General features: G+C 45.9%; 391 protein-coding genes, 2 tRNA genes, 1 other RNA gene, 10 pseudogenes, 1 CRISPR repeat array, 2 riboswitches and 1 other annotated feature (2 of these 408 only partly in view). Of the genes and pseudogenes, 338 read left to right on the forward strand and 66 right to left on the reverse strand.

What is annotated here, in order from left to right:
- The 7 genes from ABXS75_08855 to ABXS75_08885 all read left to right on the forward strand — a co-directional run.
- Nucleotides 1-321, forward strand: partial view of a tRNA threonylcarbamoyladenosine dehydratase gene (locus tag ABXS75_08855; protein ID XCP87116.1) — the 3' end only. 408 nt of this gene lie to the left of the window's left edge; only the last 321 of its 729 coding nucleotides appear in the window; its start codon lies beyond the left edge, outside the window; the stop codon is at nucleotides 319-321.
- A 68-nt stretch (nucleotides 322-389) separates the two neighbouring features.
- Nucleotides 390-1,709, forward strand: a complete 1,320-nt coding sequence (locus ABXS75_08860) for a replication-associated recombination protein A (protein XCP86884.1) — start codon at nucleotides 390-392, stop codon at nucleotides 1,707-1,709.
- 103 nt (nucleotides 1,710-1,812) lie between these two features.
- Entirely contained in the window at nucleotides 1,813-2,286 is a 474-nt protein-coding gene (locus tag ABXS75_08865) for an NfeD family protein (GenBank protein XCP86885.1), read from the forward strand.
- A gap of 3 nt (nucleotides 2,287-2,289) precedes the next feature.
- Nucleotides 2,290-3,213, forward strand: a complete 924-nt coding sequence (locus ABXS75_08870) for an SPFH domain-containing protein (protein XCP86886.1) — start codon at nucleotides 2,290-2,292, stop codon at nucleotides 3,211-3,213.
- Between the two features lie 41 nt (nucleotides 3,214-3,254).
- Complete coding sequence (locus ABXS75_08875; protein XCP86887.1) at nucleotides 3,255-3,977, forward strand: LytTR family DNA-binding domain-containing protein; 723 nt, start codon at nucleotides 3,255-3,257, stop codon at nucleotides 3,975-3,977.
- Nucleotides 3,970-4,821 carry an ATP-binding protein gene (locus tag ABXS75_08880; GenBank protein ID XCP86888.1) on the forward strand — a complete coding sequence of 284 codons (852 nt, stop codon included), beginning with the start codon at nucleotides 3,970-3,972 and terminating at the stop codon, nucleotides 4,819-4,821. The genes ABXS75_08875 and ABXS75_08880 overlap by 8 nt, the downstream gene beginning before the upstream one ends.
- A 34-nt stretch (nucleotides 4,822-4,855) precedes the next feature.
- Nucleotides 4,856-6,004: a hypothetical protein gene (locus ABXS75_08885; GenBank protein ID XCP86889.1), complete on the forward strand. Its 1,149-nt coding sequence runs from the start codon at nucleotides 4,856-4,858 to the stop codon at nucleotides 6,002-6,004.
- Here ABXS75_08885 and ABXS75_08890 read toward each other — a convergent pair.
- The 3 genes from ABXS75_08890 to ABXS75_08900 are packed head-to-tail and all read right to left on the reverse strand — an operon-like array spanning nucleotide 6,001 to nucleotide 8,597.
- Nucleotides 6,001-6,513, reverse strand: coding sequence for a DUF4364 family protein (locus ABXS75_08890; protein XCP86890.1), 513 nt, complete (start codon nucleotides 6,511-6,513; stop codon nucleotides 6,001-6,003). The genes ABXS75_08885 and ABXS75_08890 overlap by 4 nt on opposite strands.
- Nucleotides 6,488-7,447: a TIGR01212 family radical SAM protein gene (locus ABXS75_08895; GenBank protein ID XCP86891.1), complete on the reverse strand. Its 960-nt coding sequence runs from the start codon at nucleotides 7,445-7,447 to the stop codon at nucleotides 6,488-6,490. The genes ABXS75_08890 and ABXS75_08895 overlap by 26 nt, the downstream gene beginning before the upstream one ends.
- Nucleotide 7,448: 1 nt before the next feature.
- Nucleotides 7,449-8,597: an NADP-dependent malic enzyme gene (locus ABXS75_08900; protein XCP86892.1), complete on the reverse strand. Its 1,149-nt coding sequence runs from the start codon at nucleotides 8,595-8,597 to the stop codon at nucleotides 7,449-7,451.
- A 270-nt stretch (nucleotides 8,598-8,867) separates the two neighbouring features.
- Between ABXS75_08900 and rho the strand changes: the two genes are divergently transcribed.
- The 5 genes from rho (at nucleotide 8,868) to prfA (ending at nucleotide 13,820) form a co-directional block, all read left to right on the forward strand.
- Nucleotides 8,868-10,346, forward strand: a complete 1,479-nt coding sequence (gene rho / locus ABXS75_08905) for a transcription termination factor Rho (protein ID XCP86893.1) — start codon at nucleotides 8,868-8,870, stop codon at nucleotides 10,344-10,346.
- Between the two features lie 149 nt (nucleotides 10,347-10,495).
- Nucleotides 10,496-10,696 (forward strand): 50S ribosomal protein L31, encoded by a 201-nt coding sequence (gene rpmE / locus ABXS75_08910; GenBank protein ID XCP87117.1) that lies wholly within the window; start codon nucleotides 10,496-10,498, stop codon nucleotides 10,694-10,696.
- A 210-nt stretch (nucleotides 10,697-10,906) separates the two neighbouring features.
- Nucleotides 10,907-11,842: a DUF1385 domain-containing protein gene (locus ABXS75_08915; protein ID XCP86894.1), complete on the forward strand. Its 936-nt coding sequence runs from the start codon at nucleotides 10,907-10,909 to the stop codon at nucleotides 11,840-11,842.
- Nucleotides 11,811-12,725, forward strand: coding sequence for a peptide chain release factor N(5)-glutamine methyltransferase (prmC, locus tag ABXS75_08920; GenBank protein XCP86895.1), 915 nt, complete (start codon nucleotides 11,811-11,813; stop codon nucleotides 12,723-12,725). The genes ABXS75_08915 and prmC overlap by 32 nt, the downstream gene beginning before the upstream one ends.
- 21 nt (nucleotides 12,726-12,746) lie before the next feature.
- Nucleotides 12,747-13,820 carry a peptide chain release factor 1 gene (gene prfA / locus ABXS75_08925; protein ID XCP86896.1) on the forward strand — a complete coding sequence of 358 codons (1,074 nt, stop codon included), beginning with the start codon at nucleotides 12,747-12,749 and terminating at the stop codon, nucleotides 13,818-13,820.
- Nucleotides 13,821-13,908: 88 nt separating this feature from the next.
- Here the strand turns inward: prfA and ABXS75_08930 are convergent, their stop codons facing one another.
- Entirely contained in the window at nucleotides 13,909-14,607 is a 699-nt protein-coding gene (locus ABXS75_08930; protein ID XCP86897.1) for a DUF624 domain-containing protein, read from the reverse strand.
- A 184-nt stretch (nucleotides 14,608-14,791) separates the two neighbouring features.
- On the opposite strand from ABXS75_08930, the gene ABXS75_08935 reads away from it, so the two are divergent.
- The 9 genes from ABXS75_08935 to ABXS75_08975 all read left to right on the forward strand — a co-directional run bounded on the left by ABXS75_08935 (nucleotide 14,792) and on the right by ABXS75_08975 (nucleotide 25,275).
- Nucleotides 14,792-15,796, forward strand: a complete 1,005-nt coding sequence (locus ABXS75_08935; GenBank protein XCP86898.1) for a family 43 glycosylhydrolase — start codon at nucleotides 14,792-14,794, stop codon at nucleotides 15,794-15,796.
- A 327-nt stretch (nucleotides 15,797-16,123) separates the two neighbouring features.
- Nucleotides 16,124-17,515 carry a sugar ABC transporter substrate-binding protein gene (locus tag ABXS75_08940; GenBank protein ID XCP86899.1) on the forward strand — a complete coding sequence of 464 codons (1,392 nt, stop codon included), beginning with the start codon at nucleotides 16,124-16,126 and terminating at the stop codon, nucleotides 17,513-17,515.
- A 99-nt stretch (nucleotides 17,516-17,614) separates the two neighbouring features.
- Nucleotides 17,615-18,541 carry a sugar ABC transporter permease gene (locus ABXS75_08945; protein ID XCP86900.1) on the forward strand — a complete coding sequence of 309 codons (927 nt, stop codon included), beginning with the start codon at nucleotides 17,615-17,617 and terminating at the stop codon, nucleotides 18,539-18,541.
- A 12-nt stretch (nucleotides 18,542-18,553) separates the two neighbouring features.
- On the forward strand, nucleotides 18,554-19,426 hold the full coding sequence (locus ABXS75_08950; GenBank protein ID XCP86901.1) for a carbohydrate ABC transporter permease: 873 nt from the start codon (nucleotides 18,554-18,556) through the stop codon (nucleotides 19,424-19,426).
- A gap of 152 nt (nucleotides 19,427-19,578) precedes the next feature.
- Nucleotides 19,579-20,907 carry an arabinan endo-1,5-alpha-L-arabinosidase gene (locus ABXS75_08955; GenBank protein ID XCP86902.1) on the forward strand — a complete coding sequence of 443 codons (1,329 nt, stop codon included), beginning with the start codon at nucleotides 19,579-19,581 and terminating at the stop codon, nucleotides 20,905-20,907.
- A gap of 67 nt (nucleotides 20,908-20,974) precedes the next feature.
- A complete protein-coding gene (locus ABXS75_08960) occupies nucleotides 20,975-21,895 on the forward strand; it encodes a winged helix-turn-helix transcriptional regulator (GenBank protein ID XCP86903.1) in 921 nt (306 codons plus the stop codon).
- A 66-nt stretch (nucleotides 21,896-21,961) separates the two neighbouring features.
- Complete coding sequence (locus ABXS75_08965; GenBank protein ID XCP86904.1) at nucleotides 21,962-23,419, forward strand: glycoside hydrolase family 43 protein; 1,458 nt, start codon at nucleotides 21,962-21,964, stop codon at nucleotides 23,417-23,419.
- Nucleotides 23,420-23,460: 41 nt separating this feature from the next.
- Nucleotides 23,461-24,993: an alpha-L-arabinofuranosidase C-terminal domain-containing protein gene (locus ABXS75_08970; GenBank protein ID XCP86905.1), complete on the forward strand. Its 1,533-nt coding sequence runs from the start codon at nucleotides 23,461-23,463 to the stop codon at nucleotides 24,991-24,993.
- 15 nt (nucleotides 24,994-25,008) lie between these two features.
- Entirely contained in the window at nucleotides 25,009-25,275 is a 267-nt protein-coding gene (locus ABXS75_08975) for a DUF6171 family protein (protein XCP86906.1), read from the forward strand.
- Nucleotides 25,276-25,410: 135 nt separating this feature from the next.
- Here the strand turns inward: ABXS75_08975 and ABXS75_08980 are convergent, their stop codons facing one another.
- On the reverse strand, nucleotides 25,411-25,944 hold the full coding sequence (locus ABXS75_08980) for a hypothetical protein (GenBank protein ID XCP86907.1): 534 nt from the start codon (nucleotides 25,942-25,944) through the stop codon (nucleotides 25,411-25,413).
- Between the two features lie 351 nt (nucleotides 25,945-26,295).
- Here ABXS75_08980 and ABXS75_08985 point away from each other — a divergent pair, with 351 nt between their 5' ends.
- From ABXS75_08985 to ABXS75_08995, 3 genes are all read left to right on the forward strand, one after another.
- Nucleotides 26,296-26,418: a hypothetical protein gene (locus ABXS75_08985; protein ID XCP86908.1), complete on the forward strand. Its 123-nt coding sequence runs from the start codon at nucleotides 26,296-26,298 to the stop codon at nucleotides 26,416-26,418.
- 45 nt (nucleotides 26,419-26,463) lie between these two features.
- On the forward strand, nucleotides 26,464-27,282 hold the full coding sequence (locus ABXS75_08990; protein XCP86909.1) for a PD-(D/E)XK nuclease family transposase: 819 nt from the start codon (nucleotides 26,464-26,466) through the stop codon (nucleotides 27,280-27,282).
- A 433-nt stretch (nucleotides 27,283-27,715) separates the two neighbouring features.
- The gene (locus tag ABXS75_08995) at nucleotides 27,716-29,452 is read left to right on the forward strand and encodes an ABC transporter ATP-binding protein (protein XCP86910.1); all 1,737 of its coding nucleotides are present in this window, start codon (nucleotides 27,716-27,718) and stop codon (nucleotides 29,450-29,452) included.
- A gap of 321 nt (nucleotides 29,453-29,773) precedes the next feature.
- Here ABXS75_08995 and ABXS75_09000 read toward each other — a convergent pair whose 3' ends face one another.
- On the reverse strand, nucleotides 29,774-31,081 hold the full coding sequence (locus ABXS75_09000) for an IS30 family transposase (GenBank protein ID XCP86911.1): 1,308 nt from the start codon (nucleotides 31,079-31,081) through the stop codon (nucleotides 29,774-29,776).
- A 303-nt stretch (nucleotides 31,082-31,384) separates the two neighbouring features.
- Here ABXS75_09000 and ABXS75_09005 point away from each other — a divergent pair, with 303 nt between their 5' ends.
- The 8 genes from ABXS75_09005 (at nucleotide 31,385) to ABXS75_09040 (ending at nucleotide 39,583) form a co-directional block, all read left to right on the forward strand.
- Nucleotides 31,385-32,302: a phosphatidylglycerol lysyltransferase domain-containing protein gene (locus ABXS75_09005; GenBank protein ID XCP87118.1), complete on the forward strand. Its 918-nt coding sequence runs from the start codon at nucleotides 31,385-31,387 to the stop codon at nucleotides 32,300-32,302.
- Between the two features lie 116 nt (nucleotides 32,303-32,418).
- Nucleotides 32,419-33,609 (forward strand): pyridoxal phosphate-dependent aminotransferase, encoded by a 1,191-nt coding sequence (locus ABXS75_09010; GenBank protein XCP86912.1) that lies wholly within the window; start codon nucleotides 32,419-32,421, stop codon nucleotides 33,607-33,609.
- Nucleotides 33,610-33,630: 21 nt separating this feature from the next.
- On the forward strand, nucleotides 33,631-34,704 hold the full coding sequence (hisC, locus tag ABXS75_09015; protein ID XCP86913.1) for a histidinol-phosphate transaminase: 1,074 nt from the start codon (nucleotides 33,631-33,633) through the stop codon (nucleotides 34,702-34,704).
- A gap of 130 nt (nucleotides 34,705-34,834) precedes the next feature.
- Nucleotides 34,835-35,344 carry a small multi-drug export protein gene (locus tag ABXS75_09020; protein XCP86914.1) on the forward strand — a complete coding sequence of 170 codons (510 nt, stop codon included), beginning with the start codon at nucleotides 34,835-34,837 and terminating at the stop codon, nucleotides 35,342-35,344.
- A 168-nt stretch (nucleotides 35,345-35,512) separates the two neighbouring features.
- On the forward strand, nucleotides 35,513-35,941 hold the full coding sequence (locus ABXS75_09025; GenBank protein XCP86915.1) for a type II toxin-antitoxin system antitoxin SocA domain-containing protein: 429 nt from the start codon (nucleotides 35,513-35,515) through the stop codon (nucleotides 35,939-35,941).
- A 29-nt stretch (nucleotides 35,942-35,970) separates the two neighbouring features.
- Nucleotides 35,971-37,737 carry an AAA family ATPase gene (locus tag ABXS75_09030; protein XCP86916.1) on the forward strand — a complete coding sequence of 589 codons (1,767 nt, stop codon included), beginning with the start codon at nucleotides 35,971-35,973 and terminating at the stop codon, nucleotides 37,735-37,737.
- Nucleotides 37,737-38,717: a hypothetical protein gene (locus ABXS75_09035; protein XCP86917.1), complete on the forward strand. Its 981-nt coding sequence runs from the start codon at nucleotides 37,737-37,739 to the stop codon at nucleotides 38,715-38,717. Before ABXS75_09030 ends, ABXS75_09035 begins: the two co-directional genes overlap by 1 nt.
- A gap of 35 nt (nucleotides 38,718-38,752) precedes the next feature.
- Nucleotides 38,753-39,583 carry an HAD family hydrolase gene (locus tag ABXS75_09040; GenBank protein XCP86918.1) on the forward strand — a complete coding sequence of 277 codons (831 nt, stop codon included), beginning with the start codon at nucleotides 38,753-38,755 and terminating at the stop codon, nucleotides 39,581-39,583.
- Between the two features lie 167 nt (nucleotides 39,584-39,750).
- Here ABXS75_09040 and ABXS75_09045 read toward each other — a convergent pair whose 3' ends face one another.
- The 3 genes from ABXS75_09045 to ABXS75_09055 all read right to left on the reverse strand — a co-directional run bounded on the left by ABXS75_09045 (nucleotide 39,751) and on the right by ABXS75_09055 (nucleotide 41,926).
- Nucleotides 39,751-40,350, reverse strand: a complete 600-nt coding sequence (locus ABXS75_09045; protein XCP86919.1) for a TIGR04100 family radical SAM protein — start codon at nucleotides 40,348-40,350, stop codon at nucleotides 39,751-39,753.
- A 123-nt stretch (nucleotides 40,351-40,473) separates the two neighbouring features.
- A complete protein-coding gene (locus ABXS75_09050) occupies nucleotides 40,474-41,037 on the reverse strand; it encodes a TIGR04002 family protein (GenBank protein XCP86920.1) in 564 nt (187 codons plus the stop codon).
- 37 nt (nucleotides 41,038-41,074) lie between these two features.
- Entirely contained in the window at nucleotides 41,075-41,926 is an 852-nt protein-coding gene (locus ABXS75_09055) for a pyridoxamine kinase (GenBank protein ID XCP86921.1), read from the reverse strand.
- 135 nt (nucleotides 41,927-42,061) lie between these two features.
- On the opposite strand from ABXS75_09055, the gene ABXS75_09060 reads away from it, so the two are divergent.
- The 4 genes from ABXS75_09060 (at nucleotide 42,062) to xylB (ending at nucleotide 47,341) form a co-directional block, all read left to right on the forward strand.
- Nucleotides 42,062-43,402, forward strand: a complete 1,341-nt coding sequence (locus ABXS75_09060; GenBank protein XCP86922.1) for a PLP-dependent aminotransferase family protein — start codon at nucleotides 42,062-42,064, stop codon at nucleotides 43,400-43,402.
- A 48-nt stretch (nucleotides 43,403-43,450) separates the two neighbouring features.
- A complete protein-coding gene (locus ABXS75_09065; protein XCP86923.1) occupies nucleotides 43,451-44,284 on the forward strand; it encodes a helix-turn-helix domain-containing protein in 834 nt (277 codons plus the stop codon).
- 86 nt (nucleotides 44,285-44,370) lie between these two features.
- Entirely contained in the window at nucleotides 44,371-45,855 is a 1,485-nt protein-coding gene (locus tag ABXS75_09070; GenBank protein ID XCP86924.1) for an L-fucose/L-arabinose isomerase family protein, read from the forward strand.
- Between the two features lie 13 nt (nucleotides 45,856-45,868).
- Nucleotides 45,869-47,341 (forward strand): xylulokinase, encoded by a 1,473-nt coding sequence (xylB, locus tag ABXS75_09075; GenBank protein XCP86925.1) that lies wholly within the window; start codon nucleotides 45,869-45,871, stop codon nucleotides 47,339-47,341.
- 75 nt (nucleotides 47,342-47,416) lie between these two features.
- On the opposite strand, the gene ABXS75_09080 is transcribed toward xylB, so the two are convergent.
- Both ABXS75_09080 and ABXS75_09085 read right to left on the reverse strand, forming a co-directional pair.
- Entirely contained in the window at nucleotides 47,417-48,679 is a 1,263-nt protein-coding gene (locus ABXS75_09080; GenBank protein XCP86926.1) for a Glu/Leu/Phe/Val dehydrogenase, read from the reverse strand.
- 89 nt (nucleotides 48,680-48,768) lie between these two features.
- Nucleotides 48,769-50,079, reverse strand: coding sequence for an aminotransferase class I/II-fold pyridoxal phosphate-dependent enzyme (locus ABXS75_09085; protein XCP86927.1), 1,311 nt, complete (start codon nucleotides 50,077-50,079; stop codon nucleotides 48,769-48,771).
- A 397-nt stretch (nucleotides 50,080-50,476) separates the two neighbouring features.
- Between ABXS75_09085 and ABXS75_09090 the strand changes: the two genes are divergently transcribed.
- The 4 genes from ABXS75_09090 (at nucleotide 50,477) to add (ending at nucleotide 54,842) form a co-directional block, all read left to right on the forward strand.
- Entirely contained in the window at nucleotides 50,477-52,345 is a 1,869-nt protein-coding gene (locus tag ABXS75_09090) for a PEP/pyruvate-binding domain-containing protein (GenBank protein XCP87119.1), read from the forward strand.
- A gap of 21 nt (nucleotides 52,346-52,366) precedes the next feature.
- Nucleotides 52,367-53,314, forward strand: a complete 948-nt coding sequence (locus ABXS75_09095; GenBank protein XCP86928.1) for a LysR family transcriptional regulator — start codon at nucleotides 52,367-52,369, stop codon at nucleotides 53,312-53,314.
- Between the two features lie 142 nt (nucleotides 53,315-53,456).
- On the forward strand, nucleotides 53,457-53,867 hold the full coding sequence (locus ABXS75_09100) for a cytidine deaminase (GenBank protein ID XCP86929.1): 411 nt from the start codon (nucleotides 53,457-53,459) through the stop codon (nucleotides 53,865-53,867).
- Between the two features lie 27 nt (nucleotides 53,868-53,894).
- On the forward strand, nucleotides 53,895-54,842 hold the full coding sequence (gene add / locus ABXS75_09105; GenBank protein ID XCP86930.1) for an adenosine deaminase: 948 nt from the start codon (nucleotides 53,895-53,897) through the stop codon (nucleotides 54,840-54,842).
- A gap of 62 nt (nucleotides 54,843-54,904) precedes the next feature.
- Here the strand turns inward: add and ABXS75_09110 are convergent, their stop codons facing one another.
- Complete coding sequence (locus ABXS75_09110) at nucleotides 54,905-55,258, reverse strand: helix-turn-helix transcriptional regulator (protein ID XCP86931.1); 354 nt, start codon at nucleotides 55,256-55,258, stop codon at nucleotides 54,905-54,907.
- Between the two features lie 206 nt (nucleotides 55,259-55,464).
- Between ABXS75_09110 and ABXS75_09115 the strand changes: the two genes are divergently transcribed.
- From ABXS75_09115 to ABXS75_09145, 7 genes and pseudogenes are all read left to right on the forward strand, one after another.
- A complete protein-coding gene (locus ABXS75_09115; protein ID XCP86932.1) occupies nucleotides 55,465-55,932 on the forward strand; it encodes a hypothetical protein in 468 nt (155 codons plus the stop codon).
- Nucleotides 55,933-55,957: 25 nt separating this feature from the next.
- A complete protein-coding gene (ispG, locus tag ABXS75_09120; protein ID XCP87120.1) occupies nucleotides 55,958-57,013 on the forward strand; it encodes a flavodoxin-dependent (E)-4-hydroxy-3-methylbut-2-enyl-diphosphate synthase in 1,056 nt (351 codons plus the stop codon).
- Nucleotides 57,014-57,016: 3 nt separating this feature from the next.
- Nucleotides 57,017-61,776: pseudogene (locus ABXS75_09125) on the forward strand (PolC-type DNA polymerase III).
- A gap of 98 nt (nucleotides 61,777-61,874) precedes the next feature.
- A complete protein-coding gene (gene iorA / locus ABXS75_09130) occupies nucleotides 61,875-63,626 on the forward strand; it encodes an indolepyruvate ferredoxin oxidoreductase subunit alpha (protein ID XCP86933.1) in 1,752 nt (583 codons plus the stop codon).
- A complete protein-coding gene (locus tag ABXS75_09135) occupies nucleotides 63,626-64,195 on the forward strand; it encodes an indolepyruvate oxidoreductase subunit beta (protein XCP86934.1) in 570 nt (189 codons plus the stop codon). The genes iorA (ABXS75_09130) and ABXS75_09135 overlap by 1 nt, the downstream gene beginning before the upstream one ends.
- Before the next feature lie 23 nt (nucleotides 64,196-64,218).
- Nucleotides 64,219-65,535: a phenylacetate--CoA ligase gene (locus tag ABXS75_09140; protein XCP86935.1), complete on the forward strand. Its 1,317-nt coding sequence runs from the start codon at nucleotides 64,219-64,221 to the stop codon at nucleotides 65,533-65,535.
- Nucleotides 65,536-65,543: 8 nt separating this feature from the next.
- A complete protein-coding gene (locus ABXS75_09145; protein ID XCP86936.1) occupies nucleotides 65,544-65,987 on the forward strand; it encodes an ACT domain-containing protein in 444 nt (147 codons plus the stop codon).
- Between the two features lie 409 nt (nucleotides 65,988-66,396).
- On the opposite strand, the gene ABXS75_09150 is transcribed toward ABXS75_09145, so the two are convergent.
- Nucleotides 66,397-66,597, reverse strand: coding sequence for a cold-shock protein (locus tag ABXS75_09150; GenBank protein XCP86937.1), 201 nt, complete (start codon nucleotides 66,595-66,597; stop codon nucleotides 66,397-66,399).
- Nucleotides 66,598-67,092: 495 nt separating this feature from the next.
- Between ABXS75_09150 and ABXS75_09155 the strand changes: the two genes are divergently transcribed.
- Both ABXS75_09155 and ABXS75_09160 read left to right on the forward strand, forming a co-directional pair.
- Nucleotides 67,093-68,475 carry an NCS2 family permease gene (locus tag ABXS75_09155; GenBank protein ID XCP86938.1) on the forward strand — a complete coding sequence of 461 codons (1,383 nt, stop codon included), beginning with the start codon at nucleotides 67,093-67,095 and terminating at the stop codon, nucleotides 68,473-68,475.
- A gap of 421 nt (nucleotides 68,476-68,896) precedes the next feature.
- Nucleotides 68,897-69,694 (forward strand): DUF975 family protein, encoded by a 798-nt coding sequence (locus ABXS75_09160; protein XCP86939.1) that lies wholly within the window; start codon nucleotides 68,897-68,899, stop codon nucleotides 69,692-69,694.
- 129 nt (nucleotides 69,695-69,823) lie between these two features.
- Here ABXS75_09160 and ABXS75_09165 read toward each other — a convergent pair whose 3' ends face one another.
- Nucleotides 69,824-70,867, reverse strand: coding sequence for an ABC transporter substrate-binding protein (locus ABXS75_09165; protein XCP86940.1), 1,044 nt, complete (start codon nucleotides 70,865-70,867; stop codon nucleotides 69,824-69,826).
- A gap of 201 nt (nucleotides 70,868-71,068) precedes the next feature.
- Between ABXS75_09165 and ABXS75_09170 the strand changes: the two genes are divergently transcribed.
- From ABXS75_09170 to glgB, 3 genes are all read left to right on the forward strand, one after another.
- Nucleotides 71,069-72,703 carry a class I adenylate-forming enzyme family protein gene (locus ABXS75_09170; GenBank protein ID XCP86941.1) on the forward strand — a complete coding sequence of 545 codons (1,635 nt, stop codon included), beginning with the start codon at nucleotides 71,069-71,071 and terminating at the stop codon, nucleotides 72,701-72,703.
- A 108-nt stretch (nucleotides 72,704-72,811) separates the two neighbouring features.
- The gene (locus ABXS75_09175; GenBank protein XCP86942.1) at nucleotides 72,812-73,435 is read left to right on the forward strand and encodes a hypothetical protein; all 624 of its coding nucleotides are present in this window, start codon (nucleotides 72,812-72,814) and stop codon (nucleotides 73,433-73,435) included.
- Between the two features lie 192 nt (nucleotides 73,436-73,627).
- Nucleotides 73,628-75,457 (forward strand): 1,4-alpha-glucan branching protein GlgB, encoded by a 1,830-nt coding sequence (gene glgB / locus ABXS75_09180; protein ID XCP86943.1) that lies wholly within the window; start codon nucleotides 73,628-73,630, stop codon nucleotides 75,455-75,457.
- Between the two features lie 136 nt (nucleotides 75,458-75,593).
- Here the strand turns inward: glgB and ABXS75_09185 are convergent, their stop codons facing one another.
- Nucleotides 75,594-77,387, reverse strand: coding sequence for a sugar-binding domain-containing protein (locus ABXS75_09185; protein XCP86944.1), 1,794 nt, complete (start codon nucleotides 77,385-77,387; stop codon nucleotides 75,594-75,596).
- A gap of 128 nt (nucleotides 77,388-77,515) precedes the next feature.
- Nucleotides 77,516-77,698 (reverse strand): hypothetical protein, encoded by a 183-nt coding sequence (locus ABXS75_09190; protein ID XCP86945.1) that lies wholly within the window; start codon nucleotides 77,696-77,698, stop codon nucleotides 77,516-77,518.
- A gap of 202 nt (nucleotides 77,699-77,900) precedes the next feature.
- Between ABXS75_09190 and ABXS75_09195 the strand changes: the two genes are divergently transcribed.
- The gene (locus ABXS75_09195) at nucleotides 77,901-78,614 is read left to right on the forward strand and encodes a phosphatase (GenBank protein XCP86946.1); all 714 of its coding nucleotides are present in this window, start codon (nucleotides 77,901-77,903) and stop codon (nucleotides 78,612-78,614) included.
- 39 nt (nucleotides 78,615-78,653) lie between these two features.
- Nucleotides 78,654-79,256 (forward strand): DUF1836 domain-containing protein, encoded by a 603-nt coding sequence (locus tag ABXS75_09200; GenBank protein ID XCP86947.1) that lies wholly within the window; start codon nucleotides 78,654-78,656, stop codon nucleotides 79,254-79,256.
- Nucleotides 79,257-79,386: 130 nt separating this feature from the next.
- On the opposite strand, the gene ABXS75_09205 is transcribed toward ABXS75_09200, so the two are convergent.
- Nucleotides 79,387-79,701, reverse strand: coding sequence for a YerC/YecD family TrpR-related protein (locus ABXS75_09205; protein XCP86948.1), 315 nt, complete (start codon nucleotides 79,699-79,701; stop codon nucleotides 79,387-79,389).
- Between the two features lie 264 nt (nucleotides 79,702-79,965).
- Between ABXS75_09205 and pcrA the strand changes: the two genes are divergently transcribed.
- From pcrA to ABXS75_09275, 14 genes are all read left to right on the forward strand, one after another.
- Nucleotides 79,966-82,200 carry a DNA helicase PcrA gene (gene pcrA, locus ABXS75_09210; protein ID XCP86949.1) on the forward strand — a complete coding sequence of 745 codons (2,235 nt, stop codon included), beginning with the start codon at nucleotides 79,966-79,968 and terminating at the stop codon, nucleotides 82,198-82,200.
- A gap of 201 nt (nucleotides 82,201-82,401) precedes the next feature.
- Nucleotides 82,402-82,650 carry a DUF4366 domain-containing protein gene (locus ABXS75_09215; protein ID XCP86950.1) on the forward strand — a complete coding sequence of 83 codons (249 nt, stop codon included), beginning with the start codon at nucleotides 82,402-82,404 and terminating at the stop codon, nucleotides 82,648-82,650.
- 162 nt (nucleotides 82,651-82,812) lie between these two features.
- Nucleotides 82,813-84,177 carry a 23S rRNA (uracil(1939)-C(5))-methyltransferase RlmD gene (gene rlmD / locus ABXS75_09220; GenBank protein XCP86951.1) on the forward strand — a complete coding sequence of 455 codons (1,365 nt, stop codon included), beginning with the start codon at nucleotides 82,813-82,815 and terminating at the stop codon, nucleotides 84,175-84,177.
- Between the two features lie 289 nt (nucleotides 84,178-84,466).
- Nucleotides 84,467-85,048 carry a hypothetical protein gene (locus ABXS75_09225; GenBank protein XCP86952.1) on the forward strand — a complete coding sequence of 194 codons (582 nt, stop codon included), beginning with the start codon at nucleotides 84,467-84,469 and terminating at the stop codon, nucleotides 85,046-85,048.
- A 40-nt stretch (nucleotides 85,049-85,088) separates the two neighbouring features.
- The gene (locus tag ABXS75_09230) at nucleotides 85,089-86,333 is read left to right on the forward strand and encodes an ISAs1 family transposase (GenBank protein XCP86953.1); all 1,245 of its coding nucleotides are present in this window, start codon (nucleotides 85,089-85,091) and stop codon (nucleotides 86,331-86,333) included.
- Nucleotides 86,334-86,650: 317 nt separating this feature from the next.
- Entirely contained in the window at nucleotides 86,651-90,205 is a 3,555-nt protein-coding gene (locus ABXS75_09235) for a response regulator (GenBank protein XCP86954.1), read from the forward strand.
- Between the two features lie 76 nt (nucleotides 90,206-90,281).
- Nucleotides 90,282-91,172 (forward strand): LysR family transcriptional regulator, encoded by an 891-nt coding sequence (locus ABXS75_09240; GenBank protein ID XCP86955.1) that lies wholly within the window; start codon nucleotides 90,282-90,284, stop codon nucleotides 91,170-91,172.
- A 114-nt stretch (nucleotides 91,173-91,286) separates the two neighbouring features.
- Nucleotides 91,287-91,487: a hypothetical protein gene (locus tag ABXS75_09245; GenBank protein XCP87121.1), complete on the forward strand. Its 201-nt coding sequence runs from the start codon at nucleotides 91,287-91,289 to the stop codon at nucleotides 91,485-91,487.
- Between the two features lie 3 nt (nucleotides 91,488-91,490).
- Nucleotides 91,491-92,186 carry a flavodoxin gene (locus tag ABXS75_09250; GenBank protein ID XCP86956.1) on the forward strand — a complete coding sequence of 232 codons (696 nt, stop codon included), beginning with the start codon at nucleotides 91,491-91,493 and terminating at the stop codon, nucleotides 92,184-92,186.
- Between the two features lie 72 nt (nucleotides 92,187-92,258).
- Nucleotides 92,259-92,606 carry a cyclophilin-like fold protein gene (locus ABXS75_09255; protein XCP87122.1) on the forward strand — a complete coding sequence of 116 codons (348 nt, stop codon included), beginning with the start codon at nucleotides 92,259-92,261 and terminating at the stop codon, nucleotides 92,604-92,606.
- 125 nt (nucleotides 92,607-92,731) lie between these two features.
- Nucleotides 92,732-93,445 carry a flavodoxin gene (locus tag ABXS75_09260; protein XCP87123.1) on the forward strand — a complete coding sequence of 238 codons (714 nt, stop codon included), beginning with the start codon at nucleotides 92,732-92,734 and terminating at the stop codon, nucleotides 93,443-93,445.
- 50 nt (nucleotides 93,446-93,495) lie between these two features.
- Nucleotides 93,496-94,203, forward strand: coding sequence for a DUF4405 domain-containing protein (locus ABXS75_09265; GenBank protein ID XCP86957.1), 708 nt, complete (start codon nucleotides 93,496-93,498; stop codon nucleotides 94,201-94,203).
- Complete coding sequence (locus ABXS75_09270; GenBank protein ID XCP86958.1) at nucleotides 94,172-94,330, forward strand: hypothetical protein; 159 nt, start codon at nucleotides 94,172-94,174, stop codon at nucleotides 94,328-94,330. The genes ABXS75_09265 and ABXS75_09270 overlap by 32 nt, the downstream gene beginning before the upstream one ends.
- A complete protein-coding gene (locus ABXS75_09275; GenBank protein XCP86959.1) occupies nucleotides 94,312-94,788 on the forward strand; it encodes an MATE family efflux transporter in 477 nt (158 codons plus the stop codon). The genes ABXS75_09270 and ABXS75_09275 overlap by 19 nt, the downstream gene beginning before the upstream one ends.
- A 288-nt stretch (nucleotides 94,789-95,076) precedes the next feature.
- On the opposite strand, the gene ABXS75_09280 is transcribed toward ABXS75_09275, so the two are convergent.
- The 4 genes from ABXS75_09280 to ABXS75_09295 form a co-directional block, all read right to left on the reverse strand.
- The gene (locus tag ABXS75_09280; protein ID XCP86960.1) at nucleotides 95,077-95,391 is read right to left on the reverse strand and encodes a DUF6618 family protein; all 315 of its coding nucleotides are present in this window, start codon (nucleotides 95,389-95,391) and stop codon (nucleotides 95,077-95,079) included.
- A gap of 19 nt (nucleotides 95,392-95,410) precedes the next feature.
- Entirely contained in the window at nucleotides 95,411-96,217 is an 807-nt protein-coding gene (locus tag ABXS75_09285; GenBank protein ID XCP86961.1) for an AAA family ATPase, read from the reverse strand.
- Nucleotides 96,217-97,485 carry a DDE-type integrase/transposase/recombinase gene (locus ABXS75_09290; GenBank protein ID XCP86962.1) on the reverse strand — a complete coding sequence of 423 codons (1,269 nt, stop codon included), beginning with the start codon at nucleotides 97,483-97,485 and terminating at the stop codon, nucleotides 96,217-96,219. Before ABXS75_09290 ends, ABXS75_09285 begins: the two co-directional genes overlap by 1 nt.
- Before the next feature lie 89 nt (nucleotides 97,486-97,574).
- Nucleotides 97,575-98,360 (reverse strand): DUF6431 domain-containing protein, encoded by a 786-nt coding sequence (locus tag ABXS75_09295; protein ID XCP86963.1) that lies wholly within the window; start codon nucleotides 98,358-98,360, stop codon nucleotides 97,575-97,577.
- Nucleotides 98,361-98,423: 63 nt separating this feature from the next.
- Between ABXS75_09295 and ABXS75_09300 the strand changes: the two genes are divergently transcribed.
- Both ABXS75_09300 and ABXS75_09305 read left to right on the forward strand, forming a co-directional pair.
- On the forward strand, nucleotides 98,424-99,077 hold the full coding sequence (locus tag ABXS75_09300) for a flavodoxin (protein ID XCP86964.1): 654 nt from the start codon (nucleotides 98,424-98,426) through the stop codon (nucleotides 99,075-99,077).
- Nucleotides 99,078-99,307: 230 nt separating this feature from the next.
- Nucleotides 99,308-100,474: an iron-containing alcohol dehydrogenase gene (locus ABXS75_09305; GenBank protein XCP86965.1), complete on the forward strand. Its 1,167-nt coding sequence runs from the start codon at nucleotides 99,308-99,310 to the stop codon at nucleotides 100,472-100,474.
- A 321-nt stretch (nucleotides 100,475-100,795) separates the two neighbouring features.
- Here ABXS75_09305 and ABXS75_09310 read toward each other — a convergent pair whose 3' ends face one another.
- On the reverse strand, nucleotides 100,796-101,722 hold the full coding sequence (locus ABXS75_09310; protein ID XCP86966.1) for a cation diffusion facilitator family transporter: 927 nt from the start codon (nucleotides 101,720-101,722) through the stop codon (nucleotides 100,796-100,798).
- A gap of 112 nt (nucleotides 101,723-101,834) precedes the next feature.
- Nucleotides 101,835-101,920, reverse strand: a riboswitch (NiCo riboswitch).
- 177 nt (nucleotides 101,921-102,097) lie between these two features.
- On the opposite strand from ABXS75_09310, the gene ABXS75_09315 reads away from it, so the two are divergent.
- The 3 genes from ABXS75_09315 (at nucleotide 102,098) to ABXS75_09325 (ending at nucleotide 104,691) form a co-directional block, all read left to right on the forward strand.
- Nucleotides 102,098-102,265 carry an ATP-grasp domain-containing protein gene (locus tag ABXS75_09315; protein XCP86967.1) on the forward strand — a complete coding sequence of 56 codons (168 nt, stop codon included), beginning with the start codon at nucleotides 102,098-102,100 and terminating at the stop codon, nucleotides 102,263-102,265.
- Nucleotides 102,266-102,512: 247 nt separating this feature from the next.
- Nucleotides 102,513-104,288 carry an IS1634 family transposase gene (locus tag ABXS75_09320; protein XCP86968.1) on the forward strand — a complete coding sequence of 592 codons (1,776 nt, stop codon included), beginning with the start codon at nucleotides 102,513-102,515 and terminating at the stop codon, nucleotides 104,286-104,288.
- Nucleotides 104,289-104,523: 235 nt separating this feature from the next.
- Nucleotides 104,524-104,691 carry an ATP-grasp domain-containing protein gene (locus tag ABXS75_09325; protein XCP86969.1) on the forward strand — a complete coding sequence of 56 codons (168 nt, stop codon included), beginning with the start codon at nucleotides 104,524-104,526 and terminating at the stop codon, nucleotides 104,689-104,691.
- Between the two features lie 83 nt (nucleotides 104,692-104,774).
- Here the strand turns inward: ABXS75_09325 and ABXS75_09330 are convergent, their stop codons facing one another.
- The gene (locus tag ABXS75_09330) at nucleotides 104,775-107,612 is read right to left on the reverse strand and encodes an EAL domain-containing protein (protein XCP86970.1); all 2,838 of its coding nucleotides are present in this window, start codon (nucleotides 107,610-107,612) and stop codon (nucleotides 104,775-104,777) included.
- Nucleotides 107,613-108,084: 472 nt separating this feature from the next.
- On the opposite strand from ABXS75_09330, the gene ABXS75_09335 reads away from it, so the two are divergent.
- From ABXS75_09335 to ABXS75_09490, 32 genes and pseudogenes are all read left to right on the forward strand, one after another.
- A complete protein-coding gene (locus ABXS75_09335) occupies nucleotides 108,085-109,323 on the forward strand; it encodes an IS110 family transposase (protein ID XCP86971.1) in 1,239 nt (412 codons plus the stop codon).
- A 232-nt stretch (nucleotides 109,324-109,555) separates the two neighbouring features.
- Nucleotides 109,556-109,987, forward strand: coding sequence for an ATP-binding cassette domain-containing protein (locus tag ABXS75_09340; protein ID XCP86972.1), 432 nt, complete (start codon nucleotides 109,556-109,558; stop codon nucleotides 109,985-109,987).
- 445 nt (nucleotides 109,988-110,432) lie between these two features.
- The gene (locus ABXS75_09345) at nucleotides 110,433-110,714 is read left to right on the forward strand and encodes an ABC-2 transporter permease (protein ID XCP87124.1); all 282 of its coding nucleotides are present in this window, start codon (nucleotides 110,433-110,435) and stop codon (nucleotides 110,712-110,714) included.
- A gap of 192 nt (nucleotides 110,715-110,906) precedes the next feature.
- Nucleotides 110,907-110,975 (forward strand): annotated as a pseudogene (locus tag ABXS75_09350) (sigma-70 family RNA polymerase sigma factor).
- 137 nt (nucleotides 110,976-111,112) lie between these two features.
- Complete coding sequence (locus tag ABXS75_09355) at nucleotides 111,113-111,688, forward strand: YdeI/OmpD-associated family protein (protein ID XCP87125.1); 576 nt, start codon at nucleotides 111,113-111,115, stop codon at nucleotides 111,686-111,688.
- Between the two features lie 217 nt (nucleotides 111,689-111,905).
- Complete coding sequence (locus tag ABXS75_09360) at nucleotides 111,906-112,217, forward strand: class B sortase (protein ID XCP86973.1); 312 nt, start codon at nucleotides 111,906-111,908, stop codon at nucleotides 112,215-112,217.
- Nucleotides 112,218-112,649: 432 nt separating this feature from the next.
- Nucleotides 112,650-112,859, forward strand: a complete 210-nt coding sequence (locus tag ABXS75_09365; protein XCP86974.1) for a helix-turn-helix domain-containing protein — start codon at nucleotides 112,650-112,652, stop codon at nucleotides 112,857-112,859.
- Nucleotides 112,831-113,511 carry a response regulator transcription factor gene (locus tag ABXS75_09370; GenBank protein XCP86975.1) on the forward strand — a complete coding sequence of 227 codons (681 nt, stop codon included), beginning with the start codon at nucleotides 112,831-112,833 and terminating at the stop codon, nucleotides 113,509-113,511. Before ABXS75_09365 ends, ABXS75_09370 begins: the two co-directional genes overlap by 29 nt.
- A gap of 4 nt (nucleotides 113,512-113,515) precedes the next feature.
- Nucleotides 113,516-114,754, forward strand: coding sequence for a HAMP domain-containing sensor histidine kinase (locus tag ABXS75_09375; protein ID XCP86976.1), 1,239 nt, complete (start codon nucleotides 113,516-113,518; stop codon nucleotides 114,752-114,754).
- 62 nt (nucleotides 114,755-114,816) lie between these two features.
- Nucleotides 114,817-115,500 carry an ABC transporter ATP-binding protein gene (locus ABXS75_09380; GenBank protein XCP86977.1) on the forward strand — a complete coding sequence of 228 codons (684 nt, stop codon included), beginning with the start codon at nucleotides 114,817-114,819 and terminating at the stop codon, nucleotides 115,498-115,500.
- Nucleotides 115,497-117,824, forward strand: a complete 2,328-nt coding sequence (locus ABXS75_09385; protein XCP86978.1) for an FtsX-like permease family protein — start codon at nucleotides 115,497-115,499, stop codon at nucleotides 117,822-117,824. Before ABXS75_09380 ends, ABXS75_09385 begins: the two co-directional genes overlap by 4 nt.
- 208 nt (nucleotides 117,825-118,032) lie before the next feature.
- Nucleotides 118,033-118,908, forward strand: a complete 876-nt coding sequence (locus ABXS75_09390; protein XCP86979.1) for a metallophosphoesterase — start codon at nucleotides 118,033-118,035, stop codon at nucleotides 118,906-118,908.
- A gap of 184 nt (nucleotides 118,909-119,092) precedes the next feature.
- Nucleotides 119,093-119,443: a response regulator gene (locus ABXS75_09395; protein ID XCP86980.1), complete on the forward strand. Its 351-nt coding sequence runs from the start codon at nucleotides 119,093-119,095 to the stop codon at nucleotides 119,441-119,443.
- Between the two features lie 49 nt (nucleotides 119,444-119,492).
- Nucleotides 119,493-119,975: a winged helix-turn-helix domain-containing protein gene (locus ABXS75_09400; protein XCP86981.1), complete on the forward strand. Its 483-nt coding sequence runs from the start codon at nucleotides 119,493-119,495 to the stop codon at nucleotides 119,973-119,975.
- Nucleotides 119,976-120,227: 252 nt separating this feature from the next.
- Nucleotides 120,228-121,454, forward strand: a complete 1,227-nt coding sequence (locus ABXS75_09405; protein XCP86982.1) for an ABC transporter permease — start codon at nucleotides 120,228-120,230, stop codon at nucleotides 121,452-121,454.
- A 12-nt stretch (nucleotides 121,455-121,466) separates the two neighbouring features.
- Nucleotides 121,467-121,838, forward strand: a complete 372-nt coding sequence (locus tag ABXS75_09410; protein ID XCP86983.1) for a hypothetical protein — start codon at nucleotides 121,467-121,469, stop codon at nucleotides 121,836-121,838.
- A 175-nt stretch (nucleotides 121,839-122,013) separates the two neighbouring features.
- Nucleotides 122,014-122,190: pseudogene (locus ABXS75_09415) on the forward strand (protein rlx).
- Nucleotides 122,191-122,372: 182 nt separating this feature from the next.
- Nucleotides 122,373-122,747: a GntR family transcriptional regulator gene (locus ABXS75_09420; GenBank protein ID XCP86984.1), complete on the forward strand. Its 375-nt coding sequence runs from the start codon at nucleotides 122,373-122,375 to the stop codon at nucleotides 122,745-122,747.
- A 2-nt stretch (nucleotides 122,748-122,749) separates the two neighbouring features.
- A complete protein-coding gene (locus ABXS75_09425; GenBank protein ID XCP86985.1) occupies nucleotides 122,750-123,604 on the forward strand; it encodes an ABC transporter ATP-binding protein in 855 nt (284 codons plus the stop codon).
- Entirely contained in the window at nucleotides 123,601-124,230 is a 630-nt protein-coding gene (locus tag ABXS75_09430; protein XCP86986.1) for an ABC-2 transporter permease, read from the forward strand. The genes ABXS75_09425 and ABXS75_09430 overlap by 4 nt, the downstream gene beginning before the upstream one ends.
- A 381-nt stretch (nucleotides 124,231-124,611) precedes the next feature.
- Nucleotides 124,612-124,914 carry a hypothetical protein gene (locus ABXS75_09435; protein ID XCP86987.1) on the forward strand — a complete coding sequence of 101 codons (303 nt, stop codon included), beginning with the start codon at nucleotides 124,612-124,614 and terminating at the stop codon, nucleotides 124,912-124,914.
- 501 nt (nucleotides 124,915-125,415) lie between these two features.
- Entirely contained in the window at nucleotides 125,416-126,108 is a 693-nt protein-coding gene (locus tag ABXS75_09440) for a response regulator transcription factor (protein XCP87126.1), read from the forward strand.
- Complete coding sequence (locus tag ABXS75_09445; protein XCP86988.1) at nucleotides 126,105-127,136, forward strand: HAMP domain-containing sensor histidine kinase; 1,032 nt, start codon at nucleotides 126,105-126,107, stop codon at nucleotides 127,134-127,136. Before ABXS75_09440 ends, ABXS75_09445 begins: the two co-directional genes overlap by 4 nt.
- Nucleotides 127,137-127,456: 320 nt before the next feature.
- Nucleotides 127,457-127,648 carry a DNA-binding protein gene (locus ABXS75_09450; GenBank protein ID XCP86989.1) on the forward strand — a complete coding sequence of 64 codons (192 nt, stop codon included), beginning with the start codon at nucleotides 127,457-127,459 and terminating at the stop codon, nucleotides 127,646-127,648.
- On the forward strand, nucleotides 127,638-128,330 hold the full coding sequence (locus ABXS75_09455; protein ID XCP86990.1) for a response regulator transcription factor: 693 nt from the start codon (nucleotides 127,638-127,640) through the stop codon (nucleotides 128,328-128,330). The genes ABXS75_09450 and ABXS75_09455 overlap by 11 nt, the downstream gene beginning before the upstream one ends.
- Nucleotides 128,331-129,251: a HAMP domain-containing sensor histidine kinase gene (locus ABXS75_09460; protein ID XCP86991.1), complete on the forward strand. Its 921-nt coding sequence runs from the start codon at nucleotides 128,331-128,333 to the stop codon at nucleotides 129,249-129,251.
- A gap of 74 nt (nucleotides 129,252-129,325) precedes the next feature.
- On the forward strand, nucleotides 129,326-130,237 hold the full coding sequence (locus ABXS75_09465) for an ABC transporter ATP-binding protein (protein XCP86992.1): 912 nt from the start codon (nucleotides 129,326-129,328) through the stop codon (nucleotides 130,235-130,237).
- Nucleotide 130,238: 1 nt separating this feature from the next.
- Complete coding sequence (locus ABXS75_09470) at nucleotides 130,239-130,931, forward strand: ABC transporter permease (protein XCP86993.1); 693 nt, start codon at nucleotides 130,239-130,241, stop codon at nucleotides 130,929-130,931.
- Nucleotides 130,932-131,106: 175 nt separating this feature from the next.
- Nucleotides 131,107-131,373: pseudogene (locus tag ABXS75_09475) on the forward strand (ATP-binding protein).
- A gap of 176 nt (nucleotides 131,374-131,549) precedes the next feature.
- Nucleotides 131,550-132,215: an ABC transporter ATP-binding protein gene (locus ABXS75_09480; protein ID XCP86994.1), complete on the forward strand. Its 666-nt coding sequence runs from the start codon at nucleotides 131,550-131,552 to the stop codon at nucleotides 132,213-132,215.
- Between the two features lie 14 nt (nucleotides 132,216-132,229).
- A complete protein-coding gene (locus ABXS75_09485) occupies nucleotides 132,230-134,617 on the forward strand; it encodes an FtsX-like permease family protein (GenBank protein ID XCP86995.1) in 2,388 nt (795 codons plus the stop codon).
- A gap of 13 nt (nucleotides 134,618-134,630) precedes the next feature.
- Nucleotides 134,631-137,024 (forward strand): FtsX-like permease family protein, encoded by a 2,394-nt coding sequence (locus ABXS75_09490; protein ID XCP86996.1) that lies wholly within the window; start codon nucleotides 134,631-134,633, stop codon nucleotides 137,022-137,024.
- A 437-nt stretch (nucleotides 137,025-137,461) separates the two neighbouring features.
- Here ABXS75_09490 and ABXS75_09495 read toward each other — a convergent pair whose 3' ends face one another.
- Together ABXS75_09495 and ABXS75_09500 are read right to left on the reverse strand one after the other, a co-directional pair.
- Nucleotides 137,462-138,613 (reverse strand): IS91 family transposase, encoded by a 1,152-nt coding sequence (locus tag ABXS75_09495; GenBank protein ID XCP86997.1) that lies wholly within the window; start codon nucleotides 138,611-138,613, stop codon nucleotides 137,462-137,464.
- Nucleotides 138,606-139,457 (reverse strand): tyrosine-type recombinase/integrase, encoded by an 852-nt coding sequence (locus tag ABXS75_09500; GenBank protein ID XCP86998.1) that lies wholly within the window; start codon nucleotides 139,455-139,457, stop codon nucleotides 138,606-138,608. Before ABXS75_09500 ends, ABXS75_09495 begins: the two co-directional genes overlap by 8 nt.
- Nucleotides 139,458-139,848: 391 nt before the next feature.
- Between ABXS75_09500 and ABXS75_09505 the strand changes: the two genes are divergently transcribed.
- The 24 genes and pseudogenes from ABXS75_09505 (at nucleotide 139,849) to ABXS75_09620 (ending at nucleotide 162,368) form a co-directional block, all read left to right on the forward strand.
- A complete protein-coding gene (locus ABXS75_09505) occupies nucleotides 139,849-141,063 on the forward strand; it encodes an IS256 family transposase (GenBank protein XCP86999.1) in 1,215 nt (404 codons plus the stop codon).
- A 1,003-nt stretch (nucleotides 141,064-142,066) separates the two neighbouring features.
- Entirely contained in the window at nucleotides 142,067-142,471 is a 405-nt protein-coding gene (locus tag ABXS75_09510) for a helix-turn-helix transcriptional regulator (GenBank protein ID XCP87000.1), read from the forward strand.
- A 14-nt stretch (nucleotides 142,472-142,485) separates the two neighbouring features.
- Complete coding sequence (locus ABXS75_09515; protein ID XCP87001.1) at nucleotides 142,486-143,415, forward strand: HipA domain-containing protein; 930 nt, start codon at nucleotides 142,486-142,488, stop codon at nucleotides 143,413-143,415.
- 297 nt (nucleotides 143,416-143,712) lie between these two features.
- Nucleotides 143,713-144,282: a TetR/AcrR family transcriptional regulator gene (locus ABXS75_09520; protein XCP87002.1), complete on the forward strand. Its 570-nt coding sequence runs from the start codon at nucleotides 143,713-143,715 to the stop codon at nucleotides 144,280-144,282.
- 20 nt (nucleotides 144,283-144,302) lie between these two features.
- Nucleotides 144,303-145,175 (forward strand): radical SAM protein, encoded by an 873-nt coding sequence (locus tag ABXS75_09525; GenBank protein ID XCP87003.1) that lies wholly within the window; start codon nucleotides 144,303-144,305, stop codon nucleotides 145,173-145,175.
- Between the two features lie 21 nt (nucleotides 145,176-145,196).
- Nucleotides 145,197-145,901, forward strand: a complete 705-nt coding sequence (locus ABXS75_09530; GenBank protein ID XCP87004.1) for a response regulator transcription factor — start codon at nucleotides 145,197-145,199, stop codon at nucleotides 145,899-145,901.
- Entirely contained in the window at nucleotides 145,902-147,314 is a 1,413-nt protein-coding gene (locus ABXS75_09535) for a HAMP domain-containing sensor histidine kinase (protein XCP87005.1), read from the forward strand.
- Between the two features lie 189 nt (nucleotides 147,315-147,503).
- Nucleotides 147,504-148,304 carry a MerR family transcriptional regulator gene (locus ABXS75_09540; protein ID XCP87006.1) on the forward strand — a complete coding sequence of 267 codons (801 nt, stop codon included), beginning with the start codon at nucleotides 147,504-147,506 and terminating at the stop codon, nucleotides 148,302-148,304.
- Nucleotides 148,301-149,116, forward strand: coding sequence for an ABC transporter ATP-binding protein (locus ABXS75_09545; GenBank protein ID XCP87007.1), 816 nt, complete (start codon nucleotides 148,301-148,303; stop codon nucleotides 149,114-149,116). Before ABXS75_09540 ends, ABXS75_09545 begins: the two co-directional genes overlap by 4 nt.
- The gene (locus tag ABXS75_09550; protein ID XCP87008.1) at nucleotides 149,113-149,829 is read left to right on the forward strand and encodes an ABC transporter permease; all 717 of its coding nucleotides are present in this window, start codon (nucleotides 149,113-149,115) and stop codon (nucleotides 149,827-149,829) included. Before ABXS75_09545 ends, ABXS75_09550 begins: the two co-directional genes overlap by 4 nt.
- Before the next feature lie 200 nt (nucleotides 149,830-150,029).
- Complete coding sequence (locus ABXS75_09555) at nucleotides 150,030-150,434, forward strand: FMN-binding protein (GenBank protein XCP87009.1); 405 nt, start codon at nucleotides 150,030-150,032, stop codon at nucleotides 150,432-150,434.
- A gap of 17 nt (nucleotides 150,435-150,451) precedes the next feature.
- Nucleotides 150,452-152,916, forward strand: a pseudogene (locus ABXS75_09560) (FtsX-like permease family protein).
- 25 nt (nucleotides 152,917-152,941) lie between these two features.
- Nucleotides 152,942-153,628 (forward strand): ABC transporter ATP-binding protein, encoded by a 687-nt coding sequence (locus tag ABXS75_09565; protein XCP87010.1) that lies wholly within the window; start codon nucleotides 152,942-152,944, stop codon nucleotides 153,626-153,628.
- Between the two features lie 168 nt (nucleotides 153,629-153,796).
- Nucleotides 153,797-154,408 carry a TetR/AcrR family transcriptional regulator gene (locus ABXS75_09570; protein ID XCP87011.1) on the forward strand — a complete coding sequence of 204 codons (612 nt, stop codon included), beginning with the start codon at nucleotides 153,797-153,799 and terminating at the stop codon, nucleotides 154,406-154,408.
- 13 nt (nucleotides 154,409-154,421) lie between these two features.
- The gene (locus tag ABXS75_09575; protein XCP87012.1) at nucleotides 154,422-154,601 is read left to right on the forward strand and encodes a hypothetical protein; all 180 of its coding nucleotides are present in this window, start codon (nucleotides 154,422-154,424) and stop codon (nucleotides 154,599-154,601) included.
- A gap of 9 nt (nucleotides 154,602-154,610) precedes the next feature.
- Complete coding sequence (locus ABXS75_09580; GenBank protein XCP87013.1) at nucleotides 154,611-155,138, forward strand: methyltransferase domain-containing protein; 528 nt, start codon at nucleotides 154,611-154,613, stop codon at nucleotides 155,136-155,138.
- 41 nt (nucleotides 155,139-155,179) lie between these two features.
- Nucleotides 155,180-155,545, forward strand: a pseudogene (locus tag ABXS75_09585) (M15 family metallopeptidase).
- A gap of 160 nt (nucleotides 155,546-155,705) precedes the next feature.
- Nucleotides 155,706-156,614, forward strand: a complete 909-nt coding sequence (locus ABXS75_09590) for a YafY family protein (protein XCP87014.1) — start codon at nucleotides 155,706-155,708, stop codon at nucleotides 156,612-156,614.
- A 77-nt stretch (nucleotides 156,615-156,691) separates the two neighbouring features.
- A complete protein-coding gene (locus ABXS75_09595; GenBank protein XCP87015.1) occupies nucleotides 156,692-157,660 on the forward strand; it encodes a helix-turn-helix transcriptional regulator in 969 nt (322 codons plus the stop codon).
- A 137-nt stretch (nucleotides 157,661-157,797) separates the two neighbouring features.
- Nucleotides 157,798-158,289, forward strand: a complete 492-nt coding sequence (locus ABXS75_09600; GenBank protein ID XCP87016.1) for a response regulator transcription factor — start codon at nucleotides 157,798-157,800, stop codon at nucleotides 158,287-158,289.
- Between the two features lie 111 nt (nucleotides 158,290-158,400).
- Complete coding sequence (locus tag ABXS75_09605) at nucleotides 158,401-159,762, forward strand: MATE family efflux transporter (protein ID XCP87017.1); 1,362 nt, start codon at nucleotides 158,401-158,403, stop codon at nucleotides 159,760-159,762.
- Nucleotides 159,731-160,684 (forward strand): aminoglycoside phosphotransferase family protein, encoded by a 954-nt coding sequence (locus tag ABXS75_09610; protein XCP87018.1) that lies wholly within the window; start codon nucleotides 159,731-159,733, stop codon nucleotides 160,682-160,684. The genes ABXS75_09605 and ABXS75_09610 overlap by 32 nt, the downstream gene beginning before the upstream one ends.
- Nucleotides 160,685-160,779: 95 nt before the next feature.
- A riboswitch (FMN riboswitch) is annotated at nucleotides 160,780-160,928 on the forward strand.
- A 96-nt stretch (nucleotides 160,929-161,024) separates the two neighbouring features.
- Nucleotides 161,025-161,666 carry an ECF transporter S component gene (locus ABXS75_09615; GenBank protein XCP87019.1) on the forward strand — a complete coding sequence of 214 codons (642 nt, stop codon included), beginning with the start codon at nucleotides 161,025-161,027 and terminating at the stop codon, nucleotides 161,664-161,666.
- A gap of 9 nt (nucleotides 161,667-161,675) precedes the next feature.
- The gene (locus ABXS75_09620; protein ID XCP87020.1) at nucleotides 161,676-162,368 is read left to right on the forward strand and encodes a riboflavin kinase; all 693 of its coding nucleotides are present in this window, start codon (nucleotides 161,676-161,678) and stop codon (nucleotides 162,366-162,368) included.
- Nucleotides 162,369-162,372: 4 nt separating this feature from the next.
- Here ABXS75_09620 and ABXS75_09625 read toward each other — a convergent pair whose 3' ends face one another.
- The 3 genes from ABXS75_09625 to ABXS75_09635 form a co-directional block, all read right to left on the reverse strand.
- Entirely contained in the window at nucleotides 162,373-162,522 is a 150-nt protein-coding gene (locus ABXS75_09625; protein XCP87021.1) for a hypothetical protein, read from the reverse strand.
- Nucleotides 162,523-162,532: 10 nt separating this feature from the next.
- Entirely contained in the window at nucleotides 162,533-162,772 is a 240-nt protein-coding gene (locus ABXS75_09630) for an AbrB/MazE/SpoVT family DNA-binding domain-containing protein (GenBank protein XCP87022.1), read from the reverse strand.
- Nucleotides 162,773-162,935: 163 nt separating this feature from the next.
- Nucleotides 162,936-163,151, reverse strand: coding sequence for an AbrB/MazE/SpoVT family DNA-binding domain-containing protein (locus tag ABXS75_09635; protein ID XCP87023.1), 216 nt, complete (start codon nucleotides 163,149-163,151; stop codon nucleotides 162,936-162,938).
- 794 nt (nucleotides 163,152-163,945) lie between these two features.
- Here ABXS75_09635 and ABXS75_09640 point away from each other — a divergent pair.
- The 14 genes and pseudogenes from ABXS75_09640 (at nucleotide 163,946) to cas2 (ending at nucleotide 176,700) form a co-directional block, all read left to right on the forward strand.
- A complete protein-coding gene (locus ABXS75_09640) occupies nucleotides 163,946-164,224 on the forward strand; it encodes a hypothetical protein (protein ID XCP87024.1) in 279 nt (92 codons plus the stop codon).
- A gap of 3 nt (nucleotides 164,225-164,227) precedes the next feature.
- Nucleotides 164,228-164,731, forward strand: a complete 504-nt coding sequence (locus ABXS75_09645) for a hypothetical protein (protein XCP87025.1) — start codon at nucleotides 164,228-164,230, stop codon at nucleotides 164,729-164,731.
- Between the two features lie 61 nt (nucleotides 164,732-164,792).
- The gene (locus tag ABXS75_09650) at nucleotides 164,793-165,356 is read left to right on the forward strand and encodes an ABC-2 family transporter protein (GenBank protein ID XCP87026.1); all 564 of its coding nucleotides are present in this window, start codon (nucleotides 164,793-164,795) and stop codon (nucleotides 165,354-165,356) included.
- 306 nt (nucleotides 165,357-165,662) lie between these two features.
- A complete protein-coding gene (locus ABXS75_09655; protein XCP87027.1) occupies nucleotides 165,663-166,592 on the forward strand; it encodes a GNAT family N-acetyltransferase in 930 nt (309 codons plus the stop codon).
- Nucleotides 166,593-166,746: 154 nt separating this feature from the next.
- Nucleotides 166,747-167,328 (forward strand): helix-turn-helix domain-containing protein, encoded by a 582-nt coding sequence (locus tag ABXS75_09660; GenBank protein ID XCP87028.1) that lies wholly within the window; start codon nucleotides 166,747-166,749, stop codon nucleotides 167,326-167,328.
- 70 nt (nucleotides 167,329-167,398) lie between these two features.
- Nucleotides 167,399-167,650: pseudogene (locus ABXS75_09665) on the forward strand (DUF1848 family protein).
- Between the two features lie 678 nt (nucleotides 167,651-168,328).
- Entirely contained in the window at nucleotides 168,329-169,072 is a 744-nt protein-coding gene (cas6, locus tag ABXS75_09670; protein ID XCP87029.1) for a CRISPR-associated endoribonuclease Cas6, read from the forward strand.
- Between the two features lie 10 nt (nucleotides 169,073-169,082).
- Complete coding sequence (gene cas8a1, locus ABXS75_09675; protein ID XCP87030.1) at nucleotides 169,083-170,435, forward strand: type I CRISPR-associated protein Cas8a1/Csx8; 1,353 nt, start codon at nucleotides 169,083-169,085, stop codon at nucleotides 170,433-170,435.
- A 12-nt stretch (nucleotides 170,436-170,447) separates the two neighbouring features.
- A complete protein-coding gene (gene cas7i, locus ABXS75_09680; GenBank protein ID XCP87031.1) occupies nucleotides 170,448-171,329 on the forward strand; it encodes a type I-B CRISPR-associated protein Cas7/Cst2/DevR in 882 nt (293 codons plus the stop codon).
- A gap of 29 nt (nucleotides 171,330-171,358) precedes the next feature.
- Entirely contained in the window at nucleotides 171,359-172,438 is a 1,080-nt protein-coding gene (gene cas5 / locus ABXS75_09685) for a CRISPR-associated protein Cas5 (GenBank protein XCP87032.1), read from the forward strand.
- Nucleotides 172,439-172,484: 46 nt separating this feature from the next.
- Complete coding sequence (gene cas3, locus ABXS75_09690) at nucleotides 172,485-174,719, forward strand: CRISPR-associated helicase Cas3' (GenBank protein ID XCP87033.1); 2,235 nt, start codon at nucleotides 172,485-172,487, stop codon at nucleotides 174,717-174,719.
- Nucleotides 174,720-174,765: 46 nt separating this feature from the next.
- A complete protein-coding gene (gene cas4, locus ABXS75_09695) occupies nucleotides 174,766-175,260 on the forward strand; it encodes a CRISPR-associated protein Cas4 (protein ID XCP87034.1) in 495 nt (164 codons plus the stop codon).
- 156 nt (nucleotides 175,261-175,416) lie between these two features.
- A complete protein-coding gene (gene cas1b / locus ABXS75_09700) occupies nucleotides 175,417-176,409 on the forward strand; it encodes a type I-B CRISPR-associated endonuclease Cas1b (GenBank protein XCP87035.1) in 993 nt (330 codons plus the stop codon).
- A gap of 12 nt (nucleotides 176,410-176,421) precedes the next feature.
- Nucleotides 176,422-176,700 carry a CRISPR-associated endonuclease Cas2 gene (gene cas2 / locus ABXS75_09705; protein ID XCP87036.1) on the forward strand — a complete coding sequence of 93 codons (279 nt, stop codon included), beginning with the start codon at nucleotides 176,422-176,424 and terminating at the stop codon, nucleotides 176,698-176,700.
- Nucleotides 176,701-176,878: 178 nt separating this feature from the next.
- A CRISPR array of direct repeats spans nucleotides 176,879-181,407; the repeat unit is 30 nt; unit sequence GTTGAAGTAGAACCATAGTGGAATGTAAAT.
- 144 nt (nucleotides 181,408-181,551) lie between these two features.
- On the opposite strand, the gene ABXS75_09710 is transcribed toward cas2, so the two are convergent.
- The 3 genes from ABXS75_09710 to ABXS75_09720 form a co-directional block, all read right to left on the reverse strand.
- Nucleotides 181,552-183,138, reverse strand: coding sequence for an ATP-binding protein (locus ABXS75_09710; GenBank protein XCP87037.1), 1,587 nt, complete (start codon nucleotides 183,136-183,138; stop codon nucleotides 181,552-181,554).
- Entirely contained in the window at nucleotides 183,080-183,817 is a 738-nt protein-coding gene (locus ABXS75_09715) for a transporter substrate-binding domain-containing protein (GenBank protein ID XCP87038.1), read from the reverse strand. Before ABXS75_09715 ends, ABXS75_09710 begins: the two co-directional genes overlap by 59 nt.
- 134 nt (nucleotides 183,818-183,951) lie before the next feature.
- Nucleotides 183,952-184,036, reverse strand: a tRNA-Leu gene (locus ABXS75_09720).
- 238 nt (nucleotides 184,037-184,274) lie between these two features.
- Here ABXS75_09720 and pap point away from each other — a divergent pair.
- From pap to ABXS75_09755, 7 genes are all read left to right on the forward strand, one after another.
- The gene (gene pap / locus ABXS75_09725) at nucleotides 184,275-185,771 is read left to right on the forward strand and encodes a polyphosphate:AMP phosphotransferase (protein ID XCP87039.1); all 1,497 of its coding nucleotides are present in this window, start codon (nucleotides 184,275-184,277) and stop codon (nucleotides 185,769-185,771) included.
- A 117-nt stretch (nucleotides 185,772-185,888) separates the two neighbouring features.
- Nucleotides 185,889-186,893, forward strand: coding sequence for a deoxyguanosinetriphosphate triphosphohydrolase (locus ABXS75_09730; GenBank protein ID XCP87040.1), 1,005 nt, complete (start codon nucleotides 185,889-185,891; stop codon nucleotides 186,891-186,893).
- Between the two features lie 83 nt (nucleotides 186,894-186,976).
- On the forward strand, nucleotides 186,977-188,752 hold the full coding sequence (dnaG, locus tag ABXS75_09735) for a DNA primase (protein XCP87041.1): 1,776 nt from the start codon (nucleotides 186,977-186,979) through the stop codon (nucleotides 188,750-188,752).
- A 39-nt stretch (nucleotides 188,753-188,791) separates the two neighbouring features.
- Entirely contained in the window at nucleotides 188,792-189,910 is a 1,119-nt protein-coding gene (gene rpoD, locus ABXS75_09740; protein ID XCP87042.1) for an RNA polymerase sigma factor RpoD, read from the forward strand.
- A gap of 4 nt (nucleotides 189,911-189,914) precedes the next feature.
- Nucleotides 189,915-190,631, forward strand: a complete 717-nt coding sequence (locus ABXS75_09745; protein ID XCP87043.1) for a class I SAM-dependent methyltransferase — start codon at nucleotides 189,915-189,917, stop codon at nucleotides 190,629-190,631.
- Nucleotides 190,632-191,504: a Nif3-like dinuclear metal center hexameric protein gene (locus tag ABXS75_09750; protein ID XCP87044.1), complete on the forward strand. Its 873-nt coding sequence runs from the start codon at nucleotides 190,632-190,634 to the stop codon at nucleotides 191,502-191,504.
- A 112-nt stretch (nucleotides 191,505-191,616) separates the two neighbouring features.
- Nucleotides 191,617-193,284 carry a nucleoside kinase gene (locus tag ABXS75_09755; GenBank protein ID XCP87045.1) on the forward strand — a complete coding sequence of 556 codons (1,668 nt, stop codon included), beginning with the start codon at nucleotides 191,617-191,619 and terminating at the stop codon, nucleotides 193,282-193,284.
- 168 nt (nucleotides 193,285-193,452) lie between these two features.
- Here ABXS75_09755 and aroC read toward each other — a convergent pair whose 3' ends face one another.
- Nucleotides 193,453-194,553, reverse strand: a complete 1,101-nt coding sequence (gene aroC, locus ABXS75_09760) for a chorismate synthase (GenBank protein XCP87046.1) — start codon at nucleotides 194,551-194,553, stop codon at nucleotides 193,453-193,455.
- Nucleotides 194,554-194,787: 234 nt separating this feature from the next.
- On the opposite strand from aroC, the gene ABXS75_09765 reads away from it, so the two are divergent.
- The 5 genes from ABXS75_09765 (at nucleotide 194,788) to ABXS75_09785 (ending at nucleotide 202,334) form a co-directional block, all read left to right on the forward strand.
- A complete protein-coding gene (locus ABXS75_09765; GenBank protein XCP87047.1) occupies nucleotides 194,788-196,809 on the forward strand; it encodes a L,D-transpeptidase family protein in 2,022 nt (673 codons plus the stop codon).
- Nucleotides 196,810-196,829: 20 nt separating this feature from the next.
- Nucleotides 196,830-197,963 carry a tRNA guanosine(34) transglycosylase Tgt gene (gene tgt, locus ABXS75_09770; protein ID XCP87127.1) on the forward strand — a complete coding sequence of 378 codons (1,134 nt, stop codon included), beginning with the start codon at nucleotides 196,830-196,832 and terminating at the stop codon, nucleotides 197,961-197,963.
- A 90-nt stretch (nucleotides 197,964-198,053) separates the two neighbouring features.
- Nucleotides 198,054-198,335: a preprotein translocase subunit YajC gene (gene yajC / locus ABXS75_09775; protein XCP87048.1), complete on the forward strand. Its 282-nt coding sequence runs from the start codon at nucleotides 198,054-198,056 to the stop codon at nucleotides 198,333-198,335.
- A 203-nt stretch (nucleotides 198,336-198,538) separates the two neighbouring features.
- Nucleotides 198,539-200,053 (forward strand): 4-alpha-glucanotransferase, encoded by a 1,515-nt coding sequence (gene malQ / locus ABXS75_09780; GenBank protein ID XCP87049.1) that lies wholly within the window; start codon nucleotides 198,539-198,541, stop codon nucleotides 200,051-200,053.
- Between the two features lie 16 nt (nucleotides 200,054-200,069).
- On the forward strand, nucleotides 200,070-202,334 hold the full coding sequence (locus tag ABXS75_09785) for a glycogen/starch/alpha-glucan phosphorylase (protein ID XCP87050.1): 2,265 nt from the start codon (nucleotides 200,070-200,072) through the stop codon (nucleotides 202,332-202,334).
- Between the two features lie 115 nt (nucleotides 202,335-202,449).
- On the opposite strand, the gene ABXS75_09790 is transcribed toward ABXS75_09785, so the two are convergent.
- The gene (locus ABXS75_09790; GenBank protein ID XCP87051.1) at nucleotides 202,450-203,250 is read right to left on the reverse strand and encodes an SDR family oxidoreductase; all 801 of its coding nucleotides are present in this window, start codon (nucleotides 203,248-203,250) and stop codon (nucleotides 202,450-202,452) included.
- Nucleotides 203,251-203,741: 491 nt separating this feature from the next.
- Here ABXS75_09790 and leuB point away from each other — a divergent pair, with 491 nt between their 5' ends.
- The 9 genes from leuB (at nucleotide 203,742) to aroB (ending at nucleotide 216,220) form a co-directional block, all read left to right on the forward strand.
- Nucleotides 203,742-204,827 (forward strand): 3-isopropylmalate dehydrogenase, encoded by a 1,086-nt coding sequence (gene leuB, locus ABXS75_09795; GenBank protein XCP87052.1) that lies wholly within the window; start codon nucleotides 203,742-203,744, stop codon nucleotides 204,825-204,827.
- 55 nt (nucleotides 204,828-204,882) lie between these two features.
- Entirely contained in the window at nucleotides 204,883-206,550 is a 1,668-nt protein-coding gene (ilvD, locus tag ABXS75_09800; protein ID XCP87053.1) for a dihydroxy-acid dehydratase, read from the forward strand.
- A gap of 84 nt (nucleotides 206,551-206,634) precedes the next feature.
- The gene (gene ilvB / locus ABXS75_09805) at nucleotides 206,635-208,326 is read left to right on the forward strand and encodes a biosynthetic-type acetolactate synthase large subunit (protein XCP87054.1); all 1,692 of its coding nucleotides are present in this window, start codon (nucleotides 206,635-206,637) and stop codon (nucleotides 208,324-208,326) included.
- Nucleotides 208,327-208,445: 119 nt separating this feature from the next.
- On the forward strand, nucleotides 208,446-209,528 hold the full coding sequence (gene serC / locus ABXS75_09810; GenBank protein ID XCP87055.1) for a 3-phosphoserine/phosphohydroxythreonine transaminase: 1,083 nt from the start codon (nucleotides 208,446-208,448) through the stop codon (nucleotides 209,526-209,528).
- 2 nt (nucleotides 209,529-209,530) lie between these two features.
- Nucleotides 209,531-210,691, forward strand: coding sequence for a phosphoglycerate dehydrogenase (locus tag ABXS75_09815; protein XCP87128.1), 1,161 nt, complete (start codon nucleotides 209,531-209,533; stop codon nucleotides 210,689-210,691).
- 361 nt (nucleotides 210,692-211,052) lie between these two features.
- Nucleotides 211,053-212,522, forward strand: coding sequence for a polysaccharide deacetylase family protein (locus tag ABXS75_09820; GenBank protein XCP87056.1), 1,470 nt, complete (start codon nucleotides 211,053-211,055; stop codon nucleotides 212,520-212,522).
- Nucleotides 212,523-212,629: 107 nt separating this feature from the next.
- On the forward strand, nucleotides 212,630-213,499 hold the full coding sequence (aroE, locus tag ABXS75_09825) for a shikimate dehydrogenase (GenBank protein XCP87057.1): 870 nt from the start codon (nucleotides 212,630-212,632) through the stop codon (nucleotides 213,497-213,499).
- A gap of 83 nt (nucleotides 213,500-213,582) precedes the next feature.
- Nucleotides 213,583-213,855: a binding site (T-box leader), on the forward strand.
- Nucleotides 213,856-214,055: 200 nt separating this feature from the next.
- The gene (aroF, locus tag ABXS75_09830) at nucleotides 214,056-215,069 is read left to right on the forward strand and encodes a 3-deoxy-7-phosphoheptulonate synthase (protein ID XCP87058.1); all 1,014 of its coding nucleotides are present in this window, start codon (nucleotides 214,056-214,058) and stop codon (nucleotides 215,067-215,069) included.
- Nucleotides 215,070-215,161: 92 nt separating this feature from the next.
- Nucleotides 215,162-216,220, forward strand: a complete 1,059-nt coding sequence (aroB, locus tag ABXS75_09835) for a 3-dehydroquinate synthase (GenBank protein ID XCP87059.1) — start codon at nucleotides 215,162-215,164, stop codon at nucleotides 216,218-216,220.
- A 68-nt stretch (nucleotides 216,221-216,288) separates the two neighbouring features.
- On the opposite strand, the gene ABXS75_09840 is transcribed toward aroB, so the two are convergent.
- Entirely contained in the window at nucleotides 216,289-217,464 is a 1,176-nt protein-coding gene (locus ABXS75_09840) for a ribose-phosphate pyrophosphokinase (GenBank protein XCP87060.1), read from the reverse strand.
- A 176-nt stretch (nucleotides 217,465-217,640) separates the two neighbouring features.
- On the opposite strand from ABXS75_09840, the gene ABXS75_09845 reads away from it, so the two are divergent.
- The 11 genes from ABXS75_09845 to rnpB all read left to right on the forward strand — a co-directional run bounded on the left by ABXS75_09845 (nucleotide 217,641) and on the right by rnpB (nucleotide 229,935).
- Nucleotides 217,641-218,957: a DUF512 domain-containing protein gene (locus tag ABXS75_09845; protein ID XCP87061.1), complete on the forward strand. Its 1,317-nt coding sequence runs from the start codon at nucleotides 217,641-217,643 to the stop codon at nucleotides 218,955-218,957.
- Between the two features lie 127 nt (nucleotides 218,958-219,084).
- Entirely contained in the window at nucleotides 219,085-220,413 is a 1,329-nt protein-coding gene (gene der, locus ABXS75_09850) for a ribosome biogenesis GTPase Der (protein ID XCP87062.1), read from the forward strand.
- A gap of 1 nt (nucleotide 220,414) precedes the next feature.
- Nucleotides 220,415-221,065, forward strand: coding sequence for a glycerol-3-phosphate 1-O-acyltransferase PlsY (gene plsY / locus ABXS75_09855; GenBank protein ID XCP87063.1), 651 nt, complete (start codon nucleotides 220,415-220,417; stop codon nucleotides 221,063-221,065).
- Nucleotides 221,062-222,075, forward strand: a complete 1,014-nt coding sequence (locus ABXS75_09860) for an NAD(P)H-dependent glycerol-3-phosphate dehydrogenase (GenBank protein ID XCP87129.1) — start codon at nucleotides 221,062-221,064, stop codon at nucleotides 222,073-222,075. The genes plsY and ABXS75_09860 overlap by 4 nt, the downstream gene beginning before the upstream one ends.
- A gap of 255 nt (nucleotides 222,076-222,330) precedes the next feature.
- Complete coding sequence (locus ABXS75_09865) at nucleotides 222,331-224,814, forward strand: HAD-IC family P-type ATPase (GenBank protein XCP87064.1); 2,484 nt, start codon at nucleotides 222,331-222,333, stop codon at nucleotides 224,812-224,814.
- Nucleotides 224,815-224,936: 122 nt separating this feature from the next.
- Entirely contained in the window at nucleotides 224,937-226,409 is a 1,473-nt protein-coding gene (gene spoIVA, locus ABXS75_09870; GenBank protein ID XCP87065.1) for a stage IV sporulation protein A, read from the forward strand.
- 67 nt (nucleotides 226,410-226,476) lie between these two features.
- Nucleotides 226,477-227,346 (forward strand): ZIP family metal transporter, encoded by an 870-nt coding sequence (locus ABXS75_09875; protein XCP83400.1) that lies wholly within the window; start codon nucleotides 226,477-226,479, stop codon nucleotides 227,344-227,346.
- 326 nt (nucleotides 227,347-227,672) lie between these two features.
- A complete protein-coding gene (locus ABXS75_09880; GenBank protein XCP83401.1) occupies nucleotides 227,673-228,158 on the forward strand; it encodes a MogA/MoaB family molybdenum cofactor biosynthesis protein in 486 nt (161 codons plus the stop codon).
- A gap of 54 nt (nucleotides 228,159-228,212) precedes the next feature.
- On the forward strand, nucleotides 228,213-228,950 hold the full coding sequence (locus ABXS75_09885; protein ID XCP83402.1) for an MBL fold metallo-hydrolase: 738 nt from the start codon (nucleotides 228,213-228,215) through the stop codon (nucleotides 228,948-228,950).
- Nucleotides 228,951-228,972: 22 nt separating this feature from the next.
- Nucleotides 228,973-229,452, forward strand: coding sequence for a ribonuclease HI (gene rnhA / locus ABXS75_09890; protein XCP83403.1), 480 nt, complete (start codon nucleotides 228,973-228,975; stop codon nucleotides 229,450-229,452).
- A 65-nt stretch (nucleotides 229,453-229,517) separates the two neighbouring features.
- An RNA gene (rnpB, locus tag ABXS75_09895) (RNase P RNA component class A) lies at nucleotides 229,518-229,935 on the forward strand.
- A 267-nt stretch (nucleotides 229,936-230,202) separates the two neighbouring features.
- Here the strand turns inward: rnpB and ABXS75_09900 are convergent.
- Nucleotides 230,203-230,643, reverse strand: a complete 441-nt coding sequence (locus ABXS75_09900) for an aspartate carbamoyltransferase regulatory subunit (protein XCP83404.1) — start codon at nucleotides 230,641-230,643, stop codon at nucleotides 230,203-230,205.
- Between the two features lie 86 nt (nucleotides 230,644-230,729).
- A complete protein-coding gene (gene pyrB, locus ABXS75_09905; protein ID XCP83405.1) occupies nucleotides 230,730-231,650 on the reverse strand; it encodes an aspartate carbamoyltransferase in 921 nt (306 codons plus the stop codon).
- A gap of 214 nt (nucleotides 231,651-231,864) precedes the next feature.
- Here pyrB and pheA point away from each other — a divergent pair, with 214 nt between their 5' ends.
- The 7 genes from pheA to thiI all read left to right on the forward strand — a co-directional run bounded on the left by pheA (nucleotide 231,865) and on the right by thiI (nucleotide 239,306).
- On the forward strand, nucleotides 231,865-233,004 hold the full coding sequence (gene pheA, locus ABXS75_09910; protein ID XCP83406.1) for a prephenate dehydratase: 1,140 nt from the start codon (nucleotides 231,865-231,867) through the stop codon (nucleotides 233,002-233,004).
- 16 nt (nucleotides 233,005-233,020) lie between these two features.
- Complete coding sequence (locus ABXS75_09915; protein XCP83407.1) at nucleotides 233,021-234,310, forward strand: ATP-binding protein; 1,290 nt, start codon at nucleotides 233,021-233,023, stop codon at nucleotides 234,308-234,310.
- 13 nt (nucleotides 234,311-234,323) lie between these two features.
- Entirely contained in the window at nucleotides 234,324-234,896 is a 573-nt protein-coding gene (locus ABXS75_09920; GenBank protein XCP83408.1) for a manganese efflux pump MntP family protein, read from the forward strand.
- A 240-nt stretch (nucleotides 234,897-235,136) separates the two neighbouring features.
- On the forward strand, nucleotides 235,137-236,093 hold the full coding sequence (gene prmA / locus ABXS75_09925; protein ID XCP83409.1) for a 50S ribosomal protein L11 methyltransferase: 957 nt from the start codon (nucleotides 235,137-235,139) through the stop codon (nucleotides 236,091-236,093).
- An 11-nt stretch (nucleotides 236,094-236,104) separates the two neighbouring features.
- Entirely contained in the window at nucleotides 236,105-236,842 is a 738-nt protein-coding gene (locus ABXS75_09930; GenBank protein ID XCP83410.1) for a 16S rRNA (uracil(1498)-N(3))-methyltransferase, read from the forward strand.
- Nucleotides 236,843-236,954: 112 nt separating this feature from the next.
- Entirely contained in the window at nucleotides 236,955-238,112 is a 1,158-nt protein-coding gene (locus ABXS75_09935; GenBank protein XCP83411.1) for a cysteine desulfurase family protein, read from the forward strand.
- A 9-nt stretch (nucleotides 238,113-238,121) separates the two neighbouring features.
- The gene (thiI, locus tag ABXS75_09940) at nucleotides 238,122-239,306 is read left to right on the forward strand and encodes a tRNA uracil 4-sulfurtransferase ThiI (protein ID XCP83412.1); all 1,185 of its coding nucleotides are present in this window, start codon (nucleotides 238,122-238,124) and stop codon (nucleotides 239,304-239,306) included.
- Nucleotides 239,307-239,451: 145 nt separating this feature from the next.
- On the opposite strand, the gene ABXS75_09945 is transcribed toward thiI, so the two are convergent.
- Nucleotides 239,452-239,685 (reverse strand): HPr family phosphocarrier protein, encoded by a 234-nt coding sequence (locus ABXS75_09945; GenBank protein ID XCP83413.1) that lies wholly within the window; start codon nucleotides 239,683-239,685, stop codon nucleotides 239,452-239,454.
- 201 nt (nucleotides 239,686-239,886) lie between these two features.
- On the opposite strand from ABXS75_09945, the gene mtaB reads away from it, so the two are divergent.
- From mtaB to ABXS75_09980, 7 genes are all read left to right on the forward strand, one after another.
- The gene (gene mtaB, locus ABXS75_09950; protein XCP83414.1) at nucleotides 239,887-241,206 is read left to right on the forward strand and encodes a tRNA (N(6)-L-threonylcarbamoyladenosine(37)-C(2))-methylthiotransferase MtaB; all 1,320 of its coding nucleotides are present in this window, start codon (nucleotides 239,887-239,889) and stop codon (nucleotides 241,204-241,206) included.
- 52 nt (nucleotides 241,207-241,258) lie between these two features.
- A complete protein-coding gene (locus ABXS75_09955) occupies nucleotides 241,259-241,516 on the forward strand; it encodes an IreB family regulatory phosphoprotein (protein ID XCP83415.1) in 258 nt (85 codons plus the stop codon).
- 14 nt (nucleotides 241,517-241,530) lie between these two features.
- Nucleotides 241,531-241,953, forward strand: a complete 423-nt coding sequence (ruvX, locus tag ABXS75_09960) for a Holliday junction resolvase RuvX (GenBank protein XCP83416.1) — start codon at nucleotides 241,531-241,533, stop codon at nucleotides 241,951-241,953.
- 103 nt (nucleotides 241,954-242,056) lie between these two features.
- Complete coding sequence (locus ABXS75_09965) at nucleotides 242,057-242,323, forward strand: DUF1292 domain-containing protein (protein XCP83417.1); 267 nt, start codon at nucleotides 242,057-242,059, stop codon at nucleotides 242,321-242,323.
- An 85-nt stretch (nucleotides 242,324-242,408) separates the two neighbouring features.
- Complete coding sequence (locus ABXS75_09970) at nucleotides 242,409-244,073, forward strand: ribonuclease J (GenBank protein ID XCP83418.1); 1,665 nt, start codon at nucleotides 242,409-242,411, stop codon at nucleotides 244,071-244,073.
- Nucleotides 244,074-244,186: 113 nt separating this feature from the next.
- Entirely contained in the window at nucleotides 244,187-244,843 is a 657-nt protein-coding gene (locus tag ABXS75_09975) for an O-methyltransferase (protein XCP83419.1), read from the forward strand.
- Between the two features lie 17 nt (nucleotides 244,844-244,860).
- Nucleotides 244,861-246,090, forward strand: coding sequence for a U32 family peptidase (locus ABXS75_09980; GenBank protein XCP83420.1), 1,230 nt, complete (start codon nucleotides 244,861-244,863; stop codon nucleotides 246,088-246,090).
- Between the two features lie 57 nt (nucleotides 246,091-246,147).
- Here ABXS75_09980 and sigK read toward each other — a convergent pair whose 3' ends face one another.
- On the reverse strand, nucleotides 246,148-246,852 hold the full coding sequence (gene sigK / locus ABXS75_09985; protein ID XCP83421.1) for an RNA polymerase sporulation sigma factor SigK: 705 nt from the start codon (nucleotides 246,850-246,852) through the stop codon (nucleotides 246,148-246,150).
- Nucleotides 246,853-247,154: 302 nt separating this feature from the next.
- Here sigK and ABXS75_09990 point away from each other — a divergent pair, with 302 nt between their 5' ends.
- The 13 genes from ABXS75_09990 to rbr all read left to right on the forward strand — a co-directional run bounded on the left by ABXS75_09990 (nucleotide 247,155) and on the right by rbr (nucleotide 261,033).
- Complete coding sequence (locus tag ABXS75_09990) at nucleotides 247,155-248,690, forward strand: YifB family Mg chelatase-like AAA ATPase (GenBank protein ID XCP83422.1); 1,536 nt, start codon at nucleotides 247,155-247,157, stop codon at nucleotides 248,688-248,690.
- 10 nt (nucleotides 248,691-248,700) lie between these two features.
- Complete coding sequence (gene dprA / locus ABXS75_09995) at nucleotides 248,701-249,801, forward strand: DNA-processing protein DprA (GenBank protein ID XCP83423.1); 1,101 nt, start codon at nucleotides 248,701-248,703, stop codon at nucleotides 249,799-249,801.
- Nucleotides 249,802-249,831: 30 nt separating this feature from the next.
- Nucleotides 249,832-251,913 carry a type I DNA topoisomerase gene (gene topA / locus ABXS75_10000; protein XCP83424.1) on the forward strand — a complete coding sequence of 694 codons (2,082 nt, stop codon included), beginning with the start codon at nucleotides 249,832-249,834 and terminating at the stop codon, nucleotides 251,911-251,913.
- 116 nt (nucleotides 251,914-252,029) lie between these two features.
- A complete protein-coding gene (gene codY / locus ABXS75_10005) occupies nucleotides 252,030-252,812 on the forward strand; it encodes a GTP-sensing pleiotropic transcriptional regulator CodY (GenBank protein ID XCP83425.1) in 783 nt (260 codons plus the stop codon).
- 162 nt (nucleotides 252,813-252,974) lie between these two features.
- The gene (locus ABXS75_10010; GenBank protein XCP83426.1) at nucleotides 252,975-253,280 is read left to right on the forward strand and encodes a hypothetical protein; all 306 of its coding nucleotides are present in this window, start codon (nucleotides 252,975-252,977) and stop codon (nucleotides 253,278-253,280) included.
- A 128-nt stretch (nucleotides 253,281-253,408) separates the two neighbouring features.
- Entirely contained in the window at nucleotides 253,409-253,693 is a 285-nt protein-coding gene (locus tag ABXS75_10015; protein ID XCP83427.1) for a co-chaperone GroES, read from the forward strand.
- 152 nt (nucleotides 253,694-253,845) lie between these two features.
- Nucleotides 253,846-255,471: a chaperonin GroEL gene (gene groL / locus ABXS75_10020; protein ID XCP83428.1), complete on the forward strand. Its 1,626-nt coding sequence runs from the start codon at nucleotides 253,846-253,848 to the stop codon at nucleotides 255,469-255,471.
- A 136-nt stretch (nucleotides 255,472-255,607) separates the two neighbouring features.
- A complete protein-coding gene (locus ABXS75_10025) occupies nucleotides 255,608-256,096 on the forward strand; it encodes a DUF6106 family protein (GenBank protein ID XCP83429.1) in 489 nt (162 codons plus the stop codon).
- Nucleotides 256,097-256,302: 206 nt separating this feature from the next.
- On the forward strand, nucleotides 256,303-257,757 hold the full coding sequence (guaB, locus tag ABXS75_10030) for an IMP dehydrogenase (protein ID XCP83430.1): 1,455 nt from the start codon (nucleotides 256,303-256,305) through the stop codon (nucleotides 257,755-257,757).
- Nucleotides 257,758-258,131: 374 nt separating this feature from the next.
- Nucleotides 258,132-258,857, forward strand: a complete 726-nt coding sequence (locus ABXS75_10035) for a peptidoglycan recognition family protein (protein ID XCP83431.1) — start codon at nucleotides 258,132-258,134, stop codon at nucleotides 258,855-258,857.
- A 121-nt stretch (nucleotides 258,858-258,978) separates the two neighbouring features.
- Nucleotides 258,979-259,770: a shikimate kinase gene (locus ABXS75_10040; GenBank protein ID XCP83432.1), complete on the forward strand. Its 792-nt coding sequence runs from the start codon at nucleotides 258,979-258,981 to the stop codon at nucleotides 259,768-259,770.
- On the forward strand, nucleotides 259,763-260,287 hold the full coding sequence (locus ABXS75_10045; protein ID XCP83433.1) for a YqeG family HAD IIIA-type phosphatase: 525 nt from the start codon (nucleotides 259,763-259,765) through the stop codon (nucleotides 260,285-260,287). Before ABXS75_10040 ends, ABXS75_10045 begins: the two co-directional genes overlap by 8 nt.
- Before the next feature lie 131 nt (nucleotides 260,288-260,418).
- A complete protein-coding gene (gene rbr / locus ABXS75_10050) occupies nucleotides 260,419-261,033 on the forward strand; it encodes a rubrerythrin (protein ID XCP83434.1) in 615 nt (204 codons plus the stop codon).
- A 219-nt stretch (nucleotides 261,034-261,252) separates the two neighbouring features.
- Here the strand turns inward: rbr and ABXS75_10055 are convergent, their stop codons facing one another.
- The gene (locus ABXS75_10055) at nucleotides 261,253-261,948 is read right to left on the reverse strand and encodes a transglycosylase domain-containing protein (GenBank protein XCP83435.1); all 696 of its coding nucleotides are present in this window, start codon (nucleotides 261,946-261,948) and stop codon (nucleotides 261,253-261,255) included.
- Between the two features lie 261 nt (nucleotides 261,949-262,209).
- Here ABXS75_10055 and ABXS75_10060 point away from each other — a divergent pair, with 261 nt between their 5' ends.
- Together ABXS75_10060 and ABXS75_10065 are read left to right on the forward strand one after the other, a co-directional pair.
- Nucleotides 262,210-262,947: an AAA family ATPase gene (locus ABXS75_10060; protein XCP83436.1), complete on the forward strand. Its 738-nt coding sequence runs from the start codon at nucleotides 262,210-262,212 to the stop codon at nucleotides 262,945-262,947.
- 78 nt (nucleotides 262,948-263,025) lie between these two features.
- A complete protein-coding gene (locus ABXS75_10065) occupies nucleotides 263,026-263,676 on the forward strand; it encodes a peptidylprolyl isomerase (GenBank protein ID XCP83437.1) in 651 nt (216 codons plus the stop codon).
- Nucleotides 263,677-263,804: 128 nt separating this feature from the next.
- Here ABXS75_10065 and ABXS75_10070 read toward each other — a convergent pair whose 3' ends face one another.
- Nucleotides 263,805-265,805, reverse strand: a complete 2,001-nt coding sequence (locus ABXS75_10070; GenBank protein ID XCP83438.1) for an FAD-dependent oxidoreductase — start codon at nucleotides 265,803-265,805, stop codon at nucleotides 263,805-263,807.
- A 444-nt stretch (nucleotides 265,806-266,249) separates the two neighbouring features.
- Between ABXS75_10070 and ABXS75_10075 the strand changes: the two genes are divergently transcribed.
- Nucleotides 266,250-267,134: a LysR family transcriptional regulator gene (locus ABXS75_10075; protein XCP83439.1), complete on the forward strand. Its 885-nt coding sequence runs from the start codon at nucleotides 266,250-266,252 to the stop codon at nucleotides 267,132-267,134.
- An 89-nt stretch (nucleotides 267,135-267,223) separates the two neighbouring features.
- On the opposite strand, the gene ABXS75_10080 is transcribed toward ABXS75_10075, so the two are convergent.
- Nucleotides 267,224-268,114 carry a LysR family transcriptional regulator gene (locus ABXS75_10080; GenBank protein ID XCP83440.1) on the reverse strand — a complete coding sequence of 297 codons (891 nt, stop codon included), beginning with the start codon at nucleotides 268,112-268,114 and terminating at the stop codon, nucleotides 267,224-267,226.
- 378 nt (nucleotides 268,115-268,492) lie between these two features.
- Between ABXS75_10080 and ABXS75_10085 the strand changes: the two genes are divergently transcribed.
- The 10 genes from ABXS75_10085 to ABXS75_10130 all read left to right on the forward strand — a co-directional run bounded on the left by ABXS75_10085 (nucleotide 268,493) and on the right by ABXS75_10130 (nucleotide 278,016).
- Entirely contained in the window at nucleotides 268,493-269,371 is an 879-nt protein-coding gene (locus tag ABXS75_10085; GenBank protein ID XCP83441.1) for a shikimate dehydrogenase, read from the forward strand.
- A gap of 38 nt (nucleotides 269,372-269,409) precedes the next feature.
- Nucleotides 269,410-270,597, forward strand: a complete 1,188-nt coding sequence (locus tag ABXS75_10090) for an MFS transporter (protein XCP83442.1) — start codon at nucleotides 269,410-269,412, stop codon at nucleotides 270,595-270,597.
- Between the two features lie 130 nt (nucleotides 270,598-270,727).
- Entirely contained in the window at nucleotides 270,728-271,489 is a 762-nt protein-coding gene (gene aroD, locus ABXS75_10095) for a type I 3-dehydroquinate dehydratase (GenBank protein XCP83443.1), read from the forward strand.
- A gap of 82 nt (nucleotides 271,490-271,571) precedes the next feature.
- Nucleotides 271,572-272,069: a TRAP transporter small permease gene (locus ABXS75_10100; protein ID XCP83444.1), complete on the forward strand. Its 498-nt coding sequence runs from the start codon at nucleotides 271,572-271,574 to the stop codon at nucleotides 272,067-272,069.
- A 3-nt stretch (nucleotides 272,070-272,072) separates the two neighbouring features.
- The gene (locus ABXS75_10105; GenBank protein XCP83445.1) at nucleotides 272,073-273,362 is read left to right on the forward strand and encodes a TRAP transporter large permease; all 1,290 of its coding nucleotides are present in this window, start codon (nucleotides 272,073-272,075) and stop codon (nucleotides 273,360-273,362) included.
- Nucleotides 273,363-273,507: 145 nt separating this feature from the next.
- A complete protein-coding gene (locus ABXS75_10110; GenBank protein ID XCP87130.1) occupies nucleotides 273,508-274,455 on the forward strand; it encodes a TRAP transporter substrate-binding protein in 948 nt (315 codons plus the stop codon).
- Between the two features lie 287 nt (nucleotides 274,456-274,742).
- Nucleotides 274,743-275,210 carry a helix-turn-helix transcriptional regulator gene (locus ABXS75_10115; GenBank protein XCP83446.1) on the forward strand — a complete coding sequence of 156 codons (468 nt, stop codon included), beginning with the start codon at nucleotides 274,743-274,745 and terminating at the stop codon, nucleotides 275,208-275,210.
- A gap of 64 nt (nucleotides 275,211-275,274) precedes the next feature.
- The gene (locus tag ABXS75_10120) at nucleotides 275,275-275,742 is read left to right on the forward strand and encodes a response regulator transcription factor (GenBank protein XCP83447.1); all 468 of its coding nucleotides are present in this window, start codon (nucleotides 275,275-275,277) and stop codon (nucleotides 275,740-275,742) included.
- Between the two features lie 32 nt (nucleotides 275,743-275,774).
- Complete coding sequence (locus ABXS75_10125; protein ID XCP83448.1) at nucleotides 275,775-276,101, forward strand: FtsX-like permease family protein; 327 nt, start codon at nucleotides 275,775-275,777, stop codon at nucleotides 276,099-276,101.
- 211 nt (nucleotides 276,102-276,312) lie between these two features.
- Complete coding sequence (locus tag ABXS75_10130) at nucleotides 276,313-278,016, forward strand: ion channel (protein ID XCP83449.1); 1,704 nt, start codon at nucleotides 276,313-276,315, stop codon at nucleotides 278,014-278,016.
- A 20-nt stretch (nucleotides 278,017-278,036) separates the two neighbouring features.
- Here the strand turns inward: ABXS75_10130 and ABXS75_10135 are convergent, their stop codons facing one another.
- The 3 genes from ABXS75_10135 to ABXS75_10145 all read right to left on the reverse strand — a co-directional run bounded on the left by ABXS75_10135 (nucleotide 278,037) and on the right by ABXS75_10145 (nucleotide 280,614).
- A complete protein-coding gene (locus ABXS75_10135; protein ID XCP83450.1) occupies nucleotides 278,037-278,300 on the reverse strand; it encodes a hypothetical protein in 264 nt (87 codons plus the stop codon).
- A complete protein-coding gene (locus tag ABXS75_10140) occupies nucleotides 278,297-278,602 on the reverse strand; it encodes a type II toxin-antitoxin system RelB/DinJ family antitoxin (protein ID XCP83451.1) in 306 nt (101 codons plus the stop codon). Before ABXS75_10140 ends, ABXS75_10135 begins: the two co-directional genes overlap by 4 nt.
- Before the next feature lie 236 nt (nucleotides 278,603-278,838).
- Nucleotides 278,839-280,614, reverse strand: a complete 1,776-nt coding sequence (locus ABXS75_10145) for an IS1634 family transposase (GenBank protein ID XCP83452.1) — start codon at nucleotides 280,612-280,614, stop codon at nucleotides 278,839-278,841.
- Between the two features lie 357 nt (nucleotides 280,615-280,971).
- Between ABXS75_10145 and ABXS75_10150 the strand changes: the two genes are divergently transcribed.
- A tRNA-Arg gene (locus ABXS75_10150) sits at nucleotides 280,972-281,043 on the forward strand.
- 162 nt (nucleotides 281,044-281,205) lie between these two features.
- On the opposite strand, the gene ABXS75_10155 is transcribed toward ABXS75_10150, so the two are convergent.
- Both ABXS75_10155 and efp read right to left on the reverse strand, forming a co-directional pair.
- Nucleotides 281,206-282,051, reverse strand: coding sequence for a DUF5688 family protein (locus tag ABXS75_10155; protein ID XCP83453.1), 846 nt, complete (start codon nucleotides 282,049-282,051; stop codon nucleotides 281,206-281,208).
- Nucleotides 282,052-282,313: 262 nt separating this feature from the next.
- Entirely contained in the window at nucleotides 282,314-282,871 is a 558-nt protein-coding gene (gene efp / locus ABXS75_10160) for an elongation factor P (GenBank protein ID XCP83454.1), read from the reverse strand.
- 241 nt (nucleotides 282,872-283,112) lie between these two features.
- On the opposite strand from efp, the gene ABXS75_10165 reads away from it, so the two are divergent.
- The 4 genes from ABXS75_10165 (at nucleotide 283,113) to ABXS75_10180 (ending at nucleotide 287,778) form a co-directional block, all read left to right on the forward strand.
- The gene (locus tag ABXS75_10165; GenBank protein XCP83455.1) at nucleotides 283,113-283,724 is read left to right on the forward strand and encodes a hypothetical protein; all 612 of its coding nucleotides are present in this window, start codon (nucleotides 283,113-283,115) and stop codon (nucleotides 283,722-283,724) included.
- A gap of 179 nt (nucleotides 283,725-283,903) precedes the next feature.
- Nucleotides 283,904-285,577 (forward strand): hydroxylamine reductase, encoded by a 1,674-nt coding sequence (gene hcp / locus ABXS75_10170; protein XCP83456.1) that lies wholly within the window; start codon nucleotides 283,904-283,906, stop codon nucleotides 285,575-285,577.
- 676 nt (nucleotides 285,578-286,253) lie between these two features.
- On the forward strand, nucleotides 286,254-286,775 hold the full coding sequence (locus ABXS75_10175) for a type II toxin-antitoxin system PemK/MazF family toxin (GenBank protein ID XCP83457.1): 522 nt from the start codon (nucleotides 286,254-286,256) through the stop codon (nucleotides 286,773-286,775).
- A gap of 808 nt (nucleotides 286,776-287,583) precedes the next feature.
- Nucleotides 287,584-287,778 (forward strand): hypothetical protein, encoded by a 195-nt coding sequence (locus tag ABXS75_10180; protein ID XCP83458.1) that lies wholly within the window; start codon nucleotides 287,584-287,586, stop codon nucleotides 287,776-287,778.
- 197 nt (nucleotides 287,779-287,975) lie between these two features.
- Here ABXS75_10180 and ABXS75_10185 read toward each other — a convergent pair whose 3' ends face one another.
- A complete protein-coding gene (locus tag ABXS75_10185; GenBank protein XCP83459.1) occupies nucleotides 287,976-291,626 on the reverse strand; it encodes a response regulator in 3,651 nt (1,216 codons plus the stop codon).
- Nucleotides 291,627-291,844: 218 nt separating this feature from the next.
- Here ABXS75_10185 and ABXS75_10190 point away from each other — a divergent pair, with 218 nt between their 5' ends.
- From ABXS75_10190 to ABXS75_10215, 6 genes and pseudogenes are all read left to right on the forward strand, one after another.
- Nucleotides 291,845-292,033, forward strand: coding sequence for a hypothetical protein (locus ABXS75_10190; GenBank protein ID XCP83460.1), 189 nt, complete (start codon nucleotides 291,845-291,847; stop codon nucleotides 292,031-292,033).
- A 318-nt stretch (nucleotides 292,034-292,351) separates the two neighbouring features.
- Nucleotides 292,352-292,567, forward strand: a pseudogene (locus tag ABXS75_10195) (D-alanyl-D-alanine carboxypeptidase family protein).
- A 112-nt stretch (nucleotides 292,568-292,679) separates the two neighbouring features.
- Nucleotides 292,680-293,192: an RNA polymerase sigma factor gene (locus ABXS75_10200; GenBank protein XCP83461.1), complete on the forward strand. Its 513-nt coding sequence runs from the start codon at nucleotides 292,680-292,682 to the stop codon at nucleotides 293,190-293,192.
- Entirely contained in the window at nucleotides 293,189-293,953 is a 765-nt protein-coding gene (locus ABXS75_10205; protein ID XCP83462.1) for a hypothetical protein, read from the forward strand. The genes ABXS75_10200 and ABXS75_10205 overlap by 4 nt, the downstream gene beginning before the upstream one ends.
- Nucleotides 293,937-294,827, forward strand: a complete 891-nt coding sequence (locus ABXS75_10210; GenBank protein XCP83463.1) for an ABC transporter ATP-binding protein — start codon at nucleotides 293,937-293,939, stop codon at nucleotides 294,825-294,827. Before ABXS75_10205 ends, ABXS75_10210 begins: the two co-directional genes overlap by 17 nt.
- Nucleotides 294,811-296,115: an ABC transporter permease gene (locus tag ABXS75_10215; GenBank protein ID XCP87131.1), complete on the forward strand. Its 1,305-nt coding sequence runs from the start codon at nucleotides 294,811-294,813 to the stop codon at nucleotides 296,113-296,115. Before ABXS75_10210 ends, ABXS75_10215 begins: the two co-directional genes overlap by 17 nt.
- On the opposite strand, the gene ABXS75_10220 is transcribed toward ABXS75_10215, so the two are convergent.
- Nucleotides 296,112-296,438 carry a helix-turn-helix domain-containing protein gene (locus ABXS75_10220; protein ID XCP83464.1) on the reverse strand — a complete coding sequence of 109 codons (327 nt, stop codon included), beginning with the start codon at nucleotides 296,436-296,438 and terminating at the stop codon, nucleotides 296,112-296,114. The two genes, ABXS75_10215 and ABXS75_10220, sit on opposite strands and share 4 nt — an antisense overlap.
- Before the next feature lie 147 nt (nucleotides 296,439-296,585).
- Here ABXS75_10220 and ABXS75_10225 point away from each other — a divergent pair, with 147 nt between their 5' ends.
- The 4 genes from ABXS75_10225 (at nucleotide 296,586) to ABXS75_10240 (ending at nucleotide 300,383) form a co-directional block, all read left to right on the forward strand.
- Entirely contained in the window at nucleotides 296,586-297,104 is a 519-nt protein-coding gene (locus ABXS75_10225; protein ID XCP83465.1) for a nitroreductase family protein, read from the forward strand.
- A gap of 464 nt (nucleotides 297,105-297,568) precedes the next feature.
- Complete coding sequence (locus ABXS75_10230; GenBank protein ID XCP83466.1) at nucleotides 297,569-298,936, forward strand: MATE family efflux transporter; 1,368 nt, start codon at nucleotides 297,569-297,571, stop codon at nucleotides 298,934-298,936.
- 138 nt (nucleotides 298,937-299,074) lie between these two features.
- Nucleotides 299,075-300,121: an AraC family transcriptional regulator gene (locus ABXS75_10235; protein ID XCP83467.1), complete on the forward strand. Its 1,047-nt coding sequence runs from the start codon at nucleotides 299,075-299,077 to the stop codon at nucleotides 300,119-300,121.
- 91 nt (nucleotides 300,122-300,212) lie between these two features.
- The gene (locus ABXS75_10240; GenBank protein ID XCP83468.1) at nucleotides 300,213-300,383 is read left to right on the forward strand and encodes a hypothetical protein; all 171 of its coding nucleotides are present in this window, start codon (nucleotides 300,213-300,215) and stop codon (nucleotides 300,381-300,383) included.
- Between the two features lie 369 nt (nucleotides 300,384-300,752).
- On the opposite strand, the gene ABXS75_10245 is transcribed toward ABXS75_10240, so the two are convergent.
- A complete protein-coding gene (locus tag ABXS75_10245) occupies nucleotides 300,753-301,745 on the reverse strand; it encodes a LacI family DNA-binding transcriptional regulator (GenBank protein XCP83469.1) in 993 nt (330 codons plus the stop codon).
- Nucleotides 301,746-302,111: 366 nt separating this feature from the next.
- Here ABXS75_10245 and ABXS75_10250 point away from each other — a divergent pair, with 366 nt between their 5' ends.
- The 11 genes and pseudogenes from ABXS75_10250 to ABXS75_10300 all read left to right on the forward strand — a co-directional run bounded on the left by ABXS75_10250 (nucleotide 302,112) and on the right by ABXS75_10300 (nucleotide 314,312).
- Nucleotides 302,112-303,083, forward strand: a complete 972-nt coding sequence (locus ABXS75_10250; protein ID XCP83470.1) for a dihydrodipicolinate synthase family protein — start codon at nucleotides 302,112-302,114, stop codon at nucleotides 303,081-303,083.
- A 65-nt stretch (nucleotides 303,084-303,148) separates the two neighbouring features.
- Nucleotides 303,149-304,420, forward strand: a complete 1,272-nt coding sequence (locus ABXS75_10255; GenBank protein ID XCP83471.1) for an Nramp family divalent metal transporter — start codon at nucleotides 303,149-303,151, stop codon at nucleotides 304,418-304,420.
- A 223-nt stretch (nucleotides 304,421-304,643) separates the two neighbouring features.
- A pseudogene (locus ABXS75_10260) lies at nucleotides 304,644-304,914 on the forward strand (DNA methylase).
- On the forward strand, nucleotides 304,886-305,056 hold the full coding sequence (locus ABXS75_10265; protein XCP87211.1) for a hypothetical protein: 171 nt from the start codon (nucleotides 304,886-304,888) through the stop codon (nucleotides 305,054-305,056). The pseudogene ABXS75_10260 and the gene ABXS75_10265 overlap by 29 nt, the downstream one beginning before the upstream one ends.
- Before the next feature lie 811 nt (nucleotides 305,057-305,867).
- Complete coding sequence (locus tag ABXS75_10270) at nucleotides 305,868-307,169, forward strand: extracellular solute-binding protein (protein ID XCP83472.1); 1,302 nt, start codon at nucleotides 305,868-305,870, stop codon at nucleotides 307,167-307,169.
- A gap of 125 nt (nucleotides 307,170-307,294) precedes the next feature.
- The gene (locus tag ABXS75_10275; protein ID XCP83473.1) at nucleotides 307,295-308,179 is read left to right on the forward strand and encodes a sugar ABC transporter permease; all 885 of its coding nucleotides are present in this window, start codon (nucleotides 307,295-307,297) and stop codon (nucleotides 308,177-308,179) included.
- Between the two features lies 1 nt (nucleotide 308,180).
- Entirely contained in the window at nucleotides 308,181-309,026 is an 846-nt protein-coding gene (locus tag ABXS75_10280) for a carbohydrate ABC transporter permease (protein XCP83474.1), read from the forward strand.
- 15 nt (nucleotides 309,027-309,041) lie between these two features.
- Complete coding sequence (locus ABXS75_10285; protein ID XCP83475.1) at nucleotides 309,042-310,550, forward strand: alpha-N-arabinofuranosidase; 1,509 nt, start codon at nucleotides 309,042-309,044, stop codon at nucleotides 310,548-310,550.
- A 100-nt stretch (nucleotides 310,551-310,650) separates the two neighbouring features.
- The gene (locus ABXS75_10290; protein ID XCP83476.1) at nucleotides 310,651-311,643 is read left to right on the forward strand and encodes a LacI family DNA-binding transcriptional regulator; all 993 of its coding nucleotides are present in this window, start codon (nucleotides 310,651-310,653) and stop codon (nucleotides 311,641-311,643) included.
- Between the two features lie 82 nt (nucleotides 311,644-311,725).
- Nucleotides 311,726-312,067 (forward strand): annotated as a pseudogene (locus ABXS75_10295) (family 43 glycosylhydrolase).
- 148 nt (nucleotides 312,068-312,215) lie between these two features.
- Nucleotides 312,216-314,312 (forward strand): RICIN domain-containing protein, encoded by a 2,097-nt coding sequence (locus ABXS75_10300; GenBank protein ID XCP83477.1) that lies wholly within the window; start codon nucleotides 312,216-312,218, stop codon nucleotides 314,310-314,312.
- A 436-nt stretch (nucleotides 314,313-314,748) separates the two neighbouring features.
- Here ABXS75_10300 and ABXS75_10305 read toward each other — a convergent pair whose 3' ends face one another.
- Genes ABXS75_10305 through ABXS75_10315 form a run of 3 tightly spaced genes read right to left on the reverse strand, consistent with a single transcriptional unit; the run spans nucleotide 314,749 to nucleotide 316,606 of the window.
- Complete coding sequence (locus ABXS75_10305; GenBank protein XCP83478.1) at nucleotides 314,749-315,546, reverse strand: hypothetical protein; 798 nt, start codon at nucleotides 315,544-315,546, stop codon at nucleotides 314,749-314,751.
- The gene (locus tag ABXS75_10310; GenBank protein XCP83479.1) at nucleotides 315,540-316,238 is read right to left on the reverse strand and encodes an ABC transporter ATP-binding protein; all 699 of its coding nucleotides are present in this window, start codon (nucleotides 316,236-316,238) and stop codon (nucleotides 315,540-315,542) included. Before ABXS75_10310 ends, ABXS75_10305 begins: the two co-directional genes overlap by 7 nt.
- Complete coding sequence (locus ABXS75_10315; GenBank protein XCP83480.1) at nucleotides 316,235-316,606, reverse strand: GntR family transcriptional regulator; 372 nt, start codon at nucleotides 316,604-316,606, stop codon at nucleotides 316,235-316,237. Before ABXS75_10315 ends, ABXS75_10310 begins: the two co-directional genes overlap by 4 nt.
- Before the next feature lie 447 nt (nucleotides 316,607-317,053).
- On the opposite strand from ABXS75_10315, the gene argS reads away from it, so the two are divergent.
- The 4 genes from argS to ABXS75_10335 all read left to right on the forward strand — a co-directional run bounded on the left by argS (nucleotide 317,054) and on the right by ABXS75_10335 (nucleotide 326,416).
- A complete protein-coding gene (argS, locus tag ABXS75_10320) occupies nucleotides 317,054-318,820 on the forward strand; it encodes an arginine--tRNA ligase (GenBank protein XCP83481.1) in 1,767 nt (588 codons plus the stop codon).
- A gap of 25 nt (nucleotides 318,821-318,845) precedes the next feature.
- Entirely contained in the window at nucleotides 318,846-319,991 is a 1,146-nt protein-coding gene (locus ABXS75_10325) for an alanyl-tRNA editing protein (protein XCP83482.1), read from the forward strand.
- Between the two features lie 378 nt (nucleotides 319,992-320,369).
- Nucleotides 320,370-324,905, forward strand: a complete 4,536-nt coding sequence (gene gltB, locus ABXS75_10330) for a glutamate synthase large subunit (GenBank protein XCP83483.1) — start codon at nucleotides 320,370-320,372, stop codon at nucleotides 324,903-324,905.
- 11 nt (nucleotides 324,906-324,916) lie between these two features.
- A complete protein-coding gene (locus ABXS75_10335; protein XCP83484.1) occupies nucleotides 324,917-326,416 on the forward strand; it encodes a glutamate synthase subunit beta in 1,500 nt (499 codons plus the stop codon).
- Nucleotides 326,417-326,445: 29 nt separating this feature from the next.
- Here ABXS75_10335 and ABXS75_10340 read toward each other — a convergent pair whose 3' ends face one another.
- Nucleotides 326,446-326,814 (reverse strand): VOC family protein, encoded by a 369-nt coding sequence (locus ABXS75_10340; protein ID XCP83485.1) that lies wholly within the window; start codon nucleotides 326,812-326,814, stop codon nucleotides 326,446-326,448.
- A 254-nt stretch (nucleotides 326,815-327,068) separates the two neighbouring features.
- Here ABXS75_10340 and ABXS75_10345 point away from each other — a divergent pair, with 254 nt between their 5' ends.
- The 12 genes from ABXS75_10345 to ABXS75_10400 all read left to right on the forward strand — a co-directional run bounded on the left by ABXS75_10345 (nucleotide 327,069) and on the right by ABXS75_10400 (nucleotide 338,437).
- Nucleotides 327,069-328,181 (forward strand): NlpC/P60 family protein, encoded by a 1,113-nt coding sequence (locus tag ABXS75_10345; GenBank protein XCP83486.1) that lies wholly within the window; start codon nucleotides 327,069-327,071, stop codon nucleotides 328,179-328,181.
- 196 nt (nucleotides 328,182-328,377) lie between these two features.
- Nucleotides 328,378-329,628: an NlpC/P60 family protein gene (locus ABXS75_10350; protein XCP83487.1), complete on the forward strand. Its 1,251-nt coding sequence runs from the start codon at nucleotides 328,378-328,380 to the stop codon at nucleotides 329,626-329,628.
- A 131-nt stretch (nucleotides 329,629-329,759) separates the two neighbouring features.
- The gene (gene ispH / locus ABXS75_10355) at nucleotides 329,760-330,650 is read left to right on the forward strand and encodes a 4-hydroxy-3-methylbut-2-enyl diphosphate reductase (protein ID XCP83488.1); all 891 of its coding nucleotides are present in this window, start codon (nucleotides 329,760-329,762) and stop codon (nucleotides 330,648-330,650) included.
- The gene (rpsA, locus tag ABXS75_10360) at nucleotides 330,631-331,722 is read left to right on the forward strand and encodes a 30S ribosomal protein S1 (GenBank protein ID XCP83489.1); all 1,092 of its coding nucleotides are present in this window, start codon (nucleotides 330,631-330,633) and stop codon (nucleotides 331,720-331,722) included. Before ispH ends, rpsA begins: the two co-directional genes overlap by 20 nt.
- 229 nt (nucleotides 331,723-331,951) lie before the next feature.
- Nucleotides 331,952-333,271 carry an electron transport complex subunit RsxC gene (gene rsxC / locus ABXS75_10365; protein XCP83490.1) on the forward strand — a complete coding sequence of 440 codons (1,320 nt, stop codon included), beginning with the start codon at nucleotides 331,952-331,954 and terminating at the stop codon, nucleotides 333,269-333,271.
- A gap of 29 nt (nucleotides 333,272-333,300) precedes the next feature.
- The gene (locus ABXS75_10370) at nucleotides 333,301-334,272 is read left to right on the forward strand and encodes an RnfABCDGE type electron transport complex subunit D (GenBank protein ID XCP83491.1); all 972 of its coding nucleotides are present in this window, start codon (nucleotides 333,301-333,303) and stop codon (nucleotides 334,270-334,272) included.
- Complete coding sequence (locus ABXS75_10375) at nucleotides 334,272-334,874, forward strand: RnfABCDGE type electron transport complex subunit G (GenBank protein ID XCP83492.1); 603 nt, start codon at nucleotides 334,272-334,274, stop codon at nucleotides 334,872-334,874. The genes ABXS75_10370 and ABXS75_10375 overlap by 1 nt, the downstream gene beginning before the upstream one ends.
- Nucleotides 334,867-335,568: an electron transport complex subunit E gene (locus ABXS75_10380; GenBank protein XCP83493.1), complete on the forward strand. Its 702-nt coding sequence runs from the start codon at nucleotides 334,867-334,869 to the stop codon at nucleotides 335,566-335,568. The genes ABXS75_10375 and ABXS75_10380 overlap by 8 nt, the downstream gene beginning before the upstream one ends.
- A 12-nt stretch (nucleotides 335,569-335,580) precedes the next feature.
- A complete protein-coding gene (locus ABXS75_10385; protein XCP83494.1) occupies nucleotides 335,581-336,156 on the forward strand; it encodes an electron transport complex protein RnfA in 576 nt (191 codons plus the stop codon).
- Nucleotides 336,157-336,171: 15 nt separating this feature from the next.
- Nucleotides 336,172-336,963 (forward strand): RnfABCDGE type electron transport complex subunit B, encoded by a 792-nt coding sequence (locus ABXS75_10390; GenBank protein XCP83495.1) that lies wholly within the window; start codon nucleotides 336,172-336,174, stop codon nucleotides 336,961-336,963.
- A gap of 88 nt (nucleotides 336,964-337,051) precedes the next feature.
- Nucleotides 337,052-337,513: a DUF2752 domain-containing protein gene (locus tag ABXS75_10395; protein XCP83496.1), complete on the forward strand. Its 462-nt coding sequence runs from the start codon at nucleotides 337,052-337,054 to the stop codon at nucleotides 337,511-337,513.
- 153 nt (nucleotides 337,514-337,666) lie between these two features.
- Complete coding sequence (locus tag ABXS75_10400; GenBank protein XCP83497.1) at nucleotides 337,667-338,437, forward strand: hypothetical protein; 771 nt, start codon at nucleotides 337,667-337,669, stop codon at nucleotides 338,435-338,437.
- A gap of 209 nt (nucleotides 338,438-338,646) precedes the next feature.
- Here the strand turns inward: ABXS75_10400 and ABXS75_10405 are convergent, their stop codons facing one another.
- A complete protein-coding gene (locus ABXS75_10405; protein ID XCP83498.1) occupies nucleotides 338,647-339,624 on the reverse strand; it encodes an FAD:protein FMN transferase in 978 nt (325 codons plus the stop codon).
- 156 nt (nucleotides 339,625-339,780) lie between these two features.
- On the opposite strand from ABXS75_10405, the gene ABXS75_10410 reads away from it, so the two are divergent.
- From ABXS75_10410 to ABXS75_10485, 16 genes are all read left to right on the forward strand, one after another.
- Nucleotides 339,781-340,158 (forward strand): NusG domain II-containing protein, encoded by a 378-nt coding sequence (locus tag ABXS75_10410; protein ID XCP83499.1) that lies wholly within the window; start codon nucleotides 339,781-339,783, stop codon nucleotides 340,156-340,158.
- Nucleotides 340,142-340,660, forward strand: a complete 519-nt coding sequence (locus ABXS75_10415; GenBank protein XCP83500.1) for a Gx transporter family protein — start codon at nucleotides 340,142-340,144, stop codon at nucleotides 340,658-340,660. Before ABXS75_10410 ends, ABXS75_10415 begins: the two co-directional genes overlap by 17 nt.
- An 81-nt stretch (nucleotides 340,661-340,741) precedes the next feature.
- Complete coding sequence (ruvA, locus tag ABXS75_10420; protein XCP83501.1) at nucleotides 340,742-341,347, forward strand: Holliday junction branch migration protein RuvA; 606 nt, start codon at nucleotides 340,742-340,744, stop codon at nucleotides 341,345-341,347.
- A 13-nt stretch (nucleotides 341,348-341,360) separates the two neighbouring features.
- Nucleotides 341,361-342,368: a Holliday junction branch migration DNA helicase RuvB gene (gene ruvB, locus ABXS75_10425; GenBank protein XCP83502.1), complete on the forward strand. Its 1,008-nt coding sequence runs from the start codon at nucleotides 341,361-341,363 to the stop codon at nucleotides 342,366-342,368.
- A 64-nt stretch (nucleotides 342,369-342,432) separates the two neighbouring features.
- A complete protein-coding gene (gene zapA, locus ABXS75_10430) occupies nucleotides 342,433-342,846 on the forward strand; it encodes a cell division protein ZapA (GenBank protein ID XCP83503.1) in 414 nt (137 codons plus the stop codon).
- A 42-nt stretch (nucleotides 342,847-342,888) separates the two neighbouring features.
- A complete protein-coding gene (locus ABXS75_10435) occupies nucleotides 342,889-345,462 on the forward strand; it encodes a DUF3656 domain-containing protein (GenBank protein ID XCP83504.1) in 2,574 nt (857 codons plus the stop codon).
- An 8-nt stretch (nucleotides 345,463-345,470) separates the two neighbouring features.
- The gene (locus tag ABXS75_10440) at nucleotides 345,471-347,090 is read left to right on the forward strand and encodes an FtsW/RodA/SpoVE family cell cycle protein (GenBank protein XCP83505.1); all 1,620 of its coding nucleotides are present in this window, start codon (nucleotides 345,471-345,473) and stop codon (nucleotides 347,088-347,090) included.
- A gap of 43 nt (nucleotides 347,091-347,133) precedes the next feature.
- A complete protein-coding gene (locus tag ABXS75_10445; protein ID XCP87132.1) occupies nucleotides 347,134-348,495 on the forward strand; it encodes a penicillin-binding transpeptidase domain-containing protein in 1,362 nt (453 codons plus the stop codon).
- A gap of 121 nt (nucleotides 348,496-348,616) precedes the next feature.
- Nucleotides 348,617-348,970 carry a hypothetical protein gene (locus tag ABXS75_10450; protein XCP83506.1) on the forward strand — a complete coding sequence of 118 codons (354 nt, stop codon included), beginning with the start codon at nucleotides 348,617-348,619 and terminating at the stop codon, nucleotides 348,968-348,970.
- A complete protein-coding gene (locus ABXS75_10455; protein ID XCP83507.1) occupies nucleotides 348,955-350,013 on the forward strand; it encodes a DUF2953 domain-containing protein in 1,059 nt (352 codons plus the stop codon). The genes ABXS75_10450 and ABXS75_10455 overlap by 16 nt, the downstream gene beginning before the upstream one ends.
- A 78-nt stretch (nucleotides 350,014-350,091) precedes the next feature.
- Nucleotides 350,092-350,538, forward strand: coding sequence for a GerW family sporulation protein (locus tag ABXS75_10460; GenBank protein ID XCP83508.1), 447 nt, complete (start codon nucleotides 350,092-350,094; stop codon nucleotides 350,536-350,538).
- A gap of 80 nt (nucleotides 350,539-350,618) precedes the next feature.
- A complete protein-coding gene (locus tag ABXS75_10465; GenBank protein ID XCP83509.1) occupies nucleotides 350,619-350,759 on the forward strand; it encodes a hypothetical protein in 141 nt (46 codons plus the stop codon).
- Nucleotides 350,760-350,877: 118 nt separating this feature from the next.
- The gene (locus ABXS75_10470; GenBank protein XCP83510.1) at nucleotides 350,878-351,441 is read left to right on the forward strand and encodes a hypothetical protein; all 564 of its coding nucleotides are present in this window, start codon (nucleotides 350,878-350,880) and stop codon (nucleotides 351,439-351,441) included.
- A gap of 177 nt (nucleotides 351,442-351,618) precedes the next feature.
- A complete protein-coding gene (rpsB, locus tag ABXS75_10475; GenBank protein XCP83511.1) occupies nucleotides 351,619-352,362 on the forward strand; it encodes a 30S ribosomal protein S2 in 744 nt (247 codons plus the stop codon).
- A gap of 24 nt (nucleotides 352,363-352,386) precedes the next feature.
- A complete protein-coding gene (gene tsf, locus ABXS75_10480) occupies nucleotides 352,387-353,307 on the forward strand; it encodes a translation elongation factor Ts (GenBank protein ID XCP83512.1) in 921 nt (306 codons plus the stop codon).
- Between the two features lie 332 nt (nucleotides 353,308-353,639).
- Nucleotides 353,640-354,494 (forward strand): AraC family transcriptional regulator, encoded by an 855-nt coding sequence (locus tag ABXS75_10485; GenBank protein ID XCP83513.1) that lies wholly within the window; start codon nucleotides 353,640-353,642, stop codon nucleotides 354,492-354,494.
- Nucleotides 354,495-354,598: 104 nt separating this feature from the next.
- Here the strand turns inward: ABXS75_10485 and ABXS75_10490 are convergent, their stop codons facing one another.
- The 4 genes from ABXS75_10490 to ABXS75_10505 form a co-directional block, all read right to left on the reverse strand.
- Complete coding sequence (locus ABXS75_10490) at nucleotides 354,599-356,791, reverse strand: alpha-galactosidase (protein ID XCP83514.1); 2,193 nt, start codon at nucleotides 356,789-356,791, stop codon at nucleotides 354,599-354,601.
- A 132-nt stretch (nucleotides 356,792-356,923) separates the two neighbouring features.
- On the reverse strand, nucleotides 356,924-357,682 hold the full coding sequence (locus tag ABXS75_10495; GenBank protein XCP87133.1) for a carbohydrate ABC transporter permease: 759 nt from the start codon (nucleotides 357,680-357,682) through the stop codon (nucleotides 356,924-356,926).
- Nucleotides 357,683-357,778: 96 nt separating this feature from the next.
- The gene (locus tag ABXS75_10500; GenBank protein XCP87134.1) at nucleotides 357,779-358,612 is read right to left on the reverse strand and encodes a sugar ABC transporter permease; all 834 of its coding nucleotides are present in this window, start codon (nucleotides 358,610-358,612) and stop codon (nucleotides 357,779-357,781) included.
- Nucleotides 358,613-358,686: 74 nt separating this feature from the next.
- Complete coding sequence (locus ABXS75_10505; protein ID XCP87135.1) at nucleotides 358,687-359,970, reverse strand: sugar ABC transporter substrate-binding protein; 1,284 nt, start codon at nucleotides 359,968-359,970, stop codon at nucleotides 358,687-358,689.
- A 741-nt stretch (nucleotides 359,971-360,711) separates the two neighbouring features.
- Here ABXS75_10505 and ABXS75_10510 point away from each other — a divergent pair.
- The 7 genes from ABXS75_10510 (at nucleotide 360,712) to ABXS75_10540 (ending at nucleotide 376,264) form a co-directional block, all read left to right on the forward strand.
- Nucleotides 360,712-363,312: an ATP-binding protein gene (locus ABXS75_10510; protein ID XCP83515.1), complete on the forward strand. Its 2,601-nt coding sequence runs from the start codon at nucleotides 360,712-360,714 to the stop codon at nucleotides 363,310-363,312.
- A 92-nt stretch (nucleotides 363,313-363,404) separates the two neighbouring features.
- Entirely contained in the window at nucleotides 363,405-364,916 is a 1,512-nt protein-coding gene (locus ABXS75_10515; protein ID XCP83516.1) for a cellulase family glycosylhydrolase, read from the forward strand.
- A gap of 120 nt (nucleotides 364,917-365,036) precedes the next feature.
- Nucleotides 365,037-368,576 carry a response regulator gene (locus ABXS75_10520; GenBank protein XCP83517.1) on the forward strand — a complete coding sequence of 1,180 codons (3,540 nt, stop codon included), beginning with the start codon at nucleotides 365,037-365,039 and terminating at the stop codon, nucleotides 368,574-368,576.
- Between the two features lie 121 nt (nucleotides 368,577-368,697).
- Nucleotides 368,698-370,767 carry a diguanylate cyclase gene (locus ABXS75_10525; protein ID XCP87136.1) on the forward strand — a complete coding sequence of 690 codons (2,070 nt, stop codon included), beginning with the start codon at nucleotides 368,698-368,700 and terminating at the stop codon, nucleotides 370,765-370,767.
- Nucleotides 370,768-370,781: 14 nt separating this feature from the next.
- Nucleotides 370,782-371,147, forward strand: a complete 366-nt coding sequence (locus ABXS75_10530; GenBank protein ID XCP83518.1) for an Hpt domain-containing protein — start codon at nucleotides 370,782-370,784, stop codon at nucleotides 371,145-371,147.
- 1 nt (nucleotide 371,148) lies between these two features.
- Nucleotides 371,149-373,752: a response regulator gene (locus ABXS75_10535; GenBank protein XCP83519.1), complete on the forward strand. Its 2,604-nt coding sequence runs from the start codon at nucleotides 371,149-371,151 to the stop codon at nucleotides 373,750-373,752.
- Between the two features lie 37 nt (nucleotides 373,753-373,789).
- Nucleotides 373,790-376,264 (forward strand): GGDEF domain-containing phosphodiesterase, encoded by a 2,475-nt coding sequence (locus ABXS75_10540; GenBank protein XCP83520.1) that lies wholly within the window; start codon nucleotides 373,790-373,792, stop codon nucleotides 376,262-376,264.
- A gap of 469 nt (nucleotides 376,265-376,733) precedes the next feature.
- Here ABXS75_10540 and ABXS75_10545 read toward each other — a convergent pair whose 3' ends face one another.
- Nucleotides 376,734-377,948 carry an IS256 family transposase gene (locus tag ABXS75_10545; GenBank protein XCP83521.1) on the reverse strand — a complete coding sequence of 405 codons (1,215 nt, stop codon included), beginning with the start codon at nucleotides 377,946-377,948 and terminating at the stop codon, nucleotides 376,734-376,736.
- A 105-nt stretch (nucleotides 377,949-378,053) separates the two neighbouring features.
- A complete protein-coding gene (locus ABXS75_10550) occupies nucleotides 378,054-378,491 on the reverse strand; it encodes a helix-turn-helix transcriptional regulator (protein ID XCP83522.1) in 438 nt (145 codons plus the stop codon).
- Nucleotides 378,492-378,822: 331 nt separating this feature from the next.
- On the opposite strand from ABXS75_10550, the gene ABXS75_10555 reads away from it, so the two are divergent.
- From ABXS75_10555 to ABXS75_10570, 4 genes are all read left to right on the forward strand, one after another.
- Nucleotides 378,823-379,806 carry a class C sortase gene (locus tag ABXS75_10555; protein XCP83523.1) on the forward strand — a complete coding sequence of 328 codons (984 nt, stop codon included), beginning with the start codon at nucleotides 378,823-378,825 and terminating at the stop codon, nucleotides 379,804-379,806.
- 47 nt (nucleotides 379,807-379,853) lie between these two features.
- Entirely contained in the window at nucleotides 379,854-381,716 is a 1,863-nt protein-coding gene (locus ABXS75_10560; protein ID XCP83524.1) for a SpaH/EbpB family LPXTG-anchored major pilin, read from the forward strand.
- 7 nt (nucleotides 381,717-381,723) lie between these two features.
- Nucleotides 381,724-382,587 carry a class C sortase gene (locus tag ABXS75_10565; protein ID XCP83525.1) on the forward strand — a complete coding sequence of 288 codons (864 nt, stop codon included), beginning with the start codon at nucleotides 381,724-381,726 and terminating at the stop codon, nucleotides 382,585-382,587.
- 75 nt (nucleotides 382,588-382,662) lie between these two features.
- Nucleotides 382,663-385,017: a prealbumin-like fold domain-containing protein gene (locus ABXS75_10570; GenBank protein XCP83526.1), complete on the forward strand. Its 2,355-nt coding sequence runs from the start codon at nucleotides 382,663-382,665 to the stop codon at nucleotides 385,015-385,017.
- A gap of 48 nt (nucleotides 385,018-385,065) precedes the next feature.
- Here ABXS75_10570 and ABXS75_10575 read toward each other — a convergent pair whose 3' ends face one another.
- On the reverse strand, nucleotides 385,066-385,968 hold the full coding sequence (locus ABXS75_10575) for a YitT family protein (GenBank protein ID XCP83527.1): 903 nt from the start codon (nucleotides 385,966-385,968) through the stop codon (nucleotides 385,066-385,068).
- Nucleotides 385,965-386,627: a Crp/Fnr family transcriptional regulator gene (locus tag ABXS75_10580; protein ID XCP83528.1), complete on the reverse strand. Its 663-nt coding sequence runs from the start codon at nucleotides 386,625-386,627 to the stop codon at nucleotides 385,965-385,967. Before ABXS75_10580 ends, ABXS75_10575 begins: the two co-directional genes overlap by 4 nt.
- Before the next feature lie 268 nt (nucleotides 386,628-386,895).
- Between ABXS75_10580 and ABXS75_10585 the strand changes: the two genes are divergently transcribed.
- Nucleotides 386,896-387,210, forward strand: a complete 315-nt coding sequence (locus tag ABXS75_10585) for a PadR family transcriptional regulator (GenBank protein XCP83529.1) — start codon at nucleotides 386,896-386,898, stop codon at nucleotides 387,208-387,210.
- Nucleotide 387,211: 1 nt separating this feature from the next.
- Nucleotides 387,212-387,760, forward strand: coding sequence for a DUF2812 domain-containing protein (locus ABXS75_10590; protein ID XCP83530.1), 549 nt, complete (start codon nucleotides 387,212-387,214; stop codon nucleotides 387,758-387,760).
- 265 nt (nucleotides 387,761-388,025) lie between these two features.
- Here ABXS75_10590 and ABXS75_10595 read toward each other — a convergent pair whose 3' ends face one another.
- Nucleotides 388,026-388,556 (reverse strand): 2'-5' RNA ligase family protein, encoded by a 531-nt coding sequence (locus tag ABXS75_10595; GenBank protein XCP83531.1) that lies wholly within the window; start codon nucleotides 388,554-388,556, stop codon nucleotides 388,026-388,028.
- Nucleotides 388,557-388,647: 91 nt separating this feature from the next.
- Between ABXS75_10595 and ABXS75_10600 the strand changes: the two genes are divergently transcribed.
- From ABXS75_10600 to ABXS75_10695, 20 genes are all read left to right on the forward strand, one after another.
- Entirely contained in the window at nucleotides 388,648-389,196 is a 549-nt protein-coding gene (locus ABXS75_10600; GenBank protein ID XCP83532.1) for a ferritin-like domain-containing protein, read from the forward strand.
- Between the two features lie 191 nt (nucleotides 389,197-389,387).
- On the forward strand, nucleotides 389,388-392,597 hold the full coding sequence (locus tag ABXS75_10605; GenBank protein ID XCP83533.1) for an AAA family ATPase: 3,210 nt from the start codon (nucleotides 389,388-389,390) through the stop codon (nucleotides 392,595-392,597).
- Nucleotides 392,598-392,699: 102 nt separating this feature from the next.
- Nucleotides 392,700-394,604 carry an indolepyruvate ferredoxin oxidoreductase subunit alpha gene (gene iorA, locus ABXS75_10610; GenBank protein XCP83534.1) on the forward strand — a complete coding sequence of 635 codons (1,905 nt, stop codon included), beginning with the start codon at nucleotides 392,700-392,702 and terminating at the stop codon, nucleotides 394,602-394,604.
- Nucleotides 394,597-395,178, forward strand: coding sequence for an indolepyruvate oxidoreductase subunit beta (locus ABXS75_10615; GenBank protein ID XCP83535.1), 582 nt, complete (start codon nucleotides 394,597-394,599; stop codon nucleotides 395,176-395,178). The genes iorA (ABXS75_10610) and ABXS75_10615 overlap by 8 nt, the downstream gene beginning before the upstream one ends.
- An 84-nt stretch (nucleotides 395,179-395,262) precedes the next feature.
- The gene (locus ABXS75_10620; GenBank protein ID XCP83536.1) at nucleotides 395,263-396,498 is read left to right on the forward strand and encodes a phenylacetate--CoA ligase; all 1,236 of its coding nucleotides are present in this window, start codon (nucleotides 395,263-395,265) and stop codon (nucleotides 396,496-396,498) included.
- Nucleotides 396,499-396,692: 194 nt separating this feature from the next.
- Nucleotides 396,693-397,052 carry a hypothetical protein gene (locus ABXS75_10625; protein XCP83537.1) on the forward strand — a complete coding sequence of 120 codons (360 nt, stop codon included), beginning with the start codon at nucleotides 396,693-396,695 and terminating at the stop codon, nucleotides 397,050-397,052.
- A 33-nt stretch (nucleotides 397,053-397,085) separates the two neighbouring features.
- Nucleotides 397,086-397,763: a tRNA (N6-threonylcarbamoyladenosine(37)-N6)-methyltransferase TrmO gene (gene tsaA, locus ABXS75_10630; GenBank protein ID XCP83538.1), complete on the forward strand. Its 678-nt coding sequence runs from the start codon at nucleotides 397,086-397,088 to the stop codon at nucleotides 397,761-397,763.
- 126 nt (nucleotides 397,764-397,889) lie between these two features.
- On the forward strand, nucleotides 397,890-398,402 hold the full coding sequence (locus ABXS75_10635; protein XCP83539.1) for a CarD family transcriptional regulator: 513 nt from the start codon (nucleotides 397,890-397,892) through the stop codon (nucleotides 398,400-398,402).
- A 277-nt stretch (nucleotides 398,403-398,679) separates the two neighbouring features.
- Nucleotides 398,680-399,432: an acetylglutamate kinase gene (locus ABXS75_10640; protein ID XCP83540.1), complete on the forward strand. Its 753-nt coding sequence runs from the start codon at nucleotides 398,680-398,682 to the stop codon at nucleotides 399,430-399,432.
- Nucleotides 399,429-400,340, forward strand: a complete 912-nt coding sequence (locus ABXS75_10645) for a DMT family transporter (GenBank protein ID XCP83541.1) — start codon at nucleotides 399,429-399,431, stop codon at nucleotides 400,338-400,340. Before ABXS75_10640 ends, ABXS75_10645 begins: the two co-directional genes overlap by 4 nt.
- Nucleotides 400,341-400,432: 92 nt before the next feature.
- Nucleotides 400,433-401,128, forward strand: coding sequence for a UMP kinase (gene pyrH / locus ABXS75_10650; GenBank protein XCP83542.1), 696 nt, complete (start codon nucleotides 400,433-400,435; stop codon nucleotides 401,126-401,128).
- Nucleotides 401,129-401,155: 27 nt separating this feature from the next.
- Nucleotides 401,156-401,707 (forward strand): ribosome recycling factor, encoded by a 552-nt coding sequence (frr, locus tag ABXS75_10655; protein XCP83543.1) that lies wholly within the window; start codon nucleotides 401,156-401,158, stop codon nucleotides 401,705-401,707.
- 213 nt (nucleotides 401,708-401,920) lie between these two features.
- Entirely contained in the window at nucleotides 401,921-402,640 is a 720-nt protein-coding gene (locus ABXS75_10660; GenBank protein ID XCP83544.1) for an isoprenyl transferase, read from the forward strand.
- Complete coding sequence (locus ABXS75_10665) at nucleotides 402,633-403,430, forward strand: phosphatidate cytidylyltransferase (protein XCP83545.1); 798 nt, start codon at nucleotides 402,633-402,635, stop codon at nucleotides 403,428-403,430. Before ABXS75_10660 ends, ABXS75_10665 begins: the two co-directional genes overlap by 8 nt.
- A 21-nt stretch (nucleotides 403,431-403,451) precedes the next feature.
- A complete protein-coding gene (locus ABXS75_10670) occupies nucleotides 403,452-404,594 on the forward strand; it encodes a 1-deoxy-D-xylulose-5-phosphate reductoisomerase (protein ID XCP83546.1) in 1,143 nt (380 codons plus the stop codon).
- Between the two features lie 3 nt (nucleotides 404,595-404,597).
- The gene (rseP, locus tag ABXS75_10675) at nucleotides 404,598-405,626 is read left to right on the forward strand and encodes an RIP metalloprotease RseP (protein XCP83547.1); all 1,029 of its coding nucleotides are present in this window, start codon (nucleotides 404,598-404,600) and stop codon (nucleotides 405,624-405,626) included.
- 19 nt (nucleotides 405,627-405,645) lie between these two features.
- Entirely contained in the window at nucleotides 405,646-406,149 is a 504-nt protein-coding gene (gene greA, locus ABXS75_10680) for a transcription elongation factor GreA (protein ID XCP83548.1), read from the forward strand.
- 950 nt (nucleotides 406,150-407,099) lie between these two features.
- Nucleotides 407,100-408,248, forward strand: coding sequence for a sugar diacid recognition domain-containing protein (locus ABXS75_10685; GenBank protein ID XCP83549.1), 1,149 nt, complete (start codon nucleotides 407,100-407,102; stop codon nucleotides 408,246-408,248).
- Between the two features lie 174 nt (nucleotides 408,249-408,422).
- The gene (locus tag ABXS75_10690; GenBank protein XCP83550.1) at nucleotides 408,423-409,814 is read left to right on the forward strand and encodes a GntP family permease; all 1,392 of its coding nucleotides are present in this window, start codon (nucleotides 408,423-408,425) and stop codon (nucleotides 409,812-409,814) included.
- Nucleotides 409,815-409,838: 24 nt separating this feature from the next.
- Complete coding sequence (locus tag ABXS75_10695) at nucleotides 409,839-411,071, forward strand: glycerate kinase (protein ID XCP83551.1); 1,233 nt, start codon at nucleotides 409,839-409,841, stop codon at nucleotides 411,069-411,071.
- 248 nt (nucleotides 411,072-411,319) lie between these two features.
- On the opposite strand, the gene ABXS75_10700 is transcribed toward ABXS75_10695, so the two are convergent.
- Nucleotides 411,320-412,567, reverse strand: coding sequence for an IS110 family transposase (locus tag ABXS75_10700; GenBank protein ID XCP83552.1), 1,248 nt, complete (start codon nucleotides 412,565-412,567; stop codon nucleotides 411,320-411,322).
- A gap of 319 nt (nucleotides 412,568-412,886) precedes the next feature.
- On the opposite strand from ABXS75_10700, the gene ABXS75_10705 reads away from it, so the two are divergent.
- From ABXS75_10705 to ABXS75_10740, 8 genes are all read left to right on the forward strand, one after another.
- Nucleotides 412,887-414,191: a CapA family protein gene (locus tag ABXS75_10705; GenBank protein ID XCP83553.1), complete on the forward strand. Its 1,305-nt coding sequence runs from the start codon at nucleotides 412,887-412,889 to the stop codon at nucleotides 414,189-414,191.
- 483 nt (nucleotides 414,192-414,674) lie between these two features.
- Complete coding sequence (locus tag ABXS75_10710; protein XCP83554.1) at nucleotides 414,675-416,348, forward strand: AAA family ATPase; 1,674 nt, start codon at nucleotides 414,675-414,677, stop codon at nucleotides 416,346-416,348.
- Between the two features lie 119 nt (nucleotides 416,349-416,467).
- The gene (gene vanR, locus ABXS75_10715; protein ID XCP83555.1) at nucleotides 416,468-417,166 is read left to right on the forward strand and encodes a VanR-ABDEGLN family response regulator transcription factor; all 699 of its coding nucleotides are present in this window, start codon (nucleotides 416,468-416,470) and stop codon (nucleotides 417,164-417,166) included.
- A complete protein-coding gene (locus tag ABXS75_10720; protein XCP83556.1) occupies nucleotides 417,156-418,292 on the forward strand; it encodes a HAMP domain-containing sensor histidine kinase in 1,137 nt (378 codons plus the stop codon). The genes vanR and ABXS75_10720 overlap by 11 nt, the downstream gene beginning before the upstream one ends.
- A gap of 225 nt (nucleotides 418,293-418,517) precedes the next feature.
- Nucleotides 418,518-419,534, forward strand: a complete 1,017-nt coding sequence (locus ABXS75_10725; GenBank protein XCP83557.1) for a D-alanyl-D-alanine carboxypeptidase — start codon at nucleotides 418,518-418,520, stop codon at nucleotides 419,532-419,534.
- A 127-nt stretch (nucleotides 419,535-419,661) separates the two neighbouring features.
- Nucleotides 419,662-420,402 (forward strand): nitroreductase family protein, encoded by a 741-nt coding sequence (locus ABXS75_10730; protein XCP83558.1) that lies wholly within the window; start codon nucleotides 419,662-419,664, stop codon nucleotides 420,400-420,402.
- Nucleotides 420,403-420,558: 156 nt separating this feature from the next.
- On the forward strand, nucleotides 420,559-425,898 hold the full coding sequence (locus ABXS75_10735) for a fibronectin type III domain-containing protein (GenBank protein ID XCP83559.1): 5,340 nt from the start codon (nucleotides 420,559-420,561) through the stop codon (nucleotides 425,896-425,898).
- A gap of 72 nt (nucleotides 425,899-425,970) precedes the next feature.
- Nucleotides 425,971-427,095: a hypothetical protein gene (locus ABXS75_10740; GenBank protein XCP83560.1), complete on the forward strand. Its 1,125-nt coding sequence runs from the start codon at nucleotides 425,971-425,973 to the stop codon at nucleotides 427,093-427,095.
- A 132-nt stretch (nucleotides 427,096-427,227) separates the two neighbouring features.
- Here the strand turns inward: ABXS75_10740 and ABXS75_10745 are convergent, their stop codons facing one another.
- Both ABXS75_10745 and ABXS75_10750 read right to left on the reverse strand, forming a co-directional pair.
- Nucleotides 427,228-428,025: an ABC transporter permease gene (locus tag ABXS75_10745; GenBank protein XCP83561.1), complete on the reverse strand. Its 798-nt coding sequence runs from the start codon at nucleotides 428,023-428,025 to the stop codon at nucleotides 427,228-427,230.
- Complete coding sequence (locus ABXS75_10750; protein XCP83562.1) at nucleotides 428,018-428,785, reverse strand: ABC transporter ATP-binding protein; 768 nt, start codon at nucleotides 428,783-428,785, stop codon at nucleotides 428,018-428,020. The genes ABXS75_10745 and ABXS75_10750 overlap by 8 nt, the downstream gene beginning before the upstream one ends.
- 192 nt (nucleotides 428,786-428,977) lie before the next feature.
- Here ABXS75_10750 and ABXS75_10755 point away from each other — a divergent pair, with 192 nt between their 5' ends.
- From ABXS75_10755 to ABXS75_10870, 24 genes are all read left to right on the forward strand, one after another.
- Nucleotides 428,978-429,658, forward strand: coding sequence for an epoxyqueuosine reductase QueH (locus ABXS75_10755; protein ID XCP87137.1), 681 nt, complete (start codon nucleotides 428,978-428,980; stop codon nucleotides 429,656-429,658).
- Nucleotides 429,659-429,787: 129 nt separating this feature from the next.
- The gene (gene argH / locus ABXS75_10760) at nucleotides 429,788-431,167 is read left to right on the forward strand and encodes an argininosuccinate lyase (protein ID XCP83563.1); all 1,380 of its coding nucleotides are present in this window, start codon (nucleotides 429,788-429,790) and stop codon (nucleotides 431,165-431,167) included.
- Nucleotides 431,168-431,221: 54 nt separating this feature from the next.
- Nucleotides 431,222-432,307: an aspartate-semialdehyde dehydrogenase gene (gene asd / locus ABXS75_10765; protein XCP83564.1), complete on the forward strand. Its 1,086-nt coding sequence runs from the start codon at nucleotides 431,222-431,224 to the stop codon at nucleotides 432,305-432,307.
- Nucleotides 432,308-432,340: 33 nt separating this feature from the next.
- Nucleotides 432,341-434,449 (forward strand): polyphosphate kinase 1, encoded by a 2,109-nt coding sequence (gene ppk1, locus ABXS75_10770; protein XCP83565.1) that lies wholly within the window; start codon nucleotides 432,341-432,343, stop codon nucleotides 434,447-434,449.
- Between the two features lie 18 nt (nucleotides 434,450-434,467).
- The gene (locus tag ABXS75_10775; GenBank protein XCP83566.1) at nucleotides 434,468-436,591 is read left to right on the forward strand and encodes a DNA topoisomerase; all 2,124 of its coding nucleotides are present in this window, start codon (nucleotides 434,468-434,470) and stop codon (nucleotides 436,589-436,591) included.
- Nucleotides 436,588-437,253: a UDP-N-acetylglucosamine pyrophosphorylase gene (locus tag ABXS75_10780; GenBank protein XCP83567.1), complete on the forward strand. Its 666-nt coding sequence runs from the start codon at nucleotides 436,588-436,590 to the stop codon at nucleotides 437,251-437,253. Before ABXS75_10775 ends, ABXS75_10780 begins: the two co-directional genes overlap by 4 nt.
- Before the next feature lie 54 nt (nucleotides 437,254-437,307).
- Entirely contained in the window at nucleotides 437,308-438,114 is an 807-nt protein-coding gene (locus tag ABXS75_10785; GenBank protein ID XCP83568.1) for an MBL fold metallo-hydrolase, read from the forward strand.
- Nucleotides 438,115-438,392: 278 nt separating this feature from the next.
- Nucleotides 438,393-439,088, forward strand: coding sequence for an ABC transporter ATP-binding protein (locus tag ABXS75_10790; protein XCP83569.1), 696 nt, complete (start codon nucleotides 438,393-438,395; stop codon nucleotides 439,086-439,088).
- Complete coding sequence (locus ABXS75_10795; GenBank protein XCP83570.1) at nucleotides 439,088-440,644, forward strand: putative ABC exporter domain-containing protein; 1,557 nt, start codon at nucleotides 439,088-439,090, stop codon at nucleotides 440,642-440,644. The genes ABXS75_10790 and ABXS75_10795 overlap by 1 nt, the downstream gene beginning before the upstream one ends.
- 184 nt (nucleotides 440,645-440,828) lie before the next feature.
- Nucleotides 440,829-442,358 (forward strand): sodium:solute symporter, encoded by a 1,530-nt coding sequence (locus ABXS75_10800; protein ID XCP83571.1) that lies wholly within the window; start codon nucleotides 440,829-440,831, stop codon nucleotides 442,356-442,358.
- A 511-nt stretch (nucleotides 442,359-442,869) separates the two neighbouring features.
- Nucleotides 442,870-443,934 carry a recombinase RecA gene (gene recA, locus ABXS75_10805; GenBank protein ID XCP83572.1) on the forward strand — a complete coding sequence of 355 codons (1,065 nt, stop codon included), beginning with the start codon at nucleotides 442,870-442,872 and terminating at the stop codon, nucleotides 443,932-443,934.
- Nucleotides 443,935-443,958: 24 nt separating this feature from the next.
- Complete coding sequence (locus ABXS75_10810) at nucleotides 443,959-444,567, forward strand: regulatory protein RecX (protein ID XCP83573.1); 609 nt, start codon at nucleotides 443,959-443,961, stop codon at nucleotides 444,565-444,567.
- Between the two features lie 112 nt (nucleotides 444,568-444,679).
- The gene (locus tag ABXS75_10815) at nucleotides 444,680-445,543 is read left to right on the forward strand and encodes a hypothetical protein (GenBank protein XCP83574.1); all 864 of its coding nucleotides are present in this window, start codon (nucleotides 444,680-444,682) and stop codon (nucleotides 445,541-445,543) included.
- A 798-nt stretch (nucleotides 445,544-446,341) separates the two neighbouring features.
- Entirely contained in the window at nucleotides 446,342-450,820 is a 4,479-nt protein-coding gene (locus ABXS75_10820) for a SpaA isopeptide-forming pilin-related protein (protein XCP83575.1), read from the forward strand.
- Nucleotides 450,810-451,640 (forward strand): class C sortase, encoded by an 831-nt coding sequence (locus tag ABXS75_10825; GenBank protein ID XCP83576.1) that lies wholly within the window; start codon nucleotides 450,810-450,812, stop codon nucleotides 451,638-451,640. The genes ABXS75_10820 and ABXS75_10825 overlap by 11 nt, the downstream gene beginning before the upstream one ends.
- Nucleotides 451,627-452,328 (forward strand): hypothetical protein, encoded by a 702-nt coding sequence (locus tag ABXS75_10830; protein XCP83577.1) that lies wholly within the window; start codon nucleotides 451,627-451,629, stop codon nucleotides 452,326-452,328. The genes ABXS75_10825 and ABXS75_10830 overlap by 14 nt, the downstream gene beginning before the upstream one ends.
- The gene (locus ABXS75_10835) at nucleotides 452,325-453,362 is read left to right on the forward strand and encodes a hypothetical protein (protein XCP83578.1); all 1,038 of its coding nucleotides are present in this window, start codon (nucleotides 452,325-452,327) and stop codon (nucleotides 453,360-453,362) included. The genes ABXS75_10830 and ABXS75_10835 overlap by 4 nt, the downstream gene beginning before the upstream one ends.
- Complete coding sequence (locus ABXS75_10840) at nucleotides 453,343-453,585, forward strand: hypothetical protein (GenBank protein ID XCP83579.1); 243 nt, start codon at nucleotides 453,343-453,345, stop codon at nucleotides 453,583-453,585. The genes ABXS75_10835 and ABXS75_10840 overlap by 20 nt, the downstream gene beginning before the upstream one ends.
- 135 nt (nucleotides 453,586-453,720) lie before the next feature.
- Nucleotides 453,721-456,096: a type IV secretory system conjugative DNA transfer family protein gene (locus ABXS75_10845; GenBank protein XCP83580.1), complete on the forward strand. Its 2,376-nt coding sequence runs from the start codon at nucleotides 453,721-453,723 to the stop codon at nucleotides 456,094-456,096.
- Between the two features lies 1 nt (nucleotide 456,097).
- Nucleotides 456,098-458,224, forward strand: coding sequence for a pLS20_p028 family conjugation system transmembrane protein (locus ABXS75_10850; protein ID XCP83581.1), 2,127 nt, complete (start codon nucleotides 456,098-456,100; stop codon nucleotides 458,222-458,224).
- Nucleotides 458,225-458,536 carry a DUF5592 family protein gene (locus tag ABXS75_10855; GenBank protein XCP83582.1) on the forward strand — a complete coding sequence of 104 codons (312 nt, stop codon included), beginning with the start codon at nucleotides 458,225-458,227 and terminating at the stop codon, nucleotides 458,534-458,536.
- On the forward strand, nucleotides 458,523-459,107 hold the full coding sequence (locus ABXS75_10860) for a hypothetical protein (protein XCP83583.1): 585 nt from the start codon (nucleotides 458,523-458,525) through the stop codon (nucleotides 459,105-459,107). Before ABXS75_10855 ends, ABXS75_10860 begins: the two co-directional genes overlap by 14 nt.
- Nucleotides 459,104-461,011: an FtsK/SpoIIIE domain-containing protein gene (locus ABXS75_10865; GenBank protein XCP83584.1), complete on the forward strand. Its 1,908-nt coding sequence runs from the start codon at nucleotides 459,104-459,106 to the stop codon at nucleotides 461,009-461,011. The genes ABXS75_10860 and ABXS75_10865 overlap by 4 nt, the downstream gene beginning before the upstream one ends.
- Nucleotides 461,012-461,373, forward strand: the start of a protein-coding gene (locus tag ABXS75_10870; GenBank protein XCP83585.1) for a glucosaminidase domain-containing protein. 718 nt of this gene lie beyond the right edge of the window; the window shows 362 of its 1,080 coding nt (coding positions 1-362); the start codon lies at nucleotides 461,012-461,014; its stop codon lies beyond the right edge, outside the window.

Raw genomic sequence — 461,373 nt, forward strand, 5'->3', positions numbered from 1 at the left:
AGAGGAATTCCGATTATCAGCAGCATGGGGACCGGAAATAAACTGCACCCGGAGCTGTTTGAGATCACGGATATTTCTAAGACCAGTGTCTGCCCACTCTGCAAGGTGATGAGGCGTGAACTGAAAAAGCGGGAGATCCGGCATTTAAAGGTGTTGTACTCGCCTGAAGCACCCATCAGTATCGGTGGGCGGGATACCGAAGAGGAGGTAGGAACACGCCGCAGTGTGCCGGGAAGTATTGCATTTGTACCGCCTGTTGCCGGACTTTTGATCGCCGGGGAAGTGGTCAGGGATCTACTGGAAATAAAGAATAGAGGATAAATCAGGAAACAGGTGCCGCGCCAGGAAGGCTTGCCGGCGCGCATTAGAAAGAAAAAAGGAGCGATTACATGGATTTATTTGAATATATGAGAGAGACAAAAAAAGAAGAGGAGTCCCCGCTGGCGTCCAGGCTTCGTCCGACGACACTGGACGAGGTCGTGGGGCAGCAGCATATTATCGGAAAGGACAAGCTGCTTTACCGGGCCATTAAGGCGGACAAACTGGGATCGCTGATTTTTTATGGTCCTCCGGGAACCGGAAAGACCACGCTTGCGAAGGTGATTGCCAATACAACAAGCGCAGAATTTACCCAGATTAATGCCACGGTCGCAGGGAAAAAGGATATGGAGGAAGTGGTAAATAAAGCCAAGCAGCTTTTTGGAATGTACCAGAAGCGGACGATCCTGTTCGTAGATGAGATCCATCGTTTTAACAAGGGGCAGCAGGATTATCTTCTCCCATTCGTGGAGGACGGGACGCTGATCCTGATCGGGGCGACCACGGAGAATCCGTATTTTGAGGTGAATGGGGCGCTTATATCCAGGTCCAGTATCTTCGAACTGAAGCCTCTGGCACGGGAGGATGTGGAAATTCTGATCCGGCGGGCAGTGACCGATGAGAAGAAAGGGATGGGAAGCTATAATGCCGAGATTGACGAGGACGCTATTCATTTCCTATCGGACCTTTCCGGGGGCGACGCCCGTCTGGCTTTAAATGCGGTGGAACTGGCGGTCCTGACCACGGACCGGAGTGCGGACGGGAAGATCCATATCACGTTAGACGTGGCATCGGAGTGTATACAGAAGCGGGTGGTGCGGTATGATAAGACCGGCGACAATCATTATGATACCATCTCCGCATTTATCAAGAGCATGCGGGGCTCGGACCCGGACGCAGCAGTCTATTATCTGGCTAAGATGCTGTATGCGGGGGAGGATATCAAGTTCATCGCGCGCAGGATCATGATCTGTGCGTCGGAGGATGTGGGAAATGCGGATCCGATGGCGCTCACCGTCGCGGTCAGTGCGGCGCAGGCCGTAGAGCGTGTCGGAATGCCGGAGGCCCAGTTGATTTTATCTCAGGCAGCACTCTATGTGGCGACGGCACCGAAGAGCAACTCGGCCTGCAATGCAGTTTATGCGGCGATGGAGAATGTGCGGCAGGTGAAGACGAGTGTGCCGGCACATTTGCAGGATTCGCATTACAAAGGGTCTAAGAATCTGGGACATGGCATTGGTTATAAGTATGCACATGATTATCCGGAGCACTATGTCCGGCAGCAGTATCTCCCGGATGAGATCAGGGATGCTGTTTTTTATGAGCCGTCAGAGATGGGGTATGAGAAGAAAATTAGGGAACATTTGTGGCATTTGAAAGAACGGAAGTGATACTTTTATTCAAGCAGGAAAAAGCTGTATTCGCGCAAAATCTATTGATAGATGTATAAAATTTTGTTAGGATTAATACATCAAAGAGAAAGGAAGTGAGGATATGGCGATTCTGGAAAATCTAAATCTGAAAGATAGTTATGTTACGATCGCATGGCTGGTTCTCCTGATCATCTTGCTGGTTATAGAGATCATCACGGTGGGACTGACCAGTATCTGGGCCGCCGGAGGTGCCCTTGTAGCGTTGCTTCTCAGTATATGTGAGGTATCTTTGGTGTGGCAGGTGACAGCTTTCTTTCTGGTGACCATTGTACTTCTGTGTTTCACGAGGCCATTTGCCATACGGTTCATCAATTCCAAGCGTGAAAAGACGAATTACGAAGGAATTATCGGAAAGACGATCCGCATTACAGAGCGCGTGGACAATCTGGAACAGACCGGCATGGCGGTAGTGAATGGGCAGGAGTGGACGGTGCGGTCTGCAGATGAAAAAGTGGTTCTGGAGGCCGGAGAGATAGCCAAGGTGGTAAACATAACCGGCGTCAAATTAATTGTAAAGAAATATGAGGAGGAGTAAATTATGGCAGGAATGATTATTTTAGCAGTCGTAGTAGTAATTGCATTGGTTCTTTTGATTTCTTGTATCAAGATCGTACCCCAGGCTAAGGCACTGGTGGTGGAAAGACTGGGCGCGTATCAGGCGACCTGGAGCGTAGGTCTTCATTTTAAGATACCGATCATCGAGCGTGTAGCAAGAAGAGTGGACTTAAAGGAACAGGTCGTGGATTTCGCACCGCAGCCGGTGATCACAAAGGATAACGTAACGATGCGGATCGACACAGTCGTATTCTATCAGATTACAGACCCGAAGCTGTTCTGTTATGGTGTTGCGAATCCGATCATGGCGATTGAGAACCTGACCGCGACCACGCTACGTAATATCATCGGTGATCTGGAACTTGACCAGACCCTGACTTCAAGAGAGACGATCAATACGAAGATGCGCGCTTCCCTTGATGTGGCGACAGACCCGTGGGGAATCAAGGTAAACCGTGTGGAACTTAAGAACATTATCCCGCCGGCAGCAATCCAGGATGCGATGGAGAAACAGATGAAGGCAGAGCGTGAACGTCGTGAGGCGATTCTGAGAGCGGAAGGTGAGAAGAAATCCACCGTCCTTGTGGCAGAAGGTGAGAAGGAATCTGTGATCCTTAAGGCGGAGGCTGAGAAGCAGGCGGCGATCCTGCAGGCTGAGGCGGAAAAAGAGAAGAGGATCAGGGAGGCCGAAGGTGAGGCTGAGGCAATCCTGAAAGTGCAGCAGGCGAATGCAGACGGTATCCGGTTCCTGCGTGAGGCTGGTGCAGATGAAGCAGTTCTTAAAATCAAGAGTCTGGAAGCATTTGAAAAAGCGGCGGACGGCAAGGCGACCAAGATCATCATCCCGTCTGAGATCCAGGGGCTTGCAGGGCTTGCAAAAAGCGTGAAGGAGATCATGGCTGAATAAAGCGAGTGAAATAGAATAGTGAGTGGAAAGGAGGGGCAGCGATGACACACGTATTGATTCTTGAGGATGACAGGACGTCCCTTGAAGCTCTGACGAGGATTCTGACGGATTATTCTTCGGATATCTGCGTACATGCGGCCGCCTCCTACCAGGAAGCAAAAGACCTGTTGGATGGCGACGTCCGATATGGTCTTTTTCTGCTGGATGTGAATTTAAGCGGGGATAACAGGGAAGATATCGGGGGAATCATTTTCGCGAGAGAAGTAAGAGAGCATTTCCCCTACACCTTCACTCCGATCGTCATGGTAACGGCAGTGGGAGAGATGGAGATGCAGGCGTACAGAGAACTGCATTGTTATTTGTATATCATGAAGCCTTACCGGCGGGAGCAGGTGGAGGAGGTCGTGAAAAAGGTGCTGGACAAAGAACAGCAGGAGAAGCCGCCGGAGGTGGTGGTGAAAAAGGACGGGATCAATTATCAGGTCAAATGTGACGATATCCTGTACATCGAAGCGGTTCCCCGTGGGATATGTATCCACATGAAGTCGGAAAACTGGAATGTGCCTTATGTTACGCTGAAGCAGATGATGCTGAGGCTGCCGAAGGAAATGTTCGTGCAGTGTCATCGCATGTTCGCCGTGAACAGGCGGGAAGTGGAATATTATGATCTGGTGAACCGGATCGTGAAGCTGAAGCATTGTACGGATACCGTGGAGATCGGCGTGACCTATAAGGCTGAGATAGGGAGGATCATAAGTGGTTGATTGGGTGAGAAAGTTTTTATACCGTATCTTTTGTGTGATCGCACTTTTGGTATCTGTTTATCTGGTCGTGGATTTTCTTGTGAGCGGTACCTTTGATTACCGGGTGTTCGTCATGTTCCTTCTGATGGTTGTCGTGATCATCTGGGGGATTGTGGACTGGCGCAAAAATTATATCCTGATGCAGCAAAAGGAAACAGAGCTTAAGATGTATCAGCTTTACATTCACCCGCTGGAAGAACTGGTGAAGGAGATACGGGCAAAACAGCATGAATTTGATAATCACATGAACGCCATTTTGAATATGCATCTGACGGTAGACACCTATGAGGAGCTGGTGGCCTGCCAGGCGGCGTACATCACCGAGGCGGCAAAGGATGACGACAGCAGGCAGTATCTGCCGCTTCTTAAGATTAGCGATAAGGTTCTTGCGGGATTTCTTTACAGCAAGATCGTCCGGTCTCCTTCCTATATCAGGACCGAGGTGGAGGTAAAGAATCTGGAGATCATCTCGGGAATTTCCGAGCATCATCTGATCGAGATCGTGGGAGCGCTTGTGGATAATGCATATGAGGCGTGTACCGAGGAACTGAACCGGGTGATCATGGAAATCGATTCGGAAAATGACAGGCTGATCTTTGTGATCAAGAATCGTATGCGGAATGTAAAGCTGGAGGATATCGGGCGTTTTTTCCAGCGAGGGTATTCCACCAAAGCAGGGGATGGCTCCAGAGGTCTGGGGCTTTACCGGGCCAGACAGCTTGCAGAACGATACGGCGGTGAGATCACGGTCAGTACAGATTATATAGACAGCAGGAATTATATCTGTTTTAAGATAGTTGTATAGGTTTAAGGTACTAAGAAGAGGGAGGTTAGTGTGTATGCGGAGACGATGTTCACTTTGCGGAGGCAAATTAAATGGAACCGTCTGCACGGAATGTGGGCTTGACAATTCCAAGAGCGATGACAATTATGTCACTGGGAAGAGCCATGGAGATGAGATGGGTCTTACGCATGTTCATACGGAAAATGAAGATCCGTTTTCCGGAAAGACGATGACGTATCAGCAGCAGGAGCAGCTAAAGGCGGCGATTCGGCAGAGAAGGAAGCCGGAGAACAGGAAAGCGGCGGATAAAGAGGCCAGAAAGAATGTATATCGGGCGGTATCTACCAGCATGCCGAAGAAAAAAGGAAAAATATGGATTGGAGTTATCATTGGAATTATCATCGCGCTGATAGCGTCCATACCGGATCTGATTGAATTTGCGGAGGAGGCTTTTGGCCCGGGCTTTTTAGGGTTCGGCGTGGAAGAAGGTACCGAAGCAGTTGACTGGGATGAGGATCCGGCGGCGATGATGGATTACGATCCATATTATTGGGTGGACGAGGAACTGCCCGAGGAGGGGGAGGCGTATGAGGTCACTCTGGGACCGGGAACTTATAAGGGCGGCGTACACATTCCGGTGGGCCAGTATTATCTGGAATACATAGAGGGTCAGGGATTTCTTACTATGGACGATAGCGACCGTAGCATTTATTTATTTGGTTCTTTTGGATATGAGGATTCGGAGGGTGTTGAACCGGCGGACGATTTTCGCGTCTATGAAGGCGGATTGGTCAAAATCGACGGGACCTTAACGATATGCCTCCGGTCGGAAAACGCACAGATGGATTTGAATTATCTGGAAAACCCCAATACGGAGTCCTTCACACTTTCGGAGAGTTTTGTAGCAGGCGAAGACATTCCGGCAGGGGTATACGATTTAACACTTTTAGAAGGAAAAGGTTCCGTGGGGTATAAGATTATGATAGATGAAGCAACGGATTATTATAACTATGAGGATATTGATTTTATGGCAGAAGGCGCGAAGGAGTATAAAAATGTTGTCCTTCCGGAAGGCTTGGAGGTTGAGATTTACGGTACCGTAAAGATATTGTTCACCCCCAGCCAGGTCATCGAATCGGAAGATTACTGGAGTTTCTATCCGGTTATTGAAGCCTCCTCACCCTATCCGTTATTAGCATTCTAGAGTAGTTCAGACATAAGCCAGGCGTAGATCGCCTGGTTCTTTTTCTGCCAGTTGGTCATGATGGATTTGGCCTCGTTCTCACTGGGGACCGAGAGAGTCAGATCGATCAGCGGTTCCTGATTCTCCAGTACCTGGCAGCGCACCGAGTATTCCCGCGCGGTATTGCGGTAATAGTCGGCTTTTACGGATACTTCATTCTTCAGATCATACTGTTTCTCCTTCAGGAAGGTGTCGATGTCCTCCTGAATGGATTTGGAGATCTTATTTTTAAAGAAATGGATGGACTGGGCGCCGTCCTCGGTCAGGTGGTAGAGGGTACGGTTATGAGTGACCTCCTCCCGCAGAAGCTCCGATTCAGTCAGCTCCGAAAGTGCCTGCTGCAGCTTGAAATAAGAGGTATAGCCCTTGTCCAGTATGAATTCTGATATCTGGGAATTGGTCATGGGAAAATCGACCTTGTCCAGCATATACAAAATGATCAGTTTATAAAGTGTGAATGTCTCTGACATAATTTCCTCCGTAATCCTTTCCTTGCCATATATCATGGATCTTAAAATAATGCTGCATGGAACCAAGGACCAGCCGCTTTTGCCCCGTCCAAAGGGGTGCAAGAAGCAGGGGCTTTGGTCCGTCCCCGGTAAGCCGGTGAATGACGATGTCGGGGCGCAGGCCACAGATGCATTTCCCCAAAACCTCAAAATATTCCTCCATGGATGGGACGAAAAATGGCCGCATCTGGTAGTAATCTGCCAGGTCGGTTCCCCTTAGTATATGAAGAAGCTGCAATTTAATTCCCTGGATCGGTAATTGATTCAGGTGGTGGATTGTCTCCAGCATCTGGGCGCAGGTCTCACCCGGAAGGAATAAAATGACATGGGTGATGACGGAAATTCCGCGCGCGGTAAGCTCTTTTACAGCCTGGTCAAATACCGGAAGTTCATAACCCCGGCGGATAAACGCCGCGCTTTCGGGGTGGATCGTCTGTAGTCCCAGCTCAATCCAGACCGGTTTGATTTGGTTTAACTCTTCCAGCAGGTCCAGAATCTCGGGACTTAAGCAGTCGGGCCGGGTGGCGATGGATAAAATGCGAACCTCCGGAAGATGAATGGCCTCCTCAAATAACGCCCGCAGCCGCAGGACAGGCGCATAGGTGTTGGTGTACGCCTGAAAATAAGCGATATAGCCGGTACCGGTATGCTTCCTTCCCACGAGCTTTTTCCCCTCCTCGAATTGTCTGGTCACAGAGAGGGCAGGGGAGGCTCGAAAATCGCCGGAGCCACCCGCACTGCAGAAGATGCAGCCGCGGGTATCCAGCGTGCCGTCCCGGTTCGGGCAGGTGCAGCCGCCATTTAGGGAGACTTTATATAATTTTTCTCCGTAGGTCCTGCGGAGATAATAATCCAGCGAATAGTAGCGTTTTTCGCCCCAGCGCATCGGTTCCATCTTAAATCAGTGCCTTTACGGCAGCGCTTACCACATCGGCAACGCGCGGATCGAAGGCTTCGGGGAGAATGTTGTTCTCATTTAACTCTTCGTCGGGCACCAGTCCTGCGATCGCGCGGGCGCAAGCCAGCTTCATCTCCTCGGTGATCTGTGTGGCGCGTCCTTCAAGCGCTCCTTTGAAAATGCCGGGGAATGCGACTACATTGTTTACCTGGTTGGGGAAATCAGAGCGTCCGGTTCCCACGACCTTAGCGCCGGCTTCCTTGGCAAGATCCGGCATGATCTCCGGCACCGGGTTGGCCATGGCGAAGAGAATGGCGTCTTGATTCATGGAAGAGACCATCTCCTTTGTCACGATATTCGGTGCGGAGACTCCGACAAAGATGTCCGCTCCGGCGAGGGCGTCCGCAAGCGTTCCCGTCTGGCCGGAAAGGTTGGTGACTTTCGCCATCTCTTTTTGCATCCAGTTCAGGTTCGGAGAGCTCTCGGAAATGATTCCGTTAATGTCGCACATAGTAATATTCGGAAATCCGTAGGTGAGAAGGAGTTTGGTGATGGCAACGCCGGCACTTCCCGCGCCGTTCACGACTACCTTGCAGCCTTCCTTCTGCTTTCCGGTCACCTTAAGAGCGTTGATGATTCCCGCCAGCACCACGATGGCAGTACCATGCTGGTCGTCGTGGAATACGGGAATAGGAAGAAGCTCTTTTAAGCGGGCCTCAATCTCGAAACAGCGGGGAGCAGAGATATCCTCCAGGTTGATGCCGCCGAAGGCCGGGGCGATATTTACCACCGTCTTTATGATCTCTTCGGTATCCTGTGTATCAAGGCAGATCGGCACGGCATTTACGCCGCCGAATTCCTTGAATAATACGGCTTTCCCCTCCATGACCGGCATGGCAGCGTGGGCACCGATATTTCCAAGTCCCAGCACGGCGCTTCCATCGGATACGACCGCGATGGTGTTGGCCTTCATCGTGTAGGTGTAGGCGGCCTCTTTATCTTTGGCAATGACCTTGCAGGGCTCAGCTACACCGGGAGTATAGGCGATCGCCAGGTCCTCGCGGGAATTCACATGGGCTTTCGCGACCGTCTCAATCTTCCCGTTCCACTCTTTATGCATCTCTAACGCTTTTTCGTATGTATCCATAGCACTATATCCTCCTGATCTTCAAATAGAATCATTCTGATTAATTAAGATGTGATGATTCACTATCCTCTATGATAACATTCCTTCGTGCGTAAATCAAATAAAAATACAGAGCATTTTTCGGCCCTTTTCAGCGAAATAAAAAATAATACTTTCTTTTTGCGTATAAATGGTGTATACTTATTGCATTCAAAATGATATTTAGTCAAATCAGACGATTTTCCCGTATAATATAATTTGAATTGTTGCAGATGGCCAAGGAGGTAGAATATGACGAGAGAGAAATATGAATCATTGCCGCTTGCTACGCTGAAAGAGCTTGCAAAGGCACGTGGATTAAGAGGAATTTCCACATTAAAGAAGGCAGCGCTCATCGATGTGATGTTGAAAGAAGATGAAAAGGATGCGGCCAGGGAAGTAAAGGAAGAGATAAAAGCTGAGAAACAAGAGAAGGCGGAGCGGGCCGAGAAGGCGGAGCAAAGCAGCAGGACAGAGAATACCTCAAGGACAGAACGACAAGAAAGATGGGACCGCAGCGACAGGACAGAAGGCAGTGACAGAGATGCGGGAGAAAGAAGCGAGAGAACGGCCGCAGCTAATCCGATGGACATCGAGCAGCTTGACAGCGGCCACACGGTAAACGGGATTCTGGAAGTGATGGGAGACGGATTTGGATTTATCCGTTCCAAGAATTATCTGCCGGGCGATGAAGACGTCTATGTATCTCCGTCCCAGATCCGCAGGTTTGGTCTAAAGACGGGAGACATTTTGACAGGAAATACCCGGATCAAGACGCAGCAGGAGAAGTTCAGCGCCCTCCTGTATTTGACGAAGATTAATGGCGTATCCCCGTCGGAGGCGGCGAAGAGGCGGAATTTTGAGGATATGACCCCGATTTTCCCAAATGAGCGGCTGCGGCTGGAGGCAGGCAGGACAAGCACGGCTATGCGTGTCATGGATCTCTTATCCCCGATTGGAAAGGGGCAGAGAGGTATGATCGTGTCCCCGCCGAAGGCAGGTAAGACGACGCTTCTTAAGCAGGTGGCGTTGTCCATGCGCAGGAACAATCCGGAGATTCATCTGCTGATTCTTCTGATCGATGAGCGTCCGGAGGAGGTTACCGATATCAAGGAGGCGATCGAAGGTGAGAATGTGGAAGTGATCTACTCCACCTTTGACGAGCTGCCGGAGCATCATAAGCGGGTTTCCGAGATGGTGATCGAGCGGGCGAAGCGCCTTGTGGAACATAAAAAAGACGTGGTGATCCTGCTTGATAGTATTACAAGGCTTGCGAGAGCCTATAACCTGGTGGTTCCGCCAAGCGGACGTACATTATCCGGTGGTCTTGACCCGGCGGCCCTCCACATGCCGAAACGTTTCTTCGGTGCGGCGAGAAATATCCGGGAGGGCGGCAGCCTTACGATCCTCGCCACAGCTTTGGTGGATACGGGAAGCAAGATGGACGATGTGATTTACGAGGAATTTAAGGGAACCGGTAATATGGAACTGGTTCTTGACCGTAAATTATCCGAAAAGAGGATATTCCCTGCTATCGATATCCCGAAATCCGGGACCAGAAGAGAGGATCTGCTTCTTACCAGAGAAGAGCAGGAGGCGGTGGATATCATGCGCCGTGCATTAAATGGCATGAAGTCCGATGAGGCCGTAGATAATATTCTGAATATGTTTGACAGAACCAAAAATAACTGGGAATTTGTCCAGATGGTCAAAAAAATGAAATTTATTTAGCAGAAACAACTTGCAATATAAAGCAGGGTATGTTACAATAAGAAAGCTGTTTAAAGATATTAGCCGCATAAAATATATCTTATTGCATATAGGTGCAGGGGATATCAGAAAGTATGCGTAACACGAATAAAAAAGAAGAGGTGAAAATCATGAAAGAAGGAATCCATCCAAATTATCATCAGGCAACTGTAACCTGCAACTGTGGCAACACATTCGTAACAGGCTCTACCAGCAAGGATATCCACGTAGAAATCTGTTCTAAATGTCATCCGTTCTATACAGGACAGCAGAAAGCAGCTCAGGCTCGTGGCCGTGTTGATAAGTTTAACAAGAAATACGGAATTCAATAAGAACGAATTCATCAGGCTGGGGTTTTAAGGAATCTCAGCCTGTTTTTACTTGCCAAGCATACCTGAAATAAGGTCCGGTGGACCTTATTTTGGTTGTCAAGCATACCTAAGTGAACGTCCAGTGGACGTTCATCTCGGTTGCCAAGCATACCTAAGTGAACGTCCGGTGGACGTTCATCTCGGTTTATAAATGAGAAAATAAGGAGAGATATGAAATCATCGAATATAGGAGGTCAGGCAGTCATGGAGGGCGTCATGATGCGCAACGGCAAGGATTATGCGGTGGCCGTGAGAAAGCCTGACGGTGAGATCGAGATCAAGAAAGACACTTATAGAAGTATTACGGGGAAATGGACGGCGCTGACCCGGATCCCGTTCCTTCGGGGTGTGTTCAATTTTATAGATTCCATGGTTTTGGGAATGGGGACTTTGACCTGGTCGGCCAGCTTCTTTGAGGAAGAGGAGGCGCAGGAGATGACCGAGGAAGAGGAGAAAAAGGCAAAGAAACAAGAGAATATCATCATGGCATTTACCATGGTGCTGGCTTTTGCACTGGCGATCGGTATTTTTATGGTGCTTCCGTATTTTGTTTCAGATCTGCTGAAAAAATGGATTCCCTTTTATTCGGTCAGATTGATACTGGAAGGGATTATCCGAATCGCGATTTTTGTGGCCTATGTGGGCGGTATTTCCCTGATGAAGGACATCAGAAGGCTTTATATGTACCATGGAGCGGAGCATAAATGCATTAATTGCATTGAGCATGGTCTGCCGCTTACGGTGGAGAATGTGAAGAAAAGTTCCAAGGAGCATAAGCGCTGTGGTACCAGTTTTATGTTGTTCGTCATGATTGTAGGAATCGTGCTTCTGTTCTTTGTGAGAGTGGATTCTGTGTTCATGCGGGTGGTGGTGCGGATTGCACTTTTGCCGGTGATTGCAGGTATTTCTTACGAGTTGATCAAGTGGGCGGGAAACAGCGACAGCCCGCTGGTATGCATCGTCAGCAAGCCGGGTCTGTGGCTCCAGGGGCTTACGACGAAAGAACCGGACAGGGATATGATAGAGGTCGGGATTGCTTCGGTGGAGGCGGTGTTCGACTGGAGAAAATATTTACATGACAATTTCGGATACGAGGACGGTTTGTAGCATGGGCAGCGTAAGGACCTATCAGGAAGGATTAAAGGCGGGAGTTTCAATGCTTAAGGAGGCCGAAATCGCGGATGCCAGCAGCGACGCGTGGATCCTTTTGGAGCATGTGACAGGAATGAGCCGCGCAAGATTCTTTGCCGATGGCAGCCTGCCTATGAAAGCCGGGGAGGAAGCGGCCTATATGGAACTGATTGACAGGCGTCTGCGGCATGTTCCGGTCCAGCATCTGACGGGAGTGCAGGAATTCATGGGCTATCCGTTCAAGGTCAGCCGTGATGTGCTGATTCCCAGACAGGATACCGAGGTTCTGGTAGAGGAAGCGGAGCGTATTTTGAACGGCAGCGCCTGGCGAGAAGACGAAGAGCCGATTCGGGTGCTGGACATGTGCACCGGCTCCGGCTGTATCGCGATCAGTATGAAGAAACGTAATCCGGCGCTTGAAGTGTTGGGAGTGGATCTGTCGGAGAGCGCGCTTCGGATCGCGCGGGAGAACGCCGGAAGCCTCGGCGCTAAGGCGGAGTTCATGCAAAGTGATATGTTCTCGCGTTTTGCAGGCAGGAAGGAACGGTATCAGATGATCGTGTCCAACCCACCCTACATTCCGACGAAGGTGATCGAATCCCTGGAGGAGGAAGTCAGGTGCCATGATCCGTTTGCGGCACTTGACGGAAAGGAAGACGGGCTGCATTTTTACCGGATTCTTGCGAAAGAGAGCCCGCGTTTTTTGAGAAGCGGCGGCTGGCTCTGCATGGAGATCGGATATGATCAGAGTGAGGCAGTGGAGGAACTTCTGAAAAAAGAGGGATTTAGTGGGATATACACGAAAAAAGATCTGGCAGGACTTGACCGGGTCGTGTGTGGTGTGTACTATGGAAATTAAGAAACAGGAGGGAATTTTAAGATGTTTGATAAATTAGAAGACCTGCTCATTCGTTTTGAGGAAATCATGGGCGAGCTTCAGGAGCCGGACGTGGTAAATGACCAGAGCCGGTTCCGCAGATTAATGAAAGAGCAGAACGATCTGACGCCGATTATTGAGGCGTATAAGGAGTATAAGAACTGCAAACAGAATATTGAGGACAGTTTATTTTTACTGGAAGAGGAATCGGATGAGGAGATGAAGGAACTGGCAAAGGAAGAGCTCAGCGAGTCAAGAAGGCGCGTGGAAGAGCTGGAGACGGAGCTTAAGATCCTGCTTCTTCCGAAGGACCCCAATGATGACAAGAACGTAATCGTGGAGATCCGCGCGGGTGCAGGCGGAGATGAGGCGGCGCTTTTTGCGGCGGAGATCTACAGAATGTATGTGCACTATGCGGACAGCAGGCGCTGGAGATGCGAGATGATCTCCTTAAGTGAGAACGGAATCGGTGGATTCAAGGAAGTCGTGTTCATGATCACCGGTCAGGGGGCGTACTCACGCATGAAGTACGAAAGCGGCGTGCATCGTGTACAGAGAGTGCCGGAGACTGAGAGCGGCGGACGTATCCATACATCGACCGTGACCGTGGCAGTCATGCCGGAAGCAGAGGAAGTGGACGTGGTAATCGATGAGAAGGATATCCGTATCGACGTCATGCGCGCGTCCGGAAACGGCGGACAGTGTGTCAATACGACGGACTCCGCGGTGCGCCTTACCCACTATCCGACCGGAATCGTGATCTACAGCCAGACTGAGAAGTCCCAGCTTCAGAACAAGGAGAAGGCGTTCAGGCTGCTCCGTTCCAAATTATATGAGCTGGAACTGGAGAAGCAGCAGTCCGCAGAGGCGGAAGCGAGAAGAAGTCAGATCGGGACCGGGGACCGTTCGGAGAAGATCAGAACGTACAATTTCCCGCAGGGTCGTGTGACAGATCATCGAATCAAGCTGACACTGCATAAACTGGACGGAACCTTGAATGGTGATCTGGATGAGATCATCGACAGTCTGATTGCGGCTGACCAGACAGCGAAGCTCGCAAAGATGAATCAGGAATAGAAAAGAATGTAAAATGCCAAAATGACAGCTCTAAGGAGCTGTCATTTTGATTTATAAAATAGAATGAAAAAGAAATTAAGAAAATGTCTTAGTCAAAGGATTCTCCTGACTTTTCCAGGTCATTTGCAAGTTCATCAGGCAAATATTTCCGAAAGATATAAATAAATACATTGGAACTGAGGTATGCCGCAATTCCCGTTCCGCAAAACAGCATCAGTGCAAAAAACGGCGGGAAGGATACGGTGATCAGTATCAGGGATCCGTATATGATCACAAGCAGCAAAGAACAGGGAAAATGTCTAAATGACAAAATCAAAGCGTTCTTTACATTATCTAAGATCCGGTTCTCAAACTTTGCCTGTACAGGAAAAATATACATACAGATCAAAAAGAACGGAATCAGTATCACAGAATTGCCGATCAGAATCAGCTTGCCGATGGCATTTCCCAGGAATATGCCGAATCTTAAATTCGTTATCAGCAGAAAGACGCCCGCGGCTACAGCCAGCCAGATGATCGTGGCCTGTTTAAAATTCTCTTTAAAGGCGTGATGGAAATTCCGATGAACATAACCTTCCTTGGTCCGTATCATCTTCATACACGCATAGTAGAGCGCGGTAGTGGAGGCCCCGATCGTAAATAACGGCAGACTGTAAATGATCCATAATACATGCAGCACCACCAGTTGATATACCAGATTAAAAAACCTCCAGAGAGGGCCGTCCAGGGAAAACAAATACATATGCTCACCTCGTTTAGCTTTCGTGATATCTTTGTGATCTGTCATTTATTATATCCTAAATCACTATGGGAAATCTACAGTAATCTTCAACAAAAATTTTAGAAAAATCTGTAATATTTTACTAAAATGTAAAATAAGTATTGAAACTATACTGCAAATACGGTACACTGAGGGTACGCTGACGAAAGTATATAGTCATGAGTTTGTATTTTAAAATGGAGGAACCGGGATGAATAAGAATAATTATGAACACACGGCATATAATCAACCATTTATAGAACAGAGGGCTGATCCTTATGTATATAAGCATACGGATGGAACCTATTATTTTACAGCGTCTGTGCCGGAGTATGACAGGGTGGTGCTGCGAAGCGCCCGAACTATCGCAGGACTTCGTGATGCCAGGGAAAAGACGCTTTGGGTCAGGCATGAGAGTGGGGAGCAGAGTCTTCACATCTGGGCGCCGGAGCTTCATTATGTGGAGGACGGCTGGTATATTTACTATGCGGCAGGAGATAAGGATGATGAGTGGGAGATTCGGCCCTATGTGCTGAAATGTACAGGGGCTGATCCGATGGAAGATCCGTGGATCGAGATGGGAATGATCCAGGCAGCGGACGACGATCCATTTTCCTTCCATTCCTTTTCACTGGATGCGACGGTCTTTCGGCATAAAGAAAAGAACTACTATATCTGGGCAGAGAAGACCGGGGTGGGCAAACAGATCTCTAATCTGTACATTGCGGAGATGGCATCGCCTGTGAAGCTTCGCACGGCTCAGGTACTTATCACCACTCCGGATTATGACTGGGAGCGCATCGGTTTCTGGGTCAATGAAGGCCCGGACATCCTGGAGCATGGAGATAAGCTGTTCCTGACCTTCTCAGCCAGCGAGACAGGGGTAGACTATTGTATGGGAATGTTGTATGCTGATAAAAATGCAGATATTCTGGACCCGCGTTCCTGGACGAAGCTGCGCCATCCGGTCCTTAAGACGGATGCAGGTAAAGGTATTTATGGGCCGGGGCATAACTGTTTTGTAAAGGCGGAGGACGGGGTGACCGATCTTTGTATTTATCATGCCCGCCCTTACGATGAAGTGATCGGTAATCCGCTTTACGATCCGAACCGTCATGCGCTCATTATGCGGATGCAGTATGATGAGAAAGGCTTCCCAATTTTTGCATATGAGAAAAATCCGATGAAATGGATCGTCGGGACGGAAAATGCATAGAGCTTTATGGGGAAAATGACGGGAAATGGATTTTGTGTTTTTTTATTTAATAGGTTACCGAGATAAACGTCCATTGGATTTTTATTTAGGAATACCAAGGCAATTAAAAAGATGTATTTTAGATAAAACTAAAATACATCTTTTCAAATATACGAAATGCACAAAAAAAAGTAAATAAATTAGATAAGATAGACAATATAAACATCAAATGTTACAAAAATCTAAAATAATATTGCTAAAACTAAATCAATGTGTTAGAATGAAGATGGTTAAAGAAATACAGCAGATATAGCTGTAAAAAAGGAATATGAAAAGGAGGATTGTAACATGAAGTTGAGAAAGGTAAGCGCTATTATTCTGGCGACGGTACTTGCTGTGGGAACTATCTTGACAGGATGCGGCGGAAAAGACAGTAGCACAACGTCTGACGGCAAAAAGAATCTTTCAGTATTTATTTTTGCAAACGACCATGAGTCACCGATCTACAAAGGCATGATCGAACAGTGGCAGAAGGATCACGAGGACACGATTGGCAATGTCGATGTTCAGATTACCACTCAGGATGAGTATTCCAAGACTCTGACCGGTATGATGACTGCCCAGAAGCTGCCGGATATCTTCTATGTAGGACCGGAATCGGTACAGCAGTTCGTAGAGAACGGCTACATCGAGAATCTGCAGCCGCTGCTTGACAAGCAGGGAATCTCCACAGACGACCTGGTTGCAAAAGAGGCACTGAACAGTTACCGTTACGATGGTGAGAAAGTAGGAGAAGGCGACCTGTATGCACTTCCGAAGGATGCATCTGTATTCGCATATGCTTACAACAAGGACCTCTTCGACAAAGAAGGAATCCCGTATCCGGATCCGGAAAACCCGTATACATATGATGAATTCGTAGAAGTCTGCAAGAAGTTCACCAAAGACACCGACGGCGACGGCGAGGTCGATCAGTGGGGCTGCGGTCTGGCAAATGCGTTCATGGTTCAGCAGTACATCTGGTCTAACGGTGCAACATTCCTGTCTGATGACTACAAGACTGTAGAGATCGACAAACCGGAGTTTAAAGAAGCGCTCCAGAAGTACATCGACCTGACAGTAACACATAAAGTTACCCCGACTGTTGAGCAGGATGCTTCTCTTGGTGTATATCAGAGATGGCTTGCAGGACAGGAAGCGTTCTATGCATGTGGTACCTGGGATGTCGCAGCATTTATGGACAAAGAGACATTCCCGTTCAACTGGGATCTGTGCGCATATCCGACACTGTCTACCGGAAAGAGTATGACATGGCTTGGAACCGTAGGCTTCTGTGTATCTGCAAACAGCAAGAACAAAGAAGAGGCAGCGGAGCTTGTTTCTTATCTTTGCGCAAATGAAGATGGACAGAAGGAGCTTTCAGGCGTGGTAGGCGGACAGTCTATTCAGCTGCCGAACCTGGCAAGTCTTGCAGAGGGTGAGTTCCGTACTGCGATTGAAAGCGGTGACCTTCCGTTCCCGTCAAATGTGGACGTATTCTTCAACTACCTGAGCGGAAATGACAAGTACGAAGGAAGATTCCAGGAAACGACCTATACTCCGAATGCAGAATGGTTTGATGAGTTTACAGCAAATTTGGATAACGTAAAGAACGGTTCTATGACGGTTGACGAATTTGTAAAAGAATATCAGCCGAAGATGCAGGAAGCGCTTGATAATGCGTGGGATAGTGTAGAGTAACTAAGGAATGAGAGACACTCCTTCTATAAGTAAGAAGGCAGTGGAAAGAGATGGCTGGCTTAGGAAGTGGCCGGCCATCTCTCATATGGAGGTAAGTGTATGAGTGGAGGCAATACAAAACCTGTTAAAAAGAAAATGAATAAGGCAGAATTCAAAGAGCATTGCTGGGGACTTACGTTCGTAGCGCCGGCATTCATCGGATTCTGTATCTTTATGGCCTTCCCTATTGCGTTTGCATTTGTGGCCAGCTTGACAAAATGGAACGGTATGAACAACATGTTGGACAATTTCATAGGTCTTGCCAACTATACAAAGCTATTGACAGATGCGAAATTCTGGAAGGTTCTGGTAAATACCATTATTTACATGGTAGGTATTCCGATAGGAATGATTCTTGGACTTTTGATCGCAGTTGCGATGAACCGGAAGATCCGTGGTATCAAGGTGCTTCGTACCCTGTACTATGTACCGGTCGTATCCTCCCTGGTTGCAGTGGCAATCCTGTGGATGTGGGTATTTAACTATGATTATGGTCTGCTCAATAGTATCGTGAAATTAATTTCCGGTGCGCATGGCCCGAACTGGCTGGGAGATGAGTTCTGGGTCAAGATATCCATGATCATATTCATGGTATGGAAGGGGCTTGGTTCTTCGATCATTTTGTATTTGTCTGGTCTTCAGGGAATCCCGCGTGATTACTATGAGGCAGCACAGATCGACGGTGCCAGTGGCTGGAACTTGTTCCGGTATATCACGGTCCCGCTTGTTTCTCCGGTTACGTTCTACCTTCTGATCACAGGTCTGATCGGTGGTTTCCAGGTATTCGTAGAAGTCCTGGTCATGGTTCCGACAGGTGGTCTGAATTACAGTGCAGCGACCGTAGTATTCTATCTGTACGACAAGGCGTTCGGAAGCAACCAGATGGGTTATGGTTCAGCAATGGCATTTCTTCTGGCTATCCTTATATTTATTGTTACGGCAATTAACTTCAAGGGTCAGGATAAATGGGTCAAGACGATTGAGTAGGAGGTGGAAGACGTGGCAAATAAAAAAGATTTACAAAGTTCAGAGATTAAATCGAAGAAGAGCAAGATGATTGACAGGATCATTTTCATCGCATTGCTGCTCGGAGCGATCGTCATGGTATTCCCTCTGGTTTACATGGTCCTGAGTTCCTTTATGACGAAGAATCAGATTCTTTCTGCAAACTTCAGCATCATACCGGACCCGTGGAAATTTGGAAAATACAGTGAGGTTCTTACGAAACCGGAATTCCTGCGTGGTCTTCGTAACACGTTGATCGTTGCACTGCCGGTGCTGATCGTGGGTGGATTTACCTCTTCCCTGTCAGCATTCTCCTTCAGTAAACTGAAATTCCGGGGAAAGAACGCGATCTTCCTTGGCCTTCTGGCTACTATGATGATCCCGTTCGCAGTCGTTATGATTCCACAGTACGTCATGTTTACGAGAATGGGCTGGACCAATACGCTGCTGCCACTGATCATTCCGGGACTTTTTGGTAATGTCAGCATCATCTTCTTCCTGCGCCAGAACCTGACCAGTGTGCCGGATTCGATCGTAGAAGCGGCGAAGATTGACGGCTGCAGCTATTTTAAGATGTATTATGCGATTTTCTTCCCGCTGATGAAGGGGGCACTTATGACACAGCTGATCCTGTGGTTCATGGGAATCTGGAATGACTATCTTGCACCGACGATCTTCATTCAGAATGAAGAGTGGTTCACCTTGCAGGTAGTGATTCGTTCCTTCAACTCCTACTATGCGGTAAACAGCGATTATCCGCTGATCATGGCGGCATCTGTACTGGCGATTTTGCCGACGCTATTGTTGTTCTTCTTCTTCCAGCGTTACATCATCGAATCTATGGCAGTATCAGGTGTAAAAGGTTAGAAAAACAAGAACGGTCCTACGGGCTGACGCTTGAGAAAAATGGCAGAAAAAAGGGTTGTTTTGTCATCAAAACAGCCCTTTTTTAAACAAACAGACCGTTTGTCGGCTTTTACTTTGGTGAATAGGTTCGGTAATAGAAAGGAAATAAGACGTTGGATGGTATACTGCGATTAAATGATTATGATGTGGGCACGAATGCAGCGCTTGGTTCTCATGACCCCTCTATGATGTGGGATCCGGTCAGTAAAAAATATTATTCTTATTCTACGGATGTTTTTATGCCTTCCTGTGGACTAAAGGACGGAATCGGCATTCCCGTACGAAGCTCAGAGGATCTGGTACATTTTAAATATGAGGGAACTGTTCTGTCAAAGCAGGCGATCCTGGAAGGACGGGATAACGGTGCCTACCCTAAAACGGCTGGCTTCTGGGCTCCTTACGTGGAATATGTAAGGGGAGAGTACCGCATGTTCTATTCTGCCACTCGGAGATTCGGAAGCTCGGAATCCCGAATCTGGCTGGCTACATCTAAGCACCCGCTGGGGCCTTTTGAAAACAGAGGTGTTGTGATGGATACCTGGGGAACGGACGACACCTTCCCGAATGCCATCGATGCGCATGTGATCTGGGAAAAAGAGAAATGTTTTCTGGTATATGGTTCGTTTTTTGGCGGAATTTATATCAAAGAGCTGGATGCGTCCACGGGACTTCCCAAAGATGGAAATCCAAAGAATCTGGGAAAATGTATTTCAAGAAAACATCCCCATCCGCCGATTGACGGGCCGGAAGGGGCTTCGGTGATCTATGTTCCGCAGTGTGGATACTACTATTTGTTTCAGTCTTACGGCTGGCTGGGAGATACCTACGATATCCGGGTGGGGCGCAGTAAACAGGTTCTGGGGCCTTATGTGGACAAAGAAGGACGTTCGTTAGTGGAGGAATCCATGGGAGTGAAGCTGGCAGGCAGTTACCGGTTCCAGGCCAAGATGCCCAATGCGGCGAAGGGGCGGGAAGGCTGGAGATGGGATGGTCTGCGGGGACCGGGGCATGGAGTTCCCTTTTATGATCCGGTCAGCGAAGGGTATTTCTTCGTGCATCATATTCGCGATGGCGCGCGTATCCATCGGACCTATGACAGAAGGGAGAACAGAAACAGTTATAAGATGCATTATATGATGGTGCGTCCCATGTTCTTTCTGAACGGCTGGCCGGTGCTAAGCCCCGAGCCTTATGTAAGGGAACTTGCCGAGACGGTGCCAAAGGAGCAAAACGGATACTGGGAATTTATCCGGTTTGAGGATAAGGATAACAGAATAAAAGAAGCAGTACGTATGGAAAATGAGGAAGCAGAACACCTAATACGTTCCGGAAGGGTGCATAAATGCTGGGATTTCGAGAATAGTCAGACGACGTATGCGGTGACCGGATTTGACGATTCGGCACTTGCATATTGGGGAAAATTCGTGTATAGTTTATTTTAGATATTTATAAACTACTATACATTTTTCACTTGTTTTGCGTTGAGGTGAAAAGAAAGAGAGGACGCCAATGTTACATATTAAGAACCTGGATGAGGGGTTGGATGTTTTTAAGGCACTTGGCTCAGAGCTGCGCATTCGAATCGTAAAACTATTGCTTGAAAATCGGGAAATGAATATTAATGAGCTGGCGAGCGCACTGGGTGTCACGAACGGAGCACTTACCAGCCATATTCGGAAACTGGAAGAGAGCGGAATTGTGAAAATACTGCTGGAACGTACCGGGCATGGGAATCAGAAGATCTGCAGAGTAGATGTGGATAAGATCCTGGTGGAGGTAGTATCCGATGAGGCAGAGGAAGATGGAAATGTATTTGTCACGGATATTCCGGTGGGGCAGTATATGGATTATGAGGTATATCCGACCTGCGGTCTGGCTACCGCTACGGCGCTGATCGGAGAGGCAGATGACCCGCGATATTTTGCACACCCGGACCGTATGAGTGCAGAGATCCTGTGGTTTGGAAGGGGCTATGTGGAGTACATGATTCCCACGCTTTTGCCGCCCTCCACGAAGATCGACCAGATTACCCTGTCTCTGGAGATGAGTTCTGAGGCACCGGGAGTCAACAATGACTGGCCGTCAGATATCTATTTTTATCTGAACGGTGTGAATATCGGAATGTGGACGAGTCCCGGAGATTTCGGTGATGTGCGGGGAATTTTTACCCCAGACTGGTGGTTCCCGAACTGGAATCAGTATGGACTGCTTAAAATGATCAAAATTGATAAAAAAGGTACTTTTGTAGACGGACTTAAAATTTCAGATGTGAATATCAGGCAGTTTGAGCTTGATTATAAGAGCACGATCCGCTTCCGTTTTGAAGTGCCAAAGGATGCTCAAAATGTTGGAGGACTGACCATTTTCGGCAGTAAGTTTGGAAATTACAGCCAGGCGATCCAGGCAAGGATCGCGTACAGCCCGATGTAGCGGGCATGGCGAATAGAATTTCCGATACTCTACGGCCGGCAGTGTGTCGGTTTGAGAGGAAAAGCTATGAAAAAAAAGGCAGCAATTTGTATAGCGCTGGCGGCAGTGCTTCTCACCGGCTGCGGTGAGAAGCTGAAGGCGGAGCCGCCGGTGGAAAAGACCTTTGAGGAGGTTTCGGTGCATGACCCGTCAATCGTGGCAGGAGAGGACGGGGCTTACTATATATTTGGTTCTCATCTTGCAGTGGCTAAGACAGATGATCTGATCAACTGGACTTATGTCAATCAGGGAATCAAGAATGAGAATCCGATCATTCCGGACGTATATAACGTAATGCGTGAAGCCTTTGAATGGGCGCACAGCAATACCTTCTGGGCGCCGGATGTGATTAAACTTAAAGATGGAAAATATCATCTCTATTATTGCAACTGTCAGGGAGATGAGCCCTTATCCTGCCTGGGAATGGCCATATCAGACAGTGTGTCAGGTCCCTACGAGAATCAGGGACTTCTGTTGAAATCAGGTATGCCGGAGCCGCAACCCAGCGAGAACGGCAAGATCTATATGTCAACGGTAGACCCAAATGTGGTGGATCCGGTCGTATTTTATGATCAGGAAGAAAGATTGTGGATGATCTATGGTTCCTATTCAGGAGGTATCTTTGTCAAAGAATTGGACCCGGTGAGCGGACTTCCTCTGGAATCCGGCTATGGGAAGAAATTGTTAGGAGGGAATCATCTTCGGATTGAGGCTCCTTATGTCATCTATAATTCGGATACGGAATATTACTATATGTTCCTCTCCTTTGGTGGGCTGGATTCCGACGGCGGGTATAATATCAGAGTCTGCCGTTCCAAAACGCCGGATGGTCCTTATGAGGATTCCATGGGCCAGGACATGATAGAATGTGAGGGACCAAAGGGCAGCGCGTTTAGTGATGCGACGGCTGCACTCTACGGTACGAAGCTGATGGGCTGCTACAAATTCCTCTGGAGCGAGGGGGAAGACGGGGAGGACCGCAAAGGCTATCTGTCTCCAGGACACAATTCCTGTTTATATGATGAGGAGAGTGGCAAATATTTCCTGATCTATCACACCCGTTTTGAGAACAGCGGGGAGGAGCACCAGGTCCGGGTACATCAGATGTTCTTCAATGATGCAGGCTGGCCGGTAGTGGCGCCTTATCGCTATACGGGAGAGACGATCGCTTCCTATAAAGAGTCTGAGGTGGCAGGAACCTATAAGTATATCAACCATAGCCGGCAGATTTCGGCACAAATGAATGAATCTGTTTTGATCGAGCTTAAGAAGAACGGGGAGATCTCTGGCGAGGCAAAGGGAACCTGGGAGTTCTCTGACGATCATAAGATCAGCCTGACCATAGATGGAAATACCTATCAGGGCGTGGTCTTAAAGCAGTGGGACGAAGATGGTAAAAAGTATGTGATGACGTTTACCGCCTTGAACGAAGAGACCGGAATGTCTGTCTGGGGCAGTAATCTTCAGGCTTTAGATGAGCCGTAAGCAGTGACATCTTAAAAGATAAGGAGGACAAGAGGCTTACTATGGCAAAACTATTGATTAACACGGAACGAAAATTAAGTAAGATCAGTAAAGAGATTTACGGACATTTTTCGGAGCATCTTGGCAGATGTATCTATGAGGGTATTTATGTAGGAGAGGATTCTCCGATTGAAAATGTAAATGGTATGCGTACAGACGTGGTGGAGGCGCTGAAGGCGATCAAGGTGCCGGTACTGCGCTGGCCGGGCGGATGCTTTGCGGACGAGTATCACTGGGAAGACGGAATCGGCCCAAAGGAAGAGAGAAAGACCATCATCAATACCCACTGGGGCGGTGTTGTGGAGGACAACAGCTTCGGTACGCATGAATATTTTGAACTTTGCCGGCAGCTTGGCTGTAAGACCTATGTAAACGGGAACCTGGGAAGCGGGACCGTCAGGGAGATGTCCGAATGGGTAGAGTATATGACCTTTAAAGGAGTGTCTCCGATGGCAAAGCTTCGTGCCGAGAACGGGCATGAGGAGCCGTGGAAGGTGGATTATTTTGGTGTAGGAAATGAAAACTGGGGCTGTGGCGGCAACATGACACCGGAGTATTATGCAAATGAGTACCGCAGATATCAGACCTATGTGCGTGATTACTCCCAGCACTCCATGGATCCCCAGGAGCATATAAAGCCATCGATCCTCAAGGTTTGCTGTGGGCCGAATGTTGATGATTATGAATGGACCAGAGGCGTTCTTGAGACCTGCTTCAGACATAGCGAGGGGTCCCCACATGGCTTTATGGACGGTCTTTCTCTGCACTACTACGTGCACCCGGAAGGCTGGGTGAAAAAGGGAAGCGCCACCGACTTTGATGAGAAGGTGTGGTACAAGACCTTAAGTAAAGCGCTCTATATGGACGAGCTGATCCGCCGCCACGGAGCGATCATGGACGAATTTGATCCGAATAAGGAAATCGCGATGATCGTGGACGAGTGGGGAACCTGGTTTACGGTAGAGCCGGGAACCAATCCGGGATTTTTGTATCAGCAGAACACGATCCGTGATGCGCTGGTGGCAGGAATTACTTTGAATATTTTCAATAAGCATTCAGACCGTGTGAGAATGGCAAATATCGCACAGATCGTCAATGTACTTCAGGCCATGCTTCTGACGGAGGGAGATAAGATGATCAAAACGCCGACCTATCACATTTTCGATATGTACAAATGCCATCAGGATGCACAACTTGTGGAGAGCTGGATTGATACGAAGACTATCGGTCTGGAGGAGGAATATATGGTTCCGAATCTGACGGAATCCGTTTCCATCGGAGAGGACGGAAAACTCCATATCACTGTGACCAATCTTTCTGTAGAAGAAGCGAGCGAGATCGATGCAGTGATAGACTGCAGGGTATCTTCGGTGACCGGCGAGATCGTGACCGGCGAGATGCATGAAATGAATACCTTTGAGGATCCTGGGAGGGTACAGCTTCAGAAATTTGATGCAGTGGAGATGAACGAGAAGGGTCTGAGATTTGTCGCTCCGCCTTGCAGCGTTCTGCATTTGACAGTAGAGATGGCATAGAAAGATGCAAAAGCGATGCAGGAAGGACAGAGATATTGTAGAAAATGCCTCTTAAGGGAGATGGACGAGGCCGAATATTTCAAAAATATGTATGATTATATAGCACGTCTTCCCCATGAGGATAAGGTATCCGACGAGGAGTACGAAAGGCGGCTTTCCATCTGTAAAGGGTGCGATTATCTCCTACAGGGAATGTGCCGGTTGTGCGGATGTTATGTGGAGATGCGCGCGGTCATGAAAGTGCGCGGCTGTCCGGATATACCGGATCGTTGGAAAGCGTAGAGGAGTTTCACGTAACTCTTACTATTTTACTGTTTTTATAGTATTCACGATAGCGAGAACAATCGGAATTGATATGGGAAAGGAAACAGCCCGGGGACTGGTGAGGGGAAACCTGACCGGCTTCGGGTTGTTTTTTCAGGCAACCGGGCGTATGAAAATAGTGCTTAAATGATGTTTTTGGGTCACGAAGAAGCTGGAAAAAAGCAGAATAGAAATGCCTGCAATCCATATGCCCGGAAACGGTGAAGCCGGATCATTCCGAGTGTAAAACCGGCTGGGAATCTGGCTGTTATAATAGATTGTAATATGATCTCCAACGGTAGGACCGAGAGGAACCTGGCTTATCTCGCCCTGGCATTCGGATAAAAGATGAGTGGCTTTGTAGAAAAAATTACTTTCCGTGGCGCCCTCGATCAGTTTAGAATCCGGAGTCTGGAAACGATAGTAAAGCCGATAAGCGGGATAGGTGATGCCCCCGTTTGTAATATCCCATTTTTCAATCTTATATACTTCTGCGCTGGTCTGATTTTGGCAGGTCAGTTTTAAATATCCCCATCTTATGGCTGGGGCGAACATGGTAAACAGGATGTATATGATCAACAGTATAAAAAAAGCCTTTAGGGCATAAAATTTTGCTCCTTTTGGTACGGAATTCTTTTTTCTCTTCATTTGGAAATCCTCCTTTTGATTAGCAGGTATACTTTATTATTACTCAGTTTAGCATTAGATGAAAAATGGTACTATCAGTGTAGGGTAAAAGAAATGTTAAATTAAGGAAAAATGTGTTGCAGGGTAGCAACGGAATTGGCTCGCCGGGTATTATTCCCTTAAAATATCTTGGAATGTATAAGGAATGTGTATTTTATAAAGGTTGACAAACCTATGATTTCTAAGTATGATAAAGGTGTATTTTCTAAAAGATTTCGGTTTTCTTTTAGCAAATCATTGCATGTCAAATCGACATATACTTTCTGATATAAGCTAGATTCGCACTTTCATATATAAAAAAGGAGAGTGCATATGGAAAAAAAGGATTGTAGGAAAGAAATATTTGGACAACTCAAAACAAGAGAGGAGGCGCTGAAGGAAATCAGGTGTAACCGGTCAGTATATCTGGTATTTCTGGATTTAAAAAAGGAGTAACAGGAACATTTTATTGAGTTTTGCATGGGAGTGCGTGGCATTAAAATGACGTATGACACATTTTTTAAGCACATTTTTAATGCGGAATCACATCCGGAACGGCTCTCAGGATTGCTCTCGGCAATTATAGGACGTCCTCTTACGGTGAAACGTGCACTTCCGAAGGAACACAGCCGGATCACAGAAAGAGGTTCCCTTCTGGAACTGGACATTATCGTAGAATTTGATACGGGTGAACTCGGAGACGTTGAAATACAAAAGATAGGGTATTTGTTTCCGGGTGAAAGAGCGTCCTGTTATGCGGCGGATATGGTAATGCGTCAGTATGAACGGGAAAAAAGTATCCGAGGCGAACATTTTACTTATAAAGATTTAAAATCTGTTTATACAATCGTTTTGGTTGAGAATAGCGGGAAGGAATTTCGTCAGATGCCAAAACAGTATATTCATCGAGGCAAAGTGCAGTTTGATACCGGATTAAAAATGGAGTTTTTACAAGAATTCTATTTTATTCCTCTTGATGTTTTCTTTGAAATGAAGCATAATGAAGGAGAAGCAACAGTAAAAAATGATCTGGAAGCCTGGCTATATTTTATCGGTTCAGATAAACCGGAAGAGATTATGAGAGTAATTGAGGCTCGGCCTGGTTTCGCAGAGCTGTACCGGGAGGTATGTGAATTTCGGTATCATCCTAAGGAGGCGATTAGAATGTTTTCGGATGCACTTAGAAAATTGGATGAGAATACGGTAAAATATATGATTGAAGAGCAGAAAAGGGAGATTGAGGAGCAGCGAAAAGAGATTGAGGAACAGCGAAGAGAGATTAAAGAGCTGAAGATACTTCTCGCTGAGAAAATGTCATAGAAGCTATTTTTTGAATGAAAAGTACAAGTCCTACAGATTCGTAATTTTGGTGATCTGTGGGACTTGTTTACTGTTGCCATGTATGCCTAGATGAATGTCCACCGGACATTCATCTAGGCTGCCAAAGTACTTTTTGAGGTTTTGCAGAAATTTTATGCGAGGATTTTAGCGTGCAAGTAGTGTTAAATTGACCTGGAAAAAAGTTAGTTACACAGGGGCTAAAAGACTGATTTTTCATATAGGAATTTTACGAAAATAATGGGTTGTAATATTCTGGTATTTTGCTTATAATGGATAGAAAGAATGATGCCTTCCCTTGCACAGGGGAGGTTTTTAGTTGCCATGCATACCTAAGTGAACGTCCGGTGGACGTTCATCTCGGTTGCCATGTATATGCTGGCGAATATTTTATGGATCATGAGAGGATAAAACAATGTGGGAGAAACTAAAGAAATTATTTGCGTACTATAAGCCGTACAAGCTGTTGTTTTTCAGTGATTTGTTTTTTGCAGTCCTGGGGGCAGCCGTGACGCTTGTCATTCCGCTTGTGGTACGGTATATCACAAATGAAGTGGTATATTTTGATGCACAAAAAGCACATCAGACCATTTTGATGCTGGGGGCGATCCTTTTGGTGCTGGTGATCGTGGAGTTTGGGTGTAACTATTACATCGCGTATTTCGGCCATATGATGGGAGCGAAGATGGAAGCGAATATGCGAAGTGACATTTTTGGACATTACCAGAAGCTGACCTTTGCATTTTATGATAATCAAAAGGTGGGGCATCTGCTGTCGAGGATCACCAGCGATCTGTTTGACATCAGTGAGCTTCTGCATCATGGACCGGAGGACGTTTTGATTTCCGTGATCAAGCTTACCGGTTCCTTCTTCATTCTGGTAAATGTGAATGCACGCCTGACGATGGTCGCGTTTGCGTTTGTTCCGGTCATGCTGGTATTTGCAGTGTATTATAATAAGAAGATGAAGAGAGCATTTGCACAGAACCGGGCGAAGATCGCAGATATCAACAGTCAGATCGAGGACAGTCTGTCCGGTATCCGGGTGGTCAAATCCTTTGCAAATGAGCGGGAGGAGTTGAAGAAATTCCGTGTGGGGAATGACAATTTTGTCCGGGCTAAGCGGACAAGCTACCGCTATATGGGAATGTACCATTCCGGACTGAATGCGCTGACCACGTTGGTCACGGTAGGAGTCCTGGTGGCAGGCGGAAGCTTCCTTACTACCGGGTCGGTAGATGTGGCGGATCTTATCACCTTCCTTCTTTATATTAATAACTTCACGGAGCCGGTGAAAAAGCTGGTGAATTCGGCCGAGCAGTTCCAGAACGGCTATACCGGATTCGAGCGGTTTCTGGAGATTATGGCGATCGCACCGGATATTTCTGATAAGCCGGACGCAGTGCATGTGGATACTTTAAGAGGAGATATCGAGTTCAGGGACGTTTCCTTCCATTACGAGGATAATCAGGAAAAGGTGTTAAACCACATTAATCTGAATGTAAAAGCAGGAGAATATATGGCGCTTGTCGGGCCCTCCGGCGTGGGAAAAACCACGCTCTGCAGCCTGATTCCCAGGTTTTATGAGGCAAGTGAAGGTGCGATCCTCATCGACGGTATAGATATCCGGGATATGAAGCTGGACGATCTGAGAAATAACGTGGGAATCGTACAGCAGGACGTGTATTTGTTCGCGGGAACGATCATGGACAATATCCGTTACGGCAGGCCGGACGCGACCGATGAAGATGTGGTGCGCGCGGCGAGAAGCGCGAATGCGCATGAATTTATCATGGGATTCCCGGAGGGCTACGACACCGATATCGGACAGCGAGGCGTGAAATTATCCGGCGGCCAGAAGCAGAGACTGTCCATTGCCAGAGTATTTCTGAAGAATCCGCCGATTTTGATTTTTGACGAGGCGACCTCGGCTCTGGACAATGAGAGTGAGAAGGTGGTACAGAATTCTCTGGAAGATCTGGCGAAGAACCGTACCACGTTCGTGATCGCGCATAGACTGACCACCATTCGCAATGCAAAGCGGATTCTGGTGCTGACGGAGAATGGAATCGCGGAAGAAGGGACACATGAGGAATTGCTGGAAAGGAAGGGCGTTTATGAGGCGCTGTATCATATGCATTTCCAGAACTAGTGCATATTGTGTTGCTAGGCCTTTAAACGGGGTTTAACAGCTTAGAATATAAAAACCTTAATTGCAAAAGTAAATTCCAGTGCAGGAGTAAATTCTACCCGCCTTTAAAATCTGCTGTTTTTTTAAACTTTTTTTGAGCATAGGACGAAAAAATGGGTTATAATAGATTCTAATCCAAGCAAATATTCTAAAATAGGGTATGGCAAACAAGCCAACAGGAAATGTCGTGTGCAGGACTAAATTCTATTAGCTTTGTTTATTTTTTATGAAGATTTAAAAGCAGAATTACCTAACAGCAGATTTTTTGTTTGGGTTTATGGGTTACTTAATCAGCTCAGGCGTCAGGACGATCTTTTCTGGATTGACAGGCTTGAGCTGAAGTGCTGCCAAGATATCCATACCGAAGTTTTCCTTTACCGCCTGATATGGAGTAAGGCCGAGCAGGCTCTGGCGCGGAACCGAATCGATGTTATTTACAATCAGGTTCAGGTCCCATTGCGTCAGATATTCGAAGCTGGTACCCTTCGGAAGAATCTCACGTAGTTTTGTGTGAACATTTTCAACGCCACCTTTCTGACCGCTGCGCATGGGATCGCAATAATAAATATTAGTACGCTGGCTGCCATCCATGCCGGTTTCCAGGGCCAGTGGATCACCGAATTCACCGCCCCGGTCTGTCAGGACCGTTTCAAACAGGATGCGGAATGTTTCCGTGCCGAGCCGTGCTTCCAGACGGTCAAAAACAGCACGGACAGCGCCTTTGGTGCATCGGTTCAAGAGATAGGCAAGGAACAGTTTCTCGTCCCGGAAGTAGAATGTCAGGATACATTTTTTAGAATCCCGCGAAGACTTAACGGTATCCATTTCAACTACGTGCGTGGGAGGGAGTTGGAGGAAATCACTGTAGAGGCGGCCGGAAAACACCTGCCGGTCTGTAATCTGAGTTTTGTGGCACTTGCGTGCCTTGAACTTCACTTTCCGTTTCAGGTCGATGTTGCGTCCGGTAAGCAGTCCGAGTTCTATGTATTGGTAAATGGAGCGTACGGAAAGCCCCAGTTCCGGATGTTCCACAACGATCTGATAGGGAGAATGGCCCTGCCAGATCAGAGGGGTAACGACCTCATCAATGTGGTGGAGTTCCTTTTTTGAAAGGTTAATACCAGACCTGGAATCCCGAAGCATTTCGCGGTATTTGCGGTCTGCAAAGAGAGCATCGTAATGGTATTTATGAGGAACGGTACAACGGACATGGGTCTTATCGCAACCATTGCAGACATAGGGAGCCCGGTCAAGTCTGTTACAGCGTTCCTTCACAAAATCCTTACAGTGCTGGTTGCAGGAGGGGCAGGAAGAACATTTCGTATCGCAGAGAATGATTTTTCTGCAGACATTCTTTTTTTGGCAATGGAAACGGTGGACGCAGAAATTTTTAGCATTCAGGAAGAGTCCTTTGCCTGGATAGAAATCGGATAGACGGTGAGAACGCACCTCTTTGGATATGGTACTGGGATCTTTGCAGAGGTAACAAGCAATCTCCTTAAAAGAAGCCCCTGCATTCAACTGGCGTTCAATATAAAGTCTGTCTGCGGTAGTAAGATGTTTATGGTTTCCTGGGATATGTTTACTCATGATGTCTCCTTCTACTGCTGTCAGGAATAAAACCATCATAATACGTATGCAGGACTAAATTCAACCTATGCAAAAGTAACTTCTATCAAAGAAAAAGTAGGTGGAATTTACTTTTGCAATTTAGGTAGAATATAAAAAAACAGGAAACTAGCGAAAAATCGTGAAAATTGTGATATACTATCGAAGAGGCAGCCTGATGCAAGAATGTTAAATATATAAGAGAACATGACGGCAGGCGAGGAGGAAGTTTACATGGCTGCGCTGGAAGAGACACAAAAAGTAAGAAATGAAGAAGGATATAGTATGACAGAAGAGATAAATTTCAGAAGACCGATGCTGGAGGATCAGGAGCTGATCTCAGGATATTTTCATAAGTACCCCAGCAGAAGCTGCGACCGGACGTTTGCCAATGTGTTTTTGTGGGCGAAGCACTATAATGTAGAATTTGCCCTGTATAAGAATGTATTGTTGTTCCGGGATAACAGCGCCGGTTATGGGTATGCGTTTCCGGCGGGAGAAGATGAGGACGTAAAGGCGGTCATTCCGGAGATGGTCGGGTGGGCCAGGGAAGATGGACAGCCATTCTGTATGTACGGAGTTACACATGAGAATTTTGAGAAGCTGGAGAACTGGTTTCCGGGAATGTTTGAGGTAGAGTACCATCGTGATGAGGCGGACTATGTCTATGAAGCGGAAAAACTCGCCACACTTTCCGGGAAAAAACTGCATAGCAAGCGGAATCATATTAATAAATTTAAGCTGGTACATGAGGGGCACTGGAGCTACGAGAAGCTGACGAAGGAAAATCTGGAGGAGTGCTTCCAGATGGCGCTGAGATGGCGGAATCTGAACGGCTGCGAGGACGATGAGGAGAAGAATGCAGAGATGTGCGTGACGCTGAATTCTCTCCGGCTTTTTGAGGAACTGCACCTCTCCGGCGGATTTGTCCGGGTGGACGGAGAAATCGTGGCGTTCACATTAGGGGAGCCGGTTAATGACGATACCTTTGTGGTTCATATCGAGAAGGCTTATGCGGAGGTGGAAGGCGCCTATACCGTGATCAACCAGCAGTTTGTGGAGCACGAGATTCAGGGACGTTATGAGTTCGTGAACCGGGAGGACGATGTGGGAATTGAAGGCCTGAGAAAAGCGAAGCTCTCATACAAGCCCGTATTTATGGTGGACAAAGGGATTGTGACGCTAAGGCCCGAAGGGCAGTAACAAAAGGTTTTACGTAAAATGAGGAAGAGTCAAGGCATATCTGTTCGTTTTGAAGAAAGATAAAGCGGTACAGGGAGAACCTTGTAGATTTATACAATCAGGAAGGAGTAAGCAAGATGATTTCAAAGAAGATGGAAGGTATGGTAGCAAATAGTTCTGCAATCCGCGCAATGTTCGAGGAGGGCAACAGACTGGCAAAGCTTTACGGAGCTGAGAATGTATATGATTTTAGTCTGGGAAATCCCAATGTTCCGGCACCGGAGGCGGTGAAGACAGCCATTATAGATTTGCTGAATGAGGAGGATACACTGGTACTTCATGGATATACCAACAGTAACGCCGGGTATGAGGACGTTCGCGAGGCAGTGGCAGATTCCCTCAATGAACGGTTCGGGACAGCATTTGCGGCAAAAAATATCACGATGACGGTCGGTGCGGCAGGAGGCCTGAATGTCATTCTGAAGACCCTTTTGAACCCGGGCGATGAAGTGATCGTGTTTGCTCCATATTTCGGGGAATACAGAAGCTATGTGAATAACTTTGACGGCGTGATCGTGGAGATTTCTCCGAATACCGTGGATTTCCAGCCGAAGCTTGACGAGTTTGAACAGAAGATTACAGCGAAGACAAAGGCAGTGATTGTAAATACGCCCAATAACCCGACGGGAGTCGTCTATTCGGAGGAGACGATTCAGAAGCTGGCAGCGATCATGGAGGCAAAACAGAAGGAATTCGGAACGGAGATTTACCTGATTTCCGATGAGCCCTACCGCGAGCTGGCCTATGACGGGGTGGAGGTTCCGTATCTGACGAAGTATTATGCAAATACGATCGTAGGATATTCTTATAGCAAATCCTTGTCTCTTCCGGGGGAGCGGATCGGCTATCTGGTCATTCCCGACGAGGTGACGGATTCCGAGACGGTGATTGCAGCGGCGAATGTGGCAAACCGTATTCTGGGCTTTGTAAATGCACCGACCCTTCAGCAGAAGGTAGTTAAGAAATGCCTGAATGAGAAGACAGACATTTCCTATTATGACAGAAACAGAGAGACCCTTTATAACGGGCTGAAGGATTGCGGCTTTGAATGCATTAAACCGCAGGGAGCATTTTACCTGTTCGTAAAAGCACCGATCGAAGACGAGAAGGCGTTTTGTGCGGCTGCGAAGAAATACAATATTCTGATCGTACCGGGAAGCTCTTTCGGTTGTCCGGGATATGTGAGAATCGCATATTGCGTGGCGTACGAGACGATCGTGAATTCTCTGCCGAAATTCAAAGAGCTGGCAGCAGAGTATGCAAAATAGTAGAAGAGAGTGGAAAATAGCATGAAAGCATTTGAAAAAAATATCAGGCAGGTGGAACCTTATGTTCCGGGAGAACAGCCGCAGAATAAAGTGATCAAGCTGAATACCAATGAGAATCCATATCCGCCGGCGCCGGGGGTGGTCCGTGCGATGGAAGAACTCTCCGAGCACGCAGACGCACTCAGATTGTACCCCGATCCGACGTCGGACGCTCTGGTTACGGCCCTTGCCGACTATTATCATGTAGGAAAGAATCAGGTGTTTGTAGGCGTTGGGTCTGACGATGTACTGTCCATGTGTTTTCTGACCTTTTTTAATTCGGATAAGCCGATCTATTTCCCGGATATTACATACTCTTTTTATAAAGTATGGGCAGAGCTTTACCGGATTCCCTATGAGTGCAAAAAGGTAGATGAGAATTTCCGAATCGTGCGGGAGGACTATTATGGAGAAAATGGCGGCGTGATTTTCCCGAATCCCAATGCGCCGACTTCGATTTACGAGAATCTGGAATTTGTGGAGGATATAATCCGGCATAATCAGGACGTGGTCGTGATCGTGGACGAGGCGTATGTCGATTTCGCAGGGGAGTCGGCACTGTCTCTTTTGGAAAAATATGAGAATCTGATCGTTGTGCAGACATTTTCCAAATCACGGTCTATGGCGGGTATGCGGATTGGGTATGCGATTGCAAGTCCGCTTCTGATCAAATATTTGAATGATGCCAAATATTCCTTTAATTCCTATACCATGAACCGGCCTTCTTTGGTCTGCGGAGTGGAAGCGGTGAAGGACAAAGTATATTTTGAGCAGACAGTGAATAAGATTGTGGAGACCAGAGGGTGGGTCGAGGAGGAATTTAGAAAGCTGGGCTTTGTATTTCCGAGATCCGGCGCCAATTTCCTCTTTGTCTCTCACCCGGAGTATGATGCAAAAGAGCTGTTTACGGCATTAAAGGAGCAGGGCATTTATGTGCGGTATTGGGGAAGCGAGAGGATCAAGCAGTACCTGAGGGTCACGATAGGGACCCGGGAAGAGATGGAGGCGTTGTTTGCTTTCCTGAAGGAGTATATGGGGAGAGGCGGTAGCTTATAATTTACTGGAAGATGGAATAATTGAGCGCAGGACATTTTTGTAAGGCTATGTAAACCAAGGGATTCTTCTGGAAAGATAGGGGAAATGGCACCTCGCGAGAGAGTATAATAATTATATTAGGAGAGAATTTATGACAGAAACATTAGTACAGTGGTTTGTGACACATTTGGGAGGCAAGGCAGCTAAGGAAGTGGTAATTTTTATCATTTCCATGATACCGATTTTGGAACTGAGAGGAGGAATCCTGGCGGCAGGGCCGGCATTTTTGGATATTCCTACATGGAGAGCAATTCCAATCTGCCTGATCGGCAACCTGATTCCGATTCCATTTATTCTGTGGCTGATCCGACCGATTTTTGCATGGCTCAGAAAAACACGGCTGTTCCGCCCCATGGTGGAGAAGCTGGAAAAGAAGGCTATGAGTAAGAGTGATCAGATTGAGAAATATGAGTTCTGGGGTCTGGTGCTGTTCGTGGGAATTCCGCTTCCGGGAACCGGAGCGTGGACCGGAGCGCTGATCGCGTCCCTTTTGGATATCGACTGGAAAAAAGCGTTTTTGGCGATTGTCTGCGGAGTTTTAATGGCGTCGGTAATCATGTATTTGCTGTCTTATGTTCTGATCGGTGGGATTTTTGGATAAGGCCGGCCAAATCGAAAGAATATAAAGTTGGAATTGCATAAGAATAAATATTTTGGTATACTATATTATAAGTAGCAGTTTGACTTTTTACATGCATATGTATAGCAAAACGATTTATTAGATGCTAAATATGTTTGCTATACATATCAATAGTAAGGAGGGATTCATATGGTTGATATATTAGATGCAGCACGCTATTTAGTATTTTTGTCATATGGAAGAAAAAAATATTCATTAACACCACTAAAATTGCAAAAACTCTTATATTTGGCTCAAGGCTGGAGCTATGTATGGGATGATAAAGCCGCATTTCCTGATGAATTTGAAGCGTGGCAATATGGACCAGTTAATGAAAAAGTGTATGAGACATTCAGAAAATATGGGCGTTCAGAGATTCCGGAAAGAGAAGGTAATGATTTTTTAAGGGATTTCGATGTGAAGGAAACTTTGGCTGCTATCTGGAATGAATATGGAAAAAAGACGGCATATGAATTGGTGGATTTGACACATAAGCAAAAGCCATGGCGTGATGCCTATTCTAGAGGAACAAAAATAACAAATAGTAGTATAAAACAATATTTTCAGTCAACTTTTTAGTTGACTGAATTTTTGTAGAAGGAGAAAAAATGGGGATTGTTTTAAAAGGGATAGAAATAGAAAATTTTAAATCATATGTGAATAAGCAATATGTACAGTTTTCTGATTTGTCTGTATTATTAGGAGCAAATAGTAGTGGAAAAAGTACAGCATTACAAGCATTGCTGGTACTTAAACAGACAATGGAATGTAATAGCCCGGATGAAGAGCTTTTATTATCGGGTAAATATGTTGCATTGGGAGATTATGATGATGTAATATCAAATTCTGAGTTAAATGTTTTTTCGTTTGCTGCTGTATTAGAACAGAATGAAATATCTGAAAATACATTAGACGAAGATGATTTCAAAATCCGATGGAGTTTCAAAAGAGGTGAAGACGGCACATCGGCAAGTTTAGAGTGTATAGATATAAATTTTGAAAACATGCGGTTGTCCTTAAAGAAAGCAGACAAGGAATTGTATAATTTATATATAAATGGAGAGCGTAGTGTATTTAGTGTGGACATTTATAATCTACTGATTTCAGATTATGCCGTGCATTATGATATGGAGATAAATAGTAAAGCCGCAGAGTTAGTAAATGCATTGGCACAGACATTGATTTCGCAGAAAACACCGACGATGGCATTAGGCGAACCTGTTGGTATAGATGCAATTAGGGAATTTTATTTGAGGTTATTAAATAGAGCTCAAGATAGTGAGATAGAAAACAAAGCATTGACGGAGAATGCACATGAACTGGCGATTCGTGTGGAAAATCTTATTGATGAATATTGTGGCATGGAGTTGCCGACGTATAGTACTATTAATAGTATATTTCCTAAAGATATTCGAATTAAAATATTAGAACTGTCTTTTCTGAATGCGGAACCTTTAGAACAGTTGGAACCTATCCTTACAGAATTTGAAGCATATATATCAGAATATAAACGTTCAATTCCAAAGGTGTCTGACTTAAAAGGAATGTATAATTTGGGAAATAAACCATTCTGGTTATTAGATAGGGATGATGAAAAAAGTAATAATTTAACGCAATTAAAATATACATTAGATTTTTATGATAGTTTTTATACAGATATTATTTCTGAAATCTTTTTTGTTGGTCCGATTCGAGAAACACCAAAAGGATTATATAATATTGGATTTGAGACAATTCCCAAATATGTTGGACCGACAGGTTCATATTTTGCATCAGTTTTATTGCATGAAAATAGAAAAGAGAAGGAGTATATTTTGCCGAGGGGTAAAGAAAAATGTACATTGGCGGAAGCACTAGCCGAATGGATGATTCATCTAAATGTTGCAAGTGCTGTAAATGTTGATAAAAAGAATTCGTTTGGATTTAGTGTTTCTATTGAAAACATGGAACAAATAAAATCAGATATTATGAATGTGGGGATTGGTACTAGTCAAGTTTTACCGGTTCTGATATCTGTATTGCTATCTGAACCTAATGAAATATTGGTTTTTGAACAACCGGAATTGCATTTGCATCCATATTCACAAAGTCGATTGGCTGATATGTTCGTTGAATTTTCCAAGCAAGGAAGAAATGTGATTATTGAAACACATAGTGAATATTTTTTGCTGCGATTAAGATATCATATTGTTAAAAATAATTATCCCAGGGAGTCGGCGGCAGTTAATTTCTTTCAGAATATAGGCGGAACAAAAGTGGAGTCTGCGAATATTTCAGGTTTGGGAAATATTGAATATCCTAAGGATTTTAGAGATGAAACACAAGAACTATTAGACTCTATCTTGGAAGCAGCATTGGAAAGAAAGGGATTATAATGAGTGTATTGATAGATCCATATATGTTTGAACTATCTGATGCACAAGAAATTGAAACTAATATTTCCTTTTTCCTGAAGATGATAAAATTGTGTACTAAGCAGGATAGCAAACATAGATTACGAATTTTGCTTTATAAAGGCATGATTGAAAGAATGTGCCGAAGAACAATACAACCATTTCCAATAAACATAAAAACAATTATGGATTCTGACTTGCGAAAAACTATCATGCAGATTAATACTTCTTTTAATCATGCGTTGATAGAAGTGATTGAAAGTATTGACATTGATGAATGTAGTGGGGAACAAGAATTTGTAATTACTGGTGGAAATGGCATATCAGAAGATGATAATTACTATGAAATGTTTTGTACATTACTGATTCCCTGCTATTCACATCAGATACATATTGAGGACAAGATACTAACTGGAATAAAAAGAGAGGGGAAACACATAGGTGATAAATTTCAAATAAATTGTATTTGTTCTGTGTGTGAGTATACGAAAAAATGTGTGTTTGCTGGAATTGATGACTTTATTTCAGAGGAAGAAAAAGCAATAGATTTATTGAAAGAAAAGAAGAAAAATGGAGAGATTTCTGTTGTTAATAGTGTATCAGCTGAGATGGGAGATCATCATAATCATGTACAGGCAAATGGGAAAAGCTTTAGTACATTGAATGATCTTTCTTTAAAGAATAAAAAAGTATTAAAATTATTGCAATGTTTAGGGTTAAATAAAATAATATTTGGTAGATTTACTTCTCAGGGAGTAAAAGCAACCGGAACGATGAGTATATACAGCGTTGATGAAAAAGAAACACAAGATATTGTGACAGTAAAGTTTAACGCGGAAACAGGATATCAACTAATGGCAGATTTGTATTTCCCTAAAGGCATTGGACAATTATTATTTAAATATTTTAATACAAATCAGATGATGTATCAGAATGTAAGTGATTTGCTTGACAAACTTTAAGTACGAGTAAGAAGTAATAGAATTGGGGAGAGAATGTGAAGTATAAATGTATCGTTTCTGATCTGGATATGACACTTCTGGGCACTGGGAGTGCATTGTCGCAGAAGACCAAAGAAGTTTTGGGCAAATTGATGGAAAAAGGTATTGTGGTAGTACCTGCAAGCGGTAGGCCTTTTGGTGCATTTCCGAAGGAGATTCTCGATATGGAGGGGATTCAGTACGGAATCACATCGAATGGCGCTTCGATCTATGACTTAAAAACGGGCAAAGCCCTCTATGCGTCAAAGCTGTCTGCCGGGACTGCCGGACAGGTGATGGAACTCTTAAGCGGATATGAGCTTACATATGAAGGTTATATTGACGGGAAAGCCTATACTTCGCAGGCCTATTTTGATGATCCGGTGCGGTACGGTGCATTTCCGGCGGTGGTAGAGTATATTCGAAGCACCAGGGAGCCGGTGGAGGATATCAGAAGGTTTCTGTTAGAGAACCGGGAGCAGTTGGATTGTATCGATGTCATTGTGCGGCAGGAGATTAAGCAGGAAGTATATAAGCGGATTCAGGAAGAAATCAGCGGAATCTATCTTACGACCAGTGCATCACATTTAATTGAGATTTCGGGTGCAGAGTCGGGAAAACACTCGGGAATGCAAAGGCTGGCCAAGATGCTGGGATTTGAATTATCGGAGATTGTGGCATTTGGCGATGGAGATAATGACAGCGAGATGTTAAGAGAAGCAGGACTCGGCGTGGCGGTGGCGAATGCCACGGCAAAATGCAGGGAGGCAGCGGATCTGGTGACGGATTATAATCATCTGGACGGAGTGCCTAAGGCGCTTGTCAGCATATTTTCTGAGATTTTGTAGTGGACAAATTAAACATATTTCGATATATTAATCACAAAACAACAGCCCGGAGCCTGGTGCAGTGTGGAAACTGGCCAGTTCCGGGCTGGTTTTCGCTGTCAAGCATACCTGAGTGAACGTTCATCTCGGTCTTTTGGCACAAAAAATACTTTAATGCAGCCTTACATCTAAGAGTAGATTCGTACCCGAAGCGGAATCCCCAGCTCCCCAGCCACCTTCCGGCTCTCCTCGATTTCTTCTTCACTGATGATGCTCACTACGCTGAACTGCACCTTCTGGAACAGTTCTTTTGCTTTGCGGGCAAAATCCAGCATGGCAAGGAATGCATTCTCAAAACAGGGCTGTGTGACTTCCTGATAGCGTTTGGCGTTGGGGGCGTTTAGGCTGATAGAGACTGCGTCGATATACTTAGCCATTTCCTCGGCAATCGGTTTTTTATTGAAAAGCTCACCCAGACCGTTGGTGTTGACACGCAGGCGGATATGAGGATATTTTTCCTTCATATATTTTGCGGAAGCAATCAGGTTATCGTAGGCGCAGGTCGGTTCGCCGTAGCCGCAGAAGACTGCCTCGTCATGCCCGCCAAAATCAAATGCGTCTATGGCGGCGATGATCTCCTCGAGAGAGGGATTGTGGTCGTGCCATAACCCTTCGGCATCTCCCAGGGTATCCTTTTCGTCGCGGATACAGAAGATGCATTTGCAGGTGCAGCGGTTGGTAATGTTGAAATATACGTTGTTTTTGTAGGTGTAGATAATGTCTGACATAGTGTAATCCTTTCTCCTTATTTTATAATATGACAGCGGGGCTCAAAGCGCATGTATACATGTTTGTATGTTAATACGTGATTTTGAGACCTGCAAAGCAATCATTTTTCATAGAAGCATCTATTAAATTCCAAAACGGTTTCTGGCATTTGCCTTAAAATTCATTTTATCCAGCGCAAGACCAAATACGATGAACAGGACAGCGCTGCCGCCGGATTGTGCAAGCGTTCCGACGATGGAAGGAATGAGCGCGCCCCAGGTTCCGAACATGATCACTTCTGCAAAGTAGTACCCTGCAAAGGAAAGGGTTGCGGCGACGAACACACCGATCACATTTCGCACATTGATGATTTTATCCTTCTTACTGGTAAAAGGAAGAGCGATCAGCATTTTGATGAAAAATGTAGCCGGCGCCCAGACAGGAGCCGTCAAAAGATCGGCGAAAGCACCTCCGATTGCTCCGGCTGCCATGGCGTAGGGCATCGGAAGTAGTGAGGCCGCAAGGTAAATGAGAGCGTCTCCCACATGGACATAGCCACCGTTTAAGCCGAAGGGAATATGGAAAATGTAGGCGGTGGTGACACATACCAGTGCGGCAAATAAAGCTGTGGTTGTCAGGCGGGTGACCTTCTGGTGAGAGCTTGCCTTAGCGTTGGTGTCCTGGTGCTGGAAAGTTGTTGATGACATAGCAGTTACCTCCTGTAATTTTCATAATCATATTCTGTTAAAGCAGCATGGAAAGATAGGGTTCAAAATTAATCCCGTCATTTCGCGGAACTTTCTCCCGCACCGTCTCGATCAGGGCCTTCTCAAGAAAGCGTACCGCTTTTAGCACTGCGCACTCGGGGGAATCACCCCGGACCATGCCTGCGCATACCACCGAAGCGAGAAGGTCACCCGTTCCGGAATAACTACCGCCGTGTATCTCAGAAGAGATGATATGACAGTCGTTTCCGTCGAGTACCAGGTTGTAATACTTAGCCTCCGGGTCGCCGGGAGCTTTACAAATAATTCCGGTGATGATCACGGTGCGGATTCCCAAGTCTAAAAGCGGCTGCGCCATCTGGCGGATTGCCTGCAGGTAATCGCCCCTGTTCTGGCGTGAAGTCAGTTCCCTATAATCCGTATCGGTGAGAATACAGCATTCGGTCAGGTTTGGCGTGATGACATCAGCGCATGCCACCAGTTTTTTCATCTGAGAGATAAGCTTTGGGGTGTAGGTGTCATATACATGACCCATGTCGCCCATGACCGGATCGACGAAAAGCAGAGTATTTTCCCGGCGGAAGACTTCGTTAAAGCGCAGGATCTTTTCCACCTGCGCGGCGCTGCCGAGAAAACCGGTGTAAATGCCGTCGAGGGTCAGCCCTCGTTTTTGCCATTCTTCGGTATAGTGATCCATTTTATCCGTATAGTCATCGCAGTAATAACTGTCATATCCGGTCTGGTTCGTGAGTACCGCCGTCGGGACAGGGCAGGCCTGCACGCCCATGACGGAAAGGACCGGAATGGCAGCAGTCAGGGAGCATTTGCCAAGGCCTGATAAATCATTGATGACTGCCACTCGTTTTACCATTTGAACAATTCCTTTCTGCTGCAAAGTAAAAACTTCTGGTTCTGCTTGCATTTCCAAATCGTTTTATATAGAATAGAATAAAAGTGTCGTTAAGAAAATACACAAAAACAATTATTTTTAAGGGGTCAGTTTGATATGGCAGTGGAATTGGAAAATGAGGAGATACCAAGGTATCTGCGTGTTTACAACTATTATAAGGATTTGATCTTAAGCGGAACAATGGCTGCCGGGACGAAGCTGCCGTCCATACGGAAAGGCTCGGCGCAGCTACAGATGAGCAGAACGACCATGGAGACGGCCTATATGCTCCTGGCAGCGGAGGGGTACATCGCGTCCAGACCGCAAAGCGGGTATTATGTGACGGACATCGCACAGCGTCAGAGTGGGAGGACCGGAGCCTTAGGGGCACAGAAAAAGCGGGAAGAGACGAGAATCGAGTATGATTTTGTTACCCAGGGGGTGGACCGGGAGAGCTTTCGTTTTGAGCTGTGGCGGCGTTACATGAAAAGTGCGCTCAGGCAGGACGAGCGGCTGCTATCTTACGGGGAGCCCCAGGGGGAGCAGGAGTTCCGTGAGGTCCTCGGCGGGTATTTACAGGAGATGCGAAGCGTGATCTGTACGCCGGATCAGATTGTGATCGGAGCAGGGGTGCAGACTTTGCTGCAGATTTTGTGCCCCCTCCTTAAGGAGCGGGGAAAGATTGCCTTCCATAATCCGGAATTCCTCCAGGGCAGGGCCGTTTTCGAGGATTACGGGTTTGAGATGGCGGATAATTACCGGGAAGAAGGAACGGGCATGTATTATATTTCGCCGTCGCAGATGGCAAAATGGGAGGGAGTCATGCCGATCGCGGACAGGCTTAACCTGGTAGGAGAAGCGTCCGAAAGGAAGCTTCTGCTCATAGAAGACGATTACAACAGTGAGTTTCGGTATTTCCAGAGACCGACGCCGTCTCTTCAGGGGCTTGCAGGCGGAAGGGGCGTGGTGTATCTGGGAACCTTCTCCAAGATGCTGCTTCCCTCGATCCGTATGAGCTTTATGGTACTGCCGCCGGAGCTTCTGGGAGAATATGAGAAGCGCAAGAACAACTATAACCAAACGGCTTCCAAGGCGGAGCAGATCGCGATCACCCAGTTTATCCGGGACGGACACCTGGCGGGACAGATTAGGAAATCGCGAAAGATCCATCTGGCAAAAGCCGCCGAGCTTGCCCGCGCGGCCCGGAACGTATTTGGAGAGAGGGTACAGACCAGGATCGAGGAGGCAGGCTTTCATGTCATGCTAAGTTTTCAGACGGAAAAATCTTCCCGGGAGATTGCAGGGAAGGCCCGCAGCGCCGGCGTGGCGGTGATTCCGGTGCCGGAGGCGGCGCCAGGCGTACAGGAGACGGGGGAAGCGACGGTGATGCTGGTCTGCGCCAATGTGGCGTCGCAGGATTATGAAGCTGCAATGGAGCAATTAAGGCGATGTATCTGAAAATAGGAAAACAGGATTTCAGGTATGCTATGGAAGGGAGGAAATGTGATGACCGGATTTGCACATGAACTGGTGATGCCAAACGAGGATCTGCCGTTCAAACTGTTTTTATTTGAAGGAAAGGACGGGAATTATTTCCGGGAGAAGCACTGGCACCGCTCGGTGGAGATATTTGCGGTTCTTGAGGGAGAACTTGATTTTTATATGAATGAGGAGGATACGCACCTTGAGGCGGGCGAGTTCGTGATCGTCAACTCCAACGAGGTGCACTCGATCCGGGCAGTGGAGAAGAATCAGACGGTGGTACTTCAGATTCCGCTGAAAGCCTTTGAGGCGTATTATACCGACGAGCAGTTCATTTGTTTTACCCACGGAGAGCGGGAGCAGGACAGGCACATGATGGAGCTCGTGCGGGAAATGTATGAAACATACGAGAAAAAGGAGACCGGATATGAACTGAAGGTGCAGAGTTCTTATTTTATGATGATGTATCTTCTGGTCACAAAATACCGCAAGATGGAGGTCAGCCCGGAGATAATCAGGAACCGCCGGAATTTAAACAGGCTGTCTTCGATTACCAATTATATAAAAGATAATTATTGGAAGGAACTGTCACTTGACGGGGTGGCGTCTGTCTTCGGCTATTCCCCAACGTATTTGTCGCGTATGTTCCAGAAGTACGCAAAGACGAATTACAAGGCTTATCTGCAAAGTGTCAGGCTGGAATATGCCTATAAGGAGTTAATGAAAACGGAGCATAGTATCGGAGAGGTGGCGGAGCATAACGGATTCGCGGACGGAAGGGCATTTGCCAGAGCCTTCAGGAGAAAATACGGGGTGTTGCCAAGCGAATATAAAAAGATAAAAAAGTGTAGTTCATAAGCCAAGTTTTCGGTAGTGAAAAGAGCAAGCATTTGTTATGATGAGGACAGGAACTTAGTGTAAGATCATCGAAGGAGGAAAAGTAAATGAATAACATGCCGGAAATGAAAATCGGAGTAGTGGCAGTCAGCCGCGACTGTTTCCCGGAGAGTTTATCCGTATCCAGAAGAGAGGCGCTGATAAGTGCATATAAAGAAAAATATGGAGAGGCGGATATTTACGAATGCCCGATCTGTATCGTGGAGAGCGAGATCCATATGGTGCAGGCACTGGAAGATGTAAAGAAGGCGGGCTGTAATGCGCTGGTAGTATACCTTGGAAATTTTGGGCCGGAGATTGCGGAGACCTTGCTGGCAAAGCATTTTGACGGACCAAAGATGTTCGTGGCAGCAGCAGAGGAGACGGGAAATAATCTGGTGCAGGGCCGCGGAGATGCCTACTGCGGTATGTTAAATGCCAGCTACAACTTAAAGCTGCGTAATATCAAAGCTTACATACCGGAATATCCGGTGGGAACTGCCGAGGAATGTGCGGACATGATTCATGAGTTCGTACCGATTGCCAGAGCGATCGTGGCACTTGGGGACCTGAAGATCATCAGCTTCGGACCGAGACCGCTCAACTTCCTGGCATGTAACGCACCGATCAAACAGCTTTATAATATCGGAGTGGAGATTGAAGAGAATTCAGAGCTGGATCTGTTCGAGGCATTTAAAGGGCATGCCGGCGACGAGCGGATTCCGGAAGTGGTAAAAGAGATGGAAGAAGAGCTGGGCGCGGGAAATAAGAAACCGGAGATTCTTGCCAAACTTGCGCAGTATGAGCTGACTTTGAAGGATTGGGTACGCGACCACAAGGGCTACCGCAAATATGTTGCCATCGCCGGAAAATGCTGGCCGGCGTTCCAGACCCAGTTCGGCTTTGTTCCCTGTTATGTCAACAGCCGTTTGACCGCGCAGGGTATCCCGGTTTCCTGCGAGGTGGATATATATGGAGCTCTCAGTGAGTTCATCGGAACCGTGATAAGCCAGGATACCGTAACCCTTCTTGACATTAACAACTCCGTTCCGGCGGATCTCTACGAAGAAGAGATTAAAGGAAAGTTTGACTATACCCAGAAAGATACCTTTATGGGCTTCCATTGTGGAAATACAGCCGCTTCCAAGTTGTCCTTCTGCGAGATGAAATATCAGATGATCATGGCAAGGACGCTCCCGGAGGAGGTGACCCAGGGAACGCTGGAAGGCGATATCCTGCCGGGCGACATTACCTTCTACCGCCTGCAGAGTACGTCGGACAACATCCTGCGCGCCTATATTGCACAGGGCGAGGTGCTTCCGGTTGCGACCAGATCCTTTGGCTCCATCGGAATCTTTGCCATTCCGGAGATGGGAAGATTCTATCGCCATGTATTGATCGAGAAGAATTTCCCGCATCACGGCGCGGTAGCGTTCGGACATTTTGGAAAAGAATTGTTTGAGGTATTCAAATATATCGGCGTTCCGGTGGAGGAGATTGGCTATAATCAGCCGAAGGGCGTGCGCTATCCGACGGAGAATCCCTGGGCGTAAATAGGAGGCAGATATGTTATATATAGGAATTGATCTGGGGACTTCTGCGGTAAAGCTCCTGCTCATGGATGAAAAAGGGAAGATCGAGAAGATTGTCTCAAAAGAGTATCCACTTGAATTTCCGCACCCGGGCTGGTCGCAGCAGCACCCGGAGGACTGGTTTAGTAAGTCCGTGGAGGGAATGAAAGAGCTGATCGCGCAGTGTGATAAATCCCGGATTGCAGGAATCAGCTTCGGAGGACAGATGCACGGACTGGTCATATTGGATGAGAATGATCAGGTGATTCGGCCGGCCATTCTCTGGAACGACGGCAGGACCACGGAGGAGACCGACTATCTGAACCAGGTGATCGGTAAAGAAAAGTTGTCGAGATACACGGCAAATATTGCATTTACCGGGTTCACCGCCCCGAAGATACTGTGGGTGAGAAACAAAGAACCGGAGAATTTTGCGAGAATTGCCAAAATCATGCTTCCCAAGGATTATCTGGCCTATCGGCTTTGCGGCAGCTTCTGCACGGATTATTCCGATGCGTCGGGAATGCTGCTTTTAGATGTGGAGCATAAATGCTGGTCGAAAGAGATGATGGAAATCTGCGGCATCTGCGAGAATCAGCTTCCCAAACTCTATGAGAGCTACGAGGTCGTGGGAACATTGAAGCCGGAAATGGCAGCTGTACTTGGGCTTTCGGAAGGTGTCAGGATTATTGCGGGCGCAGGGGATAATGCGGCGGCAGCAGTGGGAACCGGGACAGTCGGAGAGGGAAGATGCAATATTTCGCTGGGAACATCGGGGACGATCTTTATTTCCAGTCAGTCCTTCGGCGTCGATGCGAATAACGCACTCCATTCTTTTGCCCATGCAGACGGGCACTATCATCTGATGGGCTGCATGCTCAGTGCGGCGTCCTGCAACAAATGGTGGAATGAGGAAATCCTGAAGACCTGTGATTATGCGGCAGAGCAGGCGGGAATCGAAAACCTAGGAGAGAACAGGGTATTTTACCTTCCTTATCTGATGGGAGAGCGTTCCCCCCACAACGATCCTTATGCAAGAGCCACCTTCGTCGGTATGACCATGGATACCACCAGAGAAGAGATGACCCAGGCGGTGCTGGAAGGCGTGGCATTTGCACTTAGGGACTCTCTGGAGGTGGCAAGGAGCCTCGGAAATAAGATTACGCGGACAAAGATCTGCGGCGGCGGAGCAAAGAGCCCGCTTTGGAAGAAGATGATCGCGAATACCATGAACCTGAAGGTCGATGTCGTCGAGAGCGAGGAAGGCCCGGCTATGGGCGGCGCGATCCTGGCGGCGGTGGGCTGCGGGGAATATGAGAGCGTAGAAGAGGCTGCAGAAAAGCTGGTCAAAATAGTGGATACAGTGGAACCGGAGCCGGATCTGGCAGCTAAGTATGAGAAGCAGTACCGGAAATTTGTCAAAATCTATCCGGCACTTAAGTCGGTGTTCAGGGAACTGGAAGAATAAAAAGGAGAAAGCAGGAAATTGAGGATCAATTTCCTGCTTTTGACTAATCATAGCCTGAATATTATGGCCTGAATATTATGGCCAGATTGCACGTGCTTTCTTTGCTTCTACCACTCGTTTTACAGCAATCAGATATGCGCCGGTACGCAGTGTGGTATGTTCTTTTTGGGCAATATCCCAAACAGCTTCAAATGACGGGTCCATGATGTTTTTCAGTTTCTCATTTACGACCTCTTCCGTCCAGCTCACGGACTGGATATTCTGAACCCATTCAAAGTAAGAAACGACAACGCCGCCGGCATTTGCCAGAATGTCCGGTACGATGACGGTGCCCTTCCTCTGAAGAATGACGTCTGCCTCAGAGGTGGTCGGTCCGTTAGCAGCTTCCACGATGATATCAGCCTTAATATTCTCAGCGTTTGCCGCGTTGATCTGGTTTTCCAGCGCAGCCGGAATCAGAACCTTTACGTCCAGCTCAAGCAGCTCAGCGTTGGAAATACGTGTGATTCCTTCTTCCTCATAACCGCTTAACAGGTTCTTTCTGTCTTTGGATAAATAAGCAAGGATCGCAGGGATGTCAAGTCCGTCTGCACGATAAATGCCACCGGAAACGTCGCTTACGGCAACAACCTTCATTCCCTCTGCGTGGAGAAGTTTTGCTGTGATGCTGCCGACATTTCCCATACCCTGAATGGCAACGGTGGTGTCTTTGACAGCAATGCCCAGTTTGTTCAAAATATTTTTGGTTGTGAACATAACGCCCCGGCCGGTTGCTTCATTTCTTCCCAGAGCGCCGCCAAGCTCCAGCGGTTTTCCGGTCACGACGCCGTGGATGCAGTGTCCTTTTAACATGCTGTATGTATCCATCATCCAGCCCATCACTGCGGCGTTGGTTCCTACGTCCGGTGCCGGGATATCCTGCTCCGGTCCAATAAGAGGTGCAATCGCAGCGGTGAACCTTCTGGTGATCGCGCGGATCTCATTTTCAGATAATTCAGTCGGGTCGCAGACTACGCCGCCTTTTCCACCGCCGTAAGGAATATTTACAACGGCGCACTTGAAGGTCATCCATGCTGCAAGAGCGCGTACTTCATCGGAGTTTACAGCCGGATGGAACCGGATTCCGCCTTTTGCAGGTCCGCGGGAGGTAGAGTGCTGGATACGGTAGCCCTGGAACACGCGTGTTGTGCCGTCGTCCATGCGTACCGGAATGGAGACTTTAAGCTCCCGCTCGGGATATTTGATTGCTTCGATATCACTGTCTGAATAGCCTAAGATGTCAGCTGCTTCTTTTACGACTTTGAGTACGTTGTCGTAAGGATTGTAAGTTTTTTCCATGAGTATTTCTCCTTTTCTTTTATGATGATCAGGGGCAATTTCTCTTTTGCCCGGGATAGCGCTAGAATCCTGGTATTATAAAGTATTTCCTATGCCTCGCACGAATCTGCCGTGGAATCAGAAGCCTGCAGCAGATGCTCTATTCCGGCGATTTTTACGCAGAGAATAAGGATATCTACTGCCTGTCCGAGTTCCTCCAGGGAGGGGTAGGAAGGTGCGATTCGGATATTGCAGTCCTTCGGGTCCTTGCCATAGGGGAAGGCAGCTCCTGCTCCCGTCAGGGTAACGCCGGCATTTTTGGCAAGCTCCACCGTGCGGCGGGCGCAGCCCGGAAGGGTGTCAAGGGAGACAAAGTATCCGCCCTTCGGGTGGCTCCAGGAGGCGAGGCCGGTTTCTCCCAGCTCCTGCTCCAGTTTTTGGAGGACCAGATCGAACTTGGGTCTTAATTCGCCGGCGAGGCGTTCCATGTGAAGCCGTATGCCCTCGGGCGTCTTAAAGAACTGAACATGGCGGAGCTGGTTCAGCTTGTCGTGGCTGATCGTCTGCGCGGACATATGTCCTTTCAGCTCCTTGATATTTGCCGGACTTGAAGAAATCAGTGAAACCCCTGCTCCCGGGAATGTGATCTTGGAAGTAGAGAAGAAATAGTAAGCCCGGTCAGGGTGTCCAAATCGTTCACATTCTTCCAGAATATTCTTAAGAGGAACATCCTCATAAATGTGGTGGACTCCGTAAGCATTATCCCAGAAAATCCGGAAATCCGGTGCGGCGGTCTCCATGGAAGCAAGCGCCTCGACCGTCTGGTCGCTGTAGCAGACGCCTTGCGGGTTTGAGTGAAGAGGAACACACCAGATTCCTTTGATGGAAGCATCTTCCTTCACCAATTTCCTGACCACATCCATATCCGGTCCGTCATCAAGAAGAGGTACGGAGATCATTTCCATGCCGAGTTCCTCGCAAATCCGAAAATGTCTGTCATAGCCTGGCACGGGGCAGAGAAACTTGACCGGCCGTCCTTCATATTTATAATAGCTCCACGGTTTTTCTCCTCCGGTTCCAAATAAATGGAGCGCTGCCATGGTATCGAACATGAGGTTCAGGCTGGCATTTCCACCGAGGATAATCTGTTCAGATTTAAGTCCGAGCAGACCTGCGAACAAATCCCGGCATTCAGGAATGCCCTCGAGAACGCCGTAATTTCTTGCGTCAGTACCATCCTTCAGAAGATAGGTTTCCGGCAGAGAAAGAAGCGGCATGCTGAGGTCAAGCTGGGAAGGCGCCGGTTTCCCTCTTGCCATGTTGAGCGCCAGATTGCCTGCTGTTGCCTCATCGTAGCGGGAGGAAAGCTCTGACAGCATGTCATGCAATTCAAGGTTTGTGAGTGTAGTCACAGATCTCATTGTCTATCATATCCCTTCTGATATCGTAGTTTTGTATTTGACGAAACAAAGTCCGGTAAGCGTCCGGCCGATGTTTGTCTTAATTTTTGAATTTATTATAGAAAGGGATAGGTGATAAATCAAATACCAATATTTGTATGCGATATATAGATGAATATTTATAAAAATAAGAGAATTTTGGTAAAAAAAGAGTGTTGTGAGACGAAAGAAAAAGTATCATTTGCGAAATGACAAGTGATTGGAGAAAACGTTATAAATAAAAGGTTATAGGAAGTATTGATTTGAAATATTTTACATTCATAAATAAATGCGATAAACTTATAAATATAGAAAATAAGTATTATAACTTATTGAAATAGGGACGATATCTATCATGCAGAACACGGGGGAAAAGAAGATGAATAGTTGGGAACAACTGTTGGAAAAGGAGGTACTTTCCCAGGAAGAGAGGACGGTACTTTGTAATGAGCTCATGACAACGGAGCACAGGATGGAAAAATTGATCCTGAAGTATTTTACAGTCGATGATTTCCGTAAGGTGTGGGAGCACAAGATCGGCGGCGGAGTGATCGGCGGAAAGGCGTGCGGGCTTTTGATGGCGCAGAAGCTGGTCACGGTCCGGCTGCCGGAGTGCGTCGACAGGCTGGAGGAGCATCAGTCCTTCTTTATTGGTTCTGACGTATTTCAGGAATATCTGGCGTTTAACGACTGTCTGGAGCTTAGGGCAAAGCATATGTTAGAAAAGGAGCATTTTGCGGAAACCGAGGAACTGAGCAATCGTTTGAGAAACGGAAGCTTTCCCGAAGAGCTGACGCGGCAGTTTGAGAGAATCCTGGAATATTACGGAACAGAGCCGATCGTAGTCAGATCGAGCAGTCTGATGGAAGATGGGTTTGGAAATGCATTTTCCGGAAAATATGAGTCGGTTTTCTGTGCCAATCAGGGAACGAAGGAAGAGCGCATGACGGAACTTCTGGAAGCGATTCGCAGGGTCTATGGAAGTGTAATGAATCTGTCGGCAATCGAATACCGAAGAAAGTGGCATTTGCTGGAAGTGGATGAGAGAATGGCGCTTCTGATACAGAAGGTTTCGGGAGCGCAGATCGGGGATTGGTATCTGCCGGCTGTGGCGGGTATGGGGTGTTCCTATAACCCGTACAAGTGGATGGAGCAGTTGAATCCTGAGGCCGGTATGCTGCGCATGGTCATGGGGCTTGGTACCCGTGCGGTACAGAGGACGCCGGGCGATTATCCGCGGCTGGTGGGACTTGACAGAGCGCAGGCGAATATTCGCACGACGGTTGCCGAACGCCATAAATATTCACAGAGACAGATAGATGTGTTGGATCTGAAAGAGAAAAAAGAGACGACCATTTCTCTGATGCAGATACAGGATATGCTTCCTGAGGCGTATCGGAAGCTGACGCTCAGCAGGGATACAGATGCGGAATATACTCTGGCGCAGCGGCGGATCTACAGGAAGATTTATTTTGCGGACTGTCAGGGAATGGTAGATCAGGATGAATTTATTGATATGATGCGCCGGACTCTGAAAATGCTGGAGCGTGAATACGGAAGGCCGGTAGATGTGGAATTTGCAGTGACTGCCACCTCCCAAAAGGAGTGGAAGGTGAACCTTTTGCAGTGCCGCCCCCTTCACGCGTATATGTCGGAGAAGGTGCAGATTCCGGAAGGGATTGATGAGGAGCTTTTGTTTGATGTCAGAAGGACATCAATGCGGCGTTCGAAAGAGGAGAGGATTCATTATATTGTTTGGGTAGACCCGCAGAAATATTATGAGTGTGATTATGCGAAGAAACCGGATGTAGGAAGGATGATCGGAAAGATCAATCAGCATTTTGAGGATACGGAGTATAAGCTGATGCTCCTGGTGCCAGGGCGAATCGGTACTTCCTCGCCGGAACTCGGGGTACCGGTGGTCTATGCGGAGATCAGCCAGTTCAGTGCGATCTGTGAGGTGGCTTACGGAAAAGCGGGATATCACCCGGAGCTGTCCTACGGAAGCCATATGTTTCAGGATATGGTGGAAGCAGATGTATATTATGGTGCGATTAACGAGAACAGTAAGACACGTCTGTATCATCCGGAGAAATTAAAAGAATGTCCGGAGGTATTGTGTGAATTATTCCCGGAGGAGGAAGCACTTGGCCAGATCATAAAGGTCTATGATTTGACGGGATGTATTGCGAGCCTGATGCTTGATGCAAAAGAAGGCCGTGCTGTATGCAGGATTCAAAAATCATAAGATAAAAGGGTGGGAAACAAGATGTTTGCAAATATGAGGTATGTCTATGAAGTATATAAAGCGGGAAGCTTTTCGAAGGCGGCAAAGAGCCTTTATATTTCACAGCCGGCTCTCAGCGCCACGATAAAAAAAGTGGAGAAGAAAGTGGGAATGCAGTTATTCGAGAGGAGCACAAGCCCGATTCAGCTTACGGAGTGCGGGAGACGGTATATTAAGACGGCGGAGAAGATCATGGACCTGGAAGAGGATTTTGCCTGTTATGTAGGAAATCTGAATGAACTCCGGACCGGCCACCTTGCCGTGGGAGGAACCTATCTGTTCTCAGCCTTCATTTTGCCGACCGCGATTCAGAAATTTCAGGAAACCTTTCCGAATGTTAAGCTGAGCCTTTTTGAGGGCAGTACGCCGACCCTGGAACAGAAATTGTTTTCGGGTGAGCTGGATCTATTGGTCGATAATTATCCGATGAATGAAGAGATATACGAAAAACGTTACTTTATGAAGGAGCATCTGCTCTTAGCGGTTCCAGTCTCCTTTAAGAGTAACCAGGCGGCCAGGGCGTGGAGCCTCACTGCGGAGGACGTGAAGAATAATGTGCCGTCCAGACCGGAGATACACGGGGTTCCGCTCAAGCTATTTGCCGAGGAACCGTTCGTGGTTCTCAGATCACACAACGATACGCGGGAAAGGGTAGACGCGATCTGTAAGCGGGCAGGCGTCTCCTTAAAGGTAGCGCTTAAACTGAATCAGCTTCTGACAGTATATCATTTGACCGAGAGAGGGATGGGAATCTCTTTTGTCAGCGATACGGTCGTAAAATGTATGCCGCCGAATCCGGAGGTAGTGTATTATAAGATCGATGATCCGGCTGCCGAGCGGAATGTATATTTCTATTATCGAAAGAATAAATACTTCACAAGAAGCATGGCGGAATTCATGAAACTGGCAGTTTCAGATATGGAGTTATAGGAAATGGCAGGAATTGCTATATTGTTCACTATGTGATCAGTAATGCAATTCCTGCCGTTTTCTTTCTTTGGACATAAATAGTTGTATGCAGTACAATGAACCTATGTTATAATTTGAGTAATTGAAGAGAGGGGAGAAGAAAATGAATGAAAGGGATTTGTTGAAAGCCGCTTACGAGGCGAGGACATTTGCGTATGTACCATACTCTCATTTTGCGGTGGGCGCGGCGCTTCTTACGGTGTCCGGTAAAGTATATGCCGGCTGCAATGTGGAGAATGCTTCCTATGGAGCGACGAATTGCGCGGAAAGGACTGCCTTTTTTAAGGCAGTGTCGGAAGGAAAGCGGGAGTTTGAGGCCATTGCGATCGTGGGAGGAAAAGAGGGGCAGGAGCCGGCGGGCATCTGTTCGCCCTGCGGCGTTTGCAGACAAGTGATGCGGGAATTTGCGGACCCGAAGAAATTTCGGGTTATTTTGGAAGACGGAAGCGGGAATGTAAAAAGCTATCTGTTGGAAGAACTTCTGCCGGAGAGTTTTGGGCCGGAGAATTTGTAGAGCAGTATCAGAAAAAGAGGTGATGCTATGCTGAAAATCGACCTTCATTGTCATTTGGACGGGTCCTTGTCCAGGGGGTGTATCGAGGAACTGCTGGGCAGAAGCGTCTGTATGGAGGAACTGGAGGTAAGCGCGGACTGCCAAAGCCTGGCAAAATATCTGGAAAAATTTGATCTGCCGCTTGCATGCCTTCAGTCCTGTGCAGGACTTGAACGGGCCGGATATGATTTTATGGAACAGGTGTCGGCGGACGGGCTGGATTATGTGGAAGTTCGGTTCGCGCCGCTGCTTTCCACTGCGGGGGGACTTTCGTGCAGCCAGGTGATCGAGGCAGTCCTTGCAGGAATGGAGCTGGGAAAACAAAGATTTGGGATTCCCTATGGTGTGATCGTCTGTGCTATGCGGCATCATACAGAGGAAGAGAATCTGAAAATGCTAAGGGCCGCCAGGGGATACTTGGGAGAGGGCGTCTGTGGCGCGGACCTTGCCGGGAATGAGGCGGTGTTTCCGATGCATGATTTCATCTCTCTGTTCCGGGATGTGAAAAAGTTGGGTATGCCGTTTACCATCCATGCGGGGGAGTGCGGCAGCAGTCAGAATATTGAGGAAGCCATTCTGTGCGGGGCCGGGCGAATCGGACACGGGATCGCCATGCGGGGGAATGTGAGGATTATGGAGCTTTGCCGCAGTGAGGGAATCGGGATTGAGATGTGTCCGATCAGTAACCTGCAGACGAAGGCGGTCAGAAGCAAAGCGGAGTACCCGCTTCGGGAATTCCTGGATCAGGGACTGAAAGTGACGATAAATACGGACAATCGGATGGTCAGCGGCACGACGATTGAGAAGGAGATTGCGTTTGTGCGGGAGGAGTACGGAATCTCCGGGACGGAAGTGGAACTGATGATGAAAAATGCCGTAGAGACGGCATTTGCCAGCGATGATGTGAAGCATGAGTTATTGCGAAAGCTGGCTTAGTGAGCGGCAAAGAGAAGTGAGGAGCCAGGTGATGCGTTACAGATCACCTGGCTCCTGATTTTTTATTCCCGGTATTTATCCTGCTGTTTGAGCAACTGGATATATTTAAGGACAGACTTACGGTCCTCAAAATCCAGCTTTTTATAATTTCCCAGCACCTTCTTGTCTACGACTTTCGCGTTCTGTGCAGGAGCGGGGCGGATCATCACCGCATCGGTGCTCTTCCCGGTGAGAAGATAGTCGATCGGTACCTGAAAGTATTGGGCAATCTTAATTAATTTATCAAAATCAGGCTGTCGTTCCTTCGTCTCATATCCGGCAATCGTTGAGCGGGATACATTCAGGTATTTGGCTAATTCGTCCTGAGTCACATCACGGGATTCCCGTAAATCTTTTAATGTTCTCGCAAAACCCATACTAATACCTCCTGTTCCCTTAAAGTGCAAATGTTCGTGAAATCATTGTATCAGCCATTACAGTTTGTAAAAGATAGTGTGCTGAATATTAACAAATAAGATGTAAAAGGGCCAAAACGGAACATAATTTCGCACCGTTGACACGCACTTGGAAACCCCGTATAATAAAAAATAGAGAAGCCTAAATAGTTTGGGAGGGACGTCACATGAGAATGCTGCTTGGGAATGATGAAGAAAAAAGAAGTAAAATGTGGAGCTATGTGACTATAATTGCCACGGTTCTGATCGTAATTGTAGTGATCTACTTTTTGTTTGCGGGATTTATGGGGAATCCCCTGAAAGGGACCTGGCTGCACGATGAAAGCAGTATGACACTTGAAATTGGACGGGGAGGAAAGGCAGTCCTTCGAGGGGACGATCTGGTCGACGGGAAAGACCTGGAGCTTGAGATGGACTACACTTTGAACCGGAAGGGAAAGCAGATCACCTTTAAAGCCAGTGAGGAAGAGCTGGAGGAGGCGGCAAAGAAGCTGGGAGATGACGTGACGGCCGCAGATGTGGAGATGGCGGTGGATATGATGTTTACTTCATTTAATTATAGTGTAGACGGGAAGGAACTGACCCTGAGTGAGTGGGACTATGGCGATCAGCTGTTTTTTGAACGCAAGAGATAAGATAGAGAAATGGCGGTGGAGATTTATGACCAGAGAAGATACAAAAGTAGTACAGATAGGAAGCGTAAAGATCGGCGGGGGTAATCCTGTCGCGATCCAGTCTATGACGAATACAAAGACGGAGGACGTGGAGGCGACCGTAGCGCAGATTCTGGTACTGGAGAAGGTAGGCTGTGAGATTATCCGATGCGCAGTGCCGACCATGGAGGCGGCAGCCGCGCTAAAAGAGATCAAGAAGCAGATCCACATTCCGCTCGTGGCAGATATTCATTTTGATTACCGGCTGGCAATCGCAGCGATTGAGAACGGCGCAGATAAGATCCGGATCAATCCGGGGAATATCGGAAGCGAGGACAGGGTACGCCAGGTCGTGGAGAAGGCCAAAGAATACGGCGTGCCGATCCGGGTAGGCGTCAACAGCGGTTCTCTGGAAAAAGAGCTTTTGGAAAAATACGGCGGCGTCACGGCGGAGGGGATCGTGGAGAGCGCGCTTGACAAAGTGCATATGATAGAGAAGATGGGCTACGACAATCTGGTAGTAAGCATCAAATCCTCGGACGTACTGATGTGTGTGAGGGCGCATGAGCTGATCGCAAAGGAATGTCCGTACCCGCTTCATGTGGGAATCACGGAATCCGGCACGGTCCTGTCCGGGAATATTAAGTCGTCGGTAGGACTTGGCATTATCCTGCATCAGGGAATCGGCGATACGATTCGGGTATCGCTGACCGGAGATCCGCTGGAGGAGATTAAGAGTGCGAAGCTGATCCTCAGGACACTTGGGCTTAGGAAAGGCGGCATAGAAGTCGTATCCTGTCCGACCTGCGGCAGAACCCGAATCGACCTGATCTCGCTTGCGACCAAGGTGGAGAATATGGTGGCCCAGTTCCCGCTGGATATCAAGGTGGCAGTGATGGGCTGCGTGGTAAACGGACCCGGGGAAGCAAGGGAGGCAGACCTTGGCGTGGCCGGCGGAATCGGAGAGGGGCTTCTGTTCAAGAAGGGCGAGATTATCAGGAAGGTAAAAGAAGAAGAACTTCTGGAGGCTTTGCGGGAAGAATTAATACACTGGGGCGAATAAAGAATGACGAAATTATTTTTTGATGTATTTCCTACATTACAAGTAGATACTGACAGCAGAATGCTGTTTGAACAGGTAGAGGTGATGAAAATCACCTCTACTTCTGCCAGAAACCATATTCGGGTACATATACGGAGTACACATCTGATTCCCAAGCAGGCGATCTTTTCCATGGAGCGCCAGATTGAGCAGCAGCTATTTGGGAATACCGGGATTCCGGTGACGATCGTGGAGGAATACCACTTATCAGAGCAGTACACGCCGGAGAACCTGATGCGGGAATACCGGGATAGTATGCTGTTTGAACTGGAACAAAAAAGCAGACTTGAGAGAAATATGTTCCAGCATGCAAAATGCAGGTTCGAGGAGGGAAATATCCTTTGCCTTACCATGGCGGATACCATCGTGGCAAAGGGAAAGACCGAATCCATCAGCAGCTATCTGGAGGACGTGTTTGCCGTTCGCTTCCAGGTTCCGGTGGAAGTGCGGGTGGATTATGAGAAACCCAAAGAGAGTAAATATAAGAAGCTAAATGAGATGCAGCTTAGGCAGGAAGTGAACGCGATCCTGGAGCGCAATCAGGCCCTTCAGGCGCAGCATAGTACCGGGACGGCACCGTCCGGTGAGATGGCGCAGCAAGGCGGCGGAGAGGTCCCGTGGGATACTTCTGAGGGGGCTTTGCAGATGCTGCCGGGGATCTCCGGTCAGGCATCCTCGAAGGAGGTGGCCGGAAGCGTTGCGAAAGATGTACCCAAGGGCATCCCGTATGGCCATTCGGCCGTTTCACAAGGTACGCCAAAAGATTCGGCAAAGAAGAGCGGGGCAAAAGAGAATACAGGGAAAAGGCAGCGGGAAAGGACGGCCCGCAGAAGAAAGAGTTTGCCGGAAGATCGAACGCCGGAGCAAAAGGGGGCAGAAATAGCTTCAAAGGCGGCTCTTCTTATCAGCGCAGGGATTATCCGCTAAAACGCTCCGATGATCCAAATGTAATCTATGGCCGTGATTTTGATGACAATCCTATTGAACTTAAGCAGGTCACCGGAGAGATGGGGGAGATCACCATTTGCGGACAGGTCATCAGCTTTGACACCAGAGAGATCCGCAATGAGCGGACAATCCTGATGTTCGCGGTGACGGATTTCACCGACACGATCATGGTGAAGATGTTTGCGAGAAATGAGCAGCTTCCGGAGCTCTTAGGAGACATTAAAAAGGGCGTATTTCTGAAAGTAAAAGGAGTGACGACCATTGACAAATTTGACGGGGAGCTGACCATCGGTTCCGTGACGGGAATCCGGAAAAGCGCGGATTTCAGAACCGGGCGAAAGGATAAATACCCGGAGAAGCGGGTAGAGCTCCACTGCCATACGAAGATGAGTGATATGGACGGGGTTTCCGAGGCGAAAGACCTGGTAAAGCGCGCGCACGACTGGGGCCACCCGGCCATTGCGATCACCGATCATGGCGTGGTCCAGGCATTTACGGACGCGAACCATTACATAGAGACTCTGGATAAGACCGATCCCTTTAAGGTGATTTACGGGGTGGAAGGCTACCTTGTGGATGATCTGACGGAAATCGCCATTGGAGCGGGGCAGCAGAGCCTTGACGATACCTATGTAGTATTTGATATCGAGACGACCGGATTTTCTGCTATATCCGATAAGATCATTGAGATCGGGGCGGTGAAGGTAGAACAGGGGAAGATCACAGAGAAGTTCAGTACCTTCGTGAATCCGGGGCGGCCGATTCCGTTTAAGATTACGCAGCTCACCAGCATTACCGATGAGATGGTGATGGAATACCCGGATATCGAGACGATTCTTCCCAAGTTCCTGGAATTTGTAGGCGATGCGCCGCTGGTAGCACATAATGCCGGGTTCGACGTGGGATTTATCAAACAGAACTGCCGGTATCAGGATATCGAGCCGCATTTTGTGTCGGTGGACACGGTTGCGCTTGCCCGGGTCCTCCTGCCGTCACTTACCAAATACAAGCTGGACGTGGTGGCAAAAGCACTCGGAATTTCGCTGGAGAACCATCATCGGGCGGTGGACGATGCCGGTGCGACGGCGGAGATATTTGTAAAATTTATTGAGATGCTGAAAGAGCGGGATATCTACACCTTGAAAGGGGTGAACCGGTTCGGAAGCCTGAATCCGGACGCGATCCGCAAGCTGCCGACTTACCACGTGATTATTCTTGCGAAAAATGATATTGGCCGGGTAAATTTATATACTTTGGTATCGCTGTCTCACCTGACCTATTTTGGCAGGCGTCCGAGAATTCCCAAAAGCGTGCTGAACCAGTACAGGGAAGGCCTGATCGTGGGAAGTGCCTGCGAGGCGGGAGAACTCTACCGGGCCCTTCTTGACGGAAAGCCGGCGGAGACGATCGCAAAGATCGTGGATTTTTATGACTATCTGGAAATACAGCCGCTGGGTAATAATGAATTTATGATTGCCAGCGACAAGATTGATGTTATAAACTCGATGGACGACATCAAGGATATGAATCGGAAAATCGTGAAGCTGGGAGAGCAGTTTAAAAAGCCGGTGGTGGGAACCTGCGACGTACATTTCATGGACCCTGACGACGAGGTCTACAGGCGGATCATCATGGCGGGAAAGGGGTTCGCAGATGCGGACAAGCAGGCGCCTCTCTATCTCAGGACAACAGAGGAGATGCTGGAGGAATTCGCGTATCTCGGCTCGGAAAAGGCGTATGAGGTGGTTATTAAAAATACCAATAAGATCGCCAATATGATAGAGAAGATCTCCCCGGTGCGGCCGGATAAATGTCCCCCTGTCATTGAGAATTCCGACCAGGAGCTGACGGATATCTGCTACGCCAAGGCGTATTCCATGTATGGAAATCCGCTTCCTGAGATCGTGGAGGAGCGTTTGAAGCGGGAACTTCATTCCATCATATCCAACGGCTTTGCCGTGATGTACATTATCGCGCAGAAGCTGGTGTGGAAATCCAATGAGGACGGGTATCTGGTAGGCTCCCGTGGGTCCGTAGGGTCTTCCTTCGTGGCGACCATGTCGGGAATCACGGAGGTCAATCCGCTTTCGCCTCATTATTATTGCCAGAACTGCCATTACAGTGATTTTACCTCCGACGAGGTGAGAAAATATGCGGGAGGCTGTGGACACGATATGCCGGATAAGGCCTGCCCTGTCTGCGGAAGGCCGCTGATCAAGGACGGATTTGATATACCGTTTGAGACATTCCTTGGATTTAAGGGAAACAAAGAGCCGGATATCGACCTGAACTTCTCGGGCGATTATCAAAGTAAGGCGCATAAATATACCGAGGTTATTTTCGGAAAAGGCCAGACCTACCGTGCGGGAACCATCGCGGGTCTTGCGGATAAGACGGCGTTTGGCTATGTGAAAAACTATTACGAGGAGCACGGCGACCGGAAACGGAACTGTGAGATCGATCGGATCGTGCAGGGCTGTACGGGAATCCGAAGAAGTACCGGACAGCACCCGGGCGGTATCGTGGTGCTTCCGCACGGTGAGGATATCAACTCCTTTACCCCGATCCAGCACCCTGCAAATGATATGACAACGGACATTATCACCACTCATTTTGATTACCATTCCATCGACCACAACCTTCTGAAGCTTGACATTCTCGGGCACGACGATCCGACCATGATCAAGACGCTGGAGGAACTCATCAATTCGGATTCGATGGAAAATGAATACGACGGAGTCCATAACATTTTCAAGGCCACGGACATTCCGCTCGATGACCAGGGGGTAATGTCGCTGTTTGCAAGCACGGAAGCGCTGGGAATTAAGCCGGAGGATATCGACGGCTGCCCGGTAGGGTGTCTGGGAGTGCCGGAGTTCGGAACGGACTTCGTTATTCAGATGGTGGTGGATACCAAACCGAAGACCTTGTCTGACCTGATCCGGATTTCCGGGCTGTCTCACGGGACCGACGTGTGGCTGAATAATGCCCAGACCCTGATCGAGGAGGGGAAGGCGACCATTTCCACGGCGATCTGTACCCGTGACGATATTATGACGTACCTGATCAATAAGGGGCTGGACAGCGAGGAGTCCTTTACGATCATGGAGCGGGTGCGTAAAGGAACCGTGGCAAAAGGAAAGTGTAAGGAATGGCCGGAATTTAAAGAGGACATGTTGAAGCACAACGTGCCGGACTGGTATATCTGGTCCTGCGAGAAGATCAAATATATGTTCCCGAAAGCCCACGCGGCGGCTTATGTTATGATGGCGTTCAGGATCGCCTATTGTAAGATCAACTATCCGCTGGCCTACTATGCGGCATATTTCGGAATCCGTGCGTCGGCATTCTCCTATGAACTGATGGCGCAGGGGAAGGAGAAGCTGCTCTACCACATGAATGATTACAAAAGGCGTGCGGAGCAGGGGCAGCTCAGCAAAAAGGACCAGGATACCTTGAAGGATATGAAGAACGTGTTGGAAATGTATGCCAGAGGATATGAGTTCAAACCGATTGATATCTATGAATCGCTTGCGACCAAGTTTCGGATCGTGGACGGAAAACTGCTCCCTCCGTTCAATACCATAGATGGAATGGGAGATAAGGCGGCAGAGGCAGTAGAACTGGCCTCAAAAGACGGCCCCTATCTGTCAAAAGATGATTTCAGGCAGCGGACGAAGGTCAGCGCTACTCTGATCGATAAAATGTCGGAGATGGGACTTCTGGGCAATCTCCCGGAGACCAACCAGCTCTCCCTGTTCGACTTTGCGAATTAATGCTTTAAATTAGGAAAGCTTTGTGGTATCATGAAAGAAATATTGTAAATGAGAGAGAAATCTATTTCAAATACCAGATGAAAGGAAGGAAGAAATACATGTCTGAGAGACGAGTGATCATGCTGGGGAACGAAGCGATTGCCCGGGGCGCATATGAGGCAGGAGTAAAGGTCTCCGCCGCTTATCCCGGAACACCCAGCACGGAAATAAGTGAATATTTAGTGCAATACAAGGAGGACGTATACGCAGAGTGGTCCCCGAATGAAAAAGTGGCTACCGAGGTGGCAATCGGCGCGAGCGTGTCAGGAGTACGTTCTATGGCCTGTATGAAGCATGTGGGACTCAACGTGGCGTCCGACCCGCTTTACACCGTATCGTATATGGGGGTAAACGGCGGTATGATGGTGGTCGTAGCCGATGACCCGGGACTTTATAGTTCCCAGAATGAGCAGGATACCCGTATGGTGGCAAGAGCTGCCCAGGTTCCTGTGATCGAACCCTCTGACAGCGCGGAAGCAAAGGATTTTGTAAAACGTGCTTTTGAGATCAGTGAGCAGTTCGACCGCCCGGTGATTTTCAGAACGACGACGAGACTTGCGCATTCGCAGGGACTGGTCACCTTAAAGGACCGGGAAGAGATAGAAGACAAGCCCTATGTAAAGAATATCCAGAAGACGGTCATGATGCCGGGAAATGCGAAGATCCGCCATGTCGAGATCGAGAAGAGGAACAAAGAGCTTGCGGAAGCGGCAAATACACTGGATCTGAACCGGATCGAGATGAAGGACACGAAGATCGGCGTGATCACCAGTGGAATCCCGTACCAGTATGTGAAGGAGGCCCTGCCGAATGCGTCTGTGCTGAAGCTGGGACTTGTCAATCCATTGCCGCGAAAACTGATTGAGGAATTTGCTTCGAAGGTGGAGACGCTTTATATCGTAGAAGAATTGGATCCGGTCATCGAAGAACAGGTCAGATCCTGGGGCATAAAGGCCATCGGAAAAGAGATTTTCACGGTGCAGGGCGAATACAGTGCAAACATGATCCGCAAGGCGATTTTAAAAGAAGAATTACAGATCAAGGAGCCGGCAAAAGCGCCGGGACGTCCGCCGATTCTGTGCCCGGGCTGTCCGCACAGAAGCGTGTACTATGTGCTTAAGAAGCTGGGACTTCATGCGGCCGGAGACATCGGCTGCTACACTCTGGGAGCAGTGGCACCGCTCAGTGTGGTGGATACGACGATCTGTATGGGAGCCAGCATCTCCAGTCTTCACGGAATGGAGAAGGCAAAAGGGAAGGAATACATAAAGAATTGGGTAGCAGTGATCGGTGATTCGACCTTCCTTCATACGGGAGTGAATTCCCTTATGAACATGATGTACAACAAAGCGACCGGAACGGTTCTGATCCTGGATAACTCCACGACAGGTATGACAGGACATCAGGATCATGCGGCGACCGGAAAGACCCTGCAGGGCGACCCCACCTGGGCCATTGATATTCCGGCACTTTGCAGGGCAATCGGCGTGAAGAATGTAGTGGAAGTTAACGCATTTGACATCGAACTTCTGGAGAAGACCGTGAAGGAAGAGGTGGCAAAGGACGAGGTTTCTGTCATCATCACGAAGACTCCCTGCGTGCTGCTTAGTAAAGCGAAAAAGCCGTTATATCGTGCGATTCCGGACAAATGCAAAAAGTGCGGTATGTGCATGAAGCCGGGCTGTCCGGCCATGACGAAGGCAGCGGACGGAACGATCCGAATCGATGATACGATGTGTACCGGCTGTGGACTTTGTGATTCCCTTTGTAAATTCGGGGCGATTGAACTGGTAAAGGAAGGTGACAGATAATGGCAGCAAAAAATATTATGATCGTAGGAGTCGGCGGCCAGGGAACTTTGCTCACCAGCCGTATCTTAGGAGGAATTGCCCTCCAGGGAGGCTATGATGTGAAGCTCTCTGAGGTGCACGGAATGGCACAAAGAGGCGGAAGCGTTGTGACGTTTGTACGCTATGGAGAAGATGTGGCAGAGCCGATCGTAGAGGAAGGTCAGGCAGATGTCCTGATCGCATTTGAGAGACTGGAAGCCCTCCGGTATGCGCATTTCCTCAAACCGGACGGCGCCCTTGTGGTAAATGACTGGAGAATCGATCCGATGCCGGTCGTGATCGGTGCGGCCGAGTATCCGGAAGGAATTCTGGAAGGGCTGGAAAAAGAATACAAGGTTTACGCCGTAAATGCCACCGAGGAGGCAAAGAAGCTGGGAAATTCCAGAACTTTTAATCTGATCGTGCTCGGCGTGGCTGCGCAGCATATGGATTTCACGAAAGAGCAGTGGTATGAGGTGATCGAACGCACGGTACCGCCGAAGACGGTTGAAATTAACAAAAAAGCGTTTGATGTAGGTTATACGCTTTAAATAAAAATGAAGGAGAAGAAGTGATGGACTGGAAAGAAAGGATCAGAGATCCAAAGATGGAGTGCGCAAGTCTTGACGAGATTCGTACGCTCCAGGGAAAGAAACTGGTAGACCTTGTGAACCGGGTATATGGAGTAGTCCCGTTTTACACCAGAAAGATGAAGGAGCTTGGTGTGGAACCGGGCGATATCCGCGGAATTGAGGATATCACGAAGCTGCCTTATACGACCAAGGAAGATCTGCGTGACAATTACCCGTTCGGGCTGGTCGCAGTTCCGGAAAAGGACGTAGCGAGGGTGCAGGGTTCCTCAGGAACGACAGGAAAACTCACGATTGCGGCATATTCCAAGAACGACGTAGACCTCTGGGCAGAGTGTGTGGCACGCTGTCTCACCATGGCGGGTCTTACCAATGAAGACAGGATTCACGTATGCTATGGATATGGTCTGTTCACCGGCGGTATGGGAATTGACGAGGGAGCGCGTGCTCTGGGAGCAACAGCGATTCCGATGTCCGCAGGAAATACCCAGCGACAGATGATGTGTATGGAAGACTTCGGTGCAACAGCATTTGCATGTACCCCGTCCTATGCGCTGCATCTTGCAGAGTCTATGGCAGAGGCAGGCGTTGTAGATCGTCTGAAGATCAAGGCAGGTATCCACGGAGCGGAGCCCTGGACCGAGGAGATGCGTAGGAAGATCGAAAGCATTTTACATATTAATTGTTTCGATATTTATGGACTTTGCGAGGTCCTTGGACCTGGTGTGGCTCAGGATTGTATCCACCATAAAGGCCTGCATATTCATCACGATCACTTCTTCCCGGAGATTTTGAATCCGGCAGACCAGAGTCCCTGCGCGGAAGGAGAACTTGGCGAGCTGACATTTACCACACTTTCCAAGGAGGCAATGCCGCTGATCCGCTACCGCACGAAGGATCTGACCAGTATCAGCTATGGAACCTGTGACTGCGGAAGAACCCTGCCGCGGATTTCCAAGTTCAAGGGACGTACCGATGATATGAAGGTCATCAGAGGAGTGAATGTTTTCCCGACGCAGGTTGAGACCGCACTTCTGAAGATGGGCGGAGAGGTCGCACCGCATTACCTGATGATCGTAGACAGAGAGAACAACATGGATACGCTCACCGTTATGGTGGAGGTAGACGAGAGATTCTTCTCCGACGAGATCAGACAGCTCGATGCTTTGAAGAAGAAAATCGGCGCTGTGCTGAAACAGGCACTTGGCATTTCAGTCATCGTAAAGCTGGTTGAGCCGAAGACCATTGAGAGAAGCGAAGGTAAGGCGAAACGCGTGATCGACCGCAGAAATCTTGTATAAAGGGGGAAATGACTATGACGATTAAACAGTTGTCCGTATTTTTGGAAAATCGTTCCGGACGGTTAGATGAGGTCCTGGACGTACTGGGAAATAACGGCGTGAATATTGTGGCGCTCAGTCTTGCGGATACTTCTGACTATGGTATGCTCCGCATGATCGTGAGCGATCCGAAAAAGGGCCGCGAGGTGCTGAAGACAAATGGGATTACCGCAATGCTCACAGATGTGGTCGCACTCCGGGTTCCGCACGCGACAGGTTCTCTGGCAAAAGCGATGCATGAGATTGTGGAGGGCGGCGTGAATGTGGAATATATGTATGCGTTTGCAAATGGAGCGGACGCCTCCGCAGTGATCAAAAGTGATGATCCGGGGAAGGTAGTGGAACTTTTACGCAGCAGCGGATTTGATGTCTGGAAAGAGGACGAGGCGTATCACGCAAATATTATGAAATAGCAGAATTATAACCTGACGGAAGGTCTTTTGGATCTTCCGCCAGATTTTCGTTGCCAGGTATACCTAAGTGAAAGTCCAGTGGGCCTTCATCCCGGTATGCTTTGCAACAGAAAGAGAGCGGGAGGCCCTACGAATAGAACCTCCTGCTCTCCAATACACAATACATTGAACAATATTATTCTAACAGCTATTTGGGAAAATGTAAAGAAAAATTGAAAAAAAGTCGCATTTTCTATATAAAATAGAATGTGCAGAAGCACATTTTTCGCGCGCGAGCGGACTACGTAGCAGCAAAAAATAAAAGAGATCGCACAAAAGTGCAACCTCTTTTATTCTTTTCATCTTATTTTATGCATCGCTTTTAGATATATGATAGAACTGATACTTAAAAGGCACACTAAAAATCAGATTAAAGTTTTGTTACATTGACAGCCTGAGGACCCTTCTCGCCCTCGATTACTTCGAATTCAACTTCCTGGCTCTCTTCAAGACTCTTGTAGCCTTCCATATTCAAGCCGCTGTAATGAACGAACACGTCATGCCCTGTCTCGTCAGAAATGAACCCGTAGCCCTTCTGGTTGTTAAACCATTTCACGGTACCTTTCTTCATGGTATTACCTCCAATAATGATCCATAGGCAAAATGTTAAAAAACACACCTTACCTATTATGTAAATACGATACATTTAAACTCTATCATGCATTCGTTAAAACGTCAATAGTTTAGGGAAAATGCGAAAAAAACTGTGCATTTTGTATAAAAGACGAAAAAAATTATTGCTATTATGAATCCTGGACCGAGTTATAGATACGGGAGATGGCTCTGATAAAAAATCAAACGGAAAAACAGGGCAGTTAGGATAGGAGAAAAGATGAAGAAACATAAAATAACAGGTAGAATGATGTATGTTCATTTCGGAAAATGAGAAAAATAGGAGGCAAAAGAGTTTACTTTCTTTCTGTTTTTTGGTAAACTACATCTGTTACGGACATGATGGTACCGGACTTGCGGTGATGCAGTATGTCATGCCCTGACATGTAACCGGGTGTGCGGGAGATGAGAGCCCCCGTATACTGTAGTATTTACTAACAGAGGAGGAAAACACATGTTAGAGAAGTTATTCAAGCTGAAAGAGAACAACACCACTGTAAAGACTGAGGTTCTCGCCGGTATTACGACGTTTATGACGATGGCGTATATCCTGGCGGTCAATCCGAGTATTCTTGCAGCGACGGGAATGGATCAGGGCGCCGTTTTTACCGCTACCGCACTTGCATCATTCCTTGGAACAGTATGTATGGCGCTTTTTGCGAATTATCCCTTCGCGCTTGCACCGGGCATGGGGCTGAATGCCTATTTTGCTTATACGGTCGTAATGGGATATGGGTATTCATGGCAGGTGGCCCTGGCAGCCGTATTCGTAGAAGGAGTGATCTTTATCGTCCTTTCTGTAACAAATGTGCGTGAAGCGATTTTTAATGCGATTCCGGCAAATTTAAAAGCGGCGGTCAGCGTTGGTATTGGTCTGTTCATCGCATTTATCGGACTCCAGAACGCTAAGATCGTGATCGGAGGCTCCACACTGCTTCAGTTATTCTCTTTGGACGAATATAATCAGGTAAATGGAGTAGAGGCAACGTTTAACGATGTTGGAATTACCGTGCTTTTGGCAATTATCGGCGTTATTATCACCGCGATCATGGTCGTGAAAAATATCAAAGGAAATATTCTCTGGGGTATTTTGATCACCTGGATCCTGGGAATTATCTGTCAGTTTGCGGGAATCTATGTACCGAACCCGGAATTGGGATTCTATGGACTCCTTCCGGATTTCAGCAGCGGTATTTCTATACCGAGTCTGGCACCGGTATTCTGTAAGATGGATTTCAGCAGCGTATTTTCACTGAATTTTGTAGTTGTTATTTTTGCATTCCTTTTTGTGGATCTGTTCGATACGATCGGAACGCTGATCGGTGTATCTTCAAAGGCGGGAATGCTGGATAAAGAAGGAAAACTTCCGAGAATCAAGGGAGCGCTTCTTGCAGATGCAGTTGCGACAACAGCAGGTGCAGCACTTGGTACTTCTACGACAACGACATTCGTAGAAAGTGCTTCCGGCGTAAGCGAGGGTGGACGTACCGGTCTGACCGCGATGACAACGGCGATCCTGTTTGGTCTGTCCTTGTTCCTGTCACCGATTTTCCTTGCAATTCCTTCCTTTGCAACGGCTCCGGCATTGATCGTAGTTGGCTTCTATATGTTCTCTAATGTGGTCAATATTAACTTTAACGATTTCAGCGAAGCGATTCCGTGCTATATCTGTATCGCGGCAATGCCGTTCTTTTATAGCATTTCCGAAGGAATTTCTATGGGAGTGATCTCTTATGTAGGAATCAACCTGCTGACAGGAAAAGTGAAAGATAAGAAAATCAGCGTACTGATGTATGTATTGGCAGTATTGTTCATTCTGAAATATATTCTGCTGTAAGTGATGTATATTCTTTTGTAAGAAAAAACGAAAAGGCAGATGCCCTTTTGGACATCTGCCTTCAGTTTTTTCGGAAACAAAGTTTCCATTTGAGAGAAAAGGAACTGAAGCTGAATGAGAGAATATTCAGTTCCTATGGAGGGTAAAACAATATATAGTATCGTCCGGTTTGGACGTCGCTGTTTGGTCCGGGTACCCGTCTTTTATGTCGCCTGCAACTTTATGTTAATAGTATACAAGATAATTGTGACGGGAATATGGACATGGGATAAAAGGATTCTAAAATTTCGGAAGGAATTCTTAAGATGAACGCCGAATTTGTGAAAAATCTATAAATTATTGACAATGCCAGTGAATAAGAAGTATAGTAATAGAAACAGAGATGATGTTCTGTTTGCAGTACAAACAGAGGAGGAGAAAGATGATGTGGAACAGGGTAGAACTGAAGGCTAGAGGCAAAGCCGCTTTTATGAAAAACTATATCGCCTGTGTGGTAGTTGCTTTAGTGGCGGCACTTTTTGCAGGTGAAGCGGCGTCAGGCGGAACAAATCTGCGGTTTAATTTTAACAATAGGAATTCGAATGTGGGAGTAGAAGATTATTTTGGGAACAACTTCGACTATTCCACGGGTGACGACCTCGATGATTTTGCAGAGGGATATTTTGACGGGATTGCGGAATCCGGTTTAGGGAGAGCTCTGCTTGGCTGGTTCAGTATATGGGTCATAATTATAAGTTTGATTATGATAGTAGTGAAAATATTAGTGGGAAATGTGCTGGAAGTAGGAAGCGCGCGTTTCTTTGTACTCAACCAGACCGGACAGCCGGGAATTGCTACGATTTTGGACGGATTTAAGTCGGGACATTACGGGAATATCGCAATAACGCTGTTCCTCAGAGATCTCTACATTGGATTGTGGTCCCTGTTATTTGTGATTCCGGGAATCATTAAATCGTATGAATATCTGATGGTACCGTATATTCTGGCGGAGAATCCTGGCATGGACAGAAGCGAGGCGTTTAAGATCAGCAAGCAGATGATGAATGGTCAGAAGTGGGCAGCCTTTGTGATGGAACTGTCATTTTTAGGCTGGTATCTGTTGGGCTCGATATGCGGACTGGTGTCTCTGTTCTTTACGAATCCGTATCGGGAGGCCACCTTTGCGGAGATGTATTCCTATAATAAGATGATGGCTTACCAGCAAGGATATATCAGATAGATTGCGTCAGGCCCTGCCTGGCATATATATGGAAAAAAGGGACTGTTCCCTGAAATCGGAAGGCATTTTCTAAAGTGGTAATGACCGTTTTAGAAGGTACGATCCGATTTCAGGTGAACAGTCCTTTTTTTATCTGGACGCTTCTTCAGCGAATTTGGTGGTCACAAGCTCTTCATAGGGAACCCGTTCTTTCAGCTCTCCGGCACTTTCCAGAATATCCTGGAGAAGTTCAAAGCTATCTTTTTCAAAAATGAGGTTCTCTTTCCAGGTGTCCTGGTCATAGTACCGTTTTACAATCGTGGTGATGGTATCAAGGTCGGTTTCTTTGAACTGCGGAGCAATGACCTTAGCAATCTCTTCCGGCGTGTGGGTCTGGACATAGTCCATGCCTTTTTGCAGAGCGTTCGTGAACTTCTGGATCAGCTCCGGGTTTTCATCCATGAAGCTGCTCTTTGCACTGTATGCAGTATAGGGAACATAGCCGGAATCCACGCCGAGGGAGGCCACAACATAGCCGGCCTTTTCCAGTTCCAGGGCGGTGGCGCCAGGTTCGAATTCGACAGTGAATTCGCCCTGCCCACCGGAAAATGCGGCTGCGGTCGAACCAAAGTCGATACTCTGATTAATCTTAAGATCTTTAGCGGGGTCCAGCCCGTTTTTCTTCAAAATATATTCAAATACCATTTCCGGCATACCGCCTTTTCTACCCCCGAGAACATCTTTTCCTTTCAGGTCTTCCCAGGTAAAATCCGGCATTTCTTCCCGGGCTACCAGAAAGTTTCCGGCGCGCTGGGTGAGCTGGGCGAAATTGACGATGACGTCATTTGCACCTTCCTGGTAGGTGTAGATAGAAGATTCACTTCCCATGAAACCGATATCTGCCTCTCCGGAAAGGACGGCGGTCATGACTTTGTCAGCACCAAATCCGGTGACGAGCGTGAGGTCGATCCCTTCCTCGGCGAAATATCCTTCCTCGATCGCAACGTACTGCGGGGCATAGAAAATGGAATGGGCTACCTCATTTAAAGTGAGCGAAACGGGGGTGTTCTCCTGCGTGGTTTCAGTTTCTGCCGGCGTCTGTGTGGTCCTGGTCTCTTCTTTTGGTGAACATGCCGGCAGAACTCCCACTGCGAGCAGGGCTGCCAGCATTACAGATAAGATACGCTTTTTCATACATTTCCTCCTGAGATTTATTGGTCTCTGGTTTAAGGTATGCATAAGTGGGTGGAGTGTGAAAGATTACTAAAACTCTGACAGAAAGATTGACAAGAAGAAGAAAATTGGGTACTATAGACTTTAGCGGATAAATGCGTTAAAGCATAAAAATAAAACCAGATAAGAGTGCTTATTGGTAGTTGAGAAAGGGGAAAATCAATGCCTATTACAGATATTTTGGAGAAGAATTGCCGATTGTATGGTGATGATGTATGCTTAGTGGAGATTAACCCGGAGATGCCGGAGACGAGAAGGGTCACCTGGAAGGAATACGACCTGATCGAGCCGGTACGGGCTTCTTATTTCCGCAGAGAGATCACCTGGAACGTATTTAACGAGAAGGCGAATCGTTTTGCCAATCTTCTGCTTGAAAGAGGGATTAAAAAAGGCGACAAGGTGGGAATCCTGCTTATGAACTGCCTGGAATGGCTGCCGATTTATTTTGGTATTCTGAAGACAGGGGCGATCGCGGTACCGCTGAATTTCCGTTATTCGGCGGAGGAGATTCAGTATTGTGTGGAGCTGGCAGAAGTGGATATCCTGGTGTTCGGACCGGAGTTCATCGGACGTGTGGAAGAGGTGGCAGATGAGATCAGCAAGCACCGTCTACTTTACTATGTGGGGGACGGTTGCCCGGGATTTGCGGAGGATTACACGATGCACACGGCGAATTGCTCCAGCCAGTCGCCGAAGATCGATATTACCGATGAGGATTATGCAGCCATCTATTTCTCCTCCGGAACAACAGGATTTCCGAAGGCAATCTTGCATACGCATATGGCCCTGATGCACTCGGCAAAGGTGGAGCAGAATCATCACGGACAGACAAAAGAGGACGTATTTTTGTGTATTCCGCCTCTGTATCATACAGGAGCGAAGATGCACTGGTTCGGAAGCCTTCTGACTGGCGGAAAGGCTGTGCTTTTAAAGGGAACCAACCCGGAATTCATACTGCGGGCGGTGTCGGAAGAGAAATGTACGATCGTCTGGCTTTTAGTACCGTGGGCGCAGGATCTGCTCCTTGCGCTGGATCGCGGTGAGATCAAGCTGGATATGTATCAGCTTGAGCAGTGGAGGCTCATGCACATCGGTGCGCAGCCGGTTCCGCAGAGTCTGATCAAGCATTGGAAGGAATATTTCCCGAACCACCAGTATGATACCAACTATGGTCTTAGCGAATCGATCGGACCAGGCTGTGTCCATCTGGGCGTGGAGAATATTCACAAAGTGGGAGCAATCGGTAAGGCCGGCTATGGCTGGGAGACCAAGATCATTGATGAGAAGGGTGAGCCCGTGAAGCAAGGTGAGACGGGAGAACTTGCGGTCAAAGGACCGGGTGTCATGGTCTGCTATTATAATGACAAGAAAGCGACAGATGAGGTGCTTCATGACGGGTGGCTCTATACCGGAGATATGGCTATGGAAGACGAGGACGGGTTCATTTTCCTTGTGGATAGAAAGAAAGATGTCATCATCAGTGGTGGTGAGAATATTTATCCGGTCCAGATTGAGGATTTCCTGCGCACGAATGAGGCGATACTGGACGTAGCAGTGATCGGGCTTCCGGATACCCGTCTGGGCGAGATCTCAGCGGCGATTATTTCTCTGAAGCCGGGATATACCTGCACGGAAGATGATATTAACGCATTTTGCAAGAAGCTTCCTAAATATAAACGGCCGAGGAAGATTTTCTTTGCAGATGTGCCGAGAAATGCGACCGGTAAGATTGAAAAACCGAAGCTCCGTGAGCGCTATGGAGTCAGTCATCTGGTCCAGGATCAGAACAGAGCGTAAAAGAAAATTGATGGTAAATTTCTATAAAATATTGAAATACAGGACAAGATTTGCTATAGTATCTTTAGAATAAATGCAGAGTATCTGTATGAGGGAAAAGGAGAAGATATGATGAGAAGTCACAAATTGGGAGTCATTGCGGCGGCTTTGGCTGTAGTTCTTGGCGTGAGTGCCTGCGGAGCCACAAAATTCGATGCGCAGGGGTATACGAAGAGTTGTTTAGATGCGGTTTATAAGGAAGAGTATAAAGAGTATGCAGATTTCCTTAAGATTTCTGAGGAAGAAGCGAAGAAGCAGATGGACGACGATTTCATGGAAAGCATCAACCAGGAACTGGTAGGAGTGACAGGTCTGAGTGATGAGATGAAGAATAAATATGCCGATATTGAACGGCAGATTAGGACCATGGCAAAATACGAGGTAAAAGAAGCGAAAGAGTCCGATAATGGATTTACGGTTACGGTTGAGGTAGAGCCTTCTGATATTTACCAGACCCTGGAAGCGAGTGCAGAGGAAGCGCTCAGCGAGGCAGACGAGTCTGTCGATCTGACGCAGGGAGACGTTCTGGCACAGCTTTTGATCGACAGTGTGCAGAAGAGTATTGATAAGAATACTTATGGCGAGAAGACTACGGTAGAGCTTGAGGTCACAAAAGAAGACAATGTCTATACTTTGAAAGATGCAGAGATGGTAAAGATTCAGGAAGCATTATTCCCGGAATCTACTCAATAAACAAGAATAAGCATTTTATGCGGAAGGTTTTTTAGAAAGAATACCGCCGCACCGGCAGGAAAACTGGTGTGGCGGATTTTTTAAAGTAAGTTTCTGACACTTGGTCAGTTTTTGGACGGCTCGCGCAGAGAGTGTTGACCGTGATATGTGGCAGAGATGCCGAAAATGCGATAGTAAAAAGGAGAAGGTAAGATGCAGCAGGAATTTTATACAGGACATCTTTTTGAAATGTATCAGTATTTTGGAGCACATAGGGAAACAGACGGGTTCCGGTTTCGGGTATTTGCTCCCGGAGCGTCCGGTGTTACGGTGATGGGAGAGTTCAGTGATTGGCAGGAGTTCCCGATGTATCAGGAGAATCAAAGCGGAGTTTATGTCTCGGCTCCGGTCAAGGCCGAGTACGGGCAGATGTACAAATATTGCATTTATACCAGGGACCAAAGACGGGTAGAACACTGTGACCCTTACGGGTTCCAGATGGAGCTGCGCCCGGGAGACTGCTCCATTCTGACGGATCTTCATGCGTATACATTTCACGATGAGAAGTGGCTTCGTGAGCGGAGCGCCGGATACGACAGGGCGCTGAACGTTTATGAGATTCATGCCGGATCATGGAGAAAAAAGGGAGAAGGGTATGAGGACTGGTATACCTATTCTGAGCTGGCGGACAGGCTGATTCCTTACGTAAAACAGAACCATTATACACATATTGAGCTGATGCCGTTATCCGAGCACCCCTTTGACGGGTCCTGGGGATATCAGAATACCGGATTTTTTGCGCCGACTTCACGCTATGGAACGCCGGATCAGTTAAAAGAATTTGTGGACCGCTGCCATCAGGAGGGAATCGGTGTTATCATGGATTTTGTTCCGGTACATTTTGCGGTCGACAGTTATGGACTTAGGGAGTTTGATGGTACCTGTCTGTACGAGTATCCCAATGCGGCAGTGGGAGAGAGCGAGTGGGGAAGCTGCAATTTCATGCATTCCCGCGGAGAGATCCGGTGTTTCCTGCAGTCCGCGGCAAATTATTGGCTGAGCGAATTCCATTTTGACGGACTTCGCATGGACGCTGTGAGCAGGTTGATTTACTGGCAGGGCGATGAAGAGCGCGGGGTAAATGGTACGACGCTCGATTTCCTGAAGGTCATGAACCAGGGACTCAAGGAGAGACACCCGACCGCCATGTTGATTGCAGAGGATTCCACCTCCTACCCGGGCGTGACAAAACCGGTGTATGAGGGTGGACTTGGGTTCGATTACAAGTGGGATCTGGGATTTATGCATGATACGCTGGAGTATTTCCAGAGTGCGCCCGAGTACCGCACGCGGGATTACCATAAACTGACGTTTTCCATGATGTACTATTATAATGAGAGATATATGCTGGAATATTGTCATGATGAGGTCGTACACGGAAAAGCAACAATCCTGCAGAAAATGAATGGAGAATATGAGACAAAATTCCCCCAGGCAAGGGCAATGTACATGTATATGATGGCCCACCCGGGCAAGAAGCTGAATTTTATGGGAAATGAGTTCGGCCAGCTCCGCGAGTGGGACGAAAGCCGGGAGCAGGACTGGGATATGCTGAAATATCCGAATCATGATGCCTTCCACCATTATATGATGGAGCTTAACCGCATTTATTGTGAAAATGATGCCTTCCATTACGATTACGATCCGCAGAATTTTAGCTGGGCGGACTGCCATCAGGAAGGGCGGTGCATCTATGCAATCAGGCGGCGGGGAGAGAAGAAGGATTTTCTTGCAGTATTTAATTTCTCAGATGTGACGCAGAGGGCGTATGCGGTGGCTTTGGAAAAGGAGGGAACAGTAAAGATCGAACTGAATTCTGACTGGGAGGAGTATGGCGGTACGACGAAAAAGACATACAGCCTGAAAAAAGGCCAGATTAAGGAGAAGATGTTGACGCTGGATCTGCCGCCGTTTTCCGGAGTTTTGTTGTCTGTTTTAATGGAAGAAAAGGCTAAAGAAAGCATTGTAAAGGCAGAAAAATAAAGAATGAGATGAAGGTCTAATGAATCTTCACTTAGATATGCATGGTAACATGCAAAGTATAAAAGGAAGGCTTTCGTGCCTTCCCTTTATACTTTATTGACATATAGAAGTCAGTTGGATCTTATTCGGATTCGAATCACAGTTTGCATACTTTTCGGTCATAGGTCAGAAGACCATTGGTCTCCTCCTCAATATCCGAGAGCTGCGTATATACAATCCCGCAAAGCCCTTTGTTTTTCAACGGCTCTATCTCTTCCCTCATCAGTTTGTCGTAAGCCCTCCGGAAGGTCTCCTCGTCGGGAAAGAGCTTATACCCGTATACACTGCGGGAACTGGTGTGACCTGGTACCTGGCAGGAGTAGCCGCCAAGCTCGGATATGATAAACGCCCGCTTATCCGGAGCTACAAATTGCCTGGCAAAATAGTTATGTTCACTTCTGAAATCACCCTGCCTTCGGTCGAACCATCCGCTTGCGGAATCGATAAGCCGGGCAGGGTCCATATCACGGAACAGGCGCGTCAGTTTTTTGGTGTCAAATTGTCCCCAGCCCTCGTTAAAAATACACCAGGTGCTGATGCAGGGGAAACATCGAAGCGCTGCCACCGATTCCCTGCATTCCCGAATAAATTCCTCCTGGCCGCGCTGACTTTTCCTACCGAGAAGCAGATAAAAGTGGTCGTTTAATTTGCGTTTGAAGGCCGGAAACAGGGCCGGGAGCCATGTCATGAGCGGGGCAGAATATTTGCCGCCGCTTACCATATCCTGCCATACGATCATGCCCAGACGGTCGCAATGGTAATACCACCTGGCACATTCGATCTTAACGTGTTTGCGTATCATATTAAAGCCCAGCTTTTTCATGGACTGAATATCATAGATCAGCGCCTCGTCTGACGGCGCAGTATACAGGCCGTCGGGCCAATATCCCTGGTCGAGAACGCCTGTCAAAAACAGCGGCTTGTGGTTAAGGCAGAAGCGGGGATAGTGCTTTTCATCGAGTTCAACGGAATACTGCCGCATGGCAAAATATCCGGTGACCTCGTCACTGCCCGCACAGACCTTCAGATGATAAAGGTAGGGATTCTCAGGAGTCCAGGAAATCATCTGATCCACGTCGCAGTAGCAGGTATATTCGCAAAGGGAATCGGAATGGTTGGTACAGGTTCCCTTGGAAATGACCACTCCGTTCTGATCAATCACATGGCAGGTCACCGGTTCGCAGCCGTGATATACAGGGAGCGGACGATTCAAGGTGATAGCTACGTGGACCGTCTCCTTGTCGTAATGCGGGGTCAGCCTAAGATCCGTGATATGAATCGCGGGCACCCTCTCCAGCCACACTGTCTGCCAGATGCCGCTCTGGGCCGTGTAGAACATTCCTCCCCGTTTTAAACGCTGTTTGCCAACGCTTCGGCTGGAGGTGTCGGAAACGTCTTCCACCTGAACCTGAAGTATATTGTCTTCCTCCTTTAAATATTCCGTGATATCTACGGAAAATGGCAGATAGCCGCCAAGATGAGCGATGGCCTGCCGCCCGTTGATCAGTACGCGGGCAAGCTGGTCTACGGCGCCGAAATGAAGGATACAGCGGCTGTCGTCGTCCGGCCTTACATCTGCCGGAAGAGCACGCTCATAAATCAAAGTCTGATTCGGTTTTAATTGAAATCCGGCTTCGGATAAAGACGCCTCGGGTGAAAAGGGAACGAGAATCCTGCCTTTCTGTAAAACGGTACGTTTACGAGAGGAAACTAAAGTATAATCCCAATACCCGTTCAGGATCGTATAATCATCTCTTACCATCTGAGGGCGGGGATATTCGTCCCGGACTTTGGCAGGCACAAGCTTCTCACCCCAAATGGTGGTAAGAGGGCGCAATTTTTCTTTTTTTACAAATATTCGTGCACTTCTAAGAGTATCCTGCAGATTCATATAGGTCCTCCTTGGGCATATAGAGCAATCTATATGCCGGTATACGTTTAAAATCTTATTACTTACAAGTATACCATAAAAAATCAGAATACTCTCCGGCTTTATAGTTTTTTTAGAAATTTTGAGAATTATTTCTGTTTTGGAACCTTTGGAGGCTGGTAATGATAGACATCTTCGTAGTTTTCCAGTTCACCTTTGGTGGTGGGAAGAAAGGGAATCAGTCCGGTACAGTCCCAGGTAGAGGCTGCGTTGGAAAGATAGTCATAGGAGTCGATGATGCGCTGGTTTTCATTTTTCTCATTTTTATTCATATTTGTCCTTCTTTCTTTTTCGTTTGTTGGTATATTTTTTCCATTTTTTTACTATTTTCTTTCGAATTTAAACGAAATAGTTATTGTTAGTTTGCGTTATTTGGGAAAAAGTATGTAAAAAATATTGTAAAATTAAAGAGAAAAGGATATGATATATGCAGATCAGAATTTTTGAGCGCTAAAGAAAAGAGAGGAACAAAGAATGAAAATAGTTTTAGATACGCACACGCATACATTGGTAAGCGGACATGCTTATAACACCATTCGGGAGATGGCGATGATGGCAAAGGAAAAAGGGCTCGAGGCGCTGGCGATTACAGATCATGCGCCGAATATGCCGGGAAGCTGTCATTCCTTTTACTTCCAGAATCTTGATGCAGTGCCTCGGAAGATGTACGGAGTCAGATTATTCATGGGAACAGAGCTGAATATCATGGACGAGCTGGGAACAGTGGATCTGGAACAGCCGGTCCTTAGTAAGCTGGATCTGGTGATTGCAAGCGTACATACCCCTTGTTTTAAAAGCGCACGGACCATTGAGAAGGTGACGGCAGCTTACATAGCTGCGATGGAGAATCCGCTGGTCAACATCATCGGCCACCCAGATGACGGAAGATACCCTGTGGATTATGACCTGTTAGTGAGAAAAGCAAAGGAAACTGGAACGATCCTGGAACTGAATGACACTTCCCTAAAGCCAGGCGGGTTCCGCGCAGATACCAGGGAAAATGATAAAAAGATGCTGAAAAAATGTAAGGAATACCAGGTACCAATCACGATCGGAAGCGATGCACATATGGACGTGGATATCGCAGATTTTACACTGGCTTTGGAACTCTTGAAGGAGTGTGAATTTCCGGAGGAGCTGGTGATCAATACGTCGGTCGCGAAACTGGAAAAAATGCTTGCCATCTAGTTTTTAATACTATATAATGGTCATATCGAGGTGAAGATAATGACAGTTGACAAAGATAATCTGCTGGAAAGCATTTTGGAGAGTATTGGGAGAATCGACTACGTTCACGCCAAGGATATTCCGAATATCGACCTGTATATGGATCAGGTGACGACTTTTATGGAGGAGCAGCTCAGGACGACCAAGCGGTATGAGGAGGACAAGGTCCTTACTAAGACCATGATCAACAATTATGCAAAGAATAACCTGCTTCCTCCGCCTGTGAAGAAGAAATACACCAGAGAACACCTTTTGGTTCTGATCTTCGTATACTATTTTAAAAATATTTTGTCGATCAAAGACATTGAGACGTTGCTGGATCCGCTGACAGAGAGGTATTTTGGGGCAGATGGCGGATTTGACATGAAGAAGGTCTATGATGAAGTCTGCAAGATGGAGAAAAGCCGGATCGGCCAGATGCAGGACGATATCAGGGAATTATATCAGAGCGCAGAAGGCGCGTTCGCGGACGTGGCAGAGGAGGAGAAAGAGTATTTACAGCTATTTGCCTTTATCTGCAATCTCAGTTTTGATGTGTATGTAAAGAAGCAGATCATTGAGAAATTAATCGACGAGCTGCCGCCGGCAGGCAAGCGGAAGTAGCCGGGTAAACAGCAAATGAACGTTTTTGTCGTATACATGGCAATTTAAAAGTATATCTGGCAACAAAAAAACAGACACCTTAAGAGACTTATGCAGTCAGCTTTTAAGTGTCTGTTTTTTGCTGTCGGATTTAGATTTTCTGCGATTCTTCTTCCGGTTTTTTGGTGATTCGTTCGAATACCATGTCATAGCCATCATTTCCGTAATTCAAAGAGCGGTTCACACGGCTGATGGTCGCAGTGGAAGCTCCGGTTTTCTCTGCGATATCCAGATAAGTTTTCTGTTCGCGTAGCATTCGGGCGACTTCAAAACGCTGGGAGAGAGAAAGCAGTTCATTGATCGTACAGATATCTTCAAAGAAGGTATAGCATTCTTCCTTATCTCTCAGACTTAATATTGCATCAAATAAAAAGTCGACAGCATCGGTCCTGATTTTTTTATTCATATGGAAAACCTCCTTACTAATCTGTAAATATAGTAACACATTAAAATGTTAAAGTCCAGATGTATGGAGGGATAAAAATAATTTCGTGGATTGAAAAAGGAAAATCGGCTTCATATGCAGAATAGATTTTGCGTTTTTAATTTACGACAAAAATAATTTCAGCCAAAATAATTTCTAAAATAGTCCGAGACATTTCGAGGGATATATATTATAATATGAAATATGCCTGCATAGGCAGAAAATACAGGATAAAGGACGTGAAGTATGAGTATTTACGATTCGCTAAACAATATGCAGCAGGAAGCAGTTTATCATACAGAAGGCCCGCTCCTAATTCTTGCGGGCGCCGGTTCGGGAAAAACGAGGGTACTGACACACAGGATCGCGTATCTGATCGATGAAAAGGGGATTAATCCATGGAATATTCTGGCCATCACCTTTACAAATAAGGCCGCTGGAGAGATGCGGGAAAGAGTGGATAGGATCGTGGGATATGGGTCGGAAAGTGTCTGGGTCAGCACATTTCACTCCATGTGCGTGCGGATCCTCAGAAGATATATAGACAGATTGGGATACGACAGTAATTTCACGATTTATGACACGGACGACCAGAAGACGCTGATGAAAGATGTGTGCAAATATTTGCAGATTGATACGAAGATGTATCGGGAGCGAACGCTTCTCGGGGCGATTTCATCTGCGAAGGATGAGATGATTACGCCGGAAGAATTTACGCTTAAGGCGGAAGGGGATTTTAACCGGAAGAAAATCGCACAGGCATATACGGAATATGAGAAGCAGTTGAGGTCGAATAATGCGCTGGATTTTGATGATCTGCTGGTGAAGACCGTGCAGCTTTTCCAGACCCAGCCGGACGTGCTGGAGTATTACCAGAATCGTTTCCGGTATATCATGGTAGATGAGTACCAGGATACAAATACCGTGCAGTTTAAATTAGTCAGCATTTTGGCAGGGAAATACCAGAATCTCTGCGTGGTGGGAGACGACGACCAGTCTATTTATAAGTTCCGCGGAGCCAATATTCGGAATATTTTGAATTTTGAACAGGAATTTCCGAATGCGAAGGTCATCAAATTGGAGCAGAATTACCGGTCCACCGGAAATATTCTTGATGCGGCAAATGCGGTGATCCGCAATAATAAGGGGCGGAAGGAGAAGTCGCTTTGGACGGATAACGGCCAGGGGGACAAGATTCAGTTCCGCCAGTTCGACACCGGATTTGATGAGGCCGAGTACATAGTTGACGATATCAAAGGGCAGGTGCAGAAAGGAAAGTGTATCTGGAAGGACTTTGCGGTGCTATACAGGACCAATGCGCAGTCGCGTATGTTTGAGGAGAAACTGGTCCTCCAGGGCGTGCCCTATAAGATCGTGGGCGGCGTGAATTTCTACGCCAGACGGGAGATCAAGGATCTGCTGGCTTATCTGAAAACGGTGGACAATGGGCGCGACGATCTGGCAGTGCGCCGTATCATCAACGTGCCGAAAAGGGGAATCGGGCTCACGACTATAGGAAGGGTGCAGCAGTATGCCGGGGAGCGGGAGATTGGCTTCTACGATGCGCTTTTGGCGGCAAAAGGGATACCCGGAATCGGAAGAAGCGCCGGAAAGCTGGAATCCTTTGCGGCGCTCATCGAGCATTTTAAGGCGGAGAGCGCGCATATGAGCCTGAGTGAGCTGATGGAGGAAATCCTTGATACCACGGCTTACTTAGAGGAACTAAAGGCGGACTCTGACATCGAGGCGGAGAGCCGGATCGAAAATGTCGAAGAATTGAAGAATAAAATCGCGGCATATGAGGAAAGCTGTGAAGAGGAGGGAGCAAAACCGACCCTGTCCGGTTTCCTGGAAGAGGTCGCGCTGGTGGCAGATATCGACAGCCTGGATGAAACCACGGATTATGTGGTGCTGATGACGCTCCACAGTGCCAAGGGGCTGGAATTTCCGCACGTGTATCTGGCAGGGCTGGAGGACGGACTGTTCCCCAGTTATATGTCGATTTCGGGAGACGATCCTTTGGAAGTGGAGGAAGAGAGAAGGCTCTGTTACGTGGGAATCACGCGGGCGAAGGAAGAACTGACGCTGACCTGTGCAAGGCGCAGAATGGTAAGAGGACAGATGCAGTACAATGCAATGTCCAGATTTTTGAAAGAAGTGCCTCTGGAGCTTTTGTCTACCGGAGAGATTTTTGTCCATGAAGTGGAAAAGGAGGCGCCCCGGATTTCCACATACAGACAGGCACAGCAGAATTTCCACAAGAAAGCGTTCGATACGGGAAAACCGGTACAGCAGTTTCCTGTTAAAAAAGGCGGTGGTCTGGACTACGAAGTAGGAGACCGCGTAAGACATATGAAATTCGGGGAGGGTCTTGTGACCAAGATTGTCGAAGGCGGCAGAGATTACGAAGTCACTGTGGAATTCGACAGAGCCGGTGTGAAGAAAATGTTTGCTATGTTCGCAAAATTGGAAAAGGTATAGGGAGCACCTTGATGTTTTATGCGATCGGAATAACGAAATGTAGAGTGCACCTGTTACGAAAAAAGTGGAAAAAGTGAATTTGAGAATTTGTCAGAATAATAGTAGCAATTTGTGAGAAGGAATGATATAATTGTTCTAGAGATTAATGCGAGATATGAACAGGTAATGAATCCTGAATCAGGCAAGAAAGGATGTGGAAGCATGAGCAAATTTGAAGAAATGCTTGCAGCAAGCAAATTGAATGAATTAGTTCATAAAAAAGATGAGGATGATAAAGTTCAGAAGACAGTTCTCTGGGTTCTGGCAATCGTTGGTGCGGTTGCAGCAGTAGCAGCGATCGCATATGCAGTGTACTGTTTCTTTACTCCGGATTATCTGGAAGATTTTGAAGAAGACTTCGATGATGATCTCGGCGACGAGTTTTTCAGCGACGAAGACGAAGTACAATAATTGCAGGAAAAGAACATGATGAGACAGGGATTTATGATTCCTGTCTCGTTTTATGTTGCCAGGCATGCCTAAGTGAACATCCAGTGGATGTTCATCTCGGTTGCGTGTGTCCAGCAAAGCTGGACCACACTTGCTTAGTTTTAGGGTTAGGAAGGATTTGGAATGAAAAAGGGACAGATATTAGAAGGACGAATTAAAAATGTAGAATTTCCAAATAAAGGGATTGCAGTGGTAGAAGGAGAAGAGGGAAGTGTAATCGTGAAAAATACCGTTCCCGGGCAGAAGGTTCGTTTTGCCGTTAACAAGATTCGCAAAGGCCAGGCAGAGGGGCGGCTTCTCGAAGTGCTGGAGGCGTCTCCCGAGGAGATTTCACCGGAATGTCCGCATTTTGGCGAGTGCGGAGGCTGTACGTATCAGAACCTTTCCTATGAGACGCAGATTCAGATGAAGGAGGAGCAGATCAGGAAAATGATGGACGCGGCCGTTGAGGGCGAGTACATCTGGGAGGGCGTGAAGGAAAGTCCTGCCCGTCAGGCATATCGAAATAAGATGGAATTTACCTTTGGCGATGAGTACAAGGACGGACCGCTGGCGTTGGGAATGCATAAAAGAGGCAGTTTTCACGATATTGTAAATGTACATTCCTGCCGGATCGTAGATGAAGATTACCGGAAAATTCTTGCGGCAACTTTGGAGTTTGCCAAGGAAACGGGATATCCCTATTACCATCGTATGCGTCATACCGGATTTTTCCGTCATCTTCTTGTGCGCAAGGCAGTAAAAACAGGAGAGATTCTTGTGGATGTGATCACGACATCGGAGCAGGAACTGGATGGCCAAAAGTGGGTGAAATCACTTTTGGAATTGGAGCTTACCGGAAAAATAGTCGGCATTTTGCACACGAAAAATGATAGCCTGGCAGATGTGGTGAAAGATGAAGGAACAGAAGTGCTTTATGGACAGAACTATTTTTATGAAGAGCTTCTGGGACTGAAATTTAAAATCACTCCATTTTCATTTTTCCAGACGAACTCATTAGGGGCGGAGGTTCTTTACGAGAAGGCGAGGGAGTATATTGGAGAGACGAGGGATAAGGTGATTTTCGACCTGTACAGTGGGACTGGCACGATCGCACAGATCCTGGCACCGGTGGCAAAAAGAGTGGTCGGTGTGGAGATTGTTGAGGAAGCGGTGGAAGCTGCACGGGAGAATGCGAAGCTGAATGGGCTTAATAATTGTACGTTCTGGGCTGGCGACGTGTTGAAGGTGATCGATGAGCTGGGGGAGGTGCCGGATCTGATTGTGTTGGACCCGCCACGGGATGGCGTACACCCGAAGGCTTTGATGAAAATTCTGGATTTTGGCGTGGAGAGAATGGTCTATATTGCATGTAAGCCTACCAGCTTGGCAAGAGATTTGGAGATGATTCAGGGGAGAGGGTATAAGGTGGAGAGGATTGCTTGTATTGATTTGTTCCCGGGGACTTATCATGTTGAGACAATTGCGCTCCTTCAGAAGAGTAACTGAAAATGCGCGAGCAATGAGCCAAAGTCGGAGCTGGCTCCAGATCTTGGGAATGTCGCGACACCGCACTGAAGCAAACGCGAAAAAGCGCATTTTTTGCTGAAACTCAAGACTGAAACTCAAGAAGAACAGGGTTGTTTCATGAAGAATAATTCAAATGATTAAGCATACTGTTTTTACGGGGGTTATGGAAATTATACATTTTTTTCATAACCCTCGACTTTTTTCTCTTGTAGAGGTATAATGTCTATATAGTATAGGTATGCTCTACCTATACAGAAAGGAGGATATTATGCCAGTAACAGAGAAAAAATATCCTGACTGGGTGCAGGAGAAACGGACCAGGGGAACCACCGTCAAAAAGAAAGGTGATACTTATTATCTCTATAAACGCACTTCCAGGCGTGTTCCCGGGAAAAAATACCCACAGCCGGTAGATACTTATATCGGCATCATAACTCCGGAAGGAGTCATAAAAAGTGAAAAGAAAAAAATATCCCTGGGAGGGATAGAAGTGAGGGAGTATGGATTCTCCAGGGCAGTATGGCAGCTGTGCCCGGAGGGATGGAAGAAACCTCTGGGGAATGACTGGGAGGATGTCCTTTCGGTTATTCTGAAAAAATGGTCACCAGAGACCTACCTTGCGAAAGAAAGAGAGATAAAAACGGAGCAGGAATTTCACTATCAGTTTAATGCCCAGGCAGCATCCCTGAGCAGACGGATTTATAAAGAGCACGGAGTAGAACTTCAAAAACTGCAGATATTGAAAAGTATTTATCTGCTGTATTTTGAAAAAGAAAGGGTGATATCAAAGATTAGTACAGAACAGGAGGAACTGTTAGAAAAAACAGGGGTGGAACTTTCCGTGTGCTGAGAATGGCTTTCGGACAAAAATGCTTCTGGAATATATGAGGATGGTGCCGGATCCACGATGCGGCCGGGAGACAAAGCATGACTCTGCGGAAGTGCTGGTATGTCTGGTGACCGGTTTTCTGGCAGGAAAGACAACTATACGCAGGAGCCTTAGATGGTGTAACAAACATCTGGAAGAGCTGCGGGAATATCTTCTATTAAAGAAGGGTATCGCATCCCCGGCAACAGCATGCCGGATCCTATGGGGGATTGACGTGGAACTGTTTGCGCTGGCATTCATGGAATGGATCGGGGAGATTGTAAGCACGAAAGGAATCCATATATCAATTGACGGAAAGGCACTGCGGGCAGCAATGGAGAAAGTGAAGGATTTCAGGGCCCCGATGATCCTGAATGCGATAGATGCGGTAACGGGACTGGTGATCGCGCAGATGCCCATTCAGAATAAAGACTGTGAGATTAAGGCGATACCGGAGCTGTTGAAACTGCTTGATATCCAGGGAAGTACAGTCACAACAGATGCAATTGGGACACAGACGCAGATCATGGAGCAGATCCTTTCCCAGGGGGGACATTTTGTGCTGATGGTAAAAAAGAACCAGCCACAGTCCTATGATGAGATCGTGAAATATTTCGGAGAGATGGCAGAAGACCACAAAAAGATGAAAAAAGACAGTAACTACAGGGCAAGGTATCCGGAAATGCAGGAAAAATATGAGGAAGTGTGCCAGCAGGAAAGGAACCGTGACAGGCAGGAATACCGATGGTACAGCGTTTGTGGGGAATGCAGCCTCCTGACAAAGACACAGAAAGAATGGCCTTTTGTAAAAACAGTGGGATTAGCCCGTCAGATACGGATACCGGTTGAACGGGATCCTAAGGGAAATGATATCACACCAGATGTGAGGACATTTCTGGAAAAGGGTTCAAGAAGAAGGCCCAGACCAGTCCAGGATGAGGAAAGGCCAAAGGATATACAGAAAACAGGAATGATCTCGGATATGGAACTGACAGCGGAAGAAATGGGACGTATAAAAAGGGAGCACTGGTCGGTCGAAAACCGACTTCACCATGTGTTAGACGATACGTTCCGTGAAGACAGGTCCCCGGCGAAAAAATCAAAGATCAATCTGGCCCTGATCAGGAAGTTTGCCTATAACATCCTGCGGATAGCTATGCTGGCCGGGGACTGTTCGGAGATCATGACAGAAGCTATGGACGAGTTCAGTGATGATCCATTCTTAAGAAAGAAATATGTCTTCAACGGGATAGCCAGTTTCTATTGATATAAAATAAGTATAAGTTATTTTGAAAAAAGTGTAAATAAGATATAGGGATATTTTGCGCCTTTTTAGAGGGCAAACATCTTGGATGCGGGTAAGGAATTGCAAAGGATGCGTTTAGAAAGATTCTGATCTGAATAATAGAGGGGTTATAACAAATGAAGCTGTTTGGGAAGATTCATGAAACAACCCTGTCAAGAAGAATAATATATCTTGTATTGATATTCCGATAGTGATACAATTATATAATATGAAGTTTTGCAGATGAAGCTTCAAATTCCAAAAAAATTAAAGAATATTATAAGTACGGGGTAATATAAGTGAAAACGAGAGAATATGAACTGATACTGGATTCACTTCAGATGACGGCGGTTTATGTCATACGGGAAGATAATCATAAAATTTTATACTACAACAAACGGGTAAGAGAGGTTGCACCGAATATTGAGGAAGGCATGGTTTGCCATGAATTATGGAAAGGTACCTGTGACAATTGTCCGCTGTTGTATATCGGAGATAAAAATGAAGCACGTAGCGTTAATTATGACGATCCTTTTGGTAAGGCAGTGGAGATTGCGGCCACTCGTATTCTGTGGGAGGAAACGATTCCGGCATTTATGATTACGGTTACGCCTTATGCAGAGGTGGCAAATCATATATACCATAAGGTTTTGCGGGGAAACTTAAGTACGGATAGTTTCTCTATCGTAAAAGTGGATGAGGAAGAGATTCAGGAAATGCGTGAATATATGACTTCTCTTACTGATTGGTTTTTTGGTATTTCCAAATCTGGTTATGTTTATGAGGAGGATATAGAACGATATGAGAAGTTTGTCCATTTTGAGAATGTGAAAAATGAATTGAAAAAAGGCGCAAAAAAGCTGAGTTGTATTTATCGCCGCAAAGCCGGTAACGGATATAGATGGCACCATCTGGAAATTGTTCCGGATTTTGATTATTCTGATGATAATCAGAAGGTCATGATTTGCCTTAAGGATATCCATGATACGTTCAAGGAGGGACTTTCAAGAGAAGAGGCTAATATCTGGAATCAGGAGATTATTAACTCGTTGGGAGAGACAAATTTTGCTATTTACGTTGTAGATCTGCAAAGCGGCGGTGTAAATATAGTGCGGACTACGGAAAAGGTAAGACAGGCCCTGAACACAGAAATTTATATGTGGGACAATACTTTTAAAGGCAGCGGCGCCGGTTACATATCACCTGAGGATCAGGAGAATGTATACAATCAGCTTTCTCTGGAGTCGATGAGAACAGCGTGGAAGAACGGAGAAAAGAAAAAGACAATTCTGTGTCGGATGTTTCTGTATGGTGAGTGGCGCTATATTTCCATATCAGCATATTTTAAGGAGAACAGAAAACAGGGTGGTAATGCAATCCTGGCTTTTCAGGATGTGGATGAACAGACGAAAAGAGACATGGAGCGGATGCGGAATGACCAGAGAATGTCAGCAATTATCAGATCAAGGTACAGTATATTAAATACCATAGATCTGGAAACCGGAATATGTGAGAGAGTCTATCTGAGGGAAGGCATTACGGGCAGGCGTGAGGAAGGTGATTATGATCATTATGTCAGGAAAGCATTCGAGGAAACGGTTGTAGAAGCGGACAAGGAAGAGTTTAAAAAAATGTTATTTCTCGAAAACCTCCGGAAAAATGCGGAAACGGTACAGGATTATCGCGAAGATATATGCCAGTACAGACACAAGGGCGCAGATCTGTTGTGGACAGAGGAGCATGTGCTTTATATACGACAGGGAGAAAAAACAGTTGTTAATATACTGGGACGTGATATTACATCAGAAAAGCTGGCGGAAGAGTATGCATACAGAGAGTCAATAGAAAAGGCATCTATCATAAACAGCTTAAGCAGTATGTTTTTTGCAACATATTATATTGACCTTGAAAATGATACACTCAGACCTGTAAGGCAGAAGGCGGTGGTCAGTAGCGTCTTGGGAGATGAAAGAAATTATACCCAGGCGATTCATCTGTATGCCGAAAACTTTATTTCTACTGATGACAGGGAGGAATATCTGGAGCATGTTAGCTATCAGAAACTACTGAATAGCCTGAGTATAAAACAGCCGATGGTTGCTTTTGAATATCGTATGGTGCCGGATGAGAATCATCGGAGAGCATGGATTCGCGCCAGTATCGTATTGGCTGAGACAACAAGCGACGGCAGACCAAAACGGGCATTATATGTGGCACAGGATGTGACGGAAAGTAAGTTAAGGGAAGAGCAGGAGCGGCAGGCATTAAAAGAAGCCTGTGAAGCTGCCAATTACGCAAATGCAGCCAAAAGTGATTTTATGTCAAGAATGAGTCATGACATCAGAACTCCGATGAATGCGATCATCGGAATGACAGCAATTGCAGGAAGATATTTGGAGGATAAGGAGCGTGTTGAAGATTGCCTGAGAAAGATTACTGTCTCCAGCAGACATCTTCTGTCACTGATCAATGAAGTTCTTGATATGAGCAAGATTGAATCGGGAAAAATAGATTTAGCGGAGGAGGAAGTTAATTTATCCGACCTGATCGGAAATCTGGTAACCATGATTCGGCCTTCCATGCAGGAAAGAAAGCATAATTTTGATGTGCACATTACGAACGTGGAGCATGAGCGTGTAATCGGTGACACCATGAGAATGCAGCAGATTTTTATGAATATATTGGGAAATTCAGTAAAATACACGAATCCGGGCGGAAATATTGAGATGGAAATTAACGAGAAGGCATCCAATATGCCCGGCTATGGCTGTTATGAATTTGTTTTCCGTGATAACGGAATCGGTATGAGTAAGGAGTTTCAGGAAAAGCTGTTTGAGCCATTCAGCCGTGCGGAGGATTCAAGGGTAAGCAAGATTGAGGGGACAGGACTTGGAATGACCATTGCAAGGAATATTGCCCGCAGAATGAATGGTGATATTGTAGTAGACAGTGAGATAGGAAAAGGAACGCAATTTGTTGTAACGCTGATCCTTAAGCTTGAGGATACGGAAACGCCGAATACGGAGAAGCTTATGGATTTGCCGGTGCTGGTGGTAGATGATGATAAAAATGCCAGTGAGATGACATGCCTGATTCTTGAGAACATCGGAATGAAGGGCGAATATGTTCTTAGCGGAAGGGAAGCCGTGCAAAGGGTATGGGAGCATCACCGGAGAAATCAGGATTATTTTGCCGTGATTTTGGACTGGAAGATGCCGGAAATGGACGGTATTGAGACCGCGCGGGCGATTCGTGAAAGGGTTGGTTCTGACGTACCGATTATTATTTTGTCGGCATATGATTGGAGCAGTGTGGAAGAAGAAGCACGCCGTGCAGGTGTAAACGGTTTTATATCCAAACCGCTGTTTAAGTCTCGTCTGGTATATCTTTTTAATCAGATTGCAGAAAAGGATAAGAGTAAGGAACTGCCGGAGACGGATTCGTTTGCTGAAATGGATCTGAACGGAAAAAGAATTCTTTTAGTAGAGGATAATGAGCTGAATCGGGAAATAGCCGAAGCAATTATCGGTGAGACCGGAGTGACGGTAGAAAGTGCTGAAGACGGTCGAGAGGCATTGGAAAAATTTGAAAAAACGGACGAGAACTACTACGATATGATATTGATGGATATTCAGATGCCGATTATGAACGGGTATGAAGCTACTGAGGCAATCAGAAAGCTTCCGCGTAAGGACGCTGCTGAAATTCCGATTATTGCTATGACCGCGAATGCTTTTACGGAAGATATACAGCGGAGTAAGAATGCCGGAATGAATGAGCACCTTACAAAACCACTGGATATTGGGCAGTTGATGAAGTGTCTGGCAACATGGATTGGAGAAAAAAGGATTTAAAATCATCTTTATTTAACAGGTACCGAGAAGATATATGGCATAACAGAGCGTGAGTAAAGCTGAGAGGAGTTCACATATGGAAATTAGAGTTCTTCGCTATTTTTTGACTGTGGTCAGGGAAGAAAGTATTACAAAAGCCTCAGAGGTTTTGCATATCACACAGCCGACACTTTCTCGCCAGCTTGCACAAATGGAGGAAGAAATTGGTGTAAAACTGTTTGACAGAGGTACACGAAAAATCAAATTAACCAACGAGGGTATTCTGCTTCGGCGCCGCGCAGAAGAAATTTTGCAGCTTGTTGATAAGACAGAAAAAGAACTGATCGAGCAGGAGGAGCAGGTGGAAGGTAAGATTTCTATTGGCTGTGGAGAAATTGCGTCAGTACAGTTGCTTCCAGAGCTATTCAGGAATTTTCATCAGAAATATCCTCGTGTTACTTTTGATATTTTTACAGCAACTGCGGATTTGGTAAAAGAGCAGATGGATAAAGGACTTCTTGATCTCGGTCTGCTTTTGGAACCGATAGACATGGAGAAATATGATTTTGTCCGGATGGATATGAAAGAAAGGTGGATTGTTCTTATGCCGCCGAATGCTCCGCTTGCAGAAAAAGAATTTGTTACAGCAAGTGATTTGTCAGAAGTGCCCTTGATCCTTCCAAGACGTTTGCAGGTGCAGAGTGAACTTGCGAGTTGGTTTGGTGATTATTACAAAAATTTGAACATCATGTTTACCAGCAATCTGAGTACCAACGCTGCAGTAATGGTAAAGGAAGGTCTGGCATATTCGCTGGTCATTGAGGGAGCAGTACCTTTTTGGGATTTATCAAAAATAACTTATCGGCCATTGTATCCGGAACTTTTGGCAACGAGCGTTTTGGCGTGGAAACGTGGACAGCCATTTAGTCTGGCAGCAACAAAATTTATTGAATTTTCAAAATGCTTTTTGAGCATGAGTGAGGCATAAAAACTAAGTATTTGATATAAAACAAATGCGTAAGTATAATGTAAGTGCAAGAAAGGGGCAGCCTGCTCCATAATTGCACTTACATTTTTTTTGAGGAGGGAGTGCTGCTATTTGATGAAACCGGATACTTATTCTCTTGCTAAAGCCGGACTTGGCAAAGAAGAAATCGATGAAATCTTGGGATGTGAAGATAGAGGAAGGCAAATACAGATGTTGCGAAAATGTCGATACAGATTATTGGATGAAATACATGGAAAGCAGCAATCTCTCGATGAAATTGATTATATGATCAGTAAAATGAAAGAATGGAGGTAATCTATGAGGCAATTTTTATTAGTGCTGTTTACTGCACTCTTGGGGCTTTCGCTTACTGCCTGTAATGGAGCAGCAAAACCTTCCTGGAAAAACAGTGAATCAAATACAGACACATCTTCCCAGGAGGAAAATACTTTGGATTCAGAGGGGATTTTTGAAGAGGAAAATATAGAATCCAATCTAAGCACAAGCAATATTCTGATTGTCTATTTCTCACGTTGGGGAAATACAGAATATCCCTCTGATGTGGATGCCACAACTTCGGCAAGCATCGTGGTGGATGGTGATATTCGTTACGGAACAACGGAGTATATCGCCAATATGATAGCGGAGAAAGTGGGCGGAGACCTGCACCGGATCGAGACGGTTACTCCATATACGACAGACTTTGATGAATTACGGGATGTAAACCATGATGAAATGAACCGTAATTATCTGCCGGAGCTTAAAAAAGGTGATCTGGATATTTCCGCTTATGATACGGTGTTTGTGGGTTATCCGGTATGGGCAACTGATGTTCCGCAGGCAGTGTTATCCTTTTTGAATGAGTATGATTTAACCGGAAAAACGGTCATCCCATTTTGTACCCATGATGGCTATGGGGCGGGCGGCAGTTATCAGACTATCGCAGAAGCAAGCCATGCAGCAGTTTCTTTGGATGGCATTGCGATTGAGGCAAAGGATGTTCCGAATGCATAGGATACCGTAGCAGCATGGCTCACGGATATAGGAATATCCGAATCTAAGGAGCGAACAGAAACGCCTATCAGGATTACGATTGGTGATGTTACCTTAGATGGAGTCCTATACGATACAGAACTGGCAGAAGAAATCAAAGCGTATTTTCCGTTGACAATTTCTATGGTGGGTTACGGCGGCAGAGAGTACTATGGAGGAGTTGATTTCTACCCGGAACATGTGGAAGGCGGCCAGAAGAATTTTGAGAATGGTGATATTACCTATTGCGAGGCGCACCATAATATGGCCATTTTTTACGCACAGACGGACAACCCAAATCTTTCTGTTGATGTTATCCCCATTGGCAGGGTCACTTCCGACCTTTCTGTATTTGACAGCCTTGACAGCCGGGAAGAAATCACCTTCTCGCTGGCAGAATAAAAAATAGTTGAGCCGTCAGGCGAAACTATTTGCTACGCAAACGGAGCAAAGCGGAGTTCGCGTTTCCCGTCTCATTTTTTATGGAAAGAGGGACGAACGTAATAAAAAATCAGGAGGTTTTAATGATGAAAAAAACAATCGCTGTCTTACTTTCGTTGGTTATAATTTTTGGGCTTGTAGCCTGCGGAAATTCTGCAAGCCAGACAGAGCAGCCGTCCACGGAAGAAAATTCTGTGGAAAGCACGTCAAACATTGAAGAAACTACAGAAAACAGCAGTACGGACGTGGAGAATATGGATGTTCCTGAAAGCCAGCCGGAAGAATCGGATGCTCCCGATGATATACAGGAGAGCAAAGTTCTGGTTGCTTACTTCTCTGCGACGGGTACTACGCAGGGCGTAGCGGAACATATCGCAAACGGCCTGAATGCAGATATTTACGAGATTGTTCCTGAAGATCCCTACACGGATGCAGATCTTGATTACAACGATAACAACAGCCGTACTACTATTGAAATGAATGATCCTGATGCCCGTCCTGCTATTTCTGGCAGCGTGGAGAACATGGAACAGTATGACATTGTATTCATTGGCTATCCCATCTGGTGGGGAGAAGCGCCGAGAATCGTCAGCACTTTTGTGGAGAGTTATGATTTCTCTGGCAAAACCATCGTGCCTTTCTGCACTTCTGGCGGCAGCGGTACGGGTTCCAGCGCAACCAATCTGGAACAGCTAACAGGCGGAGCAGAGTGGCTTTCCGGCGAACGTTTAAGCGGCAGCGATTCCCAGGATACCGTGATGGAATGGGTAAATAGCCTTGGTTTGAACTTTAAAGAATAATCAGCATATCAGACAGCGGACTTATGACCAAAGGAAGGAGGAGATGTTATTTGAAGCCAAAAATAAAAATTAAAATGGGAATTGACTTCCTGATGACAGTGATGCTCCTTCTTCTGATGGCCTATCAAATTACCGGGCAGGAGCTTCATGAGTGGCTTGGAGGAGGAATGCTTGTGCTGTTTCTGTTGCATAACATTCTGAACATCAGGTGGTATGGAAACCTGTTCAAAGGGAAATATACCCTGCTGCGAGTGATGCAGGTGATCATCAATATCAGTGTGCTTGCTTCGATGTTGTGTTTGGGATTCAGCGGGATTGTGATGTCCCGTCATGTCTTTGTAGAACTTTCCATTCATGGGCCAATGGCAACAGCGAGAACCATGCACCTGGCGGCGTCCTATTGGGGATTTGTGCTGATGAGTATTCATTTGGGCTTTCACTGGAGCATGGTCCTTGGAATGTTCCGCAGACTTTGGGGCAGAAAGAAAACACCTACTGCATTTGTATGGCTGATACGTTTTATAGCAATTTTTATTGCAGGGTATGGAGCGTACTGTTTCCATAAGGAAAATATTGTCTCCTATATGTTCCTTAAACAGGAGTTTGTGTTCTTTGATTTTGAACAGAGTGTGGTATCCGTATTTGCAGGGTATATCGCCATGATGGGATTATGGGTTTTTATCAGCTTTTATGCCGTGAAAGGGATCAGAAAGAGGAGGATAGGGCATGGATCAGCAAACAACTTTGTTTTCAAATAAGAATTTGAAGGCAATGATTGTTCCCCTGTTTTTAGAGCAACTGCTTGTGATGCGGCAAATGGCGTTGCACAAAGCATCTGGTCGCTGGCCGCCCTGGCGGGAGTTGCTATGGGGCCTGTGTTCATAACGGTCATTGGACAGTGCATGGGAAATGGGGATACAAAGGCTGCGGACGATTATTTTAAGAAATTGACAAGGATCACAATTTTGCTTTCGTCCGCATGGAATCTTCTGATTTTTCTTCTGACCCCATTATTTATGAGATTTTATGCTTTGGAACCGGAAACAAAGCGACTTGTGATCCTGCTGGTTCTGATTCATAACCTGTTTAATGCCGCAGCATATCCCTTTTCCGGTGCGCTCAGCAATGGGCTGCGGGCTGCAGGTGATGTGAAATTTACCATGTATGTTTCGGTTATATCTACGATAGCGGTGCGTCTGCTGTTGTCATGGCTCTTCGGAATTGTCCTGCAGATGGGCGTGATTGGGATTGCCATTGCAATGGTTTGTGACTGGATCATTCGGGCGGTCATTTTCTTCTGGCGGCAGAAATCCGGGAAGTGGAAAACATTTCGGGTGATATAACCATGGAGGATGTGTGTATGAAGAAACGGATCGCCGGATTTCTGGCGCTCGCTATGCTGTGTTTTGTTACTGCTTGTGGTTCACAGGATGTTGGACGGCAAATTGAAGGAGACATAAACGGCGAATTATTTTTCTGATTTTTATCCCGTTGACTGCGCAGTGCAACCTGCAAATGCATTCTTCTATCAAAAACGCGGCACGCTGTTGGCAACAGGGAGACTGCTCTGAAATACAAAGAGCTGTGGAATCCATTGTGGGATCCACAGCCCATGTAAAATTCGTAATCTTTCAAATATTATCAGCCAGGGCAGGCAGATACACCAGGGCGGTGGCCACGGTTACTGCGTCTACCTTCCGCATCAGACTGCGGAGCCTTTCTTCGTTCCAGAAGATATCGGAGAAATCAGATAATTCGCACCCGATATCATGGTTGGGGATGCACAGGTAATTCCCATATTTATGCCGCCCGGCAAGGATGTGGAAGTAAGTCCCTCTCCCGCTGATTTCTGCTTCGTACTGGCCGGGAAGTTTCCGCAGCAGCGTAAGTTTTCCAGTCCAGCATTCTTTCCGTGAACCGTGCCTGAGAATACAGGTGTATTCCATAAACAGTACCCCTCCTTCCTTAGCCGAGGTTCTGGCTGCTGACGGAAGCCAGGATGACCTCTGTATCAATGACCTTCTTTTCCATCTGTGCCCCAAGTGTCAGCGCGTTGGTCATCAGGTTATCAACAAGCCTGGGACTGCCCTGGGAGTGGCTGTGGACAGCACACAGGGCTGCATGGTCAATAATGGAGGAAGCTCCGCCAGCACAGGCGATCTTGTGGAGGACATACTGCCCGACTTCCGAATCGGAGAGCCCGGAGAAGTTATAGTGGACGGTAACACGCTGCCGCAGTGCCTCATGGACGGGCTTTTTGAGCGTATTGTTCAGATGGGGCTCCCCACAGAGTATGAGAGTAAAGCAGTTGAGGGAATCATAGCCGTAATTCATGAGCATCTTGATATCCTCCAGAATGCCGGTAGAGAGATACTGTGCCTCATCGATGGCAAGGAGGAGGGGCTGCTTCTTTTCACGGTAGAGATAGAGGACCTGCTCCTGGATCGCCCGGAACATGCCGGGTTTGCCGCCTTTGGGTTCTATACCAAGCGTAGAACAGAACTGGCGGTAGAACTCCATGACACTGACGGTAGAGAGGCAGAGATACTCCATGTGGTAAAGATTCGGGTTCAGGCTTTTGGCAAAACAGCGCAGTGCGAAGGACTTGCCCATGCCGGGGCGTGCGGTGAACAGCCCGATGCCCCTGGTATCCTTGAGGTAGTCCAGCCGTGAGAGCATCTCCGAGATGTCTTTCGAGAGGAAACGGTCCTTCTCAGAGGCCATCTGTTTGTCAAAAGGGTTGAAGGCCAGCCCATAGTAAGTGCGGAACATCAGCAGGCACCTCCTATCTTTGAATAATCAATAGAAGGGGTGTTGTTACGTTTTGTCCTGCAGTTTTCATTTTTATCTGTCGGCCGGATGGGATAATGCTCCCCCTCATAAAGGATGTAGGCAGAGGACATATCGTCGGGAAGGAAGCGGATCTCAACTTTGGATGAGATGAACTGCATGGGGACGTCATAGGAGACCTTGTCGATGGAGACAGTGGAATCCTTATTCACCTTCCTGTTGATGCGGTTTAAGAAACATTCCTCCAGCCATTCCCTGGACTTTGGCATCTGTATGGCACAGCGCGTCTTCTGGTAACGTTCCATGGGGGTACAGCCGATGCCGGAATGCATGGAAGTATTGTAGGTGCGGATATAGTCCCGCAGGAGGGAATTGAACTGTGCCAGGGACGTGATGGAATCCATGTCCAGCGTATAAAGCCAGGTCTCCTTGAATGTCCTGAACTGGCGTTCGATCTTGGCCTTGCTGGCGCCGTCCCGCACTTTTGTATGAAGGAGGACCGTGCCGATGGAGCCGCAGATCAGGGAGAGCTGTTCATTTGAGTAGCTGCAGCCATTGTCGACATAGAGTTTCGCCGGAATGCCGTGGGAGGCAACTGCGTTTTTTAAAACTTTCTGGAAGTTATAGGCGTTATCGTTATAAAAAAGGCCGCCGCCCACCAGGAAACGCGAGTGGTCATCAATGATCATAATGCAGTAAACCCTCCTGCGCTGCCCGCCTTCCGTGATATAAGGGAGGTAACAGGTATCCGCCTGCCACATTTTCCCAAAGGCATCTTCCTCAAAAGCTTTCCTGTCCCTCATAGATGGATTGCGCGCCGACTTCAGGTCATGCTTTTTCACGAAGCGCTGGACGGCGCAGACGCTGACAGAGGCGGGGATAAAAGCTTCCTCCACAAGATGGCGGTGGATCTGGGTTGCGTTTAAGCGTGGGAAAGCCTCTTTCAGCCGGTAGATCTCTTCAATGGCCGTGTCCGGCAAGGCGCGTGTGGAGCCTTTGTCGGAACGTTCCCGGGGCATGAGCGCGTCAATGCCGCCATTCTGGTAAAGAGAGGCCCACTTGCTGAGGGTCTTGGGGCTGTACTGGAATACAGAGCCGTCAGGCAGGGTGAGGGGTTTTTCCGTTACCCGCTGGTAATAGGCGTTTCTGGACGCATCCGGATAAAGGCCATGGATGACCGGTGCAATGAGTGCGAGCCGGAACTGTGCCATAGCAGATGCGTCTGAAAAGTTTTTGGTGTTGTAATGCATAAAAAAATCCTCCTTTACTGTTTTCTATCAGCATATAGGAAGAACAGCCTGGAGACCATCCCTGTGTTATGTGGTGTCTGGGAAACGGTTCAGGGGCCGAACTGCTGTTGGCAGTAAGCCGCCGGATTTCTGTGGGACTGGAGGAAGGAGACAGAGAAGCGGCGGACAAAACCGGATGCAAAGCCGGAATAAGCGGGCATCCGAAAAAGGCCTTTCAGGAAAGAGAGGCCGGAGGACTCCCTGGAAGAGAGAAGGCCCAGCCACTCTTCCTTCTGCTTTTTGAACAGGGAAAGCCAATGGTAGAGCTGGTTTTGGTTAATACAGAAGCGTGCGCAGATTTTTTCTACGGAAGCAAGCCGAAGGAAATATTCCGCCAGGACACGGAGGATAAAGAAAAGGCCGTAGGAGGAATAAGGGATGATGAAATCCGGAAGGATGGCATGGGTATGGCCGCAGGAACAGACAAGGCGCAGGATACAGAGGCTGTGCCAGACAGGCTTTCCACCAACGAAATCAGCCAGGGAACGTTCATAATAGGCATGGACGGAACAAGCTCCCTTTGCCCCACAACAGGGGCAGGTCTGTAGTTCAGGCCGGAAACCGTCCATGAAGGAGTCAAAAAGCTTTTTTGATGAAGATTTTATACGAATTAACTTGCAAAACAGGGAATTATTTCTTATCATAATAAATGTCAGTGATGCCAAAGCCTCATGAGTGGGACATGATCCCGTATATGGCAGGTATGCTGGTGTATGAGAGAAAGAACGAACTGTAGGAGGGGCTGTTCTTTCTCTTTTTTGTTCCATAAAAACTATACTGGAATAGAGCAGGATGGTCAAGATAAAAGTGTGCTGTTTTTTACTGCACGCTGACATAGATAATAATTAAATGTTGAGATTTTAATTTGCTGTATTTGTGCAGGAGACAGGAACTTTAATTTGCTGGCTGACACACAGGAATCCAGCGATATTTCAATACCGGAAACATATTTATCAGAAGATGCGACAGAAACAGAGTCTGCTGACAGTGCAGATGGGCAGCAAGTGTCAGAACATAAGAAAATTCTGATTGCCTATTTTACATGGGTAGAAAATGCGGCGGATACTTCAGAAGTTGATGCCACCACATCAGCCAGCGTACAGCTCCCAGGAAATGTTGCGCAGATGGCAGCGTGGATTCATCAGGAGGTTGGAGGGGAATTATTCTCTATCCGGGTAGAAGAACCGTATCCGGCGGATTATGATGCGTGTCTTGACCGGGCGGCGGATGAAAAGGCGGAAAATGCAAGGCCAAAGCTGGTGGAAAAGGTTTCAGACCTTTCAGAGTATGACGTGGTGTTTTTAGGGTATCCAAACTGGTGGTACAGCGCACCGATGGCTGTTTTTTCTTTCTTGGAGGAAAATGACCTTAGCGGCAAGAAGGTTGTGCTATTTTGCTCCCACGGGACAGGAGGGCTTGCATCCAGCGTGAAAGATATTTCTGCTGTGCTTCCAGACAGTCAGATCGAAAGCAATGTGTTGGGTGTGTACCGTGATGATATATCGCAGTCACAGGAAACGATACAAAACTGGCTGGAAGAAATCGGCTATTGAAGGGATAAGGCATATTTCCAGATTCATTTTGGGGCAAATTATGAAACAGGAGTTTATGGCTGGACAAAAAAACTGGATACCATTAAAGACAGTTGGTTTTCGCATCTGTCAGTTGAAGTTCCCGGTGAGAACGGTTCCAATGAGTGACTGGAAGCGGTAGATGATGGAACATATAACAGTCTGAAGTAATGTCCGGTTCAGAGAAGATAAAGAAGAAGGAGGAGAAAATCATGTTAGGAAATTTTACATATTCAAACCCAACAAAAATTTATTTTGGGGAGGATTCCCTGCAGTATTTGGGCGAGGAACTTTCTAAATACGGGAAGACCGTTCAGTTGATTTACGGAGGCGGTTCTATCAAGAAAAATGGCATTTACGACCAGGTTATGGAACTGCTGAAGGAAAGTGGCAAGGTGGTCATTGAGGATGGCGGCGTGATGCCGAATCCTACCGTAGAGAAACTGCGGGAGGGTGTTCGGATTGCCAGAGAGAATCATGTGGATTTTCTGCTGGCTGTGGGCGGCGGCTCCTGTTGCGATTATGCTAAGGCGGTTTCCGTGTCTGTTCACTGTGATGAAGATCCATGGGAAAAGTATTACATCCGTTTTGAGGAACCGGACTGTGAGATTGTCCCTGTTGGTTGTATACTGACAATGGTGGGTACTGGCAGCGAGATGAACGGCGGCGCAGTCATTACCAATCATGACCAAAAGCTGAAAATCGGCCATGTATTTGGGGATCAGGTGATGCCGAAGTTTGCAATTCTGAATCCTAAATTTACCTTTACCCTGCCGAGACGGCAGATGGTGGCGGGTATCTACGATATTTTCAATCACATCTGCGAGCAGTATTTCTCCGGCGAGGATGACAATACCAGCGATTATATCAGCGAGGCGTTGATGAAATCAGTGGTTCATAGTTCCCGAATCGCCATCCAGAATCCGGAGGATTATGAGGCAAGGTCGAATATCATGTGGGCGGCAACCTGGGCGCTTAACACGCTTGTTTCCAGAGGAAAAAGCACAGACTGGATGGTTCATATGCTCGGGCAGTCTGTGGGCGCATATACCGATGCGACTCACGGAATGACGCTTTCCGCGGTTTCTCTGTCTTATTATCGGTACATCATGCCTTATGGCCTTGACAAGTTTCGCCGTTTCGCAGTGAATGTGTGGGAAGTTGATACCGACGGAAAATCCGATGAACAGATTGCCGAAGAAGGTCTTTCCCGCATGGAAGGCTGGATGAAGGAACTGGGTCTTGTGATGAATCTTGGTGAGCTGGGAGTAACAGAAGAAATGCTGGACCGCATCGCAGATGGGACGCTTATTATGGAGGGCGGATATAAGGTGTTGAATCATGATGAGGTGCTGGATATTTTGAAGATTAGTATGTGAGCAGGCAAGTGAAAAAAATCAGAAAAGGCTTGAATTTGAAGCGAGCGAATATTTTAAGGAGCGGATAAAAGATCTGGCACTGGATTGAAGAAAAGGATGGGGAATTATTGTAGAAGAGAAGAGGTCTTTGGGGTGGCACGGTTGGGTAATCAACAGAGTCATAACAAATTTTCTTCCTTTCTACGATCAGTTCAGGCGATCCAGTGCCAGAGAGACATTCTGCTGGCACGCGCTATGATTACCCAGTACGGCATGAGTGATGATTTCAGTATGGTCGCTATGGAAACCATCACTGGTGAAGCATTAATTGTGACAGTTTCATCACTCGTCCGTTTGGGCTGAATTTACATGCACCATGATATGTTTTACCTTTTGAAAATTCTTTTCAATATCCTCATGGACTTCTTCCGCAATTTTATGAGATTTCTCCAGAGTATAAGAACCATTCACTGCAATTTCTATATCTATATATATTTTGTTTCCAAAAATACGCGTATGAAGCGAATCTATCCCCATAACTGCTTCGTTTCTCATAACGCGTTCATAAATTTGCCTTTCTGTTTCCTCGTCACAGGAATGATCCACCAATTTATTGACAGCATCCTTAAAAATGTCATATGCAGCTTTAATGATAAATACAAAAATCACTAAACTTGCAATGGAATCCATAACTGGAAAGCCAAGCCTTGCTCCCGCAATTCCTATCAAAGCCCCTACAGAGGAAAACGCATCTGAACGGTGGTGCCATGCATCTGCCAGCAGTGCACTGGAGTCAATTCTTGCTGCATTGACTTTTGTATACCAAAACATAGCCTCTTTGCTTACAATGGAAACGATTGCTGCAACCAGCGCTAAAATCCCCGGTATCTGCAAATCGCCATAATTGCCGGACAGAATATTTTTCAATGCTTCCATCCCAATGCCAAGTCCTGTCATAAACAGAATCATTGCTAGTATAATGGCCGCCACACATTCCATACGCTCATGCCCATAAGGATGTTCCTTATCTGCTTCCTTTGAAGCAAGTCTGATCCCGATAATTACCACTACTGTACTAAACACGTCCGATGCAGAATGAATAGCATCACTAATCATCGCATTGGAATGAGCCACAATGCCCGATATAAGCTTAAACACAGACAATATCAAATTGCCTGTAATGCTCACGATTGACACTCTGTCTGCGACTCTCTGGAAATTATTGTCCGGATCAACATATACTTTTTTCGTCATTCGACTTCCCCACATACTAAGTACCTCCTAAATGTTAGATAGCTCTATGACACCAATATATGTGGGGATTTATTATATTACCTTTATAAAAAAGTATAAAAAATACCCACGAACCAGTATTAGCAACTACTGTCCCGTGGATAGAAGATTCCACTGCCACTCATGTGACCCGACTCCATGACCTATGGTCACGGTCTGTTCAGTTTGTACTGTAGATTTATATGCAGTGCAAAGAGTGTTTATAGATTAACATAGGTATCAAATATTGTCAAGCTGAAATGTGGAAAGTACCGCGGTAAACCTACAAAATTTGGGAAGTACCTTTCAAGGTTTGATGGGGACTAATAATGAGATTGTTGATTTATGGGGCAGGAGTTATTGGGTGTTTATATGCAACACTATTTTAGGAGGTCAAGGCCGGGGCAGGAGAAACTTGTAACAGTGGACATTGCAAGAAGAGAAGACGGATTTCTGATTATTATGGAATTTGGAGACGGGCAGGTCTCAGGATTGCAGCAGCTTGAGGCAGAGAGATTCTACAGGGCATTCAGAATTTGAAAAAGGACAGGTGTGAGAAGCCTGTCCCTTTTTCAAAGTTGCTCAGAGGGTAACACAAAGCAGTCCGAGATGCTTGAATCCTGTTACCGGTTGCCGCTCCCTCCTTTGCTCGGGAGTTTGACAGTTAAATAATGGAAAAAGTACTTGCAGGCCCCATAAAGCCTGTATTTTTTTGTCAAATCTTATTCGTTTTGTTGTGGCTATTTGTAGCTATATGTGGTATAATAAGGATTAGGAGGTGTTTGCCATGAAACTTACAGTAAGCAAATCGAAAAATTCTGCATCCTTTTATGTACAGAAAACAATCCGAAAACCAGATGGCCGTGTGACCACTGTCACAGTTGAAAAACTTGGCAACCTGACAGAAGTCACCGCAAAAGCCGGTGGTAAGGATCCCTATGTATGGGCACAGGAGTATGTCAATGAATTAAATCGCAAAGAGTATGATGAGAACAAAGAAATCCTTATCAGCTATTCTCCTTCAAAGCTCCTGAAGAAAAATGAACAGAAGCTTTTTAACTGCGGTTATCTCTTCCTGCAGAACATTTATTATAGTTTGGGGCTGGACAAAATATGCAGGGATATTTCCTCCCGTCATTCTTTTGCTTATGATTTGAATGATGTCCTTTCGAAGCTTATTTATACAAGAATTCTTTATCCATCTTCAAAACTGTCCTCCAACAGACAGGCCACGAAATTTATTGAGCAGCCCACATTCGAACTGCATGACATCTACAGGACCCTTTCTGTCCTTTCGGAAGAAAATGATCTTATACAGGCACAGCTTTATAAAAACAGCCAGAAGGTCTGCGAACGCAGGAAAGATGTCCTTTATTATGACTGTACGAATTACTTCTTTGAGATTGAAGAGGCAGATGATCTGCGCCGCTATGGAAAATCCAAACAGCACCAGCCCCTCCCTATCGTTGGTATGGGACTGTTCATGGATCACGACGGCATTCCGCTGGCCTTCGATATTTATCCCGGAAACAAAAATGAACAGCCCACTTTGAAACCACTGGAGCAAAAAGTACTCCGCGATTACGGACTTGACCAGATCATCGTCTGTACAGATGCAGGGCTTTCTTCCAAGACAAACCGGAAGTTCAATGACAGAAAGATTAATGGTGTACAGCTCCGTAGTTTTATTACCATACAATCCATAAAACAGCTGCCTGACTATCTCAAGGATTTTGCACTTGATCCAGACGGATGGCACCTGCCAGGTTCTGATGAAACCTTTAATCTCAACGAGATCGATGAAGCAAAGAATTATAAAAACATTTTTTATAAGGATCGCTGGATCAAAGAGGACCTCTCCCAACGGAAGATCAAAAAAGGAGCCCAGCCATTAGAACAACATCTGGTCGTTTCTTTTTCTCCAAAATATAAAGCTTATCAGAGGAAGATCCGGAACGGGCAGGTCGAGCGTGCACAGCAGCTTATTAATGATGGGAAGTATAAACAGCGTCCCAAGAACCAGAATGACCCGCACAGATTTATCTCCAGAGAGAAAGCAACCAAAGATGGAGAAGTCTGCTCAGAAGAGATCGTGTATCTTAATACAGATGCAATCCGGGAAGAAGAACGTTATGATGGTTTCTATGCTGTATGCACGAACCTGGATGATATGAGTGTAGAAGAGATCGTAAGAATCAACAAGAAGCGCTGGGAGATTGAAGAATGTTTCCGGGTCATGAAAACGGAATTCAGGGCCCGCCCCGTATACCTTCAGACAGAAGACCATATCCGTGCCCATTTCATCACTTGTTTTATAGCACTTGTTATCTACAGGATTCTGGAAAAGGAACTCAAAGAAGCCTATACATGTGAGGAAATCATAGATACTTTAAAGAACATGATGATGGCCCGCCCCGGTGAGAAACTGGGGTACACACCCGTTTATACAAGGACGGATCTGACGGACAGACTACACGAAACAGCCGGATTCCGTACCGATTATCAAATCATAACTGATGTAAATATGAGGAAAATAATACGAGCCTCAAAGAAGAAAAAGTAATAATATATAGCTACATTTTGAACAACAAAAAAATCCGTAGAAAGCTTGATTTTACAGCAATCTACGGATTTTTACTGTCAAAGATGGGAGATTAACATAGGTATCAAATATTGTCAAGCTGAAATGTGGAAAGTACCGCGGTAAACCTACAAAATTTGGGAAGTACCTTTCAAGGTTTGATGGGGACTAATAATGAGATTGTTGATTTATGGGGCAGGAGTTATTGGGTGTTTATATGCAACACTATTTTAGGAGGTCAAGGCCGGGGCAGGAGAAACTTGTAACAGTGGACATTGCAAGAAGAGAAGACGGATTTCTGATTATTATGGAATTTGGAGACGGGCAGGTCTCAGGATTGCAGCAGCTTGAGGCAGAGAGATTCTACAGGGCATTCAGAATTTGAAAAAGGACAGGTGTGAGAAGCCTGTCCCTTTTTCAAAGTTGCTCAGAGGGTAACACAAAGCAGTCCGAGATGCTTGAATCCTGTTACCGGTCGCCGCTCCCTCCTTTGCTCTTCTTTTCCATTAAGAAAGCCTTCAGGTCTCCGGCAAGCAAGGGTTTAGAGAAATAGTATCCCTGGCAGGAGGTGGCACGGAAGCCTTTGAGGTATTCGTAGGTCTCCCGGTCCTCTATCCCCTCCAGGCAGCTTTGATAGCCCATGCGACGGGTCGCTTCCACGATGGAGCCGACAAAGACTTGATTTGCTTCTCGGGCGCGAATATCTGTAATAAAAGTCTTATCCAGCTTGATCTCATCCACGGGGAGAGCGAGCAGCATATTCAGCGAAGAGAAACCAGTTCCCACATCATCCAGGGCGACCTGAATGCCAAAATTGTGAAAGAAGTCAATCTGGGCTTTGAGAAAATCAAAATCCAGCTCACGACACCGTTCGGTCAGCTCCAGGCAGAGCTGAGACGGCGGAAATCCGCTCTCCCGCAGCGCCTCCACCACCATTGTGTTGAAGCGCTCGTCCTCCAGCTGGAGAACGGTGATGTTGACGTTGATTACAAAATCGGGCACAACCGAGAGCATTTCCCGGGCGTCCAGAAGGGCTTTTTGAAGAATCCAGCGTCCTACCTGGTAGAAACATGGGTCGTTTTCCAGCCAGGGGACAAACTGCCCCGGTCCTACTTTGCCGAATTGCTCGTCCTGCCACCGCAGAAGCGCCTCCGCACCGATAACCTCCTCGTTATCCATTCGGAGGAGGGGCTGATATTCCAAATAGAAGCCTTTTCGCTCGGTCACCGCGTCCTGATGGATGGCGGCCAGCAGCCGGAAGTCCCCTTCCGTCCCGTCCGGCGTCGGATCGTTGTAGAAAATGAGCCTTCCGTGACTTTCCTGCTTGGAACGCTCCAGAGCATGGGTCAGATTATTCCGAATGGCAGCGATACCGCCGGTAAAGTGTCTGTCCATAATAAAGGCTCCTCCCGCCAGGCGGAGGGGAATGACCATCGTATTTATCAATATCTCATGGCTGGCAGCGTTTTGCAGGGCCTTGTAAAGCCTCTGGACATCCTCCGCCTCCATCTCCGTCATACACAGAAAGAACTTAGTGCCTCCCATGCGGAAAATCCGGCCTTTCCCGTCCAGAAGCCGCTTCACAATCCCTGCGAACTGGCTCAGTAGTTGGTCTCCGTTTTTGTAGCCGTACAATAGATTGATTCGGCTAAACGTAAAAATTCCCACCGATAGGAAGGATACCCGCACGCCCTCCCGGATTAACCCTTCCACGTAAGGAATCAGGGCCTGCTCGTTATGAAGCCCGGTGACCGGATCAATGTTCTCAGCGATTCCGTGATTGGTGATCGTGGCAGCGAACAGATCGGGGGCGCCGTTTTTGCCCCTCAGGATCGAGCCACGGCATGTGCAGATTACATATTCTCCTCGCTTATTGCGTGCGCGGTATTCCATATCATGCTCCTTTTTGACCCCGTCAAACACATCACTGATGTCTGCCCAGTAGTCAGCCCGGTCATCCGGGTGGATATACTCCAGCCAAACGGTACCGCCGTCAAAAATAAACTCGCCGGGCAGGTCAAAATAGTCTACCGCAGACTTAGACCACCGCGAGACATTGGTGGACAGATTGTGCAAGGTGAGATAGTTCCGGTCACCTGTGGCGGCAAAGACATCAAAGATGCGGTCAGTCAGGCCGGTCAGGTTTAGTTTCTGTCCGTCTTTCGACAGGAAGGCTGCCGCTTTCTTCATATCGGCCTTGTTTTTATACATGAGATAATCGGCCACTCGCAACACACTGCGCAAAGTGGCGTATTCTTTCCCGGATACGGCGTAGCCAATGGCGACACTCATCCGATAGGGCAGCTCCCCGGACCTGGTCTCGCAGTCCGCGTTGACCCGGCTAATCTCCAGCTGGATATCCGTCTCATCTGCGCCGCGATATACTGCCAGAAATTCGTCTCCGCCCATACGATAAATGCTTTCCGCGCTCCGAAGATTTTTCATCAGGATTTGAGCGATATGGCCGATATAGGAATCGCCTTCCAGGTGGCCGTGTTCATCGTTGACTGCCTTGAGGTTATTGAGGTCGCAGAAAACCAGCCCAAATTGGATATTCCGGTTTCGGGCATACTCCGCCTCCATCTGCTGGATATCAATCTCGTAGCTGTGGCGGCTCTTTACGCCGGTGAGCGCGTCGATTAATAATTTCTGTTTAAACACATCCGCCGGGTTTTCCAGCGAGAAGAAAAATCCCACTGCAACGATGGTGGCTGCTCCACCTGTGAACAGAAGCTCAGGCACCAAGATCTGGATGCACTCCGCCGTTATCAGCATGGCCAGCATGGGAATCAAGGCCATCCGTACATGGGGCGCCAGCTTCTTGTAATTCATGCCCAGGATTACCCCGCTGCTGATAAAGAAAGCCATGGCCAGTCCGTACCCCACAAAGGCTGCCGGCCCCAGGCTATAATTGGTCCCATTGCCCCGGAGGTACACGATAGGCAGAACGGGTAAAAGGATTAAATAGACCGTCAGCAGGCAAAAGCTGCTGGTCCTCACCATTTTCTGTATCCGTTTCCCATAGGATAGTGCAATCACATAGCAAAAGAACTCCTGAGAAAACAGGATGGCGAACAGGTAAAAGATCACATGAACGATGAAATTGAACCACATGGGGACTTTGTCCAGATTGTTCACTGTCAGCACTGTGACGATATCAAAGACAACATGGCCAATGGCGTAGACCAGCATTCTCTGAAAGCTGCCATGATCCTTCCCCATCTTATAAAAATGCCCGTTGATCCAGAAAAATATCAAGATGATTAAACAAACGATTTCTTCACGCACAATCAACAATGGATACATATTCCCAACCCCCAGACAACTCTATCATATACATTAACAATACTATCAGATGTTTTCTAAAAACACAAGATAAAGAATTCCCTGCAGGGTTGTTAGAAGATTTACAATATAAAAATAGTTGACAAAGGGGGCTTGTAAGTTATTATAAAGTCATATTTTTAAGAAAGAGCAGGTATGTGCATGTTAATTGTTTCTGTAGTGGCAAAAAACAACTAAACCCCCATGTCCGCACGCCTGACACCACCATAAATGAAACTATGCAGACGACAGGTTATTGAATTTATCTTTGACGCAACTTATACTGGTATTAACGGCAAAGATCGATTTAACTTTGGGCTTGTAGCCCGCTAACTAAACTGATTTCAGGTTTCCTCATTTGCACCACCATCTGTCCAGCTGCTTGCGGCAAAAGGACGTACAGTAAAATGATAACAGACAGGAAACCGTGCCGTAAATTTCCCACGGAGGTATCATGATGGATAAAATTTACGACAATTGTTGTGGTATTGATGTGCACAAAAAACTCATCGTTGCCTGCCTTAGAAAAGGCAACAGGCAGGAAGTTCGTGAGTTTGGTGCAACAACCAGAGAACTTCTCATGCTGGCTGACTGGCTCAAAGACAGCGGCTGTGAAATGACCGCAATGGAGAGCACCGCTTCGTATTGGAAGCCTCTGTATAACATCCTTGAATCTTCTGACCTGAAAGCCATGGTGGTAAATGCCCGCCATATGAAGGCTGTTCCCGGGAGAAAAACGGATGTAAAGGATGCTGAATGGATTGCTGACCTTCTTCAGCATGGTCTGTTACGGCCCAGCTATATCCCAGATAAAGACCAGCGGGAACTGCGGGAGCTTGTCCGCTACCGCAAAAGCCTTGTCGCAGAGCGAACCCGGGAACTGAACCGGCTCCAAAAGATGCTGGAAGGTGCAAATATCAAGCTTTCCGGAACTGTCACCGATATCAATGGTAAAAGCGCACGCAGTATCCTCGAATATCTGCTCACGGGTAAATCCATTGACGGTGCAAAGTACGATGAAATGTATGACAAAAAAATTATTGCGCATAATCTCAAAGCAACAAAGGAGCAGATTGTGGACGACCTCAATGGTTTCATGTCCCCGCTTCAGCGCAGGATGATGAAGGAACTCCTGAACCATCTGGATGAATTGAATATCCATATCAAGAATCTTGATGGTGAGATAGACAATTTTATGAAGCCGGAGGAAAAGGAAGCATCAGCTGCCATTCAGGATGTTACCGGGATTGGAAATACCAGCGCTCAGGCAATCATTTCCGTGATCGGCACAGACATGGAACGTTTTCCCACGGATGCCCATATTTCTTCATGGGCAGGCCTATGTCCCGGAGACAATGAAAGCGCAAAGAAGCGAAAATCCGGTAAAACAAGGAAAGGGAATGCCCTTCTCCGAACCACCTTAATTACCTGTGCGCATGCAGCTGTTAAGAATAAAAAGTCCTACTTTTATGCGCAATTTATGCGGATCAGTTCACATCGGGGACCGAAACGTGCCTACGTTGCTGTCGCTCATTCCATGCTGATAGCAATTTATCATATCCTCAAGGATAGTGTAGTTTTCAAAGATCTCGGTGCCGAATACTATAATCAGTTCAATAAGGAACGTAAAATCAATGCGTACCTGAAAAAGTTAAAAGCACTTGGCTGGGAGGCTCCTGTAGTTGCCACATAGACCTGTCTACTAAGTTCAAAATGAATGTTTAATAGCTTGATAGGGGCAGTTTGCGCTTTTTGGCTACCCGGAAGTTAATGTTTCACAGTAAATTTTATAAGAGGGTAAGTATTGTGCGTAGTGTTTTATTTGTGTTACCCTTTTCACATTTTGAAATGCTGGTTGTTTCTGTCATACAGAATACTGCATACACCGGGAATATGAAGAAAAAATTGCAGTAAATGCTTTTGATATGGAGGTGGATGAGGGTGAATTTATAGGTCTGATCGGGCCGAACGGGGCTGGAAAAACAACCCTGGTAAAGATGTTGACGGGTATTATTGCGCCGACAGACGGTAAGATACAGGTCATGGGTTTTTATCCAAACAAATTAGAGAAAGCATTTAAACAGCAGTATGCGGTTGTTATGGGACAAAAGAGCCAGTTGTTTTTCGAACTGACAGCGGAGGATATGTTGAGGTTGTTTAAAGAAATATATCGTATCCCGGAAGATGAATATAGGAGGAACAAGGACTTTTTTGTGGATTTGTTCCAGGTACGGGAGCTTATGAATGTACAGGTAAGGACTTTATCACTGGGAGAACGGATGAAAATGGAACTGATTGTTGCATTGCTTCATAATCCCAAAATATTGTTTTTGGATGTAAACTGGTGCAAGGGTTAGGATGGTGTATGGCGTGTCTTGTGTTGAAAATAATGGAATATAAGTACATGATACACAAAGTATAGGAAAAAATGTGTATCAAGTAGAGAGAGAATGTAGGATGACTGGTAAGGGAAATGGAATCTCTTTGACCGGTCTTTTATTATGTGGATTGCACAATCTGTCGCAGGGGTTCTTGGCGCATTCTGTGAATAGCTTTCTTTGGAAAAAGTGATATAGTGTAATACTTGGTAAAACATAAAATGTCAAAATGTGAAAGGATATGAGTTGGGAGGAAAAGTAATGAGTGTTGTGACAGTTATTATTCCTGTTTATATGGCTGCAAATTTGTTCCTATTACCAATATTGTACCGTGTTTATAAAAAATCGGAGATAAAATAGATGAAATATCACAGCAAACGAAAATTCTACAAATTATAGTTACTCTGGTTGTTGCTGTTTGTGCTTGTATGCTGCTATCGGTATGAGTGCCACGTTATTGGCGGGCGGCATTAGCTTACCGTGTGCCTATCTGTTTGATCCGGAAAAATCTCAAATTATTTTTATGATGTCTTTTATGGCGTCAACAGGGATTATTGTTGGGCTTGTGCTTCTCACGAATCTCTTTATTTCTGTAAAAAACAATATCATGTTGACTTTTAATATCGTGCTTATAATTTCTGTTGCCTGGTTTTTTATCTCTCATCAAATTGCAGCAACGATATATCAAAATCGGGATATCGTTTGACAATGCAGCAGCAAGCCCAGCCGAGCCAGCGGGCGGTCAAGATGAACAGGCTTCGCTCACCGCCCTCAGCCCCGCCGGGTTTTGCAATTAGGCAGTCAAGGAGCGACAGCCTAAAGTGCTGCCGCCCCTTACTATCATAAAAAGAAACTACCAACCAGCCACAGCCTTTTTGGGAGGAAAGGGGGATTTTCCATGACCTGCACAGAAGAATACCGGGAACATATCGAGTACACTTTCCATACCTCTTGCAAAGTCGTTATCTCCCTTTTACCTTAAGTGTTGCTGGTATTAAACTCCGTCGATTTCACCAAAGGACTTAATAAATATGTAGTCTTACCTCCAACCTTGAAATAGACAAGAAATATTAAGGAATAAATTTAGATAAGAAGGTGATTTACATAGAGCCAATAAATCTATTGAGTGTCATAAACCGTGATGAATTGCGAGTTTGGCTTGAAAAATATCATAAGACAGAAAAAGAATGCTGGGTTATAGTGAGGCGTGGACGGCCAAAGGATGATGGTACTTTTTGGTATATAGATGCAGTAGAGGAAGCAATGTGTTTTGGGTGGATAGACAGCACAACAAAAACACTTGATAATGGCATAACTGCACAAAAGCTGGCGCCAAGAAGAAAAGGAAGCCTTTGGTCTGAATTAAATAAAGAACGTTGCCGCAGAATGGAAAAACTTGGACGAATGACAGATGCAGGGCGTGCTGTACTACCAGATATGTCACCAGCAGGTTTTATCATAGATAAAGAAATTCTGAAAGCATTACAAACTGATAAAGAAGTGTGGGAGAATTTTCTTAAATTCCCATCTCTTTATCAGAGGGTACGCATAGATACTATACAAATAAAAAAGAAACAACCACAACTTTTTCAAAGTAGATTGCAAAAGTTAATTGAAAATACGAAAAGAGGAATAATGTATGGGGAATGGAATGATAATGGGCGATTATTAGACTATTAGCTCCGGCAACCACGTTTTCGGATAATATAATGCCAATTCTATTTAACTCAAGGACAGTTCGGCAGGAAAAAACACCTCTGAGTTAAATACAATCATAGAGCAATTACGGGAAAACGAGTTAAACACAATCATAACGGGTTGTATATCCGGCCTCTTATCCGTGTAATCAGAGTAAGGAGGCGGATATCATGATGGCCATCACATGAAGGACGGATCCATGTTTCACGGACTAATGGAGTACAAAAGTCAGGAGTATTATGATGAACATCCAACCGCACTGTTCCTGACGCCGGATGCCAATTATGAGGTGAAGATTTTTGCCGGGTATGTGGCCAGCGTGGATACGGATGCCTGGACAGTTGGGTTTTCCTCAGACTTGGAATTTGAAGAGTGGCTCCGGAGAGCTAAAGAACGCTCCTGTTTTACAAGCAAGATTACTCCTGCAGTCACAGACCGGATTCTTACGCTGTCCACCTGCAGCTATGAATTCAATAATGCGAGGTTTGTGCTGCATGGAGTAATGCAGTAAATCTAAAATTCCTGTGTACTTTACTGGAACTTCATATTTTCTACTATGGAAATGGACTTCACAATCTGACTTTTTTGTGATCTCTATGGAATCTTCAAAATTATACCCTAATGTGACAGGGCAACTATCTTATTGTTGGTAGCCGCTCTTGTCATTCCTGGGCTGTGGCCTGTTTTAAGCGTTCCGAAGGAACGCGCAGCCGTCACCGCAGGTGGCGATCTCAGGGGTTTGGGGACATGTCACCAACAAGCATTTTAGAGGGTTTCACGGCAACGGGAAATCCTCTAAAATACGCAATCTTACGGAAGATTGCATTGCTTGCCAGTAGTGTACTTTCTCTTATAATCATAAAAAATTCAGAGAATGTTCACCCTCAACCTATTGTATTCTTCGAGCAAACGAAATATAATATTCTTATGCTGGAGGTGCGATATGGATTATATGACGCTGAAACAAGCAAGTGAAAAATGGGGTATCTCTCCCCGCATGATAAACTATTACTGTTCAGAGGGGCGCATTGTTGGTGCGGAAAAGGCTGGGACAGTTTGGCTGATACCAAAAGATTCTCAAAAGCCGATTGACGGCAGAACAAAACAGGGAAAGGTGCAGAAAGATGGAAAAAATACTTTATGTGGAAGATGATTTGAGTTTAATCGACGGTTTGAAATATACACTGGAAACCAGCGGATATTTAGTGGACAATGCTCGAACCGTAAGGCAAGCGTTGACTTTATACAAGAACAACCAATATGATTTGCTTTTGCTGGATGTCACTCTGCCAGACGGAACGGGATTTGATATTTGCAGAGAAGTGAGAAATGCGTCTACCATACCTATTATTTTTTTGACAGCCTCCGATCAGGAAATCAGCATTGTCAGGGGGCTTGATATGGGAGGCGACGATTATATTACAAAGCCTTTCAAGTTAAATGAGCTGCTTTCCAGAATTAAGGCTCTGCTCCGACGCTCTACACAATTTTCAAGGTCAGAGATTTTAGAGGCAAACGGTATAAAAATAGATTTGATGGAACGTCTTGTTTGGAAAGACGATGTACTGCTCGACCTTCCTCTTGTTGAATACAAACTGCTTTGCCTTTTTCTGCAAAACCCAAACCACCTGTTATCGCGGGAAATGATATTAGACCGTATGTGGGATGGATATGGAAACTATGTAGATGATAATACCTTGTCGGTTTATATTCGCCGCTTGCGGAATAAAATTGAGGAAAACCCCAATGCGCCAAAATATCTGTTGACGGAACGCGGATTCGGCTACAAGTGGGTCGTGGAGTAGAAATATGATGTGGAAAAAAGGAAAAGAGACAAGGGGCCTTTTGTATGGAATATCTGCCGTCTGCGTGCTTGCTTTGCTTTTGGCTTATGGTATTTCCAATATTTTGGCAAAGGACTTTCAGAGAGAAATGATCACACACGACTACGGCGTAGCGGGCTATCTCGTAAATCATACGGATTCGCTTGAAATTTCAGCGTTTACCGCTGCAAAAAGCACAGAGGATATAGCATACGGAAGCAGCCTTCTATCATCTATCGGATATGATGAAACTGCCCCCATTCATCTGCTGCCCGAAGTTTCCTCTTATCGTAATAGGGTCATGCTTTCTCTCTCCCTGCTACTGCTGTTTGTTTTTGGTACTATATACCTGCTGTTATTTTCCTATTTGCGCCGACAGCACAAGACCATACAGAAAGCAGAAAATTCTATTCGTGATTTTTTGGACGGGAATACCATGTCACGCATAGAAAGTGCGGAAACTGGGGATTGGTATAGTCTTTTCCATAAGATCAACGAGCTTTCCTCTATTTTGTCGGCTCATGCAGAAAATGAACGGCAGACAAAAGAATTTTTGCAGGATATTATATCTGATGTATCACATCAAATAAAAACGCCCCTTTCTGCCTTAAAAATGTATCAGGAGATTATGGATAACCGGCGTTCCGATACAGAAGCCATTAGCAGCTTTTCCGGGAAGTCTTTGAGAGAAATTAAGCGAATTGAGGATGTTGTTTATACTCTATTGAAATTGGCCCAGCTTGACGCAGGAATTATCCAAATGAAAAAAACGCATGAGAATATTTCTGCTCTTATGCAAGATGTTTTAGAGCGATTTGAAATGTTGGCCGAGCAGGAAAGTAAAACGATAACCTTATCCGGGGAGGCAGATGTTACCCTTTTCTGCGACGCATTATGGATCTCGGAGGCACTTGGAAACCTTGTAAAAAATGCCTTAGAACATACTGCGGCAGGAGGTCAAATCAGCATACGCTGGGAGCAAAATGCTTTGATGACGCAGATTGTGATAGAGGACAATGGAACGGGCATACATCCAGAGGACTTGTATAATATCTTTAAGAGATTTTATCGCAGTCGGTTTTCACAGAATACCCACGGCATTGGTTTAGGACTGCCTCTTGCAAAAACGATCGTAGAAATCCACGGGGGAACCATTTCCGTAACCAGCAAGCTCGATGTGGGAACTGTGTTTACCTTGAATTTTTATAACCTTACAGATAAGTAAGATAGATGTCACCGGGAAGTAAGTTGGAGGAGGTATCATGTATTTGTAAGGAGGTACTGACTATGAATATTCTTGAAGTACAAGACCTGTGCAAAACCTATGGCACGGGCGAAACAGAAGTCAATGCACTGAACCATGTGTCCTTTTCCGTGCGGAAAGGTGAGTTTATCGCTATTGTCGGTGAATCTGGTTCGGGCAAAAGCACGTTATTGAATGTTGTTGGGGCATTGGACAATCCCACATCAGGAAAGGTCTGGATTGATGGAAGGGATATTTTTTCCATGTCCGAAAAGAAGCTCACTGTATTTCGTCGGCAACACATCGGCTTTATTTTCCAGTCATTCAATTTGATACCCGAATTGAATGTGGAGCAGAATATCACATTTCCGCTTTTGTTGGATTATAAAAAGCCGGATCAGAAATATATAAATGAGCTGCTGAGCGTTTTAGGATTGATAGAACGCAGAAACCATTTACCCAGCCAGCTATCTGGAGGACAGCAGCAGCGTGTGGCGATTGGTCGGGCCTTGGCTACTCGTCCAGCCTTAATTATGGCCGATGAACCAACAGGAAATCTCGACAGCAAGAACAGTCAGGAGGTAATAGCTCTCCTGCAATCCATGTCGCAAAAGTATCAGCAGACGATTTTGATGATTACCCACAATGAAAATCATGCAAGTGCCGCTGACCGTGTTTTCCGTATGTCGGATGGCGTACTGAAGGATTTGGGGGTGTCGTCACGGTGAAAAGCTATCTTGATCTTGTCCCTCAATATGAAAAAGTACACCGAAAAAACAGCAGAATATCCGTCCTTTGTATTGTTATTTCAGTTCTGCTGGTAACGACAATCTTTAGTATGGCAGATATGGCTCTCCGTGCGCAAAAAGGCTATTTTATAAAAACAAATGGAGAATATCATATCAGCTTAAAGGATATTGACGAGCAAACCGCTGAAATGGCAGGTTCAAGGATTGATGTTTCAGTATGTGGATGGACATATCAGGGCAGCACCGGGATGATCGGGGAAAAACCTGTAATTTTTGCCGGAGCAAATGAAAATGCTTTTTCCTCTTTGACAGAAATGAATATGCAAAGCGGGGTATATCCCGCACAGGCGGATGAAGCGTTGCTCAATCAAGCGGCTTTAGAGCAATCAGGTCTGGCCGTTGGCGACACGGTTACTGTTACGGTGCCGGATGGTTCCAGGAAGGATTACCTAATTACCGGGGTACTCGAAAATATGGGAAGCCTGCTTAAAGCGGATGTGTACGGCATGGTATTAACCGAAGATGGGTTTCGTGAGATTGCCGATAAAAATGCAAAGGAAGGAAGTACCTTTCGTATTCAGTTCAAAAGTGGTGTAAATATTCAGGCAGCTATCCGGCAGATCAAAGAGGCATACGGACTGAATGATGGTCAGGTTGCAGAGAATGCGGCGTTGTTGGGCTTAATGGGCCAAAGTGAAAACAGCACCATGCAATCCCTTTACATTGTAGCGGCCTTTCTTGTCCTTTTGGTGCTGATTGCGGGTACAGTAATGATTGCCGCCAGCTTCAACACAAATGTTCTTGAGAGAGTTCAATTCTATGGGCTGCTGCGGTGCCTGGGCGCTTCTAAAAAGCAGGTGAAGCACTTTGTAATTTTGCAGGGATTACGGCAAAGTATGAAAGCGGTGCCGTTTGGCCTGATTATTGGTCAAATCCTTACATGGTGCGCTTGCCTGTTACTGAAATCTATCAGCGGGGAGCGATTTTCTGAAATCCCCCTCTTTCAATTCAGCATAGTCGGATTGATTGTCGGAACAGTGATCGGTTTCCTAATCGTACTTCTTGCCTCTTTGTCACCGGCAAAGAAAGCGGCAAAGGTATCGCCTGTAACTGCTATCAGCGGAAATACACAGCTTACACAGAATAAAAAGGCGGCAAATACGAAGCTGTTCCGTGTAGAAACCAGTATGGGAATTTTCCATGCGTTATCCGTCAAGAAAAATATGTTCCTTATGACCTGTTCCTTTGCTATCAGCATTATGATGTTCCTGTCGTTTCAAGTCATGGTTACTTTTTTGGATCAGGGAATGCCTGCTCTTGCCCCCTCTGCTGCAGATGTGTCTATTGCTATGGGAGCCACCTCATTAGACAGGACATTGAGTGATGAAATCAGCAAGGTAGATGGGGTTGATAAAGTGTTTGGCAGAATGGAACAAACGGGCGTATCTGCTTCTTATGGGAGTGACACAGGCACATTTACATTGGTTTCTTATACCGACAAGCAATTCCAATGGGCGAAGCAGGATTTGAACAAGGGGAGTATTACATCGGTCCAGAACGAAAACGGATACGCACTGATAACCTATCGTGACGGGCTTAATTGGAATGTTGGCGATACTGTAACGCTCCATACTTCCGCAGGCGATAAGCAGATAACAATAGGCGGAATAGTAACTACTACCAATGCAGCGAATAGTGCCGGCAGTTATGGCTATATGATCTGTTCCGAACAAACATTTATTGAAATCGCCGGGGATTTAGGATATACAACCATTGACGTGCAGCTTACTAATGCGGGGGATGACAATACGGTTTCTGCAATACGCGGTCTAATTCCGGCTGATAGCAATGTATCGGATAAACGCCTGACAAATTCCGAAGCACAAAGCTCTTATTATACGGGAGCCGTGTTTATTTATGGTTTCCTCATTATCATTGCTTTAATTACTGTGTTCAATATTTTTAACAGCATGAACGCAAGCGTCGCCTCACGGACGAAGCAATATGGTATTATGCGCTCTATTGGCATGGGAGCAAACCAGCTCTACAAGATGATAGCAGCCGAGGCATTTACCTATGCCATACTTGGATGTGCGGTAGGATGTGCTTTAGGTTTACCGTTGAATAGAGCAATGTTCCAGTTCCTGATTGCGGATAAGTGGGGTGTTGGGTGGACAGTTCCAATAGCTTCACTTTTGCTGATTGTCTTGCTTTGCCTCATTTCGGCGGCAATCGCGATTAGGCGGCCTATAAAGCAAATCAGTAAAATGGCTATTGTAGATACAATTAAGCTCCAACAATAATTACTTCAAGAGCTGGCCTACAACTTTTCAGTAGGCCAGCTTTTTTGTACCTATCTTACAAATGAGTAAGATAGGTGTCACTTGGATGTAAGGAGCATCGCGTAAAATGTTAATGGGAAAATATAACGGGAAACGATGAAATTTGAGAACACATACAGAACGTATGGAAGTTTGAAATTTGTTTATCTCATTCTGAAAGGTGGCTCTTATGAAAAGAAATAACTCTAAAAAGAAAAAAGCGCTTTTCCTATGTCTCGGACTAATAAGTGCCACTCTTGTTTTTTGGACTATATGGGGCAACACGGCACTGATGGTAAGTGAGATTTTAATTTCCAGTGACCGCTTGCCAACTTCTTTTTCTGGCTACCGTATCGCCCATGTGTCCGATCTTCACAATACAGAGTTTGGCGAAGATAACGTAACCCTGCTACAAATGCTGTCCGAGAGCCAGCCGGATATTATCGTGATAACCGGCGATCTTATAGATGCCCAACATACAGATATAGAAATTGCGCTTAGCTTCACACAAGAAGCTATGAAAATTGCACCGACTTACTATGTAACAGGCAACCATGAGGCAAGCAGCTCTCAATATAACACTTTGAAAATCGGGCTTAAAGATGCGGGCGTTACCGTACTGGAGGACGGAATTATCTATTTAGAGCGGGGCGATGATGTAATAGCACTTCTTGGATTAGCTGATCCGAATTATACCATTAAGGGAGATTTGTTCGGTGAAACCCCTGCAATGGTTAGCACAAAGCTGAAGAATATGCTCGAACAGGACAATGTGTATTCTGTTCTGCTCTCACATAGGCCAGAGCTATTTGAAACCTATGCTGCCTGCGGTGTTGACTTGGTATTAAGCGGTCATGCTCATGGCGGACAGTTCCGACTGCCATTTGTCGGGGGACTGATTGCGCCAGACCAAGGGCTGTTCCCCAAATATGACGCTGGCCTTTACACTGACGGCAATACAAACATGATCGTGAGCCGTGGGCTGGGTAATAGTGTAATCCCCATCCGATTTAACAATCGCCCGGAGATTATTCTGATCGAGTTGCAGGCAGGTGATACAGTGTGAAATGAAAAAGAAAGCTGTTAGAAAAGTTTTGTCTTACGCTGTTCTAAGTGTTGGTATAGGATTCATTGGAATACTGCTAATACCTACTGATATTTTGTTTTTGCTGATATATGCAGCATGGAGCATTACCGATAGGATTCTTCGCTTGTTAGAAAAAAACACATAAGAATAGATGGAGGGTGTAATGAAAACATTTCTGATTGTGGATGATAATGAAGAATTTTTAGGGCTTTTGTCCCTTGTTTTGCAGCGACACTTCAAAATCTATAAGGCCACGGGAGTACAAGATGCAGTCAAATTACTTGAAAGTATTGCAGTCGATGCTATTTGCTCAGACTACAATATGCGCGACGGTACAGGCTTAGAGCTTCTTAAAATGTTACGCCAACAGGACAGAAAAATCCCTTTTATGCTTATGTCTGCCAGTGACGATAGATACCTTACAAATGAGGCACAAAGTTGGGGAGCTTCGTTCTGCTGCAAAACTGACTATGACCTGATTGCAAAAATCAAGGGTCTGGCAAATGAGGTGTAAACTGATTATTTGCCGAAAAATCAGGAGGTGATGACATGGGAAAATAGCAATGCTCGATGTATCAGAGAGCGGACGGCAAATTGGTGAAAAGTTGTTTGCTGTTCTTAATTCAGAGCAGAAAAAGGAATTAACGCAGTATATTTTTGAGCGGGATAGTCAAAGCGATATAGATAATCCTATTGTCATTATCCCAAATCACGATCCACGGGAACATCAAGAACGCCCTTTGACTAAGATACACGAAGGCGACCTCTATTTTTGTCTGGAACAGCGAATGGTTTGTGTCCGCAGCCAGGAAGTTGAATTGACTGCAAAGGAATTTGACATACTCGCTCTATTGATAATGAACCCTAAGCGTGTATTCACCTATGAAATGATTATAGACATCGTATGGCATGAGGACTGCGACTATTATTCCCGGAAAGCCATCAACAACCATGTCAGTAACCTTCGTAAAAAGCTCAAAGTTGAGCCGGATGTGCCTGATTACATTAAGAGCGTTCACAGCGTTGGCTATAAATTTGATATTTGACGATTTGTGGCGAATTTAAGATGAATGTCATTTAGCCGGTCGGTATGTGACGAAACTTGCGATATTCCATGCTGAAAGCAGGAATTTTCGGGAAAATCAAAGGAAATCTCCCCGATATAATTCTCTCTAAAAAAGGAGGCAGATAACTAAACGTGTTTCCTGATGCTCCAAGTGCAGAAGCCTGGACGGTGGAACCGAGTCTGGAAGATTTATTCTTATATCATTTTGGCGAAGAACAGGAGGAACAGTGATATGCTCATTAAATATGAATTTTTAAAAATACTGCGTAAAAAATCGACCTTGATTGTAATGGCAATCAGCCTGATTTTAACAGGCTTTCTTTTCGGACTGCCTATTATGCAATTCCAAACCTATAATCAGAATGGTGTAATAAAAGGTTCAGCAGGTATTGCTTATGAAAAAGAGCAGTATGAAAAACTGTCTGTTCCGTTAACAGAAGAATATGTTACTAATGCAATAAAAGAAGTTCAGGAGCTTTTTGAAAATCCTGATAATGTCGGATATGACGGAAACGAGAAGTTTTTAATCGGTGATGCCTATTGGAATGGCATTGCACCAAAAGAAAAGCTGCTGAATATGATTGCAAGTACCTACAGTGCGCCGAATGAATTTTTAGCCTATAACGATCTTGCTGATTTGGATATAACAGACGGAGCGAATTTCTATCAGGCAATGGAAGCGAAGAATAACGCATTACTGAATGCTTCGGCTCGTGAATTAACGGATAATCAAAAGGAATATTGGAGCAGTATGCAAAGCAAAGTTGATACACCGCTGCAATATGGATATTATGAAGGTTGGGATATCATTATAAGCAGTTTTGAACTGCTTATGTTTGCGATACTTGCTATCTGTATTGTAATTGCACCTGTTTTTGCAGATGAATACCAGACGGGAACGGATGCAGTAATTTTGTCTGCTAAGTATGGAAAAACAAAGCTTACGACGGCAAAAATCACAGCATCACTTTTGTTCGCAACACTTGCTTTTGCACTCAATCTTATTGTTGCGTGCGGATTACCGCTTGCAGCATTTGGCACGGAAGGTTGGAATTTACCGCTTCAGATTGCAAATACAACAGTTCCGTATTCTTTAACATTCCTTCAGGCAACGCTTATCAGCATCGGTGTAATCTATTTGGTACTGCTTGGAATGATTGGCTTAACACTCTTTTTGTCATCAAAAATGAAAAGTCCTTATCTTGTACTTATTGTGCTTGTACCAGTGCTTTTCATACCTATGTTCCTTACACCAAATGGTACGACAGGCGTATATAATTTGATTTTATTCTTGCTGCCATACCGTGCAACCATGCCGGAACTAGGCAAGTATATTTCCTATTCGTTCGGCGGTTTGGTTTTGGATGCATTTTCTGTTAGGGCAATCTTGTACGCGTTGTTGACAGTAATTATGCTGCCGTTAGCAAGATTAGGCTTTAAGAAGCACCAGGTTGCATAAGGAGGTAAAAGGATGAAAAAGAGAAAGTTAATGCTTATAGGTGTTATTGCTGTGGTGTTAATTGCTGTTTTAGGAATAGTTGCAGTAAGTCAGTCATCAAAAATGTCTGAAAGGTCATTTGACGCAGTTGTTCAGGAAGTTGTAACACAGAATGACGGCGAGGTTAGAATAATTGTTGAACGAACAACTGAAATCTATGGCGACCCGCTCAATTCTCTTGGCATCAGTGAAGATACAAAATTACTTGATGCAGACGGAAATGAAATATCAATTAAAGATTTTCGGCAAGATAGCAAAGTAACAGTAAAACTAAAAGATGCATTTACCGAAGAAACGCCATATTATTATCCGACTGTGTATGAGATAAAACTTACTAATCGTTAGATACCAAAAAAACTGCTGCGCGACGGCAAAAGAAAAAAGCCGTCGCGCAGCAGTCCTTTTAACATACCTATACGAACAGCGAAAGGTGGTAGTGACATGGGAAATTATCCGCTTTACTTAATTGGAGACATTCTAATTTGGCGGGAACAGAAACAACTTTTATTCTCGCACCGTCCTGTCCTCTGCCGTTTCATATAAGGACTTCTCCGGGAAACTGTTGTAACAGGGCGTGACCGTCAAGGAGAGCCGCGGGAGATTGAGTTACCTCACGCCGGACAGGTCGAAGCCCATAACCGCCCGGAAACTGGGTGATGATTTTGACCTTGCCGCCGTGTTGGAAACACTCACCCAATACTCATGTGCGATAAAGTAACACACAAAAATTTGATAGGCAGGCAGTCCACTATTTCAAACTTCCCAATACAGAAAAAGCGGAACAAACATAATCGTTTGCTCTGCTTTTTCAATTGACAACTGACTTATTGTGTGATATACTGTACTTGTCTATATGATACAGCAAAAGGCGGTGAGCATTTGGAGATTATTGTAAGTAACAAGACGAGTCGCCCTCTATATGAGCAAATTTCAACGCAAGTTAAGGCGCAGATTATGAGTGGCGAACTGAAAGCCGGAGACGCACTTCCCTCTATTCGTTCTCTTGCAAAATCATTGCAAATCAGCGTTTTAACAGTACAAAAGGCATACGACCTTTTGCAGGCAGATGGTTTTATTGAAACAACAGCCGGAAAAGGCTGTTATGTATCAGCACAAAACCAAGACTTTTATCTGGAAGAACAACAAAAGAAGATAGAGGGGTGTTTTAATGAGGCTATCGAAATAGCCCGTACAAGTGGAATATCACTTGACAAACTAATTAACTTATTAAAACTACTGTATGAGGAGGATTGACAATGACTGATGCTTTGACTATTTCAGGGCTTACCAAAACCTATAAAGATTTTGTTTTGGATAACGTTTCATTTACCGTTCCAAACGGTACGATTGTCGGACTGATCGGAGAGAACGGCGCGGGTAAAAGCACAACAATCAATGCTGTTTTAGGACTTATCCAAAAAGAAGCCGGTCATGTTTCGATATTAGGAAAAGATGAGATGGATAATGAAACAAAAGAACAGATTGGCGTAGTCTTTGACGGGAGCAACTACCCGGAAATTCTTTCTCCCAGGAAAATCAATCGGATAATGAAGAATATCTATGACTCATGGGACGAGCAAGCCTATTTTCGGTTGCTGAAGCAGTTTTCCTTGCCCCTTGATAAACAGATCAAACAGTTTTCCAAGGGCATGAAAATGAAACTGGCTATTTCCGTAGCCCTTTCGCACCATTCTAAGCTGCTGATTTTAGACGAAGCCACCAGCGGGCTTGACCCTGTTATCCGGGACGATATTCTGGATATGCTATTGGGTTTTGTGCAAGACGAAGAACACTCCATACTGGTATCTTCCCACATCACCAGCGATTTAGAAAAAATTGCTGATTACATCGTTTTTATCCATGAGGGAAAGGTTGTGTTTTTTAAGACGAAAGATGAACTGATTGAACAATATGGGGTTATAAAATGCGGAGCGGCACAATTTGACGCATTGGATAAATCGGATATTATTGTGTACCGGAAAATGGACTATGAATGGCAAGTTTTGGTTTCAGAACGGGATAAAATGCAGAAAAAATATCCGAAAGCTTTAATTATACCAGCAACGATTGATGAAATTATGCTTCTCTATGTAAAGGGGGAAAGAGGATGAAAGGCGTTTTACTAAAAGACCTCTATATTGCAAAGAGCAATATTCTTGTAACGATTGTCAGCTTGATTGTTTTGGGATTTGGGTTATCCTTTTTACTGGAAACAAGCGCGCTTTTGGTTTTAGCCCCGGTAGCTTCTACAACAGCGGTTTTTATTAGTATCACAAGCGATGCAGGCTCGAAATGGAATAAAAATGTGATTACCATGCCCATATCAAGAAATCAGATCATCAGCGAGAAGTTTATCTTTTACATTTTGCTTGCGGTAGTTGGACTGATTACAGCCCTTATTCCATGTATTGTGCTTATGCTGGTGGGAGCGGCTATAACAGTTCATTCTTTGTGCTTATATGCTGCTATCGGTATGAGTGCCACTCTATTGGCGGGCGGTATTAGCTTACCGTGTGCCTATCTGTTTGATCCGGAAAAATCTCAAATTGTTTTTATGATGTCTTTTATGGCGTCAACAGGGATTATTGTTGGGCTTGTGCTTCTCACGAATCTCTTTATTCCTGTAAAAAACAATATCATGTTGACTTTTAATATCGTGCTTATAATTTCTGTTGCCTGGTTTTTTATCTCTCATCAAATTGCAGCAGCGGTATATCAAAATCGGGATATCGTTTGACAATGTAATAGCAAACCCAGCCGAGCCAGCGGGCGGTCAGGATGAACTTATCTTCGCCCGCTGCCCTGTTATTCTTGCCGGAGAATAGGGTGGCTTATTCCCCAAAATGCAGAAAAGCCAGCAGATGGCCGTAAAAAAGAAAATAAAAATCGTCCGCTGTAACATTTCGCGGACATTTGGGTTTTACAATAGCCTTATGGACAGATTGGAGTATCAATTATAAATTTGTACACAAAGACAAATTTTGGAAAAGGATTAACCCAAAAGCCGATAAAAGAAGCAAGATTGATTGGTGATATTCTTGGGTATAGTCAACTTGGAGTTGGAGACTAGTGGTATGCAAATATGAAATATTTGCCGAAAAGGAGAGATAAACAGGAAATGAATATATACTATATCGGCGGGTCGCCTTGTGCCGGAAAGAGTAGCGTGGCTGAGATCCTCTCGCAGAAATACGGCTTATACTATTTTAAAGTAGATGATTATCTGGACGGATATATACAGGCAGGGGCACAAAGAGGGTATCCCATCTGTAAGAAAACAGTTGGGATGAATGCGGAGCAGATCTGGATGAGGGAACCGTGGCTCCAATGCAGGGAGGAACTTGACATCTACAGGGAAATCTTTGAATTTGTCGGAAAGAACAGCATATCATCACAGAGCCGGAGGGAATGGCTATGTTGAAAAAAATAAATAATATTTTGAACATATTCGTTAGCTCATTCATCGGGGTTTTCATTGGACATAGTATATATGTATTCTGGGATTACAAAACACATCCCGACTTGTATGCTATGATGTCAGCGCCATGGTACACGAGCATTTTAATTTATCTCAAATTTACGATTGTTCTTTTGGCAGCAGCTTCTATTATAAAATTGGTAATTCGGAGGAGGCTAAAGTAAATTCCGGTTTGTCGGCATAAAGGAAAAAAGAAATTAGAAAAACTCCGGCTGGCGTTTTTTCGACTCAGCTTTGTGCTTACATTTTTTGAAATGTTCGAGCATTGTAACGTTACTGTAAAGTTAGACGAATCGCTGGAGCAGTAAAGATAGCGGGCGTCTGGCTGATACCAAAAGCAGCACTAAAGTCTTACCGTAAAAAAGAAAATAAAAATCGTCCGCTGTAACATTTCGCGGACATTTGCCTGTTATACTATCTGCAAAAAGCAAAGGAAGTGAGGACATGAAGCAGATTTTAATTGTTGAGGACGACAGCTTTCTGAATAAGATGTTAGCCTATAACCTGACCGCAGACGGTTACAGCGTGACCTCTGCCTTAAATGCCAGAACCGCCGCCGAAGCTCTGCGTCAGCGGGAATTTGATTTAGTGCTGCTGGACATTAACCTGCCGGACGGCAACGGGTATGACCTATGCAAGCTCATTAAGCCGGAACAACCGGACACCATTGTGATTTTCCTGACCGCCAACGATCAGGAGAGCGACCAGATACGCGGTTACGAAGTAGGCGCGGTTGACTACATCACAAAGCCCTTTGTGATCGGGGCCTTGCAGCGGAAAATCAAAGCCATGTTCGCCATGCTGGAACATCACAAACCGGCCAAGGACATTTACGATGACGGACGGCTGTTTCTGGACTTCTCGGAGCAAACGGCCTCCTTAAACGGCAAGCCCCTGACCCTATCCCCGATGGAGTACAAAATGCTGAACCTGTTCCGCAAAAATCCCCGGCAAGTGCTGACCCGTGGGCAGCTTTTGGAAAAGCTGTGGGATATAGACGAGAGGTTTGTGGACGAACACACCCTGACAACCTCCATCAGCCGGATTCGCAGCAAGATTGAATCCGACGGCGGCGCACCTTACATTAAGACTGTTTACGGCATGGGCTATCAATGGACGGGAGGCGAGGCAAAATGAAACTTAAAGACCTTTCGGTGAAGCGGCTGTTTGGCTGGATAGCACTGGGACTTGTCCTCTCCATGTCTGGGATCACCATAGCCCTGTTTCTTGTGACAAAACAGACGGCAGTGCTGCTGACTGGCGGGGCGCTACTGCTGTGCGCCCTTGTGGGAATTTTTGTACTGACGCTTATCTTTGGAAAACGGCTGTCACAGTTTACCGCTAATCTGTGCCAGACCTTAGATTACATGATCGCCGGGAATGAAGCACCAAAACGCCCAGAGGACAGCGAAACTCAGCTTGCCAGAATCGGACACCGGCTGGCAAGGCTCTATCAGATCATGCAGGAGAACCGCCGCAGGGTGGACGAGGAACGGCAGGAGTTACAGACCCTTGTATCAGATATTTCCCATCAGGTGAAAACGCCGGTAAGCAATCTGAAAATGGCGACAGACACCCTGCTGGGAAAGCCCATGACCGAGGCGGAGCGCACCGACTTTATCCGGGGAATCCACACACAGACGGATAAACTGGACTTTCTGTTTCAGGCCCTTGTGAAAACCTCCCGACTGGAAACGGGCGTGATCCAGTTGGATAAGAAACCGGGCCGCCTCTTTGATACCGTGGCGCAGGCCATGAGTGGAATTGTGTATGCAGCAGAGAAAAAGGAAATCGCCGTGTCCGTGGACTGCCCGGAAGATTTGACCTTTTCTCATGACAGCAAGTGGACATCCGAAGCCCTCTTTAACCTGCTGGACAATGCGGTGAAGTACACCCCGGCAGGCGGGAAGATCACGGTGTCGGTGGTGCTGTGGGAAATGTATGCGGAGATCAAAGTAGCCGATACCGGCAAGGGCATTTCCGAAAGCAATCAGGCCGCTATCTTCCGGCGCTTCTATCGTGAGGAAGAAGTACACGAACAGCAGGGCGTGGGCATTGGCCTGTATCTGGCCCGCGAGATCGTAACGCGGCAGGGCGGCTATATCAAAGTGGTTTCGGAGCTGGGCAAGGGTTCGCAATTTTCCATTATGCTGCCTACAAAATAGAACGCGGCGGACGGCCATTTCCGGTTGCCCGCCGTAAATTTATTGAAATGTCCGAGCATTGTAACATTTCACCCCGATTTAATATAATTCTTTGACTGCTGTAACATTTCGCGGACATTTGGGTTTTACAATGACCTTATCAACAGGCAGGAAGTCTTGAAGGAGTTTTGAATATGAGCGTTTTACAGACGATTGACTTGAAAAAGTATTATGGCACAGAGCCGAACATCAAAGGCAAAATTAAAAGATGCACACCCTATTATATATAGATATCCATTGGCGCACCTTCTCACTGGCTTGCGTATGGCTGGAGGTGCAATATGGATTATATGACATTGAAAGAAACTGGTGAAATGTGGGGTGTGACCCCTCAATGGATAAATTATTATAGTTCTACAGACTGTATTTCCGGCGTTATAAAAATGGAGACCGTCTGGTTAATTCAAAAGAACGCCAAAAAGTCTATTGATGGAAGAACGAAAAGAGCAAGGGGCAATCGCAATGGAAAATAAGATTATATTGATTGAAGATGATGAAGAGATCAGAAACATCGTAAAAGACTATTTATCAGGAGAATTTGAGGTATTCTCTTTCGGTAATGGAAAAACGGCTATTCAGACTATCAAAAACTACGATGAATATTCGCTTGCCCTCATAGACCTTATGTTGCCGGATATGAGTGGCGTGGAAATTATTAAGGTCATTCGACAGGCCAGCATTATTCCCATTATCATAATCACAGCGAAAGACAATGATACTGATAAATCGTTAGGTCTGAATTTGGGGGCAGATGACTATGTTGTAAAGCCGTTTTCTCTGATCGAACTTACAGCAAGGATCAAAGCCAACATTAGACGAGCCAGAACCTATCAAGCCATACCAGGCGATATGTGTGTCAAGATTAAAGATTTAGAGATAGACCCGGTAAGCCATACAGTCAGCCGTCAGGGAACCCTTATAGATTTAACCCCAATAGAATTTGAAATTCTATATCTGCTGGCGACCCATCCGGGGCAGGCTTTTTCAAAAGAACGCCTGTACGAACTTATTTGGAAAGAGCCTTATTTCAGTAATGAAAATGTGCTGAATACACATATCAATCGCTTGCGTCTGAGGCTGAAAAACGATGCAGAAGATACGACGACCTATATTAAGACCTTATGGGGAATAGGATACAAGATGGAGGATAAATAAATGTGTGTTCTGTTTGCTGTGCTTTCAGCCGCTTTGCTGCTCACTTTAATTTGGCAGCGAATACAGTACAAGAAGCTGCTAAGAGAAATTAACTATATCAGTAACCGGCTGGAAACACTTTCTATTACTTCTGAAAATGGTTTCGTGCTTCTTCCCACTGACTGCACTTGTATGAAAAAACTGGGAGCTGTGCTTAATACATTGCTTCAAGACTTTTATACAAGTAAGGCGGAATTTGAGCAGACTCAAAAAGCAATGGCACAGTTTCTCACGAATATTTCACATGATATTCGCACCCCACTCACTGTGCTAAAAGGAAATAGTGAAATGTTGGCGGCCAAAGCAGACGAATTATCTGTGCTGGAAAATATTCATACTATGGCCGTTAAAATCGACCGAAAAGCCGATGATTTGATAACAACGATCAACGATTATTTTACAATGTCAAAAATTGCTTCCGGTGATCTTCCGCTAAAATTGCAAAAGGAAAATATTTCAAGGCTATGCCACGATACCATTTTGGAGTATTACGATTTACTTGAAAAGCAGCAATTTGAAGTAGATCTACAGATACCAGATACACCAATCTTTGCTTATACAGACAGGGACGCATTGCAGCGTATTTTGAAAAATCTGATAGACAATGCAATCCGTTATGGAAGTGACGGCCAATATCTTTCTCTGCGCCTCAATGCGGTAAAGGAAAAAAGTGTTGTCGAAATAGAGGATCACGGAAAAGGAATGTCACCACAACAGCAGAAGCAGATTTTTACACGGAATTATACGACTGCTCCAAAATCATCAGGCAGCGGCTTAGGGCTGGCGATTTCAAAGCATCTTGCTTCACAAATAGGGGCAGAACTACGAGTTCAAAGCATACCAAATGAGCAAACGGTTTTCTCGATCATTATGAAAAGTTAGAAAAAAGTTAGATTTCAGGCAGAGAAAAGAGAAGTCTGTTTTGTATAATGGTAGCCGTACAGGAGGCATACAAAATGGATTACATTATGGAAACCATAGGGCTGCGAAAGTCCTATAAGGGAAATGTCGTTGTAAACGATGTGAATATTCATATCCCCAAAGGGGCAATTTATGGCTTTGTTGGGCCAAATGGTGCCGGCAAAAGCACAGTAATGAAAATGATTTTGAACCTAATCCAGCCAGATGCCGGAGAAGTTCAGCTTTTTGGTGAGAAAGTCACCGATCACAGTTACGAAATATTCAAAAAAGTGGGCTCCATCATTGAAAATCCGTACTTTTACGAAAAAATGACAGCCCGCCAGAATTTGGAACTGCATTGCGAGTATATGGGCTTTCCTAATAAGGAGCGGATTGATGAAGTCCTCAAACTGGTTGATTTGCAAAATGCCTGGAGCAAACAAATCCGTCATTACTCATTGGGCATGAAGCAGCGCTTGGCTATCGCAAGGGCAATTCTTGCAAGACCGGAATTTTTAATCTTGGATGAGCCAATTAATGCATTAGACCCCGAAGGCATTCGTGAAATGAGGAACCTGTTTCAGCGGCTGAACCAAGAAGATGGAACGACCATTTTTATTTCCAGTCACATTTTGTCTGAAGTTGATCTGATCGCTGATACGATTGGGATTATTCAGCACGGGAAGCTCTTATCAGAACTGCCTATTGAGGAAATTCACAAACATCAGACAGAATATATACGTTTGCAGGTTGATGATGTGACCCATGCGGCAGCCCTGCTTGAACAAATGGGCATTACAGAATTTAGCGTATTGGACAAAGAGTATATCCGTATCTATGGTTCCGATGTTTCAGGTAAAGTCCTTTCAAAAACCCTTATAGAGAATGGTGTCGGTTTGGAGAGTTTAGGACGTAAACACGACACACTGGAAGATTATTTCTTCAAACTCACAGAGGAGGGAAAATGATATGGCACATCTGATCAAATTGGAATTGAAAAAGTTTGGGATAACACGAAATATTATAGTTACTCTCGCAGCAATCCTTTTTAGCATACTTTTTATTACAGTATCATTAGTGGACAGTATGAAAGACCCGGAACAGACAAAGGACACTTTTGAAAGTACATTTCTTGTTATTGGCCTATTGATGTCATTTATTTTCATTGTGTACTCGTCAGTTTTAACCGCACGGTTGATTATTGGAGAATATAATCAGCGGACAATAACAATCATGTTTTCCTATCCTTTGAACCGAAGGCAACTGATTGCCAGTAAGCTGATTATTATAATGGTCTACACGGCAATTTCGATAACGATTGGATACATCTGTTGCAGTGGTTATATTATATTGGCTGATAAATATTTCGATATGTTGGATGGCGTATTTCAAATTTCTTTCTTTCAAATATGGATACCGATGGCCGTTATTACCGTAATAGTGTGTACAATTTTGTCGCTCTGGCCGTTTATCATTGGCATGATCCGGAAATCTGTGCCTGCAACAATCGTAACTTCGTTGTTTGTTATTGTCTTTCGACAAGTGATTATCAGCAAGAATGCAAGCAATCAGGAGTCTTGGCTGCAAATTTTCTTAGTTGTTGTAATCACATTTGCTACGGCTCTGTTTATTTTCAAAAAGAAAGTTTCAGAACTATATTGATTTTATCTGCGAATGAAGGCAAAAGGAAAAAGATGATTATGAGTACCTGCTTGGAGAATGTGATGTCTATGTGCGGCAGTTTGGCGGAAAGATACGGGGCGAGGTGAATTACCAGAAATGGTAGGCTACCATAGGGTATCATGCAGGAAAACCGCCGGAAGGTAGATGGGGAGCGGCAGGAGGAAACATTTCCGTATCGGTGATGAAATGGGAAATGTATGTGGAGATCAAAGTGGCCGACACCGGCAAGGGCATTTCCGAAAGCAATCAGGCGGCCATTTTCCGGCGTTTCTATCGTGAAGAAGAAGTACACGAACAGCAGGGCGTGGGCATTGGTCTGTATCTGACCCGCGAGATCGTAACGCGGCAGGGCGGCTATATCAAAGTAGTTTCGGAGCTGGGCAAGGGTTCGGAATTTTCCATCATGCTTCCTGCAAAATAGAACGCGGCGGACAGCCATTCCCAGCTGCCCGCCGTAAATTTTTGAAATGTCCGAGCGTTGTAACATTTCACCCCGGTTTTCAATGAAATTTTGGGGCCGCTGTAACATTTCGCGGACATTTGGGTTTTACAATACCCTTATCAATAGGCGGGAAGCCTTGAAAGGAGTTTTTGAATATGAGTGTTTTACAGACCATCGACCTGAAAAAGTATTATGGCACAAAGCCGAACATCACCCGCGCCCTTGACGGCGTGAACTTCTCCGTGGAGGACGGCGAGTTTGTGGCCGTTGTGGGAACCTCCGGCAGCGGCAAATCCACCTTGCTTCACATGATGGGCGGGCTGGACACTCCCACCAGCGGAACCGTGATCGTCCGGGGCGAAGAACTGGCAAAGAAGAACGATGAACAGCTTACCATCTTCCGCCGCCGCAACATAGGCTTCATCTTCCAGAATTACAATTTGGTCCCCATTCTGAACGTGTATGAAAATATCGTCCTGCCGGTGGAGCTGGACGGGGACACGGTGGATCAGAAGTTTTTGGACGAGATCGTTCACTTGCTGGGGCTGGAAGATAAACTGAAAAATATGCCGAACAATCTTTCCGGCGGACAGCAGCAGCGTGTGGCGATTGCCCGCGCCTTGATTACCAAACCGGCTATCGTACTGGCCGACGAGCCTACTGGCAACCTTGACAGCAAGACCAGCGCCGAGGTGCTGGGGCTGATCAAGCGCACCAGCGCGGAGTTCCGGCAAACCGTAGTCATGATTACCCACAACAACGACATTGCCCGCCTTGCAGATCGGATTGTCCGCATTGAGGATGGCAAGATTGTGGAATAAGGAGGTGGCAGACTATGACATGGCCTTTTGAGAATGACACCAGTGCAGTTGTCCGCAGGCTGTCAGACGCCCGGCTCAGGCAAAGCCGTTTCAGAAATAATCTGATCGGCATCATAATCTTTATGGCTGCGGCTATTATGGCTTTTGTTTCTTCCTATGCCTATAATATTGCAAATGACTATGCGGCATCAACTGCTTATCAGGGGATTTTCCAAAATCTCTCCCAGGAGGATATTCCCCTGTTGAAAGCAGATTCCCGTATTGAGGACGTCGGCGTGTACCAATCCATCGGTATGACAGAGCAGGGGAACGGCATCACGATGGGCCTCGTGTGTTCGGATGAAACAACCATGCAGCTTTCCAATATCACCCTGGCTGAAGGACATATGCCTCAAACGGCAAATGAGCTGCTTGTGGAAAAGGGGTATTTAGACGCGCTGAACCTGAATGCGGGGATCGGTGATACAATATCAGTGCATTATCGCAGCCTGGCAAGCCGTCAATTAGAGACAAAGGATTTTCAGATTACAGGGTTTATTCAGACGTCTGCTGAAAATGACAGGAACCGGGTTGCGTATAACGCAATTGTTTCGCAGAATTTTGCGCAAGAGGATCCCGCTTTTTCTGCCGGGCCTGTATCAGCCATGTTTTCTGTTCGTAATGTCACAAAATATACCAATCAGGAACTGAAGGAATTAATACGGAACATTGGGCAGGATTGCGGGATTTCCGCAGACAACATTCAAGTAAATAATTTGTATATTGACAGCAACAATCTATCAAAAGAGACGATATTTACCGTGTTGCTCGTTGGTATGGTCTTAATAGGTGTATGCTCCCTGGTTGTCTACAATATTTTTTTCATTTCCGTAATGAATGATGTGATATCCTTTGGACAGCTGCGCACGCTTGGCACAACGAGGAAGCAGATAAAGCGAATTATTTCAAAGGAAGGAAACTGTCTGGCCCTTCGGTTTATCCCGTTTGGGTGTGTTGCAGGCGGAATGCTGTCCTTCCTGATAGACAGAAATGCTTTTCAGCTGATTCCCAGCGTTATAATCGTGCTTTTGTCCGGCGCGGCTGTATTTGTCTGTGTAAGGCTGTCCATTTTGAAACCGGCTAAAATTGCAATGTCGGTTTCACCCATGGAAGCGTTCCGTTACACCTGCTATGACGGCACGAAAAAAACAAGAAAGAGCAGGAAACATCTTACGCCATTTTCACTGGCGGCTATGAATCTGCTGCGAAACCGAAAACGGAGCATATTAACCTTTACCTCTCTCGTTTTGAGTGGAGTGCTGTTTGTGGGGATATCCTCCCTACTGACCTCGCTTGATCCCGTGCAAAGAGCAAAACAGAGCTTCCCTTATGAGGGAGCCTATGTGGTAGAACTGAACCGGGCATTGGTTACGCCTTCATTTTCCCTTACAGAGTTACAGGAGGACAATCTTCTGACAGATGAATTGAAACAGGAGATTTTGTCGTTAGACGGCGTAGAGGGAATTGCCTGCCAACAGGAGATCTGCGTTACGCTGGACGGAATGGAAACGGCGATCCGGAGCATGAACGCAGAGGATCATGAAGCATTAAGGGAACAAGTGCTGGCCGGAGTTCTGCCGGAGTTTGACCATACTGGGGAAAACGCTCTTGTGGTCAACATGGGCAGCCCAGAATTAGAATATCTGCAAAAGAGCTATGAAGTTGGTGATACAGTCACTTTTTCACAATTTAGAAACGGCCTGCAAGACAGCTTTACCTATGTGGTTGCCGCTGTGATCTTTGATAAAAACAGTGCATCCAGTTTTATTTTGCCCGCAGGTGAAATGAACCGGGCAGTCCCCTATAACGCAAACAGCGCATTCGTTATCCAGGCAAAGACTGACAACTGTATTGAAATTGAGCATGAACTATACTCGCTGGTTTCAGTAAGCGACGATTTGCGCCTAAAGACACTAAAAGATATGACGATGCAGTATAAAAGCGTTTTTAGCACGATTTCCGCTGCGGCCTACGCACTGTTAACTGTTGTTATCATATTCAGTATTATCAATTTGGCCAATACCAGCATAACCAATATTATTTCCAGAAGAAAAGAACTGGGGCTGTTTTGTGCGGTTGGTCTGGACGGCAAGCAGCTTTGCCATATGATTGGCGCTGAGATCGCATTTCAAACCCTTGGCAGTTTTGCTGCCTCTGTTGTCTGTGGATTGTTCATCGGAAAAGCAATATGCTCTGCTGTAGGAAATATTCCCGGCTTTAGCTTTGTAGATTACAGTTTCCCGGCTGTATCCGTTCTTTTTTACGGTTTGCTGATTTTTATGCTTCAAATCTCTCTTACAAAATGGGCAGGCCTGTATTGCAAGAAAACAACGGTGGTTGAGCAGCTTCGCGCGGCGGAATAGGAGGTAACAAACGATGATTTGGCCTTTTGAAAATGATACCAATGCCATTGTAAAAAAATTAGCGGCGGCACAATTAAAAAAAGAGCATTTAAAAAAAGTATTTACCATGATTGCAATTTCATTGGCAGCATTCTTGATGTCATCCGTATTGCTTTTAATTTCTGGAATCATTGCCGTGAACCAAAATGGCGGCAATAACATGACTGGTTCTTATCATGCCCTTATTTCGGGCGTGGAAGAAGGACAATATCGAAAAATGTCTGAGGATGTACGGGTAGAATTTTCTGGACTTACAGTCTCCCTTGGCAGTATCAAATCAGGAAATGACCGCCTTGCCATTTCCTATTCCAATCAAGATGCGCTTACCTTAAACGGGCTGTCTGTTTCCGAGGGCAAAATGCCTGAAAAGGAAAATGAGATCATGATTGAGAAAGAATATCTGATCAGCCAAAAAATAAATGCAGGAATTGGAGATACCATTTTATTACCCGTTCCGGACGGAAGCGGACAAAAATCTTTTGTGATAACAGGATACTTAAAAACAGGTACAAAAGGAACAGACCGTTCTTTATATGCTGCCATTGTCTCAGAAGAATACTTTTTAGCTGTAGGTGGATGGAACTCGTTTTCCCCGGCGGCAATGCTTCGTGTTCATTCTGGTGCCTCAACAAATTCTGGGGATATAAGAAGCCAAATATCCCAAATCGTTCTTGATGCTGGATGTGAAAAGTCCCCATCTTATAATGAAGCCTATTTGAACCTCAGTCAGCCATCTGTTCTGATGATAGTAGCAGCAGTTGCAGGATTGATGATCATAGCAATTGCCGGTATATTGGTAATCTATAATATTTTTTATATTTCCATCATCAATTCGATCAAGAGTTATGGGCAACTACGCACGATTGGTATGACAGCGAAGCAAGTTCAAAAGCTCGTGTTCAGAGAAGGAACGCTGCTGATGCTGCCATCTATTCCTGCAGGGTTAATCGGAGGATTGTTACTATCTTATTTTTTAATTCCCCATGGTTTTGAATGGAAGAATGTGTTGTGGATATTCCCTGTCGTTGTTATATTAACCTATGTTACCGTGCGTTTGTCTATCCGGAAACCAGCAAAAATAGCAGCGGCTGTTTCTCCCATAGAGGCGTCCCGGTATGAACAGGACAATCGCCTGTATGGCAAGCACAAGCAGCGAAGGTTAACACCGGGTTCTTTGGCCATCCATCAGGTTATGCGTTATAAGAAAAAGAATCTGCTTACAGTGACTTCCCTGTTGTTGACCGGGATTTTGCTGTTAGGTCTGTCCTCTGTGCTTTCGTCCGTCAATGCAAGGGATATGTCCTTATCAGGATTTGTAAGAGGACAATTTGTTCTGAGAATTTCAAATCAGGAGCTGATGGCGAATCCATTAGAATCAGTGCAGAAATCAAGCCCTTTTACCGATGAAGTGTATGAGAAATTGACGCTGCTGTCTGGTGTAGACAAAATTATGATCGATCAGCATCTTCCTGTATCAAGGGATTTACAGGCACTTGAGTCAGATGCTGAAATTGTAAGTTTTGAGCAGGAAGATATAGATTTGCTGCAAAGCTGCATTTCGGACGGGACGCTGCCTGATTATAAGCAAATGGCTTCTAAAAATCAAATTGTCATAGGCAGGCCAAAGGACTTTGAAGAATATTTTGGTATTCAGCCGGAGGCTGGCTCATCTGTGACATTAAAGGTTTTTGATGGAGGCCATGTACTGAATATATCCTTTGATATTGCAGCGGTTCTTGATGAAAGCAAAATTGGAAATAACGGTGATAAAATAGACATGCTGCTATTGCCTGTTGATTCTATGCAAAATATCGCACATAGTAATTTGATTTATCAGTATGTTGTTCGGGTGGACGATTCCTTTGAACAACAGGCAGAAAGTGAACTGGACCAGATCATTGCAAACAACCCACGCCTCAGTATAGATTCTCTTTCCGCCGCGATTGCCCAAAATGAAAATTTTCTGCAGGGGACACAATTTGCACTTACTGCCGCAATTATTTTAATCGGCTGCTTTTCTGTGATGAATCTTCTAAATACTGTCATAACAGGCATTATTGTAAGGCATAAGGAATTTTCACTCATGCGTTCGGTTGGAATGTCCCTGAAGCAATTATCTGCAATGGTCCATAAGGAGGGACTGATTGTAGTGGGTATGGGGCTCGTTTTGTCCGTAATCATTGGCGGTGGAATCGGATTTGCTCTCTGCTCTTTTTTGAAAAGCAGTCTGATGAACTATTTGCATTATAATTTCCCGTTTGGGACTACCATTTTATATTGCACGGTTATTCTGCTGTGCAGTGCGGCGATTTCAGCAGGGGCCTTAAAGCAGCAGAGCAAAGCGCCATTGATGGAATCACTTCGTTAATGTTCGACTGAACAAGATCCAAAAAGGAGGCGGCAAGCCATGACCTGGCCTTTTGAAAACGACACCGACGCTATTATAAAAAAGTTGGCGGCGGCTCAATTAAAGAAAGGATATTTGTGGTATATTTCTATGCGTTTTGGCGCGTAATACGCTCAACAAATTCTTTAGGTTAGAATCGATGATGGGGTAAACGAAAAAGCAGTTTTGACATTGCAGGGAACTGCCCCTTCGTTTACACCATTTTCGATTTGACCTAATTGAACAAAGTGAGCGTCCGGTTAGCCACTACATATGGACTTTCAATCTTTTGTTCTTACCCATGATTATACAGGATTTTCTGTGCAGAAGCTACAGAAATCAAGTATTTCCAGATAAATAGGTACGACAATATAACCTCAAACTTTGAGGCTTCAGAAAACGTATGAAAGAATAAGATTTTAACATCTTTGTGGTATTCGAAGCTGTGGTTTTCCAAGATGCCCACCACAGGATTTACACACACAAATGTTTATCTCATAAAGCTGTTTTAATATTTCCGGCATCTCCTTATCCCGAAGCTTTGAGAGATACTTTTGACATCCAAGGAGATTCCGGCATAAAGTAAGCTTCTTTCGTTTACTGCGGGAACAAAGAAGCCCGTAATGCCGAATCCTGACAAAACGTTTTGGCGGCACATGCATTAAAAAACGCCGAATAAACTCAACGCCGAAGATGGTCAGATCTTTCCACTGTCCTTTGTTCCGGTAATCTTTCACTGAAAAAGTAACGGTTTCCTCATCCATATGGATGATACGGTGATTGCTAATGGCAATCCGATGAGTGTATTTTCCCAGATAGTCAATCACAGACTGTGCACCGTTAAAAGTTTTTTTGCAATACGGAATCCAATCCGTAGCATAACAGGAATCAAGCAGTTCTTTAAATGCATAATGGTTGCGGTATTTTTCAGCAGTTCCATGAAACTCAAGCTGATCGGCTTTCCAGAGATTTTTCAATTCTTCCATGTATTTTCCACGGAATACTTTGGAAATGATCTGAATTGGCAGGAAAAATTCAGTCCCATTATCTTTCCATTTGTTTTTAGATGTCAGTCCGCCGCCGAGCAGTATTGTATGGATATGAGGATGAAAGTTCATTTCAGAACCCCATGTATGGAGAATACAGATATATCCGACAGTAGCTCCAAGATGCTCCGGATTGGCAGCCAGCTCACTGATAGTCGCAGAAGCAGCATGATATAAGGTATCATACAACAGTTTTTGGTTACTGTAGATAAGCGAATTCAGGCTATCTGGAACTGTAAACACCAGATGAAAGTAAGGTGCATCAAGCACATCCTCTCTGCGGGCATCCATCCACATTTCCTTTGGAACAGCCTGACACATGGGACAACAACGGTTGCGGCAGGAATTATAGTGAATCTGAACAGCACCACAGTCTTCACATACACTGACGTTTGCACCATAGGCTCCGGTTTTGCAGTTCAAGATGTTCCGGGCAACTTTTGCCTGTTCTGGAGAAGGAGAATACTTTTCAAGGTATGCCGGATAAAAACACCGGAAAATATCCTGAATGGTGGGCTTATTCATAATCAGCACCTTCTTTCCTGTCAAATGGACTTTGGATTCCCATGAGGGATTTGTTGCTGACATGAAGATAAACTTCCGTGGATTTTGGGTCACGGTGTCCAAGCAGTGCCTGAATATTTTGCCGTTCTACTCCCTGCTCCATCAGATGAGTTGCAAAGCTATGACGGAGACAGTGTGGAGTTGCTTCCTTTGGAAGTTCAGCATCGGATACGGCACGGCGCATCACCTGCTCCAGTGTACTGACTGTCAGGTAATTACCGGTGAATTTATTAGGAAACAGGATTTCGCGGGGACGTCCTTTCTCAAACCAGTATTGTGTAAGGATATCAAGACACCGCTTGGAAAGGATTGTATAGCGGTCCATCCGGTTCTTTGTATCCCGGACATGAATCTGCATATTTGAGCGGGAAATATCATCATAATGCAGATGAATGACTTCAGAAACACGCATTCCGGAAGAATACATCGTTGCAAACATAGCTTTATATTTGATGTCGTCAACAGCTTCTAACAGGCGGTCGATTTCATCAACAGTCAGTACTGTTGGAAGCTTGTGTTCCAGAATCATACGTGGAACCGTGATATCATCCCAAAGGATGTGCAGGACATACCGGTAGAAAAAACGGATGGCAGAATTATAAAGATTCAGAGTTGTGGCTTTCAGCCCTTCATCTTTTTTTGCAAGCAAAAAAGTCCTGACATCCTGGCAGGTAAGTTCTTCAGGACTCTTACCCTGATATTTCAGAAAGTAAGAAACATAGTTTTTATAGCAGTTGATGGAACGTTCTTTGAGGTTACGGATTTTTCCGGCTTCCTCAAGCTGTTCTAAATATTTTTCATACATAATAAAATCCTCCATGTAAAATCAGTAGTATCAAAAAACATTGCTTTACACGGAGGTGCATTTGGGTCATAAAACCGCTTGCCAACCAAGCGGAAGGATGGTATTCTTTTCATAGGCAGTGGGAAGGTCGATCCTGTTTGATTGTTTCGTTGTGGTGACTTAACAATACTACTTTTAGGACTTGCTTTCCACTGCTTTTGTTATAAAAAACAGAAAATCGCTATGCCACAGCCTTGGCAGGCCATCGCGCAGCGATTTTGTTCAATTCATATTTGTCGAGTTCTTTCAAACCTTATCGGTAGTGTAAAATAGTTTGTGTTTTTTGGTAAAAAATGGCTCCTTTTTGGTAAGAATTCAGATATGACAATTCTTATCGAAAAGGAGTATTTTTATGGCAGTAGCAAAGGAACAAATTCGACAGATTATCTCAGAAAATAACATCAACAGCGTTGCAGATGTATATGCACTTCTCAAAGACAGTTTCAAAGACATCCTTCAGGAGCTTATGGAGGCTGAGTTGGATGCAACCCTCGGTTATGAAAAAAATCATAAAGGGGATTTGAGCACCGGCAATAAAAGAAATGGTTATTCTACGAAAAACCTGAAAAGTCAGTATGGTGAATTTCAAATTGATGTCCCGAGAGACCGCAATGGAGAGTTTGAGCCAAAACTGATTCCTAAATATCAACGGGACATTTCCGGGATTGAAGAAAAAGTGATTTCTTTATATGCCCGTGGTATGAGTACACGTGATATTCATGACCAGCTTCAGGATCTTTATGGAATTGAATTATCAGCAGAAATGGTCAGCAAGATTACTGATAAGATCCTCCCACAGGTCAAAGAATGGCAGTCTCGCCCTCTGAATCCGGTTTATCCTTTTGTTTTTATGGACTGCATCCATTACAAGGTCAGGGAAGACGGAAGAATCTTAAGCCGTGCTGCCTATGTGGTCCTTGGGGTTACTGTGGAAGGTTATAAAGATATCCTGAGCATTACAGTAGGTGCCAATGAGACCAGCAAGTTCTGGCTGGGGATGCTGAATGATCTGAAAAATCGTGGGGTAAAAGATGTTCTCTTTTTCTGTGTAGATGGGTTGCCAGGATTTAAAGAAGCAATACAGGCAGTCTATCCTCAGGCAGAGATCCAGAGATGTATCATCCATATGCTGCGTAATTCCTTCAAATATGTAAACTATAATGATTTAAAAAAATTTTCCTCCGATTTCAAAGCAGTATATAATGCCCCAACTGAAGCAGCAGCTTTGTCAGAGCTTGATGCCATTAAAGAAAAATGGGGAAAGAAATATCCCTATGCAATCAGTAACTGGGAAAACAACTGGGAAGATTTGAGTTCCTTTTTCCAGTTTTCAAATGATATCCGACGGATCATGTACACAACGAATATTATAGAGGGATTGAATCGGCAGTATCGGAAAGTCACGAAAACTAAAAGTGTATTCCCGAGCGATACGGCATTGGAAAAGATGTTATATCTTGCCAGTGAAAATGTAGTTAAGAAGTGGACACAGAGATATCGGAACTGGGATCAGGTATTGAATCAGCTGATTGTTTTATATGGAGAAAGGCTTACCGATTATCTGTAAATAGAAAAGGCAGGAATGGCAACGCTCCTGAAGCCCCCATTCCCGCCTCTCCTTTATTCCGTCGGCATTTGTATTATTGCCAAAAAATCCCAATCTTATTCCAGAGGTCGGGTGTGGGCAGAGCCCACAAAAGAGCAATAAGCACAATGCCTTGTTTGCTATGCAAAAAATCAAAAAAGATGTATAAAATCTTGCCAAATGGTTATATTATAAATAGAACAACTAATTCGACAACAGTAAAGGCATGAATTCGACAGCAAAATATTACATATCTAATTCTTATCAGAAAAATTCATTTTTTATAGACACAAGATTTTTTACGCCCTCACCTTATCTTCTTACCCTTTAATTAAGAAGCATCGTTCCCAAAAAACTCTAACGATGTTTTGTAACCAGATGGTTGAAACCAATGGAGGAAAAGCGTATGGATATTCAGAAAAGATAGCCTTTTGCGGTACATAAGAGAACGGCTGGCTGCCTTGTATTGTTGCCGCAGTTTTGTCTGAACCTTCAGATAAAATTTTTATTTCCTTTTCCCAGGCAGCGGAGCTAACAGGATTGTCATTGGAGGGCGCAGGCAAAGGGGCTCCAGTGGGGAGCGTGAAAGATATTTTGCTGACAGTGCAGGGAGAGGACAATTACCAGAAGACGCTTTTATTATTTGAGAAACAAGAAAAAGTTGATTAGTAATTGGCGATTTTTCATGTGGGATGGGACAAGCTGCGTTCACCCTACAAGAGATTCCCTTTGAGTATGCTATGATAGAAGGAGTCGGGTGCAGACTTGCAAAGCTGCATCCGACTTTTCCTGTTCTCTCCAGACCGAGAATGCCCTGACATGAGTCGCGTTTCTATTGATTTCTTGCTGATTATCGTTGATGAACCTTACCCGCAGCGTAGCAAGGGGAGCGAGGTAAATACGGATTTTTTGTTAAGTTCCATGCAGTTCTCTTGACATTATTTCGGCATACCGATATAATAATAACAGAGAGGATGTGACAGGAATGATGATTGAGAGCTTGCTGAAAAAGCGCAACATGACAAAATACAGATTAGCCGTAGACGCGGGAATCCCTCACGCTACGCTCAACGATATATGCAGCGGTAAGACAAAGCTTGAAAAATGCTCTGCTGAAACGGTGTATAAGCTGGCAAAGACGCTTGGCGTGACAATGGAGCTCTTGACTTCTGAGGGAATCCATCAGGCAGAAAAGGAACGCTCCTATGAGTACGGACTGCCTGCATATCTGCAGCATGATTTGGACGCATACAAGGACGGATTGAAAAACAAATCTCCTCTGCTTGACTGCCTATGGGGAGAACTCTATGGCAGTATCAATATTGCTGAGATCAACGACGGCGTAATCACAAAGGAGCATGCCGATTATCTCAGAGCAAAATATCTTTAAGGAAATGATGACGAATGGCTGAAAAAATTGATTTTACAAACTGTCGGGTGGTACCCGGCAGAGCATACAACGGAGCAAACGGCAAGAAGATCGCCGTAGAATATGACGGCACACTGTATATGCTGAAATTCCCACCCTCCGGCAAGAATAAGCCCACTGGGCTTTCCTATACCAATAGCTGTTTCAGCGAGTATATCGCAAGCAGTATCTTCAATCTGATCGGCGTAAGGGCGCACGAAACCATGCTTGGCACATTTAAGGTTGGCGGCAAGGAGAAGATTGTCTGTGCCTGCAAGGACTTTACAGCAGACGGAAAGAGATTTTTTGATTTCTGTTCCATCAAGAATACGATTTTGGAATCAGATTCAAATGGTACGGGAACAGAGCTTGAAGATATACTTGATACGATTGGAAAGCAGCAGTACGTTTCGCCGGAGGTGTTGGAACGGCACTTTTGGGATGTATTTGTTGTAGATGCCTTACTTGGAAACTTCGACCGTCATAACGGAAATTGGGGATTCCTGTTTGATGAAATAACGGGAGAATCAAGCATTGCACCCATCTACGACTGCGGAAGCTGTCTGCTGCCGCAGGCTGACGAGAAGATCATGAATGAAGTGCTGTCAAACGAGGATGCGCTGCATTCGAGAGTTTATCTGTATCCGACCTCTGCCATAAAGCAGAACGACAGAAAAATTAACTACCGTGACTTTCTAATGAGTTCGGAATATGAAGGCTGCAGTGAGGCGGTCAAACGGATTGTTCACCGGATTGATATGGAAGTAATTAGTGAATTCATAGATTCCACACCGTATCTGTCGGATCTGCAAAGAGCCTTTTACAAGCACTATATAAAAGCGAGATACAATCTGATCCTTGTTCCGGCTTTTGATTTGGCAGTCAGTCTCGAACAGGAGCCGAACAAGCCGATAATGGGAATGTAACAACAGAATACTTTATCAGAGGACGCTGAAAAACCGGCGAAAGAAATATATGATTTGGATGTCTGCCGGGAGGAATATTGGAGTTAGCTTCGTCTCGGACTTTATAATAGATTCCCTTTGAGTATGCCATGATAGAAGAAGTCGGGTGCAGCCTTGCAGGGCCGCATCCGATTTTTCTTGTTCTCTCCAGACTGAAAATGCCTTGAGAGAGCGGTGATTTTCTGCATTCAATGCCCGGCTTGTGTTTTCTAATCAAATAAGGTATAATACTTATTAGATTAGGTTGGGGGGATGGCTATGTCACGGATGAAAATTGGCAAAGATGCAATCATATGCAGAGCAGCGCAGATGGCAAATGAGTCTGGGGAACAGAGTATTTCACTGAAACTCCTGGCTCAGGATTTAGGAATTCAGCCTCCGTCATTGTACTACTATTTCAAAAGTCTGGACGACCTCAAGCGGGAACTGATGCGCTGTGGATGGCGGCAAATGGAGGAACAGTTGCTTCGCTCCATGATTGGGGTAAGCGGTTATGACGCGATCCGGGCGGTGTCCTATGCTTTTTACAGGTTCGCTGTCGATAATCCGGGTGTATTTAATGTGATGCTTTGGTACAACCAATATGAGGATGAGGAAACTTCAGAGAATACCTCTGAACTGTTCGCCGCCCTGCATAGAATCATGGATTCGCTGAATATTTCTGAGGAAAGCCGCCTGCATCTGATCCGAACCGTAAGGGGCTTTCTGCAGGGGTTTATTCTGCTTGTCAACCACAAGGCTTTCGGAGATTCCCCCTCCATAGAGGACAGTTTTGAATTTTCGCTTAATGTTCTTATAGAGGGGATGAAATCGCTGGAGGGGAAATAGGAGCGGAAAGGGAGGATAAAATGCACACTGTAAGAGCAAAAGGAATATTGTCAGCAAAAAATGGGATGAACCTGTACCGTGGATGTTCTCACGGGTGCATTTACTGTGACTCCCGGAGCAAATGCTATCACATGGAGCATGATTTTGAGGATATAGAAGTAAAGGAAAATGCCATAGAGCTTCTTGAAGCCGCCCTCAGATCAAAAAGAAAAAAGTGTATGATTGGGACAGGCTCCATGACAGATCCCTACATCCCTTTGGAAATGGAGCTTGGAAATGTCAGAAAAGCGTTGTCCTTAATAGATACGTATGGATTCGGATTTACGGTCATTACAAAATCAAACCGCATCCTTCGTGATATCGACCTGTTAAAAAAGATCAATGAAAAAACAAAGTGCGTCGTTCAGATGACATTAACGACTTATGATGAAGCCCTTTGCAGGAAGCTGGAGCCGAATGTCAGTACAACGCAGGAACGCTTTGAGGTATTACTGGCATTGCGGGATGGGGGAATCCCCACAGTGGTCTGGCTTTCCCCCATACTGCCTTTTATCAATGATAATGAGCAAAACATCTCCGGTATTCTGGATATGTGCATCAAGGCCGGAGTTTATGGTGTTATATGCTTTGGCATGGGACTCACGCTCCGGGATGGGAACAGAGAATATTTCTATCAGCAGTTAGACAGGCTGTTTCCCGGTATGAAGGAGCGGTATATACAAACTTACGGAACAAGCTATATGCTGGGCAGTCCGAGAGGCAGGGAGCTTATGGGGCTGTTCCATGAAACCTGCGAAAGAAATGGGATTGTCCATGATAACGAACAGATCTTTTCCTATTTGCAGACGTTTGAAGAAAAACAGAATGGGCAGCAGCTCAGTTTATGGGATTAGTATGAAAAGAAGGTGCTTTGAATGAAGAATAAAATACTGTTGATTGATGATGAGAAAGATATTGTGGATCTGATTGCAGAAGCGTTACAGCAGGACAGCTTTGAGTCCATTGAGAAAGCCTATACAGGTGCGGATGCGATCCGTATATGCAGAGAATACCGGCCGGATGTGATCGTTTTAGATGTGATGCTGCCGGATATGGACGGCTTTGAGGTGTGTAAAGCAATCCGGGAATTTTCTATCTGTTCTATCCTGTTCCTTTCATCAAGGAGTGATGATGTGGACAAGATACTCGGCCTTTCCTGCGGCGGTGATGATTACATTACGAAACCCTTCAGCCCGCGGGAAATCGTATACCGGATCAAGGCGCAGCTTCGCCGCCAGCAATACACAAGCGTTCCTGTACCGGAGGACAAAGCTCATCTGAAGGTTGGACCGCTTATGCTGGATAAAGAGAGCGGCCGTATTTATAAAGATAACCGGGAAATAGAACTGACAGGCCGTGAATTTCTGCTCTTATCCTACCTTATGGAAAATACAGATAAAATCATCAGTAAGGAAAAGCTGTATGAACAGGTCTGGGGTGAGTATAGCGCTATTTGCGATAACACCATTATGGTGCATATCCGGCACCTGCGGGAAAAAATTGAAGATACGCCGTCTGAGCCAAGACAGCTCATCACAATAAAAGGCTTGGGCTATAAGCTTAAAAAGAGGATTGATTAGATGAAACGATCAGGACACCGTACCATATTTCATATTTACCTGATCTTCTTTCTGTCACTGCTTGTGACAGTTCTGTTGGCCGGTTTCTTTTTCTTCCTGATGATTTCCGTTCAGACACCGGACGGGAGAAGTGTAAGGAGTGACTGGCCAAAAGTATTTGCAGAGGACTTCAAAGATCAGATTATTTTCATAGATGACATGCCGCAGGTGAAGCAGTCCGGGCTTGTGTTGTTACAGGAGAACGGGGTCGGCATTCAGATCATCGACGGCTCCGGAAAGGTAGTTTTCCGTTATCAGGAACCGGAGCAGGCCAGCGAAGCATATTCCAGTACGGAGCTGCTGCAGCTTGTCCTAACCGGAAAATCGGCAGAGGGAAAAACGACGGCCTTTTCAGGCGTAGCCTTTGATGCCGAAAAAGAATATGCCTATCTTTTATATTTTCCCGTGAATGTTTCCAAAGTCACCATGTATGTAAACGGGGAACGGTTTGCGGGAGGAAAAACTATCATGATACCAGTGCTGCTAGTCCTGTTCCTTCTGGTACTGATTTCAGGAATCCTGTATGGCTTATTGACCACAAGGGCGATCAAACGGCTGACAACTGCTATCCATGAGATTTCAGCCCGCAGCTATCTTCCGGTTCAGGAACAGGGGGTATTCCATGATCTGTATGACAGCCTGAATACGCTGGATGCCGAAATCAGAGCCAGCGATCATCTTCGTGCACAGACAGAAAAGACACGGGAGGAATGGATTGCAAACATCACCCACGACCTCAAAACGCCGCTTTCTCCAATCAAGGGGTATGCGGAGATTTTGCAGGAGACGGATGGAGGCGACCGGGAACATCGCAGGCATTATGCTGATGTTATGCTGAAAAATGTCTCCTATATGGAAAAACTGATTGAAGATCTGAAGCTGACCTATCAATTAGAAAACGGGATGCTCCCCATACACAGGGAGGATAAGAACATCGTCCGTTTTCTGAAAGAGCTGGTAATAGACATTTTAAATACGCCGGAATACGAAACACGCAGCATCCACTTTGAAAGTGAAGAGGAAACGGTGCTGTTCCCGTTTGACCAGATGCTTTTTACCAGGGCGTTTCGGAATTTAATCATCAATGCCTTTGTGCATGGAGAGGAGCACACGGAAGTTACAGTAAGCATACTGGCGTCTCAGACTGCATTAAAAATCAAGGTTGCTGATAATGGAAAGGGCATGAATGAGGAAGCTGCCCAGCATCTTTTTGACCGCTATTACCGTGGGACGAATACGGAACAAAAGCCAGAAGGAACCGGGCTGGGCCTTGCAATCGCAAAAGGAATTATCGACCTGCATGGCGGCACGATTTCTGTTTCCAGCATTCCGACTGTCGGTACTGCTTTTCAAATCGAATTTTTTGTCAGTTAAGGTTAATTAAGGTTGCCGAAAATTAGATTAAGGCTGGCACACTATTCTTTTATCAAGAGGAAATTATTTATGTATAGGCAGGCAAAGGCGGCAGAGAAAATCAACCTTTGCCGCCTAAAATTTTTTTCAAAAGGTCTTGCTTGTGACGCTGCGTAATGATTTATAATACATTTCAGGAGGCGAATGACTATGGCAAAATACAGAGCAATACCGACGGGATTTATGACAGTTGGCGAAGCGGCAAAAAAAATGGGCGTTACCGTCCGTACTCTACAATACTATGATAAAGAAGGATTGCTCTCCCCATCGGCAGAAAGCGAAGGAGGACGCAGGCTTTATACAGATAAAGATTTGATTACACTACATCAGATTATGTCTTTGAAATCATTGGGATTCTCTCTGGATGATATAAAACAACGCTTGATTTCTTTAGAGACACCGGCTGATGTTGCAAATGCTCTTACAGAGCAGGCTGATGATATACGCAAAAAAATAGAACAGCTAACAGCTTCAGTGACAGCAATAGAACAGTTAAAAACAGAAGTTTTACAAATGCAGACAGTCAACTTTAAGAAGTATGCAGACATTATTGTCAATCTGCAAATGAAGAATGACTCTTACTATCTTATTAAGCGTTTCGATGATGATACTCTTGACCATATCCGCAGTCAATTTGATAAAGAAAGCGGCCTGGATTTTATGGACAGATTTAACCGTTTAAGTGATGAAATCGTACAGTTCCAAAGGGAGAGTGTGCCGCCTGAAAGCGATAAATGCCAACAGGTTGTAAAAGAATATTGGGGCTTGATTATGGAGTTTACAAACGGGGATATGAGCATGCTTCCAAAGTTGATGGAAATAGGGGATATTGATACTGCAACAAACGTATGGGAAGAAAGACAAAAAATCGTGAACGATTATTTAGAGCCAGCTTTGCAAGTTTATTTTTCAAGGCTTGGAATAAATCCGTTTGGGGAGGTGGAACAATGAGTGGTGCGATACAAGTTTGTGAATTAAGAAAAAGCTATGGCAACCATATTGTTCTCAAAGGACTCAATTTTCAAATTGAGTCAGGAGAGGTTTTTGCCCTGCTTGGCGTAAACGGAGCAGGAAAGACCACTGCTCTTGAATGTATCGAGGGCTTGAGAAAATGCGACAACGGTATGGTTACTGTAAATGGGAAAATGGGGATTCAGTTACAATCGTCGTCATTGCCTGCCCACATCAAACCGATGGAGGCTGTAAAGCTGTTTGCGAAATGGAACAGGGCAAAGATTGATTATGCTATGCTTAATGCCCTCGGTATAAAGGAATTTGAAAAGAAACAGTATATTCAACTGTCAACAGGACAAAAAAGGCGGTTACACCTTGCCCTTGCGCTTATCGGTGATCCAGATATTGTTTTTCTTGACGAGCCGACTGCGGGGCTTGATGTCGAAGGTAGGCTGTCGCTGCACGAACAAATCCGAAAACTCAAATCGCAAGGAAAAACGATTGTTCTGGAAAGCCATGATATGTCAGAAGTAGAAACCTTATGTGACCGCATTGCCATTTTGAATAACGGAAATATTGTCTTTTGCGGTACAGATTCGGAACTAACCAACAAAATCGGAAAAAAATATCTTATTCATATCAAAACACAACAAGGGGATAACACTTTTGAAACGGACAATATTGAAGATACTTTGCTTTCCATGCTCGGTGAGTTGAAACATAAGGGAATCCATGTATTAGATATTAAGGTTGACCGAGGCACACTGGAACAGCATTTTATTGAAATGACAAGGAGGGAAGCAGAATGAACGGCTTTTTATATGGCGTAGCGTTACAGTGGAAATTGGATATACGAAGTAAATCCCTGTTAGTTACCTGCTATATCGTTCCGCTTATTTTCTTTCTTCTTATGGGCGGTATTTTTACTTCTGTCATGCCTGAAATGAGAAGTACACTCATACAGTCTATGGTTGTGATGAGCGTTTCAATGGGTGCATTTATCGGATTGCCGCCATCACTGATTGAAACTTACGGAAGCGATATTAAAAAGGTCTATAAGGCAAACGGAGTTCCTTTATATTTAGGTCTTGTTACAATGTTTCTTTCAGCATTTGTTCATTTGATGATTACCTGTGTCATTATATTGCTGCTTGCTCCTGTACTGTTTGAAGCGGTTTTGCCTGCCAATTTGCCCTTGTTTTTTCTTTCGCTTACTGTCTATGTTCTTGTATCGCTGAGCATCGGCTGCATTTTGGGCTTGGTTGTAAAAAATCAGGCTAAATTGACGATGATAGCACAACTTGTATTTTTACCGTCTATTATGCTGTCGGGAATTATGTTTCCGATTGAATTACTCCCTACAGCTTTTGAGACAATTGGAAAAATCTTTCCTGCCTCATGGGGATATACTCTTATGATAGATGGAGGATTCCGAATGGAAAACTTGTGGTATCTGTTTCTTGTGTTTGCCGTAGCAATTGCCGTATGCGCCCTTATTTTGAGAAGGCAGAAAAATAGTTAGTTTGGAGGATAAGAGCTTTGGATAAAACAAATGGATATTATGCCCCATATGTGGTAATCAGTATATGACGTTTTCAATAGCTTGAGATTGATTTTTACTCGTTAAGGTTAATTAAGGTTGCCTGAAAATTAGATTAAGGTTGGCACACTATTATATTTTATATGATAGGTGCCAGCCTTTTTTAGTTTGGAGGTGACAGAATGAAAGGTAAGTGGAAAAAAGCGGTTTCTTATCTATTAACGATTGTGGTTACAATCTGTGTCTGTTTTGCTGTTGTTGCAGTTGTACTGCGCCCACAGACTTTGAATATTGGTACAGTTGATTTAAACACAGTCGCAGACGGTGAGTATATCGGCGTATGCCAAAACAAAATTCTATTTGCTGTTGTTAAGGTGGAGGTTCAGGATCATAAAATCACCGATATTGAAGTTGTGGAGCATAAAGCTTCTTATATGGAGCAGGCAGAGCAAATTGCCGGTGCAGTTTCCTCCGTACAGTCATTGGAGGTGGATGCCATATCCGGTGCCACGCTCACCAGTGATACAGTATTAAAAGCAATCGAAAACGCATTAGAAAAGGACGGTAAGCCGTCCAATGGAAAGTAGGTGTAGTCTTGAAAATCATTTTGAAATACATTTTAACGAATGTCAAAGAGAGAAAGACGAGAACAGCGGTCATGCTGCTGTCCATTCTGCTCTCTACAACTTTATTGTTTGTATCATTCTCTATCGGTGGATCGTATGAAAGTGCCCAGCGGAAGATGGCGCGGGGTATGGCAGGCAGCGCCACCCTGTCTGTAACCGCTGTGGAGGGAGAGATTGCGGAGAATGCTCTGCCGGATCTGCCTGCTATCCGAGCCAGCGTTCCCATGCTGGAGGGGGCAGCCCTTTATCATGAAAACGGATATTATGAAACCATTGACCTAATTGGAGCAGATATATCTAAGCTGAATACAATCAACCCACCCCGGTTAGCGGATGGCGGCGAGATTACGGACTTTACCGGCAACAAAGTAATCCTGCCTGACCGCTTTACTTCAAAATATGGAATTGAGGCGGGAGACACGATTACGCTGCAAATCGGAGGACAGCCGGTTTCTTTGGAGGTTGCAGCAGTTGCCGCTTATGATACCGTTTTTCTCCGTCATACAAGAGGTGCTACTGCCCTTTTGCCCCTTACGACATTATCTGAGTTGTTAGGTAAGACGGATGGTTATTCAGAAATTTTAGTGGAGCCTGCCGAGGGGATTTCTACTTCAGAACTAAAAAGTGAACTGTCCGCAGCTTTGCCGGATGGCACATACCGAGTATCGGAAGTAGTAAATGAAACGCAGATTGCTGCAGATGCAAGGCAGAAATCTATGCCATTCTTCCTGATCAGCTTTTTCTCCCTGACCATGAGCGTCTTTATCATTTACAGCAGCTACAAAGTCATTACCTTAGACCGTTTGCCAGTAATCGGCACATTCCGCAGCATTGGTGCGACGCAGAAAGCCGTTACTCAAATCTTGCTGCTGGAAAGTGGGTTGTATGGGATTTTGGGCGGCCTGCTTGGTATTCCGGTCGGCACACTGGTTTTGAAACTGATTTTACAGGGAATGGGGGAATCGCTTTCACAGGGAATTGAAATCCCGATTGTCATTTCTCCGTTCAGCATTATTTTTCCTTTGCTGTTGCAGTGGTTGTGTCCCTGCTCTCCGCATGGATGCCGGTACGCCGTGCCAGCCGTCTGCCAATCAAGGACGTGGTGCTGGGAAGCGTGGAAGAAAAGCAAGTCCCCCGGCGTTTCATACTGGTCGGTGGTGTGGTGCTCTTTGTGGTATCCATCATTCTTCCAAAGCTGGCTTCCGGCAATATGCTGTATCTGGCAGGCGGGTTTTCCCTGCTGGGGCTGATTACCGCTACGATCCTGATTGTCCCGTTGCTGACAAACCTGATGGCTATGGGATTGGAGCGTATCTATGGTGCAGTTTTGGGAAATACGGGCAGGCTTTCCGCCCGGAATATGCGGGATAACAAGAATACGGTTCAGAACATTACGCTGTTGTTTATCAGCATTTCCGCTGTGATTGCAATTACTGTCGTAGGGAATTTTGTCACAACCTATGTCAGCGACGTGTTCAATGGGGCTGAATTACAGGGCTTTGCCGATGGATATATGGAGCAGGAATTTGTAGATCAGGTGAAAGAGATGGATGGAATAGAAAAAGTGCTTCCCGTCTATGTATATGAAAATAATATGCAGGCAAACGGCATGACGCTCAGCAGACTGGAAGCAACCGATCGTCTGGATTGGTACGGTCCCATGCTGGCACTCCATTACACGGAAAAGGGAATGGAGGAACAGGCAATTTCCGCCTTTGCCGGAGAGAGAGCCGTTCTGTTAAGTGAAAGCTGTATGGACAGGACCGGCTTTGCGGTTGGAGATACCTTATCTCTGGCAACCGGCAGCGGCCAGGCGGATTACAAGGTGGTTGGCAGCTTCAAGTCGAGGGCTACGGATGTGGAGGCAGTTATTCCTTCAACTTTTGCAGTTTCCGATTTTGGTGCGTCTGCTTATGATTTCCTCGCTTATACCGTCGCAGACCCGGATGCGATCATGGTACAGATCCGTGACCTGTTTGGTGATACGTCAAACTGGAGCCGGACGGTAGAAGAATTTAATACGGATGCGCTTTCCACGGTGGGAGCCTTCTTGCAGCCGATGCACAGCATGACCTATTTCATTTTACTGCTGGCAACGGTGGGCGTTATCAATAACCTGCTGATTAACTACATCCAAAAGCGGCGCAGTATTGCCATGTATAAGTCCGTGGGACTTTCCAACCGCCAGAATATGAAAATGACGCTGATTGAGGGCTTTTCCTCCGGCCTGATTGGAGCCGTGATTGCCATTTTTGTTTCCTACATGGAAATCCAGACGATTTTCCTTGTAGCCGGTCCTAAAATCTCGATGGTGCCGGAACTGGATGCAGTCACTTTTTTAGCCGCCGGCGGCATGGGGATCGCCGTAACACTGCTTGGTTCTGTGGTTCCAATCTTTAAGAGCCGCAGGATGAAGCTGGTGGAAGAAATCAAATTTGAATAGTTCGGAATTAAGGAGGTCTTTCAAAATGAAACAAAATGTTAGCAAGATTGCCGTTGAAGGAAAACATATCATCAAGAATTTTCAGATTGGCAGCACAACTACAAAGGTGCTCAAGGATATATCTCTGCAGGTGATGCAGGGGGAGTTTGTATCCATCATGGGACCGTCCGGTTCGGGCAAGAGCACCCTGCTTTATATTCTCGGAGGTCTGGACGCCCCGACCAAAGGTCAGGTTCTTTTGAACGGAACAGATATTTCCCGCTTTGGGGATGAAAAAATGAGCCGGATCCGCAGGCAGAAAATCGGCTTTGTCTTTCAGTTTTATAATCTCATTCCAAATCTGAATGTTGAGGAAAATATCATGCTTCCCCTGCTCTTGGATGGGAAAAAGATGGGGAGCTATAAAAAGCAGCTCCATCAGATTTTGGAGATCGTTGGCCTGTCAGAACGCCGCAAGCATACGCCCCGTGAGTTATCTGGCGGCCAGCAGCAGCGTGTGGCGATTGCCCGTGCCTTGATTGGTAACCCGGAAATCCTCTTTGCGGATGAACCTACGGGAAATCTGGACAGCGAGACCGGAGCGGAGATTATGAACCTGTTGTGTGAGATCAATCAGACCATCGGCCAGACGATCATTATGGTAACGCATTCTCCGGAGGCTGCCAGAAGCAGCAGCCGGGTGGTTACTGTGCAGGATGGAGTCATTATCTAAATCCAGATTAAAGGCAGTCAAATAGAATAATCGCAAGTAAAATCAAGCGGTGGCCGCTCAACTTTGCATAGATTGGCCCATAAAAAATACTCTTGACAAGTAAACGAGCGTTTACTATAATAAAGGAGGAAAGGTAAACGCTCGTTTACATGGTAGGAGGTACATAGAATGACTGATACGAAGGAAAAAATATTAGCCATCGCATTGCACTTATTTGCAAAAGACGGATATGAGGCAGTTTCTGTCAGCAAAATAGCAGAAAAATTGGGAATTACGAAAGGGGCGCTGTATAAGCACTATGAAAACAAGAAGGATATTTTCAACAGTATTGTCGCGCGTATGTCACAATCGGATCATGAAATAGCACGAAAATATGGTGTGCCGGAAAATGTGTTTGATTGTGCGCCGGAACAATATGAGCAAATTGGTTTGGAAAATCTAAAAAATTTTGCCGTTTCACAATACCGGTTTTGGACTTTAGATGAATTTGCCGCTGATTATCGTAAGATGCTTACCTTAGAGCAGTATCGTAATCCAGAATTAAACAAGTTGTACCAGGATAGCCTTGTGAATGGGCCTGTTCTTTATTTAGAAGATATTTTCCGCGAGATGATTAACTGTGGTGTGTTAAAGACGAATGACCCATATCAACTTGCAATAGAATTTTTTTCCCCACTTTTTTTACTTATCAATATGTCAGATGAAAATGAAGCTTATGGGGATATTGAAAACCGATTAATAAAGCATATTGATTTCTTTATAGAATCTCATACAAAGTAAGGAGAAAACAAAAATGAAATATATTCGTAGTCAAACATATAACATTCCTGAATTACAGGCAAAAATTATGGGGCCAAATCCGGTCAAACTGGAGGAGGAACTTTTACTTCATTGCGAAATCCCCCCAAATTCCATAGTATGTGATCTTGGCAGCGGTCAGGGGTTGACTTCTCTCTTTCTTGTAAAAGAGTAGGGGTTTACTGTGTATGCAACGGATTTGTGGAGCGATCCGGAAGATAATCGAAAATTCTTTCGCAAAATGGGGTTGTCCGATGAGCAGATTATTCCGGTTAAGGCAGATGCCATGGCACTTCCTTTTGAAGAGGAATTTTTCGATGCAATCATTAGCACGGATTCCTATAATTATTTTGGACGCGATCCTAAATTCCTTGACGATAAATTGCTCCCATATCTTAAACATGGTGGTTATATTTATATTGCCATTCCCGGAATGAAAAAAGATTGCCATGATAATCTGCCACCAGAGCTACTTCTTTCTTGGACACCGGATCAGCTTGATTATATGCACGATATAATGTATTGGGAAAATATTATTCGCCATTGCAAAGGGGCCAGGGTAATTTCTATTCATGAGATGGAAAGTAATGAAGAAGTATGGAACGACTGGCTAAAGCAAGAAAACGAGTATGCAATCAGTGATCGTAAAGCTATGGAGGCTGGCGGAGGTAAATATTTGAATTTTATTTCTATTGTTCTTCAAAGATTATAACAAATAGAATACAAAGAGAAATTTCACTTACAGCAAGGCAGGCCAGTTACCTGCCGGAGAACAATCTGACGAAAAAGCGCTACTACCCAAATATAAAAAGAAACGAGATGGTTACGGAAGGGTATGTGGCTTCCCAGTCCAGCCACAGCCGTGGGAGTGCGGTTGACCTCACGATTTTTCGTTTGGATACGGGGATGCTTGTGCCGATGGGCGGAGATTTCGACTTCATGGATGTGCGGTCACATCATGCCGCCAGCGGACTGAGCGAAGAGGAGGCAGGAAGCCGTAAGCGCCTGCGTGATATCATGGAGAGCAACGGATTTGAAGCCTATCGCTATGAATGGTGGCATTACGTCTTGGTGGACGAGCCATACCCGGATACATATTTTGATTTTTGCATCGCATGATGAATCTGCCCAGATGCCCCGTCAGCTTGCTGCGAGGCATCTGGCGTGGAAACATAAGCTCCGTAATCTTTTGCCATAGATAGGTTCACTTTGCCTGTTGCAGCGGAAACTTGACACTCAATGTCTTATTTCGGTAAAATAGACAGAGGAGGTGCCTTGAATGAAAAGCAACAGAATGTTTGGTATATTATGTATTTTATTGGAAAGGGAAAAAATAACGGCACAGGAACTGGCGGATTATTTTGAAGTCTCTGTGCGTACCATCCATAGGGATTTGTTGGATTTGTCCAGTGCAGGGTTTCCAGTGACTACGCAGCAGGGGATTGGCGGCGGCATATCATTGCTGCCAAACTTTAAGTACAGTAAATCAGTCCTGAATAAAGAGGACATAGATTTGATTTTGTCAGGCATACAGGGGTTTGCGAGCATTGATGAGAGTTCCAAAATAAAGACACTGCTTGCAAAGCTGCGTCTTGGCCAGGAAGATAAATTGCTGCTGGAGAACGATATCATCATTGATTTCACATCCTGGAACCATAAGAATACGACCATTGAAAAAATCAAAATCATCCGTTCTGCCATTGCTTCCCGTCGCCTGTTGGAAATGGAGTATTATAGCAGCAATGGATACTCCAAAAGAATCGTGGAACCCTACAAGCTCATTTTCAAAGAAGAATACTGGTATCTTTTCGCCTACTGCACACAAAGACAGGACTTCCGCGTTTTTAAGATCAACAGAATATCAAACTTGTTGCTTTGTGAGCAGACCTATACGGAGCGGACAGATTATGAGATTCCTGTATTGCAGAGTGCATTTTCAAATGGCGTGGGGGAATTGGTTACAGTAAGGATGGATAAATCCTATGAGTTTCTGGCGATTGATTTCTTTGGCCAGAGTAATATCCGGGAAGTAAACAATTCTCTCTACATTTCCTTTTATACGGAATATCCGGAGTGGATTGTAAGCACTTTTGCAAGTTTGGGGGATAAAGCGGAAATTATAGAGCCTCAGACGCTGCGGGACGATATAAAGGCATTTTTAGAGCAGGCCAAAAAACAATATGAATAATGGCAAGTAAAATCAAGCGACGGACACTCGGTTTTCTTATAATAAATACAGGGTGGTTGAAACGAGGTGAAAAATAAATGTACGAATGGCAAAAACAGATTCAAATAATTGTTGATGAGATTGACAAATGTATTAAGGGCTACAACGATGAAGCCTTGACACTGCGCTTCCTTTCCCGCAAATTAGGCTATTCCGAATTTTATACAACAAGGAAGTTCAAGGAAATATCGGGGATGCAGTTCAGGGATTATCTGCGGCAGAGGAAACTGGCGTTTGCGCTGAAAGAAGTCCGGGACAGCGATAAGAGCCTGTTAGACATTGCTTTCGATTATGGCTTTTCCTCACATGAAGCCTTTACCAGGGCTTTCAAAGTAACATACGGCGTAACGCCCAGTGAGTATCGGAAAAATCCAAAACCGGTTGCTCTCCGTACAAAAATAAGCCCTTTCGACCGCTACTTTTTAGGATTAGGAGAAATCGGCATGATTAAATCAACAGATGGCGTGAAAATTTATTTTGTAACCATACCCGCTCACAAGTTTTTACACATTAAAAACTATGAGAGTAATGGATATTGGGATTTCTGGCGTAAGCAGAATCTGATTCCGGGGCAGGACTATGAAACGATCTGCGGGCTGCTCGACAGTATCAAGGGGAAATTAGACGATGCCGGCGGAAGCGAAGTCAATTGTGCAAGTGGGCAGATCATGGCATATATAAATGATCCAAACGGCAGGCTTTGCGATTGGGGAATCCACCGTGCGGAGTGTTGGGGAGTACGACTTCCCTCCGACTATCAGGGGGACGTGCCGCCTCAAATGTCTATGGTGGATATTCCTGAATCTGAGTATATTGTTTTTGAGCATGGCCCATTTAACTACGAGCAGGAAAACTGCAGTGTAGAAGAAAAAATAGAAAAAGCAATGGCAGCGTTTGATTATGCAGGAGCTGGGTGCTGCCTTGATACTTCCCCAGGCAGAATCATGTACTTTTATTATGATCCGAAACAGTATTTTAAGTATATAAGGCCAGTGCGAAAGGTATAGGGTCATAAGGCAAACGCCAGGTTCCATTTGAGAAAAAAAGATATGAAACATGACAGAATGCTGTCATATTTATAGTTTATCATAGACCGAAGGAGGGCAGTAAAAGAAACGGAGGTGATAACATTGGGAAGTTAGCTGTGCTGGAAATATCTGAGCCGGGAGATAAAATCGGAGAGAAGCTGCTTATGCTGTTAAATGCCCGGCAGCGAAAGGAGTTAATAAAATACCTTCTTAGTGCAGAAAAGCAAAATGGAGATTTAGCTGATAACCTATGTATCCTCTGTGAAATTTATGGGCTGCAGACAGAAGCTGGCAGTGTGTTCACAGAGATTCGTATGGGTGACTTATACTTTTGCCGGGAGCAGCGGCTGGTACGGGTGGGCGGACAGGTGGTCGAACTGACTGCGAAAGAATTTGATATTCTTGCCCTGTTGATCACGCATCCTCAGCGGGTGTTCACCTACAAGATGATTATGGAGCTGGTCTGGAACGAGGATTATACCTATTACTCACGCAAAGCGGTAAGCAACCATATGAGCAATCTGCGGAAGAAACTGAAGATAACACCGGATGGTCTGGAATATATCAAAAATGTTGTCGGTGTCGGTTATAAATTTGAAGTGCCATAACAAAGACCACAAGGATTTCACTTCCCTTGTGGTCTTGTTCTATTCGTAAATCTTTTTCAGCGGAGAGATCCATTTTTTAATTGCTGCCGATGACAGAAAGGGGTTGGTATATTGCCGTCAAAGGGCATAAGCAAACTGGAAACAGGCTCTATCGGAAAATTGATGGCGGAGCTGTGTGTACAGGCTACATTTTCCGTCATGCTTTACAACATATATATCGTCACAGATACCTTGTTTGTTTCAAAAGGAGTAGGTAGCACAGCCAGCGGAGCAATTGGCGTATTTTCCCCGGTGCTGGTCTTTGTGGGCGGCATAAGTTCCACTTTGGGCGTGGGTGCAGGCTCCATCATATCCAGGCGGCTGGGTGAAAAGGATCTGGCGGGAGGCAAGATCGTCATTGGGTGTATGGTTTGGGTCTGGTGTTTATGTGCGTTAGCCATAACGGTCATTGGTCTGATTTTCTTAAACCCACTGCTCGGACTGCTTGGATGTACAGCCGAGATTTATCCATATGCTGTGGAATACGGACGTATCATGCTGCTGGGCACAATATGCAGTACGGGATTTTCAGGAGTCATGCGGGCCGGAGGGGACACCCTTTATTCCACGCTTCAATGGTGCTGCCCCGTCCTAATCAATATGGCATTGGATCCGGTGTTGATTTATGGATTCCGGATGGGTATTACGGGCGCCGCTCTGGCAACAGTATGTGCCCAGGTGTTTTCGCTGCTCTGCAGTATTTACTATTTCTTTATCCGCGATGCGACGCCATGCAAGATCCGGATAAAAGATATACGGTGGGACTTCGGGGCATTTAAGGAAATCCTATCAATTGGGATGCCGTCTTTTCTGAACAGCCTGGGAAACAGCTTTGTCGGCATGGCAGGCAATCAGATATTAGGAACAGTCTACGGTACACAGGCAATCAGCACCTTCACAGTAATATCCCGTATCCAGACCTTTGCCACTACGCCGTTTACCGGTGTTATGCAGGGCATACAGCCGATGCTTGGATTTGACTGGGGCAGGAAAAATACAGATCGGATAAGGAGAACGGTATTTTTAGCTCTGCGGTTTGTCCTGATTTATGGGGGCTTGATTTCGCTGGGGCTGTATGCCGGAGCGCCGTACATAATCCGATTTTTTTCCTCCGATGCAGACGTCATGCGGGCGGGAACGCCGGCCTTGCAGATTATCTGCTGGGCAGCCTGTGCCGGAGGGGTAATGCCTGTCATTCAGGCATTCTTCCAGGCGTTGGGACAGGGGAAAAGGGTGCTGCGTTTATCAATGGTATGTATTTTCTTGATTCGTCTTCCGTTTCTGTTACTCGGAGGAATCATGAAAAACATTTCTGTCATGTGGTGGGTATTTGCAATCAGCGACTGGATAGCGGCGGTCATGGCCGGATTCAGTTACAAAAAATTTCAGAAGGAGAGAAGCGATGGAAAGTTTAACAAAGAACAGGCAGAATGAAGAAACACTCAGGAGGATGGTGGAACGCTTTTTCTATCCACTTGAGTTACAGTCTTATAAGGAGCTGACGGAAGGATATTTTAATGTGGCCTATGAGGTGACTTTAAGCAGTGGGGAGGCAGTCATTTTGAAGGTCGCCCCGGCGAAAGGCGTCCGGGTCATGACATATGAGAGAAATATCATGTGTGCGGAGGTTCAGGCGATGGAAATGGCGCTGGAGCACGGAGGGATCCCCGTTCCTAAAGTGTTTGGGTATGATGACAGTCATACGATATGCGAATCTCCGTACTTCTTCATGGAAAAGCTGAAAGGAAGCAGTCTGCATGAAATAAAAGACGATTTCACTCAGGAACAGATCAACGACATATACAAAGAGACTGGAAGAATTAATAAGGAGATCAACCGTATTGCTTGTCCTTGTTTCGGTTATCCTGGGCAGCCGGAATTTCAGGGGAAAGACTGGTACATGGTCTTTCGCAGGATGCTGGAGGCCGGAATCAGCGATGCCAGACAAGGAAATGTTGATTTGAAAATACCTGTGGATGAGCTGCTCCGATATCTGGAGTGGGATAAGGACATTTTTGCAGAAGTGGCAGAGCCACGGCTGGTGCATTGGGATCTCTGGGACGGGAATATTTTTGTCTCGGATGGGGTGATTACCGGCCTGATTGACTGGGAACGCTGCATCTGGGGAGATCCCCTATTGGAAGTAGGCTTCAGGACTCATTCAGACAACCCCTTTTTCCGGAAAGGTTATGGCATGAAAGCGTTTACGAAGTCACAGGAGAGAAGGAGCCTGTGGTACGATATTTATTTGTTTGTTCTGGTATCATTGGAGTGTGAGTACCGGAAGTACGAGACGATGGACATGTATCAGTGGGCTACCCATATGCTGACGACACTGTTTGGGAAACTGGTATAAAGCTGTTGCCGTCATTTCCGAAATGTTTCCGAAATCCGTCCAATGTATTGAAACCAAGGCGTTTCATTCGTATAATTATATTATCAACTGAATAAATGTGTCTTCGGGGCAGGGTGTAATTCCCGATTGGCGGTAAAGTCCGCAAGCGTTAATCGCATGATTTGGTGACTCTTATTGAGCATTAGCAGTTCAATAAGCAAGAATTCCAAAACCAACAGTATAGTCTGGATGAAAGAAGACGGGAAAGAATTTTACAACTATAGTGTTGTTTTATTTTGCACGTTCATTAGCACCTGAAAGACCATTTTCAGGTGCTAATTTTTATGTGGAGGAACAGAATATGAATAGTAAAACGAAAAAAATGACAACCTTAGCGGTACTGTGCGCAATATCTTATGTGGTTATGGGGCGTATTCCGATTGTGCTATTCCTCAAATATGATCCGAAAGATGTAATCATCACATTGGGTGGGTTGATATGGGGGCCGATGAGCGCTTGTATTGTGTCTGTGATTGTTTCTTTTATCGAAATGTTTACAGTCAGCGAAACTGGAATTTTAGGCTGCCTTATGAATATCGTCTCCAGCTGCTCATTTGCTTGTACCGCTTCTGCAATTTACAAGAAAAAGCATACGTTATCCGGAGCTGTCATTGGATTAGGAGTCGGAAGTGTGGCAATGGTTGCCGTTATGCTGTTATGGAATTATCTTATTACGCCCCTTTATATGGGGTATCCAAGAGAGGCTGTTGTAGAATTACTGTTGCCTGCATTTTTGCCGTTCAATGCGATTAAAGCCGGGCTTAATGCCGCATTTACATTTTTGCTGTATAAACCTATTACAACAGCTTTAAGGAGAAGCGGTTATATTTCTTTATCTGAAAAGGAACATCGTAGCCGTTTTTCTGTTGGACTGATTCTGCTGGCGGTGATGATTATCGTTAGCTGCATTTTATTCATTTTGTCTATGAATGGAATACTATAAGGAGTGGCTATGGAAAATACAAAACATATTCCGGTTTATACAATGAAGGGGACGGTCATACATGGGCGTGGGATCGGTAAATTAGTAGGTATGCCTACGGCAAATCTAAAAGTAGAACAAGAGCATGAGCTGCCAACGGCCGGCGTATATATTGCTAAAGTTCTTTTAGAGGGCAGAACATATTATGGTATCACGCACATTGGAACACGCCCAACGGTTGATAGTGATCGTCATATATCTGTAGAGCCCCATATTTTGAATTTCAATGAAGACCTCTATGGCTGTGAAATGGAAATACAATTATTTACAAAACTTCGCAGCCCACAAAGGTTTGACAATTTGTCATTGCTATTGGAACAAATCATAAAAGATTGTATATTGGTTCGGGAATTTTGGGGGATAGAGCAAATCACCTCTTGTTTGCGTATTGACGTAAACACCCATAGCGTAGAGATAAATCAGCAGGAGATTTTTTTATCAATAAAGGAATTTGATCTTTTATATTTCCTCTATTCAAATCCGGATGTTACTTTTACCAAAAAGCAGCTTTATGAAGCGGTTTGGCATGAGCCGGCAAATGATAGGTATCACGCAGTCGAAAATACCGTTTTTCAAATAAGGAAAAAGCTGAGCCGGAATGAGAAATCGCATGATTTTATTAAAACAATAGTCGGATATGGATATAAAATCAATCTGGAATAGCAGATTAGCTGGAGCAGGCAGTTTTTATGATAATTGTGATGATGGATGTGCCAATCAAGCCCATAATTCTTCCTTGTTCCAAAAAGAAAGAAACATTTTTCAATGTGAATTTGGGGCACTTCTTCGTTAACCCCTTTACTTCAAGCAATCTCATAATATCCTCCTTACAAATTATTCAGGTGTTGTGCGAAAAAATCATCAAGCAGATCGTTCACCATCGCAAGCGGTTGAATAGCAATACCGAGGGTGCTGTCTGCTCGTATGAGAAGTAAATCTCCGGGCTTTAGATGAAAAAGCTCCCGCGCTTTTTGAGGGATTATAATTTGTCCCTTGGTTCCAATTTTAACAGTAGCCATGTAGCGGTTTTTTCCGTTCTGTGTATTATTCGGCTTCACATCATCCATGCCGTTTCCTCCTTTCTCATTTGGTTCTAAAAGTATTACTTATAGAACTTTGATTACAATATATCGTATAAGGTAGAAAAAGTCAATATAAGTTTTACAAGTTCTACTTTTGCGCAAAAAATACCGCGCTCCTGAATAGAAGCGCGGTGGCGTATTGATTAAATTACTTCTTTCTTGGGAACAGATTTTCAAACATTTCATTGGTGGTATTGAGTGGCTGAATAGCAATACCCTGTTCCACATCGGCCAACATCAAAAGCATATCTCCCGGCTGGATATTAAACATATCTCTAACCTCTTTGGGGACAATGATTTGACCTTTAGGCCCAACTTTAACCGAGGTAACAAATTTCCCCTCTGCAGGTTTTTCTTTTCCCATTGTTTCACTTCCTTTCGAGGAGAATGTAGTTTTACTTGTAGAAAAAAGTTTACCATACATAAAACGTAAAGTCAATCATTAGTCCTAATCCAAATACGAATTATAAAATGCTATCTTAGCACATATAGCAACATCGGTTAAAAAAATCACAAAAAATAGGACGATAGCAGGATACATCGGGAAAGAAAACAGAATCCTCCCTGGTACAATTTACACAACAAAAGCAGATAGATGGAATCTGCTGCGTAGTCAGGTAAATTGCAAGGGAGGAGGTGTCGTGTTCTATAGAGGAAATAGAAATTCTCCTTACATCTTTGTCGGTGACTGAACATAGTCCTACAACTGAATATTAGTTTGGTGGCCTGTTCAAAAGCGTAAACGACAAAAGCACCGATGCTCAGTTCAATAGATTCTTTCTGAACTTTGGGTATAATTAGACAATATAAAGGCTGGCATCAATATACGATGTCAGCCTTCAGACGTGTGCCGAGCATGGCACCAGTCTTGCTGGTGAAAGTCTAGCCACGGGTATTTACCGCCAAGTGTAGTGAACCACAAGTCGGTATCAGTAATGGTATGGATGAAGGAAGTGGTGTACAGCGGGTGGATCAAGTGCTGCACAGTATGGTAAGAAACAAGATAATTACACAGGCAGAAGCTGACAGGCTAGCGTTAGGGGATTAGGAAAGGTATGTCACAAATGAATATAGAATGTCAACCTGTCATCCAGCATGGAAACTAACCATTGATCCTTAGTGTTGTACCGTGCAATGTGAGTGACATGAGGTGGTGTTTTGGTTTGTATTGGACGAGGAGTGATAGTTATAGGTAAAATTATGATTCTGAGCTTTTCAGATGCGGAGGAACATATTCTGGATAAATTGAAATCCGTTTTTGAGGATGAGAAGAACATAGCGTATGCAGAAATTGTGCCAAGCCCGGTATTACGTTTTCATGAACTGGAAATTCATATAAAAGAGCAGGAGGTCTACCAGAATTATCCAATCCGGGATATTGGGATCGAGGAAGAAGAAATAGGCTCTGTAGTAGAGCGTATCTATAGAGGGATGTAAGAAATGAAGAAATATTTAGAAATTGTCAGGGCGTACATGAAAGCACAGTTGATCTGGAGAGCGGATACCTTTGTTGATGTGATTCTGGCGGTAGCGAAAATACTGTTTGCATGGATCTTATGGGGGATATTGTTTGAGGGGAAGGAGCAAATAGCAGGACTTGGTTTTCAGACTATGATCTCTTACTATATCATAAGTTCTTATTTATTCCAGTTGGAAAAATCTGCTGAAATAAGCCAGCAGATGACCGGAATGCTGAGAAATGGTACTTTTTCAAAATATATGGTGATACCAGTACAGACACAGGGATATTTTGTGGCGATGGAAGCCGGGAAGATTGCATTTTCCGCAGGCATTGGTTTGCTGGCAACTTTTCTGTGGTTTTCTCTGTTCAGGATTCCATTTGTGCATACAGCCGATGGGAAGATGTTGTTATGCGTAGGTCTCATGGTTGTTTTAGGGCTATTGTTTATGGCAGAACTCAATTATTTTTTGGGGATTTTCTAATTTCACTCTTAACTTTTCACGTAACTCTTACTGTTTTACTATTTTGATTGATTCCCTAAATATGATCATTTGCTTTTTTGGGGTGATATCCATACCGGAGAAAATACAAACAGGAGAACTGGATTTATATCTGACCAAACCAGTGAATCCACTACTTCGGATTACATTTGAAAAAGTAGATCCAGGTGCCATACCACTTCTGATATTCAGCGCATATATCGTTGTATATGGGGTTAGAGAAAGTGGAGTGAGTCTTTCGTATGCTAATATTATTGGATATTTGTTTCAGGTTTTGTTAATGACCATACTGTACTACGATATGGAACTTCTGATACGATGTTTTGCCTTTTTTGTGTTCTCTGTAAACAATCTGGTGAAAATAGAGAATACGGCTGTGGATTTGTGTTTGAAAATACCGGGGATCGCTTTTTATGGAATCTATAAGTTTATTTTTTATTGTGTATTGCCGTACGGAGTAATTGCGACGCTGCCAACGCAGGCGGTGACAGGGGCATTGTCAGCAAAAGGATTGATTTTTGGGGTGGTAATTGTGTGCATATTTACATTCTTTGCATTATCATTTTGGACATATGGCATACGCAGATATGAAAGTGCAAGCAGTTAATCGGGTTTTGGATTTATTCAATGGTTAGATATGTAAGGATAGTCTATCCCATGGTATTCCTTTTTAAAAAACGAGTAGGATTTGGTATGGTGTGCTATCTGCGGATATGTTAATATAATAATCAGTAGACTGGAGGAATGTGTTTTGTAATAGGTGAAGGGCATGGGCAGTCCAAAAAGAATGCTCATGCCTTTTCTGTCAGGAGGATTTGGGATGAAGATGCCGAAAAAAATGGAGTCTGTTATGTTTGCACCCTGTGGAATGAATTGCATGGTGTGTTGAAACTAAGAAAGAAAAGGTGAGTAAATGAAAATAATTGAATTCTTTACAACAGGAAATAAAAAGTATTGGCTTGACCAGATTGCCAAGTCGGACTGGGGAGCGGGAAAATATTTGGCGCAGCTTATCAGTGAAAATCAGCTCACGGAAGCTGTGGGGGAGACAGCCCTTGTCTTGATGCTTACGGATGAAAATAGATTGGTGTCATTTTGTACATTCGCGCCCCTTGATGACATACAGCCTACGGATCTGTCTCCGTGGGTGGGATTTGTATATACTTTTCCGGAATATCGTGGAAACCGGTACGCGGGAAAGCTGCTCGATTACGCCGAGTGTCTTGCAACCGTTATGGGAAAAGAGGCGGTCTATATTTCGACCGGTCATACAGGGCTTTATGAAAAATATGGATATGAATTCTATCGGATGGACAAGGACATGGGCGGTGAGGATTCCAGAGTATATCGCAAAGTTCTGAATATAGACGGCCCGGATAAGGACAGAAGAATCGAAAAAGGCAGCGCATATAAAGCAGCGATTGTAGCTGACGCGAGACGGGGAGTTGACCCGGTTGCCTATTGCGGCTTTTCATGCAGCCACTGCTTTTTAGGACAGTGGTGCGGAGGTTGTAAATCCAGTTTCAATTGCTGTTCCTTCGGCACACTGTACGAAAAAGGAAAGTGCCCGAACATTACCTGTGCCAAAAGCAAAGGACTGGAAGGGTGCTATGCCTGTGACGCGCTGGAAAACTGTAAGATCGGATTCTATGCTGACGGCAATGATGGTGCAAATGCGTGCAAGGCTCAGGCAATATTTGTAAAGCGACACGGAAAAGAACAATTCTTCAAGGTTCATGATAAACTGCATGAAAAATACGATTTTCAGAAAACCCAGGAAATATTGGGAGAAGATTTGGATAAAGGACTTGAGATTTTGGAGAAGACCAGTCGAAACAGGTAAAAGGGTAGCATTGCTGAGGAATAAGTGGTGTTGAAGACTCTACCATGCGTAGGTTGGTTTTCAGCCTGGAGTTGTATACAATGGTATCTGAAAGCAACTTAATAAGTAGTCAAGTAGTATTAAAAAAGATTTTTTCAAAGAAGGAGCGATCATTATGACCTATATCACAGGAGATACCATTAAGAAATTACGGGAAAAAAAGAAACTTACGCAAAAACAACTGGCCGAAAAGCTGATGGTAACAGATAAAGCAGTTTCAAAGTGGGAGACAGGCCGGGGATTTCCGGATGTCAGTATTCTTTCCGGGCTTGCCGAGGCATTAGCGGTCTCTGTGCCGGAGCTTTTGACCGGAGATGTTGCTGCTAACAAAAATGTGTCCGCGAGTATGAAACGAAGCAAATTCTATGTATGTCCGATCTGCGGCAACGTGATTCATGCGATGGGAGAAGGGGCATTTTCCTGTTGCGGAATCCGCCTGCCTGTACTGGAGGAAGAAGCGACAGATGCAGAGCATGAGATTACTGTGGAAAATATCGATGGTGAACTGTTTGTTTATCTGAATCACCCGATGGAGAAGGAGCATTTTATTTCCTTTGTCGCTTATGTTGCTGACAAGGGCATTCAGATGGAGAAACTCTATCCGGAACAGTCGCCGGAACTTCGGCTTCGCAGAATGAGGCACGGAAAAATTTTCGCATTCTGTAATCGTCATGGACTTTTTTGCCACAATGTCTAAGGAGAGAAGAAAAGAAACATATCATTAAATTGGGAGTTTATCATAGGGAAATATAAGTGCAGGTGTTTATATGATTTTAAGTGTGAGCAGGCGGACCGACATTCCGAATTATTATTCCGAATGGTTTGTAAATAGAATAAAAGAGGGATTTTTATATGTCAGAAACCCCATGAATGCCCATCAGGTAAGTAAGATTAATTTGTCCCCTCAATTGGTGGATTGTAGCAGATATTGTTATGCGAATTATTCGGATAAGAAAGTCAGGGAGAATTGCGCGCTATATGATTCTAAATCACCTATACTGTGTGGAAAAATATCAGATAAAGACATCATAACGGAACGTAAATTGAAATCATTTAAAGTTGAACAAATGAGTTTATTTGACATTGCAAATGAGTGATGGAGTTAATATGAAATAGATAATAAGAAAGTTATGACTCCCTCCTACGTAGAAAAAGGCAGGTGAATCCATCACCTGCTTTTTGCTGATCATATATTTAATATTCCTTCCGACCGGAAGTTCCGGGAATATTTTCCGACCTTTTTGCAGTGTGTCAAAATATAGGGAAATGACACGGTTTAGCATGATGTTGTGTCAAATCATATCAAATATTGTAGCATAAAAGCATTATTTTGCAAATACTTTTGTTTTGGGAGAAAACGCTAAGATTGGTGCAAAGGTCGTATGGTTCCCAGCTATGGTATTGAAGCTGCCTTGTCAACGGAAAAATATCCGGCGGTCTTATGCTAAACGTCAATGATACACTATACTAGTTCTTTCTTATTGATTTACATAATAAAATCGACATAATTTGACATGAAACGTCAAATTATACAAAAATTGTGTTATTTATAGAAAAAAATTAGTAATTATGATAGAATAAATTATATTTGTTAATTAATGGTAAATTTGTTACCTTATATGTTTTTTCTATATTCTAATTTCACACAGAAAATGGAATTATTACTTATTAAGAGTAGGCAGAAAGGAGGAATGTAGTTGAGAATAGAATTGCAATTTGAGCTGGAAAAAGCAGAATTACCCAAAGATAATAAGAGTATTTGGATTTCTTTTTTGAAAAATGTTATTTCAGTCTGTAATAACGGGAAATTTTATGACAGATATTTTTCAGAAGTTAGTCAGAAAGACTATACATTTAGCATTCTTTTAGCCAAGCCAAAGTTTGTAGAAGAAAAGGTGTTTCTGGAAAATAATCAGGTGAAAATGATTTTTTCGGCGGATGACAGGAGGAAAACAGGACTTATTTTTTATGCCGCATTTATACAGGCAAAAAGGCGAAGATTTTCTCTCCCGGAAGGAAATGGAATGATGTTAAATCAGGTACGTCAGTTAGGAGAGCGGTTGATTACCGGATCTAAAGTAGTGTTTCGAACGGTGACAGGGGGCGGACTCGTAGTACGTGAGCACAATTCAGAGACGAATCAGGATAAATATTATACGTTTCAGGATGAAGGATTTGAGGAGAAGTTAAAAATAGTATTAAGAACTCAGGCGGAGGGAGCAGGATTTTCCGGAGAACTGGCAGAGAGAATCAAAGTAACACCAATTCAGTGCAGAAAGGTTCTTGTGAAATTTTATGGCAGATATGTAGATACGACCGTAGGTATTTTTCAGTTAGAAGGGGATACGGACCTGCTGCAATATTTTTATCAGGCAGGAATTGGGTCAAGGCATTCGGCAGGATTTGGATTAATGGATATTGTTACGCAGGAAGATGTATAGGAGGGAGAATGTGAGAGAGAGCTTAGAAAATGAACGGTTCGATACGAAGGTTGAACCGTCGGACTGGAGATATTCGGCGGCAATTGTGGGACTTTATAAGTATTTAAGCTTTTATGGAGAGAAAGGAACGGATTTTGAGATTGCGGAAGATGCTATAAAATTCAACTGTTCGGATATCTCAGAAGAAAAATATCTTCAATTTGTCGAGCAATATTATGGGGATGAACTTCAGCATAAAAAGCTGGAACGAATGATGTGTCAGGAAGAACTTTCGGATGACCAGATTAAGTTGACCAATGAATTACTAAAAGGGAACTCCATATTGAAAAAAGTTTTTGGAAAATTGAAGTTTGATGGAACAAACCAAGAAGAAATTTTGGAGCTGATCAACAAAAACAGAAAAGCGATAATAAAAGAAACATATCGCAATAAATCAAATATGTATGCTAACTTTGCGAATACAGGACAGCTTCTGGAAGAAAAGAAGGACTGTTGCAGGTTATGGGGATATTATGTAGATGGAGGAAGGAAGAGCAAAGCTATTTCTTATAATTTTGATGTGAACACGTTTGTGGCACAGGATGATATTCTTTTTGATTTTATTCCATTTAGTTTTTTGGGAGAAAGAGAGAGTTTTTTTATCAATGACAGTTTTTCAGTGGAACAGTTGATCCATACCAATATAGAACTGGAACGTTTTATAGAAAATGAAATTGCCCTCTCTGAGGGGAAAGCCGTGGATGCCAGAAAGGTCCTTTTTAAATCCATACAGACAGTGTCAGATTTTCTTGATTATGATGTGGAAATAATCGTGAAGAATAGAGAGAATGACTTTTTTGAAACATTGTATATCCGTAAAGAGAGCATTGAGGTTTTAAGAAAACTGAAAATATATGAGCCATTCTGTTGTTCAAAGAAAATCAATGACAATTACTATGTGAATATACAGAAGAAGGTGCTGGAATGTATTCTGAATCTGATTCGGACAGATGAATTGATTGAGTTGTACCTAAAGGATAATGAGGATCGTTCAGAATATCTGGTTTCACAGTTCGTGAAAATAAATCAATTGATTTGTGGAGGTGACGAGGAAATGAAACAATCAATGAAGGCGGCTTACGCCTGTGCGAAAGAAGTGGCGAAAAAGCTTCCGGATAATAAAAGGGAAAGTTATCGGCAGAAGCTTACGAGTGCAATTGTATTTAAGGATTACGACCGCTGTTGTCAAATATTGTTACAGCTATCTAATTATTCAGATGTGACATTTGATTTTGCATATAGCCTGTTTGAAAATTTCGAGGAAAATAAAGATATTGCATATACATTCATTAATGCGCTGACAAAGAAAAAGGACAATGATTAGGAGGAAACCAGTATGAAACAAAAGGCGTTAACGTTGACCGTTGTGGCAAACATGACATCAAATTATTCAGAGGGCCTGGGAAATATTGCAAGTGTACAGAAAGTATTCAGGAATAGAAAGGTCTATACGATTCGCAGCAGGGAAAGCCTGAAAAATGCATTGATGGTGCAGGCAGGAATGTATGATGATTTACAAACAGAAGTGGATGGAGCTACGCAGAAATTAGTGACAGAAGAATTGAATGCAGCGACCTGCAGAGCGCTGGAGGGCGGATATATGAGCACCAAGGGTACTACATATGTGAGAAAAAGTTCCGTTTATCTGACGGATGCTATTTCCTGTGAAAGCTTTGTAAATGAGACCAGATTTCATAATAATCTTTACCTCGCGGGAAATTTTGCTGAGGCGAATGGTATGAATATTCAGAATGATGCGGGAAAAGTGGGATTAATGCCATATCAATACGAGTATGATAAATCATTAAAGATTTATAGTTTGACGATCGATCTGGAGATGGTGGGAAAAGATGAGAATTTTAACGCCGAAGCTTCTAAAGAGGAAAAGGCGGAACGTGTGAAGGCGCTGCTAAATGCAGTTGAAACGTTAAGTCTGGTCGTAAAGGGTAATTTAGACAATGCGGAACCAGTGTTCATAGTGGGCGGCATTTCTGACAGAAAGACTCATTATTTTGAAAATGTTATCCATGTGGAAGAGGATAAGCTCGTAGTTTCACAGGATTTGAAAGATAAGATAGGACAGGGATACCACTGTGGATTGCTGAGAGGAAAGATGCTTGCTAATGAGCAGGAGATTGAAAAAGAATTAGAGCCTGAAACCATTCCGGCATTTTTTGGAATATTAAAGGATGAAGTGAATGCCTATTATGAAGTATAATCGTAAAGACGGGGAGGCAGGTGAAATAAATGAGAGCGTTACGTCTGATTATACACCAAAGCAGCGCAAATTATAAAAGAGAAGAGACGGTGGATAACAAAATGACTTATCCACTGCCTCCGATTTCGACGGTTATAGGTGCACTTCATTATATCTGTGGTTATCGGGAATATAAAGAGATGGATATCAGTATTCAGGGGAAATATGAATCAATGCATCGGGAACCATATACAGATTATTGTTTCCTGAATTCAGTACAGGATGACAGAGGGATTCTCGTGAAAATGAGGAATGGGAGCATGCTGTCGAATGCTTTTGATAAAGTGGCAACGGCGAAGAAACCTCAGGGAAATAGTTTCCGTGAAGGAATCACCATTCATGTTGATGATCAGGAACTACTGGATGAATATCGTGATTTGAAAAACCGTAAGGATTCGATTGATGAATTTAAAAAGAAACGGATCACTCCTGTGATGGAACTGCTGAAAAAGCGGAAAAAACATCTGGCAGAAAAGAAAAAAAAATTAGACAGGAAAACTGCGGAATACGAACGTGTAGTAAAACGGGAAAAGGAAATCAAGGATAGGGAAAAAGAGATTAAGTCCCGATTGGACGACTATCAGCGTCAGAATTACACGATTCCGATCAGCAGGTACCGGTCCTTGACCAAATCAATGAAATTTTATGAGATTTTGGATGGTATTACGCTTGTACTTCATGTGAGGGCAGCAGATACTGTTCTGGAGGATATTCTGGAACACATTTATGATCTGAAATCCATCGGGAGAAGTGAAGACATTGTTTCTGTAGAAAATGCAGAAATCGTTGAACTTTCAGAGGATTTTGAGGACGATGAGGTTACCAGCAAATATGCGGCCTACATTGATTGTGATCTGGTAAAAGATGGAAGGATTTATTTACGGGAAAGAAATGGAAAAATCAGCGGAACTAAGTATTATCTGAATAAGAAATATGAAATTGTGAATGGAAAGAGAATTTTTGAAAAAAAGAAGGTACTTTTCGTTTCGCAGTATACGGCAGATGAGTTTGGAGATGGACTATACGTGGATCGATACGGAGAGGAAACGTATATTGTCAATTTTTTGTAAGGAGAAGCAACAGTGCAAAGCTGTTGCTTTTTCAAAAGGAGTTTGTATGGAAATACGAGATTATTATGCAAAACCCGAACAGACAATAGGGGAACACGCAGACAGATTATTGTGCGTATTGCGTAAATTAGGAGAATATGGATATATAGAGGATAGGGCATTGTATCGCCTTGTTGAAAAAGCGTGTGAACATCACGATGACGGAAAGGCAAATCCCGAGTTTCAGCTTCGAGTCCGAAGTGACAAGAAGAAAAAGTTCAACCAGGAAAAAGAAGTGCCGCATAACGTTTTGTCGGGTTTTATGCTTAATCGTGATGAATTTGAAGAAGAAGCAGATTTTTACAGGGTATTGTTCGCTATTATGTATCATCATGATTATGGAAATCCTTATGAGATTATTGTGGCAAAAAAAGAGCTGATTCAAAAATTGTTGAAAGACTTTAGGATGTTTCCAATAAAAAGGAAAGCCGCGAATATGATGCAGAGAATGATTTTTGATGATCAGGCTATTAAAATTAAAGGATTTCTGCATATTTGTGATTATAGTGCCAGCGGCAATTATGTTGCTGAGTATCCGAACGATTTTCTGGAGGATGCGCTGGAGAATGTAAGAATCAAGTGGAGAGGGCAAAATCAAAATAGTGACTGGAATGAAATGCAGAAATTCTGCATGAGTAAGCGAAATGAAAATATAATTGTGGTTGCGCAGACCGGGATGGGGAAGACGGAAGCTGGACTTCAATGGATTGGAAATCAGAAGGGATATTTTGTTCTACCATTACGAACGGCCATCAATGCAATTTATGACAGAATCAGAAAGGATATTTTGCAGGGGGAAGAGCTGGATACCAGGCTTTCTATTTTACATTCGGAATCACTGGAATACTATTCAAAACGTTTGGATCAAGAGGAGATGGATCTGGTAGAATACGAGAATCGGGGAAAGCGGTTCTCGATACCGCTGAATATTTCTACAATGGATCAGTTGTTTGATTTTGTATTTAGATATCAGGGATCGGAACTAAAATTGACGATATTGTCTTACTCGCGGATTGTTGTTGATGAGATTCAGATGTATGATCCGGAGCTGCTGGCATATTTGATCTATGGATTAAAAAGAATCACACAGTTGGGAGGAAAAGTTGCAGTTATGACAGCTACTTTGTCTCCGTTTATCAAAGAACTGCTTATACGGGAAATACCGTTCCAGGAGGAAAATATCCGCATTTTTACGAATGCTCTGGTAAGGCATCATGTGAAAACAAGTAATTGTAAGATGAATAGTGAGGATATTTTTGAATTGTACTGCCAAAATCGGGAAGAAAACAAAATGAATAAAATTTTGGTGGTGTGTAATACGATTCGAAAGGCACAGGAATTATTTGAAGAATTGCAGGATAAAATGGCGAGTCCGGAAGAACTGCATATTCTGCATAGCCGATTTACGCGGGAGGAAAGGGCAGGGAAGGAAAGGGAAATCATTGCGTTCGGAAAAACATATGATGAGAGTGGAATGTTGGACAAACAGTCAGGAATCTGGATATCAACTTCGATCGTAGAGGCAAGTCTGGATATTGATTTTGATTATTTGTTTACAGAATTGCAGGATTTGAACTCTTTATTTCAAAGATTCGGAAGATGTAATCGCAAGGGCAAAAAGGATGTATCGGAACCGAATTGCTTTGTTTATCTGGAAATAGATAAGCAAATGCTCACGGACAGCGGCGGTTTTATTGATGGAACTATATTTGAGGTTTCCAGACAGGCGATGAAAACGGTAGATGGTCTATTATCGGAAAAGCAAAAGATGAAACTTCTGGACGATTATCTGACTATGGAGAACTTGAAAGAGAGTGAATATTACAGGGGAGAGAAGGGGTATAAAAGAACTTTGGAATGGATTGAGGGAATTACTCCATATCAGTACACCAGAGATGATAATCATTTACGAAATATTTTGTCGGAGGATATTATTCCGAGTCCTGTTTTTGAGGAAAGGAAGGACGAGATTTGGCAGTTCGCAAGTGTAATTGAGGACGAAAAAAGCAGTGCGCTCCAGAAAATGAAGGCGAAAGAAGAGATTAAGAAGTATTCGGTCAATGTTCCGTATTATCAGTGGATGCGATACTGTGGAGCGGTAAGGAAAGGAAATGCAGAAGCATATCCGGTAGTTCAATTAGGAAAGTATGAAAAACTTCCGGTCATGGAATGTTCTTATGATGAACTGGGATATAGGAAAATGGACTATGAAAATGTGGTGCGGGAGCCAAATTTCATATAAATACGGTAAGTAAAGATGAGGGGCGTTTGGTGGGAAGGAGCTGCTGATGAAAAAAGAAATTACAGGAGTTATGATTTATTACTATAAAGTATGTCCGAGAAAACTATGGTATTTTTATCATGAAATACAGATGGAGCAGGGCAATGAAAATGTACAGATTGGAAAGATACTGGATGAAGAAACGTATAAACGTGACGATAAACATATTAATATTGATAATATAATCAATATCGATTTTATTCGTTCACAGGGAATTCTTCATGAGATAAAAAAGAGCAAAAAAATAGAAGAAGCAAGTATTTTGCAGGTGAAATATTATTTGTATTATCTTCAAAAGAAAAATGTATCAGGAATCAAAGCAAAAATAGATTATCCCCTGCTCAAAAAGACGGTCGAGGTGGAATTATCCGAACAAGATGTTATGGAAATAGAAGCAGTTTTAGAAGAAATAGAAACAATTGTGGATAGGGAGGTTCCGCCGAAGCTGCATAAGAAAAATATATGCAAGGCATGTGCGTATTATGATTTGTGTTTCATTTAGCAGTATGGCAATAAGGGGCTTTATTGATAATGCCCAAAGTGCTTTCGATTGGTGTTTTATTTAGCAGTATGACAAAAGGGATGATGCTGGCTATTATAAACCGTCCCGGCAGTATTCGCATTGTATTTGACAGGATGATCATAGGGGGAATAATGGATGAAAAGAAGTTATTATATTTATAACAATGGTTCTTTGAGGAGAAAGGATAACACGATTACTTTTACTAATGAATATGATGAGAAAAAGGATTTGCCGATTGAACGTGTAGGGGATATTTATGTAATGTCGGAAATGTCTTTTAATTCCAGTCTTATTAATATTTTAGCGCAAAATGGAATACCGGTACATTTCTTTAATTATTATAGTTTTTATACGGGAAGTTTTTATCCCAGAGAGCAATTGGTTTCCGGAAATCTGCTTGTCCATCAGGTCGATCATTATTCGGATAGTGAAAAAAGGTTGAAGATTGCGAAAGCATTTGTGGAGGGAGCGTCTTATAATATTTATCGGAACCTGCGTTACTATAACGGGCGAGGAAAAAATGTCCAGGTACATATGGATTTGATTGAGGACTTGAGATGGCAGATTCCGAGAGCGCAAAGTATTCAGGAATTGATGGGATATGAAGGTAATATTCGAAAGACCTATTATAATGCGTGGCCTACGATTATCGATCAGGAAATAGAGTTTGAAAAGAGGGTAAAAAATCCGCCGGATAATATGATAAATACATTGATTTCCTTTGTAAATACATTGATCTACACAAAGGTTCTGGGAGAAATCTATCAAACGCAGTTAAATCCTACTATCAGCTATTTGCACGAACCGGGAGACAGGAGATTTTCTTTAAGTTTAGATCTCGCGGAAATATTTAAGCCTATTTTGGGAGACAGATTGATTTTTTCGTTGTTAAATCGTAATCAGATTACGCAGAAAAGTTTTACAAAAGGACTGAATTATCTGCATTTGACAAAGGAAGCATCGAAAACAATTGTGGCAGAACTTGATGCTAAAATGCAGACTACTATTAAACATAAAGATTTGAATAAAACCGTTTCTTATCAATATTTGATGAAGCTGGAATGTTATAAGCTGGTAAAGCATTTGCTGGGAGAAAAAGAGTATGAACCATTTAAGATATGGTGGTAGAAAGGAATTGAGATGTATGTAATATTGGTGTATGATATAAAAAGTGATGAAGGTGGCGCAAAGGCATTGACGAAAACATTTAAGATTTGTAAGAAATATTTGACACACATACAGAATTCAGTTTTTGAAGGTGAGGTGTCAGAAGCGCAATTGTTGAAATTGAAGATGGAGCTTAAGCCGATCATCAGGGAGGATAGGGATTCACTTATTGTATTTAAAAGCAGGAATGAACGGTGGATTCCGAAAGAAATGTGGGGTATTCAGGAAGACAAGACAAGTAATTTTCTGTGATTGTCGACCTGACATATGGTCAAAATGCTGGGAGGTCGACAAAGAGAGGAAAAATGGGGGTGTGTTTGGGAAAAAGGTGAAAAATGGGGGGAGGGAATGGGAAAAAGATAGGGAGAAAAGCTGGGTAGACAGAATGTGGGGAGGAATTGTAGGAACTGCGGGAGGTATAAGTTTACGGGTTGAAGTAGAACCATAGTGGAATGTAAATGTTGCTCGGAGCCAACCAATTAATAACATTCGGTACAGTTGAAGTAGAACCATAGTGGAATGTAAATATGACTTGACCTCGTAGCAATAGAAATCGCCTTTTGTTGAAGTAGAACCATAGTGGAATGTAAATTAACTTAGACATTTATATCCTTCCTTCCCGCGATGCGTTGAAGTAGAACCATAGTGGAATGTAAATAACATAAAAGTCAAGCTAACTCTCACTGAGGGTTACCGTTGAAGTAGAACCATAGTGGAATGTAAATGCCGAAAGAGCCGACATTGTTCGGAGGTGAAGAATGTTGAAGTAGAACCATAGTGGAATGTAAATCCCGGAAGGAGTAAGGTAAACATTATCCGCGAATATGGTTGAAGTAGAACCATAGTGGAATGTAAATGATTGACAGAGAGCATGATGTTAATGACCATTTGGTTGAAGTAGAACCATAGTGGAATGTAAATACATAAGTGGCTGCCTTAGAGAGCATGTTTATAAGTTGAAGTAGAACCATAGTGGAATGTAAATTTTTATGTGATATACCGCGCGGGCGGACTATCTGAGTTGAAGTAGAACCATAGTGGAATGTAAATTTTGTCCATGTCCAATGCCAATCTCAGCAAGTCCTGTTGAAGTAGAACCATAGTGGAATGTAAATGATGTTTGTAAACCGCTATAAACGGCATTTTCAGCCCGTTGAAGTAGAACCATAGTGGAATGTAAATATTCTTCCTCTTTTTTCTCGATCAGCCTCTTGTTCTGTTGAAGTAGAACCATAGTGGAATGTAAATATGCATATATTCAAGAGCTCGCACTTCTTTTCCAGTTGAAGTAGAACCATAGTGGAATGTAAATGGAGCACCATATTTACCATCGTAGAATTCCTCCAGTTGAAGTAGAACCATAGTGGAATGTAAATTCCCTGCAACAACTACGGAGATTAGTGCGGTGGCAGTTGAAGTAGAACCATAGTGGAATGTAAATTTACATTTTCAATCTCATATGCGCTGCGGTCTTGGTTGAAGTAGAACCATAGTGGAATGTAAATGGTGATACAAAAGAAGAAAGCGGAAGCGGTATTGGTTGAAGTAGAACCATAGTGGAATGTAAATGTGACTGCGGTCATAAGGAAGGGCAGTGCGTCAGCGTTGAAGTAGAACCATAGTGGAATGTAAATCAAAAACAAACCGGAGGTAGAAATCGACCTGAGCAGTTGAAGTAGAACCATAGTGGAATGTAAATTTTTGAATTCATAAAAACCTCTTTTCCTGGTTGTGTTGAAGTAGAACCATAGTGGAATGTAAATCTGTTGTATGCAATTCTCCATTTACGTCCGCTTTGGTTGAAGTAGAACCATAGTGGAATGTAAATTCTCTCCTCATTAAAATGCACTTGTTCCTTGTACTGTTGAAGTAGAACCATAGTGGAATGTAAATGACATCAGCCAAGTATTTCCGTGATCAACTGGACGCGTTGAAGTAGAACCATAGTGGAATGTAAATTTGGAAGTGTATCACCATTGCATGCAATACAATGAGGTTGAAGTAGAACCATAGTGGAATGTAAATTAATCAAGCACGTCGGAATATTCCGGATTCGCCTTGTTGAAGTAGAACCATAGTGGAATGTAAATGTCTCTTAAACGGCGTGTCAAGGTTGTCTGCCATCGGTTGAAGTAGAACCATAGTGGAATGTAAATTATTTGTCCAGGATTCTCTCCAGCTTTTCCTCCAGTTGAAGTAGAACCATAGTGGAATGTAAATGTTGATAATCGCCCATTCACACCCCGTCTGGTCTCCGTTGAAGTAGAACCATAGTGGAATGTAAATGAGAATGAGGAGGAACGCCTGCGATGCGAGGGCACCGTTGAAGTAGAACCATAGTGGAATGTAAATGCAAGATGGCGTAATTGGCAAAATTTGGATTACTAGTTGAAGTAGAACCATAGTGGAATGTAAATTGATTTACCTGAATGATAAACGGTTCAGGATTGTGTTGAAGTAGAACCATAGTGGAATGTAAATGTAAACACTGAGGCTAGAGCCAATTTAGGCAAGAGTTGAAGTAGAACCATAGTGGAATGTAAATCTGGATCTGCCACACAGCCCGTATACTTTAGCGGCGTTGAAGTAGAACCATAGTGGAATGTAAATGAATTCGTACCGTTTGGAACTGACTTTCCCGAGATTCGTTGAAGTAGAACCATAGTGGAATGTAAATGTTTCCATTACTGCGTTGTTCGAACACGACATTTCCGTTGAAGTAGAACCATAGTGGAATGTAAATCACATTGTTGTCGACAAGAGATTCCCACGTCGCTGTTGAAGTAGAACCATAGTGGAATGTAAATTCTCTCCATATACTTTAAAGTTTGCATTTAGTACTTTGTTGAAGTAGAACCATAGTGGAATGTAAATCTGTATGGAGAAAGGGGCAGCAGGAAAGTAGAAAAGTTGAAGTAGAACCATAGTGGAATGTAAATACTGAAAAGAATAAAACAGTGCGGCACGCGATCATCGTTGAAGTAGAACCATAGTGGAATGTAAATGCCACAGCAAGGCAAAAGGCGGACAGCCGAGAAACAGTTGAAGTAGAACCATAGTGGAATGTAAATATGCCAGTGTGAAAGGATCGCAGGCAGGAAATACGTTGAAGTAGAACCATAGTGGAATGTAAATACGGATGCGATGACAGCAGTGATGGACGAGTATGGGTTGAAGTAGAACCATAGTGGAATGTAAATTATTAACTTTCCTGTTTTCAAAAGCTTTGTGAAGGTTGAAGTAGAACCATAGTGGAATGTAAATGTACCCGTATCGCCCTCGGGGAGCTCTTTGCATCTGTTGAAGTAGAACCATAGTGGAATGTAAATGCCACAGCAAGGCAAAAGGCGGACAGCCGAGAAAGTTGAAGTAGAACCATAGTGGAATGTAAATTCCGTAAAGGTTAGGGAGCTGGGAAGCAGGTCATTTGTGTTGAAGTAGAACCATAGTGGAATGTAAATGCAGCCTGTCAGAAAGCCTTTTTAATCCGTTTTCCGTTGAAGTAGAACCATAGTGGAATGTAAATGAGAACTCGCAAATCGCTTTCGGAGAACGGAACCCCGTTGAAGTAGAACCATAGTGGAATGTAAATGTGTATTCTTCAACCGTGCCAACAATTGTCTGAATTTGTTGAAGTAGAACCATAGTGGAATGTAAATCTCCTTAACGAACTTATATCCCGGTACCCGTATCGCGTTGAAGTAGAACCATAGTGGAATGTAAATGAACACTGGGGTTTGTGAAGGTCTCAGATCAGTTCCGTTGAAGTAGAACCATAGTGGAATGTAAATTAAGCTGTGCGAGGGAGAGTTCGTAGTAGTCGTTGGTTGAAGTAGAACCATAGTGGAATGTAAATTAAGCTGTGCGAGGGAGAGTTCGTAGTAGTCGTTGGTTGAAGTAGAACCATAGTGGAATGTAAATGAGAGCGGAAGATAACTATGACTGTGACTGGCTGCTGTTGAAGTAGAACCATAGTGGAATGTAAATTTAATATTCTCTTCCCTTGCCTTCTGAGCCTTTTTGTTGAAGTAGAACCATAGTGGAATGTAAATTCGTAGAATTCCTCCACATCAATGATGTCTCCCCTGTTGAAGTAGAACCATAGTGGAATGTAAATGTGTTTATGGCGACGCACTTGACGAACGCTCTGCGTTGAAGTAGAACCATAGTGGAATGTAAATGACAGAAAGCGGGATGGAAGAACTGATCGCAGAAGGTTGAAGTAGAACCATAGTGGAATGTAAATGCTAATACTGAAATGCGGCACAGAAGGCGGATTCAGTTGAAGTAGAACCATAGTGGAATGTAAATGGGATAAATAGTGTTAACCCTTATGCGGTACTCAGTTGAAGTAGAACCATAGTGGAATGTAAATGACTACGAGAGCGACGTCAAGAGAAACAGGGAGTTCGTTGAAGTAGAACCATAGTGGAATGTAAATATGTTCGGAGGGTCATACGATGGAACACGAATCCGGTTGAAGTAGAACCATAGTGGAATGTAAATTGTAGTAATAATCATTTTTCAGGGGAGTCATATCCGTTGAAGTAGAACCATAGTGGAATGTAAATAAAATTCCAGGAAGTATTCCGGTGTAAACGGCATCGTTGAAGTAGAACCATAGTGGAATGTAAATCACATGCTGCACCCGGTTCTCTGTGCCTCTGTTGTCGTTGAAGTAGAACCATAGTGGAATGTAAATGAGAAAAGAGTGAACAGCATTCGAGAAGTAGATTCGTTGAAGTAGAACCATAGTGGAATGTAAATGCCGTCCCGGCACTTTCGAGACGGCCTCGTGTATGTTGAAGTAGAACCATAGTGGAATGTAAATTTGTTCCCCCACGTTGCCACGGTTCCGTCGCTGTTCGTTGAAGTAGAACCATAGTGGAATGTAAATAACGGAGGTAGCAAGAACAGGCTTGAGGCAGTAAAATTAAAGTAGGATAGTGGAATGTAAATGAAGAAGGAACCAGAATGCAAACTAAAATCGCTTAAAGTTGAACAAATGATTTTGTTTGATTTTGTAAATGCGTGATTAAGGTGATGATAGCAGCAAAAAACTTAAATCTAAACATACAAAACAAATGATACCGGAGGAAAAGTTTACCCCCTTCCTCCGGTATCATTATTTTTCAGTACATTTTCCAGTGTTTCATACAGAATTCCGACATCGATCGGCTTGCCGATGTGGGCATTCATGCCATTTGCCAGAGCTTCCTTCTTGTCTTCGTCAAAAGCGTTTGCCGTCAGCGCAATGATTGGAATATCTGCCAGGCTTTTGTTCTCAAGATTGCGGATCGCCCGGGAAGCCTGATAGCCATTCATCACCGGCATCTGGATATCCATCAGAATGGCGTCATAATATCCGGCTGCAGAGTTTTGGACCATTTCCACGGCGACTTGTCCATTCTGGGCTGTCTCTACCAGAAAACCTGCTTCACAGAGAAGCTCCTGGGCAATTTCCATATTCAGTTCGTTGTCCTCGACCAGAAGCAGCCGTTTGCCGGTAAAATCATAGGTGGGCATAGTATCAGCCATGGGCTGTTCTTCCGGTTTTTGTGCCTGCTCCTGCAACTTGAAGGTGAATTGCAGAATAAATTCAGTTCCCTTATCGGGTTCACTCAATACCCGGATGGTGCCGCCCATCAGATCAACGAGGTTTTTCGTAATGGTCATGCCAAGGCCGGTGCCCTGTGTCTGGCTTATGGTAGAAGTATGTTCCCGCTCGAATGGCTCGAAAATGCGGGTCAGAAATTCCGGTGACATTCCAATACCGGTATCCTTCACACGAATCTCATAAGCGGCATATTCCTGAATGGCGCAGGGCTGCTGACTTAGTGTGAGCAGAATACAGCCGCCCGGTCGGCTGAACTTCACTGCATTGCTTAAGAGATTGAACAAAATCTGGTTCATACGGAGAATATCACAGTAAACCCATTTATTTATTACGGTTGACGTATCAGTTTTCAATATCAGATGTTTTTGGTCCATATCGGTCTGCAAAATATCAGGTGCCTTTTTGACGCAGTCTTCGAGATTGCAGCAATCCTCCGTCAGAGAGGCCTTTCCATTTTCGATTTTTGACATTTCCAGAACATCATTGATCAGCTGCAGCAGGTGATTTCCGGAAACCTGAATTTTTTCAAGGCAGTCTGTCAGTTTGGCGGTGTTGTCCTTGCTGCGCTGGGCGATTTCTGCAAAGCCTAAAATCGCATTCATGGGGGTACGGATGTCATGTGACATGTTGAACAGGAAGGAGGACTTTGCGCGGTTTCCCTCCTCCGCATGCTTCAGAGCATCCATGAGAAGAAGCTGTTGCTCCTTCATATGTTCGTTAATGACGGCCAGCTCTTTTGCGCGTTTCTGGGCCGCGATTTGCTCAGAGCGTTTCAGGCGCAGACGCCGGTTTCTGATGAGCAGATAAAGAATCATCAGTATACAGATGAGCAAAATGACCATGTCAGAGCGATAGCGGTACATCATATCCCAGACAGTATATTGGTAGGCATTTTCAGCCGTCTCTCTGATAATAAGGAAGGACACCTGGCTCTGATCGAGACTGGCGATGCCTTTATTCAAAATAGACAAGAGAAGTGCAGTGTCGTCGGATATGAGATTTTGCTTGTCTTCGTCAATCGGCACGAGGCTCGCAAGGCACTGGCTGTCGCCGATGGAGGCTCGGAGCCACAATCTGCAGGTCTTCGTAGACAGGTTTGCACAGAATTCGTTCAATTGTATATTGGTTTTGAAGAACAGCATCCGCTTTTCCAGAGAGCAGTGTGGATAACGCATCCTCCGTGGAGTCACAAAATAATATTTGAAATTTCGGATATTGTTGCTGGATAGTCTTCGCGAGTGTCTGTGATCCGGTGCTGACAGCAATGGTCATTGAACTGTCTGGCTGGAATACGACGCCTTTTCTACATACAAATACTTTTTCTGCATGCAAATATGCATCTGTCAGGGCAATGCCGGTGGCGTGCTTATTAACCTCATTGAATTCCACGCCTGCGAGCATATCTACTTGAAGCGTCTGCAGATCCTTGTATGTAATACTTCCGGAGGGCAGCGCCTGATAGCGGAATGTAAGGCCGGTCGCTTCCGAAATCATGTCGAGAATATCGATAGTGATACCTTTAAGCTGTCCTGTTTTTTCATCTTGAAAGAGTAATGGACAGTTTTCGGTTGGACAGCCGATGACCAGCTCACCTGCCCGCTCACAGTAGGCCAGCTCCTCCGCTGAAAGATTTATGGTTGCTGCTCCCGGCTCTGTCGTCGCAGCGGATACCACCGTTGGTAAAAACAGGATGCTGCACAGGAGCAGAAGGAACGGGCTTAGGACTAACTTAAAAAACGTGTTTCTATTCATAACATATCACCTTCGGAAACAAGATTAGATTACTATTACTATATCGGAAAATCGGACATTCTTCAAGTCATAATCGGGAGTCATTTGAAAGATAATAGAAAAAAACCTGCATCTTCATAGATACAGGTTCCGTATGCGGAAGATGGGACTTGAACCCACACGATCGCATTGATCACAAGATCCTTAGTCTTGCTCGTCTGCCAGTTCCGACACTTCCGCGCAACAGCTCTATCAACTGTCCGAAAGTAATAATACTATAGAAGGGGGGAAATGTCAATAGCTAAATATTAAAACTTAAAGAGGAAAATAAAATATTATTCACTATTTTTGCAAATACTATTTCACATTATGAGAAAATATAGTAATATAATATATAATTGCGTGAGGAATTTGCGGTTTCCCGGTGAATTCCAGAAGAAACGAGTAAAGCAGGGAAAGCACAGCAGGAGGTAAAACCATGTTAGAGAAAGTTGATTTGACAAAAAAGATGGAAAAGGAGGAGTTCAAAAAGAAAATGGAAGCTCTGTCAGCGAAGCTGGGAAAGCTCCAGCGGGAGTGTAAGGAGCTGAAGATACCGGTCATGATTGCATTTGAAGGATACGGGGCGGCCGGGAAAGGACTGCAGATCGGGAAACTGATCCAGGCGCTGGATCCGCGTGGATTTGAAGTACACGCAGTGAAGAAAGAATCCGAAGAAGAGACGATGCATCCGTTCATGTGGCGGTTCTGGACAAAGACGCCGGCAAAAGGACGGATCGCCATTTACGATACAAGCTGGTACCGGAAGGTATTGATCGAACGTTTTGATAAGAAGACACCGGAAGAGCAGATTCCGGAGGATTTTGAATCTATCCGCGCCTTTGAGAAACAACTCACCGATGACGGAATGGTCATTGTGAAATTATTCCTGGTCATTGACAAGAAGGAACAGAAAAAGCGTTTCAAGAAGCTGATGGAGTCCAAGGAGAGCGCATGGCGTGTCAGCGAAGACGACATGAAGAGGAATAAAGAGTTCGAAACATACGAGCGTATCAACGAGGAGATGCTGAAAAAGACGGATACGGATTATGCCCCCTGGACAATCGTGGAGGCTATGGACAAACGTTACGCCACGGCGAAGATTTATGCGGCAGTGATTCATGCGATGGAGGTTGCAGTGGAAAAAGCGCGCCAGCCAAAGCCGGAAGATGTTAAAGTAGCAGGCAGCACAAGAGGAGAGTTCACGGAGTCCGTGTTGGCCAAGGCGGATCTTAGCAAATCCCTTAGCCGGAAAGAATATAAGGAACGCTTAAAGAGCCTGCAAAAGAAGATGGAACGTCTGCACGGGGAATTATACCGCAGAAGGATTTCTGTGGTGCTCGGCTTTGAGGGCTGGGATGCAGGCGGCAAAGGCGGGGCTATCAAGCGTCTGACTGAACATATGGATCCGAGAGGATATGTGGTAAATCCGACGGCATCCCCAAACGATATCGAGAGGGCACACCACTATCTGTGGCGTTTCTGGAAAGCGATGCCGAAAGCCGGTCATATTTCGATCTTCGACAGAACCTGGTATGGACGTGTGATGGTGGAGAGAATCGAGGGCTTCTGTACGACGAAGGAATGGCAGAGAGCCTATAAAGAAATCAACGATATGGAGCAGGATCTGGTGAATTCCGGAACAATCGTGATGAAGTTCTGGATGCAGATCGATAAAGATGAGCAGGCTGCACGCTTTAAAGCACGTCAGGAGGATCCGGAGAAACAGTGGAAGATTACCGATGAGGACTGGAGAAACCGTGAGAAATGGGATCAGTACGAGGAAGCCGTCAATGAGATGCTGATCCGGACCTCCACTCCGCAGGCACCGTGGATCGTTGTAGAGGGAAATGACAAATACTACGCACGTGTAAAGGTGCTTGAGACGGTGGTAAATGCCATCGAAGAACGTCTGAAAAAGGATAAACAGGAATAAGATGAACCCAAATAAGGTCCACCGAATTTTGTTTTAAGTATGCATGGTAATTAAAATATTTGAGCGTGTTTGGAAGGAAGCCTTCCGACACGCTCTCATGTAGAGAAGGAAAGAAGCATGACGATCAGAGAACAGCTTGAACAACGGGAAATCGAATATTTGAGTCCATACGCGACGCTCAGCAGCAGATCGAAGGGGCGCAAGGTGCCGGAGCCGCAGTGCGATATCCGTCCGGTATTTCAAAGAGACCGGGACAGAATCCTGCATTGTAAGGCTTTTCGGAGACTGAAACAGAAGACCCAGGTGTTTCTTCTTCCCAAAGGCGATCACTATCGTACCCGGCTTACTCATACGCTTGAGGTTTCTCAGAATGCCAGGACGATCGCGAAGGCGCTAAGGCTCAATGAGGATCTGGTGGAAGCCATGTGCCTGGGGCATGACCTGGGGCATACCCCCTTTGGTCATGCAGGCGAGCGGGCGCTTAACGGCGTCTGCCAGAATGGCTTTAAGCATAACGAACAGAGTGTGCGGGTGGTTGAGGTCCTGGAAAAAGAGGGAAAGGGTCTGAACCTTACCTGGGAAGTACTGGACGGGATACTAAATCACCAGAGTAGGGGGAATCCCTCCACGCCGGAGGGACAGATTGTCCGCCTGTCTGACAAAATCGCGTATATCAACCATGATATTGATGATGCCATCAGAGGAGGAATCCTGACGGAGGAAGAGATTCCGAAGCATCTGCGCGATGCGTTGGGGACGGGAACCCGGGCCAGACTGAATACCCTGATTCATGATGTGATCACGCATAGTATGGATAAACCGACGATATGCATGTCTAAGGAGATTGAGGAGGCGATGTTCGAGCTGCGGAAATTCATGTTTCAGAACGTGTACCAGAATCCCATTGCAAAAGGCGAGGAGAACAAGGCGGTGCAAATGGTGGAGCGGCTGTATTTTTACTATGAGGATCATATGGAGCTTTTGCCAAAGCAGTACCAGGCGCTGCTTCTCAAGGGGGATGCGCCGGAACAGGTCGTCTGCGATTATATTGCGGGAATGACCGATAATTATGCGGTAAAAAAATTTGAAGAAATTTTTATCCCACAAGCGTGGAAAAATTAAAGGAAATGAAAAACTTTTGTCGAATATAGATTATGTAGGAGTTTTAATTACATATCCGGTATGACCGGAAAGGCAGAGACATAATGTATTATTCAGACGAGATTATTGAAGAAGTTAGAATAAAGAATGATATTGTGGACGTGATCTCCGGATACGTGAAGCTGCAAAAAAAGGGCAGCTCTTATTTTGGACTGTGTCCCTTCCACAATGAGAAGTCTCCCTCCTTTTCTGTCAGTCGGGACAAGCAGATGTATTACTGTTTTGGCTGCGGGGCAGGAGGGAATGTATTTACCTTCATTATGGAATACGAGAACTATTCTTTTACGGAAGCCCTTAGATTCCTCGCCGATCGTGCAGGGGTAGAGCTTCCGAAGGAGGAGTATTCCAGGGAGCAGAAAGAGAAGGCGAACTTAAGGAGCACACTGCTGGAGATGAACAAGCTGGCGGCTAAGTATTTTTATGCCCAGCTCAAGTCGGAAAACGGCAGGATCGCCCACGATTATCTGACAGGGAGGAAGCTGAGCGAGGAGACCATTACGGCCTTTGGACTGGGATATTCCAACAAATACAGCAATGATCTGTACAAATATCTGCGCATGAAGGGCTACAGTGATGACATGATCATCAAAGCCGGACTGGTGAATGTGGACGAGAGGAACGGAATTTATGACAAATTCTGGAATCGTGTCATGTTTCCGATCATGGATGTGAATAACCGGGTGATCGGATTCGGAGGCCGTGTGATGGGAGACGGAAAGCCCAAATATCTGAACTCCCCGGAGACGATGATCTTTGATAAGAGCCGGAATCTCTACGGGCTTCACAGGGCGAGAACATCAAGAAAGCCGTATTTTCTGATCTGTGAGGGATATATGGATGTGATCTCCCTCCATCAGGCAGGATTTACCAATGCAGTGGCGTCTCTGGGAACAGCGCTCACGGCGGGCCATGCTGCGCTTATCAAGCGGTATGTGAACGAGGTGTATCTGACCTACGACAGCGACGATGCGGGAACCAGGGCCGCTCTTCGGGCGGTACCGATCCTGAAAGACGCCGGGGTCACAGCGCGGGTGATTCGTATGGAGCCCTACAAGGACCCTGATGAATTCATCAAGAATCTGGGGGCAGCGACCTTTGAAGAGAGAATCGCGGGGGCCCGCAACGGATTTATGTTCAGCCTGGAGATGTTGGAGAAGAATTATGATATGAATTCTCCCGAGGGCAAGACCGCATTCATGCGGGAGGCGGCAAAGCGTCTGACCGAGTTCGAGGAGGAGATCGAGCGCAACAACTATATTGAGGCAGTGGCAAGAGCTTATCGCGTGCGGGAGGAGGATCTGCGAAAGCTGGTGGTGAAGATGGCGGTGCAGACCCAGATGGCGGTTCCGGCGTCCAGACCCAGGCCGACAAAGGAGCAGGAGGGGCCGAAGGAAGACGGGCATATGAAGTCCCAGAAGATTCTGCTCACATGGCTGATCGATCACGAGGAGTTGTTCGGACAGATCAGCAACTATATTACTCCGGAGGATTTTACCACGGATCTGTACCGAAAGGTGGCAGAGCTTCTGTTTGAGCAATATCAGGCGGGAGAGGTAAATCCGGCGCGGATCATGAATCATTTTACAGAGGAGGAAGAGCACCGGGAAGCGGCGGCTTTATTTCATACCAGAATCAAGGAGCTGTCCACGCGGAGGGAACAGGAGAAAGCCATCAAGGAGACGATCATCCGCGTGAAGAGTTACAGCATCGAAGATGCCACCCGGAAATTGGCGCCGACGGACATTCAGGGGCTTCAGAGGCTGATGAATGCGAAGAAGGCGCTGCAGGACTTACAGAAACTGCATATTTCCATTAATTAAGGATAAAATATAAACAAGCAATGAGAGGAAGGACACTACATGGAAGAGAACGTAGCAAAATTTAACGAGAGACTGAAAAGCCTGTTAGCTCTTGCCAAGAAGAAGAAGAACATTCTGGAGATCCAGGAGATCAACGAAGTGTTCCATGATATTGAGCTGGAGCCGGAACAGATGGAGAAGGTTTTTGAGTTCCTGGAAGCAAGCAATATTGATGTGCTGCGCATAAGCGGTGAGCCGGAAGAACCCGATGATGACGATCTGGAACTGGTCATGAGCGAAGAGGACGAAGTCGATATGGAGAAACTCGACCTGTCCGTGCCGGACGGCATCAGCATCGAGGACCCGGTGCGTATGTATCTGAAAGAGATCGGTAAAGTGCCTCTCCTAAGTGCGGATGAAGAGATTGAGCTTGCCCGTCGGATGGCGGACGGGGACGAGGACGCCAAAAAGAGGCTGGCAGAGGCCAATCTGCGTCTGGTAGTCAGCATTGCCAAACGGTATGTGGGACGGGGGATGCTGTTTCTGGATCTGATCCAGGAAGGAAACTTAGGCCTTATCAAGGCAGTTGAAAAATTCGATTATCATAAAGGATTTAAGTTCAGTACCTATGCGACATGGTGGATTCGCCAAGCGATCACCAGAGCGATTGCGGATCAGGCGAGAACGATTCGTATTCCGGTGCATATGGTCGAGACGATCAACAAATTAATTCGTGTGTCCAGACAATTATTGCAGGAGCTTGGAAGGGAACCTACGCCGGAAGAGATTGCGGAAGAATTGGACATGCCGGTGGAGCGTGTGCGTGAGATCCTGAAGATTTCTCAGGAGCCGGTTTCTCTGGAGACGCCGATCGGCGAGGAGGAGGACAGTCATCTGGGCGATTTCATTCAGGACGACAACGTTCCGGTGCCGGCGGAGGCAGCAGCGCAGACGCTTCTGAAAGAACAGCTTGACGAGGTACTGAATACCTTAACGGACAGAGAACAGAAGGTGCTCCGCCTGCGGTTCGGTATGAATGATGGAAGAGCAAGAACACTGGAAGAGGTCGGCAAGGAGTTTGACGTGACCCGTGAGCGTATCCGCCAAATTGAGGCAAAAGCGCTCAGAAAACTGCGTCACCCAAGCCGCAGCAGAAAATTAAGGGATTATCTGGATTAGAGATATGATGGAATTATCGAAGAGACTGAAAGCAGTGGCGGATCTGGTGACGCCGGGTATGCGTCTGGCGGACGTGGGAACGGATCACGGTTATGTTCCGATCTACCTTGTGGAGAGGGGCATCGTGCCCTCCGCTATTGCGATGGACGTAAATAAAGGCCCGCTTGAGAGGGCCAGGGAGCATATCCGCGAGTGTGCGCTGGAGGAGAAGATCAGCACACGGCTTTCGGACGGGCTCACTAACCTAAAAATAGAAGAGACAGACAGTGTGATCGCCGCCGGAATGGGCGGCGGTCTTGTCATACGGATTTTTTCCGAACAGGAGGAGAAAGCGGTCAGGCTAAAAGAGTTGATCCTGCAGCCCCAGTCGGAGATCGCGAAGGTCCGCAGGTATTTGAATGAGAACGGATGGCGTATTATAAAAGAAGATATGGTGCTGGAAGATAGGAAATTCTATCCTATGATGAAGGCTGTGCGCGGGGAAGGACAGCCCTACTCGGAAGAGGAGTTGGAATTCGGGAAGCTGCTTCTTCAGGAAAAACACCCTGTTTTGCGGCAGTACCTGGAGCGGGAGAAGAAAATCGGGCAGAGTATCCTCGCAGAACTCTCCTTGCAAAAGGGGGAACGTATTCTGGAACGAAGAGAGGTGCTTCTGCATAGAATAGAAAGGATTGATCGGATTCTGGGAGAATATGGGAGCAGAAGAGGAGGAGATACATAAATGTTCTGTCGGGAAATTATGAAGAAAATAGAGGAGAGATATCCGAAACGCTACGCCATGGAATGGGATAATGTGGGATTGCAGGTGGGAAGAAGCGATAAGGAAGTCTCGCGCATTTATATCGCCCTCGATGCCACCGATGAAGTGATCGAGGAGGCCGCTTCCTGGGGAGCTGATATGCTGATCACGCATCATCCGATGATATTTAAGGCGATGAAGCAGATTAACGACACGCATTTTATTGGAAGGCGTATCCTGAAACTTGTCCGAAATGACATTTCCTATTACGCGATGCATACGAATTATGATGTGATGGGAATGGCGGATCTGGCAGGAGAGATTCTGGATATGAAGGCGCCGCAGGTGCTGGATGTAACCTGTGTGGAACCAGGGCCCTGCAGGCAGACTGCGGGTGAGTGCAGGGACGGCAAAGAACAGAAGGAAAATGCAGGAAATACCGGAGACGACGAGGCATTGGCCTGCCATGAGGAAGGAATCGGGAGAGTGGCAGACTTAGATGAGGCGATGAGCCTTCGCGCGTGCTGCGAGTTTGTAAAGGAGAAGTTCGGCCTTCCCAATGTGAAAGTATTTGGCGACCCGGATCAGAAGGTGCGTAGGATTGCCATTTCACCGGGATCAGGGAAAAGTGTGATTGGTGCGGCTCTTAGGAAGAGTGCGGATTTGCTGATCACGGGAGATATCGATCATCATGAAGGGATTGACGCGGTGGCCCAGGGCATGGCAGTGATGGATGCCGGGCATTATGGAATCGAGCATATCTTTATTGCAGATATGAAACGGTTCTGCGAGGAAAACTTTGAACATGTGGAAGTGAGGACGGCTGACATCAGACACCCGTTTTGGATTGCGTAGATCGGGTGAAGGTCAGAGAAATCTGTCAGACTTTTATCTGAGGGGCAGGAACAAAAAAGAACCGGGATAGGGATTAGCTGATCCCGGGGGGTTATGTCAGGAGGCAGAAAGTATGGAAGATAGAATGTATCAGGTAGAGATAGGCGGCCAGTGCAGGGAATATCCGGAGGGGACTTCATATTTAACTATTGCGAAGGAGTATCAGAAGGATTATGAAAATGATATCGTGCTGGCTTATGTGGAAGGAAGGCTCCAGGAGCTGCGCAAACAGGTGAACTGTGACTGCAAGCTGCGTTTTGTGACGACGGCGGACGCGGCGGGACACCTGACCTATAAGCGGAGTATGAGTCTTCTGATGGTCAAATCCGTTTATGACACGGCGGGGCATGACAATGTGGAACAGGTCCGGATTCATTTTTCAGTGGACCGGGGATATTATTGTACGGTAAAAGGAAACGTCCTTCTGGATCAGGAATTCCTCGATCGCGTGGAGAAGCGTATGCGGGAAATCGTGGAACAGGATATGCCTTTCGGAAAGCGGACGATACACACGGATGAGGCGATCGCGCTGTTCAATAAACATGGGATGCGGGATAAGGAAAAGCTCTTTAATTATCGCCGCGTTTCCAAGGTCAATATCTACAGCCTCAATGAATTTGAAGATTATTATTATGGATATATGGTGCCGTCCACCGGTTATCTGAAATATTTTAAACTTCACCTCTATGATGAAGGCTTCGTCATGCAGATGCCGGCAGTGTCCGCCACGAGAGAGGTACCGCCTTTCGAACCAAAGCAGAAACTATTCCGGGTCCTCAAGGAGTCCACACAGGGCGGAGACCGTATGGGAATCGAGACAGTTGGAGCATTAAATGATCTGACTGCCAGACGTGATCCATTGCAGCTGATCCTGGTGCAGGAGGCGATGCAGGAGAAGCGGATCGCGCAGATAGCAGAGCAGATCGCAGGCCAGCCCCAGAAGAAATTCGTACTGATTGCGGGGCCGTCTTCTTCAGGGAAGACCACATTTTCCCATCGGCTTTCGGTGCAATTGCAGGTGAATGGGCTGAATCCCCATCCGCTTGCCGTAGATAATTATTTTGTGAACCGGGAGAATACTCCGCTTGATGCAGAGGGGAAACCGGATTACGAGTGTCTGGAAGCGGTGGATGTGGAGCAGTTTAACCAGGATCTGAACGAACTGCTGGGGGGAAAACGGGTCGAGATCCCGCGGTTCAATTTTAAAGTCGGGAAGCGGGAATACAAGGGCGACTATATGCAGCTTGGGGAAAATGATATTCTGGTGATCGAGGGAATCCATTGTTTGAATGACGCCCTTACCCGGGATCTGCCAAAGGAAAATAAGTTCAAGATCTATATCAGCGCTCTGACGCAGCTTAATATCGATGAGCATAACCGGATTCCGTCCACCGACGGACGGCTTCTGCGCCGCATGGTGCGGGACGCCAGGACCAGAGGCACCTCGGCAAAGGAAACGATCGCGATGTGGAAATCGGTCAGACGGGGTGAGGAGAGCAATATTTTCCCCTATCAGGAAGAGGCGGATGTGATGTTCAATTCTGCGCTTCTCTATGAGCTGGCAGTGCTGAAACAATATGCGGAGCCGATTCTCTTTGGGATCGATAAGGATTGTGAGGAGTATCTGGAGGCGAAGCGGCTTCTGAAGTTTTTGGATTATTTTGTGGGGATCAGAAGTGAAGGGATACCACAGAATTCATTACTTCGGGAGTTTATCGGCGGGGGATGCTTTGATCTTTAGAGAAAAGATGGTCGGAAAAGTCTGATTTATAAGGTGCGGAAAGAAATAGAGACGGATATAAACTTACATGTAGAAGGCTTGAGGAGAGATAAAAAGGAAGAGAGCAGTAGTATCGGGAAAATGTAGCCGCGACACTTACCGCTCTTTTTTTTTAGGTCTATTTGCATATTAAGAACAATAAAATTTTTTTAACGAATCCATCTTCGCGCTCATGTTCGTGAATAACAGGTCAATGACGGTAAGGGCCGCCATCGCTTCGACGACTACGACGGCTCTTGGAACTACCACCGGGTCGTGCCGGCCTTTGATCGCCAGGGAAATATTATTCCCTTCTTTATCTACGGATTCCTGTTCTCTGGCGATGGAAGGGGTCGGTTTTACGGCAGCCCGGAAAATGATGGTACTACCATCGCTCATGCCCCCTAAAGTGCCCCCGGAATGGTTGGTGGTCTTGGTGAGCTGCCCGTTCTCATAATGGAACCCGTCGTTGTTCTCGCTTCCCCGTGAGCTGGCGGCAGCAAAACCATCGCCGATCTCAAAGCCCTTTACGGCGCCGATGGAAAGAATGGCCTTTGCGAGGTTGGCATCCAGCTTGTCGAATACGGTGTCCCCGATTCCGGCGGGCATTCCGGTGATGACACATTCAATGATTCCACCGGAAGAGTCCTTGTTTTCTATACATTCTGTCAGATAGGCAGAGGCCTTTTCGGCATAAGCGCAGCTTGGCATGTAGAGCGGGTTCGCGAAAATGTCTTCGTGTCGGTACTCGCTTGCCGGGACGCTTACAGGGCCGATCGCTTTGGTGTAGGAGTGAACCTCGATTCCCAGTTCTTTTAACACCTTGGCTGCCACGGCGCCGGCGGCGACCCGTGCGGTGGTCTCGCGTCCGGAAGAGCGTCCGCCGCCCCGGTAATCGCGGAAACCATATTTTTCATCGAAGGTATAATCTGCATGACCCGGGCGGTAACAGTTCATAATATTACCATAATCCCTGGAACGCTGATCCTGGTTGCGGACCATGATGGATATGGGAGTCCCGGTCGTGCGTCCTTCAAAGATGCCGGATAGAATCTCGGCTTCGTCGCCTTCCTGACGGTGGGTGGTGAACTTGCTTTGTCCCGGTTTTCTGCGATCCAGATAGACCTGTATATCTTCTTCTGCCAGGGGAAGGCCGGCGGGACAGCCGTCGATCACCACGCCGATCCCTTTTCCGTGGGATTCTCCCCAGGTCGAGATCTGAAATATTTTTCCGTAAATAGAACCTGCCATTTTATGTACCAACCCTTTCTTTTTATAAATGAGTAGATTTTTTTATTACTGTGAACATTATAAAGGAAGACAGGGGCAGTGGCAAGGGTTGGATTTGGAAATTTGCGGGGAAGAAGAAGGATGCGCTTGTAGAAATGACACGTTTTTCTACGATTTTGAAAGTTATGTATTGTATTTAGAATCTATTTCGTATTATAATAACGACATATTGAGTATAAAGGGAGTTTTGATTGAATGATTGATAAGAAGATGACCATGGATAACTCGGATGCGGATCAGGAAGTGGATGAAAGAACTGTGTCAGGAGAGGTGGAAGAGATAAGTGAAAACAAAGAAAAAGAAAGAACAACCGAAGAAGCTGCAGCTGACGACAATGCAGTTGGTGCTTCTGGGAGCGATATATCTGGTGATGATGTGGATTCTGTCGCAGCCGGATCAGGTGATCGCGACGTGGAAAGAGAGAATGAATCTGAGCAGATGGTTGAAGAAAAAATAGAAGAGCAGAAAGAGCCAAAAGCGAAGAAGCATAAGAACAATAAGGACAAGGAGAAAGATGACAGGATCCTTGACGAGCGGGCGGCGGAAGCTGAGAAGGAAGAAAGTCAGAAGCTCAAAGAGGATATGGAGCAGTTCCTCGCAGAAGAAAAGGAAGAAGGCAGACGGAAGCGTCGTGCGAAGGTGAGACGGAGACGGAAGGCGGATCCGGACGAGGAGCCGGTTCTGTCAGCCGATGATGGTGAGGAGATCGAACCTGAATTATCCGCAGGTGAAGGAGAGGATCTGGAGCCGGAACTTTCGGCCGATGACGGGGAAGAACTGGACGAGGAACCGCTCACAGAGGAAGAAAAGGCCGAGCGCCGCAGAAAGTGGAAAAAGGCAGCTAAAATCGTGGTGGGGTCCATTTTTGGCCTGGCTGCCGCGATTTATCTGGGATTTGCGGCATTTTTCATGAGCCATTTTTATTTCAACACTACGATAAACGGAACAGATTTTGCTTTGAAGTCCGTGGATGATGTGGAAGCCTTTATGAAGAGCCAGGTGGATAGTTATGTACTGACTTTGAAGAAGTCAGACGGAACGCAGGAAGTGATAGACGGTTCCGATATTGCTGTGGCTTACAAGAAGAGTGATGAACTCAGTAAGCAGTTAAAAGCACAGAATCCATTTTTGTGGCCGAAGGGGCTTTGGGAGGAATCCGAGATTACCGCTTCCGTGGGAGTAGAGTATGATGGACAGAAATTAACGGAGAAGCTGGCTTCTCTGGACTGCATGAAGGAAGAGAATCAGACGCCACCGGTATCTTCAAAGCCGGAATTTGACGGGAATCAGTTCGTGCCGAAAAAAGAGGAGACAGGAAGTCAGATCGACCAGGAGATTTTTCGGGAAAAAGTCGGTGAATATATCGAAGGATTTCAAAATCAGATGGATATGACGGAAGAGTCCTGTTATGTGAAACCGAAGTATCTGCAGGATTCTGAGGAGGTTAAGAAGGCATGTGACACCATGAATCAGTATTTGAAGGCCAGCATTACCTACACCATGGGATCAAATAATGAGGTGGTGGATAAGGCTGTGATTTCTCAGTGGGTGAATACCGATGATAACATGGCGGTTACGTTTAACAGTGATAAGGTCACAGAGTATGTGGCGGAACTGGCAAAGAAGTATAACACGAGAGGAACGCAGCGTACTTTCGTCTCCGGCAATGGAAATACGGTGAAGGTGGAAGGCGGAGATTACGGCTGGATCATTGATAAGGAAGCGGAAAGTAAGGCGCTTCTTGAGAACATTCAAAAGGGTGATGTCGTAAGCAGGGAGCCGGCATATAAGCAGAAAGCGGCAAGCCATGACGGTGCGGACTGGGGCGGCACTTACGTGGAAGTGGATCTGACGAACCAGAATGTTTACCTTTTTGTAAATGGAAGCCTGGTGATCAATGCGCCGATCGTTACCGGAAAACCGAGTGCGGGGGATGCGACGCCGCAGGGCGTGTATCTGATCAAATATTGCACGAGGAACGCCACACTTCGCGGGCCGAAGAAACCGGACGGAAGCTATGAGTGGGAGTCCCCGGTTTCCTTCTGGATGCCGTTTAACGGTGGAATCGGACTACATGATGCGCCCTGGCAGGCAGCATTCGGCGGTAGCAGATACCTGACCCATGGCTCGCATGGCTGTGTGAATTTGCAGTACAATGTGGCCAAGACAATCTACAATAATGTGCAGGCAGGAACACCGGTCGTATGCCATTATTAGAACAGGAGTTTGTAAGCATAATGTATGAGATTATAAAAAAAGACGGTCTTGCCAAAAGGGGAAGACTGCACACAGTACACGGGGTCGTTGAGACCCCTGTATTTATGAATGTGGGAACTGCGGCGGCAATTAAAGGGGCCGTTGCGACAACGGATTTAAAAGAGATCGGAACGCAGGTGGAGCTGTCCAATACCTATCACCTCCATGTGAGACCGGGGGATAAGGTGGTAAAAGCGCTTGGAGGAATCCATAAGTTCATGAACTGGGACCGTCCGGTCCTGACGGATTCAGGCGGTTTTCAGGTGTTTTCTCTGGCAGGTCTGCGGAAGATCAAAGAGGAAGGAGTCTATTTTCAGTCCCATGTAGACGGCAGAAAGATTTTCATGGGACCGGAGGAGAGCATGCAGATCCAGTCGAACCTTGCCTCCACCATTGCCATGGCATTTGACGAGTGCCCCTCCAGCGTGGCGGACAGGCAGTATATGCAGGCATCGGTAGATAGGACGACCCGCTGGCTTTCCCGGTGCAAAGCGGAGATGACGAGACTGAATGGCATGGAGGATACGATCAATCCACATCAGCTTCTGTTTGGAATCAACCAGGGAGGCATCTACGAGGATATCCGGATCGAACACGCGAAAAGAATCACGGAGCTCGACCTGGACGGATACGCGGTGGGCGGCCTCGCAGTAGGGGAATCGCACGAAGAGATGTACCGGATTCTGGACGAGGTAGTGCCGCATTTGCCGGAGAAGAAACCGACCTACCTGATGGGAGTGGGAACTCCGGCCAATATTCTGGAAGCTGTGGACCGCGGAGTCGACTTTTTTGACTGCGTCTACCCCAGCAGAAATGGAAGGCACGGACACGTATATACCAGATACGGCAAGTTGAATCTGTTCAATGCGAAATACGAGCTGGATTCCCGACCGATCGAGGAGGGCTGTAACTGTCCTGCCTGCAGGCATTATTCGAGGGCCTATATCCGGCATTTGCTGAAGGCAAAGGAGATGCTCGGAATGCGCCTTTGTGTTCTGCACAATCTGTATTACTATAATACGCTGATGGAGCAGATACGTGCGGCCGTTGAAGCAGGGCGCTATAAGGAGTTCAAAATGGAGACTTTAAGGCGCATGGAAGAAAAAAATGGTTAAAAATGTATGAATTTCTTAAAATTACTTGATGAAACGGGTAAGATTGTGTATGATAGCAATAGTGCTTTTTAGATTTAGGAGGAAATAAAGATGAATAACCCCATTGTTTTGATTTTGTTTTATGTGGTAATTATCGGAGGATTCTGGTGGTTGCTCATGAGACCGCAGAAAAAAGAGCAGAAGAGAGTTCAGCTCATGCTTTCAGAGCTGGAGGTAGGAGATACGATTCTTACGACAAGCGGCTTCTACGGAGTTGTGATCGATATCTCAGATGATGATGTGATCGTTGAATTTGGAAGCAACAAGAACTGCCGGATTCCCATGATGAAGAGTGCAATTTCTCAGGTGGAGAAACCGGGAGCAGCAAACTAAAAAGAAAACCAGGAAGGGCATTGCGGCAAGGTGGCAATGCTTTTCTGTTACCAGGCATACCTAAAACAAGGTCCAGTGGACCTTGTTTTGGTTATATTAAGTATATTAGAAAGTGCTTTGCGTTTTTGGCACTGCTATGCATATTTAAGTGAAGGTTCAGTGGACAATTGCCTGAACTATTTAACAGTGATGAGGTGTACGAGATGAGAGCAAGTGGAATTCTGCTTCCGGTGGCAAGTCTGCCCTCGGAATATGGAATTGGGACATTTTCAAAAGAGGCCTATGAGTTCGTGAAGATTCTGAAAAGGGCCGGCCAGAAATATTGGCAGATTCTGCCCCTTGGACCTACCGGGTACGGGGATTCGCCATATCAGTCGTTTTCGACCTTTGCCGGGAATCCATATTATATAGATCTGGAAGCGTTTGTGGAGAAGGGCTGGCTTAAGAAGAAGGAGTGTAAGGCGTGTGATTTCGGAAGTGACAGCCGGTATGTGGACTATGCAAAGATTTACGAATCCCGGTTTGAGCTTTTGAGGAAAGCCTTTCTGAGAAGCCGGATTGAGACGGATCAGAGGTTCCGGGAATTCTGCAGAAAGCAGGCCGGCTGGCTTGACGATTATGCTCTGTTCATGGAGCTTAAGGACGCGCACGGCGGGAAGAGCTGGAGCGAGTGGAAGGGGAAATACCGCCGGCGGGATACACAGGCTTTGCGGAAGTTTGAAGAGAAACACGTGGAAGGAATTCTGTTCCAGAAGTTCCTTCAGTTTGAATTTTATGTACAGTGGAAGAGGCTTAAGAAATTTGCGAATAAGAAAGGGATTCAGATCATCGGGGATATCCCGATTTACGTGTCTTTTGACAGTTCGGACAGTTGGGCCAATCCGCAGTTATTCCAGTTCGATGAGGAAGGAATGCCGACTGGCGTGGCCGGCTGCCCTCCGGACGCCTTCAGTGCGACCGGACAGCTTTGGGGCAACCCGCTCTATAACTGGGAATATCACAAGGAGATGGGATACAAGTGGTGGATTCAGAGAATCGCGCATTGTATGGAATTATACGATGTGATCCGCATCGATCATTTCCGTGGATTTGATGAATATTATTCGATTCCATACGGAGATGAGACGGCCGAATTCGGACACTGGGAGGCAGGACCGGGTATGGATCTGTTTGGTACAGTGAAGGAAAAACTCGGGGAGGTCAATATTATCGCGGAGGATCTGGGATTTTTGACAGACTCCGTGCTTCAGATGGTGAAGGATTCCGGATATCCGGGCATGAAGGTGCTGGAGTTTGCGTTTGACGCCAGAGAGCCAAGTAATTATCTGCCGCATAATTATGACAAGAACAGCGTAGTCTATACAGGAACGCATGATAACGAGACGCTCGCAGGCTGGTATGAGGCGCTGGGGCCGGAGGATAAAGCGTTTGCGCTCCGATATATGGGCCACAAAAGGCTGGATACGAAAAAGGCAGTCTGGGAGATTATCCGCATGGCGCAGGCCTCTGTATCGGATACCTGTATCATACCAATTCAGGACTATTTGTGCCTGGGCAATGAGGCGAGAATCAACCAGCCGTCGACCCTGGGAGATAACTGGAAGTGGAGGCTTGAAAAAGGCGAGATTACGGATAAGCTGGTGAAGAAGGTTCGGAAAATGACGGAATTGTATGGAAGAGGGCCGGTGAAGAAAGAGAAGGCATCGGTCAAAGCGTAGGAAGGAAAGTTGTATTATGGAGAGTAGATTGGAAGAAATTATCAAGGGAAAATATGGGGTCAGCCTCGATGAGGCGACCAATGAGCAGGTATATTATGCATTGCTCACACTCACAAAAGAGAAGATTAAAGTATCACCAAGTAACACGGGCAGCCGGAAGTTGTATTACATTTCTGCAGAATTCCTGATCGGGAAGCTGCTGTCAAACAACCTGATCAATCTGGGACTGTATGACGAGGTGGCAGAGATTCTGGAAAAGCATGGGAAGAATATGGCGGAAATCGAAGAAGTGGAGCCGGAACCGTCTTTGGGCAATGGCGGACTTGGCCGTCTTGCCGCATGTTTCCTGGATTCGATCGCAACGCTCGGACTGAATGGGGACGGCATTGGTCTGAATTATCATATGGGATTGTTTAGACAGTTATTTGAGGACCACAAGCAGAAAGAGATCAAGAATCCGTGGATTGAGGCGGAGGGCTGGCTTAATGAGACCGGCGTATCCTTTGAAGTGCCGTTCAAGGATTTTACCCTGCGCTCCAAACTGTACGATATTGATGTGACAGGCTATGAGGGCGGCACGAATAAACTGCATTTATTTGATGTGGAGACGGTAGATGATGGACTGGTCGGTGAAGAGGGAATCCAGTTCGACAAAGAGGATATCGAGAGGAATCTGACCTTGTTCCTCTATCCCGATGACAGTGACAAGGCCGGAAATCTCCTGCGGATATATCAGCAGTATTTTATGGTGTCGAATGCGGCACAGTTCATTCTGCACGAGTGTGAGGAGAAGGGATATGAACTGAGAAAGCTACATGAGCACGTGGCGATTCAGATTAACGACACACACCCGTCTATGGTGATACCGGAGCTGATCCGTCTTCTGGTGAAGAAACATATTGATTTTAATGAAGCAATCGAAATCGTGGAAAAGACCTGCGCTTACACAAACCACACGATTCTTGCGGAGGCACTGGAGAAATGGCCGCTTGGCTATCTGGAACAGGTAGCGCCGCAGATCGTACCGATCATCAAGGATCTGGACGCACGAATCAAGGGAAAATACAAGGACCCCAAGGTGCAGATCATCGATGAGGACGACAGAGTGCACATGGCACACATGGATATCCATTTCGGATATAGCGTAAATGGCGTGGCCTACCTCCACACAGAGATTCTGAAGAACGAAGAACTGAAGGCCTTCTACGACATTTACCCGGAAAAATTCAACAACAAGACCAATGGAATCACCTTCAGAAGATGGCTTCTGCATTGCAATCATGAGTTGGTGGCGTGGCTTGACGGTCTCATTGGGACCGGATACCGCAAAGATGCGTCCGAACTTGAAAAATTGCTGGAGTATGCGGACGACGAGATGGCGCTGGGGGAACTTCTCGATGTGAAGCAGAAAAAGAAGGAGGACCTGGCAGCATACCTGGAGAAGACGCAGGGACTCATTCTTAATCCGGATTCGATCTTCGACATTCAGGTAAAACGTCTCCATGAGTACAAACGTCAGCAGATGAATGCGCTCTATGTGATCTATAAGTATCTGGAGATCAAGGGCGGCAAAAAGCCGGCGAAACCGATCACCATTCTCTTTGGGGCAAAGGCGGCACCGGCATATATCATCGCGAAGGATATCATTCATTTAATCCTGTGCCTGCAGGAACTAATTAAGAACGATCCGGAGGTGGCGCCGTATCTGAATGTGGTGATGGTGGAGAATTATAATGTCACTCTGGCGGAAAAGTTGATTCCGGCCTGTGATATTTCCGAGCAGATTTCTCTCGCCTCCAAGGAGGCCAGCGGAACGGGCAACATGAAGTTCATGCTGAACGGCGCGGTGACTTTAGGAACCGAGGACGGCGCGAATGTGGAGATCCATCAGCTTGTAGGCGATGAAAATATCTACATCTTCGGTAAATCCAGTGAGGAAGTGATTGAGCACTATCGCAAGGCGGATTACAGTGCAGTCGACTTCTATATAGAAGACGAAGAGATTCGCAGACTGGTCGATTTTATTATCAGTCCGGAGCTTCTGCGAATTGGAGATAAATATCTCCTGCTGGAACTTCACGCTGAACTGATCCGGAAAGACTGGTTCATGACGCTGCTGGATGTGAAGGAATATATCGCGAAGAAGGAAGAGGCGCTTGCCGATTATACGGATCGCATGAGCTGGGCGCGGAAAATGCTGGTAAATATTGCGAAGGCTGGTTTCTTCTCCTCCGACAGAACGATTGCGGAGTACAATAGAGATATCTGGAAACTGTGTTAGATAACCCAAATAAGGTCCAGTGGACCTTCGTCTCGGTATGCATGGCAACGAATGAAAAAAGAAGGCGGGATTCCGCCTTCTTTTTCTATACATCTGTTCAGATTAGTGACTGGTATTATGGTCTCTGGCCAAGGCCACCCTCTAAGGTCAGGGTCTCACCTGTCATGTACTTGAAATCAGGATTTGCGAGCTGTACGCATACACGTCCGATCTCTAACTCAGCATCGCCGAAGTGTCCTGCCGGCGGAGTGTGTACGTTAGCCTTAAATGCATCCGGATATGCCTGCTCGAATTTCTCAAGCTGAGCGGTCCATGCCAGCGGGCAAACGATGTTAACGTTGATGCCGTCAGCAGCCCATTCGGTAGCAGCTACACGGGTAAGTCCACGGATTCCTTCTTTTGCAGCGGCATAAGCGCACTGTCCGAAGTTTCCGAAAAGTCCTGCACCGGAAGCAAAGTTCACAACGGAGCCCTTGGTCTCTTTCAGGTACGGATAGCAAGCCTTCATATAATAGAATGCTGCGTATAATCCGGAATAGAGTGCCAGATTGAACTGCTCAGTCGTGTGATCTGCCAAAGTTACGCCGGAAGCGGAAGCCTGTGCATTGTTGATCAGCACGTCGATCCGTCCGAATGTTTCAATCGCCTGTTTTACTACATTCTGTACAACAGTCTCGTTGTCTGCGCCTGCATTGACATCAGCCTGTACTGTGAGAACCTTGATTCCATAACGGCTTTCAAGCTCTTCCTTTGCGTCGTTGAGCTTCTGAACGTTACGTCCGGTGATAACCAGGTTCGCACCTTCCTTTGCATATGCGGTAGCGATACCATATCCGATGGATCCGCATCTTCCATCACTTAATACAGCTCGTCCTGCACCGGTGATGAGAGCTGTCTTTCCTGTTAAAAATCCCATGATTTTCAACCTCCTTTAATTACTTTTTTATAACTACATATTGGGTTTATGTGTAATGTTACCACTAATATTAAGATTTTTCAAGAGAGAAAACGGATAAAAACAAAAAAAATGAAGGAAAAAAGCACAATAAATGTGAAAATAATAACGATAAAAATGTGCAATATATACAAAAATAAGAACGAATTGAGTTGATAGGGAAGAATTAATGAGAACCTTTTATAAAATATTGTGAATGTAGGCAGGTACTGAGAAGTGAAACGGTGATTTTTTTAACAGGTACCTATGTATTTTACAATTAAAATGAGGAGGAACCTCTCCTGCTGTACACAAAAACAGATTGCACTCTAATTTTTTGCGCTTTTCCATATTAAAGGGTTGAAAGTGAAAAGAAAATGCGATATTATTATGAATAACAGATTTTTAAGAGCAATAGATTTCGACCGGACTGCCGGACGGGATACGATATTTAGTGGAAGGGAATGAATAGAATGAACCTGAAAATTGGAGTTATTAAAGGGGACGGAATCGGACCTGAGATTGTGACGGAGGCCATGAAGGTCCTGGATAAAGTCGGAGAAGTTTATGGATTTACCTGTTCCTATGAGCAGTTATTACTGGGAGGCGCTTCCATCGACGTGCATGGGATTCCCCTCACCGATGAGACGGTGGAAAAAGCGAAGGCCTGTGATGCAGTGCTGATGGGCTCGATCGGCGGGGATGCAAAGACTTCCCCGTGGTATAAGCTGGAGCCGCAGAAGCGACCGGAGGCCGGACTTCTTAAGATCAGGAAAGAGTTAGGTCTGTTTGCAAATCTGCGTCCTGCGATTCTGTATGAAGAGCTTGCAGGTGCGTGTCCGCTCAAGGAGGAGATCACAGCGGGCGGGTTTGATCTGATGATCATGCGTGAACTGACCGGAGGACTATATTTTGGAGAGAGAAAAACAGTGGAAGAAAATGGCGTATTGACCGCTTATGATTCCCTTACATATAATGAGAACGAGATCCGCAGAATCGCGCTGCGTGCATTTGACATTGCGATGAAGAGAAGGAAAAAGGTTACGAGCGTTGATAAAGCGAATGTACTGGATTCTTCCAGACTTTGGAGAAAGGTTGTGGAGGAAGTGGCAGGGGAGTACCCGGAGGTGACGCTGGAACATATGCTGGTCGACAACTGTGCGATGCAGCTTGTGAGAGATCCGAAGCAGTTTGATGTGATCCTGACAGAGAATATGTTTGGAGATATTCTGTCGGATGAGGCAAGTATGGTGACAGGATCCATCGGAATGCTCGCAAGTGCCAGCTTAAATGAGACAAAGTTCGGACTTTATGAGCCAAGCGGCGGTTCCGCACCGGATATTGCGGGGCAGGGAATCGCGAACCCGATTGCGACGATCCTTTCCGCGGCGATGATGCTCAGGTTCAGTCTGGACCAGGATCAGGCGGCAGATGCGATCGAGCGTGCCGTATCGCAGGTGTTAAAAGACGGATACAGAACCGGAGACATTATGTCTGAAGGATGTGTGAAGGTGGGAACTGCGCAGATGGGCAATCTGATCTGCGAGCGTATTTCCTGATTGCCATACATGGTTAGGCAGAGTAGTTGAGATAGAAAGATGGAGGGACAAAAGGATGAAAAGTGATAATGTAAAAACAGGAATGCAGCAGGCGCCGCATCGTTCCTTATTTAATGCGCTGGGGTTTACCAAGGAAGAGCTGGAACGCCCGTTAGTCGGTATCGTAAGCTCCTATAATGAGATCGTTCCGGGACATATGAACCTGGATAAAATCGTAAACGCCGTAAAGATGGGCGTTGCTATGGCGGGTGGTACGCCTATTGTTTTCCCGGCGATCGCAGTATGTGACGGAATCGCTATGGGACACATTGGTATGAAATACTCTCTGGTGACCAGGGATCTGATCGCGGATTCTACTGAGGCGATGGCTCTGGCACATCAGTTTGATGCGTTAGTTATGGTTCCCAACTGTGATAAGAATGTACCCGGACTTTTGATGGCAGCGGCGAGAATCAATGTGCCGACCGTATTTGTCAGTGGCGGCCCGATGCTCGCAGGTCATGTAAAAGGACAGAAACGCAGCCTTTCCAGTATGTTCGAGGCGGTGGGCTCCTATGCGGCAGGCACCATGACCAAAGAAGATGTCTGCGAATTTGAGAACAAGGTATGCCCGACCTGTGGTTCCTGCTCCGGTATGTATACCGCGAACAGCATGAACTGTCTGACAGAAGTCCTGGGTATGGGACTTAAGGGTAATGGCACGATCCCGGCTGTTTATTCTGAGAGGATTCGGCTTGCAAAGCATGCGGGTATGCAGGTCATGGAGCTTTACAGAAAGAATATCCGCCCGAGAGATATTATGACAAAAGAGGCGATTTTGAATGCGCTTACCGTCGATATGGCGCTGGGCTGCTCTACAAACAGTATGCTGCATCTCCCGGCCATCGCTCACGAAGTGGGAATGGATTTTGAGATCGATTTCGCAAATGGAATCAGCGAGAAGACGCCGAACCTGTGCCATCTTGCACCGGCAGGCCCGACTTATATGGAAGATTTAAATGAGGCCGGCGGCGTTTACGCAGTTATGAATGAATTGAATAAAAAGGGACTTTTGCACACTGAGTGCATGACCGTGACCGGCAAGACAGTGGGCGAGAATATCGCAGGCTGTGTCAATAAGAATCCGGAAGTGATTCGTCCGATTGAGAACCCATATAGCGAGACCGGCGGCCTTGCAGTTCTGAAGGGAAATATCGCACCGGACGGCAGCGTGGTAAAACGTTCCGCGGTGGTACCGGAGATGCTGGTACATGAAGGGCCGGCAAGAGTGTTTGAGTGTGAGGACGATGCGATCCAGGCAATCAAGGGCGGCAGGATCAACCCGGGCGACGTAGTCGTAATCCGCTATGTCGGACCTAAGGGCGGTCCGGGCATGCCGGAGATGTTGAACCCGACTTCGGCGATCGCAGGTATGGGACTTGGCTCTTCCGTAGCGCTGATCACGGACGGCAGGTTCAGCGGCGCATCAAGAGGCGCTTCCATCGGGCATGTTTCACCGGAAGCAGCAGTAGGCGGTCCGGTAGCTCTGATCGAGGAAGGCGATATCATTCAGATCGATATCCCGAATCTGACATTGAATGCAAAGATCTCAGACGAAGAGCTGGCGGCAAGAAAGGCAAAATGGCAGCCGAGAGATCCGGAAGTGACCACCGGATATCTTGCAAGATATGCATCGATGGTGACCAGCGGAAACAGAGGAGCAGTGCTGGAGATTCCGCGTTAACAAGAGGTAACGAAGCCAGGCAGGGCCCACGCGCACGGCGTGATTGGGGATTTTTATACATTTATGAATAAAGGGGAATGCACGATGCAGTTAAATGGAGCAGAGATATTGATAGAGTGTTTAAAAGAGCAGGGCGTGGATACCATTTTCGGATATCCGGGCGGCGCGATTTTGAATGTATATGATGAATTATATAAACACAGGGATGAAATTACGCATATCCTGACCTCTCACGAACAGGGCGCATCTCACGCGGCAGACGGATATGCCCGTGCGACCGGAAAAGTCGGCGTGTGCTTTGCGACCAGCGGACCGGGAGCGACCAATCTGGTGACGGGAATCGCCACCGCATTCATGGATTCCATACCGATGGTTGCGGTTACCTGTAATGTGGGAGTGCCGCTTCTTGGTAAAGACAGCTTTCAGGAGATCGACATCACTGGAATCACGATGCCGATCACGAAATACAATTTTATCGTAAAAGACGTAAAACAACTGGCAGACACGGTACGCCGGGCATTTACCATCGCAAGATCCGGCCGTCCGGGACCGGTACTTATAGATATCCCGAAGGACGTGACGGCCAACAAGACGGATTACAGGCCGGTGAAGATCGAACCGGTGAAAAAATATAGCAAGGATATCTGCATGGCAGATGTGGAAAATGCGGTTAAGATGATTAAAAAGGCGAAACGTCCGTATATTTTCGTGGGCGGCGGTGCCGTGCTCTCTGACGCCAGCGAGGAACTTTGGGAGTTCGTACAGAAGGTGCATGCGCCGGTGTGCGATACCCTGATGGGAAAAGGCGCATATCCGGGCACCGACGAGCTTTACACCGGCATGCTGGGCATGCATGGGACCAAGACGTCGAACTTTGGAGTCTGCAGCTGCGACCTTTTGGTGGTGATCGGGGCGAGATTTTCTGACCGTGTAGTCGGAAATGCCAAAAAATTTGCGAGCCATGCAAAGATCCTTCAGATCGATATCGACGTGGCAGAGATGAATAAGAATGTGATCATCGATGCGGGGGTAGTGGGAGATATCAAAGAAGTCCTGACAGTTCTTAACCGGCAGCTTCCGCAGCTGAATCATGAGGAATGGGTACAGACGATTCAGGAATACAAGCAGAAATATCCGCTGACCTACCATCCGGAGATTCTTACCGGCCCCTATGTGGTGGAGGAGATCTACCGGCAGACGAAGGGGGACGCCCTGATCGTCACGGAGGTGGGACAGCATCAGATGTGGGCTGCCCAGTATTATAAATATACGAAGCCGAGGACCCTTCTTACGTCCGGCGGACTTGGAACGATGGGCTATGGCCTGGGAGCCTCTCTGGGCGCGAAGATGGGCTGTCCGGATAAGACGGTCGTTAATATCGCAGGAGATGGCTGTTTCCGTATGAATATGAACGAAATCGCGACGGCGGTCCGCCATCATATCCCGATCATTCAGGTGGTGATCAACAATCATGTGCTTGGAATGGTGCGCCAGTGGCAGAATTTGTTCTATGGCCAGCGTTATTCGGCGACGGTCTTAAATGATGCGGTAGACTTTGTGAAGCTGGCGGAAGCGATGGGTGCGAAAGCAGTCCGCGCGACAACCAGAGAAGAATTTGCAGAGGCATTTCAGATGGCACTTTCCTGTGATGGACCGATTGTGATAGACTGTCAGATCGACTGTGACGATAAGGTGTGGCCGATGGTGGCGCCGGGAGCAGCGATCAGCGAGGCTTTTGATGAGGGTGATCTTCAGGCGAAAGAGCAGGAACAATAGAAATTTGAGGATTTGTTTGTTATGCGGTGACGGACACCTTTAGACTGTTTCGTCACCGTATTGCATAGATATGTAGTTGAAACAGTAGGTTTTAAGGCAGCAATGGAATGGAGGAAATTATGAAACGAGTTTACAATTTTTCAGCGGGACCGGCGGTATTACCGGAAGAAGTACTGCGCGAGGCGGCAGAGGAGATGTTGGATTATAAAGGAACCGGCATGTCGGTTATGGAGATGAGCCACCGTTCAAAAGCATTTGAGGAAATCATAGGCGACGCGGAAAAAGACCTGCGTGATCTGATGAATATACCGGACAATTATAAAGTATTGTTCCTGCAGGGCGGCGCGAGCCAGCAGTTTGCCATGATCCCGATGAATCTGATGAAGAATAAGGTCGCAGATTATATCGTGACCGGTCAGTGGGCGAAAAAAGCGGCGGCCGAGGCGGCTAAGTACGGAAAAGTGAACAAGATCGCATCTTCCGAGGATAAGACATTTTCCTATATTCCGGACTGCTCTGATCTTCCGATCGACGAGGATGCAGATTATGTCTATATCTGTGAGAATAACACGATTTACGGAACCAAATATAAAGAGCTCCCAAATACGAAGGGAAAGATTCTGGTCGCAGACGTTTCTTCCTGCTTCCTGTCAGAGCCCGTTGACGTCACAAAATATGGCGTGATCTACGGCGGCGTACAGAAAAATATCGGACCGGCAGGAACGGTGATCGTGATCATTCGGGAAGATCTGATCACGGAGGATGTTCTTCCGGGAACTCCGACCATGCTTCAGTATAAGACACATGCAGATGCGAAATCTCTTTACAATACTCCGCCGGCATACGGAATCTACATCTGCGGCAAGGTATTCAAATGGCTCAAGAAAATGGGCGGCCTTGAAGTGATGAAGGAGCGCAATGAGAAAAAGGCGAAGCTGCTTTACGATTTCCTTGACGAGAGCAGGCTCTTTAAGGGAACTGCCACGAAGAAAGACCGTTCTCTTATGAATGTGCCGTTCGTGACGGGCAATGATGAGCTGGATGCGAAGTTCGTAAAGGAAGCAAAAGAGGCAGGACTTGAGAATCTGAAGGGGCACCGCACGGTTGGCGGTATGCGCGCAAGTATTTATAATGCGATGCCGTATGAAGGTGTTGAGGCGCTTGTAGCGTTCATGAAAAAGTTTGAAGAGGAGAATCTGTAATGATGCATAAATATTATTGTTTAAATCCTATTTCTCCGGCAGGGCTCGAGAATTTTACCGATGAATATGTTCCGGCAAGCGATGCGAAGGGCGCAGACGCCGTTCTGGTAAGAAGCGCGTCCATGCATGAGATGGAGTTTGATAAGAGTCTAAAGGCGGTGGCGCGTGCCGGCGCCGGCGTCAACAATATTCCGCTTGACAAATGCGCAGAGAAAGGAATCGTGGTATTTAATACGCCGGGCGCCAATGCGAATGGAGTAAAAGAGCTGGTGATTGCGGGAATGCTTCTGGCGTCCCGGGATATCATCGGAGGAATCAACTGGGTGCAGGAAAATGAAGAAGACGGCAACATTGCCAAGGATGCGGAAAAAGCGAAGAAGGCATTTGCCGGCTGTGAGATTGAAGGAAAGAAGCTGGGCGTGATCGGGCTTGGAGCGATTGGCGTTCTGGTGGCAAACGCGGCGACGAATCTGGGTATGGACGTATATGGGTATGACCCGTATGTTTCCGTGGATTCCGCATGGAGGCTTTCCAGAAGCATCCATCATGCGAAGAGCGTTGATGAACTCTATCGGGAGTGTGACTATATCACGATCCATGTTCCGGCACTGGAAGATACGAAGGGAATGATCGACAAGAACGCCATCGACCTGATGAAAGACGGCGTGGTGGTTCTGAATTTCGCGAGAGATGTGCTGGTAAATAGTGAAGCTATCGTGGACGCTCTGGTGAGCGGCAAGGTAAAACGATATGTGACAGATTTCCCGACGCCGGAGATCACCGGTGTGAAGAATGCGATCGTAATCCCGCATCTGGGCGCATCTACGGAAGAATCCGAGGATAACTGTGCAAAGATGGCTGTGAAAGAACTGATGGATTTCCTGGAAAACGGAAATATCAAGAATTCCGTCAACTATCCGGCATGCGACATGGGAGTGCGCATGAAGACCAGAATTACGATTCTTCATAAGAATATTCCGAACATGATCGGTCAGTTTACGGCACTTCTCGCAAAGGACAGCGTCAATATTGCAGATATGACGAACAAGAGCCGTGGCGAGTATGCGTATACCATGATCGATGTGGATTCTGAAGTGAACGAAGAAGTGACTGCAGGGCTTGAAACAATCGAAGGGGTACTGCGTGTGAGAGTGATTGGATAGGGCAGTATTTTGAATGCCGGGTATACCAAAGTGGAGCAATGGATGTGAAATCCGACTCAAATTTGGCTTCTAAACCTGGAGGTCCGGCGGACTATCATCTTGGTTGCCAGGCATGCCTAAGTGAATGTCCAGTGGACGTTCAGCTCGGTTTATAAATGAAATCAAATAAATAAGAACAGGAGGAGCGACTGGCACGCCTTCTGTTCTTTTTTAAATGTTACAAATATTTCAAATGTTACAAAAATAACTATAATTTTTAATATAACTTAAGAAAATTTTCCATTGTATATAACTTTAAGTTCGCTTATAATGTATATAGTAATATGCTGATATAGCAAGATATTGTGTAGGGGAGAGAACAATGAATAAACGCGAGATGAAGCAGGCGCAGGCCAGAGCCAGGGCGAGGCGCCGGAGGAACAGGAGAAGAAGGAACCAGATTTCAGGGAAAAGTATTTTGGGAGTTCTGGGTCTTTGTTTTATTATTACACTGTTACTCAGCAATGCGGCGGCAGCAGGGGAGAGCAAGGAAATACCGATCGTGCTGAAGACAGAGAATATTTCCATTATTCAGGGAGAAGAAAGACCCGTGTTTACGGCTAAGGCTACCTGTAAGGGGGATGTGAAGCAAAAGCTGAATGAAGACACGGAATATACGATACAGGATCTGTTAGATGAATTGAATCAGGGAATCGGATATTCCCTTGATTGCGAAGGCGACGGTTCGCAGGAAGGGGAATTCCCGATCAAGGCGGAACTGACCAGTGAGATGACGACTCCGCTTTATACAGAATGGTTCGGAAAGGTTCGGATCGATGTAAAAGAAGGAAAGCTGGAGGTCAAGAATAAGTATGGTGAATGGGATGGCAAGAAGTTCAAGCGTTGGGATGGCAGTTATGTAGAGAATGATTTCATTACTTATCACGGAAAGACGTATTATTTTAACGAAAAAGGAACGAGACTGACAGGCTGGCAGGAGATTCAGAGCGGTACATACTATTTTAGCAAAAAGGGCATTATGAAGACCGGTTGGATGGATACTGATGACGGGAAATATTATTTCAATGAAGACGGAACGATGCATCTGGGCTGGCTGGAGCTGGATGATACCAAATATTATTTTGACAGCGAGGGCAAGATGCTGACCGGAAAACAGAAGATCGGCTCCCGGGAGGCAGAATTTGCAGAGGACGGGAAACTGGTAAATATTGAAAGTGGGGTAGATCCCAATAAGCCGATGATCGCGCTGACCTTTGATGACGGGCCCGGACCAAGGACGATGGAGCTTCTGGAGGCACTGGAGCAGTACGATGCACATGCAACATTCTTCATGCAGGGTAAGAATGTGCCGACATACGGTGATGCAGTGAAGAAGATGCTGGAGATTGGATGTGAGCTGGGGAACCATTCCTATGACCATCCGAAGCTTACCAAGCTATCGGCGGAAGGGATTCAAAAGCAGATTGGAGATACGAACAATCTGATCGCGCAAGAAGCCGGACAGCCGGCAACCCTTGTACGTCCGCCGTATGGCGCGATCAACGATACGGTGAAAGCGAATGTGGGCGCTCCGATGATTCTTTGGTCGGTAGATACACTTGACTGGAAGACAAGGGATGTACAGTCGAACATTGACTCAGTGATGAGCAGTGGGGATGGAGATATTATCCTGATGCATGATATTCATACACAGAGTGTGGATGCAGCGATCAAGCTGATTCCGATGCTGATCGAAAAAGGCTATCAGCTCGTTACGGTCAGTGAGATGGCAGAGGCGCGAGGCATCAATATGGAAAACGGCGGGAAGTATGCGGAATTCTGGAAGGATTAGAAAGGTCAGGCTGGATTTTTCCCGAAAGATATGCTATGATAGAAAACATGGTAGCGCTTTACAGTTGTAAAGTGCGTGACAATGCAGGAAATTGGAGGACATAAATTATGGCATATGAGATAACAGGACACACCGTATTGACGGGACTTTTGGGAAGCCCGGTAGAGCACAGCATCTCACCAATGATGCATAATGAAGCATTCCATCAGCTGGGACTGGATTATGCATATCTGGCATTTGATGTGGGTACGGATACGTTGGCGAAGGCAGTGGAAGGGCTTAAAGTGATGGGAGCCAGGGGATTCAATCTGACGATGCCGGATAAGAATCTGGTATGCTCTCTGGTGGATCACCTTTCACCGGCTGCGGAGATCGGCGGTGCGGCGAATACGGTCGTGAATGATCACGGCGTGCTGACTGGATATACGACGGACGGAATCGGGTTCATGCGTTCGGTCGAGGAGGCAGGCCAGAATATCATTGGAAAGAAGATGACACTTCTCGGTGCAGGCGGTGCGGCCGCGGCGATCCTGATCCAGGCAGCGCTCGATGGAGTAAAAGAAATAACGGTGTTTAATATACGTGATGATTTCTTCACCCGCGCAGAAGGAATTATAGAGAAATTAAGAGAGAAAACGGACTGTGTACTGAAGCTGTATGATTTCTCTGATCCGGAGCTCTTAAAGAAGGAGATTGGGGAGAGCGTGATCCTGGTAAATGGAACGACGGTCGGAATGGCCCCGAATACGGACAGATGCATCATTCAGGACGATAGTGTATTCCACAAGGATCTGTTCGTCTTTGACGTGATTTACAATCCGGAAGAGACGCTGCTTCTGAAGAAAGCGAAAGCGGCAGGCTGCCAGACTGCGAACGGGCTGTATATGCTGTTATATCAGGGAGCAGCATCTTTTGAACTTTGGACCGGGCAGAAGATGCCGGTGGATATCATCAAGGAAAAGTATTTTACGAGATAAAACCGGCCAAAATTATGAATTGACAAATTCTATGAATTTGTGTATCATAGTCTATAAGATTTGAAAATTACATATTCTACTATTGAAATACGATGAAAAGAAGTAGTAAATATAATGAGTTGGCCCAGAGAGTCCTTGGTTGGTGAGATTAGGACGCAAGGAGTTATATTGAATTCCTCTTGGAGTAGAGTGTTGAATATCCTGGTAGTGTGTACCGCCAGATTAGTAGGCATTTCCGGCAGCAGCCGTTATCTGCAAAGGTATAACCGGTATCGGCGTACCTGATGAGGCAATTACCGTGAGGTATTTGTAAATTGAGGTGGAACCACGAAGTATAGATTACTCTCGTCCTCTGCATTTGCAGGCGGCGGGAGTTATTTGTTGTTGCCATGCATACCTGAAATAAGGTCCAGTGGACCTTATTTTGGTCATACATACCTAAGTGAACGTCCAGTGGACGTTCATCTCGGTTTCATAGGAAAGTGATAGACATACTTAAGTGAAGGTGCAGCAGGCCTTCATCTCGTATGAAATAGTAGAGGAAAGGACGAACATTATGATTATCGTATTAAAACCAAGAACAAGTGAAGAGAATTTGAACCGTGTCGTAGGAATGGTTCACGCGAAAGGCCTGGAGACCCATATCGTGCGTGGGGAGGGGCTGACGATCATCGGCTGTATCGGAGATACGGTGCGCGTCGACCCCAGGTTATTCGAAGTAGATAAAAGTGTGGAGAAGGTCATGCACGTCCAGGAGCCGTATAAGCTGGCAAACCGTGCGTTCCACCCGGAGGATACCATTGTAGACGTATCCGGCGTGAAGGTGGGCGGCGGTCATATGGCATTGATCGCCGGTCCCTGTTCAGTAGAGAGCGAGGAGCAGGTGATCGAGATCGCGAAGGCGGCAAAGGAATCCGGAGCAAATATGTTGCGTGGCGGTGCATTTAAGCCGCGGACCAGCCCATACTCTTTCCAGGGAATGGGGCTTGCAGGACTTGACATTCTATGCAAGGCAAAGGAAGTGACAGGACTTCCGATCGTGACCGAGCTGATGTCCGCAGAGTACCTGGATATCTTTGATGAGAAGGTGGATCTGATTCAGATCGGTGCCAGAAATATGCAGAATTTCGATCTCCTGAAACAGCTGGGAAGAACGAAAAGACCGATCCTGTTAAAGAGGGGCTTAAATGCTACTTATGAGGAGTGGATCATGTCTGCGGAATACATCATGTCCTCCGGCAATGAGAATGTCATTCTCTGCGAGAGGGGCGTGCGTACCTTTGAGAGCTATACCAGAAATACCCTGGACCTCCAGGCGATTCCGGTAATCCGGAGACTCAGCCACCTGCCGATCATCGTAGATCCAAGCCATGCCGGCGGAAAATGGTGGCTGGTAGAGCCGATGGCAAAAGCAGCGGTCGCAGCAGGAGCGGACGGCCTTATGATCGAGGTACACAATAACCCGGAATGTGCACTTTGCGACGGTGGACAATCCCTGAAGCCGGCCAAGTATGACAGGCTGCTGAAGGAGATTACACAGATTGCCAAAGTTGTTGGAAAAGAGATGTAGCCGACAGGCAGTTATGCGACATTAAAGAAACTAAACCGTATGTGCTGTCGGAAAAGTATGCAGCTGATAGGCACCCTAGGGAGGAAGAGAACATGAGAATGTATGTGGATTTAAAGGAGCACGGATATCCGATTTATATTGAAAGAGGAATATTAAGCCAGGCGGCAGAGCGGATCAGTGAGGTATATCAGGGAAAGAAGATTATGATCATCTCAGATGACCGTGTTTATTCCTATTACGGGGAAGGCTTAAAAAAGACTCTTTCTGAAAAATATGAATGCTACGAAACGATTATCCCTCATGGGGAACCGTCGAAGAGTTTTCAGACGATCCCCGGCGTGTATAGCTCTCTGCTTGCGGCAAAGATCACCAGAACAGATCTGATCGTTGCGCTTGGTGGCGGAGTAGTCGGTGACCTGGCAGGCTTTGTGGCAGCTACATTTTTAAGAGGAATCAAATTCGTACAGATTCCGACATCGATCCTGGCACAGGTGGACTCCTCGGTAGGGGGAAAAGTCGCAGTGGATCTGCCCCAGGGCAAGAATCTGGTGGGCGCTTTTTATCAGCCTAAAATGGTCCTGATCGACCCGGATGTTCTAAAGACCCTTCCAGGGAGATACGTGACAGACGGTCTGGGCGAAGTCATCAAATACGGCTGTATCAAGGATGCAGGATTGTTTGCCGACCTGGAGCGTTATGGCTCATATGAGAATCTGGAAGAACATCTGACGGAAGTGATCGCGACCTGTGTGGATATCAAACGGCAGGTGGTGGAAGAGGACGAGTTTGACATGGGAGAGCGGATTCTTCTGAATTTTGGTCACACTCTGGCGCACACGATCGAGCAATATTACCACTATGAGCGGGAGAGCCACGGCGAGGCAGTCGCGATCGGAATGTATCAGATTACACGGATCGCGGAAGAGAAGGGACTTACTAAAGCAGGAGAAGCCGAGAGAATCCGGAAGGTATTGGAAATGTATGGCCTGCCGGTGCAGGCAGAGTTGCCGCTTGCTTCCCTGACGGAGGCGATGAAGCTGGATAAAAAGACGCTGAATAATCGGCTGAAGGTGGTGCTGCTCCATGAGATCGGAGATGCCTATGCCTATCCGACAAGTATGGAATTTTTCCGGGACGACAGAATGGTATAGCGCGGAGCAAAAGGGCATCAGACTTTTGATGGAAAATAAAGAAATCCGATAGATAAGGAAAAGCTGGCTTAACGGCCAGCTTTTCTTGACTCTAATAATTCATGGATCTTATCCGTCGGATTCAGTACGGCGCTGATGGAAATATTGTGATTCAGTGAATCGATGATCAGTGCCAGGAACTTACTCATATCTGCTTTGACAAAATAAGGTTTGCTATATAATTCCGGTGGAAGATAAGTAAGGTTGGTCGTAATCAGTTTGTCCAGGTACCCTTTTTCATAATACTCATCAAAGATCCGAAGTCCGTTGGTGAACAGTCCAAAGGTCGCACAGACGAAAACTCTCGCAGCTCCCCGTTCCTTGATCTGCCGTGTCACATCCAGCATACTCTCGCCGGAAGAAATCATATCGTCCACGATGATCACCGTCTTGCCGTGTACGTCATCGCCCAGAAATTCATGAGCAACGATGGGGTTCCGCCCATTGATTACGGTAGAATAATCACGACGTTTGTAGAACATTCCCATATCCACGCCGAGCACGTTGGAAAAATATACGGCACGCTGCATCGCGCCCTCATCCGGGCTGATGATCATCAGGTGATCCTTGTCCACGATCAGATCCGGAACTTCGCGGAACAGTGCCTTCATGAACTGGTAGGACGGCATGAAATTGTCGAAGCCCTTCAGCGGAATCGCATTCTGCACCCGGGGATCGTGCGCGTCAAAGGTAAGGATGTTGGAAACTCCCATATTCACCAGTTCCTCCAGCGCCAGTGAGCAGTCAAGGGATTCACGCTTGGTACGCTTGTGCTGGCGGCTCTCATAAAGAAACGGCATGATGACGTTGATACGGTGAGCCTTTCCTGTCGTGGCAGAGATGATACGCTTCAGATTCTGAAAATGGTCATCCGGCGACATGTGATTCAGGTGGCCATTTACGGTATAGGTAAGGCTGTAGTTACACACGTCTACAATAAGAAACAGGTCTTTTCCCCGGATGCTCTCCCCGATGACACCCTTAGCCTCTCCGCTTCCGAAACGGGGGCAGGCGCTTTTTACCAGATAGGTATCTGCTTCGTAAGATGCATAGAGGTCGGGATCAAGAAACTCATGGAGGGAGTCCTTACGGAACGAAACAATGTAGCTGTCTACCTTCTCGGCAAGAGGTTCACACCCGGGAACTGCGATGATCTTAAGCGGCGCAGATGGCAAAGATTTCTCTAAAAATTCGATGTTAGTCATATTCTCCTCCTGAAAACAAAGTGTCGAAGGTCTGCGAAGCAGGTTTCGACAATCTTTCTGTTTTCTTTATACCATTATTTCCGTGTTATGGCAAGAAAGAGTCTGTAAAAAATTGCATTTTTCCGGGAAATCTAGTATGATAGGAGAGTAAAAGAAAATGGGGGAGCTTGATTTTTATGAAATATGAGCATAGAATACGTGAAGTCGAGGAGGGCAGTATCGCCTGGGAGATGGGGATTGAGCCGGGAGATATCCTGCTTTCTATTAATGGACAGACAATAGAGGATGTTTTCGATTACCACTATTATGTCAATGATGAAGAATTGTTGGTTCTGATCAGGAAGCCGGATGGCGAAGAGTGGGAACTGGAAATCGAGAAGGAATATGAGGAAGATCTGGGAATCGAGTTTGAGCAGGGACTCATGGACGAATACCGTTCCTGTCGGAATAAATGCATGTTCTGCTTTATTGACCAGATGCCGAAAGGAATGCGCGAGACTTTATATTTCAAGGACGATGATTCCCGGCTTTCTTTTTTACAGGGGAATTATGTGACTTTGACGAACATGAGCGATCATGATATTCAGAGAATCATTCGTTACCACCTGGAGCCGATCAATGTTTCGATCCATACCACGAATCCGGAGCTTAGATGCAGGATGCTGCACAACCGATTTGCGGGAGATGCATTGAAAAAGGTGCAGACGTTATATGAGGGCGGAATTGCCATGAACGGTCAGATCGTCCTATGTAAAGGGATCAACGACGGCGAGGAGCTTGAGAGAAGTATCCGGGATATGACCGCGTGGCTTCCGAACCTGCAGAGTGTTTCCGTTGTGCCGGTAGGGCTTACGAAGTACAGAGAAGGACTTACGCCACTGGAATCTTTTGAAAAGGAAGATGCCATAGAGGTGCTTGAGACCATTCACAAATGGCAGAAAAAGATGTATGAAGAGTACGGCACGCATTTTATTCATGCCGGGGATGAGTGGTACATTCTGGCGGAGCAGGATGTCCCGGAAGAAGAACGGTATGACGGCTATCTGCAATTGGAGAATGGTGTGGGAATGATTCGCCTTTTGCTCAATGAGTTCGAGGAAGAGTACGCCGCCCTTACCGGCGATGACAGGAAGGTTCACATCTCCATGGCAACAGGGAAGCTGATGTACCCGTATCTGGAGAGGCTGCTTGCAAAATTGCGGGATAAATATCCGGGGCTTAAGACGAATCTGTATGCCATCCGGAATGACTTTTTTGGTGAGAAGATTACCGTGTCCGGCCTGATCACGGGGCAGGACCTGATCGCACAGCTTAAGGGACGGGAACTTGGTGAGGTGCTGCTTCTCCCCTGTAATATGCTGCGCAGTGGGGAGGAAGTCTTCCTGGATGACTTGACAGTGGAACAGGTGGAAGAGGAACTGGATGTCAGGATCGAGATTGTAGGCTCAAGCGGAAGAGATTTTGTTTGCGCCGTATTGCAAGATGAATTATAATATGATGATATCAGGAGTAAAAGGCCATGTATGGTAGGCTTGCATGCCCATACACGACTTTGGGATTACGGGAGCACGGAGTGCAAAGTAATCCGTATATCACAGGATATTAAATGGAGGATTGTATATGAGTAAACCGGTAGTTGCCATTGTGGGAAGACCGAATGTGGGGAAATCTACATTGTTCAACGCACTGGCGGGAGAGAAGATCGCAATCGTGAAGGATACGCCGGGAGTGACCCGGGACCGTATTTACGCGGAGGTAAGCTGGCTGGACAAGGAGTTCACCCTGATCGATACGGGGGGAATTGAGCCGGACAGCAACGATGTTATTTTATCGCAGATGAGAGAGCAGGCCCAGATTGCCATTGATACGGCAGATGTGATCCTGTTCATGACGGACGTAAAGCAAGGTTTGGTGGAGTCGGATTCCAAAGTGGCAGATATGCTGAGGAGATCCCACAAGCCGGTGATTCTGGTGGTAAATAAAGTGGATAATTACCAGAAGCTGATGCCGGATGTGTATGAATTTTACAACCTGGGGATCGGAGATCCCTGTCCGATCTCGGCGGCAGAGCGGATCGGGATCGGGGATATGCTGGACCAGGTGCTGGCACATTTCCCGGAAGGCGCAGGAGAAGAGGAGGAGGACGACAGACCGCGGATCGCGATCGTGGGTAAGCCCAATGTGGGGAAATCCTCCATCATCAATAAGCTGATCGGGGAGGACCGGGTGATCGTATCGGATATTGCGGGAACCACCCGGGATGCCATCGACACCGATATCGTTCACAACGGGAAAGAGTATGTCTTTATCGATACTGCCGGACTTCGGCGGAAGAATAAGATTAAGGAAGAACTGGAGAGATATAGCATTATCCGAACGGTGACGGCAGTAGAGCGGGCCGACGTGGTACTGATCGTGATCGATGCGGCAGAAGGCGTGACGGAGCAGGACGCTAAGATCGCCGGAATTGCACATGAGCGCGGGAAAGGCGTGATCATCGTTGTCAATAAGTGGGACGCCATCGAGAAGAATGACAAAACCGTGAAGGAGTACGAGCATCAGGTACGTTTGATCTTATCGTTCCTGCCCTATGCGGAGATCATGTATGTGTCTGCAAAGACCGGACAGAGGCTTGTGAAACTGTTCGACATGATCGATATGGTCATCGAGAACCAGAATCTGCGGGTGGCGACCGGGGTGCTCAACGAAATCATGACCGAAGCCGTGGCGATGCAGCAGCCGCCGTCAGACAAAGGAAAGCGGCTGAAGCTCTACTATATTACACAGGTTTCGGTAAAACCGCCAACATTCGTGATATTTGTAAATGATAAGGAATTGATGCACTTCTCCTATACCAGATATTTGGAAAACAAGATCAGAGAGGCATTTGGATTTAAGGGAACCTCGCTTAAGTTCTTTATCCGTGAGAGAAAGGAAAAGGATAAATAAAATGGAACGACTGATATGCTTAGGAATCGGGTATGTATTGGGACTTATTCAGACTGGCTACATTTACGGTAAGATGCAGGGGATTGACATCCGGCAGTACGGAAGTGGAAATGCAGGGTCCACCAATGTATTAAGGACCATGGGAATCAAGGCGGGACTTATCACATTTTTGGGAGATTCCTTGAAATGTGTGGCCGCGGTGCTGATCGCGAGGGGAGTCTTTGCCACGCGGTGTGCGGATATGCTGCCGCTTTTGTCGATGTATGCAGGCTTTGGCGCGGTGCTGGGGCATAACTATCCGTTTTATCTGAAATTCAAGGGCGGAAAGGGAATTGCCGTGACGGCGGGGATGATTCTTATGACGGATTGGCGCCTGGCGGCTCTGTGCCTTCTGGTCTTTATTACGATCGTAGCAATCTGCCGGTATGTGTCACTGGGATCGATGGTCATTTCGGTGATCTTTTTCGCAGGCCTGGTGGTGGAAGGACAGCTCGGCTGGTTCGGCGTAAGCCAGAGCTACCTGTTTGAAATGTATGCGATTGGAATTTTGTTCGTGGCTTCTGCATTTTTTAAGCATCGGGCAAATATCAAAAGGCTTCGGAATGGAACGGAGAATAAGATTAAGTTCAGTAAAAAAGGAGATATGAAATAGTGCAGATTGGAATTATGGGTGCAGGGAGCTGGGGAACGGCTCTTGGTATTCTGCTTGTTAAGAATGGTCACGAGGTGACGGTCTGGTCGTTTAAACCGGAGGAGGCGGCCCTGTTGGAGCAGACGAGAGTCAACGAGAGTAAACTGCCGGGGGTTGTGCTGCCGGACGGAATCCATTTTACCGGCGAGATGGAGAAGGCCATCTGCGGGAAAGAAGTGGTGGTCCTTGCGGTGCCCTCCACGGCCGTGCGTCTGACGGCGCGCAAGATGAAGCCCTATGTGGAAAAAGGGCAGATCCTGGTCAATGTGGCAAAGGGGATCGAGGAGAGTACGCTGATGACGATTTCCCAGCAGATCGAGGAAGAAGTTCCCCAGGCGGATGTCGCGGTGCTTTCCGGGCCGAGCCATGCGGAGGAAGTCAGCAGGGGAATGCCGACGACGGTGGTGGTCGGAGCGAAGAAAAGGTCAACAGCGGAATATTTGCAGAAGATTTTTATGAGCGAGGCATTTCGGGTATATACCAGCCCGGATATTCAGGGAATCGAGCTTGGCGGCGCGCTGAAGAACGTGATCGCGCTTGCAGCCGGAACCGCAGACGGGCTGGGGTATGGAGACAATACCAAGGCGGCTCTTATCACCAGAGGAATTGCGGAGATCACCCGTCTTGGGATGAAGATGGGCGGTAAGGCAGAGTCCTTTGCAGGGCTTACCGGAATCGGGGATCTGATCGTGACCTGTGCCAGCGTTCATAGCCGTAACCGGAGAGCCGGATATCTGATCGGTCAGGGAAGGACCATGCAGGAGGCGATGGACGAAGTGAAGATGGTGGTGGAAGGCGTTCATTCCGCCAAGGCGGCGCTTAAGCTGTCAGAGAAATACGAGGTGTCCATGCCGATCGTGGAGGCGGTGAATCAGGTGCTGTTTGAGGACAAAAAGGCAGCCGATGCAGTCAGGGAGCTGATGCTTAGAGTGGGAAGAACGGAGAATTCGGCGCTTCCCTGGGAGGAATAATTGCAAAACGCAGCAGGCCTGCGGGCCGGGAAATATTTAGGATATTTTAAGGAAATCTTTTGAATTGCTATATGGAAAAATAAAGGGACGCAAGGTATACTATTTTCATAGGCAATCAGCAGTGAGAACATAAAAATGGCAACAGGCTGCTAGGAGTCTGGGTGCCATTTTTATTGCCATGCATGCCTGGGTGAATGTCCGATGGACGTTTATCCCGGCAAACTAGTTTAAAGGAAGAAGTACCGGAGGTACAGAATGGCACATCGAAATACAAAGAGACAGAAAGAAGAAATCATAGAGGACTTAGAGGAGCGGACTTCGATTACCCGGCTTAAACCGTCTCCGTTTCAGGGGCTTAACGAAGAGCAGGTAAGGGAACGGCATGAGAACGGATGGGGGAATGTGGAGGTCGCTCCGCCGGACCTTACGACCAGGGAAATTATTCATAAGAATGTATTTACCTATTTTAATTTAATATTCTTGATTCTTGCCATACTCCTGTGTGCGGCAGGGTCATTTCGCAATCTGACGTTTCTGCCGGTGATCATCAGTAATACGCTGATCGGAATCATTCAGGAGATTCGTGCGAAGAAGGTGCTGGAAAAACTGACCATGCTGAATGCACCGCACGCCGACGCAGTGCGTGAAGGCACAATCGTGCGTGTGGAAGCGACGGATCTGGTCATCGACGATATCGTGATATTTGGTTCCGGGAATCAGATTTGTGCCGATGCGGTGGTGGAAGAGGGAGAAGTACAGGTAAATGAATCGCTTTTGACCGGTGAGCCTGATGAGATCAACAAGCGGCGGGGGGATACCCTGATGTCCGGCAGCTTTGTCGTGTCGGGAAAATGCCGGGCACGTCTGACTAAAGTAGGGGCAGACTCCTATATTTCCAAGCTGACACTGGAGGCGAAGGCGATGCAGCAGGGCGAGCAGTCCGAGATGATCCGCTCCCTGGACACTCTGGTGCGTGCGGTGGGAATCGCATTGATCCCGATCGGAATCGTGCTGTTTGTGCAGAGCTTTTGGTTCAACGGTGAGAGCTTCCGCCAGAGCATCGTTTCCATGGTAGCCGCGGTGATCGGTATGATTCCGGAGGGACTGTATCTGCTGGCAAGTGTTGCGCTCGTGGTCAGCACTATGCGGCTGGCGTCAAAGAAGGTGCTTCTGCATGATATGAAGAGTATTGAGACGCTGGCGCGGGTCGACGTACTCTGTGTGGACAAAACCGGAACGATTACCGAAGAAGGGATGGAAGTCAAGAAGGTAGTGAAGGCAAAGGGCTATGATCCGGAGAACATGCCTCCTCTGCGGAAACTGATCGGTGATTTTGCACATGCGATGGATGGGGAGAATGGAACCATGCGCGCGGTCAAAGAGCATTTTACCGAGCATTCAAATACAGCCTGTACCAAGGTGATCCCGTTTAATTCTTCCGTGAAATACAGCGGTGCGGCATTTGGAGAAGATGCGTATGTGCTGGGGGCGCCGGAATTCGTCCTTCGCGAGGACTATCCGAAGTATCAGGGAAAAGTGGAACTTCTCACCTCGCGGGGATACCGGGTACTGGTGTTTGGAAAATATGAAGGAGAGCTTATGGGCGGCCCGCTTACCGGGAAGGTTACGCCGTATGGGTATGTGCTTCTGGTGAACCGGGTGCGGAAGGAAGCGCCGGCGACCTTCAAATATTTTGCAGAGCAGGGTGTGGCAATTAAAGTTATTTCCGGAGATAATCCGCTTACGGTTTCCCGGACGGCGAAACAGGCGGGAATCCGCGGGGCGGACCGTTATGTGGATGCTGGGGAACTGAAAACGGAGGAAGATATTGAGAAAGCGATAGAGGAATATACGGTATTCGGGCGCGTGATACCGGAGCAGAAGAGACAGTTCGTCCAGGCACTTAAGAAAAAGGGGCATACGGTCGCCATGACAGGAGATGGAGTCAATGACGTACTGGCGCTAAAGGATGCGGACTGTTCGGTGGCGATGGCCTCCGGAAGTGAGGCGGCAGTGCAGGCTTCCCAGGTGGTGCTTCTGGAATCAGACTTCTCGCGAATGCCGGAAGTGGTGATGGAAGGGCGACGGGTCGTAAATAACATTCAGCGTTCGGCGAGCCTGTTTCTGGTGAAGAACATTTTCTCATTCCTTCTGTCCCTCTATGCGGTGGTGTTCATGATCACTTATCCGCTGGAGCCCTCCCAGGTATCGTTAATCGCCATGTTTACCATCGGAGTCCCGGCGTTTTTCCTGGCGCTGCAGCCCAATAAGGAGCGGATTCAGGGACATTTTCTGACGAACGTATTTCTGAAGGCATTGCCGGCGGGACTCACGGATGTGGTGGCAGTAGGGGCGCTGGTGCGCTTTGCCGAGGTGTTTGATGTGGCGCCGGGGGATGTGGCTACGGCGTCGACCATGCTCCTTGCGATTGTAGGGTTCATGATCCTGTTCAAGATATGCCGGCCAATGAATACACTGCGTGTGACTGTATGGATCGGCTGCGTGATCGGACTTCTCGGGTGCAGCATCTTTTTGCCGGAGCTGTTCGCGATTAAAGGAATGTCAAAAGAATGTATCATGCTGTTTGTCGTATTTTCGATTGCGACGGAACCGATTCTGAGATATCTGACACGGCTCGTGGAGATGGTGCGTGAATGGTACCGCAAGATGAAGGGCAGGGAAGAGAAGGAGAAAAACAGACCCGTGAAGAAGGGAATCAGCCTCAGGTACAGGCGGTAAAGCAGCAGCCTTGTCATTTTGTGATAAATTGGAAATAAATTCTCCCGGACTGTTTGCGCTTGAAGGTCTAAAGAAAGCATTTGCAGCATACATTGTATCAGCCAGCTAAAGGGGGACATCGTATGAATACATTTGACTTATACAAGGACATTGAGACAAGGACAGGCGGGGAAATCTATATAGGGATCGTGGGACCGGTGCGGACAGGAAAGTCTACTTTTATTAAGCGGTTCATGAATCTTCTGGTATTACCGCAGATGGAAGATGAGCACGCCAGAAAAAGAGCGCAGGACGAATTGCCGCAGTCAGCGTCGGGGAAGACGATCATGACCACGGAGCCCAAATTTGTGCCAAAGGAAGCCGCAAGCATTCAACTGGCGGAGGACATCAGCGCGAAGGTGAGGCTCATTGACTGCGTGGGCTATATGGTGGACGGTGCGGCAGGCCATATGGAAAATGAAAAAGAGCGTCAGGTAAAAACGCCATGGTTCGATTACGAGATCCCGTTCACGAAAGCTGCCAGCATCGGGACACAGAAAGTGATCCATGATCATTCCACCATAGGAATCGTGATCACAGCCGACGGGAGCTTCGGAGAGATCTCAAGGGAGCAGTACAGACCGGCTGAGGAGCGGACGATACAAGAACTAAAGAGCATAGGGAAGCCGTTCATCGTGCTGGTAAATACGCAGAAGCCCTATGGGGAGGAAGCAAAGCAGGCAGCCTTGGAAATCGAAGAGAAGTATGGGGTGACGGCCCTTACGGTAAATTGCGAGCAGCTTCGGGAGGAGGATATTCACAGGATCATGGAGCAGGTATTGTTTGCCTTCCCGGTATCGGAGATGCGCTTCTTTATTCCCAAATGGGCGGAAATGCTGCCGCGGGACCACAAGGTGAAAGCGGAGCTGCTTTCCTGTGTGAAGGAGATTCTGGGAAATGTAAATGAGATCCGTGATGTGCATCAGGTGATAAAGACGCCGGAAAGGCTCTACATAACCGATGTGAAGGCAGGGGAAGTCTCCATGGATACGGGCTGTGTTTCCGTGGATATCCGTGTGGATGATGCGTATTATTATGAGACATTAAGTGAACTGACGGGGGCCAGGATCAGCGGCGAATATGACCTGATCAGTACGATGAAAGAGCTCGCCGCTCTGCGCTCGGAATATGAGAGCGTGAAAGACGCCATGGAGTCGGTGAAGGCAAAGGGCTACGGAGTGGTCAGCCCGGGCAGAGAGGAGATCCATTTGGAGGAACCTGTCGTGATCAAGCAGGGAAGTAAATATGGCGTAAAGATCCATTCAGAAGCGCCGTCCATTCACATGATACGGGCGAATATTGAAACGGAGATCGCTCCGATCGTGGGAAGTGAGCAGCAGGCTAACGATCTGATTCAGTATATCAAGGAGGCGGATCAGTCCCCGGAGGGCGTCTGGGGAACGAATATCTTCGGTAAATCCATTGAGGAACTGGTAATGGACGGCATGCGAAATAAGATTACCATGATCAACGATGAGAGCCAGGTGAAACTGCAGGATACGATGCAGAAGATCGTCAACGACAGCAACGGCGGCATGGTCTGTATTATTATTTAAACAGCCGGGAAAGGAAGAACGTTTTTTGATGCATGACATATGATAAAATAAAAAAGAGGTTTCTGTCATGAATGGAGTCTTTTGGGCATCGTGCGGTACCGGGTTCGCGTTTTTGATGACGTCGCTTGGAGCTGCCACGGTGCTTTTAGTTGCCATGTATACGACAAAAGCATCAGGCGGCCGTTTCTTGATCAGGCGGCTGTGTCAAGGCGGAGAGTATTTGGAAAAAGAGCCCTCGTGCAGTGTGTTGGAAGGGAGTCTGCAACGCATTTTTATGGGGTTTGCAGCGGGAGTAATGATCGCGGCCTCTATCTGGTCCCTGCTTCTTCCTGCTATGGAGGAGGCAAAAAAACAGGGGGATTTGGGCGTGGTCCCTGCGGCGGGAGGTTTTATTATTGGCGTCACCTTCCTGATTATCCTGGATAAAAAGGTCCGTATACTATATAAAAGGAAGGAAACACTTTCCGCCTGCGGTTCCAGAAAAACGACCCTGCTCATCTCGGCAGTCACGATACACAATATCCCAGAGGGCATGGCGGTCGGTCTGGCCTTTGCGCTTGCGGCCCAATATCAGGACGAAGCGATGCTCTATGCATCGGCGATGGCGCTGGCTATCGGAATCGGAGTTCAGAATTTTCCGGAGGGAGCCGCCGTGTCGCTGCCTCTTTTGCAGGAGGGCTTCTCTGCCGGGAGGGCATTTCTGGTAGGAGCGCTGTCCGGAATCGTAGAACCGATATTCGGGATTGGAGCCGTCTTTCTTGCGGGGAGTATCAGACCCTACATGCCATGGCTGTTATCCTTCGCGGCGGGAGCGATGATGTATGTGGTGGCCAAAGAACTGATTCCGGCCTCTGCATCAGAAGAAGACGACAAAGGAAGCATAGCAGTGATGGGCGGATTTCTTTTAATGATGATTTTGGATGTTGCTCTTGGGTAAATGAAAGATTTATGGTATAATGTCCACGAAAGCAATGAGCAGTGCCAAAGTATCCGGGAAGAAATCGGCTGCTTGCAGACGCATTTCTTCCCAGATACTTTGATAGGGCGAAAGCCCGTGAACGAACGAGCGGAACGATCGTGAGTTCGCACTGCGGATTAAAGTACAATGTCCGCGAAAGCCCGTGAACGAACGAGCGGAACAATCGTGAGTTCGCACTGCGGACTAAAGTACAATGTCCGCGAAAGCCCGTGAACGAACGAGCGGAACGATCGTGAGTTCGCACTGCGGAAGGAATGGCACAAAAAGAGAAAGGACGGTTATCCATGAAAGCAGCAATTTTACCGGTGGATACATTAATCTATAGAAAACTGAAGGAGGATACCTGTACGCCGATCGTGAAACGGATGCTTAGCCAGGTCAGCTTCAAGGTGGAGCTGGTTCAGCCGGTTCCGAATGATAAAGAGGTGCTCCGTAAGGTTTTAGCAAGAATCGCAGATTCCGGCGCAGCGGATCTGGTTATTACGATTGGTGGTATCGGCTGCAGGGAGGAGGATTGGACTCCCGAAGCCACGAAGGCAGTGGTGGACAAAGAGATTCCGGGTATGGGCGAGGCGATGCGGCTCTACATGATCCGGACCAGAAAACGCGCTATGCTGACCCGGGGAACAGCGGGGATCCGTGGCAATACATTGATCGTGAACCTTCCGGGAAGCCCGAAGGTGATGAAGGAATGTCTGGAATACATTATGCCGGAGATTGTGTATACGACGGAGGTCGTGTTAGGAGAGCATGACGACATCAAGGAATAGTTGGGAGTGTCCGTAAAAGGCACAGTATGGCAGGCACTCCAGGGGAAGGAATACATGAAGGTAACATACATTTGTCATAGCGGTTTTGCAATTGAATTGGAGAAACATGTTTTGATATTTGACTATTATACCGGGGAGATGCCGGTATTTCAGCCGGATAAACAGTTGATTGTTTTTGCGAGTCATTTTCATCCGGACCATTATAATAAGAGAATATTGGATTTAAAACAGCAGTACCCGGGTGTGCAGTATGTGTTTTCCAAGGACATACCGATCCGTAAAGAAGAGCGGGATGCAAGTATGCATTTTATGAAGAAGCGTGATGTGGCAGACGTTGCGGGCTGCCATATTCGGACGCTTCGTTCTAATGATGAAGGCGTGGCGTATTTGGTGCAGGTGCCGGATGGAGAAAATGAAAGCAGGACGATTTACCATGCAGGAGATCTGAATTGGTGGTACTGGGAAGGGGAGCCGGAAGAGGAGAACCGTAAACTGACGCAGGAATTTAAGACAGAACTGAAAGCACTGGAAGGCACAGAGATCGATCTGGCGTTTCTTCCGCTCGATCCCCGGCAGGAGGCGCAGTATTTCTGGGGATTTGACTGGTTCATGCGCCATGTCGGTGCTAAGTGCGCAGTGCCGATGCATATGTGGGGCCAGTATGAGATTTGTGAGACATTATTGCACCAGGAAGAGTCGGCGTCCTACCGTGAGTGTATTCAGGTGATTCATGGAAAAGGGGATTGCTTTTATTTTGATGGATCTGCGTCAGAGAGTCAGACGCAGAAATAGAAAGAGATAAGGGGTAGAGATTATGAAAGTCAGGATTTACACAGACGGCGCTGCGCGGGGAAACCCGGACGGGCCGGGAGGATATGGCACAGTGCTCGAGTATGTTGACTCGAAAGGGGAACTGCATACGAAGGAAATCTCTCAGGGATACCAAAGGACGACCAATAACCGTATGGAACTGATGGCAGTCATTGCGGGACTGGAAGCACTGAACCGTCCGTGCCAGGTAGAAATCTATTCGGATTCCCAGTATGTGGTCAATGCATTTAATCAGCACTGGCTGGATAGCTGGATCAAAAAGGGCTGGAAACGGGGGAAAAATGAGCCGGTAAAGAATGTAGACTTATGGAAACGCCTGCTCGCTGCAAGGGAGAGACATCAGACGGAGTTCATCTGGGTGAAGGGACATGCCGGACATCGGCAGAATGAGAGGTGTGATGCACTGGCGACGACGGCGGCAGATGGAACGGATCTGCTGATAGATGAAGGATTGGAGATATAGGAAGAAAAGAGAGAGCTGTATTTCGAGGTTGCAATCTCTCTTTAATTGTGTTAGAGTGTTTAAGGCAAGTAAGACAAACGTTCGCGGCTGCAGGTGCCGAAAGGCAGCAGGTGAGGAAAGTCCGGGCTCCCAAGGGCAGGATGCCGGATAACGTCCGGTGGAGGCGACTCCAAGGCTAGTGCAACAGAAATAAACCGCCCGCGCTAAGAGCGCAGGTAAGGGTGGAAAGGCAGTTTAAGAGACTACCGCCTCCGCGGTAACGCGGAGGGCAGATGTAAACCCCATTCGGAGCAAGACCAGAAAGAGACCGGCGCGTTGATATGTGTGTGTCTGTTAAAGAGAGGAATGCAGCGGGCACAGACGTATCAACGCGCAAGTGGCGGCCCGTCACGTCTCAGGTAGGTCGCTGGAACCTGCTGGCAACAGCAGGTCTGGATAGATGAACGTTCACGACATAACCCGGCTTATCGTTTTGCTTGCTTTTTTTAGTTTTAGGATATTGTGAAGGGGACGAGGGTGCCCGTAAATATATGCCTCCAGACTCCGGTGCGGTGGCAGTCGCCTGGAGGCATATATTTACGGGCACTCTCTGACTTTTCAAGACGGGAAAAATAAAAAAGGGGGCGCTTTTTGGTGTTCAAGAGGGGAGATATGGGAGGGGATTTGAGTTTTTTAAGATGGGGAAATAAAAAGGGGGGCGCTTTTTGGTGTTCAAAGGAGGCATCTTTGAGATGCCTCCGGTGGCCGGGATTAGTGCCGGTTGTATTTTTCTTCGCAGTATTTGCAGCGGTAGACTTCGTTTTCTTCGTCGGTGAGGACGAAGATGTGGTCTAATTCCTGTTCGATCGAGGTGATGCAGCGGGGATTCTTGCATTTGATCACGTTTTTGATCTCTTTGGGGAGTTTTAGCTGGCGTTTGTCGACGATGGTCTCGTTTTCAATGATGTTTACGGTGATGTTGTGGTCAATGAAGCCGAGAATGTCGAGATCGATGATGTCGATGGGACATTCGATCTTGATGATGTCCTTTTTGCCCATCTTGTTGCTGCGGGCGTTCTTGATGATGGCTACGCAGCAGTCCAGTTTGTCGAGGCGAAGGTGTTTGTAGATTTCCATGCTCTTGCCGGCCTGAATGTGGTCAAGAACGAAGCCTTCGCTGATCTTGCCTATATTTAAGCGGTTTTCTACCATGTTATGTTCCTCCTGTTATATGTCATATGGTGCGATAGTGTATCGGTGATGCCTGGTATTATGGCGAATGTCAGTGATATACTGCACTAGTCTACATGAATGTCGAGCAGTGTGAGAATGAGCGCCATGCGGATATAGACGCCGTATTGCACCTGCTTAAAGTAAACGGCTCTGGGGTCGTCGTCTACCTCCACGGAGATCTCGTTTACACGCGGGAGGGGATGAAGTACCAGCATATCCTTCGGGGCCAGTGCCATCTTTGCTTTGTCCAGAATATAGAAATCTTTCATGCGGACATAATCTTCTTCGTTGAAGAAACGTTCCTTTTGTACCCGGGTCATGTAAAGTAGGTCCAGGGTCGGAAGTGCCTCTTCCAGACGTACCACCTCCGTGTAAGGAATATGCTTTTTGTCCAGTACATCTTTGCGCACATATCCCGGCAGACGCAGCTCTTCCGGGGAAATCAGAACAAATTCAATATCCTCATAACGTACCAGGGCATTGATCAGAGAGTGTACGGTGCGGCCAAATTTTAAGTCGCCGCAAAGACCTATTTTCAAATGATTTAAACGACCTTTTAGAGAACGGATCGTGAGCAGATCGGTAAGAGTCTGAGTGGGATGCTGATGTCCGCCGTCACCGGCATTGATCACCGGGATCGTCGAATGCTGGCTTGCTACCATAGGAGCGCCTTCCTTTGGGTGGCGCATAGCACAGATATCGGCATAGCAGGAAATCATGCGGATGGTATCGGATACGCTTTCTCCTTTGGCAGCGGAACTGGAAGCCGCAGAAGAGAATCCCATGATACTTCCGCCCAGATTCAACATGGCTGCTTCATGACTGAGACGGGTGCGTGTGCTTGGCTCGTAGAATAAAGTAGCCAGCTTTTTGCCCTCGCACGCATGAGCGTATTTTTCCGGATGGGCCTCGATATCACCGGCCAGATCCATGAGCTGGTCCAGCTCTTCCACGGAGAAATCCAAAGGATTCATTAAGTGTCTCATAAAAAGAAACCTCCTTTATCTTTGTAAAATGTTCAGTTAGTATTCTTGATTATTCTTATTAATCATATACTAAATCTATTGGTATTTCAACCAGATTTTTCTCGCCATATAGTGGTTTTGCAAATAGGATAAATAAAGAGGTGTAGATTTTGCGGGGAAAATGTATTATACTGTTCCCTAGAATACTTGACTATGTTACCAGAGGAGAAATCAGATGCAGAAGTTAGAGACATTAGAAGAGATGAGAGACAAATTGGACGAGATTGACAGTCAGATCTGCGATCTTTACGAGGAGCGTATGCAGGTCTGCTCGCAGGTGGCGGATTTTAAGATTAAAAACGGCCGTCAGGTGCTGGACTTAAGCCGCGAAAATGCAAAGCTATCCGTAGTGGAGGCAAAGGCTTCTACGGAATTTAATAAGAAAGGGATTAGGGAGCTTTTTGAGCTTCTTATGTCCGTCAGTCGGAAGCTGCAGTATCAGCGGCTGGCAGAGGAAGGGGCGTTCGGAAGGCTTCCCTTTATCAAGATCGGCGAACTGGATATGGAAGGAATCCGCGTGGTATTCCAGGGAGTGGAAGGTGCTCACAGCCAGGCAGCCATGAAGAAATATTTTGGAGACAAGGTGAAGAGTTTTCATGTTGCCACATTCCGCGAGGCGATGGTCGCGATTGAGGAAGGAACGGCGGATTATGCGGTGCTTCCGATCGAGAATTCCTCTGCCGGTGCGGTAGATCAGATGTATGATCTTTTGGTAGAATTTGAGAATTATATTGTGGGGGAGACGTATCTTCCCATCGAGCAGATGCTTGTGGGGCTTCCGGGAACACAGCTTTCCCAGATTAAACGGGTGTATTCCCACCCCCAGGCGCTGATGCAGAGTGCCAAATTCCTGGATTCTCATGGGACCTGGCAGCAGATCAGCGTGGCAAATACGGCAATCGCTGCGAAAAAGGTAGTGGAGGACAAGGACCCGGCTCAGGCGGCGGTCTGCAGCGAGTATGCGGCCAAGTATTACGGCCTTGAGATTTTAGAAAAAAGGATCAATTTTGAGGCAGATAACGCGACTCGTTTTATCGTGATCACCAATCAGAAGGTATTTCTGAAGGATGCGTCCAAGATCAGCATCTGTTTTGAGGTGCCTCATGAGAGCGGCTCCCTGTATCATTTGCTGTCGCATTTTATTTATAATAATCTGAATATGACGAAGATCGAATCCCGCCCGGTGGAGGGAAGAAGTTTTGAGTATCGTTTCTTTGTTGATTTTGACGGAAACCTGGCGGACGCAGCGGTGAAGAATGCGATCCGGGGACTGCGGGAAGAGGCGTTGAACCTGAAGATTCTCGGAAATTATTAAGGAGTGGCAGAAGGTTATGAGAACGAATGAATTGATTCTTTATAAATATATGGAGCACGAGGATTTGCTCAGGGATATGACGTTTCTGATTGAGAACGCGGATAATGAATATTATAATAAGGAAGACTTAAAAGGTCTTTTGTTTGAATCGTTGAATGAGATCATCGAGCTGGCAAGTAATTATGGATTTGAGGGCAATCTCTGGCATAATTTTCTCACATTCCTTTTGGCGAACAGTGAGAACGCCTACAGCACGGCGTGCGAGGTGGTAGGCGAGGTGGAGGGCAGCATCAATCAGGCGGCACTTCATGATCTGGAGATCTTTAAGGAGCTGTTTGACTGTGATCTTCACGAGATGGAGGAGAAGATCGGGGTAAACTGTATCTTTATGATCGAAGAGTACCGTCACACAAATGGTCACGGGAAGGTGTTCAACAAACGGATCAGAGACCGGATCTGCGATCTGAGCCGCGCCCTTGGAAATGCAGGGGACGCGTCTGAGTTCAAGCGGATCGTGACCGCATTTTATAAGGAATTCGGCGTCGGCAAGCTGGGACTTCACAAGGCGTTTCGGGTAGAGCACGACGATAGAGGCGTACAGATCGTTCCGATCACGAATATTGCACATGTGCATCTTGATGATCTGGTGGGCTATGAGATGGCGAAAAAGAAGCTGATCGATAATACCGAAGCCTTTGTAAATGGCAAAAAGGCGAATAACTGCCTTCTGTTTGGCGATGCGGGAACGGGAAAATCGTCTTCGATCAAGGCGATTCTGAACCAGTATTACGATCGTGGCCTCCGTATGATAGAGGTGTACAAGCATCAGTTCCAGGACCTGAACGATGTGATCGCGCAGGTCAAGAACCGGAATTACAAATTCATTATTTACATGGACGATCTGTCATTCGAGGAATTTGAGATCGAGTATAAATATCTGAAGGCAGTGATCGAGGGAGGTCTGGAGAAGAAACCGGACAATATTTTGATCTACGCCACATCGAACCGCCGCCATCTGGTGCGGGAGACCTTCAAAGACAAGGCGGACCGCGATGAAGAACTGCACACCAATGACACGGTGCAGGAAAAATTGTCGCTTGTCGGGCGCTTTGGAGTGACCATTTATTTTGGCAAGCCGGATAAGAAAGAATTCCAGAAGATCGTGAAGACGCTGGCGGCACGAAATGAGGTGGCGCTTCCGGAGGAGGAACTGCTTCTGGAGGCAAATAAATGGGAGCTCAGCCATGGGGGCTTAAGCGGAAGGACGGCGCAGCAGTTCATCGATTATCTGCTGGGTCAGCAGTAGGAGAAGGGTCATTATGAGTTTGATAGAGTTATTTTTGATCGCGGTTGGGCTTTCCATGGACGCATTTGCGGTATCGATCTGTAAGGGGCTGGCGATGAAGAAATGCACCTGGAAAAAGGCGGCTCTGGCGGGCATCTGGTTCGGCGGCTTTCAGGCCCTTATGCCGGCTCTGGGGTATTTGCTGGGCGTGCAGTTTCAGGAGGTGATCACCTCCATTGATCATTGGATCGCTTTTATCCTTCTGGGAATCATCGGAGGGAATATGGTAAGGGAGGCGCGAGTGCCTGAGGAGTGCTGTGAGCAGGCCGATGAGAATATGGACGCAAAGACCATGTTCGCCCTGGCCGTGGCTACCAGTATCGATGCCCTGGCGGTGGGCGTGACATTTGCGTTCCTGCGTGTGAGCATCGTCCCCGCTGTGTCGTTTATCGGATTTACCACGTTTGTGATCTCCTGTGCGGGAGTGAAGATCGGGAATATTTTCGGGTCAAAGTACAGGAACAGGGCGGAGCTGCTCGGAGGCGTGATTTTGATCCTGATGGGAGTGAAGATTCTTTTGGAGCATCTGGGGATTCTGACATTCTAAGCTGCCATGCATACCTAAGTGAACGTCCAGTGAGTTTCCCTTAGACCGGGAAAATGGTGGGTTCCCGAAAAACACCGGTTGCACTTTGCATAAGGAGTTGGTATACTTAAAGGCAGTTGAAAATGAGCGTAGATGTACCGGTTGGAATTAGAAATTTGACAGGCGAGGCAGAACTCCCGAAATCGGCGGACAGATTCCGAAACGGTAAAAAGAACAGAATTTTAACAGGAGTGAATTCATATGAAATGGAATAAATTCAGATTAAAGACGACTACAGAGGCGGAGGAGATCGTAAGCAGCATGCTGATGGACTTAGGGATTCAGGGGATTGAGATTGAGGACAAGATCCCGATGACGCAGGCGGAGAAGGAGCAGATGTTCGTGGATATTCTGCCGGAAATCGATGTGGACGACGGCACAGCTTATATCAGCTTTTATCTGGAGGAGGAAGAGGATAAGGACGCCGTGCTGTCTGAGGTGCAAAGCGAGCTTGCGGCTATGCGCTCCTATGTAGATGTAGGGAGCGGTACGATTGAGGAGTCCCAGACGGAGGACGTGGACTGGGTCAACAACTGGAAACAGTATTTCCATCAGTTCTATGTAGATGACATTTTGATCATTCCTTCCTGGGAAGAGGTAAAGCCGGAAGATGAAGGCAAGATGATTGTGCACATCGATCCGGGAACTGCATTTGGAACCGGAATGCATGAGACGACACAGCTCTGTATTCGCCAGATCCGCAAATTTGTGACACCGGAGACGATGATTCTGGACGTGGGCTGCGGAAGCGGGATTCTCGGAATGCTGGCACTCCTGTTCGGCGCGAAGTATTCGGTGGGAACTGACCTCGATCCCTGTGCAATCGATGCAACCTATGAGAATATGGAGGTCAACGGAATCGGAAAAGACAGTTATGAAGTCATGATCGGAAATATTATCGACGACAAAGCGGTGCAGGACAAAGTGGGATACGCAAAATATGATATTGTGGCGGCGAATATTCTGGCGGATGTACTGGTGCCGCTCACGCCGGTGATTGTGAATCAGCTGAAACCGGGCGGAATCTACATCACCAGCGGGATTATCGACGACAAAGAGGAGACCGTGGTAAATGCAGTGAAGGCGGCAGGCCTTACGGTGCTGGAAGTGAACTATCAGGGAGAATGGGTATCCGTGACCGCGCGAAAGGACAGCTAAAGGAGAGGACCATGCATCATTTTTTTGTGACGCCTTCTCAGGTGAAAGAGAAGGTAATTTATATAGAAGGCTCTGATGTCAATCATATGAAGAATGTGCTTCGTCTCCGGATCGGCGAACAGGTGGAGATCAGCGATGGGAACAATCTGAAGTATCTCTGCCGGGTGGCCGTGTATGAGGACGATGGGGCAGTGCTTGACATTCTCCAAAGGAAGGAAGCGGACACGGAGCTTAAGTCGGATCTCTATCTGTTCCAGGGACTTCCCAAGGGGGATAAGATGGAATGGATCGTTCAAAAGGCCGTGGAGCTTGGAGCGCATGAGATCATTCCGGTCGCCATGAAGCGGTCGGTCGTAAAATTAGATGCAAAGAAGGCGGAGAAAAAGGTACAGCGCTGGAACAGCATTTCCGAAAGCGCGGCAAAACAGGCCGGAAGAAGCCAGGTTCCGGCGGTGACGATGGTGATGTCTTACGCGGAAGCGCTGAATAAGGCAAAAGAACTGGATCTGGTACTTCTTCCCTACGAACTGGCAGAAGGAATGGAGGGGACGAGAAAGATCATTCGCTCCATCAGGAGGGGACAGTCTGTAGGAATCTTTATCGGCCCGGAGGGCGGTTTTGAAAAAGAAGAGGTGGAAGCGGCCCGGGAAATGGGAGCGCAGGTGATTACCCTCGGGAAAAGAATCCTCCGCACGGAGACCGCTCCGCTTGCGGTGCTTTCGATTTTGATGTTCGAGCTGGAGGGGTAATGGACAGGCAGGTAAGAAAGCCAAAGTAAGACAAAAGCCGGAGCGTTTGATTTGGCAGAAAAGGCCGGCCGGCATAAGATATATTGAGAAACTATTTTAGGAGACGTTAAGAATGGAAGTTTATCTGGATAATTCAGCGACGACCAGGGCATATGAGAGTGTTCGCGATATAGTGGGAAAAGTGATGTGTGAGGACTATGGGAATCCCTCTTCCATGCACACGAAGGGGGTGGAGGCAGAGCGTTATGTCCGTGATGCCAAGGAGACTCTGGCGAAGCTCATGAAGGTGCAGGAGAAAGAGATCTATTTTACCTCGGGAGGAACGGAAAGCGATAATCTGGCGCTGATTGGGGCGGCCAGAGCGAATCACCGTGCAGGAAAGCATTTGATCACTACATCGATCGAGCACCCGGCTATTTTAAATACGATGAAATATCTGGAGGAGGAAGAAGGTTTTCGCGTGACCTATCTTCCGGTGGACGAATACGGGAGGGCGCGCCTTAGTGCGCTTAAGGAGGCACTTTCCCCGGACACGATCCTGGTGTCCATGATGTATGTGAATAATGAAGTGGGCTCTGTGCAGCCGGTGACCGAGGCGGCCAGCATCGTGAAGGCGTATAACCACAATATCCTGTTCCATGTAGATGCCGTGCAGGGCTTTGGAAAATACCGGATCTATCCGAAAAAAATGGGAATTGATATGCTGTCCGTGAGTGGGCATAAGATTCATGGGCCGAAAGGAATCGGATTTATTTATATCAATGAGAAGGCAAAAGTGAAACCGATCGTATTTGGAGGAGAGCAGCAGAAAAATATGCGTTCCGGAACGGAGAACGTACCGGGAATCGCCGGAATCGCTCAGGCGGCGAGGGAGATTTACGACGGTCTTGATGAAAAAGTGGAGAAGATGCGCAGGTTGAAAGGGCGGTTCATCGACGGAGTGACAAAGCTTGATCACACGACGGTTCACGGACTTTGCGATGAGACCAGTGCGCCCCATATCATCAGTGTGGGAATCGCAGGAATCCGGAGCGAGGTTCTTCTTCACACCCTGGAGGAGAAAGGAATTTATGTGTCTTCCGGTTCCGCCTGCTCCTCGAACCACCCGGCTGTCAGCGGTGTGCTGAAGGGAATCGGGGCGAAGAAAGAGTATCTTGACGCTACGCTCAGGTTCAGCATGTCGGAGTTTACGACGGAAGAAGAGATTGATTATACACTGGAAACATTATATAATTGTGTACCAATGCTTAGAAAGTACACGCGCCATTAGGAGGAAACGATGAAATTTCAAACATATCTGATAAAGTATGGAGAGATCGGAATTAAAGGGAAAAACCGATATCTCTTTGAAGATGCACTGGTAAGACAGGTGAGATTTGCTTTAAAGGACCTGGACGGGGAATTTAAGGCATACAAATCCCAGGGAAGAGTCTACGTGGACTGTGCGGGGGCGTATGATAACGACGAGGTGGTAGAGGCTCTTCAGAGGGTGTTCGGAATCGTGGGGATCTGCCCTGTAGTGCGCAGAGAAGACCAGGGCTTTGAAGTTCTGAAAAAAGATGTGATTGCTTATATGAATGAGGTATATCCTGACAAGAATCTGACCTTTAAAGTGGATTCGCGGCGGGCGAAGAAAACATATCCGAAAAAATCCATGGAGATCAACGCAGAACTAGGTGAGGCGATCCTTGATGCATTCCCGGAGATCCGGGTGGATGTGCATAAGCCCGATGTGCTTCTTCATGTAGAGGTGAGGGAGGATATTTATATCTATTCTGAGATTATTCCCGGCCCCGGCGGGATGCCGATCGGAACCAACGGGAAAGCGATGCTTCTGCTTTCCGGCGGGATTGACAGTCCGGTTGCGGGATATATGATCGCAAAGCGTGGCGTAGGGCTCTGCGCGACGTATTTCCATGCACCGCCGTATACCAGCGAGAGAGCAAAACAGAAGGTGATCGACCTGGCAAAGCAGGTATCCAGATATACCGGTCCGATCAAACTTCATGTGGTGAATTTTACGGATATTCAGCTGGAAATTTATGAGAAATGTCCGCATGATGAACTTACGATCATTATGCGCCGTTATATGATGCGGATTGCGGAGGAGTTTGCATCCAGGGACGACTGTCTGGGATTGATCACCGGTGAAAGCATCGGACAGGTGGCAAGTCAGACGATGCAGAGCCTTGCGGCTACGAATGACGTATGTAATCTGCCGGTCTACCGTCCGCTGATCGGCTTTGATAAGCAGGAAATCGTGGAGGTATCTGAGAAGATCGGTACTTATGAGACATCGATTCTGCCGTTTGAGGATTGCTGTACGATCTTCGTGGCGAAGCATCCGGTGACAAGACCGAATATCGGTGTGATCCGCAAATCTGAGGAGAAACTGAAAGATACGATCGATGAACTCTATCAGCGCGCAGTGGAGACGGCTGAGACGATCGTGGTAGAAGCATAGTGCGTTTTGTTTCATAGGAAAATGCCACGCACTTTCCTATGAATAAAAAGTGGGAATGCAGTTCGCATTCCCACTTGAGATTACCAAATCAATTGTTGCTGTGCTTAAAAGAGCGGGCCTTACCCTTAAATCTAAGCGTGCAGGCTTAAACTAAGTAAGAATTCAAAATTTCGACAATCTTCTCAGCGTCTTCGTCCTCAGCATGAATGTTCAGATCAATCGGTTTGGAAAGATCCAGACTGAAGATACCCATGATGGATTTGGCATCGATCACATATCTGCCGGAAACCAGATCAAAATCAGTATCGAATTTTGTTATTTCATTTACAAAAGATTTTACTTTGTCGATTGAATTTAAAGAAATTTGTACAGTTTTCATAGTATAAAATCCTCCTTGAATGGTATTGTCGCTGCCTACTGTTATATTAATGGGTCAGGTAAAAAATGTCAAGGAAGAAACCGGAGGCAACCTGTAAAATTTTTGTAAAAGAACAGCTAAATAGCGGGCAGATTGCACAGGAGAAGTGCGTGAAAGAGAAACTTGATAAATAGGAAATGTTTAGAAATATGAGGTGGAAAGATGGCAAGAAAAGCTGCACTACATAATCTGGGCTGCAAAGTAAACGCCTATGAGACAGAGGCGATGCAGGAACTTTTGGAAGAGGGTGGATACGAGATCGTACCTTTTAGCGAAAAGGCAGATGTGTATGTGATCAATACCTGCTCTGTTACGAATATGGCGGACAGAAAGTCGCGGCAGATGCTGCATCGTGCGAAGAAAAAGAACCCGGATGCGGTGATCGTGGCGGCAGGGTGTTATGTGCAGGCGCTCGTGGACGGCGGCGGACAGGACGAGAATATTGATATTATTATTGGAAATAATAAGAAAAAAGAACTGGTATCCATTTTGGAGGCGTATTTTGCCTCTGAGCGAGAAGGACAAGTGCAGGAGACACTAGATATCGGACATACGAGGGAGTATGAGGAACTGCATCTGTCCCGCACGGCGGAGCATACCAGGGCATATCTGAAGGTACAGGACGGTTGTAATCAGTTCTGTACATATTGTATCATTCCTTATACAAGAGGTCGTGTGCGAAGTCGAAGAAAACAAGATATAGTCGGGGAAGTGAAGACGCTGGCAAAGAGTGGCTATTGTGAGGTGGTCCTGACGGGAATCCATCTGAGCTCCTACGGGATGGATTTTGCCGAGGGGGAAAAAGAGACGCTTCTTACTCTTATTGAGGCGGTCCATGAGGTCGAAGGAATCGAGAGGATTCGTCTGGGCTCTCTGGAACCGGGCATCATTACGGAAGCATTCGCGCGCAGACTGTCGGAACTGCCAAAGGTGTGTCCACATTTTCATTTGTCGCTGCAAAGTGGGTGTGACGCGACCTTAAAACGGATGAACCGAAGGTACAGCGCCCGGGAATATTATGATAAATGCCGGATTTTGCGCGATTATTTTGAAAATCCGGCGCTGACAACGGATGTGATCGTCGGATTTCCGCAGGAATCAGAGGAGGAATTTCAAAAGTCTTATGAATTTGTGGAAAATGTACACTTCTATGAGACACATATTTTTAAGTATTCCCGCAGAAAAGGTACGAAAGCGGCCGTGATGGCAGGGCAGGTGCCGGAGAATATAAAATCTGACAGAAGTAATGCGCTTCTTCTTCTGGATGAGAAGAGGCGAAGGGAATATGAAAGCGAATGGATCGGGAAAAAGGTGGAAGTGTTATTTGAGGAGGTAATCTGGCGGGAAGGCGGGAAATACCTGACCGGCCACACCAAAGAGTACCTTCGGATCGCGGTGCCATGTGAGTCAGAAACGCAGTATGAGTGGATCGGGAAAATAAAAGAGATTGAAATTGTGAATTATTCACAATTTGTACATTGAATTTTTGAACAATTTGTTTTAGAATAGGTATTGAAGTATTGGAGGTCGTAAGATGAAAGATTTAACAAATACACAATTTTTTCAGGTAGGGACTGCTCCTCAGATTCAGGCGAAGGATATTTTGGAGATCGTCTATACAGCGCTGGTGGAGAAAGGATATAACCCGGTGAACCAGATCGTGGGGTATATTATGTCAGGAGATCCTACATACATCACCAGCTACAACGGAGCGAGAAGCCTTGTTATGAAGGTAGAGCGCGATGAGATCGTGGAAGAACTTCTCAAAGCGTATATCAGAAACGAATTGTAGGCATTATAGTGAGTATGAGAATATTAGGACTGGACTACGGCACGAAGACGGTGGGGGTCGCACTCAGCGATCCGCTTAGGATCACCGCGCAGGCCGTCGAGACAATCGAGCGCAAATCCGAGAACAAGCTCCGCAGGACGCTGGCGCGGATCGAAGAGCTGGCTGCAGAATATGAAGTAGAGAAGATTGTACTTGGATTTCCGAAACATATGAATAATGATATCGGGGAACGGGCAGAGAAAGCATTAGAGTTTGGTGAGATGCTGCGTCGGCGGACCGGCCTTGAGGTCGTGATGTGGGACGAGCGTCTTACTACTGTATCAGCAGAGCGGACGTTAATTGAATCAGGGATAAGAAGAGAGAACCGTAAGCAGTATGTAGACCAGATTGCGGCTGTTTTTATATTGCAGGGATATCTGGACTCATTGGCACGGTAGTAATCTGACAGGCGTATAAGCAGAGTAAACGGGTATATGATAGAAGTATTACCGGTCTTTTGTTGGTGTGCGCATTGTCATGACGTCGGATTAGAGGTGGAATATGAGTAGTGATAAATTGACATTCACATTTGAAGAGAATGGAGAACAGGTAGAATTTTTCGTTTTGGAGCAGACCAGAGTGAATGGAGTTGATTATATTCTGGTCGCAGATTCCGAAGATGATGACGCAGAATGCCTGATCTTAAAAGATACCAGTGCGCCGGAAGATACAGACAGTGTGTATGAGATCGTGGAGAATGACGCAGAGCTTCAGGGTCTTCTTAAAGTGTTTGAAGAACTTTTGGAAGATGTGGATATTGAGATGTAGCCTGTTTTTGGGGCTGCAGGAGTATTTCATTTTACGATATTAATGTACGGAAGAATATATACTATAAAAACATGGAGGTGTGGTATTGAAACGTGTAAACAACTCAAAATTGAAAGTCATTCCACTGGGTGGTCTGGAAAAGATCGGAATGAATATAACTGCCTTCGAGTATGAAGACAGTATTATTGTGGTGGACTGCGGTCTGGCATTCCCGGAAGATGATATGCTGGGAATCGACCTGGTAATCCCGGATATCAGCTATTTGAAGAGCAATATTGAAAAGGTGAAAGGATTTGTCATCACGCATGGTCATGAGGACCATATCGGGGCTTTATCTTACGTGCTGAAGGAGATGAATCTGCCGATTTATACGACGAAACTGACCATGGGAATTATCGAGAAGAAGCTGGAAGAGCATAATCTTCTCCGTTCGACCAGAAGAAAAGTGGTGCGTCATGGGCAGTCCATTAATTTAGGACAGTTTAGGATCGAGTTCATCAAGACGAACCACAGTATTCAGGATGCGTCCGCACTTGCGATCTATTCGCCGGCAGGAATTGTGGTGCACACAGGGGACTTTAAGGTGGATTATACGCCGGTCTTTGGAGATGCCATTGATCTGCAGAGATTTGCAGAGATCGGGAAGAAAGGCGTACTGGCGCTCATGTCTGACAGCACCAATGCGGAGCGGCCGGGATTTACCCAGTCGGAGAGAACGGTAGGGGCGACCTTCGATCGGATCTTCGCAGAGCATACGAATACCAGAATTATTATCGCGACCTTTGCGTCCAATGTGGACAGGGTTCAGCAGATCATTAATTCTTCTTACAAATACGGTAGAAAAGTAGTGGTGGAAGGACGCAGTATGGTCAATATTATTTCGGTCGCTTCAGAACTGGGATATCTGAACGTGCCGGAGAATACACTGATCGATGTGGACCAGCTTCGGAACTATCCGCCGGAGAAGACGACGATCATTACGACGGGAAGCCAGGGAGAGTCTATGGCTGCACTGTCCCGTATGTCGGCGGACATCCATAAGAAGATCAGCATTCAGCCGGGAGATACGATCATTTTCAGCTCGAACCCGATTCCGGGAAATGAAAAAGCGGTGTCCCATGTGATTAATGAACTGTCGGCCAAGGGGGCGGACGTGATCTTCCAGGATGCCCATGTTTCAGGACATGCCTGTCAGGAAGAATTGAAGCTTATTTATTCCTTGGTAAAGCCGAAATATGCGATTCCGGTACACGGAGAGTTCCGCCACAGAAAGGCGAATGCGAATCTGGCGAAATCATTGGGAATTCCGAAAGAGAATGTATTTCTCATCAAATCAGGCGATGTGCTGGCGATGGACGAGAATAGCGCGGAAGTGATCGGTGAGGTGCATACTGGCGAGATTCTTGTCGATGGTCTCGGAGTCGGCGATGTGGGAAATATCGTGCTTCGTGACAGACAGCATCTGGCGGAAGATGGAATTCTGATCGTAGTGCTGACTCTGGAGAAACGGACGAATCAGCTTCTGGCGGGTCCGGATATCGTATCCCGTGGTTTCGTCTATGTGCGCGAATCAGAAGGCTTGATGGAAGAGGCCAGACAGGTGCTCGCGGAAGCGGTGGAAAAATGTCTTATGAGCCGCCATGCGGATTGGAGTAAGATTAAATTGGTGATCCGGGATACCATGAATGATTTTATCTGGAAGAGAACCAAGAGAAAACCGATGATTCTGCCTATCATTATGGACGTATAGAGACACAAAAGTATGTGGCTTGGAAATTTGCCGATAAATTGTGCCCCGCGGGTCTGCTGCGGGGTTTTTGGATTGTCATGCATATTTCTATCAGGTCAGGGAGGGTAGAAGAGATGATTGTAGAAGAACGTCTTGCGACTTATCTGCATTCACTGGAACGGGAAAATAGTGAGATTTTGGAGACAATAGAGCGCGAAGCGCTGGAAGCTGAGGTGCCGATCATTCGAAAAGAGATGCAGAGTTTTCTGAAGGTGCTCTTAAAAATGCAAAGACCGATGCGGATTCTGGAAGTGGGAACGGCAGTAGGATTTTCTGCGATCCTGATGAGTGAATATGCCCCCCGGGGAAGCCGGATCACGACCATAGAAAACTATGAGAAGCGGATTCCCATTGCGCGTGAGAATTTCCGAAGAGCAGGAAGGCAGGAGAAGATCACGCTGATCGAGGGCGATGCAATGGAAGTCTTGAAGACGCTTGAGGGGCCCTATGATTTTATTTTCATGGACGCGGCGAAAGGACAGTATCCGGCCTATCTGCCGGAGGTTCTCCGCATATTGAGGGGCGGGGGCGTGCTACTTTCCGACAACGTGCTTCAGGAGGGCGAGATCATTGAATCGCGGTTTGCAGTGGAGAGGCGTGACAGGACGATTCACAGCCGGATACGGGAATATCTGTATACGCTAAAGCATCACCCTCTGCTTGAGACGAGTATTTTGCCGTTGGGAGACGGCGTGGCGTTAAGTGTAAAAAAAGAGGACGATATTTCGTAGGAAAGAGAGAAAAGATTATGGCAAGACACCCAGAATTATTGATTCCGGCAAGCAGCCTGGAGGTACTTAAAATCGCAGTTATTTACGGCGCGGATGCAGTTTATATCGGAGGAGAGGCATACGGGCTTCGCGCGAAGGCGAGGAATTTCTCGAAAGAAGATATGCAGGAAGGAATTCGTTTTGCCCACGAGCACGGTGTTAAGGTGTATGTGACGGCAAATATTCTGGCGCACAATTATGACCTGGACGGTGTGAGAGCCTATTTTGAAGAACTAAGAGAAATCAGGCCTGACGCCCTGATCATCGCGGACCCGGGGGTATTTGAGATCGCGAAGGAGGTTTGCCCGGAAATCGAGCGGCATATCAGCACCCAGGCGAATAATACCAATTACGCTACCTACCGTTTTTGGCATCAGCTTGGCGCAAGCCGCGTGGTGTCGGCGAGGGAGCTTTCCCTGCGTGAGATCCGGGAGATCCGCGATCATATTCCGGAGGATCTGGAGATAGAGACCTTTGTCCATGGAGCGATGTGCATTTCCTATTCCGGAAGATGCCTATTGAGCAATTATTTTACCGGAAGAGACGCCAACCATGGGGCCTGTACGCACCCCTGCCGCTGGAAATATGCAGTTGTGGAGGAGACCAGACCGGGCGAATATCTTCCGGTCTATGAAAATGAGCGGGGAACCTATATTTTCAATTCCAAGGATCTTTGTATGATCGAATATATTCCGGAGCTCATCGAGGCGGGAATCGACAGCTTTAAGATCGAAGGAAGAATGAAGACAGCGCTTTATGTCGCAACTGCGGCAAGAACATACCGCAAGGCGCTGGATGACTATCAGAAGGGTGAAGAGGTCTATCGCGAACATATGTCCTGGTATTTGGAACAGATTGCGGGCTGCACGTACCGGCAGTTTACGACGGGCTTCTTCTTTGGAAAACCGAGCGAGGAGGCGCAGATCTACGACAGTAATACGTATATTAAAGAGTATACGTATCTGGGAATCGTCGAGGAGGTGAGGGGCGGCCTCTGCCGGATCGAGCAGAGAAATAAGTTCGTGACAGGCGAAGAGATCGAGATCATGAAACCGGACGGAGAAAATGTGCCAGTCGTGGTGGAGAGGATCACAGATGAGGAGGGCAATGTGCAGGAAAGTGCACCGCACCCGAAGCAGGTATTGTACGTGAAGCTCAGTCAGCAGCCGAAGCAGTATGATATTCTGCGAAGAAAAGAGGAAGCATAAACGATGGGAAATATGTAGAGGGAGGACGGAGGTCCTCCTTTTTATTTGTGTGGCCGTTTAAGTAAGGTCCGATGGACAGTCATCTCGGCTGCCATGCATGCCTAAGTGAGCGTCCGGTGGACGGTCATCTCGGCTCGCGGGCGGAAGAAAATGCTGGCGGAGTTTTTCGATAGCGCCCTTTTCGATGCGGGATACATAAGATCGGGAGATGCCGAGAGTCTTGGCGATTTCGCGCTGCGTATATTCCTCTTCACCGTAAAGTCCGTACCGCATTTTGAGAACCAGACGTTCCCGGCCTGTGAGGTCGGATTCCACTTTGGCGTACAGAAGTTTTACGTCTTCTTTGGCGGTCACATGTGTGAATGCGTCCTCGCCGTCAGCTTCCATGATATCGTAAAGCTGAATCTCGTTTCCTTCCCGGTCGGTTCCAATCGGCTCATAGAGGGAGGTTTCCCGGTTCGTCTTGCGTTTTGCGCGTAGCATCATCAAAATCTCGTTCTCGATGCAGCGGCAGGCGTAGGTGGCAAGCCTCGTGTTTTTGTCGGTGTTGAAGGTGGTGACTGCCTTAATAAGGCCGATGGTTCCAATGGAAATGAGGTCGTCGGGATCGTCTTCCAGATGCTGGTATTTTTTCAGAACGTGTGCAACGAGACGTAGATTGCGTTCGATCAGGATATGCTTTGCTTCCAGGTCGCCCTCCGTATATTTTTTCATATAATATTTTTCTTCTTCTGCAGTGAGTGGTGGAGGAAAAGATTTCAAGAAAGACACCTCGCAGCATAGTTAATATAGTGTATGGAAGGACAAACGAAATTGTGCTTTTCCAAACAAATCTTAATAGTGGTTTTGTTGACAGTGGGATTTGATTTTTTGTTTCGGTGAAATCCCGGGCGGAGCCGCCGGACTATTTTTGGGTTGACAAACCCCGCATTTTCGATTATGATAGGAATACATTTTCTAAAGGATATCGGTTTTCTTTTAGAATCCTGCGGCGTATCGCCGTGATTTTTCTGGTATAAGCTAGAGCGCACTTTTGCTTTTTGAAAGCAAAGGAGTGTATGTTTATGGGTTTTTATAAGGTAGTGTCGGCAGCTATGAAGGGAATTCAGGCAGAACTGATTCAGGTAGAGGCGGACGTAAGTAACGGGCTTCCCATGTTTCACATGGTAGGCTATTTGTCGTCGGAAGTAAAAGAGGCGGCGGAGCGGGTGCGAACAGCCATTCGTAATGCAGGATATGTCCTTCCTGCAAAAAAGGTAGTGATCAATCTCTCCCCCGGGAATGTGAGAAAGCGGGGGACGGCGTTTGATCTGCCAATCTCTGTGGCTGTGCTCAGCGCGCTGGGACTGATTCCGGCCCGGCGTTTTCAGGATGTCCTGCTGGTGGGTGAGTTGGGGCTGGATGGAAAGGTCTGCCCGGTGGAAGGGATCCTGTCGATGGTCATGGAGGCAAAACGGCAGGGAATCACCGCCTGTATCCTTCCTGCGGCTAATGTAAGGGAAGGCGCGATCGTCAGGGGCATTTCGGTCCTGGGAGTGGAGTCCCTGGAGGAAATCTGCGCGTGGGCAAAAGGAGAGAAAGAATTAGCAGAAGAAAATAATCAGGCAGACGAAGGTATGCGGTATGCAGAGGCGGAGCCGGACATAGATTATAGTGATATCCGGGGTCAGGAAGGCGTGAAGCGGGCGACACTTGTGGCGGTGGCGGGACAACATAGTCTTTTATATATCGGACCTCCCGGCTCCGGAAAGACCATGATGGCGAAGAGGATTCCCACGATCCTGCCACAGCTTACCTGGGAGGAGAGCCTGGAGGTGACGAAGATCTACAGTGCGGTCGGAATGCTGAAAGGAGAGGAGCCCTTGATGAGAAAGCGACCGTTTCGGGAGGTGCACCACACCGTTACGCGGGCAGCCCTGGTGGGAGGCGGACGCTTCCCTGCTCCCGGAGAGATCACGCTTGCACACGAAGGTGTTCTGTTCTTAGATGAACTGGCGGAATTTCAAAGAGGGGTGCTGGAGGGGCTGCGTCAGCCGTTGGAGGAGCGGTGTGTTCATCTGGTGCGCCAGCAGGGGGCGTGCCATTTCCCGGCGGATTTTATGCTGGTCGCGGCGACGAATCCCTGTCCCTGCGGGAAGTTCCCCATGGAAGAATGCATTTGTACGCCGGCGCAGATTCAGGGGTATCTGGGGAAGATCAGCCAGCCGTTTCTGGACAGGATCGATGTGTGTGTGGAGGCGCCAAAAGTGAAGTATGAGGCCCTTGCCAGCAAGGAGCGCACACTGACCTCAAAGGAGATGCGTCTGATGGTGGAAAAGGCCAGGCGGAGGCAAAAGGAACGGTTTGCTGGCAGACCTATCCTGACCAACGCACAGATGGGAAGAGAAGAACTGCAGATATGGTGTCAACTGGGAACGGCAGCCGAGCGTCTCATGCGTCAGGCATATGATGTGCTGCAGCTCACGGCGCGGAGTTATCACAAGATTCTGAAGGTGGCGCGTACCATCGCCGATCTGGAGGGCTCGGATGAGATTGAGGAAGGGCATATCAAGGAAGCACTTGCATACCGTATGATCGATAAGAAATACTGGGGAAGATGAGGGGGCACGTATGGAGCAGATGTATGAGTATTGGCTGGCGTGCCTGAAGGGGATCGGCAGTGAAAGAAAACGGTGGCTAAAGGAGCAGGCAGGTACTGCAAGGGACCTATATTATATAGAAGAAACGGAAAGAGGGAAACCGATTCTGGTAAACGACGCCGAGAGAAAGGCGATTGAGGCGGGCCGGAAAAGCTGGAACCTAAAACAGGAATACGATAAACTGAAGCAGGCGGGCGTTCGCATGGTCATAAAGGGAGAGCCGGAATATCCAAAACGTCTGCGAAGCCTTACGGGAATGCCGTATGCCCTCTATGTGAAGGGAGAGCTTCCCGGGGAGGAAGGGCTGACGGCTGCCATCGTGGGGGCGCGCAGATGCACAGCCTACGGAGAGACGATGACTCTTGAGATCGCAGAGCGTTTGGCGGAGTGCGGGATTCAGATCATCAGCGGAATGGCAAGAGGTATTGATGGAGCAGCGCACAGGGGGGCTTTGAATGCAGAGGGCAGCACCTATGCGGTTCTGGGCTGCGGGCCGGATGTCTGCTACCCGAGAGAGCATCGTGGACTGTACCAGGACCTGCTGAAAAGAGGGGGAATCCTGTCTGAACTGCCTCCGGGAACTCCGCCGCTTCCACAGCATTTTCCGGCCAGGAACCGGATCATCAGTGGCCTTTCCGATTTGGTGCTTGTGATGGAGGCCCGGGAAAAAAGCGGCTCTTTGATCACGGCAGACCAGGCGCTGGAGCAGGGGCGGGACGTGTATGCGCTCCCCGGACCGGTAAACAGCAGCCTGAGCCGGGGGTGTCACGAATTGATCCGGCAAGGGGCGGGAATCATCACAGGAGCGGCTGATTTGCTTGAAGATTTGGGCGTGTTGCAGAAAAATCCCTGTCCCAAAAGGAAGAAAAAAACAAAAGAAACAAAAATAATGCTTGAAAGTGCAGAAAATTTGGTGTATAGTAACCTCGGTCTATTTGCAAAGAACCAGGAAGAACTTTCAAGACTTACGGGACTTGCTCCGAGTGAGCTTGCGAAGGTCCTGGTGTCCCTGGAGCTTAAGGGATATATTGAAGAACGATCAAAGAATTATTATGTCAGACGGGTGAAGTAGGACAGCAGAAGTATAAAGGAGTATGAAGCTATGGCACGTTATCTTGTAATTGTGGAATCACCTACAAAAGTGAAGACCATAAAGAAATTTCTCGGAAATAATTATGTGGTGGTTGCATCTAACGGGCATGTAAGGGATTTGCCAAAAAGCCAGATGGGAATCGATGTTGAACACGATTTTGAACCGAAATATATTACCATTCGGGGAAAGGGAGATATTCTTGCAAGCCTCCGCAAGGAAGTAAAGAAAGCAGATAAGATCTATCTTGCAACTGACCCGGACCGCGAGGGGGAAGCGATATCCTGGCATCTGACAAAGGCGCTGAAGCTGGAGGGCAAAAAAGTATACCGGATCAGTTTTAATGAGATCACGAAGAATGCGGTGAAGGCGTCACTCAAAAATGCAAGAGAGATCGATATGAATCTTGTGGACGCCCAGCAGGCAAGACGTGCGCTGGATCGAATCGTTGGCTATAAGATCAGTCCGCTTCTCTGGGCGAAGGTGAAGAGGGGACTGAGTGCCGGGCGCGTACAGTCGGTGGCGCTTCGGATCATTGCTGACAGGGAAGAAGAAATCGATTCCTTCATACCCGAGGAATACTGGACGCTGGATGCCGTATTTCGGGTAAAGGGTGAAAAGAAACCGCTGACCGCTCATTTTTACGGAACAAAAGATGAGAAGATCACGATTCATAATAAAGAAGAGCTGGACGAGATCCTTGCAGGGCTTGAAGGAGAAAAGTTCCAGGTAACCGATGTGAAACATGGCGAGCGGACCAAAAAGGCACCGCTGCCCTTTACCACCAGTACCCTGCAGCAGGAAGCGTCGAAGGCGCTTAATTTTGCCACGTCAAAGACGATGCGGATCGCGCAGCAGCTTTATGAAGGAATCGATATCAAGGGGAACGGCACGGTAGGTCTGATCACGTACCTGCGTACAGATTCGACACGTATCTCTGAGGAAGCAGATGCGAACGTGCGGGAATATATCGCTAAGGTATACGGAGAAGAGTACACTTCCAAGGTACAGCAGGAGAAGAAGAAGGAAGGAAAGAATGTACAGGACGCCCACGAAGCGATCCGTCCTTCCGATGTGACCAGAACTCCGGCAGCAGTTAAGGATTCCCTGAGCCGGGAACAGTTCCGGCTGTATCAGCTCATATGGAAACGGTTCGTGGCGAGCAGAATGGAGCCGGCGCGCTATGAGACGACCTCCATTAAGATCGGCGCGGGAAAATACCGTTTTACCGTGTCGGCATCAAAGGTGGCGTTTGAGGGCTTCCGGCTGGTCTACGTAGAAGCGGATGAGGAGAAAGAAAGCGGCAACCTTCTGATGAAAGGGCTGGACACCAGCTCAGAACTGGAAAAAGAAAACTTCGAACAGAAACAGCATTTTACCCAGCCGCCGGCACACTATACGGAGGCTGCCCTGGTAAAAACGCTGGAGGAACTGGGGATCGGAAGGCCGAGCACCTATGCGCCGACCATATCCACGATCATTGCCAGACGCTACGTGGCTAAGGAGAACCGGAACCTTTACCTGACAGAGCTCGGCGAGGTTGTGAACCATATGATGAAACAGTCCTTTGAGAGCATTGTGGATGTGAATTTCACGGCGAATATGGAAGGACTTCTGGATATGGTAGCCGAGGGCAAGGTGGAGTGGAAGAGTGTGATCAGCAATTTCTATCCGGATCTGGAAAAGGCGGTGGAAGACGCAGAAAAAGAACTGGAGAGTGTAAAGATCGAAGATGAGGTCACGGACGTGATCTGTGAGGAATGTGGAAGAAACATGGTGATCAAGTATGGTCCTCACGGGCGGTTCCTTGCCTGTCCGGGATTCCCGGAATGCCGTAATACCAAGCCGTATCTGGAAAAAGCCGGCGTGAGCTGTCCGAAATGCGGGAAAGAGGTGGTGCTCCGCAAGACGAAAAAGGGCAGAAGATACTATGGCTGTGAGGACAATCCGGATTGCGATTTCATGTCCTGGCAGAAGCCGTCCACCCAAAAATGTCCGAGGTGCAACGGCTATATGGTAGAGAAGGGAAATAAGCTGGTTTGCGGTGATGAGAAGTGCGGTTTTGTACAGGATCGGGAAAAAAACGAAAAATAAGAAAAATATTAGGAAATTCGTTGAGTTCTTAGGAATTGTATGATAACATAGCTTTATAGATATTTTTTTCTTATTTGTGTGCAGAATTGATACAATATTGAAATGTGGAGGAAGAAATGAGCGTACAATTATTAGATAAAACGAGAAAGATTAATAAGTTGCTGCATAACAACAACTCGAGCAAAGTGGTATTCAATGATATTTGTGAGGTATTGACAGAGATTCTTTTGTCCAATGTTCTGGTTGTGAGCAGAAAGGGTAAGGTGCTGGGAGTCAGCGTCTGCGTCGGCGTGCCGGAGATCAGGGAACTGATTAAAGGAGAAGTGGGCGGTCATATTGATGAGATGCTCAATGAACGACTTCTCAGTATTCTGTCGACCAAGGAGAATGTAAATCTGGAGACGCTGGGATTCACCCCGGAGGTCGTGAAAGGATATCAGGCAATCATCACTCCGATCGATATAGCAGGAGAGCGGCTGGGAACCTTGTTTATCTATAAGAAAGAGGCAATGTACGAGATCGACGATATTATTCTGAGCGAGTACGGAACTACGGTAGTTGGCCTTGAGATGCTGCGCTCCGTGAATGAGGAGAGTGCGGAAGAGACCAGAAAAGAGCAGATCGTACAGTCTGCGATCAGTACCCTCTCTTTTTCTGAGTTGGAAGCGATCATTCACATTTTTGAAGAGCTTGATGGAATGGAAGGAATCCTGGTGGCAAGTAAGATCGCTGACAGGGTAGGAATCACACGTTCGGTGATCGTAAATGCGCTTCGCAAGTTTGAGAGTGCAGGAGTGATCGAGTCCCGTTCCTCAGGTATGAAGGGAACCTACATCAAGGTGATCAATGACTATGTATTCAAAGAGCTGGAAAAGATCAAAAAAGAAAAAGCAAATTAATGAGATAGAGAAATGAAGCAAAAGAGAAGGGTGTCAGGGATTCTGATGCCCTTGCTTTCATGCAGGGCCTGCTTTGGCGGGATAATATAGTTGCATTTACAGGAGACTTAGTGGCTGATCGCTTTGGCGTGATACGGCCGCGAGGAAGAAAGGAGAAATCATATGTACGATGGAGATAAGGCAGTCATTTCTATGATCCAGTGCTTTAAGGAGGGAATGGAGGCGGATAACCGGACATATAAATGTACGGTCATCGAGTATCAGAAAGAGAAGGAACAGGTACATCTTTTGATGAGTTCGGGAAATATTACGGATATTTCCCTGGACGGAATATATGAGTGCAGGATCCAGACCATGCAGGGGGAGGCGCTCTGCACAGGAACGATCAAAGAGCGGTATGAGAACCGCGCAGGCATGATCCTGATTTTCCAGATTATCAATGGATTTTATGAAACAAATATAAAGTAATTATAAAATTCTAAAAGGTGTGTTGACAAATGAGGAGGACAGTGCTATTTTATTACTAGATCGTTTTTAGCACTCGAATCAAATGAGTGCTAACAAAATATATAATTGCAAATCAAGGAGGCATTACAATGAGATTAGAACCATTAGGTGACAGAGTTGTGTTGAAACAGTTAGTAGCAGAAGAGACCACGAAATCCGGTATTGTACTTCCGGGACAGACCAAAGAGAAACCGCAGCAGGCAGAAGTTATCGCAGTAGGCCCGGGCGGAATGGTCGATGGAAAAGAAGTGACCATGAATGTGGCAGTCGGAGATCAGGTCATCTACTCTAAATATGCAGGAACAGAGGTAAAGCTGGAAGAGGAAGAATATATCATCGTAAAACAGAGTGATATCCTTGCAGTGATCAAATAATTGCTTTTCATCAGAAGCATGTTTGCGAGAGTGTTCTACAGATCAGCGAATGACGATTTGTCAGGAACAGCGATTTGTTAAAAATCAAGATCAGAAAGTAAGCACATGACATGTGCAGCAATAAATAAAAATCAGAATCAGGAGTGATAATTATGGCAAAAGAGATCAAATATGGCGCAGCAGCCAGAGCAGCATTGGAATCAGGTGTCAATCAGCTTGCCGACACCGTAAGAGTAACCTTGGGACCGAAGGGACGTAACGTCGTTCTTGACAAATCTTTCGGCGCACCGCTTATTACCAACGACGGTGTTACCATTGCAAAGGAGATCGAGCTGGAAGATGCATTTGAGAACATGGGCGCACAGCTTATCCGTGAAGTCGCTTCCAAGACCAACGATGTGGCAGGTGATGGAACCACAACAGCTACCGTACTTGCACAGGCTATGGTGAATGAAGGCATGAAGAACCTGGCAGCAGGAGCAAACCCGATCGTTCTCAGAAAGGGTATGAAGAAAGCGACAGACTGCGCTGTAGAAGCAATCCAGAAGATGAGCAGCAAGGTAACAGGAAGAGACCAGATCGCAAGAGTAGCAGCAATCTCTGCAAGCGATGACGAAGTAGGCGAGATGGTAGCAAATGCGATGGAGAAGGTTTCCAACGACGGCGTTATCACCATCGAGGAATCCAAGACCATGAAGACAGAACTGGATCTGGTAGAAGGTATGCAGTTTGACCGTGGATATATTTCCGCATATATGTGTACAGATATGGAGAAGATGGAAGCGAACTTGGAAGATCCGTATATCCTGATCACAGACAAGAAGATTTCCAATATCCAGGAGATACTTCCGCTTCTGGAGCAGATCGTACAGTCAGGAGCAAAACTGTTGATCGTTGCTGAGGATATCGAGGGCGAGGCACTTACCACTCTTATCGTAAATAAACTCCGCGGAACCTTCAACGTAGTTGCAGTAAAGGCTCCGGGTTATGGCGACAGAAGAAAAGCAATGCTGGAAGATATCGCGATCCTGACCGGCGGCCAGGTGATTTCCGAGGAACTGGGACTGGATCTGAAGGAAGTTACCATGAACCAGCTTGGACGTGCAAAATCCGTAAAAGTTCAGAAAGAGAACACCGTGATCGTTGACGGTATGGGCGACAAGGCTGCAATCGAGGGAAGAATCGGACAGATCAAGGCACAGATTGAAGAGACGACCTCTGATTTCGATAGAGAGAAATTACAGGAGCGTCTTGCTAAACTGGCAGGCGGCGTAGCTGTAATCCGCGTAGGTGCGGCGACAGAGACTGAGATGAAGGAAGCAAAACTCCGTATGGAAGATGCACTTGCAGCTACCAGAGCAGCAGTAGAAGAAGGAATTATCGCAGGCGGCGGTTCTGCATATATCCACGCATCTAAGGAAGTGGAAGAACTGGCCAAGACACTGAGCGGCGATGAGAAGACCGGTGCAGGCGTGGTACTCAAAGCTCTGGAAGCTCCGCTTTACCACATTGTTGCTAATGCAGGACTGGAAGGCGCAGTCATCATTAATAAAGTAAAAGAGGCTGATCCGGGATTCGGATTTGATGCATACAAGGAAGAGTATGTTGACATGGTAAAAGCAGGTATCCTTGATCCGGCTAAAGTAACCAGAAGCGCTCTTCAGAATGCGACCAGTGTTGCGTCTACCCTTCTTACCACAGAGTCCGTTGTTGCAAACATCAAGGAAGATGCTCCGGCTATGCCGGCAGGCGGTGCTCCGGGAATGGGCATGATGTAAGAAAATCACAGAAATTATGAAAATTTTGAAAACTCCTCATAAGAGGAGTTTTCTTTTTGTTCTAAAAATGGTAAAATAGAAAGGTGCCCGTATATATAGGACAAAAAACTAAACAAAAGAACTTTGGAGGTAAGTTATGGGAGATTATTATACCGAACAACTGGTCAAGAGAAAGACCCCGGCCAGTGCTTACGTGATTATGGGTGGGTTGGCTTTGATGACTACGATTGCTGTTCTTGCAATGCTGCTGTTTCCATTTGGAATATTGATCGTCGTGATCGCTGGTGTTATAGATTATTTTGTATTCCGCGGTCTGAACGTGGAGTATGAATATCTGTATGTGAATGGCAATCTGGATATCGATAAGATCATGTCCAAATCCAAGAGAAAGAGAATTTTTGAAATGGCAATCAATGATATGGAACTGATCGCTCCGAAGGGAGCCGCCCAGCTCCATGGTTTTCAGAATATAAAGGCAACGGATTTCAGTTCCGGCATGTCAGATGCCAGACTTTATGAGATGATTGTTGTGAAAAGCGGCGCAAAGCAGAGAATCGTTTTCGAGCCCGATGATGTGATTCTGGAAGGAATGCGTATGCTGGCACCGAGGAAGGTCATTAAGTAGAATTTTTTCAAAACTAAGTTGTAAATGTGGGAGAGACACAAAGGGGTGTCCCCGGCATAATCCCGGATATATAGATAGCGTAAGATAAATAGTTTGTTATTTATTTTGCGCTATTTAAGTTATAAAAGGGGTTGACACAGATGTGGATTTTATTGTATGATAGCAGATAAATCACAAGCACAGACGAGAAAGAGAGGGAAAGAATCATGGCTAAGATTATTGGCGAAGGAATTACATTTGATGATGTCCTGCTGGTACCGGGATATTCCGAAGTTATTCCTAATCAGGTCAGCCTTGAAACACACCTGACCAAGAAGATTAAACTGAACATTCCGATGATGAGTGCAGGTATGGACACCGTTACGGAACACAGAATGGCGATTGCCATGGCACGTCAGGGTGGTATTGGTATTATTCATAAGAATATGACGATTGAGCAGCAGGCAGAAGAGGTGGACAAGGTCAAGAGATCTGAGTATGGGGTAATTACAGATCCGTTCTATCTGTCACCCGATAACACGCTTGCAGATGCGAATGAATTGATGGCAAAGTTCCGTATTTCCGGTGTGCCGATCACAGAAGGCAAAAAATTGGTAGGTATCATTACGAATCGTGATCTTAAATTTGAAGAAGATTTCTCTAAAAAAATCAAAGAATCCATGACTGCTGAAGGTCTGATCACTGCACCGGAAGGGATCACACTGGAAGAGGCAAAGAAGATCCTTGCGAAAGCAAGAAAAGAAAAACTCCCAATTGTAGATAAAGATTTCAACTTAAAAGGTTTAATTACTATTAAAGATATTGAGAAACAGATCAAGTACCCGATGTCTGCAAAGGACGAGCAGGGACGTCTGCTTTGTGGTGCTGCGATCGGTATCACTGCAAATTGCCTGGAGCGTGCTGAGGCATTGGTTAACTCAAAGGTAGATGTAGTCGTTCTTGATTCCGCACATGGACATTCTGCGAATGTAATCCGCACCGTACGCATGATCAAGGAGGCATTCCCAGAACTTCAGGTGATCGCAGGTAACGTGGCGACCGGTGAAGCGACAAGAGCACTTATCGAAGCGGGCGCAGATGCAGTGAAGGTAGGAATCGGACCTGGTTCCATCTGTACGACCCGTGTCGTTGCAGGTATTGGAGTACCGCAGATCACGGCCGTTATGGATTGTTATGAAGCAGCAAAAGAGTACGGAATCCCGATTATCGCCGATGGAGGTATTAAGTACTCTGGTGACATGACCAAAGCCATTGCAGCAGGTGCGAACGTCTGCATGATGGGAAGTATTTTTGCAGGCTGTGATGAAAGCCCGGGAACTTTCGAACTGTACCAGGGAAGAAAGTACAAGGTTTACCGCGGAATGGGCTCTATCGCAGCTATGGAGAACGGAAGCAAAGACAGATATTTCCAGTCAGATGCCAAGAAACTGGTTCCGGAAGGCGTTGAGGGCCGTGTGGCTTACAAAGGAACCGTAGAAGACACTGTATTCCAGCTCATGGGCGGTCTTCGGTCCGGTATGGGATACTGTGGAGCAAAGGATATCGAGACCTTGAAGGAGACAGGCAGATTCGTTAAGATTTCTTCTGCATCTCTGAAAGAAAGCCACCCGCATGATATCCATATTACGAAAGAAGCTCCAAACTATAGCGTAGATGAGTAAAATATGCTGCGTTGAGACTTTTGAATCAGTGTAATCGGCAAAGCAGGCAAGTGATTTGGTGCAGTTATTTGTGAAATGTATACTAGTGTAAATGATACCCGTCAGGTCGCAGGTCCTGGCGGGTGTTTTTTACCAGGTATACCTGAGTAAATGTTTGATGGACTTTTATTTTTGTTAGCAGTAGTCCATGTCTAAATGAAGGCCCAGTGTAGCTCTCATCTTGGCGGTGTTAATTAAGAAAAATATAAGCTTTTGTTAGTAGATTCTTTAGAGAATCATGGTATGCTGTATATAAAAGAACGGAACGTCTGTTTTGCTTGAGGCTGACAAGTGGAAGGCCAGGTGCAGAGCAGGCGAATATTGGATAAAAAGGTATGGATGAGACCATGAGAGGACAAAGACCAAGGAAGAAGGCGGGAAGATCCCGCGATGGAAAAAGCTATTATACGAAAAATCAGAGAATAAAACTCAAAAGGAGAATAAAGATCGGCGTCGGTGTGCTGATTTTTCTTCTGTTCGGGCTGGCATTCATGAAAATGACGGGAAAGGGATTTTTTGGACCGGGAAGATATCGGGAGATTGCTGACGAGAAGATCGATGCCACCAAGCCGGATATTGATGTACAGCTTTTAACAGTAAATGAATATTCCAGACCGGGCACCGAATCGAATCAGATTACGGGAATCGTGATTCATTATACAGCCAACCCGGGAGCTGGAGCGATGGCGAACCGAAATTATTTTGAGAATTTGAAGGACACACATCTCACGAAGGCCAGCAGTCATTTTGTGGTAGGACTGGAAGGGGAAGTGGTGCAGTGCATTCCCACCTGGGAAGTGGCGTATGCTTCAAATAGCAGAAATATGGACACCGTTTCCATTGAGTGCTGCCACCCGGACGAAACGGGGCAGTTTAACGCAGATACATACCGGACCATGGTGCAGCTTACGGCGTGGCTTTGTGAGAAATTTTCGCTTACGGAAAATGATGTGATACGGCATTATGATGTGACAGGGAAGAATTGCCCAAAGTATTTTGTGGAAAACGAAGAAGCCTGGGAGCAGTTCCGGGCAGATGTAAAAAAGGCCATGGAGTCATAGCAGTATAGAGGGAGAAAAGATTGCTGTCTGAAAAACAGTTTTCTATTGATTCTGTATGTGAGAGCGTGCTATCATATCCATATGCGAACTACTTAAGACTAGAAAGAAATGAGGAAGACAGATGAATGATTTAGAGTTGTTCCGTAAGGAACTGGCAGCATGTGATGATAAATTGATGGACGCACTTATGGAGCGGTATCTGATCGTAGAGAAGATCATGGGATACAAGGAGAAATACGGAATGCCGATTCTTCAGCCGGAGCAGGAGGAAAAGCAGAAGAACCGTATGTTGGTAAAGCTCCACAGCAATAAACACAGGAATGAGATCTATGATGTGTTCCGCCATATTTTACGGAATAGTAAGAAGATACAGGCGAGAAAGCTGTTTGACTATAATATTGTATTGATCGGATTCATGGGCGCCGGAAAGAGTACTATTTCCGATTATCTAAGCACTATGTTTGCCATGGAAGTGGTGGAGATGGACCAGGTGATCGCAGAGCGGGAAGGCATGAGTATTTCCGATATTTTTGAGACCTACGGGGAAGAGTACTTCCGCAATTTGGAAACCAATCTTCTGATTGAGATGCAGGAGAAACAGAACGTGATCATTTCATGTGGAGGCGGCGTTGCCATGCGGGAGCGCAATGTGGCGGAGATGAAGAAGAATGGCAGGGTCGTTCTTCTAAAGGCTGATCCGGAGACGATTTTGAGCCGGGTGAAGGACAGCGATGAAAGACCGCTGTTGAACGGACATAAGAATGTGGAATATATCGGACAGTTAATGGAAGCAAGACGTGAAAAATACGAAGCGGCTGCGGATATCGTGGTGGAAACGGACAATAAGACGGTGCTCCAGATCTGCGAAGATCTGATCCAGAAGCTGCTGGAAATGGACGGAAGGCATGTTTAATACATTTTATCCGGACGCATATGTGGCGTCTACCTATGTAATTGCATTTGAAGAATTATATGAAAAAGGTTATCGGGGATTGATCTTTGATATTGATAATACGCTGGTACCTCATGGGAAACCGGCCGATCACAGGGCTATCGTGTTGTTTGAGCGTCTTAGAAGGATTGGATTTGATACCTGCCTGATTTCCAACAATCAGGAGCCGAGGGTGCAGCCCTTTGCAGAGCAGGTAGAGAGCCGTTACGTTTATGATGCGCATAAACCTTCGACGAAGAATTACCGCAAAGCGATGGAGCTCATGGGAACTGATGAAAACACGACGCTATTTATCGGGGATCAGTTGTTTACTGATGTCTGGGGCGCGAAACGGACCGGAATCAAAAGCATTCTGGTCATGCCGATTCATCCGAAGGAAGAAATCCAGATCGTGCTGAAACGTTATCTGGAAAAAATCGTGCTTCATTTTTATAAGAAGGATAAAAAGCTGGGGAAGATTTCATCTGACGTGATATAGACGAAAAGCTGAATATAGAAAATGTATAATTTGCCACATCTGGAACATACTAGTAGGGAGATTTATTCCATTGACGATGGGGAAGCGAGAAGATGCTTCATAGGTAGAATCAAAAAAAGGAGTGTGTACAGATGGCGATTGAGTTTAAGGAAAGCAAGACAAGAGAGAATTTGATGAAGGCATTTGCCGGGGAGAGCCAGGCGAGAAACCGGTATACGATTGCGGCAGAGACGTGTAAGAAACAGAAGATGCAGGCAATCAGCCAGGTGTTTTTGTTTACGGCTGATCAGGAACGGGCGCACGCGGAACGGTATTATGATCTGCTTAAGAGCCTTTCCGGGAATACCATTGAGATCTGTGGGGGATTTCCGGTAGATCATCACGACAGTGTGATCGAGCTTCTGCGTTCGGCTGAGCATAACGAGATGGAAGAGTATGAAGATGTTTACCAGGCGTTTGGTGACGAGGCGAAGGCGGAAGGATTTTTGGAGGCAGCGTCCGCATTTTATCAGATTGCGGAAGTGGAGAAGGTGCACGGCAGAAGATTCGGAAAGCTTAAGGAAATGCTGGAGAGCGGTACTTACTTTGAACGGTCCGAGTCCGGTATGTGGATGTGCCTGAACTGTGGCCATATTCAGCAGGGAATGAAAGTGCCGGAGGTCTGCCCGGTGTGCAGACACGACAAAGGGTATTTTATACCGGTGGAGATGGCGCCATATTTGGAGATGAGTTTTGTACAGGGATAGTTTAGAAAGCTAGAAGATAGCAAGCGTTTTCTGTGAAATAAAAAGAGCGTCGGTTCAATAGAGGAATCGGCGCTTATTGTTGCTATGCATGCCTAAGTGAACATCCGGTGGACGTTCATCTCGGCTGCCATGCATGCCTAAGTGAACGTCCAGTGGACGTTCATCTCGGCTACTTTACAGGAAATGCGGGGGATGGAGGGGGAATAGAGATGGCCAGGCTTATTGCCCAGCCAGGATTTGATCGGCTTCCTCCTGCGTCAGACATTTTTCGCGTACCATGCTTCGCACTACTTTTTCCTGGCGTTTTTTTGCCAGGTCCGGATTGACGGTAGGGGCGTAGGCGGAGGGTGCGTTAGGAATACCGGCCAGCATGGTGCTCTCATAATCCGACATTTTGTCGGGAGCCTTGCCGAAGTAGCCGCGGCTTGCGTCTGCCACACAGTAGTAGCCATCGCCAAAATAGATACAGTTCACATAGAGCTCTAATATCTCGTCCTTGGTGAATTCCTGCTCTAATTTGAGTGCCAGAATTCCCTCGGCGATCTTGCGCGTGACGAGCTGGTCCTGGTCAAAATACAGGTTCTTGGCAAGCTGCTGGGTAATTGTGCTGCCGCCTTCCATCAGTCTTCGATACTTTACATTATTTATAACGGCCCGTCCGATGGAAATCGGATCAATGCCCGGGTGCTCATAGAAGCGTTTATCCTCCACGGCAACGATGGCCTTTATATAGGTATCCGGAAGCTCCTCGATTGTCGTATAAGCAGGCTTCTGCCGAATTTCAGCAATCTTGTCCTCTAACGGCATTTCTTTCATGGCCGAATCGTACATTTGAAAGCCTTGATACAGAAAATATCCTCCTGTCAGAAGAATAAGGAGTATGCATAATCCCAAAATTCGTTTGATATGTTTCATAGGTATCCTTCCTTTGTGAAAAAATGTAAATAGTTTTATTGCCATAAATTCTTTTCAATATTGGAAATTCTGTTTATAATCATATTATACAGGAATAACCTTGCAATGACATTCGAATAATCTTACATTTTCCTTACATTTTATAGAAGATTTTCATAAAATGTGAGATGAGAGATCACTCAGATTTTTAGTTGCCAAGCATACCTGAGCGAACGTCCTGTGGACGTTCATCTCGGTTGCCATGCATAACGGAGGCATTTTATGAATCAGAATTATATTAGAAGAATGCGTATAGATTGGAACCAAATAAGCAGGGATTCTTATTTGCAGGAAATTCCGGCGATCCGTCAGATAGAGGAATTGGAATTTCAGAATCCAATCACCTTTTTTGTAGGGGAAAACGGAACGGGGAAATCAACTTTGATCGAGGGGCTTGCCGTGGCCTACGGCTTTAACCCGGAGGGCGGTACTTTGAACTATCATTTCAGTACCTATGACGACGTGTCTGAGCTGGGGGAGGCGATCAAGATCGAAAAAGGGTTTCTGCGTCCAAGGAACAGTTATTTCTTCCGGGCGGAGAGCTTTTTCAATGTTGCCAGTAAGGCGGAGGATTACAGGGATCTTACGCCCAAAGAGGTGTATTATAAGCGATACGGAGGAAAATCTCTTCACGAACAATCCCACGGGGAGAGCTTTCTGGCATATTTCCAGTCCTTTGACGGGCCGGGATTATACATTATGGACGAGCCGGAGGCAGCGCTGTCGCCGCAAAGGCAGTTGACCTTATTTATCCAGATTGCAAGAATGGCGGGGACAGGGTCGCAGTTCATTATCGCGTCGCATTCTGCGATCTTACTTGGTATTCCGGGGGCAAAGATTTATGCTTTTGAGGACGAGGGAATAAAGGAGTGCACATACGAGGAGACAGAGAGCTATCAGGTCATGGAGATGTTCATAAATAACCGGGACATGTTGGTGAAGCGTTTGTTAGAAGAATAACCATTGAAAGAAAGAGAGAAGCTTGTTATAATTTGAAGGTATTCTATTTTTAGATTTTAGAAGAAAGAAGGAAAGAACATGTTTAAGAAAATAGTTAGTATGCTATGCGTTATGATGCTTGCATGTGCAATGCTTGCCGGCTGCGGTGAAAAGGAAGAGGCTTCCGGGAAGGACAAGGAATTTTCTGAGGAAAAAGAAGAGTCATCAGGCAAAGAAGAGGGGCCGGATATTTCGGGAAAGCATCATGTTGAGATTGTTGTCAAGGACTACGGCACGATCAAGGTGGAGCTGGACGCAGACACGGCTCCGATCACAGTCGAGAATTTTCTTGGCCTTGCAGAGGAAGGGTTTTATGATGGATTGACCTTCCACCGGATTATAGACGGGTTCATGATTCAGGGTGGAGACCCGCTGGGAAATGGAACCGGTGGCTCTGATAAGACAATCAAAGGGGAATTTGCTTCTAATGGCGTGGAAAACTCCATTTCTCATGTAAGGGGTACTATTTCCATGGCACGCTCCCAGGCAGTAGACAGTGCAAGTTCGCAGTTCTTCATCGTGCAGTCCGACAGTCCGCATCTGGACGGGGACTATGCGGCTTTTGGCACGGTCACGGAAGGCATGGAGATCGTAGATCAGATTTGTAAGGATACCCCGGTGGAGGACGGAAACGGTACCGTAGCGGCCGAGAATCAGCCGGTGATTGAGAAGATTACGGTTGTGGATTAGATGAGAAGGAAAGCCAGGAAGAGTAAAAAGTGCGCATGCCTGAGTGAAGGTCCAGTGGACCTTCATCTCGGTTGCCATGCATGCCTAAGTGAAGGTCCAGTGGACCTTCATCTCGGTATACGGATATCTTACAGATAATCATGCTTTGCCAGAACATTCAGAATGTTCCGTGCCTCCTCGGTCCCCTCAATAATTCTTCTTGCCCGAACGCTGTCGCCGATATTCATGATCTCCACATTCTGGTCCTCGAATTCTTCGCGGACTGCATTCAGAATCGGGGCGTTCGCGCGCATTCCCAGGCAGACAAATCCATAGTCGAACGGCATTTCCTCTTCATTTCCCTCAGGGGTCTTTACCAGGAAGGAGTCGGCTTTTACTTCCAGAAGAGCCGTATTCGGGCACTGTTTTACACCATGTTTCTCCATGAGCGCAAAGGTTCCCACCTTGGAGACCGGATCGATTCCGTTACCGATTACCGGCATCATCTCCACGATACTTACATCTGCGCCGCGCGGAGCAAAGAACTCGACCACATCAAGACCAACGGCGCCGCCGCCGATTACGACCACCTTTTTCCCGGTCAGATCTTCTGGATATTCGGTGACATGTGCAATCATATTGGTGATGGAAGAGACCTTACCGCCTTCCTTGTCAATGTTCTCATGCAGCCCTTTGATCGGCGGCAGAAGAGGATTGGAGCCGGTCGCATTTACGATGATGTTCGGATTCATACTCTTAATCATGTCAATGCTTGCTTCTGTATTCTTGAAGATGAACAGGTTGTGCAGCTTTTCTGCCCGGTGGATCAGATAGTTGGGGAAATCCGCCAGTCGTTTCTTGTCCGGAATCTGGGAAATGATCGCTGCCAGCCCGCCAAGACTTTGCTTCTTCTCGATCAGGAAGGTGGTACAGCCGACCTCCGCTGCGGTACATGCAGCCTCAAGACCTGCGGTTCCTCCTCCGATGACTACCACGTTGCAGGGTTTATTGATTTTATGTTTCTTATAGTCTTCTCCCATATTTACGGAGGGATTTACGGTACAGCGGATCGGGCGGTTGATTCCGATGCGGTGTCCCGCACAGCCGATGTTGCAGGAGATACATTTGCGGATATCGCACTCGTCGCCAAATTCTACTTTATTTACCCATTCCGGGTCAGCGATCAGGCCGCGGCCCATACCGATCAGATCTGCGTCCCCACGCGCCAGAATGTCCTCTGCGACTTGCGGATTACGGATATTACCCATGGTCATACAGGGCTTACCGTAACGCTCTTTGACGGCTTTCGCCATGTAGGAACGCCAGCCGTCCGGCAGGTAGTTCGCGTCAATCTGGTACTGGATCGAGCCGTTCAGACCGGCGGAGACGTCAAACACGTCAACTTCTTCCTGGAAATATTGGAGATAATCCAGGCAATCGTCCAGCGTGTTTCCGCCTTCCATGAACTCATCTGCACTGATGCGGACGAAAATCGGGAAGAACGGTCCCACCTGCCGCCTGACCTCTTCGATCACCATTTTGGCAAGGCGGGCGCGGTTTTCCGGCGTTCCTCCAAATTCGTCGGTTCTCTTATTGGTAAGAGGGGAGAGGAATTGGCTGATCAGGTAAGAGTGGCCTGCATGGATCTCTACGGCGTCAAAACCTGCGATCTGCGCACGTTTGGCCGCCTCACCGTATTTCTTAACAATATGAAGGATCTCGTCTTTCGTAAGCGGGCGCGGAATCTCGCCGCCTGCCTTTGAAGGGATATCCGATGCGGAAACCGGCTGCATATTGGTACGTGCAGACTGCGCGGAGGCGCCGGCATGGTTGATCTGAATGGCAATACATGCCCCGTGCTTATGTACGGTCTCGCATAATTTAAATAAGCGGGGAAGATAATTGTCGTGGTCGATGCGAAGCTGCGTTGTTCCGTTGGAGCCCTGCGGGGAATCCACACTGGCATTTTCCACGATCAGAAGACCGGTGCCGCCTTTCGCACGCTGCTCGTAATAGTTAATGTGAAGAAAACTCATCTCACCGCTCTGCTCGCCATAGTTCGTTCCCATAGGGGTCATGACGATACGGTTCTTGATGGTCATATGTTTGATGGTAAATGGTTCGAATATGTGTTTATACTTGCTTTTCATTATAAATTCCTCCGTGAAATGATGATGATTACGGGAGCACGAACTGTGGAGCAATCCGTACATCGTAAAATAATCGCAACACAAGAGGCTGTATTTTAACATTCGGCTTGGGCGTGCCGCTTTGTTAAAAATATTATAATCCGAAATACATAAAAAAACAAATTGAAAAAATGTGCACAAATAATAGTTTAAAACTATCATTAAATTTAAAGTAATAGACCGTTCAGAATGATTTTAGGAAAAAGGTCAAAATATGTTGTATTATTTATCGAAATGGTGTAGAAAATCAAAAAAATTTGTGTTATGGTAAGACTAAGTTAGATACCCCGCAGCAAGCTGCGAGGTATTTGACTATCGCGGCAGTCGCCAAATAGCCATGCTTGCATGGCTGCATGGCCCATGGATCGTGGAAATAATTATAAACAGGAAAGAAGGTGGCAGGTTTTGAATCTCAATCAGCTTCACTACTTTGTAACACTTGCTCACATGGAGCACTATACAAGGGCAGCTGAAGTATTGTCCATCACACAGCCGAGTTTAAGCCATGCCATCAGTATGCTGGAACAGGAACTGGGCACAAATCTTTTCGAGAAACGCGGACGGAATGTAGTACTGACAAAATACGGCAGAATCTTTCTGGAATATGTGGAAGAAGCTCTGGGCGTTCTCGAAAGCGGTATTAAAAAAACCAGGGCACTAACAAGTGAGACAAGCGGAGTGATTGATTTGGCATACATTTTCACGCTTGGAAGTGTTTTTGTACCGCAGCTGGTGGGAAGTTTTCTTCGGCGGCATGAGGGGTGGAACGTGGATTTCCGCTTTAACGTAGGAAGTACAGCGGAGATCATTCAAGGTCTCAAAGATGAGAAGTATGATATTGCTCTTTGTTCACGCAAAGAGAAGGAACCAGATATTGAATTTGTACCAATCGGAAAGGAAAAATTAGTAGTAGTAGTGCCAAAAGGTCATGATCTGGCGGGAAAGGGAAGTATCGCCCTCAAGGATACGCTGGATTATCCATTGATCTATTTTAGCCGGAACAGTGGACTTCGGCCGGTGATCGATCAGCTCTATGAGAAGATTGGCGGGAATCCGAAGATTGCATATGAGATTTTGGAAGATGGTTCTATGGCAGGGTTGGTTGCAGAGAAGTTCGGGATCGCGGTGATGCCGGAGATTCCGATTCTAAAGAATCTGGACGTGGAGGTCCTTGATATCAAGAGTCCCTTATATGAGCGTTATATTTACATGGCACGACTGAAAGAGAAGTATCAGGCACCGGTGATCCGGGAATTTGCCCAGTTCGTGCGAGGTCGGTTTAAAGGATAAAAATACAGAAGAGACTGCTCTGTGTGGCGGTCTCTTCTATATTTGCCAGGCATGCCTGAAACAAGGTCCAGTGGACCTTGTTTTGGCTTCTAAGAAATCTGTTCTTTTCCCATATTTTTAACGAACTGTATAAAACGTGTCGTAGCCGGGATTCGATATTTGTCGCGGAGGTATCCCATATAGACCGTGTGCCTGGAGGTGACATCAGAAATGGGAAGAATCGCGACCTTATCCGGGTCGATGGCGTCTACGTGTGCAACAAAAGCAATTCCGAAATTCTCAGCCACCAGCGCAGCGATGGAGTTTTCGTCGGGGCACTCGCAGACAAATTCCACCTTCAGGTGATTCTTTTGGTAGAATTGGTTGGTAAGCCCGCCAAGTCCTGAGAATTTGTCGTAACCGATGACCGGGTAATCGGCAAGATCCCGGAAGCTGACGGTCTCCTTTGTGGTCAGAGGGTGGCCCTTTGGGGTGATGATGACCATTTCCTGATGAAGAATCGGAATGAACTCGATTTCCGGTTCATTTTCCACGTAGGAGCAGAAGATAATGTCATGCTTGTCTGCCTTTAGGCCGGCCACCATATCCGCGGTGTGCGTCTGGTTAAAATTAAAGGTAACGTTCTGATTCTTATCCATGTCCAGAAAGGAGCGCACTGTGTGGGGAATATAATAGCTTGCAAGTGGAAATACGTAGGCGATATCAATGTGTCCGCCGCTTCCGGCAAGCTGTTTCATCTTATACTGGGCGGTGTGCACTTCGTCCATGATCCGGTCTACATGCGCAAGGAACATGTGGCCGGGCCGGGTCAGTTCTACATTTCTTCCCTTCTTTTCAAAAAGCACCAGATTTAGTTCTTCTTCCAGGGCAGCGATGGAACGGCTCAGGCTGGGCTGTGAGATCATGAGCTTTTCGGCTGCCTGACGGTAATGCTGAAGGTGAGCGACCGTCTGAAAATATTCCAGCTGATTCAGAGTCATAGAAGTTTCTTCCTTTCATAATAGAGGGGGTTAGTGCAGTGCGAAACGAAAGAGCGGAACGCTCTTTCGTTCACGGGCTTTCGCCCTATCAAAGTACAGGAAAAGCAATTCGTCTGCGAGCAGCCGATTGCTTTTTCTGTACTTTGGCACTGCTCATTGCTTTCGTGGACATTATACCATAATTGATACCTAAAAGCTATCAATAAATGACAAAACATGTATTTGTAGTATCGAATGATATCGTTTATAATTTAACTATCAAGAGGTTGTTTAAATTTTAACAAATTGGGCAGATTCGTAAAATTGAACGAACCAGACAGCGATTGTAAGGCAGAAGAAACAGTAAAAAAGATTTGGAAAGAGAAAAGGAGAAAAATCATGGCAGAAAGAATTACAGGTCACACAGAACTTATCGGACTTATGGCGTATCCGATTCGCCATTCCAGCTCGCCGGCAATGCACAACGAGGCATTTGCTTACCTGGGACTGGACTATGCATATCTTGCATTTGAGGTAGACAACAGCACACTGGAAGATGCAGTAAAAGGCCTTCGTGCATTAAAACTGGTAGGCTCCAATGTTTCCATGCCGAACAAGACAGTCGTACATAAATATCTTGACGAGCTTTCACCGGCAGCGAAAATGTGCGGTGCGGTTAATACGATCGTCAATGACAACGGAAAGCTGATCGGACACATTACAGACGGTATCGGATATATGCAGTCTCTGAAAGACTACGATATTGACGTGATTGGGAAGAAAATGACCATCGCCGGTGCGGGCGGAGCAGCAACTGCGATCGAGATTCAGGCAGCGCTGGACGGCGTAAAAGAAATGTCAATCTTCAATATCAGAGATAAGTTCTGGGATAACGCAGTAGAGACCGTTGAAAAGATCAACAGCAACACGAACTGTAAGGCGACCCTCTACGATCTGGAGGATCTGGAGGTATTAAGAAGAGAGATCAATGATTCCTATCTGTTCGCGAATGCAACAGGCGTGGGAATGAAGCCGCTGGAAGGAAAGGCCGTGATTCCGGATAAATCCTTCTTAAGACCGGACCTTATCGTTACCGATACCGTATACTCTCCGGCGGAGACCGAGCTTCTTAGAATGGCAAAAGAAGTGGGCTGCAAGAACATGAACGGATTCGGCATGATGCTCTTCCAGGGCGCGGCAGCATTTAAACTCTGGACCGGAAAAGAGATGCCGATCGAGCACATGAAGGAAGTTCTCGGAATTAAATACGGAGCGTAGACACTCAATGATGTAATTAAGGAAAGAGAGAGTATAACATGAATAAAAAATACATACCCAGCGCATTGATTCTATACATGAATTATTTTATCCACGGTATTGGCTGTTCCATCTTGAGCCAGCAGGTCGTAAAAGAACTGTTGATCGAGCAGTGGGGCGTGGAAGATGTTATGACAGTAACCGCCATCGCGGCAGCACTTGGACTTGGACGTCTGATTTCCCTCCCGTTTGCAGGACCCCTGTCCGATAAACTGGGACGCCGTCTCTCCGTGCTGATCGGCGTGGCGTCTTATGTGATCTTCTTTGTGGGAATCGCATTTTCACCGAATATGCAGGTGGCTTATATCGCGGCAGTTCTTGGCGGAATTGCAAACTCCTTCCTGGATACGGCGACCTACCCGGCAGTTGCGGAAATCATGTACAAATATACCGGTATTGCGACCATGGGAATCAAATTCTTCATTTCTGTTGCACAGCTTCTGATGCCATTCTTCTTAGGTCTTGTGGTAGCAACAAAAATGTCGTATTTGACACTTCCTCTGGTAGCTGGTATTGTAATAGCAGTACTTGGGGTACTGGCAATCTTTGCACCGCTGCCGGCGGAATCGCAGAGCGCAAAGGGAGAGTCCTTCCTGAACAATCTGAAAAATGCGCATTTCTCCGTAGAGAGTATCGCATTGATCCTGATTGGTTTTACCAGTACGGCAACGTTCCAGCTCTGGCTGAACTGCGCGCAGACATTTGGTAAGGAGATCGCAGGTATTGCGTCTGAGAAGGTTTCCATGATGCAGACCTATTACTCAGCAGGAACGATGGTCGCGCTGATCGTGACGAGTATTTTGATCACCAAGTTCAAACAGGTACGTTTTCTGGTGATTTATCCGGCGATTTCCACGATCATGCTGGTTCTGGTCTACCTCGTTAAGACACCGATGATCTGCTATGTAGGCGCCTTCGTTATCGGATATGCGGCGGCAGGCGGAGTACTTCAGATGGCGACCGCAACGGTAAATGACCTGTTCCCGAAGATTAAAGGAACAATCACAAGTCTTGTCATGATTGCTTCCAGCCTTTGCAACTATACGATTTTAAGTGCGGCGTCCAAGATGACCTCTACCGGCGTTATCGTAATGAATATCGTAATTACAGTGATCGGCGTCCTTCTTGCTGTTTTCGTAAATGCAAGATATGGTACCCTTTTGAAAAATGCAGAGGCGTCTAAGTAGTCGTACAGTATCTGTGTAAAGGGGCGGTGGACCTTTGTCCTGATAGGATAGATTATAAATAGAGTATAGTAAAGAAAAAGAATCAGGCAGGGCGGTTTGAGGCGGCCCTGCCACAAAAGGAGGAATAGGCATGAATCCAGTAGAAGTCAGAAATATTAAGATCGGAGAAGGAGTTCCGAAAATCTGCGTTCCGATCGTAGGCGTTACGAAAGAAGAAATCATAAATGAAGCAAAGACCTTCGACAGCATTCCGGTGGACGTTGTGGAGTGGCGTGTGGACTGGTTCGAGGGCGTATTCGATATCGAACAGGTAAAAGACGTTCTTAAGGAGCTCCGCGCAGTATTAAAAGAGACACCGATCCTGTTTACCTTCCGTACCTCCAAAGAAGGCGGCGAGAAAGCAATCGAGCCGAAACAGTACGCAGAGCTTAACAAGGCTGTCGCTGCGACCGGCAATGTGGATCTGGTAGACGTAGAAGTATTTACCGGTGATGAGATCGTAAAAGAGATCATTGAGGGAGCACATAGCTGCGGAGTGAAAGTAGTAGCCTCCAACCACGACTTTGACAAAACTCCGGAAAAAGAGGATATCATAGGAAGACTTCGCAAAATGCAGGAATTAGGCGCGGATATTCCGAAGATCGCGGTGATGCCGCAGAGCAAAGAGGACGTACTGACCCTTCTTAGCGCAACAGAAGAAATGACCCGTAAATATGCGGATCGTCCGATCATCACCATGTCCATGGCGGGCACTGGCGTGATCAGCCGACTTTGTGGAGAGGTGTTCGGTTCCGCCCTTACCTTCGGAGCAGCGAAAAAAGCATCTGCACCGGGACAGATGGGCGTGGAGGACCTAAGTACCGTTTTGAACCTGCTGCACAAGAGTCTGTAATAGCAAGATAGTTCCCCAAAAACCTGACGCTTTCGTAAACGCCAGGTTTTTTAAAAACAAGCATTAAGGTGAAAGGAGACCTATGAAAAAAATAGTGTCATGGCTTAATGACAGTTTAGAGGAATTCCTGATGGTCGTAAGTCTGATTTTAATGACGGTCATCATGGGGATTCAGGTGTTTTCCAGATATGTGCTCGGCGCGGCGCCTTCCTGGTCGGAAGAACTGACCCGATATCTGTTCGTGTGGGCGGGCTTTATCAGTGTCAGCTATTGCACGAAGCGATGTGTGTCCATTAAAATAGAGCAATTTGTATCCATGTTCCCCAGGCGCGGGAAAGCCATGTTCAAGCTGGTCAATCACACGATAGAATTGACGTTCTTTTTCTATCTGATTCCGTTTGCAGTGAAATACCTGATGTCTGCTGTGGAAAGCGGCCAGGTCAGCCCGGCGTGCCATATACCGATGTACTATATTCAGGCGGCGCCCCTTGTCAGTTTTATATTAGTGGCGATACGGATCGTGCAGAGGTGGTGGATTGAATTACAAACTGTTCGCAGTAAAGAGGAAAAGGAGGAATAGAAGATGCCGGCAATCGTAGTTTTTTTGATTTTTATAGTATGCCTTGTCATTGCGATTCCGGTCTCAATTTCTCTGGGAATCGTAGCCGTTCTGCCGGGTGCATTTGATTCGTCCTTTACGGCCTCCGGCCAGTTCGTGATCCGTTCCATGTTAGGTGGGATCGACAGCTTTCCACTTCTTGCGGTCCCGATGTTCGTTCTGTCAGGGATCGTGATGGCAAAAGGAGGAATATCCCGGAAATTATTTGATGTGTTCGCCTATTTTCTGGGAAAGCTGACCGCGGGCATGCCCTGTGCGGTCATCGTGACCTGCCTGTTTTATGGGGCGATTTCCGGGTCGGCTCCGGCGACGGTGGCGGCCGTGGGGAGTATGACCATTCCAGTCCTTACGAAGCTGGGATACGATAAAGAGTTCTCGACTGCCGTGGTGGCGGTCGCCGGAGGGCTGGGAGTCATTATTCCGCCCAGCATTCCGTTTATTATGTATGGTATGGCCTCCGGGGAGTCGGTCAGTGATCTGTTTCTGTCCGGAATTATTCCGGGGCTTCTGATCGGAGGGCTTCTGATGTTCTATGCAGTCCTATATTGCAAAAAGAACGGGGAGGACAAGGAGAAAATCAGCGAGGTGGTAGATGCGCTTCACGCCAAAGGATTTCTCAAGGTACTAAGGGAGAGTTTCTTCGCTCTGTTGAGCCCGGTCATCATTCTTGGCTGCATTTACTCGGGAATCGCTTCTCCCACAGAAGCGGCGGTAATCTCGGTATTTTATGCACTGATCGTCAGTATGTTCATTTATAAGTCGATCAAGGTAAAAGATATCTGGGGAATCATGGTGGAGGCGGTGCGCACCTATGCTCCGATCATGTTCATACTGGCTTCCTCCGTGGCGTTTTCCAGGGTGCTGACCCTGATGCAGGTGCCGCAGAGTGTAAGCGCCTGGATCCTGACGCATTTTACCAACAAGATCATTCTCCTTCTGGTGATCAATGTGTTCCTGCTTATTGTGGGAATGGTCATGGACACCACCCCGGCGATCCTGATCCTGACGCCGATTCTTCTGCCTATCGTGACGGCAGTGGGAATGAATCCGGTGCATTTCGGTATTATGATGGTCGTGAACCTTGCGATTGGATTTGTAACTCCGCCGATCGGCGTGAATCTGTTCGTGGCAAGCTCGCTTACGGATATCCCGGTGATGAAAATTGCGAAAAAGGCGATGCCTATGATTCTTTATTTTTTGGTCGCGCTTCTCGTCATCACCTTCGTACCGGCGGTAAGCACCATGTTCTTATAGGAGGCAGCAGAAAATGATGAGAAGAAAGCGAACACAAAGCCGGGATGAACGTCCACTGGGCGTTCGCTTAGGCATGCTTGGCAAAATAAAGCCCCGACGTGTGGCAAATGCGGCAGTGGCAGTGCTTCTTGCGGCAGCTTTGCTGATGCTGACCGGCTGTCAGAGCAGAACATCTGAGGAAGAACAGCGCTACGCCTGGCCTCTCGGAACCGCCAGCCCCGAAGATACGGTAACGCAGATTTACGCGGAGGAGTTCGTAAAAGAGGTAGAGCGCTTAAGCGGGGGGAAAATGAAGATCCAGGTCTACCCCAACAGTACGCTCGGGGGAGACCGTGAGCTTCTTGAGACCTGCAAGGACGGTGACATTCCGTTTGTGATCCAGAATACGGCGCCTCAGGTCACGTTCATGCCGGATCTTGCGATTTTTGACATGCCCTGTATATTCAATAGTATCCAGGAAGCACGGGATAAGGTAGATGAACCTGGGTTCTATGGTTTGATGGAGAAGGTCTATCAAAAGGGCGGATATAGGCTTCTCGGATATGCGGACCAGGGCTTCCGTGTCATGTCTACCAACAAAGAGATCACGGTATTTTCGGATTTTAAAGGCCAGAAGATCCGTACCATGGAGAATTCCTATCACATGGATTTCTGGAAGGAGCTGGACGCGTCTCCGACTCCGATGACCTTCAGCGAGGTCTACATAGGGCTTCAGCAGGGAACCATTGACGCACAGGAGAATCCCTATGAGGTCATTGTTTCCAACCGCCTGTATGAGCAGCAGGATTACGTGGTGGAGACCAATCATTTGCCACATTTGATCTCGCTGGTCGTCAGTGATGAATTTTTCCAGGAGCTTTCAAGGGAAGAGCAGGAGATTATTACCCAGGCTGCCGGGACAGCAAAACAGGCGGCGCGGAAGGCATCAGATGATAGAATCGCTGCAAAAATAGAAGAAATCGAAGCAAGTGGAACGAAGATCATTAAGTTGGACGAGAGTGTGACCCGGGAAATGCGGGAGGCCTCCCGGCCGGTGTACGATGCCATTGAGGAGAGCGTGAGCAGGGAAATCGTGGAGGCATATTTAAAATAGAAATTGTTGCAGCCAGGATTATCTATCATGCTGGAAAAGGGAAGAGAAAAACGGTATCCTGATAGTAAGACACAGAAAAAAAGCTGTGTTGAACTATCAGGGTACTTTTGTTATATTAAAGGAAAGTTTTTCTGCCGGAGAACCCTTGTGTTTAAGGAAAAGCTATAAAAGAAGTTAAATATTTATGTTTTTACGAGTCAACCAGCGGTGGAATTGCCGAAAATCCACCAGGAGTTCCTTTTTTGAAGAGATTTTGCCGCGTATGATGGTTGCAAGGAGGTCAGGAAATGAATCAGGAAGCAATCGGAAAATTTATTGCCGAGTGCCGTAAGGAAAAAAACCTTACGCAAATGCAGTTGGCGGAAAAACTTAACATTACCAATCGGGCGGTCTCTAAATGGGAAACGGGAAAAAGCTGTCCAGATGTGTCTATTATGCTGGAATTATGTGATATTCTCGGAATTACCGTGAATGAGCTGCTCTCCGGAGAAAGGATTACTATGGAAAATTATCAGAAAAAGGCGGAAGAAAATCTTATTGAGTTACAGAGAAAGAAGGATAAGGCACAGAAAAGTTTAGCAAAAATAGAAATGATATGGCTGGTGATAGCGTTGCTCCTAGTACCCGTTCATCTCGCTATCAACTACTATTATCCTGAAAACAACGGAACTGGAATCGGTCTCGTAATTGCAGTAGTTGGGCTGGTCATGTATGTCGTTTATTTTGTGAAATATTATGAAATTAGACTCAAGTAAAACTTCGCAGGCGTAAAAGGAGAGGCGCAGGCTGATAATAAGAGAATGGAAAGGACGAGTAAAGATGACATATGATTGCTTGATCATAGACGATGAAAAGCTGCTTGCAGACAGTACTGCCGAATATTTCAATTTGTTTGGCGTTAAAACTGCGATCGCATATAGTGTTTCAGATTGCAGAGATTTTTTCAGGGAAAACACAGCGGAACTGCTTTTACTTGATATCAACCTCGGTGATGGCAGTGGTTTTTCGTTGTGCAAAGAACTTCGGGAGACCACCGAAATCCCCATTCTCTTCATTTCAGCGCGAACGAGCGATGACGATCAGATTATCGCGTTCAGTATAGGCGGTGATGATTATATACAAAAGCCTTATTCTCTCAGCGTCCTCTTGGCAAAAGTCAAGGCGGTACTGAAACGGTACGGAAGCAAGAGTAAAGAGAGGTACGCTGACGGGCGTTTGACTGAGGATTTTAATGCGAGGCAGGTTCTTGTAGACGGAACCTCTGTAAAACTGACATCGCTTGAATAATAGCTTTCGTTCTGTACCTGCTTGTGCGAACGATGCTGAATAATAAAAATCGTGATTATGGAATTATGAAGGCGCTTGGTTTTACGACAGGACAGCTGATTCTGCAAACAGCGTTGTCATTCATGCCCACGACCATTTTAGCTATCGTGGTTGGGCTTATCGTATGCAGCCAGATCATTAATCCGCTGACCGCATTATTCTTAAGTGGTATCGGAATCGTAAAATGCACGTTTACCGTTCCAATCGGATTTACCATAGCTGCGGGTATCGGTCTCGTATTATTTACTTTTGTGGTGGCGTGCCTGTTATCTTTGAAAATCAGGAAAATTGCTCCGAGAGCATTGCTTTCAGGAGAATAAAAAGTGAGTTCTCGTGTTTAAACTTTATTTGTCGTATTTTTAATGAACGCCCGGTTCCTCCTACGTTAACTAATCATTAATGAACTGCTATTTTTCATTGCCGGGTCCCCCTGATTTGTGTTATGGTAATAAGTAGAGAACAGGGGGGACGACAAGCGTAGCGTACCCTCTGAGCTACCATGAAAAGTGAGTCCAAGGAGACAGCCAAGCCATGAAGCCGAGAAAGAAAATCTATCTGTATATAATCGCAGCCGTATTTCTGATATACATAGCCCTTTTGACTATTCTTTATTTTTCCGAGTCGTCCAGCGATCACGCCATAATCCGGACCTTTGGCGATGCAATCTGGTATTCTCTGGTCACGCTGACGACAGTGGGGTACGGCGATCTGATACCGGTAACCCCGCTGGGACATGTGGTGGGAATTATTTTTTTGATTTTGTCCGCCGGGATTATGGTGACTTTGCTCGGGGCGGCGGTGTCTTTTCTTACCAGCGAGGGATTGCCATTTCTGCTGCTTCAGTTTCAGCGGCATAAGAATTGGTATTATTTTGCGGATTACGGTGTGGAATCCAACACGCTGGCAGCTAATATTTGTAAGGAAGACACAGATGCAGTCATTATATTTGGTGAGAAGAGGAGCGGTCAGAGCGAAAGCCCCAATTATCCTTGTCTGTTTCTCAGTGCGTCCCCGGACAGAATTGTGGCGCAAAAGAAGAATGTTGGTACGAAGTGCAAGGTCTTTCTGATGAAGGAAAATGACATCGGTATGAACAGCCGGGCGGTGAACCTTCACGAATTGCCGGTTGAGGTGTATGCGAGAACGACTAACGGGCAGGATAAGCTATCGGGAAATATTCATTTTTTCCATAGCTATGAATGTTGTGCCAGACAGTATTGGAGGTCGAAACCTTTATGCAGGCATGAAAAAACAATCGTGCTCATCGGCTTTGGAAATTATGGATACAGCATTCTGGAGCGGGCGATTTTGACCAATATCATCGCCACTGACCAACATGTAGCCTATCATATTTTGAGCGGTCAGTCATACTTAAGTGAGGGGACGGCAGAGCTTCAGCGCAGAGAGCAGGCAGCTCTAGGGGAGGAAACACCGGATTTGCGTTCCGACAGTGTAGATGAGTTTTTGACACTGCATTATCGATTGGGAGAATTGTTTTCCATTAATGAAGAATCTGATACAAGAGATTCCCTGATTTTCCATACCGGTTTTTGGGGAGAGAATCGAGAGATTCTTGAAAGGGCAGACCGGATCATTATCTGTGAAGATGATGAGCAGAATGGCTGGAGTATTTTCTGGAGACTGAATAAGTATTACAGAATCCATGGGCGGATTGATCTGCGCAGCAGCCGGAGGGCGCCGGGGGTATCGTATTTTGGAACCAATGAAGAAATCTACACCTCCTGGCAGATCATACGGACGGAGCTGAACCGGGCTGCAATTACCATCAATGAGATTTTTCGAAGAGCGGTCTCTTATCCAACACTCAGCTGGGAAGAATTAGATGATTTTCACAGGCAGTCCAAGATCGTGGCGGCGGACCACCTTCTGATGAAGGTGCGGATTCTGCTGGGTGATGAGACGATTACGGAGCTTACGGATTCGTCGATGGAGAAGGCATATGCCAGGTTTAGGCAGAATGTTGTCTCAGAGGAGGCAAGAGAGGAGTATCGTAAGCTGGATCATATGCGGTGGCTTCGGTTCTATACCTTTTATAATTGGAGTTATGGCCCTGTCCGTGACGATGCGAAGAGGCAGCACCCGATGTTGTGCAGGTATGAAGAACTGACGCCGGAGCAGAGGAAAGAGCGTGATGCAGCATGGGAACTGCTGGGGAGTATGGTGCAGATGGACGAGGAACGTTCGCAAGGGAATTTACAGATCGATAAATCATAAGAGACATAAAGCCTCTGCTCTCATTGGTTATCCAAAATCTGCATCATTTCTGTGGGTGTAACAATAAAATCTTGAATAGGATAATGTTTTTGATTGCCAGTTATAAGATACGCATTTTCATTACGTTTTTCCATGGCTACTTCGTAAAATATTAAATCATCCATATCTATCAGGATTTCACCCGTGGGCTGCGGGAAAACTTCAATACCAAACTGCTTAATAGCATGCAATACGAGAAGTGCTGAGATGATTACATTTGTGTCAATAACCGCACAACATTTCATTCTTGTACCGCCTTTCTTGCAGCACGCGCGTCAGCGATTTCTGCGTTGATTTCTTCTAATGTCATTTCTGGTACGTCAGATGCCTGTCTGCGCAGCATAGAAATGGCATTCAGCGCGTCAGTTCTGGTAATAGTAGTTTCTGGTAACGTTGCTTCAAAAGGTAATCCGCGCACCTGTTTTGAACGTGTCATAAACATGCGGAATGCCGTAGGTAAATCCATACCCAAAGCTTCATAGATTTCTGCCACTTCCTGTTTCAAAGCTTTATCTGCACGAAATTGAATTAGTGTTTGTTCCTTCATAAAAAGCCCTCCTTAACATAGAAACATACATATGAATGTGTTATGCATGTGTTTATCTTAAGTTTATTATATGCAATAAATACAAAGATATCAAGAGATGAAAAAAATAAAACAAACACTTGATTTTTTGGGAGCAGAGTGCTATATTCCCATCTTTGACAGTAAAAATCCGTAGATTGCTGTAAAATCAAGCTTTCTACGGATTTTTTTGTTGTTCAAAATGTAGCTATATATTATTACTTTTTCTTCTTTGAGGCTCGTATTATTTTCCTCATATTTACATCAGTTATGATTTGATAATCGGTACGGAATCCGGCTGTTTCGTGTAGTCTGTCCGTCAGATCCGTCCTTGTATAAACGGGTGTGTACCCCAGTTTCTCACCGGGGCGGGCCATCATCATGTTCTTTAAAGTATCTATGATTTCCTCACATGTATAGGCTTCTTTGAGTTCCTTTTCCAGAATCCTGTAGATAACAAGTGCTATAAAACAAGTGATGAAATGGGCACGGATATGGTCTTCTGTCTGAAGGTATACGGGGCGGGCCCTGAATTCCGTTTTCATGACCCGGAAACATTCTTCAATCTCCCAGCGCTTCTTGTTGATTCTTACGATCTCTTCTACACTCATATCATCCAGGTTCGTGCATACAGCATAGAAACCATCATAACGTTCTTCTTCCCGGATTGCATCTGTATTAAGATACACGATCTCTTCTGAGCAGACTTCTCCATCTTTGGTTGCTTTCTCTCTGGAGATAAATCTGTGCGGGTCATTCTGGTTCTTGGGACGCTGTTTATACTTCCCATCATTAATAAGCTGCTGTGCACGCTCGACCTGCCCGTTCCGGATCTTCCTCTGATAAGCTTTATATTTTGGAGAAAAAGAAACGACCAGATGTTGTTCTAATGGCTGGGCTCCTTTTTTGATCTTCCGTTGGGAGAGGTCCTCTTTGATCCAGCGATCCTTATAAAAAATGTTTTTATAATTCTTTGCTTCATCGATCTCGTTGAGATTAAAGGTTTCATCAGAACCTGGCAGGTGCCATCCGTCTGGATCAAGTGCAAAATCCTTGAGATAGTCAGGCAGCTGTTTTATGGATTGTATGGTAATAAAACTACGGAGCTGTACACCATTAATCTTTCTGTCATTGAACTTCCGGTTTGTCTTGGAAGAAAGCCCTGCATCTGTACAGACGATGATCTGGTCAAGTCCGTAATCGCGGAGTACTTTTTGCTCCAGTGGTTTCAAAGTGGGCTGTTCATTTTTGTTTCCGGGATAAATATCGAAGGCCAGCGGAATGCCGTCGTGATCCATGAACAGTCCCATACCAACGATAGGGAGGGGCTGGTGCTGTTTGGATTTTCCATAGCGGCGCAGATCATCTGCCTCTTCAATCTCAAAGAAGTAATTCGTACAGTCATAATAAAGGACATCTTTCCTGCGTTCGCAGACCTTCTGGCTGTTTTTATAAAGCTGTGCCTGTATAAGATCATTTTCTTCCGAAAGGACAGAAAGGGTCCTGTAGATGTCATGCAGTTCGAATGTGGGCTGCTCAATAAATTTCGTGGCCTGTCTGTTGGAGGACAGTTTTGAAGATGGATAAAGAATTCTTGTATAAATAAGCTTCGAAAGGACATCATTCAAATCATAAGCAAAAGAATGACGGGAGGAAATATCCCTGCATATTTTGTCCAGCCCCAAACTATAATAAATGTTCTGCAGGAAGAGATAACCGCAGTTAAAAAGCTTCTGTTCATTTTTCTTCAGGAGCTTTGAAGGAGAATAGCTGATAAGGATTTCTTTGTTCTCATCATACTCTTTGCGATTTAATTCATTGACATACTCCTGTGCCCATACATAGGGATCCTTACCACCGGCTTTTGCGGTGACTTCTGTCAGGTTGCCAAGTTTTTCAACTGTGACAGTGGTCACACGGCCATCTGGTTTTCGGATTGTTTTCTGTACATAAAAGGATGCAGAATTTTTCGATTTGCTTACTGTAAGTTTCATGGCAAACACCTCCTAATCCTTATTATACCACATATAGCTACAAATAGCCACAACAAAACGAATAAGATTTGACAAAAAAATACAGGCTTTATGGGGCCTGCAAGTACTTTTTCCATTATTTAACTGTCAAACTCCCGATTTCTGCCACTTCCTGTTTCAAAGCTTTATCTGCACGAAATTGAATTAGTGTTTGTTCCTTCATAAAAAGCCCTCCTTAACATAGAAACATACATATGAATGTGTTATGCATGTGTTTATCTTAAGTTTATTATATGCAATAAATACAAAGATATCAAGAGATGAAAAAAATAAAACAAACACTTGATTTTTTGGGAGCAGAGTGCTATATTAAATATTGTCTCTGTAGCTCAGTGGATAGAGCACCGCCCTCCGGAGGCGGGTGCGTCAGTTCGATTCTGATCAGAGACGTCAAAAGAGCACGTACAGTTCATTCTGCCGTGCTCTTTTGCGTTGCCATGCATCCCTGAGCGCCCAGTGGATGTTCATCCCGGTTGCCAAGTATACCTGAAATAAGGTCCGGCAGATCTTATGCCAGCTGCCTGGTATGCCTGAATGAAGGTTCATTAGTCGCTAATCCAGCATTCGTTTTTCTTTCCCGCTGTAATAATATACATGTTCCGATAAAACTTCTGACGGCTCCAGTTCATTCGCATTGACTTCCTTTACCATGACATCGAGCTGCGTGCGTCTGATGCCGTGGCTTTCGGGAATCAGAATCACTTCGTGGATACTGCTGGGCAGGATATAGAAATTCTCACCCAGCATCTCATATGCGTGTTCCAGGGCGTTGGGGTAGAGAATCGCGGCGGCTCCCAGGCTGCGAGCGTTGTTTGTGAGGATGTGCAGATGTCCGACCATCGGGTACATGGAGAGTGGAAGAAGGTGAGGAGTGTTCCTGCGCGCGGCTTCTGCTACCTCCTCCTGTGCCACATTCCAACGGTGCAGATGCTCGTTGCGGACGGTAAGCGTGGCATCACCAAAATCAGTGTTCTCGAGCAGAATGTAATATACCACCGCAAGATCCAGGTAGTCATCATGGGGAACCTGATCAAGAAGCTGACGGTTCGTCGTCTTCTGAATGAGCTGATAGCAGATCTTGTCCTTCACTTTTGGAAAAGACAGGATATTCTCGAAGGGATAAGAGTTCTGTACCTTGACCTTCTCATAAATATTACGGACGACCTGCACCAGAGCGGGAATCTCCGTTCCGCCCAGATAACGGCTGTAGAATTCCTCCATATAAATCGTGGGTGACATATTGATTCCTTTCTGCATCAGAACGAGACCAATCTTGCGCGTGCTGTTGTTCTTCATCGTTGTATGCAGCTCCACCTGCACTTCCGGCTGCATCTGTTCCCGGACTTCCCGCTGCATTATCTCTACAAACTGAATATAAGTCATATCTCTTTTTTCCATATAATCTCCTTCCTGTCACGCCCCAACAAAGGAAATATGATTTGAACAAACATATCTGTATATCAGGTATGTGAGTCGATTATAATGCCAGATGCCTCACTTTTTCAACTACTTTTTTTATCAGTCAAAATGTTTTTGACACGCAAAAAAACCGGAATCACGGGGGTTATACGCAATTCCGGCTCATTTGTCCGTATTATTTTTGTGAAATATAGCTAAAAAATAGCCCGTTTTTCACTTTCAAAATAAGACCCGTATACGCTTATGCTCTGGAGAGATATTCTCCGGTACGGGTATCAATCTTGATCTTATCGCCCTGGTTCACGAACAGCGGTACCAGAACAGTAGCGCCTGTCTCAACGGTCGCAGGTTTGGTAGCACCTGTTGCGGTGTCGCCCTTTACGCCCGGCTCAGTCTCAGTGATCTCAAGCTCTACGTTAAGAGGCGGCTCAACGGAAAATACGTTGCCCTGGTGGGAGCATACCTTTACCATCTCGTTCTCTCTTACGAACTTCAGTGCATCACCGATAGTATCCTGATCAATCGCAATCTGGTCGTATGTCTCTACGTCCATGAAGTGGAACAGTTCGCCGTCAGAATATAAGTACTGCATGTCTTTTCTGTCGATATGAGCAGTATCAAATTTCTCGGTAGGACGGAAGGTCTTTTCTACAACTCCGCCGCTGATGATGTTTTTCAGTTTAGTTCTCACGAAGGCAGCGCCTTTACCCGGTTTTACATGCTGGAACTCCAGAATCTGGTAAATGTTACCCTCGATCAGAACGGTAAGACCATTTCTAAAATCGCCTGCTGAAATCATTGTAATCCTCCTCGTATATGCCCTATTTATGGGCAGAATTTTAATTGCTGAATATACCTGGCGAAAAGCTGTGACATTCCCGACCAGGCGTCAATTTCTCACTCATATAATTTTATAATAAAATAGTGTTTTTTTCAACTGTTTGTTTTATTTTTTGGAATTTTCCAAAAGTAGTGTTTTTTCGCTATTGACGGGAATCGGAGGAAAAGGGTATCATGGGAAGGAATAAGGAGGAGTTGTCATGGCAGAAAGAGTCAGGGACATCTGCCGGGTCTACTGGGATCAGCAGCGTGCGAATATTATAATCGGTGCGTTTCTTGTAGTATTGTTCGGCATGATGGCAGTGTTTTTTCTGACCAATGATACAGAACTGCAAGTCGTATCCGTTCCTGTCGCAGAGGAAAATGCCGGTTGCGAGGAGATGGAGACGAACCCCCTGGGACTTAGTAAAAATGGCAGGATATGCGGTGCAGTTCAAAAATACTACGAGCGTCTGGGAGAGAACGCCAGGTTTGCGGAATCCTACGACGATCTGATTATTTACCAGAAGAACGGTAAGACAAAGGGCACGTATGTGGTGTTTGTTACATATCGGATGAAGATTCAGGATATTTATACTTATGTCCCGGGACTTGGGACATTCTATGCGAAGGAGGAGGAAGACGGGGGACTTAAGCTGGACAGCCAGGTCAGGGATATCAGACTCCAGCAGTATATTGCCCGCGTGACACAGCATGAAGATGCGAAAAGGCTTTTCCATATGGTGGAGCAGCAGTATGCCAGGGCGGTAAGATCTGACGCTATGCTGGCAGAAGCTCTTATGGATCTGCAGAATGCGGCGGAAAGTAAGTGATAAAAAGGCTATTGCGGAATCTGATGAACAGATGCGTAATAGCCTTAAAATACTATTGCAAAATCTGGCGGACAGATGTGTAATAGCCTTAATAAATGCTTTACTTCGATAGCCGGGTATATTTTTCAAAGGCTGGCCGATACTATACTGTAAAAATGAAGGATAAGGATGGTCAGCATATGGGTAATAATATGGATTTAGGCTATGAGATGTTCTGTTACCAGTGTGAACAGACGGCAAATGGAAAGGGCTGCACGAAGCTGGGCGTTTGCGGAAAGACACCGGAAATTGCCAACCTGCAGGATTTAATGATTTTTCAGATTAAAGGGATCAGCTGTTATGGAAAAGCCCTGGCAGAAGAAGGACAGGTCATAGATAAAAATGTGATAAGTTTTATCGAAAATGTTCTTTTTACAACACTTACAAATGTGAATTTTGACGCAAAAATACATGTAGAATTATTGAGAGAATCACAGAAAATCAAAGAGAATTTGAGGGATATGGCAGGGGAGATCAAAAATCATACGGCTCATGCCTCCTACAATCTTCCGGAGACAAAAACGGAGATGCTAAAAGACGCACCTCTGGCAGGAATCATGTATGATAAATCCCTGGATCCGGATATCCGTTCCCTGAGACAGACAATTCTATATGGACTTAAAGGGATCAGTGCCTATGGGCATCAGGCAAGGGCGCTGGGGTATTACAGTGACCAGGTAGATGATTTTTATATTCAGGCATTGGAGGCTATCACGGACGATGATCTTACAGTAGAAGAATTGATCCGGATGACGATGCGCACCGGGGAAACGGCGATCGAAGTCATGAAAAAGCTGGATGAGGCCAATACGGAGGTTTATGGAAATCCGACTCCTCACAAGGTCAATACCCATATGAGGAAGGGGCCTTTCATTATTGTTTCCGGTCATGATCTGAAGGATCTGGAAATGCTTCTGGAGCAGTCAAAGGGGACGGGAGTCAATGTCTATACACACGGCGAAATGCTACCCTGTCATGGGTATGAGGGATTAAAGAAATATCCCCACCTTGTCGGAAATTTCGGAGGTGCATGGCAGGATCAGCAAAAACAGTTCGACAGTCTTCCGGGATGTATTTTAATGACGACAAATTGCCTGATGCGGCCGAGAGAGAGCTATAAAGACCGAATCTACAGCACGAATGTGGTGGGCTGGGAAGGGGTAAAGCACATCGGCAGAAAAGAAAACGGGGACAAGGATTTCAGCGAGATTATTCAACAGGCGCTTGAACTGGGAGGCTATCCGGAAGATCAGGAGCCACATGAGATCCTGGTAGGATTCGGGCATCATGCTACCTTAAGTTATGCTGAAAAAATCGTGGAGGCGGTAAAGACAGGAAAAATCAGACATTTTTTCCTGATCGGAGGATGTGACGGAGCGAGACCCGGGCGAAATTATTATACGGAGTTTGCAAAGCTGGTTCCTGAAGACTGCATGATCTTAACGCTGGCGTGCGGAAAATACAGATTTAACAAGCTGGATTTCGGAGAGGTGGCAGGACTGCCTAGGCTCCTGGACATTGGGCAGTGCAATGATGTGTATTCCGCCATACGGATTGCAACGGCTTTGGCGGACGCCTTTGATACCGATGTGAATGGTCTGCCTCTCTCACTGATCATATCCTGGTATGAGCAAAAGGCGGTCGCTGACTTGCTGGCATTACTGAGCCTGGGAATAAAAGGGATTTATCTGGGGCCGACTCTGCCAGCGTTTTTGAGCCCGAATGTGCTGCAGTATCTGGCGGATACTTTTGATCTGCGACCCATCAGTAATGCAGAGGATGACATTAAGAATTGTTTGAAACAGAATATTTAAGAATGTTTACTGCAGGTGGTAAAGTGTTTAGTTTTCTGTATCAATAATTTAGTGCGCGTGTATTTGTATAGGAAGGGAAATTTGGCTTCTGGTGACTTAAGTTCGGAAGCCATTTTTAATGTGGGGCATTTCTTGGATTGTTTGGTTGAGAAGGGGACCAATCTGTGATACACTATAGCTTGGAAAGATATAAAAGCCTGTAAACATCGTTCCTCTATTTTGTTATTAAAACAGGATGTATTATAGAAGAAAAATGTATCTAAAATATAACATGCTTTCACTAAATGCGCATAAAATGCAAGGACCTCAGGGAATTGGAGCCCTTGTACTTAGAAAATCTGGATATAAGCTTCCTCCGGTAGGTTTAGAGTATCGTCTTAACGGAAATCAAGATTATTGTGTTAACAGCACAATCAATGTTTGCATTCCGGGAGTAATATCTGAAGCGCTGATGATTTCTTCAAAGCAGTATTGCAGTCTATCTAATGGATCTGCCTGTACATCAAAAGCTATGCTCCCAGTTACGTGCTTTCTGCAATGGGAATACCTGAGGAAGATATTGAATGCTCTGTCAGAATTAGTTGGGGTCCTGATACAGATGCAAATGAACTGAAAGAGAATTTTGGCAAGTTGATAGAAACGGCCAAACAGATAAAGGGTTGAAAAGAGGTGGAATATGAACCCAGAAGCACAGGAATACTATAATATAGCTGGATGGCTGAAGAATAAGGTCGATTATAACCGGATCTCAAAATTCAATACCAGTAAACGCAGACAGGTCCTACATGGGCAGATTTGGTACTGCGATATGGGATATAACATCGGCACGGAAAAGAACAAGATCCGTCCGGTGCTTGTGATGTCCAATAATCGTATCAATAATTCGGAAAAGGTGGTTGTGGTCTGTATTACGGACGCAAAGGGTAAAGTGAATGCCAACAATCTTCCTGCACAGGATTCATGGCTCCTGCTTTATTCCAATACGTCTGATGAAGGTAAAATGATATCTCCGGGAAGAAAGGTACCGGCTTCCATGCATGTTTATGATTTCCTTGATAAGGACAGCATGGTGCAGTGCGAAGAAATCCGTGCGGTCAGCAAATCAAGGCTTGATGCAGACAGGGGGTGCATTGGAACACTTACGCCGGAGGACTTTGAAATGGTGAAGGGAAAGTTCAGAAGGGCATATGGTTTGTAAAAAACACTTGACTGGATGCAGTGATTTGTACTTGCACATGGGAAAGACAAATACCATGTATTTTGCCCTTGTAAAACAGAGACAGTTTTACTTTTTCTTTCCTGCAGTTACAAAACTCGTTAGCAAACACTCCTTTGCTGTGGTGCAACAACTTATGTTTTGCGGTCAGGCGAATTACATAATCCCACCCTATGGAATCCAGCTTCAAAAGCATTTTGTTATCATCATATCTATGCTCTATGATGAAAGTAATCGCATTGGTAGTTGTGTATAAATAGGCTGATGGTTTAAAAGCAGTGAGGGTAGAACTGAACAGAACGGTGGAAACTGCGGAAAGATTAAATTCCACCCAAGGGTTGAATTTCGGATTACAAGTGACTAACTGCGGAAACTCAAGAAAAGAAAAATAGTATTGACAGGGGGAAGCTGTTTGTATATAATGAAAATAAGCGAGAGATACTATGATTAAGTCCCATACCTGGGAAATCAGGGTACAGTGGGTACTATATAATGTTTAAAAGAAGCCGTAGGACCGAAAGGTATAGCTTCTGGAGGCTCCCCAGATTATCTGGGGAGTTTTTCTTTATTTCATAGGAAAGAGCGTCCTATGAAACATAAAACGCTCTGCAGATTAGTTTTTCCTACTCGATTGCGGCATTATGAATGGAAAGAGAATTATTTCCAGATTCTTATAAGATGTATCCTGAATGAATATTCTTGTGCGATGAAATGTAAATAGTAATAACCCGTATCTACAAGTATTCCTCCAGATTTGATACGATAAAATTCAAATGATGGATGTGTTTGTATGCATGAAAATCTAACTTCGAAGGCAGATCTTTGGGCAGGCTGGATCAGCTCTTTTCAGGAAAGCGGTCTGTCCCGTAACGAATGGTGCCAGCAGAATGAAATTCCACTATCTACAGTCAGTTACTTAATTTCTCCGGAAGCATTACCGTCTACCTGGCATGCGGATGCACTGATTTCTTGTTTTATTGTATAGTAAATAAGCAGATATGAAAAACACCTGCCATGTGGTACAATCATGGAGTACACTAGGTCGGATCATTTTGTGCGGTAGTTTAGACCACAGAGGAACCGGTGACTCATTCGAGTCACCGGTTCCTCTGTCTAGGGGAATCTATTTCCCGATAGCCCTGTATTTTTTCAGTTGCTCTTTTGAGACAGCCCCAAAACGTTTTACAGATATTTTTTCAGAGCCGAGCCGAGCGTCTCAAAGTCGATGGGTTTGGCCAGATGCTCGTTCATACCGACGGCCTTGGCGGCTTGAATGTCCTCTACAAAGGCATTGGCAGTCATAGCAAGGATGGGGATTCGCAGTGCATCCGGGCGCTTCAGCGCGCGGATGGCCGCCGCCGCATCATAGCCATTCATGACGGGCATTTGAATGTCCATCAGAATCAGGCTGTAATAGCCGGCTTTGGAGGCGGAGAACAGATCCACGGCGATCTGACCGTTTTCAGCCTCTTCAACGGTAAGCCCGGCCATCTCCAGGACCTCTCGTGCGATTTCCCGGTTCAGGTCATTGTCCTCAACCAGAAGAACCCGGCGCCCGGAGAAGTCATTTTGCAAAAGCGGTTCCAGCGGGGAGGTCTGACCGGAATCTTCCGGTGCCTCGTTTCTCAGGGCTTTAAACGTCCGGATCAGCCCGGATTTGAATACAGGCTTGCTGAGGAACGCATCTACGCCGGCGGCTCGTGCTTCCAGTTCAATATCGGACCAGTCATAGGCCGAGAGAATAATAATGGGAAGCGTGTCGCCGACCAGACGCTTAATAGCCCTGGCGGTGTCCAGGCCGTCCATGCCGGGCATTTTCCAGTCAAGAATGGCAGCATAGAACGGGAGCGCCGTATTCATCGCGCGCTGAACCGCTGCAACGGCATCCTGACCGGAAGTACAGCCTTCACTGCGCATTCCGATCTCATCAAGCATGGTGCAGAGGGACTCACAGGCACAGTCATCATCGTCCACCACCAGTACTGAAAGGTCCGTCAGTTCTGACGTATCAATGTCCTGCGCATCCTGAAGCCGCAGGTAAATGGTCACGGTGAATTTTGAGCCTTTGCCCAGCTGACTTTCCACGGTTATGTTGCCGTTCATCATATGTACGATGTTCTGGGTAATGGCCATACCCAGACCGGTGCCCTGTATCTTGCTGGTACGCAGATCCTCCGCCCGGCTGAACGGCTCAAAAATGTGCGTCAAATACTCCTCAGACATTCCAATGCCGTTGTCCTCGATGATGAATTCATAGCAGCCCGTGGAGCTTATGGGCACCGCCTGCTCCCGTACAGTGAAGCTGATTTCACCGCCATCGGGGGTGTATTTTACAGCGTTGCTCATGAGGTTCAGAAATACCTGTTGGATGCGCAGGCTGTCGCCGATTACATTCTCATGCTGAATATCCTGAATGTGGACCTGGAGGCGGTGTTTGTGGGCCTGAATCTGGGGCTGGATCATCAGGAGCATACTGTTAAGCAGATCGGACAGGCTGAATTCCTCCGCAGCCAGGCTGATGGTGCCGGATTCGACCTTGCTCATATCCAGGACTTCATTGATGAGGCCCAGCAGATGCCGGCTGGAGGAGGAGATCTTGCTGAGGGCGTCCCGCACACGGTCAGGTTTTTCGGCATGGGCGGCCGCAATGGCGGTCATACCGATGATGGCGTTCATGGGAGTGCGAATGTCATGGGACATTTTTGACATAAAGTCGGACTTGGCGGCGCTGGCCCGGTTGGCGGTCTCCAAAGCGTCCTGCAGAAGCTGCTTCTGCGTCTGCTCCTCGTGGACGGCTTCATCCACGCAGCGGATGCCCAGAACCATTGCGTGTTCCTGCTCGCTCTCGCTTACGTCCACAAAGTGCATCTCAAAGAACTCCTGATTCCGGTGGTTCGGAAGGATGCGATAGCGGACAGTAAAGCCCTTTTCTTCCCGGAACCGGCGGATGACCGCCTGGGGATCACACAGTTCCAGCAGAGGATCCCTGGTATCCGGCTGCACATAGGTGCTGAGAAAGCTTTGCATTGCCTCAGAATACTGATGGAAGAGCGGAACGTCTGCATCCGGGGTATCCCGCAGCCCTTTCTCCTGCCGGACTGCCTTGCTTTGATTCCGATCCAGATCCACATAATAGATCACGGAGTAATCCTGGCTGAGGGCTGCCAGGATTTGCAGCTGATACTTTTCGCGCTTTTGAATTGCCTCCTCCGCAGCCCGCTGCCGCCGGCGGGCGAGCCATATCACCACAAGGATAATGACAATGGCCAGAATGGAGATGGCTACGGTGCTGAGCACCAGCCGTGAGGCGTACAGTTGATCTGCCAGGGTGTAAGAATCATACGGCATATTGAGGTAGCTGCTGGTGATAGAGCTGGTTAGATCGGGGGAAAGCTGTTTAATTGCCTTGCTGACGATGGAGAACATGGGGCTGTCCGGATCTGTCGTCGTGACCAGGCCCACTTCGGAGGGGGCTTGGAAATTCTGCCACTGGATCAGATTGGCAAAACGGTCATTTTTGGAGTGATAGTTAAACTCCAGATTGTTGATCAGCGTTGCGTCAGCGTCACCGTGGGCCACGGCCAGCAGGCACTCACGTGCGTTGGTGTAATATTGAATCTCAATATCCTTGTGCAAAAGCTCCGGCAGATATTTCGCCCAGTAGGAGCGGCCCCTGGTCAATGCGATCACAGGGGTGTCCAGGGAGTCAAATACACAGTTTCGCTGCATGATGAGGATATTCTCATATTCCAGGATCGCGTTGGTGGCGTATAGCTCATCGTCCTGACGGACAAAATTTTCTGAAGCGCCGATGTAGAAATCAAGCTCACCGCTTTTCAGCAGTTCCTTCCAGTTCTGGGAGCGGCTGATGGGGCGCAGGGTCAGATTCAGACCGGCGGTGTCCCCAAGACACTCCAGAAGCTTCACATAGATGCCGCTGTAGGTCCCGTCATCTTGTATATAGGCAAGCGGTTCGGTTTCTTCATAAAAGCCTACCACAATCTCAGGATCCGAAGCCACAAAGGCACGTTCCCCGTCAGTCAGTGCCAGCGCGTTGGTATTGTATCCCACAAGGCATTTCTGGGCAGTTTCAGCCACCAGCTCAGGCTCGGTGGTAATCAGCAGCTGCATCCCACGGTTTAGTTCATCGAGCAGTGCTGCATTGCCCTCTTTGACGGTGAAATAGAAGGGGGAAGCATCCAATACGGATAGCAGCACCGTATCGGGGATGTCATTGGAGGCAGAGGCCAGAATCATATCAACCTGACCTGCTTCAAGCGCCTGGATCTTTTCGTCCATAGAATTCAGATAGACGGGGGTATAGGTAAAGCCGTGGGCCTCGGCAAAATCAACCAGGGCCTGATCGTTGGAAGAACCGGGGGTCACTGCTATGCGGGCGCCATTGTAGGCGCTGAAATTCTCATAGCCATAGCTGGTGTCAGACCGGGCAAACAGACCGCCGGAGGTATAACCGCCCGCCTGTGTGGAGAAATCCATGGTGTCCTCCCGTTCCGGCATATAATTGGTGGGAAAGAGGATATCCAATTCGCCGCGCTCCAGCATGGCTACCGCATCGTTCCAGGTGCAGTTGACGTACTCATAGGTCCAGTTGTTGAGCTGGGCCAGTTCATTGAGATAGTCTACACAATAGCCTGTAGGTTTGCCATTTTCATCCAGGCGAAGCAGATCATTGATCCCGTAGGGAATCCGGATGGTCCGTGGCTCTGTCTGCGCCGCCCTGGCATTCAGGCCAGGGACAACACAGAACCAAAGAATTGCTGCCGTCAGCCAAATGGCCGTGCGCCATATGTATGATTTTATTGCCTGTTTCATGTTTCATTCCCCTTACGTTTGAAGTATATATACCTTAATATTATATCTGCTAAAAAAACTTGTCAATCTTTGTTTGAATATCAGATGAGGTAGTTGAGATCCGGTTGTAACAGTTCAGACACCCCATTAATAATGGAAGACAAATAGACCAGTTAATATACTTGATAAAAGAACTGATGTTCGATATAATGTGACCTATGAAGAAGGAGGGGCGAAGTATGGACAATAGAATCCATATTGCAATCTGCGAGGATGATCAGAATCAAATTGAACACATCTCATCTATAGTATCAGCGTGGGGCAGGCAGAATAGTTACACTTGCGACATAAAGATATTTTATTCTGCTGAAGAGTTTCTGTTTGAATACGAGGGTGTTAAAATATATGGTTTTTGGTGGCTTCGATAAGCTGCTGAAAACCGTTTTTTGTTGTAGCGAAAAATATACTAACTTTTCCGACTGCTGAGTTGTTATATATATCAGATGGCGAACAGCTTTATAGAAAATTCTGAGATGCTGGAGGAAAAACTAATGAGAAGACGTGGGAGGAAAAGCATATATATACAAAAAAATATAAGAAGAATTGTGCTTATTGCGCTTGTAGTTATTTTGGGAAGTGTGGTCCTGCGGACAGGCGGTAGTTTTTTAAGACAAAGCAGAAGCCTTCTATCAGGGATGAACCAGGCAGATACTTCCCTTGGATGGAATTTGATTCTTGTTAACGCAGACACATCCGGTTCGTCCTCTGATGCAGTTTATACCTGGCTTGATGAAAACGCATATAAATATGGATTTATCAAAAGGTACCCTCCGGATAAAACGGAGATTACAGGGATAAATAATGAACCCTGGCATTATCGGTATGTAGGAGAGGAAGCGGCAAAAGAAATGAAAGATAAGAATCTCTGTCTGGAAGAATATATAGGACAGTTGAAACCGTAATGCCTGGGCATCCCTGAATGGTTTAACAATATTCAGAAAAAAATATGAATTATGACTGACTTTTTATAAGAGTCAGTTGTTATATTATATAGAGCTGGGAAGGAGGGGATAAATGGACATGGATTTTTTGCTGATAAAGAAAGCAAAAAATGGAAATGGACAGGCTGGAGAACAATTTATAAAGAAGCATTATTCTTCCATATATCAATACTGCTTTTTGCATATTCACGACCGTGAGCTTGCTGAGGATATGACACAGGAAACATATACCCGTTTTTTTGAATCCCTGCAGACATATACGGATTATGGAAAAACCAGGAATTATTTATACTGTATTGCCGGAAATATCATTAAGAACTATTACAAAAAGAAAAAAGAGATACCAATGGAGAAAATTCCTGAAATGCCGGGAAATGATATGGGGGATGCAGAAGTCAGGATGGATATCGAGCTGGCAGTGGATCATTTACCGGAGGAGCTGAAGGAAGCCGCCATTTTGTTTTTCTTTCAGGAACTAAAACAGAAAGACATTGCAGAATTGCTGAATATTAAGCTGTCCCTTGTTAAGTACCGTATCAGCAGGGCCAGGAAACTATTATCGGAATATCTGGAGGTGAGGGAATGAAAGCATACCGGAAAAAAATCAAGGATTATAAAGTACTGATACAGAAAGAATATGTCAGGGACGCCGCAGTCCAAAACGTGATTGACCGCTGCCGTGATCTGATGACAGGGGAGGAGAATAGCAGGATATCTTATTTTGAATTTTTATATGAGCAGTCCCGGTTTATCAAAAAGAGATGGTGGGGGCTGCAGGCGCTGGTATTGCTTCTGCTCTGGCTTCTGTTAAAGGATTCTGATAATGCGGGCGATATGGGACGGATGATGGGAATTCTGGCAACGGTGTTTGTTGTCCTGATCATACCGGAAATATGGAAAAACCAGAAATATTCGGCTATGGAAATTGAGGGGGCAGCATTTTATTCTCTGCGGCAGATATGTGCAGCAAGGATTTTACTGTTTGCAGTTGCTGATATCGTGATGGTCACGGTGTTCTTTGCGGTTTCTTTTTATACGATACAGATTTCAGCTTACAGGCTGATAACCGATTTCCTGGTTCCATTTAATGTTTCGGGATGTATCTGTTTCAGGCTGCTATATAGCAGGAGAGATGAAATGGAATATGTGGCACTGCTGGTAAGCGGTGTATGGATGGGGATATGGACCGTCATTGTCATGCATGATGAAATTTATCAGAGTATTGTGGAACCGGTCTGGCTCGGCCTTTTGCTTCTGTCTTTTGGATATTTTGTTTTTTGCGTAAAAAAATCACAGAGGAACTGCGAAAATAGTTGGGAGGAATTTATTGATGGAATTAGAACTTAAAGATGTATCAAAAGAATTTTCCGGTGTACATGCCGTAAACCATGTTTCTTTTTTGATGAAAAAGGGAGTGTACGGGCTTTTGGGAGTAAACGGAGCCGGAAAAACCACATTGATGAGGATGCTGTGCACGCTGATTCGGCCGACAGGGGGAGAGATTTTGTGGAATGGAAAAAATATTCTTGAATTAGGGGCAGATTACCGTAATGTACTGGGATATCTGCCGCAGGATTTTGGGTATTATCCGGATCTGTCCATTTATGATTACATGATGTACATTGCCTCTATCAAAGGAATCCGGCAGGGGGCAGCGAGAAAAAGGACAAAGCAGTTATTGCACCAGGTTGGTCTGGCAAAATATGAGAAAAGGAAAATGAAAACCTTATCCGGCGGAATGGCAAGGCGTGTAGGGATTGCCCAGGCAATGCTGAATAATCCTAAAATACTGGTATTAGATGAGCCAACAGCCGGACTTGACCCAAATGAAAGAATCCGTTTCCGGAATCTGATCAGTGAATTATCGGAAGACCGTCTGGTATTGCTTTCCACACATATTGTGTCAGACGTGGAGTTTATTGCAAACCAGATCATGCTGATGAAAAATGGCAGATTTTTCTATGCGGGAACTACGGAAGACCTGATTTCTTCTATGGAGGAATCTGTCTGGCATTGTACGGTCCCGAAACAAAGAATGAATGATTTTGTAGGGAAATATATGGTGGATAATGTGAAGACCGTACCAGGTGGCGCAGAGCTTCGGATTCTTTCCAAGGTTCCGCCGACAAAGCAGGCGGTGCGGGAGGAAGCGACACTTGAAGATGCCTTTTTACTGTATTTTGGAGAGAAAGCAGGTGATAAAGATGATACTGAAATATGAATTGAAAAAAGTGTTTTCTAAGAAAATGAACCGGATCGTACTTATCGCTGCTCTGTTAGCAGCAGTGGTGCTTAGTGTGTTTGCTATTGGGAGTGTGCGCTATGTCGGTGAGGATGGAGCGGAGCATACAGGGCTTACAGCGTCCAGGCATCTTGCGGCTGACAGGAACAGATGGGCAGGAGAACTGACCGGAGATAAAATTGCCCAGGTGGTAAGCAGCAGGAAAGAAATCAGGCTTAAATATCCAGATGACGTGCCGAATGAGATATATGGAAAGACGATTCAATCCTATAATGATATTGAGAATTTTGTGATAGGAGTCTTAACGCTGGATGCGGTTTGGGATACCAGTGTTTTGTACCAGCTGGAAGATGAGCAGGTAAAGAATTTATACGGTATTTATGAAAATAATTTACAGGAGATGGCGAAAAAATATGGTGAAACACCAGAGCAACAGCGATTTCTCACAGAACAGTATGAAACAACAGACCTGCCGCTTGCCTATGAGGCAAAGGATTCGTGGGATACAATCGTGATGTATGTGGAAACATACGGAATGATCCTGGCAATCGTGATTGGATTTCTGGCTGCCGGCATATTTGCCGAAGAATTCCGCAGCCGGGTGGATGCGGTGTTCTTTTCTTCGAGGTACGGGCGCACGAAGGCAGTGAAAAATAAGGTGATGGCAGGACTTCTGATGACAACCATCGTCTATTGGGTTGGAATGGGAATCATGTCGCTAATCTCTCTTGGGGTAATGGGAATCAGTGGTTTTTTTACACCATATCAGATTGACGAGCCTTATAGCATCTATGCCATGACTTACGGGCAGTATTATTTGCTTGCAGTTTTGTGCGGTTATATAGCAAGCCTTCTTGCAGCATCTGTAACCATGCTGGTCGCGGCGAAAATGAGGAGTGCGAATGTGGCGGTGTGTGTTCCTTTTTTCCTGTTTTGTGTCATGCCGTTTATTGGGAGAGCGTTTTCCACATTTCTTACATTTTTCAAGCTTACACCGGACATGCTGTTAAATGTGATCGAGTGTGCCAAAAATCCAAATATTTTCCAGATAGGGAATTATGTATTCCGGCAGATTCCGTGTATTATGTTGCTCTATTTTATTATTTCTATTATATTGCTGCCTTTTGCGTATAGAAGCTATCACCGCTATGGTCTTAAAAATAAAGGTATATTATCCTGTCATCGCTTTTGCGCTGGCTTGAAAAAGAGTCTGAGACATGGTAAACGAGGAATATGGAAATTATTGGACAGCAACAGAAACCATTAATCCAGACTCTCCAGAAAATCGTTCCCCCATTGACACATGGCCTCCAAAACGGGAATAATGCTGCTGCCAAAAGAAGTCAGGGAATAAATAGTCTTGGGCGGTTTTTCAGGGATGACTTCACGGTGTATCATACCGCAATCTTCCAGGGCGTGAAGCTGCTGTGAGAGCATCTTGGGTGTTGCCTTTGGAATGAGGCGCTGCAGCTCCATATAGTGTAATGGATGGTCTGTCAGATGCCAGAGGATTAGGGGCTTATATTTACCGCCAATTAAAAAGAGGGTGGCTTCTACCGGACAGTTGAATTGATTTTTTTCGTATTGCATAGTGGACTCCTTTCACGCGGGGTGCTATCTTTTTGGAAAGTATCTTCCGTAAAAGTGCATTCTTGCGGATACATTCATTCGTGCTACAATAAGCTCATGGTTGGTTTGGCCTACCAAATATAGGATACATAGAAAGGATCATTTATTATGGATTTTATCAGTATTGCAAAACAGCGCAGGTCGGTACGCAGTTACAAAGATCAGAAAGTGGAGCCGGAAAAGCTGGAACAGATTCTGGAAGCTGCCCATGTAGCCCCGACAGCGGCAAATCTCCAGCCAGTTCATTTAATCACCGTCCAGAGTGAGGAAGGACTTGCAAAGGTCAGCAAGGCCGCCGGCATTTATGGCGCACCTCTGGCAATCATTGTATGCGCCGATCACAATAAGGCGTGGGTTCGTCCGTTCGACCAGAAGCAGACGGGTGATATTGACGCATCGATCCTGACGGATCACATGATGCTGCAGGCTACAGAGCTTGGTCTTGGCACGGTGTGGGTATGTTACTTCAAGCCGGATGTGCTGCGGGCAGAGTTCAATCTTCCGGAGAATCTGGAGCCGGTTAACATTCTGGCAGTCGGTTATTCGGATGATGAGCCTGCGGATACCAGCCGTTTTGACACACAGCGTATCCCGATGAGCCAGTTGGTTTCCTACGAAAAATTGTAGAACGTTGATTGAATTAGTGCAGCCCTTGTCAGAAAGCAGGGGCTGCACTTTGCTGCCAGCCATACCTCAAATAAGGTCTGGTGGCCCCTATTTTGGTTTGCAAGCCAGGGGCGCGCTCTAATAATCGGAAATGTCCTTCCCGGCAAATCTTAAAATATTCTTACCTGTATCATCATTAGTATAGGTACAAAATGAAGAATCGTCAATGTTTCTGAAAGTGGCTTTTCTCTTTGGAGCGGAAAACCTACTGATTGGATCTGCCCTCCAAAATCAACTCCTTTTGGATCAAAAATGCTTCTGTATGGAGCGTACAAATCAGCCTATATTTTATATACTTTATATGGTTAGACATGGCTACCCTATAGGCATCGGTATATGAGCTGCAGGCAGTTGCTCAAGATAAGTAAACCTGGCTTTAGCTTATTGCCTTTGCGAGAAAATAAATCAAACAGGAGGAATCAGTGATGAAACAGTCACTTGATACAAGAACAAAACTTATAACAAAAAGCCCCTGGCCGCTTATGATAGAACTCAGCGTTCCTGCAGTTCTCGGCATGGTGGTTGTCGGACTATACAATATGATGGATTCCATTTTTGTAGGGCAGATGGTAGGGGCAGCACAGATGGGAGCTGTATCGGTATCTTATCCTTTTACCCTGATCAATGCAGGTTCGGCGGCAATGCTGGGCGTAGGTTCTGCTTCCGTATTGTCCCGTGCTATAGGTAAAAAAGATGCGGGTACAATTAAGAAGATTATGGGGAACCTGGTTGCAATGGTGCTTCTGCTGTCTGTAATCTACACTGCTGTAGGTATGGTATTTACAAGGCAGCTTCTGACGCTTGCCGGGGCCGGTGACAATATTTTGAACTATGCGGAAAAATATCTTCGAATTGTATTTGCAGGTTCGCTGTTTGTAAATTTCTTCCAGAGTGCCAACATGGTCATTCGTGGAGAAGGCCAGCTTAAAAAAGCAATGACGATCATTGCAAGCGGTGCTATTTTGAATATTATTCTTGATCCGATTTTTATTACGGTGTTGAAGCCTTACGGTATGGGAATCGAGGCGGCGGCCTATGCAACGATTCTTTCGCAGTTCCTTCAGGCAGCCGTCACGTTGTGGTATTTCAAAAAGAAAAGTCCGAATGTAAAGATTGGACGCATCCGGATTGACGGGACTTTGCTTCCCCGGGTACTTGCAGTGGGCGTATCTGCTTTGTTAATGCAGATACTGACCTTGGCACAGCAGACCGTGATCTATCGTGTAGCATCAAACTACGGCGGCGAAACTTCCCAGATTCTTCTGGGCGCGGCACTTAGGTTCTGGAATTTCTCTTTTGTGCCTCTGTGGGGCATCAGCCAGGGCTTCCAGCCTGCGGCGGGAACAAATTATGGGGCAAAGGATTATGACCGGGTGAAGAAGCTGACAAAAGTATTTGTGATTGCCGCGACAGTGTTATCCCTTGTATTTTATGTTCCGGTGGAGCTGTTTCCGGACAAAGTATTGTCGATGTTTATCACAACGCCAGGTGTGGCTGAGCAAGGAGCAGCAAATTTCCGTATCATGTTCAGTACATACATTCTGCAGGGCAGTTTTCTGATTGCAGTAACGCTGTTCCAGTCACTGGGAAAAGCGAATAAGGCTACATGGCTGGTGCTGTTTCGGCAGATTATTCTGTTTATTCCGCTTTGCGTTCTTCTCCCAATGGTGGGAGACATGGGAATTCGCGGTGTGTGGCTGGCGATAGCTCTGACCGATGCAATTCTGGTTGTAATCACGGTTTCCATGATGATCTCTGAGTTTCGCAGAATGCCGGAGAACACAAGAAAGTAAAACACTGTGGCAAATAAAATTTATCGGAAGCTGGTGTCTTTTCAACAGGGCACCGGCTTTTTCTCCGTTTGCACAGTCGGCAGGGATGTAATATAATTCTGATTGGATTGTAAATCCTGCTGATCGGAGCTGAGAAAAATGAGAAAAATCCATATAATAAAAGATGCCAGAAGGCTTCTGGCAGAACAAATCAAACACGATGGAATGCCAGAAAGGAGCATTATGAGTAAAGACCCTGCTACAAATACAAAAGGGTTGTCTGCGGTGATTCCAAAAGATAATGACGGTTACTGTACCGTCTATAAGATGGACTGTACGGATGGTTTGGGACTTATGACTGTTTATCAGGTTTATCCCGGAATACAGCTTATTTACAATGACTTTGAAGCTACAGGCTGTGAATGGGAGGGGAATCTGGATAAGGATATCTTAGAAATCAACCACTGCCGGGAGGGGCGGGAAGGAAGCAGCCTGCCAAGCGGCTCCTGCCTGTATCTTGGAGAAGGCGATCTGTCTATCCATACGATGGATAACTGTTCTCCCAGGATGAGTTTTCCATTGAAGCATTATCGTGGAATTTCTGTGGTGATCAATCTGAAAACGGTAACGGAGAATCCACCGGAAATTCTCTCAGAAAGCGGTATTGACATACTGAAATTTAAGGAAAAATTCTGCCCGGACGGAGGCTGCTTTGTGATGCGGGCAAAGGATGAGATTGAGCATATTTTCTCGGAACTTTACTTTGTACCGGACTGCCTGCAGAAACCTTATTTTAAGATAAAAGTCCAGGAACTTTTGTTATTCCTGTGTATGGTAGATGTATCGGAAGAGAAGCAGCGGGAGCATTACACTTCACCACATGTAGAAATCGTAAAGGAAATCCATAAAAAGCTGGTCGGGAATCTGCAGGCACGCCCTACGATTGAGGAGCTTTCCAAAGAATACCTGATCAACACAGCGGCTTTAAAAGATACGTTTAAAGGAATTTACGGACAGCCGATAGGTGCATATATGAAAGAATACCGGATCAAACAGGCAGCCATCCTGCTCCGGCAGACGCAGTCAACCATAGCTGAGATTGCAAACAAAGTAGGTTATGAGAACCAGAGTAAGTTTGCCACTGCTTTTCGTGATATTCTGAAAATAGCACCGGTTGAGTATCGAAAGCAGAACAGTAGTGAATGAATTGTTTTAAAAGATGAACCTCGAAGAATTTCTTGCATTATCGATAAGGTCAAGCATTACTGGTTTGAAAGGTCAGAAGGTTTATGCTAATATGGGAATACGAAAACAAAAGGAAAAGCAGGTGGGGATATTGAAAGTGACAGAACAGCAGCACCAGGAAGATTTACAACGCCTGCACGATCTGCGACCGATTGATGATGATTGCATGTGTTGTCTCTTTAAAGATAATATTCCACTGGCTGAATTTATGTTATATCTGTAAGAGAACTCGAAAGTGAGATGTGTCGGATTATGGAAGATTTGAGAACAGAATCTTTGAAGGAGGTTGCACTTATTTGCTGTCAGCATTCTTTTTTACGTTGATTGCCCTTTGCCTCTTAGCTGCCGAACATACCTGAGTGAACGCCCAGTGGACATCCATCTTGGTTGAGAAAATTACAAAGTTACGGTATAATGTTATCTGGAAATTTATGCTTTGTGGTGACAACAATGCTTCATATAGCAATATGTGATGGATTTGTGGGAGCAGGACAGCAGCCCGTGTATATAGATACTGGAAATAATGGAGATGGCAAATGGTGCCGGAGAATCGAATCCAGCACCATTTTAACATTCTAAAAAGCATATGCAATTATGTGGTTTCCCGTTCTTTGAGTATAGCATTAACAGTGAGATGCTGTATGCCAGATTTTTGATTATCAGGTGCAGCGATATCTTCGATTATCATCTGGGCAGCTTTTGTGCCCATCTCATAGGCGGGCATCTCCATAGAGGTCATAGAGGTCTGCAGCATAGCGCCAATCTGATGACCGGTAAGGCTGAGTACCCTGACAGTCTGATAATCTTTTTCGGCTTCTTTAATTGCTCTTAGTGCGCCTAATCCCTGAATATCTACACACGCTATAATTGCATCGAGGTCAGGAACATTATCCAGCAGCTGATTTGCACATTCCAATCCATATTCAAAACTATTTACATCATAGGAACATTCACTGACATATTCTGATAATTCATACTGGCGAATGGCTTTTTTATAACCGTCATAGCGTCCTTTATACGGGTAAAGATGCTGTGCGCCTGCAATTAATCCTATGTTACGGCACCCCTTGTGGTAAAGATATTCTACAGCATCGTATCCGCAGGCTTCAAAATCTGCATCCACACAGCTGATATGATATTCTTGTCTACGGACAACCTGTACAACAGATATTCCGCTGGCTTTGATATCGCGTATTAATCTTCCATTCCTTCCGGTAGCAGCAATAATAATCCCGTCAACGAATCCATTCCTTAATCTATTTAAGCAGTCACGTTCATTCTTGGCCTTGTCATCCGTAACACAGATAAGAGTGCCGTAACCGTGGTCTCGGGCATAAGTTTCAATGCCTTGCAATATTTCTGCGAAAATAGTAGTCTGCAGCCTTGGAACAACGACACCGATAGTATGCCGCTTTCCCTGGCGGAGTGCTTTTGCCATAATATTTGGATGGTATCCTAATTCTTTAGCGGCTGCATATATGCGTTTTTTTGTGTCTGGATGGACGTAAGAAGTGTTATTTAATGCCCTTGATACCGTACTGACATCGACGCATGCCAGTGCTGCGACATCCTTTAGAGTAGCCATATAATCCCTCCTTTTGATATGCAAACGATTGCTTGAAAATACAAATGCTTGAATCAAATTCTATTATAACTGAATATGTTTAAAATGAAAATATTTTTTTGAAAAAATAAGAAGGTAATTAATATAGTAATATTGCACAAAAAATAGATGTAAAATTGTGGGAAAAAGAAAAATATGCAAAAAGTTGCAATTGATATGCAAGAAATTGCAGAGAGGGTTCGAATGATTGACCGAGGTCATTTTATGTGATATAAATGAATCATAAGTACAAACGATTGCAGAAAAACTAGCAGGCGCGCGATGCTGGGAGGAAGTGCACATTTGTAGGCAATATAAGTTAAACAAAGTAAGAAGGAGATAATAATTATGGCAAAAGTTAAAAATTTTAAAACAATTTTCCCGGCAGTATCTGTACCGCTTAATGAGGATATGTCTATTAATGAAGAAGAATTCAGAGTTTATCTTCGCTGGATAAAGAGTTTCTACGGAAAAGGAATTGAAGGACTTGTATGTAACGGACATACAGGTGAAATTACAGGTCTGACTCGTGCGGAAAGAAAGAGAGTTGTTGAAATCTGTGCAGAGGAATGCGGAGATGTTATGACAATTATCTCTGGTGTTAACTGTGAGAATACACAGGAGTCCATTGAGATGGCAGCAGAAGCAAAAGAAGCAGGTGCAGATGGAATCTTGCTGATGCCTCCCCATATGTGGCTGAGATTCGGTATGAATCCAGATGCTCCGTTCCAGTACATTAAGGACGTGGCGGAGGGTGCAGATATTGATATTATCATCCACCTTTATCCTGCAACATCAAAAGCGTTCTATCCTGTAGAAACTCTGATTAAGATGTGCAAAGAGATTGACCATGTAAAATGCATTAAGATGGGTACTCGTGTAACTTCAATCTATGAGCATGATGTACGCCTTCTTCGTCAGGAATGCCCGGATATTTCCTTGATTACCTGCCATGATGAGACGTTATGTGTATCTTGGTTCCCGGGTATGGATGGAGCGTTGATTGGTTTTGCGGGCTGTGTTCCGGAACTGATCTGCCCGGCAAGAGAAGTATTTGCAAACCCTGACAAGCATACACTGAAAGAGGCTCAGGACTGGTCTGACCGTATCTACCACATTTCTCAGGCAATCTACGGCGGCGGACAGCCATCTGGCGAGGCTCATGCCCGCTTGAAAGAGGCTCTTTATCAGAGGGGAATCTTCAGCAATGCTCTTATGAGAAAGCCAGTGCTTCCATTGAATCGGGAAGAAAAAGACTGGGTAGCACTTGGCCTTGAGCGCAGTCAGTTGCCGAAGGTTGATATGGATCAATATAAATAGTAGAATGCAATAAAGGGGTTCTGCGTCTGCCATGGCAGAACTCCTTTTGTATAGGGTGATATATTATGGGTGAAAAAAAAGAAGTTTATGGAGAAGATATCAAGCGCCTTCCTCTTAAGGATCTTGTGAAAAGGATTGGCCCGGGATTAATTGCAACTGGAATTGTTATTGGTCCAGGAGCAGTTACTACATCGGCTATGCTTGGAGCGAACTATGGATATCAGTTAATTTGGCTGATCATTCCGATTATTTTCATGGGGATTACTTTTATGATGACTACGAATCGACTTGCCATCGTGACGGGACTTCCGACGATTCATGCCATTCGCAAGTATTATGGCCCTGTTGCGGCAGGTGTTGTAGGCGTCGCGGTCTTTCTTGCCTGCTTGTTTTTTACTATGGGGAATATCTCCGGTACTGGCGCAGGAATGAACCTGATATTTGGTATTAACTGGAAGATCGGTTCTGCAATTATGATTGCGATTGTGCTATATTGCTATTTCGCGAATAATGTATATTCCAAGGTAGAGAAGATTATAACATTGTGTATTGTTGTAATGATTCTTGCGTTTTATATTACTTTAATTGGTGTCGGCGGACCGGATGCCGGAGAACTTGGCAAAGGACTTGTTGGATTCAAGATTCCGGAAGGATCATTGACCACAGCATTGGCGTTTATCTCTACAAATGCGGCTGTTACGGCGGGAATCTATGCGACATATCTTGGGAAAGAGAAGAAATGGAACAAAGCAGATTTGTTTAACGGCGTTATGTTTACCGATGCATTGGTGCATGTAATCAGCGTTGTAATGATCTCAGGAGCAATTATTCTTGTGGGAGCGATTGTGCTTCATCAGCAGGGACTGGTAATTACTGCACCGGCCCAGTTAGCAGAGATGCTTGTGCCAATTATGGGAACGGGCGCAAAATATATAATGGGCTGTGCCCTTGTTGGTGCTGGATTTTCTTCTTTGCTTGCGAACACGCAACGAGGAATGGTATTGCTGGGAGCGGGATTTGACAAGGAAGTAGGTCTTGAAACGAAGTTTATCAGGATAGGCTGCCTGATATGTCTAATATTCGCAATGATTGTATGTTATTGCTATGGTGGTTCGCCAACACAGCTAATTCTTATGGCGAATGTAGCCACATCTATTGCAACACCGGTTGGGGGATTGTTCATGCTTCTTCTAATCTGGAGAAAGGATTTGAATGAAGGGTATAAAGCACCGACGGCGCTTCGAATATGCATGACTATTAGTTACGTGTTTGTTCTGATTATGACGGTATCGGCGATTCGGTCTTATATTCCGAAGATAGCAGCATTGTTTGCATGATATGTGATATGAATCTGTGAAAATATAAAAGGGTCAACTTAAGCTTTAGGTTCTCACATCAGATAATATATTTATCAAGACTGAAAAGTATAGATTGGATTCTTTAAGGTAAGTTGTCGAATGACTGTATTCATTGGGTATTTTACGGAGGTGTATAAAGATAAGAGCATCTGTCAGTGTGACTGGCGGATGCTTTTTTTCACAGGTATGTGGAACGTGGGCTGATCCGATGACTACGAACCTTGTTGTGGCGGATAAAAGCCGTACAGAGAAGACAATCTGCCTTGCAGTCTCCCCCTCTCTGAAAGCTTATGGCATTCCGGGCCGGGCCAGGCTTTGAAGTAGTGCAAAAAGTGAAAAAAGTTAATGCTGAAAGAAGAAGGAATGCTCCAGACCGTCAGTTCACAGGCTCCGCCTATATTGACACAGAACTGAAATCTTCTCCAGGCCTGGCGCTTGATTATATTGTTGCACCGTCCAGAATGGCGCATTATCATGGTCAGGCGGCTCAATATTACTGCCAATCATGTAATTGAGGAGGCATCTGTACCAAAGAAGCCGATATTTGAACAGATGGATCTCTTTACGGACTATGCGGCATTGGAGCAGAAACAGGCTGAAGAAAATGATGTATGATGATGACCGATGGAACCATTCAAGGACTTAGAGAAAAATATTTATGCATGGATCTGCGAAATAGGCAGGAAGTTTACAAAGGAGTTCCTGGAACGATATGACCGGATGCTGATGATTTGAAAAAAGGCCATTAAAATGCCTATAAAAAATAGTAAAACAGTAAGAGTTACTCATAGTGTTGATTACAGAAGTGATGTTGTATGAAGTAGATTTGGTACACAGTTTGCTAGGAGTTATACTCAATTCTGTTTGGGTTTTATGCATTGTGCATCGTTTGTTCCATCAGGGGGCGGTGTATAAATGGAATCCTGTAATCTTGGTAACCATTTCTGTATTTACGATACCATTATTGGCAGGGTATTTCGTTGTTTTGGCAAATTGTACAGTTTTATTTCTTCTGATAGCGGTAACGGCAGTTATTCTTTTGCTTCAGTCATTTTGGTGAATGTGATTCAACCAACCAATTACTTGATCGAGGTAGGCGTAACTGGCTATTTCCAATGGCTCAGTTATATCATGCCAGTATTGGATATAATATTCAGAAAATATAATAAAGTACACGTGAACATAAAGATTAATAAGAAATAAGTATAGGACAAGAGAGATATTCGTATACATAATGCACAAATAATTGATATACAATATAACATAATGACGATTTAATAAAAAATTATTGACTTTTAAATGTACAAGGACTATGCTGTATATAAGAAATAGATGTACACGTGTACGTAACCATGAGGCTGGTAAATATATAGGCTTGACGAAGAAAATGTATTTGCCGTGTTTTCAGAAAGCGAGGGCAACAAATATGAAAAAGTGGAAAAGAGTAGCTGCATTTGGATTAGCTGTACTGATGGTAATGTCAGCAGTGGCATGTGGTTCAAAAGAGGAAAAAAATAAGAAGGAGGGAGGTAGTAAATCTAACGGTACAACCATAACGTTCTGGAATAGTTTTACTGGGGCAGACGGTGATATGCTCGTAAAAATGGTTGATAAATTTAATAAAGAGAATAAGGATGGTATTACTGTTGATATGGATATTTCAGCTGATTTTGACAGCCAGTTGTCAACGGCATTTGCAGCTGGAGAAGGGCCGACAATGATGCTAAGTTCAAGCGCATATCGTTTTACATATGGCGATTATCTTCAGGATGTGAGTGATGTGTTTGATAAGACGGATCTGAACAAGGATGATTTTATTCAGTCATATTTGGATTACTGTTCAGATGAAGACTCTTTATATTTTGTACCATTCCAGGTAGTTGGGTATTATATGTATTGGAATAAGGATCTGTTTGAAGCAGCCGGACTTGATCCGGATACGCCGCCAGCTACATGGGATGAGTGGCAGGAGTATGCGGAAAAAATAACGGATGAGAGCAAGAATATTTACGGTTCAGGAATTTCTTATGATTATGCATATCAGATCGCTCATATTATGCAAAGGTTTGGTGGACTTGCAGTTACGGAAAATAACGGAGACTGGAAAGCGAATTTTACGGGCAATGAGGGATATAAAAAGTTCCTGAACATGTATAAAACCATGGTAAATAATAATGACAATCCAGTTGAAGCAGATACTGATTCTATGATAAGTGCCGGTCAGATCGGTATGTCTGTTGGAGGACCATGGGTTACGGCAGGTCTTGATACCGCGGACGTGAATTATGGTATTGGGCTTATACCTGAAGGAGATGCTGGCGACATGAACTCAGTTGAAGTGATTGGTTTTGCAATCACAACGGCGGCCAGTGAGGAAGAGAAGGAAGCAGCTTATAAGTTCATTGAGTGGTGGAACACAGAGAACGAGGAGGGAAGCAGCCCGGCATTAGAATGGTCTCTTACTAACGGATTCCCGGCGTATACTTATTCAGTGCAGGAAAAAGACGAATATAAAGACAATAAAAAATTAAGTGTTATGTCTTCTGCAAATCCGGAAGCACCGACAGATTTTATTGTTGATTCGAATTTTCCTGGAATTAATGCAGTGCTTACAGATGTGATTCCGGAAATGATAAATTCAATTGCATTTGGTAATGCATCTATTGATGAAGTACTGGAGAAGGCACAAACTTCGGCGGATAAGATCGTGGAAACTTATAATAAATAGTCGATGACTATGCTGTCTGATTATCTAAGATGAAGGTCTACTGGACCTTCACTTAGGTATGACGGGCAACTGAAAAGACGGTCAGAGCAGCCGCCTTTTTAAAAAACGAATCGGAGGATATAAAAATGGAAAAAATGATAAAGTATTGGAACAAACCCTCCAGATGTGCATATGTTTTTGTTGCTCCCTCTATTATTTTATTGGTGTTATTTAATGTGATTCCGCTTGCTATGGCTTTTGGGCTAAGCTTTTTTGATGTACCGATTACAATGAATACGGCAGAGTTTATAGGGTGGGGAAATTTTGTAGAAGCATTTCACGATGCCCGGTTTCTCAATAGCTTGAAAATAACTGCAATATTTACGGGACTGGAAGTGCCTGTTCAGGTTTTGGGAGCATTGATCATTGCTGCGCTGATTAGTAAAAATAATAAAAGAAATAAGCTTTTCCGGGCAGTGTATTTCTTACCAGTTATATGCTCCGCAACTGTCATTGGTATTATGTGGAGAATGATTTTACATTCAAATATTGGTTTTATTACGGCAATATTGCAGTCTATGGGTCTGGGTAAGATCAATTTTATGAATACACCTGGATTGACATTGTTTGTTGTTTCATTCATATCAATTTGGCGCAGCTTCGGGATTTCTGCAATCATTTATGTGACTGCAATTCAACAAGTATCACCTTCGTTATATGAGGCGGCCGAGATGGACGGTGCAGGAAAGGTCAGACAGTTTATGCATATCACAGTGCCGTCAATACGCCCTACATTTTGGTACATTTTGATGACAAGGTTTGCTGGGGCTTTGCAGATTTTTGATATTATTTATGTAACAACCAATGGTGGACCGAATTATACGACGGAGTCGACAGTCAGTTATATTTACTCAAGGGCATTTTCTTCTAATTCAAGCATGGGATACGCATCATCAATGTCAGTGATTTTGTTTGTGATTATCATGGTAATCACTGTGATAATGTACCGTAAAATGAATAAGGAGGAATAATATGAAAAGGAAGAAGACCATAAAAATAAAAAATATAATGATTAAAATACCGGTTTTTCTTGTGCTGGTTATTCTGGCACTATTAGTTTTAGTACCAGTATTATGGATGACATTAAGTGCCTTCAAGCCTGAAAAGGAAATTATTTCCTGGCCGCCGACATTTATTCCGAATTTATTTACATTCCAAAATTTTTCAGATGTGCAGGCCAGAATTAATATATTGCAGTATGTCTTGAATTCAGTCATATATGCAGGGGGAACAACTGCTCTTGCCATCATTGTAAATTGTATGGCTGGCTATGCGTATGCATTTTACGATTTCAAGGGAAAAACAGGAATGTTTCTGATGACGCTGGCGACAATGATGGTTCCATTCCAAGTCATTATGGTACCGTTATTTTTAGTCGTTTATAAGATGGGAATGTATGATTCATACTGGGGCCTGATTATACCACGCGTAGCTGTTGCGGGATCTATCTTCATGATGCGGGCTGCATTTACGGGAATTCCGAAAGAAATGGCAGAAGCTGCCCGGATTGATGGACTTTCCGAGTATGGGATTTTCTGGAAAATTATGATGCCTCAGGTTAAGCCGGCAGTCATTACATTGATTATTCTAAGTGTTAATGGCTCATGGAACGATTTGCTATGGCCGATGATTGTGACAAGTAGTACGAAAATGCGTACACTGGCAAACGGGTTGGCTTTATTCATCGGACAGAATACGATTGAGTATGGCGCAGCATTTGCTGGGGCACTGATTTCATTACTTCCTATGTTTATCTTATACATATTTGGACAAAAATATTTTGTCGAAGGTATGAGCAGCGGCGGACTAAAAGGCTAAGGAGACATATCATATATGGAAAAAGCAAAAATTGTATGCAGCAAAAGTTTTATAATTGGTGAAATAGATCCACGTCTTTATGGTTCATTTCTGGAACATATGGGAAGAGTTATTTATACGGGTATATATGAGCCTGGAAATGAGAACTCAGATGAAGAAGGATTCCGCAAAGATGTGCTTCAAAAAGTAAAAGAGATGCAGGTGACAAGTGTCCGGTATCCGGGAGGTAATTTTGTCTCTACATATCATTGGGAAGACGGAGTTGGACCAAAAGAAGGCCGGCCTCACAAATTAGAGCTTGCCTGGAAATCGATTGAAACAAATGAATTTGGCACCAATGAATTTATGAGTTGGGCAAAGAAGGCAGGCGTACAGCCGATATTTACCGTAAACCTTGGAACCCGTGGAATTGAAGAGGCGGCACATTACATAGAGTATTGCAATTTTCCTGCCGGTACAAAATACAGTGAAATGCGAAGGAGTCATGGCGTAGAGGAACCGTATGGAATTAAAATGTGGTGTCTGGGAAATGAAATGGATGGAAAGTGGCAGATCGGTCATAAAACTGCAGAGGAATATGGAAAACTGGCGGCAGAGGCAGGAAAAGTCATGAAGCTTATAGATCCAGAAATAGAACTGATTATCTGCGGAAGTTCGTTATCCAGTATGCCTACATACCCTCAATGGGACATGGAGGTGCTGGACCATGTGTATGAAGTTGCAGATTATCTCGCTCTTCACCAGTATTATGCCGGCCAGGAAAAAGGAACGAAAACATTTCTTGCGCAGACATTAGATATGGAAGAATATATAAAAACAATACGTTCTGCGGCTCAGATTGTAAAACAGAAAAAACATTCTAAAAAAGACATGAAATTCAGTGTAGATGAATGGGGAGTCTGGGCTGTTCCAAGTGATGCTGTAAATGAGGAAATAGCCCAGGAGCCATGGAAGGTTGCGCCGGCAATCAGTGAACAGGTTTATACAATGGAAGATGCACTACTTTTTGCCGGAATGCAGATGGTAATTCTGAGAAATGCAGATGTCATTAAGATAGCATGCCAATCCTTGTTAACAAATGTGAGTGCCTGTATCATGACAGAAGCAAATGGAGGGCTATGGCTTCAGACGATATATTATCCATTCTATTATTTCGCAAATTATGCCCGGGGCGTTGTGCTGGATAGTGCATTGTATGGACCTGTATATGATTGCGACGAGTATTCGAAGGTTCCATATCTTGATAGTATTACAGTATGGAACGAAGAAATGAATGAGCTTGCAATCTTTATGATAAATCGAAGCGAGGATGAGGGTTTGGATGTAGAAATCCAAATGCCTGACTTTAAGATAAAAGGAGTCAGGGAATGTATATGCTTAACAGCCGAAGACAGAAAAATGACGAATCGGATCGGGCATAATGATGTGATTCCACAAAACAATGATGATGTAGTCTTGAAAACGGACCTGTGCATTACACGATTGAAACCACTATCTTTTAATGTATTGCGACTAGAAGTATAACACAAATACGCCGACAATTTCTCAAATTTGCCTTCATTGCCTAAGGGTCTGTTTTATGATATACTCATATTAGTTTTTGGGCATTGGAGGAGGAGAGCGTATGTCAATAACAGTAAACCAAATTGCTGAAAAATGTGGTGTTTCAAGGACTACTGTGCTGCGGGCTCTAAATGGGAAAGGCAGCGTGAGCAAAGAAACGAAAGAGAAGATTTTAGCGGTTGCTAAAGAAAATAATTACCATCCAAATTTGCTGGCGAGAAGCTTAAATCATGGCCGAACAATGTCTTTAGGAGTTGTAACCATTAATATTGAAAATATGTATTTTGTACAGAGTTTAAATATTATCAATAAAGAAGCTGATAAACGAGGATATTTTACCAATATTGTAGTCTGTGATGAAAGTCTTGAATGGGAAAGAAAATTGATTCAGGGGTTGGCAGAGCGTCAGATGGAAGGAATTATGATAAATCCTCTCAATAAGGGGAAAGAATTTGAGGAATTTCTCTTATCGCTACATATTCCGATCGTGTGTATAGGGAGTCAGGTTTCTGACAAAATCACCACAGTGCAGGTGAATGAAATGGCGGCGGCGATGGATGCGGTGGAACTGATAGTTTCAAAAGGATATGAACAGATTGTATTTGTATGTCCACCGTTAGAAGTTCAAGAACAACAGAATATTTATGTCCATAATCAAAGATTGAAAGGATTTTATGCAGCAGTAAGCGGGCATCCCGAATTGCATTCAGAAATAATAGGAAAAAAAGATTTTCTGCCTGATGTAAAGCATATTATTCACAGGTCTCATGGGAAAAGAACGGCATTTTTGTGCTCTGGAGACAGCTATGCGTTGACTATTATGCAGTGGGGAGAGCAGGGAAATATGAAGATACCGGAAGACTTCGGCTTGATGGGATTTGATGATATCAGTGTTTTGCAATATATAACACCAAAGCTTACGACTGTGTCCACCAATCTTGAGGGGGTAGCGGCAACTGCTGTTGTAGAGTTGATTCAACAAATTGATTCCGAGAAATATTCGCCCAAATCAATTTATTTGAATTATAAGATTCTGGACAGGGACACTTTGTAGATTTAATGTTTCATAATATTCTGTTATTCACTATGATGTTTTAGAAAAGAGGGAATATTGTGAATGCTGAAAATTTAAACAAACAGAATATAATAAACCATTTATCGCGCAACGTGCGGACCCATACATTTATCGGCATGAAGACGGGATGTATATATTTACAGCTTCTGTACCGGCTTATGATCGAATTGTGCTGCGAAGGAGTGATACTCTGGAAGGGCTTGCCGATGCAGAAGAAACTGTGATATGGATAAAGCACGATAGTGGAATTATGAGTACACATATATGGGCACCTGAGATTCACTATATAAACGGTAGATGGTTTATTTATTTTGCGGCAGGCGATAAAGACGATATCTGGGCAATTCGGCCTTACGTTCTCGGTTGTAAGGGGGAAGACCCAATAAATGATGCCTGGGCAGATGCATTGGGATGCTCAGTATTGATGAAAATGACAACCTTTTGGATTCGCGCGCATGGGAAAAAGAAAGGCTGCCTGTTCTCAAAACGGATTGGGATAAAAAAGGGAAACCAATATTTGATTATATTAATAACTTTTAGGAGGAAAAGAGATGAAGAAATGGTATAAAAGTGTAATATCTTTCGTTTTGATACTTGCACTGACCTTAGCATTTTCAAGTTCGGTATCAGCAAAAACGGAGGAAAATGGTGCTTTAGTTTATAAGGCAGATAATGAAGCGACATTTGATCCAGGCGGTGCAACTTATTCACGCATCATTTGTCTGAAAAACAGCGGGGCATCAAACGGAACGTTGCTTTGTACATATGATCAGCTGAAAAATGTTTCTGTGGATGTAGGTAATGGGAAAAAGGTATCCAAGCAGGTATATCCGATATACAGAAGTACGGATAACGGCGATAGCTGGCAGTTGATTTCAAATGTCTATGACAAGGAATATGGTTTGTTAAGAACGTCACAGCCGTGCTTATATGAATTACCACAACAGGTTGGTGATATGCCGGCAGGAACAATTCTGTTAGCAGGTAATATTTTTGATGATTCACCATATACACAATCACGAATCGTGATTTATAAGAGTCTGGATAAGGGAAATACATGGTCGTTTTTAAGTGAAGTTGACAATGGAGGACCGTGTGTGTATGATCCGAGTACAACCTCCACTACAACAACCGTATGGGAACCTTTCCTGGGATTGAGTAAAAACGGAGATTTGGTTTGCTACTATTCAGATGAGAGACAAAAAGAGGACGGAGTGTTGCAGGCGGTTTCATTTAAAACTTCTTCAGATGGTGTTAATTGGAGTGCGCTGTCAAATGTAGCAGCAATTCCTAATAGGAGCGACCGTCCGGGTATGATTACAGTTACCAAGCTTCCGAACGGTAAATATATGGCAACATACGAAATGGTGAACAAGCCGAGCATCAGCAATAATAATGCGGTTGTTTATTGTAAATTTTCTGAAGACGGGGTAACCTGGGATGCAGAAAGTTTAGGAACAAGAGTTGCCTTGGCGGACGGACGCGGAATAGGTTCTTCTCCATATGTAAAATGGGTAGATGCAGGCGGCCCGAACGGAATGGTAATTATTTCCGCAAAATGGGGAACTGACAGCAACGACAATATTAGTGGCGGACAAAATTTTTATGTGAACTACAATTTAGGACAGGGATCCTGGGAAAGATTACCTATGGCGGTTACTTATGATTATAATGATCTGGCAGGTGGCTATTTTTCAGGGTTCAGTCAGAGCTTTGATGTCAGTCCCGACAATACAACTTTATATCAGGCAACCAATGTTGAAAACTTCACTAATAAAAAGACGATTGATGGTGTAAGCTACAACTTAAACGATGTACGTGTCGGGACCTTACCGTTAAAGGGTACCATATATGAAGCAGAAAAAGCAACAGTTACAAATGCAAAATCAGAAAATGCGGTTGATGCATCAAATGGGCAGGAAGTGCGGTATATTAATGAGGAGGATAGTTCTGTTAATTTTGGAAATATCAATGTTTCTAAAGCGGGGAACTATCAGATTCTGGTAAGATATTCAAACGGAGAGACTAGTGAAGCATCACATATGGTGACTGTCAACGGAAATGAGATCGGTACGGTAAATTATCCGGTTACAGTGAATTGGGACCGTTATTTATGGAGCAGCTTTACTTGCTATTTGAATGAAGGGATCAATTCAGTTAAGTTTACAAAGAATGTTGGATTTGCCGAACTTGATTGTATTCAGATAAGCGAAACGGAAGAAGATTTTTCGATTATTAATAAAAATAGCGAGAAATATTTAGAAGTCAAGAGTGCTTTAACTTCCGCAGGTGCCGAAATTGGGCAATGGGGAGTTACTGATCACTGGTGCCAGAAGTGGACTTTTGAGGATGAAGGAGATGGTTACTATAGAATTAAGAACCAAAATTCAGGATTATATCTGGACATTCAGAATCAAAGCGCCGTAGATGGAGCAAAAGCGATCCAGAGTAACTTTGCCGATAGCGATTCACAATTATGGTCATTGGAAGAAACTGGCGACGGATATTTTCATATTGTAAATAAAAACAGTGGAAAGTATCTGGAAGTTGTGGATAATTCGAAAGAAGACGGTGCAGCGGTCGGCCAATGGGGACCAACAGGATATGGTTGCCAGGAATGGACGATAGTAAAAGAAGGCATCCATTAATTAAAAGTCTGACATAAACAAAACCATGCGCGTGAATAACAATGGATATTGAAGGATAAAGTAGAAATCCAGTGATTGGGGCTTTGTGTTTTACGGAGTAGTAAGATGCAAAGCTCCAATATTATGGAGTCATAATCTTATTGAACTCTCAATGCATGCGAAAGGGAAATGTCCAAGAAGCGATACCAGCCAAATTATACTGATAATCTCCAATCTGCCTTGCAACAAAAAGCTGAAAAACTATATGCAAAATATCTGCAACCACCGCCCCCTGAGAACGCCGGCCGCAGCGTTCATGTCTGACCGCCGCGGCCGGCGTTTTGGGGTTGCCAAGCATACCTGAGTGAACGTCCAGTGGACGTTCAGCGCGGTTTATTTCTATGCGATGTTTTCTCTGATGTCTGTGCTCCCCTTACTGTATGGAACCTCTGTCCCTTTAGTCCAGATTCAACCGTCTCTTCATGACGTAGCAGCTAAAAAGATAGCATGTGATACCGAGAACGATGGAAGTTACCAGGGTAACATACAGTAGTGGCCGGTACAAAGCTAAAAAGTCGCTTGCCGAGAGTGTATCCTCGTAAAAACGGGGATTGCCGAAAGTCGTGAACGCCTGCACTCCGAAGGTTATGATTTGAATCAGCATACTAATGCCGGCGTAGCCCACAATGGCGAGCAGTACACGATGCTTGCGGAAACAGTGTCCGAAGGAGAGGCATCCCAGTGCGATGGCCATGTTCGAGAAACAGCTTACGATACTGCCGACAAACAGGATAGCGACAAAGGAAATATAGTCCTGAAGAAAATGCGGGCCAAATTCATTGGCGAACACAGTCCGAATATCCTGTAATAGCTGCGGAGTGCGTATGATATAGAACGCCGCGCCAAACAGGATGAGCATATTGAGCAGAATCCAGAAGGAGCCACTCAGGAACTTGGCAAGCACCTGTGTGGAGGCTTTAACTGGCAGTGTCAGTGTCAGATAGCCTTCGCGTGAAAATAATTTGCGGTAGGAGTAAACAGCCGTGTAAAGCTGGGTAAAGAAGCTGGTGACGGACAGATAGACTACCGCGATACATATGGTCAAAATAGCAATCGGCTCCGGTTTTTCGAGCGCATAGAGTCTTAACACCCCTGCGTATTTTACTGCAACTGTAAGGAGCAGGGCTGGAATATGCATCAGAATGAGAAGCTTTGACATGGAGCGCATATCATGTTTTATCAGTTTTGCTAACATCTGAACACCTCCCTGAAAAATGCGTCGACGGACTTCCCATGTGTCTGCCGGATCTCATCTACCGTGCTGTTAAGGGTCAGATGCCCGTTCTGAAGGAAGATCACACGGTCCAGCACCTGCTCGATATCGGAGATCAGGTGGGTGGAGAGAAGGACGGTCGCATTTTCATCGTAATTACTGATAATCGTTTTTAAAATGTAATCTCTCGCCGCAGGGTCAACGCCGGCAATTGGCTCATCAAGTATGTAAAGCTGCGCCTTCCGGCTCATGACGAGGATAAGCTGTACTTTTTCCCGCGTCCCTTTTGAGAGGGAGGAAAGCCGCCTGTTCGGGTCGATGTCAAGCGAGCGGAGCATATCGTAAGTGCGCTCCGGCATGTAATCCTCGTAAAAATCTGTAAAAATCCGGATTACATCCTTGACCTGCATTCCGTTTTTCAGATAACTCTCATCCGGAAGATAGGAGACAATCTGCTTGGTGGAGACGCCCGGAGTATTTCCGGCAATCAGGACCTCGCCGGCGGTGGGGGTCAAAAGGCCGTTCAGCAGCTTGATCAGCGTAGTTTTTCCGCTTCCATTGGGGCCAAGAAGCCCTACAATCTGTCCGCGGTCCAGCGTCAGATTCACGTCGGAGAGTGCGCAGAAGTTCCCGTATGTTTTGGTAAGTGATCGGCATTCCAGTATTGGGGTCATAGTTCCTCCTCCTTTAAGATCTCTTCGAGAAGTTCCAGTGCTTCTTTTTTGTCAAATCCAAGCCGGAGCATGGCCTCAAGAAAGGTCTTTATATTCTCCCGGGCAAGGTCTTTTTTCATCTTTTTCAGCATCGTATCGTCCTCCGTGATAAAACGTCCACTGGTGCGCCGGGCAAATACAAGTCCGTCACGTTCCAGCTCTGACAATGCTTTCTGCATGGTATTGGGGTTGACTGCCGCGTCCATGGCCAGTTCCCGGACGGAGGGAAGTCTGTCGCCGGGCTGGTAGCGGCCGGAGATAATGTCGGCCTTCAGGCGGTCCATTAATTGCAGATATATGGGTCTGTCGTTATCAAGTTCCCATGGCATCCGTTTACACCTCTTTCTTAATTAGAATAATATGAGTGTCAGGTGCCTGTTAGGGCACCACACCTCCCTCCTGGAAAATAAGCAAAAATTCTCCGGGGGGGGGTGATTGTATTAGTGTTATAATACAATATTACGACGCCGGGAGGAAATTGTCAATAGCAAAGAAGGATGATATTTTAAGATGTGCCTAGTATCTGAATCTTGACGATATTATCGAATCTTGAATTGTAATTTACCTTGATGGTATTATGCTGCCATGCCGGTATCACATAGATGCCATACCGTTATACCGATATCATGCAGATATCTGCGATTACTTGTTGCACTGGGAAACAGTTTTGGATATAATTAGGAAGTATAGGACTGCGGCGGCAGAATATGGGAGTGTAGGCCGTATCCTTAAAAATCGCAAAAAGAAAAGATGAAAAGATAAAGAGGGAACTGACTATGAAAAAGATTATGGACTTGATCTCAGAAGAACTGGCGCAGGCTTTTGAGGAGGCGGGGTACGACAGGGAGCTGGCAAAGGTGAATTTGTCCAACCGGCCGGATCTGTGTGAATACCAGTGCAACGGTGCCATGGCCGGCGCGAAGAAATATCATAAAGCGCCGATCATAATCGCGGAGGAAGTGGTGGCACGGCTCGCGGGGGAAGGAAGCATCCGCGAGGCACAGGCAGTAAAGCCCGGATTTATTAATTTGAAAACGAACCCTGCTTTTGTGGCTGAGTATCTGAATCAGATGGCATCTGAGGAGAAGCTGGGAGTCGAGATGGTATCCGAGCCGAAGACGATCATCATTGACTACGGCGGGCCGAATGTGGCGAAGCCCCTGCATGTTGGGCATCTGCGTTCTGCCATCATCGGAGAGAGTGTGAAACGGATCACCCGTTTTATGGGGAATCAGGTGACAGGCGATATCCACCTGGGCGACTGGGGATATCAGATGGGACTGATCATTACGGAGCTGAGGAAGAGACAGCCGGATCTGCCGTATTTTGACGAGGCGTTTATCGGAGAATATCCCGAGGAAGCGCCGTTTACCATCGGTGATCTGGAGGAGATCTATCCGGCAGCGTCCGCTTATGCGAAGGAACACGAAGAATACCGGGAGGAAGCGCTTGAGGCGACCTTCCAGCTCCAGAACGGGAAACCGGGATATCGGGCGATCTGGAATCACATCATGCGTGTTTCTGTTGCAGATTTAAAGAAGAATTATCAGAATCTGAATGTGGAGTTCGATCTCTGGAAGGGAGAGGCGGACGCGCAGAAATATATTCCGGACATGGTGCAGAGATTAAAGGACGAAGGCTACGCGCATCTGGACGAGGGCGCTCTGGTAGTAGATGTGAAGGAACCGGACGACACGAAGGAGATTCCGCCCTGTATGATCCTCAAATCTGACGGCGCAGCTCTCTATGACACGACGGATCTGGCGACGCTTGTGGAGCGCCAGAAGCTGTATCAGCCGGACGAGGTGATCTATGTGGTGGACAAGAGGCAGGAGCTGCATTTTGTTCAGGTATTCCGTTGCGCGAAGAAGACGGGAATCGTTCCCAATGATATGAAACTGACCTTTTTAGGGTTTGGCACCATGAACGGAAAGGACGGCAAGCCCTTCAAGACCAGGGAAGGCGGCGTGATGCGTCTGGAGCATCTGATCGCGGATATTACCGGGAAGATGTATGAGAAGATCGCGGACAACCGTACCGTGGCAGAAGAAGAGGCGGCAAATACAGCGAAGATGGTTGGAATGGCGGCGATCAAATACGGAGATCTGTCGAATCAGGCATCGAAGGATTACATTTTCGACGTGGATCGTTTCACCTCTTTTGAGGGAAATACAGGACCGTATATTTTGTATACGATCGTGCGTATCAAGTCCATTTTGAAGAAATACGCGGAGACGGGAAAGAGTCTTGATGATACCCTGATCACGGAGGCGAAGGCGGAAAGCGAGAAGGAGCTGATGCTGGAGGTTGCGAGATTTGGCACTATGATGCAGGCGGCCTATGAGGAGCTGGCGCCGCACAAGATCTGTGCGTATATTTATGACCTGGCAAATGCATTTAATCATTTTTATCATGAGACGAAGATTTTGTCAGAGGAGGACGAGACGAAACAGAAGAGTTATATTGCGCTTTTGAAGCTGGTGAGAGATATTTTGAATGTCTGCATTGATCTTTTGGGCTTTGAGGCGCCGGAACGTATGTAGCGGGAAGGTACGGAAAGGAGCGGCTATGACGAAGCGATTATTCTATGACGACAGTCATATGCGGGAATTTGAGGCGCACGTTCTTTCCTGTCAGCCGGTCGGGGAGAAGTATGAGGTAGTTCTTGACAGAACTGCCTTTTTTCCTGAGGGCGGCGGGCAGGCGGCAGATACAGGAAGCCTGGGAAATGTGCGTGTGCTGGATGTGAGAGAAGAGGGAGAGCAGATCATCCATTTGACGGATGGGGAGCTTTGGGCAGGTGCGCAGGTGTCCGGCAGGATTGACTGGGAAACACGGTTTTCCAGAATGCAGCAGCATACCGGAGAGCACATTGTATCCGGCCTGATCCATGGAAGATTCGGGTATGACAATGTGGGCTTTCACTTAGGCGAGGAGGTCTGTACGCTGGATTTGAGCGGTCCCATTACGAAAGAGGAGCTGGCAGAGATCGAGCTGGCTGCCAATCAGGTGGTATTTGCAAATCTTCCGGTGGAGGTGACCTATCCTTCCCGAGAAGAACTGGAAGCCTTGGATTATCGAAGCAAGATCGAGATTGAGGGACAGGTGCGGATCGTGACGATTCCGGGCGTGGATGTGTGCGCCTGCTGTGCTCCCCATGTCAGCCATACCGGGGAGATCGGGCTTGTCAAGTTTATTCATATGCAGAATTATAAGGGCGGCGTGCGGATTACGATGGTCTGCGGTCTGCGTGCGCTCATGGATTACCGTGCGAAAGAGGAGAGCGTAAAAGCCATCATGCAGAGTCTGTCCTCGAAGGAGGAGAAGATTGCCGAAGCGGTAGAGCATCTGAAGGAAGAGGTTGCGGAGCAAAAGCGACGAGGGGTCAGCCTGCTTCATGAGGTGTTCCTGTGCAAAGTGAAGGAGATTCCGGAGAATACGAGGAAGGTATGCCTGTTCGAGGACGATTTAGATGGCGGCGCCCTGCGGGAACTGATGAATCTGGCGCTTAGTAGGGGCGTCGGAATCTGTGGCGTGTTTACGGGAAATGATGCAGAAGGGTACCGCTATGTGCTCGGCAGTAAAACAGAGGACGTGCGGCCCTTTGGCAAAGCTCTGAATGAGGCTTTTGCGGGACGTGGAGGCGGAAAGCCGGAGATGGTGCAGGGATCGCTGAAAGGAAAAGAGGCGGAAATCCGTAGCCATTTTTCGTAGAAAACTGAGCGAATTTGAGGAGAATAGAAATGCAGGAATAATTCGTATGTTATGGGGTCAAAAGGCATTTTGACCCCTACATTATTTTACAAAAAGAAAAATAAGGAGTCTTTCGGGAAGTGAACACTATAAATTGCAGAATAGTGTGGAAACAAAAGATATATATTTGGTGTAGAAATCCGAAAATGTCTGACAATACAAAACAAACAATTAAAAACGAAAACAATCAGACAATTTAGGCGAAATTTCCTATTTACAATAACAGAAAAATGTTGTATAGTGAAAAATCATAAAGTGCAGGTGAGAAATCGATGCGCAGGTATAATGTCTGGCGACATATATTATACTATGATGAGATTATCAGAAAGGGCAGAGTCTATGGGTAGTGAAAAAAAGAATAGGGTAAGCAGTTTGTACAGCCCGCTTTTCGAGCATGACAACTGCGGAATCGGCGCGGTGGTGAACATCAAAGGCCAGAAAAGCCATGAGACAGTGGTGAGCGCGCTTAAGATTGTAGAAAACTTAGAACATAGAGCCGGCAAGGATGCCGAAGGGAAGACAGGAGACGGTGTTGGAATTCTGTTACAGATTTCACACAGGTTTTTCACCAAAGTCTGTCAACCCCTCGGCATCTTTTTAGGTTCTGAGAGAGATTATGGTGTGGGCATGTTTTTCTTCCCGCAGGATGAGTTAAAGCGGAACCAGGCGAAGAAGATTTTTGAGGTGATCGCCAAAAGAGAGGGACTTAAGTTCCTCGGCTGGAGAGAGGTCCCGATTCATCAGGAGATCTTGGGAAAGAAAGCGGTAGAGTGTATGCCGTGCATCATGCAGGGATTTATTGAGCGTCCCGGGAAGGTGGAGAAGGGACTGGATTTTGACCGCCGCCTCTACGTGGTGCGAAGAATCTTTGAGCAGAGCAGCGACGACACGTATGTGGCATCTCTTTCCAGCCGGACCATTGTGTATAAAGGAATGTTTCTGGTAAAGCAGCTTCGGAAGTTCTTCGATGATCTGCAAAGCCCGGAGTATGAGTCCGCTATTGCGGTGGTACATTCCAGATTCAGCACGAATACGAATCCGAGCTGGGAGAGAGCGCATCCGAACCGTTATATCGTACATAACGGAGAGATCAATACGATTCGCGGAAATGCGGATAAGATGCAGGCCCGAGAGGAAAATATGGAGTCGGAGCATTTAAAGGGCGAGTTGTATAAAGTCCTTCCGGCCATCAATAGTTCCGGTTCCGATTCCGCCATGCTGGATAACGCGCTGGAATTCATGGTGATGAGCGGAATGCCGCTGCCTCTGGCGGTGATGATCTCCATACCGGAGCCATGGGCGAACAACCAGACCATGTCCCAGAAAATCAAGGATTTCTACCAGTATTATGCAACCATGATGGAGCCATGGGACGGCCCGGCGTCGATCCTGTTCTCCGACGGGGATTATATGGGAGCGGTGCTTGACCGGAACGGCCTGAGACCTTCCCGTTATTATATCACGGACGATGACACATTGATTTTGTCATCCGAGGTGGGAGTTCTGGATATTCCGGCAGATAAGATCTTGGTCAAGGAACGTCTGCACCCCGGCAAAATGCTGCTGGTGGACACGATAAAGGGCAAGGTCATCGACGATGACGAGCTAAAGGAATCCTATGCCTCGGCGCAGCCTTACGGAGAGTGGCTTGACAGCAACCTTGTGAACCTGTACGATCTGAAGATCCCGAATCAGAAGGTGCCATCCTACACGAAGGAGGAGTGCCAGAAACTGCAGAAGGCCTTCGGGTATTCCTATGAAGAGGTGAATAATTCCATTTTGAAAATGGCGATGAATGGCAGCGAAAGCATTGACGCCATGGGCATCGACGCCCCGCTCGCCGTGCTTTCCGAGAAGCATCAGCCGCTTTTCGGGTATTTTAAACAGCTCTTTGCCCAGGTGACCAATCCGCCGATCGACGCGATCCGTGAGAAGGTCGTGACCTCCACCAGCGTTTACGTGGGAAGAGACGGAAATCTCCTGGAAGAAAAGGAGGAGAACTGCCATGTACTTAAGATTAACAATCCTATCCTGACGAACACGGATCTGATGAAGATCAGGAATATGAAGGTAGATGGTTTCAAATGTACAGAGATTTCTACGACCTACTTTAAGAATTCCAGCCTGGAAAAGGCGATTGAATACCTGTTCATTCAGGTGGACCGCGCAATTCGGGAGCAGGCAAATATCCTGATCTTAAGTGACCGGGGCGTCGATGAATATCATATTGCCATGCCGTCGCTCCTTGCTACCTCCGCTGTGCATCAGCATTTGGTGCGCACAAAGAAACGGACGGCAGTCGCTATGATCCTGGAGACCGGGGAACCACGGGAGGTACATCATTTTGCGACCCTTCTGGGATATGGCGCTTCTGCGATCAATCCATATCTTGCCCATGAGTCGATCAAACAGCTCATTGACGCCGGTATGCTGCAAAAGGATTACTATGCGGCGGTTGAGGATTACAATCAGGCGGTGCTTGGCGGCATCGTGAAGATCGCCTCCAAGATGGGGATTTCAACGATTCAGTCTTATCAGGGCTCTATGATCTTTGAGGCCATCGGACTAAAAGAGAGCTTTATAGAAAAATATTTTACCGGAACGGTAAGCCGGGTGGGCGGTATCGGTATTGAGGAGATCGCCGGCGATTATATGGCGCGCCACATGGAGGCGTTTGACCTGCTGGGGCTGGCGGCAGATATGACACTGAACAGTGTAGGACAGCACAAATCCAAGAGCGGAGGGGAGAAACATCTCTACAATCCGCGTACCATTCATATGCTGCAGCAGTCCACAAGGCGCGGCGATTACGGTATGTTCAAACAGTATACAAAGATGGTAGATGAGGAGTCCCAGGGCATCACCCTGCGCGGACAGATGGATTTCAATTTCCCGAAAAAAGGGATTCCGATTTCCCAGGTGGAAAGTGTGGACTCCATTGTGACCCGGTTTAAGACGGGAGCCATGTCTTACGGTTCCATTTCCAAGGAGGCGCATGAGACGCTGGCCCTTGCCATGAACGCCCTGCACGGGAAATCCAACAGCGGGGAGGGCGGAGAGGATATCGAACGTCTGGACAGCGACCGCTGTTCTGCCATCAAACAGGTGGCAAGCGGAAGATTCGGCGTGACAAGCCGGTACCTGGTGAGTGCCAAAGAGATTCAGATCAAGATGGCGCAGGGAGCAAAACCAGGCGAGGGCGGGCACCTGCCGGGCGGGAAGGTATATCCCTGGATCGCAAAGACACGGCATTCCACTCCCGGCGTGGGCCTGATTTCGCCGCCACCGCACCACGATATCTATTCGATCGAAGATCTGGCGCAGCTCATTTACGACTGCAAGAATGCAAATAAAGATGCGAGGATTTCCGTGAAGCTGGTATCTGAGGCCGGCGTGGGAACCGTCGCTGCCGGCGTGGCAAAGGCAGGAGCAGGTCTGGTGCTGATCTCCGGTTATGACGGCGGTACGGGCGCGGCTCCAAGAAGCTCCATCCATAATGCAGGACTTCCCTGGGAGCTGGGACTTGCGGAGACCCACCAGACTCTGATCCAGAACGGCCTTAGAGAAAGAGTCCGCATCGAGACAGACGGTAAATTGATGAGCGGAAGAGATGTGGCGATCGCCGCCCTTTTGGGAGCGGAGGAGTTTGGATTTGCCACGGCACCGCTTGTGACCATGGGCTGCGTCATGATGCGCGTCTGCAACCTGGATACCTGTCCGGTGGGTGTGGCTACCCAGAATCCGGAGCTCAGGAAGCGTTTCAGCGGCAAGCCGGAATACGTGATCAACTTTATGCGTTTTATCGCAGAGGAGCTCCGGGAATATATGGCAAGGCTGGGCGTGCGCACGGTCGATGAGATGGTAGGCCGCACGGATTTCCTGAAGGTAAAGGAGGTGCCGACCTCGAAACGTGCCGCTACGCTGGATCTTAGCCGGATTCTGGATAATCCTTTTGCGAAGGACACGAAGGGAAGGACCTTTAATCCGAAGAAGGTATTTGACTTTGAACTGGAGAAAACGTTAGATGAGCGGGTGCTGGTCAAGGAACTTCTGCCTTCGCTGGAAAAGGGACTAAAGAGAAGTATGGAGATTGATGTGTCCAATGTGGACCGTACCTTTGGAACGATTTTCGGCTCCGAGATCACCCGCAGATATCCGGAGGGTCTTCCGGAGGACAGCTATGTGCTGAAATGCAAGGGGGCGGGCGGCCAGTCCTTCGGCGCTTTTATCCCGGGCGGCCTTACGCTGGAACTGACTGGTGACAGCAATGACTACTTCGGCAAGGGACTTTCGGGTGGAAAACTAATCGTGTACCCACCGACCGGTATCAAGTATAAACCGAACGAAAACATTATTATAGGAAACGTTGCTCTATACGGGGCGACCAGCGGGAAAGCATTTATCAGCGGCGTGGCAGGTGAAAGATTCTGCGTGCGGAATTCCGGGGCCACCGCGGTAGTGGAAGGAGTGGGAGACCACGGCTGTGAGTATATGACAGGCGGACGTGTGGCCATTCTCGGAAAGACCGGCAAGAATTTCGCGGCAGGTATGAGCGGCGGCGTGGCCTATGTACTGGATCTGGACAGCAATCTTTATACGAAGGTCAATAAACAGATGGTAAATATTGAGCATGTCACCTCCAAATATGATGTTCTGGAACTGAAGGAAATGATTGAGGAGCATGTGAAGAATACCAATTCTGCCATAGGAAAAGAAGTGCTGAACCATTTTACAGAGTATCTTCCGAAATTTAAGAAGATCATTCCCCATGACTACGAGAAGATGCTGACCAGGATCCTGCAGATGGAAGAACAGGGCATGGGAAGCGAGCAGGCAAAAATCGAAGCGTTCTACGCGATCAAAAATGAAAGATAGGAGGCGGAAAAATGGGAAAAGCGACTGGATTTATGGATTATAACAGGAAGGATCAGGCTGCGGAAGACGCCATGAAAAGGATCAGGCATTTCCGGGAATTCCATACGCCTTTATCGAAGGAAGAGCAGGAAATACAGGGGGCGCGCTGCATGTCCTGCGGCGTTCCGTTCTGCCAGGCCGGACAGATGATCGCCGGTATGGCAAGCGGCTGCCCGCTTCACAATCTGGTGCCGGAATGGAACGACCTGATTTATCACGGAAACTGGGAAGAGGCATATTATCGGCTGGTGAAGACCAACAATTTCCCGGAATTTACCTCCCGGGTATGCCCGGCGCTCTGCGAGGCGGCGTGTACCTGCAACCTGCACGATGAACCGGTGTCTACGAAGGCAAATGAATATGGGATTATTGAAAATGCGTATGAGAAGGGGTATGCGAAAGCGAACCCTCCGAAGGTGCGCACCGGAAAGAAGGTGGCGGTAATAGGCTCCGGCCCCGCAGGACTTGCGGCGGCTGACCAGCTGAATAAAAGAGGACATCTGGTGACCGTGTTTGAGCGGGAGGACCGGCCGGGAGGCTTGCTCCGCTACGGGATCCCGAATATGAAGCTGGAAAAGCAGATCGTTGACCGGAAAATCGCCGTGATGGAGGAGGAAGGAATCGTATTTCGCACGGGCTGCGATGTGGGAAAAGATGTGAAGGTTTCTTCTATATTAAAAGAATTTGACCGGATCATTCTTGCCTGCGGTGCAGCGAATCCAAGGGATATCAAGGTGCCGGGACGAGACGCAAAGGGAATCTATTTTGCGGTGGACTTTCTGAAGTCAACGACAAAATGTCTCTGGAATCACGAGATGAACCTGGAGGATGGGGAATATATTTCCGCAAAGGGGAAGAAGGTCATGGTGATCGGAGGCGGCGATACTGGGAACGACTGTGTGGGAACGTCCATTCGTCACGGGGCAAAGTCGGTCCTGCAGCTTGAGATGATGCCAAAACTTCCGGAGCAGAGAGCGGAGACGAATCCCTGGCCCGAGTGGCCCAGAGTCTGTAAGACGGACTATGGTCAGCAGGAGGCAATCGCACTTTGGGGGCATGATCCGAGAGTGTACCAGACTACGGTCAAGGAATTTGTCAAAGATAAAGATGGAAACCTGGTAAAGGCTGTTCTTGTGAAGCTGGAGAGCCGAAAAGATGAGAAGACCGGGCGTATGAAAATGGCAGAGATTCCGGGCAGCGAGTATACGGTAGAAGTGGATCTTGTACTGATTGCAGCGGGATTTCTCGGAAGCCAGGAGTATGTGACGAAGGCCTTTGGGGTGGAAGTAAATGAGCGGATCAATGTGAAAACACTGCCGGGAGCCTATAAGACGAATCAGCCCAATATTTTTACTGCCGGTGATATGCACAGGGGCCAGTCCCTGGTCGTGTGGGCAATCCGGGAAGGAAGAGAGGCAGCCTGCCAGGTGGATATGGATCTGATGGGATATACGAATCTGTCTGTGCAGTAGCCTGGCGTTCAGCCAGATAAGGTATAGACTTATCTGGCTGGCACGATTTCTATCCAGTAACCGTCGGGATCTTCGATGAAGTAAATTCCCATAGAGGGATTCTCGAAGCAGACACAATTCATTTCTTTATGATGGGCGAGAGCCGCCTCCATATCATCTACGGTGAAGGCAAGGTGAAATTCGTTGTCACCAAGGTCGTATGGCCGGTCCATTTCCTTAAGCCAGGTCAGCTCGAGTTGATGCAGTGTAGTCCCGTCGCCTAAAAACACGAGCTTGAAGCTGCCGTCCGCAGCCTCCTTTTCGCGGAGCACCTTAAGTCCAAGAGCTTCCTGATAAAAACGGATGGATTTGTCCAGATCCAGCACGTTCAGATTGTTGTGGTTAAATGTAAAATTCATAAAAGTGATCTCCTTTCTTCCTATTAAAAAATGTCAGCCGGAGAAAATGGCTGCTGTAGTTCTTCCCTATGAGAATAGTTTATCATAAATATTGAGGTGAGAAAAGTAAGAATAATAGATATAGTGGTATTTGAAGAAAAAAGATTATGTAAAATGTTACGAAAATATTAAAAAACATTGCAATTTGTTGAGATATGTTTTATAATCAAGAAAGGTAAACACTTAGTAAATTTTTACATTGGGACAGGTGGAATATGAAAAAATTTGGAAGAACAGTGCTGGTATCATTACTTACAAGTGCGATGATCGTTACACCCGTTTGCGCGGAACCAAGCGTTGACGACTTAAAGGAGAGCAAACAGGAAGCGCAGAGCGAGGTGAACGCACTTCAGCAGGAGTTACAGGCACTTTTAGAAAAGATGAGTAAGCTGGAAAAGGATCTGGTTCAAAAAGGACAGGACATCAGCAAAGCCGAGGAGGATCTTGCGGCAGCCGAAGCCAAAGAAAAACAGCAGTATGAAGATATGAAGCTGCGAATCAAATATATGTATGAAGAAGGCAACGGCAGTATGGTGGAGGCTCTGATGTCGTCGAGCGATTTTACAGAGCTTTTGAACAAGGCCGAATATGTGAGGGATATACATAGCTATGACCGTCAGATGCTTCAGGAATACGTAGAGACGAAGAAACAGATTGCGGACCTGAAGGCATCTCTGGAAAAAGAGATGGCTGATATGGAGCAGATGCAGGAAGAGTATAAGAAGGAAGAGACAAGCCTTAACAGCACGCTGACTGCTAAGCAGGCGGAAGTGGCGGATTTGGAAGTACAGCTTCAGAAGGCGGCTGAGGCAGCTGCCAAGAAGGCAAGAGAGGAAGCAGAGGCCAAGAAGAGGCAGGAAGAAGAAGCGAAAAAGAAGAATGAGAATACAATCAACCAGAATAATGACAGTTCTGGCGACAGCAGTGATCAAGGCTCATACGATGTTGGCGGAAGCAATGATAACAGTGGAGATGACTATACACCGCCTTCAAGCAGTGGCAGTGGAAGTGCAGTGGTGAGCGCGGCACAGGCATATCTGGGTACGCCTTATGTGTATGGAGGCAGCAGCCATTCCGGTATTGATTGTTCGGGACTTGTTATGAGAGCCTTACAGGCAATCGGTGTCTATGTGGATCATTCATCTGCTTCAATCGGAGGTGGTGGACGCGCTGTATCAGATCCACAGCCGGGAGATATTGTATGTTATGTCGGACATGTGGGAATTTATGTGGGCGGCGGTCAGATGATTCATGCACCGCAGCCGGGGCAGTCGGTTTGCTATACGAATATAAATTATGCACCGCACTGGTTCAGAAGATATTGGTAAACTAGAGTTTGTGTAATGAGACGAAGGCTATTTGTAGTGGCCTTCGTCTTTCTTACACTATATATAGAAGATGCATGGCAAGATAGAACGGAAATTGTTGGAAATAGGAAAAAGGGGTTGAAATAAAGCGAAATGTGGTGTATGCTTAAAGCAAATATGTGGGGGCATATAAATATTGAATAAGGCAGGTAAAGTTATGAAGAATAGGTATTTCCGTACGCTCATAGCATCACTTGTTATGAGTTCTTTTTTCGCAACTACGGTAGCGGCGGCACCGGATGCAGATGCGATCAAGAAACAACGTGATGCGGCGCAGAGTCAGGTGAATTCCCTGCAGTCAGAATTGACGGCAGTGCTGACCAAGATCAATGACCTGGAAGAAAAGTTGATTGAAAAAGGTGAGGAGATCAGCAAAGCGACCGAAGATCTTGCGGCAGCGGAGGAAAAAGAAAAGCAGCAGTATGAGGATATGAAGCTGCGAATTAAATATATGTATGAGGAAGGCAACAATACTGCGTTGGAGAGGATTACTAAGTCCGGCAGTATCAGCGAACTTTTAAGTCAGGCTGAATATGTTCAGAGCGTACATAATTATGATAGAAAACAGCTGGAAGAATATGTAAAGACGAAAGAGGAAATCGCGTCCCTGAAGGACAAGCTGGAGAAGGAAGAAAAAGAACTGGAAAAGACACAGAAAGAATTTACGGCACAGCAGACTTCCCTGAACGCTACCCTTTCTGCGAAACAGGCAGAGGTTGCAGACCTTGACCAGCAGTTCCAGGCAGCAGTGGAAGCGGCTGCGAGGGAAGCTGAGGAGAAGGCCAGAAGAGAGCGTGAACAGGCAGAAAAAGAGGCGCGCGAGAAGGAAGAGCGTGAGAAAGCCAGCCAGAGTCAGACGAATACGGGAAATAATCAAAACTCAAATTCCAATACGAATGGAGATTCTTCCAATAATACGACTACGAACAATCAGACAGGTAATAGTACAAGCCCGACGAATAATAACAACACCAATAATAATAACAATAGCAGTAATAATAACAATAGTACATCGACCGAGAAGCCATCCAATACGCCGACTAATAACACTTCCAATTCATCAAACACTGGGAATACTTCTGTAGCGTCTGCAATTGTGAGTGCAGCGTGGGGGCAGATTGGTACGCCGTATGTATGGGGCGGGACATCTCCTGGAAAAGGACTTGATTGTTCCGGACTTACCCAGTATTGTCACCGTGTTGCAGGAATTTCAATTCCCAGAACCTCCGGACCGCAGGGCGCCGGTGGAAAAGCAGTATCGAATCCGCAGCCGGGAGATATTGTATGTTATGTAGGACATGTTGGTATTTACATAGGCAATGGCCAGATGATTCATGCACCCCAGCCGGGAGATGTGGTAAAGGTGCAGAAGGTCTACGGTAATCCCTGGTACAGAAGATACTGGTAGAACAATTGTATATTGAATAGAATAGGGAAGGCTGTGTCCGGAGCATGTTCCAGACAAGGCCTCCCCTTTTTGGATTACCAGGGATAATCAAGTGTTCGAATATATTATGAGAGAAAAGGAGAGTAAAAAGGATGGAAGTGATCCGCGCAAAAAGCGCCGGCTTTTGTTTTGGGGTAAAGCGCGCAGTGGAAACCGTGTATGAGCAGGTGGAAGAAGGTGGCAGCAAACAAATCTACACCTATGGACCGATCATTCACAATGAAGAGGTAGTGAAGGATCTGGAAAAGCATGGAGTCCGGGTATTGCGAAGTGAGGAAGAGTTGGAAAATCTGAAGGATGGAAAAGTAATCATCCGTTCTCATGGAGTTCCCAGAAGAATCTGCGCCAGGCTGAAAGAAAAAGGAATTGAATATGTGGATGCGACCTGCCCCTTTGTAAAACGGATCCACCGTATCGTGGAGGAAGAAGGAAGGAAGGGAAGCCATGTTCTGATCATCGGGAATCCGGAGCATCCGGAAGTGCAGGGGATCAGAGGCTGGGCTGGAGAGGCGGTTACCGTACTGAATTCCCTGGAGGAGGCAGAGGCTTTTGTTCTGCCGCAGGACGCCGGAACAGAGGGCGAGAGGGAGAAATCAGTGGCGACGCATCTTTGTATCGTGGCGCAAACGACATTTAATTACAATAAATTCAAAGATTTAGTTGAAATTATTTCTAAAAAGGGTTATGATATAAGTGTTTTAAATACGATTTGCAATGCAACGAAGGAACGTCAGGAAGAGGCGGGAAGGATTGCAGGAGTGGTGGATGCTATGATTGTGATTGGTGACAAGCATAGTTCCAATACCCAAAAGCTATTTGAAATATGCAAGAACGCATGTAACAATACGTACTATATACAGACACTTGGCGATTTGGATACGAATCAATTAAGGTCCGTGGAAACAGTAGGTATTACAGCAGGGGCATCCACGCCCAATATTATAATTGAGGAGGTTCAAAATTATGTCAGAATTAACTTTTGAGCAAATGTTAGAAGAATCTTTTAAAACAATCCATAACGGAGAGGTTGTAGATGGTACTGTAATCGATGTAAAACCAGATGAAATCATCTTGAATATAGGGTACAAGGCAGACGGTATCATTACAAGAAGCGAGTATACGAATGAATCCGGTGTAGATTTGACGAAGGTTGTTTCCGTAGGTGATGCTATGACCGTGAAAGTTCTGAAGGTGAATGACGGAGAGGGACAGGTTCTTCTTACATACAGAAGGCTGGCTGCTGAGAAAGGCAACGAAAGACTTCGCGAGGCATTCGAGAACAAAGAAGTTCTGAAAGCACCGGTAACCCAGATTCTTGGCGGGGGCTTAAGCGTAGTTGTCGAGGAGGCCAGAGTATTTATTCCGGCAAGCCTGGTATCTGATACTTATGAGAAGGATTTATCCAAGTATAAAGATCAGGAGATTGAGTTCGTGATCAGTGAATTCAATCCGAGAAGAAACCGCATCATCGGTGACAGAAGACAACTTCTGGTCGCAGCGAGAGTAGAGAAACAGAAAGAACTTTTTGCGAAGCTGCAGATTGGCGATACGGTAGAAGGAACTGTTAAGAATATAACAGATTTTGGCGCATTTATTGATTTAGGCGGAGTAGACGGATTGCTTCACATCTCCGAGATGTCATGGGGCAGAGTTGAGAATCCGAAGAAGGTCTTCACCGTTGGTGAGACTCTGAAGGTCCTTGTAAAAGATATCCGTGATACCAAGATCGCCCTTAGCCTGAAGTTCCCGGAGACGAATCCGTGGGTGAATGCAGCGGAGGATTATGCAGTCGGCAAGGAAGTAACAGGAAGAGTTGCAAGAATGACAGATTTCGGCGCATTCGTTGAACTGGCACCGGGCGTTGACGCACTTCTCCATGTATCTCAGATTTCCAGAGCACACGTTGAGAAACCGTCAGATGTGCTTTCTGTAGGACAGGAGATTACTGCTAAGGTAGTAGATCTGAATGAGGCTGAGAAGAAGATCAGCCTGAGCATGAAGGCTCTCGAGACTGCTGAACCGCAGCAGCCGGCAGAGGAAATGGTTGAAGAGTAAGCAGGATTAGGAAGTGGGGGATCAATGAGATCTCCCATTTTTATTGTATGCATACCGGGGTAAAGGGTAAGCAGACCTTTATATCGGGTGCCAAATATGTTTGAAAAAGCGTTAAAAAAACGACGGGCTGTATTACAAAATATACAATATTTTGTGGCAGATTGCTGGATTTTTGCCACAGATTTATGTATAGTTATAAGAAGAGATTAAAGGAAGGAAGGAAGAAAAGATGGGACTTTTGACATTTAAAGGCGGAGTGCACCCGAATGACGGAAAAAGCCTTGCAAAGGACAAAGCCATTGTAGAGCTGCTGCCTAAAGGGAATCTGGTATATCCTCTCTCCCAGCATATCGGAGCACCGGCCAATCCGATAGTACAAAAAGGTGACCGTGTTCTGAAAGGACAGAAGATCGCGGAGGCGGGAGGTTTTGTTTCCGCACCGATTTATTCCTCTGTTTCCGGGACGGTGAAGGCGATCGAACCGCATGTGAACCCGACGGGAGCGAAGGTGAATTCCATCGTGATCGAGAACGATGGGCAGTATGAAGAGGCCGCTTACATGCCAGTGAAACCTATTAATGAGATGAGCAAGGAGGAGATACTTGGCCGGATCGGCGATGCAGGTATCGTTGGAATGGGCGGAGCCGGGTTCCCCACCCGTGTAAAGCTTTCCCCGAAGGAGCCGGATAAGATTGACTATATCATTGCCAACTGCGCGGAGTGTGAGCCTTACATCACAGCCGATTACAGAAGAATGATGGAGACTCCGGAACTTTTGGTCGAAGGCATGAAGGTCATTCTGAAACTTTTTGACAATGCAAAAGGTATTTTTGGCGTTGAGGACAACAAACCGGATTGTATTGCAAAGCTTGAGGAGCTGGTAAAAGATGAACCGCGCATGGAAGTAAAGAAGCTGATGACCAAGTACCCGCAGGGAGCAGAGCGGCAGCTTATTTTTGCTACCACAGGACGCGCGATCAATTCTACCATGCTTCCGGCAGACGCTGGCTGTGTAGTAGATAACGTGGAGACGATCATCAGCATTTACAATGCAGTCGTAAAGGGTATTCCCTCTATGGAGCGCGTTGTGACCGTCAGCGGTGACGGAGTCGTAAATCCGGGCAATTATAAAGTGCTTTTTGGCACCAATCAGATGGAACTGGTAGAAGCGGCAGGAGGTTTGAAGGAAGGCTGTGAGAAGGTGATCTCAGGCGGACCGATGATGGGATTTGCTATGTATACACTGGATACGCCGATCACAAAGACATCTTCTTCCATTCTGTGCATGAGCAAAGATGAAGTATCCGCATGTAAGCCCACCGCATGTATCAACTGCGGACGCTGCGTGGAGGCCTGTCCGAGCCGTATCATTCCCTCGCGTCTGGCTGATTTTGCAGAGCGCCACGATGAGGAGAGCTTTGTAAAACAGAACGGCCTGGAGTGCGTGGAATGCGGTTCATGCAGCTATGTATGTCCGGCGAAGAGACAGTTAAAACAGGCAATCGGCTCCATGAGAAAGACTGCTCTTGCGAACAAAAAGAAGAAATAGAGAAGAATGAGAGGAAGAGGTGAATCAACGTGAGTGAACAATTTAAAATATCATCTTCACCACATGTTCGTTCCAAAGACACCACTGGAAATATTATGATGTGGGTTGTGATCGCACTTTTGCCGGCAACAGCCTTTGGAATCTATAATTTCCGCGATACCCATGCGTGGCTGGTCGTGATCCTGACCACCCTTACAGCGGTACTTGCGGAGTACGTTTATGAGAAACTGATGCATAAACCCATCACAATTGACGATTTCAGTGCGGTTGTGACCGGACTTTTGCTGGCGCTTAATATGCCGCCTGGAGCACCGCTTTGGATGGGACCTTTGGGAAGCATCTTTGCGATTATCGTAGTTAAGCAGCTTTTTGGCGGTCTGGGACAGAATTTCATGAACCCGGCGCTTGCAGCGAGATGTTTTCTTTTGATTTCCTTTACCGGAAGAATGACGACGTTCGTATACGATGGTGTGTCTGGAGCGACTCCTTTGGCGACGATACGTGCCAACGTAGAGGGCGGTCAGGCTGCGCTTTCCGGTGTGAACAGTATGGATATGCTGCTTGGCAATATCGGAGGAACCATTGGTGAGACTTCTGTGATTGCGATCATGATTGGAGCGATCATTCTGATTCTGAAGGGAATCATTGACCTGCGGATCCCGGGTATGTACATAGTGACCTTTGCCTTATTTATCGGAATCTTCGGCGGATTCGTGGACGGTATCGGGTTCTTTAATGTGCAGTATATGACAGCGCAGCTTTGCGGCGGCGGTCTGATGCTGGGAGCATGGTTCATGGCGACCGATTATGTGACGACGCCGATCACCAAGACCGGCCAGATTGTGTATGGCGTGATTCTGGGCGTATTGACCGGGCTGTTCCGTCTCTTTGGCGGCTCTGCGGAAGGTGTTTCCTATGCGATCATCTTCAGTAACCTTCTGGTACCGCTGATCGAGAGGGTAACTCTCCCGAAACCATTTGGTAAAGGAGGAGAGAAGTAATGAATAAGATTATTAAAAATACATTGATCCTGACAGCAATTACAGTAATCGCCGGATTGGCCCTGGGTGCCGTTTACGAGGTGACCAAGGCTCCGATCGCGAAGGCGCAGGAGGCTGCAAAGCAGGAAGCCTGTCAGCAGGTATTTCCGGAGGCGGATTCCTTCGAAGCAATGGAAGTGGATGCAGATGCTGCGGCGAAAGCAATTGAAGCTATGGGTACGAATGCGACCGTTGACGAAGTTTACGCGGCAAAGGTTGACGGAAGTGATGCAGGATATGTAGTAACTACGACAGACAAGGACGGTTACGGTGGAAATATCCAGATTTCTGTCGGCATCATGAATGACGGTACGATTAATGGTATCTCCATTTTGGATATCAACGAGACTGCAGGTCTTGGTATGCGTGCGAAAGAGCCGAAGTTCTACAACCAGTATGCGGAGAAGAAGGCAGAGCGCTTTTACGTGTCTAAAGATGGCGGCGACGGCGAGCCAATCGATGCTTTAAGCGGTGCCACCATCACCTCCCGTGCAGTGACAGGGGCTGTCAATACGGCACTTGGCTATTATCAGAATGCGTTAGGAGGTAGCGGAAATGAATAAATGTACCGAGAGATTATATAATGGTTTGATCAAAGAGAATCCGACCTTCGTCATGATGCTGGGTATGTGTCCGACTCTGGCGGTCACCACCTCGGCCATCAATGGTATCGGTATGGGACTTTCCACAACCGTGGTACTTGTCCTTTCCAATATGCTGATTTCCATGCTCAGAAAGATCATTCCGGATTCTGTCAGAATGCCGGCGTTCATCGTAGTCGTGGCGTCTTTTGTAACGATGGTGCAGTTCCTTTTGCAAGGGTTTATTCCCAGCCTTTATTCGGCACTGGGACTCTATATCCCACTGATCGTTGTAAACTGTATTATCCTGGGAAGAGCAGAGAGCTACGCTTCCAAGAATCCGGTTATTCCGTCTATTTTCGACGGCCTTGGCATGGGCCTTGGATTTACCTTCGGACTTACCTGTATCGGTATCGTCAGAGAGCTGATCGGTTCCGGCAAAGTCTTTGGATTCCAGATTATGCCGAGCTTCTATGAGCCGATCACGATCTTCATTCTGGCTCCGGGAGCCTTTCTGGTGCTGGCCTTCCTTGTTGCAGCAAGGAATAAGATTATGAAGAAGCTGGAAGAGAAGGGTAAAGAAGTACCGAAAGCGAAGGGCTGCGCAGAAGGCGGCTGTGCTTCATGCTCTGGCTGTGACGGTAAAGTGTTCCCGACGGGACAGGATAAGGAATAGGAGGGGTGCGAGATGAAAGAATTACTTATTATTGCAGTAGGTTCTGCGCTGGTAAACAACGTAGTCCTCAGCCAGTTCCTGGGAATATGTCCGTTCCTTGGCGTATCAAAGAAAATTGATACGGCGGCAGGTATGGGAGGAGCCGTTATCTTCGTTATTACGATCGCGTCATTTTTCACCAGCTTGATCTATCAGTTCATTCTGGTGCCGACAGGATTTGAATATTTGCAGACGATCGTATTTATTCTGGTAATCGCGGCTTTGGTACAGTTCGTTGAGATGTTTCTCAAGAAAGCAATGCCGCCGCTTTACAATGCACTGGGCGTTTATCTTCCGCTGATCACGACCAACTGTGCGGTGCTTGGCGTTGCACTTACGAACGTTCAGAAAGAGTACAATCTGCTCGAGGGTGTGGTGAATGGATTTGCGACAGCAGTCGGATTTACCATTGCAATCGTGATCATGGCAGGTGTGCGTGAGAAAACAGAACATAATGATATTACAGAGTCCTTCCAGGGAACTCCCATCGTACTGCTTACCGCAGCTTTGATGTCGATCGCGTTCTTTGGATTCTCTGGAATTATTTAAGAGGAGGACTGAAAAATGAGTATTACAGGAGTTTTGATCGCGGCCCTTATCGTAGGGGGAACCGGTCTCTTTATCGGCGTCTTCCTCGGGATCGCGGGAAAGAAGTTCGCAGTTCATGTAGATGAGACCGAAGCGGCGATTTTGGAAGCACTGCCGGGTAATAACTGCGGTGGCTGCGGATACGCAGGCTGTGCAGGCCTTGCGGCTGCTATCGCTAAGGGCGAAGCCCAGTATAACCGTTGTCCGGTAGGCGGCGCACCAGTCGCTGAGAAGATCGCAGCAATCGTTGGAAAAGAAGCAGGGGAGAATATCCGTGTAACTGCCTTTGTAAAATGTGCAGGAACCTGCGCGAGTGCCAAACAGGCGTATGAGTATACCGGAATCGAAGACTGTGTCATGGCAAGCCAGATGCAGAATGGAGGCCCGAAGGGCTGTACATACGGTTGTCTGGGCTTTGGAAACTGTGTGAAGGCATGTCAGTTCGACGCGATTCATATCGTGGACGGCATAGCGGTCGTGGACCCGGAAAAATGTAAGGCGTGTGGAAATTGTACCTATGCATGTCCGAAGCATTTGATCGAGATGGTAGTATATGACCAGAAGCATCACGTACAGTGCAGCTCTAAGGATAAAGGAAAAGATGTGATGAGTGTCTGCTCTGTTGGCTGTATTGGCTGTCGCATGTGTGAGAAGGTCTGCGAAGCAGGCGCGATCACGGTCGTAAATAATATTGCACACATTGATCCGGAGAAATGTACGAACTGCGGAAAATGTGCGGAAAAATGTCCGAAAAAGATTATTAAATAGTTAGAAAAGAATAGAGGAAACGGCGGTTCCATGGTAAATGGGACCGTTTTCCCTTACTTGGAGGAGAACTTATTTGGGGAGAGAAAGAATGCGCAGGAAAGTTGTAATCAGATTAAAAAGTGGCTGGGAGATTCTGAAAAGGGATATTCTGAATGCGCGGGTCGCATTTATCGTCCTTGGTGGATATTTCCTGGTGGGGAGGTATTTCCTGCATAGTTTGTGCCCTAGCGTTGCGGTGACTGGGTTTCCCTGTCCGGGGTGTGGCCTTACGCGGGCTATGCTCTCGATCTTCAGAGGAAATTTCACAGTCGCCTGGCAGATTCACCCATTTTCATATGTGATTTTGTTGTATATTGCGGTCTTTTTCTTCCGCCGTTATGTTCAGCAGAAAGAACTGACTCATTTTTCAAAATATTTGATCGCCCTTTTGGTATTGATGGTCCTGTTTTACATCTACCGCATGATCCGTTATTTTCCGGGAGAGCCGCCCATGAGCTATTATTATGGGAGTGTGCTGGGAAGGATGCTGAGGCGGTATTTTGGAAGATAGGGCCGGAAAGGAAAATGGCGCCTGAAGATGGCTCAAAAATAATGAAAAAAGTGTGTCTTGGAGGGAAATTGGCGGCAGGAGAGTTGTTTTTTAAAAGGGGTTGTGCTATGATGAAGCAGAACGAACGGACCTTAAATACAGGAGGATAAGAAGATGGACCAGAAATTTGAAAATGATACTCCCGAAGTACAGGAGAATCAGACTGAGAATACTTATGGCGATACGAACGAAGGAGCTTCGTATAGTAATCCGTATGTGGATTCTGCAAGCAGCGACCCGAATGCAGGGGCAGCATATACGAATCCGTATGTAGATTCTGCAAATAACGATCAGAATGTGAATGCAGGAGGTCCGTACAGTGATCCGAATGCCGGAGCCACATACAGTGCGCCCGCAGGAACTGTCTGCAATAATCCGAACGCCGGAGCTTCCTACACATACGGAACACCAGTGAACAAACCGGAAGAGAGGAAAGCAGCTGATCAGAATACGGCACAGAGCTATTCTTATGGAAATACAGAAGCCGGCCAGGCAGATCCCTTCCAGAACCAGCAGTTCCAGAATACCCCGAATTATGAACAGCAGTGGTCACAGAACAATCCGGGATATGGTCAGCCACAGGGAAATTCCAATTATAACACGTACAATAACCCGAATAATCAGGGGACAGGAAATTCAAACGATGGGTTCGATAACGCTCCGTTATCCATGGGAGAATTTGTGTTAATTGATATTCTTGCTTTAATTCCATGTGTGGGAATTATTGTTTGTCTGATCTGGGCATTTGGTAGCAGTGGAAATATTAACCGCCGCAATTTGTGTCGGGCTCATTTGATCGCGATGGCAGTGGTAATTGTAATTAATATTATTTTTACTTTGATCATAGTTTCTGCACTTATGAGTGTGATGCCCTATATGTATTAGGCAGATACGCATTGGAGAGAATAGATATTTAGGTAAGAAAAGTATATGTGATGACAGAAAATACTGCGTAAGGGCAAGCGAAATGAAGTTCCCCCTTTTGTTAGACAAAATATAAGTCTAATGAAAGGGGGTTTGCGTTGCTAAGCAAACCTGAGTAAACGTCCATTGGACGTTCAGCTCGGTTTGGAGGGAGAATGTGTAGTTTAATACTACTTAGGAAAACCGTTGGAATAGTGAAGCTTCTGGTCATCGGTAATAAAAACGGCCTCGGCCGAGGGAAGTGAATCAATATACTTCATTCCTTCGTCAAGTCCCAGTGCGAACAAGGTGGTGGAAAGCCCATCAGCATCTGCGGAGGAATCACAGAGTACCGTGACACTTTGCAGATGGTTTTCATAAGGGTAGCCGGTCTGAGGGTTCAGAATATGATGGTAGATTTTGTCCTCTATTTTAAAGTACCTTTGATAGTTCCCGGAGGTCACTACCGCCTGGTTCTTGATCTTTACGGAAGTGATGGCCTCCCCCGTTTCGGAAAATGGTTTCTGAATTCCGATGTGGAATGCGCTGCCGTCCGGTTTTGCGCCGATGACCAGAACGTTGCCGCCCAGATCGATGAGCGCATGCTGGGTGCCCTGCGTTTCCATGTAGGCCTTCAACTGGTCGGCAATATAACCTTTGGCGATGCCGCCCAGATCGATCGCAGCGTCTGGATTTAAGAGCTGTACCTGATTTCCCTCCACGCGTACATTTCGATAATCGATCAGGGACAGGGCCTCATCGATGGATTCTTTGGCAGGAATCGTTCCGGTATTATGCTTGAAGTCCCAAAGCTCTGCAAGCGGGGCTATCGTGATGTCAAAGCGTCCTTCGGAAAGTTCGGAGTATTTAAGACCAAGCTTTATGAGCTCCACCGTGTCGTCGGATAATTCCAGAGCTTCTCCGCCCGCGTGGTTTAGGCGGTAGATCTCGCTTTCCGGCAGGGTGCGGCTGAATTTTTTTTCGTATTCCTCACATTTTTGAATGCAGTGCGTCAGGACCTCTTCTGAATTCTTATCATAGATGTGAATACTGATCACGGTATCAAACAGCGTTGTCGTCTGGGAAAGAGGCGTGTCTGAAGCCGAAGAGCAGCTAGAAAGAAGCAGTGCCACAAGTATAAATAATATTACATACGTTCTCTTTTTCATAAAGTCCTCCTGGTTTTCGTGGTCAATACAGTAGAAAATGTATCGCTTTCTGACTTTAGAACCTTATTATAAAAGCTATACTAAGAAAAATCAATCGAACGTTTGGTTGCATTTTGAAATGTACTGTGCTAGAATAAACAAGGAAGAGGTAGATTTATGAATATTTTTAAGAATGCGAAGAAAAATGACTGGATCCTTCTGGGAATCGTGTTGGGAGCGGCACTTGTGATCTTTGCAGTGCGGTATTTTACAGGCAGTACGGACTCGGGGTATGTGGAGGTTCGAGTGGACGGAGAAGTGACAGGGACCTATGACCTGGCTAAGGATCAGGAGATCGTGCTTGGCGGCGGAAAGAATACGATGACGATCCGGGACGGCAAGGTGAAGATGACAGAGGCGAACTGCCCGGATCAGTTGTGTATGCATCAGAAGGCGATCTCCCGGAATCAGGAGAGTATTATCTGTCTTCCGAATAAAATTGTACTGCAAATTGTAAACCAAGATCAGGCAGAATTAGATGCGGTGGCAAAGTAGGAGGAAGACATTGAAGAAGGTAGCGTATTTTGGAGTATTTACGGCGTTGGCGCTGATTTTCAGCTATGTGGAGGCGCTGATTCCGTTTCATATCGGCATTCCGGGAGTCAAGCTGGGGCTGGCGAATCTGATCGTAGTGATCGCGCTATATAAGCTGGGGCCGCAGGAGGCGCTGTGTTTATCTGTGACCCGTATTATCCTGTCCGGCTTTTTATTTGCCAATTTGTTCAGTATTATTTACAGCCTGGCAGGCGGCGTCCTGAGTTTTGCGATTATGGCGTTGCTAAAAAAGCGGGGTACATTCAGCGTTTACGGCATCAGCATGGCTGGAGGCGTTTTTCACAATATCGGGCAGCTTCTGATCGCGATGATTGTAGTAGAGAGCTTTAGTGTGGCATACTATGTCCCGGTTCTTCTGGTCGCGGGAGTTCTGACCGGGCTGGTGATTGGGATTGCGGCCAGTGAGATGTTAAAGAGGCTTACGCGCCTGGAATTCGAATAAGCATTCCGCGTGTTTTAATATAGTTATTTGATGAATGTTGTACTAAGTCAGAGAAGGGAAAGGTTCTTAAGGAGAAGCGTTATGATTTCATACATACGGGGAGAATTGGTCTCCATTGAAGAAGATAAAGTCATCGTAGATGTGGGTGGAGTCGGATATGGGATTTTTATGCCGGGCTCATCTATGGACAGGCTGCCGCCCATTGGCAGCGAGGTGAAGATCCATACGTATCTGAACGTAAAGGAAGATGCGATGCAGTTGTACGGATTTCTGAGCCGGGACGCGCTGCGTGTATTTAAGCTGGTGATCGGCGTGAGCGGGATCGGGCCGAAGGGAGGACTTGGAATTTTGTCCCAACTGACGCCGGATGATCTGCGTTTTGCCGTGATGGCGGGGGATGCTAAGGCAATCTCAGCCGCGCCGGGGATTGGCAAGAAGACAGCAGAGAAGCTGATTCTGGAGCTTAAGGATAAGCTGAGCATTGAGGATACGCTGGAGCATTATGAGGAAAGCTCTGTAGGGTACACTGAAAGTGGCGGACAGGAGAATCAGTCGGAGGCCGTGCAGGCGCTGGTCGCTCTGGGGTACGGAAGTACGGAAGCACTGCGTGCAGTAAGACAGGTGGAAGCAAGTGGAGAGCTCACTGTGGAAGAACTGCTCAAGCAGGCGTTAAAATATTTGATCTGATAAGGGGCTGCATATGGGAAAACGGATTATTACCACGGAGAATCTGGAAGAAGACATTAAAATAGAGAATCATCTGCGTCCCCAGATGCTGGAAGACTATATCGGCCAGCAGAAGGCGAAGGAGACGCTTAAGATTTATATCGAGGCGGCAAAGTCCAGAGGGGAATCCCTGGATCATGTCCTGTTTTATGGACCGCCCGGACTGGGAAAGACGACGCTTGCAGGAATTATAGCCAACGAGATGGGAGTCAACATTAAGATCACGTCAGGACCGGCAATCGAGAAGCCGGGTGAGATGGCGGCGATTCTGAATAACCTTCAGGAGGGCGATGTGCTTTTTGTGGACGAGATCCATCGGCTGAACAGGCAGGTGGAAGAGGTGCTTTATCCTGCGATGGAGGATTACGCGATTGATATTATGATCGGAAAAGGAGCTTCGGCCAGATCCATCAGGCTGGAACTGCCCCGGTTCACCCTGGTGGGGGCTACGACCAGGGCTGGTATGCTGACGGCTCCGCTACGTGACCGGTTTGGCGTGGTGAATCGTCTGGAGTTCTACACGGAGAGGGAACTGAAACAGATCATTCTGCGTTCAGCAAGGGTGCTGGAGGTGGAGATAGAAGAAGGCGGTGCACTGGAGATGGCGAAGCGATCCAGAGGGACGCCGCGGCTTGCGAACAGACTGCTCAAAAGGGTGCGGGATTTTGCACAGGTGAAGTATGACGGTGTGATCACAAAAGAAGTTGCGGTCAGTGCGCTGGACCTTTTGGACGTGGATCCCATGGGACTGGATCACATTGACCGGAATATTCTTCTTACGATGATTCACAAGTTTCAGGGAGGTCCGGTGGGACTGGATACCCTGGCGGCGTCCATTGGAGAGGACGCGGGAACCATTGAAGATGTGTATGAACCCTATCTTTTGATGAATGGTTTTATTCAAAGAACCCCTCGGGGGCGCCAGGTGACACCTCTTTGTTACAGACATTTAGGAATTTCTGCTGAAAATATCGAAAAGTAGTTGGTTTTTGTGAGAATATGGTTTATAATAGAACGAGGAATTGGAGCGGGTAAGGAGGTTCTTTATGGCATCGTCTAAAAATTACACGGAAGTTCTGATAGGAGGAAAAGTATTTACGCTCAGCGGCTTTGAGAGTGAGGATTATTTGCAGAAGGTTTCTACCTATCTGAACCACAAAATTGAAGAATGTTCCAGCAGTGACGGTTACCGCAAGCAGAGTGCAGAGGCAAGGAGCATGCTTCTGGCACTTAACATAGCAGATGACTATTTCAAGGCAAAGAAACAGGGCGGAGCTTTGGAGAGCGACATTGAGGCGAAAGATAAAGAGATGTACGACTTGAAACATGAACTGATCTCCACCCAGATTAAGTATGAGAATGCGGAGAAAGCATTGGATCGGCTGAAGGAAGAGAACCGTGAACTGCAGATGAAGATCGTACAATTAGAAACTGAGATGAAGAATCATCGTAAAAAATAGACTGTCTTAGGACAGTCTTTTTTATCAGGGACGGGGAGACAGATGGAAAAGATGGTTGAGATATTAGCGCCGGCAGGTTCGGCGGAAAGTTTGTATGCCGCGGTTGCGGCGGGCGCCGATGCAGTCTATATCGGCGGGCAGATGTTCGGAGCCAGGGCTTATGCGAAGAATCTTACAGAGGAGGAGCTTCTTAAGGCCATTGATTTTGTGCATCTGCATGGAAGGAAGATCTATCTGACGGTCAATACTTTGCTGAAGGAAAGAGAAATAGAATCTGAGCTGTTTCGGTATCTGCAGCCGTATTATGAGCAGGGGCTGGACGCCGTGATCGTGCAGGACGTTGGGGTACTTCACTTTATCCGTAAGTATTTTCCGAATCTGGCGATTCATGCTAGTACGCAGATGACGATTACAGGCGTAGATGGCGCGCGTTTTATGGAGGAACAGGGCGTCACGAGAGTCGTGCCGGCCAGAGAGATTGGCCTTGAGGAAATCAGGAAGATATCCCGGGGAACGGATCTGGAGATTGAATGCTTTGTACATGGGGCGCTTTGCTACTGTTATTCGGGTCAATGCCTGCTCAGCAGTTTTATTGGCGGAAGAAGCGGGAACCGGGGGCAGTGTGCCCAGCCATGCCGGCTTCCATGGCAGCTTGAAGGAGCAGGAAGGTCGCAGTATCTCATGAGCCTTAAGGATATCTGTACGCTGGAGATGATTCCCGAGCTGGTGGAGGCCGGAATCGACTCGTTCAAAATAGAAGGAAGAATGAAGAAGCCGGAGTATGTGGCCGCGGTGACGGCAATGTACAGAAAATACACGGATCTGTATTTAAAATACAGAGAGGAAGCAGTAGGAAGAGGGGAGGATTCGGAGGCGGCGAAGGCGCGCTTTCGGGTGAGCGAGGCAGACCTTCAGATGCTTCTGGACCTGTATAACCGGGGCGGCTCCCATACCGGGTATTACCATACCAGAAATGGCAGGGAGATGGTATCGCTTACGCGGCCGAACCATGCGGGGATACCGGCGTTTAGGGTAGAGAAGAGGCAGGGGCGCTCTGTGATCGGAACGGCGATAGTGGACCTGTCTCCACAAGATGTCATAGAGCTGCCCCTTCGCAGAGGGCAGGAGAAGGCGGATAATTATACCTGTAAAGAGAAAGTGAGAGCAGGGCAGAGGATACAGATACCGGTATTTGCAGATACGAGCGTACAGCACGGCGATGTGTGGAAGCGTACACGGAATGCCGCTCTGATCGAAGAGATGCAGGAAAATTATCTGCGTAGAAAAATAAAAGAAAAACTTAATGGAAAATTTATACTTTCTGTGGGAGATTCTGCTAAACTGTCTGTAAGCTGCAAGGATCATGCCGTCACGGTTTACGGAGACATCGTGCAGGAGGCGCTGAAGCAGCCGATGGTGCCAGAACGCATCGAAAAACAGCTCCGAAAGACCGGAAATTCAGAATTTGAATTTGAACACCTGGAAATAGAGATAAATGGGGCGGGATTTCTTCCTTTGCAGAGCCTGAATGAGATCAGGCGGCGGGCGCTGGAAGAATTGGAGGCTGAGATAACAAGTGCGTTTAGAAGAAAGATGCCCCTGTGCGAAGAAGGAGAAAGCGGGGCAGAGAAAGTATTCCTGCGCGAAGAGGGAGAAAGTCGGGCAGAGAAAGTATTCCTGCGCGAAGAGGGAAAAAGCCGAACAGAGAAAGTATTCCTGCGCGAAGAGGGAAAAAGCCGAACAGAGAGAAAAGAACAGAAGGAAAGAACGGGAAGCCTGCCGGGAAAGGTCGATGCGAGTGAAGGCACACGTCCGGGATTTACCGCTTCTGCGGAGACGATGGAGCAGGTGGAGGTCCTTCTTGAGCCGGATCTGATCCGGCGAATCTATGTAGATTCTGCTGCATTTCCGCAGATATGGAAGCAGGAAGGAATCGATCGCTGGATTCGGAATGCACGAAAATACGGGAAAGAACTGTATCTGATCCTTCCTTACATTTTTCGGGAGAATACGAGGGAACGGTTTGAGAACGCATATGGCCGGATTCTGGAGGCGGATTGGGACGGTGTTTTGATCAGAAATTACGAAAGCAGCTTTTTCTTGCACCGTCACGGGTTTACAAAACCGGTGGTAACGGATTATAATTTATATCAGTGCAACCATTTTGCCAAAGAATTCTGGCAGGAAAGAGGTGCGGCGGAATTTACGGTGCCGCTGGAATTAAATGAGAAAGAGATCGCCATGCTTGGCGCGTCAGGCGGGGAGATGGTAGTCTACGGATATCTGCCGATGATGGTATCTGCGGGCTGTATCCGCAAAACAACGGGTGGCTGCAGCAGGGAAAGCGGCTGTCTGGCAATCCTTGACCGATATCAGAAACGGTTTTTGGTCAGGAACGTATGTGACTATTGTTACAATATTTTATATAATCATGTCCCTCTGTATCTGGCGGACAGGCTCCGGGAAGTGAGGAGCACAGGCGTTTCTTCCATGCGGCTTAGTTTTACCACGGAAGATGGAAAAGAGGTGGGACGGATACTTAAGTTATACAGACAGGAAAGTGCGTATCCGGACGGGGAGTTTACCCGGGGGCACTTTAAACGAGGCATAAAGTAGGTGGAATTTTGGTAAATATTGTTGTAGAGCTGTCAAAATATCTCATGATCATTATGATCGCAGTGTATACATTTGAGTGTTTTGCAGTGTTCAATTTTCAGGACGAGCGCACGAAGCGCAGCATTATGCGGAGACAGAACATTTTGATGTTCATGATTCATTTTGTGGCGTTTCTGGTGATGTACTTACAGACAGAAGAAAAGAAGATGATCGGGTTCTATGGAATGCAGGTCGGGCTTTTCCTGGCGATCATTCTCCTTTATACCCTTATCTACCCAAGGATTTCGAGGCTGGTAGTGAATAATATGTGCATGCTTCTTGCCATTGGCTTTATCATGATCACAAGACTTTCCTATTCTTTGGCGGTCAAGCAGTTTGTAATCGCCTCCGGAGCGGTGGGGCTCAGCCTGGTGGTTCCGGTGATTATTCGGAAAGTTAAGGTGCTTTCCGAGTGGCGGAAGTTCTATGCGATAGCCGGCGTGGTTATGCTGGGCGTGGTTCTTGTTCTGGGACAGGTCTCCGGAGGTGCGCTTCTGGGAATCAAGGTGGCCGGGTTCAATATTCAGCCTTCGGAGCTTGTGAAAATCATTTTTGTGTTTTTTGTGTCAGCCAGCCTTAAGATCGACACCAGTTTTAAGAATGTGGTGATCACCACTGTGATTGCGGCTCTTCATGTGCTGATTTTGGTGATATCCAAGGATTTGGGGGCGGCGCTGATTATTTTTGCCGTATATCTGGTTATGCTTTATGTAGCGACAAGGCAGCCGCTTTATGTGCTTGCCGGCGTGAGCGCAGGGGCCGCCGCGTCGGTGGTGGCATACTATTTATTCAATCATGTGCGGGTCAGAGTGATCGTGTGGAAGGATCCGTTTGCGGTCTATGACAGGGGCGGCATGCAGGTGGCGCAGTCCCTGATGGCGATTGGCACGGGAAGCTGGTTCGGAATGGGACTGTGTCAGGGTGCGGCAAATAAGATTCCGGTGGCGGAGTCGGATTTTATTTTCTCGGCGATCGCGGAGGAGATGGGACTTATCTTTGCGTTATGCCTGATCTTGATCTGTGTCAGCGTGTATATTATGTTTTTGAATATTGCGATGCAGCTTAGGGACAGTTTTTATAAGCTGGTAGCGCTGGGACTTGGGACCTGTTATATTTTCCAGGTGTTTCTTACCATTGGAGGCGTGACAAAGTTTATCCCGTCCACAGGGGTGACACTGCCTTTGGTAAGCTACGGAGGAAGCTCCGTGCTCAGTACGGTGATCATGTTTGCAATCATTCAGGGATTATATGTGTTAAGAGAAGACGAGGAAGAGGATATTGAAAGAAAAAAAGCGCAGCAACTTAGAAATGAACGAATTGGACAGAGAGCTTCAGAATCTGCCGGACGAAAGCAAGCGTCAAAAGGCGGCAGGACAGTCCACCGGGAAGAAGCCAAAGGCAGACGCCCGGCGGCAGGAAGTGAAGAAGACAGGCACGAAGAAAGCCGGCGCAGGCAGGAAAACGGCGGACGGCGCAGGGCAGATTCAGGTTCCGCCGGCCGCAGACCGGAAAAAGGTGCACAAGAAGGAAAAGGCAGACGAGCGCAAGAAGGAGAAAGAAGAGCTGCGGGGGCAAAAAAGAGAAGCTAGGAAAAAGAAGATGACCAACAAGGAATTTGCCAGGGTCACCTATATGTTCGTGACGCTGTTCCTTGTTATGATCGGCTATCTGGTGTATTTTAATGTGGTGAAAAGCAAGGAAGTCATCAACAGTCCTTATAATGTCAGACAGGATCTTCTGGCAAAACGTGTTATTCGCGGCAAGATTCTGGATAAAGACGGGGAAGTGCTGGCTCAGACGGTCACATCGGAAGATGGTACCGAGACCCGTGAATATCCCTATGGTGATCTGTTTGCTCATGCGGTCGGATATTCGGTAAAAGGAAAATACGGGATCGAGTCCGTGCAGAATTTTCCGCTGCTTACTTCCAACGCGTTTTTCCTGGAAAAGCTGATGAAGGAGTTCCGGGGAGAGAAGAACATGGGAGATACCGTGGTCACTACTTTAGATGCGGATCTGCAGCAGGCAGCTTATCAGGCGCTTGGTAATAATAAAGGGGCAGTGGTGGTGATGGAGGCGAGCACCGGGAAGATCCTGGTGATGCTCTCTAAGCCCACGTTTGATGCGAATACGCTGGCGGAGGATTGGGAGGCGCTCAATAATGATGGGGACAGTGCCCTTTTGAATCGGGCGACTTTGGGACAATATGCGCCGGGGTCTACGTTTAAGCTGGTGACGGCTCTGGAATATATACGTGAGAATCCGGACTATGAGAATTATAGCTTTGACTGTGGCGGAGAAATTACACGGGACGGCGCTACGATTCATTGTTATGGAAGCGAGGTTCACGGACAGGAGAATCTGGCGGATTCTGTGGCGAATTCCTGTAACGCGTCATTTTCCAATATTGGACTTGATCTGGATAAGAAGAAATGGAAGGAGACGACGGAGGATCTCTTGTTTGACAGCAAACTCCCGAGCGATCTTCCTTATCGGGAAGGAAAGTTCCGGCTTAAGGAGGGGGCAGATACGGCGGAAACGATGATGACGGCTATGGGACAGGGAAAGACGCAGGTAAGTCCTTACCATATGGCGCTGATCACCGCTGCGATCGCGAACGGAGGGAAACTTATGCGTCCGTATCTGGTGAGTGAGATCACGAATTATACGGGAACGACCGTTAAGAAATATATGCCTGAGAACTATGCGGATCTGATGACGTCGCAGGAGGCAGCAAAGCTTACGGAATATATGAAAGGCGTTGTCGATCACGGCACAGGGGCGGCTCTTTCCGGGGAAAGCTATACCGTAGCAGGAAAGACCGGAACAGCCGAATATAGTGTTGACAAGGAGAATGTACACTCCTGGTTCGTGGGATTTTCTAATGTGGATAATCCGGAACTTGTGGTGAGCGTTGTGGTTGAAAATGCAGATACCGCCAGTATAACGGGGGTAAGTGTTGCAAAGCAGATTTTTAATGCGTATTACTATTAGATGATAAATATATCTGAGTGAAAATTCGGTGGTGCTTTAGGTTGATATGAAGTAAATGGCTAGAGAATATTTATTTTGGCGGTTAAGTGTATTTGAGTAGCCGGGGGTGGGAGAGGAAGACATGAGATTTTATCGTGAGTTGTACCTCAGTGAGAATCTGAGAAAGAAGAAAGACAAAATAATAAAGAAGATGGAGCAGGGAAAGTTTCCGCTTAAGCTCTACGTGCTGGTGATGCCCTCTGACGGCGAAAACCCACTGGAATATTACAGAACAGCCCTCATGCGCCAGGGGATTTTCCCGCATGATGATATGCTGGTGGTAGGGATTGCTTCCTGTGAGGCGGACGCGATGTATATGGTGGAAGAAATCGCGGAGGAAGTGTACCATAAGACCGGTGACCTGGATATCCGCGGATATCTGACGAACAAGTTGAATGAGACAGGTGAGGAGAACGCAAGATGCTGCACATCATAGGATTGATTCTCAAAATAATAGGTGTGATTTTGGCGGTGATACTGGGTATCCTGGTATTGCTGGTCTGTATTGTCCTTTTTGTGCCGGTGCGCTATGAGATTCGGGGACAATTTTCCGGTAAGCTGGAAGAGGCGAAGGCTTCGCTTGCGATATCATGGCTTTTGCATTTGATTGCCGTGAGGGTGCGTTATGAGGAGGGAAACCTGCGCTGGAAGGTGCGAGCCGCGTGGATCAGGCGTGACAGTGGGAAAACGATGGAGAAGAAAGTCATCGCAGAGAGCAAAAAGAAGGAAAAGATTGACGGGAATGCTGCCGAGGGAGCAGAGAAGGAACTGCTTGAGGAGAAGAAGTTATCTGAACAAAAGAGTGATTTAGAAAGAAAGACTTCTGAAGGTGAGAAACAGTGCCGGGAGGGAGAACAGACAGAAAACGAAACTGATAGGGTGAAGTGTGAAACGGAGGCTGACAAGAAAGGAGTCGGCGAAGAGACGGAAGCGCTCGGGGAGGCTCCCAGAGATAAGCAGAGCAAGGAACAGGGCAGGAAAAAGCGAAAAAGGAAAAAACGCAAACCGTTAAGGCTCATCTTAAGGGAATTGATAGAAAAAATAAAGGGATTTTTTGCAAAGATCAAATATACATTCGGAAGAATATGTGATAAACTAAAGACAGTTTCCAGGAAGAAAGAGCAGATTGCAGAATTTCTTGAGAATGAGATGCATAAAAGCGCACTTGCCAGAGTGAAAAAAGAATTCGTGTGGGTGAAGCGTTTTTTGAAACCCAAAAAGTTCAGAGCGGATCTGCAGTTTGGATTTGAAGACCCCTACCATACAGGGCAGGCACTGGCAGTTCTCGGTATGATTTATCCATTTACAGGTAATCATATGAATATCAACCCGGATTTTTCACGGAGAATGCTGGAAGGAGAAGCCTATCTGAAAGGGAATCTGCGTGCGGTACATTTGATGATGTTTGCGCTGAAAGTCCTTTTGGATAAGAATGTAAGAAGGACATACCGTGATGTGCGAAGAGTATTGAACCGGTAAGTGTAGTCCGAAGACGAAGTAAAAAGTAAAATCGCTGTGCCCATATATAGGAAAACAAAAAACAGGAGGAAATGAGATATGGCAGTTGACAATCGATTCAAAGAAACAATGGAGTCCCTTTTCAAGGGTATGAATGGCGTCGTTTCATCTAAGACGGTAGTAGGAGACGCGATTCATATCGGTGATACGATCATTCTTCCGCTGGTCGATGTATCTTTCGCCATCGGAGCAGGGTCATTTAACCAGGAGAAGAAGGACCGGGGAGCCGGAGGTCTTGGAGGAAAGATGACTCCGTGCGCAGTTCTGGTTATTCAGAATGGAACGACCCGCCTTGTAAATGTAAAAAATCAGGATACGATGACAAAGATTCTCGATATGGTGCCTGATGTGATCGACAAGTTCAAATCTCCAAAGAGTGAGAAGATGACGGAAGAAGATGTGGTGGATATTTTAAATGAAGCCGACGAGGCTGCTGAGGCTGCTGCGGATGCAGTGATAAACGGTATGGCTGAAAAAGAGAATTAGATCAGACCGGTATAAAAGATCGGCATTATGAAGTTGGTGGCTGCATATAGTATATCAATGATGTGCAGGCGGCGTAAGTAATGAATCGTGTGATAGGATTTGCACTGTTTTTTGTGGCAGTAGGAATCGTGATTGGTCTTTTTATGCCGAATCTCTTTGTGAGTATATTAGTCGTGATTTTGTGTCTGCTTGTGGGATTTCATCTGTTTTGCCGATGTTAGACAAAAAGAACAGGAGAATAAGCAATATAATTGTAGATGAATATGCGGAGAATAGAAAAGTTTTACACTATTAAAAAGGGTGGATTGGAATAAACCATCTGTGAATGAGAGGTACATCGTGAAAAGGAAAGTGATTATTTTATTAAGTGCATTGACATTAGTTCTTAGCTTTAGCAGTTGTGGAAAAAAGGAACAGCCTGATACACAGAGTCCAAAAGAGGACCAGAAAGTAGAGGCTGAGACTTTAGAAACTGATGAGGAAGAAGAAAAGAAAGAAGAGAATAAAGAAGAAAAGGAAGAGGAGATTGTTTATATTTCCTGTAGTGCAGATGAGATGATGCAGGAATTTGTAGATGATTTTGATGCAGCGAAGGAAAAATATGCCGATCAGTATGTGAAAATTACCGGGACTTTGAAAGAATTTGATGTTGATGAAGATGCAACTCCGAAAGGCAGAATCATTCGTTTGGATACATCTTTGGAGATTCAAAATGCTGCAGCGAATATTTCCGGGATTACATGGGAGGAAGAGGATTATCCGATGGAAGAATTTGAAAAAGATAGGAGTCAAATACAGCCGGGGGATACAGTTACTATGTTGGTGCATATTGATGAGTATAGTTTGGAAAGAGGTCATAGTTTTTACGATTTCCTTTTTGATCTTTACGGCATTGAAAAATAGTGGCAATAAAAATTGTGTTTGGAAAGAAAAGCCTTGCGTAAGCAGGGCTTTTGTGTTATACTGCTAATGTTGCAAAAAAACACGTATGCGGTTAATTCCAGTGGTGCCAACGCAGAAGCTGCACGGTTTTGGGATCGGAAGCATACGGAAGTAGAAAACCAAATGGAGGAAAGAAACATGAGCGTTATTTCAATGAAACAGCTTTTAGAAGCAGGTGTTCATTTCGGACACCAGACCAGAAGATGGAACCCTAAGATGGCAGAGTACATCTACACCGAGAGAAACGGGATCTACATCATCGACCTGCAGAAATCCGTTGGAAAAGTAGATGAGGCTTATCAGGCAGTTGCTGACATCGCAGCAGAGGGCGGCAAGATCCTTTTCGTAGGAACCAAGAAACAGGCTCAGGATGCAATCCGTACAGAGGCTGAGCGCTGTGGAATGTACTTTGTAAATGAGAGATGGCTTGGTGGTATGCTTACCAACTTCAAGACCATTCAGAGCAGAATCGCTCGTCTGAAAGAGATCGAGACTATGGCAGAGGACGGAACATTTGACGTACTGCCGAAGAAAGAAGTAATCGCTCTTAAGAAAGAGTGGGAGAAGCTGGAGAAGAACCTTGGCGGAATCAAAGACATGAAGAGAGTACCGGACGCAATCTTCGTAGTAGACCCGAAGAAGGAAAGAATCTGTGTTCAGGAAGCTCATGCACTGGGAATCCCGCTGATCGGTATTGCAGATACAAACTGTGATCCGGAAGAACTTGACTATGTAATTCCGGGTAACGATGACGCTATCAGAGCCGTTAAACTGATTGTTTCCAAGATGGCAGACGCTGTAATCGAGGCAAATCAGGGAGCAGCCGAGGATTATTATGAAGAGCCGGCTGAAGAATATGTTGAGGAAAGCGTAGAAGAATAATCGTTAAGTTTGGAGGAAAAGATCATGGCAATTACAGCAAGCATGGTAAAAGAATTAAGAGAGATGACCGGCGCCGGCATGATGGACTGCAAAAAGGCCCTGAATGAGACGAACGGAGATATGGATGCAGCCGTTGAATACTTAAGAAAGAACGGACAGGCTAAAGCTGAGAAGAAAGCCGGACGTATCGCAGCAGAAGGTATCGTTATGGCTGAGGTTAAAGAAGACAAGACAGCAGCAATCGTAGAAGTAAACTCTGAGACAGACTTCGTAGCTAAGAATGCTGAATTCCAGGGATTCGTAAAAGCTGTTGTAAACCAGGCTATGAATACAAGTGCAGCAGATATTGATGCATTTCTTGCAGAAGCATGGAATGAGGACAACAGCAAGACTGTGAACGATGCACTGACAGAGAAGATCGCTGTAATCGGCGAGAAACTGAGCATCAGAAGATTTGAGCAGATCAAGACAGAAGGCTGTGTTGTTTCATATATCCACGGCGGCGGACGTATCGGCGTTCTTGTAGAGGCTGATACAGACGTAGTAAATGATGCGATCAGAACATGTCTGAAGAACGTAGCTATGCAGGTAGCAGCTATGTATCCGAAGTATGTATCCCGTGATGAAGTATCACAGGAATACATGGATCATGAGAAAGAGATCCTTCTTGCTCAGGCTAAGCTGGAGAACCCGAATAAGCCAGAGAACATCATCGAGAAGATGATTATTGGACGTCTTAATAAAGAGTTAAAAGAGATCTGCCTGCTTGACCAGGTATACGTTCAGGACAGCGATCTGACCGTTGCTAAGTATGTTGAGAAGGTAGCAAAAGAGAACGGTGCTAACGTTACCGTTAAGAAGTTCGTTCGTTTCGAGACTGGGGAAGGTCTTGAGAAGAAGAATGAAGATTTCGCAGCAGAAGTTGCAGCTCAGATGGCTAAATAAGTTAGATTTTGCTTGATTTTTTGAAACTGGTTATGGCCCTTGCGAATGGTATAAATATACTGTTTGCAAGGGCTTTTTGGTTGCTAAGCATACCTGCGTGAACGTCCAGTGGACATTCATCCCGGTTTTCAGGTTTGGGCGGCATGTCAAGCGCAAACGTTGACATTGCAGGTTGAAATGTGTATACTCTAGTTTAGTACACAATGTTGAATGACATGATGCACTAAATTAGTATGAAGAATTTTTATAAATTACATTATGAAAAGTTACGAACTATTTATCAAAACTTTTACACACCTAGGGATTCTAATGTTTAGAAGGAGCTGAGTATTATGGAAACACATCACATCTCACTTTTCCCCCATGAGCATTTTTTGGATATTCGTCCCTATCAATATGGCTGGGAAGAGTGTGAACCCCTCCATTCTTTCGGCCCTTTTGTCCGCAATCACTATCTGTTTCACTACATTATCAGCGGAAAGGGAATGTTATACTCCCACTCTACCAATGGTGAGATACATGAATACCACCTGGAAGCAAACCAGGGATTCCTGATTTGTCCCGGGCAGATTAACTTGTATACTGCGGACGAGAAGGATCCGTGGACATACGTCTGGATAGAGTTTGACGGAATGCGGGCGGAGGAATGCCTGCTTCAGGCTGGCCTAAAGCAAGATCAGCCCATTTATCAGCCCCGGAGTATAGAAGAAGGAGAATTGCTGCGGAATCGGATGATGTATTTTTCTGAAAATTCTGCAAGATCCCCTATTCATCTGGTAGGCTGTTTATACCTGCTCCTGGATGAACTCATCGAGTTTTCCCGCAGCAGGCAGAGTATTGAGGAAAAAAAGCAACAGGATTTTTATATCAATGAAGCTGTAGTCTATATCCAGCAGAACTGTCATCGAGAGCTGACAGTAGATGAAGTGGCCGGCTTTTGTAAACTGAACCGTAACTATTTCAGCCGTAAATTTAAAAAGGCGATGGGCTGCACTCCCCAGGAATTTATGATTCGTCAGCGCCTGACGAATGCGGCTGAGCTAATGCGTCTCACCGATCTGCCTATTAAGACGGTGGCCGCGCAGTGCGGATACCCCAACCAATTCCATTTTTCTCAGGCTTTCAAGAAATATTACGGCTTGCCGCCCCAGGAGTGGCGAAAGCAGAATCATTCTAAAACGGACTGACCGTCATGGGCCAGTCCGTTTTGGTTGCCAAGCATACCTGAGTGAATGTCCAGTGGACGTTCATCTCGGTTACTAAGTATATCTGGGTACGTTCATCTCGGTTCTTACTCAATTGCTTTCAGGTAAATCTGGAAAGCAGGGTAGTCTCCCTGCATCTGAGGGAGAGGATAGCCGGCCTTCATCAATGCCTCGCCGCTGCAAAGAGGCCCGTTCCCATTGATCTGGTATTGGAACGAAGGATTAAGCCCTTTAAGACGTAATGTGCGGTACGGTGACGCGGCATGGGTACAGCCCAGCACCACATTGACCAAAGCCTCTCTCTGATCAGGAGACACCTGCTCCCAGGCCGTGTAAGAGTTATCCTGGAAAGGACTGCTGAGTCGGTAGCAGTCTCCATGATGGAGCAGACGATAGTGGGTCTTATACCTTTCCACCTGACACCGAATCTCCATTTTCTCTTCTTCCGTACATTTACCCAAATCCATCTCGTAACCAAAAGCCCCGCTCATGGCGGTGATTCCCCGCGTCTCCAGAGGAGTGATTCGTCCATTCTGCTCATTGGGAACCGCCGAGACATGAGCGCCCATGGTACAAACCGGATAACAGAAGGAGGTGCCGTACTGGATGCGCAGGCGGTCAATCGCGTCTGTATCGTCGCTGCACCAGATCTGGGGCGTGTAGTAGAGCATACCACCGTCAAATCTGCCTCCGCCACCGCAGCAGCCTTCAATGAGTATGTGAGGATAATCACGATGTAGTCGCTCCAACAGGTCGTATACGCCCAGGACATACCTATGGTAGACCTCTCCCTGGCGACAAGATGGCAGACTAGCGGACCAGACATCGGTGAGACTTCGGTTCATATCCCATTTGATGTAGGAAATGTCCGCGCTTCCAAGTACCGCCTTTATCTGATCATAGATATAATCCCGTACATCCTTACGGGAGAAATCCAACACCAGTTGGCCTCTGCCCCGGGAAGGAGAACGGCCCGGAACATGCAGCACCCAGTCCGGGTGAGCACGATAGAGGTTACTGTCCTCATTGACCATCTCCGGTTCCACCCAAATACCGAATTTCATCCCCAACTCTTTGATACGGGGAACCAAAGCCTCCAGCCCGCCGGGGAGTTTTTCCTGATTTACCTGCCAGTCACCAAGACCGCTGTTGTCATCATTCCGGGATCCGAACCAGCCGTCGTCCATGACAAACAGTTCAATCCCAAGAGCAGCGGCCTCCCGGGCGATTTCGATCAGTCTGTCGGCAGTGAAATCAAAGTAAGTAGCCTCCCAGTTGTTCACCAGAATCGGTTTACGTTCACCATAGTAAGGATCGCGAATAAGATGCTTACGGATCACCCTGTGATACTGGCGGCTCATTTCGCCAAATCCGTTGGGAGAGCAGACCATAGCCGTTTCCGGAACTGTGAACGTCTCGCCCGGGGCCAGTGTCCAGCAGAAATGATAGGGGTGTATCCCCATGACCAGGCGGCTGTTCTCATATTGACTGCATTCCACGGCTGCCTCAAAGTTGCCGCTATATAGCAGCATGGCACCGTAGCATATACCGGTATCTTCGTCGGCATCATGGTCGCAGAGCATCACAAACGGATTATGCTGATGACTGGAGGTTCCGCGCATACTGCCGACACTTTGTATTCCGGACCGCAGCGGCCATCTGTCCAGACAACGCTCCATCAAATGGTGGCCGTTAAAGGTGATCATGTCCAGATCAGACCGAAGAAAATCCAGACAAAGGGAGGCACACCGGCATAAACGAACCGTCTCCGTCCCCAGGTTGGTGATTCGCACGGCACGGGTGATGAGGTCGAAAGTCTCAAACACGCCATAATAGAGTTCCACCGCTACTTGAGCAGCAGAGTCCTTCAGGAAAATCACCAGCGTTTCCGCCTCGTCTTCATCACTATAAAAACCAGGCAGACCATCCGGCATGTATTTACCCTTCTCCAGGCGGAAACCTTCATAACGCAGATCCGCTGTATGGCTGCCATTTGGAAGCTCCAGTTCAATAGATGGCAAACGGAAATCTCCAACGCCGCAGGTGGAATACTCCTGTGGGACAACATCCAGTGAATAGTCCCGGTTACTTCCCGCTTCGTTTGGATTGGGAGAGAAACTGCGGTCACCGCACTGGATCAGCCCTGACAGATCACAGTCATCAATCCTGGGTCCATAGTAGGTGTGCAGGAGTACATTGTATTGGTCCGCCTTCATCTGGTATGTGGTATTTCGGGTGTGCAGCGTAAAAATTCTGTTTTCTTGATCAAGTACAATCATATAGAAACCTCCTTGTAAATCATTGACACAGAAAGAGTGCTGTTGGCAGCCTTCCTGCACATATTATGGTATAGAAACAGTCCTGGCAGTTTATCTGCCTGGACTGTTTTAAAAAGGTTATAATAGTAATGTTTATTTTCCGCCAGTGCCGGCAATACCTTCCACGAATTGACGCTGGAAGATCAGATACAGTACCACCATTGGCAGCATAGCCAGCAAGGAACCGGCCATCAGCACAGGGAAGTTGGTGGTGAACTGGCCGCGCAGGGTGGAAAGACCGGAGGACAACGTCATCATCTTTAGGTCAGAGTTCACTACCAGCGGCCACATCAAGTCGCCGTATGCAAAGACGGCCGTAAAGATAGTCAGGGCCGCTACGGAAGTGCCCGTCAGCGGAAACATGATCTTATAGAAAGTCTGCCACTGATTGCATCCGTCCAAATAGGCAGCCTCGCCCACTTCATCCGGAATACTCATATAGGCCTGACGCAGAAAGAACACACCAAAAGCACTGACCAGACCTGGGAATACCAGGGCAAAAATCGTATTGGCCATGCCCATTTTCGCAACCATCTGATACTGCGGAATAATGAAAATCTGGCTGGGCAGAGACATCTGAATCAGCACGATGCCGAAAAGTAGCTTCTTGCCTCTGAATTCCAGCTTGGCAAATGCATAACCTGCCATAGAACTGAACAGGACGGCACAGACCACACGGAAGAAGACCATCAGTATGGTGTTTATATACAGGTTAGCAAAAGGCAGACTGGCAATTGCTTCCTTAAAGTTATCCAGCATGAGCTGTTTGGGCAAAATGGTCGGTGGAATCAGCATACTCTCAGGAACCGTTTTGGAACTGGTGAGAATCATCCACACGAACGGGAATATCATAATAACTGCGCCTAAGATCAGGAAAAAATAGGTAAGGGTCTTGTTGATTCTATAGGAGCGTTTCAAAGAATTTGTGCTTTTCATTTTAATACCTCCTTAAATATCGTATGTAACCCATTTCTTCTGTCCCTGGAACTGTACCAGAGTCACAATAAGGATCAAACCAACAGTCCAAATGACGATAGCGGAACCATAACCGCGGTCTCCGGCCACGAAAGAGGAACGATAGAACAGGTACATCAGACTCTGCATATCGGTCAGTGCCGGATTTGTCTCATCAGCCATCATGTAAATGAGGTCGTAAATCTTCATGGAGGCCATCAAACGCATGATCAGAACGGAGAACAGGGTCGGGGACACCATAGGCAGGGTAATAGTGAAAAACTGCTGAATCTTACCCGCACCGTCGATGCTGTTGGCCTCGTAAAGAGATTTTGGAATGTTCTGCAATCCGGCCAGCAGAAGAACTGCGTCATAACCAACACTGCTCCAAACAGACACGATGGCAACAGCCAGCACAGCCGTCTTCGGGTCGGTGATCCATTGGATCTTGGTGCCCAGTATCTGGTTGAGGATGCCGTACTCACCGTTGAAGATCCAGCGCCACACCATAGCCACGGCCGCAGGGGCACAAACCAGGGGCAGGAAAAAGATGGTACGGAAGCCGCCTTTAAATTTTACGTGTGCATTGAGCAGCATGGCGATCAGCAATGCCAGGGCGATGCCCACAGGTACGGTCAAAATACAAAAGTAAATCGTGTTCCAGGTGGCTTTCCAGAACTCAGCATTTCCGAACATATCCACATAGTTCTGCAGGCCGATAAACTTGTAATGCCCGAAGCCCTCATGCTCGCAGAAGCTGGCGTACAGTGTCTGTACAAAGGGCCACAGATTCAAAACGACCAGACCGATGATGGTCGGCGCGACCATGAACCAGCCCCAGTTTTCTTCCCGCCGTGCAGCGAGAGATAATTTCTTATTCACCTTCACCTAAATCCCTCCTCTCAGTCATCTGCCAATTTCTTGGCGGTTTCCTTATTGACAATACGCTCCATATTCTTGAGACCGGTTTTAAGATCCCGTTCGCCAGAATAGACACGGGTCAATTCATCCAGCACCTGGCTTTTCCACTTGGGACTGGCAGAATTATAAACCGCCTGTACCGCGTAGTCGAACTGTTCGAAGATGATGTCCAGATTCAGCTTTTCGTTGTAAGAGTCAAAGGCAGCGCGCCAGGTTTCCTCACAGCCGATATATGCGGGGATTGCAGCGCCCTTCTCTCCCTGAATACGCTGAGCCTCCTCGGTACCGAAAAACTTGATTACATTCAGGGCAATCTCGCGATTTTTGCCACGGGCTGCAGTAGAATAGCACAGACCGTTGGACAAGGTAGCACGTCCATCTTTGTCCAGGCTTTCACTGTCCTCGATAGGATCCGCACATCTTGGCAGCTTAGCTATATCCCATTTGCCTCGCATTTCCGGGTAGTTCTCCATTAACTGTGGCAAGTTCCAGTTGCCCTCCAGATACATGGCTCCCGCCTCAGAGAAGAAAGCAGTTGAGGGTGCGGTTTCGGTAAAATAGGTCTGGTCAGGACACCAGTCTTCCTTCTGCATATTCACATAAAACTCCATACCCTTGACAGAGCCGGGGTTGGTGTAGCCGGCCTTAGTACGATCAGCGGTAAGAATATGTCCGCCGGCCTGGTAAACGAAACACCAGTAGCCCAACTGATCGTCGTTATAGGCCATGAATCCATACTTGCCGGTTTTGTCGTGAATCTTTTGGGAAGCATCCCTCAAATCTCCCCAGGTCCAGTCCTCGGTGGGATAGGGAACGCCGGCGGCGTCAAACATTTCTTTGTTGTACACCAGCAAACCATTATCCTTGTCCTTTGGTACCCCATAGAGCTTTCCATCGCTGCCGCTGGCGTTGTTGCGGGAAATCTCAGAGAAATGCTTTTCATAATAATCAGACTCTACATCATCGTAGAGATTGGTCACATCAGCTAACATGCCGAAGTCAGCATAATATAGAAGCTGATTGGTGTGCATCCAGAAAATGTCCGGCATGGTATTACTCTCGGCAGAAGCCTCCAGTTTAGTCCAGTATTCGCTCCAACTGGTAGCCTGTACCTCGATAACTACATCAGGGTGTTTGGCAGTATAAGCGTCGCACATAGCCTGCATTCCAGGACGTTGATAGACATCCCAGATCTGGAAGGTGAGATGGGTCTTTCCGTCCGAGGAACTGCCGCATCCGGTGAGCGACAGCAACAGGAGCAACATCAGGACTGCTATTTTTATACGAGATAACTTCATCATAACTCCACTCCTTTACTTTAAATGGTTTCATATACGGTCACAAGCATGAAAGCAGCCCGGGCCTGCCTTTTCATGTATAACCACTCAAATCAATTAGAATTATAATAAAAGGGCACTCTGCTGTAAATTAAACAGTGTGCCCAACATATATCATAATTTTCAAAAAGTTACATTTTTATATAAATATATTAACTTTTACACATATAAAGAAAGATTTGTAAAAAATAGCAAAAAATCAACATCAATTTTTGTACAAAACAACCAAAGTAGAATCACGATGTAACTCGGAGGGAGGTTTGTTTCCCTTCCATTATCTTACAGAAAATAACCGCTTCCCAGTCTATGTTTCTTCCTCCCAGCGGTATTGGGGGAAGAAGTAAAAGTGGCAAGGTGCGAAGAAAGTTGTGCCTTGTCTTTTTCATAGGAGGACCATTTTGTAAGGCATATAATACTCAATATTTTTTGAAAAAATGCCGTTTTTTTGTTGACGTTCGGAAACGATAATAATAAAATCAATATAGAGAAAAATAAATGGGGGGATAGAAGATGTATCACTGTCAGCTTCATATTAATCTAATAGGACAACCATGCAGAACCTTTGAAATTATCAAAGAACTGCCTCCCGTGGAACATTTTATACATATTTTTCAGGATGGAAAGCCAGATGTTGTTTTTGCAAATTTGCAGGGAGCAGATGCCGGGGACATGATGAGAAAGGTAATATCTGATCTTCCGAAGGAAACAGAACTGATCATCCTCGCGCAGCAGGAGCAGAAGGATGAAATCCTCGAATATCTGCCGGCTGTTTCTGACCTGTGGACACTGCCTATGCAGGAGGAGGAATTGAAGTACCGCATACTGAAATGGCAGATGGCGTGCAAAAAGGCCAGAGAGGAATGGGAGATGAGCCAGTTCTTAGAAGCAGCAATTAACGGGATGCCGCATCTGGTCTGGTTTAAAGATAAGGATGGGATTCATCAGAAGGTGAATGACAGCTTCTGCAGAACCGTGAATAAGCCAAAAAAACTGGTAGAAGGCCGGGATCACTATTTCATCTGGGATGTGGATCCGAATGACCCGGGAAATGAGGGGCATGACTGCGCAGATTCGGAGCGAGAGGTATTCGAGACGAGACAGATGTGCATATCGGAGGAGATGGTAAAAACGGGGGAAGGCATGAAGCTTCTTACCACCTATAAATCTCCGCTGTATGATCTGGACGGAAGTGTTATGGGGACAGTTGGGATTGGAGTTGACATTACCCAGGAGAGGGCATACGAACATGAGCTTGTAAAAAAGAACCGAACGCTGGAAACGATTTTTTCTTATATTGATTGTGGAGTGCTCTGCCATTCCCTGGATGGAAACCGTCTGATTCGTGTGAACCAGGCAGCCCTGCGGATTCTGGGCTATGAGACACAGGAAGAGATGGAGGAAGATGGATTCCATATGGTGGCACAATCCGTGATGGATGAGGATAAACCTAAGATACGGGCATGTATCCAGGAACTGAAGAATGTAGGAGATAGTGTCAGTATTGAGTACAGGGTGGAGCATCCGAACGGTGAGATCATTCATGTTATGGGAAATGTAAAGCTGCTCAGAGAAAACGGTGAGTTGTACTATCAGAGATTCCTTCTTGACTGTACCAGCCAAAAGCAGGAGGAGAAGAAGAACAGACACAGGCAGATGGAATTGATGCGGGCGCTGAGCGTGGATTATAATCTGGTCTGTTATTTTGACCTTGATACGGAGATGGGGATGCTGCTGCGGGTAAAGGACGACAGCCAGAGCTTTGCGGAGGCGTTCTCCGGTGACCTGATCTTTGATGACTGCATGGAAAACTATATTAGCCGGTATGTAGTGGAAGAGGATCGGAAGATTTTGCGAGAGACGATTCGCCCTGAGAGAATCAAAAAAGAATTGTCCGGGAAAAAACTATTTTGTATGAACTACCGGGCTATTTCTGGAAACGATATCGATTACTATGAGATGAAAGTCGTGCGTACCGGATCATGGAAGGATGGGAAACGGATCGTTATTGGTTTCAGGAGCGTGGATGAACAGATACGCCGCGAGATGGAGCAGAAAGAGCTGCTGGAGGATGCGCTGGTGCAGGTAAACCGGGCGAGCCAGGCAAAGGGAATCTTTCTTTCCAACATGTCGCATGATATCCGGACTCCGATGAACGCGATTATGGGCTTTACCAATCTGGCATCGGTCCATCTGGATGACCAGGGCAGGGTGAAGGAGTATCTTGAGAAAATTCAGGTTTCCGGGAATTATCTGCTGAGCCTGATTAACAACGTACTGGATATGAGCCAGATAGAGAGTGGAAATATGTGTCTGGAGGAGACTCTCTGCAGCCTTCCGGAGATTCTTAAGAACCTGAATGACATGATGCAGATTGAGGCAGAGAAAAAGCTCCTTCAGCTCAGAATGCATCTGACGGGTGTAGATGATAAGAGGATTTACTGTGACAGAATGAGGCTGAGCCAGATTCTCTTGAATGTGGTAGAGAATTCACTCAAGTATACGAGGCCGGGAGGCAGGATTGATCTGGATGTCGTGCGGCAGAAGGGTACTGCGCCGGGATTTGTTAATTATGATTTTTGTGTGAAAGACAGTGGAATCGGCATGAGCCCTGAGTTCCTGGAGCATGTGTTCGATCTCTTTGAAAGAGAAAAGAACACTACAATCAGCGGAGTCGGGGGAACCGGGTTGGGATTGGCTCTCACCAAAAGCCTTGTGGAAATGATGAATGGAAAAATCGAGGTAGAAAGTGAGCCGGAGCATGGAACAACGGTGCGGATTTCTTTAACCTTCCGTGTTGAAAAAGAGGAGGATGAAATTTGGAAGGAGAGCGTGGAAAAACAGGAGGAAAGTGAGCATTATGCAGGCAGAATCCTGTTGGTGGAGGATAATGAACTGAACATGGAAATTGCCCAGACGATTCTGGAGGATGTCGGATTTGAGACGGAATCGGCAGAGAACGGGCAGATTGCAGTGGATATGGTGAAGCGGTCTCCTCGCGGCTATTATGAACTTGTTCTCATGGACATCCAGATGCCGGTGATGAATGGATATGAGGCCGCAAAAGCCATCCGCAGTCTGGAAGATCCTGAGCTTGCCTCAATTCCGATTATTGCCATGACAGCTAATGCTTTTGAGGAGGACCGGGAAAAGGCCCTCAGAAGTGGTATGGATGACCACCTTGCCAAGCCCATTGACGTAAAGCTGTTACTGGAAATGATGGATCTTGTAAGGAAAAAGAAAGGTAGTAAATTTTACAATGAAAATAAATGAACCCGTAGACGAGAGCCTGCGGGTTTCCCCGTCATCTTTATATGTGGGGATTTGTTGGGAAAATACTAAAAATGATTTGGAAGGATGTTTTTATGAAAAGGTACAAAAGATGCATTGCTGTTTTTTTATGTATATGTTTGGCAGCTGTCTGCCTGTCTGCCTGTAAGAAGGAGACAAAGTCAAAGCAGCCGGAAAGCGTAAAAAAAGGGGAAAGTAAAGAGGAGGTTCCAGAGAAAAAAGAACAAGATTCTGAGGAAGGAGAGGAAAAGCAGGAAGAAAAATCGGAAATACCATCACCTTCTGTCTGTGGTAAGCTCTCCGTAAAAGGTACGAAGCTTGTGGACGAAAAGGGCGAGGCTGTGCAGCTCAGAGGATTAAGTACCCATGGGCTGGCGAGTTTCCCTCAGTATGTGAATGAAGAGCTTTTTTGCCAGTTCCGTCAGGAGTGGAAGGCGAATGTGATTCGCCTTGCGATGTATACAGCGGAATATGGCGGTTACTGTACAGATGGTGACAAAGAGTATTTGAAGAAGCTGGTTCGAAGCGGTGTGGAATATGCCACCAACCAGGATATGTATGTCATTGTTGACTGGCATATTTTGATGGACCAGAATCCCAACCTATACAAAGGTGAGGCCATGGAATTCTTTAAGCAGATGTCAAAAGAATTCGCCGGCCACAATAATGTGATTTATGAAATCTGTAATGAACCAAACGGAGGCACTTCCTGGTCGGAAGTAAAATCCTACGCCCAGGAAGTCATACCGATCATTCGTGCCAATGATCCGGATGCGGTGATTCTTGTGGGAACGCCCAATTGGTCACAGTTTGTCAATGAAGCAGCGGCAGATCCCATTACCGGCTATGATAACATTATGTACACGCTCCATTTTTACGCGGCAACGCACACGGAGGCTCTGCGGAATACCATGACGGCGGCTATTGATGCAGGTCTTCCGGTATTTGTGTCGGAGTACGGAATCTGTGATGCCAGCGGCAACGGTGCAATTGACGAGGCGCAGGCTGACGCATGGGTACAGGTAATGGATCAGTATCAGGTCAGCTATGTGGCCTGGAACATCTCCAATAAGAATGAAACATCGGCGATTTTTAAGAGCACGGTGGAAAAGACATCCGGGTTTACCGGGGAGGATTTAAGCGATTCCGGCAAATGGCTGTATCGGATGCTGACCAGAGATGACAGTGGATTGTCCGGCAAGGAAGGTACTGATGACCAGGAGGGCTCAGACAAGGGAAATGCTTCGAAGACGGAGAACAGTTCGTCACAGAGCAATGTGATAAAAAATGGAACTATTGAGGCTATGGCTAAACTGGCCAACAGCTGGGAGGCCAATGGCCAGCAGTTCTATCAGTATGAACTGACAGTAAAAAATACTTCGGATCAGCCGTGCAGGAACTGGGAGGTGGACGTGAAGTTCAGCAGTGATATTTCCTTGTCTGACAGTTGGAATGGGCAGTATATTGTGAAAGGCGATGTGCTTCACATTTCCTCGGTAGATTATAACGGGAATCTTGCAGCGGGTGGCAGCACGGGCGATGTGGGCTTTATCGTCAGCGGTGCGGCAGGACTTAAGCTCCAATAGAAGCCGGCAAAAAAATGATTCTTTGCAAAGTGGAGATTCATTTATAGATTTTATATGAGAATTGTGGTAGGATATAATAAGGAATATATAGTGAGTATTTTATAAGTTTGGAGAGAGGACATGAAGTCAAAGGATTATGAGCTGGTTTTAGATGCTCTTGATACAACTGCCATTTATGTGATCAGTGAAGAGCGCCATGAAATCTTATATTATAATCAAAGAGTGAAAAATGTGGCCCCTAACGTTGAAAAAGGGATGGTCTGTCACAAACTGTGGGCCGGCAAATGTGATAACTGCCCCTTGAATGGAATTGGGGACAAGAAGAAGAATTCTGTTACAAATTATAACGATCCTTTTGGAAAAGCAGTAGATATTGTGGCGAACAGGATTCTGTGGAAGGATACGATTCCGGCTTTTGTGATTTCAATCACCCCGCATCAGGAGTCGGCCAGCTATTCTTATCATAAGATATTCAAAGGAAATCTAACATTGGACAGATATGAGGTAGTCAAGGTTCCGGTGGAGGAGAGGAATACCTCTCTTTATAAGACGGTCAGGATATCGGAGTGGTTTGGACTGCTCGAAAATGGCGGATATATACATACGGAAGATGTAGAAAGATTTCGGGAATTCGTCCAGTTATCTCATCTGAGGGAGGAGTTGCGCGCGGGGAAGAATATGCTTTCATGTAATTACCGGCGCAGATCGGGAAAGGAATATCGGTGGAATACTCTGGAAGTGCTGCCGGATGCGGAGTATTCGGATAAGAACCAGTCTGTGATGATCTATGTAAAAGATGTACAGGATATGTATAAAGAAGGACTGGGATATGAAGAACTGAATCTGAAAAATGAGGCTATACTTAAAACTCTTGGTGAAGAGAATTTTGGAATCTATCTCATTGATCTGAATGAGGATAGGGTATCTTCTGTGCGTGTGGCAGCAGAAGACGAAGAACTGGTGGGTGGCAGAAGAAAAAACTGGGATAAAGTGATGGAGGCTCTGCTGGAAAATCGATATCACCCGAATTATTGGAACAGATTCCGCAGCTTTTTTGCAAGGGAAGTATTATTAAAGAGTGCAAGGGAAGGGAAAAAGAAACTGGAGCTTGTGGCAGAGCGCAGAATAGGGGGTGCGTACCACTATATAAGTGCTACCGCGTATTTTTACAATTATGGAAGAGAAAAGAGCTATGCGGTCATGGCGTTCCAGGATGTTGATGCGCGTATCCGAAGCGAGATCGAGCGTGCCCAGAATGATAGAAGGATGGCAGCGATCATTCAGTCGAGATACGGGGTCATGAATACCCTGCATCTGTCGTCGGGAATATGTGAAAGAGTTTACCTGCATGGTTCGGATCGGGTTGGCAAAATAGAGAGAGGCGAGTATGCCAGATATATTGAAAGAGCAGTCGAAGAATATGTCAGAGATGAGGACAGGGAAAGGTTTCTTTTGGCATTTTCTCTGGAAAATTTGCGCAGAAAGGCAGAAGAGGTCAAGGAGTTTGAAGAAATCATCTTTGAGTATCAGCAAAAAAAAGCACCGTACCCGTGGCTGGAGGAACATATTTTCTTTATACGCCAGGAAACGGGTGTGTCTGTAAATATTCTCGGCAGAGATATCACATTGAAAAAGCAACGGGAAGAAAAGGTAACAAGAGAGGCGAGAGAAAAGGCCTATATCATCAACAGTCTGAGCAGCATGTTTTTTGCGACCTATTATGTTGATCTGCAAAATTGTACTTTTCAGGCAGTTGTCCAGAGGGACGATGTGAAACAGATGCTTGGAGAGCAGTGGAATTATACAGAAGGAATGGAACAGTATGCCGACCGGTTCATTCACCCGGACGATCGGGAAGAGTATAAGGAAAAATTGGGATATAGCAGGCTGTTGAAGGAATTAAGTCCGGAGCATCCGAGTGTGGCATTTGAGTATCGGAAAGCTGAGAAATTAAATGGAAAAACGCAGTGGACACGCGCCAGTGTTGTGATAGCGGAGTGCGAGAACGGCAGACCGAAAACAGCCATATATGTAGCGCAGGATATCACGGAAAGTAAAGAGAAGGAAGAGCGCGACCGTAATGCATTGAAGGAGGCATGTGATGCTGCAAATCATGCCAATGCAGCAAAGAGTGAGTTCCTGTCAAGGATGAGCCATGATATAAGAACACCGATGAACGCGATCATTGGTATGACTGCGATTGCCGGGACCCATTTGGAGGACAGAGAAAAGGTTTCAGACTGTTTGGGTAAGATTACGATCGCAAGCAGACATTTGCTGTCACTCATCAATGAAGTTCTGGATATGAGTAAGATCGAGTCAGGTAAGATCGATCTTATGGAGGAAGAGTTCAGCCTTTCGGATCTGCTTGAAAGTATTCTGACGATGATTCATCCGTCCATGAAGGCGAAGGAACAGCATCTTGAGGCCCGGCTCTTTAAGGTAGAGCATGAAAATGTGGTTGGTGATGCGATCCGCCTGCAGCAGGTGTTTATGAACATCTTATCGAATGCTGTCAAATACACTCAGGTCGGAGGAAAAGTGGAGATTGAGATTACGGAGAAGCCCTCGAAGATATATGGCTATGGATGTTATGAATTTGTTTTTCAGGACAATGGAATCGGCATGTCCGAGGAGTATCAGAAAAAGATATTTGAACCATTTACCAGGGCAGAGGACTGCCGTGTCAGCAAGATTGAGGGAACAGGGCTTGGCATGACGATCGCACAGAATATCGTGCGGATGATGAGCGGAAGCATCAGTGTTGAAAGCAAGGAGAATGAAGGCTCCAGATTCACAGTGACCTTGTTCCTGAAGCAGCAGAGTTTAGAGAGCTTGGATGTCAGAGAATTGCAGCAGCTCCGTGTTCTTGTGGCGGACGATGACGAATGCTCCTGTGAGGCGGCCTGCAAGATATTGACGGATATCGGAATGTACGGGGAATGGGTGCTTTCCGGTGAGGAAGCAGTCGGAAGAACGAAGAAGGCCTGTGATGAGGGAAAAGAGTTCTTTGCGGTGATCCTGGACTGGAAGATGCCGGGAATGGACGGGATTGAGACTGCAAGAGCAATCCGTAAGCTCCTGGGAGAAGAGGTGCCCATCATTATCCTGTCAGCCTATGACTGGTCAGATGTGGAAGACGAAGCGAGAGAAGCTGGTGTGAACGGATTTATCTTAAAGCCATTGTTCAAATCACGGCTCGTCTATATGTTCAAGCAGTTTGTCGGAACGGCAGAGGGCAGGAAAGATGAGAAGGAAAAAGTCTATGCGGACAGGGATTATTCAAAGAAGAGAATCCTGCTAGTAGAGGACAATGAACTGAACCGTGAGATCGCCCAGGAGATTATCGGAGAGACAGGAGTTTCCATTGAGTGCGCTGTGAATGGTCAAGAGGCTGTGTGGATGTATGAAGACCACGAAGAGGAGTATTATGATCTCATCTTTATGGATATTCAGATGCCGGTGATGGACGGATATACGGCTGCCCGGATGATCAGGTGTTCCAATAAGGGTGATGCAGCCCGTATTCCGATCATTGCCATGACGGCCAATGCTTTTTCGGAGGATATTACACAGAGCAGACGATCCGGGATGAATGAGCATATCACGAAGCCGCTCGACATTGGAGAACTGATGCGGTGTATGGATAAGTGGCTGTAAAAATGAGTTTGAGAGAAGCCGCAGTATCCTTGGTTTTTCTGTTGAAATAGATGAATTTATATAGTAGAATAAAAATGTTGTTTAGATCGTTACTACCCTTTACGGAAGGAAGTGTTTTGTTATTAACCGGGATGATTTACAAAAACAGAAAATTTTGATCGTGGACGATTCGGAAATGAATCGTTCGATTTTAGCAGATATTCTGGGAGAGGAATATGAGATTCTGGAAGCGGAGGATGGAGTCCAGGCAATTTCCATGCTTCAGAAGCATGCTATAGAGATTTCTGCCGTATTGCTTGATATTGTAATGCCACATATGGATGGCTTTGAAGTACTGAAGGTGATGAATCAGAGGCACTGGATCGATGATATCCCTGTTATCATGATTTCTGCCGAGAACAGCTCCAAGCAGGTCGAGCAGGCGTATGAACTGGGAGTTACGGATTTTATTATACGGCCTTTTGATGCACTTGTTGTCCATCGCCGGGTGGTCAATACTGTGCTGCTCTACACAAAACAGAAGAGACTGCTCGCAATCGTAGCAGCTCAGATAGATGAGAAGGAGTACCGTAACAGTTTGATGGTCGATATTCTCAGCCATCTTGTAGAATTTCGAAATGGAGAGAGCAGCCAGCACATTCTCAATGTACGTACTTTGACGGAGGTACTTTTGCGGCAATTGCAGAAAAGGACGGATCGTTACCAGTTGACTCAGGCAGACATCTCCAGTATCAATACAGCCGCTGCACTTCATGATATCGGAAAAATTGCGATTGACGAGAAAATTCTTAACAAACCTGGCAGGTTAACTAAAGAAGAATTTGAAGTGATGAAGACGCACGCGCTGACGGGGGCAGAGATGCTGGGGAATCTGCCGGCCTATCAGAATGAGCCATTGGTCAAATTCGCCTATGAGATTTGTCGGTGGCATCACGAAAGATACGACGGAAAGGGGTACCCGGACGGGCTGGTAGGAGAAGAAATTCCCATTTCGGCCCAGGTGGTGGCTCTTGCGGATGTGTATGATGCATTGACAAGCAAACGATGCTATAAAGAGGCGTTTCCCCATGCACAGGCAATCCAGATGATCCTGAATGGGGAGTGCGGGACCTTCAACCCATTGCTTCTGGAGTGTCTGCAGAGTGTGGAGGGCAACCTGGAAAATGAGCTTATAAATGCTCAGGGAAGAGGAAGACAGATCGTGCGGTGCAACCTGATGAGGGAGATGCTCCATGGCGAGAAGCTGTTTGCCTCAGAGCGGTCCGTACATTTGTTATATCAGGAGCGGATGAAGTACAATTTCTTTTCTGCGATGACAGAAGAAATACAGTTTGAATATACGCTGGCTTCGGATATGCTCAATCTGTCCAGCTGGGGAGCATCAAAGCTTGGGCTGAGTGAGGATATTATAGATCCGATTCATGATGAAAACGTGACACGAGTCCTGGGAGAAAATGTATGGCGTAACCTTTTAGAAAAATTACTTGCCACGACTCCTGAGCAGCCACTGATCAACTATGAATGCCCGATTCGTATTGGCGGAGAGTCACGCTGGTACCGGATTATTTCACAGGCAATTTGGTCGGGAGACGATCCGCCACAGTGTACCGGTGCCATTGGAAAAGCTGTTGATATTCATGACTCTCGAATCAAGATGGAGGAACTGGAGAAGAGAGCGGCTCATGATGCACTCACGGGTCTTCTTAATCTTACCAGCGCCAAGGAAATGATTCAAAAAAAGATTTCGCGAAATCCGGGCGGAAAGTTTGCACTTGCAATTTTTGATTTAGATGAATTTAAAATGGTCAACGATACATATGGACATGCATTTGGAAATCAGGTCCTGCAATATATGGCGGACAAACTGCACCATACGATTCGCGGTGAGGATATTATTGCGCGGGTCGGCGGCGATGAATTTATGATTTTTCTGGAATACGAGATGAAGATTGAGGCGGTGATCAAGCGGCTTTTCAATGCTCTTACCGGGAATTACGAAAGTATTTCTATTTCTGTCAGTATGGGTGTCGCTAAAAGTGATGTGGTGGGAAAGGAATATGATGCATTGTTCCATGCCGCTGACCAGGCACTCTACTCTGCAAAACGGACAGGGCGTGGCCAGTATGTGTTTTATGACGAATCAATGAAGGGGATGCTTTCGGTCATCTCTGTTGCAGAAAGTGATGCATAAAGGAGGAAATACAGATGACTTTACAGGAATGTTATAATGCCATAGGCGGTAATTATGCGGAGGTGTTCGCGCGGTTACATAGTGAACGGCTGGTGCGCAAATTTGTTCTGAAATTTTTAGATGATAAAAGTTATGAGCTTCTCTGTGTTTCGATGGCAGAGAAAGACTATGATGAGGCATTTCGGGCAGCACATACAATAAAGGGTGTGTGTCAGAATCTTGGTTTTGACCGGTTGCTGGAGTCAAGCAGCAAGTTATCTGATGCGCTGCGCCATGGCTGGACTCCGGAGGCTGATGTTCTCGTTGAGCAGGTGAAAGAGGATTATTGTGTTACGACTGCTGCAATTCGGGAATATGAAAAAGAATGCGAGGAACATTAATATGCAGAAGCGGAATAAGACTATGCGTTATTTGACGCTTAGTTTGATTGGTGTCAGTATTTCCTGTGTTTGCGTTTTTTGTTTTCTGGTAAAGTATATGAACCGGCAGAGTGAGAATACCATTAATCAGTTGGGAAACGTCTATATGGCCAGTATCAATGAGAGAATTTCCAAGCATTTTGAGACGATGATCGATCTGCGCCTGACACAGCTGGAAACGTTGGTGGAGACGATCCCGTCAAATACAAATAGTGATTCCGACAGCAAAGAATTGAGAGAGTGGCTGGAATACAGTGCTAAAGCCCGCGGTTTTGAGTCCCTGGCGTACTATTTTGAAGACGGAAGCTTTGAAATGCTCTACGGAGAGCAGGTGCGGTCGCTGAACCCGGAACCATTCCAGGAAGCTATGCAGAATGGAGAACGGAAGGTATCCGTGGGAGTGGGCGAACAGGAAGAGAAAGTTGCTGTCATGGGAATTCCGTTTGACGTGGAGATGCAGGATGGAAGAGATTGCATTGCGTTGGTAGGAAAGCTGCCTATTGAATATCTTTCGAGTACGCTTTCTCTGGGGGACAGAGATACCATGGTGTATTCTTTCGTTATCCGCAAAGATGGAAGTTTTGTTGTCAGCAGCTATGACAGTGTCCGGGACAATTATTTCGATCGCATCCGCGCCCTTTATGAGGAGGTAGATGGAAAAGGGGCAGAGCAGTTGATCGTGGAACTACAGGAAGCGATGGAAAGTAACAAAGACTATGCATCTATGGTACAATTGTATGGGGAACGGCGTCAGCTCTATTGTTCAAAGATGCCGATGTCAGAATGGTATCTGGTAACGGTGATGCCGTATGGAACCCTGAATCGCACGATTGAGGATATGGGAGGCAGATCTCTAAAAGTTTTTGTGGTAAGCTGTGCTGTGATTCTGCTCGTATTGCTTTTTGTTTTTCAGAGATATTTCAAATTAAACCGGGATCAGATGCTGGAACTGGAAAGGGCCCGGCAACAGGCAGAGGAGGCCAACCGGTCCAAGGGAGAATTTCTTTCTAATATGAGCCATGACATCCGTACGCCGATGAATGCAATCGTGGGCATGAATGCCATTGCCATGGCAAATATTAATGATACCAAGCGGGTACAGGATTGCCTGAAAAAGATTGGCCTCTCCAGCAGACATTTGTTGGGGCTTATCAATGATGTGCTGGATATGTCAAAAATCGAGAGCGGTAAGATGACACTAAATGTGGAGTTGGTGTCTCTGCGCGAAGCCATGGATAGTATTGTCAGTATTATACAGCCGCAGGTCAAAGAGAAACAGCAGAAATTCAATGTATTTATTTACGATATTTTTTCTGAGAATGTTCGATGTGACAGTGTAAGGCTTAATCAGGTTCTGTTAAATCTATTGTCAAACGCGGTAAAATTCACACCGGAGGGCGGTTCGATCGAAGTGTCCCTGCATGAAGTGGAATCCCCGAAAGGAGAAGGATTCGTCCGTATTCTGATGCGGGTGAAGGATGACGGTATCGGTATGTCGGAAGAATTCCAGGCACGTATTTTTGATTCCTTCAGCAGGGAGGACAGCAAGAGGGTACAAAAAACAGAAGGAACCGGCCTGGGAATGGCAATCACGAAATACATTGTGGATGCTATGGGCGGTGAAATTGAGGTGAAAAGCGCCCATGGCGAGGGTACGGAGTTCTGTGTGACTCTGGATTTTGAAAGAGCGGAGGAAATGGAGGACGATATGGTCCTGCCTGATTTTACGATGTTGGTGGTGGATGATGACCAGCAGCTCTGCGAAAGTACCGTAGCGTCCCTGAAATCGATTGGAGTTCGGACAGAGTGGGCTTTAGATGGCGAGACGGCCATTCAGATGGTGAATGAACATCATAAGAATCATTCGGATTATCACGTGATTCTTCTGGACTGGAAGCTGCCCGGTATGGATGGTATCCGAACAGCCCGGGAGTTGAGAAGACAGTTGGGGAATGACGTTCCTATTCTGTTGATCTCTGCCTATGATTGCAGTGAGATTGAGGCGGAAGCGCGTGCGGCGGGAATCAGTGGATTCTTGTCAAAACCACTGTTCAGATCCACCTTGTATTATGGATTGAAGCCTTATAGTGAGCCTGCTTCTGAACTGCCGCAACCGGAGAAGGTGGAAGTAGATTTCTCTGGCAGGCGTATTTTGCTTGCGGAGGATAATGAACTCAACTGGGAGATTGCAAATGAGCTGCTTCAGGATCTGGGACTGAAACTGGATTGGGCGGAAAACGGGCAGATCTGTGTGGATATGTTCAGTCAATCCGAGGTAGGCTTTTATGATGCCGTGCTGATGGATATCCGGATGCCGGTCATGAATGGGTATGAGGCGACGGATGTGATTCGCGGCATGGACCGCCCGGATGCGTCCCTTCCAATTATCGCTATGACGGCAGATGCGTTTTCCGAGGATATTCAAAGGTGTATGGAGCATGGCATGAATGCGCATATGTCAAAGCCGATTGATATGAAAGAGATTACCCGCATTTTGAGTAAATGTTTTTTCGGGGGGGGGCAGGAGTCCCGGCCGATAGATAGTGTAGAATGGAGAGAAGTCTGATATGCGTGGAATGCATGACAGGCAAGAGAGGAAAATCATGAGAGGGAAAAGAGAATGTGTCTGGAATCCGGAGGCTCTCCAGGATGACAGGCAACAGGATATTGCAGATATTATTTCTCATAATTTTTTGAAAATCTTGAAGGTTAATCTGACCACTGATACGCATCTGGATGTTCTGGTAGCGGCAGATGAACTTGAGGGAGAAAATGGATATGCAGATCGGTTCTCAGAATGGCTTGAAAGATTTGCCGGGACAGGATATGTAAGTGAGGAAGACAGGAACAATTACCTGTCTTTCTGTAATCTGAACCATTTGAGAAAGCGGTTCAAGACCGGAAGTAAATTCATAAGTTGTCATTACCGGAGAAAAGTAGACGGAGAGTTTCGCTGGGTATCCATGGAAGTGGTAGCCGGCAAGGAATACAGAGATGACAATCAGGTTGTTTTTCTGTATGTGAGAGATATCCATAGCGATTATCTGCAGCAGCTTAACTTTACTGTGCAAAAGACGGAAAACGCACTGAGTGTTATAAATCTGAACCTGACCGGCAATATGTACGGGGCAGGCTGCGGGGATTATGTAAATCTTGTCATGAATCGGACAAATGGTACTACAGATGACTATTTGAATTATCTGAGTAGCTTTATTCAGGGGGAGAAAGAAAAACAGGAGTTTCAGGAAATCTTTAACCGGGAGAATCTGATCCGTCTTTTTGAGAGAGGAGAGACACTCGTGACTTTCCTGGCAACTTTCATGCTGAAGGAGGAGACAAGAAGGACTCTGAAATTTACGGTGGCAATGGAGCAGAATAGTTTTTCTGGCGATGTAGAGGCAGTACTCTACACGATGGATGTGACCCGGGAATACCTGCGGAGCCATCTGATTCCGATGCTGTACCGGACGAATTTCCAGACAATCGGTGTGATCGATTTAAAGCGTGGGACAATCGCTTTGAATAAAGGGGAGCTAAAAGATATTTCCCAGCTGATTGATTCAGAAGAATCCTATGAGGAGGTAAGACGAAAGGTCAGCATAGAATATATCGCGCCTGTGGACCGGGAAGGTTATCTTTTGAAGACAACTACAGAGAATTTGAAGAAAAACCTTGCAGAAAATGACTACTATGCTTTCCCAATATATTATGAGGAAGATGGAGAGAAGCGAATCAAGAATTACCGCTATCGTTATCTGTCGAAGGAATTTGAATTGGTGATTGCCACGGTGGAGGATGTGACGACACTCGCCGAGAAGGATGCTCTGACTGGTGGACTGAATCAGCAGGGCTTCATCAGGAATGTAGAGTTATTGATGGAAAGGCAGGAGCTGAAAGACAAATATGCGATTTTGTGTCTGGATGTCAAAGGCTTTAAAGCGATCAATGAGCTTTTTGGAATTCTCGAAGGAAATGACCTTCTGAGGGCATTGTACAGAAGTCTGGAAAAATCTTTCCTGGAGCCTGAGATCGTGGCGAGAGTGGAGGCAGATCAGTATTTGTGTCTGGTGGAATGGGGAAAGCTGGATTTCGAGAAATTGGTATCCTGGTGTGAAAAGGATTTCTGCATCAAAGGAAAACCATTTCGTGTCTCGAAAAGATGCGGTATATATTTGATCCGGGAACATACGATGGCAGTAAGAAGTATGTGTGACCGGGCAAGGCTCGCGCTGTCTATTGCAAAAAGTGAGCGGAGTATCAAACCGTATATCATTTTCGATGATATGATGAATGCGGAATATGTTGACCGCTCTGAGATTTTGGGGCAGTTCGATAACAGCTTGAAAAACAGAGAATTCTGCATATATCTGCAGCCGGTCATGGATCCGGTGAGCGGGCAGATCTCGGCAGCGGAAGCACTTGTGCGCTGGAAGCATCCGGAAAAAGGGTTTATTTCGCCGCAGCATTTTATTCCGGCATTGGAGGGAAATGGTTATATTTCCCAGCTGGATCTGTATGTAGTGCATGAGGTAGAAAGATTCCAGCAGCAAAGGGCGGAGCAGGGACTTCCGGTTGTGCCAATCTCCGTCAATCTGTCCTGGATGGATTTTTATGATGAAGAGTTGGTATCGTGGCTTCACAATTATGCGGAATCCCAAAAAGATCAAAAGCATAGGATATATTTTGAGATTACAGAAACCTCCTATGCTGCAGTGGCGGAAAACAAAAGTCAGCTTTTGGAACAGATTCGGGAGTATGGCGTTGCATTTTCGCTTGACGACTTTGGAAGTGGGTATTCTTCGTTCAGCACTCTGCAGAACTATGATTTTGATATTCTGAAGATTGACATTGGCTTTGTGAGAAGAATCGAACAGTGTGATAAAACGAAGAGTATCATTGACTCTATCATTAAGATGGTACATCAGATGGATGCCAAAGTAGTGGCAGAGGGGGCAGAGACCTTGGAACAGGTAGAGTTTTTGAAAGAAAGAGGATGTGACTATGTTCAGGGATATTACTATTACAAACCAATGCCCATGGAGATATTTGCTGAGCTTCTGAATCAGCAGATGGCATAATGCAGCAACCTGCCAGATAATATCATTATAGAAAGTCTATCTGTTATAAATGGAAAAATCAATATGTGTATTTGAAACGATATATAAAACAGCAAGCCGAAAAGAATCGGCTTGCTGTTTTGCTGCAAAGATTTAAGAAATAGAGGGCGTAAAAAATCTTGTGTCTATAAAAAATGAATTTTTCTGATAAGAATTAGATATGTAATATTTTGCTGTCGAATTCATGCCTTTACTGTTGTCGAATTAGTTGTTCTATTTATAATATAACCATTTGGCAAGATTTTATACATCTTTTTTGATTTTTTGCATAGCAAACAAGGCATTGTGCTTATTGCTCTTTTGTGGGCTCTGCCCACACCCGACCTCTGGAATAAGATTGGGATTTTTTGGCAATAATACAAATGCCGACGGAATAAAGGAGAGGCGGGAATGGGGGCTTCAGGAGCGTTGCCATTCCTGCCTTTTCTATTTACAGATAATCGGTAAGCCTTTCTCCATATAAAACAATCAGCTGATTCAATACCTGATCCCAGTTCCGATATCTCTGTGTCCACTTCTTAACTACATTTTCACTGGCAAGATATAACATCTTTTCCAATGCCGTATCGCTCGGGAATACACTTTTAGTTTTCGTGACTTTCCGATACTGCCGATTCAATCCCTCTATAATATTCGTTGTGTACATGATCCGTCGGATATCATTTGAAAACTGGAAAAAGGAACTCAAATCTTCCCAGTTGTTTTCCCAGTTACTGATTGCATAGGGATATTTCTTTCCCCATTTTTCTTTAATGGCATCAAGCTCTGACAAAGCTGCTGCTTCAGTTGGGGCATTATATACTGCTTTGAAATCGGAGGAAAATTTTTTTAAATCATTATAGTTTACATATTTGAAGGAATTACGCAGCATATGGATGATACATCTCTGGATCTCTGCCTGAGGATAGACTGCCTGTATTGCTTCTTTAAATCCTGGCAACCCATCTACACAGAAAAAGAGAACATCTTTTACCCCACGATTTTTCAGATCATTCAGCATCCCCAGCCAGAACTTGCTGGTCTCATTGGCACCTACTGTAATGCTCAGGATATCTTTATAACCTTCCACAGTAACCCCAAGGACCACATAGGCAGCACGGCTTAAGATTCTTCCGTCTTCCCTGACCTTGTAATGGATGCAGTCCATAAAAACAAAAGGATAAACCGGATTCAGAGGGCGAGACTGCCATTCTTTGACCTGTGGGAGGATCTTATCAGTAATCTTGCTGACCATTTCTGCTGATAATTCAATTCCATAAAGATCCTGAAGCTGGTCATGAATATCACGTGTACTCATACCACGGGCATATAAAGAAATCACTTTTTCTTCAATCCCGGAAATGTCCCGTTGATATTTAGGAATCAGTTTTGGCTCAAACTCTCCATTGCGGTCTCTCGGGACATCAATTTGAAATTCACCATACTGACTTTTCAGGTTTTTCGTAGAATAACCATTTCTTTTATTGCCGGTGCTCAAATCCCCTTTATGATTTTTTTCATAACCGAGGGTTGCATCCAACTCAGCCTCCATAAGCTCCTGAAGGATGTCTTTGAAACTGTCTTTGAGAAGTGCATATACATCTGCAACGCTGTTGATGTTATTTTCTGAGATAATCTGTCGAATTTGTTCCTTTGCTACTGCCATAAAAATACTCCTTTTCGATAAGAATTGTCATATCTGAATTCTTACCAAAAAGGAGCCATTTTTTACCAAAAAACACAAACTATTTTACACTACCAAGAAATACAATTAGGTCGTCTGCTTTTCACTATTCCCAGTCTTTTTAAGAATCTGTATGACTCCTAGTATCTGCTGTTGTTCCTCTTGATTCATGCTCAATAATACGTCCTGCAATTCAGGGAGAATGTTTACCTGATTTGTGGCTTCTTTTTGAAGTCTATATAGAACAGACTTTTGTTGTTCCACATCCATCTTTGCCAATAACTGTTGTAATTCTGGTAAAATGGAGTTCCTCTCACTGGGAAGTCCCGTCAATTCGTCGATGGATACGTTCAATTTTTTTGCATAGCTGATCAATGCCTGGGCACTGCATTTGTTGCAGCCACGTTCCAATGCGGAGATATGGTTTTTTGTTAAACCGCAGGCTATTGCCATCTCCTGCTGTGTGATTTTGCCTTTTTCGCGAAACATCTGTAAACGCTGTCCTAAATTTGTCTCTTTATCCATAATATTCCTCGCTTATTTACTGATATTTTGATGTATTGTATCATTCACATTTTGCCAAATGACTTGCTTGAAGGTAAAGGATACAATATACTGGTATTTTTATATTATAACTATATTTCGTGACTTGTTTCAATAGAAAACAAAAAATAATGATTTATAATGATTTTTATCTTGACTTTGTAATTTCATGCGTGTATAATCTGCGTTACAAGTAACGGAAAACAATTACTTGGTGCAGATGATAATGAAATATCATTAGAAAGGAGGCGCGCTGATATGATGTTACATAAATCGTGAAAAGCAAATTATGAATTTAGGAGCAGGATAAAAGATGGGGAAGAAGAAAAGACTTCTATTGGGTATCGTTTTCATTCTGATCGGAACGGGTTGTTTTTTATATCCTGATTTTCGCGAGTGGAAGTTGCAACAGAAAGTGGACCAGATGATAGAGAAGTTCGAAAATGAGCATTCACAATCTGGGAACCAGCCCGGGAAAAGGGAGGAAAGGAGGAAAACGACTTTTCCTGTGTCAGGTGAATTACAAAAAGAAGAGATAAAGCCTGGATCCGGGATGACGGAAGAACTATACCTGGAGATGAAGCGTTATAATGAGAATTTAGTTGCTTTCGGGCAGAGTATTGCAGATGCATGGAGTTATGAGCAGGCGCCGGTGGGAATCACATCATTGGAGAGTGATGAGTCGGTAATAGGATATATTGAGATACCGGATATGGAAGTGAGGCTGCCGCTATTTTTAGGTGCCTCTGATGCGAATCTTGCGAAGGGCGCGGCAGTGTTATCCGGGACTAGTATGCCAATTGGGGGAAAGAATACGAATTGTGTGATCGCCGGTCACAGGGGATGGAGGGGGAGTGCCTGTTTCCTTTATATCGAGAATGCCAAAATCGGTTCGGAAGTTTATATCACGAATCCCTGGGAAACTTTGACCTATAAGGTGACGGATAGGGAAGTCGTAGACCCTTGGGACAGTGATTCTATCATGATTCGGGAAGGAAAAGATATGGTAACACTGATTACCTGCCATCCCTACACTTTGGGTAATAGCCCCTATCGCTATCTGGTATTCTGTGAGCGTATGGAAGCGGAGGATACCAAGAGTGCGGCTAAAGAAATTGAAAAAGGGAACAAAAGTTTCGATATCTTATCGGACGAACGCGAATGGAAGGCTTCTAATGGTCTGATTTACTGGGAATCCTGTATTAGGATCGGGATGCCGATTATTGGATTGATTACAGTTGTAATCCTGATGTTAGTCAGGAGCAAAAGCAATAGGAGGCAGGAAAGAGAACGTTAACAGCTTTATGTATAAACATGCAAAAAAAGAAAGAAGGAGAATGATTTATGAATGCAATTTTGAAAAAGTTAAGTGCATTGGCTCTTGTAGCAGCCTGTGCAGTAATGCCTGCAGCCAGTGTTATGGCAGCACCGGAAGATATTATTGATACCAGCAGGACGGCAACGCTGACTATTCATAAATATGATTTGACGGCAGCAACGAATGATGGAGTCGATGTTACGCAGTTTACAGCGAATGGAGAAAAGAATACAGCGGCTGAAAATGCTCTGCAACGGTATGTAATTGAAGGAGTAGAATTTACCTACGTAAAAGTTGGGAACATTCATACGGAGAGCAGTGATGGTCATGTGAATCTTCTGTATGATATTCCTTCAGCATTGGAGAATGTGTTAGAGATGCGAGATGCCCGCGGAAATCATAAGTATACAGCCGATGAATTAAACAAGGCATTGAAGGATACACTGTCTCATTCGACGGCGGGGAAAAATGCATTGGAGAAGTATATAGCAAGCGCGTCCGGCAGAATGGCAATGCCTCTGACAGGTGAAGATGGAATGACAAGAACAACGGGCCTGCCCTTGGGACTTTATTTGCTAGTGGAAACGAAGGTACCGGCCAATGTGCATACTACGGTAGATCCGTTTTTTGTATCTCTGCCAATGACAAATGATAAGGGTGAATACTGGTTCTATGATGTAGATGTATACCCGAAAAATCAGACGGATATTCCGAATCTGGATAAACTGGTCAGACAAAATGATGATGCGGTTCTGTATCAAAAGCCGGAATATCGGGATATAGCGACAGCATCTGAAGGGGATAAAGTAGATTACATTTTTGTCAGCCATCTGCCGAAGATCACATCGGAAGCAACATATCTAACGCAGTATACTTTTGTGGATAAGATGGACAAGGGACTTACTTACAATAGAGATGCGGTCATCTATTTCTATGACAATGAAGTAGATGCAAGAGCGAACAATACTGCAAAGGCGGTCAAGACATGGAAACATGGTGCGACGCAGTTTACAGAGGTTTATGAAGGCAGTAATTCGGAATATAATCAGATGACGGTAAGCCCGACAAAAGGAGGGCTAAAAGAAATTGATCCCAGCCTTTCACAGCATTGGATTGTCGTGTCTTACAGTGCGACAGTCAATTCAGATGCGAGTCTGATTTTGGGCGATACCGGTAACACGAATGATGTAAAACTGACCTGGAAACGTACAAGCATGGATTTTGTGGATACTTTGGAAGACCGGGCCAGAGTATATGCATTTGGCATTCACTTGAAAAAGGAATTCAGTGATAGGGAGAAGCCGGGGGATGCATCGAAGGTGCAGTTTGTGTTACAGAATAAGACGGACGGGCACTATATTAAAGCGAAGAAAGGTGAAGCTGGCAGATACTATGTGGCAGACGCCGGGAAAGGGGCATCTGAAAAGGAGGGAACAGTGTTTACTCCTGCCGTGGACGGGACATTGTTTATTAATGGGCTGGAAGCGGATACCTACATTTTGACAGAAATACATACTTCAGACGGATATTCATTGCTGAAAGAACCTATGACAATCAATATTGTATGTACAGAAGATGAGTTCACACCTTCACAGACAACACTTTATGATATTCTGGATATCTCAAATAATCCACATAAGAAGATGATAGAAATAAATGGAAACCGGGCCCATGCAACAGTAGATGGAAAGGTGACGAATATGAGCACGGAATCTGTAAAGAATACCTCGTCGACCAATGCGTGTGTTGATATGACGGTCCTGAATACGCCTTCCTTTACATTACCTAATACCGGTGGATATGGGACTATTGTTTTCACTTTGTCAGGATGTATCGCAGCCTTTATCGGAATTGGTCTTGTGACAAAGAAGCCGAAGAAAGAAGCGTAATGACGATATGAGAAGAGGGGGTATTGTTAGAAAACTACTGATATTCCTGCTTTTTGAAATTGCAATTATTCTTTTAATTTATCCATATCTTTCTAACTATCTATTTGAAAATCGGGCGGATTCCATTGTAAGTACAGTAAATCGGATTACTCAGGAAGCAGACGACTCTGAAAGACAGTCTGAAATGAAAGCTGCCAGAAACTATAATCATATGATAGCCGGTGGGCATATACAGTTAAAGGATCCTTTTATAGAGGATCAGCTCCATGAGGAAGCCGGGGAATACGCATCTCTTCTTAGTATGACAGAGGACGGGGTTATGGGATTCCTTGAGATCCCGTCGATTGCTGTCTCCCTGCCTATCTATCATGGGACATCGGAGCGTGTGCTCGAAAACGGAGCAGGTCATTTGCAGGGAACGTCTCTTCCGATTGGCGGGGAGGGTACACATACTGTGTTGACAGGGCATACAGGTTTGAGTCATGCGAAGTTGTTTAGTGATTTGACAGAACTTGTGAAAGGGGATATTTTCTTTCTGAATGTATGGGGAGAAAGGTTGGCATATGAAGTTGATCAGATCAACGTAGTGTTGCCGGGTGAATTAAGCAATCTCAGAGTAGAGAGTGGAAAGGACTACTGTACCTTGGTTACCTGTACACCGTATGGCGTGAATACACACCGTTTGTTGGTTCGGGGAAGCAGGACGGAAGCTAAGGAAGGTGTAGAGAAATCCGAGATTTTGCAGGAGAAGAAAAGGGAATCGAGGTGGCTGGCCGAATATAAGCTGGCATTAAGACTAAGCGGAAGCTGTTTTGTGATTTGCCTGCTGGTCATGAAATGGGTTCGATATTTCAGAAAGGGTCAACGTTAAATGGCAGAGGTGTTATATGATACAAATAAAAAGTTGTATTCGGTCTAAATGCAGGCAGAAAGGAGAAGAAAAAGTATGAAACGCAGGGTAAAGCAATTTGCATATCTGGTGTTGGTGTTTGTTGCGTTAGAGTCGGTTTTACTTTCTGGAGGAGCGAATCGTGTGTTTGCGGTGGAACAAAATATCAGCAGCCATATGGCTCAGGATGGTACAGAAAGAAACGTCTACGAGGATAGGACAAGAATAGCGGAAAAGAACGAAGGCATGGAGCAAGGTGAGAATAAAGTCGAAGAAGGGGATAAGGAGGAAGAATGCGAGAATTCGGAGAAACAGATGGAAACAGAAGAATCATATAAAATAGTAGAGATTCTGGGTATTGATAAGGAAAATCTGATGGAATTTGAGGCGGGCACAGTAACGATAGAAGAGGCACTGGCCATGCTGCCTGCTTCAACTGAGGTAAAACTGAATAATGGAAAAATTGTTCGGGTTGATATTAAGTGGAACTACGAATACTATAATGTACGAACAGAGCGTTATCACCTTGAACCTGTTTCAGAGCAATATTCGTTAGGTTTGCCTGTTGAGGAACTACCTTATGTGGATATTCTATTGGATGGAATCCGTCCTCTGGTGGCGTATGACCCTAATACGAACAGTACAGTGAAGTTGGATAAATCTTTGGGGTGTACGAAAGATGTGCTGACGTATCTGGAATCACATCAATCTACTTATTTGGGAACTCCATATTCTCATTTGGGCACAGGGCTTACGGTAAATAATTGTATGGTGCCGGGAGCAAAAGGAAGCATGAACTGCACAGGATTTGTCGCACATGTCTTAAAAGCCTGCGGAGCAGATCTAAATAAAATTCCTAAAAGACTTCCTGGACATTATCTGAATGCAAGTAATTGGAATGACTATGCACATAGTCAGAGTATAAAATCCTATCGTTTCAATACGATTTCAGAGGCGCTTAAAAGTGGTAGGTTGGAAAAGGGAGATGTGATCTACTTTGAACCAAAGGACTGGAGCGAAGGAGGTGATTGCCATATAGGTTTCTTTTGGGGAGACAATTCCTCTCAGAATCGGTTTTGGCACTCCGATCACAAAGGAAATCGGATTTCAGAGATTGTAGCCAAAACGGCTAATTCCTATGTCTATTTATTTAAAACAAATCATGAGCCGCAGAAAGGCTATTTGAAGCTGCATAAAGACTCTGCTCTTGGTGATATTACATCGGGCAATTCATGCTATTCCTTGGCGGGAGCCGTATATACGATTTATAATAAGAATCAGGAAGGCATACTTAGCGGTAAGGTCGGCGAAGTTAAAACAGATCAAAATGGCAATACGGAAGCAATCGAATTGCCGCTTGGTACTTATTATATAAAAGAAACAGAAGTGCCACAGGGGTATCAGGCTGATGATAAGATCTATACTGTGAAAATCACGGCCGGAGCAACGAAAGCGACACCGGTCATGGTTCAGGTAAAAGATGTTCCTGAGTATGCCTCAGGCGGTATTAATATAACAAAAATCGTAGAGGGGGAGTGTACATCTACCTGCCCGTCTTTGGAGGGAACCGAGTTTACAATCCGGTATTTTGATGGTTATTATACAAAAGAAACGCTTCCGGATTCCGCAACGCGTACCTGGGTGGTTGGTATTCGAAAAGATGCTTCGGGGTATTACAAAGCAGAGTTAAATGATGCTCATCTTATGAAAGAAGTAAGTGATGAACTGTACTATGTCAATCAGACTCCTGTTCTCCCATATGGAACGATTGCCATCCAGGAGACAAAACCTGCAGCGGGCTACACTCTGAAAGGATATCTGACGGATGCCAAGGGGAATAGAATCGCTTCGGATAGTGAGGTTTATGTTTCACAGGTCAGGAAGGAGGCTGGCTGGCTCCGGCTTAATGGTGGCAATGTGTATACTGCCAGTGATAAACCAATGGAAGGCAGTGTCCGGATTCGGAAGTACGATGTAAATGGCACTTCGCCACTAAAAGGGGTAACTTTTGAAATCACGAACAGTAAAGGGAAAGTTGTGGCAGAAGCGGCGACTAATCAGGAGGGTGAGGCAGTATTTGAACATTTGTATCCTGATGTTTATACGATTACGGAAACAAAGACTGTAGATGGACATATGCTTCTAAAAGATGCAATCACAGTGGAAATTCCTATGCAGATGACGGAAAAGGAGGTTACAGAGCATAAGATTGATAAAGACCAGTGCATATACGATCAGGCGGGTGATATTTATTATGTCTATGATTTGACCTATGAGATTTCGAATGATGTATCACTGGAGATGCCAATGACAGGTGGAGGTTATACAGTGTGGACCTGGGTGCCGATGGCAGCAGGTATGTGTTTATTATGTCTGGCAAGTGCCCTGGTATTTAGAAAAAAACGGTTGTGAATTGCCATTGACACAGCAAATTGTTCATAAAATGGATAAAGAAATCCGTTAGCGCCGAATACTATACCCACGTCCTCCTACATAATTTACTTGGTTGATTACCGTAAATGCATAAGGATCCACATCGTAGATCATTTTCTTTATAGAATTAACTTTATTATAAGGAAGAATCGTCAGAATAATTTTAGCTTCTTTCTTTTGGAAGCCGGTTTCAGCATCAAGTAATGTAACACCTGTATCAAAAGTGTAAAGCAGCTTTTCCCGAATCGCTTCCCGATTTTTTGAGAATACCAAAAGCTGTACCTTTGACTCACCATGAGTAATAATCTTATTTGTTACGATGCTGCAACAAAGAATGACAACAATACCATACATAGTAGAAAGCAGAGGCTTTGTGATCGCCTGGCACAGGATAATCGTAAAATCGCAGACATACATTACCGCGGAGATCGGAATCTGGAATTTCTTGTTGAGCACAACGCCCAGAGTATCAAAACCACCACTGGAACCATTGGCGCGGAGAATCAGGCCGGAGCCCAAGCCGAGCATACAACCGGCAATCAAGCTGCTCATCAGAGGGTCTGCGGTTAATTCGTCAAACCAGGAGAGCGTGTTGAAAATGTCCAATAGAATTGGAAAAAGGAATGTCATGATTAATGTTTTGAAGATAAACTCTTTTCCTGCAAATAGCCAGCCAAGGATAAAGAGCAGGAGGTTTATTGCGAGGACAATCCAGGAAACCGGCAGTCTAAAAATAGGGGACAGTATTACGGAAAGACCGGTAACGCCGCCCGCAACAAAGTTCTGCGGAAGGATAAAGAGTCCAAAAGCAGCGGCTGTAAGGCCTCCGCCTATTATAATAGTAAAATAGGAAAGAAATCTATTTTTTATATTCATCGTGTTCACCTCTCTGCAAATTATACAAATTGAACAGAGAGAAAACTGTATCATATGCTACATTCTATGGATTGTTGTTCGATTTTTTTTAAACTCTCCCGGTCAAGAATTACGATTTTTCCATATTTGCTTTGAATGAGGTTCTGTTTGGCAAAATGTGATAGAACTTTGGAGACAGTCACTCGGTTCATTCCTAGAGTTTCGGCAATTTCTTCATGTGTATAGGGAAGCATATTCTGTTCAATGCCCTTATCTTGATTGGGAATCAAAGTCTCTTCCAGCAGGAAACTGGAAATTTTCTGATAACGATCATAGTTCGTCAGTCTGTGAATCTGGCGGGACAAGTGGTTACAGGTTTCGCTCAGATGTTGAAAGATAAGAGTCATCAGTTCCGTAGAGTTGCTGAGTACAGGGATTAAATCCTGAATAGAGCAAGAGACAAGGAGGACCTGATTGACGGCAGCTACGGTAGTTGGTCGAATATGTTCGCTCAAAAAAGACGACTCACCAAAAATGCGTCCCTTTTCAATAATTTCAAGTGTTGTTTCCTTCCCAGAGGAAGCGAGAGTGTAGACGCGAACTCTTCCGGATAGAACCAGATAAAGAAAATCGGCAGAGTCATTCTGAAAATAGATGATCTCATCCTTGCAATATGATTTTTGTATCCCTATGCTGCAAAATAAATCAAAGAATTTTTCGGGTATTTTGGTCATGATGATGCGTTCCTCACATTTTCCTTCTTTATCCTAATTATAGAGTATTGTGGTGATATATTCCATATATTTTTATTCAGACTAATATCTACGAGGATTATTTACAGGGTTATTTTAAGAGTGATGGAAGGATGAAAAGCCAGAGAATGTGTAAAGTAGAAAGCGGTCACAAAAGGGCAAAATGTCTTGACATACATATATCGCAGTGCTATAGTAGAATCATAGTATTGCAGTGCGATATATCGCACTGAGATGTTGAGGTGATGGTATGGATGCGCATATAAAAAAAGTGTATGTACCGATGACAGAGACAGGATTTTACATTCTATTGTGCCTGCGGGAGGAGTCTCATGGTTATGGAATTGTACAAAAAGTAGATGAACTGACAAAAGGAGAGATTCGCATCAGCCCGGGCACGATGTACGGAAGCCTGTCTAAAATGGAAAAGGATGGCCTGATCCAGTTTGTAAGAGAAGAGGAGAAGAGGAAGATCTACCGTATAACGGTGCTGGGAAATCAGGTATTGGACTTGGAAATGAAGCGGATTGAGCGTTTGTATCATACTATGGTGGAGGTGCGGTGAGATGAAAGATACAAAAACAGAATTTAGATTTTTTACGGTTCCCGAATGGAAGAAGGAGGAGGAGTATCTGCGCCAGCGGCATAAGAGCGGATGGAAATTTGTCAGAGTCACTTTCCCAGGAATGTATCATTTTGAAAAATGTGAACCAGAAGATGTGATTTATCAATTGGACTATAATCAGGAAGGACTGGCGCATAAGGAAGAATATGTCCAGATGTTCCGGGATTGTGGCTGGGAATATTTGCAGGATTTTGTAGGTTACAGTTATTTCAAAAAATCTGCCTTGGAGATGAATGGGGAAGAAGAAATTTTTTGTGATGATGCTTCCAGGCTCGATATGATGAAAAGAGTGATTAAAGGACGTATGCTTCCTTTACTTATCATGTTTTTCCTGGTCATTCTTCCAAATATATATATCCAGAGTCGAATTGATAGCCCGATCAATCATGTTTTGACATGTGTATTTATTGGGTTGCTTGTAGCATATCTTACATTATTCGGATGGATTGGATACCATTACTGGAAATATCGGAACTCTTTGCTTCATTAGCCACTGAATTTGTACAAACGTAACTTTTACTGTTCTACTATGATGTTGGAATACAAGATAGAAGAGGTGTTTATAAACGAGGAGGGTCAGAAAGGTGATCAGTGATTTTATAGAAGCGGCGTTCCCATGGATTTTGATGGGCGTGTTTGTGGCAATCAGTTGTTCTTTTATTGGTAAAAAAGGGCATTAGATGTTATGTTTATTCATAATTTCAAGATGGTATAAGGATTTGTAAGCTGCCAGAGAAATGTCTGATAGAAGCACATTAAATATATGGCAGCTTCAACCGGACTAAGTCAACATGGGGATTTGGCTTGGAAAGTCCGATATGAGTTATCTGTCCGTCAAAAGCAGCAAAATGTTCCTGTAAGGTACTAAAAGCGGCAAGCATCTCCTCTTTTGTTAGTTTTTTCCCGAGCGTCGTATGGGGAAACCACTGCGTCGGGCGATAAAGAGGGCTAATTTTTACATCGTCCAAAGTGACCAGCGTCTCATAGATTTTTGTGGAAAGATTCTGGAGATATCCATTCAAAACAGGTGCGATGTGAAGGACATAGGGAAGAAATGCGCCAACAGAACACCAGGTAAGGGAACCAGAGTCAAGATGAGCGGCAGTTTTTTCCAGTGCCGGTATAATCTCAGAAACCCGGCGGGTCTCAAAGGCGGAAAGAGTCAGATGCGGCGGGACGTTTGCATCAAGCATAAAGGTATTTCCGCTTTTAGAAGCGGCGAGATTGATATATTTTTGAATGCGTTTATTTGTTTTTTCATCAAAATATGCAGTGACTAAGTACATAATGATGCCTCCAGTAAAATGTGTGAAAATATACATGATTCTTTTATTCTAACATAATATCATATAAAGAGCTATTTGGAGAGCATTTATTATGGAAGAAAAAAGGAATTCACTGGTTATGAATTGTAATTTTATGGAGATAAAGCCGATTATGATGGATTTGCCTTATCCTCCGACCCAGGTAAGAGAAAGGAACCAGGCGTATGCCAATTTGCTTAGTGTCGATTATTGTGGCTCGGTATCGGAGATGACTGCGATCACGCAGTACATTAATAACGAGAATCGTCTGGCTGGTGAAAAATGCCAGATTGCGAGGATTCTTTTGGGAATCGCGATGGCGGAGATGATGCATTTACAGAAGTTGGGAGAGCTGATTAATCTGTTGGGAGGAACTATTGATTTTACGGCAAAGTACCAGAACGGAATGCAAAAAATGTGGACGCCAGGATATCTGAATATACCGCAGCAACCAGGGAAGATGTTGTTTGCGGATATAGAAGCGGAAAAAGCGGCGATCAGCCAATACCGAATGCACATGAAAATGATAAATGACTGTGATGTCAACGCTGTACTGGCGAGAATCATTAAGGACGAAGAGTACCACATTATGCTGCTGCAGACGCTAATGAAGGAATGTTGATTAAACCTAATAATGTTTTGAAAAACTGGAAAGAGCTTGACTTCTTTATAATAAGGAGCAGGCTCTTTCTTGTTGTTAAAGCAAATGTTTGGCAACAGTTTACCCTGGTATGCATGTGCAAAAAGCGAAAGCAAATGATTGAAATTTAGCACAAGTCATATTATTATTGGATAACAGGGAGGAAGAGGACGATGAGAAAAGAAGAGACATTCCGCACGCTTCCGGGATTGAGCCGCGAAGAGGAAGAACAGCAGCTGGCAGATATTATTAAAGTGGCCCAGGATAATCTGGACAAAACACAGGGCTATGTCACTGAGTTATCGGACGAGCTGCATGAGTTGATGGAGACATACGGAACAAAAGACAAGGAGGCACTGGCATTTTTTCATAATACGCAGTCACAGCTAAGGGAGAATCAGAGGGATTTACTGCGATGTAAAAAGGCGAGGAAGAAACCTTATTTTGGAAGAATTGATTTTAAGGATCCAAAGCAAAAGGAGGACGAGTCTTATTATGTGGGGCGGGTCGGTATCTCCGAAGGCGGAGTCAGGCCGCTTGTCATAGATTGGAGAGCACCGGTGGCATCTATTTATTATGAAAATGCTATGGGCCCTTGCGAGTACGTGGTGAAAAGCGAGGGGACTTATCAGATTGATCTGAAGCGCAAACGGACTTACGAAATAGCAGAGGACAGGCTGGTCGATTTCTTTGATTCCGACGTGGTGGCAAATGATGAGCTTCTGACAAAATATCTTGCAAAGAGTAAAAAGGCAGTGTTAGGAGAAATTATTGCCACGATACAGAAAGAGCAGAATGCGATTATCCGCAAATCACCGAAAACGAATCTGATTGTGCAGGGAGTGGCAGGTTCCGGAAAGACGACTGTAGCAATGCATCGTATTTCCTATATTTTATACAATTATAAAAAAGAATTCCGCCCACAGGATTTTTATATCATCGGCAGTAATCGGATTTTGCTGAATTATATTACCAGTGTATTGCCGGATCTGGACGTGTACGGTATTTCTCAAATGACGATTGAACAGCTCTTTGTGCGGCTCCTCTATGAAGACTGGGATCCGCGGACTTATCGTATTTCTCCGATTGACAGAAAGAATGAGTCGCTCTACATCAAAGGAAGCTATGAATGGTTCCGGGATATGGAACGATTTTGCAATGGATACGAAGATATGCGAATCTCACAGAAGGAGATTCGACTGGAGAAAAATGGGGTTCTTCTTGTGAGAGAGACGACGATACGCAACTACCTGGACAATAATCAGCAGATGTCTATGCAGAGCAAGATTAACATGCTAAATGAAATCCTGTTGTCAAGGCTGGAAAACGAATTGACAGGAAAATACGTTTCCTATACTCCAGAGGAGAAAAAGGAGCTCAGGCGTACCTATCGGTGGCATTTCGGAAAAGATGTCTGGAAAGGTTCCATATTTAAGGTCTATCAGGAGTTCCTTAACAGTCAGGCGTTAAAAGGCAAGGAGGTAGCGTTTACAGAGAATACGTTCGATATATATGATCTGGCTGCGCTTGCCTATTTGTATAAGCGCATCAAAGAAACAGACGGAATCCGCGAGGCGAGCCATGTGATCATCGATGAGGCCCAGGACTTTGGTATGATGGCATATGCCGTACTCAAGTATTGTCTTCGCGGCTGTACCTACACCATCATGGGCGATGTATCACAGAATATTTATTTCGGCTATGGGCTGAACGACTGGAATGAGCTGCAGGAACTGATGCTGACCGGATTAGATGACAGTTTCGGTCTGCTAAGGAAAAGCTATCGGAATACGGTGGAGATTTCTGATTTTGCAACAGAGATCCTGCGCCACGGGAGTTTCTCCATTTATCCGGTGGAGCCGATCAGTCGTCACGGCAATAAGGTGCAGGTAAAGGCGTGTGCCGATGAGAACGCTATGCTGTGTGAGACGGCCGGGACGGTCGAAATCTGGCAGAGGGAGGGGCGTGAGACGATCGCGGTCATCTGTCGTGATGAGTCGGAAGCGTCAAGAGTAAGCAACTATCTTGGTGAGAAAATGCCTATCGTGGACAGTAATCTGGAAACGACTGAGTTTGGAAGCGGAATCATGGTGCTTCCGGTGGAATATACGAAGGGCCTGGAATTTGATGCGGTCCTTATTTACAATCCCTCTGCGGAAAATTATCCGGCCACGGATCAGTATGTCAAGCTGCTTTACGTGGCGGCAACGAGGGCGCTGCATGAGCTGACGGTCGTTCATCAGGGAGATCTGACGGATCTGATCGGGAAAGTGGTGCCGGAAGAGAAGCGCATGAGGTCGCTGGAAAAAGAGGGGAAACCGGAGGTAAAACGCCACAAAAAACAGGAAATCTCTGCAAAAGAGCAGGCGGTCATGGACGCTCTGCAGGGAGAGAAGGAACGGGCGGCGCGGAACTATTTGGGGCCGAAGCCGATTGTAGTACAGCAGGAGAAAGGACAAGATAACAGAGAAAAAAGGAGTTCGGCAAATCAGAATGATGGTATAAACAGTGTGTTGGCAGGAATGTCCGAAAAGAGGCAGCACGACCCAGGACAAAGAACTTCGATTCGTCAGTTGGAAAGAGAAAAATCTGTTCAGGGAAAGTATGGTAAGATTCTGCCCCAAAAGCCGCCAGAGGAAACAGAGAATCTCCTGAATCCATCGCCCTACCAGTTCAGAGACGTACCGGAGGGCAGTGCACTGACTCCAAAAGGGCATAGCCGCATTGATAACGCTGTCCGTATCGTAAAAAAGACGAAGAGATATATTGATTTGATCAGCCGCTACGGAACACTGCGGCTGACGCCTTTGGAGGACACCATCATTCGGGTGCAGTTTTTAAAGGGCTCTCTGGCGGAATTTGAACCGGGCTACTGGAATTATCAACCCTCAAAGCAGGTCACATGGACGGCAAGAGAAGGAAAAAGCCTGGTGGAAATTTCGACGGCAAAGCTGGCAGTCCGGATCGAGAAGAAGACAGGCGCGCTAAAGTTCTATAATGGGGAGAAGAAGCTGCTGCTTGCCGAGAAGGCTGCTCTTCCGCGGCAGGTGGAGACGACTCCGTATGATCAGAACTGGGTGTATTTTGACTGGGAGAAGAAGGAGAAACTCTCGGCAAAGGGAATTCTGGCAGACGAATTGGAACGTATGGAGCACAAGGCAAGATATATCAGCTTCGGAGGGAAAAGGCTGCGCATGCCATTTCTTGTATCTGTGTATGGTTACGGAATCGGCATCGCCGCGAGAAAGACGGTGATGTGCTGTAATATTCCGATGTATGGAACTTACATTTACACAGATGGCGAACCGCAGATCGACTACTATTTCCTCTATGGAGGGGACTATAAGGCGACACTGGAGTTATATAAAAGATTGACTTCTTAAGGCGTTCTGCTTTATTATGATGTGAAGGGGTATAGAAAAAGCTGGAGATGAAGGAAATGGAACTTCGGTTCTGCTTTATTAAGGTGAGAAGAGGTGAACAATATGCATAGAGAATTCTTAATGGGAAATGAGGCGATTGCTCTTGGGGCGATCGCGGCAGGAGTGAATTTGATTACTGGTTATCCGGGAACGCCTTCCACGGAGGTCCTGGAAACGGTGGCGAAGAACCGTCAGGAGAATCAATATGTGGAATGGTCGGTGAATGAAAAAGCAGCCATGGAGGTTGCAGCAGGAGCGGCATACTGTGGGGCAAGAGTGATGGTCACGATGAAACAGGTCGGACTTAATGTGGCGTCCGATCCGCTCATGAGCCTGGAATATATTGGAGTGAAAGGCGGAATGGTGATTTTGGTGGCGGACGATCCGGGACCGATTTCTTCTCAGACGGAGCAGGATACCAGGCGTTTTTCCGCATTTTCAAAGCTTCCGTGTTTTGATCCGTCCTCGGCTCAGGAAGCGTATGAGATGGTGCAGGAGGCGTTTGCGTATTCGGAAGAATATGGAACGCCGGTATTCTTCCGGCCGACAACAAGGGTCTGTCACGGCTATGCTTCGATTCTGGTAAAAGATGTGGAGGAATATTCGTTACATAAGGCGGAGGGATTCGTGAAGGATTCCAAACGGTGGGTCATCTTTCCCCGGTTATCTTATCAGAATCACAGGAAGATTGAGGAGCGAAATGAACGGCTGTCGGAAGTATTTTCCGAATATGAGAGAAATCGAATCTATCCGGAAGAAGGGGAAAATGCAGGGACGCGGAAGGGAATTGCGACCGGCGGCATCAGTTTTACCTATGCGATGGAAGCGAGAGACTCCCTTGGTGCGGTACGTCTTTTTAAGGTGACTACGCCGCACCCCTTCCCTGAAAAACGGGCACTCGAATTCCTGGAAGGGTTGGACGAAGTGTTGTGCCTGGAGGAACTGGACCCGGTGATTGAACGGGAGCTGACTTATCTTTGCGGCAAATATCATCTCCCGGTCAAAATATACGGGAAACTTTCACATCATGTACGAAATGCAGGTGAGAATACCAGGGACAGTGTGGCGGAAGATATCAGGAAGTTCCTTGGAGAGCCGGACAATGATTCTGCCAGGCATATGGGAATAGAGCAGGAGAGGGAGGCTCCATGCGGTACGGCCGACAAAGGTCAGAGTGCGGCACTTGCAGGAGAGGCAGAGCTGCCCGCGCCGCCTGCACTTCCGGTACGTCCTCCGGTTCTCTGTGCCGGCTGCCCGCACCGCGCTTCGTTCTATGCAGTGAAAAAGGCGATGAAAGGGAAGAAGACGATTTTCTGTGGAGACATCGGTTGCTATACACTAGGAAATGCGATGCCGATGGATATGGTGGATACCTGTCTGTGCATGGGAGCAGGTCTTGGAATTGCCCAGGGAGTAGGAAGGATCGAGCCGGATACCAGTTGTTTTGCATTTGTAGGAGATTCTACATTTTTTGCATCAGCCATCACAGGGGTGGTAAATGCAGTCTATAACCAGGCCAGGATGACACTTGTGGTGCTGGATAATTCCACTACGGCCATGACAGGGCACCAGCCCCACCCAGGCACCGGGCAGACGATGATGGGCGAGGTGGTGAGCAAGATCAATATTGAGGCGGTTCTTCGTGGAATCGGGGTTCAGGTAGTTGAGACCGTAAATCCTTTGGATCATGAGGCAGCGGTGGAATGTGTCAAGCGGGTGGAAAGCGAACCGGGCGCGAAAGCGATTATTTTTAAATCCCCCTGCATTGCGGTGGTAAAGGCATCGAATGCGTTAAAGGCATCAGAAGACCGGTGCATCGGTTGTAAAAAATGTGTGAGGGAACTGGGCTGTCCGGCGCTTGTCATAAAAGACGGAAAAGTCCGTATTGACGACAGTTTATGTACAGGCTGCACCCTTTGCAGCCAGATTTGCCCGACGGGTGCGATCGGAGGTGGCAAGAATGAATAAGAATATCGTGTTGTGCGGCGTAGGCGGCCAGGGAACGGTTTTAGCTTCCAAGCTGATCGCTGAGTGTGCTATGGCGAAGAATACTCCGGTCATGAGTGCGGAGACCATTGGAATGGCGCAAAGAGGGGGCAGTGTATTTAGCCATCTGCGAATGGGGGAGGGCTTATATTCCCCGATGATCGCAGAGAAAACAGCGGACCTGATTATTGGATTTGAGCCGGGAGAGGCGGTCCGTATGCTGCCATTTTTAAAGGAAGGCGGCCAGGTGATCGTAAGTGCGCGGCCGATTATGCCGATTACAGCGACACTTTCCGATTTGGAATATAGCGGAGAGGAAATGATCGCATATTTGAGAGCGCATGTAGAAAATCTCATTGTGGTGGACGCAGATAAGGCATGTCAGGAACTGGGCTCTGCGAAGGTACTTAATATTTTGCTTCTGGGAAAAGCGGTCTTTTCCGGGGCGCTGGGATTTTCGGAAGAGGAGATCAAAGAGGTGATCAGGCAAAAGGTGCCGGAGAAATTTCATGAATTGAATTTCCGGGCGCTTGGGTATGCTAAGCAGCATAATTGACCGGTTTAAGCGTTAACAGACACAAGTAATGATGATAGCAGGAGCAGCATGGAAAATTTGCCCCAAAGAAAGGATATGATAAATATGCAGATTTCAGATATACAGATCAGTCAGGTAAATAAACAGATAAAGGCGCTCGTAGCTGCGGGCAGCTTTTACGGGAAAAAATTGGAGGAAGCCGGTATTTCCGGCATTGCGACAGCAGAGGATTTTGAGAAGCTGCCCTTTTCCGAGAAAAATGACTTAAGAGAGGCTTATCCCCTGGGACTTATGACTGCACCGGAGGAGGAAATCGTCAGAATTCATTCTTCTTCCGGCACAACAGGGCTTCCGGTGATTATTCCCTATACCGCAAAAGATGTAGATGACTGGGCGATCATGTTTAAACGGTGCTATGAGATGGCGGGAATTACGAAAAAGGACCGGATCCAGATCACGCCGGGATATGGTCTGTGGACGGCCGGCATCGGGTTTCAGAATGGTGCGGAAAAGCTGGGAGCGATGGTGATTCCTATGGGGCCTGGGAATACCGATAAGCAGCTGCAGATGATGATGGATATGAAGAGCACGGTCTTATGTTCCACATCGTCCTATGCACTTTTGCTGGCGGAAGAGATCGCCAAGCGCGGAATCAAAGATAAGATCCATCTGAAAAAGGGCGTGATCGGTTCCGAGAGATGGGGAGAAAAAATGCGCCAGAGGATTTCAAGCGAATTGGGAATCGAATTGTACGATATCTACGGCCTTACGGAGATTTATGGACCGGGAATCGGAGTAAATTGTAAATATGACACCGGTATGCATTACTGGGATGATTATCTGTACATAGAGATCATCGATCCGGTGACCTTAAAACCGGTACCGGATGGAACAATGGGAGAGATTGTGATCACCACTCTGGTGAAAGAGGGGGCGCCTCTGATTCGTTATCGGACGCATGATCTGTCCAGAATCATACCAGGGCAGTGTCCGTGCGGAAGCCGGTACCCGCGGCTGGATATCATCATGGGAAGAACAGATGATATGATGAAAATTAAGGGCGTCAATGTATTCCCAAGCCAGATCGAGGAAATCCTGCGCGAGTTTCCGGAGGTTTCCAGCGAATACCAGATCCGTATTTCGCATCTGGACGGAAAGGATACCATGCGTATCTATGTGGAAACCAACGGATCCATTGATTTCCTGGATCTTGCAAAACGGATAGCGGGAACTGTAAAGAGTCGTATCGGTTTCACCCCGCTCGTAAAAGTTGTGGAATTAGGCGTGCTTCCGCGCAGTGAGAAGAAATCAAAACGGGTAATAGACGAACGGTACAGTTAGAATTCAAAACGGGTAATAGACGAACGGTACAGTTAGAATTCAAAACGGGTAATAGACGGAACGGTACAGCTAGAATTTGTTTTGGGCAGGGAAGTCTGAGGTCATTTTCCAGAAATTTCCTATTGATTTTGTTGGAAGAAATCGGTAAAATCGGTTTTGAAAGTGAGACAAAAGTCTGATGATCTGGAGGAAGTATGCTAAAACGGGATGTAGAACGATATGCCTTTTTATATTTATGTGGGATTAAGGACAGGGAAATATTGTCTGGAAGACGAAAGATGACCTTTATAGATTTTGAACGGTTGACTTATCTTGCGCAGTGTCTGGGATTTCTTGATTTTCAACTGGAGATCTGGGAGAAGTATGCATGCCTTTTTGATGATTCATTCGGGAGAACAGAGGATTTATTGAAAGAGTCAGAACGAGAGTGTAATGTAGAGCCGGAGAGATGCACGGTGGAGGAAGCAACGGACGAAAGGCAAAGATGGGTCGAGGAATTTTGTCAAAACAGCAGATGCGAGGAAATCCGCGACTGGTTCATAGAGTATCTTTAGCCTATCTTATTTTGGAAAAGCAGGTAAGGGAATATGGATTTGAAGAAAATAGCAGTGATTTATACGGATTTTCCGGATAAATTCGGAATTCCCAGGCAGAGTGGGCTCGCAGGGACAAGGGGGCGTATTGTGTTTGAGGAGGAGTACCGCCTGGAGGAAGCTATACGTGGAATCGAGGAGTTCTCTCATATTTGGTTATTGTGGGGCTTCTCCGAGGTGGAAGAAGGGAAGTTCCGCCCTACGGTCAGACCGCCGAGACTTGGAGGAAATAAACGGGTAGGAGTTTTTGCGACCCGTTCTCCGTTTAGGCCCAATCCAATCGGGTTATCCTGTGTAAAGCTGACAGGCGTAAAAACGTGCGGCAGGGAGGGACCGGTCCTCTATGTGGAAGGCGTGGATATACTGGACGGCACGCCGATCTATGACATCAAACCTTACCTGCCTTATGTGGACAGCCGCCCTGGCGCTAAAGGCGGATTTGCTGAGCGGCGCAAGGGGTATGCGCTTGAAGTGGAGATACCGGAGGAATGGGAAGAAGAGATTCCAAAGGAAGAGCGGGAGGTATTGCGGGATATCTTATCCCAGGACCCGAGGCCTTCTTACCAGAATGATCCCGAGCGGATCTACGGAATGTCTTATGCAGGCCTTGAGATTAAGTTCCGTGTGGAATCGGGCTGCCTGAAAGTGCTGGGAATCTCAAAAAACAGGTAAAATTGCATAAACAATAAGGCTAATATATATGTAAAAATAAACAAAAAATAAAAATGAATAGAGAATTCTTCTTTTTTCTGCTAAAATAAGAATATAGAGAGCTCGGCAGAGAAAGGAAGAGGAAGAATGTTTGCAAAAGGCGATTTTATTGTCTATGGGCGGACCGGCATCTGTGAAGTAATGGATATCAGTACTATTGATATGGACGGGGTTTCGAGAGATAAGCTATACTATATTCTTAGTCCCCGCCAGGGAGGCGGAGGCAGGATTTTCACTCCGGTGGATAACAGTAAGGTCGTGATGCGAAGGGTCATCTCGAAAGAGGAAGCAGCAAAGCTGGTGGATCAGATTCCGGAAATAGAGACACTTTGGATCGAGAATGAAAAACTTCGCGAGTCGCGGTATAAGGAAAGCATGAGGACTTGTGATTGTACGGAGTGGATCAAGATGATAAAGACGCTCTATCTGCGCAGAAGACAGCGGATCGCGCAGGGGAAGAAGATCACGGCAACAGATGAACGGTATCTGAAATTGGCGGAAGGAAATCTGTATGCAGAGCTTTCCATCGCGCTTGGAGTCCCGGAACAGGATATGGAGTCGTATATTACTGAGCATATTGAGTCAGGAAAGAGACATTGAAGAATGAGAGAAGAATAGGATCGCAGGAAAGAGGCGTATCTCCGGGAAGGAGGTGCGTTTTCTTTTTGGAGTATTCTAAAATGGCGGGTCAATGAAAAAATTGTATATTTCCGGCGGCTTTACATTTCCAGCAGTCAATTTCATTTTCCAAATTTCACAAGGTTTTGGAATTCTATCTTCAAAATGGAAATGTTTTGTGCTATACTGTTTTGGAATTATATGCAAATGTACCTTCAGTAAGAAATTCTGACGGGTTTTACAAAAGAGAGGGAAGGTTATGGATAAGAATTTGGAAGCGGTGGAACGGAAGGCTTCGATTTTGATCGACGCTCTGCCTTATATACGGGATTTTAACCACAAGGTTATCGTGATCGAGTATGGCTGCGGTGAGTGGCTCAGCGGCATGGAAGAAAGAAGCCTGATGCAGGATATCGTCCTGCTGAAAAGCGTGGGAATGCGGCCGATCGTGGTGCATGATACGCCGATGGGAGTGGATAAGTTCCGGGAGAATAAACGGGTTGCAAAGCTGCTGGAAATTTGCGGCGTGAAGGCCATCGGGGTTTGTGGAGTGGATACGCAGACGCTTAAGATGTCTCTTGATAATGACTATATCCCTGTCATTGTGCCGAATGATATAGATAATGAGATGGAACGGATCGATCCGATGGATACGGCGCTGGAGATCGCCGTTAAGATGCAGGCGGATAAGCTGGTGTATTTGACGCGGTATCCGGGCATTTTCACCGATGAGAACCAGGAGGAGGTCTATGCCCGCCTTACGGTGGAGGAATTGGAGAAGATCAAATCGCAGCGGGATTTCCCGGAAGAATTTGAAAAAATATTGGACCGCGGGATTTTAGCGGCAGAACAGGGCGTGAACCGGGTCCATATTCTGGATGGCAGATATGCTCATGTGCTTTTGATCGAATTTTTCAGTATTATCGGTGCGGGTACGATCATTATTTCAGACGAAAGCAAGCTGTATGAGCATGAGCTGAAGAATCAATCAGCGAGGCGGGAAAAAATATGAAACTAAAAAATGGATTGATGCTGGCGCTCACGGCTTTGATCTGGGGTATGGCGTTCGTGGCGCAAAGTGTGGGCATGGATTATATCGGACCTTTTACGTTTAATGCAGTGCGTTCGGCCATAGGCGGTGTGGTTCTGATTCCCTGTATTTGGCTACTGGACCGGATCAGCACGGACGGGGAGAGGAAAAAAACAGCAGACCACAAAGAGAAGACAAGTGCAAAGGATAGGAAAATGCTGCTGGCAGGAGGCGTATCCTGCGGTCTGGCCCTTTGCGTGGCTTCCAATTTGCAACAGATCGGTATTCAGTATACTTCAGTGGGAAAGGCCGGATTTATCACAGCCCTTTACATCGTGCTGGTGCCGATTTTCGGGATCGTTCTCAAAAAACGTGTGGGAATGAAGATTTGGATCAGTGTGGCTGTTGCGGTGGCCGGACTATACCTTCTGTGCATCACGGAAGAATTCCGGATAGGACGGGGAGATACCTTCGTACTTTTGGGAGCGCTGGTATTTGCGGTACATATTATGGTCATCGATTACTTTTCCCCGAAGGTGGACGGCGTGAAGATGTCGTGCATTCAGTTTTTTGTGACAGGCGCCTTGTCGGCGATACCCATGCTGCTGTTCGAGCGTCCGTCTATGGGCGCCATCTGCGCGGCTGCTGCCCCGATTCTGTATGCGGGCGTTCTTTCCTGTGGCGTGGCCTATACCCTGCAGATCGTGGGGCAGAAAGGGGCGGATCCGACGGTGGCGTCGCTGATTCTCAGCCTGGAATCGGTGTTTTCCGTACTGGCAGGCTGGGTAATCTTAGGGCAGGTGCTGAGTATGAAAGAGCTGGCAGGCTGCATATTGATGTTTGGCGCGATTATTCTGGCCCAGCTGCCGGATAAAAAACTTCCATTTTAAAGAAAGATATGCTATACTTTTACCAGTGCAGTATAGGTGAGGAGATATTTCAGGTCTAAATACTGTATGCTTGAAGGGAGCGGGAATAATAGATGAAGAGAGTACTTTTAAAATTAAGCGGTGAAGCCCTTGCGGGCGATAAAAAGACAGGATTTGACGAGGCGACCTGTATCGGAGTGGCGAATCAGGTGAAGACCCTTGTGGATCAGGGATTCCAGGTCGCAGTGGTGACCGGCGGCGGTAATTTCTGGCGCGGACGGACCAGTGAGACGATCGACAGGACCAAGGCAGATCAGATCGGAATGCTTGCAACCGTGATGAACTGTATTTATGTTTCCGATATTTTTCGTCATGTGGGTATGAGAACAGAAGTATTTACCCCCTTTGTGTGCGGAGCATTTACATCTCTGTTTTCCAAGGACGCAGCTCTTGCAGCGCTTGAGGAAGGCAAGGTGATCTTCTTTGCCGGAGGTACGGGACACCCGTATTTCTCAACGGATACCGGAGCTGTACTTAGGGCGATCGAGATCGAGGCAGATGCGATGCTTCTTGCAAAAGCGATTGACGGAATCTATGACAGTGATCCGAAGGTGAATCCGGAAGCGAAGAAATATGACGAGATTTCGATTCAGGAGATCATCGATAAGAAGCTGATGGCGGTGGATCTTACCGCATCTATTATGTGTCTGGAGAACAAGATGCCGATGCTGGTATTCGGACTGAATGAAGAGAACAGCATTGTAGAGACTATGAGCGGCAATTTTACCGGTACGAAGGTTACGGTATAAGCTGTGAAGATAGAGGAGGAAGAAAATATGAACGAAAAATTAGAGATTTATCAGGAAAAGATGCAGAAGACGCTGAAGAATCTGGACGGGGAACTGGCGGCTATTCGTGCAGGACGTGCGAATCCGAACATTTTGAATAAACTGACGGTGGATTATTATGGAAGCCCGACACCGATTCAGCAGGTGGCGAATATTTCCGTTCCGGAAGCACGTATGATTCAGATTCAGCCGTGGGAAAAGAAGATGATCAAAGAGATCGAGAAAGCAATCAATATGTCAGATATCGGAATCAATCCGAACAATGACGGCTCTTCGATCCGCCTCATTTTCCCGGAGCTTACGGAAGAGCGCAGAAAACAGCTTGTGAAGGATGTAAAGAAAAAAGGTGAGGCAGCTAAGGTTGCAGTCCGCAATATCCGCCGCGATGGAAACGACGCTTTGAAGAAGATGAAAGGCAAAGAGATTTCCGAGGACGAGATCAAGAACATGGAAGAAGAGTTGCAGAAGATCACTGATAAATTCATCAAAGAAGTGGACAAATCCGTAGAGGCAAAGTCAAAGGAAGTTATGACAGTATAAAAATGAACTTGGGAGGGGCAGCATCGAACAAGGCGGCTCCTCTTTTCTTGCTGCATGGGAAAGTGCCTGCATTTTCCTATGCAGCAAGGTGCATTTTGTGCGGTGAGGCTCAGCCTGGGGCATGAAAATGTGGCTGCTAAGCCTGATCGCGCGCTGAGAATATGCGAAGGCATATTCTATATTGATTAAAATGTAAGCAGGAGAGGAAAGAAGATGAACGTACCACAACATATTGCGATTATTTTAGATGGAAACGGACGTTGGGCCAAGGCAAAAGGTATGCCCCGGAATTATGGCCATGCGCAGGGCAGTAAGAATGTGGAAAAGATCTGCGAGACAGCCTACAAAATGGGAGTGAAATATCTGACGGTCTATGCTTTTTCGACGGAGAATTGGAGCCGGCCGAAAAGTGAGGTTGACGCCCTGATGGGGCTTCTCAGAAATTATATGAAGACGTGCCTGAAAACGGCGGAGAAGAATCGTATGAAGGTCCGGGTAATCGGGGACCTGACCGGACTTGACGACGATATCCGAAGCCGGATTCTGGAGCTGGAGGAGGCTTCGAAGAATAATGACGGTCTGAATTTTCAGATTGCCATTAATTATGGCAGCCGGGATGAGATGACACGGGCGATGAGACGGATGGCGGCGGATTGCGTGGAGGGAAAATTCGCTCCGGAAGAGATTACGGAGCAGAGGTTTGAGACCTATCTGGATACACATGGGATACCGGATCCGGATCTGTTGATCCGCACCAGCGGGGAGCTCAGGCTTTCCAATTATCTTCTGTGGCAGCTTGCCTATTCGGAATTCTATTTTACGGAAGTTACGTGGCCGGATTTTACAAAAGAAGAATTAGAAAAAGCTATTCGGCAATATAATAACAGAGACAGACGTTACGGTGGGATAAAGGAGGAAGAAGGCAGTGTTTAAGACAAGATTGTTAAGTGGAATCATGCTGGTGATCATCGCGTTTCTGAGCATTTATTGCGGCGGGGACATTTTGTTTGTTCTGCTTTTGGTTACCAGTCTGATTGGTATGACGGAGCTTTATAAGGTAGTGAAGACGGAAAAGACGCTGCTTGGAGGCGTCGGCTATCTGGCGGCTCTGGGATATTATCTTTTGCTTCGTTTTGACAGGAAAGAAGATATCATGATGCTGGTGATCGCGGCACTGGTGGTGATCATGGCAGTTTATGTATTTTCATTCCCCAAATATAAATCAGAACAGGTTGTTATGACATTTTTTGGAATCTTTTATGTAGCGGTGATGTTGTCCTACATTTACCAGACGCGCCTGCTTACAGGCGGAATCTTCCTGGTAGGTCTGGTATTTTTAAGCTCCTGGGGCTGCGATACGTGTGCGTATTGTGTAGGCGTGCTGATCGGAAAGCATAAGATGGCGCCAAAGCTGAGCCCGAAAAAATCGGTGGAAGGCGGCGTAGGAGGCCTTGCGGGAGCGGCGCTTCTTGGGGCGCTCTATGCGCTTGCTGTCAGCAAGTGGGGCGGCGTGAACGCAGGGGCACTGGAATACGCGGTCATTTGCCTTGTAGGAGGTATGATTTCCATGGTGGGAGATCTGGCGGCTTCCGCGATTAAGAGAAACCATGACATCAAGGATTACGGGAAATTGATTCCGGGCCATGGCGGCATTCTGGACCGGTTTGACAGTGTGATCTTTACGGCGCCGGTGATTTACTATCTTGCGGTGATTTTGTTGTAGTATCAGGAAATGGAGACGGATATGAAGAAAATAGCGATTCTGGGTTCCACAGGATCCATCGGAACCCAAACTCTGGAAGTAGTGAGAGAAAACGGTGATATTGAGGTGGTGTCCCTTGCGGCAGGAGGAAATATCGATCTCCTTGAAAAGCAGGTCCGCGAGTTCAGGCCTAAGATCGCAGCGATGCAAAGTGAAGAAAAAGCAGCGGAGCTTAGGAGCAGAGTCCGGGATCTGGATATAAAGATCGTAAGTGGAATGGAAGGACTTATGGAAGTGGCCGTGATACCTGACAGTGAGATTCTAGTGACGGCTATCGTTGGTATGATCGGAATTCGCCCGACGATCGCGGCGATTAAAGAGGGGAAGGATATTGCCCTCGCAAATAAAGAGACTCTGGTGACGGCTGGACACATTATCATGCCTTTGGCAAGGGAAAGGGGAGTAAGGATCCTTCCGGTGGACAGCGAGCACAGCGCCATTTTTCAGGCTCTTCAGGGAAGCCATGGGGGAGAACTAAAGAAGATTCTTCTGACTGCTTCCGGCGGCCCTTTCCGGGGGAGAAGGCAGGAAGATCTGCTTGATATCAGGGTGGAGGATGCGCTGAAGCACCCGAACTGGACCATGGGACGGAAAATCACCATTGATTCTTCGACGATGGTCAATAAAGGCCTGGAGGTCATGGAGGCAAGGTGGCTGTTCGACGTAAACATAGATGATGTGCAGGTGGTGGTACAGCCTCAGAGTGTGGTTCATTCCATGGTAGAGTTTGTGGACGGGGCAGTGATTGCGCAGCTTGGCACGCCGGATATGAAGCTGCCGATTCAGTATGCGCTGTATTATCCGAACCGGAGATACCTGCCCGGAGACAGGGTGGATTTTTGGAGTATCGGGCATCTGGATTTTGAGAAGCCGGATATGAATACCTTTTATGGACTAAAGCTGGCGTATGATGCGGGGCGGACGGGGGGAACTCTGCCGACGGTCTATAATGCGGCCAATGAACTGGCGGTCAGCCAATTCCTGAACCGGGAGATCAAATATCTTGAGATCGTGGAGATTATCGAGGATTGTATGGGGGCACATAAGGTGACGGAAAGTCCTACGGTCGAGCAGATTCTGGAGGCGGAGGCTGCCACTTATGAACGAATTTTGAGCAGGAGGTAGTGCATGGGAATTTTACTTGCAATTTTGATTTTTGGATTTATCGTGTTCTTTCATGAACTGGGACATTTTCTTCTTGCGAGAAAGAATGGAATTGATGTAGATGAGTTCTGGATTGGGATGGGTCCCACACTTATACACAAGAAGGTCGGGAATACGGACTACTGTCTGAAATTGTTTCCGATTGGCGGCGCGTGTATGATGGGCGAAGATGAGATGGATGATCTGACTCCGGGAAGTTTTAACAGTAAATCCCCGTGGAGACGGATTTCCGTCATCGCAGCAGGGCCTGTTTTCAATTTTATACTTGCCTTTATATGCGCATTCGTGTTTATCTGTATTTTGGGAGTGGATAAACCGATCGTCAGTGCGGTGAGCGAGGGCGGGCCGGCAGCCGAGGCAGGGCTCGAGGCGGGAGATCGGATCGTCAAGATGAATGGGAAGTCCATTCACATTTTCCGGGACATTTCCATCTATAATCAGTTCCATCAGGGTGAGGATGTGGAAGTTACTTATGAGAGGGATGGAAAAAAGGAGACCGTACTTGTCACACCGCAGGTTGATGAGACCGGGTATTATCTGATTGGTGTCACGAGCAGCGGATACGAGAAGGGCAGTTTTTTCGAAAATGTTGGTTATGCGGCTTATGAATTAAAATACTGGATAGAGGTTACGATTAAGAGTCTTGGTCAGCTTGTGACCGGTAAGGTGGGATTTGATCAGTTATCCGGGCCGGTCGGCGTGGTGGACGCGGTAGATACTACCTACAAAGCAAGTAAGTCCGGAGGGGCGCTTCTGGTCTTCATCAATATGCTGCGGATGGCAATCCTGCTCTCAGCCAATTTGGGAGTGATGAATCTGCTTCCCATTCCGGCTCTGGACGGAGGCCGCTTGGTATTTTTGATTCTGGAGTTGATTCGAGGGAAAAGAGTGCCGCCGGAGAAAGAAGGATATGTACATCTGGCCGGAATGGCTGTACTTTTGTGTTTGATGGTATTGGTACTATTTAATGATATCAAGAGGATTATAATGTAAGAAATAGAGGCAGTAAACTATGCGGGAGCAATTAACGAAAAGTGATGTCAAAAAGATAGAGGAAGAGATTGAGTATCGGAAACTGGTGGTTCGCAAGGAGGCCATTGAGGCAGTCAAGGAAGCACGCGCCCATGGGGACTTAAGTGAGAACTTCGAGTATCATGCTGCGAAGAAGGATAAGAATAAGAATGAGAGTCGTATTCGGTATCTGGAGAGAATTCTGAAAACGGCGATCATCGTATCGGACCAGTCGGAAGAAGGCGTGGCGGGGATCAATAACAGGATCACTGTATATTTTCCGGAAGACGATGAGGAGGAAACCTATAAGCTGGTGACTTCTATTCGCGGAAATTCTCTGGGCGGGTACATTAGCACGGAATCGCCGCTCGGTAAAGCAATCTTCGGCCATCGAGAAGGGGATACGGTACAGGTGAAGGTAAACGACAGTTATTCCTATGATGTGGTCATTCGTAAGGTGGAAGATACGACGGACGATGAAGAGGACAGGATTCGGTCCTACTAATAAGGTAATGAAAAGCGAGGGCATTCTGAGTATTTATTCAGAGTGCTCTTTTTACAAAGCCGGAGGTACAGAGGTGTTTTTCCAGAGGATATATTTTTGCAGTGTACGCCAGACAATAAATAGAATCACTGCTCCTAGAATCGTCCCCAATATATAACTGATAATTCCGACAAGGTTGCCAAAATGGTCGGCTATTTTGCAAAAAAATGCTTGATTCATTCGGAAACAAGGGCTAATGTAAAACATATTAAGCTCTCCAAGAGGAGAGAGAATCATGTTCAGACATTCGGCAATACAGCAGGAGAGTCCGTATAATAGTGTGCTTTCAAAGAATAACCGCCAGGTAGGACGGACCTCGTGAAGAAGCAGAATACCGGCGTATATTCCAAGCAGAATCAACAGAATATGCCATAAGTAGGAATGGACAGTGAGAATTGCAAGCGGGTAATGCATACCACTTGTGTCAAAAAATACGGCTATTCCACCGAGAAGGTTATAGGTCATAAAAAAAGCGAGCAGAACCCGGCGCAAGTGGACAGATTTTTTGCAGAGATAGATTGGGAGCAGGTAGAGCGGGAGACTGCATAGCTGAAAAGGGAAATACCACCAATCATACTCTCCGCTGTTTAATACGAAGGTAAGGGTTAGCTGCTTCAGAATTTCGCTGGTCAAAAGAAAACAGGAAAGAAGGAGGAAAAATCTGTCAGCCTTTTTCATAAATGTATGTCTCCTTTCCGATTGATACTCATGTAACAATTATAAAGATACAAAATCTAAAAATCAAGGAAGGGCGAGAGAAATTGATTGTTGAAATTGATTTTGAAGGACAAAGTGGAAAATTTGCGGATACTATTGACAGAGGGAAGAATCCTTTTTATACTGCGGGTATTACCGGTATGTGGGGAAGATGAAATAAGAACAGGTGAATAAAAGGACAGGAAAGAGAAGATATGTTTATATCAAAAATTGTCGCGCAGGCGATTGTGGAGGAAATCGGTGAGGAAATTCATGAGCACATCAATATGATGGACGCACAGGGGGTTATCATTGCGAGTACGGATCCGTCAAGAATCGGGCAGATACATAAGGGTGCAAGAAAAATTATTACGGAGGGTCTGACGGAATTATACATTTCAGATGAGATGGAAACGGACACTACAAAGAAGGGGATTAATCTCCCTTTAATTGTGCGTGGAGAAATCATAGGTGTTGTAGGAATTACCGGCGAGAAGAACCGGGTAATGGGATATGGAAATATTGTCCGGCGTATGACGGAAATTCTGGTGATGGACAGTATTCAAAAAGATGTAAAGCGGTACGACCGACGGGTACGCTACCGGTTCATTCAGGAATGGATTGAAAAATCGAACACATCATACAGTAGAAATTTAATTGACAGGGGACATCACCTGGGAATTGACATCGAAAAGCCGTACAGAGCAATGGTGATTTATTTCCCGGATTATCAGCAATTATCAGATACGCTGGAAGGGCAGAAACTGCTGGAGGAGATGGAGGTGTCCATTCGTCATGAGATGGAACGAAGTAAAGTATTATATTTGCGGCAGCCGCCCAAGCAGGTCTGTCTGCTGTCGATACGAAGTGACGAAGAGATGAGACTGGCGGCGGAAAAACTGCAGAAGCTGATTAAGGAAAAATATGGGAAAGATATTGCGGTTGGAATTGACAGCAACAGGGGCGACAGAAGGAATATCGGGCAAAGATGTGTGGAAGCAGAGAAAGCGGCGGCTCATGCTATGCTCTGGGGAAAGTATTTCTATTCCTATCAGGACATGAACATTGAACTTTTTCTTAATGAGATTTCAGAAGGAACGATGACAGAGTATCTGGAAAAGCTGTTCATAAAGATTCCGGTAGAAAAATGGGCGGATTATATACAGTTGATTGAATATTATTTTGCGTATGAAGGATCTATTACTAAGATGGCAGAAGCACTATATATGCATAAGAATACATTACAATATAAACTCAAAAAACTGGCAGAGGTTACGGGAAAGGATATACGTCAGTTATCCAATGCACCGATTTTTTATATGGCGCTCGCTTTTTACAGAAAATTACATCTTAACAGGTCATAATTTGATAGAGTAAGCGATTGGTATGCATAACAAAAATTAGATATTATCATGGACTCCATAACATTTACTTGAAATTAAAAATATGTTATCCTTTATAACAACAAAGCACAAAAGAAGTGCGAAAAAAATCATACGCTTCGAACAAAGTGCGAGAGATGAAGGAGGAAGTAAGTTATGACAGGCGTACCATTTTTAATTGTATTCATTTTGGCTATTATAGTCATGATCGTGTTGATCAGTAAGTGCAAGATTCATCCATTCTTGTCAGTTTTGCTGGTTTCACTGGTGTTAGGGTTGATCGGAGGAATTCCATTCGCCTCTACAGTCGACGCAGAGGGAAACACGATCGATGGAATTGCAACAATCATCGGAAGCGGATTTTCATCTACTTTCACAAGTATTGGTATAGTCATTATTTTTGGCGCTATGATTGGAACATTTTTGGAGGCTACCGGGGCAGCATTAAAATTAGCTGATATGGTAGTGAAGCTGGTTGGACCGAAGCACCCGGAATTAGCGATTGAGTTGATGGGCTGGGTCGTTTCTATTCCTGTATTTTGCGATTCTGGTTTCGTGGTATTGAACCCGATTCGCAAAGCGTTGGTGAAAAGAACGAGAACGTCTTCTGTTGCGATGACGGTCTGCCTATCTGCAGGTCTGTATGTGTCTCATGTTTTTATTCCGCCGACACCAGGACCGATCGCAGCGGCGAACACGCTTGGCATAGGGAACAGTTTGCTTCTTGTGATGGGAATGGGCGTATTGGTTTCTATCCCTGCACTGATCGGCGCCTGGTTCTATGCCAGATATATCGGGAAAAAAGTAAAAGCGAACGATGAAGCAGATCATAACGAGGTGACGCAGAGCTACGAAGAGCTGGTTGCAGCCTTTGGGAAACTGCCTTCTGGCTTTATGTCACTGGCACCGATCATTGTTCCAATCATCCTGATGGCATTATCTAATGTTTCTTCGATTTTTGGCTGGTCCGGTGGGTTAGCTGTAGCATGTGCCTTCTTTGGAACTCCGATTATTGCGTTGGCAGTCGGTGTGATTCTGGGCATCATTGTACTGGTGCAGGCAGATATGGGAGAAAAATTGTATGATTTGACAAATGAGACGTTAAAGACAGTAGGACCTATTCTATTTGTTACAGCGGCAGGCGGCGTATTAGGTAAGATTATTTCTTCTACCAGTTTGGTTACCTTTATTACGGACCATGCGGATTCCCTTCAGTCGATTGGAATTTTCTTCCCGTTCCTGCTGGCGGCAATTCTGAAATCTGCCCAGGGTTCCTCAACAGTTGCGATTACAACGACGGCAGGTATCATGGCACCGCTTATGGGAGCACTGGGAATGGATTCAACAGTGATGTCTGTTCTCTGCGTTATGGCGATTGGCGCAGGAGCAATGACAGTGTCCCATGCTAACGATTCTTATTTCTGGGTAGTTACAAACTTTGGTGAGATGACTCCGGAGCAGGGATACAAGACGCAGACAGCGGTTACTTTCGTGGAAGGTATTTGTTCCATTATCTTCATATTTATCCTTTCACTGATTTTACATTAATGTTATGATTGAGGAGGGCAGTAGATGAGTCTAAGAAATGATGCAGATCAGATTATCAGGGAATCTATCCGTATGGTGTTGCCGGACGAGGCGGTGGCAAAGGCACTCGCAGGAAAGCAGTTTGGCCCGGGAAGAATTTTTGTGGTCGCAACAGGAAAAGCAGCATGGCAGATGGCAAAGGCGGCTGCGGATATTTTGGGAGAACGCATAGATTCCGGTGTGGTAGTAACGAAGTACGACCATGTAAAAGGCGATATTCATAAAATGAAATGTTTTGAGGCGGGACACCCGGTCCCGGATGAGAATTCCTTTATCGGAACCCAGGCAGCGCTGGATTTGGTGGAATATCTGCGGGAAGAAGATACGGTACTGTTTCTGTTGTCAGGTGGGGGAAGTGCATTGTTTGAAAAACCGTTGATTCCTCACGAGGAACTGGCAGACGTTACGAAACAGCTTCTGGCCTGCGGGGCAGACATCGTGGAAATGAATACCATACGCAAGCGGCTTTCTGCGGTAAAGGGAGGAAAATTCGCGAAGCTGTGTGAGCCTGCAAAGGTTTACAGTATCGTTCTCAGCGATATTTTAGGAGACCCGCTTGATATGATAGCTTCGGGACCGGCTTATCCGGATTCTACGACTTGTGACATGGCGCTTGCTATTGTTGAAAAATATCATTTGCAACTGAGCAATCAGGCAATCGCGTTGTTAAATGAAGAGACACCAAAAAGCCTGAATAATGTGGAGACGGTCATTACAGGAAGTGTGCGGAATCTCTGTAAAGCCGCTGCCGACGCTTGCAGGGAATTGGGGTATGAACCGATGGTGCTGACGGATCAGCTATCTTGTGAGGCCAGAGAAGCAGGTGCATTTTTGGCGGCGATCGCCAGGAGCCACCAGGCAAGTAAGAAGAGTCTGGCATTTTTGGCAGGCGGTGAGACGGTCGTGCATTTGACCGGAAAAGGAAAAGGCGGACGGAATCAGGAACTGGCACTGGCGGCGGCAGACGGAATCGCAGGCCTTGCGGGCACAGCAGTATTCAGTGTTGGAAGTGACGGAACCGATGGACCGACGGACGCAGCCGGCGGGTACAGCGACGGCGGGACGAAAGAGAAACTTGCCGGGGCAGGAATCGATATCTATACGGTGCTGCAGGAGAATGACGCGTACCACGCGCTAAGACAGTGTGGCGGACTTATTATGACCGGAGCTACGGGGACAAATGTCAACGACGTGGCGGTGGTACTGATTCGTAGATAAAATAAGCTAAAGAGGGATGAGATCATGTATATGGTCTTGTCCCTTTTCTTCTTTTCCTGTATACTGTTATGTAAAAGATTGTCGAAAATTTACATTCAATTATCAGTTAGAGGAAAGAAAAGGTTGAAAAAGAATAGTAGAGGATAAGGTTGAAAAAGAATAGTAGAGGATATCCATTTTTTTAGGCATCACAAACAGACCATCTTGCGGTGGTTATTTAAAAATTGAATATGTAGCAAAGTTAAGGTTTATTCAGCAACTGACTTGATTTTATAACCATGAAACTGAGCCATTAAAATTGCCTGTTCAATTGTAATTTCACGATTGACAGGAAGAACATCACTTTTTCGGTAAAGTTGTGCATTATAGGGTTCCTTATTTTTCAGCATGTTGTATAATGCTGTTAGAAGCATTCTTGCTATTGCAATGATTGCTTTCTTGTGGCCGCGGCGCTTTCTTAAACGAAGATAGCGGTTGCGGATTTCAGGGTGCTTTTCACTTTTAACCACAGAGTTGGCACATTGAACCAAAAGTGGTTTGATATAGCATCCGGCTTTGGAAACCCGGACAGATTTTTTCTTCCCTGCACTTTCATTGTTGGTCGGCGTAAGTCCAGCCCATGAGCATAAGTGTTTCGCCGAAGGAAAAGCCTCCATATTCACGCCGATTTCAGAAATGATTCCGATAGCGGTAAATTTATTTTTGAATGATGGAGCGGTTAGGATTAGGTCGAGTTCTTGCTGATAGGGACTGGCGAGCGCAAGAATCAGTTCTTCTAGCTCTGCTTTCCGGGATTCCAAATCTTCAAAATGCTTTTTGATGATCTTTAATTTACCAGCCTGTTCCGGTGTGATAAAACCATCAATGGCGAGTTCCAGTTCAGGAAGCTTTTTCTTCATGGAGCCATGAATTAAAGGTCCAATATCAAAAGAAGTATCTTCAGGATTTTCAAGAATCTTATCCAGAATTCGTTGTGAACTTTTACCAAAAGTGTCCGAGACAACGGAAGCCAACTGAATGTTGGAGACCGTGAGACAGTTTTGAAAACGGTTCTTCTCACTGGACATAAAGCAGGTCAGTTTGAAACGATAGCGCATCAGGTCACGAAGTTGTCTGATATCAGCAGAGGGAATGAAGCTACCGGCAACAAGATCATGCTTGAAGAGGTCAGCAATCCATTTTGCGTCTTTCTTGTCAGTTTTTTTACCACGGATAGCCTTAACATATTTGGGATGAGCAAGTACAATTGTACAGCTTTTTTCGAGCACATTGTAAACTGGAATCCAGTATTTGCCAGTAGATTCCATGCAGACATCCTTACAATGATTGTCAAGCAGCCACTGTAACAATTCCTTCAACCCTTGTGTGAAGGTTGAGAAACGATGGCGCTTGTAGGTGGTAACACCTTGTTTGTTAGTGGAAGCGATACAGGCAACAACAAAAGTCTTGTGAACATCGATACCACAACAAATTTGATACACAATTTTTAAAGCCATAGGGCCACCTTTCAGAACCATAGGTTCGATAGAATTATAGGGAGTAAACAGCATTGACTGAATGCTTAGGATTAAAACGAGAGTTGTTTTAACAAAGATAAGGTTACGTGCTCGAGGCACACTTATTTGTACTTGAAAAAGCATTCTACACATATAAAAATACGGTCACCCAATAGTTCGGACAGCCCACTCACCTCCCCGTGATTTGTAGTGTACTGAGTATCCCTATGGAAACTATTATAAAAAGAAAGCTGCGAGAGTCCAACGTTTTTTCATCACGTTTTGTGCCTTGAGCAGCGCGAAAGGAATGGATATAAAGATGAAAAGAAAGAAAAGGGACAGAGGAATTCTTATTGTTGTGGGAATTTTGGTGGCAGTAGTTGTTGCAGCGATAGCCGGAGGAGGAATTTTCATCTTTTTTTGCATGGAAAGGCAGGGGCAGACGATTCAGGCCTCGAATTCTGTGGAGAAGACAGAACCGGTGAAGATAGCGGAAAATGACCCGAAGGCGACGGATACAGAGCAGGAGACGGTATCTAAGGCCAGACTGATTGCAGTCGGGGATAACCTGATACATCAGGCCGTTTATGACGGCGGAAAGCGGGGTGATGGGACATATGATCATAGAGTCCTTTATCAGAATATTTCCAAATATCTGGAAGAATCAGATATCCGTGTGATCAATCAGGAGACAATCATTGGCGGAGATGAAAAAGGTTTCAAGGATTATCCAGTTTTCAATACGCCGGAAGCAATTGGAGACGCGGTGGCAGATGTTGGCTTTAATGTGATCTTGCAGGCGTCGAATCATTCCTTCGATATGGGACTAGACGGACTGTTAAATGCGGCAAATTTCTGGAAGATTAAACACCCGGAAGTTACGATGGTAGGAATTTATGAGACGGAAGAGGAACAGTCAGAAATTCCGGTTTTGGAGGTAAATGGGATTAAATTTGCACTCTTAAATTATACATACAGCCATAACGCAGAATTTTTCAGCACCAAAGCGGAAGGGCATCTAAATATGCTGTGTGCTTATGATGAAAATAGCAGAGCAATCGATTTCAATACGCTCAATTCGCAGGTTTTGGAGGATATCAGAAAGGCAGAGGAACTGGCAGATTTCACCATTGTATTTCCACATTGGGGAGTCGAGTATGTGATGAGTGCGACCGACCAGGAGAAGTTGTTTGCCAGGCAGATGACTGAGGCGGGAGCAGACCTGATCATCGGTACGCATCCCCACGTGATCCAGCCGGTAGAGTGGGTGACGGCCGATAATGGAAACCGTGCGCTTTGCTACTATTCCCTTGGCAATTTCACCTCCGCGCAGGACGGAGTTGCACAAATGCTGGGCGGCATGGCGAGTCTTACAATCGTCAAGGAGGAAGAGAAAGTATATATCGATGAGAGCAGCATCAAGGCAATCCCGCTGGTGACACATTTCATATATCCGGGTTGGAGCGGATCAACGGTGGTGGAGAGCACCTATCTGCTGAACGAGTATACGGACGAGCAGGCGGCGGCACATGGGTTAAAGAATGCCTGGGGAATTACGCTTACTGGGGAAGAACTTATGAGACTGGCGCAAGAGACTTTTGGGGGATATTTGAGCATGGAATAGGTAAATAGAAATAATAAAGAAAAGGAGCCGGAAACAGTCGAAAATTGTTTCTGGCTCTTTTTTATATCGCTCTCTTGTGTATAAGAGATCTCTCGTCTTGCTAAAGATTAAAAAAATGCTGAAAATATAAGAAAAATGTTATAGTATTCCTATCTACAAGAGCCGATTTGCCAATGCCCGGCGCGCCCCAGATAAATACGGGTCTTGTCGGAGCTATGTTGAATAGTATTTCTAATAAGTCATTTTGTGTAACTGTAATTGGTAAATACATATAGAATAATCCCTTCTTCGTTCCTTTTCAAGATATTGTTTTTTCGATTAATATGGCGGACTTTTGCACGTGGGTAGTATTTGTCACAGTGCTGGCAGTAGCCAGTGTGACAGGCCTGTTTGGACATTATTTAAGAAAATAGCCTGATTTTGTTTGTCATTTTATACGAGATGAAGTACAATAAATGAAAGACACAAGGGAAGGTGACGGCTATGGATAGGAGAAAATCTTTACCTTTGGGATATGATGATTTCAGAAAAGTAATGGAAAATAATGGATATTACGTGGACAAAACTTTGCTGATCAAAAAGCTGCTTCAGACAAAAAGTGAAGTGACGCTGTTCACGCGGCCCAGGCGTTTTGGGAAAACGCTTAATATGAGTATGCTGCAGAATTTTTTTGAAAATACAGAAGAGACCGAGGAACTGTTTCACGGACTTAGGATTGAGAAGGAAGAGGAAGTATGTCGCAAATATAGAGGGCAGTATTCGGTAATTACTCTCTCTTTAAAAAGTGCAAAGCAAAGTAGTTTTCAGAATGCGTTCGAGATGATCAAGCAGACAATTTCGCAAGAATTCAGGCGGCATATAGACGCAGTAGCTTCCTACGAATATGAACAGGATAGAATCGAGCGAATTCTGAATGCGCAGGGCGAAGAGAAAGATTATTTGACATCGCTGCAGTTCTTGTCGCAGATTTTATATCATGTATATGGCAGAAAAGTAATCGTACTTTTGGATGAGTATGATGTACCCTTAGAAAATGCTCATTTTCGGGGGTTTTATGAGGAAATGGTTACGTTTATCCGATCACTTTTTGAGTCGGTGCTGAAGGGCAATCCATGTCTGGAATTTGCCGTTGTTACTGGCTGTCTTAGAATTTCGAAAGAAAGCATTTTTACCGGACTAAATAATCTGCACAGTATCTCTATCTTAAACGAAGGGTATGCTGAGTATTTTGGATTTACAGAGGAAGAGGTTGAAGAGATTCTCTCATATTATGGGTTGAATGAGCGGATGGAGGACATGAAGTCATGGTATGATGGATACTTGTTTGGCAATGTAGAAATATATAATCCGTGGAGTGTCATGAGTTTTGTGTCAGATTTACTGGAAAATGAGGGAGCGTCCATGAGACCTTATTGGTCGAATACAAGCTCCAATAGTATCATTAAGACTTTGGTGGAGACAGAGGATCTACAGGTAAGGAATAAGATAGAGGCGCTAATCTCTGGGGAAATGATAGAAAGTGTGATACATGAGGACATTACTTATGCCGACGTAGAACACTCGGAAGAGAATCTCTGGAACTTCCTTTATTTTACGGGGTATTTGAAAAAAGTTTCGGAACATATGGAGAACGGTCAGATTTATATGGGACTTCGGATTCCAAATGAGGAGATTCGTTACATTTATAGAAATAAGATTATGGAGTGGACGAAAGAGAAGATAGAACATTCTGATTTGTCTACATTTTATGAGGCGATGTTAAATGGAAATGTGGAGGTGTTTCAAGAAGAACTAGAGGGGCAGCTTCAGGACAGCATTAGTTATTTTGATGCGAAAGAAGCGTTTTATCATGGATTTTTGCTTGGACTTTTGAAACCGATCAAAAACTATCTGGTAGAATCGAATCGCGAAGCAGGCGATGGTCGGTTTGACCTTTTAGTAAGGAGTCCTGATGTGAAAAAGTCGGTGGTTGTCCTGGAATTAAAGAGGGCGGAATCTTATAAAGAGATGGAGAAATGTGCGAATGCCGCAATAGAGCAGATTGACAGAATGCATTATATGCGTGAATTGGAACGGGACGGATATGAGCATATTATCAGGTATGGAATCGGATTTTATAAAAAGAATTGTAAGGTGGCGCTGGAAAAAAAGAATTAGACATATTAATAAAACATTAATAAAGTCTTATTCCAATCTCCATAAATATATTCAGAAAATTTGGTAGAATATATTACTTGAATGAGGTTTACCGGTAATGGGGAAAGGAATGGGACAATATGGCGGATAAAATATTGATCGTCGATGATGAACAGGAGATTGCCGATCTTGTGGCGCTCTATCTTGAAAATGAAGGATTCACGGTATTTAAGTTTTACACAGCGTCGGAAGCGCTCGTATGCATTCAGAATGAGAAGCTGGATCTGGCGATTCTGGACATTATGCTTCCGGATATAAGCGGGCTTAGAATTTGCCAGAAGATCAGGGAGAAGCACCGCTATCCGGTAATCATGCTGACCGCGAAGGGTGAGGAGGTCGATAAGATTACAGGATTTACATTAGGGGCAGATGATTATATCACCAAGCCATTTCTTCCGCTGGAGCTGGTGGCAAGGGTAAAAGCGCAGCTTCGGAGATATAAAAGATACAATGTGATGGAAAGTGAAGAGTCAAAAGATGTTTTTACCCATGCAGGTCTCGTCCTGAATGTTAAAACACATGAATGCATTCTCAATGAAAAACCGCTCTCCCTCACACCCACGGAGTTTTCCATTCTGCGGGTTTTGTGCCAGAACATGGGAAATGTGGTAAGTTCAGAGGAACTGTTTCATGCTGTATGGGAAAATGAGTATTACGATAAAAACAATAACACGATCACGGTTCATATCCGTCATCTCCGGGAAAAGATGGGAGAGTCCTTCGAGGACCCGAAGTATATAAAAACAGTCTGGGGGTGCGGATATAAAATTGAAAAATAGATATAAGGAAATACGAAACTATCTGCTTCTTATTCTCTGCGGCTTCCTTTTGTGTTATGTTATATATTTTCTGGTGGATGCGGTATTCAACGGAATGTTTGCGGATTGGTTTAAGAAGAATTACTATATGGAGTCCTATGATACATCTGAACTTGGGGATGAGATTCGGGTGACGGGATATAATTGGCTTGGAATAAAAAACCTGATAGTCAGTTTTATGGGACTTAATGTAATTTTGTGGATTACAAGCATTTACGCTTACTCCAGGTATTATGCAAAAGTAAAAGTAAAAAGAATGATTACACAGGTAAGTAATGAGATTCATGACTATATGCTGGAGGAGAAAATTACGGCAGAATCGCTGCCCAAAGAGCATGCAGAGATTGTGACGCAACTGGTTTCTCTGAAAGCTACGATGCAAAGGCATGAGCAACTGTTAAAAGAGGAGGCGGCGCGGAAGAATGACTTGATCACCTACCTTGCACATGATCTGAAGACGCCGCTTACTTCCGTGATTGGGTATTTAAGCTTGTTAGAGGAAATACCGGAAATGCCGCTTGAGCAGAGAGCGAGATATGTAAATATTACTTTGGATAAGGCAAAGCGGCTGGAAAAACTGATCAATGAGTTTTTTGATATTACCAGATATAATCTGCAGCAGATCGTGTTGGAAAAGGAGACCTTGGATCTGCACTATATGTTATTGCAGATGGTTGATGAATTTTATCCTATCCTTCAGCCACATGGTAATACGATCGATTTATGTATCGACGAGATAACTATTTACGGGGACGCCCAGAAGCTGGCAAGAGTATTTAATAATATTTTGAAAAATGCGGTTGCTTACAGTTACCCCGGCACCGCGATCCGGATATGGGCCGAGCGTTCGGTGCGGGATGTACAGATATTTTTCCAGAATCGGGGGAGGACGATACCGGAGCATAAATTGGAGAGTATTTTTGATAAATTTTTCCGCCTCGATGAAGCGCGGGCAACGAATACCGGGGGTGCGGGGCTTGGACTTGCGATTGCAAAGGAAATCATACAGCTTCATGGGGGCTCGATCACAGCCGGCAGTGAAAATGAAATGACTACATTTTGCGTAAAGTTTCCGCTGAATGTTTAGGGAAGCATCTATGCTTTCTTAGGAATATCTTAGGAAATCATCAACTGAATATTAACGTATGGATAGCTTCTGTTCGGTAGAATGAAAACTGAGCAGAGGCTATTTTTATTATGCGGTAAGAAAATTGCTTCCAGGCAGATTCTCGTGCGTGAAGAAGGTGTGAGAATACATTCTGTTATATTGCCGCGGGAGTACGATTTCATAGAAAGGAAGGAAAAGCACAAAATGAATCAAACACGATACAGAAGAACGCCGGCTTGCAGGAGAAAAAGACGGTGCAGAGGAAAAAACGTATGGTTGACAGTTTGGATTACTGTTGTTCTTCTTATAGGAACGGCAGCCGGAGGAAAACTGATTTCTTATATTGGCTCAGAGAAAGCCTGGAGTATAGGGGGAAGAGGGTCGGAGGACAATATATTTGGTTCGACTGGTAATATTAATCTGAATCACCTATACAGCCGGTATGCTATACTGATAGATGCAGATTCAGGGGAAGTGATAGCACATCGCAATAGTGGTGACAAGATATATCCAGCTTCTATGACCAAGATCATGACGGCGATATTGGCTATTGAGAACAGCGATGATCTGGGAGAGCGTGTGACTGTGCCGCCGGATATCTTTCCGGCTTTGTATGGGGAAGGTGCATCCCTGGCAGGGTTTGAGCCGGGCGAAGAGGTGACTTTGAGAGAACTTCTGTATGGGATATTGCTTCCTTCGGGAGCGGAGAGTTGTGTCACATTTGCAGAGAGAATCGCGGGATCTGAGGAGGAATTTGTTGACCTGATGAACGAGAAAGCAAAGGAGCTTGGAATGGATCATACACATTTTCGTAATTGTACCGGACTTCATAATGCGAAGCATTATTCTACAGCCAGTGATATTGCGGTTCTCCTGCGATACGCTTTGAAGAATCCTGATTTCCGTGAGGCATTTTGCAGCAGCAGATATAGCACAGGTCCTTCCCTACAGCACCCTGATGGATTTACTGTTTATAGTACCATGTTTCAAAAATTGGAGAATGCCAAGGTAACTGGGGGTGAGATCCTGGGCGGAAAGACGGGGTATACTGAGGAAGGCGGCTTATGTCTGGCCAGTCTTGCAAATGTGAATGGCAGGGAATATATTCTTGTGACGGCAAAGGCGGACGGGAACCACCAAACAGAACCGTTTCATGTTTTGGATGCGGTGGATGTGTATGAGCAGATTGGAAAATCTGAAGATGGGAACAATGGGTTGTAAATCAGAATTTTATTAGCAGAAGCGTCTCGGTATGAAGCAATAGCCTTATTTTAGGTAGACGAAATGAATATTATCATTTAAAATAGTATGCATATCAAAATAGATTATCAGAAAGCGGGAGGGACTTATGAACGAGGTGCTAAGGCAATTACAGGAAAGAAAATCGGTGAGGGTATTTGAAGACAGGGAAATCTCCGCGGAGGATAAGGCAGCAATCCTGGAGGCGGCAGTGATGGCGCCCAGCGCGGGTAACCAGCAGCTCTACACGATTTTGGATATTACGGATCAGAAAAAGCGGGAGCGTCTCTCCGAGACCTGTGATCATCAGCCATTTATCGCGACAGCCAAGCTGGTACTGATTTTCTGCGCGGATTGTCAGAAGTGGTATGATGCATTTTTGGCGGCTGACTGCGAACCGAGATATCCGGGAGCGGGAGATTTACTTCTGGCGGTAGATGACGCCCTCATTGCGGCACAGAATGCAGTGACGGCGGCCCATAGTCTGGGAATAGGCTCCTGCTATATAGGGGATATTATGGAAAACTGCGAGGTGCACAGGGAAATGCTGGATCTTCCGGAATATGTGTTTCCGGCGGCGATGCTCGTTTTTGGTTATCCTACAGAGCAGCAGAAGAACCGCAAGAAACCGGAGCGTGTGGCAATGAAGCACATTGTGCATGAGAATGCTTACAGACATATGGATTCGGCAGAACTTCAGGAAATGTTTGATGTGAAGCTGAATACAAAGACCTACGAAGAGTGGATGAAGGCTTTTTGCAATAGAAAATATAATTCGGATTTCTCAAAGGAAATGACGCGTTCGGTTGAGAAGTTTTTGGAAAATTTTAGATATAATGAAGGAAGCTAAAATAAGACGGAAATCTATGTCAGCATCGCCTGTCATCGAAAAGGAGGAGCATTTGCAAAAGAGTGCTTGCAAATTTACGGAGCATCTGCCATAATAAATTATGGAATTAATATGATTCTAAATTTCAAAAGAAGGGAGTACAAAAAGGGGAGAAAAATGAAGAAAAGAATTGCTTACTTATTGGCAGCGGCTCTGGTGTTTTCCAGTGTCCTTCCGGCGTATGCAGCAGACGAGAAGCCACCATTAGTGACAGAGAATGAGAGTGGACAGGACGCGGGCATAGAGGAAGAGACGGATGGAGGAGCTGACCAGAAAAACACCATCAAGACTTCTGACGAAGCTAAGAAACAAGAATCAGAGGCATTAGTGAGTGACGAAGAAGGAAAGGAACCTGGGCATGAAGATGTGCAGGCTATTTCCGTGTCTGAGAATGAAAAAGAGGAAAAAGAGGTGGCGAAACCGGTTTTGGAAAAGAACCGGGTATATATCCGTATGACTACGGTCCGCGACTTATATCTTGCCGAGGAGTTTCAGGCAGTACTGGCAGATGAGGAGGGTAAAAAGTATGAAGGTACGATTATCCTGGTGGAGGGTAAAGTAGATGAGGGAACTTCAGAGGGGCCGAGAAGTGCTGAAGCATATTTTGAAGTCGATCCCGGAAATTATACGTTGACGGTTTCCAATCCCAAGTACCAGACATATTCACAGAAACTGGAGGTAGAGGAGGATTACGATTACACCATCGATATTTTAAATGGGAAAATGATTTATTCCCACGAGGGAAAGGAATCGCATCAGGGAATAATCCGTTTGGGGGATGTCAATCAGGATGGACATTTGAACGACCAGGATGCGGACCTCATTATTCAGGCGATAGAGGATGCAGCGGAGGGAAAGGGTTCTCCGGAAGATGCAGATTACATTTATGATCTGAATGACGACGGTGTGGTCGATATGGTAGATCTTCAGATGCTGGCGCAGAGTATTGCCGAGGAGAGAGAAGATTATGGTGCTGTGCCTGAAAAGAGTATTTCTGCGAAAGTTTTGTCTGTAGATGTGGATATTGACAAAGTGAAGGTTACAGGGGATATTCAGAGTATTTTGTCAGATGGCGCAGAAGGTGTGAAATTGGAAAGCGCGGATGCAGCTCAGGAAATTTCCGAACAGAATCCGATTGAGATCACAATTCCGGTCGTGGGAGATAAAGCGGTAGAGATGGGCGGCCTTGTGCTGGCAGTGAACGAAGCAAATCCCATTACCAGTGGGGCTATTGAAGTCGAGACAGAGGATGGAGAGAAGATTGAAGTTCCACTTCCGGTGTTATTTGCAAGGCGAGCAGCGTTTCGGAGAAGTGCCACGGCCACGCCGACAGCAAGATGGGAAAACGGAACGTTGGTTGTCGATTTTAAGGGCCAGGTGGCAGTGAAGAAGGTCACAATCGTCATAACAGGAGTTCAGAACAATAATCTGGCAGAGATTTCCAGAGTAGAGTTTTTGAATGATATGGAAAACCGTATCCCGCCTCCGGTGCTGGATATTCCGCAGAATGTAAAAACAGAAGTGGGTAATAAACGTTTTGTTGTATCCTGGGATGCATGCAATAATATTACGGGATATGAAATAGAGATCTCTGACGGAAAAACGACGGAGACAAGACATACTGTGGCAACGTCTATGGAAATTATGGCATTCGGTCACAAGGAACTGGTCAACGAAACTACCTATACAGTGCGGGTACAATCCGTAAATGGAGGATGGAAAAGCGGTTATGGCGACCGAATAGAGGCAAGACCGTTTACAACTTCAAAACCGCCGGCACCGGATAATCTGAATGTGGTAGGAGAGTATCGTTCTATTATGGCAAGCTGGAAGGATATGGAGGATACAGATACATATAACCTTTACTATAAAAAGGAGACCGATACAGAATTTACTAAAATAGCAGATATCAAGGCGCATAGCTATGAGATCACAGGACTTGAGGATAGTGTGACCTATGAGATTTATGTAACTGGCGTCAATAGAAACGGTGAAGGACCAAAGTCTCTTTGCTCCAAGGCAACGACGATCAACATCATGCCGGTCGCATTGCCCCAGTACAGACTTTTGAACACCTCGACGGGAGAAGGAAGTCTCAGCGCGCATATCAAGAGTGCAACGATTTCAGGCTCCGATGTCAGAAGTATGATTGATAGTCCTTTGGATGGAGAGAATAAGACATCGGCCCTTGGGGTTTTTGATAATGCATATACCTCATATTATAATATAGCCGATTGGGATGACGGTTGTGAATATTATGCCGGGAATAAAGGAATCACAGTTGAACTGGATCAGGAAAGCCATGTAGGTTATATCACGCTGGCGCAGGCGATTGAGAAGAATAACCTTTCCGGCGCAAAAGTGTATGCAGATGGCAAACTGGTACAGGGTGCAAGTGTGGGCAGACGTACGGATGCAAAGGGACGGGCCTATTATTTGATCAAGTTCCCTTCTGGAGGCGTTAAGGCAACCAGGTTTCAGGTATGTATCAAGTCTTACGGAAGAGGACTTAGTATTGCAGAAATGCGTCTCCATGAATACGATTCCCTGGAAGATGATGTGCTGGGACTGTTTTCGGATGATCTGCATACCACTCTGCGGGATGACGTAAAAGAGGGCGATTTTGAGGAACTGCAGAAACGTCTGGATACAAAGCAGAACGAAGAGTTCCACCTGGATCAGGATACGATTCAGAAGGAACTGGATAATGCGAGAACGATTTTTGAACAGAAAAATCTGGAGAAGGCCGTAACGATTCATACGAATATCACGGCAAAGAAAGATGGCGGAAAGGGCTTTGGAGGTCTGAATGCATGGCAGCCCCTGGGAGTGTCTGCCTATGCGAATGAGAATATTGTTATATATGTGGGAAGCAATAAAGGTATTCCTGGAAATAATACGGATTTAAGCCTGTATGCAACGCAGTATCATTCAGAGTCCGGTGCGTTCTTCAAAGAAGTATGCCGTTTGAAGGTGGGAAGGAATGAGGTTACGATTCCGGGCATCTCTAACCGGGATTTTGAGAAGGGCGGTTCACTGTATGTGGCCTATGTCGGAAACAATCAGAATGACCAGTATGCGGTTCGCGTAAGCGGCGGTGTACAGATTCCTACTTTGGACCTCTATCAGGTTACGGATGAAAATGAGAGACGTGTAAGAATTCAGGCTTATGTGGAGGAACTGGAAGAGACGACTGCAAAGCTGGAAGCGATTCACGAGGAATTTCACGGGAAAGAGGCCGGTCCTGCTGTGGCATATGCATATGATGAAAAGAACTGCATTTCCGGTGCAACCGAGATCATGTTAGATCAGATGATGTATTCTGTTTCCTCGAAGCAGATATTGAAAGGACTTGGAGAGGGTAGTTTACAGGCTAAGGCTGATAAGCTGGATGAGTCTTTGAAGGCAATGGATCAGATGATGACATTGTACTATCAGCATAAAGGACTGAACGACCAGGCGGCGGCACAGGTGGACAGACTTCCGTCCCAGCATTTGAATATCCGGTATCATAGAATGTTTGCAGGTGCATTTATGTATGCATCAGGTAATCACATTGGAATTGAATGGCCGGAAGTTGCAGGACTTGCCGGAGGAAAAGAACTGGTGTCTGAGAATGGAAGATATATCAGCGGACAGTTATTTGGCTGGGGAATCGGACATGAGATCGGACATAATATCAATCAGGGTGCGTATGCGGTGGCGGAGATCACGAATAACTACTTCGCACAGCTTTCTACCCGCGGGAACGAGACGAATGATACGGCAAGATTCCAATATCCGGATGTTTATAAGCAGGTGACTTCAGGAAGTACAGGACGTCCGACGGACCAGAGAATAGCGCTTGCGATGTACTGGCAGCTTCATCTGGGGTATGACAGAGGGTATAATTATAAGATATACGAGGATTATGAGGAGCAGCTTCAGAATCTGTTCTATGCAAGGGTAGATACTTATGCAAGAACGCCCTCGAAAGCACCGACTGGAAACGGGGAGAAGGCTCTTCGTTTAAGCGGCAATATAGATCAGGATTTCATTCGCCTTGCAAGTGCGGCGGCTGAAAGAGATTTGACGGATTTCTTCCTGCACTGGGGATTGGTTCCGAATCAGGAGACAACAGATTATATCAGTCAGTTTGAAGCGGAGACAAGAGCGATTTATTATGTAAATGATGAGTCCCGCGTATATGAAATCGAACATGGTACAGGCAGCACAATCAAAGGTCAGGATGTTTTGACTGAGATGGAGGCCGTGGTAGACAGTAAAGTGAAGAATGATGTGACGATTCAGCTCGGCCATACTGCTGATCCGGATGTTGTGCTTGGATATGAGATTACCAGATGTATTACATCAGGCGGAAAAGTAGAAAAGCAGGTGATCGGATTTACGACAGAGAGTGAATTTACAGATCATGTGGCATCCATCAATAATCGTGTGGTTACATATGAAGTTGCGGCGGTCGATCATTTCATGAACCGCTCCGCGGTTAAGAGTCTGGCGCCGGTCAAGATAGAACATGAGGGCGACCATGATAAGTCCTTCTGGAATGTAGAGCTTACCAATATTGTTCCGGGCAAAAATGAGAGTGTGGACAACACGGAAGAATATCCGGATGAGGTGATTACAGAGGATGGACGGGAGAGTATGATCGATAACGATGTTAAGACCGTCTTTAGAGGTACGGCAGAGCAGAGCAAAGAAGCTTCTATTGTCCTTGATTTTGGGCGTACTCTGACTGTAACGGGAATCCGTTATCGTGCGGGAGAGACGGATAGCATTGGAGATTATACAGTCCTGATCAGTCAGGATAAAGAAAACTGGAAAGAGGTTGCATCCGGCAATTTTGAATCGTCCCAGCAGGGAGAGGCAGTATATTTCCAAAATGGCAAAGATTCATGGGTTTATACACAGGAGGCGGCTTTCCTGAAGCTTGTAATAAAAGGAACAAAAGCACAGGAATTTACAGTCGCAGAGCTGGATGTATTAGGCCCGACGGGAGATAATGTAGACTTCCGCGCAGAGGAGGATGGAAAGCCGATCATTGGTATTCTGAAAAGCGATTATACTTATGATGAAAAGGCTGGTTACAAGATTCCTTCTGGTTCCCTTGTATTTATTGGAAAGTATAAGGGCAATCCGGCATACAATACCGGACTTTTGTACGATGAGAATGGTAATATTGTAGGCGGTGTGAGCGAGGAAGGCTATCTGATAGCGGAGCAGATTATTCTGGCGGATGTGCCGGAGGAAGGTGAGCTTGGCGAGACCTATGATGGAACCTGGATTTACTGGATTACGCCGGAGAATCTGAATATGGATCAACTTCCGAAAAAGGTACGTGCAGAACTTTACCGTACTGATGATGCGCAGGCAAATACGGGACAAAGGCTGGTAAGTGACAGTATGTTTTATGATATGCCGGGAGTATTACCGGAAATCGAATTCATGGGCCAATAGTATAACCAAGGGCATCCCGTTATGGCCATTCGGCCATTTCACAAGGTATACGATGCGGTAAAGGAGAGGATTATGAAAAAATATATGAGAAATATATTCATCGTTATGCTGGTACTTTTCGCGGCGATGGGTATGAAGGTGCAGGCGGCGGACGATGATGCGATAACGCTGATATTTCCGAAGGATATTCATGAGGTTGAAAGGATCACCTCTTTGAAATTCAGCATGGAAGTGCAGAATATTTCAGATACGGCGAAAATTTCCATGAAATTCGTGGAACGGGATAAGACGATCCAGAAGACAACCTATGATGCAAAAAAGAAGGTTCTGACTGTTTATATTGCAGGAGAGACAGAACTCATAGGTGAAGATCATCAGTTGAAAATCGGAAATCTTAAGGTAAAGATGGACGGAAATCATTCGGAGAATATAACAGTGAAGCTGGATCAAAGTTCCATGCAGTTTGTAAATGGTGCAAATGAATTGATGGAATCTTCTTATTGGGGGCCAGATGCTATAAAGTTGAGCGGAAAAGGTGTAATAGAAACAGATGAAAATCCCCCAGAGGAGGGAGACGATTCAGAGGACGCCACGCTGGCAAAGATGAGAGAAGCGCTTCAGAAGCTGATCGAAAAGTGTGAGGCACTTGCCGGAAGTGAGGATAAGTATACAGAGGCGAGCTGGAATGAATTCGAAGAAGCCTTAAAACTTTCAAGAGAGGTTTGCGGAAATGAAAAGGCTACTTTGGAGGAAATCCAGGTAGCTATGAGTAGTCTGGCAGAGGCATTTAACGGCCTGGAAAGTGTATCGGATGATTTGGAAACAGCGAGGGAGTCTTTAAAACATAAGCTGGAGGAATTGAATGCACTGCTATCGTCAGATTATACGGAAGAAAGCTGGAATCAATTGTATGAGCTGATGGTAGAAGCACAGAAAATGCTGGATGAAGATGCCTCAAAAGAGGAAATCGATGCGATGCTCGATAAGCTGAGGAAAGCCCAAAGAGGATTGGTCAAGGTGGAAATTCAGGAGAGTACTGATAAGGATACGTCAGGAACTACTTCAGATAAGAAATCAGATCGAGTGAAATCCGGTGATGAAAGCCATCTGGTATTCTGGATTATCCTTGCGGTACTTGCTCTGACGAGTGCGGGCACAGTCATTTGTATCCGTAAAATGAAAAAACAACAATATTGATGAGAAGTATGTAAAGCAGTTGCGGGATATTAAAAGTTCCGCAACTGTTTTCAATTGCCGGGCATACCTAAGCAAATGTTCAGTGGAGATTCATCTCGGTTAACGAGAAATTGGTGAAAAAAGAGTTTTGCGTTACAGCCTTTGCAGGTACCATTTTTCCACTCTGCCGATCAGAGCATAGAGACCCATGGCAATCAGGCAGAGAATGCAGATGCTCATGAGAAGCCAGTCGAGTTTGAACACCTGGCTTCCATAGATAATCATATATCCAAGCCCTTCTCGGCCTCCGATGAACTCCCCGATTACCACCCCTACCAGGCACAGTCCGATATTGACCTTCATCGTACTGATGATGGCGGGGATACTGCTGGGAAGCACGATTTTCGTCAGTGCATGGAAACGATTTCCATGAAGGGTGTAGATCAGGGTAAGTTTATCCGGATCGACCGTCATAAAGCTGGCATATAGATTTAGAATACTGCCGAAAATCGCAACGGACATTCCGGCCACGATGATCGTGGTCTTGTTCGCGCCGAGCCATACAATCAGAAGCGGTGCCAGGGCAGATTTGGGAAGGCTGTTTAAGACCACCAGATAGGGGTCCAGAATCTCCGACAGCCGTTCGCTGAACCAGAGAAGGATTGCCGCCAGAAGGCTGAACAATATGACTAAAACAAAACTTATGATGGTCTCATAAAGTGTGATGCCCACATGGAGAAAGATGCTCCGATCGAGGACCATTCCCCAGAAACAGAGTGCGATCCGCGAGGGGCTGCTGAAAATAAAGGAATCAATGATGCCGACATTTGCGGTAAATTCCCACAAAAACAGGAAGCCAAGCAGGATTCCGACGCGGGATACGCGGACGATGCGTTTATGGCGCCTGCGCCGGTTTAAGTAGCGTATCTGGCCTTGCGAGAGTTCATTCATCGGGATTTAGCTCCTTCCATATCAGATTAAAATAGGTTTTAAATTCCGGTGCATTTCGCCGCTCAAGCGGTGTCATATCGGGAGATTGAAAGGTAATATTTACTGTTTGGCGTATCGTGGCCGGGCGGTCGGTGAGGACCAGGATCCGGTCTGCGAGGCTGATGGCTTCTGAGAGATCGTGGGTGACCAGGAGGGCAGTTTTGTGTTCCCGCCGTATGATCTGGCCGATATCATCGCCTACGTTGAGCCGGGTCTGATAGTCCAGCGCAGAAAAGGGTTCATCGAGGAGAAGGATATCCGGCTCCAGCACGAGAGTGCGGATCAGAGCGGCCCTTTGGCGCATTCCGCCGGAAAGCTCAGAGGGCTTTGCGTCCGCGAATTGTTTTAGACCGTAGAGCTCCAGAAGGTCTTTGGCTTTTTCTTTCGTTCTTGCAGTCATCATGTGCTGGATCTCCAGTCCCAAAAGAACATTGTGATAGACGCTCCGCCATTCCAGCAATTCATCCTTTTGCAGCATATAGCCGATGTTCGTGGCGCTGTCTGGAAGGTACTTTCCGTTAATTTTGATCAGTCCTTTTTCTGGCTTGTGCAGACCTGCAATCAGATGGAGCAGTGTTGATTTACCGCAGCCGGAGGGGCCGACGATCGCGATAAATTCTCCCTGTTTCAAGGCGAATGAAATATTCTCAAGCGCCTTTGTTTCGCCATCCATATTGTGGTAAGCATAGTAAATGTTTTTGAGTTCCAGTATATAGTCCATGGCAATCCTCCAGTCGCAGTAGTATATGGAAAACGCTTATATCCTATTCTATGAAAAGCCGGAGGAATCGTGCGGATTTGGTTGTCATTTGGAAAAATATCACTTATAATCAGGGTGAATGAAGCATATAAGAATGAAGAAAAAGGAGAGTGCAGGCGGCGAAACGAGCCACCGCCTGTCATAGATTCCAGGATGAATAAAAAGAATTATCAACGAGAAATGGAGCAGATCATCAAAAAGGAGCAGGAACAGGGGCATGTTCCCACGCTGTTGCTTCACAGTTGCTGTGCACCGTGCAGTAGTTATGTGCTGGAAGCACTGGCAGAATATTTTCAAATCACGGTGTTTTATTATAATCCCAATATATTTCCGGCAGAGGAATTTGAAAAACGGATCAGGGAACAGGAGCGTCTGATCGAACAGATGCCGGCCAGGTATCCGATCTCCTTTCTGGCAGGGAATTATGACAGCGAGAAATTTTATGAGATGGCAAAAGGGCTGGAGGAAGTTCCGGAGGGCGGCGAACGGTGCTTCCGGTGTTATGAGCTTCGGCTGAGAGAAGCGGCCGGGAAGGCGAAAAGGGGCGGATATGATTATTTTACGACGACACTCAGCATCAGTCCGCTTAAGAACGCACAGAAACTGAATGAAATAGGTAAGTCTTTGGAAGAAGAATATGGGGTCCGGTATCTGCTTTCTGATTTCAAAAAGAAGAACGGGTATAAACGTTCTACGGAGCTGTCCGCCAAGTACGGCCTGTACCGACAGGATTACTGTGGCTGTATTTATTCCAAATTGGAGCGGGAGAGAGAAAAAGCAGCGAAGGAAGAGGTTGAAACAGATGGCACTTATACAGGCAGGATATGTAAATAGAATCGAAAATTTGTGTAAAATATGAAATTAATGTGACGGAAACTTTACAGAGACTGCGGGTTTGTGATACACTAGGAAACAAAGTTTAAAATATTACTTTCACACGCTTAAGAAAAGAGGAAAAAACAGATGGCACAGTTGTGGGGAGGACGTTTTACAAAAGAGACTGACAAATTGGTCTATAATTTTAATGCGTCCATTTCATTTGATAAACGATTTTATGAACAGGATATTAAGGGCAGTGTTGCCCACGTTATGATGCTTTGCAGACAGGGAATCCTGACGGAAGAAGAGAAAAGAGAGATTATCGCCGGTCTTGACAGTATTTTAAAAGATGTGCAGAACGGCTCCCTTGCGATTACAGATGAATATGAGGATATCCACAGCTTCGTGGAGGCGAATCTGATTAAACGGATCGGTGATGCGGGAAAGAAGCTCCATACCGGGCGCAGCCGGAATGATCAGGTGGCGCTGGATATGAAGTTATATATAAGAAGCGAGATTCTGTCACTGGAGGGTCTGGTGGTAGAGCTTTTGCGGGAGCTCCTTTATATCATGAAGAAGCATACGGATACGATCATGCCGGGATTTACGCATATGCAGAAGGCGCAGCCAATCACGCTGGCACATCATATGGGAGCGTATTTTGAGATGTTTAAGAGGGATCACTCGCGTTTGAAGGATATTTATAAAAGAATGAACACCTGTCCTTTGGGGGCGGGAGCTTTGGCTGGAACCACTTACCCTCTGGACCGGAATTATACGGCAGAGCTGCTGGGATTTGACGGACCGGCGCTCAACAGTATGGATGCGGTATCCGACAGGGATTATCTGATCGAGCTCATGAGTGCGCTTTCCGCGATTATGATGCATTTGAGCCGTTTCTCAGAAGAGATCATTATCTGGAATTCCAATGAATACCAGTTCATTGAGATCGATGACGGGTACAGTACCGGAAGCAGCATCATGCCGCAGAAGAAGAACCCGGATATTGCGGAACTGGTACGTGGAAAGACCGGGCGTGTATATGGAGCGCTGATGTCGATCCTCACGACGATGAAGGGCATTCCGCTCGCATATAATAAGGATATGCAGGAGGATAAGGAACTGATCTTCGACGCCATCGATACGGCAAAAGGCTGCCTTGCACTTTTTACCGGTATGATGTCTACCATGAAGTTCAAGAAATCCCGGATGCTTGCCAGTACCAGAGGTGGCTTTGCCAATGCGACAGATGTGGCGGATTATCTGGTCAATCACGGGGTACCGTTCCGCGATGCACATGCGATCGTGGGGCATTTGGTGCTGACCTGTATCGGCAAGGGGATTTCCCTTGATGAACTGCCGCTCAACGAATATCGGGCAGTATCTCCGGTATTTGAGGGAGATATCTACGAGGCGATCCGCATGGAGACATGTGTGAATAAGAGAAATACCATTGGCGCGCCGGGGCCGGAGGCTATGAAGAAGGTCATCGATAGCTATACGGCGTATCTGGCAGAGTGCTAGGGACAGACTATTACAAAAGGATAAGCTATTACCAATAGAAATGAGGGATTAACGATGCAGAAAAAGTTAAGAGTAGGAATTTTAGGTGCCACGGGAATGGTAGGACAGCGCTTTATCGCACTGCTGGAGAATCATCCGTGGTTTGAGGTAGTTACGGTCGCAGCCAGTGCGCGTTCCGCAGGGAAGACCTATGAGGAAGCAGTCGGAGACCGCTGGAAGATGGATACACCGATGCCGAAGGCGGTGAAGAAGCTGATTGTTCATAATGTCAACGAAGTGGAGGCAGTGGCCGAGACAGTTGATTTTGTATTTAGCGCAGTGGATATGAGCAAGGAGGAGATCCGTGCCATTGAGGAGGCTTATGCGAAGACAGAGACTCCGGTCGTATCCAATAACAGCGCACACCGCTGGACCCCGGATGTGCCGATGGTCATTCCAGAGGTGAATCCGCAGCATTTTGACGTGATCGCATACCAGAAAAAGCGTCTGGGCACGACCCGCGGCTTTGTGGCGGTAAAGCCAAACTGTTCCATTCAAAGTTACGCGCCGGTTTTGACAGCATGGATGGAGTTCCAGCCTACGGAAGTGGTTGCCACAACATATCAGGCAATCTCCGGAGCCGGAAAGACATTTAAGGACTGGCCGGAGATGGTGGAGAATATTATTCCGTATATCGGCGGGGAAGAGGAAAAGAGTGAGCAGGAGCCGTTGCGCCTGTGGGGGAACATTGTGAACGGACAGATCGTGAAAGCGAAAGAGCCGGTGATCACGACCCAGTGTATCCGTGTTCCGGTGCTGAACGGTCATACGGCTGCCGTATTCGTGAACTTTGCTACAAGTCCGACAAAGGAGCAGTTGATTGAAAAACTGGTGAACTTTAAAGGACTTCCTCAGGAGCTTGAGCTTCCGAGTGCGCCGAAGCAGTTCATTCAGTATTTGGAGGAAGATAACCGTCCGCAGGTAAAACTGGACGTAGACTATGAGAATGGAATGGGGATTTCTATCGGGCGTTTGCGCGAGGATACGCTCTTTGACTGGAAGTTTGTGGGACTGTCCCACAATACCGTGCGCGGTGCGGCCGGAGGCGCAGTGCTTTGTGCTGAGACGCTTACCGCAAAAGGTTATATCCAGGCAAAATAGATGTAATTTTTTAGTTTAAAGGAGAGAGGGAAAATGGACAGGGAAATGTTGAATTACACGCAGAACAGGGAACTTTCCTGGTTAAAGTTTAACCAGAGAGTTTTGGAGGAAGCACAGGATAGTTCTGTGCCGCTTCTGGAACGCATGAAGTTTGTCGCTATTTTCACCAGCAATCTGGATGAATTCTTCATGATCCGCGTGGGCAGCCTGTATGACATGTCTTTGACGGATAACAGTGCCATCGACAGCCGTTCAGGCATGACGCCAAAGGAGCAGCTGGAGGCAATCTTTGCAGCGGTGGCGCCGCTTTATAAAGAGAGAGACAAAACGTATGCTGAGATCAAGAAGCTGCTCAGTCCATACGGAGTCTGCGGTCTTTCGATCAAAGAGCTGGAACAGCAGGAGAAAAAGTATGTAAAGAAATATTTCAAAGATCAGGTACTCCCGGTTCTGTCTCCGCAGATCGTTGACGCGAATCACCCGTTCCCGCATCTTTTGAATAAAGCGATCTATGTGATCGCGAATCTGAAGAAAGACAATAAAACGATGCTTGGTATTGTTCCGGTACCGCATTTTATTTCAGAGATTTTATACCTTCCGGGACATGATATCCGTTATATCCGGATGGAGAAGGTGATCATGGAATATCTGGAACTGGTATTTGATAAATATGAAGTTTCGGATAAGAACTATATCTGTGTTACGAGAAATGCAGACGTATCTCCGGACGATGAAGCGCTGGAGATCAACGATGATTTCCGTTTTCTGATGAGAGAGACGCTGCACAAGCGCCGCCGTATGGCAGTCGTGCGCCTGGAGACAGCGGAGCCGCTCACAAAAGAGATGGAGAAATATTTCTGCGACAAATTTAAGATTAAGCAGAATCAGATCTACCGTACCAAGATGCCGATGAAGCTGGATTTCATTTTCTCTATCATGGATAAGGTGCCAACTTCCATGAAGCGCTCTCTGACGGACGAACCGTTCACACCGCAGCCGTCCCGCTATCTGGCGGAGGGAAGCGTGATGAAGCAGGTAAAGAAGCACGATGTCCTTCTGTCTTATCCGTATGAGAGTATGGACCCGTTCCTACGCATGATTAAGGAAGCTGCCTATGATCCAAGTGTTTTGACGATCAAGATTACGATTTATCGTCTGGCTAAGAAGGCGAGATTGGTGGAATATCTCTGTGCAGCGGCTGAGAATGGGAAGGAAGTCACGGTGCTGATCGAATTGCGCGCCCGCTTTGATGAACAGAATAATATTGACTGGTCAGAGCGGTTGGAGGAGGCCGGCTGTCGGGTGATCTATGGATTTGACGGCTATAAGGTGCACTCCAAGATCTGCCTGATTACATATCGCAATAAGAACGAGATTCACTATATTACGCAGGTGGGAACCGGCAATTACAATGAAAAGACGGCTACGATGTACACTGATGTGTCTCTGATCACCGCGGACCGCGGGATTGGTACAGATGCTTCCGTATTTTTCAAGAACATGTCCATTGGAAACTTAAATGGCAGCTACGAGCATCTGATCGTATCGCCTACCAGCCTGAAGCTGAAGGTGCTGGCGCTGATGGACGAGGAGATCAAAAAAGGCGAGAGCGGAAGAATCGTAATGAAGATGAACTCTGTTACGGACGTAGACTTTATAAAGAAGGTCTCCGAGGCGTCAAAAGCAGGCGTCAGAGTAGATTTGATCGTGCGTGGAATCTGTTGTATTTTGCCGGGAGTTCCGGGATACACGGATAATCTGCGAGTGACCAGTATTGTGGGACGTTTCCTGGAGCATCCGCGTATTTTCTGCTTTGGATCAGGAGCGGACCGGAAGGTTTATATCGGATCAGCGGATATGATGACCAGAAATACGGAGAAGCGTGTGGAGGTTGCGTGTCCGGTTTATGATGAGCGTGTGAAAGCACAGCTCATTCAGATGTTAAAGATCATGCTGGCTGACAACACGAAGGCGCGTGAGCTGCAGAACAACGGTGTTTATATTAAAAAAGAAAAGGGCACCTCGAAGGTTTGTGCCCAGGAATATTTCATGAAAGAGGCGGTTACCGTAAAACGTCCTAAAGTGGAAAAGGAGGAAAATATTGGCGATAAGCTGAGGAAATTCTTCCGGAAGAGAAAATAGGAGTATAGATATTAATATATGGGAAAATCAGTATTTATCGCGGAGAAGCCCAGCGTGGCTCAGGAGTTTGCCAAGGCTCTGCACCTGAATCTGAAAAGAAGGGATGGGTATCTGGAAGCAGAGAATGCCATCGTTACCTGGTGCGTGGGCCATCTGGTCACCATGAGTTATCCCGAAGTATATGATGAAAAATATAAGCGGTGGAGTCTTCAGACTCTGCCGTTTATCCCGAAGGAGTTCAAATATGAGGTGATTCCTGCGGTAAAGAAACAATTCGAGATTGTAAAAGGCGTTCTGACCCGGTCCGATGTGGACAGGATCTATGTCTGTACGGACTCGGGACGAGAGGGAGAATACATTTACCGTCTGGTGGAACAGATGGCACATGTGAAGGGGAAGGAGCGCCGCAGGGTCTGGATCGATTCCCAGACAGAGGAGGAGATTCTCCGGGGCATTCGCGAGGCGAAAGACCTTTCGGAGTATGACAATCTGTCCGAGTCCGCCTATCTCAGAGCAAAAGAGGATTATCTGATGGGGATTAATTTTTCCCGCCTTCTGACTCTGAAATATGGAAACAGCATCTCGAACTATCTGGGAAATAAATATACCGTGGTTTCCGTGGGCCGTGTCATGACCTGCGTACTGGGCATGGTGGTACGGCGCGAGCGGGAGATCCGCGAGTTTGTGAAGACACCGTTCTATCGGGTGATGGAATCGGTGGAGGTAAACGGACATACATTGGAAGGGGAGTGGAGAGTACAGAAGGATTCCCGGTATTTTGAATTTCCCCGTTTATATAAGGAAAATGGATTTAAGGAGCACAGGGACGCCGAGGAGCTGATACGTTACCTGGTGGGAAGAGAGGCTTCGGGAACTGCGCAGCAGCAAATGCCAGGCGGGGAAGTGCCGGGGCTTGCCTGCCGTATTCTGGCGATCGAGAAAAAGAAAGAAAAGAAGAATCCGCCGCTTTTGTTCAACCTGGCGGAACTTCAGAACGAGTGCTCCAAACGCTTTAAGATCAGCCCGGATGAGACGCTTAGGATCGTGCAGGAATTGTATGAAAAGAAGCTGGTGACCTACCCGAGAACAGATGCGCGTGTACTTTCGACAGCAGTGGCAAAGGAGATCACCAAGAATCTGAACGGGCTGAGCAAGTATCCGATGGCGGCTCCATACATGCAGGATATTCTGGGATTTGGGAGCTATAAGACATTGGCAAAAAGCCGGTATGTCAATGATAAGCAGATCACAGACCATTATGCGATTATTCCGACAGGGCAGGGACTTGGCGCCCTTCATGCGATGCCTCCGGTCTCAAAACGGGTATATGACCTGATCGTGCGGAGATTTTTGAGTATTTTCTATCCTCCGGCGGTCTATCAAAAAGTGGCCATTACCACGCAGATTAAAGAAGAACAGTTTTTTACCAGCTTCCGTGTGCTGACGGAGGAAGGCTATCTCAAGGTGGCGGGACTTCCGGGACAAAAGAAGGATAAGAGCGAACAGGAGACAGATACCGGGAAAAAAGATGTAGAAGAAGGGGCAGGTGAAGATGCGGAAAAGGACATGGACGCCGACTTCTTTGCGTGCGTTAAGAACCTGAAAAAGGGTGATGTGCTTGCCGTGAAGGGCCTTACAATCAAAGAAGGAGAGACAACGCCTCCCAAACGCTACAATTCCGGCTCTATGATTCTTGCCATGGAGAATGCCGGACAGCTCATCGAAGATGAGGAGCTGCGGGCGCAGATCAAAGGAAGTGGGATCGGTACCAGTGCCACCAGAGCCGAGATCCTGAAAAAACTGTTCAATATCAAATACCTGTCGCTGAATAAAAAGACGCAGATCATTACGCCGACTTTGTTAGGAGAGATGATTTTTGATGTGGTAGAGCATTCGATTCGTTCCCTTTTGAATCCGGAGCTTACAGCGAGCTGGGAGAAGGGGCTTACCTACGTGGCGGACGGAGATATCACACCGGATGAGTACATGACTAAACTGGATCACTTTATTGTGAGCCGCACGAATGGAGTGTTGGGATTAAATAATCAGTCACAGCTTAGAAGCTGCTACGACAAAGCCGCAGTTTTCTATAAAAACGGAGCAACCGCAAAAACCAGGAAAGGAAAGGGAAAGACATCATGAAAGAAATGACAGTAAAAGAAATGTATACGCTGGAAGAGACCATTGCAAAAGACATTTTTGAAGGAGTTACCTATCCATGGGAGGTCCTGCCGAAGATTGGGAATTTTATTCTTGAGTTGGGTAAGACTCTGCCGGAAGAAGAATACGAGAAACGCGGTGAGAATGTATGGGTGGCAAAAAGTGCGAAGGTCGCGCCGACAGCATTCATTAACGGTCCCGCGATCATCGGAAAAGAGGCGGAGGTGCGCCACTGTGCGTTTATCCGCGGTAACGCCATCGTGGGCGAAGGCGCGGTCGTAGGAAATTCGACCGAGCTGAAAAATGTGATTCTGTTTAATAAAGTGCAGGTTCCGCATTACAATTATGTGGGGGATTCCGTTCTCGGCTACAAATCTCATATGGGAGCCGGCTCTATTACTTCAAATGTAAAATCAGATAAGAAGCTGGTAGTGGTAAAGACGCCGGAAGGCGGAATCGAGACCGGAATGAAAAAATTCGGTGCAATGCTGGGCGATAACGTAGAGGTCGGCTGCGGAACGGTCCTGAATCCGGGAAGCGTTGTGGGAAGCGGAACGAACATTTACCCGCTTTCCATGGTGAGAGGATATGTACCGGCGAACAGTATTTACAAAAAGCAGGGAGAAGTTGTAGAAAAACAGTAGCGGCAGATCCAAAGAGACGTAAATCGGTCTGAAATACAGAAAGAGAGAGCACAGATGAAGCTGACAATATTTGGCACAGGAAATGCGGATGTGACGGAGTGTTTTAACACCTGTTTTGCGCTTTCCGAAGAGCATAGACATTTCCTGGTAGATGCAGGGGGAGGCAATAAGATCTTGAAAGTCTTAAAAGATGCCCGAATTCCTGTTGAAGAGATTCACGATATTTTTATTACTCATGAACATATTGATCACCTGCTGGGAGTGATCTGGCTTGTGCGTATTATCGGTCAGAAGATAAACCAGGGGAAGTATCAGGGCGAGCTTCGGATTTATTGTCATGCAGGTTTGGCTTCTACGATCAGGACCATCGCGGAGCTTACGATTATAGAGAAGGTCACGCGGCATATCGGTGAAAGGATTTTGCTGATTCCGCTTGAGAGTGGGGAACAAAAAGAGATTATCGGCTGTCCGGTCACGTTCTTTGACATTGAATCGACCAAGGCGAAACAATTTGGTTTTACGATGCTCCTTCCGAGTGGGACAAAGCTATCCTGTTGTGGTGACGAACCATATAATGAGTGCGAATATGAATATGTGAAGGAAAGTGACTGGCTGATGCATGAGGCCTTCTGTCTGTATGCGCAGCGTGATCAGTTTAAACCATATGAAAAGCATCACAGTACCGTGAAGGAAGCCTGTGAATTGGCCGAGAGGCTAAAGGTTCCGAATCTGATCCTGTATCACACGGAAGAAAAGAACCTGAAAAATCGAAAAGAATGGTATACAGAGGAAGGAAAACAGTATTATCATGGCAATTTGTATGTGCCGGATGATATGGAAGTCTTTCTCATTGAATCATAAGATGCGTAGACGCCCGGCTTGAACTGGTGATGAAAAACTGTTGCTGAATTTGCGGGAGAGCCATGCAGAAGGTGCGGGATAAGCGCGAGAAGGTGATTAGAAAACTGTTGTTGAATTTACAGAATGTGTGAAAGGACATAGACATTCTGTAATAGAACAGCAGTTTTTTATTGCGGCCTTTTTTATTACATATAGCCAAGGAAATACTTGACATTGTATTATGACAATAGTACAATAAAAATGGCAATGATACTATAACATCACAGGAGGACAAAATCATGCTTGAAATAGAAAATTTAACGAAGGTTTACGGAAAGACTTTGGCGGCAGATCACGTTAGTTTTCGCGTAATGCCCGGACAGGTCGGAATCCTGCTTGGTCCGAATGGCGCGGGAAAATCCACGGTGATCAAGAGCATAGCCGGACTTTTGCGGTACAACGGTCAGGTAAAGATCTGTGGCCACCCGGGACGGTCCCTGGAAGCGAAACGGGTTTTTGGATATGTGCCGGAGATTCCGAGTATGTTCGAGGCGCTGACTGTAAGAGAGCATATTGAATACATAAAGAGAGCCTATCAAAGTCAGATCTCGGAAGAAGAGGTCGAGTTCCTGTTAAAGCGTTTCGAGCTGTTTGATAAGCAGGATAAGATGGGGAACGAATTGTCAAAAGGTATGATGCAGAAGGTGAGCATTTGCTGCGCCCTCGCGGTGAAGCCGCAGGTGATCATGCTGGACGAACCGATGGTGGGGCTGGACCCGCAGGCCATCAAAGAGTTAAAGGAAGTGATCAAAGAGCTCAGAGGGTTTGGGGTCACGATTCTGATCAGTACGCATATGCTGGAGATGGTGGACGGTCTTTGGGACGTGATGTTCGTGATGGAAAAGGGGCGGATCATTGGTTCCTACAGCAAGGAAGATGCGGGCAATAAGGAGCTGGAAGATTTATTCTTTGAGATGACAGGCGGTGAAAAATAATGAAGACTTTATTTTATGTTGCGAAAAGAGAGTTCATAAACCGTCTGAAGAAGGCGCTTCGGCGCCCGGTGACGTACCTGTTCGCGGTATTTATCATAGGCTATATAGGTATACTGTTGTTTGCTCTCAAAGAGATGATGGGAGATATTCATTTTGACAATCCGGCGGGACTTGCCATCGTGATCACGGTTTTAATTTTCGTGGCGCTGCCGTCCAGCTATATGATGTATGCCATGAGAAAGGGAATCATTTTTAAACCAAGCCATGCGCACTTTATATTTAGCGCACCGATTTCCCCGAAACGGGTCCTTCTGTTCGGAGCTTTAAAGAATATTCTCATGGATTTGATTTTTGGCATTGCGATTTTTGTGATTGGAATTTTGTTTTTCAGTGTATCGGTTTGGAAAATGCTTCTGGTCTTTGTGTTGTGGGTGGTGATGACGGCTTTGCAGGAGAGTGCGATTGTCGTTCTCTTATATGGAAATGACAAAGTATCCGCACAGAAGGTAGATAAGGCGGGAAAAGTGCTCCTGGGAGTTTTGGTGCTTTTGGGACTCTTTGTCGCATGGTATATTCACAGCTATGGTCTGTCTGTCGCGAGCGTGGCGGGGATATTCGAGCACCCGGTGCTTCAGATGCTTCCGCTGATCGGGTGGAATATTGCGACCTTCCGGCTGGTGATTCTGGGAGCCACTACGGTCAATGTGGTATGTACATGCCTCTATTTTCTGTCCACAGCTGTTTTGGTATTTGCGGCGTGGAAGATGGAGTGTACAGGCGGCTATTATGAGGAGGCAGCGAAATTTGCGGATGATTATCAGGCGCTGCGTCAGAGAAACAAACGGGGCGAGACCGGTACGGGCAAGGAAAAATACCGCCACCTGAAGTCCGGTATGGCGGGAAAGGGTGCAAGTGCGATTTTTCACCGGCATTTTCTGGAATATAAGAAAGCCCGCTTCTTCATTTTTAATTCTATGGACCTGGTGAGTGTGTTCATCGCTTTTGTGATGGCGAAGGCTTATGACGGAGATGGGAAGTACGCCTCCTTGTTCCTTTTGGGAATTGTGGCCTATGTTGTGTTCTGCACTTCGGGAGCCGTGGGGAAATGGGAGAAGGAGCTTAACAATCCCTACCTGTATCTGATACCGGCAAGACCGATAGAGAAATTGTGGTATGCGACACTCATGGAACACATTAAGTCCCTGATTGATGGAACAATCATTTATGGGGTGATCGGAGTGAGCTGGCATGTTCCAATCTGGCAGATTGTAAGCTGTATTTTGATTTATGTGTTGTTTCAGGCAGATAAGATGTACATGCGGATTTTTGCTATCTACATTCTGGGAGATCATTTTGGGACGCAGCTTCGCAATTTGTTTAGAATGCTGATCCAGTCCAGCGTGATGGGAATCGGAATTTTCCTGGCGGTGATGCTGGGCGTACTGATAGATGTGAATTTCGTCTTCCCCGCACTTTTGATTTACGGCGTTGTGATCACGGCTATAGTGATGGTTCTGGCAGCCGGAAGGTTTGAAGTGCTGGAGCAGATTGATTAATAAAAGAGAAACTCTTCTTGCAGTTTGATGGAAAATCAAATGATGCAGGAAGAGTTTTTTTCTTTATGGGATTGACAGATGGAAAAAGTCGTGCTATTCTAATTAAAGTTTATTGCTTTAAAGTGTAATAGTTTAAAGCGTTGCGGTTTAAAGTGAAGAATAGAGGAAAGAAGAGGGTAAAAGAATGATAGTAAAAGTGATTCTGCTGATCGTGTTTTTTGCAGTGATGGTGGGAGTCGGTCTGTATGCGCGTAAGAGTGCGACCAGTGTGGACGGATTCGTGCTGGGAGGACATGCGGCCGGACCGTGGCTTACCGCATTTGCATATGGAACATCTTACTTTTCAGCAGTAGTATTTGTAGGATATGCAGGACAGTTTGGGTGGAAATACGGTCTGTCGGCGACCTGGATCGGACTGGGAAATGCGTTTATCGGAAGTCTGCTCGCTTGGGTCATTTTAGGGCGCAGGACCCGTGTTATGAGTCAGCATCTGCAGTCGAAGACCATGCCGGATTTCTTCGGAGAGCGGTTTGACAGCAAAGCGCTGAAAATCGTGGCGTCGGTGATTGTTTTCGTATTCCTGGTTCCGTATACGGCGTCGGTATATAACGGGCTTTCACGCTTGTTCGGAATGGCGTTTGATATTCCTTATACATACTGTGTTCTTGCAATGGCGTTGTTCACCGGCGTTTACGTTATCCTGGGAGGATATATGGCGACGGCGATCAATGACTTTATCCAGGGCATCATCATGCTGGGCGGAATTTGTGCCGTCATTGCAGCCGTGTTAAGCGGGCAGGGCGGGTTTATCCAGGCAATTCGGACGATGGCGGAGATTCCAAGCGACGTGCCTTTGACTCAGGGCCAGCCTGGAGCCTTTGTTTCGTTCTTCGGTCCGGACCCCTTAAATCTGCTGGGAGTTGTGATCCTGACTTCTCTTGGAACCTGGGGACTTCCGCAGATGGTGCACAAGTTCTATGCGATTAAAGACGAAAAATCCATCAATACCGGTACGGTCATCTCTACGGTTTTTGCGGTAGTGATCTCCGGCGGCTGCTACTTCCTGGGTGGTTTTGGACGTTTGTTCGACAATCCGTCTATCTATAATGCAAAGACAGGGCTTCCGGTATATGACAGCATCGTGCCTTATATGCTGTCTACGCTTCCGGATATACTGATCGGCGTTGTCGTGGTTCTGGTGCTTTCGGCATCAATGTCCACCCTGTCGTCCCTGGTGCTTACTTCCAGCTCCACTCTGACCCTGGATTGTATCAAGGGCAATCTGGTGAAGAAGATGAGTGAGAAGACGCAGGTCGTTGTGATGCAGGTACTTATCGTGTTCTTCATCGTGCTTTCTGTTGTGATCGCACTGGATCCGCCGACCTTTATCGCGCAGCTCATGGGAATTTCCTGGGGCGCTCTGGCCGGGGCATTTCTGGCGCCGTTTATGTACGGATTGTATTGGAAGAAGGTAACGCCGGCCGCTGTGTGGGGCAGCTTTATCTGCGGCGTAGGAATCACCATTTCCAATATGTACCTGAAATACATAGCATCTCCGATCAATGCAGGTGCGGTGGCTATGATAGCAGGACTGATCGTTGTTCCGATCGTTAGTCTGATCACGCCACAGATGAAGAAAGAAAAAGTGGACCAGATCTTCCAGTGTTATGAGGAGAAGGTTACGATCAGTGTGAAACGTTCGTTGAAGGATTAAAAGACAATATGAGAAATGAGGAATCGGAGAGATGGCATATCAAAGAGCCGTCTGCCGATTCCTTTTTTGCCAGGAATACCTAAGGGAGATTTCAATAGATTTTCGTCTTGTTTGAATTTCATTTTTAATTTTTCGTTTAACTCTTATTAATCTTTGACTTGTTTGTCGGAAAAATATTTTTTACAAAGATTTCAGGATATCTGCAGGTAAAATGGGTTGTATCCCGGAAATCCATATGATATGCTTTAAGTGCGGACATTCATAAATGTACTAATACAGGCGAAAACTGTTCGGCAAAGGTGCAGCACCTTCCGGGGTTCGGTTTCTCCGGAAAAACTTGCAGGGGCATCTGCCTGCAGGAAAGGCAGAACAGAGGGGACGCTGAAAATAAAGTGGGAAAATGTGTTGACAAAACAGAACGTATGTACTATTATATCAATAGAACAAACATTCGTTCGCTTTACGGAGAAGAGGAATGTTTCGCAGTAAATGATCAAGGAGATTGAATAGAATGGCAAATATCAGTGATGAGAATAAGAAAAAAGCATTAGATGCAGCGATTGCAAAATTAGAGAAAGATTATGGAAAGGGAACTGTGATGAAGCTGGGGGATCCTTCTGTACGAACCGCGGTGGAGACTGTTCCCACCGGTTCGCTTAGTCTGGATCTTGCCCTGGGTATGGGCGGTGTGCCGAAGGGAAGAATCGTGGAGATCTACGGGCCGGAATCGAGTGGTAAGACCACCGTTGCACTGCACATGGTCGCAGAAGTACAGAAGCGGGGAGGAATCGCAGGATTCATTGATGCAGAACATGCACTGGACCCTGTCTACGCCAAGAATATCGGAGTGGATATTGATGAACTCTACATTTCTCAGCCGGATAGCGGAGATCAGGCGTTAGAGATTACGGAGACGATGGTGCGTTCCGGTGCTATTGATATTATCGTAGTGGATTCGGTGGCTGCTTTGGTACCGAGACAGGAGATTGAAGGAGATATGGGAGACAGCCATGTGGGTCTGCAGGCACGACTGATGTCCCAGGCCCTCAGAAAACTGACTCCGGTCATCAGTAAATCCCATTGCGTCGTGATCTTCATTAACCAGCTCCGTGAAAAAGTCGGCGTGATGTTTGGAAATCCCGAGACCACGACAGGAGGCCGTGCTCTGAAGTTTTATGCATCTGTCCGTATGGATGTCAGAAGAACCGAGACCTTAAAACAGGGCGGCGAGATGGTCGGAAACCATGTGCGCGTCAAGATCGTCAAGAATAAGATCGCTCCGCCGTTCAAGGAAGCAGAATTCGATATCATGTTTGGAAAGGGAATTTCCCGGGAAGGAGATATTATTGATCTGGCAGCAAACGTGAATGTGGTCAATAAGAGTGGTTCTTGGTATGCTTATAACGGAGAGAAGATCGGCCAGGGCCGGGAGAACGCGAAGAACTATCTTGCTTCGCACCCGGAGATTATGGATGAGATCGAGGCTAAGGTACGGGCGCACTATGGCATCGGAGTCGAGGGAGAAGAAAAAGAGGCAGACAACAAAAAGGCAGAAAGTAAAGAGACAGAATCCTAAGAGAGGATTTGAATAGGGCATACTATGATCGTTACCAAAGTTGAGGCAGTCACAAAGGCTAAATATAAGGTATACATAGATGAGCAGTTCGCTTTTGTATTATACAAAGGCGAACTGTCCCGTTTCAGAATAAAAGAGACGGGGGAGATCACGGAAGAGACTGTGCGTAAGATTAAAGAAGAGGTTCTTTTAAAACGAGCGAAGCTGCGGGCGATGCATTTACTGAACGATATGGCGCGCACGGAGACGCAGCTTTTTCAGAAGCTGAAGCAGAATGGATATCCGCAGGACATCGCGGAGCAGGCGGTCGCCTACGTAAAGTCTTTTGGATATATTAATGATGAAGCCTATATCCGCGGCTTTGCTGATAGCAGGAAGGAGAGAAAAAGCCGCAGGGAGATCACGGCGCTTCTTGGCCAGAAGGGTCTGAACATGGAGCTTGTGGAGAGGGTGCTGAGCGAGGTGTATGAGGAGCATTCTGATGAGGCGGCGATCGAAGAGATTCTGCGCAGGAAGCACTGGAGGCCGGGAGAGACCGAGCGAAAGGAAGAACAGAAGCTATATGGCTACCTGGTGAGAAAAGGATTCCGCTATGAGGATATACGCCGGGCGATGGCGCAGTATCAGGAATAGATCAAGTTATACAACATTTTGTTGTCGGGGTAGAAAAGTTGTAGGGAAATAATAGGGGAAAATGAAGTAGTCTGACAAATTGATTTTCGGATATGATAGGTGAGGAACTGGCATGAACAAACTTAGCATATCCGTATATGAAAAGTTAATAGAGAAGAAGGCTACCAGCAAGGAGATTGATTTCGTTCTATACCTTGCACGTTACCAGAATGCCTATGGCGAAGTAGAAGGTGTATATTACCGGGATATCTGTGAAGAACTAGGGATTTCCGCACAAGGGTTCTACGATCTGAAAGAGTCTCTTATAAAAAAAGAAATCATAGTGTGCTTAAAAAGAGATTACACAGATTGGGATATTACATTGTTAGATAATGAGTTCCCGGATGAAGAGGCATATAAGAAAGGGTATTTTCAGCTTCATGCGAAGATGTTCTCATCCGATAAGTTCAGGAAAATGCGGGCAGGAGCAAAACTTCTGGCGATGGATTTATATAGGTTTAACCTGATCAATAAAAGTTCACATGAGATTAATATAAATAAGTTCTTTAGTAAATATCAAGAGCTTTTAGGGGTGAGAACTGCTGCGGTACGTTTATACCTGACACAGATTAAGGAATTCTTTTATGTCAACATAGTGAATAAGAATTACTATTTTAAGCTAAAAAAGGATATGGCAAAGTCTCCGGAGGGGAGTCAAAGGACAGAAAGGCAGAATTATCAAGACCAGATATATAGGACTGTTCTCCGGAGAAATAGGATAAAAAGAGTATATGAAAAGGCTCAGATGGATGTGATGAAAGTCTTAAATATTTATCACAGGGATTTAATCCATTCGAGAGCTGGTGTAGGATTTACAAAGATCGTGAAGGAAAGTTTGGAGGTAATTAACAAGGGGAAGCCTAAAGCACAGTATAAAAGGGTGTTGCGGCCAAGTTTGATAAACAAACTTTTGGGAGAAGAGTTTTGTTATGCATAATAGCAGATAGAAAATGACCTGGGATTCTCAGGTCTATTGCTGGTAGAAAAATGTGTAAATTGCAATATTGGAAAGAGAATTGGAGTGTTATTCACACTCTTTTTTTTATGCTTTTTGGCTGCCCTTCGATTTGGAATTGTAAAAGTTGAATAGGAAAAAGCTGAAAGTAGAAGAATTTAAAAATATGCATTAAAGCATTCAACTTTCACAAGAAGATAATTTTTATGTATTCAAGTAACGTGGAATGAAATAAATGATAAAAAAATATTATTCAATTTGTGCGATGAGGATAGAAGAATAGTATTCAAGTTATAAGAGAGCATCAAAATAAGAAATCCATTGTAAATAAGGGATTTAGAGTTGATTTTCGTGCCACAATATCTTTATTCCCTATTATATCCTTATTCTCAAGTGCTATATATTCATAACTGCACCCGATATTTATTAAAAAAGAAGAAAAAAAGGAAATACGGGCGTGAGAAAGCAAGTTGGTCTAAGCCAATAACGAGAACTGAGCATGTTCCGCGTATTCATGCGGGAAGAAAACTATCCGATAACAAAAAACTAAGGGGTTGCATTCGGACAGGAATCATATTACAATAGAGACGTAACAAGGGGTTGCATTATCCATGGGATATGTAACTCCTTGTTTTTATACAATTTTTTAAATAAACAAATTCTATGAACGCATAATCATTCAATTATTTCTGAGAACTATTATAAAAAATCACTTCAAAATTCAATTCCATATCCCATGGTTTTTGAAACGCCAAAATTGCAGAAAGGAGAGGAGGGCATATGAAAAAAAGAAATGCCCTAAGAAGAGGTGCAGCGTTGCTTGTATGCATAGTCATGTTGGTCACTTTGATTCTTCCGGGAATCAGAGTCCAAGCGTCGGATGAGATTACATCGATGGAGACGGCAGTTGAATCTGTAGTGGAGCTACAGACAGAGCAGGTAAGCGATCAAGCAGCACCGGATTCTGAGGAAGAAAATATTGATGGAAAGGAGGTTGGAAAAGAAAACGAAGTAAAGGAAATGGCAGAGCCTAGTGGTGAGCCTGTGCCAATGGATTCCCCAATGGTTGAAACGAGAACCACGGGAGAGAATAGTCAGGAACAGCAGGCTGAAGATTCAGAGAATGGGAACATGCCTGTAGAGGAAGAAATAGCAGATTCAGTTAATGAATTTGGAGAAGATTATTTTGCTGGCAGCTATTCGATTGAGAATTTTCAAGTCGATCAGTTACAAAATACTCCGGGAAAAAGGCTGGAAGTGGCAAAGAGGCATTCATGGGAGAAATATCTAGATCAGAATAATTATCTGAGACAAGTTTTTTACACTTTATATTCGGATAAACAATTAACATATCTAACGCAAAAAGACCATGAAATCGTTTTTTTGCATAACCCTGAACCGTTTACTATATCTTCTTCTGGCAGAGCATTAGCTACCACAAGAGCAGCGTCTGGAAAAGTAACACAAATGACTAAGACTACGACGCTAGGATATACGACTGCGGTTTTCAAAATTACTGATCCAGTAACTGGATACAATGGAGAGGCGTTCTGTAGTCAGCATAGTAAGTATACACCAGAGGTCGGTACAGCTTTAACAAACGGCGGTCTCGTTACAAATCAAAATATCAGAAAATGTGTTTATTACTGGTACACAGGAGATATCAAGAAGCAGGGGAGTACCTATACATTTGGCTACACTTCTCTGGCAATATCGTACTTCAATGGTGATACGTTCCAGACGAATCAGACTTTTCGGGATTTTATGGACTGGATCAAAGGCAAGCCAAATGCTCCGGCTGATTTTAAGGTTTACTGGGCAAACACGACAAGTAGCTCTTATCAAAATCTGGTTTATGGGAAGATGGAACAGCAGGTTCAAAAGGGGAAAGTGACTCTTAAAAAGAGTTCTGCAAATCCTGCACTCACCAATAACAATTCCTACTATTCGCTTAATGGAGCGGTGTTTGAAGTTTATAGTGATAAGAACTGCACAAAAAAAGTAGGGACGTTGACAACAAATGCGAATGGAACTACTAATACGATTGAATTGAATGCGGGTACTTATTATGTGAAAGAGACAAAAGCCCCGAAAGGTTTTGCGTTAAGCAAAGAGGTGAAGAGCGTAACCATTACGTCTGGAAAAACAGCTACGGTATCTTTTACTGATTTGCCGCAAGCTGACCCGGTAGGTGTATTGCTGGGCAAGATAGATGCTGAAACAAATCAGAATAAACCCCAGGGAAGCGCTACTTTAGCTGGAGCAGAATTTACTATTTTATATTATGATTCCAATCCGGATAGCGGTGCACAACCAAAGAAGAGGTGGGTGTTTAAAACAGATGAAGACGGCTTTTGTTATTATGCGGATGAGTATTTGATAGATGGTGATTCGCTTTATTATGCAACAAATGGATATGAAAGTATACCACTTGGTTACATTACTATTCAGGAGACTAAAGCACCAGAAGGGTATTTGATAAATCAGGAGTTGTTTATATGTGAAATCACAAGTAATGGGACCGCAGAGTTGGTTTATACCTACAACCAGCCGATCATCCCAGAAAACATATTAAGACTGGATTTGGTCAAGAAGCAGGAAGGAACAGATATTGTTATCCCGGATGTCGAGTTCGAACACACGAAACCAGACGGAACAAAGGAAAATGTAAAGACGGATCAGAACGGCCAGTTGACCCTTAAAGGTCTCCAATATGGTGAGCATACTCTGAAAGAAACAGCCGTAATGGACGGATACGAGTTGAATGAAAATGTGATCAGCTTCACCGTCGCGGAGGATAATTCGATCACGCTGAATTCTTCTTTCGATGAGTCACAAGGCAAGGTTGAGTTTACCGTAACAGAAGAGGGAAATATTAGTATTGAGATGGAAGACAAGCTGTCGCCATTTGAACTGGTCTTGCACAAGATCAATAATAGGCAGCTCAAACTTGACGGAGCAGAGTTCACCGTATATTCAGACAAAGAATGTACTCAGCAGGTAGCAAAAGGCGTTACGGAAAACGGAGGAGAACTGCATATAGACGATCTGGAAGTAGGCACTAAATACTATCTGAAGGAGACTAAGGCTCCGAAGGGATATAGAATCCAGACAGATCTGTTTGGCAATCCTGTTGTCTGGGAATTTTATACCGAAAGTATACCAGCAGAGGATAAATTCATTTTCTATGTAGATGACAAAGCATATGATTCATCTTCCGAGCCAAATGAAAAGTTTACAGTAAGCGGAACAAAGGAAGCAAGGGAAGTTCATATGACTATTGAAAATTCCATACTGCGGCGTTTACCCAATACAGGATCGCCTTGGACAATAATCGTTTTACTGGGCGGAATCATGTGCTTTGCATATGCATTAATTTTGAGTAAAAAGGAGAAAGGCACAATGAAAAACAATGTAATGAAAAAGATGTGTGCGGTTGCGCTGGTATCTGCGATGGCTGTAACTGCATTACCGGGTAACGTATGGGCGGCAGATGGTACATCAGCCGTTGCATCAACAAGAGCGGTTGCTCTAACGGCAAAGGGAGAGGCTGATTTCGGACGAGGCAATGCTAATATTACCATCCAGGGAAATGAAGGACAGACCTTGATCGGAAAGAAGTTCAACGTATACAAGCTGTTTGCGGCAGAAAATTCAGTTGGTGGAGAATCTATCAATTATACAATCAATGCACCATATAAGACAGCGCTTAAAACAGTGGTTGGGAAAAAACTCTCCAAAACTCCGTCGGACGTAACGGAGTATGAAGTGATCGATTATATTCAGTCGCTCAATACGAATCCGGTGGAAGGTGCACAGGCGACGCAAAAAAATGAGGGGTCATATAGTGATTTCAGGTACTTCATTGAAGAGCTGCGTAATGAGATCGTAAAAGAAGGTGTTACTGGTGATGTAGTGACAGTGACTTCTGTGAAATCCAATAATTCAGTAGTGATCAAAGGATTAGAATATGGTTATTACATTATTGATGAGGTAAGCAATGTAAGCGGCAGCCATTCAGCGGCGTCACTTTGCATGGTGAATACACTTAATCCATCGGCAGAGGTGGACATTAAATCAGACTATCCCTCAGTAACAAAGAAAATCCAAGAAGATGACGATAGGAACAGCATCGGTTCAGACGGATGGAATGATATGGCAGATTTTGAGATTGGCCAGACGGTACCATATAAGTTCACCTCTAATGTACCGGATATGAATGGGTATGATACTTATTACTACGCATGGCATGATGTTATGGATGAGGCATTGACGTTCCAGCCGAATAGTGTAGGGATTGTGATCAAGGATAAGAATGGAAAGACCTATACTCTGAAAAAGAGTGAATTCAGTATCAACACGAATCCTGGGAATGGAGAGACATTTAAGGTTGAAGTGAGAGATCTGAAAGCAATTGTGGACCGTGAATTTGACCAGATCAACAGTAATAGTGAAAATATATACGGTCAGGAAGTGGTGCTCCGCTATGATGCAGTCTTGAATGATAAAGCTGCCGAGGATACGGGAAGACCGGGATTCGAAAATGATGTAAAACTGGAATTCTCTAATAATCCGGATGGAGACGGACAGGGAGAGACCGGCGAGACGCCTTGGGATACGGTTGTATGCTTTACATATAAGCTGAACGGATTAAAAACAAACAACCATGATCTTGTCCTTGAAGGTGCAAAGTTCCGCCTTTATTCAGATGAAAACTGCAGGAACGAAGTATATGTAAAGAAAACTGCAAATGGTTATAACGTCATCAATAGGGATAGTGTTGGAGGAAACGATCATACTGGTGGGTCGATACATCCAGAAGCGGTAGAGATGGTATCCGCTAAAGACGGCGTATTTACAATCTTCGGTTTGGATGGCGGAGTGTATTGGCTGAAGGAAACGGAAGCTCCGGACGGATACCGTCTTATTGAAGATCCAATCCGTCTGGAAGTCAACCCAACATTTGTACAGGATAGAAATTCTTATGTAAAAGGGCAGGGCGCGACAGACCAGGCACTTGCGGAACTGGAATATGAGGCGTATATTAAGCAGTTCTTATCAGGCGTTATGAAAGATGACACGATTATTCTGGAAACAGACATTGAGGAGGGCTCCGGAAACCTGACCGTTGTCAACCAGGTAGGAATGAAGCTCCCGATCACAGGATCTAATATGACAATCATTTGTCTGGGTGCTGGTATTGTGCTTATTTTCCTGGCGCTTCGGAAAAAAGAAAAGACTGTAGGCTATGAAAAATAAGTGGAAACGGATAGTGGCTTGTTTGGTTGGAATCATTTTATGTTGCTATCCCTTTGTGAATGGTATTGTTCAGCGGCAGTTTCGTAAGGAGGCTGTCGCGACCTATAAAAAAGGGTTAGAAAAAGGTAAGAATCTGGATGATACGCTTCAAAAGGCTGCGGAATATAACGATGTATTATGCCAGGTTGGAAATGCACTGGTCGGTAATGCGCAGAACGGAATCCTAAGCAGCGAAAATTATGAAGGCCTGCTAAATCCTTCTGGAAATGGAATCATGGGAGTCATCAAGATTCCAAAAATCAATGTCAATCTGCCGATTTACCACGGGACTGCGGAAGAGGCTATATCGAACGGTGCGGGACATCTGGAAGGGAGCAGCCTACCGGTAGGAGGGGAAAATACCAGATGTATCCTCACCAGCCACAGAGGACTTCCAAATGGGAGGCTGTTTACAAGGCTCGATGAGTTGGAGAGGGAAGATTACATTTTTCTTGAGGTATGTAATCAGACGCTGGCATATCAAGTAAATGAGATCGAGGTGATAGAACCGGAAGAGCTTGATAAGCTGTATATCCGACCGGAAGAAGATCTCCTGACTCTTGTAACATGCACTCCTTATGGAATCAATACGCAGCGTCTGGTCATAACAGGTGAAAGAGTACCATATGAGGAAGGAAACGAACAGAAGATATTACCTAAGATGTATTCGGTCAGAGAGCTTGTATTTACAATGATTCCAATCATTGTCCTATTGGTATTTTTATGGAAAGGCATAAAAAGAATGATGAATAAAAAGAGGTATAAGGATGAAAAAGAGTAGAAAGTTTTCTGTGCTGATTCTGCTGATCCTGATCCTATCCTTTGCGGGTTCCGGCATAGTGAGCGCCGAAGAATCTGCGGAGAATGTAGAGACCGCAAAAAAATACGGGAGTATTGAGATCGAACTGACAGACGGAGGCGTCGGTACGTCTAAAGAAGGAGTTGTATTTTCTTATAGCTATGTAGCCGACCTTGTTCATGGAGAATATCGTCTTTTGGACCGGTATAAGGAAAGCAGGGTCGATTTTGAACAGATCAAGCACGCAAAGGATATGGAAGAGGCAGCCAAAAAGCTGGCGAAATATGCTGATGATGAGAAGCAGGTAATAACTGATAAGAACGGAAAAGCTGAGATCAGGGAGCTTCCGATAGGGGTTTATCTGATTATTGTAGCCGATAAAGCTGATTATGATGAAATCACACCATTTTTAGTTGCAATTCCTACTTTTAGTGATACGGAAAAGGAGATGAAGTATGATCTGAGGATTTTGCCAAAACATACACCCAATCCCCCTGGGAAGATTGTAACGGAGACACCGCCTACAGTGAAGACGGGGGACAGTGCAAAAAGTGCATTATATCTGGGACTTGCAGGAACGGCTGGATTTTTGGCGGTGGCAGTCATTGCTATGCTCCGATATCAGCATAAAAAGAGAAAAGCAGAACTGGAAAGAGAGATTAAAGAATGAAGAAAGGAAGAGGTATCATAACAACTCTTCTTTTGGCTGCGGGAGCCATATTCTGGATAAATGATATTGCAGTAAGAGCCAGCGATGGCTCTGCTGCAGACGGAGTTGTCTGGAAAACGTATAAATATACTTCGGATTCACCGGAACAGAAGGAGAATATATTCAAAAAAACAATTAAAAAGGATGGCAGGACATATCAACTTGTTGATGTCAGCTACGATGTGCAAAAAAAGAACCCGGTAACAAAAAAAAGCCAAGTTGAGCTTACGGCCTTAAGTGAACCGGTGAAATCGTCGGAAATGTCCGGATTTGCCGAATTTACGAGAAAGGATGGAGTTTTATATCGTCTCGATAAAGATACAATTCGGGAAAGCGGAGAAGCGCATGTGCAGAAAGTTACAGTCAATGAAGATTATAACCATGCCGTGGATGCATCTTCTGTACCGCAGAAGATAAAAACTAAAGCGACAAATGAACTGACGGGTGAAGAAACAGAGGTAGAGTGCAGCTTTGAGGAGATTATCCGTTTAGACCGTTTTTGGCAGGATTCTTATATCGACATTACGTTTCAGCAATATGATGCAAATGTGTTTTACTGGCAGGGACTGGCGATCACAAAAAATTCCCAGAATATACCTCTAAAGGGATACGAAACGCAATTGTTGTCTTCGGTAGGACTTAGCCCGGACACGGGGAGGGTGCTTAAGACTTATTGGAGTTCAGATGAGTATACTGCTGACGGTGTCGTATGCAGGGATGCAAAAGCAGAGGTGCAGAAACTTGTAACCCCATACCGGGCAAAATATTCTGGAGAAATCAGAATGCCGATATATGAAGCTACATATACGGGTACAGTCGAGGAGATTGTAGAAGGAGAATACACCTACGATATGGTCGCTACAGCAGAATATCATCAGAGTCATGATATGGTGTATTTTGTAGGGATTGTAGTTCTGATTTTAGCGTTGCTTTTGATCTTATTTTTGATCAGTAAAAAGAGAAAAAGGAAAGAGGGTGAAAAGACAAATGTTTGATCCGATCAAAACAAAAATCTATTATTTAGCAGAACAATTAAAACCGCTGGGCATTCCGTGTCTGGTTCTTGCCCTGGCATGTTGTGGTTTTATGCTGCTTTGGCCAGATACGGATATTTCGCGAAAGGTTAAGAAATACCTTCCGATAGCAATCGTTGGCTGCATGTTGGTAATGGGGTGCATTACGATTGGCGAGGCCATAGGGGCAGGGCTGACATTTTAGAAATAAAGGAAATAGTAATAATGGTATATCACAACTAAAGGCAGATGGAAATATGCTGCAAAAAAGGAACTATATAAACGATTATCACGCATAAATCTAGAGGCGGGGCAACAGGCCCCGCATATGGAGAATGAGATGAGACTAAAAAAGAAAGTACAAGCTGAATTAGTATATCCAACACAAAATAAGAAACGCGTCATGCGGTTGAATTATTTCCTTGGAAATAGAGCTGTGCTGCCGGTGCTTACGGTTGCCTTGGATATATTGGTTCTCTTTTTAGGCAGTTATCTGATCAACCTTGTCCGGAATTTCCCGGAATGGATGAGCGGTGCTGTTGATATAAGAACATATGCAGGCCTGCATAACATACTTCCCTTGCTGCGGATTTCCGGAACAAGTAAGGCGATATTTTTCTTTGTTATAGGGATTGTAGATTTTATTTTCATTTTCAAGGTTCGGGTGGCTTTTGGCGAATCGAATATGAATAAAGGGCAAAAAGGGACTGCGAGATTTGCAACTTTGAGTGAGATCAAGGAACAGTATAAGGAAGTCCCTGCGAAAGAAGAGAAGTATCCTGGCCGGGGCGGAATGCTTATAAGCCGGTATAAGGATAAATGTTATATTGAAACGGATCCCGTACATGGATTGTTTTTAGGTATTACAAGAGCAGGTAAAGATGAGATGTTCCTCCGGCCGATGATTGAGATCAATTCAAGGGCAGTAGATGCGCCTTCCATGCTCATAGTCGATTTGAAACTGGAAAATTATAAAAGCACAAGCCTGCTTCTTAAGGAGAGAGGATATGACACTTATTTGATCAATATTGCATTCCCAAAGTATTCGGATGGCATCCAGCTTTTAGATAAAGTGATCGAACGGATCAGGGAAGGTGATATTGATGAGGCAGAGGCGCTCTGCACACAGATTGCGGATATCCTGTTCCGGGAAGAGAATAGTGTACAGTCTGAGAATTCCAGGTACTTTAAGAATAATGCAACGAACCTTCTGCGGGCGATGATTTTTGCCCAGACGGAGGACTGCCTGAAGCAGGACGAAGAAATGGACCGGAAATGCAGGCTTAAATGGGAAGAAAAGCAGAAGGAATATGTGCTTTATTCTGAAGAAAGGCAGATGCAGATCGATGTACAGTTTGAATTTGAAAAGAAAAGATTTTTTTCAACGCATACTCCAGAGTATCATACCGGGGAATGGCAGTCCTATGTACTGAAGAAAATGAAGCAGATACCGGCCTATGAAGAATACAAGCCATGTATGGATAACGTAAGGAAGGTTACATTTTATTCTATTCTCTATACCTTCTCTACATTGGCTGAGACAGTTGTCGACCAGAAAACCGGAAGAACAAAGCTGGACGTGTATTTTGGAAAACGGCCGGTAAATGACAAGGCAAGAAAATATTTCAGTTCTATCAAAATAGCGGGTTCAGATAAAACAAAAGGGAATATCTATTCTACGATGCTGTCTGATCTGCAGATTTTTATGAGGAACGATATCGGAGCTTTGACGTCGGAAAGCTCATTTAATATCGATGACATTGGATTTGGAGAACGGCCGGTGGCAGTCTATCTTGGAATGCCGGAATATGACCAGACGAAAAACAGCATTATCTCCATCTTTATGACACAGGTATACTATGAACTTTCGCGGCGGTGCGCACTAGGAAAGGGCGTGTGCGACCGGGATGTGTTTATCTTTTTCAATGAGGCAGGGAACTGTCCGGCCATTCCTAATCTGCCGACAGAGCTTACGACTTCGGCCGGAAGAAGGATTTACTGGTACTTTTTTATCCAGGAGCTCCAGCAGCTTAAAGACTTGTATAGGGATAATTATAAGACGTTGTTCTCTAACTGCGGAAATAAAGTGTATATCAAATCCGGCGATCAGGAAACGAACAAGGAATTTGCTGAACTTATCGGGAATGAGACGGTGACGAACGTGCAGAGGAACGGAAAGAAAATGTCACTCGATAAATCGTTGTTTGAGCATTTTGAGGAAAAGCCTCTTATGAATGCGAACCAGCTCATGCAGGAGATGCTGGTAGGGGAGAATATCATTGTGAGGATCATGCATCCATACGATAACAAAGGAAATCCGATTAAGCAGTACCCGATTTATAACCGATATGAGAACGGGACCCAGTTCATACCGGCGCACAAATATCTTTCGGACATCATACCGGATCACAGAGAGATTGATTTTCTGCAAATGGTAACATGCAGCCGCGAGCATATTGATCTAAAAGACACATTGGTCGACGTGGAGAAAATCGGAAGTGAAGGCGGGAAAGTCCCGGTTGTTTTGGAGGACCTTTCTACCTATCAGGCCCTGATGAGGGCGGTCGCTGATATTTTGGGAGAGGATTTTCTGTGTGAGAAGGAGATCAATGGTGATATGCGGATACAGGCTTTTCTTGATATTCTGCATAGATCCCAGGTGGAACGTTTCCAGGCACAGGCTATTCTAACAATTTTGGAGAGTGGAGGAGCATGATATGACGGATGAAGAGATTATTGAGTTTTTGATAGAAAACAGTGATTATTTTAAGACCTCCAGCTTTATAGGAGATGCCGGACGGCAGATCAGCTGGGGACTGCTGAAATTCTTAAAATACATAACAGACAGCTGCCAGAATATTTTCAGCCACGCATTTGATCTGCTTAATTTTACAAGATCAAATGTGTTCGTGAATTTCTGGAATGAGTACGAGAAAATGATTACTCCTATGTTGATTTTGTTTGTGGCAGTATTAGGTTTTAAACTGATTTTCAATATAGATAGAAAGCCGATTCCGATCTTGAAAAATGTATTTATTTTACTCGTGGTGGTTACTTCGATGACAACGATCATTCCATTCATGAATGACTCCGTAATCGCATTGAAGAACGGAGTGCTTGGAGATGGGATTGAAACGACGGAGGCTGACGATATCATTAATGCAAGCCTCTGGGATCTGACCTACATAGACAAAAAGAATGGATTGAGTGAGTTTGACTGCCATTATGCCTCCATCAATGCTGACAGGATTAAGAACCTGGATATTGTAGCCAAGGTAACAGATGATGACGATGGTATTTCCGGCAGGGCGGAACAGATCTATGGGAAAATGCTGGTGGATGATGGCACGGGTGAAGTGACGGGAAATTATGAACTGGGTGAGATCAAGAGCAGCCTGCTTGGACTCATTGATCCGCCATACTATTACAGGTATAGGGTGGATTACCCTTCAGCCATAATTGCGCTTATAGCGTTACTGATCGTGTTTCTTTTTTACACGTTTCAGGTGATCAAGCTGCTTTTTGAGATTATCACAGCAGAGGTTCTTGCAGTTGTTTTTGCCCCGGATATTGGAAATGGAGAGAAGATAAATAAAATCATCAATTCTATCATAGGTGCATTTACGACGCTTGCAATTATGGTCCTTCTGGTGAAGGTTTACACGCTGTTTGTATCCTATGTGTGGCAGAACAGTTATGGGCCGATACAAAAAAGCATTTATATGCTCGCTATTTCATTTGCCGTTATCATAGGTCCGAATATCGTACAGAGAGTGACTGGATATGATATGGGAATTGGGCAGGATCTTACACAGATGTATTTTGCCGGGAAGATGGGAGCAGCGGCTGGAAAAGCGCTTGGCAAAGGCGCACGTGCCATTGCGGGAAGAGCTATCTCTATGGAGCCTAAGCCGATATTTGGCGGGAAGGGCAGCAAAGGTCAAGCGGATGGGACTTCAAAGGGAGACGCCTTTGAGACATCGGCAGGAGAGCCTGAATCCCAGACAGGATCTTCCGGATCACAGGCAGAATATAGAGGTGATTCGCCTCTTGGCTCAGAAAAGGATGCAGAGGCAGGAGGCAGTGTTCCTGAGATGGAAAGCGGGGATATGGTTGATGGCGGTATAAATGTGATGGAAGGAAATATGGAGGAAGACACAGGAACAAAAGAAGAGACATATGAGCCTCAGGGGTGGTATGGATCCGAAGAAAAAAGCATAGAGGGCAGAACACCGCAAAAAAATGCCAACACTATTTTGGGACACAGCGGAACGCAAGAGGCTTCTAAAGAGAAACATGCTGATGCTTCGGGCACGAAAAGGGAAAAGGTATCCGGACATGGAGGTGAACAGTCCATGTCCCCTGACCGATGGACAAATGTAAGCCAGACAGGAATGGCAGATTACCGTCCGGCGGAGAATAAGGAACCGGAAGGCTGGAGTGCCCCGGGTGAAGAGAATATCACTTCACCAGAAAAGGATAGTCATATGGGATACGAGAATGCGGCAGGTTATGGAGGCGGTCAATCCTCCAGTTCGTTAGTGAATGGAGGACAGTCAGGGATGGAAGAGTATCATCAGCCGAATAATATGAGGACGGAAGAGTGGAATACTCCAGGAGAAGCGAGCGGAAGCTATAGGGGAAAGAACATCTACAGCGAAGATGTACATGAGGGTCATCCTGGAATGTCCGGAGAAAGCTATGTAGAAAAGGAGGCTTTGAGAATGACGGGAAATGCATATGATTCGGGCGGAGGCTGGAGTACGGAACGTACCCCGGAAAGACCATATCAAGGGGATAAAGCCAGACATCCTGCTGGTGGAAGCAAGGAGGAAAGAAAGTAAATGCATTATACCGTTGTAAAAGAGTTAAGATCAACAGCTAAATACAATAAATATATCGAACTGAAAGATTTGATGTTTATTTTGTCCTACTTTGCAGTCTTCTATTTTTTTCACGAGTCGGTCTATATCAAACTTCAGACAATCTATTTTATTTTTAGCTTTGCGTGTGCAGTGTTTTTTGTTATGAAGGTGCCGGGAAACCCGGAGAGGAAGAATTACCAGCGGATGATCATTATGCTGCAGAGAGATTTTAAGGTTTATAAACCGATCAGTACGAAACGGAAGAGGGTGAGAGGCAATGAGAACAGGTAAGGATAAGGAGAGAAAGGTGAAGCAGAAGAAAAGGCAGGAAGAAAGTGTATTGGAAATCTTATCCATAAATCAATATGACACGAAAAATCATTGTTATGAGATGGCCAGCCGTGAGTATGCCTATATGGATATGCTGCGGATCCGGACAAAGGACCGCACAGGCATGGATCAGGAGGATATCACATTCGATAACATCAGTTGGCAGCGTTTCTATCTGATGTATACGGAAGATATCAAGATTATTGCTCTGAACTTTCCAGTAGATACAAAGGTGCAGAGAGAATACTACAGTAGAAGAATTGCAAAGACGAAGAACCCGGTCTATCAGAAATGGTTAAACAAAGAACTCGCGATTTACAACAATATCAGTGTATATAAGACAAACCGGGAATTCTTCCTCATGATCTTCGCAGAATCAATTAAACAATTGAATGAAAATCTCGCAGTGATCGATCAGACATTAGGAATCGGTACACAGGGAAATGTAGATTATCTTTCCCAGAATGAAAAAGATATATTGCTGCGTATCCTGAATAACAAATGTACGATGACACGGAGGAATAAAGAATGAAGCAGAAAAAAGAAGAACAGGTCTCGGCAACAAAAGAAAAAGATATGTTGCTGCTTGAAAGGATTCAGCCGGCAGGGGGAGTGACATTTAAAAATGACAGGTATATAACGACCGGGACAGGCTACGAAGCCTGTTTGACAGTGATAGATTTTCCGTCGTCTCTTCAGGATTATTGGCTGCAGAAATTGACAAAGATTGATGATGTTGTAACGACGATTGATGTATCTACAGAAGATCCGGATATTACGGTGGCAAATATCAACCGGTCTATGAAAGAGCAGAATCAGCGTGCACGTACAAGGGATTATGAAGAATGGAAGTCAGCAGAACAGAGAAAACAGGAATTAGATATGCATTTCAATGAACTGACTCTTTATGAACAGGTGCTTAAGATCGTGCAGCCAAGGATCTTTATTCCGGCAGCGTCAAAGGAAAAAACAGATTTAAAGGCTGGAGAAGTACAGAGAAACCTTCATGCAGCCGGATATGAAACAGCAGTATTTTTAGGGGAAGGAAAAAGGGAATGGAAGTCGGTATACCAGTCTTACAAGGAACAACAGAATTATCAGTATGCTATTTATGGCCAGCCTATGACGGCAGAGGCCTTGGCTTTTGGAAATCCTTTCTCCTTTTCGGCCCTCTATGATCCGTGCGGGATTCCGCTTGGGACGACAATGTCCGGAGGAGATGTTATGTTTGATCCGGGCCAGTCAGATGAGCAGAGGACGCATTACAATGGCGTTGTCCTCGGAAATCCGGGTTCTGGAAAATCCACCCTTCTGAAAAAGCTGATCAAGAGCCTTGCTGTGAGAGGGCATTTCATAAGAATTTTTGATATTGTAGGAGACTACAAAGAACTGTCAAAAGAACTGGGATTCAAGGAGGTGGTGTACGGAAAAGATGGGATTATTAATATTTTACATATCTATAAGGGCGGAGAGACGGAACAGGAAAGCTATGTAAAACATGTATCAAAGTTCTCTACATTTTATAGCTGTTTAAATCCCAAAGCGTCTGCGAAGGAAATATCGATTCTGGAAGAGCAGCTTGATATCCTGTATCAGAAAAATGGAATTAATGTTAATGCACAAGTGACAGGATATCCAGCTGAACGCTACCCAACATTAAGCGACATGGTATGCAGTGTAAAAGAAGAAATAGATAAAATGTCCGAAGGAGCAGAAAAATTAAATGAAGTAAAACGGCAGATTGTTGTGAATAATCTGCTTCTCCTTGATGATATCCGAAAGACGATTGAAAATGCGGTGCAGATTTACGGCATCTTTTTAGATGGCAAATCCAGCATCGAAAACCTGCAAGATGAACAGGGGGTAGATTTTAATATCACTGGACTAAAAGATGTAAAAGGAAACATTTTTGATGCATGTATACAATGCCTTTTTTCGCTTACCTGGGACAATATGATCTCGAATGGAACTGTTATGAAACGCAGATATGAAAACGGAGAAATTGAGATAGAAGATGTGGTGCGTTTTTTTACTTTTGTAGACGAATCGCATAACTGGATCAATACCTCCAAGCCATTTCTGGTGGATGAATGCATAAGGTATTCGAAAGAGGCGAGAAAATTCTTTGGCGGGTTCTGGTATGTATTTCATAAGGCAGGTGATGTAATGACAGAATCCGGTATTGCGGAAGATGCGCAGAATAAGCTAAGATCATTGTTTGCTCTTACCCAATACAAATTTGTGTTTAAACAAGGGAATGAGGATTTGGAGATACTAAAGAAACTGTTCGGAAATATCTTTACCCTATATCAGAGTTCGAAAATACCACAGTTGGCAAAAGGGCATACGATTTTATGTATATCAGGAATGAGCAATATCATCATGCGGGTTGCGTTGACCAGAGAAGAAGAGGCGCTTTTTAAAGGCGGTGTATAAATGCTAAAGGGAATAAAAAATGCTGTTATATATGGAGTCCTGGGAAGTGTGACAGCGGTAGTTCTCGCAATGTTTCTTGTAATGTCTGCATGTCAGAGCGCTATTATATCAAGCAGTCATTCCAGACAGAGCGGTGGAGGGGGTACAGGTGATCTGGAACTTGATCTTCCAGGCCTTCCTCCATGGGTCACCATTGAAATCGTGGCTCCAGCGTTAGAGCTTCAAGAGTCGCATGGGATATATGCAAGCGTAACGATCGCTCAGGCTCAGCAGGAAGTAGGCGGTACATGGGACGGGACAAGTCTTTATCCAACAGCTTCCGTTGATTTCAATCTGTTTGGACTAAAAGCTTTTGGGAACCG

Origin of the sequence: Roseburia hominis (assembly GCA_040702975.1) — a bacterium.
GTDB lineage: Bacteria > Bacillota > Clostridia > Lachnospirales > Lachnospiraceae > Allocoprococcus > Allocoprococcus hominis_A.

Bases quoted from the DNA above. Each gene is read 5' to 3' on its own strand.
- ABXS75_08860 (XCP86884.1), top strand. From the start codon at position 390: ATGGATTTATTTGAATATATGAGAGAGACAAAAAAAGAAGAGGAGTCC.
- ABXS75_08865 (XCP86885.1), top strand. From the start codon at position 1,813: ATGGCGATTCTGGAAAATCTAAATCTGAAAGATAGTTATGTTACGATC.
- ABXS75_08870 (XCP86886.1), top strand. From the start codon at position 2,290: ATGGCAGGAATGATTATTTTAGCAGTCGTAGTAGTAATTGCATTGGTT.
- ABXS75_08875 (XCP86887.1), top strand. From the start codon at position 3,255: ATGACACACGTATTGATTCTTGAGGATGACAGGACGTCCCTTGAAGCT.
- ABXS75_08885 (XCP86889.1), top strand. From the start codon at position 4,856: ATGCGGAGACGATGTTCACTTTGCGGAGGCAAATTAAATGGAACCGTC.
- ABXS75_08890 (XCP86890.1), bottom strand. From the start codon at position 6,513: ATGTCAGAGACATTCACACTTTATAAACTGATCATTTTGTATATGCTG.
- ABXS75_08895 (XCP86891.1), bottom strand. From the start codon at position 7,447: ATGGAACCGATGCGCTGGGGCGAAAAACGCTACTATTCGCTGGATTAT.
- ABXS75_08900 (XCP86892.1), bottom strand. From the start codon at position 8,597: ATGGATACATACGAAAAAGCGTTAGAGATGCATAAAGAGTGGAACGGG.
- rho (XCP86893.1), top strand. From the start codon at position 8,868: ATGACGAGAGAGAAATATGAATCATTGCCGCTTGCTACGCTGAAAGAG.
- rpmE (XCP87117.1), top strand. From the start codon at position 10,496: ATGAAAGAAGGAATCCATCCAAATTATCATCAGGCAACTGTAACCTGC.
- ABXS75_08915 (XCP86894.1), top strand. From the start codon at position 10,907: ATGAAATCATCGAATATAGGAGGTCAGGCAGTCATGGAGGGCGTCATG.
- prmC (XCP86895.1), top strand. From the start codon at position 11,811: ATGACAATTTCGGATACGAGGACGGTTTGTAGCATGGGCAGCGTAAGG.
- prfA (XCP86896.1), top strand. From the start codon at position 12,747: ATGTTTGATAAATTAGAAGACCTGCTCATTCGTTTTGAGGAAATCATG.
- ABXS75_08930 (XCP86897.1), bottom strand. From the start codon at position 14,607: ATGACAGATCACAAAGATATCACGAAAGCTAAACGAGGTGAGCATATG.
- ABXS75_08935 (XCP86898.1), top strand. From the start codon at position 14,792: ATGAATAAGAATAATTATGAACACACGGCATATAATCAACCATTTATA.
- ABXS75_08940 (XCP86899.1), top strand. From the start codon at position 16,124: ATGAAGTTGAGAAAGGTAAGCGCTATTATTCTGGCGACGGTACTTGCT.
- ABXS75_08945 (XCP86900.1), top strand. From the start codon at position 17,615: ATGAGTGGAGGCAATACAAAACCTGTTAAAAAGAAAATGAATAAGGCA.
- ABXS75_08960 (XCP86903.1), top strand. From the start codon at position 20,975: ATGTTACATATTAAGAACCTGGATGAGGGGTTGGATGTTTTTAAGGCA.
- ABXS75_08965 (XCP86904.1), top strand. From the start codon at position 21,962: ATGAAAAAAAAGGCAGCAATTTGTATAGCGCTGGCGGCAGTGCTTCTC.
- ABXS75_08970 (XCP86905.1), top strand. From the start codon at position 23,461: ATGGCAAAACTATTGATTAACACGGAACGAAAATTAAGTAAGATCAGT.
- ABXS75_08975 (XCP86906.1), top strand. From the start codon at position 25,009: ATGCAGGAAGGACAGAGATATTGTAGAAAATGCCTCTTAAGGGAGATG.
- ABXS75_08980 (XCP86907.1), bottom strand. From the start codon at position 25,944: ATGAAGAGAAAAAAGAATTCCGTACCAAAAGGAGCAAAATTTTATGCC.
- ABXS75_08985 (XCP86908.1), top strand. From the start codon at position 26,296: ATGGAAAAAAAGGATTGTAGGAAAGAAATATTTGGACAACTCAAAACA.
- ABXS75_08990 (XCP86909.1), top strand. From the start codon at position 26,464: ATGACGTATGACACATTTTTTAAGCACATTTTTAATGCGGAATCACAT.
- ABXS75_08995 (XCP86910.1), top strand. From the start codon at position 27,716: ATGTGGGAGAAACTAAAGAAATTATTTGCGTACTATAAGCCGTACAAG.
- ABXS75_09000 (XCP86911.1), bottom strand. From the start codon at position 31,081: ATGAGTAAACATATCCCAGGAAACCATAAACATCTTACTACCGCAGAC.
- ABXS75_09005 (XCP87118.1), top strand. From the start codon at position 31,385: ATGACAGAAGAGATAAATTTCAGAAGACCGATGCTGGAGGATCAGGAG.
- ABXS75_09010 (XCP86912.1), top strand. From the start codon at position 32,419: ATGATTTCAAAGAAGATGGAAGGTATGGTAGCAAATAGTTCTGCAATC.
- hisC (XCP86913.1), top strand. From the start codon at position 33,631: ATGAAAGCATTTGAAAAAAATATCAGGCAGGTGGAACCTTATGTTCCG.
- ABXS75_09020 (XCP86914.1), top strand. From the start codon at position 34,835: ATGACAGAAACATTAGTACAGTGGTTTGTGACACATTTGGGAGGCAAG.
- ABXS75_09025 (XCP86915.1), top strand. From the start codon at position 35,513: ATGGTTGATATATTAGATGCAGCACGCTATTTAGTATTTTTGTCATAT.
- ABXS75_09030 (XCP86916.1), top strand. From the start codon at position 35,971: ATGGGGATTGTTTTAAAAGGGATAGAAATAGAAAATTTTAAATCATAT.
- ABXS75_09035 (XCP86917.1), top strand. From the start codon at position 37,737: ATGAGTGTATTGATAGATCCATATATGTTTGAACTATCTGATGCACAA.
- ABXS75_09045 (XCP86919.1), bottom strand. From the start codon at position 40,350: ATGTCAGACATTATCTACACCTACAAAAACAACGTATATTTCAACATT.
- ABXS75_09050 (XCP86920.1), bottom strand. From the start codon at position 41,037: ATGTCATCAACAACTTTCCAGCACCAGGACACCAACGCTAAGGCAAGC.
- ABXS75_09055 (XCP86921.1), bottom strand. From the start codon at position 41,926: ATGGTAAAACGAGTGGCAGTCATCAATGATTTATCAGGCCTTGGCAAA.
- ABXS75_09060 (XCP86922.1), top strand. From the start codon at position 42,062: ATGGCAGTGGAATTGGAAAATGAGGAGATACCAAGGTATCTGCGTGTT.
- ABXS75_09065 (XCP86923.1), top strand. From the start codon at position 43,451: ATGACCGGATTTGCACATGAACTGGTGATGCCAAACGAGGATCTGCCG.
- ABXS75_09070 (XCP86924.1), top strand. From the start codon at position 44,371: ATGAATAACATGCCGGAAATGAAAATCGGAGTAGTGGCAGTCAGCCGC.
- xylB (XCP86925.1), top strand. From the start codon at position 45,869: ATGTTATATATAGGAATTGATCTGGGGACTTCTGCGGTAAAGCTCCTG.
- ABXS75_09080 (XCP86926.1), bottom strand. From the start codon at position 48,679: ATGGAAAAAACTTACAATCCTTACGACAACGTACTCAAAGTCGTAAAA.
- ABXS75_09085 (XCP86927.1), bottom strand. From the start codon at position 50,079: ATGAGATCTGTGACTACACTCACAAACCTTGAATTGCATGACATGCTG.
- ABXS75_09090 (XCP87119.1), top strand. From the start codon at position 50,477: ATGAATAGTTGGGAACAACTGTTGGAAAAGGAGGTACTTTCCCAGGAA.
- ABXS75_09095 (XCP86928.1), top strand. From the start codon at position 52,367: ATGTTTGCAAATATGAGGTATGTCTATGAAGTATATAAAGCGGGAAGC.
- ABXS75_09100 (XCP86929.1), top strand. From the start codon at position 53,457: ATGAATGAAAGGGATTTGTTGAAAGCCGCTTACGAGGCGAGGACATTT.
- add (XCP86930.1), top strand. From the start codon at position 53,895: ATGCTGAAAATCGACCTTCATTGTCATTTGGACGGGTCCTTGTCCAGG.
- ABXS75_09110 (XCP86931.1), bottom strand. From the start codon at position 55,258: ATGGGTTTTGCGAGAACATTAAAAGATTTACGGGAATCCCGTGATGTG.
- ABXS75_09115 (XCP86932.1), top strand. From the start codon at position 55,465: ATGAGAATGCTGCTTGGGAATGATGAAGAAAAAAGAAGTAAAATGTGG.
- ispG (XCP87120.1), top strand. From the start codon at position 55,958: ATGACCAGAGAAGATACAAAAGTAGTACAGATAGGAAGCGTAAAGATC.
- iorA (XCP86933.1), top strand. From the start codon at position 61,875: ATGTCTGAGAGACGAGTGATCATGCTGGGGAACGAAGCGATTGCCCGG.
- ABXS75_09135 (XCP86934.1), top strand. From the start codon at position 63,626: ATGGCAGCAAAAAATATTATGATCGTAGGAGTCGGCGGCCAGGGAACT.
- ABXS75_09140 (XCP86935.1), top strand. From the start codon at position 64,219: ATGGACTGGAAAGAAAGGATCAGAGATCCAAAGATGGAGTGCGCAAGT.
- ABXS75_09145 (XCP86936.1), top strand. From the start codon at position 65,544: ATGACTATGACGATTAAACAGTTGTCCGTATTTTTGGAAAATCGTTCC.
- ABXS75_09150 (XCP86937.1), bottom strand. From the start codon at position 66,597: ATGAAGAAAGGTACCGTGAAATGGTTTAACAACCAGAAGGGCTACGGG.
- ABXS75_09155 (XCP86938.1), top strand. From the start codon at position 67,093: ATGTTAGAGAAGTTATTCAAGCTGAAAGAGAACAACACCACTGTAAAG.
- ABXS75_09160 (XCP86939.1), top strand. From the start codon at position 68,897: ATGATGTGGAACAGGGTAGAACTGAAGGCTAGAGGCAAAGCCGCTTTT.
- ABXS75_09165 (XCP86940.1), bottom strand. From the start codon at position 70,867: ATGAAAAAGCGTATCTTATCTGTAATGCTGGCAGCCCTGCTCGCAGTG.
- ABXS75_09170 (XCP86941.1), top strand. From the start codon at position 71,069: ATGCCTATTACAGATATTTTGGAGAAGAATTGCCGATTGTATGGTGAT.
- ABXS75_09175 (XCP86942.1), top strand. From the start codon at position 72,812: ATGATGAGAAGTCACAAATTGGGAGTCATTGCGGCGGCTTTGGCTGTA.
- glgB (XCP86943.1), top strand. From the start codon at position 73,628: ATGCAGCAGGAATTTTATACAGGACATCTTTTTGAAATGTATCAGTAT.
- ABXS75_09185 (XCP86944.1), bottom strand. From the start codon at position 77,387: ATGAATCTGCAGGATACTCTTAGAAGTGCACGAATATTTGTAAAAAAA.
- ABXS75_09190 (XCP86945.1), bottom strand. From the start codon at position 77,698: ATGAATAAAAATGAGAAAAATGAAAACCAGCGCATCATCGACTCCTAT.
- ABXS75_09195 (XCP86946.1), top strand. From the start codon at position 77,901: ATGAAAATAGTTTTAGATACGCACACGCATACATTGGTAAGCGGACAT.
- ABXS75_09200 (XCP86947.1), top strand. From the start codon at position 78,654: ATGACAGTTGACAAAGATAATCTGCTGGAAAGCATTTTGGAGAGTATT.
- ABXS75_09205 (XCP86948.1), bottom strand. From the start codon at position 79,701: ATGAATAAAAAAATCAGGACCGATGCTGTCGACTTTTTATTTGATGCA.
- pcrA (XCP86949.1), top strand. From the start codon at position 79,966: ATGAGTATTTACGATTCGCTAAACAATATGCAGCAGGAAGCAGTTTAT.
- ABXS75_09215 (XCP86950.1), top strand. From the start codon at position 82,402: ATGAGCAAATTTGAAGAAATGCTTGCAGCAAGCAAATTGAATGAATTA.
- rlmD (XCP86951.1), top strand. From the start codon at position 82,813: ATGAAAAAGGGACAGATATTAGAAGGACGAATTAAAAATGTAGAATTT.
- ABXS75_09225 (XCP86952.1), top strand. From the start codon at position 84,467: ATGCCAGTAACAGAGAAAAAATATCCTGACTGGGTGCAGGAGAAACGG.
- ABXS75_09230 (XCP86953.1), top strand. From the start codon at position 85,089: ATGGTGCCGGATCCACGATGCGGCCGGGAGACAAAGCATGACTCTGCG.
- ABXS75_09240 (XCP86955.1), top strand. From the start codon at position 90,282: ATGGAAATTAGAGTTCTTCGCTATTTTTTGACTGTGGTCAGGGAAGAA.
- ABXS75_09245 (XCP87121.1), top strand. From the start codon at position 91,287: ATGAAACCGGATACTTATTCTCTTGCTAAAGCCGGACTTGGCAAAGAA.
- ABXS75_09250 (XCP86956.1), top strand. From the start codon at position 91,491: ATGAGGCAATTTTTATTAGTGCTGTTTACTGCACTCTTGGGGCTTTCG.
- ABXS75_09260 (XCP87123.1), top strand. From the start codon at position 92,732: ATGAAAAAAACAATCGCTGTCTTACTTTCGTTGGTTATAATTTTTGGG.
- ABXS75_09270 (XCP86958.1), top strand. From the start codon at position 94,172: ATGGATCAGCAAACAACTTTGTTTTCAAATAAGAATTTGAAGGCAATG.
- ABXS75_09275 (XCP86959.1), top strand. From the start codon at position 94,312: ATGGGGCCTGTGTTCATAACGGTCATTGGACAGTGCATGGGAAATGGG.
- ABXS75_09280 (XCP86960.1), bottom strand. From the start codon at position 95,391: ATGGAATACACCTGTATTCTCAGGCACGGTTCACGGAAAGAATGCTGG.
- ABXS75_09285 (XCP86961.1), bottom strand. From the start codon at position 96,217: ATGTTCCGCACTTACTATGGGCTGGCCTTCAACCCTTTTGACAAACAG.
- ABXS75_09290 (XCP86962.1), bottom strand. From the start codon at position 97,485: ATGCATTACAACACCAAAAACTTTTCAGACGCATCTGCTATGGCACAG.
- ABXS75_09295 (XCP86963.1), bottom strand. From the start codon at position 98,360: ATGTCAGCGTGCAGTAAAAAACAGCACACTTTTATCTTGACCATCCTG.
- ABXS75_09305 (XCP86965.1), top strand. From the start codon at position 99,308: ATGTTAGGAAATTTTACATATTCAAACCCAACAAAAATTTATTTTGGG.
- ABXS75_09310 (XCP86966.1), bottom strand. From the start codon at position 101,722: ATGTGGGGAAGTCGAATGACGAAAAAAGTATATGTTGATCCGGACAAT.
- ABXS75_09315 (XCP86967.1), top strand. From the start codon at position 102,098: ATGCAACACTATTTTAGGAGGTCAAGGCCGGGGCAGGAGAAACTTGTA.
- ABXS75_09320 (XCP86968.1), top strand. From the start codon at position 102,513: ATGAAACTTACAGTAAGCAAATCGAAAAATTCTGCATCCTTTTATGTA.
- ABXS75_09325 (XCP86969.1), top strand. From the start codon at position 104,524: ATGCAACACTATTTTAGGAGGTCAAGGCCGGGGCAGGAGAAACTTGTA.
- ABXS75_09330 (XCP86970.1), bottom strand. From the start codon at position 107,612: ATGTATCCATTGTTGATTGTGCGTGAAGAAATCGTTTGTTTAATCATC.
- ABXS75_09335 (XCP86971.1), top strand. From the start codon at position 108,085: ATGATGGATAAAATTTACGACAATTGTTGTGGTATTGATGTGCACAAA.
- ABXS75_09340 (XCP86972.1), top strand. From the start codon at position 109,556: ATGGAGGTGGATGAGGGTGAATTTATAGGTCTGATCGGGCCGAACGGG.
- ABXS75_09360 (XCP86973.1), top strand. From the start codon at position 111,906: ATGTTTCACGGACTAATGGAGTACAAAAGTCAGGAGTATTATGATGAA.
- ABXS75_09365 (XCP86974.1), top strand. From the start codon at position 112,650: ATGGATTATATGACGCTGAAACAAGCAAGTGAAAAATGGGGTATCTCT.
- ABXS75_09370 (XCP86975.1), top strand. From the start codon at position 112,831: ATGGAAAAAATACTTTATGTGGAAGATGATTTGAGTTTAATCGACGGT.
- ABXS75_09375 (XCP86976.1), top strand. From the start codon at position 113,516: ATGATGTGGAAAAAAGGAAAAGAGACAAGGGGCCTTTTGTATGGAATA.
- ABXS75_09380 (XCP86977.1), top strand. From the start codon at position 114,817: ATGAATATTCTTGAAGTACAAGACCTGTGCAAAACCTATGGCACGGGC.
- ABXS75_09390 (XCP86979.1), top strand. From the start codon at position 118,033: ATGAAAAGAAATAACTCTAAAAAGAAAAAAGCGCTTTTCCTATGTCTC.
- ABXS75_09395 (XCP86980.1), top strand. From the start codon at position 119,093: ATGAAAACATTTCTGATTGTGGATGATAATGAAGAATTTTTAGGGCTT.
- ABXS75_09400 (XCP86981.1), top strand. From the start codon at position 119,493: ATGCTCGATGTATCAGAGAGCGGACGGCAAATTGGTGAAAAGTTGTTT.
- ABXS75_09405 (XCP86982.1), top strand. From the start codon at position 120,228: ATGCTCATTAAATATGAATTTTTAAAAATACTGCGTAAAAAATCGACC.
- ABXS75_09410 (XCP86983.1), top strand. From the start codon at position 121,467: ATGAAAAAGAGAAAGTTAATGCTTATAGGTGTTATTGCTGTGGTGTTA.
- ABXS75_09425 (XCP86985.1), top strand. From the start codon at position 122,750: ATGACTGATGCTTTGACTATTTCAGGGCTTACCAAAACCTATAAAGAT.
- ABXS75_09430 (XCP86986.1), top strand. From the start codon at position 123,601: ATGAAAGGCGTTTTACTAAAAGACCTCTATATTGCAAAGAGCAATATT.
- ABXS75_09435 (XCP86987.1), top strand. From the start codon at position 124,612: ATGAATATATACTATATCGGCGGGTCGCCTTGTGCCGGAAAGAGTAGC.
- ABXS75_09440 (XCP87126.1), top strand. From the start codon at position 125,416: ATGAAGCAGATTTTAATTGTTGAGGACGACAGCTTTCTGAATAAGATG.
- ABXS75_09445 (XCP86988.1), top strand. From the start codon at position 126,105: ATGAAACTTAAAGACCTTTCGGTGAAGCGGCTGTTTGGCTGGATAGCA.
- ABXS75_09450 (XCP86989.1), top strand. From the start codon at position 127,457: ATGGATTATATGACATTGAAAGAAACTGGTGAAATGTGGGGTGTGACC.
- ABXS75_09455 (XCP86990.1), top strand. From the start codon at position 127,638: ATGGAAAATAAGATTATATTGATTGAAGATGATGAAGAGATCAGAAAC.
- ABXS75_09460 (XCP86991.1), top strand. From the start codon at position 128,331: ATGTGTGTTCTGTTTGCTGTGCTTTCAGCCGCTTTGCTGCTCACTTTA.
- ABXS75_09465 (XCP86992.1), top strand. From the start codon at position 129,326: ATGGATTACATTATGGAAACCATAGGGCTGCGAAAGTCCTATAAGGGA.
- ABXS75_09470 (XCP86993.1), top strand. From the start codon at position 130,239: ATGGCACATCTGATCAAATTGGAATTGAAAAAGTTTGGGATAACACGA.
- ABXS75_09480 (XCP86994.1), top strand. From the start codon at position 131,550: ATGAGTGTTTTACAGACCATCGACCTGAAAAAGTATTATGGCACAAAG.
- ABXS75_09485 (XCP86995.1), top strand. From the start codon at position 132,230: ATGACATGGCCTTTTGAGAATGACACCAGTGCAGTTGTCCGCAGGCTG.
- ABXS75_09490 (XCP86996.1), top strand. From the start codon at position 134,631: ATGATTTGGCCTTTTGAAAATGATACCAATGCCATTGTAAAAAAATTA.
- ABXS75_09495 (XCP86997.1), bottom strand. From the start codon at position 138,613: ATGAATAAGCCCACCATTCAGGATATTTTCCGGTGTTTTTATCCGGCA.
- ABXS75_09500 (XCP86998.1), bottom strand. From the start codon at position 139,457: ATGTATGAAAAATATTTAGAACAGCTTGAGGAAGCCGGAAAAATCCGT.
- ABXS75_09505 (XCP86999.1), top strand. From the start codon at position 139,849: ATGGCAGTAGCAAAGGAACAAATTCGACAGATTATCTCAGAAAATAAC.
- ABXS75_09510 (XCP87000.1), top strand. From the start codon at position 142,067: ATGATGATTGAGAGCTTGCTGAAAAAGCGCAACATGACAAAATACAGA.
- ABXS75_09515 (XCP87001.1), top strand. From the start codon at position 142,486: ATGGCTGAAAAAATTGATTTTACAAACTGTCGGGTGGTACCCGGCAGA.
- ABXS75_09520 (XCP87002.1), top strand. From the start codon at position 143,713: ATGTCACGGATGAAAATTGGCAAAGATGCAATCATATGCAGAGCAGCG.
- ABXS75_09525 (XCP87003.1), top strand. From the start codon at position 144,303: ATGCACACTGTAAGAGCAAAAGGAATATTGTCAGCAAAAAATGGGATG.
- ABXS75_09530 (XCP87004.1), top strand. From the start codon at position 145,197: ATGAAGAATAAAATACTGTTGATTGATGATGAGAAAGATATTGTGGAT.
- ABXS75_09535 (XCP87005.1), top strand. From the start codon at position 145,902: ATGAAACGATCAGGACACCGTACCATATTTCATATTTACCTGATCTTC.
- ABXS75_09540 (XCP87006.1), top strand. From the start codon at position 147,504: ATGGCAAAATACAGAGCAATACCGACGGGATTTATGACAGTTGGCGAA.
- ABXS75_09545 (XCP87007.1), top strand. From the start codon at position 148,301: ATGAGTGGTGCGATACAAGTTTGTGAATTAAGAAAAAGCTATGGCAAC.
- ABXS75_09550 (XCP87008.1), top strand. From the start codon at position 149,113: ATGAACGGCTTTTTATATGGCGTAGCGTTACAGTGGAAATTGGATATA.
- ABXS75_09555 (XCP87009.1), top strand. From the start codon at position 150,030: ATGAAAGGTAAGTGGAAAAAAGCGGTTTCTTATCTATTAACGATTGTG.
- ABXS75_09565 (XCP87010.1), top strand. From the start codon at position 152,942: ATGAAACAAAATGTTAGCAAGATTGCCGTTGAAGGAAAACATATCATC.
- ABXS75_09570 (XCP87011.1), top strand. From the start codon at position 153,797: ATGACTGATACGAAGGAAAAAATATTAGCCATCGCATTGCACTTATTT.
- ABXS75_09575 (XCP87012.1), top strand. From the start codon at position 154,422: ATGAAATATATTCGTAGTCAAACATATAACATTCCTGAATTACAGGCA.
- ABXS75_09590 (XCP87014.1), top strand. From the start codon at position 155,706: ATGAAAAGCAACAGAATGTTTGGTATATTATGTATTTTATTGGAAAGG.
- ABXS75_09595 (XCP87015.1), top strand. From the start codon at position 156,692: ATGTACGAATGGCAAAAACAGATTCAAATAATTGTTGATGAGATTGAC.
- ABXS75_09610 (XCP87018.1), top strand. From the start codon at position 159,731: ATGGAAAGTTTAACAAAGAACAGGCAGAATGAAGAAACACTCAGGAGG.
- ABXS75_09615 (XCP87019.1), top strand. From the start codon at position 161,025: ATGAATAGTAAAACGAAAAAAATGACAACCTTAGCGGTACTGTGCGCA.
- ABXS75_09620 (XCP87020.1), top strand. From the start codon at position 161,676: ATGGAAAATACAAAACATATTCCGGTTTATACAATGAAGGGGACGGTC.
- ABXS75_09625 (XCP87021.1), bottom strand. From the start codon at position 162,522: ATGAGATTGCTTGAAGTAAAGGGGTTAACGAAGAAGTGCCCCAAATTC.
- ABXS75_09630 (XCP87022.1), bottom strand. From the start codon at position 162,772: ATGGATGATGTGAAGCCGAATAATACACAGAACGGAAAAAACCGCTAC.
- ABXS75_09635 (XCP87023.1), bottom strand. From the start codon at position 163,151: ATGGGAAAAGAAAAACCTGCAGAGGGGAAATTTGTTACCTCGGTTAAA.
- ABXS75_09645 (XCP87025.1), top strand. From the start codon at position 164,228: ATGAAGAAATATTTAGAAATTGTCAGGGCGTACATGAAAGCACAGTTG.
- ABXS75_09650 (XCP87026.1), top strand. From the start codon at position 164,793: ATGATCATTTGCTTTTTTGGGGTGATATCCATACCGGAGAAAATACAA.
- ABXS75_09655 (XCP87027.1), top strand. From the start codon at position 165,663: ATGAAAATAATTGAATTCTTTACAACAGGAAATAAAAAGTATTGGCTT.
- ABXS75_09660 (XCP87028.1), top strand. From the start codon at position 166,747: ATGACCTATATCACAGGAGATACCATTAAGAAATTACGGGAAAAAAAG.
- cas7i (XCP87031.1), top strand. From the start codon at position 170,448: ATGAAACAAAAGGCGTTAACGTTGACCGTTGTGGCAAACATGACATCA.
- cas5 (XCP87032.1), top strand. From the start codon at position 171,359: ATGAGAGCGTTACGTCTGATTATACACCAAAGCAGCGCAAATTATAAA.
- cas3 (XCP87033.1), top strand. From the start codon at position 172,485: ATGGAAATACGAGATTATTATGCAAAACCCGAACAGACAATAGGGGAA.
- cas4 (XCP87034.1), top strand. From the start codon at position 174,766: ATGAAAAAAGAAATTACAGGAGTTATGATTTATTACTATAAAGTATGT.
- cas1b (XCP87035.1), top strand. From the start codon at position 175,417: ATGAAAAGAAGTTATTATATTTATAACAATGGTTCTTTGAGGAGAAAG.
- cas2 (XCP87036.1), top strand. From the start codon at position 176,422: ATGTATGTAATATTGGTGTATGATATAAAAAGTGATGAAGGTGGCGCA.
- ABXS75_09715 (XCP87038.1), bottom strand. From the start codon at position 183,817: ATGAATAGAAACACGTTTTTTAAGTTAGTCCTAAGCCCGTTCCTTCTG.
- pap (XCP87039.1), top strand. From the start codon at position 184,275: ATGTTAGAGAAAGTTGATTTGACAAAAAAGATGGAAAAGGAGGAGTTC.
- ABXS75_09730 (XCP87040.1), top strand. From the start codon at position 185,889: ATGACGATCAGAGAACAGCTTGAACAACGGGAAATCGAATATTTGAGT.
- dnaG (XCP87041.1), top strand. From the start codon at position 186,977: ATGTATTATTCAGACGAGATTATTGAAGAAGTTAGAATAAAGAATGAT.
- rpoD (XCP87042.1), top strand. From the start codon at position 188,792: ATGGAAGAGAACGTAGCAAAATTTAACGAGAGACTGAAAAGCCTGTTA.
- ABXS75_09745 (XCP87043.1), top strand. From the start codon at position 189,915: ATGATGGAATTATCGAAGAGACTGAAAGCAGTGGCGGATCTGGTGACG.
- ABXS75_09750 (XCP87044.1), top strand. From the start codon at position 190,632: ATGTTCTGTCGGGAAATTATGAAGAAAATAGAGGAGAGATATCCGAAA.
- ABXS75_09755 (XCP87045.1), top strand. From the start codon at position 191,617: ATGGAAGATAGAATGTATCAGGTAGAGATAGGCGGCCAGTGCAGGGAA.
- aroC (XCP87046.1), bottom strand. From the start codon at position 194,553: ATGGCAGGTTCTATTTACGGAAAAATATTTCAGATCTCGACCTGGGGA.
- ABXS75_09765 (XCP87047.1), top strand. From the start codon at position 194,788: ATGATTGATAAGAAGATGACCATGGATAACTCGGATGCGGATCAGGAA.
- tgt (XCP87127.1), top strand. From the start codon at position 196,830: ATGTATGAGATTATAAAAAAAGACGGTCTTGCCAAAAGGGGAAGACTG.
- yajC (XCP87048.1), top strand. From the start codon at position 198,054: ATGAATAACCCCATTGTTTTGATTTTGTTTTATGTGGTAATTATCGGA.
- malQ (XCP87049.1), top strand. From the start codon at position 198,539: ATGAGAGCAAGTGGAATTCTGCTTCCGGTGGCAAGTCTGCCCTCGGAA.
- ABXS75_09785 (XCP87050.1), top strand. From the start codon at position 200,070: ATGGAGAGTAGATTGGAAGAAATTATCAAGGGAAAATATGGGGTCAGC.
- ABXS75_09790 (XCP87051.1), bottom strand. From the start codon at position 203,250: ATGGGATTTTTAACAGGAAAGACAGCTCTCATCACCGGTGCAGGACGA.
- leuB (XCP87052.1), top strand. From the start codon at position 203,742: ATGAACCTGAAAATTGGAGTTATTAAAGGGGACGGAATCGGACCTGAG.
- ilvD (XCP87053.1), top strand. From the start codon at position 204,883: ATGAAAAGTGATAATGTAAAAACAGGAATGCAGCAGGCGCCGCATCGT.
- ilvB (XCP87054.1), top strand. From the start codon at position 206,635: ATGCAGTTAAATGGAGCAGAGATATTGATAGAGTGTTTAAAAGAGCAG.
- serC (XCP87055.1), top strand. From the start codon at position 208,446: ATGAAACGAGTTTACAATTTTTCAGCGGGACCGGCGGTATTACCGGAA.
- ABXS75_09815 (XCP87128.1), top strand. From the start codon at position 209,531: ATGCATAAATATTATTGTTTAAATCCTATTTCTCCGGCAGGGCTCGAG.
- ABXS75_09820 (XCP87056.1), top strand. From the start codon at position 211,053: ATGAATAAACGCGAGATGAAGCAGGCGCAGGCCAGAGCCAGGGCGAGG.
- aroE (XCP87057.1), top strand. From the start codon at position 212,630: ATGGCATATGAGATAACAGGACACACCGTATTGACGGGACTTTTGGGA.
- aroF (XCP87058.1), top strand. From the start codon at position 214,056: ATGATTATCGTATTAAAACCAAGAACAAGTGAAGAGAATTTGAACCGT.
- aroB (XCP87059.1), top strand. From the start codon at position 215,162: ATGAGAATGTATGTGGATTTAAAGGAGCACGGATATCCGATTTATATT.
- ABXS75_09840 (XCP87060.1), bottom strand. From the start codon at position 217,464: ATGACTAACATCGAATTTTTAGAGAAATCTTTGCCATCTGCGCCGCTT.
- ABXS75_09845 (XCP87061.1), top strand. From the start codon at position 217,641: ATGAAATATGAGCATAGAATACGTGAAGTCGAGGAGGGCAGTATCGCC.
- der (XCP87062.1), top strand. From the start codon at position 219,085: ATGAGTAAACCGGTAGTTGCCATTGTGGGAAGACCGAATGTGGGGAAA.
- plsY (XCP87063.1), top strand. From the start codon at position 220,415: ATGGAACGACTGATATGCTTAGGAATCGGGTATGTATTGGGACTTATT.
- ABXS75_09865 (XCP87064.1), top strand. From the start codon at position 222,331: ATGGCACATCGAAATACAAAGAGACAGAAAGAAGAAATCATAGAGGAC.
- spoIVA (XCP87065.1), top strand. From the start codon at position 224,937: ATGAATACATTTGACTTATACAAGGACATTGAGACAAGGACAGGCGGG.
- ABXS75_09875 (XCP83400.1), top strand. From the start codon at position 226,477: ATGAATGGAGTCTTTTGGGCATCGTGCGGTACCGGGTTCGCGTTTTTG.
- ABXS75_09880 (XCP83401.1), top strand. From the start codon at position 227,673: ATGAAAGCAGCAATTTTACCGGTGGATACATTAATCTATAGAAAACTG.
- ABXS75_09885 (XCP83402.1), top strand. From the start codon at position 228,213: ATGAAGGTAACATACATTTGTCATAGCGGTTTTGCAATTGAATTGGAG.
- rnhA (XCP83403.1), top strand. From the start codon at position 228,973: ATGAAAGTCAGGATTTACACAGACGGCGCTGCGCGGGGAAACCCGGAC.
- ABXS75_09900 (XCP83404.1), bottom strand. From the start codon at position 230,643: ATGGTAGAAAACCGCTTAAATATAGGCAAGATCAGCGAAGGCTTCGTT.
- pyrB (XCP83405.1), bottom strand. From the start codon at position 231,650: ATGAGACACTTAATGAATCCTTTGGATTTCTCCGTGGAAGAGCTGGAC.
- pheA (XCP83406.1), top strand. From the start codon at position 231,865: ATGCAGAAGTTAGAGACATTAGAAGAGATGAGAGACAAATTGGACGAG.
- ABXS75_09915 (XCP83407.1), top strand. From the start codon at position 233,021: ATGAGAACGAATGAATTGATTCTTTATAAATATATGGAGCACGAGGAT.
- ABXS75_09920 (XCP83408.1), top strand. From the start codon at position 234,324: ATGAGTTTGATAGAGTTATTTTTGATCGCGGTTGGGCTTTCCATGGAC.
- prmA (XCP83409.1), top strand. From the start codon at position 235,137: ATGAAATGGAATAAATTCAGATTAAAGACGACTACAGAGGCGGAGGAG.
- ABXS75_09930 (XCP83410.1), top strand. From the start codon at position 236,105: ATGCATCATTTTTTTGTGACGCCTTCTCAGGTGAAAGAGAAGGTAATT.
- ABXS75_09935 (XCP83411.1), top strand. From the start codon at position 236,955: ATGGAAGTTTATCTGGATAATTCAGCGACGACCAGGGCATATGAGAGT.
- thiI (XCP83412.1), top strand. From the start codon at position 238,122: ATGAAATTTCAAACATATCTGATAAAGTATGGAGAGATCGGAATTAAA.
- ABXS75_09945 (XCP83413.1), bottom strand. From the start codon at position 239,685: ATGAAAACTGTACAAATTTCTTTAAATTCAATCGACAAAGTAAAATCT.
- mtaB (XCP83414.1), top strand. From the start codon at position 239,887: ATGGCAAGAAAAGCTGCACTACATAATCTGGGCTGCAAAGTAAACGCC.
- ABXS75_09955 (XCP83415.1), top strand. From the start codon at position 241,259: ATGAAAGATTTAACAAATACACAATTTTTTCAGGTAGGGACTGCTCCT.
- ruvX (XCP83416.1), top strand. From the start codon at position 241,531: ATGAGAATATTAGGACTGGACTACGGCACGAAGACGGTGGGGGTCGCA.
- ABXS75_09965 (XCP83417.1), top strand. From the start codon at position 242,057: ATGAGTAGTGATAAATTGACATTCACATTTGAAGAGAATGGAGAACAG.
- ABXS75_09975 (XCP83419.1), top strand. From the start codon at position 244,187: ATGATTGTAGAAGAACGTCTTGCGACTTATCTGCATTCACTGGAACGG.
- ABXS75_09980 (XCP83420.1), top strand. From the start codon at position 244,861: ATGGCAAGACACCCAGAATTATTGATTCCGGCAAGCAGCCTGGAGGTA.
- ABXS75_09990 (XCP83422.1), top strand. From the start codon at position 247,155: ATGGGTTTTTATAAGGTAGTGTCGGCAGCTATGAAGGGAATTCAGGCA.
- dprA (XCP83423.1), top strand. From the start codon at position 248,701: ATGGAGCAGATGTATGAGTATTGGCTGGCGTGCCTGAAGGGGATCGGC.
- topA (XCP83424.1), top strand. From the start codon at position 249,832: ATGGCACGTTATCTTGTAATTGTGGAATCACCTACAAAAGTGAAGACC.
- codY (XCP83425.1), top strand. From the start codon at position 252,030: ATGAGCGTACAATTATTAGATAAAACGAGAAAGATTAATAAGTTGCTG.
- ABXS75_10010 (XCP83426.1), top strand. From the start codon at position 252,975: ATGTACGATGGAGATAAGGCAGTCATTTCTATGATCCAGTGCTTTAAG.
- ABXS75_10015 (XCP83427.1), top strand. From the start codon at position 253,409: ATGAGATTAGAACCATTAGGTGACAGAGTTGTGTTGAAACAGTTAGTA.
- groL (XCP83428.1), top strand. From the start codon at position 253,846: ATGGCAAAAGAGATCAAATATGGCGCAGCAGCCAGAGCAGCATTGGAA.
- ABXS75_10025 (XCP83429.1), top strand. From the start codon at position 255,608: ATGGGAGATTATTATACCGAACAACTGGTCAAGAGAAAGACCCCGGCC.
- guaB (XCP83430.1), top strand. From the start codon at position 256,303: ATGGCTAAGATTATTGGCGAAGGAATTACATTTGATGATGTCCTGCTG.
- ABXS75_10035 (XCP83431.1), top strand. From the start codon at position 258,132: ATGGATGAGACCATGAGAGGACAAAGACCAAGGAAGAAGGCGGGAAGA.
- ABXS75_10040 (XCP83432.1), top strand. From the start codon at position 258,979: ATGAATGATTTAGAGTTGTTCCGTAAGGAACTGGCAGCATGTGATGAT.
- ABXS75_10045 (XCP83433.1), top strand. From the start codon at position 259,763: ATGTTTAATACATTTTATCCGGACGCATATGTGGCGTCTACCTATGTA.
- rbr (XCP83434.1), top strand. From the start codon at position 260,419: ATGGCGATTGAGTTTAAGGAAAGCAAGACAAGAGAGAATTTGATGAAG.
- ABXS75_10055 (XCP83435.1), bottom strand. From the start codon at position 261,948: ATGAAACATATCAAACGAATTTTGGGATTATGCATACTCCTTATTCTT.
- ABXS75_10060 (XCP83436.1), top strand. From the start codon at position 262,210: ATGAATCAGAATTATATTAGAAGAATGCGTATAGATTGGAACCAAATA.
- ABXS75_10065 (XCP83437.1), top strand. From the start codon at position 263,026: ATGTTTAAGAAAATAGTTAGTATGCTATGCGTTATGATGCTTGCATGT.
- ABXS75_10070 (XCP83438.1), bottom strand. From the start codon at position 265,805: ATGAAAAGCAAGTATAAACACATATTCGAACCATTTACCATCAAACAT.
- ABXS75_10080 (XCP83440.1), bottom strand. From the start codon at position 268,114: ATGACTCTGAATCAGCTGGAATATTTTCAGACGGTCGCTCACCTTCAG.
- ABXS75_10085 (XCP83441.1), top strand. From the start codon at position 268,493: ATGGCAGAAAGAATTACAGGTCACACAGAACTTATCGGACTTATGGCG.
- ABXS75_10090 (XCP83442.1), top strand. From the start codon at position 269,410: ATGAATAAAAAATACATACCCAGCGCATTGATTCTATACATGAATTAT.
- aroD (XCP83443.1), top strand. From the start codon at position 270,728: ATGAATCCAGTAGAAGTCAGAAATATTAAGATCGGAGAAGGAGTTCCG.
- ABXS75_10100 (XCP83444.1), top strand. From the start codon at position 271,572: ATGAAAAAAATAGTGTCATGGCTTAATGACAGTTTAGAGGAATTCCTG.
- ABXS75_10105 (XCP83445.1), top strand. From the start codon at position 272,073: ATGCCGGCAATCGTAGTTTTTTTGATTTTTATAGTATGCCTTGTCATT.
- ABXS75_10110 (XCP87130.1), top strand. From the start codon at position 273,508: ATGCTGACCGGCTGTCAGAGCAGAACATCTGAGGAAGAACAGCGCTAC.
- ABXS75_10115 (XCP83446.1), top strand. From the start codon at position 274,743: ATGAATCAGGAAGCAATCGGAAAATTTATTGCCGAGTGCCGTAAGGAA.
- ABXS75_10120 (XCP83447.1), top strand. From the start codon at position 275,275: ATGACATATGATTGCTTGATCATAGACGATGAAAAGCTGCTTGCAGAC.
- ABXS75_10125 (XCP83448.1), top strand. From the start codon at position 275,775: ATGCTGAATAATAAAAATCGTGATTATGGAATTATGAAGGCGCTTGGT.
- ABXS75_10130 (XCP83449.1), top strand. From the start codon at position 276,313: ATGAAGCCGAGAAAGAAAATCTATCTGTATATAATCGCAGCCGTATTT.
- ABXS75_10135 (XCP83450.1), bottom strand. From the start codon at position 278,300: ATGAAATGTTGTGCGGTTATTGACACAAATGTAATCATCTCAGCACTT.
- ABXS75_10140 (XCP83451.1), bottom strand. From the start codon at position 278,602: ATGAAGGAACAAACACTAATTCAATTTCGTGCAGATAAAGCTTTGAAA.
- ABXS75_10145 (XCP83452.1), bottom strand. From the start codon at position 280,614: ATGAAACTTACAGTAAGCAAATCGAAAAATTCTGCATCCTTTTATGTA.
- ABXS75_10155 (XCP83453.1), bottom strand. From the start codon at position 282,051: ATGGAAAAAAGAGATATGACTTATATTCAGTTTGTAGAGATAATGCAG.
- efp (XCP83454.1), bottom strand. From the start codon at position 282,871: ATGATTTCAGCAGGCGATTTTAGAAATGGTCTTACCGTTCTGATCGAG.
- ABXS75_10165 (XCP83455.1), top strand. From the start codon at position 283,113: ATGGCAGAAAGAGTCAGGGACATCTGCCGGGTCTACTGGGATCAGCAG.
- hcp (XCP83456.1), top strand. From the start codon at position 283,904: ATGGGTAATAATATGGATTTAGGCTATGAGATGTTCTGTTACCAGTGT.
- ABXS75_10175 (XCP83457.1), top strand. From the start codon at position 286,254: ATGAACCCAGAAGCACAGGAATACTATAATATAGCTGGATGGCTGAAG.
- ABXS75_10180 (XCP83458.1), top strand. From the start codon at position 287,584: ATGCATGAAAATCTAACTTCGAAGGCAGATCTTTGGGCAGGCTGGATC.
- ABXS75_10185 (XCP83459.1), bottom strand. From the start codon at position 291,626: ATGAAACAGGCAATAAAATCATACATATGGCGCACGGCCATTTGGCTG.
- ABXS75_10190 (XCP83460.1), top strand. From the start codon at position 291,845: ATGGACAATAGAATCCATATTGCAATCTGCGAGGATGATCAGAATCAA.
- ABXS75_10200 (XCP83461.1), top strand. From the start codon at position 292,680: ATGGACATGGATTTTTTGCTGATAAAGAAAGCAAAAAATGGAAATGGA.
- ABXS75_10205 (XCP83462.1), top strand. From the start codon at position 293,189: ATGAAAGCATACCGGAAAAAAATCAAGGATTATAAAGTACTGATACAG.
- ABXS75_10210 (XCP83463.1), top strand. From the start codon at position 293,937: ATGGAATTAGAACTTAAAGATGTATCAAAAGAATTTTCCGGTGTACAT.
- ABXS75_10215 (XCP87131.1), top strand. From the start codon at position 294,811: ATGATACTGAAATATGAATTGAAAAAAGTGTTTTCTAAGAAAATGAAC.
- ABXS75_10220 (XCP83464.1), bottom strand. From the start codon at position 296,438: ATGCAATACGAAAAAAATCAATTCAACTGTCCGGTAGAAGCCACCCTC.
- ABXS75_10225 (XCP83465.1), top strand. From the start codon at position 296,586: ATGGATTTTATCAGTATTGCAAAACAGCGCAGGTCGGTACGCAGTTAC.
- ABXS75_10230 (XCP83466.1), top strand. From the start codon at position 297,569: ATGAAACAGTCACTTGATACAAGAACAAAACTTATAACAAAAAGCCCC.
- ABXS75_10235 (XCP83467.1), top strand. From the start codon at position 299,075: ATGAGAAAAATCCATATAATAAAAGATGCCAGAAGGCTTCTGGCAGAA.
- ABXS75_10240 (XCP83468.1), top strand. From the start codon at position 300,213: ATGGGAATACGAAAACAAAAGGAAAAGCAGGTGGGGATATTGAAAGTG.
- ABXS75_10245 (XCP83469.1), bottom strand. From the start codon at position 301,745: ATGGCTACTCTAAAGGATGTCGCAGCACTGGCATGCGTCGATGTCAGT.
- ABXS75_10250 (XCP83470.1), top strand. From the start codon at position 302,112: ATGGCAAAAGTTAAAAATTTTAAAACAATTTTCCCGGCAGTATCTGTA.
- ABXS75_10255 (XCP83471.1), top strand. From the start codon at position 303,149: ATGGGTGAAAAAAAAGAAGTTTATGGAGAAGATATCAAGCGCCTTCCT.
- ABXS75_10270 (XCP83472.1), top strand. From the start codon at position 305,868: ATGAAAAAGTGGAAAAGAGTAGCTGCATTTGGATTAGCTGTACTGATG.
- ABXS75_10275 (XCP83473.1), top strand. From the start codon at position 307,295: ATGGAAAAAATGATAAAGTATTGGAACAAACCCTCCAGATGTGCATAT.
- ABXS75_10280 (XCP83474.1), top strand. From the start codon at position 308,181: ATGAAAAGGAAGAAGACCATAAAAATAAAAAATATAATGATTAAAATA.
- ABXS75_10285 (XCP83475.1), top strand. From the start codon at position 309,042: ATGGAAAAAGCAAAAATTGTATGCAGCAAAAGTTTTATAATTGGTGAA.
- ABXS75_10290 (XCP83476.1), top strand. From the start codon at position 310,651: ATGTCAATAACAGTAAACCAAATTGCTGAAAAATGTGGTGTTTCAAGG.
- ABXS75_10300 (XCP83477.1), top strand. From the start codon at position 312,216: ATGAAGAAATGGTATAAAAGTGTAATATCTTTCGTTTTGATACTTGCA.
- ABXS75_10305 (XCP83478.1), bottom strand. From the start codon at position 315,546: ATGTTAGCAAAACTGATAAAACATGATATGCGCTCCATGTCAAAGCTT.
- ABXS75_10310 (XCP83479.1), bottom strand. From the start codon at position 316,238: ATGACCCCAATACTGGAATGCCGATCACTTACCAAAACATACGGGAAC.
- ABXS75_10315 (XCP83480.1), bottom strand. From the start codon at position 316,606: ATGCCATGGGAACTTGATAACGACAGACCCATATATCTGCAATTAATG.
- argS (XCP83481.1), top strand. From the start codon at position 317,054: ATGAAAAAGATTATGGACTTGATCTCAGAAGAACTGGCGCAGGCTTTT.
- ABXS75_10325 (XCP83482.1), top strand. From the start codon at position 318,846: ATGACGAAGCGATTATTCTATGACGACAGTCATATGCGGGAATTTGAG.
- gltB (XCP83483.1), top strand. From the start codon at position 320,370: ATGGGTAGTGAAAAAAAGAATAGGGTAAGCAGTTTGTACAGCCCGCTT.
- ABXS75_10335 (XCP83484.1), top strand. From the start codon at position 324,917: ATGGGAAAAGCGACTGGATTTATGGATTATAACAGGAAGGATCAGGCT.
- ABXS75_10340 (XCP83485.1), bottom strand. From the start codon at position 326,814: ATGAATTTTACATTTAACCACAACAATCTGAACGTGCTGGATCTGGAC.
- ABXS75_10345 (XCP83486.1), top strand. From the start codon at position 327,069: ATGAAAAAATTTGGAAGAACAGTGCTGGTATCATTACTTACAAGTGCG.
- ABXS75_10350 (XCP83487.1), top strand. From the start codon at position 328,378: ATGAAGAATAGGTATTTCCGTACGCTCATAGCATCACTTGTTATGAGT.
- ispH (XCP83488.1), top strand. From the start codon at position 329,760: ATGGAAGTGATCCGCGCAAAAAGCGCCGGCTTTTGTTTTGGGGTAAAG.
- rpsA (XCP83489.1), top strand. From the start codon at position 330,631: ATGTCAGAATTAACTTTTGAGCAAATGTTAGAAGAATCTTTTAAAACA.
- rsxC (XCP83490.1), top strand. From the start codon at position 331,952: ATGGGACTTTTGACATTTAAAGGCGGAGTGCACCCGAATGACGGAAAA.
- ABXS75_10375 (XCP83492.1), top strand. From the start codon at position 334,272: ATGAATAAGATTATTAAAAATACATTGATCCTGACAGCAATTACAGTA.
- ABXS75_10380 (XCP83493.1), top strand. From the start codon at position 334,867: ATGAATAAATGTACCGAGAGATTATATAATGGTTTGATCAAAGAGAAT.
- ABXS75_10385 (XCP83494.1), top strand. From the start codon at position 335,581: ATGAAAGAATTACTTATTATTGCAGTAGGTTCTGCGCTGGTAAACAAC.
- ABXS75_10390 (XCP83495.1), top strand. From the start codon at position 336,172: ATGAGTATTACAGGAGTTTTGATCGCGGCCCTTATCGTAGGGGGAACC.
- ABXS75_10395 (XCP83496.1), top strand. From the start codon at position 337,052: ATGCGCAGGAAAGTTGTAATCAGATTAAAAAGTGGCTGGGAGATTCTG.
- ABXS75_10400 (XCP83497.1), top strand. From the start codon at position 337,667: ATGGACCAGAAATTTGAAAATGATACTCCCGAAGTACAGGAGAATCAG.
- ABXS75_10405 (XCP83498.1), bottom strand. From the start codon at position 339,624: ATGAAAAAGAGAACGTATGTAATATTATTTATACTTGTGGCACTGCTT.
- ABXS75_10410 (XCP83499.1), top strand. From the start codon at position 339,781: ATGAATATTTTTAAGAATGCGAAGAAAAATGACTGGATCCTTCTGGGA.
- ABXS75_10415 (XCP83500.1), top strand. From the start codon at position 340,142: ATGCGGTGGCAAAGTAGGAGGAAGACATTGAAGAAGGTAGCGTATTTT.
- ruvA (XCP83501.1), top strand. From the start codon at position 340,742: ATGATTTCATACATACGGGGAGAATTGGTCTCCATTGAAGAAGATAAA.
- ruvB (XCP83502.1), top strand. From the start codon at position 341,361: ATGGGAAAACGGATTATTACCACGGAGAATCTGGAAGAAGACATTAAA.
- zapA (XCP83503.1), top strand. From the start codon at position 342,433: ATGGCATCGTCTAAAAATTACACGGAAGTTCTGATAGGAGGAAAAGTA.
- ABXS75_10435 (XCP83504.1), top strand. From the start codon at position 342,889: ATGGAAAAGATGGTTGAGATATTAGCGCCGGCAGGTTCGGCGGAAAGT.
- ABXS75_10445 (XCP87132.1), top strand. From the start codon at position 347,134: ATGTTCGTGACGCTGTTCCTTGTTATGATCGGCTATCTGGTGTATTTT.
- ABXS75_10450 (XCP83506.1), top strand. From the start codon at position 348,617: ATGAGATTTTATCGTGAGTTGTACCTCAGTGAGAATCTGAGAAAGAAG.
- ABXS75_10455 (XCP83507.1), top strand. From the start codon at position 348,955: ATGCTGCACATCATAGGATTGATTCTCAAAATAATAGGTGTGATTTTG.
- ABXS75_10460 (XCP83508.1), top strand. From the start codon at position 350,092: ATGGCAGTTGACAATCGATTCAAAGAAACAATGGAGTCCCTTTTCAAG.
- ABXS75_10465 (XCP83509.1), top strand. From the start codon at position 350,619: ATGAATCGTGTGATAGGATTTGCACTGTTTTTTGTGGCAGTAGGAATC.
- rpsB (XCP83511.1), top strand. From the start codon at position 351,619: ATGAGCGTTATTTCAATGAAACAGCTTTTAGAAGCAGGTGTTCATTTC.
- tsf (XCP83512.1), top strand. From the start codon at position 352,387: ATGGCAATTACAGCAAGCATGGTAAAAGAATTAAGAGAGATGACCGGC.
- ABXS75_10485 (XCP83513.1), top strand. From the start codon at position 353,640: ATGGAAACACATCACATCTCACTTTTCCCCCATGAGCATTTTTTGGAT.
- ABXS75_10490 (XCP83514.1), bottom strand. From the start codon at position 356,791: ATGATTGTACTTGATCAAGAAAACAGAATTTTTACGCTGCACACCCGA.
- ABXS75_10495 (XCP87133.1), bottom strand. From the start codon at position 357,682: ATGATATTCCCGTTCGTGTGGATGATTCTCACCAGTTCCAAAACGGTT.
- ABXS75_10500 (XCP87134.1), bottom strand. From the start codon at position 358,612: ATGGTCGCGCCGACCATCATCGGTCTGGTCGTTTTGAATCTGTGGCCC.
- ABXS75_10505 (XCP87135.1), bottom strand. From the start codon at position 359,970: ATGTTGCTCCTGTTGCTGTCGCTCACCGGATGCGGCAGTTCCTCGGAC.
- ABXS75_10510 (XCP83515.1), top strand. From the start codon at position 360,712: ATGATGAGAAAGGTAATATCTGATCTTCCGAAGGAAACAGAACTGATC.
- ABXS75_10515 (XCP83516.1), top strand. From the start codon at position 363,405: ATGAAAAGGTACAAAAGATGCATTGCTGTTTTTTTATGTATATGTTTG.
- ABXS75_10520 (XCP83517.1), top strand. From the start codon at position 365,037: ATGAAGTCAAAGGATTATGAGCTGGTTTTAGATGCTCTTGATACAACT.
- ABXS75_10530 (XCP83518.1), top strand. From the start codon at position 370,782: ATGACTTTACAGGAATGTTATAATGCCATAGGCGGTAATTATGCGGAG.
- ABXS75_10535 (XCP83519.1), top strand. From the start codon at position 371,149: ATGCAGAAGCGGAATAAGACTATGCGTTATTTGACGCTTAGTTTGATT.
- ABXS75_10540 (XCP83520.1), top strand. From the start codon at position 373,790: ATGAGAGGGAAAAGAGAATGTGTCTGGAATCCGGAGGCTCTCCAGGAT.
- ABXS75_10545 (XCP83521.1), bottom strand. From the start codon at position 377,948: ATGGCAGTAGCAAAGGAACAAATTCGACAGATTATCTCAGAAAATAAC.
- ABXS75_10550 (XCP83522.1), bottom strand. From the start codon at position 378,491: ATGGATAAAGAGACAAATTTAGGACAGCGTTTACAGATGTTTCGCGAA.
- ABXS75_10555 (XCP83523.1), top strand. From the start codon at position 378,823: ATGGGGAAGAAGAAAAGACTTCTATTGGGTATCGTTTTCATTCTGATC.
- ABXS75_10560 (XCP83524.1), top strand. From the start codon at position 379,854: ATGAATGCAATTTTGAAAAAGTTAAGTGCATTGGCTCTTGTAGCAGCC.
- ABXS75_10565 (XCP83525.1), top strand. From the start codon at position 381,724: ATGAGAAGAGGGGGTATTGTTAGAAAACTACTGATATTCCTGCTTTTT.
- ABXS75_10570 (XCP83526.1), top strand. From the start codon at position 382,663: ATGAAACGCAGGGTAAAGCAATTTGCATATCTGGTGTTGGTGTTTGTT.
- ABXS75_10575 (XCP83527.1), bottom strand. From the start codon at position 385,968: ATGATACAGTTTTCTCTCTGTTCAATTTGTATAATTTGCAGAGAGGTG.
- ABXS75_10580 (XCP83528.1), bottom strand. From the start codon at position 386,627: ATGACCAAAATACCCGAAAAATTCTTTGATTTATTTTGCAGCATAGGG.
- ABXS75_10585 (XCP83529.1), top strand. From the start codon at position 386,896: ATGGATGCGCATATAAAAAAAGTGTATGTACCGATGACAGAGACAGGA.
- ABXS75_10590 (XCP83530.1), top strand. From the start codon at position 387,212: ATGAAAGATACAAAAACAGAATTTAGATTTTTTACGGTTCCCGAATGG.
- ABXS75_10595 (XCP83531.1), bottom strand. From the start codon at position 388,556: ATGTACTTAGTCACTGCATATTTTGATGAAAAAACAAATAAACGCATT.
- ABXS75_10600 (XCP83532.1), top strand. From the start codon at position 388,648: ATGGAAGAAAAAAGGAATTCACTGGTTATGAATTGTAATTTTATGGAG.
- ABXS75_10605 (XCP83533.1), top strand. From the start codon at position 389,388: ATGAGAAAAGAAGAGACATTCCGCACGCTTCCGGGATTGAGCCGCGAA.
- iorA (XCP83534.1), top strand. From the start codon at position 392,700: ATGCATAGAGAATTCTTAATGGGAAATGAGGCGATTGCTCTTGGGGCG.
- ABXS75_10615 (XCP83535.1), top strand. From the start codon at position 394,597: ATGAATAAGAATATCGTGTTGTGCGGCGTAGGCGGCCAGGGAACGGTT.
- ABXS75_10620 (XCP83536.1), top strand. From the start codon at position 395,263: ATGCAGATTTCAGATATACAGATCAGTCAGGTAAATAAACAGATAAAG.
- ABXS75_10625 (XCP83537.1), top strand. From the start codon at position 396,693: ATGCTAAAACGGGATGTAGAACGATATGCCTTTTTATATTTATGTGGG.
- tsaA (XCP83538.1), top strand. From the start codon at position 397,086: ATGGATTTGAAGAAAATAGCAGTGATTTATACGGATTTTCCGGATAAA.
- ABXS75_10635 (XCP83539.1), top strand. From the start codon at position 397,890: ATGTTTGCAAAAGGCGATTTTATTGTCTATGGGCGGACCGGCATCTGT.
- ABXS75_10640 (XCP83540.1), top strand. From the start codon at position 398,680: ATGGATAAGAATTTGGAAGCGGTGGAACGGAAGGCTTCGATTTTGATC.
- ABXS75_10645 (XCP83541.1), top strand. From the start codon at position 399,429: ATGAAACTAAAAAATGGATTGATGCTGGCGCTCACGGCTTTGATCTGG.
- pyrH (XCP83542.1), top strand. From the start codon at position 400,433: ATGAAGAGAGTACTTTTAAAATTAAGCGGTGAAGCCCTTGCGGGCGAT.
- frr (XCP83543.1), top strand. From the start codon at position 401,156: ATGAACGAAAAATTAGAGATTTATCAGGAAAAGATGCAGAAGACGCTG.
- ABXS75_10660 (XCP83544.1), top strand. From the start codon at position 401,921: ATGAACGTACCACAACATATTGCGATTATTTTAGATGGAAACGGACGT.
- ABXS75_10670 (XCP83546.1), top strand. From the start codon at position 403,452: ATGAAGAAAATAGCGATTCTGGGTTCCACAGGATCCATCGGAACCCAA.
- rseP (XCP83547.1), top strand. From the start codon at position 404,598: ATGGGAATTTTACTTGCAATTTTGATTTTTGGATTTATCGTGTTCTTT.
- greA (XCP83548.1), top strand. From the start codon at position 405,646: ATGCGGGAGCAATTAACGAAAAGTGATGTCAAAAAGATAGAGGAAGAG.
- ABXS75_10685 (XCP83549.1), top strand. From the start codon at position 407,100: ATGTTTATATCAAAAATTGTCGCGCAGGCGATTGTGGAGGAAATCGGT.
- ABXS75_10690 (XCP83550.1), top strand. From the start codon at position 408,423: ATGACAGGCGTACCATTTTTAATTGTATTCATTTTGGCTATTATAGTC.
- ABXS75_10695 (XCP83551.1), top strand. From the start codon at position 409,839: ATGAGTCTAAGAAATGATGCAGATCAGATTATCAGGGAATCTATCCGT.
- ABXS75_10700 (XCP83552.1), bottom strand. From the start codon at position 412,567: ATGGCTTTAAAAATTGTGTATCAAATTTGTTGTGGTATCGATGTTCAC.
- ABXS75_10705 (XCP83553.1), top strand. From the start codon at position 412,887: ATGAAAAGAAAGAAAAGGGACAGAGGAATTCTTATTGTTGTGGGAATT.
- ABXS75_10710 (XCP83554.1), top strand. From the start codon at position 414,675: ATGGATAGGAGAAAATCTTTACCTTTGGGATATGATGATTTCAGAAAA.
- vanR (XCP83555.1), top strand. From the start codon at position 416,468: ATGGCGGATAAAATATTGATCGTCGATGATGAACAGGAGATTGCCGAT.
- ABXS75_10725 (XCP83557.1), top strand. From the start codon at position 418,518: ATGAATCAAACACGATACAGAAGAACGCCGGCTTGCAGGAGAAAAAGA.
- ABXS75_10730 (XCP83558.1), top strand. From the start codon at position 419,662: ATGAACGAGGTGCTAAGGCAATTACAGGAAAGAAAATCGGTGAGGGTA.
- ABXS75_10735 (XCP83559.1), top strand. From the start codon at position 420,559: ATGAAGAAAAGAATTGCTTACTTATTGGCAGCGGCTCTGGTGTTTTCC.
- ABXS75_10740 (XCP83560.1), top strand. From the start codon at position 425,971: ATGAAAAAATATATGAGAAATATATTCATCGTTATGCTGGTACTTTTC.
- ABXS75_10745 (XCP83561.1), bottom strand. From the start codon at position 428,025: ATGAATGAACTCTCGCAAGGCCAGATACGCTACTTAAACCGGCGCAGG.
- ABXS75_10750 (XCP83562.1), bottom strand. From the start codon at position 428,785: ATGGACTATATACTGGAACTCAAAAACATTTACTATGCTTACCACAAT.
- ABXS75_10755 (XCP87137.1), top strand. From the start codon at position 428,978: ATGAATAAAAAGAATTATCAACGAGAAATGGAGCAGATCATCAAAAAG.
- argH (XCP83563.1), top strand. From the start codon at position 429,788: ATGGCACAGTTGTGGGGAGGACGTTTTACAAAAGAGACTGACAAATTG.
- asd (XCP83564.1), top strand. From the start codon at position 431,222: ATGCAGAAAAAGTTAAGAGTAGGAATTTTAGGTGCCACGGGAATGGTA.
- ppk1 (XCP83565.1), top strand. From the start codon at position 432,341: ATGGACAGGGAAATGTTGAATTACACGCAGAACAGGGAACTTTCCTGG.
- ABXS75_10775 (XCP83566.1), top strand. From the start codon at position 434,468: ATGGGAAAATCAGTATTTATCGCGGAGAAGCCCAGCGTGGCTCAGGAG.
- ABXS75_10780 (XCP83567.1), top strand. From the start codon at position 436,588: ATGAAAGAAATGACAGTAAAAGAAATGTATACGCTGGAAGAGACCATT.
- ABXS75_10785 (XCP83568.1), top strand. From the start codon at position 437,308: ATGAAGCTGACAATATTTGGCACAGGAAATGCGGATGTGACGGAGTGT.
- ABXS75_10790 (XCP83569.1), top strand. From the start codon at position 438,393: ATGCTTGAAATAGAAAATTTAACGAAGGTTTACGGAAAGACTTTGGCG.
- ABXS75_10795 (XCP83570.1), top strand. From the start codon at position 439,088: ATGAAGACTTTATTTTATGTTGCGAAAAGAGAGTTCATAAACCGTCTG.
- ABXS75_10800 (XCP83571.1), top strand. From the start codon at position 440,829: ATGATAGTAAAAGTGATTCTGCTGATCGTGTTTTTTGCAGTGATGGTG.
- recA (XCP83572.1), top strand. From the start codon at position 442,870: ATGGCAAATATCAGTGATGAGAATAAGAAAAAAGCATTAGATGCAGCG.
- ABXS75_10810 (XCP83573.1), top strand. From the start codon at position 443,959: ATGATCGTTACCAAAGTTGAGGCAGTCACAAAGGCTAAATATAAGGTA.
- ABXS75_10815 (XCP83574.1), top strand. From the start codon at position 444,680: ATGAACAAACTTAGCATATCCGTATATGAAAAGTTAATAGAGAAGAAG.
- ABXS75_10820 (XCP83575.1), top strand. From the start codon at position 446,342: ATGAAAAAAAGAAATGCCCTAAGAAGAGGTGCAGCGTTGCTTGTATGC.
- ABXS75_10825 (XCP83576.1), top strand. From the start codon at position 450,810: ATGAAAAATAAGTGGAAACGGATAGTGGCTTGTTTGGTTGGAATCATT.
- ABXS75_10830 (XCP83577.1), top strand. From the start codon at position 451,627: ATGAAAAAGAGTAGAAAGTTTTCTGTGCTGATTCTGCTGATCCTGATC.
- ABXS75_10835 (XCP83578.1), top strand. From the start codon at position 452,325: ATGAAGAAAGGAAGAGGTATCATAACAACTCTTCTTTTGGCTGCGGGA.
- ABXS75_10845 (XCP83580.1), top strand. From the start codon at position 453,721: ATGAGACTAAAAAAGAAAGTACAAGCTGAATTAGTATATCCAACACAA.
- ABXS75_10850 (XCP83581.1), top strand. From the start codon at position 456,098: ATGACGGATGAAGAGATTATTGAGTTTTTGATAGAAAACAGTGATTAT.
- ABXS75_10855 (XCP83582.1), top strand. From the start codon at position 458,225: ATGCATTATACCGTTGTAAAAGAGTTAAGATCAACAGCTAAATACAAT.
- ABXS75_10860 (XCP83583.1), top strand. From the start codon at position 458,523: ATGAGAACAGGTAAGGATAAGGAGAGAAAGGTGAAGCAGAAGAAAAGG.
- ABXS75_10865 (XCP83584.1), top strand. From the start codon at position 459,104: ATGAAGCAGAAAAAAGAAGAACAGGTCTCGGCAACAAAAGAAAAAGAT.